Source organism: Variovorax paradoxus (assembly GCF_009498455.1).
In the GTDB taxonomy this organism is placed as follows: domain Bacteria; phylum Pseudomonadota; class Gammaproteobacteria; order Burkholderiales; family Burkholderiaceae_C; genus Variovorax; species Variovorax paradoxus_H.
Map to the genome: position 1 here is coordinate 4,271,471 of NZ_CP045644.1, position 452,602 is coordinate 4,724,072.

Here is a 452,602-nt window from a genome sequence, read left to right on the forward strand (position 1 = left end):
ACGGGCGCGGGCATGCCGTTCATGCCGTTCATGCCGTTCATGGGAAACGCGCCCCCGCCGGGTGCACGGGGGCGCTGGTTTCCATCGAAAGGGAGCGGGCGACGCACGGCTGCATGAATTTGACCAATTAATCAGAGCAAGTGGTCAGGTTATGCAAACGGCGTGCCAGTCCGGGTGCACCGGCTTGGGGCTCGCGCGGGCGGAAACCGCCCCGGGGGTCTAATCGAGCGCGCGGTCGATCACGTAGCGCCAGCCGCCGATGCGCCGGGGGAGGCGGCGTCGGCCTTTCCGTGCGCAGTGCGCTGCACGCGGACGCCGCGTTCGCGCGGGCTGCTGCCGCTGCTCGACGGACTCGAGCACTGGTCGAAGCAGCCCGGCGGAGCGGCCGTCGTCCGGCCTCAGCTGCCGTCCGAGATTTCCTTGCCGTCCGGCGTCAGGCACAGCGGCCCGGTGCAGGACAGCGAGCGCAGGAACACGGGCGTGTCGGGCAGGCCGAAGTAGCGCAGGCCGAGCGCGGTCTGGCCGTTGGCCTGCGTCGCATTGGCTTCCTGCAGGCCGAAGATGCTGTCGGGGTTGTCGAGGAACTCGTACTCGAAGCGGCTCGACTGCGTCGTGTCCTTCACGTAGAAGATGAACTGCTTCGAGTCCTCCATGAAGCGCGCCTTCAGCAGCCGGTAGCCCGCCGCGCCCTGTTCGCGGATCTGCGCCTTGACGTCGTCCTCGTCCCCGTCGACCACGCTCAGCGGGCTCAGCACGGCCTTGAGTTCGTAGCGTGCTGCACTGCTCTGGTCCTTGACGAAGAACTGCTGCGTGTGCCCGCGCAGCAGCGGCGTGACCCACGGCCTGAAGCCCTGGGCGCCCATCGCGTTCGCAAGGTTCGCGAAGTCGCCCGAGGTCGGCGGAATGTCGGCCGCCGCGAAGTCGAAGGTGGCCGACGAGCCCGCGTCCTTGCGGTAGAGCATGCCGAACTCGCCGTTGTTGTTCGAGTTGATGTCGATCATGCCGAGCAGCTTCACGAACACCATGCCCTTGGCGCCCTGCTCCTTCATCTGCTGCAGCAGGCGCGGCAGCGCGTCGCTCGACATGATGTCGACCTCGAAGCGCTTGTACTCGTAGGCGTAGGTGGTTTCGGTGTCCTTCACCATCATGAAATGGTCCTGCAGCGACACGATGTTGCCGCTCGACAGGCCGTCGACGTAGCGGTAGCCCGCGGCGCCTTCGCGGTTGAGCAGGGCGATGTAGTCGTCGTAGCGCTTCTCGGCCGGCTCGGTGGCCGGGTCCCGGTCCTGCGCGAAGTTCAGGAACTTGTAGTGGGCGCTGATCGCCGCCGGTGCCGGGCGGGCGCGGGCGCCGGGGCGGCGGCGGTGGAGGGGCGGCGCAGGCGGCGGTGGGACCTGGTCCGGCGGCGGCGGCAGCCCGAACGACGGGCCGCCTCCGCCGCCACCCCCGCAGGCCGCCAGCGCCACGGCGACACCTGCTGCGGCCAAGAACATTCGTGTATTCATGATCCTCTTCCTCCTGTGTACGGATGCACCAGGCCGGGATATCCGGCTGGGACCGTGCGAAGGTAGAGGCGCGGCACTGCGGCGAACAGTGTCGAAAGTCACTCGCCGAACAGGTCCTCCCCGGACCGGATGACTACGCTTCGATGCCGCAGCCGCCCAGCACGAACGCCACCAGTTCCCGCGCGATCGGTTCGCGGTCGATGGGCGCGTCGGGCGGCAAGCCGAGCATCACGCGCGTCTGGATCGCGTAGTCGGCGTAGCTCTGGGTCATGGCCCAGATGTGCATCAGCAGCAGGCGCGCATCGAGCGGGCGCATCTGCCCGCGCGCGATCCAGCCGTTGATGATGTCGACCTTCTTCTGCGTCCAGGCCTGCGCGTTGGGCCAGTAGCGGTCGAGGTTGCGACCGCCGTCGAGCACTTCGCGCGTGAAGATGCGCGAGATCTCGGGGTTGTCGAACGCGTGGTCGAGCTTCTTGCGGATGTAGTCGCCCAGCACCGTGGCCGGGCCGCTGGCGTCCTCGAACGAGAACACCACCTTCCAGGCATGCAGCACCTGCATCAGCAGCTCTTCGTAGAGCTCTTCCTTGCCGGCGATGTAGTAATGCAGCTGGGGCTTGGTGAGGCCGGCGCGCGCCGCGATGGCCTGGGTCGAGGTGCCCTTCAGGCCGTGCAGGCTGAACTCGGTCACCGCCGCCGTGCGGATGGCCGCCATGATGCGTTCACGCCCCGGCCGCGCGCGCGACAGCGGGCCGTCGGGGGCGGGCATTTCCTGGGCGATGGCGGGAGGCACGGAGGCGGTGTCGACGTTCATGGGCATGAGAGGGGCGGCGTGGCCCGGTCGATGGTAATCCTTGGGATGCAGCCGGACGCGTGCGCTGGAAGTTGCGGCGACAGCCGCCGACACGGCCGGGTGAAAATCTCCCGACTCCCAGTCCGCCTTTCCACTCGACCCGATCTCCAAGCGCCCGTGACATCCACCGACCTCAACGGCTTCATCCTCACGCGCCACTGGCGTGATGCACACGCCGGCACCGAGATCGCGTACTGGCTGGCCACGGAGGCAGGGCCGAGGAAAGTGGTGCTGACCTCCCGCAGCAGCGTCGCGTTCGTCGCCGTCCGCCACCGGGCGGCGGTGGAAGCGCACCTCGCGGCGATGCCGGGCGTGCAGCTGCGCGAGCTCGAACTCCAGAGCTTCCAGCAGGAACCCGTCCTCGGCGTCTATGCGACGCACTTCCGCCAGCTGGGTCGGCTGGCACGCGCGCTGCAGGCGCAGGGCATCCCGCTGCTCGAAGCCGACGTGCGCCCGCACGACCGCTACCTGATGGAGCGCTTCATCACCGCCGGCGTGCGGGTCGAAGGCGGGCGGGCGGAGGGCGCCGCGATCGTCGATTGCAAGCTCAAGCCCGCGCCCGAGTTCCGGCCGGTGCTGAAGGTCGTGTCGCTGGACATCGAGACGAGCCAGCATGAAGGGCTCTATTCGATCGCGCTGGACGGCATGCCCGAGCGTGTGGTCTTCATGCTCGGCGAGCCGCCGTCCGGACCGGACGAGCCGATGGATTTTTCGCTCGTCTACTGCCCGACCCGCAAGGCCATGATCGAGCAGCTCAACGACTGGTTCGAGCGCAACGACCCCGACGTCGTCATCGGCTGGAACGTCATCCAGTTCGACCTGCGCGTGCTGCAGAAGACCGCCGACGATTGCGGCGTGCCGTTCCTCCTGGGGCGCGAGCGCCGCCCCATCGAGTGGCGCACCCATCCCGGCAAGCAGGGCTACCTGTTCGCGCCGACGCCGGGCCGCGTCATCCTCGACGGCATCGATGCGCTCAAGGCCGCGGTGTGGAGCTTTCCGTCGTTCAGCCTCGAGTCCGTCTCGCAAGCGCTGCTCGGCGAAGGCAAGGCCATCGGCGACGCGTACGACAAGATGGCGGAGATCGAGCGGCGGTATCAGGAAGACAAGCCTGCGCTGGCGCTCTACAACATCCGCGACTGCGAGCTGGTGCTGCGCATCTTCGACAAGGCGAAGCTGCTGCAGTTCATGATGGAGCGGGCCCAGGCCACGGGCCTGCAGGCCGACCACTTCGGCGGCTCCATTGCCGCGTTCAGCCACCACTACCTGCCGCGCATGCACCGCCTGGGCTACGTGGCGCCGAGCGTGGGCGAGATCGCGAGCAAGGCCTATCCCGGCGGCTACGTGATGGACTCGAAGCCGGGCTTCTACGACTCCGTCGTGGTGCTGGACTACAAGAGCCTGTACCCCTCGATCATCCGGACCTTCCTTGTCGATCCGGTGGGGCTCGTCGAGGGCTCGAACGCCGCCGATCCGACCGGGCTCATCCAGGGACCGCAGGGCACCGTCTTCTCGCGCGACCGGCACTGCCTGCCGGAAATCGTCACCACGCTGTGGCGCGCGCGGGACGAGGCCAAGCGCGCGAAGAACGAGCCGCTGTCGCAGGCGCTGAAGCTGCTCATGAACTCCTTCGCCGGCGTGCTGGGGGCGTCGGAGTGCCGCTTCTTCAACCCCAAGCTGGTGTCCGCCGTGACCCTTCGCGGGCACGAGATGATGAAGCTCACGCGCGAGTTCGTGGAGCAGCGTGGCTACGAGGCCATCTATGGCGACACCGACTCCATCTTCATCTGGCTCAGGCGCGCTCACACCAACGACGAGGCGCACGCCGTCGCGACCCGCCTGGCGGCCGACATCAACGCGTGGTGGGCGCGCACGCTGCGCGACGAGCAGGGCCTGGAGAGTTTTCTCGAGATCGAGGTCGACACGCACTACAAGAAGTTCTTCATGCCCACCATCCGCGGCTCGGAGGTCGGCAGCAAGAAGCGCTACGCGGGCCTGAGCATGGACGCGGCGGGCAAGGAGGAGATGGTGTACCGCGGCCTCGAGATGGCGCGCAGCGACTGGACCCCGCTGGCGCGCCAGTTCCAGGAAGGCCTGCTGTCACGCATCTTCCAGGGCGAGCCGTACAAGGCGTTCGTGGCCGACTATGCAAGGTCGACGCTGGCAGGTGCCAAGGACGACCTGCTCATCTACCGCAAGCGCCTGCGCCACCAGCTCGATGCGTACCTGGTCAACGTGCCGCCGCAGGTGCGGGCCGCGCGCATCGCCGACGACCACAACGGCCGCGTCGGCCGGCCCCAGCAGTATCAGAAGGGCGGCTGGATTCAATACGTCATGACGCAGAACGGGCCGGAGCCGCTGGAAACCCGCCGCTCGCGCATCGACTACGAGCACTACCTGACGCGGCAGCTGCAGCCGATCGCCGATGCCATCCTTCAGCCGATGGGGGACAGCTTCATGGCGCTGACGACGTCACAGCGCGGGCTCTTCTAGCCGCGGGTCCTAATCGTCCTCACGCACCTGGTACTGCCCTATCAGCGTCTTCTGCACAGCCGGCGGCACGGCCTCGTAGTGCGACAACGCGATGGTGTAGCGGCCCTGGCCGGCGGTCATCGCATGCAGCCGCGACTGGTAGTTGGCCAGCTCGACCTCGGGCACCTGCCCGCCGATGGCCACCGTGCCGCCGCCCTGGCCCGAGGTGCCGGTGACGAGGCCGCGCCGCGACGACAGGTCGCTCGTGACGTCGCCGACCGAATGCTCGGGCACGGCGATCTCGATCTGCACGATCGGCTCGAGCACCGCCGGGCGGGCCTCGCGGATCGCGGCCATGAAAGCCTTGCGGCCGGCGGTCGCGAAGGCGATGTCCTTGCTGTCGACGCTGTGGTGCTTGCCGTCGTACACCACCACGCGCACGTCGACCACGGGGTAGCCGGCGATCGCGCCGTACGCCAGCACCTCGCGCACGCCTTTCTCGACCGCAGGAATGAACTGGTTCGGAATCGCGCCGCCCCTGACTTCGTCGGCGAACTCGAAGCCTGCGCCGCGCGCGAGCGGCTCGATGCGCAGGAAGACTTCGGCGAACTGGCCGGCACCGCCGGACTGCTTCTTGTGGCGGTGGTGGCCTTCGGCCGGCGCAGTCACGGTCTCGCGGTAGGCGATGCGCGGCGGCCGCGTCAGCACCTCGAAGTGGTACACCTCGCGCAGGCGTTCGAGCGCGATGCGCAGGTGCAGCTCGCCGAGTCCGTAGAGCACCGTCTCGTTGGTCGCGGCCACGTGCTCGATGCGCAGGCACGGGTCTTCGGCCGCGAGCTTGCCGAGGATTTCCCAGGCGCGCTGTTCGTCGCCGTGGCGCTTGGGCTCGATGGCCAGGCCGTACACCGGCACCGGGAACGGCAGCGGCGCCAGGTGCACGTGGCTGTCTTCGGCGGCATCGTGCAGCACGGCATCGAAATGGATCTCGTCGACCTTGGCCACCGCCACGATGTCGCCGGGCAGCGCGCGCGACACCTCGACATGGTCCTTGCCCTGGAGCATGAACAGGTGCCCCACCTTGAAGGGCTTGCGGCCGTCGCCGATGTAGAGCTGGCTGTCACGCGTGAGCGTGCCCTGGTGCACGCGGAAGATGCCCATCTTGCCGACATACGGATCGATCGTGACCTTGAACACATGCGCCAGCACGTGCAGCGACGGGTCGGGCCGGGCCCGCATGGGCTGGGCCTGCGCGCCTTCGCCCAAGATGAAGGCCGGCGGGTTGGCCTCGGTCGGGTCGGGCAGGAGCTTGACGATCACGTCCAGCAGCTCGGCCACGCCGGCGCCGCTGCGCGACGAGGTGAAGCACACCGGGATCAGGTGGCCTTCGCGCAGCGCCTGCTCGAGCGGCGCATGCAGCTCGGACGGGTCCACGTCGCCTTCCTCGAGGTAGCGGTCGACGAAGGCCGCATCGACCTCGACCACCTGCTCGACCAGCGCGCGGTGCGATGCTTCGACGGGGCCGAAGTCGGAGCGCCCGAAGCGGTTGAAAAAGCAATCGATCACCTGCCGGTTGACGCCGTCGGGCACGTTCAGCGGCAAGCATTCGCGCCCGAAGGTGGCCTGGATGTCGGCCAGCAGGCCCGCCAGCGAGACGCCCTGTGAGTCGATCTTGTTGACGATGATCATGCGGGCGAGGTGGCGCGAGGCCGCGTAGTCCATCATGCGCACGGCCATCGGCTCGATGCCGTTGGCGGCATTGATGACCACCGCCACGGTTTCGACGGCTTCCAGCGCCGGCAGGCTCTGGCCGAGGAAGTCGGGGCCGCCGGGCGTGTCGATCAGGTGGATGCGCGTGGCGGCATGCGTGAGGTGCATCACCGAGGCGTTGAGCGAATGCAGCATGCGTCGCTCGAGCGGGTCGTGGTCGCTGACGGTGCTGCCGCGTTCGATGCTGCCGCACGCCCCGATGGCACCTGCCTTGAACAGCAAGGCCTCGGCGAGGGAGGTCTTGCCGGCGGCCGCGGCGCCCACGAGCGCCAGCGTTCGCACGGCTTCCATTTCGGCCGCGAGGCCGTTCGATCGGCTTGGCATGGCTGGACTCCTTTGCGCCTTCGCAAGGGCGGCCCGGCGGCCCGCAGGGGCTCGGGTGCTGCGCGTGGACGTCGGGCCAGCGTACGGGATTGACCGCGGCGATGCAAGCTGGTTGCCCCAGGCCCCGGCGCGGGGGTGCGCCCGGCAGCGCCTAACATCCCCCCAACGAAGACACATTGGAAGTTGCACATGAGAGTTCAATCCGCCCGCCCCAGTCATCCACGCATGGCCGGAGGCAGCCGCCATGCATGAAATCATCTGCCCGCACTGCGGCAAGGCATTCAAGATCGACGAGGCCGGGTACGCGGACATCCTGAAGCAGGTGCGCGACGGCGATTTCGAGAAGCAGCTGCACGAACGGCTGGCGCTCGCCGAGCAGGACAAGCGCAACGCCGTCGAGCTCGCCCGGGCCCAGGCCGCCGGCGAATTGCAGAAAGCCGCCGCAGCCAAGGACGGCGAGATCCAGGAACTGAAGGCCCGGCTCGACGCCGGCGACGTCGCCCGCAAGCTCGCCGTGAGCGAGGCCTTGAGCACCGTCGAGAGGGAGCGCGACGCGCTCGCCAACGAACTGGAGAAGGCCAGGCAGGACAAGCTGGCCGCGCAGGCCCTCGCCGAGGCCCGGCACGTGGGCGAACTGCAGAAGGGCGCCGCCGAGAAGGACGCGCAGATCCAGGAACTGAAGGCCCGGCTCGACGCCATCGAGGTGGCGAAGAAGCTCGCGATCAGCGAGGCCGTCGGAGCGGTGGAGAAGGAGCGCGACCAGCTCAAGAGCGGCCTGGAGCGGGCGGAACTCGAAAAGCAGCTGGCCGAAAAGGCGCTCAAGGACAAGTACGAGACGCAGATCAAGGACCGCGACGACGCCATCGAGCGCCTGCGGGACATGAAGGCGCGCCTGTCGACCAAGATGGTGGGCGAAACGCTGGAGCAGCACTGCGAGACCGAGTTCAACCGCATCCGCTCGATGGCGTTCCCCCGGGCCTATTTCGAGAAGGACAACGACGCGCGCACCGGCAGCAAGGGCGACTACATCTTCCGCGACGCGGACGAGGCGGGCACCGAGATCGTCTCGATCATGTTCGAGATGAAAAACGAGAGCGACCGCACCGCGACGAAGAACCGGAACGAAGACTTCCTGAAGGAGCTCGACAAGGACCGCGCCGAGAAGGGCTGCGAGTACGCGGTGCTGGTGTCGCTGCTGGAGCCCGACAACGAGCTCTACAACACCGGCATCGTCGACGTGTTCCATCGCTACCCGAAGATGTACGTGGTGCGGCCGCAGTTCTTCCTGCCGATCATCACGCTGCTGCGCAATGCGGCGATGAACTCGCTCAAGTACAAATCGGAGTTGGCGCTCGTGCGGGCGCAGAACATCGACATCACGAAGTTCGAGTCCGAGCTTGAAACCTTCAAGACCGCGTTCGCACGCAACTACGACCTCGCTTCCGGCCATTTCCAGAAAGCCATTGCAGAGATCGACAAGTCGATCGACCACCTGCAGAAGACGAAAGAAGCCCTGCTCGGTACCGACCGGAACCTGCGCCTGGCGAACGACAAGGCACAGGACGTGACGATCAAGAAACTGACGCGCGGCAACCCGACGATGGCGGCCAAGTTCGCCGATCTCAAGACGCTGGGGCCTTCCGAGACCGAATGACGCGGGCGCGGGCGGGGCAGGGGGGCCGCCTGTAGCAAATGTCCTGCATCAACCGTGGCATCCGACCGGCACCATCGTGTTTGCCGGCAGCCACACTGCCGTCTCCCCCCCCAACTGCACAAACTGCCCGGAGGCCTGCGATGCTGGACACCATGGAGATCCGCGTTCCCCCCGATGACGACGACGAGCGCATCGACATCACCGACCCCAAGGCGGTCGACTACTGGACCCGGTGCTTCGGCGTGACCGAGGAGCGGCTGCGCATGGCGGTCGCGTCCGCGGGCACGGTGAAGGACGACCTGCGGATCTACCTTGGCCTTCCCTGAGCCCGGGCGCTGATGGCCGCCTCGAAGATCGCGATCTACGGCGCGATCGGGGCCAATGTCGCCATCGCGGTCACCAAGTTCGTGGTGGCCGGCATCACCGGCAGCTCGGCCATGCTGTCGGAGGGCATCCATTCGGCGGTCGACACGTTCAACGGCGTGCTGCTGCTGGTCGGCATCCGCCTGAGCCAGCGGCCCGCGACCGCCGAGCATCCCTTCGGACACGGCAAGGAGCTGTACTTCTGGAGCCTGATCGTCGCGGTGCTCATCTTCGGGTTGGGCGGCGGGGTGTCGTTCTACGAAGGCATCCAGCACATCCGCCACCCCGAGCCGATGCGCGATGCGACCTGGAACTACGTGGTGCTGGGCCTGGCGGCGCTGTTCGAGGGCACGAGCTTCTTCATTGCGCTGCGCGAGTTCCGGCGCGAGGCGCGGGGCCGGCCGTTCTGGCAGGCGCTCGACCAGAGCAAGGACCCCACGACCTACACGGTGCTTGCCGAGGACTCGGCCGCATTGGCCGGGCTGGGCGTGGCGGCGCTCGGTATCTGGGCGAGCCACCGCTTCGACATGCCGGCGCTGGACGGCGCCGCGTCGGTCGTCATCGGCCTGCTGCTGGCCGGCGTGGCGGTGCTGCTGATCAGCCAGGCGCGCGGGCTGCTCATCGGGGAGGGCATCCGGCCCGAGACGGCGCGGGCGATCCGCAGCCTGGCGATGCAGCAGCCCAGCGTGCAGGACGTGGGCCGCGTGCTCTCGATGTACATCGGCGCCAACGAGGTGCTGGCCATCGTCGACGTGAACTTCAAGGACGGCACCGCCACCGGCGAGGCGGCCGACGCCATCGCCGCCATCGAGCAGCAGGTGCGCGCGCGCTTCCCGATGATCCGGCGGCTCTTCATCGAAGCGAGCGAAGCGCCGGTCGACGCGGCCGCGACGGCATGAAGCGCGCCGTCGTCGGTCTTGGCTGACGGCGGCTGCCGCCATTGCCTGAGCGTGCCGCGGCAAGGCACGCCGCACGGTGGGAGGCTCATCCAGGAGATCGCCTCATGACCCCGAACCCCGCATCGCAGCACCAACCCCGCAAGCCCGCCTCCGACGAGCCGGAGATCACGCAGGAAGAGTCCGTGCCCACGGATGGCAAGGACACCGAAGGCGAAAGCCTGATGAAGAAGGTCGGCAACGACAAGCTCAAGGAGCCCGGCGACGCCGAACACAAGACGCGCGACACCTCCTGACATCCGGAGAATGCCGGCGCCGGGCGCGCCGTTCAGCGCCGGCCCGCGCGGCGCGTTGGTTTTTTCTTCTGCGCGGGAACGGCGATGCCCTACAGCCGCGGCGCCGGTCTCCCCGTCAAATCCTTCCCGTGTGCCACAACGATGGAGGAAGCAATGAAATGCGATGGCGCGGCCGACGCGGCCACGGAAGAGGAAAAGCAAGCACAGGAACAGGCGCAGGCGCAGCACGCCGAGACCCTGATGAAGGTCGGCGTGCCCGGCCTGGACGACGTGCTCGGCGGCGGCCTCACATCGAACCGGCTCTATCTCATCGAAGGCACGCCGGGTGCCGGCAAGACCACCATCGCGCTGCAGTTCCTGCTCGAAGGCGCGCGGCGCGGCGAATCGGTGCTCTACGTCACCTTGTCGGAAACCGCGGAAGAGCTCAAGGGCGTCGCGCAGTCGCACGGCTGGGACCTGACCGGCATCGACGTGCGCGAGATGCTTCCGTCGGAAGCCACGCTCGAGCCCGACGAGCAGTACACGATGTTCCATCCGTCCGAGGTCGAGCTCAGCGAGACGACGCTGCGCATCCTGTCCGACGTGGACGTGATCAAGCCCTCGCGGGTGGTGTTCGATTCGCTGTCCGAGCTGCGCCTGCTGGCCGGCAGTTCGCTGCGCTACCGGCGCCAGATCCTGGCGCTCAAGCAGTTCTTTTCGGGCCGCCAGTGCACCGTGCTGCTGCTGGACGACATGACCGCCATGAAGCACGACCTGCAGGTGCAGAGCATCGCGCATGCGGTGCTGCGGTTGGAGCAGACCCATTCCGACTACGGCACGGCGCGGCGCCGGCTGCTGGTGAGCAAGTACCGCGGCCAGCGCTTTCGCGGCGGCTACCACGACTACCGCATCGAGCGCGGCGGGCTGCGCGTGTTCCCGCGGCTGGTGGCGTCGGAGCATGCGGCTGCGCCCAACCAGGCGCGCATCCCGAGCGGCCTGGACGCGCTCGACATCCTGCTGGGCGGCGGCATCGAGCGCGGCACGAGCACGTTGTTCGTCGGCGCACCGGGCACCGGCAAGTCGACGGTGGCGGTGCAGTTCGCGCTGGCCGCGGCCCAGCGCGGCGAGTGCGCGGCGCTCTTCGTCTTCGACGAGAGCCTGCAGACGCTGCGCACGCGCTGCGAGAGCATGGGCATGCCGTTGTCGCAGTACATCGATTCGGGCCACATCCTGGTGCGGCAGGTCGATCCCGCCGAGCTGTCGCCGGGCGAGTTCGTGCACCTGATCCGGCTGGCGGTGACGGAGTCGAAGGCCGCGGTGGTGGTGATCGACAGTCTCAACGGCTACCTCAACGCCATGCCCGACGAGCGTTTTCTCATCGCGCAGCTGCACGAGCTGCTGTCGTACCTCGGGCAGGCCGGCGTGGCCACGCTGCTGGTGGGCGCGCAGCACGGCCTCATCGGCATGCAGATGCAGACGCCGGTGGACGCCAGCTACCTCGCGGACGCGGTGGTGCTGCTGCGCTACTTCGAACTCGACGGCGAAGTGCGCCAGGCCATCTCGGTGCTGAAGAAACGCGGCGGTGCGCACGAGCGCAGCATCCGCGACTTCTCGATGACGGGCACCGGGCTGCAGGTGGGTGAGCCGCTGCGCAACTTCCGGGGCATCCTGACGGGCATCCCCGTGCCGATCGACGGCGTGCAGCGCACATCGTGAGTGCGACGCCGCCCGCTGCCATCGAACAGCGCATCCTTCTGCGCACCATGACCTCGAGGGACGCCGTCATGGCCACCGCCGTGCTCGAACGCGCCCAGGTCGCTTCGCACGCATGTCCCGATCTTTGCGCGCTCGTGCACGGCGTGCAGGAGGGCGCCGGCGCGGTGTTGCTGGCCGAGGAGGCGCTGTCCGATCCGGCCGCCGCCGCGCTGACCGAGGCGCTCGCCTCGCAGCCGCCGTGGTCCGACCTGCCGGTGCTGATCCTGGCGCGCCAGGGCGCGGACTCGGCGGTCATTGCCGATGCGATGCGCCGGCTGGCCAACGTCACGGTCATCGAACGGCCGGTGCGCGTGGCCTCGCTGGTGAGCACGGTGCGTGCGGCGCTGCGCGCGCGCAACCGCCAGTACCAGATGCGCGACCTGCTCAGCGGGCTGCGCGAGGCCGACCAGCGCAAGACCGAGTTCCTGGCCACGCTGGCGCACGAACTGCGCAATCCGCTGGCGCCGATGAGCACCGCGCTGACGCTGCTCAAGCGCAAGGCGCACGAGCCCGCCGAGGCGCTGCGCTACTACGAGCTCATGGGCCGCCAGATCGACCACATGGTGCGTCTGGTGAACGACCTCATGGAAGTCTCGCGCATCACGCGCGGCAAGATCGAACTGCGCATGGAAGCCGTGGCGCTCCCCGCGGTGATCAAGGACGCCCTCGAGCTGAGCCGGCCCATGCTCGAGGGCGCCAAGCATGCGCTGCGCATGGACCTGCCCAGCGAAGCGCTCGTGGTGCGCGGCGACGCGGTCCGGCTCACGCAGGTGTTCTCGAACCTGCTCAACAACGCCGCCAAGTACACGGCACCGGGCGGGCAGATCAACGTCGCGCTGCGGCGCGAGGCGCGCAGCGCCCTGATCGAGGTCCGCGACAACGGCGCCGGCTTGGCGCCCGACATGCTGCGCTCGATCTTCGAGATGTTCGTGCAGGTGAGCAGCACGTCGAAGGCCGCGCAGGGCGGATTGGGCATCGGGTTGACGCTGGTCAAGAGCCTGGTCGAACTGCACGGCGGCAGCGTCGAGGCCACCAGCGCGGGGCTCGGGCAAGGGGCGACGTTTTGCGTGCGCCTGCCGCTGATCGGCGACCGGGGCGGTCCGCAGCCCGTGCCGGCGCCTGCCATCGCGGGCTGGCCCGCCACGCTGCCGGACACGGTGCTGATCGTCGACGACAACCGCGACGCGGCCGATGCGTTGGGCGACCTGCTGCGCTCGATGGGCGCCTCGCCGCGCGTGGCCTACAGCGGCGATGCCGCGCTCGCGCTGGTGGCCGAGGGGCCGCTGCCGGGGCTCGCGATCCTGGACATCGGCATGCCGGGCATGGACGGCTTCGAACTCGCGGCCCGGCTGCGCGCCGACGCGGCACTGAGCGGCCTTGTGCTCGTCGCGCTGACGGGCTGGGGCCAGCAGGGCGACAAGGAGCGCATCGCCGCCGCCGGGTTCGACCACCACCTGCTCAAGCCGCTCGACCTGGCGGCGCTCCTTGCGGTGCTGCGCGGCACGGGAGGTTCCTCATGAACCGCCATGCCACCACGATCGCGTCGGGCCCCGCGGCGGGCGCGGGCAAGCCGCCGCTGTGGCACCGCTGCCGTCGCTGGGCGCTGCCGGTGCTCGGGCTCGTGGTGCTGGGCCTCCTGCTGTCGCACGCGCACAAGGTCGACTGGGCAGGTGCATGGGAGGCGCTGCAGCGCTATCCCGCGACGCTGCTGCTCGGCGTGCTCGGGGTCGCCACGCTGAGCCATGCGCTGTACGGATGCTTCGACCTGATCGGGCGGCGCCACACGCGGCATCGGCTGCCGCGCTGGCGAAGCTGGGCCATCGCGGTTGTGAGCTACGCCTTCAATCTCAACCTGGGGTCGCTGGTCGGCGGCATCGCGTTGCGTGCGCGGCTCTATGCGCGCGCCGGGCTGGACGAGGCCACGGTGGCGCAGATCGTCGGCATCAGCCTGGCGACCAACTGGCTCGGCTACGGCCTGCTGGCCGGCGGCCTGTTCGCGGCGGGCGCCATCGCGCCGCCGCGCGAGGCGCACCTGGGCGTCGACGCCTTTCGCGCGCTCGGCGTGCTGATGGTGCTGCTGGCCGTCGCCTACGTGGTGGCCTGTGTCTTCCTGCACGGCCGCCACTGGCAGGTGAAGGGACGGCGGCTCGAGCTGCCGTCGGCGCAGCTGGCGCTGGTGCAGCTCGCGCTCTCCAGCGTCAACTGGGCCGTGATGGGCGGCGCCATGTACCTGCTGCTCGGCCAGAAGGTGCCGTACGCGACCGTGCTGGGCGTGCTGCTGGCGGCGTCGATCGTCGGTGTGGTGACGCCGATCCCGGCCGGCCTCGGCGTGCTCGAGGCCGTCTACCTGGCGCTGCTCTCGGGCACCGTGCGCCAGGGCACGCTCATGGGCGCCGTGCTGGCGTACCGCGCGCTCTATTACCTGCTGCCGCTGGCCGGCGGCATCGTGCTGTACCTGCTGTTGGAGCGCTATGCGGCCCGCCATCCCGTGGCGGGCGAGGGCGAACAGAAAGGCTGACGACCGCGCGGTCCCGACGCAGAACTCAGGCCTCTGGCGGCGCGTCTTCTGCGGGCGGCCGCTCGGGCGGCAACCGCCCCAGGCGCGAAGAGGTCGCGCGCTCGGTGCGGATTTTTCGCAGCGTGTTGGTCAACGCCTGCGGGCTCGTGTTGAGCTGGCGTGCCGCCTTGGCCGGCCGCATGCCTTCGACCAGCACGAGACGCGCGGCGGCGAGCGAGGGCGTGGCCTGCAGGTGCAGGATCTCCGCCACCTGCCAGAACTCGGCTGAAGTGAACGTGCCGAGGTCCGGGGGCAACGAGCGCGGCACGACAGCCTTGCGCTTCTCGAAAACGCAGCGGGGCGCGGGGTCCATCTCCGCGACGCGGGACACCAGCGCTTCGAGGTAGGCCAGCGTCGCGGGCGTGTTGGAAATCCAGTTCGAATGAACGACCAGCTTCGAACCGTCGTCGGGAAAGGTGTGCTCCCAGCTGACCCTCAATTCCGTCATGGCCGGCCGCGAAACGAGCGCATCGATGGATGGCTGGCTTCGATGTGATTAATTCGCATGCGTGAAGTATGTCGCACCAACGCGTACTTCCTTTTTGTGGTGTCGCCAGTGTGACCGATTGTTGGTGTAGTGATCGTGGATTTTCGATGCGAAAGGCCGGCGCCGAAGTTGGCGCGTTGCGCTGGAAGAAGGGCGCGCACGCACGCACGCGCACGCGCACGCGCACCTTGTGCACGAACGGCAAGACGAAGGCGGTCAGCCTTGCGCCGATGCAGTCGCTGGCAGGCCCGAGGCCTGTGGCAATTCCTGTGGGGTGCGAACCGGCGCAGGCGGCCCGCACTCGTCGGGCGTCTTGCGCGAGATGCCTCTCACGAGATGGCGGGGAATGTGGTGTGTCTTGATGAACTGCGCCAGCGCCTCGCTGCGCGCGGGCTCGGAGACCGGTAGAAACATGTGCAGTGCGCTCATGGTGTCGTTCCGTCGATGCCAGGCAGGAAGGCGGCGCGCCCGTGTACAGGGGCATGGGTAACGGGTGGCTGGCGACCCCTGGCATGGCCGCCCGGCGAAGATTATGGGCGCCTGGATCAACCCCGATGGCACCGATGTCTTGGGCGTTCCGGCCGCGCCAGAATGCGTGCTTGTCAACAGGAGCACACCCCATGGCCCACGGCGTTAGCGCAACGATCGTCTCGACCGACGTCAATTTCAATCACCGCATCCAGGTCGGCAAGTTCCAGCTCGTGGCGGACGAGCCGGCGTCGCTGGGCGGGCAGGGCGCAGGGCCTGCGCCCTACGACTATTACCTGGCCGCGCTTTCCGCCTGTACCGCGATCACGCTGCGCATGTATGCCCAGCGCAAGGGCTGGGAGCTCGGCGAGTTCAAGGCCGAGCTGAGCTTCACGAAGGATGCGGACGGCAAGGCGCACATCCATCGCGTGCTGCACGCCAGCGGACCGCTGACCGATGCGCAGTGGAGCCGTTTGCTCGAGGTGGTGGCCAACACGCCGGTCACGAAGACGATGCGTGAAGGCGCCGAGATCACGAGCGAGCGCGGGGCGGCGGCAGCCGTGGCCTGAGTCGGGCTCGCGACGGTTCTTGTGCTGGAACGGTGAGTTCGGACGGACGGTCCGTGGCTGACGCGGAAGCTTGCAGTCCGGCGGGCCTGGATGGTGCCGTCCGCTGTGGGGACGGCGCCTCCTCGTCGCGGACGAGGAGGTGTGTGTCGCGTCGCACGGCGAGGGTGGCCTCGCCGGCGTCAGCGACTCAGCGCATCAGCACTTCATGGCCGTGGCTTGTGCGGCGAAGGCGTCGGAAGCGGCCTTGCAGGCAGCGCCGAGTTGTGCGGCGTTGGCGCCGTAGCTGGCCCAGGTGGCCTTGGTCTGCTCGAGGCTGCCCTTGAGCGCGTCGGCGGCGGCACCGCTTTGCTTGCCCACGCAGGCGCTCACCTTGTCCAGGTATTCCTGGCATTCCTTGGGCACGTCGGCCGATGCCGTTGTGGTGGCAGCGGGCGCTGCGGCGGCCGGTGCGCTGGCGGCCGGAGCGGGTGCCGGCGTGGCCGGTGCCGTGGCAGCAGGTGCTGCGGGTGCGGCCGGTGCTGCGGGCGTGGACTCTTGCTTGGAGCAAGCGGTGATGGCAGCAGCCACGATGACGAGTGCGAGCAGTTTGTTCATTTCTTCTTACATGAGCGAGTTGGATGATGTGCCTCACGTCGTGTCCCCCGGCGCGCAGTTGCCGCGCAAGGAACGCAAGCATTGAGGCGGAAACAGTATCGTCGTGCCGTGTCCGGAAGGCCGCACGAATGCAACAGACGTGCATCTGCAACGACACAAAGAACGTAACAATCGTTGCTTTGCGTTAAATATTGCCGGGTGTGGGGCGCGTTGCGGTGAGTGCCCGCGCGAGGGCACTTGTCCGGGGCGAAACAGGGGCGCTCACAGGCGGTGCGCAGGTCGCGCAAGGCGGCTAATCATTTGGTGTTACCTCGTCGTCGCAAGCGATGCGACAGCGGACCGGCGGTTGACGCAGGCCGACAAACTTGCATCCGGAGCAGGCATGGCAGGTGGCGTGCAACGCTCGACGGGACGGCACGGCGACACGGCCCGCGGCGCTCAAAAACAAGCGCGCCCGCTTACACCGGCCGGTGCGGTGCTGGAGGCAGAGGGCCTCGGGTTCTGCGTCTTACAGCCGCGTGCGCTCGGAGGGCGGGAGATCCTGGTCGGAACGCAGGACCGCCAGCATGCTCATGAGCGTCACGCCCGCAGCAAGACCGACCAGGAAGGCGAGGGCAACAAGGGAAGGGTCGGATGTCCACATTCGGTTCTAACGCCGGGCATCTCCCCACGGTTTACCAGTGTTTACACTAATTTGTCATGCCCGCATTGCCAAAGGTAAACAGACGAGCGCAAGAGGGTCGGCGCGCCCCGGCACACACCTGCCACACCCCGTGGCTATAGTCGTTCGACATGCAGCAACGGATCGAAGTCGTTTTTGTCTCGCGGCGCAATTCGCTGCGCAGCGTGCTGGCCGAGGCCTGCCTCGCTCACCTGGATTCGAAGCGTTTCGCGGCGCGCTCGTGCGGGCAGCCCGGGCGGCTCGCGGCGGACGTGCACCCCGCCGCCGTCGAGGCGCTGGGCAGCGCCGGCATGGCCTTGCCGACATCGCCGCCGCGCGGCTGGGACCTGTTCGCGCGCGCGGGGTCGCCCCGGGTGGATTTCGTCATCACGCTCGATCCGGCGCTCGAACCGCTGCAGCCGCGCTGGCCCGGCCAGCCTGATGCGGCGCTGTGGCCTTATCCGGACGTGGCGGGCGCCAATACCGGCCCGGACGACGCCGCGCACGGCGCGATCCAGGTGCTGTATTCGCTGCGCCGGCGGCTCGAATTGCTGATCAACCTTCCGCTTCTGGGCGCCGACCGCAGCGCACTGCGCGCCGACATCCGCGACATGGCGCACATGCGCTGACGCGCAGCGTCAGGGGTCAGAGGTCAGGGAATGGCGAGCCGGAGCACGAAGGTCTTGGTGTGCGGGTCGGTGAGAAACACCTGCGCGACCTGCCATGCCTGTTCGTGCGCGTCGCGCCAGGCGGTCGCGTACTTGATGTCCAGGCGGGTCATGGGCGGCTCGTCGGGCTGCTCGAGCCGGCGCCAGAGCCGGTAGCAGTGCACGACCTGTCGGGGGGAGCCGAGCAGTTCCTCGAGTTTGATGCGGTAGGTGAACGCCGCCACCATCACGTCCCGCACCGTGACGTTGCGCCCCTCGACTTCGACGGTGTAGAGGTGTTCGGCGGTGTGCGTCTCATCCTTCATGCGGCGGCGGGGGAGGCAGGCAGGTCGGGCGGACGCGCGGAAAGGGAGAGACGGGTCACGGCCGCTCCATCCTAGACGGCGCGGCGCTTCGGTTCGAGTGCCGAAAGTCATGCCGGTGTTTACACATGAGGTCCCCTTTTCTCGCGCTGGGCGTGAAATTGTTATCAAAAGAAATTAAATGCTAATACCTAGGGACTATTTGCTCGGCTGGCGTCGGTAGTAGCCCTAGGATTCACTCCGTCATGAGCGCCACACAGCAACATCTTTTCGTCGAACTGCCCGACGGTTGGTCCAGCAAGATCGACATCCGCCAGACCGCAGCTGGCCGTTATGCGGGCGTCGCCGAACTCAGCTTGCGCGGGCTCAAGCGCGGCGTGGTCGTCTTCATGCAGCAGCCTTCGATGGACGCCGCGGTGGCGCGCGTGCGCCTGCGCGCCAGCCAGTTCGCCCGCGAGCGCCTGTCGCTCGCCGAAACCCGCACGGCCCTGCAGCCGGGCTGACCGGACGCATCGCCTGGCGGTTGAAGTTTTTCTATTCCAGCCATCGGGATTGCCAAACCCGCTGCGCCCGTCGGCGGGGCACCATCGGGTGCTACCGATGGAGTGCATGCCATGTTGAAAAACTTCAGGAAAGCCGCAGGCGCCGCCATTTCACTGGCCGGGTTCGTCGTGCTGGTGACCCAGCAACTCTGAACGCCCGTCCCTTCTTTGCGCACGGCGTCGCTCAGCGGCGGGGCGACAGCAGCGGCGACGTCGGCACCACCGGCGGCGGACGCTGCGGATGCACCGAGGTGCCGAAGGTGTTGCCCATGCGATGCCCGGTCGCCGCGCGATTGAACAACCCCAGCTGATTGCCCGGTCGCTGCGTGATCGCTTCCGAGGCGAGCCCGGGTGCCGTGTCGTCCGGCCCGCGCGCCGGCAGGGTGGGCGAGAGCTTGCGGGTCAGGCAGTCGTAGGCGGGCGTGCGCTCGCCGTTCACGACCACTTCGACGCAGCTGCTGTCGCGGTCGTCGGCCGACGATGGCTGCGCAGCCGCGCCGACGCAAGCCACGCCGAGCGCCACACCCCACAGCCACACACCGACGTGCATCGTCGCCCCCTGAAGAAAAGATGAAGGATCGCCGAGCGGATGCGGCAATCGACCGCGCAGTCTGGACTGCTTGCAAGACAGGAAGAAGACGGTTGTCGAAGGGCTGACTGTCGTTGTGGTGAAGGCCGTCGTGCCCCCACCCCGACCCTCCCCCGGGAGGGGAGGGAGAAATACAAACACAGCCGAGCGCAAGCCTTGAGGTCTTGCTCCTTCCCCTCCCGGGGGAAGGCTGGGATGGGGGCAAGCGGCCTCCGATGAAGCACCGCTTCGCGACCAAAAATAAACAAGGGCCTCCCACGCCGAGGCCCTTCTTCTTATCCGCGCGAAACCCACCGCGCCGGACCTCCTCCCGATTTCTTGATGAAGTTTTCGTGACAAACGGCAGTCGCCGCGCGCGCCGTGCGTCTAGGTATCGGTACGCAGCAGCGACATGAAGGCTCTCCACCATGAGCCGCTGCCACGCGAGCTTCATCCTTGAGAACCGAGCTGTAAATGCATGACATGAAGAACAACGCGCCGCCGACCTGCTGGAGAGCGGTGTGGCTGGCAGTGATGGCGATCGGTGCCCCGGCGGGCGCCTTCGCACAGGCACCTGCCGCTGTCTCCACGCCGGCGCCGGCCGCGGCCGCGGCCACCGAGCCGGCCCGCAAGGTCGACATCGCCGAATACATCGTGCGCGGCAACACCGTGCTCGACGCCCGCGCCATCGAAAACGCGGTCACGCCGTTCCTCGGCCCTGAGCGCACGCTGAAGGACGTGGAGGGCGCGCGCGACGCGCTGCTCGCGGCCTACCAGGCGGCGGGCTACCAGTCGGTGTACGTCGACCTGCCCGAGCAGCAGGTCACGCAGGGCGTGGTGTTCCTGCAGGTCAACGAGACCCGCGTGGGCCGCGTGCGCGTGGTGGGCGCCGAGTACAACTCGCCGCTCGACGTGCGCGACCAGGTGCCGGCGCTGAAGGAGGGCGGCGTGCCCAACTTCAACACCGCCCAGGCCGAGCTCACCGCGCTCAACCGCGGCCCCAAGCGCCAGGTGATGCCGCTGGTGCGCCCGGGCGCGATGCCGGGCACGATGGACGTCGACCTCAAGGTCGAAGACCAGAGTCCGTGGCGCGGCAGCGTCGGCCTCAACAACGACTACAGCGCCGACACGCGCAAGCTGCGCGCCAGCGCCTCGCTGGGCCACGACAACCTTTGGCAGATGGGCCACAGCGCCTCCATCAGTTTCTTCGGCGCGCCGCAGGACCTGAACCAGACGCAGGTGTTCTCGGCCTCGTACAACGCGCCGCTCAAGGGCACGAACTGGAGCCTCGAAGCCAACGCCTTCGTGTCCGACAGCAACGTGGCCACCGTCGGCGGCACCACCGTGCTGGGCAAGGGCCACTCGATCGGCCTGAAGGCGACCTACACGGTGCCGAACAGCGGCAACTGGTGGCATGCCTTCAGCGTGGGCATCGACTTCAAGAACAACAAGGAAGCGCTGACGCTCAAGGGCAGCGGCGACACCGTGCCGCTCAAGTACGCGCCGATCACGCTGTCGTACTCGGGCTTCCGCCAGACCGAGAAGAGCCAGTACGGCGTGGGCGTGTCGCTGGTGGCGGGCACGAGCAGCTCGTTCAAGTACGGCAGCGACTGGGAGGCCTTCGACTACAAGCGCTACAAGGCCTCGCCCAGCTTCATGGTGCTGAAGACCGACCTCAACGGCGCGCACAGCTTCGAGGGCGGCACGCAGGTGGCCTTCCGCGTCAATGCGCAGATGACCGATTCGCCGCTCGTGTCCAGCGAGCAGATCGCCGCGGGCGGCATGAACTCGGTGCGCGGCTATCTCTCGGCCGAAGCCACCGGCGACTACGGCGTGGTCGGCTCGGTCGAGCTGCGCAGCAAGCCGCTCACGTTTCTGGGCAGCACGGTCGAGAACTGGCGCGTGTACGCCTTCGCCGATGCGGCGCGGCTGCGCCTGAAGACGCCGTTGCCCGAACAGGCCGAGCGCTTCTCGCTGTATTCGGTGGGCGTGGGCACGACCTTCAAGGTCGGCACCTATTTCTCGGGCCGCGTCGACATCGGCTATCCGCTGGTCGACGGGCCGCGCACCAAGAAGCACGACCCGCAGGTGAATTTCAGCATCACCGCGAGCTACTGACGGCCTTTCCTCTTTCATTCGATTTTTTTCTCATTCCACGAGCTTTCCGGAGAACCCCTGTCATGCGACGACTTCTTTTCATCGCGCTCACGCTGTTGAGCACGCTCCTGCCGGGCCTGGCCCATGCCTGGTGGCAGGCCGAATGGGCCTACCGCAAACCCGTCACCATCGACGGCGGCCCGCAGGCCGGCGCCATCGGCAGCGATGCCGGCCGCGTGCCGGTGCTGGTGCGCCTGCACACGGGCAACTTCAAGTTCGAGGGCGTGAGCGAGACCGGCGCCGACCTGCGCTTTGTCGCGGGTGACGACAAGACCGTGCTCAACCACCAGATCGAGCAGTTCGATCCGCTGCTGGGCATGGCGCTGATCTGGGTCGACGTGCCCAACGTTTCGGCCGGCACGCCGCAAAAGCTCTGGATGTACTACGGCAACCCCAAGGCCCCGGCCTCGGGCAACGGCCAGCGCAGCTTCGACCCCGACTACACGCTGGTCTACCACTTCGCCGAAGGCGCGGTGCCGCCGCGCGACACCACCGCCTACGGCAACAACGGCCAGACCGCGGCGGTGCCCGTCGAAGGCACGGTCATCGGCAAGGGCGCGCAACTCGGCAGCGGCGCGCTGATGCTGCCCGCCACGCCGTCGCTGGCCGTGACGGCCGGTGGCACGCTGACCTTCTCCGCCTGGGTGAAGCCCGATTCGCTCGGCGCGCGCCAGGCGATCTATGCGCGCCGCGACGGCGCCGGCGAGCTCGTGGTCGGCATCGACCAGGGCGTGCCCTTCGTGCAGGTGAACGGCCAGCGCAGCACGCCGGGCCAGCCGATGCAGGCCGGCCAGTGGTCGCACCTTGCAGTGAAGGCCGAAGGCGACAGCGTCGCGCTGTATGTGGGTGGCCGTCCGGCCGTGTCGCTGGCGGCCAAGCTGCCCGCGCTGAACACCGCCGCCGCGATTGGCGCCGATGCACCGGCCGCAGCCGCTGCGTCGGGCACTGCGCCCGCCGAAGGCTTCGCCCCGTTCACCGGCGCGATCGATGAAGTGCGCCTGTCGAAGGTCGCACGCCCCGACGCGCTGCTGCTGGCCGATGCCGTGTCGCAAGGCGCCGAGTCGCGCTTGGCCGCTTTCGGTGCCGACGAACAGCAGGCGGGCAAGAGCCACTTCGGCTTCATCCTGGCCGCGATGCCGCTGGACGCGTGGATCGTGGTCGGCCTGCTGGGCCTGATGATGGTGCTGTCGTGGGCCATCATGATCGGCAAGGGCCGCAGCTTCGGCGCCACCTCGCGCGCCAACGCGACCTTCATCGAGCACTTCCGTGAAGGCGCCGGCGCGCCGCTGGACCGCATGGCCACGAACAACACGGTGCCGCAAGAGGTACGTGCCGACTCGTCGCTGTGGCGCCTGTACGAAGTGGCCATCGAAGAGATGCGCCGCCGCCACGACCGCGGCTACGACCTGAACGCCGTGTCGGCCTCCACCATCGGCGCCATCCGCGCCGCGATGGACGGCGTGATGGTGCGCGAGACCGAGCGCATGTCCAAGCGCATGAACTGGCTCTCGACCACCATCGAAGGCGCGCCGTACGTGGGCCTGTTCGGCACCGTGATCGGCATCATGCTGGTGTTCGTGGTGGCGGCCATGGCCGGCGCCGTGGACATCAACTCGGTCGCGCCCGGCATGGCCGCCGCGCTGCTGTGTACCGCTGCCGGCCTGGGCGTCGCGATCCCCGCGCTGTTCGGCTACAACTGGTTGGCCTCGCGCTCGGACGCCATTGGCGCCGACATGGCCGTGTTCGTCGACGAGTTCGTCACGCGCCTGGCCGAAGAGCAGGGCGAGGGCCGCTCGCTGCCGGTGGCCGTGCAGGCGCGCCGCGCCTGAGGACCGCGCACCATGGCAAACACAGCCGCGAAGTTCGCCGTGCGCAAGCGCACGGGCGGCATCAATATCACGCCCTTCGTCGACGTGCTGCTGGTGGTGCTGGTGATCTTCATCCTCACCAGCAACGCCAGCATCCCGGGCATCAAGGTCGACCTGCCGAAGGCCAGTGCCTCGGTGGCGCTTGAGAAGCCCAAGACCAAGGCCATCACGATCGACAACGCGGGCAACGTGTTCCTCGACGCGTATCCGGTCACGCTGCCCGAGCTCGAGGAGCGCCTGCGCACCGAGAAGGCGCTGTCGCCCGACTTTCCCGTGATCGTGCGCGGCGATGCCAGCGTGCAGTACGCGAAGGTGGTCGACGTGCTCGACCTGCTGCGCCGCATCGAGCTGAACCAGATCGGCCTCGTGACCGGCAAGCAGAAGTGAGGACCGCAGCGTGAACCCTCGCGACCCGATTTCTTCTTCTGCCTCGCCAGCGCCGCGTTCCCGCGGTGCAGGCGGCACGGCCGCGCTCTGGCGCCGCTGGGGCGGGATGGTCATCGGCGTGGCGGTCGTCGTGGCGCTGGCGCTGCTCGTGTGGCGGCTCCTGTCCGACACCGCGAGCCAGAAGCGCGTGGTGGCCGATGCGCCCACGCTGATGCTGCCGCCGCCCCCACCACCGCCGCCCGAACCCGAGAAGCTGCCCGAGCCCGAGCCGGAAAAGATCAAGCCCGAAGTGGTCGAGCCCGAGCCCAAACCGCTCGAGCCGCTCGAAGCACCGAAGGACGACGCACCGCCCAGCCCGTCGAAAGACCTGGGCGACCCGGTGACCATGGACAGCGCCGGCCAGGCCGGCAACGACGCCTTCGGCATCCAGGCCGGCAGCGGTGGCGGCATGAGCGGCACCGGCGGTGGCGGCGGCCTGGGCAGCGGCTCGTATGCGCGCTACGTGTCGAGCATGTTGCAGCAGGCGCTGTCGCGCGACCCGCGCACGCGCCAGCTGGTGTTCGACGACATCCAGATCGACCTGTGGCTCGGCGCCGACGGCAAGACCACGCGCGCCCAGCTGGTGCGTGGCACCGGCACCGAGGACATCGACGAGGCCGTGCTGGCGCTGCTGCGGGGGCTCGACCGCATCGAAGAACGTCCGCCGGCCTCGATGCGCTTTCCGATGCGCGTGTCCATGAAGGGACGCCGGCCGTGATCCGCATGCCTTTCCATTTCTCCGCGGCCGACGCCCGGCCGACCTCTTCCATCCAGTGAACGAAGCGATGAACACCCTCCACAACACCTTCCCGCGCCGGGGCGCGATGCCGGCCCTGCGCCAGTGCGCGCTCGCGGCGGCCGTGGCCTCCGCGTTCGTGCTGTCGGCCGGCACCGCCTTGGCCCAGACCGCCGCCGCACCCGCCGGCGAATCCGCCATGGTCAAGCTGATCCGCGGCCTCATTCAAAGCGGCACGCTCGCCAAGGACGTCGGCGAAGCGCTGCTGGCGCAGGCCCAGACCGAAGCCATCGCCGCGCAGCAGGCGCAGCGCCAGGCGGCCGTGTCGGCCACCGCGGCATCGGCCACGGTCGCAGGCGGCATGCGCCTCGAAGCGGGCGACGTGCGCGTGCCCTACATCTCGCAGACCGTGCGCGACCAGATCCGCGACGAGGTCAAGGCGCAGGTCATGGCGCAGGCCAAGGACGAAGGCTGGGCCGCGCCCAACGAGACGCCCGAGTGGAGCAAGCGCATCCGCTTCGAAGGCGACGTGCGCGTGCGCAACGAATCGCGCAGCTACGCCGGCAACAACAGCGACATCGAGATCAACTGGCCCTCGCTCAACCAGGGCAGCGGCTACGACGTCAACCCGAACACCAACCTGTCGCTGCCGTCGATCCTGAACACCCGCCAGGACCGCCGCAACCTGTTCCGCGCCCGCGCACGCGTGGGCCTGCTGGCCGACCTGTCGGAGAACACCAAGGCCGGCGTGCGCCTGGCCTCGGGCAGCGACGAAAGTCCCGTCTCGACCACCACCACGCTGGGCGGCGGCCTGGGCAAGAAGAGCGTATGGCTCGACCAGATGTGGATCTCGCACAAGCCGACCGACTGGCTCACCGTGACCGGCGGTCGCTTCGGCAACCCCTTCATGTCGACCGACCTGCTGTATTCGAGCGACCTGAACTTCGACGGCATTGCCGCGCAGTTCGACAAGAAGTTGTCGGCGAACCGCGACCTCTCGCTGTTCGGCACACTGGGCCTCATTCCGCTCGAGTACTCGGCCGACGGCTCGCCCACGCGCAGCCAGCGCAAGATGAAGAGCGAGAACAAGTGGCTGCTCGGCGCGCAGGTGGGCGCCGACTGGAAGATCAACGAAGACAACCGCGTGCGCGGCGCGCTGGCGTACTACAACTTCCGCAACATCAGCGGCCAGGTCTCCGAGCCTTGCGCGCTGTACGCGGGCGCCGACGGCTGCAGCACCGACTGGTCGCGCCCGGCCTTCATGCAGAAGGGCAACACGCTCATGCTGCTGCGCGACATCTCGCTGGACCCGCTCAACCCGGCCGGCACGCCGCAGCCGCAGTACGTGGGCCTGGCCTCGAAGTTCCGCCTGATCGACCTGAACCTGCGCTGGGACACCCAAGTGGCCGGCAACAACCTGCGCCTGGACGCCAACTTCGTGCGCAACTCCGCCTACGACGCCAACAGCATCTGGGCCCGCGGCGGCATTCGCGGCGCCATCGTGAACAACTTCGGCCCGACCGGCGGCACCACCCAGTCCGACTTCAAGAGCGGCGGCAACGCCTACATGGTGCAGGCCACCTACGGCAAGCCGGCACCGGCCGCGCGCGGCGACTGGAACGTGCTCGCGGGCTACAAGCGCATCGAGCCCGACGCCATGCCCGACGGCTACAACGACTCGAGCTTCCACGGCGGCGGCACCAACGCGCGCGGCTACTTCCTGGGCGGCTCGTACGCGATCGACAAGAACATGTGGTTCACCGGCCGCTGGATCTCGACCAAGGAGGTCTACGGCCCGCCGCTGTCGATCGACACCTTGCAGCTTGAATTCAATGCGCGTTTCTAAGCCGAAGAAGGAGTTCGCCGTGTCCAGAACGATCTTCCCCGCGCTGGCCCTGGCCGCACTGGCCGCTACGGCCGGCGTGGCGCAGGCCCAGCAGGCGCAAGGCGCGAGCATGGAGGAGCGGCTGCGCGCGCAGCTGCGCACCACCACCACGCAGTTGCAGCAGGCGCAGAACGAGCTGGCCGCGCTCAAGGCCGGCCAGCCCGCGGGCAAGGCGCCCGCGGCACCCGGCGCGGCACCGGCTGCGTCCGAACTCGAGACGCTGAAGAAGGAACTGGCCGCCAGCCAGGCCCAGCTCGCGTCCGAGCGCCATGCACGCGGGCAGGCCAGTGCCGGCAACGCGCAGCTGCGCGAGCAAGCCCAGGCCGCGAGCGAGAAGGCGGGCGCGCAGATCGCGCAATACCGCGGCGCCTACGACGAGCTGCTGAAGATGGCGCGCGCCTCCGAAGCCGAGCGCCAGCGCTTGGCCGGCGAGGCCGCGCTGCAGCGCACCGCGCTCACGCAGTGCGAGGCCAAGAACACGCAGCTGTACGCCGTCGGGCAGGAAGTGCTGCGCGCCTACGAAACCATGGACGTGGGCAGCGTGCTCGCCTCGCGCCAGCCCTTCGCGGCGCAAAGCCGCGTCAAGTACGAACAGATCGCGCAGCAGTACGGCGACAAGCTCTACGAGAGCCGCTTCGACGTGCGCGCCGTGAGCGCGCCGGCACCGGCGGCCGCTGCTGCCGCGTCTGCACCCACCACGCAAGGAAAGCCGCAATGACCCACCCACAAGCAACCCCCGCAGCCGTGATCGGCCGGCGCTTGCGCGCCGCCGCCGGCGTGCTGCTCGTCTCGTCGGTCGGCGTGGCCGCCGCGCAGCAACCCGTTGCGCCCGGCCCCGCCGTGGTCGCGCGCATCGGCGAAGTGACCATCGGCCAGGAAGAGATCGAGAAGCTGCTGCAGACCCTGCCCGAGGCCGAGCGTGCTGCCGTGAAGGCCGACCGCGCGAGCCTCGACGGCTGGCTGCGCCAGCGCCTCGTGAGCGAAGCGCTGCTGCGCGACGCCCGCGCCAAAGGCTGGGCCGACCGGCCCGACGTGAAGGCGAAGATCGACGCCGCCACGCGTGAGATCACTGCGCGCATCGTCGCCACCAGCTACCTCGAGTCCGTGAGCCAGGTGCCCGCGGGCTTTCCGTCGGACGCCGAGGTGAAGGCCGCCTACGACCAGGGCAAGACCGGCTTCAACCTGCCGGCCGCCTACCGCGTCGCGCAGATCTACCTGGCCACGCCCGACCGCGACCCGGCTGCCATTGCCAAGGTGCGCGACGAAGCGAATCGCCTGGCGAAGCAGGCCCGCAGCGGCGACTTCGCTGCCGTGGCGCGCGCCAGCTCGCAGGACCGCCGCAGTGCTGAACGCGGCGGCGAGGTCGACACGCTGCCGCTCGCGCGCATCCTCCCCGAACTGCGCGACACCGTGGCCAAGCTCAAGCAGGGTCAGGTCAGCGAGCCGGTGCAGGCCGAGGCCGGTTTTCACATCGTCAAGGTGCTCGACACCCAGCCCGCGCGCACCGCCACGCTCGAGGAGATGAAGCCCCAACTGCAGGCCGCGTTGCGCCAGCAGCGGCAACAGCAGCTGGTGCAGGCCTACATGGCCCAGCTGGCGCCGCCGGCGCAAGTGAGCATCGACAGCGCCGCGCTCGACGCCGCGCTCAAGAAGACCAACTGAACCATTTCCCCTTTTTCCTGAAAGAAGAACCACACATGAACACCAACGTCACGACCCCGGAAGCCAACGACCAAGCCGCCGCACCAGTCGCATTCGAGATGCTCGACGCCGTCACGCCCGACCAGGTGTCGGACGCCATCAAGGCCGCCGGCGGCGCCGTCACCGCCATCGAGCAAGACGGCGTGGTGCGCCTGCACAGCGCCAGCCACGGCATCGGCTTCCAGGTGCTGTGGGGCAACGCCGTCACCACCACCCAGTACACCGACTTCACCCTGAGCTGCCCGCTGCGCGTGCAGGGCGGCACGCTGCCCGAGGCCGTGCTCGCCGCATGGCACCGCAGCAAGCGCTTTGCGCGCGTGGCACAGCACGGCGACTTCGTCGTGCTGGAGATGGACGTCGTCGTGGCCGGCGGCGTCAGCCCCGCCTACCTGGCCTTCGCCGTGCGCCTGTGGATGCAGATGATGGGCGAGTTCTTCCTGCACCTGCGCAACTACGGCCCCGCCGCCGAGACGCGCGGCGATGCGGCCAACGGCGAAGTTGCCGCTGCTGCCGCCGTCCAGGGTGTGCCCGCCGCCGCGTGATGCTGCCCATGCGCGCCGCACCCGGCCTGTCGATGGACGACCACCACAGCCATCCCTCGCACGACTCGCCCACGGGCCGCGCCATCCAGGCCGCGGCACGCCAGGCCCAACGTGCGCGCCGCGCCGAGACCGTGCGGCTGCGCCAACGCGCCGCGCTGCTCGAACTGCTGGTGCAGACCATGGCGGAGCTGCACATCTCGATGGCCGAACTCAATGCGGCGCGCAAGGCGTTAATGCCTGCTTGGCGGCATGTGGGGGAAGAGGGGGCTTCGCTGGATCGTGATCTGGGGCGTTGACGGCGTGGCGATAGCGGCGGGGAACGGGTAGGGCAGAATCGCCCGCCCCACGCTCCCGAAAGGCCGCACCCGTGACGATGCCCACCCGCTCCGCGCAGATCGCCCAGACCACGCCCACGGGCGCCGCCATCGCAGAGACGGTGGCGCAGGCCTACGACCTTGGCGAGGTCCGGTCGTGCGAGCTGCTGCGGCGCAGCTTCAATCACGTCTACGGCCTGGAGTTTGTCGACGGCCGCCGCGCCGTCGCGCGCCTGAGCGCCGACCGTCCACGCGGCGCACCCAACGTCGGCTACGAGACAGCGTTGCTCGCACATCTGAAGGCCAAGGGCGTGCCGGTGGCCGGCGCGCTGACTGCACGCGACGGCGCACATGCCGTTGCCATGGCCTTGCCTGAAGGCGAGCGTCCGCTGATCCTGTTCGAGCATCTCGATGGCGACATCCCCGGCGACGTGCTGCCCGACGTCGAAGCCACCGGCCGCGGTCTGGCGCTGTTGCACGACGCCGCGCAGGACTACCACGGCCCCGCCAGCCGCTACGCCCTGGAGCTGCCCGACCTGCTGCACGCGTCGCTGGAGCGCTTGCACGCCGCGCCCACCATGACCGACGCGCTGCGCCCGGAGTTCACCGCCATCGCGCGCACGCTCGAAGCCCGCATCACCGCGATGCCGGTCCTGACGCGTGTCCACGGGCACGGCGATTGCCACGGCATGAACAACTTTGTGACGGAAGGCCCGGACGGAACGCGCGTCGCCTCGTTCTTCGACTTCGACGATGCGGGCCCGGGCTGGCTGGCCTACGACCTGTGCGTGTACCTGTGGGCCATGCATCCGCGCACCGCCGACGGAACGCTCGACGCGACGTCGCTGGCGCGTTGGCGCAGCTACCTGGCGGGCTACCGCAGCGCGGGCCCGTTGCCTTCGGCGGACGTCGATGCCATTGCTGCCTTCCTCGCCGTGCGGCAGTTCTGGCTCATGGGCGAACACGCCGGCCGCATCGCGGTGTGGGGCACGCAGTCGATGCCGACGAGTTGGTTGCGCACGCAGGTGAAGATGCTGACGGAGTGGGTGGAGTTGCAGACGCCGGAGTGAGGATTCAGCTCAGGCTTGCGCGACCCAGCCTCGGAACGCCATGCCCGCATAGAACAAGCGGACGTTGGTGAAACCCGTCTCCTCCAGCAGTGCTTCTTCCTGTGCGGGGCTGAGCAACGTCAGCGTGGAACCGATCGCGGATGCCGCCTTGCGCGCGTTGTCCGGGTCGACACCGGAGGCCGCCGCAAAAGCGACGTAACGCGAGAGCCACAACTCCCGCTCGCCGTCCGCCTGGGGAAAGCTGAGATGCGCCATGACGAACGGCGCACCGGGCTTCAGGCGGCGACGAATTTCCATCAACGTCGCCCTGCGCTCATCGAGCGTCAGGAAGTGCATCGTCAACAGGCAGGTCGCTGCATCGAACGGGCCGTCGGGCGCGGTGTCGGTGTAGCCGTGATGCAGTGCAACCCGCTCGGCAAGCGGCCCGAGCGTTTCCGAGGCGAGGTCGAGCATGGGCTGCGACGGGTCGACGCCGACGAAGTGCCACCGGGGATGTGCCTGCGCGAGCACCTTCAACTCCATGCCGCCACCGGCGCCGATGACCAGCACGTTTGCTGCATCTGGCGCGCGCTCGGCGACGAGAAGGGCCGACATGGTCTGCAGGTCGTGCAGGCCCGGCACCAGGCGGGCGGTCTTCTCGGCGTAGTTTTTAGTGGCGGAGGAGGTGCCGAAGGCGGAGCTGGGCTGGGACATTTCGCCAGTCTATGTGGGCGTTGCGCGCTTCGCAGGCGTAGGGTCTAGCAGAATCCCGCCAGAAGCGGGCCTCGCCCGAGCCCGACCTCATTCACGGAGACCGCCTGCATGTCCATCCCATCCCTCGGCGTCCGTCGCGCGGTGTCCGACGACGCCACCCGCATCGATGCGCTCTACGGCCAACTGGTCGGAGACACGGCGCGCTGTGTGCTGCCCGAGCGCCTGCAGGAGTTGTCCGTAGATCCGAGGACAGCGCTCCTTGTCGCGGAGATCGACGGCCAGGTGTGCGCAACGGCGCTGGTTTCGCTGTGCGAGGACGTGATGTTCAAGCGGCAGCCGTTCGCCGTCGTGGAGAACGTCGTTGTCGACGTGGCCGCTCGCAACCGAGGGGTCGGGGTTGCGCTGATGCGGGAGGTCGAGGTTTTTTGCGCGGCGAGCGATTGCTCGAAGATCATGTTGCTGAGTTCGGTGGACCGCACGGATGCCCACCGCTTCTTCGCGCGCTGCGGCTTTGATGCTTCGATCAAGCGCGGCCTTGTCAAATATCGGCGGTCTTTTGCTTGAGGTGCGGCCGAACTCGAAGCATGCGTTGAAGCCATCGTGCAACGCCAGCTTTCGAGGCCGTATCTGCGCGGTGACAGGGCGAGCGAGGAGCGACGGATACGGGAGCGATTCCCCAAATTCATGGCGATGCCGTGCGCCCGTTTCTGCAGTGACGCCGCGCCGGACGACGTCGCGTCGCAGATCGAACGATCGAGATCGCGCTTCCTGTCCGGCTAAAGTGGAATCGACTCCACGCCATCGACCTCATGAACAACATCACCATCGACTACCGTCACAACGTTCCCCTCGACCCGGTCGACGTCGCCCGCGTCTTCGACCAGTCCGGCATCAAGCGTCCCACCAGCGACCTTGCCCGCATCGCGCGCATGTTCGCTGCGCCCAGCCTCTTGCTGTCGGCATGGGGCGGCGACGAACTCGTGGGGCTGTCGCGCTCGCTGACCGACCATGCGTACTGCTGCTACCTGTCGGACCTGGCGGTGGACAAGAAGTACCAGGGCCATGGCATCGGCACGGAACTCGTGAAGCGCACGCAGGCGATCATCGGCGACGAGGTGTCGTTGATCCTGCTGTCGGCCCCCGACGCGATGTCTTACTACCCGACGCTCGGCTTCGAGCTGGCGCAGAACGCGTACGTCATCCGACGAAAGAAGTAAGTAGGGCCGCGGTTCAGCGGCTCACTATGTCCGGCGTGAGCCCACCAGGCCGGCCTTCGCATCCAGCAGATGCCCGAGCGGCAGCGCCGCCTCCGACTTGATCTCGCGCAGCACGATGCTCGAACGCACGTGCGTCACGCCGGGCAGGCTGAACAGCACCTCGTGCAGAAAGCGCTCGTAGTGCTTCATGTCCGGCACGGTCACGTTGAGGATGTAGTCCGCGGGCCCGGTGGCCGACACGCAGCGAATGATCTGCGGGCTCGCGGCCACGGCTTCTTCGAAGCGTTGCACCATCGCCTCGCTGTGCCGGTCGAGGTTCACTTCGGCCACGGCCGACACATGCAGGCCCACCAACTCGGGGTCGACGAGCGCGGTGTAGCCGCGGATGACGCCGGCCGCCTCCATGTCCTTGATGCGCTTCCAGCAGGGCGTGGGCGACAGGCCCACGGCCTCCGAAATCTGCTGCACGGTCTGCCGGCCGTCATGCTGCAGTGCAGAAAGAATCTTGAGGCAATGCTCGTCAAGAGAAACAGAACCGACGTTCATCGTGATTTTCGAGTGGATTCTTCTTCAAACAAGGGTCTGCGCCAGTGTATTGAAGAAACACTTACTCGGGGGGCGGCAGAACAATTCCGGGCATGAACGCCCCACACCCAGCGACCGCACTCCGACGGCCCGACTACCAACTGTCCGACAACCTCTGGGCCGATGCCGGCTCGGTCTTCCTCACCGGCACGCAGGCGTTGATCCGCATCCTGGTGATGCAGGGCCAGCGCGATGCGGCGCGCGGCCTGCACACGCAGGGCTTCGTGAGCGGCTACCGCGGCTCGCCGCTGGGCATGGTCGACCAGGCCATCTGGAAGGCCGGCGAACGCTTCAAGCAGACCGGCATCCGCTTCGTGCCCGCCGTGAACGAGGAGCTGGCCGCCACGCAGGTGCTCGGCACGCAGCGCGTGGAGTCCGACCCCGAGCGCACGGTCGATGGCGTGTACGCCATGTGGTACGGCAAGGGCCCGGGCGTGGACCGCGCGGGCGATGCGCTCAAGCACGGCAACGCCTACGGCTCGTCGCCGCGCGGCGGCGTGCTGGTGGTGGCGGGCGACGACCACGGCTGCGTGTCGTCGTCGATGCCGCACCAGAGCGACCACGCCTTCATGGCCTGGCGCATGCCGGTGATGCAGCCCGCGAGCGTCGCCGAGTACCTGGAGTTCGGCCTGTACGGCTACGAGCTGTCGCGCTATGCGGGCGCGTGGGTCGGCATGGCGGCGCTGTCCGAAATCGTCGAGAGCGCGGGCACGGTGGACCTCGATGCGGTGAACGCACGCGTGGCCGCCTGGGAAGACGCCGATGCCGTGCGCGCTGCCACCGGCCATGCCGCGCCGCCCGACGGCCTGCATTACCGCTGGCCCGACCTGCCGTCGCTGCGCATCGAGTCGCGGCTCGAAGACAAGCTCGCGGCCGTGGCTGCTTTCACGCAACGCAACAGCATCGACCGCCACGTCATCGTGAGCCCGCACGCCAAGGTGGGCATCGTCACCTGCGGCAAGGCGCACCACGATCTGATGGAGGTGCTGCGCCGGCTCGAACTCTCGCCCGACCAACTCGCGCGCGCGGGTGTGCGGCTCTACAAGATCGGGCTGAGCTTCCCGCTCGAGCAGACGCGCCTCAAGGCGTTCGCGCAGGGGCTCGACGAGATCCTCATCGTGGAAGAGAAGGGCGCGGTGGTCGAGACGCAGCTACGCGACATCTTCTACAACGCACCGCCCGATGCGCGCCCCGTGCTCGTGGGCAAGCACGACCACGCGGGCCAGCCGCTGGTGTCGGCGCTCGGCGAGCTGCGGCCGTCGCGTCTCATCGAACTGGTCGCGCACTGGCTGGCCGTGCACTTTCCCGAGAACCACGACCTGGGCGATCACCTGCAGCATGTGCGCGACTTCACGCCGCCCGAGCTGCTCGGCAATGCGAGCGATGCGGTCAAGCGCGTGCCGTACTTCTGCGCGGGCTGTCCGCACAACACCAGCACCAAGGTGCCCGAAGGCTCGACGGCGCGCGCGGGCATCGGCTGCCACTTCATGGCCAACTGGATGGACCGCAGCACGGCGGGCCTGATCCAGATGGGCGGGGAGGGCGTCGACTGGATCTCGCACGCGATGTTCACCAAGACGCCGCACGTGTTCCAGAACCTGGGCGACGGCACCTACTACCACTCGGGATACCTCGCGATCCGCCAGGCCGTCGCGGCCAAGGCCACGCTCACCTACAAGATCCTGTTCAACGACGCGGTCGCGATGACGGGCGGGCAGCCGGTCGACGGCGTCATCAGCGTCGATGCGATCGCGCGGCAGGTCGAATCGGAAGGCGTCACCAAGGTGGTGGTCGTGAGCGATGCCATCCACCGGTACGACGCCATCAGGAACAAGTTTCCGGCCGGCACCGAGTTCCATGATCGCGCCGCGCTCGATGAGGTGCAGCGCCGCCTGCGCGAGATGCCCGGCGTGACCGTGCTCATCTACGAGCAGACCTGCGCCGCCGAGAAGCGCCGCCGCCGCAAGAAGGGCGAGCTGGCCGATCCGCCCAAGCGCCTGTTCATCAACGAGGCCGTGTGCGAAGGCTGCGGCGACTGCACCGTGCAGAGCAACTGCGTGGCCGTGCTGCCGCACGAGACCTCGATGGGTCGCAAACGCAAGATCGACCAGACCAGCTGCAACAAGGATTACTCCTGCGCCAAGGGCTTCTGCCCCAGCTTCGTGGGCGTCACCGGCGGCAAGCTGCGCCGCAAGAGCGGGGCGCTGGCGGCCGGGCGCGATGCCTTCCTGCACCGCGTGGGCGCGCTAGCGCATCCCGCGTCGCATGCGTGGACCGGCCCGTACGACCTGCTCGTGACCGGCGTGGGCGGCACCGGCGTGGTGACGGTGGGCGCGGTCATCGCGATGGCCGCGCACCTCGAAGGCAAGTCGGCCAGTGTGCTCGACTTCATGGGCTTCGCGCAGAAGGGCGGCTCGGTGCTGAGCTTCGTGCGGCTGGCCGACACGCCCGAGCGGCTGAACCAGGTGCGCATCGACACGCAGCAGGCCGACGCCATCCTGGCGTGCGACGTGGTGGTGGGCGCCTCGCCCGACGCGCTGCAGACCGTGCGGCACGGGCGCACGCGCGTGCTGGCAAACATCCACGAGATTCCCGTGGCCGAGTCGCTGCGCAACCCCGATGCCGACCTGCATGTCGACCTGCTGCTGGAGAAGATGCGCTTCGTCGCGGGCGAGGAACAGGTCGAGACCTTCGACGCGCAGAGCCTGGCGGAAGAGTTCCTGGGCGACACGCTGGCCGCGAACATCGTCGCGACCGGCTATGCGTGGCAGCGCGGCCTCGTGCCGTTGAGCCTGGAGGCGCTCATGCATGCGATCGAACTCAACGGCGTGGCCGTGGCGGCCAACCAGTCGGCGTTCTCGCTGGGGCGGCTCGCGGCCGGCGACGCTGCGGCGCTCGATCAACTGCGCGCAGCACCGGTCGAGGCTGCGGCGCGTCAAGCGGACGACCGCCCGTTGGACGCGCTGCTCGCCGATGCACGCCGCCATCTCACCGGCTACCAGAACGCCGCATGGGCGCAGCGCTTCGACCAGCGCATTCGCGCACTGCAGGCGATCGAGTCCGCATTGCCGGGCGGTGATGCGAGCCTGCCTTTCACACGCAACGCGGCGCGCAGCCTGCTGAAGCTCATGAGCTACAAGGACGAGTACGAGGTCGCGCGCCTGTACACCGACGGCGCGTTCCTGCAGAAGCTGAAGGACCAGTTCGAAGGCGACCTGAAGCTCGAGTTCCACATGGCCCCGCCGCTGCTCTCGCGCCCCGCGCATGGGCAGGCGCCCGCCAAGATTCGCCTCGGTGCGTGGATGCTGCCGGCGATGAAATGGCTGGCCCACGGCAAGCGCCTGCGCGGCACGCCCTTCGACCTGTTCGGCCACACGGCGGAGCGCCGCACCGAGCGCGGGCTGATCGATCACTTCGACCGCTTGCTGCAGGAGATGGCCACCGAGCTGACGCCCGACAACCAGTCGACCGCCGCGCGCATCGCAGCGCTGCCGCTGTCGGTGCGTGGCTTCGGCCATGTGAAGCTGGCGAACCTGGACGCGGCGCGCATCCGCGAGGCCGAGCTGCTGCACCGCTTTGCGCCATCGCGCTACGCGAAGCCGGTGGATGCGTCCAGCGCCGGGCAGATCCGCGGCATCGCCATCGTGGCCAGCGCGCGGTAGCGGGAGCGCGCGGTCGGGCGGAGAAGGGGCTTCGCTCGGCTACGATCCTTGCCGAAGCACCCACTCCCGCCACACCCCGACGACCCCCGACATGCGCACCTTCTTCTACTACGCTCTGATGCTCCTGCTCGGATACGCCTGGTACAGGGCCGGCCAGAACCTGCTCCGCAAAGGGTACCGCGACGAGAAGGGCGAACTCACCCAGGGCATCGTGGGGCCCGTCGGATTCCTGATGGCCGGTGGCGTGACCTGCTACCTCTTCTTCGCCATGCTGCGCGCCCTGGTTCGGGGCGAAATTCCTTGCGTCGGCAAAGGCTGCGCGGGACAGGTCTATACGCTGGCGGCGCATGCGGGCGAGTACTGGGCCAACCTGTTTTTCATCGCGTGGTGCGTCCTGGGCCTGGGCTACGCGATGTACGTGACGCTCAAGATCTGGTTCCGGGCTTAGCGCGCGCAGTGCGCGCAGCCGGCTCCCGCGCCAGCATCTCGACCACCAGGGCAATGAACCACTGGTGCAGCGCCGAAGTCTCGTGCCGCTCGTGCCAGGCCAGCTCGACGGTGCGCGCCGGCGCCGCGAGCGGTGGCGCCACGCGCTTCAGGCCCGTCATGCGCACCGTCTCCAGGCCCTCGGACCAGGGCAGCACGGCGATCAGGTCGGAGCGGCGCACGGCCTCATAGGCTGCGGAGTAGTGGCTCACCGTGCTGACCAGGTTGCGCTGCAGGCCGCGGCTTTGCAGCACGCGGTCGTAGATGCCGCCGACACGGCCCGCCAGGCTCACGTCGAGGTGGCGGGCGGTCAGAAATTTCTTCAACGGAATCTTGTCGAGCTTCGCCAGCGGATGGTCGTTGCGCATGAAGCAGGCGAAGTCCACCGACCACAGCCGGCGTGAGCGCATGAAGCCGGGGCGCTGCACGTCGTCGTTGTAGGCGCCGATGGCGAAGTCGGCCCGGTTGTCGTCCAGCGACTGCCCGAAATCCACCACCGTGCCGGGGTGCGTGTGCAAGCGCATGCCCGGCGCAAGTTCGCCGAGCCGCTCGAGCAGGCGAGGGGCGACGATGCAGGCCACGTAGTCGGTCATCGAGACCGTCAGGCGCGCGTCGCTTTGCGAGGCATCGAAGCTCTCGCCCTCGAGCGTGCCGCGGATGGTGCGCAGCGAGCGCGCCAGCGGCGCCCACAACTCCGTGGCGCGCCGCGTCGGGCGGATGCCCGCGCCGTTGCGCACGAACAAGGGGTCGCCGTAGGTCTCGCGCAGCCGGCGCAGCGCATTGCTGACCGTGGGCTGCGTGAGCGAAAGCTTCGACGCGGCGCGCGTCACGTTGCCTTCGTTCATGAGGGCTTCGAAGACCTTCAGCAGGTTGAGATCGGCGTTGCGGTAGTTCATGGGCAGGGGAGGCTGAAACCATTCACGCGGTCAATGGAGTGGATTCAGCATATAAATTTTTCGGAATTGTGACGCGATCCTACGATCCCGTCATTCCTCACCGCCCATGCCCCGGAACCCGGCAGACAGACCCCATGACCCAGACCATCCTCGTCAAGAACGCCCGCCTGCTCGATCCGCTGAAGCCCGAGCTGCAGGACCGCCATGACATCCTGATCGAGGGCGACACCATCCGCGAGGTGTCCGACCGGCCGATCGTGGCGCGCGATGCACGGGTCATCGACGCGGCCGGCAAGACCGTGATGCCCGGCCTGATCGACCTGCACGTGCACGTGGTGGCCATCGACCTGAACCTGCAGCGCCAGGCGCAGATGCCCAACGTGCTGGTGACGCTGCGCAGCCTGCCGATCCTGCGCGGCATGCTGCGCCGAGGCTTCACGACGGTGCGCGACGCGGCCGGCGCGGGCGACGCGTTCAAGCAGGCGGTGCAGTCGGGGCTGGCGCAGGGGCCGCGCCTGTTCGTCTCGGGCCGCGCGCTGAGCCAGACCGGCGGCCATGGCGACGGCCGCGCGCGCTCCGACTACCTGATCGCCAACGGCGTGTGCCCCAGCTGTGCCCGCGTGGGCATGCTGGCTCGCGTGGCCGACGGCGTGGACGCCGTGCGCAAGGCCGCGCGCGAAGAACTGCAGATGGGCGCCGACCAGATCAAGATCATGGCCGGCGGCGGCGTGGCGTCGCCCACCGACCCGGTCGACGCGCTGGGCTACAGCGAGGACGAGATCCGCGCCATCGTCGGCGAAGCAGCGGCCCGCAACACCTACGTGCTGGCCCATGCCTACACCCCGGCCGCGATCCAGCGCGTGGTGCGCTGCGGCGTGCGCACGATCGAGCATGGCAACCTGGTCGATGCGCCCACCGCGGCGCTCATGGCCGAGCACGGCGCCTATGTGGTGCCCACGCTGGTGACCTACGACGCGCTCGCCAACGAAGGCGCGGCCCTGGGGCTGCCACCCGCCAGCGTGGCCAAGGTGGAAGACGTGCGCGGCGCCGGGCTGCGCTCGCTCGAGATCTACAAGTCGGCCGGCGTGAAGATGGGCTTCGGCACCGACCTGCTGGGCGAGTCGCATCGCCTGCAGAGCGACGAGTTCCGCCTGCGCGCGCAAGTGTTGTCGCCGGCCGAGATCATCGCCAGCGCCACGCTCATCGGCGCCGAGGTGCTGGGCATGAGCGACCGGCTAGGCCGGTTGATCCCGGGCGCACTGGCCGACCTGCTGCTGGTCGATGGCGATCCGATGCGCAACCTCGATTGCCTGATGGGGCAGGGCGAGCGCATTCCCCTGGTGATGAAGGCCGGCGTGGTCGAGTTCGACGCGCTGTAGCCCGCACCCCCGAGCTGGTCAGAACACAACCCGCCGGAGGCCTCCGGCTCTTTCAAGGAAACGACACATGCCCAAGCTGACGCAAGCCGTCTGGCGGTACCGCCACGACCAGATGGTCCGGTTGATGGACGAACTCGCCGTTGATGCGCTGGTGTTCACGACTGCGGATTTCTTTCAGTTCGCGACCAACTTCCACACCGACGTGCAGCCGTGGGAGCGGCCGATCTTCGCGGTGGTGCCGCGCCAGGGCGAGGGCTTCCTGGTCATGAACGAGCTGTCCACGAACCACATGCGCTTCTCGATGGAAGCGCACAAGGTGTGGATCACCGACGTCACCTTTTATGCCGAGCATCCGATGGTGAGCAACCGCCTGCCGCTCGTGTCGCAGCTCCCCGAAATCCTTGCCGAGCGCCTGAGCCGCGCCGGCCTGCGCCGCTCGCGCATCGCACTGGATGCCGGCAGCGGCGTGATGGCCGCCGTGCAGCGCCTGCTGCCCGATCTGAACGTGCGCGTCGCCACCACGGAAGTGCGCAGCCTGCGCTGGCAGAAGCATGCCGAGGAACTGGCCGTGATGCAGGCCATGGCCGGGCTCACGGACTGGCTGCAGGACCGCTACCGCGATGCCATCAAGCCCGGCCGCCTGGTGCAGGAGATGGACTGCGCCATGGCCAGCCTGTTCGTGCAGGAGGCCGCCGAGCGCTTTCCCGGCGAGCAGTTCGAGGTCGTGCGGTGCTGGACGCTCAGCGGCCCGGCGTCGGCCTCGCCGCATGGCGACGGTGCCTCTTGCGGCGCGCGCATCAAAGAAGGCGACGTGCTCGTCAACATCATCATTCCCCGGCTCAACGGCCTGACGATCGAGAACGAGCGCACCTGGTTCTGCGGGCGTCCCGACGACCAGAAGAAGGCGCTGTGGACGGCCGCGCGCGACGCGACCGATGCGGCCATCGGCGCGGCCGTGACAGGCCGGCCCGTGTGCGGGATCGATGCCGCTGCGCAGGCCGTGATCGAGCGCGCCGGCTTTGCCGACTGCATCCGCCACCGCACGGGCCACGCCATCGGCATCGTGCACCACGAGTATCCGGAGGACATGGCCTTCAGCCAGCGCCCGCTGTTGGACAACGAGGTCTATTCGGCCGAGCCCGGCCTGTACGTCTACGGCGTGGGCGGCTTTCGCATCGACGACACGGTCGTGGTGGGCGCGACGCCGCGCGTGCTGACTGCCACCCCCAAGTCGCTCGACTACGCCACCGTGGGCTGAGACCGACGCCCGCCCACATCTGCTTTCGCAACCTACGGACCTTGACCTCCTCATGACCACCCGCCGCACCATGCTTTCCGCGCTGGCCGTTGCAGCTTCGCTGCTCGCCGCACCCGCCTTCGCGCAGGGCTTCCCTTCCAAGCCGATCAAGGTCGTGGTTCCGCAGCCGTCCGGCTCGGGGCCGGACACGCTGGCGCGCACGCTGGCCGATGTGCTCGGCAAGAGCCTGGGGCAGAGCGTCGTGGTGGAGAACCGGCCCGGCGCCAACGGCACGCTGGCTGCAGCCTATGTGCTGTCGCAGCCCGCGGACGGCTACACGCTGTTCCTGGCCGGCGTCTCGAACATGTCGTGGAACCCGCACCTGTACAAGTCGCTGGGGCACCAGCCGGCGCGCGACTTCACCGGCGTCGCCGTCATCGCCAACACCCCGTTCGTGACCGTCGTGGCGCCGAGCCTGGGCGTGAAGACACTGCCCGACCTCATCAAGATGGCCAAGGCCGAGCCGCAGCGGCTCAGCTTCGCATCCGCCGGCATCGGCAACTCCACCCATCTCGCGAGCGAGCTGCTGAAGTCGCGCACCGGCATCCAGATGCAGCACGTGCCCATCAGCGGCGCCGGTGGCCCCAACGCGCTGACCAGCGTGATGGCGGGCGACACGCCGGTGATGACGACCGTTCCCGTCGGCGTCGTGCCGCTGGTCAAGAGCGGCAAGCTGGTGCCGCTGGCTGTCACCGGCGAGCGTCGGCTGCCGCAGCTGCCCGACGTGCCCACGTTCAAGGAGCTGGGCATCGACATGGACGTGCCGGGCTGGTACTCGCTGGTCGCGCGCACGGGCACACCCGGCGACGCGGTCGCGCGGCTCAACGCCGAGATCAACAAGGCCCTGGACACGCCCGAGATGAAGGAGCGCCTGGCCGGCCAGATGCTGATCGCGGTCAAGTCGGCGCCGGCCGATGTCCTGAAGTTCACGCAGCGCGAGTCGGCTGCTTGGGGGCCCATCATCGACAAGCTGGGCATCGCGCAGTGAGTGACATGGCGCAGGTTTCCTTCGAGGCCCTGGACCACGCGCTGCGGCGGTCTCCGGGGCACCGGCTCTTTACCGTGCTGGCGATCGACCCCGGCCTTGCGGTGTCGCGGCGCCTGTACACGAGCGACCCCGTGGCCTATCCGTGCGGCGGCACCAAGCCGCTGCACCACGACAACGACTTCTTTCGCGAGGTGGTGCAGAGCGGTCGCGCGCGCATCTGTTCGGATCAGGACGCCTGTCGCCGCGCGTTTCCCGACCATGCGCTGATCGACACGCTGGGCTGCCGGTCTGCCATCAACGTGCCGATCCGGCACGGCGGCTGCACCATCGGTTCGCTGAACCTGCTGCACGAGGAACACTGGTACCAAGCCGACATGGTCCCCGCGTTGATGCGCTTTGCCGAACAGGCCGCGCCCTTGCTTCTTTCGCTCCGATACGTTGAGATGCCCGCATGACGATCCCTCGCCGAACCTTCGTGCTGAATGCCGCCGCGTCTTTGTGTGCGGTATCGCTCGCCACCGGGGCGCGCGCGGCCGGGCCGGGCTACCCCAGCAAGCCGATCACCATCGTCTTTCCCTACGCGGCCGGCGGCGCCACCGACGCCATGACGCGCCAGATTGCCGACCTCATGGCCAAGGCGCTCGGCCAGCCGGTCATCGTCGACGCGAAGCCGGGCGCCGGTGGATCGATGGCGTTGCAGCGGGTGGTGCGCGCCCCAGCGGACGGACACACGCTGGTGCTCATGGCCAGCGGAACGATGGCCGTCAACCCCTACCTGTACGACCTGAAGTACAAGCCGGTCGAAGACCTGGCGCCGATCACGATCCTGGTCGACATTCCCTTCGTGGTCGTGACGAAGCCGGACTTTCCCGCGCGCACCCTCAAGGAATTCATCGCGCATGCCAAGGTGAACCCGGGGAAGGTGTCGTTCGCGAATGCGGGCGTCGGCACGCAGGCCCACCTGACGCAGATGATGTTCATGAAGGAGGCCGGCATCTCGGCCAACGTCGTTCCCTACAAGGGCGGCACCGGCGCCATCGCCGACCTGCTCGGCGGCCACATCGACGCCATGATCGACAACGCCGCCGCGCAGGTTGCGAACGTGCAGGCCGGCAAGGTGCGTGCGCTGTTCGTCACGACGCGCGAGCGCAGCGAATCGCTGCCCGGCGTGCCCACGGCGCAGGAGGCCGGGCTGCCGGGCTTCGTGACCTCGGGATGGTTCGGGCTGGCCGCGCCGAAGGGCACGCCGCAGGGCGTCATCGACAGGCTCAACGCGGTGATCGTGCAGGGCATGAGCCGGCCCGAGGTGCGCAAGAAGATGGTCGATGCGGGGTGGATGCCGATGGTCAGCTCACCCGGCGAGGCGCTGGACCGCGCCCGGTCGGACCTGGCGCGGTTCGGGCAGATCGCGCAGCAGATCGGACTGAAGAAGGAGTGACGGCCTGCGTGGCCCCGCCTTCGAGCGTCTAGTCGGATGACCGCAGGCCGTCGAGCGACAGCACCTTCAACCCGCCGTACTCCACGCGGATCAGGCCCTTCTTCTGCAGCGCGGCGAGCGCCGTGTTGACCCGGGGGCGCGACAGGCCCGCGATGGACGCGAGTTCCTGTTGCGTGATGCGCAGCATGTCGCCCACGCCGGGATACAGCACCGGATTGAAAAGCGCGCTCAGGCTTCGGGCCACGCGCGCGTCGATGTCGGTCATGCGGTCGATCTCCAATGCGCCGATGAACTGCCCGAGCCGCTCGTTGAGCTGTCCCATCACGAAGCGGTTGAAGCCGATCGAGTGATCCAGCAGCCAATGGAAGGTGTCGACAGGAAGCGCTCCGACCAGGCTCAATCGCAATGCCAGGGAATCGTAGCGGTAGGGCTCCCTCTTGATCATCGTGCCTTCGCCGAACCATCCGCCGGGCGGAACGCCCAGGAAGGTCATGGTCTGGCCGGCCTTGTTGTTGCTGCTCATCTTGAGCAGGCCGTGCAGCACGCCGAACCAATAGGTCGCCGGACGGCCAAGGCGGCACACATGCTCGCCGGGAAGAACCTCTCCAACCACCAGTTCGGCCACCGCGCGCTCGCGCTCTGCCGCCGACAGCGAAGGCAACCACGGGATGCCTTGCAGTTCCGCGGTGGTGGCGGGACGCCGTCGTGCGGGGAGACTTTTGCTGGTGCTCATGAGAGATGGGGACGTACGGATAGGGAACTTCCCTTGGATTGTTATCGGCAAGACAAGTCCCCGTCAAAGCGGTTTCTACCATCGGCCCGAATCTCGATGCGCAGGCACTTCGCGCCATCGAGATCTCGAAGATCCGGTACCCAGGTACCTCACAAGGAGACAGCCATGACACTGAAATCGCTCGCACTGACCACCGCCTTGCTCGCCGGCGCCTTCGGCAGCGTGCTCGCAACGACGCCCGCGCATGCGCAAGCCAAGGAGCAGTTCTTTCCGCTGCTGGTCTACCGCACCGGCCCCTATGCGCCCAACGGTACGCCCCTGGCCAACGGCAAGCAGGACTACATCAAGCTCGTCAATGCCCGCGACGGCGGCGTGAACGGCGTCAAGCTGACCTACGAGGAATGCGAAACGGGCTACGCGACCGACAAGGGCGTGGAGTGCTACGAGCGGCTCAAGGGCCGGCCCGGTGTCGCGCTCTTCGAGCCGCAGACAACGGGCGTCACCTTCGCCTTGACCGACAAGGTGCCCGCCGACAAGATGCCGCTCATCACGCCCGGCTACGGCCTCTCGATCTCGCAGGATGGCCAGTCCTTCAAATGGAACTTTCCGCTGATGGGCAGCTACTGGACCGCGGCCGACATCATCGTCCAGGGCCTGGGCAAGAAGGAAGGCGGCATGGACAAACTCAAGGGCAAGAAGATCGCACTCGTCTATCACGACTCGCCGTTCGGCAAGGAGCCGATTCCGCTGCTGCAGGAGCGCGCGAAGATGCACGGCTTCGAGCTGCCGCTCATTCCTGTCACTGCGCCGGGCATCGAGCAGAAGTCGGCATGGCTGCAGGTGCGCCAGCAGCGGCCCGACTACGTGATCCTCTGGGGCTGGGGCGTGATGAATTCGGCTGCGCTCAAGGAGGCTGTGGCCACAGGCTATCCGCGCGAGAAGATGTACGGCGTGTGGTGGTCGGGCGCCGAGCCCGACGTCAAGGACGTGGGGCAGGGCGCGAAGGGCTACAACGCCCTCACGCTGCATGCCTCGGGCCAGCAACTGAAGGTCATGCAGGACATCCTGCAGAAGGTGCACGACAAGGGCAACGGCAGCGGGCCGCGGGACGAGGTCGGCTCGGTGCTCTACGTGCGCGGCATGCTGATGCAGATGCTCGCCGTCGAAGGTGTGCGCCGCGCGCAGGAACGCTTCGGCAAGGGCAAGGTCATGACCGGCGAGCAGGTGCGCTGGGGCCTGGAAAACCTGGCGCTGGATGCGAAGCGCCTGGAGGCCCTGGGGCTGGCCGATGTCATGCGTCCTCTTGCCACCAGTTGCGCCGATCACATGGGTTCGGCCTGGGCGCGCGTTCAGACGTGGGACGGCGGCAAGTGGAACGCCAGCTCGGAGTTCGTCCAGGCAGACGAACAGATCATCAAGCCGCTGGTCAAGGCGAATGCCGACAAGTACCTGTCGGACAAGAAGATGACGCGCCGCGAAGCGGCCGATTGCCAGTCGTGACCCGATCCGCTGCGCCATGAAAACGCCCGAGCACACGAGGGGCGGCGACACCATCGCGATGTGCTTCGTGCGCGAAGCGCTGCACGACGCCATGCAGCGCGGTGTCGACATCGGCGCCATCCTCGGCGCGGCCGGCATTCCGGTGGGCCTGCTGCACCAGGACCAGGCGCGGGTGTCACCGGAAAGCTATGGCCGCGTGTGGCACGGGGTGGCTGAAAGAACGGGCGATGAATTCTTCGGCATGGACGCCCATCCGGTGCGCTACGGAAGCTTCGCGCTCGCATGCCGCTGCGCGATGGGCGCGAAGAACCTGGAGCAGGCGCTGCGCCGGATCATGCGGTTCTACGGCGGCGTGATGGATGACATGCAGCCTTCGATCGAACGGCTGCCGCACGGCGAGGCCGCATTCCGGTTGAACGAGCGGCCCGGCGCGCAGCGCCTGTTCGCGCACGGCACGATCCTGGTGATCTTCTTCGGCGTGGCCTGCTGGCTGGTCGGCAGGCGCATCCCCATCCTGCGCGCCGAGTTCTCGCCCGAGGCGCCCGACAGCCCCGAGGAATACCGCCTGCTGTTCGGACAGAAAATCCGCTTCGGCGCCGACCGCACGGCGCTGGTGTTCGAGGAACGATTTCTCGACCTGCCGGTGGTGCAGAACGAAGAGACGCTGCAGCGCTTCCTGCGCGGCGCACCCACGAACTTTCTCGTCAAGTACCGCGACCAGGACAGCGCCGCGGCCCGGGTGCGCAAAGTCCTGCGAGGCACCGACGCGTCGGCGTGGCCGGATCTGCCAGACATGGCGCGAAAACTCCGGCTCGCCGAGAGAACGCTGATACGGCGCCTCGCGATGGAAGGCGAGCCCTTCCAGGCCATCAAGGACACGCTGCGGCGCGATCTTTCGATCAGCCTGCTGAGCGATTCAGGCCTCAGCGTCAGCGAGATCGCCGCCAGGGCCGGGTTCGCCGAGCCCAGTGCGTTCCATCGCGCCTTCCGCAAATGGACCGGGGCCAGCCCCGGGGCCTACAGAGCCACGCTGCCCGAATAGCCCGCGGCGCGCGGGCATGGCAAATCCCGCCAATCACATTGGCGGGAACGCGCAATGCGCAATCGAAACCCGCGGCATAAAGTGCGGCCGAATCGGCCTCCCAAGTGCCGCATGAACACCACGAGAGACAAAGGACGCACCGTGCCATCGCCCCATTCTTCTTCGGCAGTCGCCGCCCCGGACTACGCGTCCTTCGTCGAGGCCTTCGACCTCGAAGACTTCAAGACATCGTTCGCAGGCAGTTTCGAGCACGGCATCAACGCCTGCGTCGAGGCCTGCGACCGGCACGTTGCGCCGGGCCGCATCGCCCTGCGCTGGGAGGACAAGGACGGCAACACCTGCGAGCTCAGCTACGAGGAACTGCAGGCTCAATCGGCGCGCTTCGCCAACCTGCTCGCAAGCCGGGGCGTCAAGCCCGGCGACAGGGTCGCGGGCCTGCTGCCGCGGATTCCCGAACTGCTGGCAGTGATCCTCGGCACATGGCGTGCGGGCGCGGTGTACCAGCCGCTGTTCACGGCCTTCGGTCCGAAGGCCATCGAGCACCGCGTCACGGCCTCCGAAGCGGTGCTGATCGTCACCGACACGGCCAACCGCCACAAGCTCGACGACAGCGCGACATGGCCCGGCATCGTCACGATCGCGCGCGGCGCGGACGAACACCTGCCGCCGGGCGACGTCGATTACCTGAGCGAACTGGCGCAGCAACCGCCATCGTTCGAGCCCGTCATGCGCGGCGGCGACGACGCCTGCATGATGCTGTTCACCTCGGGCACGACGGGCCTGGCCAAGGGCGTGGCCGTGCCGCATCGCGCGCTGATGGCCATCGGCATGTACATGCGGCTCGCCGTGGACCTGCGCGACGGCGAGTCCTACTGGAACATCGCCGATCCGGGATGGGCCTACGGGCTCTACTTCGGCGCCATCGGGCCGCTGCTGAGCGGCAACACCACGCTCTTCTACGACGGCCCGTTCTCCGCCGAGACCGCCTACCGGCTGATCGAAAAATACGAGATCACCAACCTCGCCGGCGCGCCGACCGCCTTCCGCCTGATGATGGCGGCCGACCCGCAACTGGCCGCACGCATTCGCGGCAAGCTGCGCGTGGTCAGCAGCGCGGGAGAGCCGCTCAACCCCGAGGTGATGCGCTGGTTCCGCGACGCACTCGATTGCCCGATCGGCGACCACTACGGCCAGACCGAGATCGGCATGGTGGTGTGCAACTTCCATGGCCTGAAGCACGCGGTGCATCCTGGTAGCGCAGGCTTTCCGTTGCCCGGCGTGCGCGTCGCGGTGCTCGACGACGAGGGCAACGAGCTCGCACCGGGCGTGCCGGGGACGCTGGCCATCGACCGCAGCCGCTCGCCGCTGTATTACTTTCCAGGCTACTGGAAGCAGGCGACGCAATCGTTCACCGGCGTCTACTACCTGACCGGCGACACCGTCGAGCTGAACGAGGACGGCAGCATCAGCTTCGTCGGACGCGGCGACGACATCATCACGTCGGCCGGCTACCGCATCGGCCCCTTCGATGTCGAGAGCGCGCTCATGGAGCACCCGGCCGTCGCGGAGGTGGCCGTCATCGGCAAGCCCGACGCCGAGCGCACGGAGATCGTCAAGGCCTTCGTCGTGCTGCGCGCCAAGGTGGCGGCGAGCGAGGCGCTCGCGGGCGAACTGCAGCAGCTGGTGAAACGCCGGCTGGCCGCGCATGCGTATCCGCGCGAGATCGCGTTCATCGCCGAACTGCCGAAGACGCCGAGCGGCAAGATCCAACGGTTCATCCTGAGAAAGCAGGAAGCCGATCGGGCTTCGGCCTAGGAGCGCGGAGCATGCTGCCCCAACTGCATCGCCATCGCTGGATGGACGAAGAAATCGACGCGTTCCGCGACCAGGTGCGCCGCTACATCGCCGGCGAGCTGTCTCCGCATCTCGACGGCTGGCGCCGCCAGGGCTTCATTCCGCGCGAGGTCTGGCGGCCGTTCGGGCAGATGGGTTTCCTGCTGCCCGAACTCGATGAAGCCTACGAAGGCGCCGGTGCCACGCTGGCCCATCAGCTGGTCGTGCAGGACGAGCTGGCCAGGGCCGAGTTTCCGGCCAACGTGGCCGTGCACTCGATTGCCGCGCACTACATCCTCGACTACGGCACCGAGGCGCAGAAGCAGCGCTGGCTGCCCCGGCTCGCCAGCGGCGAGCTGCTGGCCGGCATCGCGCTCACCGAACCGGGCTGCGGCTCGGACCTGAAGGCGCTGCGCACCCGCGCCCGGCGCGAAGGCAACGACTACGTGATCGACGGTGCCAAGACCTTCATCACCAACGGCTTCACCGCCAACCTGCTCGTGGTGGCGGTGCGCACCGGCGATGCCGGCAGCCGCGGGGTGTCGCTGGTGGTGCTGGAAACCGAAGACCTGCCGGGCTTTCGCGTCGGACGGCGCCTGGAGAAGCTCGGGCAGCATGCGTCGGACACGGCCGAGCTGTTCTTCGACGGCATGCGCGTGCCGGCTGACCAACTGCTGGGCGAGAAGGAGGGCGAGGGCTTCGTGCAGCTGATGAGCCAGTTGCCCTTCGAGCGCCTGCTGCTGTGCGTGCCGGCCGCGGCCGTGATCGAGCGCGCGCTGGAACTCACGGTGGCCTACACGCGGGAGCGCAAGGCCTTCGGCCAGACGGTGTTCGACTTCCAGAACACACGCTTCAAGCTGGCGGAGTGCGCCACGATTGCGCATGTGGTGCGCAGCTTCGTCAACGACTGCACCCAGCGCATGCTCGACGGCATGCTCGACAACGAGGCCGCCTACATGGCCAAGTGGTGGTGCACCGAGCAGCAGGGCAAGGTCGTCGACGAATGCCTGCAGCTCTTCGGCGGCTACGGCTACATGGCCGAGTACCCGATTGCCCGGCTCTACGCCGATGCGCGCATCCAGCGCATCTACGGCGGCACGACGGAAATCATGAAGGACCTGATTGCGCGGAAGCTGGCCGCCTGACGCCGCGGCCCGCGAAGCCAACCGCCGATCCGCCGCCCGTGGCAGCTTGCGCGCCGGCGAGTTGACTTTCGTCACTATCAGCCGGCGACGCATGACCCTAACATGCGCGCCATGAGCATTCCTGTGTCGACCCGGGCATCAGCCATCCTGATCGTGGACGACCACGACCTGGTGCGCCTGGGTGTGCGTGCCTTGCTCCAGGCGCAAGCCTCGCCCCACGGGCCTGCGGTCGAAGTCTTCGAAGCCAGCAGCATGGCGCAGGCACTGGCTGTGTATGAGCGCTCTCAGGAGCGCATCGGGTTGGTGTTGCTCGATCTGGGACTTCCCGACACACGAGGCCTGAGCGGCGTGTCCGTTTTTCTCGAGCGTTATCCCCAGGCCCGCGTGGTCGCGTTGTCGGGCGCCGGCGCCACCGCGCTGGCCCAGAACGCCATTGCCCAAAGTGCGTTGGCCCAAGGCGCCAGCGCGTTCTTGCCGAAGTCGGCCAACCTCAAGGAGGTGGTGAGCTTCATCCGTGCCTGCGGTCTGCTCGGAAAGGACGTGGTCGACGGCCTTCCAGGTGCTTCCAGGTGGGTCGACCGGGCGCCCCGCCGTTCCGCCAGCGGTGGCCTGGGCGCCCTGACGGGAAGCCAGGCACGTGTGCTGCAGATGATTCTCGAAGGCAAGTCCAACAAGGAGATCGCACAGCTGGCCGAGTTGCGCGAAGGCACGGTGAAGAACTATGTCTCGACGATTCTCTTGCTGTTCGGCGTGCAATCGCGGGCGGAACTGATCAGCAGCCTGCGTTGATTCACCGGAGGAGGTGCAACGCGATCGCCGACGCAAAACGAAGGAAGGGGCCCAACTCATGAATGACGCTGCGCGATCGGTGCATCAGGCCACGGCGGCCGCCGATCTGGACCTTCGGGTGCTCCGCGAACACGTGGCCTCGGTGTATGCCGCACACACGACGGCCACCTGTGCGCACATCGGCTGCGCCATTGCGATCGGCATCTTCGGCTACTTCAACATCGATCCGACCCACCACCTGCTGGTGATCGGCATGGTCGCCGCCGTCGTGTCGATGAACCTGTATGCCTTGCTCGCGCCGCGGTGGACGCCGGAAGTCCCCTTGTCCGAAAGCCGCGATTGGGCGCGCCGGTACACGTGGATCGTCACGCTGGTCAGCGTGACCACGGCGCTGCCCTGTGCCTTGTTCCTCGTGCTCATCCAGAGTCCGGCGATGACGACCGTGGTGATCGTCGTGATCATGGTCAGCTGGACCCGGGCCATTCAGGCGCGTTGGCCGATCAAGGGAGCCATGTTCGGCTGCGGCATCCCCGTGATGGGCGGGCTGATCCTTGCCTTGATCTGGCACGGCGGCACGCTGCACTGGTTTTTGGCGCTTTTCAGTTTTGCCAATCTGGTCCTGACTCTGCACGAAGGGGTGAAGCAGAACAGGCGGCTGACAGCCTCCTTGATGCTGCAGTTCGAGAACGAGATGCTGGCTGCACAGTTGCGCGAACGCATCGCCGCCGTGGAGCGAGCCAGCGCAGAAAAGACCCGCTTTCTTGCCGCGGCCAGCCACGACCTGCGCCAGCCCATGCATGCCATTGCACTGTTCGGCGCGGCCATGGAAACCGCACTGCACGACCATCCTGAAAGAACGAATGCCAAACGCCTGATGCGCGCCGTCGATGCGCTCGGCGCGTCGCTGGACACGATGCTCGACGTGTCGCATCTGGACGCGGGCGTTGTCGTGTCCGAGCCGCAGGCACTGGAACTCGATGCGCTGCTTCTTGTCCTCAACCAGACCTTCACCCCTTACGCTGAACAGAAGGGTCTGCAATTGCGCGTCCGTGCCAGTGGCATGTGGGTGCGCAGCGACATCCAGCTGCTGTTTCGCCTGCTTTCCAATCTGGTCGATAACGCCTTGAAGTACACCCATGAGGGCGGTGTGAGCGTGGTCGCGCGGCGGCGGGGAGACAAGGTGTGGCTGGAGGTTCGCGACACCGGCGTCGGCATTGCGCCGGAACAGCTGAGCCGCATCTTCGAAGAGTTCTATCAGATCGACAATCCGGGCCGCGACCGGGCGCGCGGACTCGGGATCGGGCTGTCGATCGTCAAGCGCCTGTCGCACCTGATGTCCCACCCGATCGAGGTGCACTCGCGACCGGGACGCGGCACGCATTTCCGCGTGGTCCTGCCGCAAGCCGATGCAGCGCTGGCGCCGCCGGCCGAACTGTTGCTCGATGAACTGGAGATTCCCACGCATCGCAGCCTTGCCGCGCCGAACCTGCACGGGCCCGTGCTGCTGATCGATGACGAAGCGGAGATTCGCCTGGCCATGGCGGCACTGCTGCGTGCACACGCCGTCGATGTCGTGGCGGTGACCGACGAATCGCATGCGGTCGAAGCCCTGACGCACCCGAATGCGAAAAGCAGTCCTTTCTCGATGCTCCTGTGCGACTACCGGCTGGCCGACGGGCGAGATGGACTCGAGGTCGGCCTGCGCCTGCTCGAACGCTTTCAGCTCGACATTCCCCTGCTCCTGATCACGGGCGAGACGGCCCCGCAACAACTGCGGCGTGCGCAGTCGTCGGGGGTGCCGATGCTGTTCAAGCCGGTGAGCGCCGCCGCGCTTTTGCAGGCGATGGCGGAACTGACATCCGTCACAGGTCAGACGCGGATTTTTTCTCCGGCGACCCGGTACTTCAGAGAGCCATCGCCGGTTCCCTGATTGCCTGCCGAGCCATTGCCATTGCCGTTGCCGTTGCCACCATCCGGTCTAGAAGGTGCCGCGCAAGGTCACCATGGCGCTGCGCGGTTCGCCGTAGACATTGCCCCAGGCCGGCGCGCCGACGGTCTGGTAGTAGGTCTTGTCGAACAGGTTGTTCACGTTCAGCGCGGCCGACCAGTTGCGGTTGACCTGGTAGGAGACACGTGCGCTCCAGACCGCATACGAAGCCTGTTCCAGCTTGATCGCGCCCGTGGTGCGCGAGCTCGCAGTCTGGAAGTTCACGCCGCCGCCCAGTGTCCAGGCGTTCAGTTCGCCGGGCAGGCGGTACTCGGTCCACACGCGCAGCATGTGCTTGGGCGAATACGTGCTGGCGAAGTCGATGCCGGCATTGGCCGTGTCGTTCATGTACTTGAAGTGGTTGAGCGTGTAGCCCGCGAACACCTGCCAGCCGCGCGCCACTTCGCCGCTGATCTCTGCGTCGAGTCCTTCGCTGCGCACCTTGCCGGTGGACATGTAGCAGTAGGTGCTTCGCGTGCAGACGTTGACCAGGTCTTCCTGCGCCCGGTTGTTCTGGTCGAGGCGGAACAGCGCGACCGAGGCGTTGACCTTGCCGTCGAGCAGCTCGCCCTTCAGGCCCGCTTCGAAGTTGCGGCCCTTGACGGGCGGCAGCATGTCGCCGGCGGCGGTCATCGCGTTCTGCGGCTGGAAGATGTCGGCATAGCTCACGTACGCCGACCATTGCGGGTTGAGCGCGTAGATCAGTCCGCCGTAAGGCGTCAGCACACCGTTCTCGCGGTACGGCTCGGTGGCCGGCTCGCCGGTGATGCGGTCGCGGTCGTTGGCCCTGTAGCGCGTGACACGTGCGCCGGCGACCAGCGTCAGCGGGTCGGTGAGGCTCAGGCGTGCAACGCCGTAGGCGCCCGATTGGGTGATGCGTGTCTCGGTGTCGCCGCCGCGATAGCGCCTGGCGACGAAGGTCGCATCGCTCGGTTCGGGGATCGCCGAGACCGGATGGAAGACGTTGTTGGCCACGCCCGGCAGCTGCATCAGCGAGAAGTCGCTGTGGTTGAACATGCGCCCGGTGTTGGCGCCGAAGCTCACCGCGTGCCTTCTGCCGAAGGCGTCGAACTTGCCGTCGACGGCGAGGTCGAGGGTCTTGTTGTCGGTCTTGAAGTCGAACAGGCCGCCGTACATGACGTTGCCGGCCCCGGTCACGGGGTTTACGGCCCCGAGCGGGAAGGCGTACTTGATGTCCTGCGCCTCGCGCACATAACCCGCCGTGACCTTGAGCGACCAGTCGGCGTCGAAGCGGTGCGCCAGTTCGGCAAACGCGGAGGTCTGCGCGCTCTTCCAGCGGTTCCAGTCGGCTGCCAGGTAGGTCGACCGGCGCAGGTGCAGGTCGGCGCCGTTGCTGTAGCTCGGCAAGCCCTGGAAGAACGGCGTGGCGCGCAGCGTTTCGTGGCTCGCCCCGATGGTGAGCACGGTCTGCGGCCCGAGGTCGGCGGCGAGCACGCCGTACAGCACGCCGGTGCGGCTCTTCGCGGTGTCGTAGAAATAGTCGCGGTCGTTGCCGCTGGCGACGACGCGGCCGCGCAGCGTGCCGGCTTCGTTGAGCGGTCCGCTGGCGTCGATCTCGGTGCGGTAGTTGTTCCATGAACCCGCGCTCGCCGACACCTGCAATTGCCTGTCGGCCGTCGGGCGCTTGCGCACCATGTTGATGGTGGCGCTGGGCGAACCCGCCCCTTGCAGCAGGCCCGTGGCGCCGCGCACCACCTCCACGCGGTCCAGCGTGGCGGCATTGCTCGTGAAGCTGTTGGCCTGGGGGTAGTAGAAGGCGCGGTTCACGCCGTCGAACTGGTAGGTGTCGACGCGAAAGCCGCGGGAGTACACATAGCGCCCGCCCATCGGGCTGTCGTACATCGTGATGCCGGTGGTCTGGGCCAGCACGTCGTCGATCGTGTAGAGGTTCTGGTCGTCCATCTTCTGGCGCGTGACCACCGTGACCGACTGGGGAATCTCCTTGAGCGTCTGCTCGCCTTTGCCGACGGTGACGATGCGGCTCGCATACGACCTCGAGCCCTCCGTGATCGCGCTGCGCTCGGCCTGCGCCGTGACGCGCACTTCGCTGAGCAGGTTGCTCTGCGCGTCTGCGGGTGCGGCAGAGGTGGCCGCGTTGGGCGCCGGCTGGCGCAGCGTGTAGCCGCCGCCCGCGCGTGCGACCGCTTCGAGGCCCGTGCCTGCGAGCAGCCGCGAGAAGCCGTCGCCGACCGCGTGCGTGCCGCGCAATCCGCCGGTGCGGCGGCCTTCGGTCAGCGAGGGCTCGAAGGACAGCGTGACGCCGGCCTGTGCGGCGAAGCGCGACAGCGCGGGGCCCAGTGCGCCGGCGGGGATGTCATAGGCCGCGGTGGTGGCTGCCGGCGGGTTCGCCTGTGCGGTCGCGGCGCCCGAAGCGGCGAGGGCGAAAGCCAGGCAGAGGGAGCGCACGCCTTGGCTCACGGCGCTCGGGCGCGGGAGCATGCAAGTGGAAAGTGGGCGCAGGCGCGCGGTGCGGGAGGAGGGCAATGCCATGGTTCGGTGGTCCTGTTCTTGCCGTACTCACAGCACGGCTCCATGGCTTGCCCGACGAAGCTTCAAAAAGGGACAGGAATCAGCGAAAAAATTTCTGCGTCAGGCCGGCACCACCGTCACCCACCACCGCGTGCGCGTGAGCACCTGCACGGGCAGCGTGGTGGCCACCATCGACAGCACGTAGTCGGTGTCGCGCAACTGGAACGCACCGGAGATGCGCAGGTTCGCCACCTCCGAACTGCAATGCAGCAGGCCGGGTCGGTAGCGCGACAGCTCGGCGCAGAAGTCGGCCAGGCGCATGTTCTCTGCGTAGAGCACGCCCTGTGTCCATGCCTGGCTCTCAGGCGAGACGGCGGCCAGCGTCGAGGCACCCTGGGCGCTCAACACGGTCTGCTGGCCGGCGGGCACGATCCCCGCGGGCGACGACGCGCCGCGCAAGGTGATCTCGACCGCGCCCTCGGTCACGGCCAAACGCACATCGGGCGGCGATGCGGTCTCGTGCGCGTCGTGGTCCTGCCGCACGGTGAAGCGCGTGCCGAGCGCGCGCAGCCGGCCCTGCACCGTCTCCACGATGAAAGGCCGCGCATCGGCGGCGGTCGTGACCCGGATGGCGCCCGCGCGCAGCCGCACCGTGCGTTGCGTGCCGTCGATGCGCACATCGATCGCGCTGCCGGTGTCGAGCAGCACGCGGCTGCCGTCGGCCAGCTGCACGTCGCGCCGTTCGCCGGTGGCGGTGGCGTGGTCGGAAGCCCAGCTGTCCCACGGCGCCAGGCGCCAGCCGAGCCAGGCGGCCGGTGCGGCCGTCGCCAGTACGGCCAGCGTGCGCAACGCGGCCCGCCGGTTGCCGCGCGCCTGCCGGGCCAGCACCGGCACGCCGACGCTCGCCGGCACGGCGCCGAACTTCTGCGACAGGCGTTCGGCGCGTTGCCACGCGCGTTCGTGCGCCGGGTCTGCATGTCGCCAGGCTTCGCAGGCCGCGCGGTCCGCGTCGCCTGCGCGGCCGGAGTGCAGCCGCACCAGCCATTGCGCGGCTTCGCGCAGCACGGCGGTGTCGGGTGTGGGGGCGGGTGGCCGTGCGCTCATTCCACCAGCGCCAGGCAATGCTCGAAGCCCAGGGCCATGTGGCGCTTGACGGTGCGTTCGCTGATCGCCAGGCGCTGGGCGATCTGTGCGTAGGTCAGGCCTTCGAGCTGCGACAGCACGAAGGCTTCGCGCGCCTTGTGCGGCAGGCCGTCCAGCATCGCGTCGATGGCGTCCAGCGTCTGCAGCAATTGCAGGCGCTCTTCAGGCGACAGCGCCAGCGCCTCGGGCGCCAGCGCAAGCGCTTCGATGTACGCACGCTCCAAGGCCTGCCGGCGCCAGTGTTCGCTGACCACGCCCTTGGCCAGCGTTGTCAGGTAGGCGCGTGGTTCGCGCAACGTGGGCAGCACCTGCGGGCGAAGCAGCACGCGAACGAAGGTGTCCTGCGCCAGGTCGGCGGCGCTGTGCGCACAGCCCAGGCGCCGACGCAGCCACGTGCTGAGCCAGCCGTGGTGCTCCGTGTAGAGCGCCTGCACGGTGCGGGTGTCGGCGGAAGGCATGAAGAGGGGAAGCGATGCAATTGAGAATTACTCGCATTTTAAGAGCATCGCGGCGTGGCGTGCTGCGCGAGGGTTCGGCAGGCTGCGCAACGCAGCGGGGTGTCTTCCAAAGGGCTGATCGCGACCTCCGCAATCCGCCTGACCTCACCGCAACCCCGACTGCCGATCCGCCGCCCCCACCAGCTGCACCAGCCCCGGCCCGATCGTGTCCAGCAACTGCGATTTCTTCCAGTGAAACCCCGGCACCGCGCAGTTGAACAGCAACCGCCGGGGCCCGTAGCGAACGCGCGCCGCCGCGCCCGCGGCAAGCACGCCGAACCCTGAATCGCCCAGATTGATCGCGAAGCCGCGCTTGCCGTAGTTCGCCACGCTCTCGCGCACGCCCTCGAGGCAACGCGCGTGCTCTTCGGGCCGCTCGCGCTTCACGCGGGCAAGGAACTCCTGGCGCTCACCGGCGGGCACTTGCGCCAGCCACGCCCGGCCCATGGCGGTTTCGACGATGCCACGCACGGCGCCCACGCCGGGGCGCTTGAGGGTGCCGCCTTCGTGGGCGCACGTTTCCAGGTAGACCACGTCGAGGTCGTTGGTCACACCGACCGAGACCGCGCCCTCGATGCGGTCGGCCAGCTGCTGCATGGCCGGGCGCAGCATGGCCAGCAGGGGCGTGTTGATGACGTAGGGGTAGCACAACGCCACCGCGGCGGGGCCGATGAAGTAGCGGTCGAGCCGTTCGTCGTGGTCCAGGAAACCCATGGCCAGCAGGGTGCGGCACAGGCGCGAGACGGTCGGGCGCGGCAGGCCCAGCTTGGTGGCGAACTCGCTGTTGGCGTGCGCGCGCGGATCGCTGACAAAGGTCTGCAGGATGAGCAGGCCTTTGGCCAGGGTGCCGGCAAAGTACGGGTCTTCGTCCCGTACCCGGCGCAGGTCGTCGGAGTCCTTCATGGGGTGGCGGCGATTCTGGACAGGGCGGGGCATGGGTGTGAATCGCAGTTTCAATAATTGAAATTCAGTGCCGGTGATTGTGGACCTGCTTCCTACAGTCGCGCTCACCATGATCCGAGACACCACTCACTTCGAGGCCCTGCGGGCCGACATCCGCGCCTTCGTTCGCGAACGCTGGCATCCGCTGGAAGAACAGGTCAGCCGCGAGAACGACATCCCGCCCGATGTGGTCGACGAGCTGCGGCGCAAGGGCTACTTCGGCTGGAGCATTCCCGAGGCCTACGGTGGCCTGGGCCTCACGACCGAAGAGCTGGTGCTGTGCGCGATGGAGCTGTCGCAGTCGTCGGTGGCGCTGCGTGCCCGCGTGGGCACCAACACGGGCATCGGCTCCGAGGCGCTGGTGGCCGACGGCACCGAGGCGCAGAAGCAGCGCTGGCTGCCGCGCATGGCGACCGGCGAACTCACGGGCTGCCTGGCGCTGACGGAGCCCGAGGCGGGCTCGGAGGCCAGCAACGTGCAGACCACCGCGCGCCGCGAGGGCGACCACTACGTGCTCAACGGCAGCAAGCGCTTCATCACCAACGCGCCGGTGGCCGATGTGTTCACCGTCATCGCCCGTACCGAAGAGGGCTCGAAGGGCAGCAAGGGCGTGTCGGCATTCCTGGTCGAGCGCGGCCCCGGCCTCACGACGGGCGAGCCTTACCGCATGATGGGCCAGGCCGGTTCGTTCGTGTCGGACGTGCATTTCAACGAGTGCCGCGTGCATGCCGACCAGCTCATCGGCGGGCGCGAGGGCGCGGGCTTCCAGACGGTGATGAAGGTGCTCAACAAGCAGCGCCTGCACCTGGCGGCGCTGTGCACGGGCCCGGCGATCCGCATGCTGGACCTGGCCATGGCGCACACCAGCAGCCGCAACCAGTTCGGCCAGGCGGTGGCCGACTTCCAGCTGGTGCAGGCCATGATCGCCGACAGCCGCACCGACATCTACGCGGCGCGCTCGATGATCCTCGAGGCCGCGCGTGCACGCGATCGCGGCGAAGACGTGGCGATGTCGGCGTCGATGTGCAAGTACTTCGCGTCGGAGATGTGCGGTCGCGTGGCCGACCGCGCGGTGCAGATGTTCGGCGGCTCCGGCTACGTCGCCGACTTCAGCCCCATCGAGCGCTACTACCGCGACGTGCGCCTGTTTCGCCTGTACGAGGGCACGAGCCAGATCCATCAGCTCAACATCGCCAAGCTGGCATTGCGCGAAGCGGGCACGCGATGAACCTGCGCGCCGACCTCCCGGCACGGGTGCGCGACTTCGTCGAGCGGCATTGCATTCCGCTCGAATCGAACGCCCATGTGCACGACCCGCTGGCGCTGGATGCCGCGCTGTCGCAGCTGCGCCCGGTCGCGCGCGAGCTGGGCCTGTACCTGCCGCAGATGCCGGCAGAGCAGGGCGGCCTGGGCCTGTCGTGGGTCGAGCGCGCCGCGGTGTTTGAAGAGGCCGGACGCAGCTACCTCGGCCCGGCCGCGCTCAACTGCGCGGCGCCCGACCAGCCCAACATGATCAGCCTGCTGCGCCGGGGCACGCCCGCGCAGCAGCAGCGCTACCTGCGGCCCTTGGCCGAGGGCCGCATCCGCTCGTGCTTTGCGATGACCGAGCCGGCGCCCGGCGCGGGCTCCGACCCATCGATGCTGCGCACCACCGCGCGGCGGGAGGGCGATGGGTGGGTCATCGACGGCCACAAGTGGTTCATCACCGGCGCGGTGGGCGCGGCCTTCTGCATCGTGCTGGCGCAGACGGACGAAGGGCCCACGCAGTTCATCGTGGACATGGACAACCCGGGACTTTCGCTGGTGCGCGCCATCAAGGCCATCGATCCGTTCGCCGTCGGCGGCCACGGCGAGTTGCGCTTCACCGCCTGTCGCGTGAGCGGCGACGCGGTGCTCGGCGAGGTGGGCTCGGGCTTCGTGGAGGCGCAGCAGCGGCTGGAGCCTGCGCGCCTGTCGCACTGCCTGCGGCTCATGGGCCGCGCGCGGCGCGCGCTCGACATTGCTCAGGCCTACGTGTGCGAGCGCACCTCGTTCGGCGATCGGCTGGCCGACCTGCAGCAGATCCAGGCGATGGTGGCCGACTGCCACATCGACCTGCATGCCAGCCGCCTCATGAGCCTGGATTGCGCGCGCCGCATGGACGAGGGCGTGTCGGTGAAGACCGAGTCGGCGATGACGAAGGTGTTCGTGTCCGAAGCCCTGAACCGCGTGGCCGACCGCGCGGCGCAGATGTGCGGTGCGCTGGGCATGTCGGAAGACGCGCCCGTCGCCCTCATCGTGCGCGAGCTGCGGCCGTTCCGCATCTACGACGGCGCCTCCGAGCTGCACCGCGCCACGCTCGGCCGCCGCTTCCTCGCGCACTGACGCGCTGAACACACACACAGAAACCGGAGACTGACGATGACGCCCTTGACCAAGAAACTTTCACACGTGGCCGCAGCCCTTGCGCTCGGCCTGGCCGGCTCGCTGGCCGTGGCTGCCTTCCCCGACCGCCCCGTGAAGCTGGTGGTGCCATTCCCCGCCGGCGGCAGCACCGACCTGGTGGCGCGCGAGGTCGCGCTGGAACTGGGCCAAGCCCTCGGCCAGCCGGTCATCGTGGAGAACAAGCCCGGCGCCGGCAGCCTCATCGGCTCCGAGCTCGTGGCCAAGTCCACGCCCGACGGCCACACGCTGCTCATGGCGGGGCTGACCAACATCTTCCTGCCCTACGTGCACAAGGGGCTCAACTGGAACCCGGTGGACGACTTCGTGCCCGTGGGCCTGGTGGCCGACCTGCCGAACGTCATCGCGGTCAACGCGAAGACGCCGTACCAGAAGCTGTCCGAGCTCATTGCCGCCGACAAGGCCAAGCCGGGCCAACTCGCCTTCGGCTCCGCGGGCCCGAGCACGCCGTCGCACCTGGTGTGCGAAATGATCAACCACCAGGCCGGCATCAAGATGCAGCACGTGCCCTACAAGGGGAACGCCCCGGCGGTGAACGACCTGATCGCCGGCCACATCCCGGTGATGTGCAACAACCTCGGCGGCACGCTGCCCTACATGAGCAGCGGGCAGATCCGCATCCTGGCGCAGACCGGCCGCACGCGCTCGCCCTCGGCGCCCGACGTGCCCACCTTCGCCGAGCTGGGCCTGCAGGGCTTCGACAGCGGCCTGTGGGTGGGCATCGTCGCGCCAAAGGGCACGCCCGATGCAGCAATGCGTCCGCTGCGCGCGGCACTGGCCAAGGCCTTGCCTGCGGTGAAGGACAAGCTGGCCAAGCTGGGTGCGGCCACGCTCGATCCCTCGCTGCCCGCCTACGGCCAACGCATCGCCGCCGACCGCAAGCTGTGGGACCCCGTCCTCAAGCGCGTGGACCTGAAGGGCAACTGATGAACTTGCACGCTGACCACGCCCCCTTGCACGGGGTGCGCATTCTCGACATGGCAACCGTGCTCGCGGCGCCGTTCTCGGCCACGCTGTGCGGCGACATGGGCGCCGACGTCGTCAAGCTCGAGTTGCCGGGCGGCGGTGATCCGCTGCGCGGGCTCACGCCGGTGCACGAAGGCCATCCGCTGTTCTGGAAGACCGCGAACCGCGGCAAGAAGGGCATCTCGCTGGACGTGCGCAAGCCCGAAGGCCGGGCGCTGTTTTTGCAGCTCATCGCCGGCTTCGACGTGCTGGTGGAGAACTTCCGCACCGGCACGCTCGATGCGTGGGGCCTGGACATCGCCACGTTGCACGCGGCCAACCCGCGCCTCATCGTGCTGCGCCTCACGGGCTTCGGCCAGACCGGGCCGTATGCGCGACGTCCGGGCTTTGCGCGCATCTTCGAAGCGATGAGCGGCTTCACGCACCTGACCGGTGAACCCGGCGGCCCGCCGCAGCACATGAACTACCCACTGGGCGACGTGGTGGCGGGCCTCTTCGGTGCCTTTGCCATCAGCACCGCACTGGCCGAGCGCAACGCGTTGCCGCGCGAACAGCAGCGGGGCGCCGAGATCGACCTGTCGGCCACGGAGGCGATGTCGCGCCTGCTCGATCCGCTGGCGGCGGAGCACCGCATCGGCGGCGTGGTGCGCGAGCGCACCGGCTCGCGCGCCACCTACACCGCGCCGTCCAACGTGTTCCGCGCGCTCGACGGCGTGTGGTTCACGCTGGTGGGCACGGGCGGGCCGATCTTTGCGCGCATCTGCCGCGCCATCGGTCGCGACGACCTGCTCAGCGACGTCCGCTTTGCCGACAACGCCGCGCGCATCCGCCACCTCGAGGCGCTCGACCGCATCATTGCCGACTGGTGCGCCAGCCTCCCGTTCGCGGAGCTGGTCGTGCGGCTGGACCGCGAAGACGTGCCCTACAGCAAGGTGTATTCGATCGCCGACCTGCAGGCCGACCCGCACATGCAGGCACGCGGCGCCTTCATCGACGTGCCCGACGAACAGTTCGGCACGGTGCCGGCACCGGCGGCGGTGCCGCGCTTCGTGGGACGCGAAGGCGTTCGGCCGGCCGGCACGGGGCCGCGCACCGGGCAGCACAACGCCCAGGTGTATGGCGAACTGGGCCTGGGCGAGGCGCAGCTCGCGGCGCTGCGTGACGCCCAGGTGATCTGAAGCGCGCCTGCGCTGTCGCCTTGCCTGTCGCCTGCCCTGGCAGGTAGGCGTTTTGTCATGCCCGCCCCCGCGCCGTCGCGGGGCGCCTGACTCCCCCAGAAAAGGGCGCTCCGCTCATGTGCGGACGCGGCCCGGTTCCTACAGTCATCCCCATGCCGAACGCTTCTTCCCACGCCGGGAAGGCCAGCGGTTTCGGCCGGTCACCACCACCGGGGAAGTCGCATGGAACCGCTCGAAGTTCTGCCGAGAACCGCCCTGAGCCTGCTGCGCGAAGACGCCGGCATGTCGTTCATGGAGTTCGCGCTGATCGGTGCGCTGGTGATGGTCGTGGCCCTTTTGCTGGTGCTCGCCTTGCGGCGCAGCGCCTGAACACGGGGAGCCCGCCATGCAGGAATTCAACGCTCTCCTGGAACTGCTCGCGATGCTGGCGACCGACGTGCGCATGCTCGTGCTTCTCGCGCTGCTCGCCACGGCCGCCTTCAACGACTGGCGCTTCTATCGCATTCCCAACTGGCTGACCTTCGGCGGCGCGTTCTTCGCGATCGTCTACGGAACCATGGCGGCACGCACGCCGTCGTCGGGCGCACTGAGTGCGTTCGGTGGCCTGGCTGTCGGCTTCGCCGCGATGCTGCCCTTCTATGCGCTCGGAATCATGGGCGCGGGCGACGTCAAGCTGATGGCGATGACCGGGGCTTTCCTCGGGCCCCAGCAGACGCTGACGGCGTTGCTCTTCACCTTCATTGCGGGCGGCGTTGCGGCGCTGGCCTTCGCGATCCATCGCCGCCGCCTGGTCCACATGCTCGGCAACGTCAAGGCCGCGGCACAGGGCATGTTCATTTCCAGCATCGTGGGCGTGCGGCCCGACGGGCGCCTGCAGGCGGGCCAGTCCGTGGGCAAGTTGCCCTACGGCCTGTGCATTGCGGCGGGCACGGTGGTCCAAGTGCTGGCGCACCAGCTGGGCTTTGTCTAGCTTCTACATGTTTCACCTTTGGCGGAGGTTCGTATGAAGAACATCAAGGCGATCGGGCTGATCTTTCTGGCCCTGCTGTTCGGGCTGGCGGCCGCGGTCTACGCGACCGGCTGGGTCTCGCGGCAAAGCGGCATCGCGTCCAACAAGGTCGTGGTGGCCGCGGTCGACATCGACCTGGGCAGCCGCGTCAACGCGCAGATGCTGTCCACGGTCGATTGGCCCAGCGGCTCGATACCGAACGGCGCTTTCAGCGACATCAAGGCGCTGAACGACCGCGTGGTGAAGGTCGGCGTGTTGCGCGGCGAAGCGCTCATGGAGGGCAAGCTGGCGCCGGTGGGCACGCAGGGCGGGCTGTCGGCGGTGATCGCCAGCGGCAAACGGGCCATGACGGTGCGCGTCAACGACGTCGTCGGCGTGGCCGGCTTCGCGCTGCCGGGCAACTATGTCGACGTGATGGTCAACGCCCAGCAGGACAAGGGGCGCGGCGAAGACGCGCTGCAGATCAGCAAGACCGTGCTCGAGAAGGTGCTGGTGCTGGCGGTGGCCCAGGAGGCCAACCGCGACGACACCAAGCCGAAGGTCGTGAGCGCGGTGACGCTGGAGCTCTCGCTCGAAGACTCCGAGAAGCTCGACCTGGCACGCAGCGTGGGCACCCTGTCGCTGGTGCTGCGCAACCAGATGGACAAGACCACCGTCGCCACCCTGGGCATCACCAAGGGGCAACTGTTCGGCGAGAAGAAGGACCTGGTGCCGGTCGTCGCTACCGCAGCTGCACCGGCCCGTCCGCGTGCACGGCAGGCAGGCCCCGCCACGCCGCGAGCCTCCGAGTGCGTGGAAGTGATCCAGCACGCCAGTCGCTCGCTCACCTGTTTCTGATCGATCGCCAGGAGGAACACCAAGTGCGCCCACTCACAACAACCATCGCCCGTCTGCTGGCGACCTTCGCGACAGTGGCGACACCCGCCATGGCTGCGGACGTCGTGGCAACCGCCCCGGTCACGGCCGCCGCCATGCCTGCGCCCGCTGCACTTGCTGCTGCGGCAGCGCCCGCAGCCCCGGCCAGCCGGCGCTGCACCGCCATCATTCCGGATTCCGAGCCGACCTATGCCGTGCTCGGCAAGTCGGTGGTCATTCCGCTGAAGGCGCGTGTCGTGCGCATCGTGGTCAGCGGCCAGCCTCAGAACCAGGCGGCCGCGCCGGTGGCGGCACCGCAGGGCGCGGCGGCCATGGCGGCGCCCCCGGCGCAACGGACCGACGGCGTCGGCGACATCGAGGTCACGCTGCTGAGCCCGACCGACCTGTTCTTCCGCGGTCGCCAGGCCGGCTCGATGAACGTCGTGCTGCAAAGTGCCGACGGCACCTGCTACATCAAGGACGTGATCGTCACCATCGATCCCGGGGCACTGCAGGCCAAGTTGGCCGAGCTGATGCCCGAAGAGCGCCGCATCCGCGTGCGCAGCGCCGAGCGCTCCATCGTGCTCACCGGCGAGATCAGCGACGCGCTGAAGCTCGACGACGTGATGAGCCTGGCCTCGGCCTACGGCGCTGAAGGCAAGAAGGTGGTGAACCTGCTGCGTGTCGGGGCCCCTCAGCAGGTGATGCTCGAGGTGAAGATCGCCGAGGTCAGCAAGACCCTGCTCGACCGGCTGGGTGCGCGCGTGGGCATCTCGCGCATGAGCGGCGGCGGCCTGCATAACTACTCGCTGATCTCCAACTTCCTGAGCACGGGCGGCGGCTTGGTCGAGGCCCTGCGCATCGGCCGCGGCGTGGTGACCATCGACGGCCAGAAGGACGACGGCCTGGTGCGCATCCTGGCCGAACCCAACATCATGGCCATCAGCGGCCAGCAGGCCAGCTTCCTGTCGGGCGGCAAGATCTTCATTCCGGTGGCGCAGAACGGTGGAGGTACGACCGGGAGCACCATCACGCTGGAAGAGAAGGAATTCGGCATCGGCGTGAAGTTCATGCCGACGGTGCTCAACGGCGACCGCATCAACCTGAAGATGGTGTCGGAGGTGTCGGACCTGTCGCAGACCGGCTCGCCCTTCACCACAGTCGGGGGCGTGACGTCCGTCGTGCCTTCGCTCACGGTGCGGCGCGCCGACACCACGGTGCAGCTCAACGACGGACAAAGCTTCGTCATTGCCGGGCTCATCAAGAGCAACGCGACGGAGGCCATCAAGCGCTATCCGGGCCTGGGCGAAGTGCCGGTGATGGGCGCGCTGTTTCGCAGCACCGAGTTCCAGAACGAACAGACCGAGCTGATGTTCGTCATCACGCCGCGCCTGGTGCGACCGCTGGCCGAGTCGCCGCGCGTGCCGACTGACAACCACGTCCTGCCCAGCCGCGCCGAGGTCTACCTCAACGGGGCCCTCGAAAGCAGCACCCCGGCACCGGCCGCCCCGGCCAGCGAAACCCCGTGAGGAGCCCTGCCATGTTCATTCGATCGACACCCCTCGTGCTCGCATGCCTCCTGGCTGCAGGCTGCTCGAGCGTCACTCCCCACTACGACGCGCGCTTCGGCGAAGCCGTGCGCGACGCCAGAAAGAAGATGACGCTGAACCCGAACGCCGGCAAGAACGGCGATCCGGTCACAGGCATGGACGGCCGCGCGTCGCGCGAGGCGATGGTGCAGTACCAGGAGTCCTACAAGACGCCGCCGCCGGTGACCAACGTCATCAACATCGGCGGACAGATCGGTGGCCAGGGCACCGGCTCGGGGAAATGAGAGACCGCGATATTGCGGACCCGCTCCGCAGCAACTTTCACATGAAAAGGAGAACGCCACGACACGCATGACATTCGACTTCCTTGTTATTTCAATCTGATTTTCTGTAGTCCACACCTTGAAAGGAAAGAGCCATGAACAAGTTTTTCCAGACCATCGGTCAATCCGCGAGCGGTTTGCTGCGCGACGAAGAAGGCGCACAAGTCGTCGAGTACGCACTGATCATCGCGGTCGTTTCGATCGCACTGGTTGTCGCACTGAAGGCCCTCACGTCCTCTGGTGGCAGCTTCTCGACCTTCATCGATCGCGTCAAGCTGTGCTTGACCTCGACGTCGGGCGGCTGCGTCTGAAGTGTGTTGGGAGGGCGGAAGAAGGTGGGCTTTACCTCGAGGTTCGCTTTCTTCCGCAATTCCCGATGCCTTTGCGTGACTTCCCACCACAACGACACGGGGTCATCACCATGTTCAAGACCTTGCTGACCGACGAGGACGGTGCCCAGGTGGTCGAGTACGCCTTGATCATCGCCGTCATTTCCATCGTGCTGGTGATCGCGCTGCAATCAGCGTCGATCGCAGCGAGCATCGACTCCGCGATCACCCGCGTGACTGATTGCCTGGCCGGGAACGGTTGCGCATAGCGCGCCCGGCATCTTCTTTTTATCGTCCAGACCGAGGACCGATCATGAAAGCCCGCAGCTCCCCTCGCCGCCAGCGCGGCGCGATGATCATCACGGTTGCGCTGTTCCTTATGTTCCTGCTCGGCTTCATGGGCATCGCGCTCGACTTCGGTCACCTCTTCGTCGCCCGCACCGAGCTGCAGACGGCGGTGGACAGCTGTGCGCTGGCCGCTGCGACTGAACTCAACGGGGAGAGCACGGCCATCAGCCGGGCGCGCAGTGCGGGCCAGACCGCCGGCAACGCCAACAACGTGAACCTGCAGTCGGCCACCTGGAGCGGACAAGGCAAGCTCATCGCAGCCGATATCACGTTCCGCGATGCGTCCTACGCGGTCACCACAGCGTCCGCCAACGCACGCTATGCGCAGTGCACCCACACCCAGCCCAACATCGAGATCTGGCTCATGAAGGCCATGGGCGCGTTCTCCGGCGACTATGCCGGCAATCCGTCCACGCAGAGCGTCGCGGCCAACGCCGTGGCAACCCGCGGCAGCGCCCAGACCACCTGCCCGATCCCCGTCCTGGTCAAGCCCAAGTCCGGCGGCACCGCACCCGACTACGGCTTCGTCCGGGGCGAGTGGGTGACGCTGCTCCTGGCCCAGAACGCCGCGACCGGCGGCCAGATCGGCTGGGCCAACCTCAACGGCACCAACAGCGCCAGCGAAACCAGAGATGAATTGAGCGGCAACGAATGTGAGACCCGGGTTGGCGACCCGATCGGCACCCCCGGTGTGCAGACCGTGATTGCAGAGGTGTGGAATCAGCGCTTCGGCATCTACAAGAACAGTGACAGTCCGAGCGCGGGGCGTCCGGACTACACGGGCTACGCCTACACCACGACCAACTGGCCCGCGCGTTCAGACGGCACGCCACCCAATGCCTACGACGGCAGCCCGCCCCTCGGTGCGCCAGCCAGCGCGCAGAACTTCGTGACCAAGCGCGCGGCCTTCGCGTCGTGCGACGACACCGGCACCAGCCTGAGCGGCTGCGAAACGCGCACGGGCCTGACGCTCAACAGCTTCCAGAAGCTCGCTGCGCCCGGCAACGCGACGGGGGGGCACAAGCAGTACGGCCTGGACCGGCGCATCGTCACGGCGCCCGTGGTCGATGGGTCGTCCTATGTGATCGACTACCTCTGCTTCCTGATGCTCCAGCCGCTGCAGATTCCCATGGCCGACACGCAGCTCGAATACCTGGGCAACGCCGGCGCGGTCGGAAGTCCCTGCACCACCAGCGGACTTCCCGGCGGTTCGGCGGGCCCGTTGGTTCCGGTCCTTGTGAGGTGAGCACCATGACGACGAAGACAACCTCTTTCCGCCGGCAACGCGGCGCCGCGCTGATCGAGTTGGCGCTGATCACGCCGCTGCTGCTGCTGCTCACCTTCATCACCACCGAGTTCGGGCGCGCCATGTACGAATACAACACGGTCACCAAGTCGGCCCGTGACGCGGTGCGCTATCTCTCGGTGCAGACGCCCAACACGAACGTCGACCAGGCGCGCAACCTGGTCGTGTTCGGCAACACCGCCGGCAGCGGCGCGCCATTGGCGCGCGGCCTGAGCCTGGCCAACGTGCCGTCCGGCAGCTGCTGCACCTGGCAATCGGCGGGGGCGGACCCGATCATCAACACGGTCACGGTGCGCATCACCGGCTACACCTTCCACTCGCTGTTTCCGTCGGTGTTCGGAGTGAATTTCGCCGACGCCAACGGCAACATCGTCTTCAGCGACATCGCCGCCACCATGAGGGCACCATCATGAGACACCACGCCAAGGGCGCGACCACCCTCGAGTTCGCGCTGGGTCTGCTGATCTTCCTGATGCTGGTGCTGGGCATCGTGGACTTCGCCCGCATGCTGTTCACCTGGAACGCGGCCAACGAGGCGACGCGCGCCGGCGCGCGCTATGCCGTGGTGTGCGACGACACCACGCAGCAGGCCCTCGTGCTCGCCCGGATGAAAGCGTTGCTGCCGCAGGTGCAAACAGTGGACGTGGCCTGGATTCCTTCGGGCTGCACGGCGAGCACCTGCCAGGGTGTCACGGTGAGCATCACCGGCCTGAACTACCAATGGATCTCCCCGATCGTGGGGGCCGTTGCGCCGCTCATCCCGATGCCGGGTTTCTCCACCTTCCTGCCCCGCGAGGTCATGCGGCAAGACCCGCACAGCGCGGCCATCTGTTCCTGACAGCACACCGGACACGACCATGAAGATCGCCATCGTTTCTCCCAATCCGAATCACCTGCAGGACATGCGCAAGGTGCTGGAGCCGCGCGGCCATGCCGTGTCGCTCTTCGAAGGCGGCAAGAGCCGGATGCAGGCGGTCGTCGAGAAGGTCGCGCCCGACCTGATGCTGGTCGACGGCATGTGCTGCGACCCGCAGGAGCTCTCGCTGGTGGAGGCGCTGACCTTGCGGCATCCGACGGTGGCGGTGGTGCTGCTGTGCGCGATGCAGACGCCCGAATTCTTGATCCACTCGATGCGCGCGGGCGTGCGCGAGGTGCTGCCGTCGCCCGCCGACGCCGCCGCGCTCGAGGCCGCCGTCGACCGCATCGCGCTCAAGATGGCCGGCTCGCAGGCACGCAGCCCGGGGCGGGTGGTGGCGTTCATGCCGTGCAAGGGCGGCAGCGGCGCGACCTTTCTGGCGACCAACATCGCGCACCAGCTGTCGCGCGAGCGCTCGGTGCTGCTGATCGACCTGAACCTGCAGTTCGGCGATGCGCTGTCGTATGTGAGCGACCTGCGCCCGACCGCGACGATGGCCGACGTGGCGCGCGACATCGCGCGCCTCGATGCCTCGTTGCTCGCGGCGAGCGTGGTGCGCGTGTCGCCAAGCTACAGCATCCTGCCCGCGCCCGAGGACCTGGCGCGCGCGATGGACGTCAAGGCCGAGCACATCGACGCCATCCTGCAGGTGGCGCTCGCGCAGTACGACTTCGTGATCTTCGACCTCGGCACGCGCATCGACACGCTCACGCTGCGCGTGCTCGACCGCGCGGAGCGCATCTTCCCCGTGCTGCAGGCCAGCCTGCCGCACATCCGCAACGTGACGCGCCTGGTGCAGGTGTTCAAGTCGCTGGGCTACGCGCCCGGCAAGGTCGAACTGCTGGTGAACCGCAGCGCCGGCGGCGGCGAGATCGGGCTGTCGGACATGCGCCGGTCGCTGCCCGGTGCGACGTTCACCACGGTGCCGGACGGCGGCAAGGACGTCGACGCGTCCATCAACCGCGGCGTGCCGCTGGCGGAGATGTCGCGCGGCAGCGCGCTGGCCAAGCGCCTCGACGAGATCGCCCACACGCTCAGTCCGCGCCCGGAGGCGACGCCCGGCTTCATGGGGCGGCTGTTCCGTCGTGCCTGAGCCGGATCGGATTCCATCAATACCCAGGCGGAGGTGCCAACCATGTCATTCAGGGACCAACTCAACGCGATCGACGGCGATGCCGGCGGGCGGCCCGTGGGGCCAACTGGGCCGGTCGTGGAGCTGACCACGTCGCCTTTCGCCTCGGACACCTACAAGCTGCTGAAGGAGCGCATGCACCTGAAGCTGCTGGACCGCTTCGACCTGGCGGCGCTCGAAACCCTGAAGCCCGACGCGCTGCGGCAGGAAATCTCGACGATGGTCGGGCGGCTGCTACAGGAAGAGCCCGAGGCGCTCAACGACATCGAGCGGCGCACGCTGATCCGCGACATCCAGCACGAGATGCTGGGCTTCGGGCCGATCGAGCTGTTGATGGCCGACCCGACCGTGTCGGACATTCTGGTGAACTCGCCCACCAGCATCTACGTGGAGCGGCGGGGACGGCTGGAGCTGACCAACGTGAGCTTCACCGACGAGAAGCACCTGCTGCGCATCATCGACAAGATCGTCTCGCTGGTCGGGCGCCGCATCGACGAGTCCAGCCCCATGGTCGATGCGCGGCTGCCCGACGGCTCGCGGGTCAACGCAGTCATTGCGCCGGTGGCGCTCGACGGGCCGATGATGTCGATTCGTCGCTTCGCGAAGATCCCGCTGCGCATGAGCAACCTCGTGAACGATCTGAAGTCGCTCACGCCGCCGATGGCGCAGATGCTCGAAGGCCTGGCGCAGGCGAAGGTCAACATGCTGATCTCGGGCGGCACCGGGGCAGGGAAGACCACGCTGCTGAACATTCTCTCGGGCTTCATTCCGGAGACCGAACGCATCATCACCATCGAGGACGCCGCCGAACTCCAGCTGCAGCAGCCGCACGTCGCGCGCATGGAGACACGGCCGATGAACATCGAAGGCAAGGGCGAGATCACGCAGCGCGCGCTGGTGCGCAACGCGCTGCGCATGCGGCCCGACCGCATCGTGATCGGCGAGGTGCGCGGCGCCGAGGCGGTCGACATGCTGCAAGCCATGAACACCGGCCACGAAGGCTCGCTCACCACCATCCACGCCAACACGCCGCGCGATGCACTGGCGCGGCTCGAAAACATGATCGGCATGGCGAACCTGAACCTGCCGCACCGCACCGTGCGCCAGCAGATCGCCTCGGCCATCACGGTGGTGGTGCAGGTGCTGCGGCTGGTCGACGGGCGGCGCAAGGTCACGAGCATCCAGGAGATCACCGGCATGGAGGGCGAGATCGTCACCATGCAGGAGATCTTCACCTTTCACCAGACGGGCATGGGGCCCGACGGCCAGGTCCGCGGCCATTTCCACGCGACCGGCGTGCGGCCGAAGTTCATGGAGCGGCTGCACGCGTTCGGCGTGGAGTTGCCCGACCACATCTTCGATCCCGAAAAGCACTACGAATAGGAGTTCGCCATGTTCGACAACCTGGGTGGTGACACGTTGATCACGGTCACGGTGCTGGTCTTTGTGACCGCGCTGCTCATGATCGAGGGGTTCTACCTGCTGTGGCGGTCCTACAAGGGGCCCGACGCGCGCAAGATCGAGAAGCGGCTGCAGGCGATGTCCGCCGCGGTCGACCGCACGCCGCAGGCCCATCTCGCCAAGGAACGCATGCTCAGCAAGATGCCCTGGCTGCAGCGCCAGTTGCTGGCGCTGCCGCGGGCGCACCGGCTGGACCGCTTCATCCTGCAGGCGGGGCTGGAGTGGACGGTGTCCAGCTTCCTGCTGGCCTGCGGTGTGCTCGGCGTGTTCGCGTTCTGCGCCGTGTGGCTGGCGCGCCAGCCGGTGGTGCTGGCGCTCGTGGCCGGGGCTGTGGCGGCAGCGCTTCCTGTCCTGTACCTGCAGCATAAGCGCAGCCATCGGCTGGAGCGTCTCGAAAAGCAGCTGCCGGACGCGCTGGACCTCGTGACGCGCGCCTTGCGCGCGGGCCACTCCTTTGCCAGCGGCATACAGATGATCGGCGAGGAAATGCCCGACCCGATCGCGACCGAATTCCGCCTGGTGGCCGACGAGGTGAACTTCGGCGTTTCGCTGCAACAAGCGCTGACCAACCTCAGCGAGCGCGTGCCGCTCACCGATCTGCGCTACTTCGTGGTGTCGGTGCTGATCCAGCGCGATTCGGGCGGCAACCTGACCGAGGTGCTGGGCAACCTGAGTCGGCTGATTCGCGCGCGCTTCAAGCTGCTCGCGCGGGTGCGGGTGCTGTCGTCCGAAGGGCGGCTGTCGGCCTGGATCCTGGGCATCTTGCCGTTCGCCCTGGCGGCGCTCATGAACATCTTCAATCCTGAATTCATGTCGCCGCTGTGGACCGACCCGATCGGCCAGTCGGTGATGCGCTACATGCTGGTGCTGATGCTCGTGGGCATCGTGCTCCTGCGCAAGATCGTGAAGATTCGCGTCTGAAGGAGAAGCGTCATGGCCCTGCTGTTCCCCATCCTGGTTTTTCTGTCCGTGTCGCTGGCGGTCATCGGCCTGGCGGTGTGGTTGTCCCCGACGCGCGCGGCGCAGCGCCTCCAGGCGGTGGTGCTGCCGGCCGGCAAGGCGAGCTGGACCGAAACGGCCGTCAAGCTCGTCGGTCCGTTCGCGCAGCTGTCGTCGCCGACCGGCGATGCCGACCTGTCGCCGCTGCGCGTGCGTTTCCTGAACGCCGGCATCCGCCACCCGGATGCATACCTTGTCTACTTCGGCCTGAAGACGCTGCTACCACTGGGCTTCGCGGCTCTCGCGTTCGTTGTGTTGCGCGCGGCGGGGGCGGAGGGCGGCGTTGACATGCTGCTTTGGCTCGCGCTGGCCGCGCTGGTCGGCTGCTACCTGCCCAACCTGGTGCTGCGCCTGCGCATCCGCGCGCGCCGCCGCGAGATCTTCGAGAATTTCCCCGACGCGGCCGACCTCATGCTGGTGTGCGTGGAGGCGGGGCTCGGGCTGGACGCCGGGCTGGTCAAGGTCACCGACGAAATCCAGATCAAGAGCCAGGCGCTCGCGCAGGAGCTGCACTGGACCAACCTGGAAATGCGCGCGGGCGGCACGCGTGAGAAGTCGCTGCGCAATCTGGCGCTGCGCACGGGCGTGGAAGAAATCGGCACCTTCGCGACCATGCTGTCCCAGGCGGACCGCTTCGGCACCAGCATCGGGGAGTCGCTGCGCGTGTTCTCGGACGACCTGCGCCACAAGCGCCAGGTGCGTGCCGAGGAACTGGCTGCGAAGGTGCCGACCAAGATGCTGCTGCCGCTGGTGCTATGCATCTTCCCGTGCATCTCGCTCGTGATCCTCACGCCGGCGGCGATCCGCGTGATCCGGATGATCGGGCCGATGTTGAGCGGGCAGCTGTGAGGGGCGCGACCGGCGCGCAGCGGTTCAGTGCGCCTGCGTGTCGAGCTGATGCTTGACCGCGTAGATGTACAGCTCGAGCCGGTTCGTGAGGCCCAGCTTCTGGTAGATCGCGCAGAGGTGGTTGCGCAGCGTGTGTTCGGTGACGAAGGCGCGCTCGGCGAGCGCCTTGTTGGAGGCGCCGCAGCCCGTAGCGACGATGCGGATGATCTCGCGTTCCTTGTGCGTCAGCGTGGCCTGCCGGGCCGTGTCGGGGTCGGCCTTCGGCGGCTTCTTCGCCGACGTGAGTTCGGAGAAGACGCGGCCCATGGCCTGCGCGTCGACGCAGAGCTCGCCGCGGAACACGCGCTCGATGGCGTCCAGCAGCTGCTGCGCCGAGGCGTCCTTGCCCACCACGCCGCGCGCGCCGCGCAGCACGGCCAGGTCGAGCGTGCGCTGCTCTTTCTCCGCCGTCAGCACCATCACGCGCGACCTCTCATTGGCCAGCAGCCGCGGCAGGATGTCCAGCGCGCTGTGGCCGTCCAGGTCGAGGTCGAGCACGATGACATCGGGTGCGAGGCTTTGCGCCGTCGCCACCGCTTCGTCGCAGCAGCTGGCCGTGCCGACCACCTTCATGCGCGGCTGTTCGCCGTCGATCAGCTTCGACAGGCCCCACAGCATGGTCTTGTGGTCGTCCACGAGCAGGACGGCAATAGGGTGGTCAAGGTGGTCGAGGGTTTGCATGACGGATTTCTCCAGTGTCTGCGGCGCGGTCAGATCGGGATTTCGATCCGCACCGCCGTGCCGCCATTCGCGCATCGGTCGACATGCGCCTGGCCGCCCAGGGCCGTGGCGCGCTCGGTGAGGGAGCGGGGGTGGAAAGTGGTGAAGCTTTCCTGGCAGGCGTCGTTCTCGATGCACAACGCCAGCTGGCCGTTCTTGCAGTCGATGCGCACGCTGCCGTGGCGCGCATGGGTGTGCTTGCAGATGTTGTTCAGGCCTTCGCTCACCATCTGCAGCAGCTCCGCGGTCACGCGGTCGTCCAGGTGCAGCGGGGCGTCGATGGCCATCACGATGTCGATGTCGATGCCGTACAGGCCCTTGATCCGCGCGGCCTGGCGTTCGAGGTGGGGCCGCACGAGCCCGCCGGCATCGTCGGCGCCGTGCCTGACTTCGCCGGCATAGCGGCGCAGGTCGGCGATCACGCCGTCGGCCACGTCCGAGAGTTTGTCGAGGTCTTCGCGCAGCGGGTTGTCGGCGCCGGCCCGCTTGCGCAGCGCGCACAGGCCCATGCGCAGGCCGATGTAGGGCTGGATGGCCGTGTCGTGCAGGTCGAGCGCGATCTTCAGGCGCTCCGTCGACGCGGCTTCCGAGGCCATGCGGTCGAGCACCTCGATGGTCTCGATGACCGGGAAGATCTGCGCCATGAGGTGGGCGAGGAACAGCGCGTCGGACTTGCCGAGCCGCCCGTCGCGCGACGAGATGAACACCCGGCCTTCGCCCAGGCGCATCGGCAGCGGCGCGCTGATGAAGGCGCGGGCCTCCAGCAGGGCGGCGATGGTGCTGCAGCGCTGCGCGCCTTCTTGGTCGGCGGTGCGCCAGGCGGTCGCGCCCGCTTCGAACACATGGTTCTGCGCGCGCAGGTGGTTCAGCGGCCAGGGCAGGCGGTGGCTCCGCACGATGCTGTCGGGCGCCAGGGCCATGAGCGGTGATGCCGTGAGGCGGCCGATGGTCTCGATGCTCACCTGCTCGCAGTCGTCGTCCTCGTGCAGCGTGCGCAGCAGCCAGGTGCCGGTGGCGCGGTCGCGCGTGAGCAGGATGCAATGGCTGGCCTTGAAGAAGGCCAGCGTGCGTTCCATCGTGCGGGCGATGGTGCGCCCGGCGCCGAAGCGCGGGTTCGACAGCTGGCTCACGTCGCCCAAGAGCGCGAGGCGCCGTTGCAACGCGAGCTTGGAGCCGCCCCAGTACACGATCATGTGCCCGAGCGCGAGCAGGAAGGCGGTGCGCATGAGCAACTGCGGCGTGTCGTCGGTGCCCGCGGCCAGCCCGCAGGCAATGAACGAGGCGACCGCCGCGATCGTCACGCGGGCGCCTTCCTCGAAGCCCCAGCGGAACGAAGAGGTGAGGATCGCGAAGAAGTAGAAAAGGAAAAACAGGCTGCGGGTGCCGTCGGTCACCGCGAGGATCAGCGTGAACCACAGCACGTCGGACCAGTGGATCGCCTTGCCCTGGAAGTGAGGCTGTCCCACCGCCGTGCAGACGTGGATCAGCAGGCTGTGAAGGATGTAGCCGAAGAAGGCCAGCCAGACCGCGGGGGGAACCTGCTGCCGGCTATCGGCGGCGTCGACCGTGATCGCCAGCAGGGCCGAGATCGACAGCACGAGCCGCATGCGTCCCACCATGAGCGCATCCGCCGCCAGGCTGGCGTCGATGCGGGGGACGGAGCCGTGGACTCGCATGGGGACGCATCCGGTGCATGGACCATGTCAGGCACCGCGAGACATCGCGGTACAGGCGGGAGCGCTCGGCAGTGACAGCTCGGAATACATTTTTCTTACCAAAGACCACAACGTGTGACGAGTTCACATTACTACTTTGGTGTTCAGAAGCAATTGAAATCGCATTCTGTTAACGTTTGGTAACTATATTTGCATTGAATTGCATACGGATAGATAGGCTCCCTGGAAGGGCGGCGAATGGGCATGGGGCAGGTTCGGGAGCTTCTGGAGAGGGTGAGGTACCTCACCGAGGCGTCTGACTGCCTGTGCGAAGGCGCGGACCCTGGGTAGCCCGGCCACACGCTGAAGCCAGGGGGCCGGCGGACTCAGGGCCGCAAAAGCAGCATCCCGTATACCGCCGGAGCCTCAGGTGCATGGGGCCGTGGATCGGCGGCGAGGCGCACTGCCCGCGGCAGGAATGGCAGGCAAGCAACCGGCGGGCGCCTTCAGCCGCCGCGTGCGCGCACCTGGGCCGCGTGCTGAAGGCGGGCGTTGTCTACCTTCTGCTTGGACAGGAGCCGGGGCTTGTTGCAACGGGAGCAGCGGTACAGGCGCAGCCAGGGCAGCAGGCGCATCCACGCGGTGCGCGGCTGGCGATCCATGTCTGCGAGATGGCAGGGGCAGGCGGAAACCGAATGCGATGACGACATGTGTCCAACGACCAGGCTGTCCAGACCCCACCCTCACCGAGCTCTGCGGCTCTTCGGCTTTCTGGGAAATGAAAGTATTCATTCTTGCGACAAATGCAAACAAGCACACTCACCCGTTCTGGGTATTCGGTGGGTGCCGGCGGGGTCTGAGCGACAGGCGCAGTTCGGATTCGCGGTTGGCAATTTCGGCACTGAGGCTTGGCTGCGCTTGCCCGAGCCATCCGGCCACCGCGCGGAAGGAGCCCCGGTCGACCATCGAGACGAAGACGCGCAGTGGCTCGAGCGGGAGGGCCGCCAGCCTGATCGATTTCGTGATCAATTTGGTCTAAACGTTGTCAATTGCCCGGATCGATCGCGTGCGAGAGCATTGGGCTTCTTCTCCATCTCTTTTCTATTTGCTGGCGTCCGGTCGATGCAGTCGGCGCGCCACTGGCGGTGGGCCCAATAGCGATGGCTGAGTGATCGCCATCGGCCAGAACACCCCACACCCAGGGGGCGGCGATGGCCGCGCAGGCGCAGCCCGACCACCCGTGACGGCTCCTTGCTTTTCTTTTCCCTCTTCTTTCTCCTTTGCCATTCCCATGACCCATCCCGCGCTGACCCTGATCGAACAACGTGCCTCGGCCAACCGCTTCGACCCTGCCCACGTGTTGCAAGACAGCGAGATCGAATCGCTGATCCGCTTCGCCACGCGGGCGCCCACGGCCTACAACCTGCAGAACTGGCGCTTCATTGCCGCGCACACACCGCAGGCGAAGGCTCGGCTGCGGCAAGCGGCACACGACCAACCCAAGGTGACCGAGGCGGCCGTCACCTTCATCGTCTGTGGTCTGTTGCCCAACCTCGACGTGCTGCCGGAGCGGCTGCGCCCGTTCATTGAGGCCGGCTTCATGTCATCCGACACGGCGGCCGGCTGGCGCGAAGGCGCGCGCCTGCAATACACCAACGACCCGCGGACGGCGCGCGACGAGGCTGTGCGCAGCGCCACCTTCGGTGCCGCCACGCTCATCCATGCGGCCGAGGCGCAGGGGTTGGTGTCGGGGCCGATGGTTGGTTTCGACCCCGAAGGCGTGGCCCGCGAGTTCGGCCTGCAAGCGCACGAGGTGCCCGTCGTGCTGGTGGCCGTGGGCCGCGCCGCGTCCGGCAACTGGCCGCAGAAGCCGCGCCGTCCGCTGGCTGAGGTGCTCGAGATCGTGTGAGGGCGCGGACCACAGACCTGTGGCTGATGGTGATCCGGCCGGCGCTGGTCGCGGGGCTCGCGATGAGATCGCGGTCACTCTTTTCACGGGCGGCCAACTTCGTGAGATGACCGCCCGCAGAAAATCCCATCACCCCTCAAGTGCCGCCTCAACAAGAGAGCCCGCATTGAGGGCGATCTATTCAAGATGGAGAGCGATGGCTAAGCCTTGCGGTGAAGCTACCAATCCGCTGCCAACAAGCTGAACGCTTCCTCTTAGATTCGCGAGCGCATGCGCCAGGAGCATCTGCGAATGGCACAGGCTGTGCGTGGCAGAAATTTGTTAGGAAATTGGAGTTGTGGAGCGCGCCCGCATTTGCGCCGATCGCTCTCGCGAACATCGAGGTCGCATGCAGTTTTGGCACCGAAACGCCTCGTTACTTCGTCATTTTGGACAGCAGAAAAATTGAACTTTCGGCTCATATTATTTTGCTTTTCGGTGAATCGTTCGCTGTTTTGTCTTACGCCTTAAGTAGGTTGTATTTGAAATAAAAAACAACTTGGCGTCTGATTGGGAAACCAATGGCTTACTCGCCGTTTCTCTACAAAAAACTCCTCTGGCACGCATGAGAAAATAGCGATCAAATAGAAAGAAAATTCGGTTTCACATGATCAGGTTGGGAGCGCGCCTGATGTATTGAGCTGCAATTGGGCAAGGCGCGTGACTGCGCGAATTTCTTGAAAAACAAGAATCAGAAGGGGGAGTCCTCGTGAACCACATCGTGGCGAGATTGTTCTTGCACGGGCGCATCCGATGAGCCACCCGTCGAGCCGTCATCTCGTGGAACTTGTCGCGGGCCGTCAGCACGACCGGCTGTTGCGCCTGTCGTTCCCTCAGGGCGGTGAGCCTGCAGGTGGCGACCTCGTGGTCGACACCCTCTCCGCTTCAGAAGGCCTGTCGCGCGACTTCGATTTCACGGCCGGGCTCTTGAGCAGCAATGCCGATCTGGCACTCAAGGACCTGCAGGGCAAGATGCTTTGCGTCGAGCTGGTGCGCCCCGACGGAACCCTTCGCTATTTCACCGGCATCGTCTTCGAGTTCCGCCTCGTTCGCACGGACGGCAACCTGGCCTTCTATGAAGTCCGGCTCGGCCCGTGGTTGAAGTACCTGCGGCTGCGCGCGAACAATCGCCTGTTCCATCGCCAGACGCTGCGCGCGCAGACTGAAGCCATCTTCAACGACTACGGCGTGCTGCCCCGATGGGAGTGGCTCGTCCGCGGCGAAGACGCACCTCACACGATGGCCGTGCAGGGCGGCGGGGCCGGCGGGGAGACCGACCACAACTACCTGCACCGGCGCTGGGAGGCGGCGGGCTACAGCTATTGGTACGAGCATTCGGCCGAGGGTCACACCCTCCATGTGTGCGACGACAGCACGCTGGCCAAGGCCGTGGATGGTTCATCCCCGGAGATCCGGTTCCAGGAAGAAGGTGGTGCGCAAGAAGAAGATGGCATCGGCCAGTGGAGCGCGGTGCGCGAACTCGTCTCGGCGCAAGCGGCCGTCAGCGCCTTCGACTTCAAGAACGCGCGTCCCCAGCATGCCGCGATGCCCAGCAGCAACCGGCAAGGCGGCGTGCCCCCGTTGGAGGTGCACGAGTACGGCGGCGCGCGTCACTTCACGAGCTCGCTCGAAGGCGAAGGCGTGGCACGTCGGCGCATCGGAGAGATCGAGGCAAAGGCCAAGCGCTTCGAGGCTCAGGGCAACAGCCGCTTCGTGCTGCCCGGGCGATGGTTCCGACTGGCCGACCATTTCGGGCGCACGCAGGGTGAAAGCGCCGACAGCGAATTCCTCGTTCTCTCGGTGGCGCACCGCGCGAGCAACAATTATCTGCAGGAGCCCGCCACCGCGGAAGGCAAACCCAAGGGTTCGCGGGCCGAGTACAGCAACAGTTTCGTCTGCGGCCGCCGCTTCGTTGCATGGATGCCGGGTCGCGGCTTTCACAGCGTCGAGCAGCGCGTGATGGCGCCGCAGACCGCGACTGTGGTGGGGCCTGCTGGCGAAGGCAGCTTGCACACCGACGAGTACGGCCGAATCAGAATCCAGTACCACTGGGATCGCGAAGGCCAGAACGACAAACGCAGCTCCGCCTGGGTGCGTGTGATGAGCCCATGGGCCGGCGGCGAGACCGGTGCGGTCTCCACGCCCCGCGTCGGCTCGGAAGTCATCGTGCAATGCCTGGACGGCAACCCCGACCACCCGATCGTCATGGGGGTGGTCTACAACGCGCAGCGCATGCCGCCGTGGAAGCTGCCCGAGCAAAAGGCCCTGACCGGGCTCAGAAGCCGCGAACTCGCGGGCGCCAGCGGCAACGAGGCCGGTGGCAAGAGCAACCACCTGCTGCTGGACGACACCGAAGGCAAGATCCAGGCACAGCTCAAGAGCGACCACGACAGCAGCTCCCTGAGCCTGGGGCACATCACCCGCATCGAAGACAACGCCGGACGCAAGGACGCCCGGGGCCAAGGCTTCGAGCTGCGCACGGACGGCCATGGTGCGATCCGGGCGCAGGACGGACTCCTGATCAGCACCGAGGCGCGCGCCAATGCCCAGGCGCACATCACCGACATGGGCGAGACGGTGCAGCGCCTGACGCAGGGGCGGGAGTTGCACGAGGGCTTGAGTGAAGCGGCGCAGCAGGCCAAGGCGCATGAGACCGGCGACCAGGACGAAGTAACCAAGAGCCTGAAGGCGCAGAACGATGCGATCAAGGGCTCGGGCAGCGGCAACAAGGCCGAGGGCGAGTTCCCGGAACTCAGCGAGCCGCATGTCGTGCTGGCCAGCCCTTCGGGAATCGAGGCCACCACGGGAGGCTCGATTCACTTAGTGAGCACCGAGCACCACGCGATCACCAGCGGGGCGCACACGAGCATTGCGGCGGGCAAGAGTTTGCTGGTGAGTGCCAAGGAAGCGGTGCGCATCGCAGCCTTCGAGAAAGGCATGCGGCTCATCGCCGCCAATTCCGACATCGACATCCAGGCCTTGAAGGACAACATCAACATCCTGGCCAAACTGGACGTCAAGGCCGAAGCCAACAGGATCACGATCACTGCCAAGGAAGAAGTGATCATCAACGGCGGTACCAGCTACACCCATTGGGGCGGAACAGGCATCGCGAACGGCACCAAGGGCATCTGGCGCGAGCACGCGGCTTCCCATGTCACGACGGGCCCCAAAAGCCTGCCGGTGCCGGAGATTCGTTTACCTCAAGCCGTGTGCAAAGAGTGCATGGCAAAGGCGGCAGCGCGTGCTGCCGCGGTGGCACCCCGACAGTGACTGTGTCCGCGTACCCAATCCCACAAGCGACGCGGGTCGACGACGGCTTGCCGCCGCACGAGCCTGCGGCCTTCAACAAGGAAGTCACGCAGGCACTGGCGCATGACATGGGTGTGCTGCTGACCTGCAGTACGAGCATGCCGCGCTACGCATTGGTTGAGCTCGGCCAGTGCGAGATGACCGATCGCGAGGCCATCGCCCTCGGTGTTCAAACGCATGGGCTCGAGGTGGAGCGCCTGTTCGACGGCACGCCCGAATCCGAACTGGCCGACCAGGGGCCATGGCTGATCCAGTTTCCGGTACAGCCTTCGGGCGCTCTGCTGGAGACCCTGGCCCTGCATGCGGGCGTTCATCATGCGTTGAGCATGGTGGCCTCAACCCTCGCGTTGGACGATCTGGCGAACCACATGAGAAGCTGGATCGAAGGCTTGATTCCACCGGACCCAACGATCGACGGTGACGAATCCTGCGGTGCCGTGCTGCGCTGGTTTGACCCACGCATCGGCTTGGACATGCCCGGCTGCTGGCCTGCAGCGGATCGCCTGCAATTCATGCAGGCATTTCGTTGGTGGGCCGCCTGGGGCGCCGATTTTTCACCGCGCGTGATGCAGGGGCCCGGCCTTAACAGGGCGGCTCCGCGCGCCGAGCCGCTGCCGCTTGACCAGGCACTGCTGTTGGCACTCGACCAACTCAACACGGCGGAAACCATGCTCGCTTCCGTGCGCGAGAACGACATCGAGCCGGGCGAACTCGATCACATTGCGCCTGCGCTGCAACGCCGCCTGGCCCATCGGCTGCTTGACGAAGCGCAGCGTCTTGGCTTGGGCGAGTGGGCCGATCAATACATGTTGCTGGCCATGGGGTTGCGCCTGCACCCCGACATTGCCGAGGCACAGGCACTGCAACCCATCCTTGTCGCTGCGGCAACGGGCGAGCAAGGCCTCGGTGCCGCCATTGCGGACATCGACAACGCGGTGTGGCGAGACCTGGTCGAAGAGGCGCCACAGGTGCTGGCGCTGCATTCGCACGCACTGCTTGAACCCCTGCGCCAACGGCGTCTCGCTGCCGTGTCCGCACACCCCTTTCACATCCCGCGCACCGAGGTTCGCTGAATCATGGCCACCGTTCCCAACCTCGGAAGCAGCGCTGCCAACGCGCAATCCGCCAAGAACCGCATCCCGGGCGTTTGTGATTGCAGCGACCCAGTCGACAAATCAGCACTCATCCTTTATCCGAGTCTGGGAACGCCGTTGCTGCTCAAAGAAGGGCAGACCAAGTGCAGCATCTTCATCGTCGGCGAGTCGAGCTTGAAGGCGGCTTCGGGTGCGGGTGGTCTCATACCCGCGCCTGCGCCCAACCTGCATGTCTTCGTCGACCGTCATCTGAGGCTCTACTCCATCAAGGAGAAGGGGACCCAGACCGACACGACCACCGGCACGCTGTTTGGCGATGGCAATACCTGTGCAACGGCCCCGCAGCACATCAAGGCCTGGCGCGTCGGCCGCTTCGGAGCAGGGGTGCTCATCAAGGATCGCCATCGGCGGCCTTTTGCCACCATCGCACCGATGGCGGCCCAGGTCTACAAGGATCTGCAAGGCGGCGACATCTACGAGATAGAGATCGATCTGAAGGCCGCGCCGTTCCAGGGCATCAATTCGGGCAGCTTCATGAGCTTTGCCTGGATGGTCAAACTCAACGACGCCGGCAAGCAACTTCTGCCCAACGCCACGCACGCGGAGCCGCAGGACCTGATGATTGCAAAGTTCCTGCGCGAGCAATCCGCCAAGGACCCTTTCCACTTCGCGAACATCCAGGAGTTCGACCTTTCCAAGGGCGCCCGCACCACGGCCAACCAGTTGCCGCCGCAAAAAACCGGCTCGGGCGAACGCCTGCAGAGCTGGCACCCCGTGAAGTACATGCCCGCACGTCCTCTGAAGCTGGGCCACCTGTCCGACGTGCACGTGAATGTTCGCCATACCGCGATGGGAAAGAGCATGGCCCAGGTGCTCGAAGGCGATGTGGCCGGCGCGGAATGGAATGCGCCTGTCGGCACCAAGGTGTGCAACAGCTTCGATGCGCTGCGCGCCTTGTTCGAGAAGATGGCTTTGGGTGGCGACAAGATCGAGAAGGCCGACGTGGTGCTGCTCACCGGCGACCTGATCGATTTCAACCGCAACCTCAACCCGGCGCAGGTCGCTGCGGGAAAAGCGACGGGCAACAAGGCCATCGGCGAGCAATGGAAGAGCTTCAACCTGCTGGCGAACATCGATGACCCGGCCAACGGCAAGAGGCTGTACCCGCGCGGGCTGGACGACATGCTCGTGTTCAGCCTGGTCCGTGAGATGTACCGCAAGCACAGCCTGCCTGTCTTCATGACCAGCGGCAATCACGAGGCGTACCAGGTGCCCTATGGCATCAGTGCGCGGGTAGAGGCTGGAGACATGGCCAACTGGGCATTCAAGCTGGGCGTGCTGGAAACTGCGGCCGACCCCGCGAAACGCAGCGAGATTGCCAGGGCCGCGGTCACTGGAAGTGGCGGTGCCTTGCGTGATCGAGCGGGGACCGTCGTCGACAAGGTATCCGGCTGGTTCAAGTCGGCCACCGGCGTTTCTCCAAGCGAGGCGGCAGGTCGGGGCGTAGAGGGTGTCGAGCAGGTCGCCCGCGCTGCCGAGAACCGGCTGGGCGGCCTCAACGAAGGTCTCTCGAAGGCGCTCAAGACGGCACGCGGCACCCTGGATGGAAGCGAGCTTGCAGCGCACCGCAAGCAGATCGAAGCGGCCAGCGACTGGACCCGCGGCAAAGCCAATGAAGGGATGAGTCGCGACCACAACATGACCATCTACGAAGCCTGCCTGGCATATGGTCCAACCTACGGGCAGGCTCTGACCGGATTCAATTTTCACAGCGGCCAGTTCGATTGGTTCTACGCGCTGTTCACGCCGTTGGCCGATGTGGTGGTCGCCTATGGTGCCCAGAGCGACGATGAGAGCGCGGCAGGAACCCTTCAGGTCATTGCACCGATGGGTTGGGGGACCGACGAAAACTTCAAGAACCTGGGCGAACTGGCCGATCCCGCCAAATTGCCGCATATGGAAGACTTCGGTGGTGTTGACAGGCAAGGCGCGGGCATCTTGCCGCGCGCTACAGAGTCGTGGAGCACAGCGCAATTCGAGTTGCTTTCCCAGGCTCAAAAGTACAAGGCTGCCGGCAGCAAAGCAAGCCTTACGGTAGCCAGCCACTTCACGATCGTGAGCTTTGACGAACCACAGCCGTACAGCAACGTGAAGAAGAAGTTGGTCAAGGCGCGCTTGTGGCCGCACAACAGCGCTACCGGTCTGCCGGATGAGCCGGCGGGTTTCAACCACGTCAATGTGGGGACCTGCGAGCGAGGGCTTGCCCACTACTTTGAACACTACGTGCGCGCGGGGCGCCGCAGACCCAAGGGCGGTGCACAGGTCGACTGGCATTTGTCAGGCCATAGCCATCGCAGCGGCGTCTATCAGGTCGAGTGGCAAAGCGATGGGCCGGATACCAAGCCCTACATCCAGGTCGTATCGGCCACGGACCCGGGGATTCACGAGGTGCGGACCGTGCCCGCCGATACGCAGACGGCCCTGATCGTCAGCAGTTGCGGTGGTCCGATTGGCTATCAGAACCTGGATGGTGAACTCGGCGCATGGACAGGGCGGCCACCTGCGGGCACCTTGCTGGAGCCGGCCACGGGCAAGATCAGCCAGGTCAGCACGCGTCGCTGCCGCATCGAAGACGGCAAGGCGTACAACGAGAAGCCAAGGCTGTGCGTGGCGCTGGACTACCTGCATGTGATGAGTGGCCTGCCGGCGAAGGGCAACATCGACAAGCCGCTTGAGTTTGGCGACATTCCTCAGTTCGCGATGGGCAACACGCAGATCCCGCTTCGACTGAGTCGACAGATGAAAAAGCTCAACTGCATCGTGAGCTTGACGCTGTGGGTGTTTGAGGGCGGAAAGGATTCCGAGAAGAACGACGTTCGCAAATGGCATCGCGTAGACACAAAGCTGGACACGCTTGGCTCTCCCGGCAACGCGACGGTCAGCAACGAAGGAATGGCGGCACTCTCAAGAGCCTTTGCAACAGGTGTCGTGGGCAAGCAGGCCGATTCGGCATTCCGGCGCATCCAGGCGACCTTTTGTGAGGTGGGGCTGCGAAAGCCTGAACCGATGAAAGCAGACGAAGACTGGGCCCTGCACATGCAATGCACCGATCCATGGGTTTTTCCGATCGCTGTGGTGAGCACGAACGCAGGGAGAACGATGGCCGGTCTTGGCCGTGTCGGAGGAGAGAAGGGGGAGGTGCCGGATTGGTATTTTCTGGCCGAACACTTTCCCGCCGTGGGATATCTACCGCCGCTCGAGGCAATCAGACCCAAGTGATCTCCTACTCAATGAATCGTCGCTCCGCTTTGACTGCGCTTCCCGCGCTGATCATTTCCTCAAGCCCACTCTTGACCGCTTGCAACATGGCCACGTCCAAAAAGAACATCCGCGAGTTTGGAAAGATCTTCCAGTACCTCAAAGACCCAGAGCTTCGCAAAAAGGAAGTCGGAGACGCCTTACTTACCGTCGAGGGCGCGGAGATCAGCGGTGAAAGTTTTCAGTACGTTGACTGGAGTCACATCCTGTTCAGGAATTGCGACTTCGTCGGTGCGTATCAGATCAAGATTGGAAACTCCACGGACGTTCGGTACGAAGACTGTCGGTTCTCTGGCATCTTTGGATACGGCAAGACCAACCGTGTTCACTTCTTGCGATGCGCATGGACGGACGGTTCCATAGGGTATGCCGGCGAGAAGAGCACGGCTCTTGTTTTTGAATCTTGTCGGTTCGTTGGCGCCAATCCCGATCGGAATCACTGGGGAGGTGTCGGCAGCGATGGCGAAGCGGAATTCATTCGCTGCACAGCAAAGTACTTTGTCATTGAAGGACACGCAAAGCTCACGCTTCGGCAATGCGAGTTTGAAGATACGAAGTGCACACCCCGAAGCAAGGAGTCGGGCGGTGTTTTCGCTGATGTGTCGATCGAAGACAGCAAGTTGCGTGGTGTGTTCAGCATGGTCCCCGCAGACTTCCAATCCCTCATCATCCGTGACACTCTCATCGAAGGCACCTTCGACATGACAAACGCGACGGTCAAGGGCGACATCCTGATGGAGCGAGTGACTGCCGGTGTGATCCTCGGCTATGTCAAGAATGCCAACAGTTTCACCGTGCGAGACAGCAAGATCGCAGGCAACGGAATGGATGTGTTCGAGGCCTTCGCCGGTGGGATTAGGGCGATCTCGATTGAGGGAACGACCTTCGGCGTAGGCTCGATACGAGGCGGTAACGGCACCGATGGGGTCACGATCGCAGGAGGCTTCTCTCTTAAGGAACCGACCCGCACGTCGAGTGTCAGCCAATCTATTTTGATTCGCGACAGCAAGATCCCCCAACTGCAGTCTCAGCATCTCAATACCAAGAATCTCGTACTCAGGAAGGTGGAGATTGGGGAAGCTGATTTCACGAACACTCGCGCGGAGGTGTTGGAGCTGGACGATGTGAGTTTCACAAGGTCTGTGAATATGAGCGGGGCGCAGATCAAAGAGTTCAAGCAACGTGGGACCACTGACCTCAAGAGGCTAGGTCGGAGCTTGAAGCTGGAAGGCTCCAACATCAAGCTGCCACGTTGAGGCGCAGGAAGACTACGGATGTCCGATCAATTTTCAGCTGCCCATCGCGACGATGGCTGCATCTTCAGGGAGTAGAGCCGAATGGCCGAAGGTATCCAAAGCGGAGAGGCACTTCTCGACCGCCAGCACGACCGGCTGCTGCGCCTGTCGTTCCCCCAGGGCGGCGAACCTGCGGGTGCGCGACTGGTCATCAACCGGCTGGAGGCCAGCGAAGGCGTGTCGCGCGACTTCGAGTACGCGGCCGAACTGCTCTCGAGCAATGCCGACCTGGCGCTCAAAGACCTGCAAGGCAAGATGCTGTGCATCGATCTCGTGCGCGCGGATGGCAGCCTGCGCCACTTCACCGGCATCGTCTTCGCCTTCCGTCTCGTCAAGACCGACGGCAACCTGGCCTTCTATGAAGCCCGACTCGGCCCCTGGCTGAGATACCTGCGCCTGCGTTCGAACAACCGCCTGTTCCACCGCCAGAACCTGAAAGAGCAGACCCAGGCCATCTTCGACGACTACGACACCCTGCCGCAATGGAAGTGGCAAGTCCGCAGCGAGGACCTTCCCATCACCATGGCCGCCCAAGGCGGCGGTGCCCAAGGCGAGAGCGACCACAACTACCTGCATCGGCGCTGGGAAGCCGCCGGCTACAGCTATTGGTACGAGCACACGGCCAAAGGTCACACGCTCGTTCTCGCTGATGACACCACCCTGGCCCAGGCCGTGGACGGGTCGACGCCCGACATCCGCTTCCAGCGCGAAGGCGGTGCCCAGGAAGAAGACGCCATCCACCAGTGGAGCGCCGCACGCACCCTCGTGTCCGGGCGCACGGCTGTCAGCGCCTTCGACTTCAAGAACCCGCGTCCCCAGCACGCCGACATCCCCAGCGGCAACCGGCAGGGTGAGGTCCCTCAGCTGGAAGTGCACGAATACGGCGGCCACCGGCACTTCAAGACCAGCCGCGAAGGCGATGCGCTGGCCACACGGCGCGTCGAAGAGATCGAAGCCATTGCCAAGCACTTCGATGCGCGCGGCAACAACCGGCAGGTACTGCCGGGGCGCTACTTTCGCCTCACCGATCACTTCGGGCGCACCCAGGGCACAGGCCCCGAGAGCGAATTCCTGATCCTGGAGGTCGAGCACAGCGCGAGCAACAACTACCTGCAAGCCGCAGGTGAACTCGCCCAATACAGCAACAGCTTCACCTGCAGCCGTCGCTTCGTTCCCTGGCGTCCCGGCCGCGGCTTCCACAGCGTGGAGCAGCGCGTGATGGCGCCGCAGACCGCCACGGTGGTGGGCCCGTCCGCCGAGGGCAGCATCCACACCGACGAATACGGGCGAATCCGGGTGCAATTTCATTGGGACCGCGAAGGCCAGAACGACGAACGCAGCTCGGCCTGGGTGCGCGTCATGAGCCCGTGGGCCGGCGGCGAGACCGGTGCCGTCTCCACGCCCCGCGTCGGCTCGGAAGTCATCGTGCAGTGCCTGGACGGCAACCCCGATCACCCGATCGTCATGGGCGTGGTCTACAACGCCCAGCGCATGCCGCCATGGAAGCTGCCCGAGCAAAAGGCCCTCACGGGTCTCAAGAGCCGCGAGCTCGCGGGCGCCAGCGGAAATGAGGCCGGAGGCAAGAGCAACCACTTGCTGCTGGACGACACCGAAGGCAAGATCCAGGCGCAGCTCAAGAGCGACCACGACAGCAGCTCCCTGAGCCTGGGACACATCACCCGCATCGAAGACAACGCAGGACGCAAGGACGCCCGGGGCCAGGGCTTCGAGCTGCGCACGGACGGGCACGGTGCGATCCGGGCCCAGGACGGACTCTTGATCAGCACCGAGGCGCGCGCCAACGCCCAGGCCCACATCACCGACATGGGCGAGACGGTGCAGCGCCTGACGCAGGGGCGGGACCTGCACGAGGGCTTGAGTGAAGCGGCGCAGCAGGCCAAGGCGCATGAGACCGGCGATCAGGACGAAGTAACCAAGAGCCTGAAGGCGCAGAACGATGCGATCAAGGGCTCGGGCAGCGGCAACAAGGCCGAGGGCGAGTTCCCCGAACTCAACGAGCCGCATGTCGTGCTGGCCAGCCCTTCGGGAATCGAGGCCACCACGGGAGGCTCGATTCACTTGGTGAGCACCGAGCACCACGCGATCACCAGCGGGGCGCACACGAGCATTGCGGCGGGCAAGAGTTTGCTGGTGAGTGCCAAGGAAGCGGTGCGCATCGCAGCCTTCGAGAAAGGCATTCGCCTGGTAGCGGCGGCGGCGGACATCGACATCACTGCACTCAAGAGTTGCATCAATGTCATCGCCAAGCTCGACATCAAGATGGAGGCCAATCGCATCACCATCACCGCCAAGGAGGAGGTTCTGGTCAATGGCGGCACCAGCTACACACGCTGGAACGCGAGCGGCATCGAGAGCGGCACCAATGGCATCTGGCGCGAGCATGCGGCCGTGCACAGCCTGATTGGGCCGAACAGCAAGGGGTCGCCCAAACTGCCGGAGCCGGCCCAGCTGCCGAAAGGGCAGCTGGATCTGCACAACCACTACATCAAGAGCGATGGCACGCCGCGACAGGCGGTGAAGCAGGGCGAGTACACGGTGGTGGATTCGGAAGGCGGCACCCACAGCGGCAACCTCGATGCCAAAGGGTTCGCGACGGTGTCGGGCTTGCCGATCGGTGGCGCCAAGATCACCTTCGGCCCGGACCCGCGCGATCCTTGGGACGAGGGCAGCTACTTCGGGCCACCGCACGAATGGCCGCCCAAGCCGCTGGACGAGCAATCGACGGCGAGCCCTGCAGGCGAAGCGGGCGCCATGCCTGCTGCGAACCTGCTGTCGGGCAAGGGCGTCCTCGGCGGAGCCAAGGGTGCGTTGGGGCAGATCGGCCAGATGGCCGGAACAGCGCAACAAGCCGTTGCTGCCGTCCAGGCCGTGCAGAAAGGCGGTGCGCAGGCATTGCTGGGACAAGCGGGACAGTTGGCCTCCGGCGCAGCGACCCGAGCGATTGGAAAGGTTGTGGGCGACATGCTCGGCCCGATGGGGGCGCCTGCAGCGGGAGCGGTCGGCAGTGTGGTGGCCGGTGGCATGAAGGGCGGTCTGGCGGGCGCGGCTGCCGCGGCGCAGAACAGCATGAGCGGTGCGGTGGCGTCGGTCGTCCCCAAGCTGCCTGGTGCATTGCCCAGCCTGCCGTCCTTGGGCAGCGTGAACCCTGCGACAGCCATGACCGGCAGAACACCCGGCTTCGCGGGTTGACGGCGGCACAGGCCTCGCCGGTTGCAAGAGCCTGAACAGAACAAGTCAGATCGAGGAAATACAAAAATGACAACGCAGGGAACGCCCGGATCTCAAGAGAGCAAGCCGCGCGAAAAGCAGACTGCGGTCGCGCCGCTCAACGCCATCGCGCCGCAGGACATCGGTGCCGGTGCGGCGCGCTTCGACAAGTGGCTGCGCGACATCAGCAACGACTACGTCACGCTGGAGCGCTTGAGCACCGTGGCCGGCAGTTTGCCTGTCATCGGCAACATCATGGCGTTGATCGACGTGATCATGGACATCGTCCTGATCAGCGGACGGTTCATCAAGAAAGAGGCCGTCGATTTTCTTGCGTGGGTCAACCTGGGCATCAACCTGATCGGTGTCATTCCCGCGCCGCCGAGCATGGCCGCTGCCCGCATGAGTCTGCGTCCGGCGCTGCACCTCGTCAAACAGCAACTCAAGCACAGTGCGTCCAACATCGGCGACGCGTTGATCTCCGTGCTGGTGATGCACCTCAACGACAAGATCGCGGGCGAGATCGAGAAGTTTGTCGACGGTGCGATGAGCAAGCTCTCGGGCATCCTGAGCAATTGCGCGGACAAGGCCGATGGCGTCGTCGACGACCTCATCAGCGTGCTGCGTCGCTGCACTGGCGGCGAAGATCTGTTCAAGATCGCGGGCCCCAAGCCCGAGAGGGGCACCTACAACCCGAAGAAGGAGAGCATGTGGAACCGCATGCTCGCCGCCGCCGACCGCTATGCCAAACAGGCGGCCAACTACGCCGTCAAGGTGGCAGCCGCACGCCTGCCCGACAAGGCCAAGGCGGTGGTCAACATCGTCATCGGCAGCCTGACCGACTTCAAGGGGGCGCTGCGAGCCAAGTTGATGGCGCTGGCCAGCGCCGAGACCGAGCGCTCGATCATGTGGCTGCTCAAGCGCCTGTTTGCCGCCGTGAAGAAATTCAAGGCCAAGCGTGCCGCTGTCGTGCCGCCCACCAAGGGCACCCAGGCGCAGGCCACGAGGCCGGGGCACGAACTTGGCGCCGTGAACACCCAGGCGGGCGCCACGGGAAGTGGCAACTGCTGCAAGCAGGGCGCCGCCAAGGCCAAGACCCGCAAGTCCATCAGCTTCGCCACAGGCAGCGAGAGCTTCACCCACACGGATTTCGTGTTGTCGGCCACGCTGCCCATCGAATGGAGCCGCACCTACAGCAGCGACCTCGAAGCCTATGACCAGGGCGGCTTCGGTGCGCGCTGGCTGATCCCGTACACGACGCGCATCGACGTTGTCGAGTCCAAAGGGCGACGCGCACTGGCCTACCGTGCCGCTGATGGTCGCAGCCACGACATCCCTTGGCTGGCCGTCGGTCAAAGCCATCGCAACGCCATCGAAGAATTCAGTGCCACGCGTGTGAGCGACACGCTGCTGGTGCTCGATTTCGGCAAGCCGTTGCCCACTGGCGAACCGGCTGACTGGCGCGAGAGCTACGAACTCGTGGACACGGTCAGCAGCAAGGCCGCCAGCCAAGGCAAGCAGCACTTCCGTCTGGTGGCGCAACACGCCAAGGACGGTGCCGCGATCGGCCTGCGCTATGACCATGCATTGCCTTCCGGCGAGCAGGTGCTGAGCGATGTCGTCAGCAAGCAGGGCGACGTCACGCTCGCGCATGTCGGCATCCGGCCTCATGCGATCTCCGGGCGCATCGAATCCGTCTGGGAGCTGAAAGACGGACAGGTCGTTCGTCAACTCGCCGGCTACACCCACGACGAGGCTGGCGACTTGGTCGCGGCGCAGGACGAGAACGGTGCCGCCTGGGCCTACCAGTACAGCCGTCACCTCATCACCCGCTACACCGACCGCACCGGCCGCGGCATGAACCTGGCCTACGACGGCACCGGGGCCCAGGCCAAGGCGATTCGTGAATGGGCGGACGACGGCAGCTTCGACACCCGGCTGGAGTGGGACGAGAACATCCGCCTGACCTATGTGACCGATGCGCTGGGCCAGGAAACGTGGATCTACTACGACATCCTCGGCTACACCTACCGAGTCATTCACCCAGACGAGAACGAAGAGTGGTTCTTCCGTGACGACGCCAAGAACATCACCCGCCATGTGCACGCCGACGGCACCACCGACGACTACGTCTACGACGACGCCGGCAATCTGCAAACCCACACCCAGGCCGACGGCAGCCAGATCCACTTCGAATACGACAAGCTCAGCCGCCTGACCGGCGTGCGCGATGCCGAAGGCGGTGCCTGGCGGCGCGACTACAACCCGCAGGGTCACCTCACCGAGGAAACCGACCCGCTCGGCCACAAGACCCAATATGCCTACGACAAGGCCGGGCGACCGGTGCAGATCACCGACGCCAAGGGTGGTGTCAAGAAGCTCGCCTACACCCCGACGGGCGAACTCGCCAGCTACACCGATTGCTCGGGCAAGACAACGACCTGGACCTACGACCCTCAAGGCCGCCTCGCCCAAAGCACCAACGCCGCCGGCCAGGTCACCAAGTACCGCTACACCACGCTCGACGAGCAAACGCTGACGGCGGCCCAGGCGGGAGCCAATCACCCCGGCCAGCTCGAAGAAGTGATCCACCCCGATCAGACCAGCGAGCGCCTGGCTCACGACGCCGAAGGCCGCCTGCTGACGCACACCGACGCCCTGGCGCGCAGCACCCACTACCGCTACGCCGACGCGGGACTCATCGCCGGGCGCACTGACGCTGCAGGCCACACGCTGAGCTACCAATGGGACAAACTGGGGCGCCTCACTCGGCTCGACAACGAGAACCGCAGCCACTACCTGTTCAAGTACGACCCCGTCGGTCGCCTGCTCGAGGAAACTGGCTTCGATGGCAAGGTGACCCGGTACCGCTACGAAGAAACCAGCGGCGTGCTCACCGAAGTGGCCGAAGCAGGGCAGATCACCCGACTCGCCTTCGACCCCTTGGGTCGACTTGTCGAGCGCGAGGCCGCCGCCCAAGCCGAAAGCTTCGCCTACGACGGCAACGGCCGCCTCGTCGAGGCCCGGAACCAGGACGCCAAGCTTCAGTGGTTTTACGACCCCGCCGGCAACCTCACCCGCGAGCACCACGCCGACCTTGCCAGGGGGCACACCGCCATCTGGCAGCACCGCTACAACGAACTCAACCAGAGAGTGGGCAGCACCCGTCCCGACGGCCACACCCAGGAGTGGCTCACCTACGGCAGCGGCCATGTGCACGGTCTGCTGCTGGACGGCCAGGACATCCTGAGCCTGGAGCGCGACGACCTCCACCGCGAAGTCGGCCGCCAGCAGCACAACGGCCTGGCCCAGACGCAAACCTACGACCCTGCCGGGCGGTTGCTCGAGCAGCAGATTACCCACACGAAACCGGCTCCCGGCACCACAGGCACCACCGCCGTCGGCATCCGTCGCAGCTACCGCTACGACAAAGCCGGCCAACTCACCGGCATCGGCGACAGCCGGCGCGGGCGGCTGGACTACCGTTACGACCCGGTCGGGAGATTGCTCGAAGCCCAGAGCCAACTGGGCAAGGAAGTGTTCGCCTTCGACCCCGCCGGCAATATCGCCGACCCGGTGCTGAAGGAGCCCGGCACCGTAGCGCTCGTGCGCGAACAGCGCGTGGCCCCCGGCAAGTTGCTGGACAACCTGCTCAAAGAGTACGCCGGCACGCGCTACAAATACGACGGGCACGGCAACCTCATCGAGCGCACGAAGAACGGGCAAAAGACCCTCTTCAGCTGGGACGGCTTCAACCGCATGGTCAGCGCCAAGAGCGAGGAAGGCACCACAACCTTCCGCTACGACCCGATGGGCCGGCGCATTGCCAAGGCGAGCGGATCGAGAGAGACCCTCTTTGGTTGGGACGGCGACACCATCGCCTACGAAAGCGCAACACCGCTGGACCCCAGGGCCCGGGAGCAGGCGCACACCGTGCACTACGTCCACGAGAAGCACAGCTTCGTGCCGCTGGTGCAGGTGCGCAGACAGCGCCCCCTTCAGCTGAGCCCCACCACCGACGTGAAGGCGCTGATGCAGGCCAACGGCGGGGCCTACGACATCGAGCAGGACCCGTTATGGAACGGGCAGGGACTGCAGCAAGCCAGAGCCGAGCCGTTCAAGCCTGAAGAAATCGCTTTCTACCAGTGCGATCACTTGGGCACGCCGCAGGAATTGACCGATTCAGAAGGCCAAGTTTGCTGGAGCGCGAACTACAAGGCCTGGGGCGAGGCGAAGCAGGCGATCAGCAAGGCGGCCGGGCTCGCGGGGATCGCGAATCCGATCCGGTTCCAGGGGCAGTATTTCGACGAGGAAACGGGGCTGCACTACAACCGGTATCGGTATTTCGACCCCCACAGCGGCAGGTTCGTGTCACAAGACCCCATCGGGCTGGCCGGGGGGCTCCACACCATGGTCTACGCGCCCAATCCGGCTGGATTCATCGACCCGCTGGGGTTGAGGAAATACGTGATCATCGGCGAAGGACAAGCTGCGGTGGAAGCCTATGCTGCGTCCATGCGACTCAAATTTCCGTGCGATGAATTCAGGACCATCGCAAAAGAGTGGGATTCCGTGACTCAAGCTTCCGGTGCATCGGTCGAAAAATTCGGGAGCAAGGAGTGGGAGCAAAAGGCGGTTGCCGGGAATGCCGTCTGGATCAGGCAGCGCGTAGCAGACGGTTATGAGTTCATCGACATCGGAACTGATGGCGCAACCAATCGCAGTCCATTTTATGCAGCCGAGAAGAAGGCATTGATCAGGGCCGGTGGCAAGACATACAGAGCCAATAAGTGTGGAGCCGCGGCTGCCAGAGATGGCACGAAAGAAAGCTCTCGCCCCAAAGCAAAAGGACGATACGGACGATGACGAAACCATTCACCATTCATATTCCAATGCTCCGGAAAAAAGGGATGCTTGAACAAATGAATTCTTTCTACGAAGACATTCTGGGCTATGAGCGAGATCCCGTGTTGAGTATTCTGCGGGTGCCAAATCATTCGAATTTGGCGGTCTGCTTCAAGTATTCAAATTTTTCCAAAGTGGAGAATAAAAAAGATAAAGAGTCGCTCTACGAGTTTTTTGTTGAGAAGAATTTTCCTACTCTTTGCCAAAATTTGAAAGAAAGAGGGGTTGAGTTTGACATGCTTGCACGGACTCCTGGATTCTATTTTGCAAGAATCATGGACCCTTCTGGAAATTCAATAGAAATAATCTCGGAAAGCTTCGAGGACGATCTAAATTTCGACATATCGAGTTGGAATATCTATCAGGATATTGACTGAAATTCCGCGTTGACAGTGAATTTTCGTACAAGCTGAGACGTCTATGACGAAGGAGTTCCATGCACTTACGGTTGAGGAAATTGAAAGATCGATAGAACAGTTAAAAGGCGAAAACCTTCTTCTTGAGGAGGCGGTTTGTATTGCCGAGGAAAATGTGCTGCGCTGCCGATTTTGGGAAGGCGTATCAACATCAAGATTGATCTTGCATATGGTGCGGCGATCGATCCGGTTGATTCGTTTTCCAGCAGGGAAGTCGATGAAATTTCAAATCTAATCTTGACGAGATTGTGATTTGAATTCTGAAACAACTGCTGGGGAAGCTCCTGATTCTGTGCAAAATTTAGTGTGAAGAATCTCGGTGGCTGTGTTGCTGATGGAAATTTGTCTTCCTATGTCGACGGGGTGTTGAGGGACTTAAATGGTTAGAGTATTGGTCCATCTTCACGCAAGCGATATTTCGAGCGGTATTGAGTTTTATAGGGAGTTCGGATTCGCCCTTGCGAGTGATGATGTTGATGGGTCTGGAATCAGAATCGCAAGAATGATTCACAGCGCCGCACCGTCTCTGGTCCTGAATTTTCGTGACAACAACTCTTTGTTGCGCGCCTACAAAGAGGTCGATGGCGCGGACCTTCCCGTGGTGGCATTCGGTCTAATTTCTTCTTGGGATGAAGAGTTCTTCGGTTGGCAGAATTTGATATTCAGGAGTTTTAGCGACCTTGTTATAAAAAACGTTTCTCAACCATGCGGGGAGTGGATTTATTTGAAAGATCCTGCTGGAAATAACATCTTGTTTTCCAATTCTGATTTTTATTGAGATCCAAAGCGCACTGAGCGTCTGCCACCCATGAGCCAAAGACCATGCCCTCCCAACTGATCATCCAAAACCACAACCTCTGGCGCAAAGGCGCCGGTGGTGCCCCCGCAGGTCTTGCTGGCATGGCCGACAGCTATGCCTACGCCGGCCTAGACCTGAACCTCGCCCAGTTCGTCACCACCGTCTTCACCGGCACCAGCTTTGCTGCGTGCACGTTCAAGCAGGCCGGCTGGACCGGATGCCAGTTCTCAGGCTGCACCTTCACCACGTGCGATTTCGAGGGCATTTCCATCTCAGGGTGCACGTTCTCCAACTGCACCTTCTCGCAGTCGCAGTTCCAGCAAAGTCGGCTCAGCGCTTGTCAGTTCAACAACTGCCAGTGGAACGGCTTGAATTTCGACGGGGGTCACTGGTCCGACGTCGCGGTGTTCGGATGCACGGGCACCACGGTTCAGGCCGATGGCCTGCGCGGGGAACATGTGGACTTCACCGGCAGCTACTTCGAGCACTTGGAGATGCGCAACGCGCAAATCAATTGAGGTCGCGAAGCGGCGCGATCTTTCGGAGCACCCATGCCAAGAGGCACCCCCAACCCCAATCCCATGTATGGCATCTACGGCTACAACGACTATTGGAGTGTCGATATTCGCCGCAACAAGGTGCGCATGGTCAAGGCGTTCTACTTCAACACCCACGGCGGTCGCGAGGGCGCATTGGCGCATGCCCAAGCCCATCGGGATCAATTCGTGCGCGAACACTTGCCGGTCTTGAAGCGCGAGATCGCCCAGCGCGTGCGGCGTGACAACAAGAGCGGTGTGGCGGGGGTGTACTTTCGTGAGGAACCGGGCGGGAAGAATCCGATGTGGATCGCGATGACCAGAGTCAGTCCGGAGAAATCGGTCAGCAAGGCTTTTTCGGTCGGGCGGTATGGCCCGCGTGCGCGAGAACTGGCGATTGCCGAACGACAAAAGCAACTCGAGCAGATGACGGGGTATGCCTCGCGCCATCCGGCAGATGGATCGACATCAGCTTCAACCACCCACCACCCGTTGAGCCCGACGGCGGCCGCTTCGTGCTGATCGCGGTGGGCCGGCAGGGCCGCCATTTCCTCGATTCTCGTCACACACCGTTTCACTTCTCCGGCGCTTCCCGTGCACCAGTTCACAGAGGCAAAGCCGCCAGTTGACCGGTGTAAACTGCCCGGTTTTCTCCCCCTCTCTCGGTATGGTGCAAGTGTCACGGCGCACAGGCTTCACCGGCTCGGCGCTCACTCGCTTGCTCGCTCAATTGAGCGACACCGACGTTCCCGAATCCAGGCAAGCCCTCGCGGATCGTTTGAGTCAGTGGTTCAGTTGGACCGATGCCATCTCCTTGTCAGCAGCTTTGGATTCCGATCTGGGCGTCGCCGTGTCCGGCGCCCGGGCGTCCGAGGGCGCCGAGGAGGCGCAGGAGTGCGCGCGCCTGAAGGCCGCCCTGGCCAAGGGCAATGCCGACGGCGGTGTGGCCTCGGTGCTGCCGGGCGCGAACGACGACTTTCCGCCGTACCGCCGTCGCTACTTCGCGCGGCAGCAGGCCATGGAAACGGCCATCGAACCGCTGCGTGCCCGTCTGCGGGCCCGGCTCGCGACCCGCTCGCCCGAGCTGGCCCGGCTGGCCGCGGTGGACGCCATCCTGGAACAGGTGGTGGGCGCCCGCGAACGCAGCCTGCTGGCGAGCGTGCCGACGCTGCTGGAGAAACACTTCAAGCGCTTGCGTGAGGCCGCCCAGGCCACGCAGGACGCCAACCCCGACACCCCCCAGCCGCCACCGACCGCCGCCGGCGGCTGGCTGAACGTGTTCGGCCGCGACATGCAAAGCGTGCTGCGGGCCGAACTGGACATTCGCATGCAACCGGTCGAAGGCCTGCTCGAAGCCCTTCGCGATCGCTAGCCTGCAGCCCCACAAGAGACATCAAGCTTCCATGAACAGATTTTTCCATTACGCCGTCTTCCTCGTGGGCCTGGCCGTCGTGTGCTGGGTCGGTGCCAGCTACGTGGGCCACAACCCGCTGGCCCTGGTGATCACGGCGCTGATCGGCGCGTTCTACCTGATGGGCGCGCTGGAGCTGCACCGTTTCCACCAGGCCACCAACACGCTGTCGCGCGCGGTGGACGACCTGTCGGCGCCGCCGGCCACGCTCGGCGATTGGCTGGCGAACCTGCATCCTTCGCTGCGCAACGCGGTGCGCCTGCGCATCGAGGGCGAGCGCGTCGGCCTGCCGGGCCCGGCACTCACGCCGTACCTCGCGGGCCTGCTGGTGCTGCTGGGCATGCTGGGCACCTTCCTGGGCATGGTGGTCACCCTCAACGGCACGGGGTTGGCGCTCGAAAGCGCGACCGACGTGCAGGCCATCCGCAACTCGCTGTCGGCGCCCGTGCGCGGCCTGGGCCTGGCCTTCGGCACCTCGGTGGCGGGCGTGGCCGCATCGGCGATGCTGGGCCTGGCCTCGGCGCTCTGCCGCCGTGAACGCCTGCTGGCCGGGCAGGCACTCGACACGCAGATCGCCACGTCGCTGCGCGGCCATTCGCTGGCGCACCGCCGCGAAGAGTCGTTCAAGCTCATGCAGCAGCAGGCGCACGCAATGCCCGCGCTGGTCGACCAGCTGCAGGCCATGGTGGCCGCGATCGATCGCCAGAGCCAGTCGCTCAACGAACGCCTCGTCGCCAGCCAGGACAGCTTCCACCAGAAGACCGAGGCCGCCTACACGGGGCTCGCCGCATCGGTCGATCGTTCGCTGAAAGACAGCCTTGCCGACAGCGCCCGCATCGCCGGTGAAACCATCCAGCCTGTGGCGCGCGTGATGCCCGAGCTGGTCGGCCAGCTGCAGACGATGATGGCCGCGATGGAGCGCCAGACCCAGACGCAGAACGACCGCCTCGTCGCGAGCCAGGACAGCTTCCACCAGAAGGCCGAAGCTGCCTACAGCGGCCTGGCCGCCTCGGTCGATCGTTCGCTGAAGGACAGCTTGGCCGACAGCGCCCGCATCGCCGGTGAAACCATCCAGCCCGTGGCGAAGGTCATGCCTGAACTGGTCGGCCAGCTGCAGACGATGATGGCCGCGCTGGAGCGCCAGACCCAGTCGCAGAACGACCGCCTCGTTGCCAGCCAGGACAGCTTCCACCAGAAGGCCGAAGCCGCGTACAGCGGTCTGGCCGCATCGGTCGATCGTTCGCTGAAAGAAAGCCTCACCGACACCGCTCGCATCGCCGGCGCCACGATCCAGCCCGTGGTCGAGGCGGCCATGCTCGGCATCGCGCGCGAAGCGGCCTCGCTGCAAGGCGGCATGGCGCAGGCCGTCGAACGGCAGCTCGAAGGCCTCACGGGCCGCTTCGAGGCCTCGACCGCCGGCGTCGCCGACACCTGGAAGGCCGCGCTGGCCGAACACGAGCGCGCGAGCGGGGCGCTGTCGAGCGACCTGCGCGGCACGCTCGAACGCTTTGCCGAGACCTTCGAGCAGCGCTCGGCTGCGCTGGTCGATGGCGTGTCCGCCCGCCTCGAGAGCACCGTGGGCAGCGTGTCCGACACCTGGGGCAGCGCGCTCGCGCAGCATCAGCGCGTCAGCGAAAAACTGTCGGGCGATTCGCACCAGGCGGTCGCCGCCGCGGCCGCCACGTTCGAGCAGCACTCGGCCGCGCTGCTGCGCACCGTGGGCGAAGCGCACACCAGCCTGCAGACCGAACTCGCGGCGCGCGATGCGCAGCGCCTGTCGGCCTGGAGCCAGTCGCTCGAAGCCATGGCCGCGTCGCTGCAGAAGGAATGGCAGCAGGCCGGCGCGCACACGCTGAGCCAGCAACAGCAACTGAGCGACACGCTGGCGCAGGCCGCGCGCGACGTGTCGGCGCAGGCCGAGGCGCATGCGAAGCAGACCGTCGCCGAAGTCGCGCAGCTGCTGCAGGCCGCGTCGGACGCACCGCGCGCCGCCGCTTCGCTGCTCGACACCGTGCGCGAGGCGCACGCCAACCTGCAGACCGAACTCGCCACGCGCGATGCGCAACGCCTCGCCGCCTGGAGCGGCTCGCTCGAGACCATGGCCGCCTCGCTGCAGAAGGAATGGCAGCAGGCCGGCGCACACAGCCTGAGCCAGCAGCAACAGATGAGCGAGACGCTGGCGCAAACGGTGCGCGACATGTCGGCGCAGGCCGAGGCCAATGCCAAGCAGACCGTCGCCGAAGTCGCGCAGCTGCTGCAGGTGGCGGCCGAAGCCCCGAAGGCCGCAGCCGACGTGATCGCCGAGTTGCGCCAGAAGCTGTCCGACGGCATGGCGCGCGACAACGACATGCTCGAAGAGCGCAGCCGCATCCTCGGCACGCTCGAGACCTTGCTGGGTGCGGTGAACCATGCCTCGACCGAACAGCGCAGCGCCATCGACGCGCTCGTCACGGCCTCGGCCGACATGATGGAGCGCGTGGGCAGCCGCTTCACCGAGAAGGTCGAGAGCGAGACCGAGAAGATGGCCGGCATTGCCGCGCAGATCACCGGCGGCGCGGTCGAGGTGGCGAGCCTGGGCGAGGCCTTCGGCTTTGCGGTGCAGCGCTTCGGCGAATCGAACGACAAGCTCGTGGCGCACCTGCAGCGCATCGAAGGCGCGCTCGGCAAGTCGCTGGCGCGCAGCGACGAGCAGCTGGCCTACTACGTGGCGCAGGCGCGCGAGGTGATCGACCTGAGCATCATGTCGCAGAAGCAGATCGTCGAAGACCTGCAGCAGTTCGCAAGCCGCCAGACGGCCGTGGGCAGCGAGGCCTGAAATGAAGCTCTCCCCCAGGCTACCCTCGCTGCGCGAGGTCCGCCAACCCCCTCACCGGGGGCAAACCCAGCGGCCCGGCAAAGCCGGTTCCGCGGGTTTTCTGGCATTGGGTTGCGCCAGTTTCATAGGGCTCGCCCGTAGCAGATGGGAAATGGATCACTGACATGGTGCGTGACGAAATTGACCTCGACGCCGGCCTGGAGCCGACCGTCCCCGTGTGGGCGGTGTTCGGCGACCTGATGGCGGGCATGCTGGGCGCGTTCGTGCTGATCCTGGTGTGCGTGCTCGGCATGCAGCTGGACCTGGCGAGCCGCCTCGAAACCGAGGTGCAGCAGCGCCGCGCCGAATCGCAGCGCCGCGAGGCGCTCGAACAGGCGCTGGCCGGCCCGCTTGCCGCGGGCCGCGTCACGCTCAATAACGGCCGCATCGGCATCAGCGGCAGCGTGCTGTTCGCCTTCAACTCCGCCGACCTGCAACCTGGCGGACGCCAACTGCTGAAAAGCCTGGCCGGCCCGCTGGGCGCCTATCTGAAGACGCGCGACGAGATCCTGATGGTGAGCGGCTTCACCGACGACCGGCAGATGCGCGAAGGCGCGCGCCTGTTCGCCGACAACTGGGAGCTGTCCGCCCAGCGCGCGCTCACTGTGACGCGCGCGCTGATCGAAGAGGGCGTGCCCTCGTCGTCGGTGTTTGCCGCCGCGTTCGGCGCCGAGCAGGCGGTGGCTTCGAACGGCGACGCCGAAGGCCGTGCGAAGAACCGGCGCGTGGAGATGGCACCGACACCCCGGCCAAAGAACACGCCCGACGCTGCGAAGCCCCGTGAGTAACGACGACACAGCGCCGGACGATCAGGTCGACGCCGTCGCAGCGCTCGACGCCTGGCGCGCGCGCGGCGACGACCGCTTCGACCCGGTGCGCTTCCGCTTCATCGAGGCGATGGCGCAGCGCGCGGCGGTGCACGAGGGTGAGACGCGGCGCCTGCTCGACGCGCGGCTGGCCAGCCTCATGGCGACCTACCGTGCCGATCTCGACAAGGTCGCTCCCGAGGCAGACGCACCGGCCGATGCACCGCTGCACACCGCGCTCGCAGAGCTGATGATGCACATCGCTCAACTCGCGCCGCTGCCGCCCCCGCCCGACGGGGGAGCTACCGACGGTGATGCCGTGCCCAGCCTGTCGACCGCGCCCGAACTCAAGACGCTGAGCTACTTCCGCAGCACGTGGTCGAAGCTCGCCGCCGACCAGCGCGTGACGCAATCGCTTGCCAAGGTGCCGAAGAACGCCGGCCCGCTCAACACGCACCACCTCGTGCAGCGCGCGCTCACGCTGATGCGCGACCTGTCGCCGCAGTACCTGCAGCGCTTCATGGCGCACGTCGATGCGCTGTTGTGGATCGAGCAGGTGAACGCCGCCGCCGAAGCCGCGCGCGTGGCGCGCACCGAAAGCCCGCGCAAGGGTTCGCGCAGCCGCGCCGGCTGACGGCCGCTCAGCGCGGCCAAAGCCACCAGGCCAGTCCGGCCGCGACCAGCACCCAGATGCCGATGACCAACGCCATGCCGACCCGGCTCGTCGGCCGGCGGCCGTTGCGCACCATCCAGTCTTCGGCGCGCTCGCGGCTGCGCACGATGACCTCGGCCGGCAGCAGGCGCACCGCGAGCCAGATCAGCGCGGGCAGCAGCAGCACGTCGTCGAGGTAGCCGAGCACGGGAATGAAGTCGGGAATCAGGTCGATGGGGCTCAGCGCGTAGGCCACGGTGAACCAGCACAGCGCCTTCGGCAGCCACGGCGTGGCGGGGTCGCGGCAGGCGAACCAGAGGGTGACGGCGTCGCGCTTGATGCGGCGCGCCCAATCGCGGAGGTTCATCGTGGCCCAGCCATCAACCCGCGCTGCGCGGCCCGAACATGATGATGCCCATGCCGACAAAGCACACGGCCACGCCGACCCAGTCGCTGGTGGACGGCGTCACCTTGTCCACGGCCCAGAGCCACAGGATCGCCACGCCGATGTAGACCCCGCCGTAGGCCGCATACACGCGGCCGGCAGCGGTCGGGTGCAGCGAGAGCAGCCACGCGAAGAGCGCCAGGCTCAGCGCCGCGGGCACCAGCAGCCAGATCGACTGGTTCTGCCGGAGCCACAGGTAGGGCAGGTAGCAGCCGACGATTTCCGCGAGCGCGGTCGCGATGAAAAGTCCGAAGGTCTTAAGCAGGTCCATGGCCGCCATTGTGGCGGCCGACCGTTGACGTCAGGGCTGTCGTCCGGGCCCCGTGCCCGGGCGCGACGACGGTTCCCACACGTCGGGCGTGGTGGCGACCAGCGATTTGAAATCTTTCCACGGCCGCGCGCCCGGCACGGTGCGCCCGCCGACGATCACCACCTTGGCGTAGGCCACCATGCGCTCGCGCAGGTAGCGCCGTTCGGACTCGGGCCAGGTTTCGATGGCGTGCGGGCCGCGCGACAGCACGATCTCCTTCACGCCGCGGATGCGGTTGTAGGCGGCGACGGTGCCTTCGAGCGATTCGGCGCGGTCCCACAGGCCCTTGCCGAAGAAGGCGGCGGGCCAGCGGTCCATGCCCGCGAGCGTGGCGGAGTTCGGATAGAAAAGGATGTGGTGGTCCGCCGCCATGCCGCCGAGGAACAGGTTGCGGTCGGCCAGGTCGGGCGCATCGGGCAGGTAGCCCGCGCCGCTGGCGAACGACGACAGCAGGATGGCGCCGCGGATGTTGCGCCAGCCGCGTGCCGGCGTGCAGTGGGGCACGGGCATGTCGAAGCTGCAGGCGGCCACGTAGTTGCGCGTGAGCGCCCAGGCGGTCGACATCGAGCCGCGCGAGTAGCCGCCGAGCACCAGCGGAATCTCGCTGGCCTTCTGGCCCGCGAGCAGGCGCCCGCGCGCGGCGTTGCCTTCGAGCAGCTGGCCCGAGGGCGTGAGCAGCCGCAGGCCCTGGCCGTGTTCGAGTTGCGCGAGCACGCGGAACACGTCTTCGCCTTGCTCCAGCGTGTTGGTGTCGCTCACGCCGCCCGACAAACCTTCGCCGCGCCGGTCGTAGGCCAGCACGTCGAAGCCGGCCTGGTTCAACGCGTGCAGGTTCTCGCGCCACCAGCGCTGGCCCATGGCCTCGGTGGTGCCGTTGGGGAACGACACCGGCACGGCCTTGCCGCTCGCGCCGTCGATGCGGTAGGCCACTTCGTCCGGATGCTGGATGGCCGTGAGCTGCCCGCCGCCGCCCGCCGCCATGACCGCGAGGGCGCGCACCTTGCGGCCGCTGCCGTCGTCCACGCCCGCGCCTTCGAGGTACCAGCCGCGCAGCTTGATCGGGTCGCTGAGTTTCAGGTCGAGCCGCTCGAAGGTGTCGCGCGGCACGGTGAACTCGACGATGTGGGTGCGCGCGTCGGCTTCGGCAATGCCTTCGCGATAAGGCGCCTTCGCGAAGAAGGCGGGGCGACGGATCTGCTTCAGGTCGACCTTGGGACTGTCGGCATCGATGCGCCCGGCCGGATCGACCGCGCCGGTCACGCGCGTGGCGCGCGCCTTGTTGGGCGGCAGCCAGCGCTGCATCTGCGCGTTCACCCGCGCGAAGCAGTCCGGCTCGGCCTTGCAGGTGCGCCATCGCGCCTTGAGCTGGTCGTCGGTGAACTGGCCCACGTGGTAGTCGCCGCCCGCGTAATTGGTGGGCACGGGGTAGGCGCTCATGAGCACGGGCACGCACACGCGCGGGCCGCCGGCGTTCACCGCGGTGCCGGCCTGCGGCAGCAGGTAGCCGCCCACGCGCGCATTGCGGTCGGCGCCGACCCATGCGACGCAGTCGGTCGGGGGCGGCTTGCTCGCGGCGGCCAGCCGCTGGGCGGCGGTGGTGCCGGTGGTGCAGGCCGACAGGCCCAAGAGGGTACCCAGCAGGGCGAGCGAAAGGGTGGCACGGAATGGGCGCATGTGGCGGAGAACGCTCGCGGAAGGAAGGACCATGCAATTGGAACGCAGCCGGTGCGCAAAACAGAGCCGCGCAGGGCAAGACGTGAACAAATGGATGCCGATACTGTTGCAGAAGACATGCCGGCGCGGCCGGTGCGAAAGCCGCCTTCTGGCGCAGGAGGGGTCCTACTGTTTGTTACCGCGTGACGCTTCCCGAAGCATCGGCTGGCGCGCCAGCACCTCGTCGCGCGGACCGTGGTCGCGCACGTGGCCGGCCTCCATGAGGATCACCGTGTCGAAGCGGTCGAGCAGGCTCAGCCGGTGCACCGACGCGATCACGCAGGCCTGCGGAAATGCGGCCGCAATGCGCGCCAGCACGCGCGCCTCGGTGGCGGCATCGAGCGCGCTGGTCGGCTCGTCGAGCAGCAGCAGCGAGCTGCCCTCGGCCGCGAGCACGCCGCGCGCCAGGCACAGCCGCTGGCGCTGCCCGCCCGACAGGTTGAAGCCGCGTTCCGAGATCGCGCTGTCGAGGTCGCCGCGCGTGGCCTGCAGCACCTCGTCGAAGGTGCTCGTGTGCAGCGCGGCGCGCAGGCGCTCGTCGTCGCAGGGGCGGCCGAAGGCGAGGTTCTCGCGCACGCTGGCCTCGAACAGCTCGGTCTCCTGAGGGATGAGCGTGGCGAGCTGGCGCAGCCGCGCCCAGTCGGCCGGCACGCCGTCGAGCGCCAGCGTGCCGCCGTGCGGCGCATACAGCCCCGCCAGCACGCGCAGCAGCGTGCTCTTGCCGCCGCCGCTGGGGCCCACCAGCGCCACGCGCTGGCCCCGTCGCAGCGAGAGCGCCACGTCGTGCAGGCCGCTGCGCGCCGGTGCCGCGGGGTCGTCCGCGACGGCGCCGCGCGGGGCGTAGCGCCATTTCAGCTGATCGACCTGCAGCTGCGTCCACGGCGTTGCTGCATCGATGCGTTCATGCGCCGGCACTTCTTCGGGCGGGGCCTGGAGCGTGGCGCTCGCCGGCGCGTGCCAGATCGGCTCGGCGCTGCTGTAGTCGGTGTGCATGCGCGCGAAGAAACTGAAGTTGGCGGCGACCGAGGTGACGACGCCCGCCGCCTGCTGCGCGTACTGGTAGATCATGAACACCGCGCCCAGCATCACGGCCTGGCCCGGCGCGCGCGCCTGCCACACATAGATCACCACCAGGCCCCAGGTCAGCGCCAGCCCCATCAGGTCGACCGCGAACCACTTGCCTTCGTTGAGCACCACGGTGCGCTTCAACGGAAGCGATACGGCTGCCATGCGACGGCGAAGCAACAGGCGCGATGCGCCCTGCAGACGCAGGCCGATCACGGTCGAGGCGTTGCCCAGAAAGTCGAGCAGCGCGGCCACGTAGCGGCGGTCGGCGTCGTTCTCGGCGCGCGCAAGCTTCATGAGCGCGCGGTCGATGCGCACGATCACCACGCCGATCAGCACATAGCCCGCGAGCGCCGTCACGCCGCTGGTGCGCGACAGCAGCGCCAGCGCCACCAGCGGCCCGACGAAGTTGACCGCGTTGGTGAGCCAGATGAACTGGTTCTGCGCGAAGTCGGCGAGCGCGCGGCTGGCCTGGTGCACGCGGTGCTGCAGCTCGCCCGAGTGGTGGCTGTCGTGCCAGGCGAGCGGCGCGGCGGCGATGCGCGCATAGAGCTGGTCGGCCAGCGTCTCGCGCACCTTCAGGCCCACGTTGCGCTCGAGGATGCGGCCCGGCCCGTGCAGCGCCCACGCGCCGACGTACACGGCCGCGAGCGTGGCGATCCAGCGGCCGGCCGTGGGCAGGTCGCCGCGTTGCAGCGCGTTGATGGCCTGGCCCGCGAGGTAGGGCAGCGAGAGGCGAATCAGCTGCGAACTCGCGAGCAACGCCGTGGCGCCCAGCAGCTGCGCACGCGCACCGGCGGCGAAGTGCCACAGCGCGGCGTAGAGCGCGCGGATCGCGCGGCCGGGGGATTCGGTGGTGGAGGTGGTCGTCGTGTCTGTCATGCGTGCGCGTCAGCCGGCCTTGCGGAAGGTGAGGTTGATGCGCTGCGCGCCGAGTTGAGCTTCCAGTGGATGCGGCATGTCTTTCAGCGGCAGCACGCCATGAAAGCGCAGCCGGTCCACACCGCCCCACACCACCACGTCGCCATGGGTCAAGGGAATGCGCTCCGTCTTGTCGCTGCGTGCGAACCCGCCGAACTGGAACACCGCCGGCATGCCCAGCGACACCGACACGATCGGCGCGCCGTGGTCGCGCTCGTCGCGGTCCTGGTGCAGCGAGAGCCGGCTGCCCGGCTGGTAGCGGTTGACCAGGCAGGCGTCGGGTGCAAAGCCGTCGAAGCCCGCCAGCGCCGCCGCGTCGCGCGCCAGCCGTGCAAAGGCCTCGGGCATCGCCGGCCACGGCGTGCCGCTGTCGGGATCGACCGCGCTGTAGCGGTAGCCGCGCCGGTCGCTGGTCCAGCCGAGCGCGCCGCAGTTGGTGAGCGCGACCGACATGGTGAAGCCGCCGGGCGTGACCAGATGGCGAAACGGCGCGCGCGCGGACACGTCGGCGATGGCAGTGAGCAGCGCGTCGACGCGCGGCAATGCAAAGCCCGGCAGCACGAAGGCGGCCGGGCCGATCGGCTCGCGCGCGGCGCGCGGCGGGGCGTCGAAGAGGTCGAACGTCATGGGCGCATTGTCGTCAGCGACGGGTGCGGTTCGAACCGTTGCTCGCGGCGGCATTGCATTCAAGCTGTCACAAAGCGTCACTAGCATTCCGAGCACCAAAGCAGTACCCGGCACCGACCCGGCGCCTGCAATTCCTCCTTCGTCACAGGACCCGGCATGTCTCGCGTTGCTCGGTCACGGTGGGTGTGTGTCTTGACCCTGATCCTCGGAATTCTGTCCCTCGCGGCCGTGTCGCATGCCGGCGAACCTGCGCCATCGCCCGATGCGGCGGGGCGCATCGCCTTCGACCTGCCGGCCCAGCCGCTGGCCACCGCCGTGCAGGTCTATGCGCAGGCGACGGGGCAGTCCGTGTTCTTCGATGGGCAGCTCACCGCCGGCCTCGAATCCGCACCGCTGCACGGCGTGTTCACGCCGCGCGAGGCGCTGCAGCGCCTGCTGGCCGGCACGCGGCTGACCGCGCGCCACACCGATGCGCGCACCTTCACGCTGATCCAGGACGAGAGCGCGCCGCCCGTGGTTGCGACGGCACCGGCCGCGCCTGCCGCGCCGGCGATGTCCTCGCGCGACGCCCGCGTGGTGCAGCAGGCGCTGGAGCGCACGCTGTGCCGCTGGCCGCATGCGCGCCCCGGCACCTACCGCGCGCTCGTGCAGCTGTGGGTCGGGCCCGGTGGCCATGTGCGGCGCACGCGGCTGCTCAGCTCCACCGGCCTCGCGCAGCGCGACGCCGCGCTCGAAGCCGCGATGAACACGCTGGTGCTCGACCGCCCGCCCGAAGGCGAAGCCGACCAGCCACTCACGGTGCTGCTGCTGCCGCGCACCGGCGACCGCCCCGACGTCTGCGACGCAGCAATCTCTCCCTGAGTACGCCGTGGAACAGGACACCCCCGGCTTTCTGCGCAGCCTGCTGACCAGCCGCTACATCGAGTTCCGCAACCGGCTGCGCCGCCGCCTGGGCTCGGATGAGCGGGCCGACGACGTGCTGCACGAGACCTGGCTGCGCGTGCAGCGCATGAGCGACCCCGGCCCGGTGCAAAGCCCCATGGCCTACCTGCTGCGCATCGCATCGAACGTGGCGGAAGACCGGCGCATCTCCCACGGGCGCCTGCTCGATTTCGTCGAGGTCGAGGAGCTGCTGCACTTTTCCGACGACAGCCACGACCCGGCCCGCGTCTCGGAGGCGCGCAGCGAGGTGCAGGCACTGGAACGCGCACTCGAGGAGCTTCCGCGCCGCCGCCGCGACATCTTCATCGCCTCGCGCGTGGACGAGACGCCGCACGCAGACCTCGCGCGCCGCTACGGCGTGTCGGTGCGCATCGTCGAGCGCGAAGTGAAGGCCGCGCTGGTGCATTGCGCCGGCCGTTTGGGGCGCGATGTGATCCAGCGGTTCGGTCCCGGTGCGGGAAAACAGTCTGAGAAGACATGATGGCTGTTCCCACTCCGACCGATCACGACCGCGCCGCGCTGGACACGCAGGCGCACGACTGGCTCGTGCGCCTGACCTCCGGCCGCGCGACCACGGGCGACGCGCAGGATTTCCGCCGCTGGTGCGCCCGCAGTCCGCAGCACGCGCAGGCGATGGCCGAGGCGACGCGCCTGTGGGATTTGACGCGTCCCGCGGCGAAAGCCGTGGCGCAGCGCATGCCCGCGATGGACGTGCCGCCGCGCGCGGCCATCGCCGTGTCGCGCCCGCCCGCGTTCGGCCGCCGCCAGTTCCTCGGCGCCGCGCTCGCGGCCGGCGCCGCCGGTTTCCTCGTGGTGCGCCCGCCTGCCGGCCTGTGGCCTGGGCTGTCCGACATGACGGCCGACTACCGCACCGGCACCGGCGAGCAGCGCCGCGTGGTGCTGACCGATGCCGCCGCGGTGGTCGAGATGAACACGCAGACCAGCCTCAACCTTGCGCGCGGCGCCGAGGGCGAGCCGCCGGTGCTCGACATGCTCGGCGGCGAGGCGCAGGTGCTGCTCGATGCGGCGCGCCGCACGCCCTTCACCATGACGGTGGGCGGCGCGCGCCTCGTGGCCGCGGCGGCCAGCCGCTTCAACGTGCGCGCCACCGGCGGCGAGGTGTGCGTGACCTGCTTCGCGGGCTCGGTCGAGCTGCGCGATGGCGAGCGTGTGCTCGTCGCCGGCGAGGCTCAGCAGATCCGCTACGGCGGCCGGCGCGAGGCCGAAGTGGCGCGCGCGCCCGACCTCGCGACCGTCGGCGCCTGGCGCGAGCGCGTGCTGGTGTTCGACGACACGCCGCTTGCGGCCGTGGTCGACGAAATCAACCGCTACCGCCCGGGCCGGCTCATCGTCACGCGCGCGGAGCTCGGGCAGCGCAAGGTGCAGGCCCGGCTGCGGCTGGACGAGCTGCCGCACGTCGAGACGCTGATTGCCGTGAGCTACGGCGCGAAGCTCACCTCGCTGCCTGCGGGCATCGTGCTGCTCGGATAGCCGCGCTCTGTGACGCCGCTGTGAAAAAAGCAGCGCTTCGTCTTCGTTCGCAAATTCTCCCGAACTTTCGTGCCGCGCGTGTCGGTCGCATCCCGTGAGCCCGGTCTCTTCTCCAGAACGGTTTTTCTCTGGGGTATGACATGAGCAACAAGACATTCCGCCGCGCGCCGGTCGCGCACGCCGCCGCCCTCGCGCTGGCCATGGCGGGCCTGGCGGGCAATGCCCACGCGCAGCGCGCCTTCAGCGCCGCATGGATGGCGCAGAAGAACGTGGCGCAGGGCACGGCCGCGGTCACGGGCTACCTGCCGAACGGCACGCCGGCCTCGATGCTGACGAACCCGCTGGCGCAGCAGCAGAAGGCCAACGAGCAGCTGCGCCAGTCGCTCGGCAACCTGGGCCTTGCGGCGCAGGCGATTGCCGCGCAGCAGGCCGCACAGGCCGCGGCGCGCGCCGCCGCGCAGAACGACCCCTCGGTGCCCGACGGCCTGGCCGATGGCGGCCTGAAGGTCGACACGAACTCGCTGAGCGCCGGCTGGCTCAACGCCCGCGCGCTGACCCGCGATTCGCAGCAGCAGGTCGACGGCCGCACCGTCGTCACCGTGGAGCAGACGGCCGACAAGGCCATCCTCAACTGGGAGACCTTCAACGTCGGTCGCCACACCACGGTCGATTTCAAGCAGCAGGCCGACTGGGCTGTGCTCAACCGCGTCAACGACCCGAAGGCGCGGCCCTCGCAGATCCAGGGCCAGATCAAGGCCGATGGCACGGTGCTCATCGCCAACCGCAACGGCGTCGTGTTCAGCGGCAGCAGCCAGACCGACACGCGCAACCTCGTGGCCGCTGCCGCCCACATCGGCGACGACCAGTTCAAGGCGCGCGGCATCTATTCGAACGACACCGCACCGAGCTTCACCACGGCCAAGGACGACCTGGGCAAGGTCGAGGTGAAGGCCGGCGCGCGGCTGTCGACGAAGGAACCCGGCTCCGTCACGCAGGGCGGCGGCTACGTGCTGCTGCTCGGCAAGGAAGTGGCCAACGCCGGCGAGATCGCCGCGCGCAAGGGCCAGGTGCAGCTCGCGGCGGGCGACAGCTTCGTGATCCGCAAGGGCGTGGGCACCGAGGCCAACGCCTTCTCGACCACGCGCGGCAACGAGATCGCGCCGCAGTTCGCGGCCGACAGCACGTCGGGCAAGGTGAGCAACACCGGCCTGCTCATGGCGCGCGAAGGCGACATCACGCTCGCGGGCCGCGAGGTGCGGCAGGACGGCGTGGCGCTCGCCACGTCCACCGTCGCCGCGCGCGGCACGGTGCACCTGCTGAACTCGGCCGCCGACACGCGCGGCAACGTGGCGGTGGGCCAGGGCGCGGTCACGGCCGTGCTCATCGAAGACGACGGCAAGGCCAGCGCGCTCGACAGCCAGCGCGATGCGCTCCTGAAGGAGTCGGCCGCCCAGGACGCCGCACGCGCGCTCGTGCCGCCGGGCCTCTTCGACAACCTATCGCGGCTGTCGGACCGCCGCGACCAGTCGCGCATCGAGATCGTCTCGGGCGGCGACATTCGCTTCGAGGGCGATTCGCTCACGCTGGCCACTGGCGGGCAGATCGCGGCCAGCGCCACGCGCCGCAGCTTCGTGGCCGACAAGGCGCGGCTCGATGTGTCGGGCGCGGTGGGCGTGAACGTGTCGATGACGTCGAACAACGTCAAGGTCAGCGTGCAGGGCAACGAGACGCGCGACGCACCGCGCAACCGCGAGAGCGGCGCGCTCTTCAACAACGACGTGTGGATCGACCGGCGCAAGCTCGTGCGCGTGGCGCCCGGCGTGGGCGGCTACGAAGGCGAGCGCTGGTACGCGGCGGGCGGCCTGCTCGAGGTCGGCGGCTACCTGGGCAACCAGGGCCACGGCATCGGCGAATGGGCCGCGCAGGGCGGCACGGTGGTGCTCGGCGGCAGCGAGGTGGTCACGCAGGCGGGCTCCAACGTCAACCTGTCGGGCGGTTCGCTGAACGTGCAGACCGGCTTCATGAACCAGACCTGGCTCAAGGGCAGCGACGGGCGCCTCTACAGCCTGGACAAGGCCCCGTCGGACCTGCTGTTCGACGGCGTCTACAAGGGCTTCGAGGCCGAGCACGTGCGCTGGGGCAAGGCGAACACCGACTACTTCTACAACCCGCTGATCGCGCCGCAGCGCGTGCTCGAAAACGGCTACACCGTCGGGCGCGACGCGGGCCGGCTGGTGGTGAGCGCGCCCACGGCCGTGCTCGAAGGCGAGATCGTGGCCGAGGTGTTCAACGGCGCGCAGCAGACGCGCGCCCGCGACGCCGCGCTGGACGACGGCTACCGCCAGTCGCAGACGGCGGTGGCGCGCGGCGGCGTGCTGGCGGTGGGGCACTACGGCGCGCTGGGTCGCATCGACCTGTTCGACACCGACGTGCGCTTCGGCGACGTGGCGGCGATCACGCAGCAGATGGCCGCGGCCGACGCGCTGGCCGACGAGCGCATCAACACGCTGTGGCTCGACGCGGCGCACCTGAACGCGCAGCACCTGTCGGTGCTCGACGTCGGCACGCGCGGCAGCGTCAACGTCGACAAGGCACTCACGCTCGCCGACGGCGGGCGCCTGAACCTGCTCGGCGCATTCATCGACATCGGCGCCGACATCACGGTGCGCGGCGGCACGCTGGAGGCCGGCAATGTGTTCACGTCGCCGGTGGCGGGCGCCCAGCCGCGCGCGCTGGTGAAGGACGCCGACTCGTCGCTCACCGTGCGCGACGGCGTCACGCTCGATCTGCGCGGACGCCGCGTCGACATCGGCACGTCCCCTGAAGACACGGCCACGCTCGCGGTCATCGACGGCGGCACCGTGCGCATGGAGTCGACGCACGGCGTGACGATCGGACAGGGCAGCCTGATCGACGTGTCGTCGGGTGCCGCGCTGCTGGCCAAGGGCAAGCCCAAGGGCGGCAAGGGCGGCAGCGTGACGCTGGTAGCCGACTCGACCGCCACCAGCACCGATGCGCAGGGGCGCTTGTCGCTGGGCGGCGAGATCCGCGGCCACGGCGTGAACGGCGGCGGCACACTGAAGCTCGAGACGGGCAACGCGCTGGTCATCGGCCTCGACCCCGCGCTGTCGGATGCGACGCAGCTCGTGCTCGACGCATCGCGCCTGCAATCGGGCTTCTCGGGCTACGACTTCAACGGCCATGCCGGGCTCACGGTCGCGCCGGGCGCGCAGCTCGACGTGGTCATGCCGGTCTACCGCATCGCACCCGGCGCCGGTGCCGACCACGAAGGCGGCCTCGCGCTGCAACTGTGGACCCCGCCGCTGCTGCAGCAGGACGCGGTGAACCGCCAGGTCGTGCAGCGCCAGGGCGCCGACCTCGTGCTGCGTTCGCAGCGCCGCAACACCGAAGGCGGCAACCTCGCCATCGGCGCGGGCGCGGTGGTGACGGTCCACGCGGGGCGCTCGATCCAGCTGCTCGGCAGCGGCAAGAGCAGCTTCGTGATCGACGGCCGGCTCAACGCCTGGGGCGGACGCATCGGCATCGACATCGAGGCACCGGCCTTCACGATGCCCGAGAGCCCGTCACTGCAGCCGCACCAGCGCTCGGTGTGGATCGGCGAGGCCGCGGTGCTCGACGTGGCGGCGCGCGCGCAGACCGGCATCGACAACGACGGCCGCCGCTACGGCACGGTGCGCAACGGCGGCACCATTTCGATTGGCGGCGGGCTCGACTGGGAAGCCAAGGGCGCGGCCCACGCCCCCGACCTGGCGATCGTCATCCGCCCCGGCGCGGTGCTCGATGCCTCGGGCAGCCACGCACGCATCGACGTGCCGACTGGCAGCCTGTGGCGCGAAATCGACGTGGCCAGCGACGGCGGCAGCATCGTGCTGAAGTCGGCGCACAGCCTGTACCTCGACGGTACGCTGCGTGCCCATGCGGGCGGCGCGAATGCGGCCGGCGGCACGCTCGCGGTGGCGCTCGAAGCGCCGGTGTTCTCGAGGTTCTTCGCCCCCGACGACGCCGTGCGGCAGTCGCGCGAGCTGCTGCTGTCGCAGACGCAGCAGCCCAGCGGCTTGCCGGCCACGCTCAGGCCGGGCCATGCCGATGCGGCACTGACCTACGGCAAGGGGCGCCTGGGCGTCGACCAGGTGCGGGACGGCGGCTTCGGCAACCTGTCGCTGCTGGTCAACGGCCTGCTGAGCTTCGACGGCAACGTCGACCTCACCACGGCGCAGAGCCTGCGCATCTACGCGGGCAGCTTCGCGCTGGCCGACAGCGCGGCCACCGATTCGCACGTGCGGCTTGCTTCGTCTTATCTGCGGCTGGCCGGCGTGACCGGTGCGCCCACGAAGGACGGCGAGGTGGTCTACACCACGACCTGGCGCCACGGCGCATCGACCCGCACGAGCGAGGCGGTGTTCACGGCCGAGGCCGACCACATCGACATTCGCGACCGCGTGGGCTTCGGCGCGCACGGCGAGATCGCCCTGACGGCCGGCCCCGCGGTGGTGGTGGACCGCCGCGGCTTCGAGACCGTGAACATGACGAGCCGCGGCGACCTGCGCCTGCTCGGCGGCACGCCCGCGCTCGGCCTGCTCGGCGCGACCACGACCGAGCTGGCGACGATGGGCGACCTCACGCTCACCGCCGCGCAGATCTACCCCGCCACAGGCGCCAATGCGCAGATCCGCGCGGGCTACGACACGGGCCGCGTGCTCGACATCCGCCGCCAGGTCGAGGGCGACGTGGCCATGCCGCAATCGGCGTTCGGCATCCTGGCGCTCGGCGGCGACACGGTGCGCCAGGGCGGCATCGTGCGCGCCCCGCTGGGCAACCTCATCTTGGGACAGGACGGGCGGAGCACCTACGAGGCGCGCGCCAGCCTGGTCGACCTGCTGCCGGGCAGCATCACCTCGGTCAGCGGCGCCGGCCTGCTCATGCCCTACGGCGGCACGACCGACGGCATCGGCTACAGCGTTGCGGGCACGCCCATCGACAAGCGCGCCATCGGCACCAGCGGAATCTTGCTCACGGGCGACAGCGTGGTCGGCCAGGCCGGTGCGCTGCTCGACCTGTCGGGCGGCGGCGAACTCACGGGCGCGGGCTTCGTGAGCGGGCGCGGCGGCTCGGTCGACGTGCTGCGCACGCCGCTGGCCAATGCCAACCCGGCCAACACCTTCAGCCAGGCGGGCAACGGCGTGTACGCCATCGTGCCGGGCTTCCAGGGCGGCTACGCGCCGGTGTCGCCGGATGCGGGCGCGGGCGAGCCGGCCATCGGCCGGCAGGTCACGCTCGACCACGACGTGGGCGGCCTCAAGGCCGGCACCTACACGCTGCTGCCTTCGACTTATGCGCTGCTGCCCGGTGCCTTCCGCGTGGAAGTGGGCGCGCCCAGCGCATTGCCCGCCGCGCCGCTGCCGGCCGGCTACGGCTCGTACGTGGCGAGCGGCTACCTCGGCGTGGCGAACACGGCGGTGAAGTCGTCGCTGGCCAGCCCGCTGGTCGTCACGCCGGCGGCCGTGGTGAAGCAGCACGCCACCTACAACGAGATGGGCTACGACGCCTTCGTGGCGGCCGATGCGGCACGCCGCGGCGGCGTGCGCGGCGAGATCGCGGCCGACGCCCGCAACCTGCAGCTCGACTACTTCTATTCCAAGCCGAAGGACGGCGTGTCGATGCTGCAGTTCGACGGCACGGCGCGGTTCAACCCGGCGGCCGGCAGCGCAGGCTTCGGCGGCACGCTGTCGGTGACGGCCGTCGCCCTCGAGGTGACGGCGCCGGGCGCCGGGCGCACGGCCGGGTTCGGGGGCGCGTCGGTGCAGGCCGACCAGCTCAATGCCTTCGGCGCGCCACGGATGATCGTGGGCGGCCGGATCGATCTGCCCTATGCCGACAACTACGCGACCTTCAAGTCGAACACCGGTCACATCGTGGTGCGCAGCGGCGCGACCTTGCGCGGCGCGGAAATCTTCCTCGTGGCCGGCGGCTACGGCGACGGCATCCAGGTGGAGCAGGGCGCGTCGCTGAACACGCTGGGCGCCGGTGCGCCGGCCTATGACTCCACCGACGGCGTGGTGTTCTCGGCAGGCCGTACCGCGGTGCTGGGGCTGTCGAACGGCTGGATCAACCTGATGCCGCCCGTTGCCGAGGCCACGCCGGTCACGATCCAGGTCGGCATCTGCCCGAGCGGTGCGTGCAGCGGCCAGACCACGCTGTACGGCGAGGGCACGCTGGCCGTGGCCACGAACCGCTCGTTCACGATGGCCGACACCGTGCGCTACGGCGCGAAGAACCTGCTGCTGGCCGTGTCCTCGGTCAACCTGGGCAGCGACGCGGCGCTGCAGCAGGCGGCCGCCAACGGCCAGCTGCCGTCGGGCCTCTCGATGAACCAGGGCATCCTGGCGAACCTGCTGGCGGGCAACAAGGGCGAGGGCGTGCCGGCGGTCGAGACGCTGGTGCTGAACGCGCGCGAGTCGGTGAACATCTACGGCGCGGTGTCGCTGGACACGCTCGACCCCACCACCGGCGTGTCGTCGATCGAGCGGCTGGTGCTGGGCACGCCGGCCATCTACGGCTACGGCGGCGCGGGCGACACCGCGAAGATCACGACCGGCGAATTCATCTGGACCGGCCTCACGCCGCGTCCGCCCGGCAGCGGCGAAATCTTCCCCGGTGAGAACGCACCGGGCGGCGCCATCGGCAGCCTGCTGGGCCACGGCACGCTCGACGTGTCGGCCGCGCGCATCGTGCTGGGCCACGCGCCGAACACGCAGCCCGACGCGGGCTTCTCGGCCGACCGTCTCGCGCTGGGCTTCGGCACCGTCAACCTGAACGCGAGCGAGCGCATCACCGCCAACGCCAAGGGCACGCTGGGCGTGTACGAGCAGCAGGGCGCGTACGTGACCGGCAAGGGCTACGAGTACACGGGCGGTCAGTTGAACCTGCGCGCGCCGCTGCTCACGGGCGAGGCCGGTTCGAACAACCGCATCACGGCGGGCGGCGACATCGTCGTCAGCGCACCGGCAGGCGCACAGCCGGCCGGCGACGTGCCGCTGGGCGCGCAACTGGCGCTCACGGGACGCCGCATCACCATCGACGGCACGGTCGGCCTGCCTTCGGGCAAGCTGCAGCTCACGGCCAGCGGCGACGTGACGCTCACCGCGAACTCGCGCATCGACCTGGCGGGCCAGGCCGTGAAGTTCTTCGAGCAGACGCGCTACAGCCGCGGCGGCGACCTCGAGGTGACCAGCACCGCGGGCAACATCGTGCAGGCGGCGGGCTCGGTGATCGACCTGTCGGCCACGCACAACCGCGGCGGCACGATGCAGGCGACGGCGCTGGGCGCCGGCGCGGGCCGCATCGACCTGGGCGGACGCATCCTCGGCACCGCGAGCGGCGCCTACGACGCGGGCGGCACGGTGGTGCCGTACGACGCGGCCGAGATCAATGTGCGCGGCCAGACCGTGGCCGACTTCGCAGGCCTGAACACGCGCCTGAACGAAGGCGGCGTGACCGGCGCGCGGCGCTTCCAGATCAAGCAGGGCGACCTCGCCATCGGCGACGAAGTGAAGGCGCGCGTGGTCGAGGTCACGCTCGACGGCGGCAGCCTCACGGTGAACGGCCGCATCGACGCGAGCGGCTTCCAGGCCGGCGCGATCCGCCTCGCGGCCAAGGGCGACCTCACGGTGAACGGCACGCTCGACGCGCACGCCACCGGCCTGCGCGTGGACAGCTACGGCAAGATCATCGACAGCCCGAACCGGGCCATCGTCGACCTCACCAGCACGCACGGCACATTGACGCTGGGCAGCGGCGTGGCCATCGACCTGCGCGCGGGCACGGGCGTGAGCGCGGCGCAAGGCAACGACGGTGCGGCGCGCGGCACGCTGGCACTGAACGCGCCGCGACGCGGCGACAACGACGTGGCGATCGGCGTCAACGGCACGCCTGCGATCCAGGGCGCGAAGACCATCGCGGTCAACGCCTTCCGCACCTACAGCGACGCACCGCTGGCAGAAGCGCCCGACGTCACGGGCCACGTGCCGCAGCTCATCACGCAGAAGTACCTCGACGAGATCGACGGCCACAGCAGCGCGTTCATCGACAAGGCGCTGGCCAACACCTCGCTGTCGGCGCGCCTCGCGGGCCTGGGCAGCTACCACCTGCGCCCCGGCGTGGAGATCGTCAGCCAGACGGCCGACGGCGACCTCAGCGTGGTCGGCGACATCGACCTCTCTGGCTACCGCTACGGCCCGGGTGCCGATCGCAACGACCCGGCGCGGCGCGGCTTCGGCGAGCCCGGCGTGCTGGTGATCCGCGCGGGCGGCAACCTCAACGTATACGGCAGCATCAACGACGGCTTCGCGCCGCCGCCGGCCACGCCCGACGACAAGGGCTGGTACCTCACCGAGCAGCGCACGAAGTTCGGCACCCCGTTCACGCCCGACGGCGGCGACATCGTCGTGCCGATCGACGGCGTGGTGCTCGACAAGGGCACCGTGTTCCCGAAGGACGCGCTGCTCAACTACGACGTGCCCGCCGAAGCCATGGTGCTGCCGACCGGCACGGTGCTGCCGGTGACCGTGACCCTGGGCGCGGCCTACACGCTGCCCGCCGGCACGGTCCTGCGCGCCAATGTCTATTACGCCGACGGCAGCCTTCGCCTGAAGGCGGGCACGGTGCTGACAGAAGCCGTGGTGCTCGACAGCGGCATGCAGCTGGGCGCCGGCACCGCGCTGCGCGGCGAGGCCAGCGTGCAGGCGCTGGTGTGGCCCAAGGGCGTGCGCCTGCCGGTCGCCATGAAGGCCGACGGCACCATCGCGCTGGCGCGCGGTGCGCTGATTCCGTCGATGACCGACGTGCAGCTGCCGGGCGACGCGGCCGTCAACCTGCGGCCCGAAGTCGACGGCGTGCAGGGCCGCAACTGGGCCGTGGCGCCGATGCTGGGGCAGGGCGCGACGAGCTGGAGCCTGCAGCTCACGGCCGGCGCCGACCTGGAGTCGGCCGACCGCCGCGCGGTCGACCCCGCCAAGCACGGCGCGCTCATCCTGGCCGACAGCCACGCGATGTACAACGTCAGGCTCATGCCCGGCGGCACCGGCTTTGTGTGGGGCCCAGGCGGCCCTGCACTCGGCTACGAAGAGGGAACACCGGTGGGCGAGCTCGAGTTCTCGGTGGGCTACTGCGATTGGGGTGGTCCGGATGCCTGCAAGGTCGATCCGACGCGCCTCTCCTATTTCTGGGGGCCCGGGGGCGTCGACCTGGACCCGAGCTTCGTCGAGGGCACGCCAGTCCTGCCCGACTACGTCACGATCTGCGAATGGGGGCCGAGCATCTGCACGACGGTCATCAACCCCGTCAAGGACGTCACCAGATACACGCCGCTGTCGCCGATGTTCAGCGTGCTGCGCACCGGCACCGGCGACCTGGGCCTGGCGGCGGCCGGCAATTTGGTCATGGAGTCGCCGTTCGGCGTCTACACGGCCGGCACGCGCTCGGCGCCGCTGCTCGATCCCAACGGCCTCGACCCGTTCAACCTCGCACGCGGCAACGCGGTCGGCGGCTCGGTGATCGGGCCGCAGACGGCGGACTACAGCGCCGCGCTCGCGGCCTACCAGGCCTGGTACCCCGAGCACGGCGGCAACCTCGACATCGCGGTGGGCGGCAATGTCGTCGGCGACGTCTGGGGCCACTTCGCGGGCGAGCGCGCACAGATGCCGAGCGCCGCGGTGGGCAACTGGCTGTGGCGCCAGGGCTCGGGCACGGCCCTGGCCGGCAGCGACCGCATCGCCACGTCGTGGTGGATCAACTTCGGCACCTACGCGCTGCCGGCCGGCGTGGAGTTCAGCACCGACAGCAGCCCGGAGCCCTACCTGGTGGGCTTCACCGGCATGGGCACCTTGGGCGGCGGCAACCTCACGCTGCGCGCGGGCGGCGACGCGGGCCTGACCACGCGACTGGGCAACGCCCCGCTGTGGCAGCGCAGCGAAGCCATCGTGGCGGCGGTCGGCAGCACCGGCCGTGTCGATGCGAACGGCCAGCTGACGCTCACCGGCGGCGGTGACCTGCAGCTGCGCATCGGCGGCGTCGTCAACCCGAACCTGGCCGCGGCGCAGTACGCGAGCGCTGGCGTCAACGCGCAGTACCAGGACCTCAATGGCGCCCTGGTCAACCTGCGCGGCGCGGCCACCGTGTCGGCCGCCGCCATCGGCGGCATCGAGCTGCGCTACCGCAAGGCCGAGCGTTCGATTCCGGGCCAGGAAGGCGATGCGATGGACACGCGCCCGATCGACCCCTTCGTCCCGACCATCGGCATCGGCAACGCGGGCATCGTGCTCGTGCCGGGCGACTCGGCGATGTACCTGGACACGCCGGGCGACCTGGTGCTCACGAGCGTGGCCGACGCAGGCCGCGCGCGGGTGCCGAACAGCTCGGCCTTCAAGCTCGGCGGCACCGAGTACGGCATCGGCCAGGGCTGGTTCACGCTGTGGACCGACCGCACCGCGATCAACCTGTTCAGCGCCGGCGGCAACCTCACGCCCGGCACCGACCTTGCGAACCTGCAGCCCAGCGGCCGGTACCTCGGCAGCATCAACATGAGCGACAACGTCACGGTCTATCCGTCGATCCTGCGCGCGACGGCGGCCTCGGGCAGCCTGTACCACGGCTTCTCGGCCACGCCCGGCACGCAGGCGCCGGGCCGTGCACTGGTGCTCGCGCCGTCGGCTTCGGGCGCGCTCGAGTTCCTGGCCGGCAACTCGCTGTTCGGCGGCGGCTATCCGGTGAGCATGTCGGGCGCGGTCACGCCGCTGCCCACGCCATGGGCGCCTGCGTTCGTCGGCTACGACGCGATGCAGCGGCCGGTGGTCTACAACACCAGTTCCGAGGGCTCGTTGACCGGGTCGCTCGGCGTGCCGAACTACGGGGAGGTCGACCGCCATCCGCTGTTCGCCTTCGGGCCGGACACGCTGGGCAGCCGCGCGCTGCACGCGGCCGACGCGCCGCCCTCGCTGTTCTATGCGGCCAAGGGCGACATCCTGGGCCTGGCCAGCGGCACGGCGCGCAAGGTGGATTCCAGCGGCCAACCCGTGCCCGAGACCTGGTACCGCTCGGCCGCACCGGCACGCATCCGCGCCGGGCGCGACATCGTCGGCACCGAGGCGCTGATCGTGAACAACGACCCGCGCGACGTGTCGCTGATCGAGGCTGGGCGCGACATCCTGTATGCGAACGTGCAGGTCGCGGGCCCCGGCGCGCTGGAAATCTCGGCCGGCCGCCACATCACGCAGGACGACCGCGCCAGCGTGGTCAGCCGCGGTGCACTGGCCGAGGGCGACACGCGCCCCGGCGCGAGCATCGCGATGATGGCCGGCATGGGTGCTGGAGGTCCGGATTTCTCGGCCATCGCCGACCGCTACCTCGACCCCGCGAAGCGCGCCGAGTCGGGCCCCGGCCAGTCGCTGGCGAGCCAGCCCGGCCGCGTGGTGAAAACGTATGACGCCGAGCTGGCCGCATGGCTCAAGGAGCGCTACGGCTTCGTCGCCACCAGCGCCGATGTGAAGGACCCGGGCAGCGCGCTCGCGTACTTCAAGGCGCTGGCACCGGAGCAACAGCGCGTGTTCCTGCGCGGCGTGTACTTCGCCGAGCTGCGTGCGGGCGGACGCGAATACAACGACGTGGACGGCCCGCGCTACGGCAGCTACCTGCGCGGTCGCGGCATGATCGCCACGCTGTTCCCCGACCTCGACGCGGCGGGCCAGGAGATCGTGCGCACGGGCGACATCATCCTGTACGGCCCTTCGGGCGTGCACACCGATTTCGGCGGCGACATCCAGATGCTCGCGCCGGGCGGCCAGATCGTGGTGGGCGTGCAGGGCGCGGTGCCGCCGGGCAGCGCGGGCGTCATCACGCAGGGCAGCGGACACATCCAGCTGTTCAGCGAAGGCAGCCTGCTGCTGGGCCTGTCGCGCGTGATGACCACCTTCGGCGGCGACGTGCTGGCCTGGTCGGAGCAGGGCGACATCAACGCCGGCCGGGGTTCGAAGACCACGCTGGTCTACACGCCGCCCAAGCGCGTGTACGACAACGTCGGCAATGTGAAGCTGTCGTCGCAGGTGCCCAGCTCGGGTGCCGGCCTGGCCACGCTCGCGCCCATCGCCGAAGTGCCGGCGGGCGACATGGACCTCATCGCGCCGCTGGGCACCATCGATGCGGGCGAAGCGGGCATCCGCGTGTCGGGCAGCGTGAACCTCGCGGCCTTGCAGGTGGTGAACGCGGCCAACATCCAGGTCAAGGGCCAATCGGCCGGCCTGCCGGTGGTGGCCTCGGTGAACGTGGGCGCGCTGAGCAACGCCAGTGCGGCGGCCTCGCAGGCCACGGCGGCGGCGCAGGACGTGATGCAGCGCGAACGCGCGGCGGCGCGCCAGAGCCTGCCGTCGGTGTTCTCGGTGCGCGTGCTGGGCTTCGGCAACGAGCCCGCCGACGGTGCGGCCGCGCCGTCCGATGCGGGCCGCGCCACGGCGCGCCCGGTGGGCTACGACGAGAGCAGCCCCGTGCAGGTGCTGGGCCGCGGGCCGCTGGGCGATGCGCAGAAGACCAAGCTCACGGCGCAGGAGCGGCGCTTGCTGGGGCAGTGACAGGGAAGGGCGGCAGAGGGCGGTAGATGAAATTTTTGTGACAAACGACATTCCCGGGTGCGCTGTTCCGTCTTGGTCTCAGAGCTTTCGTGACTGTCCGATGCCCCCTCTGCTGTTGTCTTCTGCCGGCCCCCGCCCGCCCTCGTGGGCGCCGTTCCTGCTCGCCCTGGCGTTCGCTGCCCTGGCCGGCGCGGCGCATGGCGCGCCGCCCGAGGCCACCGCGAGTGGCGTGTTCCTCAACGCCGCCGGCGACGTGCTGACCGCGCGCCATGCGGTGGCGGACTGCCGTTCGCTGTTCGCCCTCAAGAACGCGCAGGTGGCGCAGGCCCGCGTGATCGCCGAGAGCGAAGAACTCGACATCGCGGTGCTGCGCACCACCCTCACGCCGTATCTGCACGCCACGCTCGCGACGGGTGAGCGCGCGTCGGCCGCGGGCAGCGTGGGCGTGTTCGCCGAGGCCTACGCTGTGCTGCAGCGCATGCCCGACCGCGCCGCGTTGCTGAGCAACGCCCTGACCGTGCCCGGCGTGCCCGGCGCAGAAGGCCTGCAGCTGCTGTCGGGTGTGCAACCCGGCGCCAGCGGCAGCGCGGTGCTGGGCGCCGACGGCCTGCTGCTCGGCGTGGTGGTCGAGCGTGTCGCCGCCGCGCCGCATGCGTCGGGCATGGTGCTCAGCCGCGCGGCCTCGGCCGCGGGCGTGGGGGGCGGCGTGACGCGGGTGCGCGCGGTGCCGGCCTCGCGCCTGCGCGACTTCCTGGACGCCCACGGCATCGCGTACACGCACAGCCGCGAACCGCAGCTCGGCCCCCAGCAGTCGCCCGCCGCGCGGGCCTCGACCCTGTCGGTCGGCGTGCTGTGCGGCTGAGCGTTCTTCTTTCGACTTTCACTGGAACCCCCATGACCCCTTCTTCGGACACGACCCGCGGCTGGCGCCGCCTGCGACTGGCGCTCGGCTGGCTCGGCCTCGGGCTGTCGGCGGCCGCCGCGCCGCTCGCGGCATCCGCGCAAACACAGCCGCAGGTGCCGCAGCACTGGATCAGCTACGCCAACCTCGCGAGCAACCAGCTGCAGTCGTCGCTGAGCGATCCGGCCAGCGACACCGTGGTGCGGCTGCACACCTGGATGCAGGACCGCATGCTCAAGGAAGGCCAGCCCGTGCCGCCTGCGCCGGTGGTGGTGCGCGTGTGGGTCGCGGGCAGCGGCAAGGTCGAGCGCGTGGCCTTCGATTCGCTGGGCGATGCGCAGGCCGACACCGACCTGCGCGCGCTGCTCACCGCGCAGCCGCTGGCCGAGCCGCCGCCGCGCGACATGCGCCAGCCGATGGTGCTGCAACTCACGCTGAGCTTTGTCGCGCGCACCTGAGCGGTCGCACCGGCGCGGCCTGTGCGTGGCGCTGCTGGGCCTTGCGGCGGCAGTACCGCTGCACGCCGCCATGCCGTGGCCCGTGCCGGGGCTCGCGGCACTGGTCAAGGCCTACGGGCCGGCCGTGGTCCACATCGGCGTGGAGCGGCCGTCGGTGCCGGCGCGCCGCTACAGCGACCGCTGGCTGCTGCGCGCGCCGCCGGCAGAGGCCGACGACAGCAGCCTGGGCAGCGGCTTCCTGGTGAGTGCCGACGGGCTCATCTTGACCAACGCGCACGTGGTCGCGCACGGCACGCAGATACGCGTGAAGCTGCCCGACCGGCGCGAGTTCCAGGCGCGCCTGATCGGCCTCGATGCGCTGGCCGACGTGGCGCTGCTGAAGATCGACGCGACCGGCTTGCCCACGGTGCGCATCGGCGACCCGGCGGGCCTGGAACCCGGCGACGGCGTGGCGGCCATCGGTTCGCCCTACGGCTTCGGCAACTCGGTGACGGCCGGCATCGTCAGCGCCAAGGGGCGGCTGCTGCCGGGCGCGGAGTCGATGCAGTTCCTGCAGACCGACGTGCCGATCAACCCCGGCAACTCGGGCGGGCCGCTGTTCAACCTGCGCGGCGAGGTGATCGGCATCAACTCGCGCATCTACAGCCGCAGCGGCGGCTACCAGGGGCTGTCGTTCGCCATTCCCATCGACGCCGCGATGCGCATCAAGGACCAGCTGCTGGCCACCGGCACCGTCACGCGCGGGCGCATCGGCGTGGCTGTGCAGGAGGTGGGGCAGGCGCTGGCCGACACCTTCCGCCTGCCGCGCCCGGCCGGCGCGCTGGTGACCGACGTGGAGCCGCGCGGCGCGGCGGCGCGGGGCGGGCTGAAGACCGGCGACGTGATCCTGTCGGTGCAGGGCCGCGAGGTGGTGCAGGCGGCCGACGCGCTCGGCTTCATCGCCGAGCAGGTGCCGGGGCAGCGCGCGCGCCTCATGGTGTGGCGCGACCGCGCCGAGCATGTGGTCGAGGTGAAGGTGGAGGGCTACGACACGCCGCGCCTGCAGGGCGATGCGGCGGCGGCTTCGATGCCCTCACGGCTGGGCTTCGCGGTGCGTCCGCTGGCACCGGCCGAGCGGCAGTTTCTGCGCGTGGAGGGCGGGCTGCTGGTGCAGCGCGTGAACGTCGCGGCGTCGCGCGCGGGCGTGCAGCCGGGCGACGTGATCCTGGCGCTCAACGGCCAGCCGATCGACAGCGCGCAAGCGTTGGCACAGGCGCTCGATGAGGCGGATGGCGCGGCGGCGTTGCTGGTGCAGCGCGCGGGCGCGCGGATCTTCGTGCCGATCTGCGCGCGGCCGGGGTCGCCGAAGTGCTGAGTGCAACCGTGCCGCGTCATCCGAACGTCATGCAGCGAACCTAGCATCCGCTTCGACATGCCCCCCGGGCCGTGGCTTTGGCCGGGCGTATCGAACTCATGCGGCATGCCCCTCTTTCTCTTCCTCTCGGCTCCCTGGCCATCCTCGTGTTGGTCGCCTGCATGACCGCCCGCGCGCAGTCCGAGGTGGCACCGCGTCGGCCGCACGACGCGCGCATCGCCTTCGACATCGCGGCCCAGCCGCTGGCCACGGCGCTGGAGCAGTACGGCCGCGTGACCGGGCTGCCCGTGTTCTTCGATGCCGAACGCGTGGCCGGTCGCCATGCCGCGCCCGTGCAGGGGGTGTTCGATGCGCAGGCCGCACTCGATGCATTGCTCGCGGGCACGGGCCTGGTCGCCGACGACGCCGGTGTGGGAGCGACGACCGCCTTCGTGCTCAAGCTCGCGCCTGCTGTGCCGAAGCCGGCACAGCCGATCGACGCGGTGCGAACCGCACCTGCGACTGTTGATCGCGGCTACGACGGGCTGGTCCAGACCCGCATCTGGGAAGCCTTGTGCGCCCACCCGCGCGCGGCGCCGGGCGGCTACCGCGCCGCGATGCGTTTCGTGATCGACGGCACCGGCCGCATCGCCCATGCATTCCTGCTGCACACGAGCGGCGACCGTGTGCGCGACGACGCCATCCTCGACACCCTGCGGCAGCTGCGCATCGATCGCGCACCGCCGCCGGACATGGCGCAGCCGCTCACGATGCTCATCCTGCCGCGCTCGCAGACGCCCGGGCTCGAATGCCCGGTGCGGCACTGACGCATCGCCATGCCCGAGAACGCACTGCCCGCATTGCGCGACTTTCTGGTCGCGCGCTACGACGAGCTCAAGCAGCGGCTCGCGCGGCGGCTCGGCAACGCCGAGCGTGCGAGCGATGCGCTGCAGGACACCTGGCTGCGCCTGGAAAGCCGCGACGACATCGACGGCGTGCACGACCCCGCGGCCTACCTGCTGCGCGTGGCGGTCAACCTGGCCTACGACCAGCTCGCGAAGCAGGGGAGGCTCGCCACATCCGACGAGATCGAGGCGCTGCTCGACGAAACGCCCGACCCTGCACCGGGGCCCGCGCAGATCGCGCAAGACCGCGCGGAGCTGGCCGCGCTGCGCGCGCTCATCGAGCGCCTGCCGCCACGGCGTCGGCAGGTGCTGGTGATGGTGCGCTGGCAGCACCTGCCGCAGCGCGAGGTGGCGGCGCGGCTCGGCATCTCGCTGCGCACGGTGGAGAAGGAACTGAAGGAGGCGCATGACCACATCGCCGCCCGCATGGGCCGTGCGCTCAGAGCAAAGGAGCCGCATGACAAATAAATTGCGGTTCACCGCGTCGAGAGCCGTCTCATGGGTATGCCAGATCTTTCAACGCGCACAGGTTGACGCCCCGATGACCCCGCCCGATGCACACGCCCAGGCCTTGCGCGAAGCGCAGGCCTGGCTGCGCCGGCTGTCGTCCGGCGCGGCCACGCAGCACGACGTCGAAGGCTTTCGCCGCTGGCGCGACGGCGACCCGCTGCACCAGCCCGCACTCGCACAGGCCCGGCGCCTGTGGCAGGCGCTCGACACGGCCATCGGCGGCATGCCGGCCGAAATTCAACGACCTTCCGTGTCGTCTCCGAGGCCCGTGGCCGCGCGCCGCGCATTCCTCGGCGCGGCCGTGGGCGCGGCCGGCGCTGCGGGCGTGGCGGTGGTCTCTCCGCCGCTGGGCCTGTGGCCGTCGCTCGGCGAATGGAACGCGGACTACCGCACGGCCACCGGCGAGCAGCGCGCGGTGCAGGTGGCCGAGGGCGTCGACCTGACGCTCAACACGCAGACCAGCGTGCAGCGCCGCAGCGTCGAGGGCCGCGTCGTCGGCATCGACCTGATCGCGGGCGAGGCTGCGGTCGATCTGGTGGCCGGGCCGCAGCCCTTCGGCGTCGTGGCGGGCGCGGCGCGCAGCGAGGCGCAGGCCGGTCGTTTCGAGGTGCGCTATCTCGCGGGCCGGGGCTGCGTGACCTGCCTCGAGGGGCGCGTGCGTGTCACGCACCCGAGCGGCACGCGCGAGTTGCAGGCCGGCGAGCAGGTGCTGTACGACGCGGGCGCGCTCGGGCCGGTGGCGGGCGTGGCAACCGGAGAGCCTTCGGCCTGGCGCAGCGGCGTGCTGGTGTTCCGCCAGACGCCGCTGGCGCATGTGATCGACGAGATCAACCGCTACCGGCCGGGCCGCGTGGTGCTGCTGGCGCAGCGCCTGGCGGGGCGCGAAGTCAGCGGGCGTTTCGCCATCGCCTCGCTCGACACGGTGCTGGTGCAGATCCAGCGCTCGTACGACCTGGAGGCGCGCGCGCTGCCGGGCGGCGTGCTGCTCCTTAGCTGATGCATGTGACAGCCTGATTGGCCCTCGCGTGCGCTCAGGATTGCTTCAGAAAGTTAGCGGTTTTGTTTGCGTTCCCCGGTCTGTCCCGTAAGGGGCACGGATTCCGTGCCTGTGCATTTCATTCTTTACGGGTCGTCAGATGAACACACACGAGGGACACCGCAGCCGCCGCCAGGGCGCTGCCGTGCAAGCGAGGAGCTTCCGGATTTCGCCGCTGGCACAGGCCATGGCGCTGGCACTGGCCGCGGGTGCAGCGACTGCGCCGGCCCACGCGCAGCGCGCCTTCAGCCCGACGTGGTTCAACGCCAAGGGCGCGGCGCAGGTCAACGCCACGGCCACCGGGCTGATGCCCAACGGCTCGCCGGCGGCGTACCTCACGAGTCCGCTGGCGCAGCAGCAGCGCGCCAATGAGCAGCTTCAGAAATCAATCGGCAACCTGAACCTGGCGGCGCGCGGCATCGCGGCGCAGCAGGCCGCACAGGAGGCCGCGCGGCGCGCCGCGCAGAACGACCCTTCGGTGCCCGACGGCCTGGCCGACGGCGGCCTGAAGGTCGACACGAATTCGCTGACCGCCGGCTGGTCGAATGCGCGCGCGCTGACCGGTGATTCGCAGAAGCAGGTCGACGGCCGCACGGTCGTCACCGTCGAGCAGACGGCCGACAAGGCCATCCTGAACTGGGAGACCTTCAACGTCGGCAAGAACACCACCGTGGCCTTCGCGCAGCAGAAAGACTGGGCGGTGCTGAACAAGGTGAACGACCCGCAGGCGCGGCCTTCGCAGATCCAGGGGCGGATCAAGGCCGACGGCACGGTGATGGTCGCCAACCGCAACGGCATCGTGTTCAGCGGCAGCAGCCAGGTCGACACGCGCAACCTAGTGGCCGCGGCGGCGCAGATCGACGACGCGCAGTTCCAGGCCCACGGCGTGTACGCCAACGGCAACACGCCCAACTTCAGGAACGCGCAAGGCCGTGTCGAGGTGCAGGCCGGCGCGCGGCTTTCCACGCCCGCGCCGGGCTCGGCCACGCAGGGCGGCGGCTATGTGCTGCTGCTGGGCAGCGAAGTGCACAACGCCGGCGAGATCGCCACGCCCGGCGGGCAGGCGATGCTGGCGACGGGCGACAGCTTCACGATCCGCAAGGGCGTGGGCACCGACGGCAACCTTGGCTCGACCACGCGCGGCAACGAAGTCGCGGTGACGCTGGCCACGAACAGCCCGGCGGGCACGGTGCGCAACACCGGGCTGATCCAGGCGCCGACCGGCGACGTCACGCTGGCGGGGCGCGAGGTGGTGCAGGGCGGCGTCGTTCTTTCCAGCACCTCGGTCAACACGCGGGGCACGGTGCACCTGAACGCGATCGGTGCGACGGGCCAGGTCACGCTCGGCGAAGGCAGCACCACGGCCATCGTGCTCGACACCAGCGGCGCGACGGCGCTCGACAGCCAGCGCACCGGGCTCATGGCGCCGGCGGTCCAGCTGGGCGGCGGCAACATCATGCTGGCGGGCAACGACCGCCGCGACCTGTCGCGCGTCGACATCGCCAGCGGCGGCACGGTCGAATTCCAGGCCGACTCGCTCACGCTGGCCACGGGCGGCCAGATGGTGGTCGATGCCAAGCAGCGCAGCCTCGTGCGCGAACGCGCGCGCATCGACGTGTCGGGTGCGGTGGGCGTGAAGATCGCGATGGAATCCAACAACATCAAGATCAACGTGCAGGGCAACGAGCAGCGCGATGCGCCGCTCAACCGCGACAGCAGGAACCTCAACAACAGCGACCTGTGGATCGACCGGCGCTCGCTGGTCTTCGTGCCCGGCGGCACCGGCGGCTACCAGGGCGAGCGCTGGTACACCGGCGGCGGCCTGCTCGAGGTGGGCGGCTACCTCGGTACGCAGGCGCACGGCGTGGGCGAGTGGATGGCGCAGGGCGGCGTGGTGGGCTTCAGCGGCGGCGAGCTGGTCACGCAGCGCGGCGCGAGCATCAACATCTCGGGTGGCACGCTCGACGTGCTCACGGGCAAGCTCCACCAGAGCTGGCTCAAGGGCGCGGACGGGCGGCTGTACGAGGTGTCGAAGGCACCGGGCGACCTGCGCTACACGGGCGTCTACAAGGGCTTCGAGGACGAACACGCGCGCTGGGGCAAGAACACCACCGGCTTCTTCTACAACCCGCTGATCGGCCCGCAGACGCGGCTCGAAAGCGGCTACACCGTGGGCCGCGATGCCGGCCTGCTCGTCGTCGGCACGCAGGCCGCGGTGCTCGAAGGCGAGATCGTCGGCGAGACCTTCCAGGGCGACTGGCAGACGCAGGCGCGCCAGGCGGGGCTCGACGGCTACCAGCAGTCGACCGGCGCGGTGGCGCAGCGCGGGCAGTTCGTCGTGGGCCGCTACGACGCCTACTACGACAAGGCGGCTGGTGCGCTCCACCGGCGGCTCGACAGCGCCGGCATCAAGCACGTGGTGCTCGGCGACACCGCCGACGGCATGGCCGCGGGGCTCGACCTCGCGACGGCGTTGCCGGCCGAACGCCGTGACACGCTGGTGCTCGACGCAGCGCAGCTCAGCGGTTTTCGCCTGGGCGCGGTGCGCCTCGCGGCCACCGACAGCATCGCGGTTGACACGGCACTGCAGGCGGGCGACGGCGGAAATATCACGCTGTACAGCCCGGGCGTGAAGGTCAACGCCGACCTCGTGGCGCGCGGCGGCAGCATCCAGCTGGGCAACGTGCTCGAACAGGTCAGCCTCAACTACCTGAAGGACACGAGCACGCTCACCGCGCCCGCCGGCGGCACGACCTCGGTGGTGCTCGCGGGCGGCGCGACGCTCGACACCCGCGGCCTGTGGACCAACCTGCTGACGAACCCCGCAGACGCAGGCGGCGTGGCGTACCGCAATGGCGGCAGCGTCTCCGTGCGCAGCACCGGCGACGTGGTGCTGGGCACCGGCAGCGTCATCGACGTGTCGTCCGGCGCAGCGCTGTTGGCCAAGGCCAAGCCGCAGGGCGGCAAGGGCGGCAGCGTCACGCTCGAGGCGGACGGCTTCAACGCCGGCAGCGGCCATGTCGCGCTCGACGGCGCGGTGCTGCGCGGCCACGGCGTGGACGGCGGCGGCACGCTGACCGTGCAGACGATGCGCGTCGCCATCGGCGACCCCCCGGGCATGGCGCAGGCCGACACGCTGATGCTCGACGCCGGCTTCTTCGACAAGGGCTTCAGCCGCTATGCGCTCGTCGGCAACCACGGCCTCGCCGTGGCCGACGGGGCGCAGGTCGATGTGACGATGCCGGTGTACCGCTTCGGCGCGAACGCGCAGGACATCACCACCGGCAGCTCGCCGGCCCAAGCGTTGGAGGTGTGGACGCCGCCGCTTTACCAGGAAGACGCCGCCCGGGCGGTGCTCACGCAGCGCAAGGGCGCGAGCCTGTCGCTGCAGGCCGGCACGCCGAACACGCTGGCCCGGGAACTGCCGACGGTGCAGGCCGTGGTGGGCAAGGGCGCGGCGCTCCACGTCGACCCGGGCCAGGCCATCGAGGTGCGCAGCGCCGGCCAGCTCACGGTGGACGGCACGCTGCGCGCGAACGGCGGGCGCATCGTGCTGAAGACGGTGGACATCGCCGATCTCGAGGCCGACATTGCCAACGCACACGCCCATGCCCGCTCGATCTGGATCGGCGGGCAGGCGGTGCTCGACGCATCGGCGCATGCGGCCACCGCCACCGATGCCAACGGCAAGCGCTACGGCCTGGTGCGCGACGGCGGCAGCATCGTGGTCGGCGGCGAGATCGATGCGGCGTCGAGCAAGACCACCGCGTCGCAGAACTTCATCGTCGTGCGGCCGGGCGCGCTGCTCGATGCCTCGGGCACGCATGCGGTGCTCGATGTGAACGGCCTGGGCGCCACCGACGTGGCAAGCAACGGCGGCAGCATCTCGCTCGCGTCGTACAACGGGCTGCACCTCGACGGCACGCTGCGCGCAGTCGCGGGAGGTGCACGCGCGGCCGGCGGCACGCTGGCCGTGGTGCTCGACACGCCGGGCCTGCGCCAGCACCTGGACCCGCTGCAGCAGGCGGAAGACCGCGTGCGCCGGCACCGCGTGCTGGTGCTGGGCGTGGAACAAGGCGCACCGCTCGCGCCCGACACCCTGCAGGCCGGCGTCGACGACGGCGCCCTTGCCTACGGCCAGGGCCGGATCGGCACCGACACGGTCCGCCGCGGCGGCTTCGACAACCTCTCGCTGTTCTCCGGCTCCACGCTCGCGTTCGAAGACGGCGTCGATCTGCGCATGCGGCAGAGCCTGCAGATCTACGCCGGCGGCCTCGCGCTCGGCACCGACGCGCCCGACGACGCGCACGTGTCGCTGGCGGCCGCGCAGGTGCGGCTGGCCGGCGCAATGCCGTCGTTCACGCGTGAAGTCCAGTCCTCGCCGGTCGCCAGAGGCGGCGTGGTGCGCGTGCCCTCCGGCGCCCGCCTCGATGTGGCGGGCGACCTGATCGACATCCGCGACGGCATGGGCTTTGGCGTCAGCGGCCAGGTCGCGATGCGCGACGGCGCGAGCGAATCGCCCGTGGTCGACCTGGCCGCCTTCGGCCACGTCACGCTGTCCAGCACCGGCGACCTGCGCTTGCTGCAAGGCACGTCCGACGTCGGCATTTCCACCAGCCTCGTCGTGCCCGGCAGCCTGACCCTGCGCGCTGCGCAGATCTACCCGGCCACGGGCGTGGTGGCGCTCGTGTCCGCGGGCGTGGCGCCGGACGGCACCTACCGGCCCGACACGGTGCTGCGCATCGAGGGCACGGACGCCATTCCGGAGGTGCCGTACTCGGCGTTCGGCAACCTGTCGCTGCGCGCCGACGTCATTGAACAAGGCGGCGTGGTGCGGGTGCCGCTCGGGCAACTGACGCTCGGCGACGAGCGCACCACGCAGGTCAGGCTGCTTCCCGGCAGCCTCACGTCGGTGAGTGGCGCGGGGCTGAACATGCCCTATGGCGGTACGGTCGACGGCATCAACTACCTGTACGACGGCAAGCAGGTGAAGCTCACCGGCGTGGGCGCGGGCGACGTCTACAAGCGCAACCAGACGATCGGCCTCACGTTCAAAGGGGCCAGCGTGCTCGGCGAGGAAGGCGCCACGCTCGACCTGTCGGGCGGCGGCAACCTCACGGGCGCGGGCTTCGTGAGCGGACGCGGCGGCTCGACCGACGCGCGCTTCAGCCCGCTGATGCAGGTCGGCACGCACGGTGGCTTCACGCTGCCGGGGCTCGCGACCAACCCGGTGTACGCCATCGTGCCCGGCGTGCAGCCGGCGGTGGCGCCCACGGGCGCGGAGAAGGGCGCGGTCGATCCGCTGGTCGGCCAGCACATCACCATCGGCGCCGGCGTGCCGGGCCTGCCCGCGGGTACCTACACGCTGATGCCTTCGACCTACGCGCTGCAGCAGGGCGCCTTCCGCGTGGAGCTGAACGGCGCGGGCGGCCTGGGTGCGCCCATCGGCACGCTGGCGATGCGCAACGGCTCGTGGCTCACGGCCGCGCAGCTGGGCGTGGGCCGCACCGGCATCGGCGACACGCTGTTCCGCCAGGCCATCGTGACCTCGGGCGACGTGCTGCGCAGCTACTCGCAATACAACGAGATGGGCTACGCCGACTTCGTGCGCGCCGACGCGCTGCGCGTGGGCGTGCCGCGCGCCATGCTGCCGGCGGACGCGCGCAACCTGCACCTGAATCTCGCACCCGGTGCGGGCGCCGACGCCTTCCGCTTCGACGGCACGGCGCGCTTCCGGGTGGACGCGGGCGGCCGGGGCGGTTCCGTGGTGGCCACGGCCAGCGAGGCGCAGCGCGGTCTCGAAATCGTCGCGGCCGGCACGCCGGCGACGGCGGGCTTCCAGGGTGTCACGCTCGACGCCGGCGCGCTCAGTGGCATGGGCGCGTCGCGCCTCGTCATCGGCGGTTTGCAGGGCGCCGACTACGGGCAGGGCGGCAACGTCATCCAGACCGGCGACGGCGGGCAAAGCGTGGTGCTGCGCCAGGGGGCGGTGCTGTCCGCGCCCGAGGTGTTCCTGGTCGCGGTGGGGGTGACCGAGGGCTCGCCGCTCAGCGTGGTGGCCGAGCAGGGCGCGCGCATCCACACGCTCGGCCGCGGCAAGGCCGCGTATGACGCCGACGACGGCTTCGTCTATGCCGCGAACGACCAGATGCTGATGGTTTCCAACGGCCGGGTGAGCACGCTGCCGGTGCCGCAGACCCAGGCCGCGTCGGACAACCGCAGCCTGCAGATCGGCGTGTGTGCCAGCGCGTCGTGCAGCGGGCAGACCGAGCTGTACTCCGAAGGCACCATCGCCATGGTGACGCCCGACCGCTTCGAGATGAACGAGGCGGTGCGCTACGGCACGCGCCACCTCACGCTGGCAGTGCGCGGCATCAACGTGGGCGACAGCGCCGCGCTGGCTGCCGCCGCGCAAAGCAACACGCTGCCGCCGGGCTTGGCCATGAGCCAGGCCCTGCTCGACCGCCTGCTGCGCGGCGACCGGCAGTACGGCGCGCCCGCGCTCGAGACCCTGGAGCTGAGCGCCAGCGGCGGCGTCAACTTCTTCGGCACCGCGGCGCTGGACACCATCGACCCCGCCACCGGCAAGGCGACGATGGCGCAGCTGGTGCTGGCCACGCCCGCCATCTACGGCCAGGGCGACGCGGGCGACGTGGCGACCATTCGCACCGGACGCCTGGTGTGGCAGGGCGCGACCACGGCGCCTTCGGCCGTGGTGCGCGATGGCGCGGGCACCGGCAGCGGCACGCTGAACATCGAGGCCGAGCACATCGAGTTCGGCTACGGTCCCAACAGCCAGCCGAGCGGCCTGGATGACACGGCGCGCCTGGTGCTGGGCTTTGCCGATGTGAACCTGAAGGCCAGCGAGCGCGTGAGCGCCAACCACAAGGGCAGCCTCTCGGTCTACCAGTCGCAGGGTGCGTACGAAGCCGGCAAGGGCTACGCCTACAGCGGCGGCAACCTGAACATCTTCTCGCCCCTGCTGACGGGCGAGGCGGGCTCGGTGAACCGCATCACGGCGGGCGGCGCGTTGCGCGTGGCCGCACCCGCGGGCGCGCCGGCGGCGGCCACCGGCGATGCGGCGCTGGGCGCCGAACTGAGCCTGCGCGGACGCGACGTGACGCTCGACACCGCCGTGGCGCTGCCCAGCGGCAAGCTCACCGTGAGCGCCGAACGCGACCTCACGCTGACCGATCGCGCGGTGCTCGACCTGTCGGGCCGCACGGTGGCGTTCAACGACGTGAGCAAGTACAGCGCCGGCGGCGACGTGGTGCTCGAAAGCCTGCACGGCAACCTGCGGCAGGCGGCGGGCTCGGTGATCGACATGTCGGCGCAGAACAACCGCGCGGGCACGCTGAAGGCGATGGCGCTCGACGATCCCGGCGGCGCGGGAGGCACCGTCGACCTGCAGGGCCGCATCCTCGGCGCGAGCGGCGGCCACTACGACGCGGGCGGCACGCGCGTGCCGTTCCTGGCGGGCAGCGTGGAAGTGCGCGCGCGGCAACTCGGCGACGCCGAGTTTGCGGCGCTCAACCAGCGGCTGAACGACGGCGGCGTGTTCGGCGCGCGCAGCTTCCAGCTGCGCCAGGGCGACCTTGCCATCGGCGACGGCCTGAAGGCCGGCGAGGTGAACGTGTCGCTCGACAACGGCAGCCTCACCGTCACGGGCACCATCGATGCGAGCGGCGAGCGCGTGGGGCGCATCAGCCTCGCGGCAAAGCACCACCTCACGCTGGCCGGCAGCGCGGTGCTCGACGCGCACGGCCGCACGCTGCGCGTGGACAGCCACGGCCAGATCATCGATTCGCCGAACCGCGCAATGGTCGACCTCACGTCGAACGACGGGCAGCTCACGCTGGCCTCGGGTTCGCGCATCGACCTGCGCCACGGCACCGACGCCAAGGTGGGCGGCGAGCCGGGCCAGAACGATGGCAAGGCGCGCGGCACGCTGGAACTCAACGCGGGCCGCACCGGCGAGACCGTCGGCGACCTCCGCATCGACGCCAGCGGCAACATCGCCATCGACGGCGCGCGCTCCATTGCCGTGAACGGCATGTGGCGCTACGACGATGCGCGCTTCGGCACCGACGCCGCGGCCACCGGCCGGCCCTACCAGGTCATCGACCAGGCGTACCTCGACGCCAAGCACCTGCAGAGCACGGCCTTCATCGACCATGCGCTGGCCAACGGCGCGCTGATGAACGGCAAGCTCGCCGGCCTGAACAACGCGCGCTATGCCGACGCCTTTCACCTGCGCCCCGGTGTGGAAATCGTCAGCAAGACAGCCGACGGCGGCCTGGTGGTGCTGGGCGACATCGACCTGTCGGGCTACCGCTATGCGAGCGCCAATCCGCACACGCCAAAGACCGGCGTGTACGGTTCGGGCGAGGTCGGCGCGTTGGCGATTCGCGCGGGCGGCAACCTCGACATCTTCGGCAGCATCAACGACGGCTTCGCGCCGCCGCCCGCCACGCAGGACGACGGCGGCTGGCTGCTGTTGCCCGGCGTGAACCTGCTGCGCGGCGACACCGTGCTGCCGCGCGGCGGCGTGGTGCTCGCCGACGGCACGACCTTCGAGGGCGGTGCCGGCACGCTCAACTACGACCTGCCGATCAAGTCGACGCTCTTCGCGGCCGGGCAAGTGATGCCGGTGGCCGGCGTGCTGGCCAAGGCGCTCGAACTGAAGGTGGGCACGGTGCTGAGTGCCGACGTGCGCAACGCGTCGGGCGCGCTGCTGTTCGCGGCGGGCAGCATCGTCAGCGGCGCCGACGTGACGCTGCCGGTGGGCACACGCCTGGGGGCCGGCATGCGCCTGCCGTCGGCGGCCACGCTGTCGGGCGTGGTGTGGCCCAAGGGCGTGCCGCTGCCGGGCAACGGCAAGAAGTTCGTGCTGAACGGCGCCCTCACGCTGCCGCTGGGCGCGCTGCTGCCGGCCGCCACCAACATCAAGCTGCCCGCCGACGTGACCTCGGTGAAGCTGCGCCCGGACGGCGCCGGCAGGCTGTGGGCCGCGGCGGCGATGCTGCCCGAAGGCTCGCAGTCGTGGTCGCTGCGGCTGGTGGCGGGGGCGGACCTGAACGCGGCGGACAACCGCATCGTGCAGGTGCATCCGGCGGCGGGCCAGGGCGACCTGCGGCTGGCGGACAGCCACTACGGCATGTTCGGCAAGCTGTTGCCACCGAAAGGCGGATTCGGTTGGTCTGCGCAAGCGGTCGAGGAACTGTCCTGGAGCGGGATCACCGTCAAGGTAGGCGACCCTGTCGATCCGGCCATCGTGGGCGACGTGGAGTCCTTCTGCAAGGACGTGCCGGACTATTGCGTGTCCAACAGCAAGCCTGAATACGCGATGGTCCCCGGCAGCACACGCTTCAGCGTGGTGCGCACCGGCGCGGCCGATCTCGACCTGCTGGCCGCTGGCAACCTGCGCATGGATTCGCTGTTCGGCGTGTACACCGCCGGCGCCTCGTCGCAGGCCACGCATGCCGGCGACCCCTACAACCTGTCGCGCGCGGTAGGCGCCAACGGCACGGTGCTCAACGACGCGAACGGCGGCTACGAGAAGTTCGTCGACGGCGGCGCGCAGAACCTGGCACGCGCCTGGTACCCGGCCTCCGGGGGCAACCTGACGCTCCAGGCTGGCGGCGACCTGACCGGCGACATGACGCTGATCGCCGGGGGCACGGGCTCGAGGCGACCGAATCCCGCCGACAAGGGCTTCAGCAGCGGCGCCATCGGCAACTGGCTGTGGCGCCAGGGCACGGGCGAGAGCCTCGGTGGCGGGCAGGACCAGCCCGCGGCGTGGTGGATCAACTTCGGCTCCTATGTCGGCGCGAACGGAGCGGCCGACACCTTGCTCGGCTTCACCGGCTTCGGCACGCTGGGCGGCGGTGACCTGCGCGTGGACGTGGGCGGCAACGCAGGCCTGCTGGCGCGGCGCGGCGCCAGGATCGATTCGTCCACCGACAGCCGGCGCAGCCAGGGCCTCGTGCTGGCGGTGGGCGGCACCGGCCGCGTGGCGGCCGACGGCCGCCTGAGCCTCACGGGTGGCGGCGACGTGCAGGTGCGCGTGGGCGGCGCCTTCAATCCGTTGGACACCCCCTTCGTCCAAGGCGCCGGCGGCGACGTGGACGCCGGGCTCAACGGCCTCATCGTCAACCTCCGGGGCGACGTGCAGCTGCAGGCCGGCACCCTGGGCAGCCTGCCCCTGGTCTACGGCCTGTACGCCCGGTCGCAGTCGCCCCGCGAAACCCGCGCCTACGACCTGTACACCGCGACCCGCGGCATGGCGCAAGGCGGCATCGTGCTGGCGCCGGGCGATGCGAACTACACGCTCGCCACGCGGGGCGACCTGGTGGTCAAGGGCGTGATCGACCCGACGCGCGTGGACCTCGCCAATGCCACGCCGTTCAGCGCCAATGGCCTGGCGGGACAAGGCCAGAGCTGGTTCACCCTGTGGACGCCGCACACCGCCATCGGCCTTTTCAGCACGGGCGGCAACCTGGTGCCGGTGGCGGGCGGCTGGGGCCTGCCCGTCACCGACTCGGCCTTCGTGGTCCCCTCGATCCTGAGCGCGGTGGCCGCCAGCGGCAGCTTGTTCTACGGCGATGCGGCGACCTTCCAGAACACCGGCACGGGCACGCCGCTGGTGCTGGCGCCGTCAGCCCGTGGCGCGCTCGAGTTCCTGGCCAGCGACTCGATCTATGCGGGCGGCAACACCGTGAGCCCATCGGGCGCGGCCGCCTCGGCGCTGGCGACGCCGTGGCGCCCGGCCTTCCAGGGCACGATCGGCGACGGCACGGTGCTCGGCAACCTGTCGGGTGGCAACAACCTGGACGGCGGCGGCATGCGCCCGCTGTTCGCCTTCGGCCCCGACACGGTGTCGGGTGAAGCGGTGGGCACGCAGCCGGCGCGCTTCTACGCCGTGCATGGCGACCTGGTCGGCGTGAGCAGCGGGCGCATCCTGCGCTTCGGGCCTGACGACGCGACGCGTGCCGGCCAGACCTGGTACGAAGGCGCGCAGCCGGTGTGGATGCGGGCCGGGCGCGACATCGTCGCGAGCGGCACGCCCGTCGGGCAGACCGAGCCCTCGAGCGGCCTGGCGCAGACCTACTTCGAGAGCAGCGGCAACCTGTTCGCGCACCAGAAGCCGGGCGACATCTCGGTGGTCTCGGCAGGCCGCGACATCCTGTTCAGCACCTTCAACGTGGCCGGCCCCGGCACGCTGGAGATCACGGCGGGCCGCGACATCCGCATGGAGAACAAGGCCTCGGTCAGCAGCCTCGGCGCGGTGGTGCCGGGCGACAGCCGGCCCGGGGCGGGCATTGCGATGCTGGCCGGCGTGGGCTCAAGCGGGCCCGACTACAGGGGCTTCGCGCAGCGCTACCTGGACCCGGCCAACCTCATGCAAAGCGGCCAGCCGCTGGCCGACCAGGCCGGCAAGGTGGTGAAGAACTACAACGGCACGCTCACGCTGGGCGACTGGCTGCGCGCCGAGCATGGCTACAGCGGCGACGAGAACGGCGCGGCGGCGTGGATGGCGCAACGCCAGGCCAGCCTCGACGCGGACACCGGCACGCCGCGCCGCGCGCTCGCCAACGACTACCGCCAGGCGAGCCAGTTGTACCTGGTGAACTGGCTCCAGGCCTCGCAGGGCTACAGCGGCAACGGCGGTGCACAGGAGGCGCTCGTCTTCTTCAACGCACTGCCGTCCGAGCAGCAGCGCAGCTACCTGCGCGGCGTGTACTTCGCTGAGCTGAAGGCGGGCGGCCGCGAATACAACGACGAGGCCGGTGTGCGCTACGGCAGCTACCTGCGCGGACGCAACGCCATCGCGTCGCTGTTTCCGGGTACCAGCTACAGGGGCGACATCACGCTGTTCGGTTCGGCCGGCGTCAACACGCTGTTCGGCGGCGACATCGCGATGCTCACGCCGGGCGGGCGCCAGGTGTTCGGCATCGAGGGCACGGCGCCCCAGGCCGTGGGCACGCTGATTCCGGGCGTCATCACGCAGGGCGCGGGCGACATCTCGCTCTACGCATTGGGCAGCATCCTGCTGGGCCAGAGCCGGATCATGACCACCTTCGGCGGCAGCGTGCTGGGCTGGTCGGCCGAGGGCGACATCAACGCGGGCCGCGGCTCGAAAACCACCGTGGTCTACACGCCGCCCAAGCGCGTGTACGACCGCTGGGGCAACGTGGTGCTGTCGTCGGACGTGCCGAGCACGGGCGCGGGCATTGCCACGCTGAACCCGATTCCCGAAGTGCCGGCCGGCGACATCGACCTGATCGCGCCGCTGGGCACCATCGACGCGGGCGAGGCCGGCATCCGCGTGTCGGGCAACGTGAACCTGGCGGCGCTGCAGGTCGTGAACGCCGCCAACGTGGCGGTGCAGGGCAAGAGCACGGGGCTGCCGGTGGTGACGTCGGTGAACGTCGGCGCGCTGGCCAACGCCAGCGCCGCGGCGTCGCAGGCCACGGCGGCGGCGCAGGACGTGATGCAGCGCGAACGCGCGGCGGCGCGCCAGAGCCTGCCGTCGGTGTTCTCGGTGCGCGTGCTGGGCTTCGGCAACGAGCCCGCGTCCGGCGCGCCCGAAGCGCCGGAAATGCGCCGCAAGCCGGCGGAGCAGGCGAGCTACGACCCGTCGGGGTTCGTGCAGATGGTCGGGCACGGTGCGCTCACCGACGCGCAACTCGCCCGTCTGAACGAGTCCGAACGGCGCGGCCTGCCGCGCGGCCGTTGAGCGGCGACACGCCATGTCGCACGCCTGCCTGCTGCCCCGCGGCGATGCCGCGGGGGTCGCCCCTGCGCCGACGGATGTCCAGCAGCTGCTGGTGGCGCACTACGCGCAGCTGCACCGGCGGCTGTCGATGCACCTGGGCTGCGCCGACGCCGCCACCGAAAGCCTGCACGATGCCTGGCTGCGCCTGGCCGAGGCCGCCTTCACGGACACCTTGGAGAACCCGGTGGCCTACATCTTCCGCGTGGCCTGCAATGCCGCGATGGACCGCCTGCGCGCCGAGCGGCCCTGGCAGTACGCGGGCGAGGCGGACGACACGCTGGCCGAGGTGGCCGACCACGCGCCGGGGCCCGAACTCATCGCGGAGGCGCGCTCCGACCTGAAGGCGGTCGAACGCGCGATGCAGGGCTTGCCGCACCGCCATCAGGACATCTTCGTGGCCTTGCGCGTGCACGAGTTGACGCGGCACGAGGTCGCGGTGCGGCACGGGCTGTCGCTGCGGCGGGTGGATTCCACGCTGCGCCAGGCGCTGCAGCGTTTGCCGGTGGGGCGCTGGTCGGGCCTGCATGTCTGAGGCCATGCTTTTGTGGCCGAATGTTTTTGAATTGAAAACAAAAGACCTATGATGAATTCATCATGGGCATGGTTCGACTCGATCTCCACCTGCCAGGCGGCTGGACGGGATGGTTCGAACTCACGCGCACGCCGAAGGGCACCTATGCCGGTATCGCGGCGCTGAGCCTGGACGGCATCACGCGCTGCGCCCTGGTCATCACGCAGCAGCTGTCGTGGGACTCGGCCGTGGCGCGTGCGAACGTGCGCGCGGGACACTTCGTGCGCCAGTGGACGCCCGAACGCGCGCACTGACCCAGGCATCGGCTGCGCGCCGGCGCGGCGCATGGTAGAAACCGCCACCCGTCGGCGCGGTCATGCATCGCGCCGTGCGGCAGCGGCGTTTTTTCACCTTCGCTCCCGTGCCCTTGCTCTCCCCATTTCCTGTCGTTCATGCAGAACCCGTCCCTCCGGGCTGACGTGCCGCGCGCCCGGTGGTTCGCCTGGCTGCTGTGCAGCCTGGCGATGCTCGTGCTCGCCGGTTGCGCCGGCCTGCCGACCGAGGTGGTGCGCAAGCCCTCGAGCGCCATCACCGATGGCGCGGACACCGCGCTGGGCCAGCTCGTGCGCGCCGCCGCGCCGCCGGGCGAGCCGCTCAGCGGCTTTCGCCTGCTGCCGATGCCGCAGTTCTCGCTGCACGCGCGCATCGAGCTGGCGCGCCGCGCGCAGCGCTCCATCGACGTGCAGTACTACCTCGTGCAGAACGACGAGACCGGTCGTTACCTGCTGCGCACGCTGCGCGACGCGGCCGACCGCGGCGTGCGCGTGCGGCTTTTGGTGGACGACCTGTACACGGCGGGCGCCGACCCGCTGTTCACCAGCTTTGCCTCGCACCCGAACGTCGAGGTGCGCCTGTTCAACCCGTTCCCGGCCGGGCGTTCGCGCTTCGGCACCCGCTGGGCGTGGTCGATCCTGGACTTCGACCGCGTGCACCGCCGCATGCACAACAAGCTGTTCGTGGTCGACAACACGATGGCGGTCATGGGCGGGCGCAACATCGCCAACGAATATTTTTTGCGCGACGGCGGCTCGAACTTCATCGACATCGACACGTTGGTGGCCGGCGCCGTGGTGCCCCGGCTGTCGTCGCTGTTCGACATGTACTGGAACAGCCCGTACGTGTACCCCATCGAGTCGCTGGTGCCGCGCGGCGGCGAGTCGGCGCAGGCGCTGCGCGAGCGTTTCGACCGGCTCACCACGGGGCCCGAGACGCTGCATCCCGAAGAGCCCGAATCGACCGACCTGCTGGGCAACAACCCGCTGGCCAAGGACCTCAATGCCGGCAAGCTCTCGCTGAGCTGGGCGCGCGCCGAGGCCTATGCCGACGCGCCCGCCAAGGCGCTGGCGCCCACCGAAGAAGGGCGCGGCCTGCCGGCCGACCAGGCGACCGACAGCGTGCTCTACAACGTGCAGCGCTACCTGCGCGGCGCGCAGCACGGCGTGCTGCTGACCACGCCTTATCTGATTCCCGGGCGGGGTGGCATGGAGACGATGCAGATCGTGCGCGGCAACGGCGTGGGCTACACCATCGTCACCAACTCGCTGGCGGCCACCGACGAGTCGCTGGTGCACATCGGCTACCGGCGCTACCGCGCGCAGATGCTGCGCCTGGGCGTGGAGCTGTACGAGCTGAGCCCCAAGCGCGTGGAGCAGACGAAGCGCTTCGGCATCTACGGTTCGGCCAGTGGGCGGCTGCACGGCAAGTCGGCCGTGATCGACCAGCAGGTGGTGTTCGTCGGCTCGATGAACTTCGACCCGCGCTCGGCGCTGCACAACACCGAGATCGGCATCTTCATCTTCAGCCCGCAGATCGCGCAGCAGCTCACGAGCCTGATCGGCTTCATGCGGCTGGACGGCGCCTACCAGCTGCAGCTGGGGCCGCGCGGCGGCATCGAGTGGGTGAGCCCGGCGTCGGGCGACGGGGCGGACACCATCCTGCACACCGAGCCCGAAACCCATTTCTGGGCCCGCTGGCGGCTGGAGCTGCTGGCGCCGCTGGTGCCCGAAAGCCTGCTGTAACGGCTTTTACGTTTACTGCTGCAAACGGCCGTTGAGGTACGGCTCGGGATCGACGGCGGTGCCGTTCTTGCGGATCTCGAAGTGCAGCTTCACGCGGTCGGATTCGCTGTTGCCCATTTCGGCGATCTTCTGGCCCTGGCGCACCACGGTGCCTTCCTTCACGAGGATGGTCCTGGCGTGCGCGTAGGCCGTGAGGAAGGTCTCGTTGTGCTTCACGATGACCATGTTGCCGTAGGAGCGAAGTTCGCCCCCTACGTACACCACGCGGCCGTCGGCCGAGGCCACGATGGGGTCGCCCAGGTTGCCCGCGATGTCCAGGCCCTTGTTGCGCACGCCGTCGAAGCGGCCCACGGTGGTGCCGGCGGCGGGGCGGATGAAGAGTGCCTGGCGCGGCGGCTGCGGCGTGGCACTGGGCCCCGGAACAGGCTGCTGCGGCCCGGGTCCGGGCGTGGTGCAGGCGGCAATGCCACCAGCCACGAGGAGCGTGGCGGCGGTACGTAAAACAAAAGTCTGAAGGTGCATGACGCTGTTGGAACGGATTCGTTGCGGAGGGTTCCGTCGACGGCCGAATCCGCTGCGCAGACCGGCTGGACGATGCTAGCAAACTCGCGCGCCGTGCCCTTCAGCAGCCCTTCAGCGGCCTGTTACTTGAGCGGAATCGGCGTGCCGCGATCGACCGGCACGGCCGTGATGCTGTTCTTGGGCGAGCCGTCGATCAGCAGGTCGGAGTAGGTCAGGTAGACCAGCGTGTTGCGCTTGGGATCGACCATGCGCACCACGCGCAGGCGCTTGAAGAGCACCGACAGGCGTTCGGTGTAGACCTCTTCGCGCTTGGGCAGCGGCTGCGTGATGCTCACCGGGCCGACCTGGCGGCAGGCAATGGAGGCTTCGGCCTTGTCCTCGGCCACGCCGAAGGCACCGGCGATGCCGCCGGTCTTGGCGCGCGAGACATAGCAGGTCACGCCGCTGACCTTGGGGTCGTCGTAGGCCTCGATCACGATCTTGTGGTCGGGGCCGATGAGCTTGAAGGCCGTGTCGACCTCGCCCACCGTCTCCGCCTTGGCCGCCGAGGCCGCGAGTGCAAAGCCGAGGCTGGCGCCGCAGAGGAGGGTGGCGCGGAGGGTCTTGATCATGGAGAAATTCGTCAAACGATGCTGAGTTCGTGCACGCGGTCGAAGCTGCCCCGCTTGCGGTCTTCGAAGAAGTGTTCGAGCGCCTGGCGCACGGTGCGAAAGGCGATCTCGTCCCAGGGAATTTCTTCCTCGGTGAACAGGCGCGCCTCGATGGTTTCGTGGCCGGGGTCGAAGCGGTCGTCGAGCAGGCGGGCGCGGTAGAACAGGTGCACCTGGCCCACGCGCACGACGCTGATCATGGCGAACAGGCCCTGCATCTCGAAGTTGGCGCCGGCCTCTTCGTTGGTCTCGCGGGCCGCGCCTTCGGCGGTGGTTTCCTCGAGCTCCATGAAGCCCGCGGGCAGCGTCCACTTGCCCCAGCGCGGCTCGATGTTGCGCTTGCACAGCAGCACCTTGTCGCCCAGCACGGGGATGGTGCCGACCACGTTCAGCGGGTTCTCGTAGTGGATCGTGTGGCAGGCCGGGCACACCGCGCGCTGCTTGGTGTCGCCGTCGTCCGGCACGCGGTAGACCACCGCCGTGCCGCAGTTCTTGCAATGCTTGATGGGGACGCGAAGGAGCATGAAGCGGGACCGCGCGGGCGTCAGGCGATCTTCACGGTCAGCGCGGGCAGGCCGGCCACCTGGCCCACCAGCGTGTCGCCGGCCACCACGGCCGCGACGCCCTCGGGCGTGCCCGTGAAGATCAGGTCGCCGGGTTGCAGCTCCCAGGCGGCCGACAGGTGCTCGATGGTTTCGGCCACGTTCCAGATCAGCTTGCTCACGGTGCTGCGCTGGCGGTCTTCGCCGTTCACCTGCAGCGAGATTTCGGCCTGCTCGGCGTTGCCGGCCTGCGCCACCGGAACGATCGGGCCGATGGGCGCGCTCTGCTCGAAGCTCTTGCCGATGTCCCAGGGGCGGCCCTGCTTCTTCATGTCGTTCTGCAGGTCGCGGCGCGTCATGTCCAGGCCGACGGCGTAGCCGTAGATGTGCTTGTGCGCGTCGGCGGCCAAGATGTTCTTGCCGCCCGTGCCGATGGCCACCACGAGCTCGATCTCGTGGTGCAGGTTCTTCGTGAGCGTGGGGTAGGCCATGGTGCCGGTCTGGCCGGCATCGACCGTCACCAGCGCGTCGGCCGGCTTCATGAAGAAGAAGGGCGGCTCGCGGCCGGTGAAACCCATTTCCTTGGCGTGATCTTCGTAGTTGCGGCCCACGCAGTAGATGCGGTGCACCGGAAAGCGGGCGGGCTGACCGACGACCGGCACCGAAACGGTGGCGGGCGGGGCAAAAACAAACTCGGAAGCCATGGAAAGGTGTCCTTTTTCAGCGAAACGGGAGGGGAGACCGGCAGTGTGCCAGAGGCGGCACGCCCTTGCCGGCACGCCGGACCCGGGATTTTGCGGCGGCCCACAATAGGCGCTTCTGCGCGTTTCCCCGACCCTTTTCCTTCCCGTTCCACCTCGCTTCACCATGCCCATCCGACTCGGCAAAGCCGGCAAGGCCACCGCCTTCAACGAACTCGGTCGCGAACGCGACGATGCCGGCGACGCCGAAGGCGCCCTGGCCGCCTACGCGCAGGCCAGCGCCATCCATCCGTACTGGTCGGCGCCCTGGTACAACGCCGGGCTCATCCACAAGTACCGCGGCGAATGGGCCGCCTCGCTGCAGGCCAACGAGCGCGCCGTGCAGTGCGAGCCGCGCCACGAAGGCGCGCTCTGGAACCTCGGCATCGCGGCCACCGCGCTGGGCGACTGGCCCACGGCGCGGCGCGCATGGCGGCAGTACGGCATCGGCATTCCTGAAGGCGAAGGACCGGTCGACTATTTCGTCGGCCTGACACCGATCCGCGTGCACGGCGACGAGGGCACCGAGGTGGTGTGGGCCGACCGCATCGACCCGGCGCGCGCCATCCTGCGCAACGTGCCCACGCCCGCCTGCGGCCACCGCTACGGCGACCTGGTGCTGCACGACGGCGCGCCCAACGGCTACCGGCTGCGCGGCGAACGCGAGGTGCCGGTGTTCGATGCGCTCGAGCTGATTGCGCCGTCGGCGCACGCGACCTACGAGGTCTCGGTGGAAGGCGTGAGCTCGGAAGACATCGAGGCGCTGGTGCAGCGCTTCAAGGCCGCCGATGGCTTCGCCGAGAACTGGACCGACAGCATGGAGATGCTCTGCCGCGCCTGCTCCGAAGGCCGCCCCTTCGGCGAGGGCCGGCACAACCACGGCGCCGACGAGGCGCCCGGCACGCTCGGGCCGTGGCGCCTGGGCATCGCCTCGCGCGAAGAAGCCGCGGCGCGCGAGCTGCTCGACACGTGGCAACAAGAAAACCCCGACGCCCGGCTGCACGATTTCCGCTGCGTGCTCCCGGCCACACCCCGCTCCTGAAGGTGAAGTTCAAGGGCGCTATCCTCGAGAAATCATGAAGCTGCATAACTACTTTCGCTCCTCCGCCTCGTTCCGCGTGCGCATCGCGCTTCAGCTGAAGGGCCTCGATTACGACTACGTGCCCGTGCACATCGCGCGCGGCGACCACCGCACCGGTCCGTTCTCGGCGATCTCGGCCGACATGCTCGTGCCGCTGCTCGAAGACGAAGGCGAGCGCTTCTCGCAGTCGATGGCCATCATCGAATACCTCGACGAAGTGCATCCCGAGCCGGCGCTGCTGCCGACCGACCCGGTGGGCCGTGCGCACGTGCGTGCGCTGGCGCAGTCGATTGCCTGCGAGATCCATCCGCTGAACAACCTGCGCGTGCTCAAGTACCTCGTGAAGGAACTGAAGGTCGACGACGAAGCCAAGAACACCTGGTACCGCCACTGGGTGCGCGAAGGCCTGCTGTCCTTCGAGCGCCAGCTCGCGCAGCACCCGGGCGGCACCTACTGCTGGGGCGACACGCCGACCATCGCCGACTGCTGTCTCGTGCCGCAGATCTTCAACGGCCGCCGTTTCGACTGCGACTTCAGCGGCCTGCCGCGCACCATGGCCGCCTTCGACGCCTGCATGAAGCTCGACGCCTTCCAGCGCGCGCAGCCTTCGCAGTCGCCCGACGCCGAGCCCTGAGCAGGCACGTCGCGATGAATCCGCAATGGCTGGTGCCCGAGTGGCCAGCGCCATCGAACGTGCGCGCGCTGTGCACCACGCGCGACGGCGGGGTGTCGGCCGGGCGCTATGACAGCTTGAACCTTGGCGATCACGTGGCCGACGATGCCGCGCACGTCGCCGAAAACCGCCGCCGGCTGCAGCAGGCAATCGGCACGCAGCCGGTGTTCCTGCAGCAGGTGCATGGCACGGGGCTGGTGTCGCTCGACGATGCGGTGCAAGACGGCACCGTCGCCGATGCCTGCACCGCCACGACCACCGCGCGCGCCTGCACGGTCATGGTGGCCGACTGCCTGCCCGTGCTCTTCACCGACGCACGCGGCCGTCGCGTGGCCGCTGCGCATGCGGGCTGGCGCGGGCTGGCCGGCGGTGTGCTCGAACAGACCGTGCGCGCCTTCGCACAAGACGACGATGGCGCACCGCGCCTCATGGCCTGGCTCGGCCCCTGCATCGGCCCGAAGGCCTTCGAGGTCGGGGCCGAGGTCAAGGCCGCCTTCGAGGCGCAGTCGCCCGAAGCGGCGTCGTGCTTCACGCCCGCTGCGGCCGATGGCAAGTGGCTGGCCGACCTGCCTGCGCTCGCGCGGCAGCGGCTGCGTGCGGCGGGTGTCGAGTCGCTCCATGGCAACGACAGCGGCGATGCGTGGTGCACCGTCGCGCAGCCGTCACGGTTCTTTTCGCACCGGCGCGACGGCGTCAGCGGGCGTTTCGCTGCGCTGGTCTGGAAGGTCTGAACCTGCAGCTTCCGCGGCGGCGCGGCGCGCGGCTTCCTGGGCCTGAGCCTGGGCCTGTGCTTCGCGTTCCTTGATCGCCCGCCGGCGCGCCGGCGTGGCCATCAGGTAGATCACCAGCGCCACCGGCGCCAGGCCGTACAGAAGGAAGGTGACGAGGGCGCCCAGCACCGTGCCCGTGGTGTTGGTGGCCTCGGCCACCGCCATCATCACGGCCACATAGAGCCAGCCGATCACGATCAAATGGATGAACACAGGCAGAGACGTTTCGTTTCAATGGATTAGTGAAAGCGCGGCGTTGTGAGTGCCTTGCGAATGCAGCATACTCAAAACACGCAAGCCATCCGTTCGTATCGACCCAGGCCACGGCCAGGAGACATGATGAAGCAAGAAGACACGGGGGCCGATGCGTTCGCGCCCCTTCAAAAAGCCCTCACGCAGGGCTGGACCCAGGCCATGGAGGCTTTCCAGAAAGCTGGGGGCCCAGGAGGCACCGCCGCTTTCGACATCGGCGGCACGCCGCTATGGCAATTGCCTCAGATGCCACAGTTCCCGGGTGCGGCCGGCATGCCCGAACTGCCCAAGTTCTCCATCGATCCCGAGCAGCTCCAGTCGATCCAGCAGCAGTACCTGAGCGACGCCACCGACCTCTGGCGCCGCGGCTTCGGTGCCCGCCCCGAGGGCGACAAGCGCTTTGCCGCCGAAGCCTGGGGCAGCAACCCGATGGCGGCTTTCTCGGCCGCCGTGTACCTGCTCAACGGGCGCACCATGATGCGCATGGCCGAGGCCATCGATGCCGACGACAAGACCAAGGCGCGCCTGCGCTTCGCGGTCGAGCAATGGATGGCGGCGGCATCGCCCAGCAACTCGCTCGCCTTCAACGCCGAGGCGCAGAAGAAAGCCATCGACACGCAGGGCGAGAGCATCGCCAAGGGCATCCAGAACCTGCTGCACGACATGAAGCAGGGCCATGTGAGCATGACCGACGAAAGCGCCTTTGAAGTGGGGCGCAACGTCGCCACCACCGAAGGCGCCGTGGTGTTCGAGAACGAATATTTCCAGCTGCTCGAATACAAGCCGCTCACCGCCAAGGTGTACGAGCGGCCGTTCCTGCTGGTGCCGCCGTGCATCAACAAGTTCTACATCCTCGACCTGCAGCCCGACAACTCGCTCATTCGTTATGCGAACACGCAAGGCCACCGCGTGTTCGTGGTGAGCTGGCGCAACCCCGACGAGTCGATGGCCCAGGCCACCTGGGACGACTACATCGAGAACGCCGCCATCAAGGCCATCCATACCGTGCAGGAGATCAGCGGCAGCAAGCAGATCAACACGCTGGGCTTCTGCGTGGGCGGCACCATCCTGAGCACCGCGCTGGCCGTGCTCGCGGCGCGCGGCGAGAAGCCGGCCGCATCGGTCACGCTGCTGACCACCTTTCTCGATTTCAGCGACACCGGCATCCTCGACATCTTCGTGGACGAGCCCATGGTGGCGTACCGCGAAATGCAGCTGGGCAAGGGCGGCCTGCTGCCCGGCGGCGACCTCGCCTCGACCTTCAGCTTCCTGCGCCCGAACGACCTGGTGTGGAACTACGTGGTCGGCAACTACCTCAAGGGTGAGACCCCGCCGGCCTTCGACCTGCTGTACTGGAACAGCGACGCGACCAACCTGCCGGGCCCGTTCTACGCCTGGTACCTGCGCAACACGTACCACGAGAACAAGCTGGCCAAGCCCGGCGCGCTCACCGTGTGCGGTGAGAAGGTCGACCTCGGCAAGATCGACATTCCGGCCTACCTCTACGGCTCGCGCGAAGACCACATCGTGCCCATTGGCGGCGCCTACGCGTCCACGCAGTTGCTCACGGGCAAGAAGCGCTTCGTGATGGGCGCCTCGGGCCACATCGCCGGCGTGATCAACCCGCCCGCCAAGAACAAGCGCAGCCACTGGCTGCGCGAGGACGGCAAGTTTCCCAAGACCCAGCCCGAATGGCTGGCCGGCGCGCAGGAGCAGCCGGGCAGCTGGTGGACCGACTGGGCACAATGGCTCAAGGGCCACGCGGGCAAGCAGATCCCCGCGCCCAAGGGCTACGGCAACGGCAAGGCCTACAAGGCCATCGAACCGGCGCCGGGACGCTACGTGAAGGCCAAGGCCTGAACGGGCGCCAGCTCCCGCACAACAGCAACCGATTTCAAATCACCTCAACGGAGAGAACCTCATGGAAGACATCGTCATCGTTTCGGCTGCGCGCACGGCGGTCGGCAAATTCGGCGGCTCGCTCGCCGGCATTCCCGCCACCGAGCTGGGCGCCCTCGTGATCAAGGAAGTGATCGCGCGCGCCAACCTCACGGCCGACCAGGTGGGCGAGGCCATCATGGGCCAGGTGCTCGCGGCCGGCGCCGGCCAGAACCCCGCGCGCCAGGCATGGCTCAAGGGCGGCGGCACCAAGGAAACGCCGGCGCTCACCATCAACGCCGTGTGCGGCTCGGGCCTGAAGGCCGTGATGCTGGCGGCGCAGGCCGTGGCCACCGGCGACTCCGAAATCGTCATTGCCGGCGGCCAGGAAAACATGAGCATGGCGCCGCACGTGCTGCCCAACTCGCGCAACGGCCAGCGCATGGGCGACTGGAAGCTGGTCGACACCATGATCGTCGACGGCCTGTGGGACGTGTACAACCAGTACCACATGGGCATCACGGCCGAGAACGTGGCCAAGCAGTACAACATCGACCGCGCCTCGCAGGACGAGCTGGCCCTGGCCAGCCAGACCAAGGCCGCCGCCGCGCAGGACGCCGGCAAGTTCAAGGACGAAATCGTCGGTGTGAGCATTCCGCAGAAGAAGGGCGACCCGATCGTCTTCAACCAGGACGAGTTCATCAACCGCAAGACCAGCGCTGAAGTGCTGGCCGGCCTGCGCCCCGCCTTCGACAAGGCCGGCGGCGTGACCGCGGGCAATGCCTCGGGCCTGAACGATGGCGCCGCCGCCGTGATGGTCATGACGGCCAAGAAGGCCGCCGCCCTGGGCCTGAAGCCGCTGGGCCGCATCGCCAGCTACGCCACCGCCGGCCTCGACCCGACCATCATGGGCATGGGCCCCGTGCCCGCGTCGACCAAGGCGCTGCAGCGCGCCGGCTGGAAGGCCGCCGACCTCGACCTGCTGGAGATCAACGAAGCCTTCGCTGCGCAAGCCTGCGCCGTGAACCGCGAAATGGGCTGGGACGTGAACAAGGTGAACGTGAACGGCGGCGCCATCGCCATCGGCCACCCCATCGGCGCGTCGGGCTGCCGCATCCTGGTGACGCTGCTGCACGAAATGCAGCGCCAGAACGCCAAGAAGGGCATCGCCTCGCTGTGCATCGGCGGCGGCATGGGCGTGGCGCTGACGATCGAGCGCTGAGACTGATCACCGGGTGAACCGGTACAGGGAGGGGAGGCAGGGGCTCGACACGGGCTGCTGCCTCCTCTCCCTTTTTTGTGTCCGCTGTGCGCGGGTCTCGCTTGCCGATTACTTCGACCGGTCCGAATCCACGAGGTCCCAGGCCAGCCCTGCGAGCCAGCCGATGCCCACCAGCCACGCGCCGACGTGCACGGTGTCGATGTCGACGGGAGCCAGCCAATGCACCAGCAACGCGATCAGCAGCCCGGCGATGGCGCCGAGGCAGGACCAGGGGGAGCTGAGGGCTTCGAGCATGTCAGGGCGACTGTAGCGGCCGTCTTTCGCGCCCGCGCCGGTCGATTTGGGCGCACTGAGAACCTTTGGATTCAATCAAGCGGCAGGCGCCCGAGCGGCGGTTCCATTTGTTCACCGCTCAAAAATTGAGCAATGTGTCGAATCCCTTTGTAAAACAACAACTTGCATTCGTTTTACAAAGCTCCACCCCAGTTACCCCCAAAGTTGCCCACAGAAAGTGGGGATTGAAGCGGACTTCTGCACAACCGGCGGCAAGTCGTTGGTTTCAAAGGGCGGCCTAGCACAGGCAACCCCCTGTTTTTTCGCTTGACTTTCTTGTTTTGCAGCCATTTTGGGACCTCCTGGCCGCCAGAGTTGTGCACTGCAAAATTTTTAAGCAGACTAACTATTCCCCTTATAAAACAACAGCTTGCGATGGCTTTACAACGCGACCCCTGACTTACCCCCAAAGTTGTGCACAGAAAATGGGGAAGACATCGGGTTTCTCACAAGCCACCTGCAAGTGCCTGTTTTTGGCCGGAAATCGGGCCGTCAGGCGGTTCGGCCTGCGCGTCGGAATAGTGTCGGCACAGCGTCTCGACCAGCGCCTGCGCGTACACGGGCAGGGCGGCGCGATCGCGCACGAGCAGGTAGCGCTCGCGCACGCACCACGGGTCGCTGAGTTCGACCAGCGCGAGCTGCATGCTCTCCTGGTTGCGCCGCGCGGCCGACTCCGGCACCACGCCGATGCCCACGCCGCTGCCGATCATCCGGCACATGGCGTCGAAGCTGCCGAGCTGGATGCGCAGCTTCTGGCGCTTGCCCAGGTTGTCGGTGATCTGCCCCAGGAAGGCCTGCAGCGTGCTGCCTTGCTGCATGCCGATGGCGTCTTCGTCGAGCGTCTCGGCGAACGAGATGCGGCGGCGCCGCGCAAAGCGGTGCTGGCGCGAGGTGACGAGCACCAGCCGGTCGGTGCTGAAGTGGATGGTGTCCAGGCCCAGCGTGTCCATCTGGCCGGCGACGATGCCGATGTCGGCGCGTCCGTCGCGCACGCCGCGCGGGATCTGAGCATTCGGTTTTTCCTGAAGGTCGACGTTGATGCGCGGGTTGGCGGCCAGGAAGCCGGGCAGGATCTCTGGCAGGAAATCGGTCACCGCCGTGGTGTTGGCGAACACGCGCAGGTGGCCGCGCAGCCCGCCGCCGTACTCGAGCAGATCGGCACGCAGCTGGTCGGCCTGGTGCAGCACCAGCCGGGCATGGTGCAAAAAGGCTTCGCCCGGCGGCAGCAGTCGCACGCCGCGGGCCTCGCGCTGCAGCAGCTGCAGGCCGGCCTGGGTCTCGAGCGCCTTGATGCGCGCGCTGGCCGCGGCCAGCGACAGGTGCTGGCGCTCGGCCGCCCGCGTGAGGTTGCCGAGCTCGGCCGTGGCCACGAACAGGCGCAGGTCGGTGAGGTCGAAGAGCATGGGGCGATGGTAGCCAAGCCTTCGGAAATCCAGAAGCCTGGGTTCCGAAATCGCAGATTGCGCAGGCGGGGCCGGCAGCAGACCATGCAGCCATGGAGACACAACACAAGCAACCAACCAGCGGATTAAGAGTCCGCTGTTCTATCCCGATGAGATTCCGCGCCCGCGCGTTGCTCGCCTTCGGACTCACCGCCGCCACGTGGCTGACCGCCGGCCCGGCCACCGCCCAGACCTATCCCTCGCGCCCCATCACCCTCGTCGTGCCGCAGGCCGCGGGCGGCACCAACGACATCGTCGGCCGCCTCGTGGGCCAGAAGCTCGGCGAGGTGCTGAACAACGCCAGCGTGGTGGTCGACAACCGCCCCGGCGCGGGCGGCAACATCGGCACGCAGCTGGTCGCCAAGGGCCCGAAGGACGGCTACACGCTGCTCATGACGATCAGCAGCAGCCAGGCCATCAACCCCGCGCTCTACAAGAACCCGGGCTTCGACCCCGAGAAAGACTTCAAGCCCGTCGGCCTGATTGGCGCGGTGCCCAACGTGCTGCTGGTGAACCCGTCGTTCCCCGCGAAGAACTTCGCCGAATTCCTGAAGCTGGCGCGCGAGAAGGGCGCCAACTACCAGTACGCCTCGGCCGGCAACGGCACGCTCAACCACCTGCTGGGCGAAATGCTCAACAGCATGGGCGGCATCTCGCTGCAGCACGTGCCGTACAAGGGCGTGGCGCCTGCGATCAACGACGTGCTCGGCGGGCAGTTGCCCATCGTGTTCGCGAGCCTGCCTTCGGCGCTGGCGCACATCAAGGCCGGCAAGCTGCGCGCGCTGGCCGTGAGCGGTGAAAAACGCTCGGCCGTGCTGCCCGACGTGCCCGCCATCGCCGAGCAGGTGCCGGGCTACAACGGCACGCTGTGGATCGGCCTGTTCGCGCCTGCGGGCGTGCCGGCGGACGTGCTCGCCACCCTGCAGGACGCGACGCGCAAGGCGCTCGCGGCCAAGGACCTGCGCGACAAGCTCGACCAGCAAGGCGTCGAGATCGCGGCGCCCACCTCGCCCGAGCAGTTCTCGGCGTTGCTGCGCACCGACCTCGCCAAGTGGGCGCGCATCGTCAAGGCCTCGGGCGCTGCGGTCGACTGACCCGGCCACTCATTTCTCTTCTTGCCACTCACGCCATGACTTCTCCACTCATTGACGCCGAAGCCCTCGCGCGGCTGCAGGCCTGGCAGGGCCGCAGCGAAACGCTGCGCGACGACCTCACCGCCGCGCCCGTGCGCGCGCTCTCCGCCACGCTCGACCGCGACGACCCGCTGCCCGAGGCGGGCACGCGCCTGCCCGCGCTGTGGCACTGGCTCTACTTCCTGCCGCACCACCGCCAGTCGGAGATCGGCGAAGACGGCCATGCCAGGCGCGGCGGCTTCCTGCCGCCCGTGCCGCTGCCGCGCCGCATGTGGGCCGGTGGCCGGCTGACGTGGGAGCCGGGCAATCCGCTGCAGGTGGGCGATGCGATCGAGCGCACGTCGACCATCGCCTCGGTCACGCACAAGGCGGGCCGCACGGGCGAGCTGGTGTTCGTGCTGGTGCGCCACGAGGTGCGCAACGCGCGCGGGCTCGCGCTGACTGAAGAGCACGACATCGTCTACCGCGCCGCCGCCGCGCCCGGCGAAGCCACGCCGCCGCCCACGCCCGCACCGAAGGACGCCACCTTCAGCCGCGACCTCGTGCCTGACGACGTGCTGCTGTTTCGCTACTCGGCGCTGACCTTCAACGGCCACCGCATCCATTACGACCGCCGCTACGTGACGCAGGTCGAGGGCTACCCGGGCCTCATCGTGCACGGGCCGCTGATCGCGACGCTGCTGGTCGACCTGTTGCGCCGCAACGCGCCGGCCGATGCGCAGCTGGCGCGCTTCGAGTTCCGCGCCGTGCGCCCGACCTTCGACATCGCGCCGTTCCGCGTGCACGGCAAGCCCGCCGAAGGCAGCACCGACGGCAAGACCTTCAGCCTGTGGGGCGAAGACGCCGACGGCTGGCTCACGATGCAGGCGACGGCCGTGCTCGCCTGACGCAAGGAAAGAAAGACGCCCATGACAAGACCCCTGGACGGCATCACCGTCATCTCGCTCGAACACGCCATCGCGGCGCCGTTCTGCACCCGCCAGCTCGCCGACCTCGGCGCGCGCGTCATCAAGGTCGAGCGCCCCGGCGGCGGCGACTTTGCGCGCGCCTACGACGAGCGCGTGAACGGCGAGGCCTCGCACTTCGTGTGGGTCAACCGCTCGAAGGAAAGCCTCACGCTCGACCTCAAGCAGCCCGCCGCGCTTGCCGTGCTGCAGGAGCTGGTGGCCGGCGCCGACGTGCTGGTGCAGAACCTCGCGCCCGGCGCCGCCGCGCGCATGGGCTTGGGCGCGCAGGTGCTGCAGGAGAAGCACCCCGCGCTCATCGTCTGCGACATCTCGGGCTACGGCGAAGACGGCCCGTACCGCGACAAGAAGGCCTACGACCTGCTGATCCAGAGCGAGGCCGGTTTCCTGTCGGTGACGGGCACGCCCGACGACCCGTGCAAGTCGGGCAACTCCATCGCCGACATCGCGGCAGGCATGTACGCCTACACCGGCATCCTTGCGGCGCTGATGCAGCGCGGCAAGACGGGCAAGGGCTCGCACATCGACGTGTCGATGCTCGAATCGCTCGCCGAGTGGATGGGCTACCCGATGTACTACGCCTACGACGGCGCACCGCCGCCGCCGCGCAGCGCCGCCTCGCACGCGACCATCTATCCCTACGGCCCGTTCCCCGCAGGCGACGGCGGCACCGTGATGCTGGGCCTGCAGAACGAGCGCGAGTGGCGCGCCTTCTGCGACAAGGTGCTGCTGCGCCCCGAGCTTGCGACCGATCCGCGCTTCGACAGCAACGCGCGGCGCAACGAACACCGCGAGGCGCTGCGCACGCTCATCGTTGACACCTTTGGCGCGCTCAGCGCGGCGCAGGTGCTTGAACGGCTCGACACGGCGCAGATCGCCAATGCGCGCATGAACGACATGGCCGGGCTGTGGGCGCACCCGCAGCTGCAGGCGCGCGAGCGCTGGCGCCAGGTGGGTTCGCCGGCCGGCGACATCCCGGCGCTGCTGCCCGCCGGTCGTCAGAGCGCGTTCGACTACCGCATGGACCCGGTGCCGGCGGTCGGCCAGCACACGGACGCCATCTTGCGCAGCCTGGGCCGTGGCGACGACGCGATCGCGACGCTGCGCGCTGCCGGGGCGGTATGAGCGAGCCGGCCCATCCAGCGCTCGCTTTGGCGCGCGCCTTTCTCTTCGTGCCGGCCGACCGGCCCGAGCGTCATGCGCGCGCCTTGTCGACGGGCGCGAGCGCCGTGATCATCGACCTCGAAGACGCCGTGGCGCCCGCGCGCAAGGCCGAGGCGCGCGACGCGCTCGGTGCCTCGCTCGCCGCGCTGCCTGCCGACCGGCGAGGGCGGTTGCTCGTGCGCGTGAACGCCAGCGGCACGCCGTGGCATGGCGACGACTGCGCGCGCGCAGCGGGCTGGATCGCCGACGGACACATCGCCGGCATCGTGCTGCCCAAGGCCGAGCACGCCGACGAACTGCATCGGCTCGCCGCCACCGTCGGGCCGAAGGCCGTGCTGGTGCCACTCATCGAATCGGCCGCGGGGCTCACCGCAGTCGATGCCATCGCGGGCGCGCCGCAGGTGCTGCGGCTGGCCTTCGGCCACCTCGATTTCCAGGCCGACCTTGGCATGGCCTGCGACGCCGACGAGGTCGAGCTGACAGCCGTGCGCCTCGCGCTCGTGCTGGCGTCGCGCCGCGCCGGGCTGGCCACGCCCATCGACGGCGTCACGCCCGACTGGCGCGATGCGCAGCGCCTTGCCGCCGACACCGCGCGCGCCCGGCGCGGCGGCTTCGGCGCCAAGCTCTGCATCCATCCCGAGCAGGTCGCGCCCGTGCAGGCCGCACTCGGGCCCACGGCCGACGAGGTGGCCTGGGCGCACCGCGTGACCGAGGCCGTGCGCGCGGCCGGCGGCGGCGTCGTGAGCCTCGACGGCCGCATGGTCGACGGGCCCGTGGTGCGGTTGGCCGAGCGCTGGCTCGCGCTGGCGGCACCGCAAGGCCCGGGCGATTCATCGCCGGCCCACTGATTCATCGACAAGCCAAAAGGAGACAAAGAAGTGAACGCAACGAAGACCTGGAAACTGAAAGCCCTCATCGCGGCCTCGGCGGGCGCCTGCCTGCTCGCCGCCGCATCGCCCGCCGCCGCGCAGGCCGCGTGGCCCGACAAGCCCGTCGTGATGGTCGTGCCGTACTCGGCCGGCGGCCCCACCGACGTGGTCGCGCGCATGCTCGCCGTGCCCATGGGCAAGTCGCTCGGCCAGACCGTGGTGGTCGAGAACACCGTGGGCGCGGGCGGCACCATCGCGCCGACCCGCGTGGCCAAGGCCGCGCCCAACGGCTACACCATCCTCATTCACCACATGGGCATGGCCACCGCGCCCGCGCTCTACAAGAAGCTCAACTACGACCCGCTCAAAGACTTCGAGTACATCGGCCAGGTCATGGACGTGCCGATGACCCTGCTGTCGCGCAAGGACTTTCCGGCCAACAACTTCAAGGAGCTGCTGGCCTACGTGAAGACGAACAAGGACAAGGTCTCGCTCGCCAACGCGGGCATCGGTGCGGTGTCGCAGCTGTGCGGCATGCTCTTCGCGCACCAGATCGGCGTGCAGCTCACGACCGTGCCCTACAAGGGCGCAGGCCCCGCACTCAACGACCTCATGGGCGGGCAGGTCGACCTGCTGTGCGACCAGACCACGCAGACCGCGCCCGTCATCAAGGACGGCCAGCGCGTGAAGGTGTTCGGCGTGACCACGCCCAAGCGCCTGTCGAGCATGCCCGACATTCCCACGCTCGACGAGCAGGGCCTCAAGGGCTTCGATGTGAAGGTGTGGCACGGCGTGTACGCGCCCAAGGGCACGCCGCCGGCTGTGATCGACAAGCTCAATGTGGCCCTGCGCGCCGCGCTGCAGGACGACAACGTGAAGAAGCGCTTCGCCGAGTTGAGCACCGAGGCCGTGCCGATGGACAAGGTCACGCCCGAGGCGCTGCGCAGCCACCTGGCGGCGGAGATCGAGAAGTGGGGGAAGGTGATCCGGGCTGCGGGGGTGCAGGCGGATTGAAGATCGCAGTTTGAGTTGCGGGGCAGTGATGCCCCGGGCTCACAGCTTTTTCTTCATGTAGGCAAGGTAGTTGCCGCGCGCGTAGTTGTCGATGCGGGCGAACTCTTCATAGCCCTGCTTCAGGTAGAAGCCTCGCGCCTGCCACTCGAAGGTTTCGAGCGCGGCATTCCCGGCACCCAGCGCCTTGCCGCGCGCTTCCGCCTCCGCGAGCAGGCGGCGGCCCAGGCCGGTGTCCCGGGCTTCCTCTTCGACGAACAGCACGTCGATGCGCAGCCATTCGAGGAACACGAAGCCGCGCAGGCCACCCATCAGGCGGCCCTGTGCATCCTTGGCGTTCAGCCACACGGGTTGGCTCTCGGGGTACTCGCCGACGAAACCGTAGTTGAACTCGCGCAACCGGCGGCCCAGGACGCCGGAGCGGACCTCTTCTTCGGAGGCGGCCGATATCACCGTCTCGGTCATGCGTCACCGGCCGTCTGCAATGTCTCCTCGAACAGCTTCAGCAACAGCCGCGCGAACACATCCATGTTCCACGGCCGGTCGGTCGCGCCGGTTTCGATCGTGCGGCTGACCACGAGGCCGTCCGCGCCGGTCACGGCGATGCAGACATGCCCGGGCGCGTCGCCGTACGGGCTGCCCGACGGCCCCGCCGCACCGCTTTCGCAGAGGCCCCACTTCGATCGATGCGCATCACGGATGCGGCCCGACATGAAGCGCGCATAGGGCTCGGTCTCGCCGCGCATGTCGCCCATGTCTTCGGGCGTGAGACCGAGCAGGGCCTTTCCGGCGCGGCGCGAATAGATGACCGCGCCGCCCAGGAAGTACGCCGAGGCGCCCGGCGCCGCGAGCAGGGCGGCCGAGACCAGGCCGCCGGCCGACGATTCGGCGACCGCCACCGTCTGGCGCCGCTCGCGCAGCGTCGCCCCCACGCGGGCGGCGAGCACGGCAAGCGGTTCGAGGTCGGTGAGGTCGGGCGTGGACATGGAGGTCGAAAGAAGTAAGAAAGAAGAAGTGACCGACCGTTCGATCGATCCAACAAACGAAAGAAAGAACGATCAGGCGGTTGTGCCCGCACGCGACCCGGGCCGCCGCACATACGACGGCGCGCGCTCGTGGCTCGAGGTATGGCCGTACACCGTGTCGGCCGGGTAGTACTCGGCCTGCAGCTGCACCTTGGCCGCCGCTTCCTCACCCGCGGCATGCGCGATGAAGGCCAGCATCAAATCGGTACCGGCCGAGACGCCGGCCGAGGTCCACACATGGCCATCCTGCACGAAGCGTTGCTCGACCACCTTCACGTCGCCGAGCGCGCGCAGGCGGTCGAGCGATCCCCAGTGCGTGGTGGCGGTGCGGCCCGAGAGCAGGCCGGCCGCATGCAGCACGAAGGCGCCGGTGCACACGGACATCAGCGCCTTGCAGCCGGGCGCCTGCGCGGCCACGAACTGCACCATCGCGGGGTTGTCGACCTCGCGCCGCGTGCCCATGCCGCCGGGCACGAGCAGGAAGTCGAGCGGCGGGCAGTCGGCAAACGACACATGCGGGTTGATCGACAGCCCCTTGGCGCAGACGACCGGGCCGTGCGTTTGCGCCACCACCAAGCAGTTGGCAGGGCCGCCAGCGAGCTTGCTCCACATGGTGAGCATTTCCCAGGGACCGATGAAATCGAGCTCCTCGACCTCGGGGAAGACGATGATTCCGAAATTCATGCGTGCGAACTCCTGGGTGGCTGGATGGGAGGGGGGCCGGCAGGGGCCGTGTCACGGTCGCGCAGCCGCAAGCATATAGAGTGCCGCCGAGGCGATGTCCGTGACAGCTGGTTGCAAGCTTGGCTCAGTGTTCTCCCTCAGGGTTGTGTGGCCTGAAAATGGCTAGAGTGAAGGCGGCCGTTCAGGCTTTTTGCTAGCTTCAATCAAGGAAATCTCATGAGCAAGAAAGTTGCATATGTCACCGGAGGCATGGGTGGCATCGGAACAGCCATCTGCCAGCGTCTGCACAAGGACGGGTTCACCGTGGTCGCAGGTTGCGGCCCCACGCGCGACCATGCCAAATGGCTGGCCGAACAGAAAGCCGAGGGCTTCGAGTTCCATGCGTCGGTCGGCAATGTCGGCGACTGGCAATCCACCGTCGAGGCTTTTTCCGCCGCCAAGGCGGCCCACGGGCCGATTGACGTGCTCGTCAACAACGCCGGCATCACGCGGGACCGCATGTTCCTCAAGATGACGCCGGAAGACTGGAGCGCGGTCATCGAGACCAACCTCAACAGCATGTTCAACGTCACCAAGCAGGTGGTGGGCGACATGGTCGAAAAGGGCTGGGGCCGCATCATCAACATCAGCTCGGTGAATGGCGCCAAGGGCCAGGCGGGCCAGACCAACTACTCGGCCGCCAAGGCCGGCATGCACGGCTTCACGATGGCGCTGGCGCAGGAGCTGGCCAACAAGGGCGTCACCGTGAACACCGTGAGCCCGGGCTACATCGGCACCGACATGGTGAAAGCCATCCGCCAGGAAGTGCTCGACAAGATCGTGGCCACCATTCCGGTCAAGCGCCTGGGCGAGCCGAGCGAAATCGCTTCCATCATCTCGTGGCTCGCCACCGATGAGGGCGGCTACAGCACCGGCGCCGACTTCTCGGTCAACGGCGGCCTCCACATGCACTGAGCATGCGCACCGCACCCTGAAAACAAAACCCGCTTCGGCGGGTTTTTTCATTTGGGCCCTGCCCGAAACCACCTCGATCCACGAAAGCACCCCGCAACACGAACCCTTTCTTCTGCGTTTTCCCCTTCATCTTTTCAGGAGGCAGTCATGGCACATACAACAAGCACAGTACCCAGGAAGCTCCCCCTTTACCGTTCCCTTTACGTGCAGGTGATCACCGCGGTGGTCATCGGCGTGCTCCTCGGGTATTTCTACCCCTCGCTCGGCGAGTCGATGAAACCCTTGGGCGACGGGTTCATCAAGCTCATCAAGATGATCATTGCGCCGATCATCTTCTGCACGGTGGTGGTCGGCATTGCCGGCATGGAAGACATGAAGAAGGTCGGCAAGACCGGCGGCCTGGCGCTCCTGTACTTCGAGGTCGTGAGCAGCATCGCGCTGGTGGTCGGCCTCGTGCTGGTGAACGTGCTCAAGCCGGGCGCGGGCATGAACATCGATGCGTCCACGCTCGACACCAAGGCCATCGCGGCCTATACCGGCCCCGGCAAGATGACGGGCACGGTCGACTTTCTGCTCAACGTGATTCCCAGCACGATCGTCGATGCCTTCGCCAAGGGCGAGATCCTGCAGGTGCTGCTGATCGCGGTGCTGTTCGGCTTTGCGCTGCACCGTTTCGGCGGGCGCGGCACGCTGGTGTTCGACGTGATCGAGAAGGGCTCGCACGTGCTGTTCGTGATCGTCAACTACATCATGAAGCTCGCGCCCATCGGCGCCTTCGGTGCCATGGCGTTCACCATCGGCAAGTACGGGCTGGGCAGCCTGCTGTCGCTGGGCAAGCTCATGGGCACTTTCTACCTGACCTGCCTGCTGTTCATCTTCGTGGTGCTGGGGCTCATTGCGCGCTTTCACGGCTTCAGCATCTGGAAGTTCATCAAGTACATCAAGGAAGAGCTGCTGATCGTGCTGGGCACCTCGTCCAGCGAGTCGGTGCTGCCGCGCATGATGGAGAAGATGGAAAACCTGGGCGCGCACAAGACCTGCGTCGGACTGGTGATTCCCACGGGCTACTCGTTCAACCTCGACGGCACCTCGATCTACCTGACGATGGCGGCGGTGTTCATTGCGCAGGCCACCAACACGCCGATGACGCTCACGCAGGAGATCACGCTGCTGGCCGTGCTGCTGCTCACGTCGAAGGGCGCGGCCGGGGTCACGGGCAGCGGCTTCATCGTGCTGGCGGCCACGCTGTCGGCGGTGGGGCATGTGCCGGTGGCGGGGCTGGCGCTCATCCTGGGCATCGACCGTTTCATGTCCGAGGCGCGTGCGTTGACCAACCTCATCGGCAACGGCGTGGCGACCATCGTGGTCGCGAAGTGGACGAACGAGCTCGACACCGAGCGGCTGCAGGCCGGGCTCAACAACGAGAGCTGGGTCGAGTCGCAGGAGCCCGAGGAACTGATGAATGCGCGCGAGTCGAAGATGGCGCAGTAAGTGAAACGGCGGTCGGAGGCAAAGCCCCCGACCGCCGTGAATGCGCCCGAGGGCGCCCGTCTTGATGGCCTCAGGCCAGGTCGAACCGGTCCAGGTTCATCACCTTGGTCCAGGCGGCCACGAAGTCATCGACGAACTTCTGCTGGCTGTCGGAAGCGCCGTAGACCTCGGCGATGGCGCGCAGCTGCGCGTTGGAGCCGAACACGAGGTCGACGCGCGTGCCGGTCCATTGGAGTTCGCCGGTCTTGCGGTCGCGGCCTTCGTACGCCTCCTTGGCGTCCGACACCGCCTTCCACTCCGTGCCCATGTCGAGCAGGTTGACGAAGTAGTCGTTGCTCAGCGTGCCGGGCGTCTTCGTGAAGACGCCGTGGCGGGTCTGGCCGACGTTGGTGTCGAGCACGCGCAGGCCGCCGACCAGCACGGTCATCTCGGGCGCGGTGAGCGTGAGCAACTGCGCCTTGTCGATCAGCAGCGCTTCGCCGGGCACGCTGTAGCGGCCCTTCAGGTAGTTGCGGAAGCCATCGGCCGCGGGCTCCAGCGGTTCGAACGACGACACGTCGGTCTGCGCCTGCGAGGCATCGGCGCGGCCCGGCGAGAAGGGCACCTTCACCTCACGGCCGCCGTTGCGCGCGGCCTGTTCGACGCCCGCACCGCCGGCCAGCACGATCAGGTCGGCCAGCGAGATCTGCTTGCCGCCGGCCTGCGCCGCATTGAACTCGCCGCGGATGCCTTCGAGCACCGTCAGCACCTTGGCGAGTTGCTCGGGCTGGTTGACGGCCCAGTCCTTCTGGGGCGCCAGCCGCACGCGGGCGCCGTTGGCACCGCCGCGCATGTCGGAGCCGCGGAAGGTGGAGGCCGAGGCCCAGGCCGTCGACACCAGCTGCGCAGGCGTGAGGCCCGAGGCCAGCACTTTCTTCGTCAGCGCGGCGACGTCTGCGGCATCGACCAGCGGATGGTCGACGGCCGGAATCGGGTCTTGCCAGACGAGTTCTTCGGCCGGCACCTCGGGACCGAGGTAGCGGGCGCGCGGGCCCATGTCGCGGTGCGTGAGCTTGAACCAGGCGCGCGCGAAGGCGTCGGCGAACTGGTCGGGGTTGGCGAGGAAGCGGCGCGAGATCTTTTCGTAGGCCGGGTCCAGGCGCAGCGACAGGTCGGTGGTGAGCATGGTCGGTGCGTGGCGCTTGGTGGCGTCGTGCGCGTCGGGAATGGTGCCGGCACCGGCGCCGCCCTTGGCCACCCACTGGTGCGCGCCGGCGGGGCTCTTGGTCAGCTCCCATTCAAAGCCGAACAGGTTCTCGAAGAAGTTGTTGCTCCACTTCGTGGGCGTGGTGGTCCAGGTCACTTCGAGGCCACTGGTGATGGTGTCGCCGCCCTTGCCGGTGCCGAAGCTGTTCTTCCAGCCGAAGCCCTGGTCTTCGAGACCGGCCGCTTCGGCCTCGGGCCCGACGTGCGAGGCCGGGGCTGCGCCGTGGGTCTTGCCGAAGGTGTGGCCGCCGGCGATGAGCGCCACGGTTTCTTCGTCGTCCATGGCCATGCGGGCGAAGGTGTCGCGGATGTCGCGCGCCGCGGCGATCGGGTCGGGGTTGCCGTCCGGACCTTCGGGGTTCACGTAGATCAGGCCCATCTGCACGGCGGCCAGCGGGTTCTCGAGGTCGCGGGTGTGCGGCACCTTGCTGTCGTCGTCCTTGACGAGCACGCCGCGGTCTTTCTCGACGCCGGGCGAGCCTTGCGAATAGCGCACGTCGCCGCCGAGCCAGGTCTTCTCGCGGCCCCAGTACACGTCCTGGTCGGGCTCCCACACGTCGGCGCGGCCGCCGGCAAAGCCGAAGGTCTTGAAGCCCATGGTTTCGAGCGCGACGTTGCCGGTGAGGATCAGCAGGTCGGCCCACGAGATCTTCTGGCCGTATTTCTGCTTGATCGGCCAGAGCAGGCGGCGCGCCTTGTCCAGGCTCACGTTGTCGGGCCAGCTGTTGAGCGGCGCGAAGCGCTGCTGGCCGCGGCCGGCGCCGCCGCGGCCGTCGCCGATGCGGTAGGTGCCGGCGCTGTGCCAGGCCATGCGCACGAAGAGTGGGCCGTAGTGGCCGAAGTCGGCCGGCCACCAGTCTTGCGAATCGGTCATGAGCGCGGCGAGGTCTTGTTTCACCGCGGCGAGGTCCAGGCTCTGGAAGGCCTTGGCGTAATCGAAGCCGGTGCCCAGCGGATCGGATTTGGCGGAGTGCTGGTGCAGCAGGTCGAGGCGCAGCTGCTCGGGCCACCAGTCGCGGCTCGTGGTGCCGGCGCCGGTGGCCTGGCTGAACGGGCACTTCGCTTCGGTCTTCTTCTCGTTGCTCATGGGGGAGGCTCCTGTGTGAGGGTGTGACGGGGACCGCTCAAATTCTCAGTGAGAAAGATGTCGGCGCACATAGAACTGCTAAATGCTTGCGATAGGCGGTGCGAGCGGCAAAAGGGTGTAGGCGCGGGCCGCGCGAAAGCCTGCGGGCTTCAAAGGTTGGGGGTCGTTCCTGCAAAATGGACCGATGCCCCACAGCGTCTCCCTCATCAACACGATTGCCGCCGGCCTGGGGTTGGCGCTGGTGTTCGGCTTTCTCGCGGCGCGGCTGCGGCTGCCGGCGCTGGTGGGCTACCTGCTGGCGGGCGTGATCATTGGCCCGTTCACGCCGGGCTTCGTGGCCGACGCGGGCATTGCCGCGCAGCTGGCCGAGATCGGCGTGATGCTGCTGATGTTCGGCGTGGGCCTTCATTTCTCGCTGGCCGACCTGCTCGCGGTGCGCAAGATCGCGCTGCCCGGCGCCATCGCGCAGATCGTCGTCGCCACGCTGCTCGGCGGCGGCTTGGCCGTGTGGTGGGGCTGGAGCTGGGGCGCGGCGCTGGTGTTCGGGCTGGCGCTGTCGGTGGCGAGCACGGTGGTGCTGCTGCGCGCGCTGGAAAGCCTGGGCATCCTCGATTCGTTCACGGGCCGCATCGCCGTCGGCTGGCTGGTGGTCGAAGACCTCGCGATGGTGCTGGTGCTCGTGCTGCTGCCGCCGCTGGCGGGCGCGCTCGGCGGCACCAGTGCCGACAGCAACGGCGCGCCGGTCTGGCAGACGCTGGGCCTCACGCTGCTGCAGGTCGGCGGCTTCGTGCTGCTGATGCTCGTGGTCGGGCGGCGCGTGTTCCCGTGGATCCTCTGGCAGGTCACGCGCACCGGCTCGCGCGAGCTGTTCACGCTGTGCGTGGTGGCGGCGGCTGTGAGCATCGCGTTTGCCTCGGCGGCGCTGTTCGGCGTGTCGTTCGCGCTGGGCGCCTTCTTCGCCGGCATGGTGATGCGCGAGTCGCAGTTCAGCCACCGCGCGGCACAGGAATCGCTGCCGCTGCGCGACGCGTTCGCCGTGCTGTTCTTCGTGTCGGTCGGCATGCTGTTCGACCCGTCGGTGCTGGTGGACCGCCCGCTGCAGGTGCTGGCCGTGGTGCTCGTCATCGTGCTGGGCAAGTCGCTCGCGGCCTGTGCGCTGGTGCTGGTGTTCCGCTACCCGCTGGCCACGGCGCTCACGGTGAGTGCGAGCCTGGCGCAGATCGGCGAGTTCTCGTTCATCCTCGCGGGGCTGGGCGTGATGCTCGGCCTGCTGCCGGTGGAAGGGCAGAGCCTGGTGCTGGCCGGCGCGCTGATCTCCATTGCCACCAACCCGCTGTGGTTCAGCCTCATCGCGCCGCTGCAGAAATGGCTGCACGCGCATTCGAAGTTCGCGCGCGAGCTCGACATGCGCAGCGACCCGCTCGCGGAGCTGCCGATGACCACCGAGGCCAGGTACCTGTCGCGCCAGGTCGTGCTGGTCGGCTACGGCCGCGTGGGCCGGCGCATCGCCGCCGAGCTCGAGACGAACGACATTCCCTACGTGGTGGCCGAGCAGAACCGCGAACTGGTCGAGAAGCTGCGCGAGGCCGGCATTCCGGCCGTGTGGGGCGACGCCGCCGACCCGGCGGTGCTGATCCAGGCGCATGTGGCGCGCGCCCGCGTGCTCGTGGTCGCCACGCCCGACGCCATGAACGTGCGCCAGATGATCGAAACCGCCCGCACGCTGAACCCCACCATCCAGACCGTGGTGCGCAGCCACAACGAGCAGGAAGCGCGCTTGCTGGCCGACGAAACCGACGCGAAGGTGTTCCTCGGCGAACAGGAACTCGCCCAGGCCATGGCCCGTGATGTGGTGCAGCGCGCCGCGGCGATGGCGGTGCCGGCCTGAGGGCCGGCTGGCTGGCTACAGGTCTTCGATCACCAGCGTCCGGTAGCGTTGCGCCATCGAATAAGGCACGGTGCGCACCATTTCCATCACGCGCTCGGTGATTGCGCCGTCCTTGGTGCGGATCAAGAGGCCCGTGTGGCCTTCGCGTGCGAGCTTGGTGTAGGCGCGCACGGTGGCACCGTCGGTGCCGGCGGAGGGCAGGGGGTTGTCGGAGTCCGCGACGGTGGGCGTGATCTCTTTCAGGATCGTCTCGGCGGGCAGCAGGTAGACCTCGTCGCCGCTCACGATGCCCTTGTCGATCAGGCCGTGGCCGATGCGGTTCGCGTCCTCCGCGCTGGGAAACATCACCAGGGCATGGCCGCTCGGGTAAAACGCGCCGCCGATGCTCGAGCGCATGTTGGGTTCAAGTGTGAAATGTTTCATGCTGCGTCCTTCTTCTGGTGCCGCTCCCTGCTCCTAACATAGGCGTCGCAACGGGCCGCCTCTGTAGGAGAAGCCCGAATACTGACAACCGCTGGCGCCTTTCATTCGTTCCAGGGGTGGCTCTTTCCTCTTTTCACTCCTTGCCTGCTGCCGTCATGCCTTCGCCTTCGCCTGCGTCCAGAGACATCGCACTCACCGTCCATGAACTGGAAGAGGGGGAGTTCTATTGGGTGCTCATGGAAGCCGTCGATGGCTCGCCCGGCGACATCACCCATGAGTACGCGCCACTCGAAGCCGCCCACCAGCCCTACGCCACCTATTCGAACGCGCTGGTGGCCGGCGTGGCGGTGCTGCGGCGGTTGTTCGGGCCCGACGGCAAGCCGGTCTGAGGCCGCCACGGGGAGGCGCTCCCTATAATCCCGGCGGTCGGAAACATTGGTTCACACCGGTGTCATCCGTCACCCCACGGTTCGAAGGTGCCCTGCACGACCAGTCACGGATTGGCGGCGGGGTTAAACGGGAAGCAGGTGCGAGGCGTCGATTTTTTGAACGACGCTTCCATTCCTGCGCTGCCCCCGCAACGGTCAGCGGATTTCGACACCCTCAGGTCCCGGCGATCTTTCGTCCGGGCAGCCACTGCGCTTCGGCGTGGGAAGGCGAGGGTGTCGGCGCCCAGGTGCATTCATTTCGATGTGCACCCCGGCGCACTCCGCGAGCCCGGATACCGGCCTTCGCAACCGCCTTCGGACGCTGCGGGAGAGCGTGTCCGGGCCTGCCGCTTTTCCCTCGCGCGAAACGGCACCGCCCCCAGCCTCTTCTCCCGCTTCGTCCTTGATCGGTCAGGAGCCTGCGGGGACGCGGGCCGGAGAAAAATCGAATGAATCAGGCATCGCCGCCTTTGCGCGATCGCCCGGGCCTGCCGGGCCTTTCAGCGCTTTCGCTGGGGCTCGGTCTCGCATGCGGGCCAGCCGTTGCCCAATCGGGTGAGGGTGACGCGGCGGGCCGCCCCAGCCTCGCGCCCGTGCAGATCGAGGCCAGCCGCCACACGCCGCTGGCCCTGGACGAGCCCACGCAAACGGGCAGCCGCCTGGGCCTCACGCCGCTCGAAACGCCCGCCAGCATCGAGGTGCTCACCGGCGACACCATCCGCGCACGTGGCGACGTGTCGGTGGTCGAGGCCGCGAGCCGCGCCACCGGCCTCACGGGCGCGCCGGCGCCGGGCAACGGCGGCTCGTCGCTGTCGGCACGCGGCTTCAATGGCCATGGCTCGGTGATGCAGCTGTACGACGGCACGCGCCTGTACGTGGGCGCGGGCACCGTCACCTTTCCGTTCGACACCTGGTCGACCGACCGCATCGAGGTGCTGCGCGGCGCGGCTTCGGTGATGTTCGGCGAAGGCGCCATCGGCGGCGCGATCAACGTGGTGCCCAGGAAGCCCACGCGCGGCCCGATCCGCAACGAAGCGCTCGTGACCGTGGGCTCCGACGCCACGCGCCAGGTCGCTTTCGGCAGCGGCGGGGCGGTCAACGACAGGCTGTCGTACCGCTTCGACATCAGCCACCGCACCACCGACGGCTTCATGGTGCGCGGCGAGGCCGAGAGCCTGGCCGTGGGCGGCGCGGTGCGGCTCGACGTGTCGCCGCAGCTGCAGTTCACGCTCTCGCACGACGAGGGCCGCCAGGCGCCGCAGCGCTATTTCGGCGTGCCGCTCATCAACGGCCGCCTGAGCCGCCTGAACCGCGAGCAGAACTACAACCTCGACGATGCCGAGGTGAAGTACCGCGACCGCTGGACCCGCCTCGACGCGCAGTGGACGCCCAACGACGCCGTCACCGTGCGCAACCAGCTCTACCGCCTGGACAGCAAGCGCCACTGGCGCGACAGCGAAACCTACACCTACAGCGCCGCCACGAACCGCGTGACGCGCGGCGACTACCTGGAGATCGGCCACGACCAGGAGCAGATCGGCAACCGCACCGACGCCACCTTCAAGCACGCGCTGTTCGGCCTGAAGAACCAGGTGCTGGTCGGCTTCGACGTGAACCGCATCGACTTCCTGAATGCGAGCGACACGCCCTACGGCGGGCGCTCGGTGGTCGACGCCTTCGTGTTCAACCCCGGCTCCTACGTGTCGCCCACGGCCTACCTGCCGCGCTACAAAACGAAGACCCGCACCTACGCCTTCTTCGCCGAAGACAAGCTGGCCTTCAACGCGCAATGGTCGGCGGTCGGCAGCCTGCGCTGGGACCACGCGAAGATCGTGCGCACCGATCCGCAGAACCGCGCCCCGCGCCTGGACAAGACGTTTGAATACGCCACCGGCCGCCTCGGCGTGGTCTACGCGCCCGACGCCGCGCAGTCGTTCTATGCGCAGGTGGCGCGCGCGGCCGATCCGCTCACCGGACTCATCAGCACATCGGCCACGCAGGTACCGTTCGAGCTCAGCACCGGCAGGCAGGTCGAGGTGGGCTACAAGCGCCAGCTGGCCGAAGGCCGCTGCGCCTGGAGCGTGGCCGCCTACCGCATCGAGAAGACCAAGCTGCTGTCGCGCGACGCGAGCGATCCGACGGTCGTGCAGCAGGTCGGCAAGCAATCGTCCGAAGGCATCGAAGCGACGCTCGACCTGGCGCTGAGCTCCACGCTGCGCCTCGAAGCCAACGCCGCGCGGTTGCGAGCGCGCTATGACGACTTCAACGAAGCGGTCGGCAAGTCGCTGGTCTCGCGCGCGGGCAACACGCCGACCGGCGTGCCCGAGGTGGCGGCCAACCTGTGGCTGCACTGGCGCTTCCTGCCGCAGTGGGAGGCCGAGTTCGGCGTGCGCCACGTCGGCGCGCGGCAGGTCGATGCGGCCAACACGCGCCGGATCGGCTCGTACACCGTGGCCGACGCGGGCGTGAGCTGGCAGGCGAACCGGTCGCTCAAGCTCGCGCTGCGCGCCTTCAACCTCGCCGACCGCAAGTACCCGGTCTCGTTCTCGAACAGCGGCAACCAGTGGCTGCTGGGCCGGCCGCGTTCGTTCGAGCTGTCGGCGCTGGTGAGCTTCTGAATGCGCGGCCATGAACCTATGACAAGGACTTGCGCAAGCCAGTCCCTCCCCCAACAATCAACTTTCGCACTTCGGTGCATTACAGGAGGTGCGTGATGCACATCGAACCCGGTCTCGTCGACGGATCCAAGATCTTTCTCAGCTATGCCACGGGGGCGGCCGCGCTGGCCTATACCGGCAAAGTCGCGTTCGACACCTTGCGCAAGGACGGGCCCCTCGGCCTGGCGCTGCGCTCGGTCTTCACCGTGATGCTCGTGTTCTGCTTCTTCGAGCTGTTCCCGCACCATCCCGTGGGCGTGTCCGAGGTGCACCTGATCCTGGGCACCACGCTGATGCTCCTGTTCGGGCTCGCGCCCGCGGCCATTGGCCTGGCGGGCGGGTTGCTCATCCAGAGCCTGTTCTTCGCACCACCCGATCTGCCGCAGTACGGCATGAACGTCACGACCTTGCTCGTGCCGCTGTTCGCCACCGCCGCGCTGGCCCGCCGCATCATTCCCGCCCACATGGCCTACGTGGACATCAGCTACCAGCAGGCCTTCAAGCTGTCGGTGGCCTACCAGGGCGGCATCGTGGTGTGGGTCGGCTTCTGGGCGCTCTACGGTCGCGGCACGGGGCTTGAGAACCTGAGCCAGATCGCCAGCTTCGGCGCGGCCTACATGACCGTCGTGCTGATCGAGCCGCTGGTCGACCTGGGCGTGCTGGCTGCGGCCAAGGCCTGGCGCCGCCTGCAGGGCACGGCCCTCGTCGAGCGCCGCCTGTACAGCGCCGTCTGATTCGCGCCCATCTGAAGAGGGGGCGCCGCTCGCCGGCGCCCGGTTCCCTGTGCGCCCTCGGCGCCTGAAAGCATCCATTCCATGACATCCAACAGCAACGCCAAGATCCCCGTCACCATCGTCACGGGCTTCCTCGGCAGCGGCAAGACCACGCTGCTGCGCCACATCCTCGGCAATGCCGAGGGCCGCCGCATCGCGGTGGTGGTCAACGAGTTCGGCGAACTCGGCATTGACGGCGACATCCTGCGCGGGTGCGGCATCGGCTGCGAGGATGAGGACAGCGAAGGCAACGATCGCGAAGTCGCGCTGTACGAACTCGCCAACGGCTGCGTCTGCTGCACCGTGCAGGAAGAGTTCCTGCCCGTGATGCTGCAGCTCGCCGAGCGCCGCGGCGACATCGACGCCGTGCTCATCGAGACCTCGGGCCTCGCATTGCCCAAGCCGCTGGTGCAGGCCTTCCAGTGGCCCGACATCGCGAACATCTTCACCGTCGATTCGGTGGTCACCGTGGTCGACGGCCCCGCTGCTGCCTCAGGTCAGTTCGCCGCGAACCCCGCGCAGGTCGACGTGCAGCGCCGCGCCGATCCCAACCTCGACCACGAGTCGCCGCTGCACGAGCTGTTCGAAGACCAGCTCTCGGCCGCCGACCTCGTGGTGCTCAACAAGACCGACCTCATGGACGCCGCCGCGCGCGCGCAGGTCGAGGCGCTGGTGCGCGAAGAGCTGCCGCCCGAAGTGAAGATCGTCGGCGCCACCGAAGGCAGGCTGCCGCTCGCGCTGCTGCTGGGCCAGGGCCGCGCCGCCGAGACCACCATCCACCTGCGCGAGAGCCACCACGACCACGAGGAAGACCACGACCACGACGAGTTCGACTCGCTCGTGATCGAGCTGCCGCCCGTGGAACGCGACAGTCTCATCGCCGTGCTGGCCGCTTTGGTCGAACAACACACCATCTACCGCGTGAAGGGTTTCGTCGCCGTGCCGAACAAGCCGATGCGCCTGCTGGTGCAAGGCGTGGGCCGCCGCTTCGACCACCACTTCGACCGCCGCTGGCGCGACGGCGAGGCGCAGCGCACGCGCCTCGTGTTCATCGGCGAAGATCTCGACGAGGCCGCGCTGCGCAAGGCGCTCGAAGGCGTGGCCGCCGTGCCCGCCTGATCAACGCATGCACCTGCTGAGCACCCAGCCCGGACGCTTCGTCGAGGACGATCCGAGCGTCGTCACCCGGCTCGACCAGACGCCGGGCGACATCGTGGTGCTCAGCTCGGCCGACACCACGCTCGCGCTGCTCGCGGCCGCGCGCACCGCGCTGGCGGCCACCGACCCCGGCTACCCCTCGCTGCGGCTGGCCAACCTCATGCACCTGCGCCAGCCTGCGTCGCTCGACCTGTACGTCGACGAGGTGTTGCGGCATGCGCGCGTGGTGGTGGTCGATCACCTGGGGGCCGAATCGGCCTGGGCCTATGGGTTGCAGCAACTCGAAAAACTCGCGAAGCGCCAGGGCCAGCAGCTCGCGATGTTCTCGGGCGACCTGCAGGAAGACGAAGACCTGCTCGCGCGCGGCACCGTGCCGCGCGGCGTGAGCCGGCAGCTCTGGCAGTACCTGCGCTCGGGGGGCGCGGGCAACGCGGCGCAGTTCCTGCGCGCGGTGGCCTTCCATGGCCTGGGCCATGGCGAGGCGCCGTTGCCGCCGCGCAGCCTGCCGCAGGTGGCGCTGCATGTGCCCGGTGGCATCGACGCGACGCACACGGTTGCGGGCATCGACGACCTGCGGGCCGGCTGGCATGCGAACGCGCCCGTGGTGGCGCTGGTGTTCTACCGCTCGCACCTGCTGTCGGGCAACACCGAGGCCTTCGACGCGCTGGCCGCCGCGCTGCATGCCGAAGGGCTGAACCCGCTGCCCGTGGCGCTCGATTCGCTCAAAGACCCGCTGTGCCTGTCTGCACTGCGCGCGTTGTGCATTGAGCACGACGTGCAGCTGGTGCTCAACACCACCGCCTTCGCTGCCTTGGGGCAGGGCGCTTCGGACGAGCACGGCGAGCCCATGGCGCTGGCCGGTGACGCGCCCGTGCTGCAGGTGATCGTGAGCGGCGGCAACCGCGAAGACTGGCTGGCTGACAGCCAGGGCCTGCGCCCGCGCGACATCGCGATGCAGATTGCCCTGCCCGAGATGGACGGGCGCATCGTCACGCGGGCCGTGAGCTTCAAGGGCCTGTCGCACCGCTGCGAACTCACGCAGACCGAAGTGGTCGGCTACCGGCCCGAGCCCGACCGCATCGCCTTCGTGGCCGAGCTGGCGCGCCGCTGGTGCCGGCTGCGCAGCCTGCGCGCGGATGAGAAACGCGTCGCGCTGATCCTCGCCAACTACCCCGGCAGCGAAGGCCGCATCGGCAGCGGCGTGGGGCTGGACACGCCGGCCTCGGTGATGGCCATCCTGCGCACGATGCAGGCCGAGGGCTACATGCTCGACGCGCTGCCCGCGGACGGCGACGCGCTGATGCGCAGGCTGCAGGAGGGCATCGCCAACGATCCCGCCCAATGGGCTGCACGGCCCGCGTGGCAGAGCTACGCGCTCGCCGACTACCGCGCCCGCCTCGCGGCGCTGCCCGAGGGCATGGCCGCTGCCATCGACGCGCAATGGGGCCCGCCCGAAAACGATCCGATGCTGCGCCAGGGCCGTTTCATGATCGCCGGGCTGCGGCTGGGCCGCGTGTTCGTGGGCATCCAGCCGGCGCGTGCGCTCGGGCCACTGGGTCTGGCCGACTACGCGAGTTACCACGACGCCGAGCTGGTGCCGCCGCACAGCTACCTCGCGTTCTACTTCTGGCTGCGCGATGTGTTCGCCATCGACGCGGTGGTCCACGTCGGCAAGCACGGCAACCTCGAATGGCTGCCGGGCAAGAGCCTCGCGCTGTCGTCCACCTGCTGGCCCGACGCCATCCTCGGGCCGCTGCCCAACGTCTATCCCTTCATCGTCAACGACCCCGGCGAGGGCGCGCAGGCCAAGCGCCGCACGCAGGCCGTGATCGTCGACCACCTGATGCCGCCGCTCACGCGCGCCGAGAACCACGGCCCGCTGCAGGACCTGGAGCGCCAGGTCGACGAGTACTACGACGCGCTGCTGGTCGACGCGCGCCGCGCCAAGGTGCTGCGCGCGCAGATCCTCGCGACCGTGCGCGCCCAGCACCTGGTCGAAGAGCTGGGCATGCCGGGCGCGGAAGACGATGTCGTGCTCGCACGCGTCGATGCCTACCTGTGCGAGCTGAAAGAAACCCAGATCCGCGACGGCCTGCATGTGTTCGGCGACTCGCCGCGCGCGCGGCTGCGGCGCGACACGCTGCTCGCGCTCGCGCGCTACCCGGCCGGCGACGGCGCGGGCGAGAACGCCGGGCTGCTCGGCGCGCTCGCGGCCGACCTGTTGCCGGGCGAAGCCTTCGACCCGCTCGACATCGACGCGGCGAAGCCCTGGCAGGGCGCGCGGCCCGCGCTGCTGGCGGCCGTGAGCGACGAGGCGTGGCGCCACCAGGGCGACACGCGCGAGCGGCTGGAGCTGCTGGCCCAGCAGCTGCTCGAAGCGGAAGCCTGTCCGCCCGATCTGCCGCGCACCGCTGCCGTGATGGGTCGCATCGAACGCCACCTCGCACCCGCGCTCGATGCGTGCGGCGGGGAAGAACTGCGTCAGCTGTCGCGTGCACTGCAAGGCCGCTTCGTGCCGCCGGGCCCGAGCGGATCGCCTTCGCGCGGTCGGCCCGACGTGTTGCCGACCGGGCGCAACTTCTACGCGGTCGACACGCGCGCCATCCCCACGCCCACGGCCTGGATGCTCGGGCTCAAGTCCGCCGCGCAACTGGTCGAACGCCATCTGCAGGAGCACGGCGACTACCCGGTCGCACTGGGCTTGTCGGTCTGGGGCACGGCCACCATGCGCACCGGCGGCGACGATCTGGCGCAGGCCTTCGCGCTCATCGGCGTGCGCCCCAAGTGGGCACCGGGCAGCCAGCGCGTGGTCGATTTCGAGGTGCTGCCCACGGTCGGCATCGGGCGTCCGCGCATCGATGTCACGGTGCGCATCTCGGGCTTCTTCCGCGATGCCTTTCCCAATGCCGTGCAGATGTTCGACGCCGCCGTGCAGGCCGTGGCCGCGCAGGAAGACGAAGACGCCGAGCGCAACCCGATCCGCGCACGCATCCTGCGCGAGGCCGCGGCGCTCGAAGCGCAGGGCGTGGCGCCCGGCGAGGCGCGCACGCAGGCCGGCTGGCGCGTGTTCGGCTCCGCGCCCGGCAGCTACGGCTCGGGCCTGCAGCCGCTGTTCGACCACGGCGACTGGCAGACCGACGACGACCTGTCGAAGGCCTACGTCGGCGGCAGCGCCCACGCCTACGGGCAGGGCAGCGACGGCGTGCCTGCGGGCGATGCGCTGGTGCGCCGACTGCGCACGATGAACGTCGTGCTGCAGAACCAGGACAGCCGCGAGCACGACCTGCTCGACTCCAACGACTACTACCAGTTCCAGGGCGGCATGGCCGCCGCCGTGCGCCACCTGAGCGGGCAGCAGCCGGCGATGTACCACGGCGACCACGGCAACCCGCAGGCGCCGCGCGTGCGCACGCTGAAGGAAGAAATCAGCCGCGTGATCCGTTCGCGCGTGGTCAACCCCAAGTGGATCGACGGCGTGAAGCGCCACGGCTACAAGGGCGCCTTCGAGATGGCTGCGACCGTCGATTACCTCTTCGGCTTCGACGCCACCGCGCGCGTGGTGGGCGACCACCAGTACGCGATGGTGGCCGACGCCTACGTGCTCGACGAGGCCACCCGCGACTTCGTCAACACGCACAATCCGCGCGCGCTGCAGGACATGCTCAACCGCCTGCTCGAAGCCATGCAGCGCGGCCTCTGGCAGTCGCCCGGCGACTACAAGAACCAATTGGAAAACCTGCTGCTCGACCACGAGCAGCAGATGGAAGGAAGCCCCCGATGACCACAGCCGCCCCGATGCCGGTGCCGTTCCCTTTTGCCGCGATTGCCGGCCAGCCGCAGCTGCGCCAGGCGCTGCTGCTGGCCGCGGTCGATCCCGCGCTGGGCGGCGTGCTCATCGAAGGCCCGCGCGGCACCGCCAAGACCACGGCCGCGCGCGCGCTGGCCGAGCTGCTGCCCGGCGCGCCCTTCGTCACGCTGCCGCTGGGCGCGAGCCTCGAAAGCCTCGTGGGCACGCTCGACCTCGGGCAGGCGCTGGCCGGCCATGAACTCAAGTTTGCGCCGGGCCTGCTGGCGCGCGCGCACGGCGGCGTGCTGTACGTCGATGAGATCAACCTGCTGCCCGACGCGCTGATCGACTCGCTGCTCGATGCGGCGGCCAGCGGCGTCAACGTGGTGGAGCGCGACGGCATCTCGCACCGGCACGCCGCGCGCTTCGTGCTGGTCGGCACCATGAACCCGGAAGAGGGCACCTTGCGACCGCAGCTGCTCGACCGCTTCGGCCTGTGCGTGCGGCTGCGCAACCTGCAGGATGCGGCCGAGCGGCAGGCCATCGTGCGGGCGCGGTTGGCTTTCGATGCTGATCCGCAGGGCTTTCGCGCCGCACACGCGGATGAAGAGGCAGCGCTCGCCGCCGCGCTGGTGCGTGCGCGAAGTCTTGTGGCGGATGCAACGGCACTGTCGTATGGCGATGCCGTGCACGAAGCCGTCGGCGCGCTGTGCATCGCGGCCGGCGTGGACGGCCTGCGTGCCGACCTCGTGATGCTGCGCTCCGCGCGTGCGCTCGCGGCGTGGGAGGGCGCGGCATCGATCACTGATGACCATGTGCAGCGTGTCGCCGAGGCGGTGCTGCTGCACCGGCGCCATCCGATGGCCGAAGCTGCGGCGGACCCCCCGGTGGCGTCGCCAGCTCCTCGTCATAACCCCAGTGACGCGCCCTCGCGCAATGCCGGCGACGGCGACTGGGGCGCCATGCCGCCCGAGCCCGTCGGCATCGAGCGCGTGAAGCCGCTGCGTCCGCTGATTTCCGCGCAGCAGGCCGCCCCAAAAAAAGCCTGAGCCTCCGGGACGCCGCACCCGCTGGCGCACGCCAGGGTGACCGGAGGCAGGGCACGCAACGGGACGCATGGCACGGCGCCGCCGCGCCCGGCACCGCCTTCGACTGGCCACGCACGCTCGTCGCTCGCGGCGCCGACCAACTGCGCGCCGCGCACCTGCGCCATCGCCCGCAAGAGGGGCGCAGCGGCACGCTGCATTGCTTTCTGCTCGACTGCTCGGCTTCGATGCGCCACGACGGCCAGCTCGCGCGCGCCAAGGGCCAGCTGCTCGCGCTGATGCAGGAGGCCTACCAGTGGCGCGACCATGTGGCGCTGCTGTGCTTTGCCGGCGACGTGGTCGAGCTGCGCCTGCCGCCGCGCCGCGCGAGCGCCTGGAACGACGACTGGGTCGCGCCCATCGCGGCCGGCGGTGGCACGCCGTTGGCGCTGGGCGTGCAGCGCGCGCAGCAACTGCTGGCGAAGCACGAGACCCGCCAGCGCTGGCTCTGGCTGCTCACGGACGGCCGCAGCAACGAAAGCCCCGCGCGCCCCGCCGCCGCGGACGTCGCCTGCGTGATGGACTTCGAGCGCGCCCGCACGCCGCTGCACCGGGCGCGGCAGCTGGCGGCGCAGTGGGACGCGCGCTACTTCAGCGCCTGAATCACAGGTGCGACCTTGGCCGACCGGAACGGCTGCGATCTGAAGGGGTGAAGGCCTGTTCCGTCGAGGAGTTCAGGTACCGTACGGCATGCGTCCGAAACCCCGTCTCCTGGCCCTTGCGTTGACCCTGGCAATACCCGCCGCCTTTGCACAAGCCGAGCCCTCCGCACAGCCGTTGAATGCCGAAAACTGCGCGGCGCAAGAAGCGGTGCTCGAGCGCGAAATGGCCCTGGCCCGTTCCCGCGGCCAGATGCTGCGCCGGCGCGAGCTGGCCGACACCCTGAGCGCGCTGCAGTTGCGCTGCCAGGCGCTCGCGCCGGTGAGCCGCGAAGTGCGTATCGAGAAGCTGGAACACGAGATCCGCACGCTGCGTGCCGAGCTCGAACGCGCGGAGGCACAACTGCGCAGCGTGAAGAGCGAGTCGCCCTGAGCTACTTCACCAGGGCAGTTCGCTGATCGGCCTGCGCGGGTCTGAAACGGCCGGCGCCACATCGGCGGGGGTGGCCGGCCCGTCTTTCTCCGCCACGGCCTCCACCGGCGCCAGCATCGTCCCGCGGCAGTTCGGCGAGCCACAGTGGCAGGGGTACTTCGAGGGCGGCGAGCCGTCGTCGGCCGTCAGCGAGTAGTCGATGAACAGTTCGTCGCCGGCCTCCACCGCCTCCATCGTCTGGAACCGCAGCACCATCTCGCCCGCCTCGTCGAACTCCTCGACTGCTTCGCAGTTCGGCTCGCAGGAATGGTTGAGGTGGCGCGTGGCGTTGCCGCCCTTGGCGCCGTCGATGGTTTCGCCGGTCGTCAACGTGAACAGGTAGGTGAGCTGGTCGTCCCAGACCTTGGCCGCGACTTCCTGCTTGGTGTAGCGGCGGCCTTCGTAGAGGCCGAGAAAGGCTTCGGCCGGCAGGTCGCGCGTGGCGAAGGCGCCGAGGCCGTGCACGCCGCTGGGGCCCACGCGGATGAACGGGGTGGACGAGGTTCGCTTGTGGGGCTTCATGAACGGACGGGGCGCGAGGAGTCGGAAGAGGAATCGGAAGAGGTGGGCTGGAGTGTCGCGGTCATCTCGATCTGGCGGATGACAAGCGTGGCGCCGCGTGCGGTCAGCGCGCGGTGCATCGGGCTGCCCTCGGGCTCGTCGACCAGCCGCCAGCGTGCGCCGGGGCGTGCCTGCGCGAGCGCGTCGAGCAGCGCATGGGCCGAGGCCTCGTCGGGCGCGGCGGCATCGAGCAGCGTGTTCAGCGGCAGCGGTGTGGGCAGGAGGACGGCGTAGCCGCCCGTTGCGGTCCCCAGCGCGAGGGCACCGTCGTGCGCCAGCGCACCTTGCACGGTCGGCCACTCGCGGCGCCAGGTCGGGCGCGAGAGGGCGGTGCAGGCTGCATGCACAGCGGCGAGCGTGCCGGTGTCGGGCGTCGTCGGGTTCGCGGCATTGGCGGGAGATTCGAAGCTGCCTTCGAGCACTTCGAGCGTGCGGACTTCCACGAAACCCGCCTGCTCATAAAGCTGCCGCGCCGGGTTCTGTTCGATGACTTCGAGCTGCACCTGCGCGATGCCGGCGGCCGACAGGTCGCGCAGCTGCGCCTCGATGAGCTGTTTCGCCAGCCCCCGACGGCGCTGCGCGCTCGCGATGCCGAAGCCCGCGAGATAGGCACGCGGCCCGCGCCGGCCGACGAGCGAGAGGCCGCAGGCGTCGCCATCGACGACGATCACGCGCGAGAGCGCCAGGTCGGCTTCCGCGCGCCGCACATGCCGCTCGAACATCGCGCGGTCGAACGCGATCGGCACGAAATAGTCCTCGTAGGAACGGTTCCAGAGCGTGGTGAGTTCGTCGATGCCGAAGTGGGCGGCGGGAACGATGTCGAAGTTCATGGGATGGATGTGCAAGTCAGTTGCGCGGTGCATCCAGCGACGCAAGGCAATTCACGATGGCATCGGCCGCCTCGTCGAGCCGCGGGCCGGGCCGCATCATCAGGTCGAAGCGCGCCGAGGCAAAGCTGCAGACGCGTCCGCGCTGGATGGCCGACATGGCCGACCAGCCGGGCCGCGCGGCCATCGCCGAGATTTCGCCGAGGGCCGAAACCATCAGCACGTCGGGGTTGGCGCGCACCACGAACTCGGGGTTCATCTTCGGGAAAGGGCCGAGCGAGCCCGGCACCGCGTTGGCCAGGCCCAGACGCGCCAGGGTCTCGCCGATGAAGGAGCTTTCGCTCGCAGCGGCGACGCCGCCATGCACCTCGAAGTACACGCGCCGGCCTTGCCAGTTCAGCGGCACGCGGGCGCGCGCTGCATTCAGCCGGGCATCGAGGGTGCGCCAGAAGGCCTCGCCCGTGCCCGGCTTGCCGGTGGCGCGGGCGACGGTTTCCATCACGCGGCGCATGTCGGCATGGGTCTTGGCGTCGAGCGCCAGCACCTTGATGCCCAGGCGTTCCAGTGCTTCTGCGGCGCGGCTGCGCGGTCGCAGCAGCACGAGGTCGGGCCTGAGCGCGACGATGCGCTCGATGTTCGCGTCGTCCATGCCGCCCACTTGCGGCAGGCCCTTCACCGCCGCCGGCCAGTTGGCGTGGCGGTCGATGCCCACGAGCCGGTCGCAGGCGTCGAGCGCGCAGACCGTTTCGGTGAGCGAGGGCATCAGCGAGACGATGCGTTTGGCGGGCGTCTGCAGCTCGAGCACGCGGCCGCGGTCGTCTTCCAGGCGGATGGTGCCCGCGTGCGCCGCCGGGCCCAGGCCCAGTGCCACGAAGGCCGCGGCCCGGGCGATGTGGCGGGCGGCGGTTGAAAAGGGTTGGCGCAGGGGCAGGGCGTGGGAAGTCATCGGGCGGGCGGAAGCAGCCCGCTATTGTCGCGGCGTCTGCATCCGCAACAGCCGCGCCGCTTCTTCCGCACGCGCGTCGTCCACCTCGCGCAGCACGTTGCTGAGATCGACGGGGCCGGTCTCGCGCACGAAGGTGCCCGTGAGTTCGGTTTCCGGCCGCAGCAGGCCGCGCTCGTAGAGTTGCCAGATCTCGTCGCCGTAGTGCGTCTTCAGCAGCGCGGGCGCGTACTGTCCGAAGAAGTTGCGCAGGTTCTCCACGTCGCGCAGCAGCATGCGCTTGGCGTGGTTGTTGCCCGCTGCGTCGACCGCCTGCGGCAGGTCGATGATCACCGGGCCGTCTTCGGCCAGCAGCACGTTGAACTCCGACAGGTCGCCGTGCACGATGCCGGCGCAGAGCATGCGCATCACTTCCTTGAGCAGGCTGGCGTGGTGCAGCAGCGCGTCTTCGGGCGAGAAGGCCACGTCGTTCAGGCGCGGGGCGGCGTCGCCGTGGGCATCGGTCACCAGGTCCATGAGCAGCACGCCTTCGAGGAAGTTGTGCGGCGTGGGCACGCGCACGCCGGCCGCGGCCAGGCGGTAGAGCGCATCGACCTCGGCGCTCTGCCAGATGGCCTCGGTGACCTGGCGGCCGAATTTCGTGCCCTTGGCCATGGCGCGCGCCTCGCGCGTGTTCTTCACGCGGCGGTTCTCGGTGTAGTCGACGGCCTGGCGGAAGCTGCGCTTGTCGGCTTCCTTGTAGATCTTGGCGCAGCGCGTCTCGTCGCCGCAGCGCACGACATAGACCATGGCTTCCTTGCCGCTCATGAGCTGGCGCACGACGCTGTCGATGAGGCCCTCGTCGACGAGGGATTGCAGTCTGGGGGGTGTCTTCATGTGTGCGCCTCCGGCACAGCCAGGGGGTGGGTCGAGAGGAAGGCCCTCAGGCTTTCCGTGCCGATCTGGTAGACCGCATCATGCCTGTGCGCGGCGAAGCCGAGCCGGCGGTTGATGGCGAGCATGGGCGCGTTGGCCTCTGCGTTGGTGGTGATGGCCATCACCACCTCGGGGTGCCGCTCGCGCACGAGCTGCAACATGATCGCCTTCACGCCCTTGGCCAGGCCCTTGCCGCGCCAATGGCGGGCAACGCCGGTGAGGCGCTGGAACATGCGGTCCGGGTACAGCTGGTTCCAGCTGGCGTCGCACACGGCGGCCACCTCGTCGTTGGCGTCGCGCAGCAGCACGAGAAAGTGCTCACCACCGCGGCGGTCGATTTCGGCATACCAGGCGTGGAAGCCTTCGAGTTCGAAGCGCATCGGCGCGCGTTCGAGCGCGCTGGTGGGCGCGTCTTCGAGCAGCGCGGACAGCGGCGCCATCAGCGTGGCCAGCCGATCGAAGGGCACGCGGCCTGCGTGGATCTCGAGGCGCAGCCCGTGCGCGGGCGCAAGGGCATCGGCGCGCCAACGCGCGAGCGTCGCCCAGTCGAGGCTGTCGAAGGCCATGCGGTTCTCGATGCTGCGGTGCTTCTCGGTCGCGCCGATGGCCGCGAGGAACGCCCGGCCTTCCGACAGGTGGGCCTTGAAGGTCGCGGTGGTCGGGCCGCGGGCTTCCATCAGCGCCAGCAGCCGGTGCAGCAAGGTGCTGGCCACGCCTTGGCGTTGGTGCGATCGCAGCACGCCGCCCCACACATCGACGAAGGGCGCGAAGGCCGCATAGTCGGGCGAGCCTTCGCGGCGCACGCCCATGTTGAGGCTGCCGACGATGCGCCCCTGCGCGTCTCGCGCGAGCACGCGGTGCACCACGTACAGCGGTGTGTGCTGTTGCACGTTCTGCTGGGTGTGAGCGTCGTCGGGCTGCGGTTCGCCCGGAAAGTCTTCGTCATGGCGCTGGCGCCAGTAGGCCAGCGCCTGCGTCCATTCTTCAGCGGACGCCCGCTGCGGATCGAAAGGAGAAGTCGTGAACTGCCGCGCATCGGCGGCACGGGTTTCAAGCATGGTGAGCCTTGATTCGAAAAGGGAACGAACCGCACGCGGCACGCATGTGCCGGCGTGGCGTTGTCTGAATCGGACGGCGTGTCGCGGCAGAACACCGCGAGGGTCGAACGGGCTGGCTGGTGGTGCCTTCAGCGGCACCTGGTGCGCGGGGAGCGCGTCAGCAGCGGTTCGGATGCGACCCGGCAAACCGTACGTGGGCGGGAGAGTGAATAGCAGTGTCTTCCATCGCGCACCTCCAATCCGGTTTGTTGATCGAGGCGTCGAATGTAGCGAGGTTCGCACGGTCTGTGAAGTGCAACGCGCCTGCGGCAGAATCCAAAAAACCAACAGGGGATGCCATGAATCCGAAGAAGATCTTCGACGCGGCGAGCGAAGCCGATGTCGACACGGTGCGCGCCTGCATCGAGGCCGGGGCCGACCTGGCCGCCGTCAACAAGCAAGGCTTCACCGCACTGCAGTGCGCCGCGATGGGCACGAACGAATCCGAGCTCGAACCGATCCTTGCCGTGCTGCAACTGCTGCTCGACGCCGGCAGCCCGCTCGAATACGCCGGCACCGACAGCCGCACCGCGCTGTACCTCGCGGCCGAGTTCTCGCCGACCACAGAGCCCGTGCAACTGCTCATCGATGCGGGCGCGAACCCCGACGTGAGCGACAGCCACGGCAACCACATCACGGAGAACGCGATGGAGGAAGAGGTCGCCGAGTTGCTGTCGCGCATCACCGGCCACGCGCTGCCCGAACCACCGCCGCCCGAACCTGATCCGGTGAAGATGAGCACCGCGCAGTGGCGCGCGGCCGAAGCGCGCATCGCCGAGGTGTTCGACGCGCTGACGCAAGCTGGCCTGGTCGCACTGCAGGATGCGGGCGACACGCAGTCCGATGGCTTCTCCGATTGCTCCGAAGCGTTCCGCGAGCGCGGCGGCAAGAAGGCCGGCGTGCACGGCTTCTGCTTCTACACACGGCAGGACCAGAACCGCGCCAAGCGCACGAGCCAGCTCTCGCTCGCGTTCTGGGGCGCGCCCGAAGGCGGCGATGCCGACATGCAGCGCGTCGGCGAACTCGTGGTCGGCGAGTTCCGCAACGCGGGCTTCGAGGTGCGCTGGAACGGCGCGTCGTCGATGCGGCCTGAAGTCGATCTGCGCGCCTGAGCCTCAGCCCAACGCCGCGCGCAACCGCGTGGCGAGCTGTCGCGCCTGGGTCGGCGTGGCAACGTTGGTGAAACCCATCAGCAGTCCTTGGCCGTCGAAGGCCGCTGTCCCCCGGGCCGACAGCGGCTGGCAGCTCAGGCCGGCCTCTTGCGCGCGACGGGCCAGCACGAGGTCGCTCTCGGTGCGCGCATCGAAGCGCGCAATCAGGTGCATGCCGCCAGCCTGCAGATCGATGCGCACGCCGTCGCCGAAAGCCTTCTGCAATGCCTCGACCAGCAGGGCGCGTCGGCGCGCATAGAGCAGGCGCATCTTCTTCAGGTGGCGCGAGAAATGCCCGTCACGCATGAAGTCAGCCACCGTGGCCTGCGTGATCTGCGGGCAGCCGTTGGAGGCGATGCGCGCCGCCTCCTCGAAGCGCGCACGCAGCGATTCGGGCACCACCAGGTAGCCCAGCGCCAGCCCGGGATACAGCACCTTCGAGAAGCTGCCCGCGTACAGCACGCGGTCGTGCCCGTCGAGGCTCTTGAGCGCGGGCAGCGGCGCGCCGGCGTAGCGGTACTCGCCGTCGTAGTCGTCTTCGACGATCCAGGCCTTGGCGCGCGAGGCCCATTCGAGCAGCTGCAGCCGGCGCGCCAGCGACATCGACACGCCCAGCGGCGCCTGGTGCGAAGGCGTGACGATCGCCATGCGCGCCTTCGGCGAGCGTCGCACGCCCCGCGCGACGACCAGCCCTTCGTCGTCCACCGGCACGGGCACCACGCGCTGGCCGGCGCTGCGCAGCACGTCGTGCGTGGGGGCGAAGCCGGGGTCTTCGGTCCACACGCGGTCGTCCTTCGCGAGCAGCGTGCGCGCCACGAGCGCGAGCGACGCGCGGTAGCCGCCGGTGACGAAGACCTGCGCAGGCTGGCAAACCACGCCGCGCGACACCAGCAGGTAGGCCGCGATGGCCTCGCGCAGCGGTGCGTAGCCCGCGGGGTCGCCATAGAACAGGTCGGCCGCACCCATGGCGCGCGCGCGGCGGGCGACCAGGCGCGCCCAGAGCTTGCGCGGAAAGGCATCGAGTGCAGGGATGCCGAGTTGCAGCGGGGGCGGGGCGATCGGTCCGGCCAGTGCAGGCGCATCGACGACGGAGCGCGAACCGGCGCGCACGGCGCGCTGCACCGGCAGCGACGGCGACACCACCGTGCCCGCCTGCCCCTGCGCGGAGAAATAGCCTTCGCCCGCGAGCTGGCTGTAGGCCGCCTCGACCGTGCCGCGCGCCACGCCCAGCTCGCCCGCCAGGCTGCGCGCCGACGCCACGCGGTCGCCGGGGCGGAGCACGCCGCGCTCGATCGCCGTGCGAAAGCGCTCGTAGACCTGGCGGTGCAGCGGGATCGACGTCGAGCGATCGATGCCGGGGATGGCATTGCTTGGTGGGTTGATCATGGCCCACTCATTCTGACGATTCTTGGTTCTTTCGTCTGGTGCATCGAAATCCTAAGCTCGTGGCTTCGAACAGCCAGCAGGAAAGAAGGACACGCAATGGGCGAGAAGGTATTCGTGGCGGGCGCGACCGGGGCCGTGGGCTCCGCGCTGATACCGCTGTTGGTCGACGCCGGCCACGCGGTGTACGGCGGCACCCGCCGTGCCGATCGTGCGGCGGCGCTGGAGGCACGCGGTGTGACGCCGGTCGTCGTCGACGTGTTCGACGCGCTGGCCTTGCGCGACGCACTGGTGCGCATTGCGCCCGCGGTCGTCATTCACCAGCTCACCGATTTGCCGCAAGACCTGAACCCGGCGCTCATGGCCGAGGCGGTGGTCCGCAATGCACGCGTGCGCATCGAGGGCACGCGGCACCTCGTGGCGGCGGCGCTGGCGGCCGGCGCGACGCAGGTGATTGCGCAGAGCATCGCCTGGGCCTATGCACCCGGACCGACGCCGCACACCGAAGACGATCCACTCGATCTCGCAGCCGAAGGCGGTCGCCGCATCAGCATCGACGGCGTGGTGGCGCTGGAGCGCAGCGTGCGCGGTGCCGTCGGGCTCACGGGAACGGTGCTGCGCTATGGGCAACTGTATGGGCCCGGCACGTCGAACGCGGCACCCAAGGGCGCGAGCCCGGTGCATGTGGAGGCCGCGGCCTGGGCCGCGTTGCTTGCGATGCGGCATGCGCGGGGCGGCGTCTTCAACATTGCAGAGGGCAGCCCCGAGGTCAGCAGCGAGAAGGCCAAGCGCGAGCTGGGCTGGCATGCGGCGCTGCGGCGGTCGCAGGAGGTCGCGTCATGAAGGCCGTGCGTCTGTCTCACACACCGTCGATCCTTGCAGGGCTGTTGCTGGTGCTCGCCGCCAGTTGGGCGCTGATGCCGCGCACGGGCCAGCAGGAGGCCGTGCAGTGGTTCGCCGATGTGTGCAGCGCGGTGGCGCGGCCGATGTTCGCGTCGGCCCCCGTGCCCGCGGGCTCGCAGGCCACGGCGCGGCCGGCGACGCAGGTCAAGGTGCTGTCGTGCGAGGCACTGCCGAATGTGCCCGGCAAGTCGGTGACGACGGTGCTGGTCGACTTTCCGCCGCTGGCCTATTCGCCGGCGCATCGGCATCCGGGCTCGGTGACGGCGATCATTCTCGAAGGCACCATCCGCTCGCAACTGGGCGGCGGCCCCGTGGGCACCTTCCAGAGCGGAGAAACCTTCTTCGAGCCGCCCAACACGCTGCACATGTTCGCGGAGAACCCCGACCCGGTAAAGCCTGCGAAGCTCATGGCGGTGTTCGTCACCGACACCAACTGCGGCCCGCTGCTGCTGCCGCCCTGATCGGCCTCGCATCGCGCGCGATTAAAGTCCGGCGATGACCCTGACCTATGCCTACCTCGCTGTCGCGATCGTCGTCGAAGTGCTCGCGACCAGCTTTCTCAAGGCCTCGGACAGCTTCACGAAACTCTGGCCCAGTGTGGCCACGGTGGTGGGCTACGCGGTGTCCTTCTACTTTCTCTCGCTCGCACTGCGCGTGCTGCCCACCGGCATCGCCTATGCGATCTGGTCGGGCGTGGGCATCGTGCTGATCTCGGTCGTGAGCTGGCTTTGGTTCGGCCAGACGCTCGACGCACCGGCCATCGTCGGGCTGGGGCTGATCATCGCGGGCGTGGTGGTGGTCAACGTGTTCTCGAAGTCGGTGGGGCACTGACCTGGGGGTTGAGGCTCCGGCGCGCCGCATTGTTTCCGTTTCGGGAACGCCGTGGTTCCTTTTGCTGCGGGTTTTTACCTAGATCTCGCCGCACAATTCATCTCACGGACCGGCCCCCAAGCAGATCCGGATGAACAGGCCCCGAGCGAGTTGGCCGCCCTTCCAAAAGAGGGACGGTGACCCACCCAAGACCGGTTCAACCCCTCCAAGTCAAACACTTGAACCACTGAACTGAATTGAAGAAGGAAACCGACATGACCGCCTCCAAGCTCCTCTCCGCCGTTGCCGTTGCCCTGATGGCCGTTGCCGGCGCCGCCCACGCTGAAACCTACGAAGGCGTGCATCGCCTGACCTCGGCCGCCAGCCGCGCCGATGTCGCCGCAGAAGCCGTGGTGGCCGCACGCAGCGCCAACCCCTACGCCACCGGCGCCGATGCAGGCCCTGCCCAGGTGTTCGTCTCGACCGTGAGCCGCGACGCCGTCCGCGCCCAGGCCGTGGTCGCCGCTCGCAGCGAGAACCCCTACAGCGAAGCCGTGACTTCCCGCGTGGCCCCGGTGCTGGCCAGCGGCCTGGACCGCGCCTCGGTGCGTGCCGAAGCCCGCGCCGCTGCACGCGGTGACGCACTGCCGCTGTAATTGATGGGTATCAGGCGCGCACACCTTGCCCCATGGCGAGGTGTCAGCGGGTCAGAGAAAGAAAAACCGGCCTTGCGAAAGCAAGGGCCGGTTTTTTCACAAACGGGGTGAAGCCGTCGTCAGAAGCAGCGTTCTTCGATCGTGCCCACGCGGTCCGGATAGAAGGCCACGTAGTCCTTGATCGGTGCGACCGAGTCGTAGGGCGACTCGTAGGTCCATACCGCATTCACCGAGCGCTCGCCGCCGGCCGGAATGCTGTAGTACGCGCACTCGCCCTTGTACGGGCAGTAGGTCGCGTGCGCGGTGCGCTCCAGCAGCGACATGCGCACGTCCTTGCGCGGGAGGTAGTGCACCGTGCCGAAATGCGACTCGCGCAATGTCAGCGCATCGCGCGAGTCGGCAATCACATGCCCTCCCACGGACACCACCACGCGCAACGGATTCGGCGTGATGGCGATCGCATGGTCGGGGCCCGGAATCTTGACGGTGCGTTCTGGCGTGGCGAACATGGACAAGCTCCTTCGGACGAATCGGCGGATGCGCATCTTGCTGCGTTGTCGCGACGATTTGAAGTCTCCTGCAAATCCACCTGTTCCTGGCGTGGTTAAAGGCCGTGGCGTTCGGAAACCAAAGTTTCAGATTCGCTGCTTTTGCGGTGTACCCCGAAGCCCGCGCGCCCCGGCGCGAGGTGTTCGCGCAGCGTGAGCGCCGGAATTTCGTAGTCGCCCCCGTTCTGTGGGCGAAACGGAATCGGGTCGGTGGTCCACAGCGTATCGAGCCGTTCGCCCAGCTCACCGGTGATGCGCTCATAGGCTGCACCATCGACCTTGTCCGTGCGGTGCACCACGAAGGGCGGCAGCACGTCGAAGCCCGGGTAGTAGAGGATGCCGTGGTGAATGGGGAACAGCAGCTCGTCCATCGGCCCGTTGATGCCGCGGGGGGTGTAGTGCGAGGCCCAGCCGCCGGTCGTCACCACGAGCATCGCGCGCTTGCCGGCCAGCGTGCCTTCGCCGAAGCGATCGCCCCAGTGTGTGTCTGAATGTTCGCCCACGCCGTAGGCAAAACCATAGGCGTAGATGCGCTCGATCCAGCCCTTGAGGATGGCGGGCATCGAGTACCACCACAGCGGGAACTGCAGGATCACCGCGTCGGCCCACAGCAGCTTCTCTTGCTCTGCGGCGATGTCCGCGGTCTGCGTGCCGCCCTCGAAGGCCTGCAGCGAATCGCGCACGGGGTCGAAGGGCGCGGTGGTGTCGCGCGCCGGAAAGTCGTCGGCGTCGAGCGCGGGCTTCCAGCGCATCGCGTACAGGTCGGACACGCGCACGGAGTGGCCCGCACGGGTGAGGCGTTCGACCATGAAGCGATGGAGCGAGCCGTTCAGCGAGGCGGCTTCGGGATGGGCAATGACCAGCAGGATGTTCACGGTGTGATGAGGTTCGAGTGAAGATGCCCTCAGGTTAGGAGTCGTGGCGTTATATTGGAAATGAATAGTTTGAATGCCAGGTATCGCCATGAACAATTTCAGCCGCCTCGACCTCAACCTGCTGGTCACGCTCGACACCTTGCTGGCCGAGCGCAACGTGACCCGCGCGGCCGAGCGCCTGAACCTTTCGCAGCCCTCGGTGAGCGTGCAGCTCGCCAAGCTGCGCGAGCTCTTCAACGACCCGCTGCTCGTGCCCGCGCAACGCGGCATGCGGCCCACCGCGCGCGCCGACGAACTGCGCGAGCCGCTGCGCGAAGCCCTCGCATCGCTGGGCCGCGCGGTGGCGCCCAGCCAGCCTTTCGACCCGGCCCAGGCGACCACCACCTGGCGCGTGGCCGCGGCCGACTACGCCGAGTCGGCCATCCTGCTGCCGGCGCTGGCCGGGCTGCGTGAGGCCGCACCGAACACCCGGCTCGCCGTGGTCGAGGCCGTGCCGACGCGCATGGCGCGCCAGCTCGAGCAGGCGGAGATCGACCTGTTCTTTCACACCAGCGTGGGCGCGCCGACCGGCCTGCACCGGCGCGTGCTGTTCCACGAGCGCTATGTGCTGGCCGGCCGGGCAGGGCACCCGCGCCTGAAGCGCCGGCCCACGCTCGCGCAGTTCTGCGCGCTGGAGCATGTGGTGGTGTCGCTGGGCGGCGGCGGTTTTGTCGGCCCCACCGACGAGGCGCTGGCGGCGCAGGGCCTCACGCGGCGCGTGGCGCTGTCGGTGCCGCACTTCCTGTTCATGATGTCCGTGCTCGCCAGCACCGACATGGTCGCGATGCTGCCCGAGCGCCTGGCGCGCGGCGCGCCGGGGCTGCGCGTGGTGGAGGCACCGCTGGAGGTGCCGGGCTACGAGATGGCGATGCTGTGGCACGAGCGGCGGCATCGCGACCCGGGGCATCGGTGGCTGCGAGAGCAGATTGCGGCGAGCTTGTAGATCCCTTCGCAGGTGCGCCAGCCGGCGAGCGGCCAAGCGCTTCGAGCGGCAGGCCCCGAGGCTTCTGCGGTCGGCCAGCCGCCGCCCTTCGCGTGCGTCGGCTTTTCGGATTGACGACGGGGAACTGCTGCCGCGGGCGTACAGTCGAACCGCAGCCCTGTCGGGGCTCTGCACGAATGGAGGTCGAAGATGGCCCAGCATGCAATTACCGCTGTTCACTTCAAGGATGGGAAGATGGACCTCGTCGCCATTCACCCGGTCGTGGAGAAGGAGTTCGGCTCGACGGAGTTTTCCCTGGGCACGGCACAGCGAATCAGCGTCGGCGAATGCGCCAAGCTCGTTGCTGCCGGCGAGGAGGTATGCCTTGCCCGGCGCACTGAAAACCATGGCTGGGAAATCGTTTGCGACGTCAGGCTCTTGCCGGGTGGAACCGAGTTCACTGGCGTCGACATTGCGGATCGTCCCAACGATGCCTTGCAGCACCTTCCTGCGTGGGACTAGATCACCGGGCGCTTGCGCCGGATGGCCCTTTGAGGGGCTGCAAGCAAGTCGTCGCCGGCAAGTTCAGCCGGCGACACCCGCTGCTCACCGCGAGCCGGCTATGCGGGCGCAAGGTCCTCGTGGATGCAAAGGAAGTTGCCTTCCGTGTCCTTGAACCACGCCGCTTTTTCCGAGCCGAGCACGCAGACATGGTCGACGGTTTTCAGATCGGGAAAGTCGTAGTCCTCGAACACCACCCCCGCGCGCTGCAGCTTCGCGACGCTGGCGGCGATGTCCGGCACGTGGAAGCTGATCGCCGTGTGGTCGGCCTTCGTCCCCTCGGGTTTCGGGAACAGCGCCAGCGTGCTGCCGCCCACCGTGTAGACAAACTTTCCGTCTGGCCGCAAGCCACCGGCCTTCAAACCCAGGCAGCCCTCGTAGAAAGCACGCGCGCGGTCCATGTCCTTCACTGGAAGCATGGTCGTGACAGTGGAGTCGGACAACATGGCCAGTCCTTTCGCACAGCTCGGCGCAGCGGGTGCCGCTTGGCGGCGTTGCCTTGGCTGGCCGAGCGGTGGTCAGCTTACGCTTGCGGGCGGTGCGATGCCAGCGCGGTGGGTACCCTGTTCAGTGAATGCGACCTCACGACGTGCCGCTCCTGGGGTGCAAGAGATGGCACCCGACTTTCAAGGGAGCTCAGGTACTGCCCGCAATCCATCGGTAGACCGGATGCGCGGGGTCCAGCATCAGCTTGAAGGCGATGGCGCAACAGACCACCATGAGCAACGGCCTGATGAGTTTCGCGCCAGCCCGGATCGCCAGCTTGGAGCCCACCTGCGCACCGATGAATGCACCCAATCCCATGACCACGCCGATGCGCCAGTGCACCAAGCCCTGGAAGAGGTAGATGGAGAGCGACCCGAGTATCGATGCGAGGTTCAGCAACTTCGTATGGGCCGTCGCGCGAACGACCCCATAGCCCAGAAGAAGAACGAACGCGATCATGAAGAACGATCCGGTGCCGGGGCCGAAGGCGCCGTCATAGAAGCCGATCACAACGGCTGCGGTTGCGCAAAAGGCCGCCATGGAAATTCGCTGTTCGGCATCGTCGTCGGTCATCTTGGGCGACAACGCGAAATAGAGCGCCATGGTGATCAGCAGGAACGGCAGGCCGTTTCGGACCAGCTGTTGAGGGACCGAACTGACCACCAACGCCCCGATGACCGAGCCGAAGCAAGCCAGGAGGGCCGCAGGCCAGATCCGGTGCCACTCGATCAGGCCGGCCCGCGCAAAGTTTCTTGTTGCGGAGACAGCACCCAATGTCGCCTGCAGCTTGCTCGTTGCGATGGCAGACACGGGGTCCAGCCCGGCAATGACAAGCGCGGGGACCGTGATCAGGCCACCCCCTCCCGCGATCGCATCGAACGCCCCCGCCAGGAATGCGACGCCGGCAAGGATGAAAAGAATGGAAAGCGAGTGATCGCCGATCAGAAAACTGATGGTGTCCATGACATGCGAGGAGTTCATCCCTGCACAAGCAGAGGGTCGTCGGACAAGACGATTTCCTGCGCGGCGGGCGAATACCCGAACATGCGGATCAAGAGCCGCCGGTTGTCCTCGATCTCGTCACGGCAATGCAAGGCCTTGTGGTTGTTGATCACGATCGCCTTTGAAGGCTGAAGCGCCAGCCGCACCATGTCTGTGCGACGAACCTCGTCTGTCAAGACCTGGAACGCGTTCTTGATAGGAGGTGGGGCCTCTTCGCTCACCGAAAAACGGTACGAGTTGTATCGAAGCGAGAACGTCCCCTTCCCGTCGATCTCGAGTATCGAGACATCCGCACCAGCTTCTCCTTTGTCCGCGGCAAACGAATCGGTTCGCGTGAACTGGAACACCTTCGCTGTCAGGGCTAGTGCATGGTGAGCGCCAATCCTTTCGATGACTCTGTGCATCGGGAGGATCGCTGTGGGCTCGCTCTTCGGGTTCCAACGGGCGGTGAGAACGAGCGCACAAGGCGCAGGCGAGTGCGAGCCGGATGGGGAAAACGAGCAGTGGTATGGGGGCTCCGTGTGCGCACTCAGCGCCAAGCCCGTGTGCGAGGAAAGCTCTAGGGCTCCCAGATCCGGCTCTTCCGTGAGCTTGGTTTTTCCTCCGCCTTTGAAGTTACCGACCATTCGGACCAGCTCGTTGCTGTCGAGGTCGAATGCGAATGCGCGGTGCTCGACGAGGTTGAGCAGAATCTGGCTTCGCGACGCCAGCCTGAGGCAATGGAAGTCTTCCTGAAGCAGGCTGAGTTCGGGCAGCTCGGCAGGCAAGTCGCCAACGGTCGGGTCGAGCATCCCTTCAAAGATCAGAAGAGAAAGTTCGCCGTCGGCAAAGCGCTTTGCGGCGGCGGTTTGCGAGGCATCAAGGGTCTCGCAGATCGCTGTGGCAGATGCCCGCGCCATGGATTGCGTGCCCGCCGCTTGTGGGCCTCCGTTCTTCGCAATCTCCGTTGCTGAGTTTTCCAGCATCTCAGCCTGCAACCTGGTGAAGGTGAGGACTTCAACGTCCGAGAAATTTTCTTCTATGGACTCTCGTCGCCTGACAGGAAGCAAGCTTCCTTCGCTCAATTCCGGCTGAACTCTCATCGGCTTTCTCCCTTGTATTCAAAGGGCTCAAACCTCTACCGCGACAGATTGATTGATGGCGTCGTTGAAACCAAAAACTATCACCGAGCCGCGAAGGCTGAGCCGATGGGAAGTATCTGGTCAGCGCATCTCGCTCCCAAGCCTTGATTCCCGCTCTCTGGGAATCGATCTGTCATTTGCTTGGGTGTTATTGACAATGTGTGCCGAAACAGAAGGAGCACGTCCCGCTGCGGGGAAGGCGGGATCGAACTTCGTCAACGCGGGGCCTTCGAAGGGGAGTCCATCCGGGGCTGTCCAAGGCCACCTCAGGTATTCATGAAGCAGCGCGTCGTCGCCATCATCCGCACGTTCTTCGTCGCGTTGACCGACGGCGTGTGCAAGAGGCGCAGGTCCATCAGGAAGACGTCGCCTGCGCGCCCCGACATCTCGACGAGGCCGATGCCCAGCGGGTGAAGTTGCTGCTTCAGGTCGCCGGTCGTCTTCAGCACCTGCCGCAGCGCCGAAGCCGAAGGCCATCCCGGCGTGCCGACGCGATGCGAGCCGGCCAGCGCCAGGGTCGCGCCGCCGCCCGGCGCCACATCGTCGATCAGGAAGAAGGCCTGGATGCCCGGCAGGGGATCTTGCGGTGATGCCGAGACGTCGACATGCCAGTTCAAGCCTGTGAAGGTCGAGGCGCCTTGAAGAGGCGGCGAGAGCAGGAGCTGCGTGTCCTGGATGGCTGTGGGCGCGCGCCCGCCGAGTTGGGTGACGCAGTCGATCAGCTGCGGCGTCACCAGCGCTTCATGCACGCCGGGCACCTCGACCAGCGCGGACAGCTTGCCGATCTGCTGGAAGAGCGGGAATTTCTGCAGCGAGCTCGACAGGCCCTTGCCGCCAGGCAAGGCCTTCAGTCGCTTGATCTCATCGTGCAACTTCTGCCGCAGGCCCGCGATCTGTTTCTGCGGATGGAAGCCTTCCAGCCGCAGATAGCCTTTGTCGATGAAGAAGTCGGCGTGAGTTGGTTGCATTGCATGAAGCTGCCGCGCGCTCTGTCCACGCAGTCGCATCGGGTTGTAGTTCATGACGAGAAGATTTTCCGCGCTTTGGCAGCGCGAGAAAGAGGGGCGACGCCGACCGCGTGCCCCTTTCCCACCTTCACAGCTTCGGCGTGTACTTCACCGTGAACAGCACATTGCGCGGATCGCCGTAGTTGTTGTTCCCGTTGGTCTCGTTGTAGGCCGGGATGTAGTAGCGCTTGTCGAAGATGTTGTTGATGTTGACGGCCAGCGCCACCTCCGGCGTCAGCTGGTAGGCCAGGCGCGCGCTCCACACCGCGAAGCCGGGCACCTTGTACGTGCGGTCGTAGCCCAGCGTGTGGCTCTGGATGCTGAAGCCGCCGCCCACGCTGAGCCGGCTCCAGTCGCCGGGCAGTTGGTAGTTGCTCCACACGCGCAGCATGTGCTTGGGCGTCCACTGGCTGAAGACCCGGCCCTTGTTGTCCGGGTCTTCGAGGAACTTGGTGGTGTTGTAGGTGTAGCCGGCCGTGAGCTGCAGCCGCGGCGCGACCTCGCCGCTGACCTCGGCTTCGAAGCCTTGGCTGCGCACCTTGCCCGACGACTTGGAGCAGTACCAGCCGTCGCAGGCAAAGCCGCCGTCGCGATCGGTCACGGCGCGGTTGGTGTGGTCGTAGCGGAACACGGCCAGTGAGGTGTTCAGGCGGCCGTCCATCAGCTCGCCCTTCAGGCCGACTTCGTAGTTGCTGCCGATGATGGGCTTGAGCCCTTCGCCCGAGACGGTGCGCTCGGTCTGCGGCTCGAACACGTCGGTGTAGCTTGCGTAGGCCGACCATTGCTTGTTGAGCGCAAACACGAGGCCGACGTACGGCGTTACTTCGGCCGACGTGCTGACGGTGCTCCGGATGTCTGCGGTCTGGCTCGAATAGAGGTAGTCGTACCAGCTCAGCCGCGCACCGACGATGGCCGTAAGCGGCTCGGCCAGCTTGGCCCGCCAGCTGCCGTAGATGCCCTTTTGCCGCACGTCGTAGTGCGTGTGGCTCTTCGCGCCGCCGGCGGCCAGGATGGTGTCGTAGTTCTGCGCCGGGCGGTTGTGGTCGATGGCGAAGATGTTGCCGCCGCCGCTGAACCGGCGCGCATACCGGTCGGTCGACACAAACTTCGAGTAGTTGGCGCCGAGGGTCACGTCGTGTTCCATCGACAGTGCGTCGAAGCGCCCGCGCAGGTAGACGTCGAAGCCCTGCTTGCGCGAATCGAAGAGGGTGTCCCAGTCGGCGAAGTCCAGCCCGCTGCCGTCGGCCGTCACGTCGCCGTGCATGCGCTGGTGCTGCGAACTGTTCTTTTCGTTCATGCCGAGCGCGGAGAACTTCAGCTTCCACTTGTCGTTGAAGCGGTGCTCGGCGTCGACATACACGGCGGCCTGTTCGACGTCGCTGTGGTTCCACAAGGCGCCGGTGAACACGGAGCGCGGCAGGCCGATGTCGACGCCGTCCGGATAGCGCGGAAAGCCGCGCAGCATCGGACGCCCCTTGCCATGCGAGTGGCTCACGCCGAAGCCGATGGTGGTGTCGGGAGAAATGTCGTAGTCGATGGCGCCGTAGAGCGAGCGCGTCTTGCTCCACACGTAGTCGGTGAACGAGTGGCTGCGGTTCTCGTCGACCACCACGCGGCCGCGCAACGTGCCTTCGGCATTGAGCGGACCGCCGGCGTCGAGCTGCGCGCCGTAGTGGTCCCACGAGCCCGCCTTGCCGGTGAGCGTGAGCGTCTTCTCGGGCTGGCCGCGTTTGCGCACGAGGTTGATCGCGCCGCCCGGGCTGCCCGTGCCCTGCAGCAGGCCCGAGGCACCGCGCAGCACTTCCACGCGGTCGTAGAACACGGTGTCTTCGGTGGCCCAGTTGCCCAGCGAATACATGTTGCGCGGCACCGGTACGCCGTCGTACTGCCAGGCGTCGATCTGGAAGCCGCGCGACGTGAGGATCATGCCCGGCCCCACACCCTTGACGCCCACCACGCCCGTGACGTTGTTGACCGCGTCGCGCAGATCGACCAGGCCCTGGTCGTCCATGCGCTGGCGCGTGATCACGCTGACCGATTGCGGAATGTCCTTGAGCGCCTGCTTGCCTTTGCCGATGGTCAGCGCGCGCGCCGTGTACGAGCGCGTGCCTTCGGTGGTGGCGCTGCGCTCGGCCTCGGCCGTGACGGTGACCGGCGCGAGCGTGGTGCTGCCGTCGGCACCAGTATCTGCAGGGCCGCCGATGCTCGAGCGACGCAGCGCGTACGAGCCGCCTGCACCGCCCGCCGCCTCGAGGCCTGAGCCGGCCAGCAGCTGCGCGAAGCCTTCGCCCACGGCGTGCGGGCCCTGCAGGCCGGGCGAGCGCTTGCCCTGCGCGAGCGCAGGCGGAATCGTGATGCTCACGCCGGCGGATGCGGCGAAGCTCGACAGCGCCTCGTCGAGCGGGCCGGGTGCGATGTTGTAGGCCTTGCGTGCTTCGGCCTGCGTGGCCGGTGCGTTGGCCGCGCCCGGCGTTTGCGCGGCGACGGTCCCGGCGGCGGCGCACGCCATGGCGAACAGCGCGCCATGCACGGCGAGCGACAGCGCACGCAACGAGACGGCGTCGGAATCAAGGGGGGACGGTCGGCGACGGGCCATGGGTTTTTTTCTCTCCTGCAAGGGGTGTGAAGTTGCTGTTCCTCAAGGCTTCACACGCGAGGAAAGAAAAGGGGACAGGCCGCGACAGAAAAAATCGCAGCGGCCGGAATCGCCGGCACCACCCGACACCACCCGATGCCTCAACCGCCCGGCGCGACCACCGTGACCCAGTAGCGCGTGCGAAAGAGCACATCCACCGGCAAGGCCTGCGGCAGGCTGTCGAGCACCGGGCCGGTGTCGCGCAGCTGGAAGACGCCCGACACGCGCAGGTCGGCCACGGCCGGGTCGCAGCGCAGCACGCCGGGCCGGTAGCGGCCCAGCTCGGCGAGAAAGTCGTGCAGCCGCATGTTCCTGGCGCGCAAGACACCGCGCGACCAATCGTCGGCATCGGCATCTGCCGCCGTGATCTCGCCGACGGCCTTCGCGGAGAACATGGCCTGCTCGCCGGCACGCACCACTGCCGTCAGGCTGCGCGCGTCGTCGGGGCGAATCTCGACCGCGCCGTCGAGCACCGTCAGGTGGCTGCGATCGCCTTCGTGCTGCCGGACCACGAAGCGCGTGCCCAGCGCACGCAGCCGCCCCTGCGCGGTCTCGACCATGAAGGGGCGGTAGGCGGGGTCGGAAGAGGGCACTGCGTCGGACGCCGTCTCGATGAGTATTTCGCCCGCGTGCAGCCGCACCAGGCGCTGCGTCGCGCCGTAGGCCACGTCGATGGCGGTCGCGGTGTTGAGCTGGATGCGCGTGCCGTCGGCCAGGCGCAGTTCGCGGCGCTCGCCGGTGGGGGTGCGGTGGTCGGCCAGCCATTCGCGCGCCGGCGACGCACGCCACGCCAGCCAGCCGGCGGGCGCCGCGGTCAGCAGCACGGCCAGCGCCTTGACGGCCGCGCGGCGGTCGCTTCGCACCGTGCGGCCCAGCACCGGCATCGACAGCGCGCCCGGCAGCCTGCCGAACTTGCCGCTCACCTGCTCGGCGCGCTGCCAGGCCGCTTCGTGCGCGGGGTCGGCCGCGCGCCAGCGCGTCCATCGCGTGCGATCGGCCGCCGTGGCCTCGCCCGACTGCATCAGGAAGAACCATTGCGCCGCCTGCAGGGCGACCGCCTTGTCGACCACGACCGTCATCGTGCGCTGCACCGTCACGCGACCAGCAGGATGCAGCGGGCCATGGCCTCGGCCATGTAGCGCTTGACCGTGCGTTCGCTCACGCCCAGCTTCGTCGCGATGTCGGCATAGCCCAGCCCTTCGAGCTGCGCCATCAGGAAGGCCTGGCGCACCGGCGGCGCCAGGCCGTCGAGCATCGCGTCGATTTCTTGCAGGGTTTCGAGAATGATCGCCTGCTGCTCGGGCGAGGGCGCCAACGGCTCGGGCAATGCGCTCAACGCATCGAGGTAGGCCTGCTCCAACGAACGCCGGCGGTACAGGTTGGCCAGCAGCCGCTTGGCGACCACCGTCAGGTAGGCGCGCGGCTCCCGCAATTGCCAGTCGCACTGCTTCTCGGGCGTGTGGTCTGGCGCGGTGAGGATGCGCAGGAAGGTGTCTTGTGCCAGGTCTGCCGCATCGAAGGCATTGCCGAGCTTCCTGCGCAACCAGCCCTGCAACCACCCGTGGTGCTCGCTATAGAGCGTGTGGATGTGCGGGTTCAGAGCGGGATCGGCGGCCATGGCGAACGTAGTGCGGTGGCCAGGCCATCCAAATAAGAATTATTCTCATTGTATGTCGGCTGCGCACCCATGGCTACGTTCGGGGCTGCTGCACCAGTTGAAGCTCGTTGCCGGCGGGGTCGCGCAATGTGGCGAGGATGCCGCCCCATGACTGCGGCTCGGGGAGGCCGCTGAAGGCGACGCCGAGTGATGAGAGTTCGGTGTACTTCGACTGGATGTCTTCGACGTCGAAAGACAGGCCTGTGAAGCGGCCTACCAGGGCCTGGTCTTCTGGCGGGGCATCTGCTTCGACACGTTCGACCACGAGGCTCATCGGACCTGCGCCGAACACGCAGAAGCCCTGTTCGCGTCCGTCGGCCTTCAGGGGCAGGCCGAGGGTCTCTTCATAGAAGCGGGAGGCGAGAGCGAGGTCTTTGACGAAGATGCGGGCGGTGTGAAGCTGCATGGTGTCTCCTGGCTCGGGGTGAGGCGCATGCCAGGCGGGGACCTTCAGTGAAGGGCACCCGCAAGGCGCTCGAAGTGGCGCTGATAGACATTCGCGTAGTTGTTGCCGACTTGGCAGCAGGTGATGTCTCCGTAGCTCACCACGGAGAGTGTGTCTGCCCAGTTGCCGGCCCCCGTGAAATGCTCGATTTGCAGCGAATCGCCTTCGATCTGAACGACCCACCCGATCAGGAACTCGTTGAGTTCGCCGGCCTCGCATTCCACGATCATCAGCGCGTGACGCAAGCTCAGCTGCGCAATCAACGCGGGCCAACTGCGCACATCGAACTCGAATCCAAACGGCACCTGCGCTCCCAAGCCTTCCTCGAAGATCAGCTGCTTCTGAAGGCTGTTGGTGGCCGTCAATTCCACCTGCGTGATGTCCTCGGTTCTGAGTGCCATCAGGCCGTCCAGTCGGAAGTCGTAGACGTACTGAATCAGGACCAGTTCTGACGAGACCGCCAGCACGAAGCCTTGGATTTGCGAATCGTCGATGCCCGTCCGGTAGATCGAGACGAGATCACGATCCTCCAAATGCTGTTCGAGCTGCTGCTTCTGGGGTGTCATTGAGGAGCGGTAGAGCCAGCGCTACTTCTTCGCAAGAAACGCCGCAACCAACGCATTCGCATGCCCATGACCCATCTTGTGCTGGGTCTTGAGTTGGCTCACAAGCTCCATATGCTTCAGAGGTCCTGCAGCCTGAAGAATGTCCATCCAATGCGAAATCGGCTGGCCGTAGTTCTTCTCGATGGAGGGGAAGTACGAGGCAGGTCCTTTTACCTTGGCGGTCTCGGTCATGAGCGGCTCTTTCGTAGGTTGAGGTGGGGTTCGTGCAAAGCCCGAAGGAAAATCAGGAATGGTAAAGCGATGAATCGCCGCGAGGCTCTGAACTCAGTTCGTAGTCCGCCGCATGCGGAACTCGCCGCCTGCGTACAACACCAGCGCGATCACCTGGCCATTGGCAGCGCGTTCAAACTACAGTTGGATGCGCGCGTTCTTCACCAGCCCGGCGGCCAGTTCGTCTTCAACGACGAAGAAGGAAAAGTTCGTAGTCACTTGCGTACTCGTCGCCGCTAAACGCTTTGCACGCTCCAATAGATTTCGGTTTCGGGAGCGCACACGAAACCTTCCAGGGTGGGATGTCGGGCAAGGCGTTCGACGTTCGGCCTCGACGAGCAAAAAATTGTGAAGTGGCTGTCCCAATGGGCAGTCCAGAGGTTGGCCTTGTCTGGGGTGAACACACTTCCGCTCGTGAGCGCGACCTTGGCGCTTGCTGGTTTTAGATCGTCGATCCAGCAGAGCTTGCGTTCAGTGCAGAACTCGTCACCCACCCAAAGCCATTCCTGCGCGAGCGACTGTATGAACGACAGGACCGGATCCTGAATCAACTCTGGAAAAAGACCTTCAACAGGAGCAAGCAATCTGTGCTGGCTCAGCGAATTCGCTAGTACGTCGGCAAGTTCCTCGTCGGCAAAGTCCTTTCTCAGGCCGCCGATCATTGTCCTCAGTGCCACATCGATTGACGCGATCGAAGGAAATCCACAGAGGTCACGCACCTGCGACCACCGGACTGATTCAAATGTTTGGCAAAGCTCGTCCGCACTCCAGTCTTCCCGCGCGGCATTGGTCAGGTCGAACGTGGTCGACTTGGGACGCATGAACGGACTAAGAAGCACATAGGCGGCTTCAAATGCACCGTCGTAGAAGGGTAAGACGGGGCCTTCCAGTGGGCAAATGGCGTATCGGTCTGGATCGGGAAACACGCGTTGATTCATGGGCTCAGTCTAGAGCGGTCGGACCTGCCCGGTTGTGGCCGAACGGTGCTCAGGTCTATGAGCGGCGGATTGCTCAGCCGCTCACAGTCAAGCCATCTTTCCCACGGAGGATTGCGGCCAGTGCTTCCTCAATACTCTGTCGGCTCCAGTTTTCTGGCAGAAACTCGATCTCATATTTCGAGTGACCATCGAGCAACGAAGCCGCCTCCGTGCTCAACGTTGCGACAAAGCCAGACGCGTGAAGCGCAACCTCCAACCGGTCGACACGATGTACTACCTGGTCAACAACCATCACTTCGATGTCACTGGAGTCGACTCTACGAGCTAGCGAGAAACAATAGTCCTGCTTCGGGTCGTGGCAGTAGATGTATGCCATTCCATCGTAGGAACCGCTCTTTACCGAGGCACTGACAGTTGCAAGTAATCGCATTTGTTTGGTCGGAGCGAAGTATCGAAGTTGCCCGGAAGTATCGCCGAGCCGCCTGCACGAGCCTCCAGTTCGACGAACATGCCGTGACGACGGAACTTCACGATGCCGCAGCACAACCTTCAGGCTTGAACACCCGCGTGGTCGACCCCGGAAACTTCTCAAGCTTGGCCGCCGGCCGCGACGGACGCGGAAGCAACTCTCCGCCACAGTTCGGACATGTGCCTGCGAGGCGTTGGCTCGCGCATTCACTGCAGAACGTGCACTCGAAAGAACAGATGCGGGCATCGGCTGAATCCGGCGGCAAGTCTCGGTTGCAGCATTCACACCCGGGGCGCATTTGGAGCATGGCGAAACCTCTGAGAGAGTTTTGTCGCTTGAGCTTAAACGAAGGCCATGTGGCCGATGACGGAAGTCAGTCCGTCGATCCGATGGGGCCGAGCGCGACCGTCGACCAGCCTCATCGAGATCGAGCGGCTGACCAACGAACCAAAAAGCAATGCGTGTCGTTGGAGCTCTCGTGCACAAACCCATGACGCCCGTAGAGCGCTCCCACCGGGTTCCACTTCAGATGCTCCAGTCGCACCGTTTGGTTGTTTCGGTCAGCCTGCTCCAGCTGATGACGAAGCACCGCTGAACCAATGCCCGCGCGCTGAAAGGCCGGCAAGACGTAGAAATCGCCAATCCGGCGGTGACCATCGACCTCCCATGTGGCGATCGTGCCGACCGGCGTTGCACCTTTGAGAATGACCGACCACGGGCGCTCTCGCCATCTGCTCAGATGCAGGTTCCGCTGGAAGTCGTCATCCCATCCCCATCGCGCAGCAACGTAGGGGCCGAGTGCCTGTCGCTTGGTATCGAACGCAAACTCGCAATCCGAGTCGAGGGCGGCGCGCAGAGTTGGGTTCATTGAAGCTCGCTGGTTCCCATTCACAGACGGATGCCGCGACGCATGCGGTTCAAGCGGCTGCTCATCATCCACGCAACCACCGGCCCGATCACCATGCCAGCCAGGCAGCTCCACAAAACGACATGGCTCCTGAGTTCCAGCAGCCACGTGAGAACCGGGTACTGAGCGCTCACGGCCTCCGAGAAGCTCCACCAATACGAGGCGCCGCGTCCGGGTCCCGTTCGATGTTTAGTGCCGTCGAGCCAGTAGGCGGCAAGCGGTGCGAGGCCCAGATAGGCAAACATCGCCGCCCAGGGGCCGAGCACGATGGCGCCCAGAAAGGCATCGACGAAACGGGACCGCATCGATCTACCGCTCACGCACTCGCCGCCAGATCAAGTCCGCCGCCTCACCCGCACTCACAAGCGCCGAATCAACCACCAAGCGCTCCGTGCCCCAAGCCTCGTAGTCATGCCGAAGCACAGCCTCCCAGCTCGGCAACGCAAAGCCCGCAATGTCGGCCTCCCGGCTCTCCACGCGTCGGCGGTGTTCCGCAACGTCAGAGCACACGACTTCAACCTCCACCAGATGCGATGACGTCTCCGTCGCCACGGCACGCCACGCTTCACGCGTGACCGACAGCGGGTTGACGCAATCCACAACTACGGCCATGCCGAGTGAGAGGTTGGACCGAGCCAGTGCGTACGCGACGACATAGCCCGCCGGGCCCACGTCTTCAGCGTTTTCACTCGCAGTCTTCAGCGCGTGTTCGATAGCGTCGATGCGCAGGTACACCGAAGGAACACGCGCCACGAGTTCGCGCGCGATGGTGGTCTTGCCTGTGCCGGGCAGTCCGCTCAGGGCAATCAGCGTTCGATGCTTGGGTTCTCCGATCACGCTCGACCATCCTTCTTTTTGCGCGTCACTGAATCCACTTCATCCGGCGCACTCAACGCATAAAACTCATGCAACTTCGCCGCCAGCATCTGCTTGTCTGGCAGCTGCGTCTGGTATTGCGCCACCAACGCAGGCGAGAGTGTGCGGCTCAGCGCGTACTCCACCACCTCGCTGTCCTTGCTGGCGCACAGCAGCAGGCCGATGGCCGGGTTCTCGTGCGGCTTCTTCACATCGCGGTCCAGGGCTTCCAGGTAGAAGTTCAGCTTGCCCAGATGCTCGGGTTCGAAGGCGGTGACCTTCAACTCGATGGCCACCAGGCAGTTCAGGCCACGATGGAAGAACAGCAGGTCCAACGCAAAGTCTTGTGCGCCCACCTGCACCGGGTATTCGCTGCCGATGTAGCAGAAGTCCCGCCCCAGCTCGGTCAGGAACCGGCCCAGGTTCATCAAGAGGCTGCGGTGCAGCTCGGCCTCGGAGTGCGGGTCTGGCAGGGCCAGAAAGTCCAGCAGGTAGGCGTCCTTGAAGTGCTGCGCAGCCTGCGGCTGTATTTCTCTCAACGCTGTTGAGACTTTGGGCGGGTGGAGCACGGCGCGCTCGAACAGGCCGCTGTCGATCTGCCGCGCCACTTCACGCACCTGCCAGCCTTGCTGCGCCGTCATGCGCAGGTAGAACTCGCGTTCCTCCTCGCGCTTGGTGCGACTGAGAATGTGCAAATGCGAGGACCACGGAATTTCTCTCAACAGTGTTGAGAGTTTTGACCCCGGCGGATACGCCTGAAAAAACTGCCGCATGCGCCACAGGTTCTGGGCTGAAAAGCCGCGCCGGCCTGGCTCCCGCTGGGCGATGTAGGCCGCCAGTTGCTCCACGGTTCCCTTGGCCCAGCCATCGGCTTCGATGCGTTGATGCAGATACTGGCCAATGCGCCAATAGAGCTCGATCACTTCGGCGTTGACCACCTTGGCCACGCGCTGTCGCGCCCCCTGGATCAACAGGACCACCTCGCCGAAGGCAGCCTCTGAACTCGCGGCCACCGCGCGGCGCGTTGGCTTGGTCGTCTTGCTCATGCCTTCGAGCCCATCAGCAGTCCATCGAGCGGGCCTTCGGCTGCCAGGATGAAGGAGGCAATCTTGTGGTGGGTGGCTTGATCCATTTTTAGATTCTCTCGCAGCCCGGGGAGCGCTTCTCGGGGCAAGAGGTGGCGGACGGCCAAGCGAAATGGCGCATGGCTGCACGTGCGCCGTCCCCTTTTTGCCATCGCCCGCATCACCTCTGCGCAGCTCTCCCCACCTCACACGCCTGAAACAACCCCATCGCATCCCGAGCCAGCTCCGCCGCGATCCACAACACGTTGTCCAGATGCTCCGGCCCCGCATCTTCGAACCATCGGTTGCCGTCGCCGTGGCAGCACCACAGCAGCGAGTTCAGTTGCGCGAGTTTGTTTTCGAGGAGGTCCGACGGGGTGGGCCCGCAGGCGGTGTCGGGGGATGCCGGCGTGCGAGGCCGGGCTATAGTTGAAGTAGCCATTTGGTGTGCTCCTTTTCGAAAGTGTTGGCACGACTTGTGGTTAGACGGTCAGGGTGTGTCAGCACCCTGGCCGTCGCCTTTTGTGCCTCGCGTTCGCATCGATATGCATTGCCACATCGATGACCCGCCGCGAGGCGAAGCAGTCCTGCTTTCCTTGCCCACACAGCGGGGCGTCGGATGACAGGGGCATCCACTGTAGAGAAGCGCGGCGCACGCTGGTGGACCGAATGCGCCAGTAAGTCTCGAATCGCGCGGATAAGTGACGTGGCGGGCAGAAAGAGAAGAGCAGAGCGCCGTCAGATCAGCGGCACCGTCGCTTCCTTCAACACGCGCAGCACGAAGTGCGATTTGCTGTGCCGAATGCCAGGAATCTTGTAGAGCTTCTCGCGCAGCAGCCGCTCGTAGTCACGCGTGTCGCGCACGGCGATGCGGATGTAGTAGTCGTAGTCGCCCGACACGAGGTAGGCCTCCTGGATCTCGGGAATGGTGGCGAGGGTGCGGCCGAAGTCGTACAGGGTTTCGTCGGTGTGACTCTCGAGCGTGACCTGCACGATGACCGAGTCGTGGTACCCCAGCTTGGCCGGGTCGATGTCGACGGTGTAGCGCTTGATGACGCCCGATGCCTCGAGTTTCTTGATGCGCGTCCAGCAGCTGGTGGGCGACAGGCCGACCTCGTTGCCGATCTCCTGCAGGGTCTTGCGCGAGTCGAGCAGCAGCACCCGCAGGATCGCCAGATCGGTCTTGTCGAAAGATCCTTCGTTGTCTGACGATGTTTGGCGATTGGTTTTCATGTTTCGAGCTTAAACAGCCAAAAGAAAGAAGCAAATTCTGCCTCAAGAGCGGAAGAATTGACGGCATGCGACTGCTCGACCTTCCCCCCACATCCTCGCCCTCCCTCTCGCCGGACCTGCCCGAGACCGAGACCCCACCCCGCGTGCGCAACGGCGCCGAAGCGCTGCTCGACACGCTGGTCGCGTGCGGCGTCGACACGATCTTCGGCTACCCCGGCGGCGCGGCGCTGCCGCTGTACGACGCGCTGCACGGCGAACCGCGGCTGCGCCACGTGCTGGTGCGCCACGAACAGGCGGCAGTGCATGCGGCCGAGGGCTATGCGCGCAGCACGGGCCGCGTGGGCGTGGTGCTGGTCACGTCGGGGCCGGGCGTGGGCAACACGATCACGGGGCTGCTCGACGCCATGAGCGATTCGGTGCCGGTGCTGTGCATCAGCGGGCAGGTGGCGACGGCGGTGATCGGCACGCAGGCTTTCCAGGAAAGCGATGCGCTGGGCATGTCGCGCCCGGTGACCAAGTGGAACCGGCAGGTGCGCGCGGCCGACGACGTGCCCGCGCTGGTGCGCCGCGCGCTCGACATCGCCACCACCGGCCGTCCCGGCCCGGTGCTGCTCGACGTGCCGAAGGACATCCAGCTCATGCGCCTCACGCACGGCAGCGCGCCGACACCGCTGCGCGCCCTGCGCACGGGCCGCGCGCCGCTGCCGCCGCGGGCGATGCTGCAGCGCGCCGCCGACCTGATCTCGACCGCGCGCCGGCCGGTGCTCTATGGCGGCGGCGGGCTCATCAACTCGGGGCCGGCGGCCTGCGAGGCGTTCACGCAGCTCGTGCACCGGCTGCACGCGCCGTGCACGCTCACGCTGATGGGGCTGGGCGCGTTCCCCGCGTCCGATCCGAAGTTCGTCGGCATGCTGGGCATGCACGGCATGCTCGAAGCCAACCTCGCGATGCACGAGGCTGACCTGGTGGTGTGCGTGGGCGCGCGTTTCGACGACCGCGTGACGGGCAAGCTCGACGAGTTCTGTCCGCACGCCCGCAAGATCCACATCGACATCGACCCCGGCAGCATCAACAAGGTGGTGCACGTCGACGTGCCGATGGTGGGCGACTGCGGCGCCATCGTCGAAGCGCTGCTGGGGCTGCTGCCTAAAGAGTTTGCGCCCGAGCGGCTGGCGCCGTGGTGGGCGCGCATCGGGCGCTGGCGCGCCGAAGACTGCCTGGCTTTCACGCCGTCGACCGAAGAAATCCTGCCGCAGCACCTCATGTCGTCACTGCAGCGGGCCATCGCGGGGCGCGATGCGATCGTCTCGACCGACGTGGGCCAGCACCAGATGTGGGCCGCGCAGTACCTGCGCTTCGACAGCCCGCGCCACTGGCTCACCTCGGGCGGTGCCGGCACCATGGGTTATGGGCTGCCCGCGGCCATCGGCGCGCAGATCGCGCACCCTGATGCGCTCACGGTGTGCGTGAGCGGCGATGCGTCGGTGCTGATGAACATCCAGGAACTGTCGACGGCGATGCAGCACGGCACGGCGGTGAAGCTGGTGCTGAGCAACAACGGCTACATGGGCATGGTGCGCCAGTGGCAGGAACTGAACCACGGCAATCGGCTGAGCCACAGCTGGAACGAGGCGCTGCCTGATTTCGTGGCGTTGGCGAAGGCTTTTGGGTGGGGGGCGCGGCGGGTGTCCGATCCGGCGGAGCTGGAAGAGGCGCTGGCCGAATGCCTGGAGAGCAAGGGGCCGTTCTTTCTCGACGTGCAGGTGGCGGCGCAGGAGAACTGTTTTCCGATGATGCCGTCGGGGTGTGGGCATCACCGGGTGATGCTCGCGAAGGACCGGTGGTACGAAGACGAAGGTTGAGGCCCCGCGAGGTTGATGGGCCGTCGGCCCTCACCCTAACCCTCTCCCCGCAAGGGGAGAGGGGACAACACGGACAAGCCCGTCTTACTCCCTCTCCCTCTGGGAGAGGGTTGGGGTGAGGGCATCGGCCTCCAACGAAGCGCAGCCCTCCCTCAAATCAAGAATGCCCATCCACCCGCATCTGGAACAGAAAGTACGGCGGAATGCACGCCCCGCGTCCTTCCGGCTGCCCCTCCGCCTGCGCGCAGATGTAGTCCTCACGACAAGGCTTCTGCGCCGAGCAACTGCGCAGATTCCCCGGTCGCGTGTGCTTGCTCAGGCAATCGCCAAACGGCTGCTTCGCCGCCAGGCACTGGTTGAAGTCGCTGAGGATGGCGATGCCCCCGCAGGTGCCGTTCGGGTCTTTCGGATCGCAGCGGCCCGAGCACATGCCACCGGGGAAGCCGACCGAGGTTTTCTCGCACACCGAATCCGCGCCCTCGCAAGTCGTGGCTGCGGTGCGCGGCAGTTTCTGCGCGCGATCACGCCACGGGTCGGCCGATGCGGTGATGCGCGTGGGCTCGCAACTCGCGCCCACGGTGGCCTTCTCGGGCGCGTCATTCGAATCGTCTGGCGCGGCCAGTGGCCGGAACGGGTCGGGCACGGGCGTTGTCAGCGCCGCCTTCACATAGCGTTCGCGCCGCGCCAGTTCATCCTGCAGATGCGGCGAGTGCGGCAGCGCGAGGGCGTTGCCGGTCGTGAAGGTGCGCGAGGCGCCGCGCCGGTCCAGGCCCAGCAGGTGAAAGCCCGCGACCGCGCGGCTCTGGTGGCAACCCGCGCAGCTCAGGTCATCGAGCCGGCGCAGCACGGCCTGCGGTGACTGCAGCGTGCGGCTGCCGGGCACGGGCTGCCAGTCGCCGGGCGCGAACAGCTGTTCGAAGGGGCGGTTCGCCAGGCGCTCAAGCCCACGCGGCGCGACGGAGACAGACTCGGTCGCCAGAAAACGATCGGGGATGCGCACGGTGGCGCTGTCGAGCGCGCGCAGCGTGTCGGGCTGCTGCAGCCATTGCAGCAGCGCCTTGCGCAGCGGCACGTCGGCCTTGAGCTTCGCGATGTCGGGCGTGTTCTCCAACGGGCCTGCGTCGAAGCGCTGCGCGCCCGCGTTCCAGCGGAAGGCGCGCAGCAGGTACTCGGCATGGCCGCCGAGGTCGGGCCGCACGGCCGAGGGCCAGCGCACGCTCTGCAGGTTGGTCGTCACCTGCGCGATGCGGGCCTGCGCAAGCTGCTGCGGCGCGAGCGGGCCGTCGGCCGACACGAGCCAGCGGCCGAGGGCTTCGTCTTTCATCGACGCTTGCGGTGGTTGCCAGCGTCGCGCGGCACTGGCGCAGCTGCCATCGGCATCGGGTGCATCGCCGCGCAGTTCGACGGCGACGGTCATCGGCAGGCGCGACTGCATCGCGGCCGAGCGGTACGCGAGCCGGTACACGAGCCGTGTCTCGCCGCAGGCGCCGGGCTGGAAGGGGCGGCGGTCCATGCGGTTGGCGACGCCGACCAGTTCGAAGAAGGCGTCGGGGCTGGCAAGCCAGCGCGCGTCGAAGATCCGGTGCGGGTAGCGTGCGATGCCGACGCCGGCTTGCGGGTCGCGGCGCTGCAGGGCGGCGAGGCTGCCCTTCAGCGGATCGGCGATCGATTGCCAGGCCGGCGAGCGCACGAGCGCTTGATTGGTGGCGATGCCGCTCGCAGCAGAGGGCACGTTGAACCAGCGGCCGAAACCGGCGCCGGATTTCTCGGCGGCCTGCAGCGCGACGGGCGAGGTGACGAGCAGCACCGGGTCGGCGGCATGGGCGAAGGAGGACGCGAGCGCGAGGCCGGCGATCAGGAGGTGAAGTAGGCGTGGCACGCGCACGATTGTGCCGCCGCGAATCAGCTCACCAGCATCTGCTGCCGCATGAGCCCCGGCCACGGCAACGCCCTGCGGATCGCCCCACCGTTCCAGCGCTTCACGCAAACACTTTCTCGCGCGGACGGGAGACAGCTTCGTCCAGCGACGCGAGCGGCCGTGGCGTGGCCGCCAGCAGCGCCCGCGTGTACGCATGGCTCGGCTGGTCGAACACGGCATCGCGCGGGCCTTGCTCGACGATGCGGCCGCGCTCCATCACGACGACGCGGTCGGCGATCTGCTCGACGGCCGCCAGGTCGTGGCTGATGAACAGGCACGCAAAGCCGTGGTGCGCCTGCAGGCTCTGAAAGAGGCGCAGCACTTGCGCCTGGATGGTCATGTCGAGCGCGGACACGGGCTCGTCGGCCACCACGAAGGCGGGCCGGCGCACCAGCGCGCGTGCAATCGCCACACGCTGGCGCTGGCCGCCCGAGAGCTCGTGCGGGTAGCGCGCGCCCAGGCCGTCCAGGCCCACTTCGTCGAGCGTTTCGTGCACGCGCTTCACGCGCGCGGTGGCATCGAGCGCGGGCAGGTGGCGCAGCGGCTCGGCCACGATCTCCTGCACGCGCATGCGCGGGTCGAGCGACGAGAACGGGTCTTGAAACACCAGCTGGCAGGCGAGCCGGAAGCGGTGCAGCGCGGCGCGGTCGGCGCTGCGCACGTCGTCGCCGCGAAACAGGATCTGCCCCGCGTGCGACGGCGCGAGCCGCAGGATGGCGCGGCCCAGCGTGGTCTTGCCCGAGCCGCTGCCGCCCACCAGCGCGACCATCTCGCCGGGGTGGATGTCCAGGTCGAGCTGGTCGATGACCTGCAGCGGCGCATGGCGCTTGAAGAAGCCGGCGCGCGGGCCGGGGTAGCTCACGCACAGGCCGCGCACCTGCACCAGCGGCTGCTGCTGCATGGCCGGCGCCGGCTTCGCGGCCTGGCGGCGCGGCAGGGCGTCGACCAGCTTGCGCGTGTAGGGCTGCTTCGGGTCGACGAGGATGGCGGGCACGTCACCCGTCTCCACCATTCGGCCTTTTTCCAGCACGATGGCGCGCTGCGCATAGCGTCCGACGAGCCCGAGGTTGTGCGTGATGAGCAGCACGGCCGTGCCCTGGTCCTTCGCGAGGCCGACCATGAGGTCGAGCACTTCGCGCTGGCTCAGCGTGTCGAGCGCGGTGGTCGGCTCGTCGGCAATCAGCAAGCGCGGCTTGAGCAGCATCACGCTGGCCAGCATGATGCGCTGGCGCATGCCGCCTGAAAACTCGTGCGGGTAGGCGTGCATGCAGCGCTCGGGGTCGGCGATCTGCACGCGGCGCAGCATGTCGAGGCAGCGCGCGCGAATCTCCGCGGCCGACAGCTGGGTGTGCATGCGCAGGCCCTCGGCCATCTGCTCGCCGATGCGGTGCACCGGGTTGAGCGAGACCATCGGCTCCTGGAACACCATGCCGATGCCGGGCCCGCGAATCGGGCGCATGGCTTTCACGTCGCGCGTGCTCAGGTCTTCGCCGTCGAACACGATCTGCCCGCCGCTTTGCGCGATGCCGGGCGGCAGCAGCTGCAGGATGGCGCGTGCGGCCATGGTCTTGCCGCTGCCCGATTCGCCCACCACGGCAAGGAACTCGCCGGGTCGCACGTCGAACGAGAGGTCGTGCACCAGCGTCTGGGCGCCGCCGTGCAGGTCGATCTTCAGGTGCCGCACGGAGAGCACGGGTGCTGCGGAAGTAGAGGGATGGGTCATGACTTCTCCGTGCGCGGATCGAGCCGGTCGCGCAGCGATTCGCCCAAGAGGTTGATGCCCAGCAGCGTGAGCGCGATGCACAGGCCCGGCACCAGGCACAGCCACACGGCCGAGGCCATGTAGGGGCGTGCGCTGGAGAGCATGTTGCCCCAGGTGGGCGCGGGCGGCGGCACGCCCAGGCCGAGGAAGCTCAGGGCGCTTTCCGACAGCAGCACCCAGCCGAACATGCTGGTGGCCAGCACGGCGACGGGCGCCACGCAGTTGGGCAGGATGTGGCGCCACATGGTGTAGATCTCGCCGTTGCCAATCATTCGCGAAGCCTCGACGTATTCGCGCTCGCGCAGCGACAGCACGGTGCCGCGCACCACGCGCACCACCGAGGGCGCATACGCCATGCTCAGCGCGAGCACGATGCCCCACTGGTTGGCGCCCACGATCACCATCACGCCCAGCGCCAGCAGCAGGCCCGGAAAGGCCAGCAGCGTGTCGTTGAAGGCCATGAGCACGCGGTCGGTCCAGCCGCGCACGAAGCCGGCGACCACGCCGATCACGAGCCCGATGGCGGTGGCCAGCGCCACGGTGAGCAATGCGATGAGGCAGCTGGTGGAAGCCGCGCGCATGGCGCGGCTGGCCACGTCGCGCCCGAACTCGTCGGTGCCCAGCCAGTGCGCCATCGACGGCGGCTGCAGCTTGCCGCGCAGGTCGATGCCCAGCGGGTTGTAGGGCGTCCACAGCGCGGCCACCAGTGCCAGCACCAGCAGCACGCCGATGAGCACGCCGCCCACGAGGGTATGGGTCTTGATCTTTTTCACTGCACCGACACCCGGGGATCGAAGAGGGGATAGCACATGTCCACGATCAGGTTGATGACCACGTAGATGCAGGCCGTGAACAGCAGGCAGCCCTGCAGCACCGGGTAGTCGCGCGCGAAGATCGAATCGATCATCAGGCGACCCAGGCCGGGCAGGGTGAACACCGTTTCGAGCACCGCGATGCCGCTCAGCAGATGGCCCAGGATGAGGCCGATCATGGTGAGCGTGGGGTTGAAGGCGTTGGGCAGCACGTGGCGGCGCAGCACCTGCGACTCGGGCACGCCCTTGGCGCGCGCATGCGTCACGTATTCGAGCCGCAGCACTTCGATGGTGCTGGCGCGCGACATGCGCGTGAGCACGCCGGTCTCGACCAGCACCAGCGTGACGATCGGCAGGATCACGTACAGCAGGCCCTGCGAGAAGTCTTCCGACATGGGCACGTAGCCCACCACCGGCAGCCAGTGCAGGTACTGGCCGAAGAACATCAACAGCAGCAGGCCGAGCCAGAAGCTCGGCACCGACAGCATGAGCGTGGCCGCGCCGATGATGGCGAGGTCGGTCGGCCGGTCTTTTCGCCAGGCGGCGACGAGGCCGGCGGGCACGGCGATCAGCGAGGCCAGCGCCACGGCCGTGAGCACGATGACGGCGCTCACATGAAAGCGCTCCCAGATCAGCGGCAGCACCGCCAGGCCGTTGGTGGTCGACACGCCCAGGTCGCCGGTGAGCGCCTGGCGCAGCCACACGAAGTACTGGGTGACCAGGGGTTGGTCGAGCCCCATCTGCTGGCGTGCGAGTTCGAGCTGCGCGGGGTCGGCGCCTTCGCCGAGCATGAGCTGCACCGGGTCGCCCGGAATCAGCCGCATGAGCGTGAAGACGGCAATCGACACCAGCAGCAGCGTCGGGGCCGTCATGGCGATCCGGCGCAAGAGGTAGGCAAGCATGGCGGCGGCGCCCCGTCAGCCGCGCGCGTCGAGCCGGACGTTCCAGAACCGCGGCTTGGCCGGCGCCCAGCCCTTGAAGCCGGTCACGCTCTTGCGCATGGCGGTGGCGTCGCTGGCGTTGAAGAGCACGACCATCGGCACGTCCTGCAGCATCTGCTTGTGCATCTCGTCGAACAGCACCTGGCGGCGCGCCTTGTCGCGCGAGACCATGCTCTCGGTGAGCCGGGTCTGCGCGGCGGGGTTGTCCCACACCTTGCGCGGCTGCGCGGCCTTGTCGCCGGACACCATCTCGTAGTTGAGCGAGGGGTCGATGCGCGCCGAGTAGATGAAGGCCATGCTCTGGTACTGGCCCTTGGTGTAGCGGTCGAGCTGCGTGGCCCAGTCGAGCACTTCGAGTTCGACGTTGATGCCGGCCTCGGAGGCCATGGCCTGTACCAGCACGGCGGCCGAGTACAGCGCCTCGTAGCGCTTGTTGGCGACGAGCTTGATCGGCTGGCCGCGGTAGCCGGCTTCGGCCAGCAGCTTCTTCGCACCGGCGATGTCGCGCTTGTAGCCGCCGGCCTGCACGGCGCTGTAGAACGGGCTGGACGAAGGCACGACCGAGTTGTTGACAGCCGACAGGCCCTCGGTGACCGTCTTGGCGATTTCGGGCGTGTCGAGCGCCAAGGCCAGTGCACGGCGGATGCGCACGTCTTTCAGCAGCGGGTCGGTGGTCTGCAGCAGCAGCGCCACCATGGTCATCACCGGCGTGGTGTCGACGCGCACGTCACTGCGACCGCGCATCTCGACCACGTCGGCAGGGCTGGGGCTGATGAAGGCATCGATGCCGCCGCTGTAGAGCGCCGCCTTGGCCGCGGCCGAGTCGGGAATGACGACGAAGCGCAGGTTCTCGATCTCGGCCTTCTTGCCGCCCGTGAGGCCGTCGCGCGCTTCGGGGCGCGCGCTGTAGCCGTCGAAGCGCGTGAGCTCGATGTACTGGCCGCGCTTCCACTCCTTGATCTTGTAGGGGCCGGTGCCCACGGGCTCCTTCCACTGGCCGTCGGCACCGAGCGAGCTGCGATGCAGGATGGCGGCGCCGCCGCAGTCGGGGCGCGCCATCATCGTGAGAAACAGCGCGCTCGGGCGCTCGATCTTGAACACCACCGTCTTCGGCGTGGGTGCTTCCACCGCGAGCACCTTGGTCATGCCCTTGCCGTCGAACTCGGGCAGGCAGCGCCAGCCGCTGTTGGGCTTGAGGTAGCGCTGCCAGCTCCACACCACGTCGTCGGCGGTGAGCACCGCGCCGTTCTGGAACTTCACGCCGTCGCGCAGCGTGAAGGTGTAGGTCAGGCCGTCGGCCGAGGTGTCGACCTTGCTCGCGAGCATCGGGCCGACCGAGGTGTCTTCGCGCAGCGCGACCAGGCCTTCGACCACGTGGATGAGCACGTTGTCGGTGTTGTCGTCGCGGTTGCCTCCGGGATCGGTGGAGCGGATGTCGGAGTTGATCTGGATCCGCATCGTCTGGCCGGCACCAGCCGGCGCTTGGGCAAAGGCCGCGCTGGCGGCCAGGCCGAGGCCAAGGGCCAGTGCGGCGGCGGCGCGCGCAGCGGAGGGAGGGACGGGGGCGTGGGCAGGTTCATGGCAACACTCCTGGCGATGGCTGGGCGGGGCGGGCGGATCAGAGGGAATACTCGGTGAAGCGGTGCGCCTTGAAGGGCGCCGGCGCGATGCGCATCTTTCGTGCCGCCGGGTCCATGACGATGGTCGCCACGGTGGCCGACGAGGCACCGCCGGGGCCCGCGCTCGGGCTGCGGCACACGGCGCGCGGCGCGCCGAAGCGGTCTTGCAGCGCGTCGAGCACGTCCTGTTCGGTGAGCAAACCGGCTGCGCGCTTGTTGTGCAGCGCCTCGGTCACGCGGCGGTCGCGGTAGAGCGAATCGGGCGTGGTCTCCAGGCTGCGGTCGACCACGCGCGCCAGCGCCGCCGGGGTCTTGAAGTGGTTGGCGTGCACCAGGATGCCGCCTTCGGGCTGCTGCCAGAACACCTGCTCGGGGCAGGTCTCCAGGCTCACGGCCTCGCCCTCGGCGTGCGTGATGATCATGTTGTTGGAGATCGAGCGCGCGCTGCGGCAGACCACGCCCAGCGCGTTGGCGTACAGCGTCGACTGCAGGATGCCGCGGCGGATCAGCGCCAGCGGCACGCCTTGCTGCTTGCCGTCGTTGTCGGCCTTGATGAAGTTGCCGGTGACGGCGATGCCCGCGCTGTTGAGGCCCGCGCGTGCCAGCGTGCCGGCCTCGGCGAAGGTCAGCATGGCCGGGCCTTCGTCGGGCTGGATGCGCAGCACCACGCCGAGTTCGAGGCTTTCGACGCGCCAGTCCCAGTTCTGCGCGTGGATGAGCTTGCCGTCGCGCGCGGCCGAGGGCATGACGACCACGCCGGTGCAGCCGTCGGGCGGCTCGGTCGCTTCGAGCTGCTGGAAGGCGTAGAGCATTTCGCTGCGCGCATTGAGCGCCACGATGTCCTCGGCCGGCACGCCCGCGCCTTCGGCCACGCCCTCGATCTCGCGCAGCATGCCGGCGTCGAAGGCCTCGACCATCGGCATGAAGCGGCGTGCCAGTGCGCGCGTGCGATCCCAGTTCAGGCCCACGCGCTCGAAGGCGGCGCGGTAGGTGCGCAGGCTCAGGTCGATGCGGTCGCCGGCGGCGCGGCCGTACTGGCGCCCGCGCTGGTGTGCGTCGCCTTCGATGTCGTAGAGGGGGAACGATTCGATGTCCATGGTGTGTCTTCTCCGGGCTTCTCTTGTCTGTCTGTGCGTGCGGCGCGAGGTGCTCAGGCCGCGGTGTCGGTGGCTTGTGCGGTCTGCGCGATGGCGGCGCGCAGGCTGTCGATGATCTGGTCGATGTGCCGGCGCTCCAGCGTGAACGGCGGCGACAGCGCAATGGTGTCGCCCACCGAGCGCACCAGCACGCCGCTTTCGTCCAGGCAATGTTGCGCCACGGCCTGCGCATGCGTGCCGGGGCCCGAGGCCCAGCCTTGCAACTCGATGCCGGCCAGCAGGCCGACGTTGCGCACGTCGATCACGCCCGGGAGGCCGCGCAGGCTGTGCAGGCCGTCTTCGAAGTAGGGCGACAGCTCGGCGGCGCGGGCGATGAGGCCGTCTTCGGTGTAGGCGTCGAGCGTGGCCAGGGCGGCGGCGCAGGCCAGCGGATGGCCCGAGTAGGTGTAGCCGTGCGAGAGTTCGACCGCGCTCACGCTGCCCTGCATGAAGGCGTCGTGCACCGCGCCGCGCATAAGCACCGCGCCCATCGGCACGGCGCCGTTGGTCAGGCCCTTGGCGGTGGTGATGAGGTCGGGCGTCACGCCGAACAGGTCGGACGCGAAGTTGCGGCCCACGCGCCCGAAGCCGGTGATGACCTCGTCGAAGATCAGCAGGATGCCGTGCTTGTCGCAAATGTCGCGCAGGCGCTTGAGGTAGCCGCGCGGCGGCGGCAGCACGCCGGTGGAGCCGGCCACGGGCTCGACGATCACGGCGGCGATGGTGGATGCGTCGTGCAGCGAGACCAGCGCTTCGAGCGCGTCGGCCTTGTCGATGCCGTGCGCCGGCTCGCCGCGCGAGAAGGCGTTGCGCGCCAGGTCGAGCGTGTGCGGCAGGTGGTCCACGCCGTTGAGCAGCGGCCCGAAGGTGCTGCGCTGGCGTCCGATGCCGCCCACCGAGATGCCGCCGAAGCCCACGCCGTGGTACGAGCGCTCGCGCCCGATGAGCCGGTAGCGCCCCGCGTCGCCGCGCGCCCGGTGGTAGGCCACCGCGATCTTCAGCGCGGTGTCGACCGACTCCGAGCCCGAGTTGGTGAAGAACACGTGGTCCATGCCGGCCGGCGCCATCTGCGTGAGGCGCTGTGCCAGCGTGAAGGCGGCGGGGTGGCCGATCTGGAAGTTGGAGGCGTAGTCGAGCACGTCGATCTGCGTCTTCATCGCCGCGCTGACCCGCGGGTTGCGGTGCCCGGCGTTCACGCACCACAGGCCGGCGATGGCGTCGAGCACGCGGCGGCCGTCGGCCAGGTCGTAGTACAGGCCCTCGCTGCCGACGATGAGGCGCGGCGCCTGCTTGAACTTGCGGTTGGGCGTGAAGGGCATCCAGAACGCGTCGAGCGAACCGGGTGGCGTTGTCAGGGTATCGGCGGAAGCCACGGTGTTTTTCTCCTTGGGAAACGACCCGTCGGCCGGGTCGGCGTGGGGCCGATCTTGAAATCCAAATTGTATTTTTGGCGCGGGATGTACATGGTTTTTTCGGCCCAAAAATACAAAGAACCCGCGATGATCGGCACCCAGCCCGTGTTTCCGGAGACCCATGGATGGCCCCGCAGCAGCAGATGCAGACGCAGATGGACAACAAGTCGGTCCCGCCGCTCACCCAGCGCGTGAGCCGCTACATCCTCGACCAGGCCCTGGCCGGCGGTTACGAGAACGGCCGCCACATGACCGAGACCGACCTGGCCGGCCGGCTCGGCATTTCGCGCACGCCGGTGCGCGCCGCGCTGCGCCTCTTGCACGAGCGTGCGCTGCTGGCGCACGTGCCCAACCGCGGCTACACGCTGGTGGCCGACCGCGAGGCGCTCGACCGCGCACGCCGCGAGATGCCGGAAGACGAAGAGAAAACGCTCTACTACCGCGTGCTGCGCGACCGCCTCGCGGGCAAGCTGCCGACGCGCGTCAACGAGCTCGAGCTGGCCCAGACCTACGGCGTGCCGCGCCCGCTGCTGCGCAACGTGATGACCACGCTGCTGCAGGACGGCGTGCTGCGCGGCCGCCACTACCAGCGCTGGGAGTTCACCGAAACCCTCGACTCGGTCGAGAGCGAGCGCGAGAGCTACCGCTTTCGGCTGGTGGTGGAATGCGCGTCGCTGCGCGAGCCGGGTTTCAAGGTCGAGCACGAGCGGCTGCTGGCCTGCCGCGAGCAACAGCAGACCTTGCTCGCGCACGCCTCGCGCCATTCGTGGATGGAGTTCTTCGAGGCCAACGCGCAGTTCCACGAGCTGCTGGCCAGCGCCTCGGGCAACCGCTTCATCCTCGATGCGGTGAAGCAGCAGAACCGGCTGCGCCGCATCTCCGATCTGTCGGACTACCCGCTCGTGAACATCGACCTGCTGCGCAAGTCGTGCCGCGAGCACCTGCAGATCCTCGACGCGGTCGAGGAGAACAAGCTCGAAGTCGCCGCCAAGCACATGCACGCCCACCTGAGCCGTGCCAGCGACATCCTGGAACGCCGCGTGATGGGCGACCTCGATGCGCTCGGCGAATGAGCCACGACACCCTCATGACCACCCACGAAACGACGGCGCCCGATGCCGCGCTGGCCGACGGCTGGCGCGATGGTGGCGGTGGAGTTTCGCAATCCGTCCAGAGCGGTTGTTGAAGAAGGGCCGGGGCTTGCTGACCGAGTCGATTCGCGCGGCCAGCGCGTAGCCGTTCAGCGGCGCGTCTGGATGCCGAGCTTGCGGCAGAACTCGTAGAAATCTTCGAGCTGCAGCGACTTGTCGAACACCGCATCGACGCCCGCCGACAGCGCACCTTCGCGCACCTCGGAGGTCGCGTGGTTCATGAACACCACCGTGCGCTGTGCGGGTGACTTGCGTTCCTTCAGGTGGTTCGCAACGGTCAGGCCGTTGCCTTGCGCCAGGAACATGTCGATCACGGCAGCGTCCCAGCCATCGGGGTTCGATTCGAGCCAATCGATCGCTTCGTCGCAGGTGCTGGCGGTGGCGACGACTTCGCATCCGGAAAATTCCCGCAGTCCATCGGTCAGGGTGGTGGCGATCAGGGGGTTGTCTTCTATGAGGTAGATGCGGGTCATCGGTGCGGAGCCTGGAAATGAAATGCGTGGCCTGTGCGCGCGGGGCGCCTCTGCCAGGCCGCCCCATTGTCTCGACACGGCGGCGGCGCGGAGTCGGACAACGCCGCCACATGGTGTCCCCCGTGCCCACGACACGCGGGTTTGTGCAGCGCATCACTGGCGTACAAGACGCGGGCGCGGGCGGTGCCTATCGTGCGGGGCTTCTTTGACTCCGCTACGACAGGTTGTTCGATGCCGCTTTCTTCCTGGTCTTCTTTCGCTGCGCCCTTCACCGCTTCGGGCCGCAGCGCGCTCGTGCAGGCGCCGCCGTGGCACTACGCCGGGTGGCTGGTCAACGTGGGTTTCTCGTTCGATGCCGCACGCGGCGCGGCGCTGGTGCCGCCGGACGTCGGCGTGGCCACGGGCCACGGCTGCGTGCATTTCGCCGACTGGCAATCGTGCGGCGACGACGGACGCGAAATGCTCGACCCGGTGTATGCGCAGTACCGCGAGACCATCGTCGTGCTCGAGATCGAACCGGCGCGCGGCGATACCTCGCGCCGCTGCTTCTACTGTCCGCTCATCTACGTCGACCAGGACATCTCGATGCTGCGCGGCTGGCTGCAGGGCTGGCCCAAGAAGATCGGCCAGACCTGGCTCACGCGCAGCCTGCCGCTGATCCATCCGGCCGCCGCGCCGATGGCGGCCGGCAGCCGGCTCGGTGCGAGCCTCAGCGTGAAGGAGCGTCGACTCGTCGATGCCACGGTCAAGCTGTCGGGCGAGGCGAGCGGGCCGCTCGGCTTTCTCGCTGCACCGACGATCGGGGCCATCGGCTGGCCCGACCTGACGCAAGCCGGCAGCGTCGCCGTGCCGCGCTACCTGCGCGCCGACATCATCGACCGTGTCGAAACAGGCTGGGTGCAGGGCGAAGCCACGCTGCGTTTCCACGAGCACCCGGTCGAGGAACTCGCGCTGCTCGGCCCCGTGCAAACGACGCAGGCCAGCGCAGGCTGGATGGGCCTCACGGTGCGCGGCGCGATCGCGGTGTGATGAGGGCGCCGCCTCTTGCGGGCGGCTGCGCTACCCTCGGCGGGCCATGACGCTCCCCGCCCCGACGACCTCGCACGTGATCGGCCTGCCGTTGAGCGACGGCACGCCGGTCGAGGTGATGTTCGCGGGCGATCCCAAGGCGCACTTCGCGCTGCACTGGCATGCCGAGTGGAGCGTGGGCGCGATCCTCGAGGGCCGCTGCGAGTTCGTCTGCGCGGGCGCGCCCCGCTCGGCGCAAGCGGGCGAGTCGGTGCTGATGCCGCCGTTCGCGCTGCACACGGCCGGCGTGAGCGCCCAAGGCTTTCGCATGGTGATGCTGTACGTGCCGCACGCCTGGGTGGCGGCGCGCAGGGGCTGGCCGGTGGACCGGCGCGGGTCGCTGCGGCAGGACGTCTGGCGCGACGAAGCGACCGTCGATGCGCTCGCGCAGGCGGCGTCGGCGGCCAACGGCGCGCGGGTCGGCGGGCTGCTCGACACCATCTTCCGCACGCAGACGACCGACCCGCTCGTGGCGGTCGCACGCACAGCGGGCGATGCGCGCGTCGAGGCCGTGTGCGACCTGCTCGCGACCGAAGACGCCTGCCGCATCGAGCCCGCGTCGCTGGCCGAACGGCTCGGCCTGTCGCGCGAGCACTTCCATCGCCTGTTCCGCGCGGCGGTCGGCATGGCGCCGGCCCAGTACGCGCGGCTGGCGCGCATCGCCCGCGCCAAGGTGCTGCTGCGCGAAGGCCACGGGCCGGCCGAGGTGGCCGCGCAATGCGGCTTTGCCGACCAGGCGCATTTCTCGCGCTGGTTCCGCCGCTGCTTCGGCGTGACGCCGGGGAACTACCGGGCGGGCGGCTCGCCAAAAACCGTCGCGTGAGAAGCGACGCGTCGGGTGCGCCCCGAGTTCACTTTCTCGCTGTAAAGACAAGCAGGCCCGTCAGGGCTGCCTTTGCTTCAGACACGTTTCTTGGCCATCCCTCAGGGGAATCGCATCACCCCCGAGGGACGCCTTGTGCGTCAGCCGGACAACTCCGTGAATACGCTGCCGGAGTTGCCAAAACGGTGCCTGTTACTTGAACCTGGCGGCAGAAACAGGCCCATTGCTGCTGTATTCCGTAGGCTCCATCCAACTTCCCACGATGGTGCCATCCGTTTGCACGGCCAACGACGTGGACGACGCTGGTGCATGACCCGCAGCACCTACGCGAAACGTACTGCGCCATCCTTCACCGGCCGCATAGCGCCTTGCGAACGTACCCGCTTCTCCTTCGCCGTCGCCTGATCGGTAGCCGCCCCACAGGGCCATCAGGTTGCCATTGCGGTCTGCTACCAGGCTGGGGACACGATTGCTGTAGAAGGCGTTGTGTGTCGTGCTGACGGTCGTGACGTTGTTCCAACCCGAGCCAGGGGTGTACCGGCGATAAACGAGGTCGCTGCTGCTAGGGGACGCGTGTTGCTGCCAGATTGCATGGAAGCTGCCGGCGCTGTCGGCCACCAGCACCTGATTCAGGGCGTAGCCCGCATCGTCGTTCTCAAGCAGAGCCGGCGACGTCCAGCTGCCACCCGGTGTTGCGAGCGTGCTCCACCACAGGTCAAAGCGGTCTTGTCCGCCCCCCTGTTGGATGAAGGAGTTCCACAGCGCCATCACCTGACCTGAGTTGGAAACAGCGAGCCTCGGTGCGTACGGGTCGCCCAGTCGAACTGCTCCCAGCGATACCGCAGGCTGCCACCCGCTGCCGATTTGATAGCGCGCGACCCAGACCGGCGCGTCGCTGGTTCTCTGAACCCACAACACGTAGGCATTGCCTGCGGCATCCACAGCCACCTGCGGCTGTTCGGCCTGGTCGTAGGTGCCGATGTTGGCCGAACTGCCCAGCCGGACCGGTGCCTGCCAACCACCGGCCGATGTGAAGCGGGCGCCCCAGATATCCGAATTGGCATGCTGTGTTTCACGCTTGCCCCAGACGGCGAAGGCATTGCCGTCGGCGTCGATCGCGAGCGAGGCGCCATAGCCTGCGTCGAAAGCTTGGTCCAGCTGTATTGGCGTTTGCCAGCCGGTGCCCTTCAAGAAGCGCGATGACCACACGCCATTACCTGCTCCGTCCCCTTGCGTCCAGACGACCAAGCCATTGCCTTGACTGTCGAAGCGGACCTGAGGGAACAGGGCGTGGTAGTTGCCGGATGCACTCAGCGTGCTGACACTGCCCCAACCGCCGTCCGCACTCTGCACCGCTGTGCGGATCTCGAAAAAACCGCCGTCGGGCTTGCTGGGCCAGACCATCACTGTATTTCCCTGGCCATCGGGGGCTGTGACAACATCGCCTGAGGTGGTCGTCGCCGCCTCGAGCTGGTGTGGAGCCTCCCAAGTGCCATCGACCGTTCGGAACGACCAGGACTTCTCTGCGGCCAAGCCGTTGCCCGCCAGGTCCTTCAGGCCTGTCCCTGCCGTCACGGTGTAGCGGGCCAGCAGGTCCAGTGCTTTCGCCGGCGCGAACGAAACCTTGTGGCTCGCCGCGTCGTAGTTCAGCGAACCCGGAACCGCAGCGCCCGAGCGCGTGATGCGCACATTGCTGTCCGTCACGGTCGATGCCAGCAAGGCTTTGTTCAACGTGGCCGAAATCTCGGTATTGCGAGGGACGTTGTCGCTGGCCGTGGGAACGAAGGCCACGACGCTCAGCGGTGCCGTGTCGGGTGCGGGAGCCGGTGCGGGTTCCGGTGCTGGTGCCGGAGAGGGCGCTGGTGCCGGTGCGGGTGCCGGGAACAGCGGGAAAGCACCTCCGCCTCCACCGCCACCTCCTCCACCGCCGCAGGCGGAAAACAGCGTCGCTACGCAAACAATGGCCAATGTCTTCTTCAAAACGACTACTCCTCTTTGTAATGGGGAAGATCCGCCTCCCTCTTTTGAAGCGCGTCGAAATGTTAATCGCGTAAATCCACGCAACAAATTCGATGTGCGCGGATCGCCGGATTTTTCGTCGTGGTCCGTCGTTTGTTTGCGCCAAACAAACAGATATCGAGGGCAAGCGGCAAACCCGGATTGACGTCGGTCGGCCAAGGAAGCCCTGGTCAAAAACCGTCGCGTGAGAAACTACGCCCCCGAGCGAGCGCCCCGCGTATGAACGACAAGTCCTTGAATCTGAAAGAAAAAATCATCTCCGTCGCGCCCATGATGGATAAATCGGAAACCTGAAATAAATCAACTACTTAGGTGCATCCGTGTGCAGTGCGTGTGCACTGGTTTGGCAAGTTGGAGGCATTCAGTTGGTCCTACTAGCCACAGCGCAGCCGAGCGCCAACGCAGAAAAACTGGCCGTCACCACTTTGGAGCGCCGGCTCGCCGGCATTCACCACGCGCATCTCGATGGCGGCCTCAAGTCTCTGGTCCGTGACCAGGCTGTGACGCGGACAATGGGCTGTATCAAATGCACGTTCGGCACGCAACAGTGCTAAGTCCGGCCGATCCTGAAAGACGACGTGTTACGGATGCTGGTTATGGCCGACCGCCAGAAGTCGAAGAAAGCCGCGCGCGACAAGGCCTTACTGCTGCACGGCTTCGCCGGCGCATTCCGCCGCAGCGAGACGCGGCGTTAAATCAGCCGGCTGTGCGGCTGGGGCGACGCCAACATCGTTCAGGAACTCTTGCCTGAGGCTGACGAACTCGTCGTCACTCAACTGCTAATCAGGATGCTCTGCGACACCGGCGTGTCTGCGCATCGGTGAACCGACACAGGGTCAACACCGGTGCTCCACAGGTCAATGCCGAGCGCATCTACCGTGCGACGGCAGCCCATGTCTTGCTGCTACTGAAGGCGATACTGCGCTTCAGGATGGTCACCTTGCGCTGCCTTCAAATATTGGTACAGGCTGTCCAGGGAAACCGTTTCAATACCGGGGCTGGCCATGTTCCGCAATCGCGCAAAGTGCTCCTTGGTTACTTCACGCGGAACGTCACTTCAGCAATCACCAGGTTGCCGAAACGTCAGTCCGCGCACCAAACGGAACAACTCGGCCTGGTACAGGGCATCATCCAGAGCATTGTGCGTTCCCTTCTTTTTCGGAAGCAGCCGCTTGGCCATCTGACTGGAGGTTGTCTGGCTCCAGGTACATCCAGTCGCACCCATGTACATGGCCTTGATGTCCAACGCCGTGTGTCCGAAGGGGTTGCTTCCGCAGAAGCGAACGAAGTAGTAGTTGACGAAGCTCCAATCAAAGGGCGCATTGAGCCCGACGAAAACTGGCTTGGCTCCGTTTGGTCGCGCCGCCTCAAGCCAGCTTGCGAAGTCCGCCATCGCAATCGCAGGCGCGGTGCCATCGCGCTCGAGGGCCTCCAGCGACAGACCTGTGACTGCAAGTGCTTCAGGCACCGCATTGCGGTTCAAGGGCTTGAGCTGAACGTAGAACGTCTTGCCATCGTCATCCACGACCGAAGCACCAAGAGAGAGCATGCTGAACTCACCCGGGATGGGGCCGGAGGTTTCGATATCCACTGAGATGTAGTGTTCTCGCATCAGATCAGGGTAACAGCGCCATTGAGCGGAGAAATACCAACTTCCGCCTGCGGCAAAGCGCGCCACAGCGTCGTGCCGTCATGCACCCATACCCCAATTCCCCCCGGTGGCGCAGCTGTGCCGACAATCACGAAGACGAGGCCTGTGAAGGCGGCCCTACCAGCGCGCGCATGGTCTGTTGCCAATGCGATGTCGTCTGGGGAGGGGCACGGCGTAGGTTCCGGGTGGGTGTGCCAGAAGCCCAAGCAGTGCAGTCCCTCTTGGAAGAAGGCTTCGCGTTCTTTGGCTACAGCTGGAATGTCGAGTCGCAGGCCTGTACGGCTAGCCGCCCGAGCCGGCAGCTTGGTTACAGCATCCACTCGAACCGCGTCGTTGCCAGGCGCAGCGGAATACAGCTGCCCCGCAGCCTCCGTGGACCACCAGCGGCGCTGGGCGTGTGACAGCAGGGTTCGTACTCCTTCAGCCGGCAGTTCCAGTGCCCACGATGCACCTGGGATGCGATACACCAGGCTACTGTCAGCCATCTCCGAACACGTCCTCATAGGTTCTGGTCAGATGCACGGCGTCCATGCCGGAGTCGATTGCCGGCACCCTCGGGCCCGGCTGTACTGAAACTCCAAGGGTCTGGAAAAAGGCCGCGGAGCGCACCCAGCTGCAAACCATCGAGGCGGTGACCTTGCCATCAAGTGCAGCCAGGACCCGCTCCGCCGCGAAACCGGCCGCCTGCCAGACGTCCGCAGCGCCGTACGGGTGGAATCCAGCGTTGCATGCTGGCGGATGCACGCGGGTGTCCTCCGGCCACTCGGCGACGTTCACCTTCTCCCGAGGATCGTCAGCTGGCCAGCGGTCGCAGTGCTGCAGCAGCACGACGTGGGCGGCCGCGCAAAACGGCTCCATCCATGCATGCGCGACCAGGCACTTACCCAGGCTGTGCTCGCGTAAGCGCGTGAGCACCGTCCGAACAGCACTCTCGCCGGTGCAGTCAACAACAAGGTCGTATGTGCCTGGCTTGCACTGGTGGCGAATCCAATCGGTCGCAAGGGCGTGGAACGCCTTGACCGTGATGCCGGGAACCTGTCGGCGAAGTCTCGTTGCGAGATCGCCAGATTTCAGGTCGCCAATGTCGCTGGCGCCGAGCAGATGCCGGGCGCAGTTCTCCGAGCCGAAGAACTCCTTGTCCAACAGGTGCAACTCGCCGACGCCCGCACGGGCTAAGAGCTCCGCCACCGGAGCACCCAACGAGCCGCAGCCCAACAGGAGCACGCGCTTCTTGCGCCGCAGGTGAAGCACATCAAGACCGTGATCACGTGCAAGTGCCCAGTCGGTATCCACACGGTCGACCGGTACGGGGACGATGATGGGAGAGGTGAGCCGCACCACGGGAGCCGGGTACACCAGGTAGCCGTAGCAGGTCCGGCCTTGAACGAGGACCACCAGGAAGCAACGCGCATCTTCCTTGTTGTCTTCTATCCACTTCGCGACGGACAGTGTCTGGTCGGCGGCGGAAGCGACCAAGTCTTCCAGCTGCCGCAGTGTCCTAGGCCAAGATCCCGGAACCCAACTTTGAGCGGCGCTTAAGGGCACAAAAAGCGCGTTGCCACGCACCAGCGTCCCGACCGCCCAACCATGTCGTACAGCCAAACCATGCGGGTCCGCCTCGCCCACAGTGGCGACCAACAAGTCGCTGCGCGCCTTCTGGTCTTTCTTGAAGTAGGCGGCAAGCCGGCCCTTGGTTGGGCCGTCGAGGTCCGTCAGCGCCACCCGCAGGCCCGACACGCCTGGAGCGCCACGCGTCGGCTTGTATTGCAGACAAAACCGCAGCCAGTACGAGAGGCTCTCGTCCTGGAACTCGCCGGCTACCCAAGCTGGGTCTGCCGAATCCGACCAGAACGTCTCCAGCCGCTTCAGCACCTCCACCATCGCGTCAACGGGTTCGTCGTAGTCCTGCGGGTCCGCCTCGACGCCATGGCAGAACCGGCCATCCTCCTCAATGTGGGGCAGGACCAGGCACAAGCTCTTGTCAAAGCGAACCTGCGGCGGTGTCGCAGGAAAGTCCCTCGTGATGTAGATGCTGACGCGCTGACGCCCGTGAACTGCATGGCGCAACTCGAGGTCCCATGAGGCAACCTTGCGGCGCGGGTCTGGCTGGCGGGTGCGGGTCGCGAAAGTCGCGCCTGCTCCGTCCAGCCAGGCCTCAATGGCGGCCGCGGCACGCTCAAAGGGTGTCAGGGCGACAGCTTGCTCAGGCAAGCGTGTCCCTCGAACCGGTGCTGCGCGGCGCTTGGGGCTGTGTTCGGGGCTGCGAGGGAGCAGTCGCCAGCAGGCCGCCCAGGATGCCTGGCTTGTGCTGGCTATCCTTCCAGGCCTTCACGCCCGGCTCGCCGAAGACGGCGCGAACTCGCCCCTCCGAGCGCTTGCTGTACTCCTCGGAAAAGAGGGCCTCGAGGTCCTCCACGAGTCGGGTGTGCCAGGTTTTGAATTCCTTGGCGCGCAGGCCTCCGTCGGTGTTCCAACGGTCCGCGAAGTTCTCGCCGGCCCTGCCGGGCAGCGCGGGGTTGTCCACAAACGCAAGCTCGTTGACGTGCCTGATGAACTTGGGCATGCGGTCGATGACTTCGAGCGCTACCTCGATGGCCGAGGAGTAGTTGCCGCGTTCCTTCGCGACCATCTCGTTGTAGGCATGCGCGGCCAGCGTGACGAGAATGACCGAGATGGGCCGTGCGTCGCCACGAACTTCCGGCAGGTTCTTGTAGTAGCCGTCCCGGTGCAACTTCATCAGCTGCACCAGCCGGCGCAGGATGTCGTCCAGGGGGACCTTAGTCTGCGGCAGCGGGTCGACGATCGTCCTGGCTTCGTCCAGGGCGATACCGGACCTGACGATGCGCTCTTGGAAGGCGAAGCGTCTGTTGGCGATGGTGCAGAACCAGTCAGCGAACTCCTCGGGGTTCGACGGGCTCCACACCTTCTTCTCGTCGCGCACCCGCAGGTCGGTCCCGGTGATGGTTTCAGACAGCGGGACGGCCGGCGTGACGTCGAAGTAGAACGGCTCGCCCGGATACTGCAGGCGCCAGCACCGGTTTTTCGGTTTCGGGTCGCCAGCGCCCTCAATGCCATACAGCGCGGCACCGAAGGTCTGGAAGAAGTCCTCGGAGTGTTTCAGGCCCTCGAATTCCGCTCCACACAGCTTCACGACAATATCCAGGTCGAACTTCTCTCGGCCGTCGCCCGCAATGGTCGTCTGCGTGCGCATGGAGCCCTGCACGACGACGTGCGCGTCCGTCTCGCCGATACCCATGTTCCGGGCCACGTGACGACCCAACTCCTCATAACGCCTGATGGCGGCGGCGTGCTTCTCCGGGGAGAGCTCCAACTTGAGCAGCATCCGGGCGATGAAGTCTTCCCACTGCTGGTTTTCGTTGCGGGCGGCGAGCGACTCCAGGACGGGGCGCAGGCGTTTGGGCAGTTGCTGGGGTGGTTGGGTTTGCATGTCCATCGAGGGCTCCAGATTAGGCGGCGGCAGGGGCGAGGGTTGATATGGCGGTGGGCAGGTATTGCACCGACTGGCCATCCTTGGGCATTCGAACGCTCCAGGGGTAGGGCGGTAGCTGTCCAGCATCACGCTGGTAGCAGCGCAGCTCGGGCATGTTCCGGTGGTCGTAGGCCATGCCAAAGCGGATGCACAGGGTTGCGGGGGCGGCCAGCACCAGGTGCACGGTCTTCGCGCCGCGGTTGGCCAGGGAGCCGAGCGTCTGCAGGAACTGCTGCGTGAGGGCGGCCTGATTGGCTTCCGACCAGAGGGCATTGGGCAGCGGGTTTTCACGCGCCAGGTGCACCACGGGCAAATCGGCGAACGTAACGGCGATGTCCGTCATCGCGACTTTGTACGAGGCGGAGACGGCCAGAACCACTTCTTTGGCGTCCGCCACGTCTTCCAGGCCCGTGATGTTGAATCGGCTGTCGTCGTCGGCCTCGTTCAGCGCCTTCCAGCGCTTCTCGGTGCGCTCCCAGTCGTACAGGAGTACGGCCCCTTCGTCGTCTAGCAGCGTCCCCACATAGAACTGCAGCGGAACATGCATCACGCCCCCTGCGACCACTGTCACGTTCGCGCGGGAAGTGTCGCCTCGCACCTGTCGCAGTTGCCGTCGGATGTGCATCAATTCGTCGAGCGCTTCTTCGACCTGCGGCGGGTTGATGGAGAGATAGGGGCGGACGTTTACCGAGCAGTCATGGCGCTGACCGGGCAACGTGCGGGGCAGACTGCCCAAAAGGGGCCGGTCAGAGGTGTCAACCAACCCACGTAGTTCGACGACCAGCACCCGGCGAGCGTCTCCGTCCTGTCGCTCCCGCCAGTACGTCATGACGACCATGACCAGGCCCGCCAGCCAAGTCGCGCACATCAGATACGTGACCGCCGAGAGCAGGTGGCCTGTGAGGCCCTGACCCGTGGAGAACTCCAGGACGTCGACCACACCAGGCAAGCCCTTGGCCTTGATGTCGAAGCCGCTGCCCAGGGAGACGAGCACGAAGCTGCTGGCAGTGATGAGAGCAACACCAAGGTGGCGTGGGCGCAGGAGGAACACCACAACTTGCTCGACGAGGCCCCTAAGCCAGTTGGAGTTTTTCATTGGCACTTTTGGTCTTCTTGTAAATGGGCAAAACGCTATAGGTAGTGGTGTTGAATTATATTGAACACTACCTATAGTGTTCACTCCGGGTGTGGAAAACTTAGGGCGATAACCACTTTCCTGCTGCGGGGGTAACTACTTGACGCAGATTTCGCTGGAGAACCTTTATGTGAATAGCTGAGGTTCGGTGCGAGGTTTTCAATTGCATCCGAGGACCTGTTCTTGCTGACTTGCGTCACCGACACCATGGCTCGCAGGCGGCGCTGGGCGTCTTTGGACGCCAGGACCAGCGCAGCACCGGCGCCCGCCAACATGACGTACACGACGACGCCCGCGAACGTCTCCGGAATCCACCAACTCCAGCCGCCCGGCAGCAGCCGTGCGACGTCTATGACCGGCGACTGGCCAGCGATACCGGTTGTGGTGGACGCCACTAGCTTCCCGACGTGGACGAAGGCACCGGCGATGAGGCCGAAGCCCCCCAGCTTGTAGAGGGCGGCACCCAACTCCCGGATGAATGCCGGGTAGCGATACAGCAGCACCGTGAGGTTATTCAGCATCGCCTCAGTCCTTCTTTTCCTTGCGCACGCCCTTGAAGGGGTCACCGTCCTTCTTCTGGTCCATGAAGCGGCCGTTGCCCGCGTCGCGCTTGGTCCAGGTCTGGTTCTGCGGGTTGAACACTTGTGACCGGTCGCGGACTGCTCCGCGGCGGGCGCCGTCACCGATAGGGGGATTTCTGGCCATGGGGGAGCGCCTTTCAGATGGTCAAGCTGTGGGTCCAGGAGGGCAGGCCCCTCTTGGAGAGGACTTGTACGAAGCTGTGACTGCCGAAAAACTGCAGCCGGCCGGCGGTGACGAAGGCTAGGGCTGCGTGGTCGACCCGCAGGTTTGCTGCCTTGGCGGCGACCGTTAGGCGCGCGAGCAGGTGGGAGTTGTCGGCCGCGGTGCCTGAGGTCGAGCGCGCGTCAAAGACGCAGCTCAGCCAGCCGCCAGACTGCGCTCGCTCTCGGATATGGGCAACATGGATCTGCATCGCGTTCTCCTCGCCCAGCGTTGGCCGAGCCTTGGGAACGCATTCTGAAGGGGGTGGTAGCTCAAGTAGTGAGCCACCTCCTCGAGGGCAGCTAGCGGTAACGGCTTGCGGCGACGCGCAATGCGTCGTAGACGCGCGTGCGCAGTTCGGGAGGCTCCAACACCTCGACGTCGGCGCCGAAGCGAAGCAGGTCCATTACGAGTTCTTCGTCATTGGAGTATGGAATCTCCAGGATATAGCTGCCGTCCGGCAGCCATCGGTCACTCTGGTCGGGATGCCAAGTTTCCAAGGATACCCACTGCGCGCGCTCTGGGGTGAATTTCAGGATTGCGCTGTGGGTTGCCTTGCCCGCGAAGATTCCGTAGCCGCTCTGGAAATGGGCCCGCATGTCCTCGCGACTGACCTTCTTGGCGGGCTCATCGACGACGCTGACTGCTTCGATGGCTTCCAAGGCAAAAGAGCGCAGCTCGTTGCGCAGGTGACACCACGCGTCTAGGACCCAGTTCTCGCGATAGTGCACCAACTGCAGCGGCGAGATGACGCGTTCGGTGTGCTCCTGCTTATCGCGGCGCAAGTAGCGAAGCGACAGACGCTTGCTTTCAAGTAGGGCCGTGGCCATAACTCGAAAGTGTTTCGGTTCGACCTTGCGCGGAGCGAAGTGAATCAGCTTGACTTTGCTCTCGAGCTCGCCGGCCGACTTGCCGCCCGCGGCGAGGATTGACCGAAGCCGGTCTTTCATCGGGCTTAGATGCTCTACCAGGAGGCCCGGCTCGACTCCTTCGACCAAGTGGATCATCGTAAGCAGCGCGAACACCTCGGCCGCGTCGAACCAAAGCCCGGGAAGTTCGAAGCGGCCGCCATCTGGCAGGTCCCGTACGAAGTAGCGGTGCCTCTTGGGGTCCCAGTCGATGGGGCAGCCCATGCGATTTCGCAAGAACTCGATGTCTCGCTTGACGGAGGCTAACGAGACTTCCAACTCGTGTTTCAGATCCTCCATCGTCGCACCGTTGCGACGACGGGCGAGGCGGAGGATTTTCTCGAAGCGATCGAGGCCTACCTTGACCCCGCGCTCTTTCTTTGGCGCCGAGCTGCGTCTTGCGGGCGTCTTCGTCACCGGAGCCAGAGCCGGCGCCTTCTTGAGAGCAACTGACACGGCGTCAGCTTGCGACAACCAACTGCAGCGGGCGGCCTCGCCGCTCGAACAAGCCCATAACTAGCACGCCATGGCCGTCGTGGCCAACTGCGCGCTCTGCTGAGCGGACTGCCCCGCGGGGCGAAGGATGCGTGGCGACGACAGGCAGCAGCCAGTAGCTGGCGAGCGCCAACCCAGGCTCGCCCACCGGGGTAGCAAGGCCATGAGGTCTATGAGATCCTCGGCCGCGCTGGACTTGCGCTGTCTCGCCATCGATTCCCCTCCGAAACCGCCGATCAGCGGATTTGGTAAACATTCTGCAACAAATCTGAAGGGCATTTGCCAGTGAATCGAAGGTAGTTCCCTCATTCAGTGCATTACCAAAATGCGTGTCAGGAGGTGGGGAAGACATGGCCCCTATCCTTGCAAGTGGGGATAGGGGTATTATGTCTAATATTTTAGACAACCTGTAGCTGTGATCTGCCATGAACCTCATCGACATCGGCCATGCTGTACGAGCCCGGCGTGCCGAACTGGGCTTGTCCCAAGCGCAGTTGGCGCACCTGAGCGGCCTGTCTCGGCAAACTCTGGTTGGCTTAGAAAACGGCGCTCTGAGCGACTTGGGCGTCAACCGCGCGGGGCTGGTGATGGCTGTGCTGGGGCTGGACAGCCCCAAGCCGGATACGCTGGCGCGGCGCAAGAAGCGTGGCCTGTGGATGGCGGCCAAGACGGCCAGCGTCAGCTATGCGAGTGAAATGGCTCCGGAGGCGCTCGAGCAAGCCCTGGCGAGCGGCGACGTGCCGCCTCCATTCGCCCCGCACCTGACCCATTTGCTCGACGAAGCGCCTGTGCCGATCATCGTGATGGCAGTGGAGGAGACGGCCTCGCGCGCGCACCTGCCGCCGCGGCAGATCTGGCGCAACGTGGCGAAGTTGGCCGAATCCTTGTCCGTGCACCGGCGGGCGCTGTGGGCATGAAGCCCGAGGCACTGCCCGGCGGTCCCTGGGAGAAGCTGTTCCCGCGGGCACTGGCGCTGATCGACGAGATCAGCCGATACGGTGGGATCGCCGATCCGTTCTGGACCTTCGGCGGTGGGACTGTGCTGATGTTCCGCTACCACCATAGGTTGAGCAAAGACATAGACATCTTCGTGCCCGACCCGCAGTACCTCGGCTTTGTCACGCCTCGGCTGAGCGACACGGCGGCGGACCTGACGCAGGACTACACTGAGCAGCCTGGCGCCTTCGTCAAGCTGCAATTCGAGGAAGGCGAAGTCGACTTCGTGGCCGCTCCCAACCTGCTGGCAGAGGCCTGGGAAACCTGGGACATCGGTGGCCGCTTCGTGAAGGTGGAGACGGCCGCCGAGATCATTGCCAAGAAGATGTACCACCGTGGCGACCGGGCCACGGCGCGCGATCTATTCGACTTTGCGCTCGTGATCGAGCGCGAGCCCCAGCAGCTCCTAGCGGCAACGCCGTTCTTGCTGCGCCACCGAGAGGCATTCCTGTCTCAGATCCGGCAGCCGCATGCCGGATTGCGCGCCGCGTTCGACGCCATCGCCACGCTGGACTACACGCCGGGCTTCGACCATTGCGTGACCGTAGTTGGGGAGTTCCTGGTCAGCATGTAGTTTCGGGGCAATGCGACATCGACCTTCGCGCAGGCCATCGCTGGATTTGAAACGGTAGCACACGACTTTCTGTCGGTTTGTGCTGAATGGGTCTGGTGCTATAGCCGAGCGAGCCTATGCCTTCTTCAAGGGCCCTTTGGGGCTGATTCTTTTACGCCTTCGATCTGGACATGCTGGTGGACGATCTCGAATAGAGGTGTCAACGCATCGAGCAATGCTTTGAGAGTTTCGACCAGTTTGGCGATAGTCACAGCGATCTCGATGCCCCCTTTTGAGAAGTGATGCCTGGCCAGTTCATCTGTGTTCAAGCCGTCCGTGTCGATGCCTAAATGCTTGATAGAGGTGAACAACCCCAGTTCGCGGCTTGAGAATGAGGTGGCATGAATCAGTTCATTCCGGGGGCCTTTATAACTGTCCACGGCATCCGATACTGCAAGCAGCGCGGCGTGCACATGGGGGTGGTCGGCCACAATCTGCTTCCGCACGAACGCATTGCCCCCGATGCCCTCAACTTTCTTCATGGGCATGACGAACGAGGTGCCAACCAGTCGATGGGCGCGGTCTACGAAGCCGATAACGCGCAGCACGAAGCTCTCGTAATGGTACCGATAGATGTCCGGATCGGGCTTCGGCTCCTTCCCGAGATCCATCACGAAGTCCAGAGTTAGGCGCAGGGCTGCCAGCGCATTGTCCAGCTCCGAAACCCTCTCGCAGACTCCCGCGGCGTATATCTCCGCGGCCGACGCAGGAAACGTCTTGTTCTCGGATCCGATCTCAGCTAGTCCCTTCTTCAGGTAGCTCGTGATGAACGGCCTCAGGATGTGAAGGCTAGGATGGTCCGTCAAGTCCCAACGGTGCTCTTTCGGAATCACTACCTGCCTCCTGATCGGATGACGGTGCAGCATGTGCAAGCAGGCGCCGCTGGCATGCCAAGCGCGGCCGATGAGGCCAAGGTGAGCGAAGGGGATGACAAGGCCATGGCGGTTCCTACAGCCGTCAAGCTTGCTCTCGAGGGTCGCGAACATTTCTGCTGCAGCGAAGTGGGCCGCACTGCGGCAGGTATTGGACGACCAGCGGTGAGCCTTCCAAGAGGAACGCATCCTTCAACCCTGAGTGCAGCGCCCCCTCCATCAGCACTCCTTTGAGGGCTAGCGCCAAGCGCCAAGCGAGCGCTCCGCAGCGCCTAGATGCCTCGCGAGCGCGCTTCCATAGGCCTTGAAGGCAAACTCCTGCAGAAGCAGCCCGCGAAGCTTGCGCATGTCCTCTTCCAAAGCGCTCCGCTGGGGCCAATCAGGATGAAGGATCGGTTGCACCGAAGTGTTGTTAATTTCGTAGATAGCCAACATCTCGGCATCGGACAAGTCTTCCTCTGCCGAGGACGTCATGAGGAGTTCGCGCAGCACATCTCGCACGGATTCGAGATGCGTCTTGATCCCGGTCCGTCGGCGACAAAGGCCGATCAGCTTGTTGAGCAACAGCCCGACTTCCCTGTGAAACGTGAGCGGAGGTCTCGCGGGATCGTCGTGCTGCATCCGTGCGCGCGGTGTTGGCTCGGCATTGGGAAGTGGCTGCCCCGACAGAGGACTGTTGAAGCGCGGCGTTGCAGCAGCAGATTCCCCCGTCCAACGATCTGCCGTGCACAGGGGGATCCTGTCAACTGCGGCGACCAAAGGCTTCACGGACACGCCGCTGAAGGCGTGACTGATGAAGTAGATCTGCGATCCACTCTGCCGAAGAGGGTGGTACATGCCTTGCCAAGTGGGTTTGGCGACAACCTGCAGATGGCTGATGGCCCATCTTTCTCGCTCTTGCTCCTCGCGCTCGCCGATGGCCCGCACATACGGCTCATCCACGAATAGGTAGCGTCGTGTCGTGGGATCGAACCAAACGCTGGGATGATCGGAATGCGGGATGCAGTTGCGCGAATTGCCGCTGGGGTAGACGCGGCTGTAACTGGCGGAAGGCCGCAGTCGGGTGGCATCCATGAACTGGAAAACCCGGGCTGCAGCGCATGCGTGTTCACGAGCTTCCATTTGCCCGCTGCAGTAGTGCTTGCCTTCCAGATGGTCGGAGGCCATGGGCTGCAGGTCGTACAGCGAGCGGTTGTGGGCCAACTGTTGAACCGTGATCAGCGACGTCCAGGCAGCCGAGAGTTGCATCGTGAGGGTCTCTCGGCCCCGCTCGCCGGTCTCCTTATCCTTCCAGTAGAACGTAAGAAACAGCGGATACGAGTCCGACCGCGCATCCGCCAACGGTGTTGCGGCGACATGAACTGCCAACGTTCGCTGGGCGTGGGCATAGTTCTGGAAACGGGCAGTCTGGGCCGCGCTGTCGAGGGCCGCCGCGTGAGAGGCGCCGGTCGCGTGCTTGATCTGTCGGGCGAGGCTCTTGATGCCGCCGATCGATGAGGGGACAGGGGAGTTCATGGACATGACAGTTCTCCACGGTCCACATCGAAACGTCACCCGCTACCGTCTCCACATGGACCTTGAGAAAAAGGCATGTCAGGAGTTTGAGGAATCGACGGGCAATACTCTCGGAGCTTCGCTGCTGCGGGCGGCGTGCCTTTGCCAAAGGCGAACCGGCATTATCTCGATTTCTTCAGGGCTTCGCAAACGCACGCGAAACCGCCCCTGCGACAGCAAAAAGCGGTCACGGCAACACAAGCGGGGGGATCTTCGAGACCGTGACGGACAACTGGTACTCAAACAGCTCGATGTCCTTGATGCCGGCGCAGGCCAGGATCAGATCTTCGGTCATGGATCGGCACACGATGACTCCGCGCACCCTCTCTCCAGGCTCGGCAAGTTCCTTGCGGACCCAGTTCACGTAGCGCAGCAACTGGCCGACCACGCGGTCGTAGCCTTTCTCCACCTTCAGTTCCAACACGACGAAACCGCCGGATTTGTCCTTGGCCAGGATGTCAATCCTTCGCCCGCCGCCAGCGGGGTACTCAAAGCCGGTGATGTCTTCGTCCTGAAAAAGCGTGAGACCCGGCTCGATGAGATGCAGGTTGTCGGCCAAGTAACGCTGCAGGTCTTTCTCGAGCGCGAACTGGGACGATCCCGCGAGTGCTGCATCCACCAGGGTGCCGGCGTCTTCTTCCTGCTCTTGGGCCACCGATATGGATCTGCCGTCGGCCGTCGGCACTTGCACCTTGGCCGCCTGGTGAATCGGGGCGGGATCAACCCCTGGGGCATACAGCCGGTATTCCCGCGAGCCGACTCTGAACAGCAGGTCGTCCGTTGTGTTGGTCGCCGGGTGGTGGAGCCTGCTGCGGTCGTTGGTCGAGGCCTGGACCAAGTGAGCAATGATGCTGCCGCCCTTGAGTTTGGGATAGTGCTGCGCGAACCAGTCCACAGCGCGCTGCGCCGGAAAGGTTTCGCCCGGCTGCAATTTCCACGCGGCAAGCATGTCCTTGAGCAACGCTCTGGTCGGTTTGTCGTAGATCGTTCGCGCCATTTGATTTCCCTTTCATTTCCCGGGATCGGTCCCAGTGTCTATTCAGATCTGGCAGATTCGTCGATCCCGTCCAGCCTGGTATGGATATAGCGAACGGACATGTTTGAAGATTGACGGTAACGCCATGCGATGAACGCCGACCAGAACCTCTGAGCGGACTGGCCCGTATAGCGCACTAGAACTTGGGTGTCCTCATCGCCACAGTCTCGACCCCGTCGCGAGATATCGAACGAGCCTTTTGGTGGGTCGCGTCGAAGATTGCGATGTGCGTGGGAGAGCTATCGAGGATGAATCCGATACCCACAATCTCGCTTCCTTTTTTGAGCTGAACACAACTTGAGGTTGCCTTGTCGCAGCCTTTCGCGTAGTCCTCTATTTCGCGCTCCACCGCGGCCTTGCCGGCGGTGGCGCCAAGCACCGCGGGAACCGCAGCGAGCGCTAGCAAAGCGCCAAGAAGGAAAAAGAGCGCACAGACAAAAAGCAACGCAGAGAGCGCACTGCGGATGAACTGTCGAACGCGTTCGCTCTGTCTTTCCAGCCAAGCCGGCTGCTTCCCGGAGCCGGAGCCTAGCGGCGACTGCAACAACGCGAAATAAAGGCTGAGCACCAGGAACATTATCAGCGACCACAGCACATTGGCGCCCATCAGCTTGAGGATCGCAATGCCGCGATCAAATGCCGTGCTGTAACCGGTGATCAACATCCAGTCGGTCGTCTTGGGAAAAAGACCCGCGTCCAGCCCCCAATGGCCGAGATAGGTCTTGTGTGTGGCATCGCCCATAAGGTGAAGGGTCACGCCACCCGACGCGGCAACTGCCGTTAGCAGGCTTAGGCTGGAGATCAATGGTAGACGAGGCTTGGTGTTCGTTTGGTTGTCGCGAGCATCAGATTTCATGGAGTTCCTCTGTTTGAGATGTGTTCAGCCAACAGGCAAGTCAACGCGGTTGGGGTCCATCGGTGAGCACACCAAGTCTGCGAGGCCGTGGGCGTGGCGAAGAATAGACGAGCCCCCGATGGCGTCCCACGCTCGCAGTCCCCGTCGTCGCGAGGTCTGGCTTTCACCGGCACGCTGCGCCTGCCGGGAGGCAGAGGAGGACGGTCGAAGGGCTGGCTTGCTGTCCCTCTGATCGTTGCACGCCGGTCTCGCCGTCAAGGTCTGCACGCAATGGCATTGCGCTTGCGCCCTGTCGGCCGTCTTCGAACCCTGACGGCTGCGCTGCGGCGTGCCGGTTCCGGTTTCGGGCAATCCCGCCCGATTCACGGAGCCGACCATGTCGCACGATCTCTTTTCTTCCCTCGTTTCCTTCGAGTTCTCCGCTTCTGTTCCTCTGCTCGTTCGCGATGTCGCGGGAGAGTACCGTCCGGCCGAGGCCGACGAGGTGCTGCTCGCGGCCCAGCGATTGTTGGCGCGGCGGGTGCGCGGCAGCGCCGCGCTGTCTTCGCCTGCGCTGGTGCGGGACTTCCTGCGTCTGCGGCATGGGGCGCTGGAACACGAGGTGTTCGCCGTCGTGCACCTGGATTCGCAGAACCGGGTGCTGGATTACGTGGAGATGTTCCGCGGGACCGTGGCACAAACTTCGGTGTACCCGCGTGAGGTGGTCAAGGACGCACTGGCGCGCAACAGTGCGGCGCTGCTTCTGGTGCACGGGCATCCCTCGGGATCGACGGAGCCGTCGCCGGCCGACCAGGCGCTCACGCAGACCCTCAAGACCGCACTGTCACTCGTGGACGTACGGGTGCTGGATCACCTGATCGTCGGCGGCCGCGCCATCTACTCGATGGCCGAGCACGGGCTGATGTAGCAAAGGGGGCTTCGGCCCCTTGTGTTATTTCCCGCTCGCATGCGCGCTGCGCGCGTGCATCTGGCCGGCGGCCGGTGCCGACCGATTCCTTCGATCTCATCTCTCCGGTGGCGGCATCCGCCACCTGCGCGCCGCCGTCTGCGGCTTGCCTGGCCTCTGCGGGCGCTCCTCCCGTCAAGGGCCGCTGCGGCGCCCGTGTCCTCGGCTTCGCCTGCGGGCCGCGCCAGCGCCTTCGCTGTTCTCCCTTGACGGCGCACCCGCGCCGGCCCCAGCCGGCCTGTATGGCCGCGAAAGGGCTTCGCGGCCCCTGCGGAGCCCAACACCCAAGGAGAGCGCCTATGCACAGACCCACGCCCTGAATCCAGTTCCGGTTTTCTTTTCTTTCCAGTTTTGTTTTCCAACGTCCCGACATGGGACAGGAGTTCGATCATGAATACTGTTGATACGCCAGACGATTCCACCCTTGAAGCGGCCGTGCCTGCGCAGAACATGGTTCTGGTGCCGCTTTCGCGGCTGCGCGCGCGGCCGTCCAAGCGCAACGTGCGCCGGAAGGCGCGCACGTCGATTGCTGTATTGGCCGCAAGCATCCGGCGTGTGGGCCTCCTGCAGAACCTCACCGTGGTTCCTTTCGGCGATGACGGGGACTTCGAGGTCGCCGCCGGTGGGCGGCGCCTCGCGGCCTTGAAGCAGCTCGCGAAGAAGCGGCGCATCCCGGAGGATTGGCCGGTGCCTTGCCTTTTGGTGGCCGACGCGCTGGCGCGCACGGCGAGCCTCGCCGAGAACGTGCAGAGGGAGGCCATGGGGCCTGTCGAGGAACTGCTCGCATGGAAGTCCCTTGTGGCCGAAGGCCGGTCGGTCGAGGCCATCGCGGCGGACTTCGGCGTGACGCCGCTGGTGGTCAAGCGTCGGCTCAGGCTCGCGAACGTCTCGCCGCGCCTGCTGGCGGATTACGAGGCCGGCGCCGCGACGCTCGAGCAGTTGATGGCGCTCGCCATCACCGACGACCACGCGGCGCAGGAGGCTGCGTTCTACGACAGCCCCGCGTGGCAGCGCAGTCCCGAGGCGCTGCGCGAGCACCTGACCCATGACGAGATCGACGCCAGCCGCGATGCGCTGGCGCGCTTCGTCGGGCTCGAGGCCTACGAGGCCGCAGGGGGCGGTGTGCGCCGCGACCTGTTCTCGGACGAACGGCTTGGCGGTTATCTCACCGATGCGGGATTGCTGGACACGCTCGCGCGCCGCAAGCTCGCCGCTGTTGCCGAACAGGTCCAGCTGGAAGGCTGGGGGTGGGTGGAGGTCGCACCGCGCGCCACGGCGGCCGAACTCCATGTGTTCCAGCGGGTGCGGCGCACGCGCCGCGACCCGAACAGGACCGAGGCCAAGCGCATTGCCAAGCTCGAAGCGAAGCAGAGCGCGTTGCAGGACCGGCTCGACGACGAGGATGCGTGCCTGAGCGAGGACGGCGAGCGTGCGCTGCAGGCGGAGCTGGACCGGCTGGGCGACGAGCTGGAAGCCATTGAGCAGACCCTGGTGGTCTACCCGCCCGGCGCGGTGGCAATGGCCGGCGCGGTGGTGTCCGTGGACCGCATGGGCGGCGTGGTGGTGCACCGTGGGCTGCTGCGCGAGGAGGAGGCCAAGGCGCTGCGGGCGCAGGAGCGGCAGGAAGCCGGTGCGGCAGGCGGGGAGCGCAACGGCCACGATGGTGATGAGGCTGACGAGTCGGCCAAGCCCGGCATCTCGGAGAAGCTGGCAAGGCGGTTGAGCGCCCACCGCACGGCCGCCTTGCAGGCCGAGGTCGCCCGACATCCGCAGGTGGCGCTGGTGGCGGTGGTGCATCGGCTCGCGCTGCGCGTGGTCTTGGGCCGCTACGGTTCGGGCGGGTCGCCCGTCGACATCATTGCCACGCCGCAGGATGGGCTCGCGCTGCATGCACCCGATATCGGGGACTCGCCTGCGGCGACGGGCATGTGCAAGGTCCGCGAGGCATGGGTGGCGCGCCTGCCGAAAGAACCGAAGGTCCTCTTTGCCGAGCTGCTGGCCTTGCCGCAGAGCGAACTGCTGTCGCTGCTGGCGGTGTGCGTGGCGTCCACGGTTAGCGTGCTGGCGTCCCGCGAGGACGAGGCGCCTGCGGCCGAACTGGCCGAGGCCGTGTGCCTCGACATGCACGACTGCTGGACGCCGACCGCAGAAGGCTATTTCTCGCACGTCTCCAAGGCCAAGGCGCTGGAGGCGGTGCTGGCCTTTGCGCCCGATCACGTGACCCGGCTGTCCAGGCTCAGGAAGGCCGAGATGGCAAGCGAGGCCGAGAGGCTCGCGGCCGGGACCGGATGGTTGCCGGTGATGTTCAGGGGCGCGGCGGAACTGGGTGCCGGATCGCCGACATCGTCGGGGATCGAGGCGGTGCCGGAAGCGGATGAAGCGGCTGCCGAACCCGAAGACCGCGAGGAACTGGCGACAGTCGCCTAGGCGTGAGGCCCCGGCCGCACGGTGGGGCCTTGGATGTGCAACCACAAAAAAACGCGCGCGGCAAGTGTGCCGCGCGCGTTTTCGTTTTCGACGAGGGCAGGGCGAGGGAAGGGCCCTGGGGGCGTTGAGGCCCCAAGACATAGGCATCCGCCTCCGCTGCGGTACGCCCTGGGGCGCCCCATCAGGTTGGCTCCGCCGGCGCATCGCGTGAGCATCGCGAAAGCTCCGGTCCAGAGGCGTACGCATCGCTCTCGGATTCGGAGAGCTCGACGATTTCACCCCTCACATCCCCATGAATCAACAAGGCGTCAGCGAAATCTGTTTTGAAGAAACCTATGCGGTGTCGCATGACCAGACGGCACGGTCTTTGTTCGCGAGGCTGCCGCATGGCCGCGAATACGCGCAGACGCTGATCGAATGTCTGGCGACCGGGTACCTGGTCGCGGTTGTCGAGTCCATCTGCGTCCGCAAAATGCAGATGCATGTCGATCCGATGGTGGAGGTGGTTGTGGGCCGCACTGTGCATATCGAGCATCTCGGCCCCATTCCACCGACGACAAGGCTGCGACTGCGGGGATGGGTCGAGGGTCTCGGCGAGCGCAGTGCGACATTCCGAGTCCAGGCATATGACGACCACGAACTCGTGTTCGATGGAACTATGACGCTGGTGGCGGCCCCTCGGGCCAGCATCGAGTCGCGCATTGCCACGAAGATCGATGCGCTCGAGGCGGCCCGTGGCGGGCAGCGGACCTGACGGTCGAGAACGGCGGCTCATTCAGCTTCACGGATCCGTCCGATCGCCGGAGGGCTGACTTGCTTCCATGCCGTCGATGCCGATCACGTTTGCTGCCTCGACGCTGTGGGGCTTTCCGGTGGCGCTTTCCTGGTCAGCAGGCATGGACCTGGACCGCGTCCGGCCTATGCCAGAAGCCATTGCTGCGGACCAGTGCCTGGGCCATGCATCCTTTCGGGATCAGGTTCACGCCCACGGCCTTGTATGTGTCGTGAATCCTGGCGCGGGCACGGCGGCGCTTCTCTTCGTTGCGCTTCGCCTCGGGCTTCATCGCCGCAACCGTGCGGCCCGACAAATTTCCCCGACCTGCGGTCTTCCTCGCGAGGCAAATTTCTCGGGCCTTCCGGTCCTCCACTCGCGTTGCGGCCTTCGGTGCGACGCGCCCAGACCCGCACCGTCCGGATCACGCCAAGGCCGCGATGGGCGCGGACCTGGTCAACTTCGAAAGGACTTCATCATGGCCAACATCGGCACCTTCACCGCACAGAACAACGGCTTCGCCGGCACGGTTCGCACCCTGACGCTCAACGTCAAGGTCAAGATCGCGCCCAGCGACAAGGAAAGCGAAAACAGCCCGGACTACCGCATCGTGGCGGGTACCGGCTACGAGATCGGCGCGGCATGGAAGAAGGTCAGCAAGGCGGACCGGCCCTACCTGTCGGTGACGCTGGACGACCCGTCGTTCCCGGCGACCATTTATGCCCGCCTGGTCGAAGGCGACGACGGCGCGCACAACCTGATCTGGTCGCGCAGCAAGGGCGACTGATCGTCGCCCGCCGCCCCGCCTGCAGGCGGGGCGCGTCACCTCTGAGTTGCACCAACGGCCCGCGCTTGTCGCGGGCCGTTTCACTGCTGCGAGCCCGTACCGAATCGCGGAAGTACGGATTGGCGTCAGTCCGTACTTCCTGATTTCCTGATCTGTGGATCGTCGCCATTCCGACTTTGCGGTTCTACGGATGCACAGGCAGCAGTGGATGTGCGGAAGCGGTTCTCCGGATCCGTGGGTTTGTGCAGAGACGCGTCGCGGGTTTTACGAATCGACGTGCATACGGTTCGGCGGCGAAGACATTCGTGCGTCTCCCGGCGGTGCCGGGCCGCGCTGTCGTGCTACGCATCGAGCCGCCGACGGCGTCTCGCCCCTTCGGGTCTCCATCCCTGACGCCTGCGGCCTTCACTGCGCTCCCGGCCTGCGCGCTTCGCTTGCCGTGAGGCAGGGGAGGGCTGGCTTGCTGTTCCCTTCATCGTTGCACGGCGTTCTCCCCGTCAAGGTCTGCGCGCACGTCGTGCGCTTGCGGCCGGCGGCCGTCTCTCGAACCCTGACGGCTGCGCTGCGCCGTGCGGCTTCCGGTCTCGGGCAATTCCGCCCGGAATCCTTCCAAGGAGAAAGACCATGACGACGCTCATCACCGATGAACAACGCGCGCTGCTGCTGGCCAACAGCCGGGAATCGATCGAGAACGCTCACTTCGACCCGCGGCCGGTGGTCAAGCTATTCACGCCCAACGCGGGTGCGACGTGGTTGCTGACCGAAATTGATCCGGACGACCAAGACCGTGCCTTTGGACTGTGCGACCTGGGCCAAGGCTTTCCCGAGCTGGGCTATGTGAGCTTGGCGGAGCTGGAGGGCTTGCGCGGGAAATGGGGCCTGCCGATCGAGCGCGATCTGCACTTCGTTGCCGACAAGCGGCTGAGCGGCTATGCGCGTGAAGCGCGGCTGGCGGGGCGCATCGTGGCGTAGCGCCGCAGGCATCAGCCTTTTACCTGAGGCTGGTGCCATTCCTTAGGCAACCTGGCTTCTGTCTCGAGCATCAGCTCGCCGGCGCTGCGCCCCAGCGCCCGGGCGATCTTGAGCACCAGGACCAGCGTGGGCATGTGCTCGCCGCGCTCGATCTTGCCCATGTGAGAGCGCTCGATGCCGGCGAGGTGCGCCAGCATTTCCTGGGCGATGCCGTCCTCGGTTCTCAGTGCGCGCACCACAGCGCCGAACGCCAGCGCCGGCGCGACCTCGAAGGTCGTCGCGCCGGTAGGGCGTCCTCGCTGAATGGCTCGCTTCTGCATGGACAGAAGCGTCTCGTTTCAGCACAATTTAAACCACGTTATCTTTAACTCATATCGTTGTTTTCGAGATCTGCCCGCGCGCAGAAATCCTTCTGCACCTGTCCTTGTGGCGCTAGCACCCCGTCATCTTTTTGAGGGCCAAATGACTCTTCTCACCGAGCAGCAGCGCGCCGAGATGCTGGCCAACGGTACGGCGCGCGCCCGTGGCCAAGCCATCGATCCCTATCCCGTCGTCAAGCTGTACACGCTGGATGGCCCAGCCTGCTGGTTGCTCGCCGAACTCGATGCCGACGGTGATCGCGCCTATGGGCTGACCGATGCCGGTACCGGCTTTCCTGAACTCGGGCAGGTGAGCCTGTCCGCGCTAGAGCGTGTGCGCGGTCCCCAGGGCCTGCGCATCGTCGCCGATCCGCATTTCAGGGCGCGGCAGCCGCTGTCCGGCTACGCGGCCGATGCGCAGCGCGACGGATCGATCAACGACTGAAACTCATGGCGGGTGGGAGTACCGGATTGTTGCCGCCCGCGCGACGGCGCTGGTGGTCAAGCTGTTCACGCCCAACGCGGGCGCGACCTGGTTGCTGTGTGAGATCGATCGCGAGGATGATGACCGCGCGTTCGGCCTCTGCGACCTCGGGCAAGGCTTTCCCGAGTTGGGCTACGTGAGCCTGACGGAACTGGAGGGCTTCGGCGAGAAGCGGGGCCTGCCGATTGAGCGCGATCTCCATTTCATCGCCGACAAGCCGCTGAGCGGCTACGCGCGCGAAGCGCGGCTGGCCGGGCGGATCGTGGCGTAGCGCCAAAGGCGCGGCCAATCGGCCGCGCTTTCATTCTGCTTGCGGGCCTTGGATTTCTGCCAGCTCGCGCCGTACACGCTCGAAGAGCTTGTCTCTGGCCTTGTCGTTGCCGGCATAGGCGAGCGTCAGCAGCGTGAGTGGATGCACGTCCATGACCTCGCACAGGTCGCTCACCTTGCTGAGGGTCGGACTCTTCAGGCCGCGTTCGAGCGAACTCAGGTACGTGCGACTCGACACATCGGAAAACGCTTCCTGACTCAGGCCACGGGCTTTCCGGACAGCCTTGAGAGCCGTAGGGAAAGAGTGGGTGGCGGAGGTCATTCGGTCGTTCGTCGGGGAACGGTGATGACACCCTATCGACCTCTATAGGGCTACAATCTATAGTGTTCAAAGTGCATTCTCTTCAAGGCGTTGTCGAGTGCGATTCGACAGCGAGGCATCGCGCAAAGCTTCGTGTCGCATGAAGTCACCAATTTGACTTACAGATCTTCGTTTGTCGCACTAGCATTCCAAGGTCTCCTCTCGAAGCCATGGCATTCCTCACCGAACAGCAGCGTGACCAGATGCTGGCCAACGGCGTAGCGCGCGCCGATGGCCGCGTTGTCGATCCTTATCCCGTCGTCAAGCTGTACACCTTGGACGCCCCAGCCTGCTGGTTGCTCACCGAACTCGATGCCGATGGTGATCGCGCCTATGGGCTGACCGATGCCGGTACAGGCTTCCCCGAGCTTGGGCACGTGAGCCTGTCGGCGCTCGAGTGTGTGCGCGGTCCCCAGGAATTGCGCATCGTCGCCGATCCGCATTTCAGGGCACGCCAGCCGTTGTCCGGCTATGTGGCCGAAGCGCAGCGCGACGGGTCGATCAACGACTGAACTTCCTTGGCGGGTGGGGGCGCACGGAATCGTCGCTGCTCGCGCGACAGCGCATCGCCGCAAAAGCCAGCCATGCCGGCCGTGCCTGTGGCAGCCTTCGCACAAGCAAGAAGAAGTGAGTTCTGCCATGACCGACCGCAAGGCCGAAGGTCTGCCGAGCGCGCTCTGGCGCGCGTCGGCGTCCTACCTCTACACGCTCGATCTCGATAGCCCCGCGCTCGCGTGGGAGTACCTGCGCCGCCATCCGCAGTACCAGGCGGACTGGGCACGGCGCGCCGCATCGCTTGAACGGTGGGGGTTGCGACAGCGCCGAAGACCCCCGTCTCGATGCGCGCGAAGCGCAGCCGTTCTGGATCACGGCGGCTGACGAGCTGCTGCACGTGCGTGCTTCACGCGCGCACGGCGCTTCGACCCGGCCGACCTTCGACCTCTGGCGCGTGCCTGGTCGCAAGCGCCTGGCGCTCGGCGGCTCGGGCTTCACGTTGCTGACCGAGGTGTCCGCGCAGCGGCTGCGCATGTCGCTGGCCGACGACCTCTCCGATGGCGCGGCCTACACCTGCGCCGTCCCACTCGGCCCTGGCCTGCGCGGCCAGTTGGATGCGTTCAACGCGCAGGCACAGGCTCTTCAGGGCCATGCGCCAGCCGAGGATTCCACGCGGGCTGTCACCCGCGCCGCGCTGCTGCATCTTCGCGCCTTGCAGGCGCTCGATGGCGCGCAGGCCGGTGCGTCGCACCGCGACATTGCACAAGGCCTCTTCGGCCTCGACGCTGTGGTGCGCTGGCACGCCGATGGCGAACTGCGCGCCGCAGTCCGGCACCTGTTGCGGCGCGCCGAGACGTATATGGGCGGTGGCTATCTGAGCCTCGCGGGCATACGGCGCACCGCGGCGGAGCATCCCGGAGACGAACCGGTGCGCTGAATATCTCCCTGCGCAAAAAGGCCCTTTCTCCCGAGACTGCCTCCCCTGGGCTGCGAATGGTTCGCGGCCCCGCGACAACGATGGAGGCCCTCATGGCAAGTGCCAGTTCCCCGTTTTCCGCCCGCGCTGCGACGGCTGCGCCGCGGCCCCTTGCGGTGCCCGCCGCGCCGGCCAACCCCGAGTTCCTGACCACCGATGAGGCCGGCGCCTTCCTGCGCCTGTCGCCCCGCACGCTGGAGAAGCACCGCGTGCTGGGCGGGGGGCCGCGCTTTCGGAAGTTCGGCGCGCGCGTGGTCTACGCCGTCGAGGATCTGCGGGCCTGGGCGAACAGTCGGGCGTATGAGATGACCTCCGATCCAGGCTACGTGCAGCGCGATTTCGTCCGCTGATTGATGCAGGGCAGGGAGGCTCCATCCATGTCGAAGCGCCCAAATGAACGCGAACAGCTGTCGCTGTTCCGCGCGCTGCCGGGCGACATGGCGCTGCGCGATGCGCAGGACCTGATGGCCTACCCGTTCTTCTCGCTGGCCAAGTCGCCGCGCGCGGTGCCGATCCGCTTCGAGGCCGGCGGTGTCTCGCTCACGGTCGAAGGGGTGCCGGAGCACGGCATCGCGACGATCTGGGACGCCGACGTGTTGATCTGGGCCGCGAGCCAGATCGTCCAGGCCAAGAAGGAAGGCATCACGCCTTCGCGCCTGATGGTGGCCACGCCCTACGAGATTCTGCGCTTCGCGCAGCGCGGCACCGGCCGCAGCGACTACTTGGCGCTGCGCGCCGCACTGGACCGCTTGCAGTCCACCACCGTCGCCACGACGCTGCGCCAACGGGAGCGTCCGAACGGCGCGATGCGCGTGCACCGCTTCTCCTGGATCAACGAATGGAAGGAGTACATCCGGTCCGACGGACGCGCCGACGGCATCGAGCTGATCCTGGCCGACTGGTTCTTCTCGGGTGTGATGGACGAGGCCCTGGTGCTCACGCTCGATCCCACGTACTTCCGGCTTTCCGGCGGCATCGAGCGCTGGCTGTACCGGCTGGTGCGCAAGCACGGCGGGCGACAGCCTGCGGGCTGGCGCTTCGAGATGCGCCACTTGCATCTGAAGTCCGGAAGCCTGCAGCGCCGCTCCGACTTCGCGTTGCAGGTGCGCCAACTGGTGCGGCGCCAGGCGCTGCCGGGCTACCGGCTGTTAATCGAGCGCAGCGGTGGCATGGAGTGGTTGGCTTTCCGACCGATGCCGGCCGAACCGTTCCAAAGCGACTTATCCACAGTTTCTGTTGAAGAACCTGTGGATGACGTGGGGACGGACTCGGTGGATCGCCCGCACGACCCTCGGTGGATCACCCGCAGAAACATCGGTGGATCGCCCGCACCGATCGGGCCGGAGGCCGCGCCCGGCAACCGTTTCGGGCCTCCCTAAACATCTAAAGGGATACATAAATGGAAGTCACGCGCGCGCGAGCCGAAGCTGCTCCAACAACGGGCAGTGCTTTAACCGAAGCAGCCCAAGCAGGTCTGAGTGCCGAAAACCGCTCGCCAGGAAGTGGGCCTCGGCACGGCAAGGTGATCGCGCTGCTGAACCAGAAGGGTGGTGCAGGCAAGACAACGCTCGCCACGCATCTCGCCGGCGAACTGGCGATGCAAGGCCGGCGCGTCACGCTGCTCGATGCCGATCCGCAGGGCTCGGCCTTGGACTGGGCGCAGCGGCGGCTCCAGAACGGTCAGCAGCGGCTGTACGGCGTCTTCGGGCTCGCGAGGGACTCGCTGCACCAGGAGGCGCCGCAGATCGCCTCGCAGGCCGATTACGTGGTCATCGATGGGCCACCCCGGGTCGCGGCTCTCGCGCGCTCCGCGCTGCTGGCCGCCGACCTGGTGCTGATTCCTGTGCAGCCCAGCGCTTACGACGTGTGGGCCAGCCACGAGATGGTGCAGCTCGTGATCGAGGCGAGGGTGTTTCGGCCGCAACTGCGCGCCGCTTTCGTGATCAACCGGCGCGTGGTGGGCACGGTCATCGGCCGCGAGGCGCGTGCGGCGCTGGCCGATCAGCCGTTCGCCGCGCTACGCGCCGAAATCTCGCAGCGCATCGTGTTCGCCGACAGTGTCGCTGCCGGTCGACTCGCGTGCGAAGCAGCGCCCACATGTGCCGCGGCGCGCGAGATCGCTGCGTTGGCGCAGGTCGTGCGGGAGATGCTGCGATGACGTCGCGAGCGACATCCGCATCGCCGAAGCGCGCGCCGATCGGCCGCAGGCCGGCTGCCGATCCGGCGTCGGCGTGGGTGCGGCGCGCCGACGAACTGGTGGGCGCGGATAAGGCGTCGATCTACACCGCGCGCCTGACCATTGACGTGACGCCTACGCTGCGAGGAAACATCAAGGTCGTCGCGTTCAAGCGCGGCATGACCGCAGCCGAGATGCTGCGCGAGCTGCTGGAGCGAGAGTACGGCGGAGGTGAACCGTGATGCAGCCGCAGCCGCTTTCTACGCGGCCCTCGCCCCCAGCCGTCGCGCCACCGGGAACCACTCGCGGGCCCACCCCCATGCGGGTGTCTCTGGCCTTCGTCGAGCATCGTGTGAACGTCTGGCTGCGCTTCGGTCGGCCGGCGCGCGAGACCATCCTCGATCACTGGCGGCGCGTCGCGATCTTCGAGCCGGGCGCGGTCTGCTGTCGTGTCAAGTGGATCGGCAACGACTACGGCACGGCACTGTGGCAGCTGATGGTGCTGCAGGCCCCCACGCCGTTCGACGGCGCACAGCGTGTTGCCGGTGTGCAACCGGGCGCACGAATTCTGCTGCGCGCTGATGGCGAGGCCCAGGTCAAGGCCGTGCTTGCGGCAGTTGACGCGATCGAGGCCTCGAGCATCGACCCGTCCGTGGTGGCCGTCACGTACTGGCGCACGGTCGGCAACCGGCTGGCTGCGCGCCAGCCGCTGCCGGTCTACACCGCCGAGCGGCATGCCGCGCATCTGGCGCGCGGGGCGCTGCGATGACGCCGCGCCTGCTCTTCGCCTGCATGGGCGTCGGCTTGACTGCGCTGTGCGCGCCGGCCGTCATGCCGGTGGTGACACGCGACCGCGTGTTCGTGGTCTACAACCCGAGCGATAGCGTGCCGCGGGGTTGGTATCGCATCGGCCGCATGGAGAGCGCAGCCTCGCTGCACGTCGGCCGCATCGTGCTGGCACGGCTTCCGGCCGACGCGGCCGCCTTCGCGGCACAGCGCGGCTACTTGCCGGCCGGCGTGCCGATCCTCAAGCGCATCGGCGCCCTCGCGCCGCAATCCGTGTGTGTTCGGAACCAGCTTGTGCAGATCGACGGAACCGTGGTGGTGAGCGTACGGACGCAAGACGGCGCGTTTCGCCCATTGCAAGCTTGGACGCAGTGCCGTGCCCTCGCAGTGGGCGAGTTGTTCCTGCTGGGCGACACGAACCCGGCGTCCTTCGACAGCCGGTATTTCGGACCCATCTCCGCTTCGGCTGTGCTCGGCGTCGCGCGGCCCTTGTGGACATGGAGTGCGCCATGAACTTCGCGGCTTCCTGCGACCGAGCATGCCGTCGAACTGCAGCCGGACGCGCGTCCGTGCTGCGCCGGATCGTGCAGAGGGCCCGTCGCCAGCGTGCAGCGCGAGCTGCACCGCCGCTGCCCCACGGGCAGCGTTGCGCACGTCGTGCGCGGCTGGCGGTAGGTCGGAGCCGGGAGCGGAAGCGGGAGGCGGAGACGGAGGGCCAGATAAAGGGGGCGGCACGCCGCCACTCGCAAAGCCCGTCTGCACGTGGAGTGGGCGCGGCACGGCACCTGCTGGGGCCGGTGCCGCGCCAGTGCGCAATGCCGCATCGCTGGGGCATGGCGCGCGTGCCGCTTCCGATCCTTTGCGACCCATTGCGCTGGAGTGCCCGCCATGGCCACTCGTAGGGAACCGGATGGTGACCGCTTTCGCGTTCGGCCCGCGGCCCCGAAGTCCCGCGCAGGATCGCGCCCGGAGCGCTTCGTGTCCCAGGTCCTCAAGGAAGTCTCGAAGGCCGGCGCCAAGGCCTCCGGCCAGCGGGCAGGGCGGCCCGCGTCGACCTTTGGCCGGGGCCGCGTTGCGGCCGGCATGGCAGTCGGTCGCCTGGGCGTGCATGCCCGGCGCGTGGTCATCAAGGCCCGCTTTGTGGTGCTCCGGAACGCCGGCGCGAACTCGGTTTCCACCCACCTTCGATACATCGAGCGCGATGGAGTCACACGCGACGGGCAGCGCGGCCAGGCCTACGGGCCCGACACCGATGCCGCCGACGTCCAGGCCTTCGAGGAGCGGGGCAGGGGAGACCGCCACCAGTTTCGCTTCATCGTCTCGGCCGAGGACGCGGTCGACCTGGAAGACCTGCGCGGCTTCACCCGACAACTGATGCAGCGCATGGCGGTGGATCTGGAGACGCCGCTGGACTGGGTGGCCGTCGATCACTGGGACACGGACAACCCGCATACCCACATCGTCCTGAACGGCCGGACCGCCGGCAAGGAAGATCTGGTGATCGCGCCGGACTACATGGCACATGGGATGCGCATGCGCGCGAGCGAGATCTCCACCGAATGGCTGGGTCCGCGTACCGAGACCGAGATCAGGCAGAGCCTGCAGCGCGAAGTCGCGCAGCAGCGGCTTACCGGCCTGGACCGGGCCTTGTTGCGCCAGGCCGTGGCCGATACCGTCGACCTGACGGGCCGGCCCGAAGACCGGCAACGCCAGAACCTGCTGCGGGCGCGGCTGCAGCGGCTCGAAGCCATGGCGCTGGCCGAGCGGGTTGATGCCAATCGCTGGCGGCTGGCGCCGGACATGGCGCGCATCTTGACTGCGATGGGCGAGCGCGAGGAGGCACTGGACACCATGCGCCGGGCACTCAAGGGCCAGCAGCGCGAATGTGTCCTGAATGGCGCGTCGGCCGTTCCCGTCATTGGCCGCATCGTGGCCAAGGGTCTGGCCGACGAGTTGCAAGACCGCGGCTATCTGGTGGTCGATGGTATCGACGGCCGGGCGCATTACCTGAACCTGCCGCCCGGCACCGATCTGCCGGCGCTGCCGGTGGACGGCATCGTTGAGACAAAGCCGCCGGGGCGGGAGCGCACTGTGGACCGCACCATCGCGGCAGTCGCCCAGGATGGCATCTACAAGACCGTCGACCATCTGGCCCGACTGGAGCAGGCGGCGGACCGCGACCCGCAGGCGACCGTCAATGTGCACGTGCGGCGGCTCGAGGCACTGCGCCGCAGCGGTGTCGTGGCGCGCGTGGCCGAAGGCGTCTGGCGGGTGCCGCCGGACCTGGTGCAGCAAGCTCAGCAGCATGATGCACGGAAAGGAACGGGCCCCACCATCGAATTGCACTCACACCTTCCCATCGACCAGCAGGTGCGTGCCATCGGTGCGACCTGGCTGGACGGGCAATTGATCGGGGAGGGCGGTGGGGTGGCAGCGCAGGGCTTTGGCGCGCAGGTACGCGAGGCGATGCGCGGCCGCGCGGATTTCCTCGTCGAGCAGGGATTGGCCGAACGTCGAGGTCAGCGCATGGTGTTGTCGCGTAACTTGTTGTCCACCTTGCGTGACCGTGAACTGTCGGCTGTGGGGAAGTCTCTGCAAGACCAGACCGGCAAGACCTACCGGCCACTGCGGGATGGTGGGCGTGCCAGCGGTGTTTACCGTCGCTCCATCCAGCTCGCCAGCGGGCGCTTCGCCATGCTCCACGAGGGGATGGCGTTCAGCCTGGTGCCATGGCGACCGGTGATAGAGCAGCGATTGGGGCAGCATGTATCAGCCACCATGCGTGGGGAATCTGTCACTTGGAACCTGGGGCGGCGGCACGGCCTGTCGGTCTAGGACGATGTCCCGATCCCGTCTGCAACGAAGGGCCAGGTGAGTGCCCTCGGCGCCAAGGGCGGCGCCATCTTCGCGGTGCGTGGTCGACGACACCGCTGGTTTGGCATCGGCCCGCGCTGGACCTGATCAGCGTGCCTGGAAGGCATCGGGTCTTGGCGCGACCTGCCGGCCTCTCGACATCTCCTGTGTCCACGCCTCGTCGCAAGCCCGCTCCAGTTCTTGCAGGCGTTTGGATTCCCATTCAACCGATTGAGCCCACGTCCGCGATCGAACCCGCATGAAGAAGAATTCGTGTTTCCAGCTGCGTAATGTGTGTGGATCTGCCGAAGATCGCGCCGCTGCTTCCGCGCTTTGGTTGCCTCGATCGCGAGCCAAGTCGCGAGCTGCTGGTACATGGATTGCGAACCACGATACACGCAGGAGCCATGCTCCGGTTTTTCCAGTAGATCTGACATCAGCAGTTCCTTGGAATCAAGGGAAGGCTCACGCGACGAGCCTGAGATACGTGCGATAGGCTTCAGTTGTTGCGGGCGCACGCCGGCGCTCCGGCATCTCCCGCGGGGCGGTGCTTCACTGCCTAAGTATGTGAGGCAGCGCGGCAAGCCCCTTATGCCAAACTTGACATTCCACCAAGCGATGAAGCCCGTGACCCGTCGAATCGATTCCTACAGCATCAGATTGTTCGTGGCGGCGGCCCGGGCCGGCTCCATCGTGCGTGCCGCTGCCGCGGAAAACATCGCACCTTCGGCATTGAGCCGCAGGATCGCGGATCTGGAGCATGCATTCGAGACGCCGCTGTTCGTGCGCTCGCCGCGTGGCATTGCGCTGACCGACGCGGGCCGGCTGGTGCTGGCGCGGGGCGAACGCCTCGACGACGAACTCCAGGCCTTGCTGCGCGAGGTGCAGAGCGAAGGCGGCGAAGTGCGGGGCAGGGTGCGCCTTCACGCCAACATGTCCTCCGTGATCGGGTTCCTGCCCGAGCGCCTGCACCGCTTCATGGAGGCATACCCGGGCGTGGAGGTCGCCCTGCACGAGGAAGACACGCGCGACGTGCTGCGCGCCTGCCTGGACGACCGGGCCGATGTCGGCGTGGGTGTCGACGTCGCGGTGCCGGCGGGCATGGATTCATGGCGCTTTGCCTCCGACCCGTTGCTCGTGGTGCTTCCCTCGGGGCATGAGTTGGCGGACCTGCAGGCCGTCACGTTTGCGCGTGCCCTCGAATATCCTTTGGTGGGCATTCACCAGGGCGGCGCGATGGACCGGTCCCTGAATGAACGCGCCGCGGCATTGGGCAAGCACTTCAACCCGAAGGTGACGGTCAGCAGCTTCGATGCCGTCTGCCGCATGGTGGAGGCAGGCCTCGGCATCGCCGTGGTGCCTCGAAGTGCCGTGACGGCCTATGCGGGGGCCGACCGCTTTGCCAGGCGCCCGCTGGCGGAAGAGTGGGCCGACCGCGTCCTGAACATCTACGCCCTGCGCAAGACGCCGCAGCCTCGCGCAGTTGCGGCGCTCATCGAGAGCCTGCAAGGGTAATCACCGATCTCGCGGATGGCGAGATCCCCTGTGCCATACGAGCGCTTTATGGCGCTGCCACGGCCCGCCAACATCGGGGCATGCCAGCCTCCACGCCAGCCGCCCCAAGCGCCGAAAGCATCCGGTTCGAGCCGCGCATTCTCTTCCTGAGCTGTTCCGCACGCATGGTCGAACTGGGTTTGCAGGGAGAACCCCTCGAACTCGCCGACGCGTTGCCATTGCGTGACGATGTTTCGACGGACGAGATCACGCCGCTGCCGATCCTCACGCACTACGACGACCAACTGGGCCGCTACCCCTACACCGGCTTGAAGGCGGGCGAGGCATGCCCCATCGACACCGATGCCATCCGCGAATCGGGCATCGAGGTCGTGGTCGCGGGCAGGCGCTATGGCAAGGGCTCGTCGCGCGAGCACAGCCCCACCGCCGAGAAGGCGGCCGGCGTGCGGCTGGTCATCGCCGAAAGCTTCGAGCGCCTGTACCGGCAGAACGCCGACAACATCGGCCTGTTCACCTCGACCGACTTCGGGCTGGTCGCGCGCATCCGGGCGGGCGAGGCGATCCCGATCGAAGACCTGGTGGCCGGCCGCGACGCGTTGGCCACGATGATCCTCCGGAGCGGCGGGCTGCTGCGCTTCGGCCAACGATTCATGCGCGACATCAGGGTGCCGCCCGAGGCTCAGGACGCGCGCCCGCGCACCCTGTTCGAGAAGATCGTGGCGCGCCACGCGCTCGCCACCGAGCTGACGCAGGCGCATCCCGCGCCAGGCGACGGTGCCTTCGTGCGCGCCGACCTTCGATTCATCCACGAGTACTACACAGGCATGGCCGCGCACATGCTGCATGCCACCTTCGGCCGCCCGCTGGTGCTGCACGACGCCGATTCCATCGTCGTCTTCGAAGACCACACGTCCTATGTCGCGGAAAGCCCCGCGCACGTGCGTGGCGGCCTGGTGCCGAATGTGCACCGCATGGTCGAGGCGCAGCGCGAATTCGTCGCCGCCTACGGCTTGCGCTCGCACCGCACGCTGACGGAGGAACAGGCCGCAATGGACGACGGCACCAACGTGGCCGGCATCTCGCACGCCATGGTGGCGGAACACTATGCGCTGCCGGGCCAACTGGTGGTGGGCACGGATTCGCACACGCCGCACAGCGGCGCGCTGGGTTGCGTGGCCTTCGGCGTGGGAACCACGGACATGGCGAATGCCTTCGTGACGGGGGCGGTGCGGCTGACGGTGCCGCAGTCCTTGAGGATCGTGCTCGATGGCTCGCTGGCCCCTGGCGTGACCGCGAAGGACGTCGTGCTGCATCTGCTGGCGCTGCCCTTGGTGCGCGACGGCGGCGGGGTCGGCAAGGTGTTCGAGTTCACGGGCGAGGTGGTGCGGCGCATGACGACGGACGAGCGCGCCACGCTCACCAACATGACGGCGGAACTCGGCGGCTTCACCGGCCTGGTCGCTCCCGATGCCGAGACCGTGCGCTTCCTGCGCGAGCGCCGCGGCATCGATTTCGAAGTCGAGCCGTGGATGCACAGCGACGACGGCGCGGTCTACGCCAGAACGCTCCACGTCGACTGCACGCAGATTCCCCCCATGGTCGCCGCGCCGGGCGATCCGGGCAATGGCCTGCCGCTTGCGTCGGTCGGCCAGCGGGTGCCCATCGACATCGCCTACGGCGGCTCGTGCACGGCCGGCAAGCGCGAAGACTTCGACCACTACCACGCGGTGCTCCGGTGGGCGGCGGACCGCGGGCTCAAAGTCGCGCCCGGGGTGGACCTGTATCTCCAGTTCGGAACCACCGCGGTGCGCGACCACTGCATTGCGGCCGGCTACATGGATGCGTTCGAACGCGTGGGCGCCCGCATGCTTCAGCCCTCCTGCGGCGCTTGCGGCAACTGCGGACCGGGTGGTTCGGTGCGGGCCGACCAGGTCACCGTGAGCGCCATCAACCGCAACTTCCCCGGCCGGGGCGGACCCGGAAAGGTCTGGCTCGCCAGCCCGCCCACGGTGGCGGCCAGCGCGATTGCGGGCGAACTCGTTTCGTTTGCCGAGCTCCAGGCGCGCCATCCATGAATTCCAACAAAGCGAGAGAGACAAACCCATGCGTGCACATTTCCTCCGGAAAGCCATTTCTTCCCTTTCATTTGCGACTGCGCTGCTGGCCACGTCATTGATCGCTGCTGCGCAAACCCCGAACGCCGACCGGCCGATACGGCTCGTCGTTCCGCTGGCCGCCGGCTCGACGGTCGATGCGGTCGCCCGCGCGGTCGCGCCGGCCTTTGGGCGCGCGACCGGCCATCCGGTCGTAGTCGAGAACGTCGTCGGCGCCGGTGGGATTCCGGGCACGGCCCAGATCGTGAAGGCACCCAAGGACGGGCTCACGCTCGGCATGGTGTCGTCCAACCATGTCATCAATCCAGGCATCTACAAGACGATTCCCTACGACAGCATGAAGGACATCACGCCCATCGCGGTACTGGCCACGGTGCCGGTCGTGCTGGTGGTGAACAACGCGCTGCCGGTGAAGAGCGTGAAGGAACTGCTGGCCTATGCGAAGGCCAATCCCAGCAAGCTCAACTACGGGTCTGCCGGCAACGGGAGCGTGCTCCACCTGGCGGGGGAACTGATGGTGAGCGAGACCGGCATCGACATGAAGCACGTGCCCTACCGCGGCACCGGACCGCTCATCACCGACCTGATCGGCGGGCAGGTGCAACTCGCATTCGTTTCGATCTCGCAGGTCGCCCCGCAGATCAAGGCCGGAGCGCTGCGCGCGCTGGCGGTGACCACACCGGCGCGCTCTGCGGCTTTGCCCGACGTGCCGACGATGATGGAATCGGGCGTGCCCAAGTACAGCTTCGACGCCTGGGTCGCGTTGATCGGTCCCGCGGGCTTGCCGAAGCCCGTGGTCGACAGCTATGCCGCGGCGGTGCAAGATGCCCTGGTGTCGCCGGAAGCAAGAAACGTCATCGCAGGCCAAGGGCTCACGGTGTTGAACACGGGGCCCGACCTGGCGCCAGCCTTCTTCGAGTCGGAGTTGGTGAAGCACCAGAAGCTGGTGAAGCAGTCCGGCGCCACGCTGGACTGAGTCGGTGCCCGCATTCAGGATCGCGGCACTGCCGGGCGAGGGCGTCGGACCGGAAATCATCGCTCAGGCGCGGAAGGTGCTTGAGGCCCTGGAGCCTCTCGGGTTTCATGCTGAAGTAGAAGAGGGCGCTGTTGGCGGTGTCGCGTTCGAATCGCATGGCAGCCCCTTGCCGGACGAGACGCTTTCCGTGGTGCGACGCGCCGACGCAGTCCTTTTCGGTACCGTGGGCAATCCACGGTTCGATCACTTGGCGCGTGCCCTGAGGCCGGAACGCGCATTGCTTGGCCTGCGGCGCGAGCTCGGGCTCTTCGCCTGCCTCAAGGAGGTCGTTGTTCCGCCGGATCTGGCGCGGCTCTCGCCCTTGCGCACGGAACGTGTGGCCAGCACCGACCTGCTGGTGGTGCGCGAGCTGAACGGAGACGTCTACACCGGGCTGCCGCGCGGCCAGCGCAGCGCGCCGGACGGGGCTTTCGAGGGACAGCGCGAAGGCTTCGACACGATGCGGTATGCCGAAGAAGAGGTGCGGCGAATTGCGCACATTGCGTTCGACATGGCACGCGCGCGGCGCGGAAAACTTGCGAGCGTGGACAAGGCCAATGTGCTGGAAACGTCCGGCCTCTGGCGTTCGGTGGTGAGCGAGCTGGCAGCGCAGTACCCCGACGTGGAACTCACACACCTGTACGCGGACAACGCGCTGATGCAACTCATCGGCCGTCCCGCGTCCTTCGACGTCATCCTGACAGGCAATCTCTTTGGCGATCTCCTGAGCGATGCGGCTTCGGTCCTGACAGGGTCAATCGGACTGCCGGCATCGGCGATGCTGGGAGATGGCGCCAAGGGCATGTTCGAGGCAGGGCATGGGACCGCCCTTGACATCGCCGGGCGGGATGTCGCGAATCCCATCGCCTGCATCCGCGCCCTTGGGCTCCTGTTGCGCCACTCCGCGCGCCGGCCCGATCTTTCCGCGGTGGTCGAGGCTGCGATACGTTCGGTGCTGGGCCAGGGCTTACGTACCGCGGACATCCAATGCAGCAGCACTTTGCTGGTTGGAACGGCGCGCATGGGTGACCTTATCGCCGACGCTGTAAGAAGCGGGTCGACGCCCGCCATCACCAAGCACTGAAGCCATGATCACCCTGCACCATTGCGTGAGCGCACGTTCGTTTCGTCCCTTGTGGATGCTCGAGGAGATCGGGGTCGCGTACGAGCTGAAGATGATGCCGTTCCCGCCTCGAGCGCTTGCTCGGTCGTACCTGGAGATCAATCCCCTGGGAACCGTGCCGGCCATGTTCGACGGCTCCGTTCGCATGACCGAGTCGTCCGCCATCTGCCAGTATTTGGCGGCACGCTTTTCCCCGGGAAAGCTCGATGTGGGCGTCGATGAGCCGGCCTTCGGCGCCTACCTGAACTACCTGCATTTCGGGGAAGCGACCCTGACGTTCCCGCAGACGCTGGTGCTGCGCTATCTGCACTTCGAAACGGGCGAACGGCGTCAGCCCCAAGTGGCGCACGACTACGGCAAGTGGTTCCTCGCGAGATTGCGGACGCTGGAACCTCTCTTATCGGAGCAGGCGTTCCTTTGCGTGGACCGCTTCACCGCCGCCGATGTTTCGGTCGGCTACGCGCTGCTGCTGGCTCAGCATCTCGGCCTCGACCAGCAGTTCACGCCGTCGGTTCGCGCCTATTGGGAGCGCCTGCAGACGCGGCCTGCTTACCGGCGCGCGATGGTGGCCCAGAACGACGCCGCCATCTCGCAAGGCGTGCCCACAATTGCGTCGCCCGACATCAGGGCCGAATAGCTGGGTTGGACGTCAGCGAAAACCCACGGGTAACTACCGATCACGCGCCCGGCGAGATCCCCTCTGCCATTTGAGCACTTTATGCCTATGCGATGGGCCACGAAGATTCGCGGCGCGCCCGCCGGCCGACGTGCTCGCCGACGTCAGCGCCAAAGCCAACCGGCGGCGGCCCGCACCATCTACGAAAGACCCATGGAGACAAACATGATGCGCTATCAAATCCAATCTCCACCGAAAAGAACTGGCTCCGCACAGTTCATTCGAGCAATCATCCTCACGTCGCTCCTTGCGCTTGCCGCTTGTGGCGGCGGCGGTGGCCATGGGGCTTTCAATAACGTCATCGGCGGCACAACCCCGCCGCCACCGCCAAGCACACCTGCGGCACCAGCGAATCTTTCATGCGATGACAGTATGAAGACGGCCTTCAAGCCGGACTCGGCCACGAGCGTCCTGCTCGTGAGGCAGTTCAAGGCTGGCGAGCCTCTCCTCCTGTCCGGTACAGCCACGGCGTCTACGCCGAAGGCCGGTGCGGACACTTGCGTGGTGAAGCTGTTGGTCGGTCCTGGAAATCCGGGGCCGGCCGGAGCGCCTTCGACCACCGCGGGCATCGGCATCGAAGTATGGCTGCCCAACGCCTCGGCCTGGAACGAACGCATCCGGGTCTACGGCAACGGTGGATTTGCTGGCAGCGACGAGACGAACTTGGCCAAGTTGGGTAATGGCGGCAGCGGCAGTCCGATCCCTGTCAAGGCGGCAGCCGTCGCGAAGGGCTTCGTGATCTCCACATCCGACGATGGCCATTTCGGCAGCGGTGGTGCCTTCCTCATGAATCCGGACGCGAGCATCAATACGGTCGGGTGGAAAGACTTTTCCGAGCGCGCGATCCACGAACTCGCGGCCAAAACGAAGTTGCTGGCCAAGGCCTTCTACGGCAAGCCGTACAGGTATGCGTACTGGGACGGGTTTTCTCAGGGTGGCCGGCAGGGCTTGAAGATGGCGCAGGTGTTCCCGGACGAATTCGACGGCATCCTCGCGGGCGCTCCAGCGGTCAACTGGGTTCAACTTCTTCACGCACTGGTGTACCCGCAAGTGGTGATGCAGCGGGACCTGGGTGCCCCCATCGTGACTTCCAAGCTCGCTGCAGTCACCACAAGTGCCATCCATGCGTGCGGCGGCGCGGCCCTCGGTTTTCTGATCGATCCATTCTCGTGCCACTATGACCCTGCGAAGGACGCCGCTGCGCTTTGCAGCGGCGTGACCGGCAACACGGGCGTCGTCGGTTCCAATTCGGGCGCAAGCTGTGTCAGCCTCGCCGAGGCGACCGCGATCAACAAGATGTGGTACGGCCAGACCAAAGATGGCAGCGCGCCCGACCCTGCGATCGAGATCGACAGCGCACCCGTCTTGAGCAACAGCCATCGCGTGTGGTTTGGCCAAACCCGTGGAGCAAACCTCGCCGCGCTCGCCGGGCCCGCGCCCCTGAGCATCGGCACCGATCAACTGGCCCTCACGTTGCAAGATCCCACATACGCGACGCCGGACTTCGTCAACGCCGTGAGCAACGGCCAGGACAAGTGGAAGACACTGAGCTATGGGGAATTGGCGGACTCGACGGCGAAGGGACTGCTGCTGCAGACGCAGTTCAGCAATATCAACACCGATAACCCAGACCTCAGTGCTTTCAAGGCACGCAAAGGAAAGTTGATCATGTATCACGGGCTGGCCGACAACCTCATCATGCCGAATGGATCGGTCAACTACTACTCACGCGTCGTGGATGGCATGGGTGGGTTGGCGGCAGTCCAGAGCTTCTATCGCTTCTATCTCATCCCTGCGTTGTCGCACACCGGTGCTTTCGTCGGCGCTCTCAACGAGCCGCTGCCTCAACCAGCATCGGGGCGAGATGAAATGTTCACTAATCTGCAGAACTGGGTGGAGAAAGGAGTCGCGCCAGACCGAATCGATGTTTCGTCGCCCAACGCAGCTGTCTCCCTGCCACTTTGCGTGTATCCGAAAAAGATCACCTACAGCGGTTCGGGTGACGCGACGACTGCCGGCAGCTTTACATGCAACTAGGTCTGCAGCTACCTGCGTGCTGCTTCCTATTCAGGCCGGATGCCATCGAAAGCGTTCTGGAGGAGTTGCCTGATCTCATCGCGCTCTGCCAAGCCGGCGTCTCGGGGGTTCCAGTACGGATTGCTCACGACGATATTTGCCGCAGGGTCGAGATCATCCTCCTTCATGCCGATGTCGCGCAGCGCCACCGGCGCCCCGTTGTCTCGTGCCAGATCGAACAGGCTCGCCGCGGCGCTGCTTTGCGCTGCTCCCCCGAGTGCGCGCCGGATGCGGGACATGGCTTCAGGCGCCGCCGGCGCGTTGAAGGCGATGGCCTGAGGCAGCACCACCGTGTGCACCTCGGCATGATGCAGATTGAAGCTGCCGCCCAGGGTGTGGCACAGCTTGTGGTGAAGCGCCATGCCCACGCTGCCAAGTACCGTACCGCACAGCCACGCACCGTACAGCGCGTCTGCGCGGGCATCGACATCGTCGCAGCGCCGGCGGATGGCCGGCAGCGCCCTGGCCAAGGCGCGAATGCCTTCCTCGGCCATCAGGTCCATCACGGGATTGCCGTCGCGCGCGTACAGGCCTTCGGCCGCGTGTGCAATCGCATTCATGCCGCTCGTGATGCTCATGGCCACGGGCAGCGTCAACGTCAACTCCGGGTCGTAGATCACAGTGCGAGGCAGCACGCGCGCGTCCTTGCCGGTCTTCTTCAAGCCACCCTCGGTGATGCCGTAGATTGGCGTCATCTCGCTTCCGGCGTAAGTCGTGGGGATGGCAAGAATCGGCAGGCCGGATTCCAGCGCAATGGCCTTGCCCAGGCCGGTGGTCGAGCCGCCTCCGATGGCGATGGCGCAGTCCGCGCCCACGCGGCGCGCCTCGTCACGGGCCTCGCGCGCCGTCTCGATGGGCACATGCATGACGGCGCGCGCAAAGACGCCAGCCGCCCGGCTGCCAAGACGCCCGACCACCAACTGCGCCTGGTCCTGCTGCTCGGGTGTGCACAGCACCAGCGCACGGCGCGCCCCTAGCAGTTCGATCTCGCGCTCCAGGTGCGCCAAGCTCCCGACGCCGAACACCACCCGCGACGGCTGGCTGTTGTAGACGAAGTCCTTCATGCGGTCCCCGCTATGTCGCGCTCAGCCCCGGCTCTGCCGGGCCGGACTTCGTAGTCCACCTGATGCCGGGCGATGCGGACGCCAGCCAGTTCGTCGCGCACCCGCAGATGTTCCGGATGCACCGCATACCCAGCCAATGCTTCCCACGATTCGAACTCGCTGTACAACACCACGTCGCAGGCATAGTCAACGTTGCTGGCATCCACACCGATCTCTAGGTGGAGCAACCCGGGAATGCAGCCGCGCAGGCCATGGAAGCCGCTTTGAATGCGGTCCATGTTTCTCTGCTTTTCTTCGGCCGTGTCTCCGCTCACGTCCCACATGACGATGTGCCGGATCATTGCGCGTCCTTTGCGGTTGTTGAAGAAGGCGAGGTGTCGGGCATCCGCAGCGTCCCGCTTGTTCAGCACGAAGTCATATTCAACGACGTAGGAGCCGTCGGCTTGCTGCTTCCAGTCGGCGATCAGCGACTGGCGCACACCGAACACGGCGTCCGAATCCAGGTAGCGATCGTCGCTGCGGAACACGTGCGTGATCAGTTTCTCGTAGCCATCCGCCTCGATCAGGAAGTGCAGGTGCGCGGGACGCCACGGATGCCGGCCGGTGGCCTTCAAGAGATCGCCCACCGGGCCATCGTGCGGAATGGCGTAGGGAACGGCCAGGATCGAACGGAAGTGGTAGCGGCCCTCGCTGTCGGCGTGCACGATGCCGCGCGCCTGTGCGTGGCCGAGCTCCGGATGCTGCACGTCGTACAGGCCGTCTTCGTCCGATTGCCACACGTCCATGCGGGCGTTGGCGACCGGCTCGCCGCCCATGCCGCGCACGGTGCCGCGCACCAGGCACGGGATGCCGCGCGCACCGTTGGAGATGTCGGCGCCGAGTTCATAGTGAGGCGCTCCTTCCACGTGGAACGGGCCGAAGACGGTCGCCTCGGTGCAGCCGGCAGGCTTGTCGTTGTTCTGCGCCACCGTCAGCATCGACAGGCCCAGCACGTCCGACAGCAGGATGAACTCCTGGCGCTTATCGTCGGTGATGTGGCCGCAGCGGGTCAGGAACTCGATGCCCTTGAACCACTCCTCTTCGGTCAGCTCCACCTCGCGTGCAAAGGCATGCAGGTGCTGCACGAGACTGTCCATGATGCGCTTGAGCCGCGGGTCTGCCGTCTGCGCCTGCCGCGCAAGCACGGCGTCGGTGATGGTGTGATGGTTCAGATTGCGCATGACGGCTTTCCTTCAGTCCAGTTGCAGTTGGGTCCGCTGCGCGACCGTGCCCCACTTGGCAAAGTCCTCCTGGCTGCGCCGTTGCGCCTCCTGCGTGCTGTAGCCCTCGACACGCAGGTCCATCTCTGCCAGCCGTGTCTTCACGGCAGGAGCCTGGAGCGCGGCACGCACGTCGCGCTGGATTTTCTCGACCGTGACAGCCGGCAGGCTGGACGGCGCCATCAGGGTCTCGAAGAAGGTGGCATCGAACCCCGGATGCCCGCTCTGGGCAATCGTCGGAACCTCGGGGAGCAGCCCAGACCGTTCCTTGCCGGAGACGGCGATCGCGCGCAGCCGCCCGCTCTGGACATGCGGCAGGACGATGGAGGAGACGATGAAGCCGCAGTCCACATGGCCTCCCATCACGTCCTGCGCGGCCGGGCCGGGACCTTTGTAGGGCACATGGGTGAGCCTGGTTCCGGTCGTGGCCAGCAGCATCTCCATGGCCATGTGGCTGGGCGTGCCCGCGCCGCCCGACGCATACAGCCGGGTGGAAGGCAGCTGAACGAACTTTGCGAGCGACGGGACCTCGGCGGCTGGATTGCACACCAGCAACTGGTTGAAACTCGCGAAGTAGGTGACCGGCTTGAGCGAAGCCCTCGGATCGAAGCCCAGCTTCCTGTACAGATGGGGATTGATGGTGAGGATCGTGTCGGGCCCGACGAGCAGTGTGTGGCCGTCCCTGGCGTGCGCGACTTCCCCGGCGGCCAGGTTGCCTCCGGCGCCTGTCTTGTTCTCGATGACGACCGGCTGGTTCCAGGCGGCCTGAAGCGCCGGCTGTATCAACCTGGCGATCACGTCGCCCGGGGTGCCCGGCGGAAATGCGGCCACCAGGCGGACCGGCCTGGTTGGCCAGGCCTGCGCGAAGGCCGAAGGAGCCATCGCCAAGGCCATTGCAAGGGCGGCGAGACGAAGAAGCGGGGTGCTGACTTTCATGCGCGGTTTCCTCCCGTCGCATCGACGGAGATTGTTGAAGGTGTTGAAGTGCCGTGCGGCGCTGCGGCGCAAAGCCGGGCCGTGACGCGAGACAGCACACTTGCTGCATCGTCCGCGGCTGCACCGCGCCACGCGACGATCTGGTCCGGGCGGATCAGTGCAAGCGGCGCTTCGTAGAGTTCGCGCAGAGACGGCTGCGCCAGCCGCACGACGCGCAGGTCCACTTCCAGATCCCGCGCTGCGGCTTCGAAGGCCTGGGTATCGGGGGAATCGGGCCCCAAGGCCAGCAACGTCCATTCGGCGTGGAACAGGTCGAACAGCGAGCGCCCGTCATCGAGCCACGCATGCGGCGGCCGGCCGCCCGGACTGGCGGTGGGCGTGTAGGCATTCGGCTCGTCGGGCGGCAGCGCGGCGCCATCGCCGAGGATGATCGGCGAGCCGTCGTACCGGCCGCCGAAGGTCACGCCCGGAATGTTGAATTCGAGCCGCGCATGCGCATCGAAGTGCAGGCCTGCGAGCTTGCGCTCGGCATCGCCCCGCGTGGAGGTTTCTTCCAGCTCGGGCTTTGCCGCGAAGAGCCCCACCGAGTCGGCGAACTTGCGCGCGTAGCCCGTGTTGCGCTCGGCCAGCGGCCTGCGCTCGGCCTCGTAGCTGTCGAGCAGCGCCAGCGGTGCCTGGCCGCGGATCACGCTCGCGAGCTTCCAGCCCAGGTTGACCGCGTCTTCGACGGCCGTGTTGTAACCCAGCCCGCCAGTGGGCGTGAACAGGTGGGCCGCATCGCCCGCGATGAAGACCCGGCCCTTCTGGAAGCGCTGGGCCACCAGCGCATGCCCCGCGAGCCAGGTGCCCATGGAGAGGATCTCTATCGGCACGTCGACGCCGACCGCTTCAGCGAAGACACGGCGCGCATCGGCCTCGGTCCAGCCCTCGGCGTCTTCGCCGGGACGCAGCGCCGCATGGAAGGCGTACTCGGACACGCCGTCCACCGAGGCCATGAAGGCACGCCTTTGGTGGTTGACGGCCACGTACATCCAGGCCTTGGGAGATTGCAGTGCAGAGAGGAACCGCGGTGCGCGCAGATAGATGGCAAACATCTTGCCGCCCATGAACTCGCGCTGGATGCCGCTCACGCCGCCCCACTCGATGCCCAGCTGCTGCCGGACCAGGCTGCGCGCGCCGTCGGTGCCGATCAGGAACTTTGCGACCACGTCCTGCGCCGGGCCGCCTTCGCTCGGCCGCACCGTGGCGCTCACCGATCCACCCTCGTCGCTGAACCTCTCCAGCCGCCAGCCATAGCGCACATCGGCGGAAGGCCAGGCCTGCGCATGGCGGCGCAGCGTTTGCTCGACGAATTTCTGCGACACGCGATGCGGCAGCTCGGCGGCGCTCCAGGACCCCGTCATCGTCTTGACTTTGACCGCAGCCTCGGCGGCCGTGGGCAAGCTGATGCGCGCCAGTTCATGGCCGCCGAAGCGCGTGAAGTACGCAATGTCCGTCGGGTGGTCGGCGGGCAGGCCCAATGCACGGATCTCGTGCGCGAAGCCGAGCCGGCGGAAATGCTCCATCGTGCGGGCCTGCGTGGCATTGGCCTGCGGGTTGAAGGCCGTGCCCGGCTTGGCGTCGACCAGCAGGCAGCGGATGCCGCGGCGGCCGAGTTCGTTGGCAAGCATCAGGCCGCAGGGGCCGCCGCCGGCGATCAGCACATCCGTGGCGATGAGGGGAGGGTGGCCGGCTGCAGGCCGGGGCGTGGCGGTCATCGGCTGTCTTTCTTCTTCATGCATCAGTCGGCGCGGATGCCGCGCTCCCGGATCACGGCGCCCAGCCGCTTGAAGTCGGCCGCGCCCTTGTCGCCGAAGGCTGCGGGCGTGAGCGGCTCCGGCACGTTGCCGAGGGTTTCGATGGTTGTCCTGACGGCCGGCAATGCCAGCGCGCGGTTGACCTCGGCATTGATCCGCTGGATCACGGCCGGCCGTGTGCCGGCCGGCGCATAGAGGCCGAACACGGCATCGGCGTCGAAGCCCTTGAGCCCGAGCTCGTCGAGCGTGGGCACCTCGGGCATCTGGGGCGCCCGCTTGAGGCTTGCCACCGCCAGCATGCGCAGCTTGCCGGTCTTGACGTGCTGGATGCTGATTCCGGGATCGAACAGGAAGTCGATCTGGCCGCCCAGCAGGTCCGTCAACGCGGGCGCCGCGCCGCGGTACGGCACATGGATGGCCGTCGTTCTCGTCTGGCTCGTCATCATCTCCGCGGCGAGGTGAGGCGAGCTCCCGTTGCCGGGCGATCCGAACGAGCGCTTGCCGGGGTTCGCCTTGAGGTCGGCGACCAGGCCCTTGAAGTCCCTGACCGGGCTGTCGGCACGGACCACCAGGTAGAACGGAACCCGTGCGACGGATGCGACGGGGACGAGATCCTTCGCGGGATCGAACGACATCTTCGCGTAGATGTGCGGATTGATCGACACCATGCCGCCGGAACTCATGAGGAAGGTATAGCCGTCGGGCGGCGACTTGGCGACGAACTCGCCGCCGAGGTTGCCGCCCGCGCCGCCCTTGTTCTCCACGAGCACGGGTTGCCCGAGCGCTTCGTGCAGCGGTGCGCCGATCACGCGGGCCAGTTGGTCGGCCGCGCCGCCGGGCGCGAAGTTGGCGACGATCTTGATCGGCTGCCGAGGCCACTCCTGGGCCTGGGCGATGCCGCACGGACCGAGGCCGAGCGCCAGCGCCGCGGTTGCAAGCAGGGATTTCATGGGCTGTCTCCTGCTTTTCATCAGAACGGATAGTGGCGCTCGGTGGTCTGCACCGTGACCCATCGCAGCTCCGTGAAGGCGTCGATGCCGGCCTTGCCGCCGAAGCGGCCGTAGCCCGAGTCCTTCACGCCGCCGAAGGGCATCTGCGCCTCGTCGTGCACGGTCGGGCCGTTCACGTGGCAGATGCCGGAGTCGATGCGGTTGGCCACATCCCAGGCACGCGCGATGTCGCGCCCGAACACGGCGGAGGACAGCCCGTAGGGGTTGTCGTTGGCCACGCGCACCGCTTCGTCGACGCCGTCGACGCGCACCACCGGCTTCACGGGACCGAAGCTCTCTTCATGGTAGATGCGCATCTGCGGCGTCACGTGGTCGAGCAGCGTCGCGGGCATCAGCGTGCTGTCGGCCTTGCCGCCGCACACGAGCTTCGCGCCCTTGGCAAGGGCATCGTCGATCAGCGCGTTGCAGCGCTCGACGGTGCTCGCATCGACCACCGAACCCAGCACCACCGGCCCCTTGCGGGGATCGCCCAGCGGAAGCTGCACGGCCTTGGCGGCGAGCTTTGCGACGAAGGCGTCCGCGATGCGGCTGTCCACGATGATGCGCTCGGTGCTCATGCAGATCTGGCCGCTGTTGGCGAAGGCGCCGAAGGCCGCGCCATTGACCGCGGCATCGAGGTCGGCATCGTCCAGCACGACCAGCGGGGCCTTGCCGCCAAGCTCCAGCACCGCCGGCTTCAGGTACTTCGCGCAGGTCTGCGCGATCAGCCTGCCGACGCGGGTGGAGCCGGTGAAGTTCACACGGCGCAACGCTGGATGGGCAATGATCGCCTCGACCACCTCGGCTGCATCGGCCGGCGCATTGGTCACGAAGTTGACGACGCCCGGCGGGAAACCTGCATCCTTGAAGGCTTCGACGATCAGTCCGTGCGTGGCCGGGCTGAGTTCCGAGCCCTTGAACACCACCGTGTTGCCGCAGGCCAGCGGCGTGGCGATCGCCCGCACGCCGAGGATCACCGGCGCATTCCAAGGCGCGATGCCCAGCACCACACCGGCCGGGCGGCGCAAGCCCAGGGCCAGGCTGCCGGGCACGTCGGAGGGGATGACCTCACCGCTGATCTGGGTCGTCATGCCGGCCGCTTCCTGCAGCATGCCGGCGGCCAGGTGCACGTTGAAACCGGCCCACGGCGCGCCGGCACCGGTCTCGGATGCCATGGCATCCGTCAGGGCCTGGGCCTTGGCTTCGATGGCCTGTGCCGCCTTCAGCAGCAGCGCCCTGCGTGCGCCCGGGCCGGTGCAGGACCAGGCCGGAAACGCCGCAGCGGCAGCTTCGACCGCTGCCACGGCATCGGCCTTCGTGGCAGCTGGTGCGATGGTCGCCACCGTGCCGTCGAGCGGATTGCGGCGCTCGAAGGTGGCACCGTCCGCAGCCTGGCGGTCTTCGCCATTGATCAACATCGATATCGTGCCCATCGTCTTGTCTCCTTGTAGATTTGAAAAAGCGAAAAAACTCTCAGGCCACTTCGATCTCGACCAGCATCGGTGCGGTGGATTGCAGCGCCTGGTGCAATGCGGGACGCAGTTGCTCCGCGGTGTCGACGCGCAGACCCTTCATGCCTTGTGCGCCAGCAAGCGCGACAAAATCGAGATCGGGCAGGTCGGTGCCCGGCACATGCTCGTCAGGCCGGTAGCCGAAGATGCGGGCGAACTCGTACAGTGCGGCGTAGCGACGGTTCTTCAGGATCAGCACCGTGACCGGCAGCGCCAACTGCGCCGCGCTCCACAGCGCTTGAATGGCATACATTGCCGAGCCGTCGCCCACCAATGCAATGACCCGGGCGCCCGGCTTGCCCAGCGCCACCCCCACCGCGGCCGGAAGGCCGTAGCCCAGGCCGCCGCTGCACATGGTGTAGAAGGTTTCCGATTCGAAGATCGGAAGGTGGCCGTGCATGACGGGCCGTGCGCTGGGTGCTTCCTCGACCACGATGCTGTCGCGCGCGCGCACGTCGGCCAGGGTCTGCAGGACCCACGCCACCGACAGGCGTTCGCCCGGCTCGGGCTCTGCAACGCGCGGCGGCCACACGTGGGCAGGTGGTGCTGGACGATCGCGCGGCATGCTGCACTCGAGCAGATCGAGCAAGCCCAGGCGGATGCTGCCGACCACGGAGCTTCCCGTCGGCGCCCAGGCTGCGACCTGGGGATCGTCTGTCAGCTGCACCAGCTCGCATCCTTCGGGCAGGTGCGGTCCTTGGCCCGGCACATGGTAGGTGAACGCCGGCGCACCGAGCGCAAATACGAGGTCGTGGCCGGCGAGCCGCTCGCCGATGCGCTCGCGCATCGGCGGCAGGAAGCCTCCCCACAGCGGGTGGTCTTCCGGGAAGCTGCATCGGCCCGACATGGGCGCGACATACACGCGGGCGTTGTGCCGCTCGGCCAATTCAACCGCCTCCTTCCAGGCCTCGTCGCGATCGACCGCGGCACCGACCACGAAGGCGGGGGAGCGGGCGCCATCGAGGGCCGCGGCGATGCGCGCGAGAAGGTCGGGGTCTGCGCGCACATGCCGGCTGACCTCCCGTGCATCGACCGGCAAGGTCTGCACGTCCCAGTCATCCGATGGGATCGAGACCAGCACGGGGCCGCGCGGCGGCGTCATCGCGATGTAGTAGGCCCGCGCAATGGCCAGCGGGACGTCCTCGGCCCGCGCCGGCTCGACGCTCCACTTGACGTAGGGTCTCGGCAACTCGGGCGCCTGCGTGGAGCCGAGAAAGGGCTCGAAGGGCAGGATCGAGCGCGCCTGCTGGCCGGCCGTGATCACGAGCGGCGTGCGGTTGCGAAAGGCCGTGAAGATATTGCCCATCGCATGGCCGACGCCGGCCGCGGAATGCAGGTTGATGAATGCCGCGTTGTGCGTGGCCTGCGCGTAGCCGTCCGCCATGCCCACGACCACGGACTCCTGCAGCCCGAGCACGTAGCGGAAGTCTTCCGGAAAGTCGATGAACATCGGCAGTTCCGTCGAGCCGGGGTTGCCGAACACGCTGGTCATGCCGAATGCGCGCAACAGCCTGAAAACCGCATCCCGCACGGTCAGGGTGCTGCCGGCCGGGAAGGGCGCTTGCGCGGGAAGTTCGACATGTCGATCCATGAATGCTCCTAGATGAGGTCCGCAGTTTTGCGCTTGCCGCTCTATTCATCAATACAATGAAATGTCTAGAACAAAATAAGCTGTATGCATACTGAAAAGCTGGACATGAACCTGCTCCGCCTGTTCGAGGCGGTGTACCGCCTCGGCAGCGTCAGCCGCGCCGCCGATGCGCTGGGGTTGTCGCAGCCGGCCGCCAGCCAAGGCCTGACGCGATTGCGGCTTGCCTTGGGCGATGCGCTGTTCGTGCGCGCCAACGGGCGCATGCGCCCGACGCTGCGCGCGGAGCGGCTCGCAAGCGTCGTGCAGCCGGCCGTGGCCGCCATCGAGGATGTGCTGCGGGACGAAGACACCTTCGATCCCTCACGCTCGCGCATGACCGTCCGGCTGCACATGAACGACATCGGCGAGGCCCGGCTGCTGCCGGAACTGATGGAGGCCTTGCACCGCCAGGCACCCGGCATACGGGTGCACACGACGCCGCTGCCGCACGGGGAGATCACCGATGCCCTCGAAACCGGAGCCATCCATTTCGCACTCGGGTTTCTGCCCTTGGTCAGCGGAACGGAGCGCGTCGACCTGCTGCGCGATCGCTACGCGGTGGTGGTGCGGGCGGGACATCCGATGGCAAAGGCTTCGAAGGCGGCGGATGTCCGCATGACGATCCAGGACCTGCGGCGCCTGGAGTACGTGGCCGTACGCTCGCACTCGGAGACCCTCCGCATCCTGCAGCAGCTCGGTCTCGATGGACGGCTGGTGCTCAACTCGGCGCATTTCCTTGCGCTGCCGGCGATCATTGCGCGCACCGATTTCGCCGTCGTGATGCCACAGGCGATCGCGCGCAGGTTCATCGAGCCGAAGCGCTATGCGGTGCTTCCGGCGGAGCTGCCCCGCAGCGCCTTCACGGTGTCGCTGCACTGGAGTCGCCGCTTCGAATCGGATCCGGCGCACCACTGGATGCGCAATCTCTTCATCGGGCTTTTCAAGGACAAAGGGCGCTGACGGCCTGCGCTCGCGGCTTGGCCGCTTGTTCTCGCAGGCCTGAACCCCGGTTCGATCGTACGGTACTTCATGCCACGTGGATGCCGAAGGCCGCAGGGCAGCGATCACGCGCCAAGCAGCGTACCTGGTTCATTCTCCGAGCGTCTCGACCATGAAGTCGATGAACGTTCTCAACTTGGGTGCCATGTACTGTCGGCTGGCGTAGACCGCGAATAGGGTGGCCGACGGGGTTTGCACGTCGCTTTCCAAGACATGCATGAGGCGCCGGGAGGCCAGGTCGGCGCCCACCAGCCAGTCGGGCAGGAAGGCTACGCCCATGCCGACGCAGACTGCGTGATAGGTCAGCGTCGTGTCGTCCGAGCGCATGACCGCATTCAGCCGAAACCGCGGTGATCCCTTGTGCACCTTCGCCATCAAGGCCTCGAGGTCCAGATAGCTGGGCACCACCGCATCGAGTGCCGGCGCGTCGGCCGCCTCCGGATCGCATGCGTAGCGCTTCATGTAGGCGGCGGACGCCACGAGGCGGAAGGGGACCTGACACAGCGGCCTCGCGATCAAGGCATGGGCCGGCTCGTCTGTTGCGCGCAGCGCGAGGTCATAGCCCTCCGTGACGAGGTCGACCTTGTGGTTCGTCAAGTGGACATCCAGGACCACGTCCGGATAGCGACGCCGATATTCGGCCAGTGCTTGCGCAAATCGTGGCGTTGCACACCAGACGGGCGCGCTCATCTTGAGCTGGCCGCGAACGTCCTGCGCGCCTTGTCCGATCGCCGCTTCCGCGGCATCGAGGATGTCAAGTGCCCGCAGGCATTGGTCGTAGTAGGCGCTCCCGGCTTCGGTGAGGCTCAGATTCCGGCTGGTGCGGTGGAGCAGCCGCGCGTTGACAGTGCGTTCCAACTGCGCCAGCCGTTTACTGGCCATCGGCGCCGACATACCCAGACGTTCGGCCGCAGCGGTGAAGCTGCCGGACTCCACCACTTCGCGGAACACCCGCAGGCTGGTCAATTGATCCACTCGCTCTTTCCTTTTTGGAACTGCACCATTGAATGCACGTCACTCGCTCTCTCGCATGGCGCTGTCTAGAGTCCATGCATGGACAAATTCTCGCACCGAGCACCTTCTGGATGTCGTCCACGCACTCGATGGTCGGCGTCGGCAGGTCTCGGTCCTGAATGGCGCGTGCGCCAGTCCTTCGTCCCATCCGTTTTCTCATTTGGAATCTTTGCATGACAGCCACCACCTTTGAACCATCTGCCCGCCAGCCGCTGCGGATTGGGCTATGGACTGCTCAAGTTCTGCTTGCCGTGGCGTTCTGCGGCATCGGCCTCATGAAGCTGACGACGCCGATACCGGAACTCGCCGCTTCGATGAAGTGGCCGGGAGAGTACTCGTCCACCTTTGTTCGCTTCATCGGGCTCATCGACCTGCTCGGTGGCCTCGGCATCCTGCTGCCAGCGCTGACACGTGTGCTGCCCCGCCTCTCGATTCTCGCAGCGCTCGGTTGCACCGTGCTGCAAGTGCTGGCGATCGGCTTTCATTTATCGCGCGGCGAAGCGGGCGTGCTGCCGCTGAACTTCGTGCTGCTCGCGCTCTCGGTTTTCGTGCTGTGGGGCCGTAGCCGGAGGGTGCCGATCGTCCCGCGCATTTGGGATGCTTCCTGACGGTAGGCGCAGCAGTGGGGCCCTTCGCGGCTCGCGCTCCATCAGGTGTTCTTGCGCATCGGGTCTGGCCAGTCGGAAGCCCGCCGGAGCCATCGGGTCTCCGTGAGATAGAGCCGCCGAGTGTTGCGTTCGACGAGCCTCGTCTTGAGGCGATTCTCAAGCGCGCTCAGATAGCGGCTTGCCGTGGGATTGGACAAGCCAAGCACTTCTGCAGCGCGGCCCATGCTTCCGCATTCGGCGATCTGGATGAACAGATCTGGCTAGAGCTCAGCCCGAAGTCATGGCACGCGGGTTAACAGGGACGACGCGACGACCGGGCGCGCCGCCTCTGCGAGCGAGGCGGCGGGTGTCGCGTTGCAACCGCGGACAGTCGAGGACCTCGACGCGCATATCGCATCTCACGACGTCGTGCCCCTTTGCGAACAGGTTGATGGCGGCTTCGCACTCCATCGCGCCGAGCCCGACACCACTTTCATCTTCGTGTTCATGTCTGGGTCCAGTCTTTGATGCGTTATGCCGCGTTGTCGAGGTCTAGCTAGCGCTGGCACATCACTGGATGCGGGATTTCTTCATTGGCTTTTTCAACGATAGAGGCCGCACTGATCGGCTATAACGGCGGCAGCCCAGCGCTTCACAACAACTGCCTTATCCAATGAAGAAACCTCTGCTCGCACATATCGTTCTTGCGCTTGCCGCCATCTTGCCCCTCGCCGCGGCGGCACAGGTCCCGGTTCAACCGGCCGCAGACCAGGAGGCGCTTCTCGCAAGCGCCGATCCGGTGCTGCGGGCCAACAAGCGCCTGGTCTACGACTTCTGGCGTGAGGTCTTCGAGGCGGGACAGGTGGCGCAGGCGGACAAGTACGTTGCCGAGTCCTACATCCAGCACAACCCCAACGTGCCGACCGGCCGTGCGGCCATGGTGGGCTTCCTCTCGCGAAGGACCCCGGCGCCTCTGCCGGTGGAGGCCCGCATCAAGGCGCCGCTGGTCTCCATCGTTGCCGAGCGCGACCTCGTGATCCTGAGCTTCGTGCGCGAGTACCCCGAACCGCAGGACGCAACGCGAAAGTACACGACCACCTGGTTCGACATGTTCCGCCTTGAGAACGGCAAGATCGTCGAGCACTGGGATGGTGCCGTGAAGCCGCCGAAACCCTGATCGTCGGAATCCGGCGGGAGGGCCTGGTCTACTTCCCCCGAGCACGGATACCTGCTCCTGCGACATCCCTAACAACCGGCTGATCACCTGCGAGCACTCGGTGACCGGCGCGTGATCCGCACCAAGAAGGACGGAACAAGGCCAAGCAGATAGACGCCGGCGGGCCGGGTGCCTTCGACGGCTTTCGCGCCGATCGCGACGGCAATCTCTGGTGCGGGTGGGCTACACGGCGCGGTTGCGGCCGAGCCTTCCGACATCGGTGGCGGCATGAATGCCTCCCTGCCCACCGGCAAGTGGGAAGAGATGAACGGCGTGAAGATCTTCAACTCGCAGGGCAAGCCAAGCCCATTGGCTTCATCCGCCTGCCCGAATCTCGAGTTCGGAGGCCGAAGCGCAATCGCCTCTACATGGCGAGCAGCCATTCGCTCTATCCGCCCTACGTCGAGGCCCTCGGCGCCGGCTGAACGATTGTCTCCTGGCAGTACGGGCAGCACCCAGTACATGAAGAATTTGGACGCACAGGCCTCACATGCAGTTCGGACCTCGAATTCCGCGGTTCCCTATGAGCGTTCAGCCAGGCCGCATGTCAGGCTTCGACCGTGCCGAACAGGCGGGCGACGGACTCGCGCAGCCATCGCACGGCGGGGTCGGTATGAAACCTCGGATGCCAGAACTGCCGGATCGGGGCCGGTTTGATGCCAATCGGTAGCTCTACGATGCGCAGGTTCTCCAGCCGGGTGTAGTAGTCCGCGATGGATCGAGGCACCGTCGCAATCATGTCCGTGACGGCAATGATCGACGGCAGCGAGAGGAAGTGGGCCGTCTTCAATTGAACCCTGCGCGTGTAGCCCTTCTCTTTGAGCAGAGCTTCGAAGAGTTCCTGGCTGCGGCCCACCGGATGCACGACGGCATGCGAAAGCTCCAGGAAGCGACGCATGCTGATGCGTGACGACTGCACCGTCGGATGATCCGCTCGCACCAGGCACACGATGGTTTGCTTGAGGATCTGCTGCGTGTAGAGCGCAGGTCGCTCCAGATTCGGGAAGAGCCCGAACGCGAGGTCACATCGGCCGTCTTCCAGCGCGGCTTCAACGTCCGCCGTCGCAAACGGTTCGGACCGAAGGTTGCAGTGAGGCGCTTCCCGTGCGAGATAGGCCATCAGTGGCGGCAGGAGTTGCAGTTCGCCGACATCGGGCGTGGTGACGACGAAGTCGCGACGCGAGGTGGCCGGATCGAAAGTCGGCTCGCTCTGCGCATGAACGCTGAAGTCCGAGAGCGCCCCGGCTGCGGCATTGGCCAGTTCGGTGCCGCGCGGCGTTGGCAGCATGCCAGCAGGAGACCGCACGAACAGCGGATCGTCGAGCGCCTTGCGCAGCCTTCCCAGAGCAAGGCTTGTCGCAGGCTGGCTCAGGCCGAGCGCAGCGGCGGCCTTGGAGACACTGCGCGTGCGGTGCAGCACCACCAGCACGCGCAGCAGGTTCAGGTCGAAATCCTTCATTTGTTCCACATCTCGGGGGGCTATGCAGCCCGACTCTCGACGGGCTTCCAGCTCGGGGCACACCGTCCATTATTTGCACGGCAAATGTTGATAGTAAACGGCGCTGCATTGCCTAAATTTTGATGTGGGTCGATGCTCTGTGTCACGCGGCTCCGATGAAGCTGCGCTACCAAGAAAAAAACGGAGACAAGACATGAGCATCCTCGTCGTTGGCGAGGGGCCTTTGGGCCTCTCTTTCTCGCACCTGCTCGACACGTCCTGCGACCGCGTCGGCGCAGCATTGCGGCACGGCCGCGGCATGTGCCCTGCGGGCAAGGCAGGGAACCCATGACAGAAGATCGTCGGGCCCTTGTCGTCGGCGGTGCCGGTGGCATCGGCGGCGATATCTGTCGCAAGCTGGCGTCGCAGGGCTATCGCGTTGTCGTGGCCGACTTCGATGCGGAGGGTGCGTGCAAGGTTCGGGATGGCCTGCACGGCAGCGGCCACGACGTGGCGCGGCTGGACGTGACCAATGCGGAATCGGTGCATGCCGCCTTTCTCGGCATCGAGACGAGCGGCGCCGCCAGCGTCCTGGTGGTCGCGTCGGGCGGGCCTGTCGTTCATCTCGGCCAGCAGCCCCATGTCGCGACCTTGAGCATGAACGACTGGGATCGGACCATCGCGCTCAACCTCACGGGTGTCTTCCGTTGCATCCATGCGTTCGCACAGCTGAGGCTGGTGGCGCCGATCGAGCATTCGCGCATCATCGTCATCGGGTCCGCTGCCGGTGAACTTGCCGGCAGCGGTACGGACATTGCCTACGGGACGGCGAAAGCCGCACTCCTCGGGCTGACGAGGCAGGCGGCTTTCGACCTGGCGGCGGCGGGCATCACTGTCAACAACGTGGCCCCGGGGCCCGTCGGCACGCCCGAGTTCTTCCGCAATACCAACGAACCGGTCCGATCGGGTATTGCGTCGCTCGCCGCACTCAAGCGGCTCGCCACGCCCCAAGAGGTCAGTGCGGCCGTCGCGTACATCGCCTCGCGCGAAGCGGCATGCATCACGGGGGCAACGCTCGCCATCAACGGAGGCATCCACATGCATTGAGTCCCATGCTGCGAAACGATGCAAGGCGGTTTTAAAAAAGAACGAGGAGACAACATGATGAGAATGGACTCACCGCGGCATTGCCGCATTGCCGGAGCCCTGGCCGCGGCGCTTTCCAGCGCTGGTGTACATGCCGTGGAACTCGACTTGCCCGACTCGGACTGGTCGGTTCGCTTCGACAACACGGTCAAGGGCGGGCTGATGTACCGCACGCAGCCGGCCGCCCCCGCATTGGTCAACTCGTTCCGCCCCCTTGTGCCTGGGGTGCCGGCCTCGGCCTTCCCGCAAGCGCTGAACCTCAATGCGGGCAATGACAACTTTCGCGACCGGGGCCTTGTCTCCAAGCGGGTGGACCTGCTCTCCGAGCTGGACGTGGTCTACCGCAAGGACTTCGGATTTCGCCTGAGTGGTGCGTCCTGGTACGACGCGGCCTATGACGGCACGACCCGGGCCCTGGATTCGATGAACGGCCAGACCCCGACGAACGAATTCGCACGCAGCACGCGAAACCTGGCGGGCCGCAAAGCAGAATTGATGGATGCGTTTGTCTTCGGGAACTGGGATCTGGGTTCGGGGCGCAAGTTGAGCCTGCGTCTGGGCCAGCACGCCCTGCAGTATGGCGAGAGCCTCTTCTTCGGCGAGAACGGCATCGCGCGAGCGCAGGGCCCGATCGATGTCCACAAGCTGCTCAGCTCGCCGAATGCGCAGTTCAAGGAAAGCCTGCGACCTGTGCCGCAGCTGTCCGGGCAGTTGCAGATCACGCCCGATGTGGCGGTCAGTGGCTACGTGCAGTTCGGCTGGAAAGCGGATCGCCTGCCGCCCGCGGGAAGCTACTTCTCGGCGTCCAACCTTGTCTGGGGCGACCCGACGCTTCCCCAGTTCCTGGACATTCCCAACGTCGGCAATTTCGCGCTGCAACCCGGCGGGGATCGCAAGCCGAAGGACTCCGGGCAGTTCGGCATGCAACTGAAGTGGCGCCTGGAAGATACCGACCTGGGCTTCTACGCAGCCCGCTACCACGACAAGAGCGGCCTGCTCTACGGCCAGCTGAACCCGGGGGGCGTTGCAGGTCCGGGCGGCACGCTGCCGGGCAACTGGTACTACCGGTTCCCGGACGCGGTCAAGGTCTACGGATTGAGCGCGACGCGGTCCATCGGGGATTTCAACTTTGCCGCCGAAGGGTCGATCCGCGATGACATGCCGCTGCGCAGCCCGGGTGTGGTCTACGGGTTCTTTCCTGGCCAGCCCGAACCGAGATACGCAAAGGGTCGCACGGCGCACATCAATCTGTCGACATTGGCATCCTTCGGCCCGAGCATCATCGCACGCGAGTCGACCCTGCTCGCCGAGATCGCGTGGAACCGCATTCTGCACATGACCGACCCCGATGGGGCGATCGACAAGGATCGCACGCGTGACGCCACGGCGCTGCAGATGGTCTTCACGCCCACCTATCGCCAGATCGCCCCGGGGCTTGACCTGAGCGTTCCCATCGGGCTGCGCTACACGCTGGATGGCCGCTCGGCGATCACCACCTGGGACGCCCGCGGGAACGGGACTGCGAGCATCGGACTGGCGGGCAACTACCTCGGTGTGTGGCAGTTCGCACTGACCTACACCCACTACATCGGCAAGGCCACACCATTCATCGACTACTCGCCGACCTTGACAGGAGGCAGTCCTCAATTTGGCCAGGGCAACGCGGTCGCAGACCGCAGCTTCGTCTCGCTCACGCTGAGCCGCACATTCTGATTGGGGACACGACACATGATCTCGACCGACTCCAAACGAGGCCGCATCGCGCTCTCGGTAGCGCATTGCGCGGGCATGCTCGACATGGTGGCGCTGCCGGTGTGGGTGGGTACGCTGATGGCGAACTACCGGTTCGACCCCCAGCAGGCCGGCCTCCTGGCCACACTGTTCCTGATCGGAGCCGTCGTCGCCAGCCTTCTGCTCGCGTCGCGCTTCAACCGCCTGCCCAGGCGCCCCCTGGTAACGCTGTCGTTCCTGACCAGTGCCATCGGCTTCGGCGTCGCCGCACTGGCGAGCGACTTCAAGACGCTGGCGGGGTTGCACCTGCTGTGCGGCATGGCCGCCGGTAGCGCCCTGAGCGTCACGCACGGCACCGTGGCGCTCAGCGCCAACCCGCATCGCCTGTTCGCGATCATCAACATGGCGCTCGGCGTCGTGGCGATCTTCTATCTCGGCGTCACGCCGCGGCTGGTTGCGCAGTGGGGCGGCACGGCACTCTTCGGTGTCTTCAGCGCTGCGATGGCGCTGGCGGCACTCGTCTGCCTTTTTAACTTTCCGCACGCCGCGGCCCTGCCGTCGATCGCACCCGGAGCCGCGAAGGCCGGCCGTTCCACAGCCGTGCCCGCGCCAGCGCGCTTCTCGGCGGCCGTGTGGTTCGGCATCGTGGGCGTTGCGCTGGTGGCCCTGGTGCAAGCGATGACCACCAGCTTCGTCGAGCGCGCCGGCATCGACCGCGGCTTCGGCCCGCAGGCCGTGGCCGGCGTACTGATCGCGCTGGGCGTGGTCAACCTTGTGCCCGCGCCGCTGGCGGTGCTGCTCGAGCGGCGCCTGCCGGCGCGCCGTGTGCTGTTGTGCGCGCCGGTCATTCAGGCTGCGCTGGCGATGACGGTGATGAACGCCACGGGCTTTCCCATCTATGCCGCTTCGACCGCCGTGTTCGTGGCGGTCATCATCTTCTCGCACACCTTCGCCTTCGGGCTGCTCGCGCGTCTCGAGCAGACGGGGCGGGCGCTTGCAGCGACGCCAGCCATGCTGATGATCGGCGCGGCCATCGGTCCCGTGCTTGGCGGCACGCTGGTCAAGCTCCACGGCTACGGCGCCATCGGCGTTGCCGCGGTCGTGCTTGCCGCCTGCGCATGCTGGTGTTTCTCGCGCCTGCCGGTGCAAGCGACGCCTGCAGCACCGGGTGTCCCGGCATGAACCCGCCGGTGCGCGCAGCGCTTCCTCGTCACTACATCTCGTCGGCTTTGACCGGCGCAAGGAAACCTGAAATGAATCGACACCTCGCTGCGACCGCCACTTGCCTGGCCGCGCTGATCGCACCCTTCGGAGCATTCGCCGGCGTGAGTGCCGAGCAAGCCGCACGGTTGAAAACCGAGCTCACGCCCCTGGGCGCGGAGAAAGCCGGCAACAAGGACGGCACCATCCCCGCGTGGACCGGCGGCTACACCACGCCCATCCCCGGCGACAAGCCGGGCGGCCGACGCGGCGACCCTTTCAAGGACGAGAAGCCGCTCTACTCGATCGATGCCAAGACGGTCGATCAGCACGCCGACAAACTGTCGGACGGCACGAAAGCGATGCTGAAGAAATATCCGGAGTCCTTCCGCGTCGACGTCTACAAGACGCACCGCACGGCTGCTGCGCCGCAGTGGGTGTACGACAACACGTTCAAGAATGCGACTCAGGCCAAGGCCAGCGGCGATCAGATCGAAGGCGCGTATGGCGGGATTCCCTTCCCGATACCGAAATCCGGCGCGGAGGTCATGTGGAACCACATCCTGCGCTGGCGCGGAACGTCGTGGCAGTTCCAGACCAACATGTACCAGATCACCGCCGACGGAAAAGCCGTGCTGACGACGGATGGGGTCGGCGATTCGGTGGCCCCGTACTACCAGCCCGAGGGGCCGTCCGACAAGTGGAACGGCGACTTCTGGCTGGTCCGGGTGGTGAACTCGGGTCCACCGATCCGCGCCGGCGAGGCCATCGTCGGCCGTGAGAACGTCGACTACGCCAAGTCGCAGAGCTGGGTTTACCTGACCGGCCAGCGGCGCGTGCGCAAGCTGCCCAACCCTTGCTGCGACACGCCGGCACCGGTGACGGCGGGCGTGATGTCGCTGGACGAGATCGAGGTCTTCACCGGGCGGCTCGAGCAGTTCGACTGGAAGCTGATCGGCAAGCGCGAGATGATCGTCCCCTACAACACCAACCGCCTGTTGCAGCCCACGGCGGACGCCGAAGTGCTGGCGGCCCACCATCTGGCACCTGGCTTCATGCGCTGGGAACTGCATCGGGTCTGGGTCGTCGAGGCCACGCTGCGCGACGGCAAGCGGCACCAGGCGCGAAAGAGCCGCTACTACTGCGACGAGGACACTTGGACCTGCGTGCTGGGCGACCGCTGGGACGCCAATGGCCAGCTCTGGAAGCAGCTCTGGGCGAACACCTTTATTGCCCCCGATCTCCCGGGTGTTCTCGTCGGTAGTTTCGGTTTCGATGATCTGCTGGCAGGCACGGCGTTCGTCGCCAATCTGTACAACCAAAAGAAGGCGCACTACTCGATCGTGCAACAGTTCTCGGACGGCCACTTCACGCCGGATGGCCTGGCCGCTGGTGGTGCACGCTGAATGACCGCGACGTTCCACTCCGATGTTCACCGGGATCGCGCGAGCACCCTCGACCCGACCCGACGCAACGGGATCGTCTATGCCACGCCCGACGGTAGGCAGTTGCGAGCCGATTTCTACGCACCCGCGGGCCCGGGGCCGTTCCCTGTCATCGTTGCCCTGCCGGGCGGCGGCTGGCTGGCCGGCGACCCGGCCGGATTGCGGCACTGGGGCGAGTTTCTGGCGCGCAACGGGCTCGCCATGTTCGCGATCCAGTATCGCGTCTCGGCCACGGAAAAGACCTTTCCCGATCCGGTTTGCGATGCCCTCGCTGCCGTCCAGTTCGTCCGTGGCAGTGCGCAAGAACTTGGCGTCGACCCACAACGCATCGGCCTTCTCGGTGCATCGGCCGGGGCGCATGCGGCGGCGCTGGCGGCGCTGGCCTGGGATGCGCCACGGTTCGCGAACCGCCCACCGGCCAATGCCCATGCCGGCGTCGACGCACGCGTCAAACTGTTCGCGGGGGTCTACGGCGTGTACGACATGCTGGCTCACTGGCAGCACGAGATCGCCGATTTCCCTCTTGCGAGCGGGCGCCGCTCCGAGTGCTTCATGGGCGGGTCTCCCTTTGTCGACCGCCAGCTCTACTTCGACGCGTCGCCCATCAGCCATGTCCGCCATGCGACGAACAAGCTGCCCGTCTTCGTGGGCTACGGGACGGCGGATGCGGTTGTGGACCCGCGCTCGCAGTCCGAGCCATTCCTGCGCGCCCTGCGACAAGCCGGGCATGTCGTGCGCGAATGCCCGGTCAACGGGGCTGGCCACTTCTGGTTCAGCGAAGAGCACATCGAAGAGGCGCAAAGTTCCGCCGGCTTTTTGGCGCCGCATCTGCTGCGCTTCCTGAAGCGGCACCTCTAGAAACTTCATCAACACAAGCCTGAAGGAGAAGTGAATGACTCGAACACTGAATGGATTCGACGAGCAACTGCGTGCCATCACGCGCGAGAAAGCCCTGATCGAGGTTGCGGGCGGCCAGATGGAGGCATACAGCGCCGCGCCTGGGAAAGGCGAGGGGCCGGGGGTGATCGTTGTGACGCATGTCTTTGGCATCGACCAGGACATGAAGGACGTCTGCGACGAGTTGGCCGCGCGCGGCTGCGTTGCGCTGGCGCCGAATTTCTTCTGGCGCGACCAGGATTCGGGCGTGCTCGCGGAAGCGACCGATGTGCAGCGCGCCATCGGCCGCGCGATGCGCATCGACTTCCCGAAATCGATGGATGAATTGCGGCGGAGCATCGAGGCGCTCAAGCGTCATCCCCACTGCAACGGCAAGGTCGTGCTTCTGGGCTATTGCTTCGGCGGCCCCTACGCCTGGCGTGCGGCGTGCGATGGGCTGAGCGTCGATGCCTCGGTGTCTTTCCACGGCACCTACGTGTCGAAGTACCTGAAGCCCGGCGACAAGCCGAGCTGCCCGGTGGTGTTCCACTACGGCGAGCACGACCACCTCGCGCCAGCCGAAGAACTCGCCGCGGTGAAGGCCGTGGCCGATGCGAACGGCTGCTCTTTCGTCGTGCATCCGGACGCCGGCCACGCCTACATGATGCCGGCCAATTCGCACTACCACCCGGAAGCCGCGCGCAAGTCCTGGGATGCCGCGCTGCAACTGATCGAGACCCTCCGAGCGTGATCTGCTCGCCATCCAAGAAAAGAGAATCCCCAATGAGTACCACAACCCTGGATTTATCCCTGCGCCATGGCGCTGCCGCCGACCTCGACCTGGGGCGCATGGTGGAAGCCGAGCGAGTGCATCGCCGCGTATTCGTCGATCCCGAGGTGTTCGAACTGGAGATGGACCGCATCTTCGGCCGGTCGTGGGTCTACGTCGGACATGAGAGCCAGGTGCCCAATGCCGGCGACTACTTCACGACGCAGGTCGGCCGTCAGCCGGTGGTCATGACACGGCATGCCGACGGTGCGATCCATGTGCTGGAGAACCGTTGCCCCCACAAGGGGGCGATCGTGTGTCCCGAGCGGTCCGGCCATACCAAGCGGCTCGTGTGCATGTACCACGGCTGGAGCTTCGAGGCTGATGGCTCGCTGGCAGGGGTGCCGGTGCGTTCCGGCTACGACAACACCTGCTTCGACCCGACGAACCGAGCCAACGGCATGAGGCGCCTGCCGCGCGTTGAGAACTACCGCGGATTCGTCTTCGCTTCGCTCGTGGCGGACGGCCCCGATCTCAAGACCTGGGCAGGTGAGGGAATGCGCGGCTTCGACAGCGTGGTCGACCGCGCCCCCGAGGGCCGGATCGAGGTCATCGGCGATTGCTTCCGGACCGTGCAGAACAGCAACTGGAAGATCTTCATCGACAACATGAGCGATGGTATGCACACGTCGTTCGTGCACTACCAGACGGCACGGGCGGCAAAGCGCACGCTCGAGAAGTTCAAGATCGAACACCCTGGAGGCCTGCAGGTCGCCACCTTGCTGGCCGGGGCGCCCGATCAGATGGCCAAGACCGACCTCGTCGCCCATCCGAACGGACACTTCGACATGGCGGCTTTCGCCCCTGAGCCGAAGGGGTTGGACGCAGAGAAATACAAGGCGGAGATGATCGCCAGGCACGGCGAGACGGGTGCGCAGGCGATCCTCGGGAAAAACTTCCACAACGCCATGCTCTTTCCGACGGCGCTCATGCAGCCGTCGCTCCAGCAACTGCGGGTCATTCGTCCGCTGGCGGTCGACAAGACCCTGCTGGAAATCTGGGTCTTCCGCCTCAAAGGCGCACCGGACAGCTTCACGAGCCGCGCCATCACGGCGGCCAACATCGGGAATTCGCCTTCGAACCTGGTCGCTGCAGACGACTTCGAAGCCTACTACCGCGTCCATGCCGGCCTGAAGGGACCGGAGTCGGAGTGGGTGCGCCTGAGCCGCGAGGCGAACCGCGACATCGCCGTCGGTTCCAGCTTGAAGGGATCGTCCGGTAACTCGGAGGTCTGCATGCGCAACATGTACCAGGCGTGGAGCCAGTACATGACCGTGCGGTAAGCCGCATTGACCACCAAGGAAACCATGAACATGCAGACCACCGCCCACGAATTGCGCCTCACTCGGAGCGAAGCCGAGGATCTTCTCTATCGCCAGGCTGAATACATCGACACACGCGATTTCGCGTCGTGGATCGATCTCTTCACGACCGATGCGACCTACTGGATCCCGGCACGGCCGGAGGACACCGATCCAAAGACCCAACTGTCATTTCTGTACGACGACGTGCCCGGCATGACGGCGCGCTGCGAACGCCTGCTGGATGCCGGTACCGGGGGGCAACAGCCGGGAACGCGCTGCAATCACGTCATCAGCAATGTGCGTGTCCTCCCGGCGGACGCCAGCGGCGTCGTGGTCGTCAGGTCGCGCTTTCAGGTGACGCAGTTCCGGCGCGATGCCGCGAGGTCGTACGTGGGCTCGTACACGCACCATCTCGTCTCGACGGACGAGGGCATCAGGATCCGCTCGCAACGGGTGGATCTGATCGATTGCGATGGCATTCACGATGCGATCTTGCAGGTCTACCTGTAGCGGTTGATGGGCCGGAGTGCAGCACATGATCGGAGTTCAGCCATGACCCCTTGTCCACACGGCGTGGCCAACCCGCGCCGCGGCGGCATGAAGCACGGGTGCGCTCTCGCCCTCCTGATCGCGTGCGCGACGGCGTCGGGCGCGGAGAAGGTGGGGGAGGCGCTGGAGCGGCCGGCACTGACGGTTCGTGTGCCCGAGCGAACCGTGCTGCTGGGCGCGGCGCAGGCGGGGCAGCGTTGGCTGGCTGTGGGCGAGCGCGGTGTCATCGTGCGGTCGGATGACGCGGGCCGCAGCTGGGTGCAGGCTGCAACGCCCGTCAGCGTCACGCTCACCGCCGTGCGCTTTTCCGACGCGCGGAACGGCATCGCAGTGGGCCACGCGGGCACCGTGCTCGTCACACAGGATGGAGGCACCCGTTGGGAGCGCCGTCTCGATGGTCGGCGCATTCCTGAACTGATGCTGGCCGATGCCCGCGCGCGCGGCGATGCGGCGGCGCAGAAGGCCGCCGAGCAGATGCGCAAAGACGGGCCTGACAAGCCGCTGCTCGATGTGCTGGCGGTCGATCCGTTGCACGCGCTGGCCGTCGGCGCCTACGGCATGGCGCTTGCCACCGAAGACGGTGGCAAGCGATGGGTGTCGTGGGGCGACCGGCTGGACAACCCCGACGCCCTGCACCTGTACGCCGTTCGCCAGCGCGGCAGCCGCATTGTCATCGCAGGCGAACAGGGACTTGTGCTCAAGTCCGACGATGGCGGCCAGACCTTCCAGCGCCTGAGCACGCCGTACAAGGGGAGCTTTTTCACACTCGAGCTTCCCAACGACCAGGAGATCGTGCTCGCCGGGATGCGCGGCAACGTCTGGCGATCGACCGATGGTGGGAGTGCCTGGCAGCCGTTGCCAGCGCCCATGCCGGTCTCCATCGTTGCCAGCCAGTTGACCGGTGACGGCACGCTGCTGCTGGCCAACCAAGCCGGCTTCGTCATGGCGCGTCGCGAAGGCGGTGCGTTCGTGCCAGTGAACCGCGTGGCGCTGCCGCCACTCAACGGGCTGCTCGCGACCGCCGACGGCGGGATGCTGGCCCTATCCATCCAGGGCGTAATGACCGTCGATACCAAGCCATGACACCTCTCGATTTCGATCGTTCCGGTTCGCTCTTCGAGCGGGCACTGTTCAACCACCGGCTGCTTGTCGTCCTGCTGTGTGCGCTGGTCACCGCGCTGCTGGGCTGGCAGGCCACGCGGCTGCAGCTCAATGCCAGCTTCGAGAAGACGATTCCAGCCCATCACCCCTACATCCAGAACTTCCTGCGGCACCAGGAGGATCTGAGTGGGCTGGGCAATGCGGTGCGCATCGCCGTCGCCAACCCGAAGGGCGATATCTACGACGCGACGTACCTGGAGGCGCTGCGCCGCATGAGCGACGAAGTCTTCCTGATCCGCGGGGTGGCGCGCGTGCAGATGAAGTCGCTGTGGACGCCATCCACGCGCTGGGCCGGCGTCACCGAAGACGGCCTCGAAGGCGGGGCGGTCATCCCCGAGGGCTACGACGGTTCGCCTCAAAGCCTGGAGCAACTGCGCGCCAACGTGGCTCGCTCGGGCGAGATCGGACAACTTGTCGCGCTCGACGGCAAATCCAGCGTGATCTATGTGCCTCTGCTGGCCAAGGATCCACAAGGCCGTCCCCTCGACTACGGTGTCCTGGCCGGGCGCTTGGAAGCCCTGCGCGTCAAGTACGAGCGCGAGGGCCTGGGGATTCACATCACCGGCTTCAGCAAGGTCGTGGGTGATCTCATCGACGGCGTGCGCGAGGTGCTGGTGTTCTTCGCGGTCGCGGTGGCCATCGCAGCAGTCGCCGTGTTCTGGTTCACGCGCTGCATCCGCTCCACCCTGCTGGTGGTCACCGCTTCCCTGGTGGCGGTCGTCTGGCAGCTCGGGCTGCTTCCCGCGATGGGCTTTGCGCTGGACCCCTACTCGATCCTCGTGCCGTTCCTGGTGTTCGCCATCGGCATGAGCCATGGCGCGCAGAAGATGAACGGCATCATGCAGGACATCGGCCGCGGTTGCCCCAAGCTGGTGGCTGCGCGTTTCACGTTCCGCCGGTTGTTCCTGGCCGGCCTGACGGCGCTGCTGGCTGACGCGGTAGGCTTTGCGGTGCTCCTGGTGATCGACGTCCAGGCCATCCGCGAGCTGGCGATTGCCGCGTCCATCGGCGTGGGCGTGCTGATCGTCACCAACCTGATCCTGTTGCCGATCCTGTTGAGCTATACCGGGGTGAGCCCGGCCGCCGCCCGGCGCAGCCTTCGCTCCGAAGCAGCCGAGCAGAAGCTGCCCTTGTGGCGCTGGCTGGACAGATTCACGCAGCGGCGTTGGGCTGTCGGTGCCGTTATCGCCGGCATGCTGCTGGCATCCGCAGGTGTTGTGGTCTCGCAGCACCTGGCTATCGGCGACCTCGACCCGGGCGCGCCAGAGCTGCGCGCGGACAGCCGCTACAACCGCGATGTGGCCTTCATCAACGGTGCCTATGGCGCCTCCAGCGATGTGCTTGCGGTGATGGTCAAGACACCCGATGGTCAATGCTCGCAGTACGACACGCTCAACAAGGTCGACTCGCTGGAGTGGCAGTTGCGCCAGCTCGATGGCGTGGAGTCCACCAGCACGTTGGCGCTGCTGAACCGCCGGGTTCTTGCCGGGCTCAACGAAGGCAACCCCAAGTGGTACGAGTTCCTGCCCAATCAGGACATGCTCAACACTGTGACGGCGCGCGCGCCCCGCGGGTTGTACAACGAGGCGTGCTCGATGCTCACCCTCTACGTATCCCTGCGCGACCACAGGGCCGACACGCTGACCCGAGTGGTCGACCATATCGAAGCCTTCGCGAAGGTGAACAACACGGCGGACACGAAGTTCCTGCTTGCCGCTGGCTCGGCCGGGATCGAGGCGGCGACGAACATCGTCGTCAAGGACGCTTGGCGCACGATGCTGTTGCTGGTCTACGGCGCGGTGGCGGTGCTGAGCCTGGTCACCTTCCGGTCGTGGCGTGCAGTGCTGGTGGCGGTTCTGCCGTTGATGCTGACTTCGGTTCTGGCCGAGGCGCTGATGGTCGCGCTCGGGATGGGCGTGAAGGTCGCGACGCTGCCGGTGATCGCGCTCGGCGTGGGCATCGGGGTGGACTACGCGCTGTACATCCTGTCGGTCACGCTGGCGCAGTTGCGCGAAGGCAAGAGCCTCTCGGAGAGCTACTACCGCGCATTGTTGTTCACCGGCAAGGTCGTGCTGCTGACGGGCGTGACACTGGCCGTCGGCGTCATCACCTGGGTCGCCAGCCCCATCAAGTTCCAGGCCGACATGGGCCTGCTGTTGGCCTTCATGTTCCTGTGGAACATGCTCGGTGCGATGGTGCTGATCCCTGCATTGAGTCATTTGCTGCTGAAGCCGCGAACCTCACGCGAAGGCTCTGCCGTTGTGCTTGGCGAGCTTCGAGCGAGCTCCTGAAGAGCTTGGTTCGTCTATGCCTCGAAGCCTTGACCGCCTTAGCCACTTCTCCATCGGCGGGCCGCATCACGCATCAACCGTGTGACGCCTATCTCGCGTTTCTCGATGCCTCGAAAGAGGCTCGCGACTCTTGGTTGTTGGTGATTGCTTGTCCGTCGTGGTTGCGTCGACTCCGGTCCGAGATTCGTGTACCAGTCGCCATGCGTGCGAGCAACCTGAGAAAGTTCTTTCGCTGCTCGGTGTCGAAGCCTGCCAATAATTCAACTTGCAGGCGATCGAGGACTGGTGCAACCCGCTTGGCAGATTCGGCACCGCGCTGGGTAAGGACAACTTCAACCACTCGCCGATCCGATGACAGCCGCGATCGGTGGCACAGTCCGCCGCGTTCTAGCCGGTCGATCAACCGAGTCATGCCGGCAGGATCAATTTCGCAGAATCGCGCCAACTCGACCAGCCGCAAGGGGGCGCGGGTGTATAGGCAATGCAATGGGCGCCACTGGGATTCGGTAGGTCCGTCGAGCGCGCGCAGCCGTGTATTCACGGCATGGCTCGAGAGCGCAAGAATTCTTCGAATCAGAAGACCCAGGTCTTCCTCGAGGCCATAGCGAAGAACCTGCACTGCAGGCGTTTCTGCGACGTCCACGACACGCGCTCTTCTCATTGGGGAAATGTTGCAACCGTTCCGGTTCGTGGAGCCTGGGATCGTTACGCGCGGACTGCTCTGACGGCCAGCGAAGAGGTCGCATTCGCAATCAGTCTGGAGCGCCCTGCGTCATAAAGCTGCGCCTGCGCGAAGGCAACCTGCCCCCCGATCCTGTCGACCTTTGCCGCAGCAATGAAATGACCTTCTGGGCCGGCGCTTTGCATATTGACGGTCAAGCTGATGGTTGCGCATGTGTAGCCGGGCTTGAGCTGTGCCAGGACCGCCATCGCCATGGCCAGATCCAGCATGGTAGCCAATGTGCCTCCGCCCACGACGCCGTTGCCCTGCGTCGCGCTCCGAGGTGCGGTGAACCTGATCACCAGTTCGTTCTTGCCGCTTTCCACCAGCAGGGCCGACAGGCTGGCCAATGCGGGATTCACCTCCAGTGGCAGGTGCCGGCGTCCAGAGGCCACCGCGTCCGCAATGAATGCGCGCGTGGGGTTATCCTCTTGCAGCATTGCGGAATTCTCGTCCGGCTTCACGATCTGGCCAGCAAGGTGGTGCGCGCGTGGTCGGGCGTGGCGACCTCATACCCGAGGTCCTCGATGATCCTGGCTGCCTTGGCAACGAGCTCCGCGTTGTCGCGCGCGAGCTTGCCGGGCGAGACATACAGGTTGTCCTCCAGGCCCACCCGCACGTGTCCTCCCAGGATCGCGGCAATGGCGACCATCGGGAACTGGTCCGCGCCCACACCGAAGGCGCTCCAGCATGCATTCGCCGGCAGCAGTCGCTGCATCTCGGCCAGCACCGTGGGCGTGGCCGGTGCGCCCCAGGGCACGGACATGCACAGCTGGAAATACGCGCTCTTGGGAATCGCGCCGGTGGCGATGAGGTGACCCGCCAGACGGGCATGCCCAAAGTCGAAGACCTCGAGTTCCATGGTGACGCCGCTCGCGTGGATCTCCGCGGCCATCTCGCGCAGGTGGTTTGCCGGATTGACGAACACCGCGTCGCCGAAGCTCATCGTCGCGACGTCCAGGCTGCAGATGTCCGGCTTGAGCCTGACCACGTGCGCGACCCGCTCCTGCGGCGTCATGAGTTCGGCGTCCGGGATGGATTCGACACGGAAGGGCGCATCGGTCGGCACCGTCAGCATCGTGCCCGGACCGGTCGTGAGATTGATCAGCACGTCGCAGCGCGAGTCGCGGATACGTTGTACCACCTCCTCGTAGTAGGCGAACTTCGTCGAAGACCTGCCGGTCTCGGGATCGCGCACATGGATGTGAACGACGCAAGCGCCTGCACGCGCGGCGCCGATGGCTTGGTCCGCGATCTCGCGGGGCGAGACGGGGACGGCGGGGTTCTTCGCTCGGGTGTCTCCAGCGCCAGTCAAGGCGCAGGAAATGATGACGGGAGGGCGCTTGCTCATGGGATAGGGCCAGGGCTGGCAATGAAATGGCTGGGACCGGCGATGCGAGGGCTTTACGCCGCCGTGCTATTTACGATACGAGTCGTATCGTCCAAAATATAGGTGTGGTTTGCGGTCGCGTCAATGGAAATCCTTCGACAACCGACACCCCTTCGCCCTAGGGAAAACACCAAAAGCCGATCTTAAAACGAGACGTACAGTATCGAAATTATCTTGGATTGGAGTGTCGCCGTGAAACTTGGAAGATTTGTCGTACAGGGCCTCGATGGTCCCGTTCAGCGCATCTGCATGGTGCTGCCCGAGCAGTCCCGTGTCATCGATCTGCGCGCGGCGGAGGTGTTGCGGCAGGAGTCGCGCGGTGCCAGCCGCGAGGCCGCGCTGCGCTACGCATCCGCGGTGTTTCCCGAAAGCATGTCGGCGGCCATTGCGCTCGGCGAGCAGTTCCTCGAGACGGCGCATGAGGCGTCGGCACGCCACGGGGACGATGCCTCGAAGCCCTTCGAAGGGCTGACCTGGGCGGCGGCCTGCGACCCGTCGGTCGTGCGCGATGGGCTTACCTTCGTGAAGCACATCCGCCAGTTTCATGAGCGAATGAAGCTCACGCCCGCGCCGGCGCTGCTGCAGGTGCCCGGATACTTCAAGGGTTCTCCCTGGACGGTCATCGGGCACGAAGCGCAGGTGCCATGGCCGGCGCGGGCCGAGAAGATGGACTACGAGCTGGAGATCGGCTGGGTCATGGGTCGGACCGCGCACAACATCACGCCAGACACTGCGCGTTCGCATCTTTTCGGGGTGACGATCTTCAACGACTTCTCGGCACGCGACCTGCAGGCCAATGAATTTGCGATCGGCATGGGCCCCACCAAGAGCAAGGACTTTGCCTACGGCATCGGACCGTGGATCACGACGATCGACGAGTTTCCGCACCTGGACCGCATCCGCATGGCCGTTCGGGTGAACGGCGAGACCTGGGGCGAGGGCGATACCTCGGAGATGCTGTGGAGCGTGGAAGAGCTGATCGCCTATGTGTCGCTGGGCGATCATGTGCAGCCCGGCGACGTGATCGGCTCGGGCACGATGGGCAACGGTTCCGCGCTGGAGCTTGGCCGCAGCCTCAGCCCGGGCGACGTGGTGGAGTTGGAGGTGTCCGGTGTCGGCGTGCTGCGCAACCGCATGGGCCCGCGCGAGCAGGACACCTGGTGGCCGACCCCGCGCCAGCCTTTCATGTGAGAGGGCCGCCGTGAAGTTTTCTCTCGGAACTTTCTCCCGCGATGGAGGCGAACGGTTCGCCGCCATGTGCATCGGCGATCGCGTGCTGCCGCTTCATGCGCTGCATGCGCAGGCGCTGCGCTGCGGAGCCCAATGGCCCGAGGCGGCTTCGGTGCTGGACCTGCTGCAGCACTGGGACCGCAACCTGGCGGTGCTGCGCGCGCTGCGGGAGACCGTGCCCGCCCGGCATGACGCCGAGTTGCCGATGGAACGCCTGAGAGTGCATCCACCTGTCGATCTGCCGCGGCAGCTGCTCTGCACCGGGGCGAACTACCGCAAGCACGTCGTCGACCTCACGCTCGACATGGGCGTCGGGCCCGAAGGCCTGGAGGGCCCCGCGCTGCGCAAGTGGGCCGAAGACATGATGGACGAACGGGCCGCGCACGGCGAGCCGTACGCATTTCCAAAGCTGCCTTCGGCCGTCACGGGTGCCTTCGATCCCATCGTGCTTCCGGCGACGACCCAGAAGCCGGACTGGGAGCTGGAGCTCGCCGTCATCATCGGCCGGCGCGCCCGGAACGTGCGCCGCGAGGATGCGCTCCACTACGTGGCCGGGTATGCGATCGTCAACGACGTTTCCGCGCGCGACCTGATCGCTCGCACCGACTACAAGATGCTCGGCACCGACTGGCTGAGATCCAAGTCGCCCCCGAGCTTCATGCCGTTCGGCCCCGTGCTGGTGCCGGCTTGCTTCGTGCCGGATCCGCAGAATTTGCGAATCACCCTGAAGCTGAACGGCCAGACCATGCAAGACGAGTCGAGCGCGGACATGCTGTTCGACGTGGCGCGGCAGATCGAGTACATCTCCGCGCACGTCGAGCTCTGGCCGGGCGACCTCATCGCGACAGGATCTCCCGCAGGCAACGGCATGCACTACAACCGCTTTCTGCGTGAAGGCGACGTGCTCGACTCGGAGATCGAAGGCCTGGGCATGCAGCGCAATGTGTGCACGCGATCACAGGCGACAAAGGCGTCCTGATCGTGCCATTCGACATGCGAAACGACTCATACACCGCCACCAGAAAGGACCCTCGGCGTGAATACTGAAGCAACGATCGAAAAAGAACACGCCAACACCACGGCGAGCGCGCGCCCGGTGCGCCGCATCGTCACCGGAGAGAACGCGCAGGGCAAATCCATCTTCGTGTCGGACGGACCGGCGCCCAACCACACCACGGATCCGGGGACGCCGCTTGCGCAGGTGGTCTGGGCAACGGGCGAGGCCGCAGCTCCCGGTCCCGATCCGGCGCCCGCGGGCCGGGCGTTCGGTTTTCATTCCAGGCGTGGCTCCCTCCTGCGAGTGGTCGACTTCCCGCCCGATGAGGCTTACGAGCCGGCAGAGCTGGCGCGGTTCCTCGACGAGCATGGCGTGCGGGACACCGGCGACGCGCGTCACTTCTGGTTCCACAAGACGCAGTCCCTGGACTATGCGATCGTCCTGGAAGGCGAGATTCACGCACTCATGGACGAGGGCGAGACGCTCATGCGTGCCGGCGACATCCTGATCCAGAGGGCGACAAACCACAGCTGGGCGAACCGTTCAGGCAAGTCTTGCCGCATGGCCTTCGTGCTGCTGGACCTGGAGCCGGGCGGCAAGGTGTGATCGTGCGGGATGGCGCGTCCGAGATAATGGGCTCGTCGCAGTAGACATCGGGAATTTCTTGCCTACCAAAACTCCTTCCCAAGCCGTCGCAGCCAAGGCTCGCGGCCGTGCCTCGGCCCCCTCCGTCGCCAAGCTCGGCGCCGCGCCGGGCCCGGCGGCATCGCGCGCTCGCCCGCCCGGGCGCGCGCGCAGCGATGCGTCGCGCATGGCCGTCCTCGATGCCACGCTGAAACTCCTGGAGACCACGCCGGTGCAGCAGATCTCGATCGAGTCGATCGCGCGCGAGGCGGGTGTGGGCAAGGCCACCATCTACCGCTGGTGGAGTTCGAAGGCCGCGGTGGTGATCGAGGCCTTCCTGCACACCCACCTGAGCCACACGCCGATGCCCAAGGATGTCAGCCCGCGCGAGGCGCTGACCCGCCATATCCACCTGCTGGTGGAAGAGTACAGCGGGTGGTCGGGGCGCATCGTCTCGCAGATCATGGCCGAGGGCCAGAGCGACCCCGACGTGCTGCGCGAATTCCGCGAGCGCTTCTGGTACGGGCGGCGGGCGGTCGTGCGCGAAGTGGTCGAAGAAGCACGCCGAAGGGGCGAGTTCCGCAACGACCTCGAAACGGAGCTGCAGATGGACATCCTGTACGCGCCGATCTATTTTCGGCTGCTCATGCGGCACCTGCCGCTGGACAAGAAGTTCGCGGACGAACACTGCGCCGCGATCATGCAGATGCTGGCACCGAGCGAAAAGAAAGAGGCCGGTGCTGCACCGGCCAGGCGCCGCAAGGTCGCCTGAGCCGTTCCCACGGAAGGCCGGGTCAGTCCTGGGGCAGGGCCGAGGTATTCACCAGCCTGTCGTACGTGGTGTCGGCGCCCGGCAGGCCGCAGCGGCGGCGCTGCTGGATGAGCAGTTCGATGCCGTCGCGGTCCGGACGCAGCGAGGCCGGCGTGCCACGCAGCATGGCGTCCACCACTGGAGCGGAGAAGCCCGCCAGCGCCAGGATCTGACGTGCGCCTTCCGGATCGTCACTCATCCGCCAGCGCGCTTTGTCGAGGCCTTGCAACCAGGCGGACAGCGTGGGCCGCAGCCGCTCCAGCGCGCCCGCGCTCACCACGAGGCCTTGCCCTGGAAAGGTCGGATAGCGCTCCTGTACGGTCGCCACTCGGCTGAGTCCCGCGTCGAGTGCCATGGCGTCGAAAGGCGGTCCCAGCAGGGTCGCGTCGCCGTGCCCGGAGACGATGGCGTCGTGCCGCTCCTTCACGCCGCCCACCGGCTCCAGCGCATAGTCGTCCGGTTCGATGCCCGCATCGGCCAGCATGGCGCGCAAGGCCACGATGAAGCCGTTGCGGGGCGCATCGACCAGGATGGTGGCACCGCGCAGGTCTTCGAGCCTGTCGCGGCCTCTCTGCCCGATCACGGTCAGCGGGGTCGTGCGCTCGAGCTGTGCGACAACACAAAAATCCTGCGGCCCATCGCGCAGGTTCCAGTCCATCACGTTGTCGATGGCCGTGAGCACGGCATCCGCACGGCCGGATGCCAGCGCCTCGAACTGGGCGTCCGATGAAGGATTGCGCTCGGCCTGGAGCGACACGCCCGGCGTGAGGCCCCACGCGTCGGCAGCCAGCGCCACGGGGGAAGGAACGAACCAGAGAAGCCGCAGTGTGGAAGACATGGGATCGCGCGCCCGCACTCGTCAGGTCAATTCGAGCTTGATGCCCGAACGCTTCACCACCGGAACCCATTTCGCCCGCTCGGCGCGGATGTAGGCCGCGAATTCCGCCGGGGTACTCCCGACGGGCTCGCCGCCGTATTCGTGGTACCTCTGGATGACCTCCGGCTTGCCTGCCAGCGTGGCGCAGGCAGCCGACAGCTTGTCCAGCACGGCCTTGGGCGTGCCTGCGGGCGCAAGAAGGCCGAACCATGTCGATGCGTCGTAGTCCGCGATGCCCAGTTCCTCGAAGGTCGGCACGTTCGGAAGCAGTGCGTGGCGGCCCTTGCCCGTGACGGCCAGCGCCTTCAGCTTTCCCGCGCGGATGTTGCTCATGGACGCCGCCAGCGCATCGAACATCACCTGCGTCTCGCCTGCCAGCAGCGCCGCATAGGGACTGGTCGTGTTGTACGGGACGAACTGGTAGCTGGTCCCGGTGATCGCACCGAACCACACGCCCAGCAGGTGCTGGAAGGTGCCGATACCGAGCGTTCCCGCGGGAATGGTTCCCGGCCTGGCCTTGGCCAGCGCCACGAGTTCGGATGCCGTCGAGGCGGGCAACCCCGGGTGGGCGACCAGCACGCTGCGCAAGGCGGTGAGCTGGCTGATGGGTTCGAAGTCGGTGGGCTTGTATGGAAGCTTCGCGTACAGCTCGGACATGTAGCACAGCGAACTCGGGATACCGATGTGCAAGGTGTAGCCGTCGGGAGGCGCCTTGGCGGCCAAGGCGGTACCGATTGTTGTCGCGCCTCCGGGACGGTTGTCGATGAACACCGACTGCCGCAGCAGAGTGGTGAGCCCTGCGGCCCAGAAGCGCGAATCGGCATCGAGGCCCGACCCGGGCGGGTTCGCCACGATGATGCGCACCGGCTTGTCGGGATAGTCCCCCGCCAGCGACCTGCCGGCGAGCGTTGCCATCAGCATTCCGGCGCCGGCGCCCAGCGCCTGCCGTCTCGAGATCGTCATTGGGTTGTGTCTCCGCATCTTGGGCACCGGAAAAAAAAGCGGCGCCTGGAAATTGTCCACCCATATTACAAGACGAACCGTATTGCAAATATCGGGAAACCCCGAAGATGCCGCGCCAGTGGCATCTTCCGCCCAAGGGTTTGTCCTAAATTAATAACGATACGGTCCGTATAGTATTTAGTCAGTTCCAGCACAACAAGCAGAGACAAGCAAGGAAGCTGCGGCGAAGTCGATTCGCCCGTCGCTCCACGAACATCGGTGCTTGGCTTTCGAGTGCTGGCCATGGAGCCTTCTCACTCTCGAAAGGAAAAGAGAATGAACATCCTGGGGCCTGATTCCCTGGTCTTCGGCGTCGATGACCTCGATGCCTGCATTCAGTTCTTCACCGACTACGGCCTCGCGCCCGTTGGTGTCGATGAATCCGGCGGGCGCTTCGAGGCGGTCGACGGTACCTCCATCGTCATCGCGCACAGAAGCGATCCCTCGCTGCCTCCCGCCATGGACACGGGAACGATGCTGCGAAAGACGATCTACGGTGTCGCGGACCGCGAGACGCTGGAAGCTATCGCCGACGAGCTGGGTCGCGACCGCGAGGTGAAGCGTCTGCCCGACGGCTCCATAGAGGCGTCGGACGACATGGGATTTGTCCTGGGGTTCCAGGTCTCGGTGAGGCGAAAGATCGACGTTGCAGCCGAGACCGTGAACTCGCCGGGTGCCAAGCCGGGGAGGGCTCCCAACGTCGTCGGGGCGAATGCCCATGCAGAGTTCCGGCCGCTGACGCTTTCGCACGTCGTGTACTTCGTGCCCGATCAGGCCAAGGCCTCCAGGTTCTACGTGGACCGGCTGGGCTTCCGCTGCACCGACCGCTTCACGGAAGCAGGCACCTTCCTCAGGCCCGCGGGAACCCTGGATCACCACACGCTGTTCCTGATCCAGACTCCGGCCTTCATGAAGGGGGTGGAGCATTTCACCTTCCATCTCTCGGGTCCTACGGCGGTGCTTCAGCGCGGCACCGCCTTTGCCGCCCAGGGCTACCAGACGTATTGGGGTCCTGGCCGGCACAAGTTCGGCTCCAACTGGTTCTGGTACTTCAACAGCCCTGTGGGCTGCCATGTGGAGTACGACGCGGACATGGACCTGCACGACGACAGCTGGGTCGCGCGCGAAGCACCCATGCAGGTCGATGAATCGCAGATCTTCCTGTTCCAGCACCGTGACAAGTGGGCGCCGGGTGGCCCACCGCCGGGCAGCGAGGCGCATTGAAGGACCGGCATGCGCGCGTACCTGTGCAGGCTCGACGAGCTCCCTGACCGCGCGGCACGCGGCTTCGCTCCCGAAGGCATGTCGCGAAGAGCGATGTTCGTCGTCCGGCACGGCGGCCGCGTGAGGGGATGGCTCGACACCTGCCCGCACGTCTACGGCGCGCCGCTGGCCTGGCGCAAGGATGCCTACCTCAGTGCCGACAGGAATTCGATCGTTTGCTATGGGCATGGCGCGGTGTTCGACATCGACACCGGTGTCTGCACCAAGGGGCCATGCGTGGGGCAGGCACTCACGCCCGTGACGCTGGAATGCGATGAGGGGGCGTTGTGGATCACATCACCGCATGCCGCCAAGTGACAACTTTTCCGAGGGCTTCAATATGAATTCGACAACTGGCTTCCGGGCACGGATCGCCCTCATGGCCGCGCATTGCGCGGGAATGATCGACATCGTTGCGCTACCCGTGTGGGTCGGAACGCTCATCGCACGGTTCGGGTTCGACCCGCAGCAGGCGGGCGCGCTGGCCACCTTGTTCCTGGCGGGGGCCGTCACGGCGAGCGTGGGCCTGGCGCCGCGCTTCAACCGCCTGCGCGGCCGCCACTGGATCGTTCCCGCAGGCTACGCCATTTCGGCTGCTGCGTTCCTGGCCTGCATGCGCACCAGCCAGTTCGAAACACTCGCGGTCCTGCATCTTGCGGCGGGCTTTGCCACTGGCGTCGGATTGAGCATCACGCATGGCACCGTCGCCCTCACGAACAACCCGCATCGGCTGTTCGGCTTCATGCAGGTCGCGGTAGGCGTGCTTGGCATTGCCTACATGGCAGCCGCCCCGCAGATCATCGCGCAGGTCGGAGGTGCAGGGCTCTTCGCCATCTTCGGCGCCATCATGATCGCGGCGAGCGTCATCACGGCGCTGGCGTTCCCGAAAGTACACCCGGCGCAGGCGGAGGCCGCGGCGCACGATGTGCGGCCGGCGCGGCTGCCGAAAGCCGCATGGTGCGCGATGGCGGGCATCAGCCTGATGAACGTGACGCAGGCCATGGTGTTCTCCTTCATGGAGCGGATGGGTGCCGATCGTGGGTTCACACCGCCCGATCTGCATGTCGTGCTGATCGCGGTGGGCATCGTCAACCTGGTTCCTGGCGCGGTCGCCGCGTTCCTGCAGCACCGCCTCGATGCACGCAATGTCGTGCTTGCTGGCGCCACCGCACAAGCCATCCTCGCGGTGGTGCTGGTCTCAAGTACCGCATTCCCCGCCTATGCGGCGAGCGGCGCATTCTTTGTCTCCGCGGTGATCTTCACGCACATATTCACCTTCGGGGCTCTGGCCAAGCTGGATCCGTCGGGGCGCGCCGTGTCCGCGACGCCCGCGATGCTGATGATCGGTTCGGCCATCGGCCCTGTCCTGGGCGGCACCCTGGTGAAGTTCTTTGGTTATGAGGCCATCGGCTGGGCTGCGGTCGCGATCGACGCCGTGGCCTTCTGCTTCTATCTGCAATTGCGAAACCACACCGCGCCACCCGATGCGCCGGTGATAAAGATTCATCCACAAACATGACTGAAAAGCAGGAGACAAATCCATGAACAAGACCAAGCGGGTGCTCGTGGTCGGAAGTGGCATCGGCGGCGCCACCGCGGCCTATGCGCTGGCCAAGGCGGGCCTGGAGACCCATTGCATCGACATCCAGCCGGCCAGGTCCACGCTCGGCTCGGGGATCTGCCTGCTTCACAACACGATGCGTGCACTTTCGGAGATCGGTCTAGCCGACCCTTGCCTCGACAGCGGGCTGCGCTTCGAGGTGTTCAAGCAGTTCGACGCTGCCGGCAACCTTCTCATGTCGAACCCGACGCCGCCCGGCATCGGCATCCGCCGTCCGGAGCTTGCCCGGATCCTCGAGACCTCGGCCAGCGCGGCGGGAGCGAAGATGGAGCGCGGCCTCACCGCCAAGAGCGTGAGCGACCGTGGAGACTGCGTGGAGGTGGAGTTTTCCGATGGGCGCGAGGCTGCCTACGATCTCGTGGTTGCAGCGGACGGCGCCTACTCGAAACTGCGCGAGCAATTCTTCGGTGCCGAGCATCGCGTGTGTTTTGCTGGCCAGAGCGCCTGGCGCTTCAATGCGCCGCGGCCGCCCGAGGTCGATGGCTTCTGTCTCTATCGCTCGCCCGATGGCAAGCGCACCGTCGGCGCGCTGCCGACGTCGAAGGAGACGTGCTATCTGTTCTTCCTGGAGAACAGTGCGCAGCACCTGCATTGGCCGGACGACCAGCTGGATGTCCTGGTCCGTGAGCGGCTCGCTGGCTTTTCCGCCCCGGTGATCCAGGACTCGCTGGCATTAATCACGAGCCCGCAGCAGGTTCTGGTTCGTCCGTTCGACGTCACGCTTGTGCCGGCCCCGTGGCATCGCGGCCGGGTCGTGCTGCTGGGAGATTCGGCGCACTCGCCGACCCCGCAGATGACCTCCGGGGGTGGCATGGCCATCGAGGACGCGGTGGTGCTCGCCCAGTGCCTGAAGGCCGAAAGCAGCATTCCGGAGGCTCTGGTGGCCTATACGAACCGCCGGTTCGAGCGCGTCTCCACGGTGTGGAATGCCTCGCTGCAGCTGTGCAAGTACGAGCAAGAGGCCGTGCCGAATCCGCAAAGATCCGCCGCGCTCTTGCTGCAGACCTACCAGTATCTCGGCCAGCCCATGTGAGCGCCCCCGCCGGCCGCGAAGGACGGAAAATCACGGCATGAAGTCCATCGTCGACGCGGCCTGGCACCACTTCGTCAAGGTGGCGGAGCTGGGATCGGTGTCGCGCGCAGCCGTGGCGGCGGATGTCCCGCAATCGGTGGTCAGCCGGTGCATTGCCCAACTCGAACGCGACGCAGGCTCCCCCTTGTTTCGCCGGACGGGGCGCGGCGTCGTCCTGACCGAACTGGGTGAGCAGCTGTACCCGCGGATTCAGCGGCTGATCGCCGAGTCGGAGAGCTTTGCCGACGAGGTCCGGGCGAGCAGGGGGGTGCCCGTGGGCGACGTGCGCCTGGGGCTGTTGCCCTCGACGGTGCCGTCGCTTGCGGGTCCGCTTTACCAGCGCGTCCTCCAGCAGTTTCCCCAGGTGCGGTTGCACCTGACGGAGGGCTCCAGTTCGCAGCTGCAGGAAATGCTGGACCAAGGGCGACTGGACCTGTCCTTGCTGCTGCGTGACGGTGGCGAGGCCAGCGCGGACGAGCCGGTCCTGATGGAGGGCGCTCTCTGTCTCGTGGCCGCCAGCAGCGACCCGCTCGCAAGTCGCCAGGAGATTCGCTTCGAAGAAGTCACCCGGCTGCCGCTGGTGCTGCCGACCGAACCTCATCCGCTGCGCGAGCGGCTGGTCGTACTCGCGCGCAAGATGGGCCTGAGCTTGCGCGTCGTCGCCGAGGCGAACTCGATCCGCCTGCAGCACGAGATCGCGGCGTCCGCGGCAGGCTTTGCGATCACCGCCCCGTCCATCGCTGCGCACGACAAAGGCCGGCTCGCCGCATTGAAGATCGTGGAGCCGGTGCTGTCGCGCGCGATCGTGCTCGCGGTCGCCCGCCACCGCCCACACACGCTGGCGACGCGAGAGATCCATGCGCTCCTTCTGTCGATGGCGCCCGCGATCCTTTCGCAAGAAGGCTCCGCCGCCTGAGCTTTCGCCGGAGCGGATAGCTGCTATCGCGTGCGCACTCTCGCTCATCGCGCGCAGCAAACCTAAAGTGCCTTTCATCGTTGCTGTGCTTCGATGAGGACAGCGTTCTACCCACCACAACCGAGAGAGACAAACATGCTTCCCTACAAGCGCGCAGATGCCCGGGCCTGGGCCCGTGACAACCTGGTCGGCTGCTCCGCCGTAACCATCCCGAGCTATTCGGCCGATCTCAAGCGACTGAACGAGCGCGGCATCCGCCATGACGTGGCGCTGGCCAAGGAGCTCGGGTTCAAGCACACGCTGCTGTGCGCCGAAGTGGCCATCTCGCCGGAGGAGAACGCCCAGTTCACAGCCTGGGCGGCGGAGACGGCGGGTCCGGACTTCGGCCTGTTCTTCCATGCCGCGTTCAACACGCTGGCGGAGAACATCCAGGCCGTGAAGCTGGCGGAGGCGGCCGGCGCCACCATGGTGCTGCTGTCCTATCCCGCGCAGTTCTGGCCCACGACGGAGCAGGAAGTCTTCGACTACACCAAGGAAATGTGTGACGCGACCAAGCTGGGCGTGATGCTGTTTCCGTTGCCGGCTTGGGGCTTCGAGCGCATCCATCCGGCAGGCATGTCGGTCGCGCTGGTGCGGCGGCTGCTCGAGGCCTGCCCGAACATCGTGGCGATCAAGTCGGAGCAAGGCTTTCCGCTGCCGGCCGGCATCTGCGAGATGTACCACCACTTTCGCGACGAGGTCGTCATCAGCTGCCCGATCGAGGGCGACGCCATCCCGCTCATGAGCCTGATGAAGATGCAGTTTTCCGGCACCAGCAACACGCAGTGGATGGGCGACTACTATCCGCGCGCCTTCGAACTGGCCCGCACCGGAAAGTGGGAGGGGGCCATGGAGCTGTACTGGAAGGTCAACCCGGCACGCGGCGCCAACGGCGCGGCCACCCAGGCTTACATCGGCGGCACGTCGGTGTTGAACCGGACCATGTGGAAGTACCAGGACTGGCTCGCCGGCTTCAATGGCGGCCCGCTGCGGGCTCCGGCCATGCGCATCCCCGACAGGTTCCTGAAGACGCTTCGCCAGGGGCTGGTGGCTTCCGGGCTTCCGGTGACCTCCGATCCGGACAGCGAGTTCATGGTCGGGCGGCATCCCTGCTGAAGCGGCTGCCCGATAGCCGCTGCTAGAAAAACGAGACCAGACCATGACACTCCTGAGACGCCGCACATTCATCGGCGCGGTAGGCGGCCTGCTGCTTTCATCGGTGCGCGCCGCCGAGGCGGTCCGCGTGATCGTGCCCTATGCCGCGGGCGGCTTTACCGACATCGGCGCGCGCGTCATCTGCGAGCAACTCGGCCAGGTGCTGGGGCAGCCCGTGATCGTGGAGAACCGACCGGGCGGCGGCACGCGGATCGGAACCTCCGCCGTGTTCGGCGCCAAGCCGGACGGCCACACGCTGCTGCTCACCAACATTGCGTACAGCATCCTCCCGCTGGTCGACCCTTCGGTGAAGTACGACGCGCCCACGGCTGCTGCGCCCGTGGGCATCGCTTCGGTCTATTCCATCGCCGTGGTCGTCAATGCGCAGCTGCCCGTGAAAACGCTGCGGGAGTTCATCGACCACGCACGCAAGAACCCGGGCAAGCTGACCTACGGCAGCGCCGGGCCGGGCAGCGGGGCGCACCTGGGGGGCGAGCTGTTCAAGGCCTTGACCGGCGCCGATCTCGTTCACGTGCCGTTCCGGTCCACCTCGAGCGCGCTCACCGAGGTGGCTGCGGGCCGGGTCGATCTCACCTTCGACGGCACGGCGCTCGAACTCGCGAAGACCGGCAAGGTCAGGATCCTCGCGGTGTCGGGCACCGACCGCGATCCGCGCATGCCGGATGTTCCCACCGTGGCGGAAGCGGGCCTCAAGGGCATGGAGACGAACTCCTGGCTCGGCATCTTCGCTCCGCTGGGCACGCCCGCGCCGGTGGTCGAGCGGCTGAACCAGGCGCTGAACACCGTCTTGCAGAAAGAAGCGCTGAAGGCGCGCTTCCGCGAACTCGGCATGGTCGCGCGTTCCGGCTCTCCAAGCCTGCTGATCGATCAGGTGCGCCACGACACTGATCTGTACAGGCGCGTCATCCACGAAGCCAAACTGAAATTCGAATGAGCTCCACCAACCCCAAACTTCCCGAGAGCGCCGCGGCCGAAGCGCCCGTGTTCGTCTCCTCCGAAACCGCCGCTGCCGTTTTCCAGTGGCTGCCGGCGGTGCGCGTCTTGCAGGAAACCTATGCGCGGCCGATGGGCGCGAACGCGGTGCCTCGGCGCACCATTGCCGCGGGCGCGGCGGAGCGTGCGTCGCTGCGGACGATGACCGCGGTGCCGCCGGGATCGCGCTACTACGGCGCCAAGCTGATGGGCATGGCCTTTGGGACTGCGGGCCGGCAGCTCGAGTACGCCGTCGTCCTGTTCGATGCCACCACAGGCTCATTGGCCGCAATCGTGGACGGCAACCTCGTCACCGCCTACCGGACGGCCGCGACGTCGGCGGCGGCGCTGGATCGGCTGGCGCCGGAGCGCCCCGCGAGCCTCGCCGTGCTCGGCAGCGGCTTGGAGGCGCGCATGCACACGCTCGCCATCGCTGCGGTGCGCGAGCTGCATGAGATCAGGGTCTACAGCCCGACGAAGGCCAAGCGCGAGGCCTTCGCCAAGGCCCTGGGCACTGAACTGGGGGTTCGCGCGCACGCCGTCGAATCGCCCGCAGAAGCCGTGGGCGGCGCCGACGTCGTGCTGGCGGCGGCCCGTTCTTATGGCGAGGAACCCATCCTGCACGGCGAGTGGCTCGCACCCCATGCAACGGTGGTTTCGATCGGATCGACGCTGCCCGATCAGCGTGAAGTCGACAGCAGCGTGGTGGCCCGCGCCAGCGTCATCGTTTGTGACAACGTGGAGGAAGTGCTCGAGGAATCCGGGGACATGCTGGCTGCCCGGCGTGACGGTGTCGAGCCTGAGGCCAAGTGCATCAGCCTCAATGACCTGCTGTCCGGCAAGGCGAGCGGCGCCCGACGCGAAGGCGAGGTGGCCATGTACAAGTCGGTCGGATCGGGCCTTCAGGACGTGGTGGTCGCCGGGATGATCCTCGATCTTGCGCGTGCCGCCGGCCTGGCGACGCCGCTGCCGATCCGATTCGAAACAAAGCGCATCGGTTGATGCAAAGAACCATGAAGAACCTGCTGAAAGACCCCGAACTGTTCCGCACCGCCGCCTTTGTGGGCGGCGAGTGGATCGATGCTACGCCGCACGGCAAGTACACCTTGCGCAACCCGGCTACCGATGAACCGCTCGTCGAGCTCCCTCGCTTCCGGCAGGACGAGACGGCGCAGGCCATCGAGGTGGCGCACCGCGCCTTCCTCGACTGGCGCGGGACCACGGCCAAGCACCGCTCGGAAGTGCTGCGCCGCTGGTACGAGCTCATGGTTCTGCACGGCGACGACCTGGCGACATTGATCACCCTGGAGGAGGGCAAGCCGCTGGCCGAAGCCAAGACCGAAGTGCAGTACGCGGCATCGTTCCTCCAGTGGTTTTCGGAGGAAGCCAAGCGGGTGCGCGGCGACGTGATACCCGCACCGAAGGACACCCAGCGCATCGTGGTGCTGAAGGAGCCGATCGGCGTCTGTGCAGCCATCACGCCCTGGAATTTTCCCGCGGCGATGATCACGCGCAAGGCCGGTCCCGCGCTGGCGGCGGGCTGCAGCATGGTCGTCAAGCCCGCGAGCCAGACGCCGCTCACGGCGCTGGCGCTGGCGGAACTGGGCCGACGCGCTGGCGTGCCCGCGGGCGTGTTCAACGTCGTGACCGGCAACGACACGCGCGACATCGGCAACCAGCTCACATCGCATCCGCTGGTGCGCAAGATCACCTTCACCGGTTCGACCGAGGTGGGGCGCGTGTTGCTGGCGCAAGCCGCGAGCACCATCAAGAAATGCTCGATGGAACTGGGAGGCAACGCACCCTTCATCGTCTTCGACGATGCGGATCTGGATGCGGCCGCGGACGGCGTGGTGGCGGCCAAGTTCCGCAACACCGGCCAGGCCTGCATCAGCGCCAACAGGGTGCTCGTCCAGGCGGGCGTGTACGACGCATTTGCCGCGAAGCTGGTCGAGCGCGTTCGCAAGCTGCGCGTCGGCAATGGCCTCGAATCGGACGTGCAACTCGGCCCGTTGATCGATGACGGGGCCGTTCGGAAGGTCGAAGAGCACATCGCGGATGCCGTCGCGCACGGTGCGACCGTGCTGCATGGCGGGCACCGCCATCCGCTGGGAGGCCGCTTCTTCGAACCCACCGTGGTTGCGGGTGCCACCTCGCAGATGGCGCTGGCGCGCGAAGAGACCTTCGGCCCTCTCGCGCCGCTCTTTCGCTTCGAGAAGGACGAGGAGGCGTTCGCGATCGCCAACGCGACCGAGTTCGGGCTCGCCGCCTATCTCTACAGCCGCGACGCCGCGCGCATCTGGCGGGCTTCGGCGGCCATCGAGTCCGGGATGATCGGCATCAACTGCGGGTTGATCTCGAACGAAGTGGCGCCGTTCGGCGGCGTGAAGCAGAGCGGGCTGGGGCGTGAGGGCTCGCACCACGGCATCGAGGAGTTCCTGGAGGTCAAGTACCTGTGCTGGGACGGCCTTGCGCCGGCGTTCAGCTGAGGTGGCCAGTTCGCCGATCGGTCCTGACCTGGCCAGGTGTGGTCGTTCAAGATGGAGAAGATTTCGCAATACGACGCGGCCGGCCCGGGTTGGTACTGGAACAACTTCTCCTGCGGCGAGCACACCGGCACTCATTTCGACGCGCCGGTGCACTGGGTGACCGGCAAGGACCAACTGAACAACACCGTTGACACCAGCGACCCATCGCGCTTCATTGGTCCAGCAGTCGTGGTGGATGCGAGCGCTCAGGTCGCGCTCGATTCAGATTGGCTGTTGACCGTGGACTTTCTCGAGGACTGGGAAGTTCGGCATGGACGCATGCCGGCGGGCGCCTGGGTGCTGTTCCGCACCGACTGGTCCAAGCGCATCGAGGATCCGGCAGCGTTCGTCAACATGCAGGCGGACGGTGCACACACTCCGGGCCCACGCAGGAGGCCGTGCAGTGGTTGATCGAGGAGCGCGAGGTACGAGGTTTTGGTGTCGAGACGATCAACACCGATGCGGGCCAGTCCCACACTTGGCCGATGCCCTATCCGTACCACACTCTGATGCACGGGTCGAACAGGTATGGACTGCAATGCCTCACGAACCTGGACCAGTTGCCGCCGATCGGGGCCGTGATCTCCGCCGCGCCGCTGAAGATCGAAGGTGGCTCTGGCAGTCCGCTGCGCGTACTTGCGCTCATGGGATAGCGCGACCCGCTCGCAGCCAGTCCCGCCCGCGGCGGCCGATGTCGGCGAATGCCTGCTTTCTGCGAGTCCACTCGAGGTCTTGAAAGGCAAGGTTGAATCCGCACTGCGAAGCTGTCACGGGCAACTTCGGCTCGAGACTGGTTGCTGACGGTCACGCGCAAAGCTCGAACGGCAAGGATGGGCCCGTTGCAGTCCTTCGGCCATCAAGAGAAGCTGACCTTGGCCGAGGTTGCTGAACGGCCGACAGCGGACTTTCGACAGCTGCGTCAATCCGAGTGATTTGAAGGCTGCAAACTCGTCAAGCAGGACTTGCGAGATCACCCTTCCGGTCTACTTGTCGAACTGCCGGAACGGCCGGCAGCGTTCAGTCAGACTTCTTCGGGGCTTCGCGGTACGCTTAGAGACGCTTTAGATCATGCCGCTCAGCCGGGCAGCGGCTTCCCTGACGGGCTCGATCTGGGAACGATTAAAACGATGCGCTGGCATCGTCAATGTCACTGCTCCGGCCAGCGATCCGTCTGCGTGAAAAACGGGTGCGGAGACACCACCAAGCTCAGTGTTGCGGTCGCCCACCAGGGCCACGAAGCCCTCGGCACGGATTCGGGCGAAGAGCTTGCGATCCGCTGGCGACTCGGACCCGCTGGACTCGCTGAATGCGTTGAGTACGCGAGCGCCGGCCCCCCGGTCGGCGGGCAGCAGGTCTCCAGCCCTCACATGATCGCGCAGCATGTTTGGCGAATCGACGCGGTACATGCAAAGGCGAACCCAGGCGTCGCCCTGCTTCTGCCGCACGTGGTAGGCGGCGCTCTCGCCCGTTGCAGCGGTCAATGCGCGCAGCACCGGCATCACCACCGCATCCAGCGAGAACGATGCCGCATATATGGCGTGCAGCCGCGCCACTTCCGGGCCGAGCGCGTAGCGGCCATCGTCGCGTTGTCTTTGCAACAGACCTGCGTGCTCCAACGAAGCAAGCAGCCGCAACACCGTGCTCTTGTAAAGCTGCGTGCGCTCGGCCAACTCCGTCAGCGATAGCGCGCGGTCGCCGTGGCGAAAGGCGGATAGCAGGGTCAATGCACGGTCTACGGCGGCGGCCCCGCCCGGGGCGGCGTGCGCGTCGGCGACCGATTCGACTTGGGGTTTTTTGGGCATGGGTTGACCTTCAAGCGAGACTGCGGTGTAATTCTGTCTATTAGATCACAGTTCTGTCTAACAGAACATCTGCAAGCAGCTTTTTCAGGAGACATCCGCCTTGGAAGCCACATCTTCTCATCGGACGCCCGGCGTGCTCATCAGCGAAGTGGGCCCGCGCGACGGCCTGCAATCGGTCAAGGCAACCATGCCGACCGCCGACAAGCTGCGCTGGATCGACGCTCTCTATGCCGCCGGCGTGCGCGAGATCGAGGTTGCGTCGTTCGTGCCCGCACGACTGCTTCCGCAGATGGCGGACGCGGCCGAGGTAGTTCGCCATGCGATCACTCTGCCCGGCCTGACGGTGATGGCACTGGTGCCAAACCGCAGGGGCGCACAGGCCGCGCTGGAAGCCGGCGTCCACAAGCTCACCCTGCCCGTGTCGGCCAGCGCGGCCCATTCACTGGCCAACGTGCGCAAGACGCGGGAAGAAATGGTTGAGGAGGTGCGTGCCATTGCCAACCTTCGCCGCGAGATGGCACCGCAGGTCAAGCTCGAGGCGGGCATCTCGACCGCCTTCGGTTGCACCCTGCAAGGCGAGGTGCCGGAAGACGAGGTGATCCGCCTCGCCGTGCAATGCGTCGAGGCCGGCGCGAACGAATCGGGCCTGTCCGACACCGTCGGCTATGCAAACCCAGCGCAGGTGCGGCGCCTGTTCCGTGCCTTGCGTGCCGAGCTTGGCGAGCGCGCCGGCGCTGCCCACATGCACAACACCCGCGGCCTTGGCTTGGCCAACTGCCTGGCCGCCTACGAGGAAGGGGTGCGCACCTTCGACGCTTCGCTGGGCGGACTCGGTGGCTGTCCCTATGCACCGGGCGCCTCGGGTAACGTGGTTACGGAAGACCTGGTCTTCATGTTCGAGGCCATGGGCGTGCGCACCGGCATCGACATCGACAGGCTCATCGCAGCCCGGGCGCCGCTCATCGCCGGCCTGCCCGGCGAGCCGATCTACGGCATGACGCCCGAAGCCGGACTTCCCAAGGGCTTCGTCCAAGGGGCTGCCCATGTCTGATACACCGATACCCTACGCCGGCATCCGTGTAGTCGAGTTCACTCACATGGTGATGGGCCCCACCTGCGGCATGCTGCTGGCCGACCTCGGCGCCGAAGTCATCAAGGTGGAACCCATCGAGGGCGACAACACGCGCCGGCTGCTCGGTTCGGGCGCAGGCTTTTTCCCGACCTTCAACCGCAACAAGAAGAGCATCGCGCTCGACCTGAAGAAGCCCGAGGGCATCGAAGCCGCGCTGCGCCTGCTGGCCACCGCCGACATCGTGAGCGAGAACTTCAAGCCCGGCACGATGAAGAAGCTGGGTCTCGACTACGACAGCCTGAAGCAGCTCAATCCGCGCCTCATCTACGTGAGCCACAAGGGCTTCCTGCCCGGCCCGTACGACCACCGCACCGCGCTCGACGAAGTGGTGCAGATGATGGGCGGCCTGGCCTACATGACCGGCCGCGCCGGCGACCCGCTGCGCGCGGGCACCAGCGTGAACGACATCATGGGCGGCATGTTCGGCGCCATCGGCGCGATGGCCGCGCTGCGCCAGCGCGAACTCACCGGCAAGGGCTGCGAGGTGCAGTCCGCGCTGTTCGAGAACAACGTGTTCCTGGTCGCGCAGCACATGATGCAGTTCTCCGCCACCGGCAAGGCGGCCGACCCGATGCCCGGCCGCATCTCGGCCTGGGCCGTGTACGACGTGTTCACCGTGAAGGATGGCGAGCAGATCTTCCTCGCGGCCGTGAGCGACAAGCAGTGGGCGATCTTCTGCAACGCCTTCGGCTTGGAGGAGATGCTGACCGATCAGCGCCTCACGACCAACAACGACCGTGTGAATGCCCGCGAGTGGCTGATGCCTTTGCTGCGCTCGCATTTGGCTGACCGCAGCGCAGCCGAGATCAGCGACGTGTTCGAGCGACACGAGCTACCCTTCGCGCCCATCACCAAGCCACAGGAGTTGTTCGACGACAGGCATCTGAACGAGAGCGGCGGCTTGGCTCCGATCCGCATGAACGACGGGAGCGAATCGAAAGTCCCGCTGCTGCCACTGTCGATTGGCGGTATCCGGCCCGGCATCCGCCTTCAGCCGCCGCGAGTAGGTGAGCACACATCCGCGCTCTTGCGCGAGGTCGGCTACGGCGACGCCGACATCGAACGACTCAAGCAACAGCACATCACTTCTGGAGACTGACCCATGCGTTCTTACCTTCGCTGCGCGCTGCTGGCGTGCACCACGGCCCTCCCTTATGCAACTGCCTCGGCCCAGGCTGCCTGGCCCGAGCGTCCGATCAAGTTCATCGTCCCCTACACGGCAGGCGGCGCCACCGATGTCGTCACGCGCCTAGTCGTGCAGAAGATGACCGAAGACACCAAGTGGGTGTTCGTGGTCGACAACCGCGCCGGCGGCGCCGGCAATATAGGGCTCGACGCGGTGGCCAAGGCCAAGCCCGACGGCTACACCATCGGCATGGGACAGACTGCCAACCTGGCGATCAATCCCACCTTGTTTCCCAAGATGCCCTACGACGCGCTGAAGGATTTCACGCCCGTGTCGGTAGTGGCATCGCAGCCGGTCGTGCTGGTGGTGCGTGCGGATGCGCCATGGAAGAACGTTGCTGAGCTGGTGGCAGCCGCCAAGGCCAAGCCCGGCGAACTGAAACAGGCCCTGGCCGCCACGGGGACGCTTGGTCACATGGCTGGCGAACTGCTCGCCAAGAAGGCCGGCTTCAAGGTGCTGAACGTCCCATACAAGGGCGCAGCGCCGGCGATCACGGACCTCCTGGGCGGCCAGACCGATTTCATGTTCGCCACCCCCCAGGCGGTCCTTGCCATGATCAAGGGCGGCAAGCTGCGCCCGTTGGCCGTCACCTCTTCGCAGCGCCTGTCGGTGCTGCCCGACGTGCCGATCGTGGCAGACAGCTACAAGGGCTTCGAGGCACTCGACTGGAAGGCGATCGTGGCGCCGGCCGGAACGTCACCCGACATCGTCAAGAAGCTGAGCGACGCCGTGGACAAGGCGCTGGCGAAACCCGAAACGATCGCGCAGTTGCAGGCCGAAGGCAGCATGCCGGTCGGCGGCAGCGCTGAGAAGGCGGCGAAGTACTTGAAAGCTGAGCACGTCTTGTGGGGCGGCATCGTGCGCGAGACCGGCGCCAAGGCGGACTGAGCGAACCTGGAAACACCACAAATCGGAGACCCGCATGAAAACTTTTCGCTCCCTTGCCATCTCAGCCGTCTTGGCGGCCTCCAATCTTGCGATCGCCCAGACCACGTGGCCCGACAGGCCAGTACGCATGATCGTTCCGTACTCGCCCGGCGGCACCACCGACTACACGGCGCGCCAGATCGCACAGAAACTCACCGAGCAGACCGGGAAATCGTTCTACGTAGAGAACAAGGTCGGCGCGAGCGGCACCATCGGCTCCGACCTGGTCGCCAAGGCGGCGCCCGATGGCGGGACCTTCCTCGTCAATGACACCACTTACGCGATGCTGCCGCACCTGTTCAAGAAGCTGCCATGGGACCACGCGAGCGGCCTGGTGCCGGTCACGAACATGGTCGACACGCCGCTGGTCGTGGTGGTCGGTGCCAACTCGCCTTACAAGACGATGGAGGAGCTGGCCGCCGCGGCACGCAAGGATTCGAACAAGCTGACCTTCGGTTCGGGCGGGGTTGGCAGCTCCACGCATCTGGGCGGTGAACTGCTCAAGCAGAACGGCAAGCTGGCGCTGACGCACGTACCCTACAAGGGTGCCGGTGAGGCAATGCTGGGTGTGGTGTCGGGCCAGGTTGACGTGCTGGTGACTGCTGCACCGACGGCGATTCCGCAAGTCAGGGGCGGCAAAGCGCGCGCCCTGCTCGTGACCTCGCCCCAGCGCCTGCCCGCCCTGCCGGACGTGCCGACCAGCACGCAGGTTGGCATGAAGGACTTCACTGCAACGAACTGGTTCGGCCTCGCAGCCCCCAAGGGCACTCCGCAGCCAATCCTCGACAAGATGCAGGCCGAAGTGAAGAAGGCACTGTCATCACCCGACCTCGTGAAGCGACTGGCCGATCAGGGCGCCACACCCGGTGGCATGTCGGTCGTCGAGTTCCAAGCGTTTGTGCGAAGCCAAACCGACGACTGGGGCAAAGTTGTAAAGAGTGCTGGCGTGCAACCGGAATGAATGCAATCGGAATGCGGCCATGTGGAATCTGAGCTTCAACCCGCCCGCCCTGGTCGAGGCGCGCGTGCTGACACGCCTGCCCGATGCACTGCGCAAGCCCGAGCCCAGCGCTTGGGCCGATGCCAACAAGCCAGGCCATATCGTCGACAGCTTTCTGGAGGGGCCGGTGTTCGACAGCGCGGGCAATCTGTACGTTACGGACATACCGCACGGTCGCATCTTCCGAATCACGCCGTCGCTCGAATGGCAACTTGTCATTGAGTACGACGGCTGGCCCAACGGGATGGCGATGCACTCTGCCGGCAGTCTCTGGATCGCGGACTATCGACGCGGCATCCTCAAGCTCGATGTGACGAGCGGGCAGGTCGAAACGGTGCTCGGACATCGAAACAGCGAATCGTTCAAAGGCGTCAACGACCTGACGTTCGACGCCCAGGGCCGCCTGTACTTCACAGACCAGGGCCAGACTGGGTTGCATGACCCGACCGGTCGCGTCTATCGCCTCGGCACCGACGGCCAGCTCGACCTGCTGCTGGACAATGCGCCGAGTCCCAACGGTATTGCGCTCGACGCCAACGGCGCGGTGCTGTTCGTTGCCGTGACGCGCGCAAACCAAGTCTGGCGAGCCCCACTGCTGGCTGATGGCAGCGTTTCCAAGATGGGCGCGTTCCAGACCTTCTTCGGCATCAGCGGCCCGGATGGACTGGCGTCCACTGCCGACGGCGGCCTCGTGGTGGCGCATGCCAGCCTCGGCGGCGCCTTCGTGCTGAATCCGCGGGGCGAGGTCACGCATTTCGTGCGCAGCCCAACGGGCCAGACCATCACCAACGTCGCCTTCCGACCTGACACGACTGAATTGGTGATGACGGACTCAGCGACAGGAAGCTTGCTACAGGCTACTTTGCCGGTCGGCACCAGCAAACATTTCATCAATAGCAACTGAGCGCGCCCACTGTTGCTGCGTCCCCAATCAACAGCGACACGCGGCGGCTATGGAAAGTCAACCGTCTCCTTTGAGTTGAGAGCGGCGCCGAGCGGCCGCTATCGGCCACTGCCATCGACCGACCGGTTCTGGCCTGGTCAGGACCGATCGGCGAACTGGTCACCGGCTTTTCTGGCGGGGATGCGCTGTGTGGGCTGTCCCGGCCGGGCCTGGTCGCGTCGTTGGACGATGGGGAAAACCCTCCATTCTCCAGCTGATGTTCATCAACCGGACAGCGCACTGTGAGCGATTCATCCGGTCTGAACAATCGGGCGTTGTGCCTTAAGTCCGGAGACAATCATGTCCATTACGTTTTTGCGCTTAGCGCTATTCGCGCTCGTCGCTGCAGTGGCTCTGCCAGCCCAGAGCCAGGGGTGGCCATCCAGGCCCGTTCGCTGGGTGGTCGGCTATCCGGCAGGTGGCGGGACCGACATCATTGTTCGCCTGCTCGCCGAGGAGATGGGCAAGTCGCTCGGCCAACCGGTCATCGTGGACAACAAGCCCGGCGCCAACACCATGATTGCGGCAGAGCAGGTCGCGAGAGCGCAGCCCGACGGATACACGATCCTCGTGGCAGACAACGGCACGCTGGTGAACAACGCCGCGCTCTACAAGAAGCTGTCTTACGACCCGGTGGCCGACTTCGCTCCCGTCACGATGATCGGACGATTCCAGTTTGTGTTGCTGGCAAATCCCGCAACCGGCATCAGGACGTTCGCCGACATGAAAAGACTGGTGGTCGTGGATCCAAGCAAATTCAACTACGCCTCGGGCGGCGTCGGCTCTCCGTTCCACATCGGCATGGAGCTCTTGAAGCAAGAGCAGGGTCTGTCGATCAATCATGTGCCGTACAAGGGCATGGCGCCGGCGGTCCAGGCGCTTCTCTCGGGCGACGTCCAGCTGATGATCGCGGACATCGCGACTGCCTTGCCGTACATCAAGGCCGGGAAACTTGCGGCACTGGCCACGGCAACGCCGAAGCGGACGATGCAGTTGCCGGAGGTGCCCACCTTGGCCGAATTGGGCGTACCGAGCTTCCCCGGGTGGCAGGCGCTCGTCGTGCCGGCGCGAACGCCCGATGACGTAAAGGCGAAGTTGGAGGCGGCGCTCAAGGCTGCCGTCGCAAGCCCGGCCGCTGTTCGATTGTTCCAGGAGAAGGGCGTGGAAGCAGTGCTCAGCACCCCCGCGGAACTCAGGTCCTATCAGCAGGCCGAGATCGGACGCTGGCACAAGTTCATCCACGACCGCGGCATCAGCCTCGACTAGTAGGCAGGCGTTGCAACTCTTCGGGTGCAGTCCCGCGGAGATGGAGGCCGCGCAGAACGCCCGGAGGCGCGCTCGCGGCACATGTTCAAGGCGCCGACGCGTCGGCCGAAGTCACTGAGGCGAGAAGGAAGAAAGCGATGAAGCCATCCGAAATTTCCGAGGACGAGTGGAAGACGCGGGTCGATCTTGCGGCCTTCTACAGGTTGTGTGCCCATTTCGACTGGACCGATCTGATCTACAACCACATCTCCGCCCGGGTGCCGGGCGAAGGTGAACATTTCCTGCTCAACCCGTTCGGCTGGACCTTCGACGAGGTTACCGCTTCGAGCTTGGTGAAGATCGATCTCGACGGCGGCATCGTCGCGCCGACGGACAACAAGATCAATCGCGCGGGCTTCGTGATTCACAGCGCCATCCACGCAGCCCGCCCGGACGCCGCCTGCGTGATGCACGCGCACACCCGCGCGGGGATGGCCGTGTCGATGCTTGAGGAAGGGCTCATGCCCCTGAGCCAGCACGCGATGATGTTCACAGGCCGGGTCGGCTATCACGAGAGTGAAGGCTTCGCCATGAACCTCGAGGAGCGAAAGCGACTGGCGGTGGACATGGGTTCGAACGCCGTACTGATGCTGCGAAACCATGGCACGCTCGTCGCCGGTGCCACGATCGCCGAGACGTTCAGCATGATGTGGCATCTGGAGAAGGCCATGCAGGCGCAGCTCGACGCGCTCGCGACCCAGCGAGCCCTGACGTTTCCCTCGGACGAGGTTTCGCAGGAGCTGGGAAGAATCGCTTTCACCGGACACCTGCCGCCCAAGGCCGGCGTCGAACCGGCGCCCCTCGGCCGGCTCGAGTGGCCGGCGATGCTTCGTATGCTGGATCGCAAGGATCCATCGTTCAGGACTTGAGGCGATGAGGATTGCTGTTGTCGGCGGCGGCTCTATCGGCTCGTACCTTGCGGCGATGTTCGCGTTGGCGGGCAACGAAGTCCACCTCGTGTGTCGCGGGCCGCAGCTGCAGGCCATCCGCAGCCGTGGGCTCGTGCTGAAGAGAGGGCAGGCATCCATCCCGGTGCCGGGCCTTTCAGCCACGAGCGATGCCGTGTCGGTCGGTGTGGTCGACGTGGTCCTGATGGCCGTGAAGTTGTACGACCTTGGTGCCAGTGCGCGGCAAGTGCAGACGCTGGTAGGTCCGGGTACCCTTGTCGTTCCGATCCAGAACGGGGTGACTGCCCACGAAATCATCGACCGAGCGCTGGGGGCCCACCGCGCAGCGGGCGGGACAGTGTTCATCTCGGCGGTGCTGGAGCAACCCGGCGTCGTGCTCAGCCGCAGCGCCGTCGACCAGATTGTCTTCGGCGAGGTGGACGGGACGATCTCGCCGCGGGCCGAGGCCTTCCGAGACGCGTGCGAGTCCGCGGGAATCAGGGCTGACCTGTCGCCGCGAATCGTCGCGCGCATGTGGGAGAAGTTCGTCTCGATCGTCGGCATCAACGTGGTCTGCTGCCTGGCGCGCCAGAGCGTCGGCTACATCCGTGCCGACGAACGCCTGACGGCCTGCCTGGTGCAGGCGATGGAAGAAGCCGTGACCGTCGCCCGCGCCCTGCAGATCGACGTTGCTGGCGACACCATCGATCGCGCCCTGGCGTTCGGCAAGCATGTGGCGTATGGCACGCGCGTCTCGATGCTCGAAGACATCGAAGCGGGCAAGCCCACGGAAGTGGAATGGCTCAATGGACATCTCGTGAAGGTCGCAGAGGGAGCCGGCATCGACGTGCCGATGAACAGGCTGGCCTATGCATGCCTCTCGCAGTACGCGCCAGCGTTGAGAGCTGCATGAGTCGCAACCTGAGTCGCCGCGCCGAGCAAGCGGGTTCGAGCCTTTTCATGTTCGTTTATCGGAATGCGCTAGGTGCGCGGCCCCCCTTCCTGAACACAATGCGGAAACGCTGACCAACCCCACGAGACAAGGTGCTTCCATGAGTGAAAACGGACAAATCAAACACATCGTCATGGTCGGGGCGGGTCTCGGCGGGCTCGCTGCCGCGCTGGCGTTACTGCGCCGCGGCTTTGAAGTGACCGTGCTCGAGCAAGCGCCCGCGTTGGGCGAAGTTGGCGCCGGTGTCCAATTGAGCGCGAATGCGACGCGCGTGCTGAGCCTGCTCGGTCTGGGGGACGCGGTGGCCGAGGCCGGTGCGGAGCCCACGGGCAAGATCATTCGCCATTGGAACTCCGGCCGCACCTGGGAGATCGCCGACTTGGCCGGCGATTCGCGAAACAAGTACGGCCATCCTTTCTGCATGTTCCATCGCGCGGACCTTCACGCGGCGCTCGTGCGCGGGGTGCAGCGAGCGTCTCCCTCGGCCATCCGCCTGAACAGCCGATGCGAATCGGTCGATCTGTCCGGCCCACGGCCGGTGGTCGTCCTGCAGAACGGAGAGCGCGTCGAAGGCGACATTGTGGTTGGCGCCGACGGTGTGCATTCCCGGATCCGGATACCCATTGCCGGGGCCGACAAGCCGCGTTACTCGGGCTGCTACGGATGGCGCGGGGTGGTCCCGACTGCGCAGCTTCCCGAGCACCTGCGGGCACCGGTCGGCGTCAACTGGATCGGCCCGGGTCGGCATGTGGTGCAGTACCCGCTGCGCCGCGGCGAGCTGACCAACTTCGTGGGGATCGTTGAAGGCGAAGGCTGGCAAGTGGAGTCCTGGACGCAGCAGGGAACCGTCGAGGACTGTCTCAAGGATTTCGCCGGGTGGCACGAAGACATCCAGACCATGATCCGGTCCATTGATGTCCACTACAAATGGGCCTTCATGGTGCGCGAGCCACTGCAGAAATGGTCCTCTGGGCGCGTGACCCTGCTCGGCGATGCGGCGCATCCAACGCTTCCCTTCCTCGCCCAAGGCGCCGCCATGGCGCTGGAGGACGGCTACGTCCTGGCGCGCGCACTGGAAGCGCATCGCGATGACCACCAGGCCGCGCTGGCCAGCTACGAGAAGGCTCGGGTCGAGCGCACCTCCGCGATCGTGCGCGGCTCCAACGACAACGCATCGCGCTTTCACAATCCGAAGTTGGCCGACCCGGAAGGTGCCGCGCAGTACATCGAAGATCAATGGGCACCGGAGAAGGTGCGGCAACGCTACCAGTGGTTGTTCGAATACAAGGTCGATGAAGTTCCGGTTTGAGTGAAGGAAAAGGCGACAGGATGAAACGACGTTGCCTTGGGGGACTGCTCGCACTCGTCGGCGCCCTCTGCACCTTGCCTGCACAGGCTTCGGGCTATCCCGAGAGGCCGGTGAAGTTGATCGTTCCATTCGCCGCGGGCGGATCCACCGACCTGCTGGCCCGAGTCGTGGCGCGCGCCTTCGAAAAGGAAATCGGCCAACCTTTCGTCGTCGAAAATGTCGGCGGGGCAGGAGCGACGCTGGGCACGGCCCGAGTCGCCCATGCGCCGGCTGACGGCTACACGCTTCTCCTTGGCAGCTCGAGTGCGCTGGTGATCGCTCCCCATCTGTACAAGGTGGGCTATGACGGCCGCACGTCGTTCGAGCCGATCGGCAAGGTCGCGACTGCCTCCTTCGTGCTCATGACGCGCGCAGGTTCGGGGATGGATCACTTCGAGCAACTCGTGGCCAGGGCGCATGCGGAGCCGGGGCGCCTGACCTTCGGCTCTCCGGGGACGGGCAGCGCGCTTCATCTGGCGATCGAGATGATGCTGGACCGGGCGAAGCTACAGGCCGTGCACGTGCCGTTCACAGGCTCGGCCCCCGTCTACACGGCGCTGCTCGGCTCTCACATCGACTTCATGGTGGATTCGCCCAGTGGCGCGGTGCCCATGGTCAAGTCGGGCAGGATCGTCGCCCTCGCGGTGACGAGCCGCACACGCGAGCATGAGCTGCCGAAGGTGCCGACCCTTGAGGAACTGGGACTGAAGGATTTCGAAGCCATGGCCTGGTTTGCGATGATGGCGCCAAAAGGCACGCCACAAGCCGTGGTGCAACGGCTCGGTCAGACATTGGTGCAGGTGCTCAAGCAGCCTGAGGTGCGATCCGCCATGGCGGGCGCCGGCTTCCGCCCGGTGGAAGACTCTGGGACGCTGAGTGCGGACATCACGCGGGAATACGCCCGCTGGGGCGACACGATGGCCAGGAGCGGCGTGAAGCTCGACAAATGATCCCGGGCGATCGACGTTCATGAGCCGGATCTCTCAAGCACACTCCATCGAGGATCTGCGTCGACGCGCGCGCATCAGGCTGCCGCGGGGCGTGTTCGATTTCTTCGACGGCGGGGCGGAGGACGAAAACACCCTGGCGGCAAATCGTCGAGCCTTCGAGAACGTCCGTCTGTTGCCTCATGTGCTTCGCAATGTGGCGGATCCGGATCTTTCCGCGCAGATCATCGGCATGCGGGCCGCGGCGCCTTTTGTCGTCGCGCCCATGGGAGCCGCCGGCATCGGCTGGCCGGGCGCCGATGTCGCCATCGCCAGGGCTGCGTCCCGGCTAGGCATCCCGTACGTGCTGTCGACGGCGGCGACCGCTTCGATCGAGCGCATCGCCAGCGAGGCAGGTGGGCGGCTGTGGTTCCAGTTGTACGTCTTGCGCGACCTCGCGTTCACCGAGGCACTCATGGCGCGTGCCGCCGCGGCCGGCTACGAGGCCCTTGTCTTGACGCTCGACATGGCAGTGGGCGGCAAGCGCGAGCGCGACATCCGCAATGGATTCACGGTGCCGCTCGCGCCACGCTGGCGTACCGCTGCGGATTTCATGACGCACCCCATGTGGTGCTTGCGAATGTTGCGCCACGGTCAGCCGAGCTTCGAGAATCTTCAGGGGTTCGCCGGCAGCTCCCATGCTGGCACATCGATCGTGGCAAGGGCTGCACAGAGCCTCGACCCATCGTTCGACTGGGGGGCCCTGCAGCGTATCCGGGACAAGTGGCCAGGCAGGCTGCTCGTCAAGGGGGTCTGCCGTGCGGACGACGCGGATCGGCTGGCCACGCTTGGGCTCGATGGCCTGTGGGTGTCCAACCATGGCGGCCGTCAGCTCGACGGCAGCGTGGCTTCGGCCGAAGCCCTGCCGGATGTCGTGCATGCCGTGCGCGGCCGGATGCCAGTCCTGATCGACTCCGGCATACGCCGTGGCGTGGATGTGGTCAAGGCGCTTGCGCTCGGCGCGCAGGCCGTTGGCATCGGGCGGGCCGCACTCTACGGGGTGGCCGCCGCGGGTCAAGCCGGTGCCGAGCGAGCCTTGATGATTCTCTCGGAAGAACTCCGACGGGCGATGCAGTTGTGCGGGACACCGACCATCGGTGACATCGACGCGCAACTGCTGCAGGTTCAGCCTGCACGCCAACGGTCCTGACAGTGAGCCGGCCAGGCGTCCTGTCGACCCCTCTGCACACATCGAAGCCGCTCGGCGCGGGTGTTTCACGGGTCGGCGCCGCGGTCGGCCCTCCAGGCCGATCAAGGCCAGCAGCGCCCGCCTTCGGCCCGAGCCGCGGCCTGCTCTTGCGCTGTTCGTTCTCAGGGTGCTTGGTGCGGCGTCGACTGCGCAGGCCTTTCCGCCTGCTTCGTAGGCCGCCTCCATGCCCCGACACGCCGCACGAGCGAACGCGCGGCAGCCGCCGCGCCGCCGGGCACCACGAACATGCAAACGATCAGCAGTCCCCCGTAGATGGCCCACGGCGCGGCCTTCGAAATGCCGCCTGCCAGATTGGGAATGAACTGAAGGAACAGCGCGCCGACAATCGCGCCCGGAATCGATCCAAGCCCGCCGATCACGACGCCGACCATGAGCGACAGCGACAGAAATACCGTGAAGCTGTCCGGCGCGACAAATGCGACGGCAATGGCGCTCAATGCACCGGCCACGCCGGTGTAGAGGGCGCTGATGGCGAAGGCGATGCTCTTGAACATGGCAATGTCCACCCCCATCGAGACGGCCGCCACCGGCTGGTCACGGATGGCGATTAGTGCCCGGCCGATCCGACCGCGCAGCAGGTTCCACGCAACGACGAAGAGGCCGGCCGCCGTGACCAGCGCCAGGACATAGAGCCATCGATCTGGGCTCAGTGTCATTCCCAGCAGGGCGTCGACCGGCGGCGCCGGCTTGGTGAGCACGATGCCCTGCACGCCGCCGGTCCAGGCCTCCAGGGCCTTGTGCTTGAGCAACTGCGGGAGCGCGACCGCCAATGCGAACGTCGCCAGCGCGAGGTAGTGGCCTTCCAGCTTCAGGATCGGAAGTCCGAAGAGAAAGCCCGCGACCAGACACACCGCTGCTGCCGCTGGAACCGTCATCCAGTACGAAACCTGGAACTGGTCCATGAGGATCGCGGCCACGTAGGCGCCCATCGCGAAGAAGGCGCCGTGGCCCAATGAAATCTGCCCTGTGATGCCGGTGAGCAGATTCAGGCCGAGGATCGCGATGGCGTACACCAGCACCATCGTGGCCTGGAACAGCCGATAGTCCGTCAGAAAGACGGGCAGGCTGCAGGCGACGAGAAACACCAGGGCGGACGCGAGCGCGGCGGCTCGCGCAGGATTCTGTTGGAGGATTGCGTTCACTGTCACACCCGCTTGACGATGACTTGGCCGAAGAGACCCGCGGGCTTCAGGAGCAGCACGCCGACGATGACAACCAGCGCAAGGGTCAGTTTGAGCTCGTCGCCTATGAGGTATGCGCCGGCCAGGTTTTCCAGGAGGCCCACGATGAAGCCGCCGACGATCGCCCCGGCCGGACTGTCGATCCCACCCAGGAGGGCGGCCGCGAAAGCGTAGATCAAGACGCCGGACATCATGTACGGGTCGAGAAACACCTTAGGCGCCACCAGCATGCCGGCAGTCGAACCGATGGCGGCCGCGAGCCCCCACCCCAGCGCCAGCATCCAGCCCACCCGGATTCCGACCAGCCGGCTCGATTCGGGGTTCTGGGCTGCCGCCCGCATCGCCAGACCCAGCGACGTGTAGCGGAAGAAGGCGAACAGCAAGCCGACCACCAACAACGTCACCGCCAGACTTCCGAGCTCGTGCCAGGAAATGAACGTCAATCCGAAAGGCGCGCTCGTCGGGAACGGACTCGGAAAGGTCTTGATCGTGTAGGTGAAGACCCAGCCGGCCACGCTGTTCAGGATAACCAGCAATCCGACCGACACCACGACCATCGAAAGCGCGGGGGCGTCCTTCAGGGGGCGGATGACTGCGCGCTCGATCACGACGCCCATCAGGAAGGCGAGGCCGACCGTCGCGATGAATGCGAGCCAGTACGGCAGGCCCGCCGCGATGAGCACCCAAGCGAAGTAGGTCGAGAACATCGCCATCTCGCCTTGCGCGAAGTTGATGCGGCCGGTGGACTTGAAGATCATGACGAGCGCGAGCGCCAGGGTGGCGTAGATGCCGCCGTTGGACAGGCCAGAGACGATCTGGTTGACGAAGGTTTCCATGCAGAGAAGGGTGAGGGAGCTATTCGCCAAGGTAGGAGCGGCGTACCGCGTCGTTGCGCTTGATCTCGTCAGCGGGTCCGGACAGGACGAGACGTCCCGTCTCGATGAGGTAGGCATGATCGGCCACGCCGAGCGCGATGGAGGCGTTCTGTTCGACGAGTAGGATGCTCACGCCTTCCTTCTCGCGGATGAGGCGCATGATCGAGAAGATCTCCTTGACCACGAGCGGGGCCAGGCCGAACGAGGGCTCGTCGAGCAGCAGGAGTTTCGGACGCAGCATCAGCGCCCGGCCGATCGCGAGCATCTGCTGCTCGCCGCCGGAAAGGGTGCCGGCCTGCTGCTTGCGCCTCTCCTTCAGGCGCGGGAAATAGCCGAAGATGCGTTCGCGGTCTTGTGCGACCTGAAGCTTGTCGTTGCGTACGTAGCTGCCCAGCTGCAGGTTCTCCTCGGTGGTCAGGCCCGTGAAGGTGCCGCGGCCGTCGGGGACATGGGCGATCCCCCGCCGCACGATCTGTTCCGTCGAAAGCCGTCCGATGTCCTGGCCATCGAACCGGACCTCGCCCGACGTGTGGATCATCCTGCACAGGGCGCGCAGGGTCGTGGTCTTTCCGGCGCCGTTCGCACCGAGCAAGGCTACGATGGCAGCGGGCGCCACGCGCAGGCCGATGCCATGCAGCACTTCGTTGCCGCGATAGGACGCGCGCAGGCCTTCCACTTCAAGCAAGGCCGTCATGCTTCACCGCTCCCCAGGTACGCCTCGATGACATCGCGATGCCGCTGCACCTGCGCAGGCGTTCCCTCGGCGATCTTCCGTCCGAAATTCAGGGCCACGACCTTGTCTGAGACGCCCATCACGAGGCTCATGTGGTGCTCCACCAGCAGTATGGCCGTCCCGAGTTTCGAGCGCACATCCTCGATCACGCGGCGAAGGTCCTCCACCTCCTCATGATTGAGGCCTGCGGCTGGCTCATCCAATAGGAGAAGCTTCGGATCACTGGCGAGCGCGCGGCCGAGCTCGACACGCTTGCGGGTTCCGAAAGGCAAATCACCAACAAGCCGTGACAAGACCGGCCCGAGCTCGAGGAAATCCACGAGTGCCCTCGCGCGGCGCTCGGATTCGAACTCTTCCCGCCGCACGCCCGGGAGATGCAGCGCGTGCGAGAGAAAGCCTTTGCACGTGCGGCTGTGCCGCCCGACCTTGATGTTGTCGAGCACGCTCATGCTATTGAACAAGGCCAGGTTCTGGAACGTGCGACCGATGCCCAGGTGGACCATCCGGTGTCTTGGATGTTCCTCCAGGGGATGGCCGTCGAACACGATCCTGCCTTCGCCATAGGCGTAGAGTCGCGACAGGCAGTTGAAGAGCGAGGTCTTGCCCGCGCCGTTCGGCCCGATGAGGCCTAGCACCGTCTCCCGTTCCATGTTGAACGAGACGCCGTCGAGTGCGGTTATGCCCCCGAACCGGAGCGTCACGCCCTCGACGGACAGCAGAGGGCCGTGGCGTACGGACTTGGCCGACGCGGTCGCCCCCGCCGCATCACGCGGCATCGCCAGGGCAGCCGTCGCGATCATCGCCTCGGACATCGTTGCCCTCACTTGCCCGTCTTGCCGAAAGGCACCCATGCCTTGCCGTCGAAGCGCTGCAGCTGTGCCTGCTTGATGGCCAGGTAGTCGGCGGGGGAGGTGTTGACGGCGATGCCGTCCAGCAGCATGGCGAGGTGGACATCCTTCAGGGAGGTCGCCACCTTCATCAGGTTCTCGCGCGTCAGGTTGTCCTTGCAGCGCTCGAGGAGGATCGCTGCGAGTTGGGCGGAGGTATAGGCCCAGACGGTGTTGGTGTCCGAGGGATCGCCGTCGGGGTACCACTTGGCCATGAAGGCGCGGTATTCTGCCACGTCCTTGTCCGTGCCCTGGAGAATGTTGTCCGGGTCCTTCACGACCGAAGCCGTGATGATGCCGGTGGAGATGTCGAGGCCCGCCGGCTTGAGCACGGCACCCTTGGAACTGGAGATGAAGCTGATGAAGTGCAGCGGCTTCCAGCCCAGGTCATGCACCTTCCTGATCGCCTGCGCACCGAATTTCTGCGTCGTCACGTTCAGCAGCGTGTCAGCACCCGCACCCTTGAGCGCAATGATCTGCGATTCGATGCTGGGCGCCGAAATCTCGTAGGAGGCCTCTCGAACGATCATCCTGCCGGCCTTGTCGCCGAGCTCGGCCTTGAATGCGCGCAGGAAGTCCTTGCCGAAATCGTCGTTCTGGTAGATCACGCCCACCTTCGCATCCGGCTTGTCTCTCAGGAGGTAGCGGGCATAGCTGGTCGCCTCGACCTCGTAGCTGGGGTAGTAGCCCATCGTGTAGGGCGCATCCTTCGGATCGAGGAAACGTTTCGCACCCGTGATCAGCAGCAGACCCGGGACCTTGCGCTGATTGAGGTAGCGCTGGACCGCGGCGTTGGTGGGCGTGCCCAGCGTGCCGATGACGGCGAAGACGTTTTCCTCTTCCACCAGTCGGCGATGGTGCTCGACCGTGCGCGGCGGGCTCAGTTCATCGTCGAGTGAGATGAACTTGATCTTGCGGCCGTTGATGCCCCCACGCGCGTTCACCATGTTGAAGTACGCGTTCATCAGCTTCCCGTTCACGGAGGCCGCCGACACGGGACCGCTGTAGGGATTCGTCTGCCCGATCTTGATCTCGGTGTCCGTCACGCCGGGGCCGTATGCCTTCTGCGCAGAGGCGATGCCACCGGCGGCGAGCAGCAATGCGGCGGCGTATGCATGGAAGATGCGCTTCATGTCAGTCTCCAGGGATTCAGGTGGCCGAGGGCAGCACCACGACGTTAATGAAGCCGCTGCCTGAGTCGGCGGCGGCGGCGATGGCCTCGTTGACGTCGGCGAGCGCGAAACGCTTGTGTTCCAGGCACGAGAGGTCAAGGGTGCCCGCGCCCGCCATGTCCGCCATGTCCTGCCCTTCGGAGACGGTGAACCAGCGCGAGCCGATCAAGTACGCGTTCTTGGCGAGGCCCCAGAAAGGGTCGAGGGTCAACGCCTCGGCCATGCCGCCGGGCAGGACCGTGCGCCCGCCGGTTCGCATGGCACGCATGGCGGCCATCGTGGACGCTGCGGGGCTCTTCGGGGGCAGGCAATCCACCACGATGTCTACGCCGTAGCCCTCGGTGAGACTGCGAGCCCAGTCGCGCACCGTCGCATCCGACTCCTCGATCGAATGCACCTCGATTTTGCCGGGCGCGAGGGACCTGACGCGCTCGAGGGGCGCGCGGCGCCTGCCGACCCCGAGGATCTTCGTGGCCCCCATCGCGAGCGCCATCATGGTCGTGTTCACCCCGAGCGTTCCACCGATACCGTTGATGAGAACGGTTCCCCCGGGGCGCAGCTCGGCCTTGCGCAGAGCAGCATACCCGGTGCCGAGATAGCCGAAGCGTGCTGCCTGCTCGTAATCCAGGTTGTCAGGCAGTGTCACCAGGCAGGACTGCGGCGCGACGACGTACTCGGACAGGCCACCGAAGGGGTACTGCTCGAAGATGGCCGGCGTGGCGGGACCGCGACCGAAATAGCCGCGGTACGTGAAGCTGTCGCAGTCGAGGATGTCGCCGTTGCGGCAGAACCTGCATCCGCCACAACCGGTGCCCGGGTTGATATACACCCGCTGGCCGGGCCTGAAGGCGTGGACGTTGCTTCCGACCGCTGCGATCACTCCGGCTGCGTCGAGCCCGAATGATCCCGGCAACGGCGGCAGCGGCATCTCCGGATGCCACTGAGGCCAGTGCGTGATGATGTTGCGCAGGTTGGGGACAACGTTGCAGGCCTCGATGGCCACGATGACGTCGGTTGCTCCGGGCTGGGGTACCGGAACGGTATCGATCTGGAGCGCCCCACCAATCTCATGCAGCCGGGCGACGCGCATGGTCGCGGGCAACGGTTTCTTTTGGGTCATGGCTGTCTTTCAGTTCGACTGCGGCAAGCGCCGGGCAAAAAGGGACAAGAGACGGTCCCAGTGACGCTCGGCACTGGCCTCGTCGTAAACGGAAGGACGCTGCGGGAACACGAAGCCGTGCTGCGCGCCTGGATACCATTCGACCTGCGAAGCGGCGGAGCACTGTGCGAGTGCATCGGACAACTTTCCGATCGTTTCCTTGTCTGCCCACTTGTCGTTCTCTGCGCAGCCGAAATACATCTCGCCCTTTACCTGGGAGGCCAGACGGTGAGGTGAATCTTCCTTGTCGGTGACCAGGGGCGTGCCATGGAAGGACGCAGCGGCCTTGACGCGATCCGGCCAACGCGCGGCTGCCGCGATCGCGAACTGGCCGCTCATGCAGTACCCGACCGTTCCGATCTCCCGGGCCTGCGCGGCGGGTTCGATGTCGATGAAACGGATGAGCGCCTCCGTGTCCCTGACAACGAGCTCGTTGCTCAATGTTCCCACCATGCGCAGCATCTCCTGGATGCCGGCTTCGTCCCACGTCATGTGGAACTCGCGCAATGTGCGGTAGTACAGGTTCGGCAACACGACGAAGTAGCCGGCCGAGGCCATGCGCCGCGCCATCACGCTCAGCTCTTCACGGCGGCCGATCGCATCCATGTAGAAAAACACGACCGGATATCGGCCGCGGCCGGACGGGTGAACGACGAGCGTGTTCATCGTTCCGTCGGCCGTCTGGATGTCGACCTCCTTCTCGGCAAGAGATACGTCAGTCATCTCGTGCTCCCGAAACGATCGGTCCATTCCGCGATCGGCATGAAGGTGGGATCAGCGCGGCATACGCGTTCGGTCTCGGCCCAGATTTCCTCGTCGCTCTTCCCCAGGTCGAGCGGATCGCCATGCGGCTGCGTGATGTACCAAGGGGTGTCGAGGTACACCTCCACGGTGTTCTGCTCGATGTCGCTGAAGTAGATGGAGATGGCATTGCCGTGGTTGAGGCCGCGCATCTCGCTCGCTCCGGCTTCCAGCGCCCGGCGCCTGGCTTCCCGCAGGTGATCGAGCGCGGCCACCTTGAACGAGAGCTGCATCACGGTGCTGGGCGCGTCGGCGCCACGGCCGCTTGCCAGCACGAGCTGGTGGTGCTGGCTCGGTGAGCCGCTCAGGAACACCAGCCTCATCTGGAACGTCCTGCCGACGCCGCGGTCGGTCTCGACCATGCCGAAGACATGCTTGTAGAAGGACACCATCTTCTCGACGTCTTTGCAGAAGACGCCGAAGTGCGACAGATTGGGGCGAAACGTCGTCGTCATGATCAACGCTGCCCGTCGTGAACGGACACCTTGTCCTTCGTGAGGCCGCCAAGGCGGGAATGGATGCGGCCTCCATCTGCCATCACCAGCGCGAACAGGATCTCGTCCGGACGTGGCGCGTCCTGAATGCCAACTTCGAAGCTGTTGTAGTGGCTTCGCACGTAGGAAGCATGGATGTAGGTGAGCGGAACGATCAGCCGGTAGCCGGGTACGGCCACGCACTTGGCCGACGGGACCATGGCCTTGGGGTCACCCAGCACCTGGCGCATGGCCCAGCCTCCCGCCTCATGCCATATGGCGCCATGCTCCAGTTCGCCATTGATGCCCACGATCGCGGCCTTGCTGTACGCCTCGACCCGGTCTTTCCCGCCGAGTGCCCCCGCGGCCTCTTCGGCGAGGAGGGTGCCCAGACTGCGTAGTTCGGCCATGAAAGGCAACAGGTCGGGTTCATAGCGCCCCGCGTAGGGATTGCGCAGAACGGCACTTGCGGCGACCAGGCGCAACGGTTTCGGAGCAGCCGGCCCCCCTTCGTGCAGGACCGTCTCGATGGTCAGGCTGCGCTTGCGTATTGAAATCAATGGCATGTCGGTTGTCTCGGGTTCTTGATAGGTGTTGTCGACGCGCTCGGACGTCGGCCTCGTCCGTCTGTAGTTCGCGCCCGGCGAGCCTGTGCTGTCGACCTGGAACGCGCGTGTGCATCGCCCTGGGGCCGGCGCGACCGGGCCCGGTTCAGGCTTGTGCAGTGATCGGGTTGCGAAGAATGCCGATGTCCTCGATCTCGACCTCGCAGACGTCGCCAGGCTGCATGTACCTTGGGGGCTTGCGGGCAAAGCCGACACCGGAGGGCGTGCCGGTCACGATCACGTCGCCGGGCAGCAACGTGGAGATCGTCGAGCAATAGGCGATCAGGCGCTGTGTGCTGAAGATCATCTGGTCGGTCCGGCTGGACTGGACGGTCTCTCCGTTCAATCGCACCTCAAGCTTGAGGGCGCGGCCAGGCTCGATCTCTTCCGCCGTTACCATCCAGGGACCGAAGCCGCCGGTGGACTCGAAGTTCTTACCGGTTGCGATTTGCTTGGCATGGAACTGCCACTCGCGCACGCTGGCTTCGTTGTAGCAGGCGTAGCCCGCGACGTGCTCGTACGCCTCGTTCTCCGGGATGTCGCGACCGCCCTTTCCTATGATGACGGCGAGTTCGCCTTCCCAGTCCAGCGTTTCCGAGACGCGCGGGCGCACGATCGGCGCGCGGTGCGCCGTCTGGGACCGTGCGGTCCGCAGGAACAGCGGCGGGAACTCCGACAGCTCACGTTGCAGGCCGGCGGCCAACGCTTCCTGGTGGTGGTCCATGTAGTTGCGCACGGCGCACCAGATCTTGTCGGGTTGCGGGATCACTGGGAGAAGCTCGACGTCGTCATAGAGCGCTACCGGTTTCTCTCCCTTGACAAGAGCGTCGCGCTGCGCGAATCGATCGCTGCCGACGAATTGCGCCAGCGTCGCGATGCCGGTGGTTCTGCCGAGGTCGAAGACCTGATGATCGACAACGGCGCCCCAAGTTTCGCGGCCACCCTGCAGGAAGGAAATCAATTTCATGTGCGCTCCATGTGAATATGTTCGTTGCTGACGGGATGCTATGGGTGCGTCCTTGGCGCACCCACATCGCCTTCCGATAGATGAACACGAGAAATGCCTGAACGTCGTTCTGTGCATAAACTGACTCATCACGCATTCGGCGCATCCATGGCAGATACAACCTCCCTTGCAGAGCAGGCATTCACGCGATTGCGCAGGGATATGCTCGCCGGCTCGTTGGCAGCGGGCAGCAAGCTCAAGATCGAAGATCTGCAAGATCTGTACGGCTTCTCGAGCAGCCCGCTGCGGGAAGCCTTGAGCCGCCTCTGCCAGGAGGGACTTGTCCGTGCGGATGAGCGGCGCGGGTTTCGCGTGGCGCCGATCAGTGCCGAAGACATGGCCGACATCACGCGGATGCGCCTCATCCTGGACTTGCAGGCGCTCTCGGACGCCATCTCTTGCGGCACCGATGCATGGGAGGCCGCCATCGTTGCCGCGTTCTACCGGCTCGAGAAAGTCGAGGGCCGACTCGAGGGACCGACGGTCCTGGACGAGGAATGGGGCGCGCTGCACCGCGCGTTCCACATGGCATTGATTGCCGCGTGCTCATCCGCGCGTCAGCGCTCCTGGAGCGCAAGTCTCTTCGACCAGGCGGAGCGCTACCGCCGCTACTCGTCGACCCACCGGAACGCCTCGCGACGCAAGACGAACGAGCACAAGAAGCTGATGGAGGCGACGCTGAATCGAGAAACCCACGCGGCCAGCGCGATGCTGCGAGAGCACATCCTCGGGACGCAACGCAATGTCGAGGCTGCGCTGCGCGCGGCGGCCGGCGAAACATCACTTGAAGAAAGGAAACACCGATGAGCACGAACAATGTGGAAGCGCAATTGCGCGAGCTCGAGGGCCAGCGATGCGTCGCGATGGTGGCGGGCGACCTGCCGCGGCTGCGGCAGTTGCTGCACCGGGACCTGATCCATGTCCACGCCAAGGGTCAGGTCGACACGCACGAGAGCTACTTCGCCTCGGGCGGATTCAAGGTGAACTACACGCGGCTGGAACGCGGCGAGTTGACGGTGCGGGTCCTCGGAGATTCCGCGCTGATGACCGGTCGCCAGTTGCTGGAAGCCGTCCGCAAGGCAAATGGCGAGCATGTCCGCATCGAATCCCAGGTGATGCAGATCTGGGTGCGCGAGGGCGGGAGTTGGCAGCAGCTGGCTTTCCAGACGACGCCCAGCGAGCACACGGTCACGCCAGCGTGACCGAACACGCACAATCACTACACCACACGTCGATGTCCATCGGCCAATCCGAAGCTGTGGTGTCCATCGTCCGGCAGCTGCGCGCGCTCGGGGCGAAGTTCGACCCCGAAGTCCTTGCGGCGACGCGTCACATCTACCGTCCGCTGCTGGTACTTGCGCCCGCCGCGCTGGAGCGGCATGACGTGGCCTATGGCGATCACCCGCGTCACAAGCTTGATGTCTATCACCCGGCAGGGGACTGCAGGGCGATCGTCGTGAACGTGCACGGCGGAGGCTTTGTGGCAGGCGACAAGAACGCCGACGATGTCTTCAATTGCAACATCGGACGCTGGCTCGCCGCACATGGCTATGCCGCTGTGCTGCCGAACTACCGGCTCGCTCCCGGCCATGGTTGGCCTGCAGGCGCGGAGGATGTGCAGTCGGTGCTGCGGTGGGTGCAGAGCCATCGCGCCGATCTCGCGCCGTCGCCCCGACCGATCGTGCTGTGGGGACAATCGGCGGGGGCGTGTCATGTCGCATCGTGGCTGTTCGATCCGGTCGCGGCCGACGGTAGGATGAGCGATGTCGCGGCGGTCATGCTCCTGAGCGGCTTCTACAGCGCAACCTCGCCACTAGCGTCAGGTCCCCGCGCCTATTTCGGCGACGACGCGTCGCGCTACTCACAGCGCTCGCCTATCACGCACGTGCGGCATGTGGATGTGCCGATCTGGCTCGGCGTCGCGGAGCTGGACCCGGCGCCGATCGCCGAGCAGACCTATGCGCTGGCAGGTGCGATGACGGCGGCACTCGCTCGCAGCCCCGACTTTCATTTCTTCCGCGGGCACAACCATGCGTCGACCGTCCAGAGTCTCGGTTCGCCGCACGAGGATGCAGGTTCCGAGATCCTGCGGTTTCTCGGAACCCTTTAAGCGCCGACGTGCGACTACTTGCGAGCCGCGCTCTCTTCGGCGCGTTTCATCGCGTCGATCACTGGCGCAGCCGCGCGCGCGGCCTGTAGCGTCAACGCGTCGAACTCCTTGCCCTGCATCAGCCGCACCTGCATCTTGACGCCCCCGACGGCCGCGGCGAACTCTGGACTCTGACCTGCCTTGCGGAATGCATCGCGCAACCGCGCCGCGCGATCGTCGGGGACACCCTTGCGCAGCACGATGCCGAGGATCGGGTTGAGTGTGTCCGCCCCTTGCACGCCTTGTTCCAGTAGGGTTGGAGCGTCCGGATATTCGTTCAGCCGCTCTCGCGTCGCGGTGGAAACGAGCCGCAGTTTCCCAGCGCGCAGTAGGGTATCGACCGCCGAGATGTCGGCGATGCCCATGTCCGTGTGCCCGCCGAGAATGGCGGCGATCATGTCGGGTGCTCCGCGATATGGGATCTGAATTGGCTCGATGCCGAGGGCCTTGAAGGTCAGGTACCCCTGGATGTGAAGAGAGGTCCCCGCGCCGAGATGGCTGAAGCGAAGGCCGCCAGGCGACCTGGCGGCTGTCGAGACGTCGGAGAGCTTGCTCAACGCTGAGTCCGCCTTCGCGAACATCACATGCCGGAACTCCGCCACACCCAGCAGCGTCTCGAGAGACGCCATATCGAAGGTCGGCTTCTGCAGGTGCGAAGTGATGGCGGCGTAGGAACTCGTCGTCACTGCGACGGTGTATCCATCGGCCGGCCTCCTTGCGAGGTCCGCCAAAGCCAGGCCGCCACCGGCGCCCGTGACGTTTTCCACGAGGACAGGCTGGCCAAGAAGTCTGCCGGCTGCGTCCGCCAATGCCCGTGCACCGATGTCGACAGCGCCCCCCGCGCCGAAGCCGACGACCAGCCGGATGGGGCGGTCCGGGAAGGTTTCCTGTGCGGCTGCAGTCAGCGATCCCAGCGACAGCAAGAGGGCGGCCATTGTGCGGGAGGACAGGCGGCGGAAGTCGTCTGGCTTTTTCATGTCATGTCTCCTTTGTTGTACGGGTTCGTTCACCGCGAGTTGGTTGGCGGGGCAGGCGATCTAGCCACGATGCCTGAAGGCCCCTAGCGCATTGCGCGGCAGTCTCGCGCATGGCGGCGCAAGATCCTGCAGCGCACCTTTCTGGAAGCGGCGCCGCCCGTTAGACAGGCGCGCTCGCGAACCCGCTCCACACTCCGTCGTAGTCCGATTGCAGGTGCGCCGCCTCGAGTGCCTGCCGCGTCGGGCGGAAAATGTGCCGGCTCTCGAACATGAACGCTAGCGTGTTTTCCAGCCGGTGCGGAGCGAGCGCCGCGCTGCTCGCCTTCTCGAACGTGGCAGCGTCGGGCCCATGGGCGAGCATGCTGTTGTGCAGGCTTACGCCGCCGGGCACGAAGCCTTCGGCCTTCGCGTCATAGACGCCGCGCACCAGGCCCATCAACTCGCTCATGATGTTCCTGTGGAACCACGGTGGCCTGAAGGTCTCCTCCGCCACCAGCCAGCGCGGCGGGAAGATCACGAAGTCGCAATTGGCAACGCCTGGCGTGTCGGTTCCGGAAGTCAGCACTGTGTTGATCGAGGGGTCCGGATGATCAAAGCTCACCGTTCCGATCGCCATGAAATGCGCCATGTCGTACTTGTACGGAACCAGGTTCCCGTGCCAGGCAACGACATCGAGTGGTGAGTGATCTTGCTTCGATTCCCAGAAGTGCCCCAGATACTTGTTCACCACCGTGCACGCGCGCTGTGTCTGCGCTTCGCAGCTTGCAACGGGTGTCTGGAAGTCGCGGGCGTTGGCCAAGCCGTTGGAGCCGATAGGGCCAAGTTCGGGAAGGCGGAACGCGGCGCCATAGTTCTCACAGACATAGCCGCGTGCGAGGCCGTCGGGCAACTCGATGCGCCAGCGCATGCCGCGCGGCACGACGGCGAATTCGCCGGGCGCCACCAACAGCCTGCCGAGTTCGGTATGGAGCAGCAATGCACCCTGCTGCGGAACGAGCAACATCTCGCCGTCGCTGTTCATCAGGTAGCGGTCCGTCATCGAGCGGTTGGCGTGATAGACATGGGCTGCGACGCCGGTCTGGGCGTGTGCATCGCCGTTCCCGCCGATCGTGAAGATCCCATCGATGAAGTCGGCGCCGCCTGCCGGTCCCGCCCAGGGATTCCAGCGAAGTCGGTTAGCTGGCGTAGGGACCTCATGGAACGGCCCAGTCTGCCATTGAGGGGCTCGGACTTCAACGGCCTTGGAGTGCATAGCCGAAGGACGCATGCGATACATCCAAGTGCGGCGGTTGTGTGCGCGCGGCGCCGTAAAGGCGGTACCAGACAACAGTTCCGCATAGAGGCCGAAAGGCGCGCGCTGTGGCGAATTCCGGCCGACCGGCAGGGCGCCCGCGCGGGCCTCGGTTGCGAATTCGTTTCCGAAGCCACTTTGATACTGAAATGGGGTCTGGCTTGAAACCGTCATGGCATGGATTCCTCTCGGTTCAGTAAGCGGGCAGCACGGTGGAGCGGCATACGCCCAGCCCGATGCGTGCGAAGCCCGGTCGTTCGCAGAAAGCCGACAGCGTCAGCTCGTCGCCGTCTTCGAGGAAGCTGCGCTTTTCGCCGGATGGCAACTCGAAAGCACGGGAGCCACCGCGGCTGATTTCCAGCAGACTGCCGAGGGCGGAATCGTCAGCCCCGGAGATCGTCCCGGACCCGAGCAGATCCCCGTTCTGAAGGAATGAGCCGTTGCTCGTGTGGTGCGCGATCATCTGACCCGGTGTCCAATAGAGCGTGGCGCTGTCCGACCGGGAAAGTCGCGTCGCAGGCTGCCCATTGGCACGCATGCGCTGGCTCGCAAGGTGGGCATCGATGACGATGTGGACTGCGCCGCCCGCCTGGTCTTCCTCCCCCTGCAAGTGCGGCAGCGGTGACGGGTCGCCGTCCAGTCGTCGCGCTGCGGGCACGTGAAAAGGAGCAAGCGCTTCGGCAGTGACGACCCAGGGCGAGATGCTCGTCGCAAAACTCTTGGCAAGGAACGGTCCGAGGGGCTGGGCCTCCCACGCCTGCACGTCTCGCGCCGACCAATCATTGAGTAGGCAAACGCCAAAGATGTGGTTCCACGCCTCGTCGACGGCGATCGGCCTGGCCTGCTGCGAGCCCTGGCCGATGAACAACCCAAGCTCGACTTCATAGTCCAGCTTTTCGCATGGGAGGAATGCGGGCGCCTCGGTGCCGTTCTTGCGCAGTTGGCCGCGCGGGCGGTAGACGGGGGCTTCACCGAGCTGAACGCTGGCGGCGCGGCCGTTGTAGCCAACGGGCACGTGCTTGTAGTTCGGAAGAAGCGGCTGGTCGGGCCGGAAGAGGCGCCCCGCGTTCGTCGCGTGGTGGATCGACGCGAAGAAGTCCGTATATCCTGAGATCTTCACCGGCATGAGCAGGTCTGCATACCCCATCGGAACCAGCGCGTCCTCAACAAGTTGGCGATGGGAGGCTGTGCCTTCGGCGAGCAGGTCGAACAACTGCAATCGAAGCGCCGAGACGGCGTCCTGCGGTAGCGCCATGAGCCGATTCAGCGTGCTCTCGCCACAAGCCATCGCTGCTTCCCTGGCCGACGCGGTGAACGCGTCGGCGGCCCTGGCGACGTCGACGATCCGCTCGCCGATGGCGACGCCGCATCGGGGCAGGTCGCTGGCGCCATGCCTACGAAACACGCCGAAGGGTAGGTTCTGGATGGGGAAGTCGGTGCCTGGTGCGTTTGCCGATGCGACCCAACTGCGCGTGCCCGCGTCATGCGTTCGATTCAGTGCGATCACAGCGTGAACCCACCGTCGATCACGATGCGCGTGCCCGTCGCTGTACGAAGTTGCGTGATGCAGGCCAGCACGGCGTGGGCGACGTCCTCGGGGGAGACGACGCGGCCCAGGGGAGTGGCCGCCGCCTTCTTCTCCAGTTCTTCCCGGGTGCGACCCGCGACGAAGCCGGTGTCCACCGACGCTGGAGCAATGTTGAGGAAGCGAACGGTCGGTCCGAACGCTCGGGCAAACGACAGCGCGGTCGTTTCCATTGCCGCCTTGGCTGCGCAATAGGCAATGTTGCTGCCCGCACCCGTTGCCGCCGAGACGGACGAGACGTTCACGACGACGCTCTCCGTTCCTTTTCTCAGAAGAGGAAGAAGCGCGCGGGTGATGGAGAAAGTCCCTCCAGCGTTGGCAACGAGGATGTCGGTGAACAAGCGGGCATCCATGCGCTCCAGGTCCGCGTGTGGCACGCGTTGCGTGCGCCCTGCGGAGTTCACCAGGATGTCGATGGCGCCGAATTTCCCTTGTAATTCCGCCGCCAGAGCGTCATGAGCGGCGTGGTCTTCGAGGGGAATATGGGCGACCGTATGACCCTGCCCGGGCAGATCGGAAACGAGGGCTTCGGCACGCTCCCTGCCAGCGTTGTAGCCGATCACCACGCGCGCGCCCTCGCGCGCGAGCAGTTGCGCGCAGGCCGCACCGATACCGCTGCTGGCCCCTGTTACGACGGCAATCCTGCCTGCCAGTTGTTCAGATTTCATAGATGGATATTTCCATGGCAGCCAACGGCGCCTTGGGCGGACTTTAGGGTTGCCCGTCTCGGTGGTCGGAGGTAAATTCCATTTAACGGACACGACCTTCGTTCTTCATCCGCACGCCGGGCTCCGGTCGTGCACAGTTGCGCTATGAGAAACCAGACTCCCCGCGTTGAAGAGCCAGCTGCGACCACGGATGCCGGGTCGCTCAAGCGCGGTGTCCAGATTCTGAAAATCCTAGCGACAGTGGGGGCACGCGGACTCGCGCTCACGGAAATCGCTGACCGCGCGGGCCTGCCGCATCCCAGTGTCCATCGCGTGTTGCGCCAGCTGCTCGATGATCGCCTGGTCTCTCGCAACGAAGACATCAAGCGCTACCGCCTCGGTCCGCTCGCCTTCGAGCTGGGCATTGCGTGTTCCACCATGTACGGTGATCTTCGCGACCTCTGCGCGAACGCGATGGAGATGCTGTCGGAGCAAACGGGCGACACGTCCTATCTTGTTGTGCGAAGCGGCTTCGACGCGGTCTGCATGCATCGCCACGAAGGAGAGTTTCCAATCCGGGCGCTCGTTCTGGACGTGGGCGGGCGCAGGCCATTGGGCGTGGGCGCCGGCGGACTCGCGCTGCTGGCGGCGGTGAAGGAAGACGAGCGCCACCAGATCATCGAGCGGGTCGGGCCCAAACTGCACGCGTTCGGAGGCATGACGGCGGAAGACTTGGAGCGGGCATGTGTGCTCACCCACGACAACGGTGCCGCGGTCATCCACGACACCTTGAGTCTCGGGGTGAGTGCCGTGGGCCTGGCGTTCTTCGACGGGCTTGGGCAGCCGGTAGGCGCGCTCAGCGTGGCGGCACTTTCGCACCGCATGACGGGCGAGCGGGTCAAGCGCATCGCGGAATTGCTCAAGGACGGCCGTGCCGACGTCGAACGGCGCATGAACCGCAAGCACCTGAACGGCTGGAAGACCGGCACCTAGCGTCCGCCGCTTGGCGTGCCCGTAAGGGGCGGCGCTGCGGCGTCTCATGCCCCGCAGTCCCATCCGGTCTGGTGCTCAGACGCTCGTGTCAAGGCCGTCGAAATCCTCGGTGATCGCCGCCCTGCGGGCGCCAGTTCGTGCGCGCTCGGCCGCCGGGTCAGCGCTTTCAAGCTGTGTCCGTCAATCGGACACGGAGGTGGTGCACGGACGGCCCCGCATCAACAATTCTCTCCGCCAAACGCATCGGAGAAGTTTCCGATTAGCGCACAGCCGTAGGGGCCAAGTGCCCTGTAACGCAACCATCCTTCACGAGGAGCAAGCATGAGCACTGAGCAAGAAAACCCCGTTCGCGTCGAATTCGAGGAAGGGATCGCCTGGGTCATCCTCAACCGGCCCGACAAGCGCAACGCCATGAGTCCCGCACTCAATTCCCGCATGATCGAGGTCCTTGACGAACTTGAGACCGACCCGCGTTGCAAGGTGCTGGTGCTGACCGGCGAAGGGGACTCGTTCACGGCCGGGATGGACCTCAAGCTGTTCTTTCGGGACGCCGAGCAGCAGCATACCCCCGAGCGCCTCATCCAGATTCGCCGCGACTTCACGCAATGGGCGCAGCGCCGTTTGCAAGGCTACATAAAGCCGACGATCGCGATGGTCAACGGCTGGTGCTTCGGCGGCGGTCTCACGCCGCTCGTTTGCTGCGACCTTGCCATCGCGGACGAGCAGGCCCAGTTCGGCGTCTCCGAGATCAACTGGGGAATCATCCCCGGCGGCAACGTCACGCGTGCGCTGGCGGCGACCATGGGACGGCGCGACGCCCTCTACTACATCATGACCGGCATCCCGTTCGATGGCCGTCGGGCCCAGCAGGTGGGACTGATCAACGAGGCTGTGCCCAAGGAGCAACTGCGTGCCCGCACGGTGGAACTCGCGAAGATCCTGATGTCGAAGAATCCCTCGGTGCTTCGCAACGCCAAGCAGGCCTTCATCAACGGCGGAAACCTCCCGTGGGATGTCGCGGAGGATTACCTGAGCGCCAAGAACTTCATGAGCATGATGCAGGACCCCGAGAAGGGGCGTGCGCAGGGGCTCAAGCAGTTCCTGGACGACAAGACCATCAAGCCCGGCTTGCAAGGCTACACGCGCGAAGGCGACGCATGACAACGGTGAACGTCGATCGTCTGCTCTCGCCCAGGTCGGTCGTGGTGGTGGGCGCTTCGGCCCGGCCGGAAAGCCCCGGTGCCCGGGTCTTCGCTGGTCTCAAGCGCTTGGACTTTGCGGGCGCCATTCACCTGGTGAATCCGACGCGCGCTGAACTGGATGGGCATCCTTGTGTCGCTAGCATCTCGGCGATTCCACAAGAAGTCGACCTGGCGGTACTTTGCGTTCCCAAGGATGCCGTCCAGGCCTCGCTCGAGGCATGCATCGAGCGGAAAGTCGGCGCCGCAGTGGTATTTGCCGCGGGGTATGCCGAACAGGACGAGGGCGGCGCGCAAGAGCAACGCCGCCTCGAAGACACGGCACGTGCTGCGGGCATCGCCCTGCTGGGCCCGAACTGCCTGGGCTTTGCGAATCTGCGCGCACGCGCCCCGATCACGATGGTCAACATCGCGAAACCCGCATCGGATGCGCCGGGTGTCGCCATCGTCGCCCAGAGCGGTGCGTTCATGTCTTCGCTGTACGCCACGATGTCGCTCAAGGGCACCCCGGTGTCGTCGATCATTTCGGTCGGCAATCAGGCCGTGCTTGGTGTAGAGGATTTCTTGGCGCGATTCATCGACGACGACGGTACGTGCGTCATGGCCGTCTTTGCCGAACGACTGCGCGAGCCGAAGCGTTTCCTGGAACTGGCGGCCCGCGCTAGAGAAAAGCACAAGCCCATCGTCATGATGCACACCGGCCGCAGCAGCAAGGCCCGCGACGCAGCGGCTTCGCATACCGGCGCGCTCGCCGGCGACGACGCGATCATGCGTGCGCTGGTGGCACATGAATCCGTGATCCTCGTGGACTCCATCGATGAACTGGCGGATGTCGCGGCTCTGGCGGCTGCGTTTCCGGAAGCGCCCACGAAGGGCGTGGGCGTCGTCACGAACTCGGGCGCGCTGCGTGGCATCACCTTCGATTTCTGCGAAAGCGCCGGCCTCGACGTGCCCGTGCTCGACGCTGCGACGGTCGAGAAGATGGCGTCGCGTCTTCCCGCCTATGCAGTCGCGGAAAACCCGATCGATGTCACCGTGCAGGCCATCGCGGAGCCGGACCTGATCGGCGCTGGGGCGCGGGCCCTGCTGGACGATCCCAACATCGGCAGCGCTGTGCTGGCGGTACACGCGGGCAAGGAGGCTGCGGAATATGCGCGCCTGGCCGGCCCGATGCTTGCCGGTTCCCGCAAGCCTGTCGCCTACAGCCTGTTGGGCGAAGGCGCGCCGCTCTCGCCGGAACTGGCCGCGGCGCTGCGCGAGAACGGCATTCCGCTGTTCCGCTCAGTGGAGCGCGCGTTGGGCGCGGTGGCGAAGCTCACGGGGTACGGAAGGTCTCGTCTCCGATCCCCGCGCGCGGCCAGCCCGTCCGCACCGGTCCCGGTGTTCGCGGGTGCCGGGACCCTGACAGAGCACGACAGCAAGAACTGGCTGCGGCAACTTGGCATCGCCGTGCCCAAGGGCGCTCTCGCTAAGACGGTGAGCGACGCGACGCGCATCGCCAAAGACATCGGCTATCCCGTGGTGCTGAAGGCACAGGCCTCCGGGCTCGCCCACAAGAGCGACGCAGGCGGGGTGATCCTGAACATCGCCGACGAGGTCGCATTGCTTCGCGCCTGGGACGAACTGCATGCGAACGTCCGGCGCGCAAGGGACGGTCTCGCGCTTGACGGTGTGCTCGTCGAATCGATGGCCCGCAAGGGCATTGAGCTGGTGATCGGCATCAAACGCGATCCCGACTGGGGGCCGGTGATGCTGCTCGGCCTGGGCGGCATCTGGATCGAGATTCTCAAGGACGTGCGGCTGATGCCTCTCGATTTCACCGAGGCGGCCATTGTCGAAGAGCTCACCCGGCTGCGCGCCAGTGGCGTGTTGCAGGGCGCGCGCGGCAACCGGCCCGCCGATCTTCGCGCCGTCGCACGAATCGCAGCGACGCTCGGCCAAGCCGTGCTCGCCACGCCACAGGTCAAGGAAGTCGACCTGAATCCCGTGATCGTCTACCCAGAAGGCGAGGGCGCCGTGGCGCTCGATGCCCTGATCGTCGCATGAACCACCATCACATCGGCAGGCACTGGATCAACGGAGAGTTCGTTGCATCGGGCGTCGAGCGCGCCGTGATCAATCCGGCGAACGGAGAGGCCGTCGGCTGCTATCACGATGGCGGCCTTGAAGAGGCTGCAGCGTCGATCGCCGCGGCCCAACGGACGTTCCATGGCTGCGAGTGGAAGAGCGACGGCGCCCGACGGGCGACGGCTCTCGGCCGCCTCGCGGACGCTTTCGAGCGCCGGGCCGCGGAACTCGCGGTGCTCATAAGCTTGGAGAACGGCAAGGTCGCAGCCGAGGCCGGCTTCGAAGTCAGCATGTTGTCGCGCACCTTGCGCTTTCAGGCAGGCCTTGCCATGCAGACCTTCGGTCGCGTCCTTGAGGGCAAGCCCGGATCAATGTCGATGGTGCTTCGCGAGCCGATCGGGGTGTCGGGCCACATCATTCCCTGGAACTCGCCGGCGGTCCTGTTCGTCCGCTCGCTCGCACCGGCCCTGGCGGCCGGCACGACAGCCGTCGTGAAGATGCCCGCGCAGTCTGCGCTGGTGGCCACCCTGATGGCCGAGATCATCGCGGAAGTGAAAGAGTTGCCCCGTGGCGCCGTGAACATCTTCATCGAGGGCGGTGCCGAGGGCGCGAAGCACATCGTTGATTCTCCGCTCGTGCCCGCCATCAGCTTCACCGGAAGCACGGCGACGGGACGAGCCATTGCCATTGCTGCGGCCCCACGCTTCAAGCGGCTGGGGCTGGAACTGGGTGGCAAGGGGCCGCATCTTGTCTTCGACGACGCCGACATCGTCGCAGCATTGCCCAAAATCGAGAAATCGCTGACCGTGTTCGCGGGACAGTTTTGCATGACGGCGGGCCGCCTACTCGTGCAGCGCGGCGTCGCCGACGTCGTTCGCGAGGGGCTCGCCGCGCGGCTGCGCGCCGTGAAGGTCGGGCCGGCCAGTGATCCATCGAGCAGCATGGGTCCCCTGATCGACAAGCGCAGCGTCGATCGCGTCGAGCAGATGGTGCAGGAGGCCATTGCGCAGGGCGCCAAGGTCCTCGTGCGGGGTGGCCCCGTTACCGAGGGGCCGCTCTCGTGCGGCGCCTTCTATCGTCCGACGCTGCTGGAGATCCAGGATCTTTCCACGCGGATTGCGCGTGAAGAGGTCTTCGGGCCGGTGCAGGTGCTGCAGGTCTTCGACACCGAGCAGGAGGCAGTGGACTTGGCCAACGACAGCGAATACGGGTTGAGCGCAAGCATCTGGAGCCGCGACGCGGACCGAGGCCTGCGCATTGCGCGTCAGCTGGAGACGGGGCTCGTGTCGATCAACGACTGGATCAACTTCGGGGTGCAGTTCGAGATCGGTGGTGTGAAGGCCAGCGGCCTTGGTCGCATGGGCGGTCTTGGATCGATCGACGGATTCCTCGAATACAAGCAGATCGGGCAGGTCTATCGGACCGCCGCAACCGAGTGACTTTGGGAGCAACGCGTGGATTTGAACTATTCCGATGACCAACTGATGCTTCGCGAGAGCGCCGACCGCTTCCTGAGCGAGAGGCATCAGTTCGAGCACTTCCGCAAGATCGAAGCCGCCGGCACGGCCTTCGACGAAGGCATCTGGCGCGCCTTCGCGCACCTGGGCTGGCTCGGCCTGCCGATCTCGGAGCGCAACGGTGGACTCGGCGGCGGTGCCATCGAGACCGCGATCGTCGCCGAAGCGCTCGGCAAGTCGCTCGTGCTGGCGCCGTACGTGTCCGCTGTCGTCCTCGCCGGAGGGCTGATGGACGAACTGGGAACGAGCGCCCAATGCAATGCCGTGCTCGGCCCGCTGGTCGAAGGGGCGGGCATTGCCGTCCTTGCACACGACGAGCGGCGGATGGGTGTGACCATGGCGGGAATCGACACGATGGCCGTGCGCGCGTCGACGGGAGCGGGCTACCGCATCGACGGCCACAAGACCATGGTGCTGGGGGGCGCCGGCGCGCGGACCTTCTTGGTCACGGCGCGCGTGGACCAGGCGTCCCATGGCGCCGCGAGAGTCGGCGTCTTCATCGTGCCGTCCGATGCGCGGGGTGTGGCCGTCAAGCCGTTTCGAACGGCGGACGGCGGACTCGCCGCGGACGTGTCATTCGCGGGCGTTGCAGTGGAGGGTGATGCCCTCCTGGGCGGGTGCGACGACGCGTCGGCGGCGTTGCGACTCGCGCTCGACCGCGCCGCCGCGGCGGTGTGCTGGGACGCTGTCGGAGCGATGGACGCGCTGCTGGCCGCGACGGTCGAATTCACCAAGCAGCGCGTGCAGTTCGGAAAACCGTTGTCGAGCTTCCAGGCGTTGCAACACCGCATGGCGGAGATGGCGGTGAAATGCACCGAAGCCCGAGCGACCGCATTGCTTGCGTCGCTGAGCCTTGAAGCCCCCGAGGATTGGCGTGTTCGGGGTGTGTCGGGTGCCAAGGCGAAGATCGGCAAGATCTCGCGAGACGTGGCGCATGAAGCGATCCAATTGCATGGCGCCATGGGCTTCAGCGACGAACTCCCGGTGGGGTGGTGGTTCAAGCGGCTGTTCGTGTTCGAGAACCTCTTCGGTTCCACCGGCCAGCACCTCGAGCGCTATCGCAGGGTCGTCAGTCAACCCGAGTTCCAGGCCGAATCGCTGCTGCGTTCGCCTGCGCTTGCCCCCAACTAGCCGAGGAATAACCATGGATCTGTTCTTGTCCGAAGAGGAAGTCGCATTCCGGGACGAAGTGCGCGCCTTCCTCGATGCCGAACTCGACCCCGGCTTGCGTCGGTCCGAGCGGTTGAATCCCTGCTTCATTGCGCATCCTTCATACGGCCTCCTGTGGCAGGCGAAGCTCGCTCGTCGGGGTTGGGCTGTGCCCACCTGGCCGACCGAGCACGGTGGGCCGGCCTGGACCCTGACGCAGCGCTACATCTTCGACCAGGAATGCGAGCGGCGCGGTGAGCCGCGCTTCCGCACCCAGGGCATCAAGATGCTCGCACCAGTGTTGATGCGCTATGGAACGCCTGCCCAGAAGATGCACTACCTGCCTCGGATCATCTCTGGCGAACACGTCTGGGCCCAGGGCTACTCGGAACCCGGTGCCGGCTCCGACCTGGCTGCGCTGCGCACAAAGGCCGTGCGCGACGGCGACGACTACGTGGTGAACGGTTCGAAGATCTGGGCCAGCATGGCCCATGAGTCGACGCACATCTTCAGTCTGGTGCGCACGGCGGACACGGGCAAGAAGCAGGAAGGCATCACGTTCCTGCTGATGGCGCTGGATGCCCCTGGGATCACGATCCGGCCGATCAAATCGATTTGCGGAAGCCACGAGTTCAATGAAGTCTTCTTCGACAACGTGCGCGTGCCCGTCGGCAACCGCGTCGGCGAGGAGAACAGCGGCTGGGAGGTGACCAAGTACCTGCTTGAGTTTGAACGAGGAGGCAATCCCGCCGGCGGCATGCTGCGGGCGTGGCACGGCCGTCTGCTCAGGTTGGCGTCGGTGCCAGGCCCCGACGGGGGGCGAGCGATCGACGACCCGGTGTTCGCGACGCAATTCGCCGAGATCGGGATGGACATCGACGCGAACGACATGATCGAACTCACGGCCATGTCGAAGGTGCAGGCAGGCGGAAACCCCGGGGCGATCGCTTCGTCAGTGATGAAGCTCGAACGCAGCCGGATCCGGCAAGCGATCAGCGAACTGGCAGCGATGGTCGTCGGCATGGATGCGGTCCGGTGGGAGACGAGCCGGCCCTTGACGGATCTTCCCGAAGCGCCGCAGATCGAAGAGGAGCGCATGATGGCCTCGGCCATCTACTTCAACTCGCGCTCGCAGAGCCTACTGGGCGGCTCGAACGAGATCCAGTTGGAGATCATCGCCCGGGACCTGCTGCGCTGAGTGAAAGGACATTAGTGACTGGAGACAAAAAATGAGCGACACACAACCGCGATCTGTGCCCGAGACGATGATGGCAGCGCGCCTTCATGCCATCGGCGAACCACTACGAATCGACCGCATCCCCGTGCCGAGACCTCGGGCTTTCGACGTGCTCGTGGAAGTCAAGGCCTGCGGCATCGTGCCCAACATGCGCCGCGTGATCGGGAACTTCTTCGGCACGCAGACGCCCGATGCCAAGCTCTTCCCGCAGCTTCCCGCTATCTTCGGGCTGGACCCCGTCGGCGTCGTTGCAGAGGTAGGCGATCACGTCACGGGCGTAAAAGTCGGCGAGCGCGTCTACGTGAATCCCGCCCGCAGTTGCGGCTCATGCCGGATGTGCCGCCTCGGGCGCACGCTCGATTGCCCCGTGTTCACCTTCCAGGGCTACTTCGGCCGCTCGCGCGAGTTGATGTCCGCCTATCCCTACGGCGGGTTCTCGCAATACATCACCGCGCCTTCGAACGCGCTCGTGAAGCTTCCGGCGAACGTCAGGGATGAAGCGGCGGCCCGTCTGGGCTATCTCGGAACGGCGTATGGCGCGATGAAACGGATTCAGGTGGGACCGGGCGATGTGCTGCTCGTCAATGGGATCAGCGGGACGCTCGGCTTGTGCGCTGCGCTGCTCGGACTGGCGATGGGAGCGCGCCGCATCCTCGGGACCGGGCGCAACGCCGCGCTGCTGGAAAAGGTCAAGGCCATCGCGCCCGAACGCATCTTTGTCCAGGCCCTGCGGGACGAGCCAGCTGTCGTCGCCAGTCCGTCGACTGATCCCTTGCACATCTGGACGCGCGAGCTGACGGACGGTTGGGGCGTCGACGCGATGATCGACTGTCTGCCGCCCGGCGCGCCCGCGAGCGCCATGGTTCGCGCGCTGCATTCGCTGCGTCGCGGTGGCAGGGCTGTCAATGTCGGTGCGGTCACCGAGCCGCTCTCCGTCAATGCGTTCTGGCTCTGCGCAAACAGGATCGCGCTCGAAGGATCGGTGTGGTTCACGACGGCAGAGGGAGAAGAGATTGCCGCCATGGCGTCGACCGGATCGCTCGACCTTTCTTGCCTTGAGCACCGGATCGTCTCGTTGGACAAGATCAACGAACTGCTGGACCAGATGCCCAGCAACACGGACGGCGGCTTCGCCAACTATGTGATCGATCCGACCCCCGTCGGTTGAATGGATGCGTACCCGGGCAAAATCCGGGTACATGAAAGATCATTCCAGCGCTCCGGACGGTGGCTCGCTCAAGCGAGGTGCGCTGCTCCTCAAGATTCTCGCCATGGCCGGCACGCGCGGGCTTTCGCTGACGCAGATTGCGGAGCGCGCGGGGCTTCCGCATCCGACCGCCCATCGCGTCCTGCGCCAGCTCGTCGAGGAACGGCTGGTCGCCCGCAATGTCGAGCTCAAGCGGTATCGCCTCGGTCCGCTGGTGCATGAACTGGGGGTGGCAGGTGCCACGTTGTACGACCTGCGCGACCTGTGCGATGGCCCCATGCATGTCCTCTCGGAAGAGACGACCGATACCGTCTACCTCGTCGTTCGCAGCGGATTTGAGGCGGTCTGCATGCACCGGCTCGAGGGTTCGTTTCCCATCCGCACGCTGGTGCTCGACGTCGGAAGCCGCCGGCCCATGGGTGTCGGGGCAGGGGGGCTCGCACTGCTTGCCGCCCTCCAGGACGAAGAGCGCAAACAGGTGCTGGCGCGCGTCGGCGCGAAGCTGAGCACATTCGGAAAGCTCACGCCCGAAGAAGTCGATCGTTCATGCACGGCCACGAAAAAGCGAGGCTTCTCGATCATCCAGGACACCGTGAACCTCGGTGTCAGCGCGGTGGGCAGGGTGTTCCTCGATCCGATGGGGCAGCCGCTGGGGGCCATCAGCGTGGCTGCGCTTTCCCATCGGATGCCCTCGCAGCGCATCGCAAGGATTGCGGAACTTCTCAAGGACGCGTGCACGGCCATTGAGCGCCGGATGGGCGACCAGCGCCAAGGCGGGTGGCAGACGGGCGCCTGAGTCGGCGCACCGCGGCGTGCGCGGCACCCGATCAGGCGCGTGCCGCGGCTGCCCGGTGCGCCGAAGTGCTGCTCAGTCGAGCGTGATTCCCTTGGAACGGATCAGCGCCGGCCAGATCGCCATGTCCTGTGTCCACTGCTGCTTCATCTGTGCGCTCGTCGTCGGCAGCGGCTCGGCCCCCATGTCGCGCAGACGGGCCTGCACATCGCGATCGCTCAGCGCCAGCTGCAGTTCGCTCGAGAGTTTGTCGATGACCTCGGGCGGCGTCTTCGCCGGGGCCACGACGCTCAAGTACGACGGGGGCACACGCGTAGTCAGATTCAGTTGCACAAGCGACGGAACACCCGGGAGGTCGGTCAGTGGTTGTGCGTTGAACGTCGCCAACACCTTCAGCTTGCCGCCTTTGATGTGGCCGATCGCGCTCGTGAGGTCCGCGATCATGACGGGCACCACGCCGGCCATCACGTCCTGCAGCGCTGCCGCGCCGCCCTTGTACGGCACGTGCGCCAGCTTCAACTGCGCTTGGTCCTTTAGGAACTCCAGCGCGACATGGTGCGGTCCTCCGATGCCCGACGTGGCCACCGGAAACTTTTCGGGCGTCGCGCGCATGTCCGCGACCAGTTGGCGGACGTCCTCGTAGCCCGAACCGGGATGGACCGCCAGCAGCAGCGGCACGCGAGCCAGCAGGCCGACCGGCGCGAAATCCCGGACGGGGTCGTAGGGTAACTTCGCGTAGAGGGCCGTGCTGAACATGATCGTTCCCGGGTCTGCGGCCAGGATCGTGTAGCCGTCCGGCGTGGACTTGGCCACGTAGTCGGCGGCGATGGTAGTGCCCGCGCCCGGTTTGTTGTCCACCACGAGGGGCTGGGCCATCTGCTTTTGCATCTGGGTTCCGACCAGCCGGGCCACGATGTCGGTTCCCCCTCCTGCGGGCGTTCCCACGACCCACTTGATCGGGCGCGACGGAAACGACTCTTGCGAGCGCGCAGGTCCGTGGACGGCGCATGCGAGGACGATCGAAACTGCCAGCAGCTTTCTCATGCGTTGTCTCCGTCTGTGAGTGCCGGATTGTTCCGGGTGATGCGCTCGGCAGCGGTCCACGTGTTCGATAGATGAAATCGGCCTGATGTCCCCGCAGATCGGAGCCGGCGAACGGGCGGCGTGCGGGGGCGCCTGCGGTCCGTGCGCCGGCATCGACATGGCTCCGGATGCCCGATTGGACACGGCCGCCGCGCGAGCTCAGGCGACAGGCGTGGTCTTCGGCTGCTGGGGACTCGCCTGTCGTCATGCCGGCGCGTCCGCTTCGCGCATGCGCCGATCTGCTGGCGCTAGCGAGGCGGATCTTGGTCGTCGGCGACCTTCGCGAGCAGTGATAGCAACAGCGTCCGTTCGCGTGCCGACAGGCACGCCGCTATCTTCTTTTCGAAGGATTGACTTGCAGCCTGATAGAGGTCGAGGTCCGCGTTCCCTCGATCCGTCAGGTGGAGCGCATAAGCACGGCGGTCCTCGGTGGCGTTCCGCGACACGAGGCCCATGCGTTCAAGTTCGTCCACCACCTTGACGGTGCCAGGTCCCTTGATGCCGAGCAGTCCGCCTAGCGCCGCTTGGCTGATGCCGGGGTTGGCGCCGATGGCACAGAGCGCAGCGAAGCGAGCTGGCGAGAGATTGCCGCCGAGGTGAAGAACGAGAGCTTCGTCGCAGCGCACCTGGGCGCGCTTTATCGCATAGGCGAGGGAGCCGCTCAGGAGATCCCCGCGCTTGGCGGATCTCGTCGCCGGCGGCACGCCATCCCTGCCTCGCGCAGCGCCTGTCGCGCTGGCCGGGTTGGCGTCCTTTGTGCGGACGGGAGCGGGACGGGTGGACGTTCGGGTCACAGGCAGCCGATAGGACATGAAGATCGTTCAATTGTAGTTGACGGTGAACAGTGCTCTGGGTACATTGATTCCAGGCAAATGATTTGCTAGGCGAACTATAAATAGCCGGGTCGGCCGCGCAGTGGCTTCGATAGCGCTGACGGCTCACAGCAGCAAGAGTCATGTCCGGATACCGAAATGGAACCCCGACTCGAGTCCGCTGAATGCCGAGAATCGGCTGGCCCTTGAAGTCGACAGAAGGAGACAACGTGAAAAAAATCCATTCAGTGCTCGTCGCCGCCGCTTGCGGCCTTTGGATCGGCGCCGCGCACGCGGACATCAAGGTGGGATTTACGGCGCCGCTCTCGGGGCCGGCGGGCGCCATCGGCCAGGACCAATACGACGGCTTCATGCTTGCGATCGAGCGACTGCAGGGCAGGCTGGGTGGCCAGTCGGCAGCGGTGCTCAAGGAGGACGACCAACTCAAGCCGGAAGTGGGTCTGCAGGCCGCTCGCAAGTTGATCGAAAAGGAAAAAGTCGACGTCCTCGTGGGCCTGGGCTACACCAACGTCTTCATGGCCATGGCGCCGCTCGTCACACAGTCCGGGGTCGTGGCCATCGGAACCAACGCAGGCCCGCAGGCCGTTGCCGGGGCGGGATGCAAGGCGAACATCTTCGCCATGACCGGTCAGAACGACGGTCCGTCCGAGGCGATGGGCATGTACGCCCAGCAGAAGCGTTATGACAGGACCTTTCTGCTCGCGCCCAACTACCAGGCGGGCAAGGAGATGCTGGCGGGCTTCAAGCGGCACTACAAGGGAAGCGTCGCTGACGAGGTCTACCCGCCGTTGAATCAGTCCGACTTTTCCGCGGAGATCGCGCAGATCCAGGCAGCCCGTCCCGATGCGCTGTTCATCTTCTTGCCCGGAGGCATGGGCATCAACTTCATCAAGCAAATGAAGCAGGCCGGCCTGCTGGGCCGCGTGCCCGTGATGTCGGTTTTCACCGTTGACGGAACCACGCTCCCGGCCTTGAAACAGCAGGCTGAAGGCGTGCTCGCCGGCGCGATGTGGGATGCGGCCTCGGACGGCAAGGAGGCGGCCGAATTCAAACAGGCTTTCGCCGCGAGATACAAGCGTATCCCGAGCCTGTACGCGGCCGTGGGTTACGACGCCGGCAATCTGCTGAACGTGGCGATCGCGAGACTCAACGGAAACGTGTCGGACAAGGTGGCCTTCGCTGCCGCCGTCAAGGCGGCCGGCTCGGAATTCAGGTCGGTGCGCGGCGCCTTCCGCTTCAACACCAACAACATGCCGGTGCAGGACTACCATGTCTACCAGGTGGTGAAAGCCGGCACGGACGTCACGATGGCGCAGGTGGCGACGCCCGTCAAGGCGCATCCGGATTCCTATCACGCGCAGTGTTCCCTGAAGTGATGGGTCCATGAGCCTCACGCTGTTCATTGCCCAGTTGCTGAACGGACTTCAGTTCGGCGTTCTGTTGTTCCTGCTGGCCGCCGGGCTGACGCTGGTGTTCGGCATCATGAGTTTCATCAATCTCGCCCATGGCTCCCTCTACATGGTCGGGGCGTATGCCGCCGCAGTGGCGGGTGCGAAGACCGGCTCCTTTGCCGTGGCGGTGGCGGCGGCGCTCATAGCGGGCGTTGCGGTTGGTGCGCTGCTAGAGAGGCTCGCGGCGTCCCGGCTGTACCGCCGGGATCATCTGGACCATGTCCTGGCCACGTTCGGACTGGTGATGTTCTTCAATGAACTTGCCCGCATGATCTGGGGCCCCCAGCCGATCTTCATCTCGTTGCCGGAAAGTCTGTCGGGAACCGTGGCGCTTCTGGGATTTTCCTATCCGTCCTATCGCTTCCTGATCATCGCAACCGGGTTGGCGGTGGCCATGGCAAGCCAGTGGCTGATCCGCCGCACGAGATGGGGCATGCTCATCCGCGCCGGCTCGTCGAATCCCGACATGGTCTCGACACTGGGCGTGAACATCGGGCTGCTCAATGCAGGCCTGTTCACGCTCGGCGCGGCGCTTGCAGCGTTGGCAGGCGCCATGGCCGCGCCGATCCTTTCGGTGCAAAGCGGGATGGGCGATGGCGTATTGATCACGACGCTGGTCGTCATCGTGATCGGCGGGATCGGCTCCGTTGCCGGTGCGTTCTGCGCGAGCCTGCTCGTCGGCGTGGTGGACACCATGGGACGCAGCTACCTGACCCTGCTGTTGCGCGAGGTGGCCGATCGCGACGTCGCCAATGCGGCAGGACCCGCGCTGGCATCGATGTTGGTCTACCTGCTGATGGCCATCGTGCTTGCATGGCGCCCGCAAGGGCTGTTTCCCGCCACGGGGAGGCCGTCGTGACCGGGCGTGGAACGCTTCCGCTTCGCGCCGGTGCGCTGGTGGCGCTGGCGGCGATCCCCCTTGCGGCCATGGCGATGGGCGAGAGCTTCTACCTGGCCTTCGGCGCGCGTGTGCTGATCTACGCCATCGCTGCGGTCGGGCTGAACATCGCGCTGGGCTTCGGCGGCATGGTGAGCCTGGGACATGCCCTGTTTCTCGGACTGGGGATGTACAGCGTGGCGCTGCCCGCACATTTCGGCATCGACAGCGGCTGGATTCACCTGGCCTTGACTGTCGCGTCCTGTGCACTGGCGGGAACGCTTACCGGCTGGATCAGCCTGCGCACGGCCGGCATCGCGTTCATCATGATCACGCTGGCCTTTGCCCAGATGGGCTTCTTCGTGCTCGTGAGCCTCAAGCAGTTCGGGGGCGACGATGGACTGGCCGTTGCGGCGCCGAGCAACTTCGGTCGGTTCGGATTGGATTCCCCGCTTGCGGTCTACATCGCGGCCTTCGCAATGCTGCTGGGATTGTTGATCTGGACCGACCGTCTTCGCCAATCGTCCTTCGGCATGGCGCTGCGCGCCTGCCGCCAGAGCGGGCGGCGCGCCGCCTCGCTGGGCATCATGCCTCGCAGGTGTCTGCTGGCAGCCTACGTCTTGTCAGCGGTCATCTGCGGCATTGCCGGCTTGCTGTTGGCGAACTTGAACGCTTACGTCTCGCCAAGCACGATGTCGTGGTTCGTCTCCGGTGAGCTCATCGTGATGGTGGTGCTCGGCGGCATCGGGTCCGCCTTCGGGCCGGCGGTGGGCGCCCTGGTCTATCTGGGAGCGGAAGAGGTGCTGAAGTCCATGACGGGCCACTGGATGGCCGTGTTCGGCCTTCTCATATTCGCCATGGCATTGGTAGGCAGGCCCGCAGCCGCCAGACTCGCGGTCGATTGGAGCCGGCGCCCGCGTGCGGTCGGCGCGAACCGCCGTGTTTTGAGCGGCACGACCGGCACCGCCGGCACGGAGCGCAAGTAATGCCGTTGCTCCAGGTCCGGTCCCTGACGAAGCGCTACGGCTCGCTGCTGGTGACCGATGAGGTTGTCCTGGACGTCGAGCCGGGTGAACTTCACGCGCTCATCGGGCCCAACGGCGCCGGCAAGACGACGTTGGTCAATCAGATCTCCGGCGAACTGCCTTCGGATACCGGGACGATCCATTTCGACGGACGGGACGTGACTTCGCAGGCGATCGCGACGCGCGCACAGGTCGGATTGGTGCGTTCCTACCAGATTAGCTCGGTATTCGACGAGTTCACCGTGCTCGAGAATGCGGCCCTCGCTGCCCGGGCTGCGCACGCCGGGGTGTTCGGCTTCTGGCGGCAGCTTCTCGAGGACCGCGGCGCGACGCGGTCCGCACAGCGCAGCATCGCGGCAGTGGGTCTGTCGGGACGCGAGCATGTGACCGCACAAGCGCTGGGCTACGGCGAGCGTCGCCAACTTGAACTGGCGATGGCACTCGCGGCCGAGCCGAAGTTCCTGTTGCTCGACGAGCCGATGGCCGGCATGAGCGTTCAGGAATCGAGCGAAGTCGTCGCGCTGCTTCGCCGGCTCAAGCGTGACTACACCATCTTGCTCGTGGAGCACGACATGGCGGCGGTGTTCGCGCTCGCGGACCGCATCAGTGTGCTGGTCCATGGGCGGATTCTCATGACTGGGACGCCAGCGGAGATTCGCCGAAACGAGCAGGTGCGGGCGACCTACCTGGGTGATGAGGAGCTGCAGCCATCGTGACCTGCTTACTCGAAGTTTCTGGATTGACCGCCGGGTACGGCGCTGCACAGGTCCTGTTCGGCGTGGACTTCCACCTGCGCGAAGGACAGGTGATCACGCTGCTTGGCCGCAACGGCATGGGCCGTTCGACGACGATCAAGTGCCTCTTCGGTCTGGTGCGCGCGCGAAATGGCAGCATCCATTTTTGCGGTGAGCGGCTGCATGCGCTGCCGACCCACCGCATCGGCCGTGCAGGACTGGCATTGGTGCCGGAGGGGCGCCAGATATTTCCCAGCCTCACCGTGGAAGAAAACCTGGTGGCCACGGCAAGACCGAAGCGTGGCGATGCCCGGTCGATGTGGACCCTGGCACGGGTCTACGACTTCTTCCCTCGGTTGAGCGAGCGTCGGCGGAACCTCGGCACGCAGTTGTCCGGCGGCGAACAGCAGATGCTGGCCATCGGGCGGGCATTGATGACCAATCCGCGACTGCTGGTCCTGGACGAAGCGACCGAAGGGCTTGCACCCCTGATCCGCGCCGAGATCTGGTCGGCGCTGCAGGTGCTCAAGGCCGAGGGCCTGTCCATGGTGGTCGTGGACAAGAACTTGAATCCGCTGCTTGGCCTGGCGGACCGCCATTTTGTGCTGGAGAAAGGGCGCGTCGTCTGGTCGGGCGATTCGAACGAACTCCGGTCCGACCCCCGCGTCGTTCACGAGTACCTCGGCGTCTGAGCCGCGTCGGTCGATTCGAACGTTCGTGCTTTCATTTCACGTAGGAGACTCTCATGACTTTCATTCGCAATGACTGGTACGTCGCTGCTTGGCCGAACGAGGTGACCGAGAAGCCGCTGGCGCGGCGTCTGGGGAACCAGCCGGTGGTCCTGTATCGCGATCGCAGCGGGCGCGCCGTAGCCCTGCATGACCGATGCCCGCATCGCGGCGCGCCGCTGTCGTTGGGCGAGGTGACCGACAGCGGCCTGCAATGCAACTATCACGGACTCACGTTTGGCGCCGACGGCACATGCGTGATCATTCCCGGCCAAGACCGGATCTCGGCAAAGAACTGCATCAAATCCTATCCGCTCGTTGAAAAGCAGGGCTTCATCTGGATCTGGCTTGGTGATCCGGCCAAGGCGGACGCCTCGACGATCGTGGACTATCCGTACCACGACGATGCGAAGACATGGCCACGCAAGTGCGGAATGATGCATGTCAAGGGGCACTACATGTTGATGGTCGACAACCTGATGGACCTGACGCACATCGGCTACATGCACAAGAACACCATCGGAAGCGGCCCCGCCGATGAGTATGTGAAGGCGATCATGAAGCCGGAGCGCACGCCGCGCGGAGCGAAGTTCTCGCGCTGGCTCCTGGATCACACGCCTCCGGCGACCTATGTCGCGGCCGGCGGATTCAAGGGCAAGGTGGACCGCTGGCAGGAGTTCGAGCATGTCGCGCCCGGCAACGTGCTGATGTACACAGGTGGCAAGGACGCGGGCACCGGGGCATACGACCGCAACGACCGAGAGGGCGGCATCCAGTTGCGCATCTTCCATGCGCTGACGCCGGAGACGGACACCTCCTGCTTCTACTTTTTCTCGACGATGACCGGCTACAGACAAGAGGATCCCAAGACCTGTGAGCAGTACCACGACGCCATTCTGCGCACCTTCGTCGAGGACGTGGAGTTCATCGAGGGACAGCAGGCGCGCTTGTCCGAGTTCCCGAGTCCGCAGATTGACACGATCCATGACACGGTCCGCGTCTGGGTGCGCCGGCACCATGAGGCCCGCCTGGCCGAGGAGGCGCGCAACATGGAGAACGCCGCGGCGTCCGAGGCATCTTCCCTGGCGCGGGCCTGACATGCGCACGATCAGCATCAATGGGGTGGAAATCGCGTACGACGTCCACGGCACGGGCGGCCCCTGGGTCGTCTTTGGGCATTCTCTGGGTTGCACGCGCGCCATGTGGCAGCGGCAGATCGATTCGCTCGCTCGGAATTGCCGCGTGCTGGCCTACGATCTGCGCGGCCATGGACAGAGCGCCACGGGCGACGCCGCGGCGCAAGGATCGCTCGCGCAACTGGCGTCGGATGTCCGGTCCCTGATGGACCAACTGACGATCGAGCGCGCGCATTTCGTCGGTATCTCGATTGGCGGCATGATCGGGCAGACCCTCGCCATTGAAAGCCCTGCTCGCATCGCGAGCCTGGTAATGGCCAATACGACGGCCTTCATGCCGCCAGCTGCCGTTCAGCTGTGGGCGCAGCGCATCGAGGCGGCGCGAACCCACGGGGTTGCAAGCCTTGCTCGACCGTCGATCGAGCGGTGGTTTCCTGAAGATTTCCGCGTTGCGCATCCGGCATTGATAGAGCAGATGATCCAGGTGTTTTCGACGACCTCGTTCCGAGGCTACGAGTTCTGCTCCCGGGCCATCATGGGGTTGGACACGCGCGAAGGCCTGGCGCGGATCCGGTGTCCAGTCCTCATCATCGGAGGCAGCGAGGATCCGGGTGCTCCTGTTGGGGCGCTTGACCAGATGCAGCAAGCGCTCGCCCAGTCGGAACTTGTCCTGCTGCAAGGAGCGGGACACCTCTCAAACATCGATCGCCCGGAGGAGTTCACCGCGGCACTGTCGAAATTCCTGCTGCGCTGCACCTGACCCGCGCGCGGCGTCGCGGCGCCCCTGCCGCGGCGGTGGGGTGAAGTGTTCCCGAAGGGCCACGCCTCGGGCTGAGGGTCTGTACGCGCACCGACAGCGAAGCGATGCGCGACAACCAGCGCGAGCCGCGCCGGCCCGGCCAGGCCAGGCCAGGCCGGGCCAGGATGCGCGCGGGCCCGACCCCCGCGCTCATGGCGCGCCCCCGCCGTTCAAGGCCCTGTCCGCCGGTGCTTCCCCGCGTCTGCATCGATCGGCTCCCGCGGCTGCAGCAGGGGGCAGGGGCGGCATAAACACAGATAGGGGTTTGCCCCGGTGCAAAAAATGAACAACGGCGTTGACAGGGGTGAGCTCACAGATCTACATTGATCACTTGGCAAATCATTCGCTAGGCGAACTAAATGAAAACGGCGAAGGCACCCACCTCGCCCTCAGTGGATCCCGCGAGCATGTCGACCCCAACCCAAGCCCAACTTCTTCTGCGCGTCGCCAACAAGACGGCGCAAGCGGAGGGCGTCGTGTCGTTTCGCCTAGTCGACGCCCTCGGGCGGGCCTTGCCAGGCTTCGCTGCCGGTGCGCACATCGATGTCCAGTTGGGCCCGGATCTGGTGCGGCAGTACTCGTTGTGCAATCCGTCGCGATCGCCCACGGAGTACGAAATCGCGGTTCTCAGGGAGCCGGCCTCGCGCGGCGGGTCGAAGTACATGCACGAGACATTGGCTGTAGGCATGGAATTCCCGGCAAGTGCACCGAAGAATCATTTCCAGCTTGACGCACATTCGCCGGCCTTCCTGTTCGCCGGCGGCATCGGCATCACGCCGCTGCTGGCCATGGCGCAGCAGCTGGCCGAGGAAGGCCGGCAGTTCGAGTTGCACTACTGTGCCCGCAGTCGTCAGCGTGCGGCATTCAGGGAGCGCTTGGCCGAGGCGGCCTATGCCGGGAGTGTTCACTTCCACTACGACGAGGAAGCGCCCTCGCAGCGGCTCGACATCGCTTCGGTGCTGTCGCGCGGCTCGTCCGCGCATCACCTCTATACCTGCGGGCCCGCCGGCTTCATCCAGCATGTCCTGGATGCGGGCAGAGGTGCCGGCTGGCCGGAGTCCCGCATGCACCGCGAGTTCTTCGCGGCGCCGGCGGCCGATGCCCGGGCGACAGCGGACGGGGCGTTCGAAGTGGAGCTCGCGAGCAGCGGCAAACGCTTCGTCGTGCCTGCGGGCACAACGGTGCTTGCCGTACTAACCGACGCCGGCATCGAGGTTCCGGCCTCGTGCGAGGCCGGTGTGTGCGGCACCTGCGTGACACGGGTGGTCGAGGGGACGCCGGACCACCGCGACGTCTACCTCACCGATGCTGAGCATGCCAAGAACGACTGCTTCACGCCCTGCTGCTCGCGGGCGCTGTCGCAGCGGCTTGTGATCGATCTGTAAGTGAACTGGAGACAACACCTATGAGCAAACCCAAAGTCATCGTCACCGTGGCGCCGACCGGCGGCATGGCGGGCAAGAAGCAGAACCCGAACCTCCCCACGCAGCCCTCTGAAATCGCCGACGACGTCTACCGTTGCTACAACGCCGGCGCCAGCGTCGTCGCTGTGCATGCACGGCGTCCGGACGACCAGGCGACCTGCAATCCTGAGATCTACAGCCGGATCAACCGGCTGATCCGCGACAAGTGCGACATCGTGCTGAACAACTCTACCGGCGGTGGCGTCAGCGGCGACATGCTTCGCAAGCTCGACAACGGACTGTGGGAGCTGGACTGGCAGGAACGCCTCAAGGGGATGGATGGCGAGGGCGTCGAGATGTGCACGCTGGATGCACAGACAGTGTGCGCCAGCTACGGCGGCATGGAGATCCTTGCGCCGACGACGCCCAAGCGCACGCGAGAACTGGCCGAGGGCATGAAGGCGCGAGGCATCAAGCCCGAGTGGGAGGTGTTCAGCCTGTCGGACATCGTGCAGGACGTGGGCCGGGCCATCAGAGAGGGCTTGGACGAACCGCCGTACTTCATCAACATCGTGCTTGGCGTCACTGCCTTCCAGGGTGCGTTGCCGTACACCCCGCGCATCCTCCAGATGTTGGTGGAGCACCTGCCCAAGGACAGCGTGTTCAACGTCAGCGCAATCGGCAACGCGCAATTGCCGGCCACCACGCAATCCCTGCTGCTCGGCGGTCATGTGCGCGCCGGGCTCGAGGACAATCTGTACTACGCACAGGGCGAGCTGGCGACCAATGTGCAGCTGATCGAGCGCACGGTGCGCCTCGTGCGCGAACTCGGCGGCGAGCCCGCAACGCCGGCCGAAGCTCGCGAAATCATGGGCCTGCGGCCGCTGTGACGAACGACATGATCCGTTGCAGTCCCCAGGACGTGCGTCGTGTCGCGGTGATCGGCACGGGGTCGGTTGGTGCGAGCTGGATCGCGCTCTTTCTGGCCCGCGGCATGCAGGTCATTGCACACGATCCTGCGCCGGGGGCCGAGGACTTCACGCGCGACTACGTCACGAACGCCTGGCCAGCGCTCCTCGCACTGGGCATTCCCGAGCCCATCGACACACCGCTGGCAGGCCTGCGCTTTGCCGCATCGGCGGCGCAAGCAGCCCGGGAAGCAGATCTCGTCCAGGAGAACGTACCCGAGAAGCCGGATCTGAAAGCCCGTGTGTTGCAGGAGATCGGTGAGGCGGCAGGTACAGGGACGGTCATCATTTCCAGTACCGGCGGGATTCCTCCCTCGGTGCTGCAGGAGTCATGCCCTCATCCGGAGCGGCTCGTCGTTGTTCACCCGTTCAATCCGTCGCACCTGATCCCGCTGGTGGAAGTGGTGGGCGGCAAATTGACCTCGCCATTGGTGGTCGACTGGGCCATGGCGTTCGCACGCCACCTCGGCAAGCAGCCGATCCGCGTGAACATGGAAGCCAGCGGGCACATGACAAACCGCCTGCAGATGGCACTGGTGCGCGAAGCGGTGGCCTGCCTCGTGGACGGAGTCGCCAGTGCGCGTGATATCGATGCGGCGATTCGCTACGGATTGGGTCCCCGCTGGATGCTGATGGGCCCGCTGCTGACCATGCATCTGGCCGGTGGCCCTGGCGGCATGCAAGGCATTCTCGATCACGCAGGGGCTGCCGTGGAGGAGTGGTGGACACCCCGATCACAGCCCCGGCTGACGCCCGAAGTGAAGGCGCAACTGGTCGCCGCCGCCGACGAGGTCTCAGGGCGGGCGGCCATCGTCGACTGGATTCGATGGCGCGACGAGAACCTCGTGCGCGTCCTCCAACTGCAGGAGGCGGGACGGTTCACCGAACCGAAGCCGGCCTGAACTGTTCTGTGCCCATCTGACAAGAATTTTGGAGACATCATGACTCACAGCTTCAATCGTCGCCAGTTGCTTCAGTTGAGTAGCGCTATCGCACTGTCGGCTGCCGGCCTGGTGCACGCCCAGGGCACGGCGGGCCGGATCGTGGTGGGATTCCCGCCGGGCGGAACGCTCGACGTGCTGGCTCGGCTCCTTGCACCGCATTTCTCAAAAGGCGGCATGACCGTCGTCGTGGAGAACAAACCGGGCGCATCGGCCCAGCTCGGACCGGTAGCCGTCAAGCAGGCACCGCCGGACGGATCGAGCATGCTGCTGACGCCGACGTCGGTGCTGACGCTCACGACGCAGTTGTTTCGCAAACCGCTAGTCGACCCGTTGCACGATTTGGCGCCGGTCGGGTCCGTGTGCGAACATCCCTTCGCCTTTGCAGTCAGCGGAAGCAGCCCGATCAAAAGCATGGATGAGTTCATCGCCTGGGTGAAGGCGCGGGGCAGGGAGGCGAACTTCGCGCATCCGGGCGCGGGCACCTCGCCGCATTTCCTCGGGATGATCCTGGCTAAGGAAGCGGGGATCAAGCTCACCCATGTGCCCTACCGAGGCACGGCACCTGGTTTGCAGGATCTGATCGGCGGTCAGGTTGATTCGACGATGAACGCGCTGCCCGCGATGATCGAATACCACAAAGGCGGCCGTTTGCGGATTCTCGCAACCACCGGCTCGCAACGACTGGCTTCCTTGCCCGACGTTCCCACATTCTCAGAGCTCAAGATTTCCGGTCTCGAATACGCCGAATCATTCGGCATCTTCGTCTCTGCCGCTACGCCCGGCTCCGTCGTTGCTCGTCTAGAGACCGCGCTTCAGCAGGCGGTGGCCAGTCCCGAGATGGCAGAAGCGGCCAAGCGGATGGAAATGCAGCTGCGCGGCTCGTCCGCAGCGGCCTACAAGCAACTGTTCGAGGCCGACTACAAGCGCTGGTCCGGCATCGCGAAAGAGTCGGGATTCACCCTCGACGCCTAGACCAATCAAAAGAATCGGATGGAATTGCAAATGAAAGAAAAGACAGATTGGCCGGCGAGCTTGCCGCCTTGCGTTCGCATCGAACGCCGTGGTGGCATTGCCATCGTGACGTTGAACCGGCCTGAGAAGCGGAACTCCCTCAGCGACGAACTCGTCATCGGCTTACAGACGTTCTTCTCAACGATCCCGCGTGACGTGCAAGCGGTGGTAATGACGGGGGCCGGTGAGCACTTCTGCGCCGGACTCGATCTCAACGAGATCAAGGAGGCGGGGACCGCAGAGAACTTCGAGACCTGTGCGATCGGCCAGCGCCTGAATGACACAATTCAGTTCTGCAAGGTCCCCGTAATAGCAGTGCTTCATGGTGCGGTCATTGGAGGAGGGATGGAGCTTGCGGCCGCAGCCCATATCCGCATTGCGGAACCCAGCGCCTACTACGCGCTGCCGGAAGGCACACGCGGTATCTTCCTCGGATCGGGTGGCTCGGTACGGCTGCCTCGACTTATCGGCGCCTCTCAGGTGGTCGACATGATGCTTTCCGGCCGCGTATTCGATGCGGTCGAAGGCCGGAACTTCCTGCGCTTCTCGCAATACTTGGTCGAGGCAGGTGACGGTCTGCAGAAAGCGATCGCCGTTGCCGAGAAGGTCGCCAAGAACGCCCCGCTGGCCAACTATGCCGTGATCCAGGCAATTCCCCGCATCACCGAACAAGAGCCGGCGAATGGGTTGTTTACCGAGATGCTGATGGTCACCTTGGCGCAGGGCGACGACGAGGCCAAGGGCAGGCTACGCGATTTTCTCGACCGCAAGGCCGGGAGGGTTGTGCCGCAATGATCGACCAGGCTGGTGCACACACTTTCGGCGACGTGCTGCGCGCCAACGCGGCCGCTCGGCCCGATAAGGCCGCTTTCGAGATGCTCGATGGCGAGGCGGTGAACTTTGGGGACCTGAATCGGCGCGTGAACGCGCTGAACAATGCTTTTGCCGAACTGGGGGCTTGCAAGGGCGCGCGCGTCGCGCTACTCGCCAAGAACCGGCTGGAGTATGTAGAGGTCTATGGACTGAGCAAGTCCGGCCTCATCGTCGTACCGCTCAACTGGCGGCTGGCGCCTGGCGAACTGGTGAATCTGATCAGGCACAGTGCACCGGAGGTGCTGGTGGTCGACGAGCACCATCGGCTGCTCGCCGAATCAATTCGCAACCAGATTCCGAGTGTCAAGCACTTCGTTCTCATCGGTGGCACCGCAGGAGGGTGGCAGGGTTACGAGGATCTGATCCAGCGAGCATCGGATGCAGAACCGGTATCTCAGGCACTGCCCGACGATGTGCTCTGCCTGATCTACACCAGCGGCACGACGGGCGCACCCAAGGGCGTTGCCATGACCCACGCCGGCGTGATGGGAAACTGCGCGGCAGCAGCGCAAGAACTCAAGCTCACCGACGCCGACATCACGATGGCGGTCATGCCGCTATTCCATGCTGGGGGCATGTGGTACCACCTGTTCCCGAGCTTCGCTTCCGGGACGACGTCGTTGCTGCTGTCGGACTTCGATCCCGCAACGATTCTTCGCGAACTGCAGGTGCGGCGCATCACCAACGTACACCTCGCACCGACCATGATTGCCGCGCTGCTCTCGAACCCGTCGGCAGCGTCGGCCGACCTCGGCAGCGTGAGGGTGCTGTTCTATGCAGCGTCGTCGATGCCGCCCGAGTTGCTGCGGCGTGCGATGCAAACCTTCCCCCGGTGCGGCTTTGTCCAGGGGTATGGATCGACCGAAGCTGGAGTGGTCACCATTCTTCGTGCCGATGCGCATCGGCGTGCGATGGAGCCGGGCGGTGAATATCTGCTGGCGTCATGTGGGTTGCCTTACCCGGGTCGACTTGTTCGAGTTGTCGACGATGCTGGCGTCGAGTTGCCGCAAGGAGAAGTGGGGGAGGTGGAGGTCCACAGTCCCGACTTGATGCAGGGCTACTGGCTCGACGACCAGGCCACAGTACGAGCTCTGCATGGCAAGTGGTTAAAGACCGGGGACCTGGGGCGCCTCGACCTCCAGGGATTTCTCTATATCGTCGATCGAAAAAACGACATGGTGGTCACCGGTGGCGAGAACGTCTTTCCGACCGAGGTCGAGTCGTACCTCTACCGCGATCAAGACGTCGAGGAGGCAGCCGTCTTCGGCATTCCGGACCCTGCCTGGGTGGAAAGGGTCGTGGCAGCGGTGGTGCTTCGGCCAGGATCGACGGCAACCGGCGAGGAACTGGTCCGGCGGCTGCGCACGCAACTGGCAGGCTACAAGTGCCCGAAGGAGATTTTTGTCGTCAACCATCTGCCAAAGAGTGCGGTTGGAAAGGTGCTGCGCAAGGAATTGCGTCGGCGTTTCGGTGAAGAACCACAGAAAGAGCGGGGAGCGCAATGAGCACAATCTGGCAGCAGCCAATTTCGGTCGAGATACTGACGGCGTTCCATAAGGACACGGCCCCGCTGCATCTGGGCATCGAGTTTCTCGAAGTGGGGAAAGACTTCGTCAAGGGCCGCGTGCCCGTCGATGCGCGCACACGACAGCCGTACGGACTCCTGCACGGAGGCGTGTCCGTCGTCCTGGCCGAGACCCTGGGCTCGGTGGGCGCGGCCTATGCTTGCCCATTGGGGTATCACGCGTTCGGACTGGATATCAATGCAAATCACCTTCGCAGTGCGCCTTCCGGCTGGGTGACGGGGGTCGCCGCACCGGTGCATATCGGACGAAGTACCCAGGTCTGGCAGATCGAATTAACGGACGAGGCGGGGCGGCTCGTTTGCGTTTCCAGGCTGACCATGGCGGTAATGCTGGCAAAGCAATGAAAGGACCTCGCAGATGAAGCGTTCGTCGTGGTCCGTCATCGGTGCGCTCACTGTCACTGCCTTCATCGCCCTAGGCAGCAAGACCGCGGCGGGGCAAGGACTCCCGGCCGCAGTCGGCTCGCCGCGTGTTTACGTGCTGAACTCGGCGGAGTTCGTCGGCTATCCCCGGTCCTTCCTCCAATTCGGCGCACAAGGTGTCGGCGGCTGGACGCCGGCGGCGTTCTTCCTCATCCGCCATCCGCGGGGCAACGTGCTGGTGGACACGGGCGTCAGCGACCGAGAGATCGACGAACCGGGCTCGGTCTGGGGAGCCGGGCTTCGGCAGTATTTCGGGTTGAAGAAGACGCCGGACTTGTCCATTGAATCCCAGCTTGCCAAGGCAAGGCTCAAGCCCGAGGACATCCACTACGTGGTGCTTACCCATTTGCATCTGGATCACGCCGGCAACCTGTCCAAGTTCCCGACCGCGACTTTCATCATCCAGAACGAGGAGCTGAAGGCGGCGTGGTGGCCCGACAAGGGCTTTGAAGGCGCCTACTTGCACGAGGACATCAAGGACACGAGGAAGTTCAAGATTCTGCGGCTCGAGGGCAACCTCGACCTGTTCGGCGATCGCTCGATCGAAGTCATTCGGGCGCCCGGGCACACACCGGGAACGCAACTCGTCGTCGCGCGCCTGCCCAGGTCCGGCATGGTGGTTTTCACCGGCGATGCCGTCTACGACCGCGACAACCTGGAGAAAAACGCACTGCCGACGCCGTCAGGGGCCTGGCAAGCGACCGGAATGCTCAACACCTATGCGCTGGTTCGCCAATGGCGGGACAGCGGCGCACAAGTGCTTTTCTCGCACGATGGCGACGACTTCAAGACCTACAAGCAGGCCCCGGCGTACTACGACTAGCTGCGCAAGCGAGGCGATCGCGAAATTCGACAACCCACAAACAGGAGACAAAGATGACAAAGATGATGAAGGCCGCGCGTCTGCATGAGATCGGCAAGCCATTCCAGATCGACACCGTGCCGGTGCCGGAGCTCAGACCAACCGACGTGCTGATCGAAGTGAAGGCAGCGGGCGTCGTGCCCAACCTGCGCAATGTGGTGACGCACTACCCGACCTGGTTTCCGTTCATGCCGCTGCCCAAGCTGCCGGCCATCTATGGATTGGACGCGGCGGGGGTCGTCTCCGCAGTGGGTGCGCAGGTCCGCGCCGACGTCAAGCCTGGAGATCGTGTCTACATGAACCCGGGGCTCTCTTGTGGTTCATGTGAGGCTTGCCGACGGCACGATCACACCAACTGCGCGGCGTTCACCTTTCATGGCTACTTCGGCTTCGGCGCGGGGTCGCAGCAGATCTTCGAAGACTACCCGTACGGCGGGTTCGGGCAATACCTGTTGTCGCCAGCGGCGAACCTGGTGAAGCTGCCCGATAGCATCAGCTTCGAACAGGCTGCTCGCTTTGGATATCTCGGAACGTCTTACGCTGCGTTGCGCAAGGCGGGTTTCGCACCGGGGCAGACGGTGCTGGTGGATGGCGGGACAGGCACCCTGGGCTTGGGCGCCGTAGTACTTGCGCTGGCCATGGGCGCGGCCAAGGTGTTCGCGACCGGTCGTAACCAGGCACTGCTGGACAAGCTCCACAAGATCGACCCTGCACGTGTCGTTCCCATTGCCTTGGGCTCGCGGCCAACCGCGGAGGTGGTGATGCAAGCGACCAACGGCTTCGGCGCCGATGCGTTGATCGAGGCCTTGGGTCCCAATGCACCCGTGGCCACGGTTCTGGACGCTTTCAATGCGCTCAAGCGCGGCGGGCGCACCATCAACATCGGCGGCGTGGCTGATCCGATCCCACTCGATCCATTTCCGTTGATGGCCCTGCAGAAGTCGTACATCGGCTCTTGCTGGTTCAGCACTGCGGAAGGCCAAGACATGGCTGCCATGGCGCATGCCGGGACGCTCGACTTGAGCGTATTCGAACACGAGCGCTTCTCGCTGGACCAGGTGAACGAGGCACTGGACGCCATCGACAAGCGCGGCGGTGGATTCACCAACGTCGTGATCATGCATTGAAGCAGCGAACAAGGAGCCCCCCATGCAAATTAGACGAATCGTGACTGGCCGCGACGCCGGCGGGAAGTCCATCATCGCGTCCGACGCTGCGCCGCCGCGAGCCGTGACGTTCAAGCACGTGCCTGGCCTGGCGGCCGCGTTGTTGTGGGAAACGCCGGCACGGTCGATGCTCGGAGAGTCCGGAGATCCATCCATCTCGGCGCGCTCGTGGGTTCCCCCGGCCGGTGGCAGCAATCTGATGCTGGTCACATTTCCGCCAGATTCGGTCATGGTGAGCCCCGGCTTCGATCCAGCTGCCGCGGGTGCCGAGTACATGCAGTTGCTTCCCGGCTTGGCAGAGGCCTTCGAGAGGGACAGTCCGGGCATGCACACCACCGACACAGTCGACTATGCGGTCCTGCTCGACGGTGAACTGCATCTTGAACTGGATGGTGGTGTACTGACCAAGCTCTCGCCGCACGACGTGGTGGTCCAGAACGGCACCCGCCATGCTTGGCGTAACCGCGGAGACAAGGCGGCAACAGTGCTCTTCGTGCTCGTCGGCGCGGCACATGCCTGACGCAGAACCGAATCGGGCCAAGCCCCTGTCTCACTATCAATCAACTGATTAGCTCTGTCATGTCCACGCTTCGCACAACCCTCGACTTCCTGCTTCATGAGTGGCTGCAGACCGAACGCCTGAGCAGCCGGCAGCGATTTGCCGATCACTCGCGTGAGACATTCGATGCCGTTCTCGACACCTGCGAGCGGATCGCACGCGAGAAATACGCGCCGGCCAACCGTCTGATCGATACCGAAGAACCTCGCTTCGACGGAGAGACCGTCACGCTTCCCGCTGTGACGCACGAAGCCTACGCCGCGTACGTGGAGTCGGGTCTCCTGCTGGGGGGGCAGGACTACGAGGTCGGCGGCATGCAGTTGCCCCACGCAGTGCAAGCAGCTGCCAGCACGGTCTTCAGCTGCGCCTCCATCAGCCTCGGCGCCTTCGGGCTTTTGACCCTCGGCAATGCGAACCTGCTGATGGCGCATGGCACTGATACGCAGAAGCGCGTCTTTGCGCTCAATGAACTGAATGGTCGGTTCACTGGCACCATGTGCTTGTCGGAGCCGCAGGCTGGGTCGTCCATATCTGACATCTCCACGCGCGCAACACCCGACGGAGACGACTTCGAGCACGATCCGCTCGGCCCGCGTTACCGCCTGCGCGGCAACAAGATGTGGATCACCGGTGGCGAGCATGAGCTTGCGGAGAACATCGTCCATTTGGTACTGGCCAAGATCCCCGGTCCGGACGGGAAACTGGTCCCCGGTACGCGTGGCATCTCGCTGTTCGTCGTGCCCAAGAAGCTGGTCGGCGTTGATGGTGCTTTGACTGGCGAGCGCAATGACGTTGCGCTGGCGGGCCTGAATCACAAGCTGGGTTGGCGTGGCGTCACGAACACGCTTCTGAACTTCGGGGAAGGAAGGTACCCCGTGCGTGGTGGGAGCGGGGCAATCGGCTACCTGGTCGGCACGCCAGGCGAAGGATTGCGTTGCATGTTCCACATGATGAACGAGGCCCGGATCGACATTGGCCTATCGGCGACGGCTTTGGGTCTCGCGGGCTACGATGCAGCGCTGGACTATGCCAGGATCCGCACACAAGGCCGCCCTGCAGGCCCTGCCGGGAAGGATGCGGCAACGCCACAGGTGCGAATCATCGAACATGCCGACGTCAAACGCATGCTGCTGGCGCAGAAAGCCTATTGTGAAGGCGCTCTGGCCCTGCTGCTGCTGTGTGCTCGCCTAGTGGACGACCAGCGCACCGGAACATCTGCGGAAGCCGAAGAGTCGCGGCTGCTGCTGGAGGTGTTGACGCCCATCGCGAAAAGTTGGCCCAGCGAGTTTTGTCTCGAGGCCAATTCGCTGGCCATTCAGATCCACGGGGGCTATGGCTACACGCGCGACTTCCCGGTTGAACAGTACTGGCGGGAGAACCGCCTGAACATGATTCATGAAGGCTCCCACGGCATTCAGGCTGCGGATCTTTTGGGCCGCAAGGTCGTGATGGAAGGCGGCAAGGGCTTGGACGTGCTGGTCGCACGAATCAACCGCACCTTGCAGCAGGCGCGCGAACGGCCGGATCTTACGGTCAACGCTGCCTCTGTGGAAAAGGCGGTGCAGGTGGTCGTCGCTGCGACACGCGAGGCCTGGGCATCTGGGGACCCTTCCGAGGCCTTGGCTAACGCTGTACCGTACATGCAGGCATTCGGACACATGGTGATTGCATGGGTCTGGACCGATGTTCTGCTGGCGGTCCCGGTGTCTGACGGCACGCCCGCGGCAGAAGGTAGACGCCGGGCTGCCCGGTATTTTTGCAACTACGAGTTGCCGAAGGTCGGGGCATGGCTTCGTGTGGTCGAGGCGCGCGACATGACCTGCGCCGGCATGCCGGAGGATGGTTTTTAAGGCGCCCTGCTCGAAGTCCGCCGTGGCTGCGCATCGCGCTGCCTTTGGTCGCTCTCTATTGGTCAGCCTTCACGCCCGCGCGGGTGATGATGTCCGACCACTTCGCCGCATCCCGCTCGATGATGCGCGCGAATTCTTCGCGCGTTCCAACTCCCGGCTCCACGCCAGTGTTGGTCAATTCCTTCTGCACATCGGGCGATGCGGCGGCTACTGCCATGGCCCGAACCAGCCGCTCAACGACCTGCGGGGGTGTGCCGGCAGGCGCCACGGGACCAAACCATGAATAGACTTCGTACGTGGGCAGAAGTGTTCCGAATAGCGGCACGGCCGGCGTCGGCGCAAATGGCTTGCGGCCGGTTACGGCATAGGCACGCAGGCGGCCGTTCTGGATGTGTGGTGCCAAGGCGGACGCCGTATCGAGCACCAGATCGACCTGAGCCCCGAGTGCGTCAGTGATTGCCGGACCGCCTCCACGATAGGGTACGTGCACCAGTCGCATGCCGGTCAGCTCGCGAAGATGCTCGGCGGCCAAGTGCCCCAACGAACCGTTGCCTGCCGTCGCCACTGTCAACGCCTTGCGCCGGCCCAGTTCGATCAGCTGGCCCAGGTCGCGTGCGCTTATCGATGGTGGCCCTGCGAGCATCATCGGTCCGCGCAGCGCCATACCGATCGGAACGAATGAGCGCGCATCGTAGCCCAGCGATTTGTACAGGCCAGGGGCCACTGCCAGCGTGCTTGTTCCGCCCCACAGCAAGGTGTAGCCGTCTGCAGCCGCGCGCGCGACTGCTGCGCTGCCAACGGTGCCCCCAGCGCCGGCGCGATTCTCGATCACGATGGGCTGGCTCAGCGTCTCGCTCATCGAGCGCGCAAAAAGCCGGGCGCTCGCGTCCGTGGGGCCGCCCGCCGGGAACGGGACCACCAAAGTGATCGGCTTGCTGGGGTAGCCTGGCTGTTGGGCGTGCGTAAGCATCGGCGAGACCGCCACTGCGGCGGCGAGCAGAGCTGCGCGGAACCTGGAACGAAACTGGGCAATGAAGCTGGACATCTGGGGCGATCCAATTTGCACCGGTGGAACGCGTGCCGGTCACGCAGGCACCGCCTGGGAGGGCCGTGCATCCGAGGCATCCTAAGTGGGAAAGCCATCCTGTCGCAGAAGCCTGTTTGCTTGATGGACACGTCTTGCAGTGCGGCTCACCACTGCGTCCAGAAAGCGCCCGCCGCGTCATAAAGATGAATGCGACATCAGGGACAAACCCGCGATGCAGGTTGTGTTCGCAAATCGGAAAAGGCTCTGGCCCTCGGATTGGATTCGCAGAAAACTACGGCTTTGATCGAATCGTGGAAGGGACACCGATGCTTGTCGAAGAGCGCACCTATACGACCCATCCTGGCCGATGGCGGGATTACCTGGCCCTGTTCGAAGCCGAGGGGCTGGCCATCCAGCACCGCATACTGGGCCGGATGGTCGGCTACTACACCACAGAATTGGGCGAGTTGAACCAGATTGTTCATCTGTGGGCCTATGAAGACCTGAACGAGCGCGCCGAGCGTCGAGCCGCGCTGCTGGCCGACCCAGGGTTCAAGGCCTATGTGGCCAAGATGCTGCCGCTGTTGCAGCGGCAAGAAAGCCGGATTCTTCGGCCTGCACCTTTCTTCCAGCCTCGATGGTGCGAGCCAGCGAACGTGTCGCCGGGGCAGCTCTGATTGATCAGGCGCGCTCGAGCCAAGGTGACGATGAGGCGATCCCATGAATGCACGGCGGGACATGAAGACACAGGTGTTCAGATCTCGCCCGAGTAGCAACCGGGCCGGGGAGTCGAAGAATCTAAGTTCCGAGCCTGATCAGGAGTCAGAGGACGACATGCTTGAAAAGCTAGCGGGCGACCCAGTGCTCGAACCTCCGACTCTGGAGTACTGCATTGGGCTGGGGGTTCTTGCATCGTTCCCCATGGGTAGCATCAAGTCCGCGCAATACGAAGTCTCATCGAGCGAGCAGATGACGTACTTGGGAGTGAGCATTGGGCTTGTGCTCCTGTGCGCACTCTTAAGTGGATACTGACGAACGCCGAATCCTTTAGGCCGACGGAGCGCCCCTTCGCCCTAGCGGGTCTGCATCGGCATAGCGCGTTGTCGAACGCTTGAGCGGCCTTGGAGAAGGTTGGGCATCAGAGTTGAGGGCGACCGTCATGCGTATCAGATTTTTGGCTGCCTTCACGTACTGCTTCGCTCGATCACCTCAAAGCCGATGTCCACGAACTGCGCCCCGGGGTCTTCGCCAGCCAGCCGCGTGAGCAGCATCTGCCCGGCGCGTTCGCCCATTTCGGCGCGGCGAATACGCACGGTGGACAGTCGTGGCGACGCGGCTCGCGCAATGGGCATGTCGCCGAAACCCATCACCGCAATGCGGCCAGGCACAGCCCAGCCGCGCTGCTGACATTCGAAGAGCAGGCCGGCCGCGAGCAGGTCGTTGTTGCAGAATACGGCAGTGATGCCGGGTCGCCGCGCCAGCAGTTGCGCCAGCCGCGCGCCGGCATCATCGATCTGCACGGGCGGGCGGATCAGCTCGGCCGGCACCTCGTCCGCGCCACGCGCCGCGGCCTCGGCGCGGAAACCTGCGAGCCGCAGGCGAGAGCGCTCTTCCTCCGCGCCGATGAAGGCCAGCGAGCGGTATCCGCGTGCGAACAGGTGCGCGGCAGCAGCGCGCCCCGCGTCGACGTTCGAGAAGCCGACCAGCATGTCGACCGGCGCCTCGCCACCCGCGGAGGGCCAGTCCCATGTCTGCACCACGGGCACACCTGCGCGGCGAAGCTTGAGCCGCAGCGCGCTGGGTTGCCCAAGGCCGGTGAGCACCAACCCGTCGACGCGGCGCCCAAGAAAGGTGTCGACCAGAGCGGCCTCGTCGTTGTGGCGGTAGGCGCTCTGGCCCAGCAGCAGTTGGTAGCCGCCATCGGCCAGCGTCTGGGCCAGCGCCTCGATCGTCTCGGAGAACACCAGGTTGGAGATGGTCGGCACGATGGCCGCCACGATGCGTGAGCGGTTGGACGCGAGGCTGCCGGCCATGAGGTTGGGCACATAGCCCAGCCGTTCGATGGCCGCGCGCACGGCAGCGAGGGTGTCGGGCGCAAGCTTGCCTGGCGTGTTGATGGCGCGCGAGACGGTAACGAGCGACACGCCCGCCTCGCGCGCCACGTCGCTCATGCGAGCGGCGCCTGACGGCGCGGTTTCTTCGGGGATGTGGATCTTGGTGGCGGGCATGGCAAAACGCTGTCGATCATAGCCTTTGGGAATCGGTGAAACACCTTGAGATGAAAGCGCTACCAATTGAGCCTTCTGCGTCCCATGCAGTGGGATTCGCTTAAGAGTCTCCAGATATTCGGGGCTTTCCGAACCTCTTGCGAAAGCCAAAATGAAAGCGCTTCCATCACCATGCATCTAACAAGCGAATCCAACGCGCAGGAGACAAATCCATGTTCCGCAGAACCCTTCTTGCTGCCCTGGCCTTGGCCGGCCTGCTGGCCGGCGCCGCCCACGCCCAGGACGATTACCCCTCGCGTCCCGTGAAACTCATCGTGCCGTTCCCCGCAGGCGGCACCAGCGACATCATGGGCCGCCTGATTGCCGAGGTGCTCGGGCGGCAGCTCAAGCAGCCGTTCATCGTCGACAACAAGGGTGGGGCGGGCGGCTCCATCGGCACCGATCAGGCGGCCAAGGCGCCGGGCGACGGCTACACGCTGCTGCTGTCGGGCATCGGCAGCAACGCGATCATCCACGGCTTCTCGCCCAAGCCGCCCTATGACTCGAACCGCGACTTCGTGCATGTGTCGCAGCTTGCGGCCGGGCCCAACGTGCTGGTGGTGAACCCATCGTTCCCGGCGAAGAACTTCAAGGAGTTCGTTGCCTGGGTCAAGGCCAACCCGGGCAAGTTCAGCTACGGGCAGGTCAACGCCTCGTCCGGCCACGTCACCACCGAGTATCTCAAGCAGGTGGCGGGGCTCGACATGGTGGGCATTCCGTACAAGGGGAGCGCACCCGCGCTCAACGACGTGCTGGCCGACCAGATTCCCGGCATGTTCACCAACCAGGACTCGGTGCTGCCTCACATCAAGGCCGGCAAGCTGCGCGCCCTGGTCGTCACCAGCGCGCATCGCAACCCGCTGTTCCCCGACGTGCCTACGGTGGCCGAGTCGGGCTACCCCGGTTTCAGCGCCGTGTCGTGGACCGGCCTGTCGGCGCCCAAGGGCACGCCAAAGACAGTCGCCGACAAGCTCGAAGCCGCCATGGTCAAGGGCTTCGCAGACCCGGCGGTGCGTGCCAAGCTGGAAGCCAACGGTTTCGTCGTGGTGGCTTCGCACGCAGCCGACTACACGCGCTTCGTGCAGGACGAGACAGCGCGCTGGACCCAGGTGGTGCAGAAGGCCGGCATCAAGCTGGACTGAATGCGCGCCGCTACTTTTTCTTCCCTGTTTCCAATTCCGAAAGTGACCGAATGAAAGCCGTCGAATCCAACATCGTTTCCTACGCCAAGGTGGCCGAAGGCGCACGCACTGCCGCCGATGCAGCCGACCGCATCGACTGGATCAAGGTCTCGCTGATGTACCTGCCGCTGGCCACGCCGGTGAGCGACGCCAAGGTGCTCACGGGCCGCCAGAAGCCGCTGACCGAAATCGCCTTCATCTTTGCCGAGATCCGCACGCGCGACGGCCACGAAGGCATCGGCTTCGGCTACAGCAAGCGCGCGGGCGGTCCCGGCATGTATGCGCATGCGAAGGAGCTCGCGCCCAACCTGATCGGCGAAGACCCGAACGACATCTCGCGCCTCTTTACCAAGCTGCTGTGGGCGGGCGCCAGCATGGGCCGCAGCGGTCTCACCACGCAGGCGGTTGCACCGTTCGACATCGCGCTGTGGGACCTGAAGGCCAAGCGCGCCAAACTGCCGCTGGCCAAGCTGCTGGGCGCCGAACGCGACTCGGTGCAGTGCTACAACACCTCGGGCGGCTACCTGCACACGCCGCTCGACCAGGTGCTCAAGAACGTAGCCATTTCGCGCGAGAGCGGCATTGGCGGCATCAAGCTCAAGGTGGGCCAGCCCGACCTGGCCATCGACATCCAGCGCGTGGGCGAAGTACGCAAGCTGCTGGGCGATGCGTTTCCGCTGATGGTCGATGCCAACCAGCAATGGGACCGCCAGAAGGCCACACGCGCCTGCCGCGCGTTCGAGGACTTCGACCTCACCTGGATCGAGGAGCCGCTGGACGCCTACGACTTCGAGGGCCACGCGCAACTGGCTGCGCGCTTCGACACCGCCATCGCCACCGGCGAGATGCTCACCAGTTTCGGCGAACATGCGCAGCTCATCATGGCGGAGGGCAGCGATTTCATCCAGCCCGACGCGCCGCGCGTGGGCGGCATCACGCCCTTCCTGCAGATCATGAACCTGGCGGCCTTCAAGGGGCGCAAGCTGGCGCCGCACTTCGCGATGGAAATTCACCTGCATCTGGCTGCTGCCTACCCCATCGAACCCTGGCTCGAACACTTCGAATGGCTGGGTCCGATGTTCAACGAGCAGATGCACCTGAAGGACGGCCGCATGCATGTGTCGGATCGCCCGGGCCTGGGCTTCAGCCTGAGCGAGCAGGCACTGAAATGGACGACCGAGACGCAGGAGTTCGGCAAGCGGCCCTGAGTCTGCCGCCATCGCTGCCGTGTCCCAGCGGGTGGGGATTTTCGGACAGTGCGCCCGCGTGGCCATACACCGCAGCCGTGCGGGCCTCCTAGCATTGGCAGGCTTCGAGGCCGTCGTGAGCCGCGCGCCCCGATCGCTCACCATAGGAGACACCATGATCGACCGACGCACTTTCACCATCGTCAGCGCCTCCCTCGCAGGCACGCTGGCATTCGGCAGTACAGCTGCCCACGCGCAGAGCGACACACTGGCACGCATCCAGCAAGCCAAAAAAATCCGCATTGCGCTCGACCCCAGCATTCCGCCATGGTCGTTCAAGAACGACAAGCTCGAGATGAGCGGATCCGAATACGAGACCGCCAAAATGCTGGCAGAGGATCTCGGCGTGACGCTGGAGATGGTGCCGACCAACGGTGCCAACCGCATTCCGCAACTGATCACCGACAAGGCTGACATCGTGGTGGCCGCGATGACGATTACCGCCGAGCGGCAGAAGGTCATCGACTTCTCGCTGCCGTACTCGGGCACGACCACCGCGGTCTCCGCGCCGCGCGGCATGGCCATCAAGACCATGCCCGACCTGGCCGGCAAGCGCGTAGGCGTCGCCCGCGGTACCGTCATGGATACCGACTTGACCGCCACCGCCCCGAAGGGCGTGGAGATCGTGCGTTTCGAGGACGAGGCAACCACGCTGACTGCGGTGCTGAGCGGGCAGGTCGATATCGTCGCCCAATCGGTCACGTTGAATGAGACCGTCAACAAGCGGGACCCCGCCAAGGCCCTGGAAACCAAGATCGTTCTGCGCAACAGCTTGCACGGCATCGGCATGCGCAAGAACGACGCACGGCTCAAGGAGTGGCTCGACCAATGGGTGCGGACCAACATGGCCAATGGCAAACTGGCTGCAGTGTTCAAGAAGAATCAAGGCATCGACCTGCCCGCTGCGGTGGTACAAGCTGCACGTTAGGCGGACGGCGGCGCGCGTCCCGCCATCTGGTACTGCTGGCGCAGCCTGGTGCGCAGCGTTCTCCGGCACGGTCAGGCCGCGCTCGACAATTGCGACACCCCGCGACGCGGGCTCAACCGAGACCTTTTCAAGCATGAAACGTATTGCCATCACGGGTGCCGCAGGACTGGTGGGAACCGGCCTGCGCGCGCAATTGCTGAAGCGCGGCTATCGCGTGCTGTCGCTGGACATCAAGCAGGTTCAGAATATTGCCGCCCATGAGGAAGCTGCCGTCGTCGATATCACCGACCAGGCGGCCATGACGCAGCAACTGCAGGGCTGCGACGCCGTGGTGCACCTCGCGGCTTGCACCACGGATGCCCCCTGGACCGAGCAGGTCAAGCTCAGCGTGGAGGGCTGCATCAGCGTGTTCGATGCCGCGCGCGATGCCGGCGTGCGCCGCGTTGTCTACGCCAGCTCTCACCATGTGGTCGGCATGCACCCGCGTGTGCCGCATGGGCCACGGATGGGCAACACGGCCATCCTGCGGCCAGACAGCCGCTACGCGGTCGGCAAGGCCTTCGGCGAGTCAATTGGCGCCTTGTATGCCTACAAGTACGGCATGCAGGTACTGTCGGTGCGCATCGGAAACGTGAATACGCGGCCGATCGACCGCCGCCGCATGGGCAGTTGGGTCAGCTGGCGCGACCTGGCGCAGCTCGTCGCCATAGGCATCGAGCGCGAGGATCTGGTGTTCGAGATCGTCTATGGCGTCTCCGATGCCACGGGCCGCCACTACAACAACGCTGCGGCCTATGCGTTGGGGTATCTGCCCGAGGATGGTTCGGAGGGTTGGGATGATGAAGTGCTGCGCGAAGACCCGCCGCCCGCAGCCGGCAGCAAGGCTGCACGCTCTGCTGCTGAAATCACGTTGGGTGGCCAGTTTTCGCAATCCGAGTACGAGGGCAGCACGGACCGACTGCTGCCGCATGCCAGGAACGCCGCATGAAGATCGCGCACATCGACATCATCGAGGCGGTCATCCCGTTCGACGATGGTGGCAGCGGCATGGGCATCACGCCGGACCGGTGGGATTCGCTCGAGTTCGTGCTGGTGCGGGTGGAGACCGACACCGGCGTTGTGGGCTGGGGCGAATGCTTCGCCTATTCCTGCCGCGCCGCGGTCGCCACGGCCGCGCGCAGCATGGTTGCGCCCCTGCTGCAGGGCCGCGAACTGCCAGTCACACCCGAGGCGCTGATGCTGGAGGTGCAGCGCCGCCTGCACCTGTTCGGCCGCTATGGCATCACGATGTTCGCGATCTCGGGCTTCGACATCGCGCTGTGGGACATCGCCGCCAAGGCCCAGGGCCGGCCGCTGCATTCGCTGTTGGGCGACGCGTGCCGCAGCGAGATCCCGGCCTATGCGAGCCTCGTGCGCTACGGCGACGCTGCATTGGTGCGCAAATACTGCCATGAAGCCATTGCACAAGGCTATCGCTACATCAAGCTGCATGAGATCGAGCCCGACATCATCCGCGCCGGCCGTGCCGCGATCGGGCCGGACATCGGCCTGTCCGTGGATGTCAACTGCGCATGGTCGACCGAGCAGGCCCGCGAGCGCATTGCGATGCTGAGCGAAGTGGACGCGATGTGGATCGAGGAGCCGGTGTTCCCGCCCGAGGACATCCGCACTCAGGCTCAGCTGAACGCGGCGTTCCCGGTGGGAGCCGGCGAGAACGCCTGCACGCGCCATGAGTTCGCGCGCATGCTCGAGGCCGGCGCGGTGCGCTATGCCCAGCCCTCGGTCATCAAGATCGGCGGCGTCACCGAGTTCGTGGCGGCCGCGGCGCTGGCGCAGGCGCAGGGTGTGACGGTGATGCCGCATTCGCCGTACTTTGGCCCCGGCTACTTCGCCACGCTGCAGCTTAGCGCGGGGCTGGCCGGTGAGCCGCTGTTCGAGCACCTGTACGTGCAACCCGCCGCTGACCTGGCCCTGGGCGGCACGCCGCTACCGCAGCAAGGCACGGTGAGCATCCCGCAGGTCCCGGGCCACGGTTTCGAGCCCGACCCCCAGGTGCTGGCGCGCTGGCGCATCTAGATTCCGGTCTCCAAAGACGAAGGCCATTCCCGCATACGCGGGAGTGGCCTTTTTTGCAGGGTGCCTCAACCGCCCTTGCTCAGCTCAGCCGGCAGGTCCGTGCCGTGGAACTTGCGGTAGATCGCGTTGAGCTTGCCGTCGGCCATGCGGTTCTTGACCCACTGGTCCAGGTAGGCCTTGAGTTCGGCGTCGTTCTTGCGCAGGCCGATGCCCACCGGGAACTGGGTGAAGATGAACTTGGGTTCGATCTGGCGTGCCGGGTTGCGCGCGGCCACGGTCGTCAACGTGGCCGGCTCCTGCACCACGATGTCGACCTGGCCGCTGGCCAGCGCAGTCATGTTGGTGGCTTCGTCGTCGAAGCGCAGAACCTCCACGCCCAGATCCTTGGCCTTCTTGGTCAGTTCCACGTCGCCGGTGGTGGCGCGCGTGACGCCTACGCGTTTGCCCTTGAGGTCGGATTCGCTCTTGAGCACCACGTTCTTCGGCGCGCCGACGATCTGCACAGCGCTGGCGTAGGGCTGCGAAAAGTCGATCACCTTGAGCCGCTCGGGCGTGATCGAGAAGGTCGACAGCACCACGTCGGCCTTGCGCGTCTGCAGGAAGGGAATGCGGTTGGGGCCGGTCACCTCGACGATCTCCAGCTTCACGCCGAGGTCGGCGGCTAGCAGCTCGGCAGCCTCCATGTCCGAGCCGGTCATTTTGAGCTTGTCGTCCTTGTAGCCCCATGGCGGGCGGCCGAACTCCAGGGCGACCTTGAGGGTCTTGGCCTGACGGATGGTGGCGAGGGTGTCCTGCTGGGCGTGGGCGGGCAGGGCACCTGTCAGCAGGCCGGCCGCGCCGAGGGCCGCCAGGGGAAAAATGTGTCGCCGAGAAATCACGGTTGCTCCTTGTGTAGAAATCAGGCCTCGGCGCTGACGAACTGCGCCAACTCGGGCGTCGAGGGCTTGCGCAGGATGTCGGCGGTGCCGCTTTCGTGCACCTTGCCGTCGCGCATGTAGATCACCTTGTGGGCCACGTTGCGCGCGAAGGCCATCTCGTGCGTGACCAGCACCATGGTCATGCCGTCCTTGGCCAACTGCTCCATGACGCGCAGCACCTCGCCGGTGAGCTGCGGGTCCAGCGCGGAGGTCACCTCGTCGAACAGCATCAGCTTGGGTTCCATCGCCAGGCTGCGGGCGATGGCCACGCGTTGCTGCTGGCCGCCCGAGAGCTGCTCGGGGTAGGCCGACATCTTTTCCTTCAGGCCCACCTTGGCCAGCACCGCGGTGGCGATCTCGCGGGCCTCGGACGCCTTGATGCCCTTGACCGTGCGCGGCGCCAGCGTCACGTTCTGCTCCACCGTCAGGTGCGGGAACAGGTTGTAGCTCTGGAACACGATGCCCACGTCGCGACGCAGCCTCTTCACGTCCAGGCGCGGATCGTGCAGCGCGTGACCGCAGACCGTCAGCTCGCCCTGGTCGATCTTCTCCAGCCGGTCCATGCAGCGCAGCGCCGTGCTCTTGCCCGAGCCGCTCTGGCCGATGATGGCGGCCACCTGGCCCCGTTCCACATCGAAGCTGACGCCGCGCAGCACATGGTTGGTGCCAAAGGTCTTGTGGATGTTGCTGAGTTCAACGACGGCTGACATTAAGCTTCCTTTCGAGCTTGCGGGCCTGCCGGGACAAGGGATAGCAGACCGCGAAATACAGAAGACCGGCCAGCCCGAAGTACAGGAATGGCTGGAACGTGGTGTTGTTGAGGACCTTGGCGTTGTAGGAGAGCTCGGTGTAGCCCACCACCAGCGAGGCCACGGACGTGTTCTTCACGATCTGCACCATGAAGCCCACGGTGGGCGGCGTGGCCAGCCGCAGGCCCTGCGGCAGCACCACCATCCGCATGCGCTGTGCGCGCGACAGGCCCAGGCATTCGGCGGCCTCCCACTGCGACTTGGGCACGGCCTCCAGGCAGCCGCGCCAGATCTCGCCCAGATAAGCGCCGGCGTAGAAGGTCATGGCCAGCGTGGCCGCGAACAGCGGGTTGACCGACTGCATGCCCAGCAGGCTGGGGCCGTAGAAGCACAGGCCCATCAGCACCAGCAGCGGCAGGCCCTGCATGAACTGGATGTAGGCCTGTGTGACGCAGGCGACCACGCGCAGCGGCGAGATGCGCGCCAGCGCGATGACCAGGCCGAACAGCCCGCCGAACAGGAAGGTCAGCAGGCTCAGCAGCACTGTGCCCCACAGGCCCTGCAGCAGCGAGCCGATGTATTGCATGTTCATGTTGCGGGCTCCCTCAGATTGGCGTGCCGAGCTTGCGCCGGCGCGTGAACAGGGCCAGGTTCAGCAGCCAGAAGGCCGCGCGCAGCAGCATCGACAGCGCCAGGTACACGATGCCGAGCACCACGAACACCTCGAAGTTGCGGAAGGTGTCGCTCTGCACGCGGTTGGAGATGCCGAACAGCTCCTCGACCCCGACCGACGACAGGATGCTGGAGGCCAGCATCAGCAGCACGTACTGGCTGGCCAGCGACGGGTACACGCGCTCCATGGCCGGGCGAAGCACCACATGCAGGTAGACCTGCGTGCGCGACAAGCCCAGGCATTCCGCCGCCTCCAGCTGCCCCGGCTGGATCGAGTCGATGCCCGCGCGCATGATCTCGGTGGTGTAGGCGCCGATGTTGACCACCAGCGCGATGGTGGCGCCCACCAGGATGGGCAGGCGCAGGCCGATGCTCGCCATGCCGAAGATCAGGAAGTAGCTCTGGATCAGCAGCGGTGTGTTGCGGATGGCTTCCACATAGCCGGCCACGATGCGTTGCAGCCAGGTCGGACCGCTGGTGCGCGCGATGGCGCACAGCGTGCCGAACAGAAAGCCGATGATGGTGGCAAAGAAGGTCAGCCGCAGCGTGACCCAGGCGCCTTCGGCGAACAGCGGCCAGAACGCCAGCACGGCGCCGAAATCGAATTCGTAGTTCAAGGGGTGGATCTCGGGTGAGGCCGCTGCGTGGCGCGGGGCTGGCAGCGGAGAAGAGGAAGGGCAGAGCTCATGGTGCGAGGGGAGGGCGTCCCACCATCCGGACAGGTGATGGAAGACGCGTGCCGGGAATGCTAAAGAGCACCCCGGTGTTCGGGACGTTCGGGGTTAACCCGAGTCGCCCGGAATCGTCCCGATGGGTGGGACGCAACCCCTTGCGTTGGCGTGCGCAGCAGCGTTCAGGAAGCGGACTTGAGCACCGCCGCAGGCAGATCCGCGCCTTGGTGCTTGCGGTAGATCGCCTGCAGCTTGCCGTTCTTGAGCTGTGCCTGGATCCAGCGGTCGACCCACTCCTTCATGCGTGTGTCGCCTTTGCGCAGGCCGACGCCGAACAGGGATTCCTGCAAGGGCAGCTTGGGCTCCAGCTGCCGCGCGGGCGCCTTCTGGTTGATCAGGGCGATCAGCGTGGTGGCCTGCGCGATCACGTCCATCTGGCCGCTGACCACGGCGGTCATGGTCGTGGCCTCGTCCTCGAAGCGCACGATCTCGGCGCCGTGCGGCGCGAGCTTTGTCACGTCGGCGTCGTTGGTGGTGCCGCGCGTGACGGCGATGCGCTTGCCCGCCAGGTCCGCCGGCGTGCGGATGACCATGGACTTCGGTGCGGCCACGAACGTGGAGATGCCGGAGTACGGAATGGAGAAGTCGATCGCCTTCAGGCGCTCGGGCGTGATGGTCATGGCCGAGATCACGATGTCGGCGCGGTTGGTGATCAGCAGCGGAATGCGGTTCGCCCCGTTGGTGGTCACGATCTCCAACTCCGCGCCCAGGTCCTTGGCCAGCAACTGGGCGGTCTCGACTTCCGAGCCGGTCACCTCCAGCTTGTCGTTCTTGTACGACCAGGGTGGTACGTTGAGATCGATCGCGATCCGGATCTTGCGGCTCTCCTGCACTTTGGCGAGCGTATCGGACTGGGCCAGGGCGGAAGGCGCCCACAGGGTGAACGCGGCGGCGCACAGGGCGCCGAGGAAGCGGCCGGAATGGCGCATGGTCATGGCGGTGTCCTTGATGTTGATCTTGGCGGGGATCAGGCGCCTGCGGCACGCGCGACATCAGGCGACAGGTCGGCGTTGTGGTGCTTGCGGTAGATGGCGTTGAGCTTGCCGTTGCGCAGGTTCTCGCGCACCCAGTCGTCCACGCGGGCTTTCAGGCGAGTCTCGTTCTTGCGGATGCCGATGCCCGTGAGGTTGGTCTTGACCACCAGCTTGGGCTCCATCGCCAGCTCCGGCCGCCGCTGGTTGACCGGGGCCAGCAGGGCGGGCGCCGTGCAATAGAACTCGGCCTGGCCGCTGAGAACCGCGGTGATGGCGGTCGCATCGTCGTCGAAGCGCACGACCTCGGTGCCGGGCTTGACGACCTTGGTCAGCTCGGCGTCGTTGGTGCTGCCGCGCACCACGGCCACCTTGCGGCCCACTAGGTCGTCCATGCGGGCCAGCGGCGTGGCGCGCTGTGCGCCCACGATGACCTGGATGCCGGAATACGGCACCGAGAAATCAATCACCTTCTCGCGTTCCGGCGTGATCGACAGCGTGGAGATCACCAGATCGGTCTTGTCGGTCAGCACGTACGGGATGCGGCTGGCTGGATTGGTCGGCACGATCTCCAGTTTGAAGCCCAGGTCCTTGGCCAGAAGTTCGGCGACCTCGACCTCCGACCCTGCGAACGCGAGCTTGGCGTCCTTGGCGGAGTAGGGTGGCGCGGCCGGGTCGATCGAGATGCGCAGCACACCGCTCTTGGTGATGCTGTCCAACGCGTCGGCGTGGGCTGGCGCCCAGGCCACGTTGGCGAGCGTGCAGGCGAGGGCGGCCTGTAGCCAGGCGCGGCGAAGGTTGGGTATGGGACGGTGGTGCATGTCTTGTCTCCTGGTCGTGTTGTGTGTGAAAGGAATTTGGAATCAGGCCGTCTGGGCATCGCGCTGGTTCAGCGCCTGCGGCAGCGCGAGGCCACAGGCCGAGGCGTACGGCGCCAGGCCGTCGAGGATGGCCTGGTCTAGCACCACGCCCTCGGCCAGTGCCGTGCGCTGCCGCGCCATGGCCTGGTCGCCGGGCACGCGCACGCGGTCCACGCCAGGACGTGGCGGGTTCGCGTGGCAGGCTTCGATCAGCCAGTCGGTCTCGTCAGTGAATGCGCAGCGGCCACCGAAGGCTGCCGGGTCCAGCACCTGCAGGAAGGTGTTCATCACGGTGCCGGTGGGACCGTCGCGGCGGCCGTAGCCCGACAGGCCCTGCGTCAGCGACTCGACGAGCAAGGCCATCGCGTAGCCCTTGTGGCCGTGGTCCAGTCCCCCGACGGGCAGCAGGCTGCCGTCGCCCTGCAGCAGCACGGCAGGGTCGTCCGTGGGCTCACCGTGTGCGTCCATCACCCACTGGCCCGGGAGCCGGCCGCCGGCCTTGGCCACCTGCGTCGAACGCTTGATGGTGGTGATGGAGCAACTGATGTCCAGCAGCACAGGGTCGCCGCCGCTGGGCATGCCGGCGGCCAGGGGGTTGGGGGTGAACACACCTCGTGTGCCGCCAAAAGGGGCAACGCCGCTGTGCGCGGGGCCCGAGCAGGCCAGAACCACCATCAGCCCGCGCTCGGTCAGGCGCGGCAGATAGGTTGCCAGCGCACCGGTGTGGTAGCCGTTGGCGATCGTGCAGGTGACGACGCCGTGCGCCTCGATGCGCTCCAGCGCCACGTCGATCGCGCGGTCGATGAGCCAGGCGCCCGGCAGGCGCCGGCCGTTCCAGGCCACGCAGGCACCGCGGTCGGAGAGCACCTCGGGCTCGCCGTGCAACGCCATGGCGCCGCTGCGTGCCTCCTGCAGGTACCAGGGGGCGATGGCCAGCCCATGGGTCGTGTGGCCCATCATGTCGGCCGTGACCAGCGAGCGCACCACGCTGTCGATCTTGTCGGACGCGAGGCCGGCCGCCTCGAACAGTTGGCGCGCGAACGCGCGGACGGCGGCGACGTCGTAGCGCGGGCCCTCGCTCACCGTGCGCTCCTGCCGGCGGCTTCGTCGACCATGTCGAACAACGAATACTTCGGCGCATAGCCCAGCAGTGCGCGCGCCTTGGCCGCGCTGCCGTGCGTGCGGCCCAGCTCCACGGGGATGCGTGCCTCGACGTAGCGCCGGCCCGTGGCCTCGGCCAGATAGGGGATGAACTCCGCCAGGCTGACCGGCGTGGCGGGCGCCAGGTTGAAAGTCTCGCCGATGGCCTCGGGCTTGTCGTGGATCAGCAGCAGGCCCTGCACGATGTCGCGCACGTCGACCAGTTCCTGCGTGTGCGGCTTGCCGTCGGCGTCGCGTGCCAGCAGCAGCGGTTCGTCGGGTGCGACCAGCGGCTCCAGCACGTCCAGGATGCTGCGCAGTTCGGCCTGGCTCGTGGCGCCCGCATGGTGCGTGCTGCTGGCCTTCAGGTTGCGCACGCGGCCGTTCACGTAGAACGCCGCGCTGGAGTATTCGCCGTTCGGGTCCAGCAGCTCGTGCGCAGCCTCGATGTGCGAGAACACCGCCGTGCTGATCTTCAGGTTGGGCTCGGAACGCGCGTAGAACGCGGCCATGTCCTCGCCCAGCAGCTTGCTCAGCCCATAGAACGTATAGGGCTCGCGCGGGTGCAGTTCGTCGGTCGGCCGGTAGCGAGCGAAGCGCGTGGGGTAGACCTGATCGCTCGACGCGAACACGAGGCGCACCGGCTGCTTGGCGGACTGCTGTGCAGCGGCGCGCAGCACGTTGTAGGTGCCAACCACATTGGCGCTCCAGATCAGGTCGCGCGCCTGTGGCTGGAACGAGATGGCGGCCGCCATGTGGAACACCGCATCGGCGCCCTCCATGGCCTGGCGCACCGCGGACAGCTCGGCCAGGTCGCCGACCACGCAGTCGATGCCGGCGCCCTGCGTGGCCGCCAGGTTGCGATCCTGCGGCAGTGCCAGCGTGCGCACGCGCCAGCCCCGTTCCAGCAAGGCGCGCGCGAGCGTGCCACCGACGCGCCCCGTGGCGCCTGAGACGAAAACCTGCATGGGATGTCTTCCTTCGAGTATGTTGAACCGGCTCGCACTGTAGGAGCGATGCCATCCAATTAATATTGAAGAAATTTCCGGATTTGATACGCAATGGTTATCAGCAGAGATGATGCGCAAGAGCAGGCCGCGGAGCGCGCGCGGCATCGACTGGTGGGCCGCCTGCGGCTCAAGCATCTGCGCCTCATCGACGCGCTGGCGCGCACCAGCAGCCTGCGGCAGGCGGCAATGGCGATGAGCCTCACGCAGCCGGCGGCCACCAAGATCCTGCAGGACCTGGAGGATGTGCTGGGCGTGCAGCTGTTCACGCGTCGCGCGCGCGCGATCGAGATCAACGACTTTGGCCGCTTCGTCGCCGTGTACGCGCGCCGCATGCTCGGCGAGACGCAACGCTTCGGCGTCGACCTCGACACGCTGGTGCGCAGCGGCCACGGCACGCTGACCATCGGTGCCATCATGGTGACGGCTGCCGGCTTGCTGCCGGCAGCGGTGCTGGAGCTCAAGAAGACGCGGCCCGCAGTCTCGGTGCGCATTGTCGAGTCCTCCAGCGACCGGCTGCTGGCGGACCTGGCGAAGAACGAGTTCGACTTCGTGCTCGCGCGCTTCGTGCGTCCGCAGGACAGTTTGCAATTCGAACTGCTACCGCTCAGCGACGAGCCGCTGTGCATCTTCACGGGACGCGAGGGCCCGGTCTCGCAGCGCTCGCGCAGCCTGGCCGACCTGCATGGCCTGCCCTGGGTGATCCAGGATTCGCCCACGCCGACGCGGCGCCTGCTGGAAGCCGAGTTCGGCGGCGAAGGCCTGGGACTGCCGGCCGACCTGGTGCGCGTGTCGTCGGTCTACACCATGCTCAACATGGTCGAGAAGGCGGGCATGGTCGGCGTGCTGCCGCGCGCCATGGTCGACAACGAGGGCGAGCGCTTTCGCGTCTTGCCAGTGCGGCTGAAAAGCGCGCTGTCACCCTACGGCATCGTCACGCGGCGTGGCATGGAACTGACCCCGACTGCGCAGGACATGATGGCCATCCTGCAGCGCCTGGCGCGCAAGAAGCCGCGCCGCGGTTGACGGCGCGGCGCACCGGTTCACCCCAGCACGATGTCGAGCTGCCCCTGCAGCTGCGCGCCGGGCGCCAGGATGCGGGTGCCCGTGCCCGCCACATTGCGCGCGTGCAGGTTGAAGCCGTCGGGCAGATGGCTGACCGGCTCGATGCAGACGTGTGGCGCGTCCGCGGGCCGGTGGATGACGAGCTGGTCCATCGCGCCGCTGGCGAGCAGCAGGACGGGTCTGGCCTGCGCAGAACGGAGTTCGAGCGTGCCGGACCAGTCCGCGATGAAGTGCGTGACCTCGCCAGCCACAAAGTCCGTTGCGCCCAGGATCCAGAGCCGGCGGTTTCCTCCATCGGCCGCGGGCTCTCGCGGCAGGTAGTCGGCGTCGAACGGCCAAGCGGGGCCGGCATCGAACCGCACCTGGTTGTCGGCCCGGTGCACGAAGTACGGGTGCAGGCCCACGCCGCCCGGCATGTCCGCGCTGCCCGTGTTGCGCAGTGTGAGTGCGATGCGCACGCGGCCCGGGTCCAGCGCGATGTCCATGGCGGCCTCGAATGCCCACGGCCAGTGCGCGTCGGCGGCGTGCACATAGGCCAGGCGCGCACGGCTCTCCTCGCATGTCAGCAATTGCCAGGGCCGGCGCTGGGCGATGCCGTGCAGCGTGTGGGGGCTGCCCGCGTGCGGTGTCAGCGCCCAGTCGCGATCGGCGTGGCGCAACCGGGCATCGCGGATGCGCCCGTTGTAGGGCACGAGCGGGTAGATGCCTCCCTTGGCCCATTGGTCAAGGTCGGCGTGCTGCTCGGGGTAGGGCTGGAGTACCTGCTGCAGCAGGCCGTCCGGCGCGGCCAGCGTGCAGGCGGTGATGCGCCCGCCGGCGGCAGGCAGCAGGCGCAACTCGGAACGGCCGGCGCGCAGCCTGACGGCGTTCATGGCCACGCCGTGCTCAGGGCTGGCGCAGAGCGCCATCGACCATGCGCCACAGGCCCAGCGGATTGGCCTGCTGCAACGCGGCGGGCAACAGTGCGTCCGGCAGATCCTGGTAGCACACGGGGCGCAGGAAGCGCTCGATGGACTCGGCACCGACCGAGGTGAACATTGCGTTCGACGTGGACGGGAACGGGCCGCCGTGCACCATCGCGTGGCAGACCTCTACGCCCGTCGGGAATCCGTTGACCAGGATGCGGCCAGCCTTGCGTTCGAGCACCGGCAGCAGGCGGCGAGCGTCCGCATGGTCGGCGGTGCCCAGCTGCAAGGTCGCGGTCAACTGGCCTTCCAGTTGCTCGGCCACCTGCAGCATCTCCTGCAGGTCGCGTGTGCGCACGACGATGGCGGCGGGGCCGAACATTTCTTCGCGGAGCGTTGGCGTGGCCAGGAACCGCGCGGCATCGGTCACATACAGCGCGGCCTGCGCGGCATTGGGCCGATCGCCCGCATCCGCCCCGAACACGGCCGTTTCCACACCGGGGGTCGCGCCGACTTTCTGCGCGCCGGTCTGGTAGACCGCGTGGATGCCGGGCGTGAGCATGGTCTGCGCGGGCGTGGCGGCCAACGCATCGTGCGTGGCCTTCAGAAAGCTGGCAAAGCCGGGGCCGTCGCAGGCCAGCACCAGACCTGGGTTTGTGCAGAACTGGCCCGCGCCCAGGGCCAGAGAGGCCGCGAAGCCCTTGCCGATGGATTCGGCCCGCTCAGCCAGCGCCGCCGGCAGCAGGAACACGGGGTTGATGCTGCTCATCTCGGCATAAACCGGAATGGGCTGGTGCCGTGCATTGGCGATCTTCTGCAGCGCCAGGCCGCCCTGGCGCGAGCCAGTGAAGCCAACGGCCTGGATGGCCGGGTGGGCCACCAGCGCCTCGCCGATCTGGCGGCCGGCGCCGATCAGCAGCGAGAACACGCCCTCGGGCAGGCCATGGGCCTGCACCGCCTGCTGCAGCGCGCGGCCGACCAGTTCGGACGTGCCCAGGTGCGCGCTGTGCGCCTTCACGATCACGGGCGCGCCCGCGGCCAGCGCGGCGGCGGTGTCGCCGCCGGCCACCGAGAAGGCCAGCGGGAAGTTGCTGGCGCCGAACACCGCCACCGGGCCCAGCGGCAGCTTGGCCAGGCGCAAGTCGGCGCGCGGCAGCGGCTGGCGCCTGGACTGGGCCGGATCGATCGTGGCCTTGAGGAAATGGCCGTCGCGCACGACCTTTGCGAACAGGCGCAACTGGCCCACCGTGCGACCACGCTCGCCCTGCAGGCGCGCGATGGGCAGGCCGCTTTCTTCGTGCGCACGTGTGATCAGCGTGTCGCCGAGCGCCAGGATTTTCTCGGCGATTGTTTCCAGGAAGGCCGCGCGCGTCGCCAGTGGCAAGCTCCGATAGGTGTCGAACGCCGCAGCGGCCAATGTGGCCGCGCGCTCCACGTCGGCGGCGTCGCCCAGGCCGAAGATGGGCTCGGCGATCTCGGCGTTGGTGGAGGGATTGAAGGCGCGCTGGGTGCCTGCGCTGCCGCGCACGGCGCTGGCGCCGATGAGCATGTCGCCGGTGAGGGTCATGGTGGTCATGTCAAACGGTGTAGTCGACGGCGGCCCAGTCGAAGTAGGGCTTGAGATCTGCGACCAAGGCCTGGTGCAAGGGATGGAACCGGTACTCGTCGAGCGCTGCGGCGCTCTCGACCTCGGACTCCAACACGTAGTCCCAGCTGATGGGGCGCACGAGTTCGTTCGCGGCCACGCGCCAGTGGCGGATCGCGGGGATCTGCGCGCCCAGGGCAGCCATTCGCTCGGCCAGCGCGCCTTCACGCGCAGGGTCCTTCTCGACGTCCGTCTTGCGTCGAAAGAGCACGACGTGGCGGATCATTTGGCAGCCCCTTCGCTCTTGAGCGCGTAGCCACGCCCGACGTAGTCGAAGCCGACCAGTTCGTTGATCGGAGTGCCCTTGTCGGCCGGCGAGGCGTAGTAGGCGCGGATCTCCTTGATCTTGCCGTTCTCGAAGTCGTACCACTCGGCGCCGCGCAGCGCCGTGCCGCTCCTGTTCTTCCAGTGCGTCCACTCGATCATGGCCTCGGGCTTGTCGTGGCTGATCAGGATGCGCTCGATGGTCCATTGCGAGCCCAAGGTCTCCACGCACCAGATCCATTTCTTCGCGATGGTGTCGGCCGTGCGCCAGGGCACCTCGGGCAGGCCGGCCGGGAAGTAGTGCACAGCGTCGGGCGTGAAGCAGTCGATCAGCGCCTGGTAGTCGGCCGCATTGCAGGCGTCGAAGTAGCGGCGGATCAGGCCGTCGTAGTCGTCGGGGGTGTAGGTCATGTCTCTTTCCGGTTCAGCGTGCGCCGACGGGCTGCACGGGCTTGATCTCGGGGCGGCCGGCGGCCACCCATTCCTCGTGCTGGCGGCGCGTGGCGTCGCTGGGCGGGTACAGGCCCCACAGCGCCTCGCCGGCCTGCACGCGCAGGGCCAGGTAGGCCTCGATGTCGTCGCGCTTCTCGCACAGGTCGGCCATCTCCTCGGCCAGGTGGGCGGGGATCACGGTGATGTTGTCGCCGTCGCCATGGATCACGTCGCCGGGGTACACGGCCACGCCGGCGCAGCCGATCGGGACCTGCAGGTCGGCCACGTGGTGGTAGGAAAGCCGTGTGGTCGCGGTCACGCCGGTGCACCAGATCGGGAAATGCATGTCCGACAACTCGGTGCCATCGCGAAAGCTGCCGTCGGTGACCACACCGCGCGCGCCGCGCATCATCATGCGCGTGATGAGCATGTTGCCCATCGATGCGGCGCGGCCGTCCTTGTTGCTGTCGATCACCAGCACGTGGCCGGGTTCGATCTGCTCCACACCTACCCACTGCAGGTTGTCGGCGCTCGGCTCGGTCGTGAGATTGCCGTATACGTCGACGTCTTCTCGTGCAGGAATGAAGCGCATCGTGTAGGCCCGGCCTGCGAAAGGTTTGATCTTCTTGTTCAGCGGCGTCAAGCCGTGCAGCACCGGCTGGCGAAATCCCTTGATGTAGAGCTGCGTGGTGAGCGAGCCGCTCGTGGCCTTTGCGAGGCGGTCGAGCACCGCATCGGGCACGAAGGGAGCGGGTGCACGCTGGGGAATGCTGGCCAGCGGCTTGGGCGGGGACGTCGTCATGAAGGCTGTCTCAAATGGTGGGATCGGACGAGACCACAGGTCATCGCAAGGGTGGAATGCTCACTGTAAGGAGAGAGGTCCAAAAATAGAATGGGCCGCAGTTGCGTTGCCGCCATGCACGGCACACCCAGTACCGCTATCTGAGACAAACAGGCAAACAAGGGCTTCATCACCATGGCCACCACTCCCGGCGAGGGCACCGGTGCCCTCGAAAAGGCACTCGACGTGCTCGACGCCATCGGTTCCGCGCCCGAAGGGCTGGGCCAGAGCGAGCTGGCCGAGCAGCTCGACCTGCCGCGCACCACCGTCTATCGCCTGCTTGCCACGCTGGTCGCGCGCGGGCTGGTGCGGCGCGATCCGCTGCGCAAGGTCTACTGCCTGGGTTTCCGCTGCTTCGAAATGGCGCGCCAGGCCTATGCCATGCCCGACCTGGTGGCGGCCGCCGCGTTCGAACTGCGCGCGCTGCGCGACCTCACAGGCGAGACAAGCTACCTGGCCGCGCTCGATGGACGGGAGGTCATTTCACTGGAGCGCTGCGATGGCGCCCACAGCCAGCGCTCGGCTGCCGTGCTCGGCCAGCGCAAGCCGGTGCATTGCACCAGTCAGGGCAAGGCGATCCTCTCGGCCATGCCCGACGGGGCACGTGACGCCATCGTGCGTGATGTGGTGCTGAAGCCGCTCACGCCGCTCACCATCACCGACCGGCGCCGCCTGCAGGCCGAGCTGCGCATCACCCGGGCGCGCGGCTACGCCATCGACGACGAGGAAATCGTGCTCGGCGTGCGCTGCGTGGGCGCGCCAGTGGTCGATGCCGCGGGGCAGGTGCGGGGGGCAATCAGTGTCGCGGGACCGGCCTATCGGCTCACGCGGGCCCGGCTCGAATTGCTCGGCCCCGAAGTGGCCGAGGCCGCGCGCCGTGTCGGTGCGCAGTTGCAGCCGGCCGGCAACGACCCGGCACCGAGCACCGAAGCAGCGTTGACGGCACTGCCGGGCCACTGGGCGTTTCATGGCGCGCACCCGCTCTGGTCGGCCGATGGCCGAAGCTTCTGGTGGGCCGATGCGCTCGCGCCCTCTGTACACCTGCATGCAAACGGGCAGGACCACGAGGTGGCGACGATCGAGGCGCCCGTGGTCGCGTTGCTGCGCCATGAACACGACGTGATCGCGGTGCACGAGCGCGGCGCGCAGCGCATCTCGGCCAACGGGCAGTCGTTGCCTTTCGAGCCATGGCTTGCGGGGCAGGTGCTCGCGGCCTGCAACGGCGAGGACAGCATGGTCTGGGCTGCGTTGGCCCTGCCCGAGGCCGGCTCCGCCATCGGCCGCCTGCGCGACGACGGCACGCTCGACGTGCAGTGGCGCATGGGCGAGACAGTGCAGGCCCTCGGCTGGCACGCGCAGGAGCAGACCCTATACGCCACGGCGCCGGGCTCTGGGACGATCCTTCGGCTTCAGCCGGGGCAGGGCGCCATGCGCCGCCTGGCGACTGTGCCCAAGGGATCGGGACGCGTAAGCGGGTTGGCGTTCGACGCGCAGGGCGGAATCTGGACCGCGCTGTTCGACGGCTGGAGCGTGGCGCGTTTCACCGCCGACGGGCAACTCGACCGGGTAATCGGCCTGCCGGTTCCGTGCGCGACCGACCTGGCGTTTGCACCGGCTGCCGACGGCGAAAAGGGCGAGAGGCTGGTGATCACGACCGCGCGACATAGCGTGCCGCTCGACACGCTGACAAGCGCCCCGCTATCCGGGAGGTTGTTCGCTCTCGATGTATGAATGGCCTTCGGAGCAACTGCCTTCGAGCAGAGGGTCAGGGATCCCACCGTGTTCACGGTTGCATGCGATCCGGGCTGCGTGCAACCGCGCTCAGGCGCAAGTCTTGGCGATCGCGTCGAGCCTCGCACGCGTTCTCCCGATCCCGCTTCCCCTGGACCCCGACATCGTGGGACCGTGCGGGGTGCGAAGGTTCTATCTGCCAAAACAATACTCTGAATTGCTGCGATTGCATTGAGGAATTGGTGCGGAATTCCTAGACTTTGCCGATGCAGGATCACCGGACCGCAGCGTCGTAGAGGAGACAGCAGGGCGTCTCGATCAACAGCGGTCAGGGCCACCCTTCGTCTTCGACATTTGGCCAATGCGCCGGTCCGTCTCCTTTTCGCCAAGGATGCAAACGGCTCGGTGCCGCATGTCCTCCAACCTTCAAATTCGATCGAGCTACTCATGAAAATCTGCCGTTTTGACGATAACCGCCTTGGTCTTGTCGAGGGCGATGTCGTCCGCGATGTGAGCGCAGCGCTGGACGTCTTGCCAACGTACAGGTATCCCCTGCCCAGCGTTGATCCATTGATCGCCCATCTGCCGCAAGTGATGGAGCGAATCCGTAGCGTCGCTGCATCCGCTGAGTCCTTGCCGCTGGCTGGTCGCCGCTTCCTTTCTCCGGTTGCCAATCCTGGAAAGGTCATCGCAGCACCTGTGAACTATCGCAAGCATCTGGAGGAAGCGCGTGCTGATGCCTCAATCCACTTCGACAGCCAGGTCGCAGAGATTCAGAGGATTGGCCTCTTCCTGAAGGCGAACAGCTCCGTCGTCGGTACCAGTCACGGAGTCGAGATCGAGCATCCGGAACGCCGCAACGACCATGAGGCCGAACTGGTGCTTGTCATTGGCAAGCGCGGCCGAAACATTTCTCGCGAGCGTGCCTACGAACACATCGCGGCGTATTGCGGTGGGCTCGATATGACCGTGCGAGGGCCGGAGGAGCGCAGCATGCGCAAGTCGATCGACACGTACACAGTGTTGAGCCCCTGGATCGTGACCGCAGATGAATTGCGCAATCCACAGGAACTCGATTTCTGGCTCACGGTGAACGACGAGCCCCGTCAGCGGGCGAACACCCGAGATCTCGTGTTCGACATCCCGACGCTCATCGAGTTGGCATCTTCTTACTACACGCTCGAACCGGGAGACCTGTTCTTCACTGGCACGCCCGATGGTGTCGGCCGGGTGGTGAGCGGCGACCTGATCCGCGCCGAGTTCGAGGGCATCGGGCGTATGGAAGTCTCCGTGCGGAACGCGCTGTGAATACACCGAACGCTTCTCTCGCCAAGGTGGGCGGCGAAGGGCAACAACTGCAGCGCCGCGCGTTCTACGACCGCATTGGGGAAGCCCACTGCACGCCACTCTGGGAAGTGCTGCATGGCTTGGTCACCAAGGAACCCAATACGCCATGCCTGCCCAACCTTTGGCAATGGCAGCAACTCTGGCCTTGGTTGCAGGAGAGCGGTCGACTGATCTCGGCCAAGGAGGCCGAGCGCCGCGTCCTGGTGCTGGAGAATCCGGGGCTGCGCGGACGAACGCGTATCACGCACAGCCTCTATGCCGGCCTGCAGTTGATCTTGCCGGGTGAACTCGCCCCTGCGCATCGCCATTCGCAATCGGCGCTGCGCTTCATGATGCACGGCTCCGGCGCCTATACGACAGTCGATGGCGAGCAAGTCACGATGAGCGAAGGCGACTTCATCATCACTCCGTCGTGGGCCTTTCACGAACACGGCAACACCACCGATGAGCCGATGGTGTGGCTTGATGGCCTGGATCTTCCGATCGTCGAGGTGCTCGACGCCCAGTTTCGGGAAGACGGGGCCACCGAGCAGGTTGCGCAACAGCACGCCGGCACCAACCTCGCGCGGTTCGGAAACACGATGAAGCCGATCGGATACAAGAGCCGAACGAAGACATCACCGTTGTTTTGGTATCCCTATGCACGCACGCGCGAGGCATTGGAGGTGCTGCGCAACAGCGAAGATCCGCACCCGAGCTGGGGCCACAAACTTCAGTACACGAATCCCGTCACGGGCGATTGGGCGATTCCGACCATCGGTACGTGCATGCAGTTGCTGCCGGGCGGTTTCGTTGGCGCCAGCTATGGCTCCACCGATTCCACCGTCTATGCCGTCGTGGAGGGCACTGGCCGGTGCGTCATCGACGGACGGGAACTGGCCTTCGGACCCAAGGATGTGTTCGTGTGTCCCTCCTGGATGCGCTACCGCTTGGAAGCAGACTCGGACACTGTCCTCTTCAGCTTTTCCGATCGCCCGGTGCAAGAAGCACTCGACCTCTGGCGAGAGCGGTTCTGAGCTAAAGAAGGCATGGGGCGCTGGCATGGGGCCCTGGGACGTGCAGGAACGTCGAAGGCAATAGTTCAAAGAGAGACAAAAAATGACTCGGCTTCTCGGAATCCTCCTCGGCGTCCTGGTCATGCTGGCGGCACCTGCCCAAGCAGAGGAGTGGCCCGCCAAGCCGATCAGGATGATCGTGCCCTTCCCGGCGGGCGGCCCGACGGACTTCATCGCAAGGGAGTCCGCTGAGATCCTTCGCCGGGAATTGAAGCAACCGGTTGTCGTCGAGAACCGAGCGGGTGGCAACGGTGTGCTCGGCCTGAACGTGTTGGCCAAGGCACCCGCGGACGGCTATACCATTGGCCTCGTGTCGATCACGCTCGCGATCGCGCCGCACCTGGGACGTCCTTTGATCCATTCAAGGACTTTGCTCCGATTACCAATATTGCCTCCACGACGCCGGTTCTGATCACGCAGCCTGACAGTTTGTTCAGAGATCTGCGCGAACTGGCCGGCTACGCCAGAGCGAACCCGGGCAAGGTTGCTTATGGCACACCGGGCGTCGGCACGGTTCCTCACTTGGCCGCTGAACTGTTCCAGATTGAAGGCCGCGTCCAACTCAATCATGTCCCCTACAAGGGGGCGACGCAGCAGATCCAGGACCTGATCGGCGGCCTCACCCAAGTCGACTTCCAGAGTTCGCTTGCGGTGGCGCTTCCGCATCTGCAGTCGGGACGCATCAAGGCGATCGCAGTGCTCTCGGAGCAGCGTTCACCCTTGTTGCCGCAAGTTCCGACGGCCAAGGAGTCGGGCTATCCGACCATGGTGGTGGCGCCCTGGTTTGGCCTCGGCGCCCCGGCCGGTGTCCCAGGCAGCATGGTCGAACGCATGCACGCCGCGTTGGTGAAGGGGCTGTCCAGCAAAGAAATCGATGCAAAGTTTGTCAGCCTCGGTTTCACGCTGTCGCCTAGCGCGTCGCCGGCAGACTTCGCAGCCCAGATCAGATCCGAGCACGCGCGATGGGGCAAGATCATCAAGGCAGCGAACGTCAAAAACGAATAGTGACGGCGCGGCGCCGTAACGCCGCGCGTTGTCCACTGGAACTACCCGCGACCGAAGAGCAAGGCGACCTGTTCGCGCAGCCACCTGTTTCGTGGATCTTGGTCGTAGCGGCGGTGCCAGTGTTGCTGTATTGGGAACTTGGGGATCTGGTAAGGGGGGGCTACGACCACGACGCGGTCAGTGCCCGCGAACACGCGGCCCACAGGCGTGGGAACTGTCGCAATCATGTCCGTCGAAGCGACGATGATCGGCAGCGTGAGAAAGTGCGTGCTGCGAAGGCGGACCTTGCGCACGATGTTCCTGCGGTCCAGATAGTTGTCCACCAGTTCCTGGCTGCGAGTCGGAGACTCCACGACCACGTGCTCGAGTTCGGAGAAGGCGGCCTTGGTGAGATGGCTTGCCACAGGATGCCCCGCTCGCAGGATGCAGGAAAAACCATGCAGCATCAATCGCTGCTTCAAGAACGCGCTGCTCCTGAGGTCTGGAAGGTAGCCCAGCGCCAAGTCGACCTGGCCCGCCTCCATCGCCACTTCGAGTTCTCGTGGCGAATAAGACGCGGCTTGGAAAGTTGCATGCGGAGCAAGGCTTCGAAAGGCCTCCACCAGCGTCGGGAGGAAAACCATTTCACCTACGTCTTGCATCGCAAAGCGAAACTCCGTCTTTGCCTCGGCTGCAACAAAGAAAGGGGCTTTCAAGACCTTCTCGTGGATACGGTGCAGCATCGCACGGGCTTCATCCGCAAGTTCCAATCCACGGGCTGTGGGCTGCATTCCCCCTGCGGCTCGAACGAACAGTGGGTCGCCAAATTGCTGGCGCAAACGAACGAGGGCCGAACTCAGCCCCGGCTGGCTCATCTTCAATTTTTGAGCGGCGCGCGTAACACTGCGCGTCTCGTCCAGCGCGGCAATAACGGCCAGCAAATTCAGGTCAAAAGTGCCCTTCATGCGGGGATCCTGTCGATGGTGGTGAAGACGCCGGCATTGCCGCCCCCAGGGCTTGTGACGCGCTGTGCTACGCCTCGTCGGGAGCCACTTTGGCCAACAGCTCCAGCAACTGCTGGCGTTCCTTCGAGGTGAGGCGCTCCGCGATGTTTTTTTCACATGCGGCGAATGCAGCTTGGTAGCGCTTGAGATCGATCTGGCCGGATTCGCTCAGATGAAGGGCATATACGCGGCGGTCCGACGTTGCGGCTCGCCGCACAAGACCTCTTCGCTCGAGGTCGTCCACCACCTTGACGACGCTCGGTCCGGCAATGTTCAGCAGACCGCCGAGCGCAACCTGGCTGATGCCAGCGTTGGCCCCGATGGTCAGGAGTGCGGCAAAGCGCGCCGGGGAAATTCCCGGGTCGACGAAGCGGGCGAGCGACTCGTCACAACGGACTTGCGCGCGCTTGATCGCAAAGGCCATTGACGCGGCCAACACGGGACTTGGTTTGGGCGTCTGTTCGGCGCCAGCCTGGGGCGCACTGGCTGAAAGAGAGGATTTCAACATCGTGGCGTAAGGGTAAGTACGAGGGGGGAGTTGGCTTCATTCTAGTTGACGACTAATCATGAGCCATCTACATTCTGAACATCGTTAATCGTTAGCCAGGCTAACAAGTAAACAAGCTATGTATAGCTACACATATATCCGACGACTTCATTGGAGCGAGTGCGATCCGGGCGGAATCATCTTCTTTCCGAACTACGCACGCTGGATGGTGGAGGGGCTCAACGAGATGTTCCTGAGGCTCGGCATCGACCCCAACGCAGTCAAGGACGCTAGCACCCGTGGCGGACTGCCGGTCCTCGGGCTGTCCATGAAATTTCTCAGTGCGCCCGCGCTTCACGAGTCCGTCACGCATCGAATCCTGGTCGAGAAGGTGGGTGGTAAATCCATCGCCTTCCTTCATCAGTTTCTCCGGGGCGACGAGCTCTTGATGGAGGCGCAGGAGACCCGCGTCTGGGCCGAACACCTGCTTGGCCCCGGAGGCGGCCTCCGCACCCTCCCTGTGCCTGACGACGTCCGGGCGCTGCTCGAACGTACCCACTAACCCAACCGAGGAAAAGCAATGCGTAACAACAAGATCATCATCACGGTCGCGCCCACCGGTGGCATGGCCAAGAAGTCCCAAAACCCCCATCTGCCCACGCAGCCTGACGAGATTGCCGAATCCGTCTACCGCAGCTACAACGCCGGCGCGTCGGTGGTCGCGCTCCATGCGCGGCGCCCGGACGATGAGGCGACCTGCAGCCCGGAAATCTATGGACGGATCAACAGTCTCATCCGGGAAAAATGCAACATCGTCATCAACAACTCTACCGGCGGCGGCATCGATGGCGACATGGTCATCGAGCGTCCCGACGGTCTTTGTGAATCGAACTTCGAGGAGCGGCTCAAGGGTCTCGATGCGGGTGCGGAGATGGCGACCTTCGATTGCTTCACCGTTGCCGCCCTGCAAGGCAAGCGGGAGATGCTGGTCCCCACGACGCCCAGCCAATGCGATCGCATGGCTGCGCGCTTCATCGAGCGGGGCATCAAGCCCGAGTGGGAGGTCTTCAGTCCTGCGCACATCCTCCAGGAAGTGACTCGCCTTATTCCCGTGTGTGACAAGCCTCCGTACTTCATCAATATCGTGTTGAACGCGGACCGGGGTTTCCAGGGCGCCATGCCGTACACGCCGGAGATCCTGCAGATGATGGTCAAGCTCCTGCCGAAGGACTCGATCTTCAATGTGTCGGCGATCGGAACGGCGCAGCTACCGGCCACGACCCACGCCATTCTGCTGGGCGGGCACGTGCGTGTGGGCCTGGAAGACAACCTGTACTACAGCAAAGGAAAACTGGCCACCAACGAGATGCTGGTGGAGCGCCAGGTCCGGATCGTGCGGGAGCTTGGCTTCGAACCGGCGACGCCCGAAGAAGCGCGGCAGATGATGGGTCTGGCTTGACCGTGGCGCCGGATCTTCTTCCTTTGGAGGCCATCCGGGTCGTCGGCCTGGCCGGGGCCGGCTCGGTCGGAACTGCGTGGGCGGCGCTCTTGCTGGCACATGGCTACGAGGTCCTCTTCTATGACCCGGATGCGCAGGCTGGCACGCGATTGAAAGATGGAGTCCGGGAGGCCTGGCCGGCGCTGCGGGCGATCTATTCGGGATTGGATCCGCTGCCGCCGCTGGAGCGCGTTGGCGTCGCCGCCACCCTCGAGGACCTCGCACGTGGCAGTGACCTTGTGCAGGAAAACGCAGGCGAGTCGTTGGAAACCAAGCGCAGCGTGTTGAGCACCATCGACGCCGCCCTACCCGCCAACAAGCTGATCCTCTCCAGTAGTGGCGGAGTGCCTCCGAGCCGGCTGCAGGAGTTTTGCGCGCGCCCCGAGCGGCTGCTGCTAGGGCATCCGTTTCATCCGGCCTACCTGGTTCCGCTGGTGGAAGTGGTGGGAGGCGAACGCACGCGCGAGGACGCCGTCGACTTGGCGATGCGCTTCTACACCGCCTTGGGCAAGCACCCGATTCGTTTGAAGAAGGAAATGGTCGGTCATCTGACCAACCGGCTGCAGTTTGCAGTCTTGCGAGAGGCCATTCATTGCCTCAGCGAGGGCGTGGCTTCTGCGGACGACATCGACGCTTCCATGCGCTGGGGTTTGGGGCTGCGCTGGGCCATGGTGGGGCCGCTCATGACCTTCAATCTCGCGGGAGGTCCGGGTGGCATCGAGCAGCTCATTGACCGCTTTCGCAGCGATGTGGAGCAGTGGTGGGGTGCGTTGGGGGCTCCCATGCTCACCGACCAGGTCTGCGAAAAGCTCTTCGCCGGCGTACGCGAGCTTCGCCACGGGATATCCAACGACGAATGGGCGCGTTGGCGCGACTCGGCGCTCGTCGAACTCCTGCGATTCCGGTCGGCGCTGCCGTACCCGGCGGATGCAATTCAACCAAGACAGGAGAACTGAGTGGACACCGGATACGGCTATCACGCCGAACTCATCCAGCGACACATCGAACTGGTGCCTGGCTATGCAGCAGTCCGCGAAGCGTTGACGTCTGACATCGATGTGGGATCCGACACGCTGCGTGAAGTGCTCGGCGCCGCCGCCACGTTCGCCGAAGAACGGCTTGTGCCGATGAACATCGCGGGCGACCGGCAAGGCTGCCGCCTCGAGGAGGGAAGGGTGCGGATGCCTGATGCCTACAAGCCGGTGTGGGCGGAGCTTGCCGGCAACGGGTGGAACAGTGTCGATCAGCCAACGCGTTTTGGCGGCCAGGGCTTGCCTGCCTTTGTGAATGCAGGTTGCCGCGAACTGTTCGACCGTGCGTGCATGGCAGTCGGCATGCTGACGGGGCCAACGCGCGCCGGGACGTTGGTGCTGCTGGAATTCGCTGACGAAACTCTGCAGCAGGAATGGATCCCCAAGTTCGTCTCTGGCCAGTGGTCCGCGACGATCTGCATTTCCGAGGCGGATGCAGGCTCGGACGTCGGACGTATCCGTACTCGCGCGGTGCGCGGTGAGGATGGGGCCTGGATGGTGACAGGCGAGAAGATGTGGACCTCCTTTGGCGACAACGATCTCGTCGAACGAATCGGCCATCTGATGCTGGCGCGCACCCCCGATGCCCCGGCCGGCTCTGCGGGGCTGAGTCTCTTCCTCGTGCCGAGCAATGTGCGTGACGGTGTCGGGAACTGGGTTTCCAACGGCGTCACACCACGCCGCATCGAGGAGAAGCTGGGGCTTCACGGCTCGCCGACCTGCGCAATGGGTTTCGAGAATTCACGCGCGTACTTGCTGGGCGAGGTGAATCGAGGATTGCCTCAGATGTTCGTGATGATCCAGAGCATGCGCTTGATGGTGGCCATCGAAGGCGTGGGCATCTCCTTCGGTGCGGAGCAGACCGCGCTTCGCTACGCCGCGGATCGGCGCCAGGGCGGTGCGTCGTCTCGCCCGCCGGTGACCATCAACTCGCACGCGGATATCCAGCGGCAGCTCCTGTCCATGGCGGCACGCGTGGAGGTGCTGCGCGCATTGGTCTACGAGCTTGCAGTGCGGATCGACGCGGAAAGGACGGGCGTTGCGACAACCGCCGCCCACGCGAACGTGACCCAGTGGCTACTGCCGATCGTCAAGGCCAGTTGCGCCGAAGCCGCCTTCGACGTGCCCAACGCAGCGATTCAGGTCCTGGGCGGTGCCGGCTACACGCAGGAGTGGCCCTGCGAGCAGTGGCTGAGGGACGCACGCATGATGTCGATCGCCGAGGGGTCCACCGGCATCCAGGCGCTCGACCTGGTGCATCGCCGTCTACTCAAGGACGGTGGTCGGACGCTGAGTCATTTCATCGAGACGGTGTACCGCGAAGTGAGTAGCGCCGACCGATCGCTGGCCGAACCAGCGGTCAATGTGATCGAGCGCCTGAAAAACGCGGGGGCGACGCTGCTGTCGTGGGCCGGGCAGCCGCGCGATATCGAAGCTGGCGCAGTTGCGTTTCTCCATTTGTCCATGTTGGCCTGTACAGCGTGGATGGCCGTTCGTATCGCCCATGGAGAGAGCAACGATGCGATCGGAAGGCGCCTGGCCGCAGCCGGCCGGTTCTGGCTCCACGATCTTGATGCTCGAGCCGCCTTCCACGAAGCCGAGATCCTGCGCGGTGCAGAGCGCCTTGGCGAATTCCAAAACATTTAGGTGAAGAACATACATGTCTGAACGTGACAACCACATTTCCTACGAAGTACGCGATGGCGTTGCCTTGATCGGCATCGATCGCGCAGCCAAGCGCAACGCCATGAATCAAGGCATGTTCGAGGCGCTTGGCCGGGCGGCAGCGCGTGCGCAGAACGAAGCGCGCGTCGGCATCATCCATAGCCACGGCCCCAACTTCTCCGCCGGGCTGGATCTGGCCGAGCATCTGGAGCGTGACCCGCTCGCGTCCATGCACGAATCGCGTGCCCAGCATGCGATCCTCAACGTGATCGAACAGGGACGGATCCCGTTCATCGCCGCCCTGAGTGGCGCCACCATCGGGGCCGGCCTGGAGATTGCCGCATCGGCACACCTGCGCGTCGGCGACGAGACGACCTTCTTTGCACTGCCCGAAGGCAAGCGTGGCATTTTCGTCGGGGGAGGCGGATCGGTGCGGATCTCTCGGCTGATCGGCGTGGCACGCATGATGGAGATGATGCTGACGGCTCGGACGCTGGCAGCTGCAGAAGGTGCTGCTTGCAACTTGCTGCAGTTCACGACCCCACCGGGCGGCGCGCTCGAGAAGGCGCTCGAGCTTGCGGCCGGAATCGCGAAGAACTCTGCCGTCTCCAACTTCGCGATCATCAACGGGCTCCCGCGTCTTCGGGATGCTTCGCACGACGACGGGCTGTTCTTCGAGTCCGTGCTCGCAGCCATCACCCTGGCCAGCCCCGATGCTCAGGCGGGCCTTCGCGAGTTCCTCGAAAAGCGCGCGGCCCGACTCGCGCCGTCCAACTGAACAGGAGAGGAGCGATGAAAATCAATATTCTCGGCGGCGGTCCTGCTGGCTTGTATGCGGCTTACCGGATCCGGACGCAACTCCCCCATTCCACGGTCACGGTGTTCGAGCAGAACGAGGCGGACACAACCTTCGGATTCGGCGTGGTGTTCTCCGACAAGGCGCTCGAGTTCCTGAGCGCCGACGATAGTGAAACGCTCGCCCTGATCACTGCGGGCCTTGAGAAGTGGAGCGACATCGAGCTGCGCATCCACGGCGAAAAGATCCGGATCGACGGAATCGGATTCACCGCGATCGCTCGCCTTCGCCTGCTAGGCATCCTGCGGCAGAGGGCACTGTCGGTTGGCGCCAACCTTGTCAATGGCCGGGTCGTGCAGTCGCTTGAAGAACTTGAGGGTGCCGATCTGATCATCGGTTGCGACGGCGCCAACTCGCTGGTGCGCAAGACCCACGAAGCCGAATTCGGCACCGAGATTCGTCTTCTGGACAACCGCTTTGCCTGGTTCGGCGCCACGCGCGCATTCGACGCACTCACTCAGACATTCAAGACCACGCCGAAAGGCACTTTCAACGCACACCACTACCGCTATGCGCCATCGATGAGCACGTTCCTCGTCGAAGCCGATCCGCAGACCTTTGACAGCGTGGGTTTCGCGTCCATGTCGGAGGAACAGTCGCGGGCCTACTGCGAGGACGTATTCGCCGAGGAACTCGACGGAGCGCACCTGGTGACGAACAAATCGCTGTGGCGCCGCTTCCCCGTGATCAGCAATCGCAACTGGTCCGTGGGTAACAAGGTTCTGGTCGGAGATGCACTGCGCACAGCGCACTTTTCGATCGGCTCGGGCACGCGTTTGGCGCTGGAAGACGTTCAGGCTCTATCGCACGCACTGGTGCAGCATCCGAACAGCGCGCGTGATGCCCTGGCCGAGTTCGAGGCCAAGCGCCGTCCCATCGTCGACAAGCTCGCCGGCGCGGCCGCGCGCAGCGCAGAGTGGTATGACCATTTTCACGAGCACATGGCTTTGCCCGCGTGGGACTTCGCGATGAGCTATATCAGCCGGTCCGGCCGCATCGATTCGGCGCGGCTGCGCGCGATGTCGCCGGCATTCGTGGACGGCTATGAGGCGTACAAAGCCAAGGTGTCTTCATGACGGTATCCCGGAGCAACGTTCCTGCCACGTTCGGCGGCGTTGTCCTTCAACAGGCCCGCTTCGGCGCCAAGATCGCGTTCGCCGATACGCAGCGATCGGTGACCTTTGCGCAGTTCTCCGAACGGGTCGACCGGCTCGCCGACTCATTCTTCCGGCTGGGCCTCAAGCCCGGAGCGCGCATCGGCATCCTCAGCCGCAATTGCGTCAGTGCGGTCGAATGTGTCGCCGTCATGAAGGCGGGCTTCGTTCCGGTTCCGCTGAACTGGCGCCTGACGCCACCCGAATTGGCCTCTTTGCTGCGCGACTGCAAGCCCGATGCGCTTGTCTGTGACGAGCAGGGCGCCAAGATCGCTGATGAAGAAATCCTTCCGCACGTTGCAATTCCTCATCGCATCGCTTTCGGCTCCTCGCGTGCCGGCTGGTTGGACTTTGAAGCGTTCCTCGGTGCCGGCGTCGCGGATGCGATCCATCCTGCCGCGGCCGAGGACGCCACGGCCCTGCTGATCTACACGAGCGGCACGACAGCGGCACCCAAGGCGGCCATGATCAGCCATAAAGGGTTGGTCGCGAACGCCCTTGCATCCGCGTCCGAGGCCATCGGCGTGTCCGAAGATGACACGGTCCTGTTCGTCATGCCGCTGTTTCACGTCGGCGGGCTGTGCTACTACCTGCTCGCGAGCTACATGGCAGGTGCCAGTTGCGTGCTGCGGCCGATGTTCGAGGTCAGCGACCTGGTGACCAGCATCGAGCGACTGGGCGTTACCAACGTGCACCTGGTGCCGACGATGATCTCCGACCTGGTCGGTCATCCGGGTGCGGCGCAGGCCGCCTCGAAGCTCCGGCGCATCGTCTATGCCGGCTCCGCCATGCCCGTGGCGCTGTTGGAGAGAGCGATGGCTGCCTTCGGGAACTGTTCGTTCTCGCAGTCCTACGGCTCGACGGAAGGCGGCATCATCACGGCCCTCGGCCCAGCCGAGCACCGGATGGCAGCAACGCAGCCGGACAAGGCCCACCTCCTGCGATCGTGCGGGCAGTTGCTCAGCGGCACAGACCTGCGCATCGTCGATCCCGATGGCGGCGATTGCCGGAACGGGAGTCCGGGTGAAGTGCTCGTCCGCAGCGCTCGGACCATGTCGGGCTACTGGGCGTCGCCCGAAAAGACCAGGGACACGTTCGTCGGCGAACACCTGCGCACCGGCGATATCGGTTATCGCGACGCCGATGGCTACCTGTACCTCGTCGACCGGAAGAACGACATGATCGTGACGGGAGGAGAGAACGTTTTTCCGTCCGAGGTCGAACAGGTTCTCTACCGCTCCCCCGACGTGGCGGAGGCGGCCGTCTTCGGTGTACCAGATCCGCGCTGGATCGAGAAGGTGGCTGCGGCGGTCGTACTGCGCGAAGGATCGCGAGCGACGCCGGAGTCGCTCCTTGCCTTCTGCAAGGCTCACCTCGCCCCCTACAAGTGTCCCAAGTCAGTTCTCGTCATGGAGCAACTGCCGAAGACCGGCGTGGGAAAGATCTCTCGCAAGCTGCTCCAGCAGGCCGTCGTCCACGCGGCGAACGACGCCAAAACCTAGATTCCGCAGAAACCGCAGCGGCCGATTCGTCGCTGCAATAGAGGAGACATCATGAAACTGATTCGAACCGTCACGCTGCCCGCGCTTCTCGCCGCGTTATCGCTTCCCGCGCTCGCGGTGAAAGTAGGGGTTATCACTGCGGCAACGGGGCCAGGCGCATCCCTGGGCATTCCCTACAAGAACACCTTCGCGGCATTGCCGGCGACGCTGGGTGGCGAACCCGTGAGCTACATCATCCTCGACGATGCGACCGATCCCGCGAACGCCGCCCGACTCGCGCGAAAACTCGTCTCCGAGGAGCAGGTGGACCTGATCATCGGCTCAGGCAATGTCCCCACGGCTTCGGCAATCAGCTTCGTGGCATCGGAGACAAAGACGCCGCAGATCGCACTTTCGCCATTGACCGGCGAGCCGGCGAAGAACCCGTGGGTGTACTCGGTTTCCCTCCCGACCACGCTGCAGGTGGGGGCCCTGGCAGAGCACTTTGCTGCCGCCGGTGGCAAGCAGATGGGCTACATCGGATTCAGTGACGGCTGGGGCGACCAGGCCTACGGCGCATTGATGGAGCATGCCGCTAAACGCGGGTTCCAGGTCACCACCAACGAGCGCTTCGCGCGCCTGGACACCAGCGTCAACAGCCAGGTGCTTAAGGTCATCGGAAGCAAGCCCGAGGCCGTCATGTTGGGCGTATCCGGCACGCCCGGCGCGCTTCCGCATACCGCCCTCGTTGAGCGCGGATTCAAAGGGAAGATCTATCACACGGCGGCAATCGTGAACCCGGACTTTCTGCGCATCGGGGGCAAGGCAGTTGAAGGCGCCTTGGTTGCCGCAGGTCCGGTGATCGTGGCTGAGCAGCTGCCCGAAAGCAACCCGGTCAAGAAGCAGGGCCTCGAGTTCACGAAGGCCTACGAGGCCAAGTACGGCGCAGGCTCGCGCAACTCGTTCGCCGCCTACTCATGGGACGCGTACCTGATCGCAGACCGCGCGGTTGCTGCCGCACGTCGCAAGGCCAAGTCGGGCACGCCGGAGTTCCGTCAGGCGTTGCGTGACGCGCTGGAGCAGACCTCGGAACTGGCCGGGGCGCAGGGGGTGTACACGATGAGTCCGACGGATCACGCTGGGTCCGACAAGCGTTCGGTGGTGCTGCTTCGCATCACGAATGGGGCCTGGATGCTCAACAAGTGATCGACGCATATGGCGCGGTGCCTCGGAACCTTCGAGGCTCAACGCGACAAAGTAGCAATTTTCAGGAGACATCAATGAGTGAGAAAACCATGCGTGCGGCACGGCTGCATACGATCGGCGGCCGCTTCCAGATTGACCAGGTGCCCATTCCCGAAGTCCGCGAGCTGGACGTGCTTGTCGAGGTGAAGGCCGCGGGTGTCGTGCCGAATCTGCGCAACGTCGTGACGCACTTTCCCACATGGTTCCCGTACCTGCCGCTCCCGAAGCTGCCTGCGATCTACGGCCTCGACTCTGCTGGCGTGGTCAAGGCCGTGGGAAGTCGGGTCCGAACCGGCGTGAAGCCCGGCGATCGTGTCTACGTCAACCCTGGCCTGTCCTGTGGGACCTGTCCGGCCTGCAGGAATGATGACCCAGTCAATTGCACGTCCTATACCTTCATGGGCTACTTCGGATTCGGACCGGGCTCACAGAAGATCTACGAGGACTACCCGTATGGTGGGTTCGGTGAGTACCTGACGGCACCCGCATCGAGCTTGGTGACGCTGCCGCAGAGCGTGAGCTTCGAAGAGGCAGCACGCTTCGGTTACATCGGCACGGGGTACTCGGGTCTTCGCAAGGCGCGCCTGCAAGCTGGCCAGACCGTGCTGGTCGATGGCGGCACCGGCACGCTGGGCGTCGGCACGGTGATCTCGGCGCTGGCCATGGGTGCCTCGAAGGTGTTTGCGACCGGACGAAACAAGCTGCTGCTGGAGAAGCTGAAGGCGATTGATCCGAAGCGCATTCATACCATCGCACTCGGCGACGGACCGGCCTCGGCCGCCGTGATGAAGGCGACGGACGATCTGGGTGTCGACGTGGTGATGCAGGCGCTCGGTCCTAGCGCGCCCGCAAGTGCGGTCGTTGACTCCATTCATGCGCTTAAGCGCGGCGGCGTAATGGTCAACATCGGCGGGGTTTCCGAAACCCTGCCGATCGATCCTATTCCGATGATGACTCAGCAGAAGAGTTTCGTTGGATCGTGTTGGTTCACGACGAAAGAGGGTCAGACCATGGCCGATCTTGCGGACGCGGGTTTGCTGAACCTGGGTGTCTTCGAGCACGAGCGCTTCGGTCTCGACTCCGTCAATGAAGCACTGGACGCGGTCGAGCAGCGAACGGGCGGCTTTTCCAACGTGGTTGTTGTCCGGTGAGGACGGCCGGGGAGAAGATCATGAACATTCGCAGAGTCGTGACCGGCCACAGCGACGCCGGCAAGTCGGTCGTGGTGTCGGACGGTCCGCCCCCACGCTCGGTCGACTTCAAGCACGTGCCCGGCATGAGCGCTTCGCTGATGTGGGAGACGACAACTGGACAGCAGGTCGGCGCGAGCGCCGTCGACGGCACCCCTTCGAGCTCCTGGATGCCGGGCGTGGGTGGAACCAATCTGATGATGCTGGTGTTCCCGCCGGACTCCGTGATGGCAGACCCGAGCTTCGATGCATTTGCTGCAGGGATGGAGTACGTGCAGAACTTGCCCGGGTTGGCCGAAAAGTTCGAGCGGGATTCGCCGGGCATGCATACGACAGACACCGTCGACTATGCCGTCGTGCTGGACGGCGAGATATGCCTCGAACTCGACGACGGGCAGGTCGTGAGTCTGAAGAAGCACGATGTCGTTGTGCAGAACGGAACCCGTCACGCCTGGCGCAACCGGTCCGACAGACCGGTGACGATGCTTTTCGTTCTGACCGGCGCGGTCCGGTCGCGATAGCGGGAGCAGCCTGTCATGGATATGTCCGTCTTCTCCCTGCTGGCCATCGATGGCATGACCAACGGCGCGGTGTATGCGCTGCTGGCAATGACAATCGTGCTGGTCTTTGCGGTGACCCGGGTTCTCTTCATCGCCCAGGGCGAGTTCGTGGTGTTTGGCGCACTGACGCTCGCGGAACTGTCCAGTGGAAAGCTGCCGTCGGCAGTCAGCCTGTTGTCCGTTCTCCTGGCCGCAGCCGTGATGCAGGAAGTGGTGGGCGCCGCGCGCCACAGGACTTCACTGGCGGCCACCTTGAAGTCCCTATCGAGGCTCGCCATGCCGCCTCTGGCTGCGATCTTCCTCACCTGGGCGGCAATGAAGGCGCAGCCGCCGTTGTGGGCGAACGCCATCCTGACACTCGTGCTCGTCACGCCGATGGGGCCCTTGCTTTACCGCGTGGTGTACCGCTCGCTGGCATCGTCGAGTGTCCTGACGTTACTCATCGTCTCCGTCGGGGTGCATTTTTCCTTGGTCGGACTGGGTCTTGTCTTCTATGGGCCTGAAGGCTATCGCACGCCAGCGTTTGCCGACGGGACGCTGGAGATCTTCGGCGTTCCTGTGTCGATGCAAGCGGCCCTGGTGGTAGCGATTGCAGTCTTGCTGATATCTGTGCTCTCCTGGCTGTTTGCATTCACCTTCCGAGGCATGGCGCTTCGGGCCACGGCAGTCAATTCGCTCGGAGCCAGGATTGTCGGCCTCTCGACAGAGCGCGCGGGGGAGACCAGTTTCGCCTTGGCAGCGGCCATTGGTGCGCTGTCAGGGCTGCTGATGGGTTCCACCACAACGCTGTACTACGACACCGGCTTTCTGATCGGCCTCAAAGGCTTCATTGCGGCGGTGTTTGCCGGGCTGGCCAGCTTTCCAGGTGCGATGGCAGGCGCGATGGCCGTCGGGCTGATCGAGTCCTTCGGTTCGTTCTGGTCCAGCGCTTTCAAGGAGTCGATCGTCTTCGGCGCCGTCATTCCCATTCTGCTTTGGCGTTCGGTCCTCCATGGCACATCAGAAGAACACTGAGATGAATTTGCTCATTCGCGCCACGCCCTCGTCGGCCAAGAACGCCTCCGCGTCGCGCGGCATCCTTGGCAGCTACCGGTGGGGTGTGGTCATGGTGGTTGCATTGGTACTCGTGTTGCCACTGCTCCCGGTGCCCGAGTTCATCATCACGCAGATGAACTACATCGGCATCGACGCGCTGGTGGTTCTCGGTCTTGTTCTTCTGACCGGCGTGTGCGGGTTGACTTCCTTCGGGCAGGCAGCGTTTGTGGGCATCGGCGCCTACTGCACTGCCTACGCGACAACCGCGTTGGGATGGAACCCTTGGATGGGTCTGGCGCTCGGCCTGGTGGTCACGCTTTTTGCCGCTCTACTGCTGGGGGCTGTGACCCTGCGCATGTCGGGTCACAACCTGCCGCTGGCCACCATCGCATGGTGCATCGCGCTGTACTACGTGATCGGAAACCTGGGCCCGCTGGGGCGCTACGACGGACTCGTGAACGTGCCGGTGATCGATATCGCTGGCTGGAGCTTGCAGAGTGGCCGGCGGTACTACTACTTGGTCTGGCTGATCGCGGGCGCCGGCGCCTTTGCGTTGTTTCGGCTGCTGGATTCGCGCACGGGCCGCGTCCTGCGCGCCATGAACCCCGACCATGGCGGTGGAGCGACGATGCCGGAAGCCATGGGTGCATCCGTCTTCCGGCACAAGCTTCTGGCTTTCGTGATCGGGGCCGTCTACGCAGCGGTAGCAGGGTGGCTGTTTGCGCACCTGCAGCGTGCCGTCAATCCCTCCCCGTTTGGAATTGGAAAGAGCCTTGACTACTTGTTCATGGCCGTGCTCGGGGGTGTCGGCCACATCTGGGGTGCCTTCGCTGGAGCGGCGTTCACCACGGTGCTCCGCGACGTGCTCCAGGACTGGCTGCCAAGACTCGTGGGACGCAGCGGAAACTATGAAACCATCGTGTTCGGTGTGCTGCTGATCGTCATCCTGAAAGTGTCCTCCGGAGGGCTGTGGTCGTTGGTCGATCGATGGATGAAAAAGTCGCAGCGGCCGAAGGCCATTGCAGCATCCGGCAGGTTGCCCGCACGAGGCAAACCTGCCAAGGGAAATCCACTGCTTGAAGTGCGATCCATCTCCAAGCGCTTCGGAGGCCTTGCTGCCGTGCGCGACATCAGCTTCTGCCTGCGCGCCGGCGAGATCGTCGGCCTGATCGGTCCGAACGGGGCCGGTAAGTCGACGACTTTCAACCTCCTTTCCGGCGTGCTGCCGTTGTCGGAGGGGGAGGTGCATTTCGCTGGTCAGCGCATTGACGGCCGGTCCTCGCGCGAGATCGCCCAGCTCGGCATGAGCCGGACATTCCAGCACGTCAAGCTGGTCCCAGAGATGACGGTGCTTGAGAACGTCGCCATTGGCTGCTTCATCCGCACCGACGCCGGTCCTCTCTCGGCCGTGATGGGATTGGATGCGCGGCAGGAGGCCATCGCCTTCGCAGAGGCAGAGCGGCAATTGATCCGAGTGGGTTTACGCGACGTGGTCCACGAATACGCGGGCAACCTCTCGCTGGGGCAGCAGCGTCTGGTCGAGGTCGCGCGTGCCCTGGCCAGCGATCCGGCGTTGCTGCTCCTGGACGAGCCGGCTGCAGGCTTGCGTCACGCCGAGAAATTGGCGCTTGCCCGCGTGCTGACTCAATTGAAAGACGAGGGTTTCAGCCTGCTGCTGGTCGAGCACGACATGGGCTTCGTGATGAGCCTCGTGGATCGAATCGTCGTGATGGAGTTCGGTCAACGGCTGATGGAGGGGACACCTGACGAAGTTCGCGGGAGCCCCGAAGTCCGCGCGGCCTACCTGGGCGTGGAGGGCTGAACCATGTCAAAGATCTTGCAGGTTCGGGGACTTTCCGCTGGTTACGGCAAGGCGCTTGTTCTCGAGAACCTTTCCCTCGAGGCTCATGTCGGCACGATCGTGTCAGTGCTCGGTCCCAACGGCGCCGGAAAGAGCACTCTGCTGAATTCGCTGGGAGGCGTACTGCGCTCCAAGGGCATCGTCTTGTTCGAAGGAGAGGACGTGTCGGCGCTACCGGTCGAGCAGCGCTTGATGCGCGGCATCGCCTTGGTGCCGGAACGTCGAGAACTCTTCGGGACCATGACCGTGGAGGAGAACCTCCTGCTCGGTGGCTATCGCCCCCGGTCGATGGGCGATCTCACCTGGCGCAACGGCCTCGAGAACGTCTACGACCTGTTCCCGCGGCTGCTGGAGCGCCGCAAGCAAAGGGCAAACACCATGTCGGGCGGTGAGCGGCAGATGCTCGCCGTCGGCCGGGCCCTGATGAGCAAGCCGAAGTTGCTGCTGCTCGACGAGCCAAGCCTGGGCCTTGCTCCGCTGATCGTCGCGGACATCATGGCCGCGATCATGCGCCTGAGTCGAGACGGCCTGAGTGTCCTGCTCGTCGAGCAGAACGCCAGGGCGGCGCTGGCCATCTCTCGGTATGGCTATGTGCTCGAAACGGGAAAGTTCGCCGTGGAAGGCGAGGCTGCGCAACTGATGCACGACGAGCGACTGATCTCGACGTACTTGGGTGCCGAGAGCCCGCAGACAGCGGGGGCGGTTTTCAGCGGCTAAGAGGTCGTGAATTGCGGTGCGATTCCTACTACAGCATTCCTCAGGAGACAAAAAAGAAATGAAAAGAGTTATCAAGCGTGTCGTGGTTGCCGCGTCCATCGCTGGCGTAGTTGGAGGAGGCGCAATTGCCTCGGCGCAAGACCAGTCGATACCGCGCGTTGGGTTCGTTGCCGGTGCGGGAGGCTATCCCAGGATGGCCGTCACCAACCAAGCCTTTTTTGATGAGTTGTCCAGTGCTGGATACCAGGACGGCTTAACTATGAAAGTGGTTTTCCGGAGTGCGGAAGGCAACATGGGCCTCATGCCTCAGCTGGTCGGGCCGAAAGAGGCAACGATGAGAACAAGCGGTCGCGCAGTGAAAGCCTTCGAGCTCGAGGGAGCATCGAGGTAGTCGAAGGAACAGCGCGGATTTGGATTCGCGTTCGAATTGATCGGGACGGAAACCCGAAAAGAAAGGCTAACGAACTCATGACGGAGAGGATCTGTCGTGGGCTGTGGCATCGATCGACTTGGGCGGCCAAGCGGTATTCCCGCTGCGTTGCCCAAGAAATGGGGCATGCAGTGAACCCTATCGGCTCGCGCACGACGAGCTGAATATAAATGAGGAGACAAGATGGAGTTCGGAACAAGACAAAACGCCGCGCAAAGGCTTCAGTCGCGCGCCTTGATGGGGTCGTGCATTCTCTTTGCGGCCTCTGCGATGCCGCTCGATGCCGCCGCCTCCCAGATTGAGACGGATGATCCTGATCTCAAGATGCGCTGGGACAACACGGTCAAGTACAGCAACGCATTTCGATTACGGGAACGATCTGAGCGGATCATGTCCGACGCACGCACGGACGATGGCGACCGCAACTTCGGCAAGGGCCTGATCTCCAACCGCGTCGACCTTTTTAGCGAGTTCGACCTCAGCTACCGCAACTTTGGGGGGCGCATCAGCGCGGCCGGATGGTACGACTCCGTCTATCACGGCAGCAACGACAACAATTCCCCTTGGACGAGGAACACCAACGGTCTTCCTTCCAACGAGTTCTCTCGAGAGACGCGGCGGAGGATGGGTGGAAAGCTCGAGTTATTCGACGCGTTTGTCTTTGGCAAGGGAGAGATCGGCGGCTTGGCGGGCACGGTTCGCGCGGGCCGTCACAGCGTGATCTTCGGAGAGACGCTGTTCTTCGGAGCCAACGGCATCGCCAATGCGCAAGGTCCGATCGACCTGGTCAAGCTGCTCGCCGTTCCAGGCACCCAGTTCAAGGAGGTGCTGCGCCCGGTCCCACAGATTTCAGGGCAGCTGCAACTGGGTTCCGGGCTCTCCCTGAGTGCCTACTATCAATTTGGATGGGCAAAGACTATCTTGCCGCCTGCCGGCAGCTACCTGAGCACTTTGGACCTGGTGGGCGAAGGTGCGGAAAGTGCCTTGCCCGGAGGAATCTTTCCTCGGGGTCCTGACCTCAAGCCCAAGAATTCGGGTCAATGGGGTATGCAGCTGCGATACCGCATCGAAAGCCTGGATGCAGACCTCGGTCTGTATGCGGCCCGATACCACGACAAGACGCCGCAGTTGTATCTCACATTGGATCCAGCCTTCACTCCTTCCCATTTGGTACACGCGTATGCGCAGGGCATCAAGACTTACGGCGCGAGCTTGAGCAAGACCGTGGGCGAGGCGAACATCTCGGCTGAAGTCTCCGTTCGACGTGGCGCGCCGCTGGTCACCGATCCCCAGACCATCCTTCCGACCGCGCCGAAGGACAATGTCGCCCACCCTGCCTACGCAATCGGCAATACGCTTCATGCGAACTTGTCGATGGTCTACAACGTGCCGAAGAGCCCGCTGTGGGACAGTGGTTTCCTCCTGGGTGAACTCGCCTGGAACCGCACCCTGAGTGTGAGGGCGAATGCCGCGGCGCTGGATCCCAACACCACGCGCAGCGCGCTGGCCCTGCGGTTGCTCTTCCTGCCGACTTACTACCAGGTGTTGCCGGGTCTCGACCTGACGATTCCGATCGGATTGGGTTACGTCCCGAAGGGCAAGTCGTCCGCAGTGTTCGCGTTCAACGGTGGAGTACAGCGCGGTGGCGATGTGAGCATCGGTATTACTGGCAACTACCGGAACACCTGGGAGTTCGGCATCAATTACGTCCACTACCTGGGCAGGGCCGATTCGTTCCTGACCCCTCCCAATAGCCAGACTGCCGTCTTGTCGTATGGGCAAGCACTGAAAGATCGCAACTTCGTGTCCTTCAATGTGAAGCGCACGTTCTGAAACTTTGAGGTACCCGAAATGAAATCGAGCTCTATCTTCACCGCCGCTCTCCTGTGCTTCGCCCAACTCGGGCAGGGCGCGATTGCCGCCGTCAGCGCAGAGGAAGCGGCGAAACTCAAGTCCACGCTGATGCCCCTCGGAGGGGAACGTGCAGGCAACAAGGCGGGAACGATTCCGGCATGGGATGGTGGCTACACGAAGCCGTCTCCTGGATGGAAGTCGGGGCAGCCTCGCCCCGACCCGTTCGCCGGCGAGAAGCCGTTGTTCTCCATCACAGCAAAGAACGTCGATGAGTACGCCAACGCGCTCTCCGAAGTCTCGAAAGCGCTGTTCAAGAGGTATCCCGGCTATCGCATTGACGTCTATCCGAGCCACCGCACTGCGGCCGCGCCCCAGTGGGTCTACGACAACACGTTCAAGAACGCGATCCGCGCAATGACGACTGAGGGCGGCAACAGCCTCGAAGGTGCTCATGGCGGCATTCCGTTTCCCATTCCCAAAGACGGCTACGAGGTTCTTTGGAATCACCGCATGTCGTGGGTCGGGGAGGAGACCTTCTTTCCTTTCTCGGGGTGGATCGTTACGGCGGATGGAAAGCGCGTTCTGGCCACGAAGGCGGAGGAGTGGAGCACCTATCCCGTGTACTACAAGGAAGGCTCGCCGGACTCATTTCAAGGCGTTTTCCTGAAAACAAAGTTGACCACCCTCGAACCGGCTTCCAAGGCCGGGGAAGGTGTTCTCGGCTGGCAGGTGACACAGATGGAACGAACCGGATACTGGCAGTACCTCGTCGGCCAGCGCCGGGTCCGCCGCTCGCCATCTCTTGCCTACGACACGCCGAACTTCATCGTTTCCGGCATCGGTCTGATGGACGAAGCGTTCTCCCTGTATGGGCCGATCGACAGACACGAGATCAAGCTGGTCGGAAAGCGGGAAATGATAGTGCCCTACAACAACAACAAGGCAGCGCTCGCCAAGTCAGAGGACCTCATCCAACCGAACTTCCTGAATCCTGACCTGGTGCGATGGGAACTGCACCGGGTCTGGGAGGTGGAAGCCACGCTCAAGCCAGGCAAGCGTCACGTCATGCCCAAGCGTAGGTACTACGTCGATGAAGACAGCTGGAGCATTCTCCAGTGGGATGGCTGGGATGCTCAGGGAGCTCTTTGGCGCGGCGGATACGCACTGACCCTGCTTGCGCCCGATATTCCGGCGCTGGTCGGCAATGTCGTCAACTGGGGCGGGTACAACATTCAGACCGGTGAGTACTACATGAGCGTGTCGACCAACGATGCTCGGATCCAGTACCAGGTATTGCCCCGCAAATCCGAGTCGTTCTATACGCCGGAAGCGCTTGGGTCAGACGGAGCTCGTTGACCGGCATGCCAAACAATGCAACGGTTATGGGGCCGGAAAGCGCTGGGCTGTCCCGGAGGCGGCGCGCGCTTCTTGGCTATGCGCTCGGAAGCGTTGGAGCCGCGCTGGCGGAGCCTGTGATGGCAGCCTCGCCGCCCGGCCGGATCCTCGCTGCGCTGCGCGAGCCTGCACTGAAAACCGCACGGATGACTTCGGTCGCTCTGCTCGCGTCTGCGAAGGCGGGAGAACGGCTGGTATGCGTCGGCGAGCGCGGCATCGCGATCTATTCCGATGACAGCGGCCAGTCATGGATGCAGGCGCACGTGCCCGTGAGTGCGACGCTGACCGCAGTCAACTTCGTGTCGCCATCGCTAGGGTGGTGTGTCGGGCATCTGGGTGTCGTGCTGAACACCCAGGATGGAGGGCGCACTTGGACGAAGCAGCTCGATGGACTGCAGCTGCCCGCGGTGATCAATGCGCTGGCGGACGATCCCGCGTCGAGTCTGGGCTTGGACGCGAAGGCTCGACTGAAGAGTCAGGCGGTGGCACTTGAGAGTGACGGGCCCGACAAGCCATTTTTTGATCTCGACTTTCGTGACGAGCGGCAGGGCGTGGTCGTTGGTGCCTACAACCTCGCGTTCCGTACAGGTGACGGCGGACGCACATGGAAGCCGTTCTCCCACGATATTGACAATCCCAAAGGGATGCATCTCTATGCGCTAGCAAGGCGGGGCTCAGATCTCTTTGCTGTTGGCGAGCAGGGGATCGTTCTTCGCGCATCAGGCGAAGGTACCGCGATGAAAGCGGCCATTTCGCCTTACAAGGGCACCCTTTTCGGTGCCGTGAGCACCGAGGGGTCGCTCGTTGCTTACGGACTTCGGGGAAAAGCCTTCGCATCCATCGACGGCGCGACGACCTGGCACGAGTCGATCACTGGCGTCGGCAGCTCGATCGGCTGCGGTGTTGCCCTGGGGGAGGAGCGCATTGCGTTGGCCACGCATGCCGGTGACCTGCTGCTGAGCGAGAACGGCGGCAGGATCTTCAAGCGCCAATCAATGCCCGAGGCGCTCGCCTTCACAAGTCTTCTCTTCGTCAAGCCGGGCCTGCTGATCGGCACGACCTTGCGAGGCGTGCGACGAGTCAGCCTCGCCTGAGGCCATCAATGACCCAGGACCGGCTGAATGCCGGTCCAACACATCCGAGTTCTCAACATGCCTTCAAGCGAAGCTTCTGCAGGTGCTGCCGCAGCCGATCTTCATTTCGATCGCCAATCCGGCTCGATCGTCGAACGACTGCTTTTCAACAATCGCCCGTGGCTGATCCTCATTTGCTTCATCGTGACAGTGCTGCTTGGGTGGCAAGCCACCGGGCTGCGACTGAACGCAAGCTATGAAAGCACCATCCCGGTCAAGCATCCATACGTGGCCAGCTACCTGGCCCACAAGAAGGAGCTGGCCGGCCTCGGCAACTCGCTCCGCATCGCAGTAGTGCAGAAGCAGGGCACGATCTACGAGAAGGAGTATCTCGAGACACTCTCCAAGATCAACGACGAAGTGTTCCTGCTTCCGGGGGTTGACCGTCCATTCATGAAGTCGTTGTGGACGCCAACGACCCGGTGGACCGCGGTGACGGAGGAGGGACTCGACGGAGACACTGTGATTCCAGAACGCTACGATGGCTCTCCCGAGACGCTGGAGCAGGTGCGAGTCAATGTCGAACGCTCCGGTGAGATCGGTCAACTGGTTGCCGGCGACCATCGCTCTTCAGTCATCTTTGTGCCGCTGCTGGCCAGGGACACGACAACGAACAAGCCCCTGGACTACGCCGCTCTGTCCACAAGGATCGAGGAGATCCGGAAGAAGTACGAAAGCGACCGGATCGGCATTCACGTGACCGGATTCGCCAAGGTCGTCGGCGACCTGATCGAAGGCTTGCGTGAGATTCTGTTGTTCTTCGCAATCGCGACTGCGGTCACGGTTGCAATGATCTACTGGTTCAACCGCGATGTGCGCAGCACTCTTCTTGTCACGCTGACCACGCTCGTCGCCGTCCTATGGCTACTGGGTGCTCTGCCGGCACTGGGCTTCGAACTCAATCCCTATTCGATTCTGGTGCCCTTTCTCGTGTTCGCGATCGGCGTGAGCCACGGCGCGCAGAAGATGAACGGCATCATGCAGGACATCGGGCGCGGCGTCGATAAGCTCGTCGCGGCCCGCTTCACATTTCGTCGGCTATTTCTTCCCGGGCTCACGGCTCTGCTGGCGGACGCGGTCGGATTTGCGGTTCTCTTCGTCATTGACATCCCGGTGATTCGCGAACTCGCACTGTCCGCCAGCATCGGAGTGGCTGCGCTGATCTTCACGAATCTGATCTTGCTTCCCATCCTGCTTTCGTACACGGGCGTCAGCAAGACTGCCGCGCGTCGTTCGTTGGCCGCTGAAGGTAAGTCTGGAGCGGACCAGCATGTCGTCTGGCGGTTCCTCGTGATGTTCACGCAACGCCGGTGGGCGGCCGTCGCCGTGTGCCTGGGCTGCGTGCTGGCGGTTGGAGGGTTCGCCGTCAGCACGCAGTTGCGCATTGGAGACCTTGACGCGGGAGCACCGGAGCTGCGCCCGAACTCCCGCTACAACCGCGACAACGCCTTCATGGTCTCTTCGTACGCCGCGAGCTCGGACATTCTCGTGGTCATGATCGAAACGCCCCCGGACCAGTGCACCTCATACGACACGCTCGAGAAAATGGACAGGCTTGCCTGGCGACTGGAGCAGCTTCCGGGCGTCGAGGCGACGAACTCGATGGCTGCCTTGTCGAAGTTCGCGACGATGGGCTACAACGAAGGGGCACTCAAGTGGTTTGAGTTGGTCCCCAACCAAGGTGCACTCGGAGCAGTGCAAACACGCGCGCCAAGAGAGCTGTTCAACCAGAATTGCTCGCTGCTCTCCCTGTATGTTTACTTGCGGGACCACAAGGCCGAGACGCTCAGCCGAGTGGTTTCCGAAGTCGAAGCGTACATCCCAATCGCGAACAGCAAGGACGTCAATTTCAGATTAGCTGCCGGAAGCGCAGGCATCGAGAGTGCGACCAATATCGTCGTGAAGAAGGCGTGGACACAGATGCTCTTCTTGGTCTACGCCGCTGTGGCCCTTCTTAGTCTGATCACATTCCGTTCATGGCGCGCGGTTCTGGTTGCTGTGTTCCCGCTGATGCTCACTTCCATCTTGGCTGAGGCACTGATGGTCGCATTGGGGATGGGCGTCAAGGTCGCGACACTTCCGGTGATCGCGCTGGGTGTGGGTATCGGCGTTGACTATGCGCTCTATGTACTCAGCGTGACATTGGCGCGCCTGCGCGAGGGGAGGAGTCTTGCTACGGCTTATCGGGACGCGCTTCTCTTTACAGGGAAGGTGGTCATGCTGACCGGATTCACGCTTGCGATAGGTGTCGGGACCTGGGCGTTCTCCGAGATCAAGTTCCAGGCGGACATGGGACTACTGCTCGCCTTCATGTTCCTTGTGAACATGGTCGGGGCGCTCGTTCTCATTCCGGCGCTCTCTTACTTTCTTCTTCGAGAGGCATCTCTAGCCGTTCCTGTCGGTGCGCTGAACCAGGCGCCGAGCCGATGAGTGCTGTCGACCCGTGGCTGTTGATAGCTGCCGAAATTTGACCCGGTTACCCGGCCACGAAATGCTGTCCGATTGGGTCGTGCGCGCGAAGAAGGCATCATTCTTCCCGTCCAGGCCATTCGGCGCGGCAAGCACGGCATCAGCAAGATGCGTCAGCGTGGGCGTCCGTCGCGGCGAGGAAGATATCGCATATGTATCGCCGGCGTTGTGTCGCTAGCGCAGGAGATGGGGCAACTAGGCCGCGACGCGTTGCAGTAGCGATGAGAAGGAGCGCCGCTATGCTGCAACGTAATAGTCCGCTCGAGGCCGTTGTTGACGGTTGGGTGGTTTAAGGCGTGATGTCGGTGACGTGTTGAAGCAGAGCGAACGCCACGCGCCATGCACGGTCGTCGCAGTGAACCGTGGCTGTGCGTTGGTTGATCCGAACGATTTCTCCGACGTGCCGCTTCAGGCTTTGGTCGGAGAAGCTCACGCGCTGGCCGACGCGGAAGTCCTGCTTGTGATGGATCTCCGGCGGCGGCCTCAGCGGCGCTGCAGTCGCCGGTGAGGATGACGTGCCTGCCTGCTGATCATCGACAGGCACGACGGCCGCGTACAGCACGCTGAAGCGCTGTTTGCTTTGCTCGTCGATCAGCGTGACCTGCCGGTCCTTCATCGCCGCGATGCGAGCCTCACGCAGCTTGCCGGTCCCCCAGTCCCAGTACTTCACCAGTTGGCCCATGTGCAGCTGAGAGCGCGCCTGCACGATGCGCCTGGGGTCGGCCATGAGCTGCTCGATGACCCAGCTGAGCTGGTACAGCTCAGCGCTTGTGGCCATGGGGAGATCTTCGATCTGCTTGACACGCATGCTGGCGATTTTGCCAGCGGCGATGTGCTCAGGCCGCGAGCCTGTCGGTCGGCTGTGAGCTCGTCGGCGCCACCTTGGCAAGCTCACTCGCGACAGCCCACGGCAGCAACTCGTCGATACGGTTGCTCGGATGGTCGGCGATACGCTCGAGCACGTGGCGCAAGTAGGCCTGCGCATCGATGCCGACGAGTTTGGCCGAGCCGATCAAGGTGTAAATCACCGCCGCGCTGTGCCCGCCGTTGTCGGAGCCGAGATGCAGGTAGTTTTTGCGCCCAATCGCCACGCCGCGCAGCGCGCGCTCGGCCGCGTTGTTGTGCGCCTCGATCCGCCCATCGTCGACGAAGCGCGTCAGCGCCGTCCAGTTGCTCAGCGAATACCCGATCGCCAACGCCATCGGCGACTTCGCCGAGACCTGCGACAGCGCAGTGTCGAACCAAGCCTTCAGGTCGCCCAGCATCGCAGCGGTGCGTTCCTGGCGAACCCGCATTCGCTCGTGTGGCGGCTTGCCTCGGATCTCCGCCTCCACGCCGAAGACCTTGCCGATGCGCTGCAGCGCCTGGTGCGCCAGCGTTCCGCCGAGCTTGTGCTGGCGCTCGTGAATGTCCCACAGCTTGCGTCGTGCATGGCTCCAGCAAGCCGCCTCGACCACCCGGCCGTCCTCATACAAGGGGTGGTAGCCAGCGAAGGCGTCAGCCTGCAGGATTCCCTTGAAGTGCCGCAGGTGGCGCACGGGGTGTTCGCCCTTGCGATTCGCCGAGTACTGGAACCACACCGCCGGCGGCACCGTGTCGCCGCTGGGGCGGTCATCCCTCACGTACACCCACAGACGGCCAGTGCGCGCCTTGGCACCGGCGCCGCCGAGCACACGGATCGGTGTGTCGTCGCCGTGGATCTTGTCGGCCGCCAACACGTAGCGGCCAATGGCGTCGGCCAGCGGGCTCAGCAGGCGTGCCGCCTGCGCCACCCAGTCCGCCAGAGTCGAGCGCTGCAGATCCACGCCTTCACGGGCGTAGATCTGGCACAGCCGGTGCAAGGGCGTGTGGTCGCAATACTTGCTCACCAACACGTGCGCGAGCAGGCCGGTGCCGGCCATGCAGCGATCGACGGGGCGACTCGGCGCGCGCGCCTGGGTGATCGTGCTGCAGCGGGTGCAAGCGAGCTTGGGACGAACGTGGCGCACGACATGGAAGCTGCCCGGCTCATAGTCGAGTACCTCCGAGACGTCCTGGCCGATCTCGCGAAGGCCACGGCCGCAGGCCTCGCAGCTGCAACCGCTGTGCGGCGTGTGCATCACGGTGCGCCGCGGCAGGTGGTCCGGAAGATCACGCATGCCGGTGCGCTCTCGCGCCTGGCGCTTCTTGCGGCCTAGATCGATGGACGTGACGTTGGAAGGATGCTCGCGATCCGCGTCGTCCTCGCCCGGCACCGCGGGGGTCACCGCCGGCTGCGCGAGCTGCCCGCCCACGAGCTCAAGCTGAGCGTGTTCCAGCTGCTCGCTGGAGCGGCCGTACTTCATGCGCCGCAAGTACGCCACTTCGACCTTGAGCTTCTCGACGGTCAGCAGCGCGATCTTCAATGCCTCTTGCGAGCGCTGCGCTTCGCCGCTGAGCGCGGCGTGGGCGGCAAGCAGTTCCTGCGAGGTCATGGGCATGACTGTGCCGGCCGGTAGTTGGCCCTACAACGGGGGTTGTCCTGTCAACTTGGCCGTCGGTCCGCTACGCCGCTGCGCGCGGCTGCCAGGTGCGCTCGGGGCGGCGCCAGTCGATGCCTTCGAGCAGCATCGACAGCTGTGCGGCGCTCAGCGAGATCGAGCCCGACTCGGCCTGCGGCCAGATGAAGCGGCCACGCTCCAGGCGTTTAGCCAGCAGGCACATCCCATCGCCGTCACTCCACAGCAGCTTGACCAGGTCGCCGCGGCGCCCGCGGAAGACGAAGACATGGCCGGAGTACGGGTCCTCGGTGAGCGCTGTCTGAACCTTCGCCGCCAGCGTGTCCGTGCCGCAGCGCATGTCCGTCACGCCCGCGGCCAACCAGACGCGGGTGCCCGGGCGCGGGCCGATCATGCACTCTGGCGCAGTGCGCGCAGGACGCTGCACAGGCTGTCTTCGTCGACAGCGCCACGCAGTCGCAATTGCGCGCCGGCGAACTCCAGCTCGATGACGCCGGTCCGCGGCGCCGGTCTCGACTGCGCGGGCGTGGACCCGATCGAATTGGCCATCGCCATGACCTCTGCGGCCGGAGCGACCTCTATCGGCAACAGTACAGCGGCCGCCGTGCCGCCGGCAGCCCGAAGATGCTCCCTGCGCCACTTGAACAGCATGTTGGCGTTGATGCCACCTCGCAGTGCGATCGCCGATACGGACGCGCCTGGCTCCAGGCTTTGTCGCACCAGCTCCTGCTTGAACGACCGGTCGTGATATCGCCGGCTGCCCTTCGCTGGGTCTTGCTCAATCTTCATGGTGTGCACCATCTCCTCTTAGCGCACACCTCCAAGCGGGTCTGCGATTCGGGTCAGATGCTTCCCGCAGCCTGCGCATCAGGCAAGGGCGGCCTTCGTCGGACTATTACGCTGCAACTCATGGCCGCTTTCACCCGTGCAGACCGGGCAAGACATCGTGCGAAACCGGCCTTGCGCCTTAGCTGGTGACGCCTGGCGAAAGGTTTCTAAGACTATCCGTCGAGAGACGCTCCAGGCTCGACGGGAAGCGAGATGTGTTGCCACCCAGCGCCGAGGTCGCGGCCCGTGCCGTCTCGAGCACATGGCGACATGCGGCGAGCATCGCTTCTGGCGAAGTAAGTCTCTCGCGAGGGCCGCTGACAGCCAGCGCGCCTTGCAGTTCGCCGGTTACCCCGAACACTGGCGCCGCCGCTGACGCAGTCTCGGGGTCACGCTCCCCATACGAGACGGCCCACAACTGTTCTCGAATGGCGTCATAGCCTGGAAGAACTGGCAGCGAGAACGCAAGCAGCACCTTGCCAGAGGCACCCTGAGCGATGGCGTATTCCTGGCCGATCTGCACTGATGCGCGAACCGACCGGGCTGGCTCGACACGGAACAGCGCAATCCGCTTGTCACCGTGCCTCACGTAGAAAGACGCAGTCTCCCCGGTTGTTGCGCTGAGTTGCTTGAGGAGAGGCTCGATGGCATGGCCAACCTGGAACGACCGCTGGTAGATCGAGGCGAGACGAAGAGGCTCCGGGCCAATCGAGTACTGGCCGTCCTGCAGCTTCCGGATGAATCCTCCGTGCTCCAAAGCAGCAAGCAGCCGCAACACCGTGCTCTTGTAAAGGCCCGTCCTCTTGGAGAGCTCGGTCAACGTGAGGCGGCTGTCATCTGGGCCAAAAGCAGCAAGCAGCGAAAACGCTCTGTCCAAAACCGCGACGCCGCTGGATTCGGCGGTCTCGGTTGGCGTTGAAGGCGGGGTTGACTCTGTCATGGAAAGGGAGAGGGGCAGAAGTTGAGGCGCTCTTTTTTGAGCCGCCAAGGCGAAGTGTGACACGCACTCCCAGAGGAGCCGTCGTGATCAGGATCAAGGGTTAACCCCAATTCAAGCGATCTCTTGCGACCCGTATAGTTCTGTGGAATAGACCATGGTTCTATCAAATAGAACTTAGACGGAAGGCCCAGGAGACGCACAACCATGAGCACCAACAACTACTTGGTCGTTCGCGAGGACTGGCTCGCGTTGCACGAGGAGCAAATTCTCGAGCCGAGCCTGCGGATCGTCGACGCCCATCACCACTTCTATGACCGCCCGGGCTGGATCTATCTGGATCACGAGTACTTGGCCGACGCAAGGTCGGGTCACAACGTGGTCGCTTCCGTATACATGCAGGCGCAGACGCGCTATCGGCCAGACGGACCCCGAGCGCTCCAGCCGGTCGGAGAAACCGAATACGTTGCCGCGGTTGCCCAGAAGCACGCCAGCGGCATACCGGAAGCTGCCAAGGGCATCGTGGGTCATGTCGATCTGAGGCTCGGCGCCGAGGTTCGTGAAGTCTTGGAGGCCCATATCCAAGTGGGGCAGGGCCGATTCAAAGGCGTCCGTCACCTGACCACCTGGGATCCAGATTCATCCCTGGTCAACCCGCTATCTGCCACGCCGCGTGGTCTCTTGCTGGACAAGGCCTACGGCCAAGGCGTAGCCCAGTTGTCCGAACTACAGCTCTCGTACGACGCATGGCTGTTCTTTCATCAGCTGCCGGAACTCTTTGAACTGGCCAGGTCGGTACCGCACACGCCGGTGGTCATCAACCACTGCGGCGGCATTTTGCGCATCGCGGCCTACGAGGCATTGCGCGCCCAGGTGTTCGATACATGGTTGCACTCGATGCGCCAGCTTGCCAAGTTGCCCAATGTCTACGTCAAGCTGGGCGGGCTGGGAATGCGCATCAACGGCTTCGACTTTGAGAAACGCGAGCGCCCGCCCAGTTCGGACCAGTTGGCCCAGACGTGGAAGCCCTGGATGGAGCCATGCATCGAGGCCTTTGGCGCCGACCGCTGCATGTTCGAGAGCAATTTCCCTGTCGACAAAGGCTCCTACAGCTACACCGCATGCTGGAACGCCTTCAAGCGACTGACCTCGGGCGCCAGTGCCGAGGAGCGCCAAGCACTTTTCGAAGGGACGGCGACCCGGGTTTATCGCCTCGCCCAGTCCTAACCTCCTGCCGATCCCCTTGCCCACCGTTCCGTCTGGAGATCTAGCTGGCACCTTTCTGTGGAGCACGCAGGTTCGCTGGGAAACCGCAGTCCGCAAGCCGGGCGTGAAGCTCGACTGAACCCATTCAACACGAAGCCTTGGAGACCATTATGAAGTTCCGCACCATTCGTCGCGCCATCATCCTCACCGGCGCCGCATGCCTCTTCAGCGCCTCTGCGCTCGCTCAAAAGCCCATCACCATCATCGTGCCTTACGCGCCCGGCGGTAGCGCCGATCTGGTCACGCGTGTCATTGCACAGTTCGCAGCGCCCGGCGTCGGCGCGCCGTTGATTGTCGACAACCGCACTGGCGGAGGAGGCGTGGTGGGCTGGGGTGCAGCTGCCCGTTCCGCACCCGATGGCAACACACTTCTGACGGTTGAGCTCTCCTATGCCATTGCCGCAGGGCTGATAACAACGCTGCCGTTCGATCCGCAAAAGGCGTTCACCCAGGTGACGACGGCGGTCAAGGTTCCGCATGTTCTGGTGGTGAATCCAGCCGTGCCTGCAAAGACCGTCCAGGAGTTCATTGCACTGGCCAAGGCTCAGCCTGGCAAGCTCAACTATGGTTCCGGCGGCAACGGCACCAACACGCACCTGGCCGGAGAGCTCTTCAAGAGCACCACTGGCGTCGACATCGTCCATGTCCCGTACAAGGGCGCTGGCGCCGTCCTGACCGACCTGATGGGCAACCAGGTGCAGGCGCTTATCACATCCGTGCCCACCGCGCTTCCCCATATCAAAAGCGGGAAGCTTCGCGCCCTGATGGTGACGGGCTCCGAGCGCAATGCCATGCTGCCTGATGTGCCTTCGGCGAAGGAGGCCGGCATTCCCAAGATGGACATGGACTACTGGATTGGCATCGGGGCCCCTGCCGGAACGCCCCAAGCGGTTGTAGACAAGTTGAACAGGGAGCTCAATGCCTCGCTCTCGCAGCCGGAAGCGAAAAAGAAGATTGCCGAGATGGGTCTGACGGTCGTGGCCAATACGCCGGCGCAGGCGAAGCAGCTGGTCACCAGCGAGATTCAGCGGTGGAGCACGGTCATCAAGCAGGCCGGCATCAAGGCCGACTAAGGAGAGCGCAATGTCCAACGCGCTACGAGGAATTCGCGTTCTCGATCTCACCAATGTTCTTGCGGGACCCTTCGCATGCCACCAGCTCGCCCACATGGGCGCCGACGTCATCAAGGTGGAAAGCCGCAATGGCGGGGATCTGGCCCGTCAGCTTGGCGCCGACGCCGAATTGAACAAGCGCTACATGGGCGTCTCGTTTCTCGCGCAAAACCCTGGCAAGCGCTCCATCACAATCGACTTCAAGCACCCCGCCGGAAAAGAGGTTTTTCGCAACCTGGTGCGCACGGCCGACGTGCTGGTGGAAAATTTTCGCCCCGGTGTTATGAAGCGCCTGGGGCTTGGATTCGAGGAGCTGCTCAAGGAGAACCCGAAGCTCATCTACTGTGCCATTTCGGGCTTTGGCCAGGACGGTCCGCTTCGTGACCTGCCGGCCTATGACCAGATCATCCAGGGCATGTCCGGCGTCATGAGCATCACCGGGGCGCCCGAGAACGCGCCATACCGGGTCGGCTACCCGGTAGCCGACACGATTGGCGGCATCACTGCCGCCTTCGCTGTTGCGGCTGCGCTGGCCGACGGCCAGCGCACGGGTGGAACCTTCATTGATGTCTCGATGTTGGAAGCCGTCATGGCGACCATGGGATGGGCTGTATCGAACCACCTCATTGCCGGCCGTGAGCCCAAGCCCATGGGCAACGAGAACGTCACCGCCAGTCCGTCCGGGACATTCCGTACAGGGGACGGCCTCCTCAATATCGCTGCCAACAAGCAAGAGCAGTTCGAGGCGGTTTGCCAGGTGGTAGGCAGGCCCGAGCTGGTTGCCGACCCTCGGTTTAGTGAGCGGCAGGCACGTCTGCAGCATCGCTTCGAGCTGAAGGCAGTCCTTGAGGAAGCTATGGCCGCGAAGTCCACCGACGAATGGTGGAGGCTCTTCAACGAAGCCGGCGTGCCGGCCGGGCCCGTCTACTCAGTGCCTCAGGCGCTCGACCATCCACAGGTGGCTGAGCGCGGGATGGTGGGCAGCTTCACGAACGCGCCGGGTGTTGGAAGAGACATTCGCTTGGTCCGAACCGGATTCAAGGTGAACGGCCAAGCACCTCGTGTCGATGCACCGCCACCGACCCTCGGTCAGCACTCAGAAGAAATCCTGACGGACCTGGGCTACTCATCTGCGCAAATCCAAGCGCTAAAAGAGGAGAAGGCCGTATGACGGACACAACGCCTGACGCACGCAAGGCCACCGAGGACTGGTGGCGCACCAGCATCATTGACATGTCCCCGGGCGTGATCCGCTATCGGGGATATCCCATCGAGGACTTGATTCGCCAGCGCGTGAGCCTGGCACAAATGATCTGGCTGATGACACGCGGAGAGCTTCCGAGCCGCGTCCAAGGGGAACTGCTGGAGGCCGCACTGATGTCTGCGGTCGACCACGGACCGCAGGCACCCAGTATCGCCATCGCCCGGATGGCAGCAACCTGCGGCGTTGGCTTGAACAGCGCGATGGCCTCCGCCGTCAACGTTCTCGGCGACGTACACGGCGGCGCCGGTGAACAAGCGGTGGAACTCTACGAGGATATTGCAGCGCGGATGGACACCGGGGCCACGGAGGAGGATGCCGCGGTTGCCGGGCTCCGAAGTTTCGTGGAAGCCCACGGGAAGGTCATCCCGGGGTTCGGTCATCGCTTCCATCCAATTGACCCCCGAAGCGAGCCACTTCTCGACCTCGTCGATGCGGCAGCCCGCAATGGCGAGGTCAGCGGGAAGTTTGCCCGCATCGGCCGGGCCGTTGAGGCGAAGCTCGGTGCAGCCAAGGGCAAGCCGATTCCGATGAACATCGACGGCGCGACCGCTGTGATCTATGCGGAGCTTGGTTTTCCTCCTCCACTTGCTCGCGGGCTCTTCTGCTTGTCCAGGTCAGTGGGCGTGCTCGCACATGCCTGGGAGCAAACGCAGCAAGGCGGTCGCATCAAGGGCCCGATACCGCGGCAATACATCCCTACGTACGACGGCCAGCAGAAGCGCGAAGTGCCTTCGCAAGCGTGACAAGCCTTCAGTGAGAACGCGAATGACAGGAAAACGTGCTATCGGCACATGTCCTAGACTCTGTGACCGACCCATTGCAGCGTCTTGTCCAGTGAATGGCGTTCGAACAGAGCCAGCACATTTTTACTGAAGAAGTGTTGCTTGTGCTTGATGACCGAGGAAGCCTCCCGTGGCGCCTGCGCGAGGTCTCATTCAACATTTTGGAGATGCCGGAGCCAGAGGAGTCCGGCAGGTCGCAACTGTAGGAGCAGGTTTTCGATCACTTTGCAGGGCTTGTTGCGATGACCACGCCGGTGAGCGAGCAGAGCTCCTGGAACCTAGGGTGAATTCGGAACTCTGTAGCGCGCCAAATCTTCTACATTGCTCGATATGCCAAGAGCCTTGCCACCACTAAACGCGTTGCTCGCTTTCGAAGCGACTGCCAGACACCAGAGCTTTACCCGTGCCGCGACCGAGTTGAATCTCACTCAGACCGCCGTCAGCCATCGCATCAAAGAACTTGAAAGCTTGTTGGAGGTCCAGCTGTTCACGCGAAAGCAGAGCACCACGCGCCTGACCGACGAAGGTCGTACCTATCTCGAGTGCATCCGTCCAGCACTTTCGCAGATTGCCGCGGCGACGGAGAGCGTTTCGTCGGTACACGACAACCGGTTGACGATCGCGTGCCTGGTTGCATTCTCGTCCAGATGCCTCATGCCTGCCTTGCGCGAGTTCAAACAACTGCACCCGCATATCGAGCTGCGTCTGACGCCCTTGGCGCCCACTGATCGGCTCGCGCAGCGCGAGTTCGATGTCGCAATTTGGTATGGAGTCGACGATTGGCGTGACTTTGACGCGGAGCGGATCGCCCCTGAGGAACTATTTCCTGTGTGTGCGCCCAGTCTTTTGGAGGAGGGCCCACCTCTATCTGAAATTCAGGACTTGCGACACTATCCAATAGTTCGCACCGTCTCACCGATCATCACGGATGACTGGACGATGTGGCTCCACCAGGCTGGGTCGGACATTGAGAAATTCTCCAGCGAGATATTCTGCGAGACGATGCTGTTCTCGATGAACGCGATCATCGAAGGCCTTGGGATAGGCATCGCTCGGTCTGTATTAGTCGAAGAGGATCTGGCGAACGGGCGCCTGGTTGCCCCATTCGAGTTCCGATGCTTCTCGCCAGCGGGTTACCACGTCCTCAGCCGGCCCGAGCGATCCGGCCTTCCTAAGGTTCAGCTTTTCAAGCGCTGGCTTTTGTCCAGGTTCGAGTCCACATGGAAGTCGGTTGCCGTCTAGACACGATGGATGCGCAGCAGTATTCCAGTCAGGTCAAGGCGACAGCTTCTACTTCGAGGGCGCAGCCATAGTGCAAGGTAGGGACGGGGACGACTGCACGAGCTGGCCGCGCAGTGCCAGCCCATTCTTCGTAGAGCTTGTTGAACGTGGGCCAGTTATCGATATCGGTGATATACACGCGAACGTGGAGCAGCCGATCGACCGCGCTGCCCGCCCCGGCGACAGCAGCCGAGACATTTGCGAGCACCTGCCTCGCCTGAACCTCGAACGGTGCCTCGCTCAGCACCGAGCCATCCGGTGACACTGGGAGCTGGCCCGAGACGAAAACGAGACCTCCGCCGCTGGTCGCGTGACTGTAGTGCCCACGGGGCATGGCCATACCTGCTGGCTGAAGGAATGACTGCAATTCGTTGTTCATGGAGTTCTCACAAGGTTGAGGTTGGAGCGACCTGTGCGCCCGCAATGCCGTGTCGCTTGAGGGCGCGAGCGACAAAACCATCAGCCTTCATGTCTTCGACAAACTGCTGAACGGCTGCGAGAGTCTCGTCACTCCGGTCCGCAGGAACGCCCATGGCCTGCTGAATAGTCATGAAGTTGCCGGGCAAGAGACGCAAGCCCGGAATGCGTTGCGTATCTGCCTCCAGCTGCTGCCGCACGCCGGCGGCGACATCTGCGTCGATACGTAGAAACTCATCGACCACCGTCGGTGAAGTCTTGGCGCGTTCGATCATTGCTTGCTGCAGTCCGCGCGAAAGATACAGGTCATACGCGCTCCCTCGGCCCACCACCACGCGGTGCCCGGGGCGGTCGACTTCATCCATTGCTTGAAGCGGAGAACTCTCCCTGACGAGGTAGCTTCCCTGGATCAGGACGTAGGGTGTGGTGAAGCGTATCTGGTTCGCACGGTCAGGATCCAGTGCAAAGAAGCCGATATCCGCCTCTCCTCTTGCAACGAGCTCCACCGACCTGCCTGCGCTATCGACAACGATCGGCTGCAGGGCGAGGCCGAGTCTGCCAGCAAAGGCACGCGCGAGGTCCAAAGAGACTCCACGAGGATCGCTGTTCGGATCAGGCCGACTCGCCAACACAGGGTTGCCCAGATTGATCGAGGCTCGGAGCACTCCTTTGGGAGCGATCTCCCGTGCGATTTTCGTGTTCATTCAAGTGTCCACTTCTGTTGAGGATTCGTCCCCAGCCCAAGCCCAACTGGAAATGAGAGCATTCTTGGCCGTGCCGGGACACAGCCGATCTGGAATTTTTTCTTCCGCAACGCGCTATTCCGGCTTGATGTTGCCCTTCTTGACCACATCCTTGTAACGGCTGGCGTCCTTGCGGATACGGTCTGCGAATGCTAGCGAGGACATTCCGCCCACTTCTGCGCCAGCATCGGCAAAGCGTTTCTTCACATCCGGCTGTTGAAGCGTCGAAGAAACCTCCGCTTGAAGTTTGGACACGATGCCAGCAGGAACGCCCTTGGGCGCAAAGAGGCCAACCCAGTTGGAAGCATCGATCTTGATGCCGCTTTCGCTGGCGGGAACCCAATCGTCCTTGTATGCGGCCCGTCGGCTCGTCGTGACGCCCAGAACCTTCACGCGCCCAGACTGCACATGGGGCATGACCGCCGGAACCGCAACAACGCCAAGAGGAACTTCTCCCGAAGCAACCGCGGCAACCGCGGGGGCGCCGCCTTTGTACGGGACGTGGAGCAACTTGACCCCGGCTTCAATGGCAAACCACTCACCAGCAATGTGATTCACGCTGCCATTGCCCGGGGAAGAGAACGCCACTTTTCCTGGCTCCTTCTTTGCAGCGGCAACGAGTTCAGGGATCGTGTTGTAAGGCTCCTTGGCGTTGGCCACCAACAGCATAGGCGTGTCGCTGATCATCGTGATAGCACTGAAATCACGGTCGAGGTCGTACGGAACGTTTGCGAAAAGAGCGGGGTTGACCGCGAACTCGCCTGTGTGCGCGGCCAGCAGCGTGTATCCGTCTGGCGCCGCCTTTGCTGCTTGGGTTACCGCGATAAACCCGTTGCCGCCGGGCTTGTTCTCCACGATGAAGCTCCAGCCAAGACGCTCGGTCATTTTCTGCGTCAGCAGTCTTGCGGTGACATCTACCACGCCGCCTGGCGCGAAGGGGACGATCACGCGGATCGGTCGATTGGGATAGTCCTGCGTCTGCGCAGCGGCGAAGCTGCCGCACAAAGTCTGGGCGAGGAGTGCCCCGGCGGCCAGCAGCACGCGGCGTCGATAGAGAGACTGGTTGGTCATGATGATCATTGCTCCTGGAATGCCGGAGGTCATCCGGTGAGCCGGGATGCTCGCGGCCGGGGCGAGACGCGTCAAACGAGATTTTTCGCTAGGTACCACCAACTTTCCTCATGTACTTGTGTGGCGGAGCGTGAGGAAGGGCAACTTCGATATGAGCGAATTTCATTGCCCCCCCACAAATTTCTCGTTGGACGTTGCGGTGGGGCAGGCCGAACAATTCGCCCACTATGACCGACCATGGAACCAACCCAGCGCTCCTGAACGCCAGTGATGGCGTCCCCATCGCCTACCGCGTACACGGGGCTGATCGCGCACTGCCTTTCGTCGGGCTTGTGCATTCGCTTGCAATGGACCATCGGTTCTGGAACCCGGTCGCGGAGCGGCTGGCGGGCAGGGCCAACGTGATCGCGATCGACGCACGAGGCCACGGACGCTCCGGCGTCAGCAATCCGCCATACACAGCCGATCGCATGGCCCAAGATCTTTTGGAGGTCATGGATCATCTGCAGGTGGACAAGGCCGTCGTGGGTGGCGCGTCCATGGGCGGGTGCATCGCGCTCACCTTTGCAGGGAAGCACCAGGATCGGACATCCGGCCTCGCGCTCATCGATACAACCGCGTGGTACGGACCGACTGCGCCGAAAGATTGGGAGGATCGAGCGATGAAAGCTGTCTCCCAAGGTCTCGGTGCACTCGTTGGTTTTCAGAAGAGTCGCTGGTTCAGCGATGCCTTCTGCGCCAGAGAGCCTGGGGTCGTTCAAAACTGTGTCGATACCTTCCTGGCCAACGACCTGAACGCATACGTTTCGACATGCCGGATGCTCGGCGTCTTCGACGGTCGCACCTTGCTTCCGCAGATTCGAGTGCCCACGCGTATTTTGGTCGGCGACGAGGACTATGCGGCGCCCATAGAGATGGCTCAGGCATTGCACGCGGGTATCCGGCATTCGAGCTTGACGGTCATCCCAGGGGCGCGACATCTGACACCGTTGGAAGTGCCGGACATCATCGCAGGCGCGTTGGACGAACTTTGCCTGGAGAGTCGCAATGACGCCATTTGAATTCCTGTTGCCCTACTCGTTGGAGGAAGCACTGTCGCTGCTGGACGCCGAGGATCCGGATATTCGACCTGTGGGAGGGGGCACCGCCGTGATGCTCATGATGAAGGCCGGCGTACTACGGCCGACCCGCCTTGTGAGCCTGCAGAAGATTGGCGAACAGCACAGTGCGGTGACTGTCGGCGGTGACGGCGAGTTGATTCTTGGTGGCATGGCAAGGCTCGCCGACATCGAGCGCCATCCTGCGGTGCGTGAGAAGTGGCCTCTTCTGAGCCAGGCGCTTCGCGGCGTTGCCAACCCACGCGTGCGGGCCGTGGCCACGATTGGCGGGAATCTCAGCCATGCGGATCCGCACATGGACATGCCGCCGGTGCTCGCGGCGCTGGAGGCGCGGATCATCGTCACTGGACCGAAAGGCTCACGAACCGTCATCGCGGAAGACCTCTGCACTGGCTACTACGAAACCGTCATTCGACGCGACGAACTCATAACCGAGATCCACATTCCGCCGCAGTCGGGACCAGGTGCGTACCTAAAGATGACCACGCGTGCTGTGCACGATTGGCCTGCACTAGGTTTGGCGGTCGTTCTGAAGATGGTGGGAGGGCAGTTCGATCAGGCGAGCATCTTCGTAGGTGCGGCCACGGATCGACCGACGCGTCTACGCCACGCTCAGGCGGCATTGAAGCAGAACGGCCTCGAAGAATCTGCTAAGCGTGCCGCCGCTGAAGCGGCTGTCGCTGAAGCCCAGCTGATGGGCGATGGCCATGGCTCAGCCGCGTACAAGAGCCAGTTACTCAAAGTCGCACTCCCGCGAGCTATCGAGACCGCGCTGCGCAACGGCCGGAGCCACACATGAATAAAAGCCCCAACTCTCAACCCCAGGTCGGCCGACGTCTCGACCGTCTCGAGTCCCGCGCGAAGGTGACGGGAACGGCCGACTACACCCACAACGTCGAGCTCCCGCGCATGCTGCACGCGAAGATTGTTCGCAGCACGCAAGCGCATGCGCGAATCTTGTCCATCGACACGTCCACCGCAGCGGGCACGCCTGGTGTGTTCAAGGTTGTCACGGCGCAAGATGTGCTCAAGCTCATTCCGGATCCGCACTACGGCCCGGCTTTCCACGACCAACCCATTCTCGCGATCGAGAAGGTTCGCCATATCGGCGAACCTGTCGCCGTCGTACTTGCCTCCGATGTCCATGTGGCAGAGGCAGCAGCCGGTTTGGTGAACGTGGAATACGAGTCGCTGCCCGCGGTGTTCGATGAGGTGGAGGCTGCGACAAGCAACGACGTTTTGGTGCACGACGTGCTCAAGCCCGCAGGTACGTTCCCTGACCTGAAACATCTTGCTGGCCGCAAGGCGACCAACGTGGCATTGGACTATCGGCTACGCCACGGAGACGTTGAGAAGGCCTTTGCGGAAGCCCACCAGGTCTTCGACCACACGTTCCGCACGCAGCAGGTCATGCACGTGCCACTCGAGCCAATGATCTCCATCGGAGAGCCAACAGATCGCGGGATCGTTCTCCACACGGCGTCGCAGAGCCCATCATTTGTGCGGCTCGAGATTGCGCGGCTGCTCGGATGGCCCGAGAACCGTGTGCAAGTGAAGACCCGGCTCCTGGGCGGAGGGTTCGGCGCGAAGCTCTACATCAAGCTGGAGGCGCTCGCTGCTGCACTGGCCCTCATTGCGCGGCGCCCAGTACGGGTTGCACTGACGATGGAGGAGCAGTTCTACACCACCACCAAGCACGCAACGACCTTCCGCATCCGCAGCGCGGTGGATGCAAGCGGTCGGATCATCGGACGCCACTGTGAGGTCTATTGGAATGGCGGGGCCTACGCCGATATCGGTCCGCGGGTCACGCAAAAATCCGGCTTCACCGCAGGCGGTCCCTACGACATCGCCAACTTGAATATCGACTCGTACCAGGTCTACACCAACCTTCCCCCCGCTGGTGCGTTCCGTGGTTTCGGTATCACTCAGGTGGTATGGGGCTACGAATCCCAGGCGGATCTCATTGCGCGCGAAATCGGTATGGATCCGGTGAAGTTTCGTCGATTGAACCTGCTGGAGGATGGCCGGCCCCATGGGACCGGGACTGTCATGAAGGATGCAGCGCTCGGCCTCGTGTTGGATCGAGTGGCAAGCCGCATGGATTGGCACAAGCCGATTGAACGCGGCAGCGGCAACGTTCGTCGCGGGCGCGGCATCGGGCTCGGGTTCAAGGCAATGGTTGCGCCAACTACCTCAGTTGCGACCATCACCATCGGTGGCGATGGGAGCTGCACGCTTCTGATCAGCACAGTAGACATGGGCCAAGGCTCCGACACAGCCATGGCGATCGTTGCGGCCGATGTGCTCGGCCTGCGCGCGGAAGATATCCGTGTTGTTCATCCCGATACTGATGTCACGCCCTACGACATGGCAACCTTGGGATCGCGCTCGACCTTCTCCATGGGCAACGCCGTCAAGCTTGCTGCACAAGACCTGCTGCAGAAATTGCGCGGTCTGGCTGACGAGGTGGGTATCAGCTTCGAAGGCATTGAAGGTGTCTCTAGACTTCTGAAGAAGAAGTTCGGCATGCAGGCCGGCACGGTGATCGGGACGGGGAGCTTCATCCCATCGTACCAATCGCCGGATTCCGACGGCCGCTCACCCGACATCACACCCAATTGGATGGTTGGCGGCACGGGGGTGGAACTGGAGGTGGATGTTGAAACCGGTCACTTTCGACTGCTGCGCATGGAGAACGTGGTGGACTGTGGCACGCCTCTCAACCCGAAGGTGGTCGACACACAGATCTCCGGCGCCGCCATCATGCAGTTGGGCGCCACCTACCTCGAGAAGATGGAGTTCGATGCCGAAGGCCAACTGAGGAATGCCTCGTTCTCGGAATACAAGATTCCGGGCATCTTGGACTATCCCGCACAGCTCGCCTGCGAGGCAGTCGAATCGCAACAAGGCACAGGCGCATACGGAGCCAAGGGTATCGGCGAAAGCGGGTGCTTCGGCGTCGCTTCTGCGATCGCAGAGGCCATCCAAGACGCAGTGGGCGTGCGAATCATGTCTCTGCCCATCACTCCCGAGGCGGTATTCCGCGCGCTGTGCGAAAAGCGCGGTGAGCCACTTGCTGCCTGATTCCCGGATCTCACCATGAGCACTACTAGCAATCTGATCCAGTTTCGCCTCAATGGCGAGCCCGTCGCTCGACAAGTCGAGGCCTACAACACGCTGGTGGAGGTCGTGCGCGACTGCGGTCTGCACGGCGCAAGAGAAAGCTGCGGCCAGGGACTGTGCGGTTGCTGCACGGTGGTCGTCGATGGCAAAGCTGTCACCGGGTGCATCTATCCCGCGATGCACGCCAACGGATGCGACGTCGCGACCATCGAAGGTGTCGAGCAGGACGGCCAGCTCGATCCTGTGCAACAAGCCTTCATCGACGCTGGTGCATTCCAGTGTGGTTTTTGCACGCCTGGTTTCATTCTGATGGCCCGTCAGTTGCTGGACCAGAACCCTGATCCTTCAGAGCACGAGATTCGCCATTATCTGGCGGGCAACCTTTGCCGGTGCGGCGCGTATCCGGAGATCGTGAAGGCAGTGAAGTTGGCCGGCGATCGAATCCGCGCAGGCGCAACCAACATTTGAATCAGAGATAAAAATCATGGAAATCCAAGGCGAAAAGCTTCTCTCGGTGCCTCGTTCCGAGGTATGGCACGCATTGAACGATCCCAAGGTGCTGCAGAGATGCGTCCCGGGCTGCGACACGTTCGAGCCCGAAGGGGAAAACAAGTTTCGGGTCGCCATGCAGGCTGCTGTGGGCCCGGTGCGTGCTCGCTTCTCGGGCAAGCTGCAACTTCGCGATGTGATTGCGCCCACTTCCTACGCGCTCGCCTTTGAAGGATCTGGAGGCGTGGCCGGCTTTGGCAAGGGAACCGCAGAAGTTTCTCTTGAAGACGCGGATGGTGGGACGCGCTTGCGCTACATCGCGCAGGCCCAGGTTGGCGGGCGGCTAGCGCAAGTTGGAGCGCGCCTGATCGATGGCGTCACAAAGCGGATGGCAGACGATTTCTTCACTCGCTTCGTCAAGGAACTGACCCACAAAGACGCTGCAGAAGAGGCGGCTCAGAGCGTGGCCACGTCGCATGGCACTACCTCGACCGTACGAGCCCCGGCCATCTCGCCAGGCTTCCCAAGCACTTCTTCCTACCCGCCCGCACCTTCTTCGACGAGCACGCAGATCGCTGTTGTTGCCGCCGCGGTGTCCGCGACTGCCGCAGCCATCGCCGTACTCGCAACGGTGTTCGTTCTGCAGATCGGGCGCTAGAGATCTGCGTTTTTCAGATCACCATGGTGCTCTCCGCCGGCCATGTCATTCGAAATCTCGCGACTCCACTGTTGCCGGAAACCAGATGGCAGCGGTCCGGGCCCCCCGGGGACGAAGAGCAGGCGGTCGCTTTCGCGTCCCGAAGCCTCAACTCGCACGGTGATTTGTGAGTTCACTTGATGTTGGTGCTTCGTAAGTTCTTGGTCCGCGTTGTGCGCCGAGAAATGAGTAACCATATTCTTATGGGAGCGCATTGAGCCACGATGATTGAACTTCGCCATCTTCGCTATTTCGTTGCCGTTGCCGAAGAACTTAGTTTTCGAAAGGCTGCAGAGCGTGTTCACATCGACCAGACGCCGTTGTCGCGGGCCGTCCGCGATCTGGAGGAGCGGATGGGCGTGACGCTCTTTGTTCGCACGCAGCGCCGGCTGCAACTCACACCCGCCGGCGCCAAACTGCTTGAACACGCCCGGGCTATTTTTATCCGCCTGGAGCGCACCATGCGCGTCGTGCGAGAAACTGATGCTCGCCATCGAGAACCTTTGCGTGTAGGTGTGGACGACAGCACCGCGCAGCCTAAGCTGGCAGAGTGGTTGTCCCGCTGGCGAGAGGTGGCTCCTGACATTCCAGTAAATCTCACGGAAATGTGCCCGGCAGAACTCCTGGCAGCGCTGCGCAGCGAGGAGGTGGATGCAGGCTTTTCGTTCGGCGTGCCGGATGATGAAACTATTGCCCGGCAAGTGGCCTGGGTGAGCCCCATCGTGGCACTGCTTCCGGCGGCACACGAACTCGCGTGCCGCGAGGTGGTTTCCCTCGCCGAGCTGTTGTCTTTCCCCGCCATCGCCTGCAATGCCGCCTACCACCCAGGACTGTGTCAGCAGATGGAGGCGATATTTCGGCGGTATTCCTTGGCGCCGACGATCGCAGGGGAGGCCCGGACATTGACCGGCTACCTGACCCGCGTGGCGGCAGGCCAGGGCGTCGGCATGGCAGATGCCGATCACATGCGAGCACTGCGGCGAACGGACGTTGTGATTGTGCCGCTCGCCGAACCAGTGCACATCACAACCTACGTGCTGCACAAGAACCAGCCCAACGGCCTGTCCGAATCGCTGCAACGATTCCTTGCCCACGCCACAGTTCTGCACTGAATGTTACGGTGCCCGCCTGCCAAGGCGTGCCGACTCGCGCCAACGGCCATGGACCTGTCGGGCTGCCGGCGGAATGCTCCCTGCCGAGACAGCCTGAAGGCTCGTGCACTCGGCAGAAGAAGGAGTCGCAGCCAGCCCCACGCCAGCGTACGCCGCGCCACGCCGCCATGGGTGTGCCGCGCGGCGGCTTGATTCCAGACTCATGCCTGCGTGCCGTAGCGGCATGCATGTGCTGGAACACAAGCGCCTGGGAGGTGGCGCCCTATGCCGACAGCAGCGACCGGCGTCCTGTTCGGACAGATTCTCGTGGTGCTTGGCGTCACCTTGGGCGGGATGTGGGCCGCCACGCAGTCGACGGCGCATGCTCTGGGCTACCAGCAAAGGCTTGGCCCCCGGTGGTTCGAGGTTTCCGGTGTGCCGGTCTACGAGCCGTGGAAGCTGTTCGAGTGGTGGTACTTTTACGACGCCTATGCGCCCCAGGTTTTCGAGCGTGGCGGGGCCATTGCCGCATTGAGCGGGATGTCGGCCACAGGCGCGGCCATCGCGATGGCCGTATGGCGCGCGCGGATGGCCAGACGCGTTACGACCTATGGCTCCGCCCGCTGGGCTGAGTGCGACGAGATCACCAAGGCCGGTCTGATGAGGCCGGCAGGTGTGTTCCTCGGCAGGACATCGGACAAGAGCGGCGCCTATCTGCGTCATGGCGGTCCTGAACATGTGATGGCTTTTGCCCCCACGCGCTCCGGCAAGGGCGTCGGGCTCGTGGTGCCCACGCTGCTGTCCTGGCCGGGATCGGCGGTGATCCACGACATCAAGGGTGAGAACTGGAATCTCACAGCCGGCTGGCGCGCGCGCTTCTCGCACTGTCTGCTGTTCAACCCGACCGATGCGCGCTCGGCCGCCTACAACCCGCTGCTCGAAGTGCGGCGCGGTGCGCATGAGGTGCGAGACGTGCAGAACATCGCGGACATCCTGGTCGATCCCGAAGGCGCGCTGGAGCGGCGCAATCACTGGGAGAAGACCAGCCATGCACTGCTGGTAGGTGCGATCCTCCATGTGCTCTATGCATGCGAGGACAAGACGCTGCGCGGCGTGGCCAACTTCCTGTCCGATCCGGCGTGTCCCTTCGAGGTCACGCTGCACCGGATGATGACGACACGGCACCTAGGGCAGGAAGTCCATCCGGTCGTTGCCTCTGCCGCCCGTGAGGTGCTCAACAAGAGCGACAACGAACGCTCGGGCGTGCTTTCCACCGCGATGAGTTTCCTGGGCCTGTATCGCGACCCGACGGTGGCCGAGGTCACCTCGCGCTGCGACTGGCGCATCGCCGACCTGATCTCTGCCGAACACCCGGTGTCGCTGTATCTCGTGGTGCCGCCCTCCGACATCAGCCGCACCAAGCCGCTGATCCGCTTGATCCTCAACCAGATCGGCCGGCGCCTCACCGAATCGCTCGACGGCTCCGACGGCATCGCGCGCCTCCACAAGCTGCTGCTGATGCTCGACGAGTTCCCGGCGCTGGGTCGGCTGGACTTTTTCGAGTCGGCGCTGGCGTTCATGGCCGGCTACGACCTGCGTGCCTTCCTGATCGCGCAGTCTCTCAATCAGGTCGACAAGGCCTATGGCCCGAACCACTCGATCCTCGACAACTGCCATGTGCGCATCGCGTTCGCCACCAATGACGAGCGCACGGCCAAGCGCATCTCGGAGGCGCTGGGGACGGCCACCGAGTTGCGTGCGCAGCGCAACTACGCGGGACACCGGCTCGCGCCGTGGCTGGGCCATCTGATGGTCTCGCGCCAGGAGACGGCTCGGCCGTTGCTGACACCGGGCGAGGTGATGCAGTTGCCGCCCGACGAGGCGGTGGTGATGGTCTCGGGCCATCCGCCGATCAAGGCCAAGAAGGTGCGCTACTACCAGGACCACAATTTCACGCGGCGTGTGCTGGCGCCGCCGGTGCTGGCTTCGGGCTTTTATGCCGATCGTCCTGCGACACGGCCCGACGATTGGAGCGGACTGGCGCCGCCGACCGCGCTCGAGCCTTTGTCGTTAGCCGATGCGGCTGGTTTCGCCGACGAGGGCGGCCACCAGCGCAAGCCCGAGCTGGAGGTCGTACGCGAGCCGTCGGTGCTACGGGAGGACGACGGGCTGCTGGTGCTCGATGACGAGGACGACGTGCCGCTGCGGCCAGGCGACCTGGACCGTCAGCTCACGCGCACCGCGCGCCTCGCCGCACTGGACCCAGACGACGGGATCGCGCTATGAGCCGCACTCGCCTGAACATCTTCATCGAGCCGGAGCACGCCAAGCGCCTGGATCGGCTGGCGGTGCACAAGGGTGTGTCGAAGTCGGCCGTGATCGCGGCCGCGCTGGCTTCATTCCTGTCGCCCGATGGGGGCGACCAGCGCGAGGCGGCGATCGCCAAGCGTCTGGACCGGCTCTCGCGCCAGTTCGACCGGCTCGAGCGCGACCAGAAAATCCTGATCGAGACGGTAGCGCTCTATGTCCGCTACTTCCTCACCGTCTCGATCCCAGTGCCCGAAGGCCAGCAGGACGCCGCACGGGCGCAGGGGCGGGCCCGCTATGTGCAGTTCATCGAGCAACTCGGCCGGCACCTGCAGCGCGGGCGCAGCCTGGTGAGGGAAGTCCATGAGGAGATCGAGCCCGAAGCGGCGCCAACGCACGCAGGGCAGGGAGAAGCAGAGGAGGCCGCCAATGGTCCAGTCGTCTGATCGTTCTTCCGGGGCGTCTCCAGGCGCCGGGGACAGCGCGGTGGCCCGGCGCATCCGCATGCTGCGCACGGCCATGGGGCCGGAGATCGCGGCGGCCCTCGCGGATCCGGAAGTTGTCGAGGTGCTGCTCAACCCCGATGGCTCACTGTGGGTGGATCGGCTCGGCGCCGGGCGCGCGCCAACTGGCGCGGCGCTGCCACCCCCGGTGGCCGAACGCATCATCCGCCTCGTCGCCACGCACGTGCGCGCCGAGGTGCATGCCGGTACACCAATCCTCTCGGCCGAACTGCCCGAGACCGGCGAGCGTTTCCTGGGCGTGCTGCCGCCGGTGGTGCGCGCGCCCTCGTTCGCGATCCGCAAGCGGGCGCTGCGCATCATGAGCCTGGCGCAGTACATGGCGGACGGGATCCTGACGGGGGACCAGGCCACATTCCTGCGGCAGGCGGTGCGCGAACGCCTGAACATCGTGGTGGCGGGCGGCACCAGCACGGGCAAGACGACGCTCGCGAACGCGCTGCTCAACGAGATCGCCGAGACGCGCGATCGGGTGCTGATCCTCGAGGACACGGTGGAGCTGCAATGCCGCTCCGACGACCACGTGAGCCTACGCACCGAGCCGGGCGTGACCACCATGGCCGACCTGGTGCGCGCCACCTTGCGCCTGCGGCCCGACCGCATTGTCGTGGGTGAAGTCCGTGGTGCCGAGGCGCTGGACCTGCTCAAGGCCTGGGGCACAGGGCATCCGGGCGGCATCGCCACCGTGCACGCCGGGTCCGCGCTGGGCGCGCTCACGCGGCTGGAGCAGCTGGTGCAGGAAGTCTCCGTGACCGTGCCGCGCGCCCTGATCGCCGAGGCGGTCCACGTCATCGTCTTCATCGCTGGCCGTGGCCGCGCCCGGCGGGTGCGCGAGATCGCGCGCGTCGTCGGCCACGACAACGAGGGCTATCAGCTGGATACCTCGGCGGTGCCTGGTTTCCCCTTGCTCTCTTCATCTCGTCCTGCCCCGTCAACCCCGTCGTCTTCTGGAGAACCGTCATGACGATTTCACGTCTTTCCGCAAAGCCGCTGCTGCACGCGGCGGCAGCGACAACGCTCTTGCTGGCCGCTGCGCTGCCCGCGCGTGCGGCCGGCTCCAACATGCCCTGGGAAGCGCCCCTGCAGTCGATCCTCGATTCGATCCAGGGGCCCGTGGCCAAGATCGTCGCGGTGATCATCATCATCGTGACCGGACTGACGCTGGCCTTCGGCGACACCAGCGGAGGCTTCCGCCGGCTGATCCAGATCGTGTTCGGCCTGTCGATCGCGTTCGCCGCCTCCAGCTTCTTCCTGACCTTCTTCAGCTTCTCGGGTGGGGCGGTGCTGGCATGAATGAGTCGACTGCTTTCTCAACGGGTGTTGCGCCCGGCTTCGAGATTCCACTGCACCGGTCGCTGACCGAGCCGATCCTGCTGGGCGGTGCGCCGCGCACCGTGGCGATCGCCAACGGCACGCTGGCCGCCGCAGTCGGACTGGGGCTGCAGCTCTGGCTGCCGGGCGTCGCGCTCTGGATCGTCGGCCATGCGCTGGCCGTCTGGGGTGCGCGGCTGGACCCCCAGTTCATGCAGGTCTTCGCGCGGCACATCAAGCAGCGTCCGCTGCTGGACGTATGAGGCGAGCAGTGAGGACACCATGCTGAATCTCGCCGAGTATCGCAAGCGCCCGGCGCTGCTGGCCGACTGGCTGCCCTGGGCCGGGCTGGTCGCGCCCGGGGTCGTGCTGAACAAGGACGGCGCGTTCCAGCGCACGGCGCGGTTCCGCGGGCCGGACCTGGACAGCGCGACGCAGGGCGAACTCGTCGCCACTTCGGCGCGGCTCAACAACGCGCTGCGCCGACTGGGTTCAGGCTGGGCGCTGTTCGTGGCGGCCGAGCGTCGCGAGGCGGCCGGCTATCCCGAGTCGTCGTTCCCCGAGGCGCTGTCCTGGCTGGTCGACGAGGAACGCCGCGCCGCGTTCGAAGCGGACGCCAGCCACTTCGAGAGCCGCTATCACCTGACCTTGCTGTACCTGCCGCCGGAGGAGTCGAAGGCGCGCGCCGCGGGGCTGCTCTATGAGCGCGCTGGGACCGACGTCCAGGATGGATCGAGTGCGTCGGACGGGTCGGATTGGAAGGGACGGCTGGAGACCTTCGTATCCGAGACCGAGCGCTTCCTCGGCCTGCTCGAAGGCGTGATGCCGGAGGTCGAGTGGCTCGACGATGCGCAGACCTTGACCCACCTGCATGGCTGCGTGTCCACGCGCCGGCATGCGGTCGCGGTGCCCGAGGTGGCGATGCACCTCGATGCGCTGCTGGCCGACGAGCCGCTGACGGGCGGGCTGGCGCCGATGCTCGGAAGCCGGCACCTGCGCGTGCTGACGGTGCGCGGCTTCCCGACCGCGACCTGGCCGGGGCTGCTCGACGACCTGAACCGGCTGGGCTTCGCCTACCGCTGGAGCACGCGCTTCCTCTGCCTGGACAAGGCCGAGGCGGAGAAGGAGCTCGTGCGCCTGCGCCGCCAGTGGTTCGCCAAGCGCAAGAACATCGTGGCGCTGCTGCGCGAGACCATCTTCCAGCAGGAAAGCGCGCTGGTCGACTCGGACGCCTCGAACAAGGCGGGGGATGCCGACGCGGCGCTGCAGGAACTCGGGAGCGACCAGGTGGCCTTCGGCCATGTGACGGCCACCGTGACCGTGCTCGATGCCGACGCCACCGTTGCCGACGGGAAGCTGCGCGCGGTCGAGCGCGCGATCCAGGGCCGCGGTTTCGTGACGATCCCGGAGACCCTCAACGCCGTCGAGGCTTGGTTGTCGTCGATCCCGGGCCACGCCTATGCGAACGTGCGCCAGCCGATCGTCTCGACCTTGAACCTTGCGCACATGATGCCAGTGTCGGCCGTGTGGGCGGGACCGGAGAGGAATGCGCATCTGGACGGCCCGCCGCTGATCGTGACGCGCACCGACGGCGCCACGCCGTTCCGGCTGGTCACGCACATCGGCGACGTCGGGCACACGCTCGTGGTCGGACCGACCGGCATGGGCAAGTCGGTGCTGCTCGCCACCCTCGCGCTGCAGTTTCGCCGCTACGCCGGATCGCGGATCCTCGCGTTCGACATGGGGCGCTCGTTGCGGGCCACGATCCTCGGGCTCGGAGGCGAGCACTACGACCTCGGTACGGACGGCGCCATTGCCTTCCAGCCGCTCGCGCGCATCGACCAGGGCGGCTACCGCGCGTGGGCGGCCGAATGGGTGGAAGGACGGCTTCGCCAGGAAGGCCTCGAGGTCGGGCCGGCCGAGCGGGAGATGGTGTGGTCGGCACTGGCCAGCCTCGCCACCGCGCCGCCTGAGCAGCGCACGATGACAGGCCTGGCAGTGCTGTTGCAGTCGAATGCCCTGCGCCAGGCGCTGGCGCCCTATGTGCTCGGCGGTGCGCACGGTCGGCTGCTGGACGCGGACCGGGATCGGCTGGGAGCCTCCTCCATCCAGTGTTTCGAGATGGAGGAACTGATGCACAGCAAGGCGGCCGTGCTGGCCGTGCTGGGCTACCTGTTCGCGCGTTTCGACGAGCGTTTTGACGGTGCACCGACGCTGCTGATCCTCGACGAGGCCTGGCTGTTCCTCGATGACCCGGTGTTCGCCGCACGCATCCGCCAATGGCTCAAGACGCTGCGCAAGAAGAACGTCTCGGTGATCTTCGCCACGCAGAGCCTGGCCGACATCCAGAACTCCAGCATCGCGCCGGCCATCGTGGAGAGCTGCGCGAGCCGCATCTTCCTGCCCAACCCGCAGGCCACTGAGCCTCAGATCCGAGTGATCTACGAGGGCTTCGGGCTGAACCGCCGGCAGATCGAGATCGTCGCGACGGCGCAGCCCAAGCGCGACTACTACTACCAGTCGCGTCTGGGCAACCGGGTCTTCGAGCTCGGTCTCGGTCCGGTGGCACTGGCGTTTGCCGGCGCAGCCTCGCCCGAGGACCAACGCGAGATCGATCGCGTGCGGGCCTCGGTCGGGGCGTCGCCGTTCGCTCGCATGCCTTCGGCCTTCGCGGCCGCCTGGCTGCGCCACCGCGGGCTCGGCTGGGCGGCCGACCTCATTCCGTCGTTTCCAACTTTGTCCTCTCCCTCAACCCCGCAGGAGCCAATGCCATGAACCTCCCGTCTTCCTTCAAGCCCCGGATCGCCGCGCTGGTCGCAGTCAGTGCGATCGCCTTCGGTGTGGCCCCACCGGCGCATGCCATCTTCGGCGTCGGCGACACCGTGTTCGATGCGTCCAATTTCATCCAGAACATGCTGACGGCGGCCCGGGCGCTGGAGCAGATCAACAACCAGGTCGAACAATTGCAGAACGAGGCGCAGATGCTGCGCAACCAGGCGAGGAACCTTCAGGGCCTGGACTTCAGTGCGCTGTCCGAGCTCAAGTCGACGCTGGCAGCGACCAATCAGCTGATCCAGCAGGCGCAGGGGCTCGCGTTCAACGTCTCGCGCATGGAGGACGAGTTCAGGCGGCTCTATCCGGAATCGTTTTCGGCGGCGATGTCCGGTGCGCAGATGGCCGGCGATGCGCGCCAGCGCTGGCGCAATTCGCTGGAAGCCCTGCGCACCGCGACCCAGGTGCAGTCGCAGGCGATGCAGAACTTCACCTCTGACGAACGGGCGCTCACGGATCTGGTGAACCGCAGCCAGTCGGCCGCGGGCGCTTTGCAAGCGATGCAGGCAACCAACCAGCTGCTGGCGCTGCAGTCACGCCAGGCGATCCAGGCGCAGCAGCTGCAGATCACGCAGGACCGCGCCGCGGCGCTGGAGCAGGCGCGGCAGGTGGCGGTGCAGGAGCGTGCGCGCGAGGTGCGCCGGCGCTTCATGGGCAGCGGCACGCCGTACACGCCCTACAGCGTGAATTTCTATGGCAGCTGAGGGGACGTCCATGAAGAGCCTTTTCATCATCGTTGCCACTGTCGCCCTGATGCTCGCCGGCTGCGGCAAGTCCGAGCCGACCCAGCCCGCGATCGAGTCCATCGAGTCGCTGGTCGCGAATCCCGAGCGGCTGAAGGATCTGCGCGCGCAGTGCAAGGCCGACCATGCCCAGATGGGCGACGCGCAGTGCCAGGCAGTGGCCGAGGCCACGCGCCAGCGCTTCATGAGCGGCGGCCCATCGCCGTATGCGAGCGACCCGGTCCTGCCGCCGGCCGCCTCATCGCCGATCGGCACGGGCGCCAAGGACTGACGCGATGAACGATGTCGCGGTCATCGATCGCTTCCTCGACGTCTTCTCGCGCTACATCGACTCGGGGTTCGGGCTGCTGCATGGTGAGGTGGCGTTCCTCACGGCCACGCTGGTCGTGATCGACATGACGCTGGCCGGACTGTTCTGGGCCATGGGCCATGCGGCGGGGCAGGGCGACGACGTGATTGCGCGGCTGATCCGCAAGGTGCTTTACGTGGGGGCGTTCGCTTTCATCATCGGCCACTTCAATCAGCTGGCCGGTGTCCTGTTCCGTTCGTTCGCGGGGCTCGGCCTGGTGGCCTCGGGCTCTGGGTTGACACAGGCGCAGTTCCTGCAGCCCGGCCGGCTCGCGCAGGTCGGCATCGAGGCGGGCCGGCCGATCATTGAGCAGATCGGCGAGATGACGGGCTTCCCCGAAACCTTCGCGCATCTGGACACCATCGCCGTGCTGTTTCTGGCCTGGCTGGTGCTGATCGTGAGCTTCTTCGTGCTCGCGGTGCAGCTGTTCGTCACCCTGATCGAGTTCAAGCTGACGACGCTCGCGGGCTTCGTGCTGGTTCCCTTCGCGCTGTGGAACAAGACCGCGTTCCTCGCCGAGAAGGTGCTGGGCAACGTCGTGTCCTCGGGCATCAAGGTGCTGGTGCTGGCTGTGATCGTGGGGATCGGGACCGGCCTTTTCGCGGAGTTCCGCACGCCGCCCGGGGTCGAGCCGTCCATCGACCATGCGCTGACCGTCATGCTGGCGGCACTCGCGATGCTGGGCCTGGGGATCTTCGGACCGGGGATCGCGACGGGGCTCGTGTCCGGCGCGCCGCAGCTCGGTGCCGGCGCGGCGGCGGGCACCGCCCTGGGTGCGGCGGGCCTGGCGGTCGCTGGTGGCGCGGCCGTGGCGAGTGCGGGTTCCGCCGTGGCCGCGGGCGCGCGCATAGCGCCCGCCGCAGCGCGCGCGGCGATCGGCGGCGGCGCGGCGGCCGCGCGTTCGGCCAGCGGCGTGGCGAGCGGTGCGAAGTCGGCCTACCAGGCGGGTGTCGTGGCATCCAGCGGTGGCGGTGCCCGCGCGGCCGGCGCCGGTCTCGCCCATCTCGCGCAAACCGGTGCCGGCGCCGTCGGCCAGCGCGTCGCGTCCGGTGCCAAGGCCGTGAAGGATCGCGTGGCGAACTTCGTGGCCGATGCCGCGGCGCCTATGACAACGGCGCATGCGGGATCCTCCGGCGCGGACGAGGCCGGTGGACCACCTCCCGAACCGGCATGGGCCCGGCAGATGCGCCGCAAGCAGCAGCTGAGCCATGCGGCCTCGACCACGGCGCACGTGCTGCGCTCGGGCGACCACGGCGGCAGCGGCACGGGCCCGACCCTGCGTGACGAGTCCAACGGCTGATCCGGCTTCTTGAGGAGAACCATCCATGCGATTCAAGCGACCTCAGGTGCGGTACTCGGACACGCCCGAGCCCGTCACCCCGTATCAAGCTGCGGCGCAGGTCTGGGACCAGCGCATCGGCAGCGCGCGCGTGCAGGCGAAGAACTGGCGGTTGATGGCCTTTGGCTGCCTCTCGCTGGCTTTGCTGATGGCCGGTGGGCTGGTCTGGCGCTCGGCGCGGTCCATCGTGACGCCCTATGTCGTCGAGGTCGACAGCGCGGGCCAGGTGCGTGCCGTGGGCGAGGCCGCCACGCCCTACAAGCCCAGCGACGCGCAGATCGCGCACCACCTGGCGCGCTTCATCACCGACGTGCGCTCGCTGTCGATCGACCCGATCGTGGTGCGGCAGAACTGGCTCGAGGCCTACGAGTACACGACGGACCGCGGCGCCGCGACGCTGAACGATTACGCGCGTGCCAACGATCCGTTCTCGCGCATCGGGGAGAGCTCGGTGGCGGTGCAGATCAACAGCGTGGTGCGCGCAAGCGATTCGTCATTCCAGGTGCGCTGGACGGAGCGGCGTTATGTCAACGGCGAGGCGGCCGGCCTGGAGCGCTGGACCGCGGTGCTCGCGATCGTGCTGCAGGCGCCGCGCACCGAGGAGCGGCTGCGCAGGAACCCGCTGGGCATCTACATCAACGGTCTGTCCTGGAGCCGCGAGCTCGATGCGACAGAGACAGCCAAAGGAGCCAAACCATGAAGACGGATTTCCGTGAACACGCATTTGCACCGATCCTGATGGGGGCAGCCGTCCTTGCCGGCTGTGCCACGCAGGGCAAGCCGCCGCCGGTGATCCCGCTGGACGAGCCGGTGGCCGCCGCCGCGCAGCCGCTGCCCGAACCGGCGCCTCCCGTCGAGGTGGTGGAGGTGCCGAAGCCCTTGCCGCTGCCCGGCCAGATGAAGGCGCTGCCGAACGCGCAGGAAGCCAAGTCGGCGCCGGAACCCGTCGACGAGAAAGTCCGTGTTTCTCGGGCCAACGAAGAGGCCCGCGTTGCGCCGACGCGCGAAGGCTACGTCAACGCGATCCAGGTCTGGCCGTATGCCGACGGCGCGCTGTACCAGGCCTACACGAGCCCGGGTCGCGTGTCGGTGATCGCGCTGCAGGAGGGCGAGGAGCTGGTGGCGGTCTCGGCCGGCGACACGGTGCGCTGGATCGTGGGCGACACGGTCAGCGGCAGCGGTGCGAGCCAGCGTGTCCATGTGCTCGTGAAACCCACGCGCGTGGGGCTGAAGACCAACCTGGTCATCACGACGAACCGGCGCACCTACCTGCTGGAGCTGTCCTCGACGCCACAGGCCTGGATGGCGTCGGTGTCCTGGGACTATCCGAAGGAGCGGATACTGGCGCTGCAGAAGCAGGCGAGGGAGGCGCAGGCTGCGGCGCCGGTGGATGCGGGTCTGTCGGTGGAACAGATCCGGTTCCGCTATGCGATCAGCGGCGATGCGCCGTCCTGGAAGCCGCTGCGCGCCTTCGACGACGGGCAGAAGGTCTACATCCAGTTTCCGGGCGGCATCGCACAGGTCGAGCTGCCACCGCTGTTCGTGATCGGGTCGCAGGGCGACGGGCAACTCGTGAACTACCGCTTCCGCTCGCCGTACTACGTGGTGGACCGGCTGTTCGGCGCGGCGGAGCTGCGGCTGGGCGGCTTCAAGGGCGGCAAGGCCGAGGTGGTGCGGATCGAGCGCACGGATGGCGCGATCGGCAGCGTACAGGGTGCACGGAGCGATGGGTCATGAGTGGAGAAGACACGGTGCCACCACCGGCACCCCAGATCACACCCAAGGTCGCGCCAGAGACCGTGGCACTGCGCGCACAGCCCCGGCCGATCGTGCGGCTCAACCGCCGCATGCTGGCGGTCGGTGCCGGCACCCTGGCCGCCGCCGTGCTGGGTGGCACGATGTGGTCGCTGCAGTCGCAGAAGCGCGAGCGCAACCCGGCCGCCGAGCTGTACAACGTGGACCGTGTGGCCCGGGCGGACGGGCTGGAGCAACTGCCGAAGGACTATGCCGGAATGCCGCCGGCGCCGAAGCCGGCGCCACCGGTGCTGGGGCCGCCATTGCCGGGAGACCTCGGGTCGGCCATGGCGAAGGCACAGCAGCCGATAGAGGCGAGGGCGGGCCATGGCGTCGATCCGGTGCAGGCCGAGCGGTTGGCAGACGAGGAGGCGGCGCGGTCGTCGGTGTTCTTCCGGCGCAGCGGTGACGGTGCTGCGGCGAAGCGAGGGGCTGTTGCCGAGAACGCTATGTCCACGACTGCTACCGATGCGTCTGGACTGACGGCGGGTCAGCAGCCGTTCAATCCGTTGGGCGCGATGAACCCTGCCGTGGATTCGCCGGCTGATCCTGTGATGGCGCAGAACCGCCAGGACCGCAAGGAAGCGTTTCTTGCGAACGCCGGTGACTCGACTACGCGCAATCCGGGCAACCTGCAACTGCCGGCTTCGCCATACCAGGTGATGGCGGGAACCATCATTCCGGCGGCGCTGGTGACCGGCATCAACTCCGACCTGCCGGGGCAGGTGATCGCCACGGTGACCGAGGCTGTCTACGACACAGCCACGGGGCGCCATCTGCTGATCCCGCAAGGTTCGCGGCTCATCGGGCGCTACGACAGCCAGGTGGCCTTCGGCCAGAGACGTGTGCTTCTGGTGTGGATACGGCTGATCCTGCCGGACACGTCGTCCGTGGCGCTGGATCGGTTGCCGGGGATCGATCCAGCGGGCTATGCGGGGCTGGAGGACGGAATCGACTGGCATTGGAATCGTATCCTGGCGGGCGCGGCGCTGTCGACACTGCTCGGCGTGGGGGCTGAGTTGGCGGCGCCGCAGAACCGGACGGACCAGGACGGCAACCGCCTCGTGATCGCCGTGCGCGAGGGGGCGCAGGACACCGTGAACCAGGTCGGGCAGGAAATCACCAAGCGCAATGCGAGCATTCAGCCGACGCTGACGATCCGGCCCGGGTTTCCGATGCGGGTGACGGTGAGCAAGGACCTCATCCTGCGGCCGTACCAGCCGCTGTTCTTCAAGCGCGGGAGTTCGCAATGAGCAAAGCGGTGAGTCGATTGAGCCTGGGCGCGCTGCCACGAGCTGAGAGCGTGAAGCTGACGATCACAGTGCCAGTGGAACTGAAGGTGCAGCTTGATGCTTATGCGGAGTTGCACAGTCGGCTGCATGGGCCGGTAGAGGCCGTGGCATTGATCCCCCACATGCTCGCTGCGTTCATCGCGCGAGACAGGGGGTTCAAGGCGCTAAGCGCCAAGGCAGCGAAACCGAAGACGGAATGACAATGGCGCTCTCCAAGCAGCCATACTGCTAGAGCCCGATGCCAACACCTCAGTTGCGACGCAGTGGTTTCGCGGTTGAGCGACCAGCGAGACACGAGTGGCCGTCGCGGGAAATGGAAAATGGGACATGCCGAAAGAAAGCAATGAGGGCAGCAAGCTCAAAACGTCATCCAAACCTCAAATGTTGACGAACAAGAGTGTTGATTGCCACCGAAAATTGATAATCATCTAGCCTGCGAGGTCGGCCTCCGTTCACAGGCCTATCGTTTGGATTGCGATTCAACCGATGACGCCCACGAAGGAGACCGACATGGAACTGTATGCGGCGATTGATTTGCATTCCAACAACAGCGTTTTGACCGTGCTCGACGAGCAAGATCGAACGGTTTACGCCAAGCGTTTACCGAACGATCTCGGCACGATCGTCTCGGCGCTTCGGGCGTACGCGGGAGCCCTGCGCGGCGTGGCGGTGGAATCCACCTACAACTGGTACTGGCTGGTCGACGGGCTTCAAGCCGCTGGCTTCACCGTGCACCTGGTCAACACCACTGCAGTCAAGCAATACGACGGACTCAAGCACAGCGGGGATTTCAGCGACCGGCCTTCACCGATCGCGGAAAGATGCCCCTGCGCATTTGTTCGTAGATGGCTGACCTGCGCAGGCCGGTGAGGCGCTCGACTTCAGGCAGTCTCAGAAGCCTGTCGTGGGCAATGCCTGATCGTCTGCGCCAGCGGCAGCGTTGAGTCGGGGCAAAGGAGCATGAGCGCCTCCTGCAGCAGACGAGCCGCCTGCAGGGCTCGTTGAGCGGTTAGGTCGGCGGCGGCGCACGCGCTCGACTCACGGTTGGTTGCGGCTCGCACGGGCAATGCCTTTCGGTTTTTCCGCAGCGCGCCAATGCCGTTGCGGGACGTCCATAGGTTGCCAGGGATGTCTGATGAGACCGACTCGCTGTAGGGGTGCGAGGCGTACCGGAGCGGGGGCGTGCGAAATTGGAGAGGGCGTTCAGCACATGGCGAACATTCGTGCACTCCACTCTAACCAAGGTGGGTGCTGGGCCGATATCCTTCAATTTCCTCCCTTTCTCCTTTGCAGCAGAAACGCCTTGCGCTCGGCTCGTGCTTCTGCACGCAGATCTTGCCGGCCGCGAAACGGGTCCAATAGGGTAAACAGCGCGTGAGGTCTCCCCCTTGGACCCCGGGAAGCCAAATCGTCGGTGGCGGCTTGCTGGGAGCGTCTGCAGGCGCGACCGGACTCCAAGGCCGATGGCTGCGCAAGCGGGCGCCGCCAAGGCGCAGGGGTGTCCTCGACTCCCGCACCGGACATCAGGCCCGATCGTCCTTGATCACCAACGCCGATCTTCCGCGCCTGGAAGCTCAAGGAGAGACGCGCCACTGCGTCTCAAGCATCGTCGCCCTTGAATCGCTTAAGTTCCTTGAAGATCAGCGGCGCAACCAGCGCGAACAACGCCAGCCCCAGCAGCGTGGCCGAGCCCGCATGCTTGAAGAACACCAGCCCGTCGCCCAGGCTGATCTGCAGTGCGCGCCGAAACTGGCTCTCCGCCATCGGTCCGAGGATGAGTCCGACGATCATCGGTGCCACCGGGTAGTCCCAGCAACGCATGAGATAGCCGCAGATCCCGAAGGTCACGAGCATCACCAGTTCCACCGTGGACGGGTTGGCTGCCAACGTGCCCATCACTGCGAACACGAGGATGCCCGCATACAGCCACGGTTGTGGCACCTTCAGCAGGCGCACCCACAGGCCGACAAGCGGCAGGTTCAGTACCAGCAGCATCAGGTTGCCGATGAGGAAGCTCGCAATCAGCCCCCAGACCAGATCGGCGTTGGTCACGAACAGCAGCGGGCCCGGTACCAGCCCGTATTGCTGAAAGCCCGCAAGCATCATCGCGGCAGTGGCCGATGTGGGAAGGCCCAGCGCCAGCAGCGGCACCAGTGTCCCGGTGGCGGCCGCGTTGTTGGCCGCCTCGGGACCCGCCACGCCTTCGATCGCGCCCTTGCCGAATTCTTCGGGCTTCACCGCGAGCTTGCGCTCGAGCGTGTACGACAGCAGCGTCGGCACTTCGGCGCCGCCCGCAGGCAGGGCGCCGATCGGAAAACCCAACCCGATGCCACGCAGCCATGGCTTCCATGAGCGCTGCCAGTCTTCCTTCGTCATCCAGAGCGAACCGCGCACGGCCTCGATCTTTTCCTGCACGCCGGTGAAGCGCGAGGCAATGTAAAGCGTCTCGCCCATCGCGAACAAGCCGACGGCCAGTGTCGTGATGGACACGCCGTCCAACAGGGCAGGGACGCCGAACGCCAGGCGCGACTGTCCCGTGAGCTTGTCGATGCCGACGAGGCCGAGCACCAGGCCCAGCGCAAGGCTCGTGATCCCGCGCAGCACCGAGTCGCCGAAGGTGGCCGACACGGTGACAAAGGCCAGCACCATGAGCGCGAAGTAGTCCCACGGACCGAACTGCACTGCGAAGTCGACAAGCCACGGCGCGAGCACCGAGATGCCGATCGTCGCGATCAGCCCTGCGACAAAAGAGCCGATGGCCGCCGTGGCGAGCGCAGGCCCGCCGCGCCCGGCCTTCGCCATTCGGTGCCCTTCGATGGCAGTGGCAATCGAGGCCGCCTCGCCCGGCGTGTTGAGCAGGATCGCAGTCGTCGAGCTGCCGTACATACCGCCGAAATAGATGCCGGCAAACATGATGATGGAGCCCGTCGGATCCAGCTTGAAGGTAATGGGCAGCAGCAAGGCTACCGTCAGCGACGGGCTGATCCCAGGGAGGATGCCAACCAGCGTGCCCAGCAGCACGCCGATGCCGGCGAAGAGCAGGTTGCCGGGCTGGATGGCCACCAAGAGGCCTTGGCCCAGGAGCGTGAAAACTTCCATGTCGACCCTTCAGCCGAGAAACAGGCGCTCGAGCGGTCCGGCCGGCAACGACAGGGACAAGGCCCTGGTGAAGAAGGCAAAGACGATGGCCGCGAGCAGAAAGCCGATGGCGGGTGACTTGATGCGAATGGGCTGGCCGAAGGCCCGCGCGGTCGAAACAAAGAGCCAGGTGGAGCCGATGACGAATCCGCCGCCGAGCTGCAGGATCAGGATCATTCCGATGAGCCCGCCCAGCACCCAGCCCAGCGCCGCACGGTTGGTGAGCACGGCGCCGAGCTCCGACGTCTTGCCGTGCAGCGCAGCGCGCATGCGCAAAGCCTTGGCGACGTGCGCGAGCCCGAGCACAACCAGCAACAGCGCCACGATGCGCATCGCGGCCGTCGGCCCGACGCCTACCGCCTGCGCGGGCGCCATCAGCGTCACGTCGTAGCCGATGACCGCGGCCAGCCCGAACAGCACGGCGCCTACCGTGGCCGTCGCGTGCCAGCCTGGGCCTTTGGTTTCCGAATCGCTCATTTCACGAGGCCGATGGAGCTCAGCACTTCCTTCACGCGCTGCTGATCGGACTTCAGGAACGCTGCGAAGGCGTCGGCGTCGAGATAGGCGTCGTCCCAGCCGCGGGCCTTCGAAATCTTCGCCCATTCGGGCGACTTGAGCGCCTTGTTGACGGCCGTCACCAGCGCGGCCTTCTGCGACGCGCTGATCGCCGGACCCGCGACCACGCCGCGCCAGTTCACGAGTTCGACGTCGATGCCTTGCTCCTTGAGCGTGGGCACGTCGACGCCTTCGATCCGCTTGGCCGTCGACACGCCGAGCGCGCGCAGCTTGCCGGCCTTGATCTGGCTTTCGAACTCGTTGTAGCCCGACACGCCCGCGGTCACGCGGCCGCCCAGCATTTCGGCCAGTGCTTCGCCGCCGCCCGAGAAGGGCACGTAGTTCAGCTTTGCCGCATCGCCACCGGCCTGCTTGGCGATGAGCCCGGCCAGGATGTGGTCCGCGCCGCCAGCCGAGCCGCCGGCCCAGACGACCTTGGAGGTGTCCGCCTTCACGGCGGCTGCAAGATCCTTCAGCGTCTTGTGCGGTGAATTCGCAGGCACCACCACCACCAGCGGGTCGCCGGTCATGCGGGCGATTGGCGTGACGGCATCCAGGCCGACCGGCGCCTTGTTGGTGAGCACGGCACCCACCATCGTGATGCCCATCACCATCAGCTGGTTGCCATCGCCCTTTGCGTTGTTCACGAACTGAGCCAGGCCGACCGTCCCGCCCGCGCCCGGCACGTTGACGACCTGCACGTTCTTTGCCGCGCCCGTGGCGGTGAGCACCTGCTGCAACGAGCGCGAGGCACTGTCCCAGCCACCGCCGGGGCCTGCCGGCGCAATGATCTTGAGATCGAGCGGCGCCTGCGCCACGGCGGGTGCTGCAGCAAGTCCGAACAGCATGGCCATGGAGGCGGCGAGTAGGGCGCGGCGATTCGATGTGGACGAGAGTTTCATGAAGGTCTCCTGTAGATTTGGTAAGGGGCTATTCCGCGACGATCCTTGCGCTGTCGACGATGCGCCCGTACTTGACCGATTCGGTCTTGATGAAATCGCGGAACTGGGTTTGCGAGAGCGGCAGGGGCTCGCCGCCTTGCTCACGCAATCGCTTGACCAACTCGGGGTCACGCAGCGCTGCGGTGACTGCCTCGTTGAGCTTTGCCTGCACGGCGGGCGGCGTTTTTGCGGGTGCAAAGAGACCGAACCAGTTGTCCAGGTCGTACGAGGCCGTGGGGGTGAACTCGGCAATTGCCGGGATGTCCGGTGCAAAGCCCGCGCGCTTGGTCGAGGTCACCGCCAGTGCCTTGACCCGGCCGCCCTTGATGAACGGCGTTGCCCCGGCCAGGCTCACGAAGGTGATGTCGACATTGCCCGACGCCACGTCGACCAGTTGGTTCGAGGCGCCCTTGTACGGCACGTGCTGCATCTGGATGCCCGCCAGCGACTGGAGCAACTCGCCGTTCAGATGCTGCGGGTTGCCGACGCCGCTCGTGGCATAGGTCACCTTGCCCGGGTTCTTCTTTGCGTAGGCCACGAGCTCGGGCAGATCCTTTGCCGGAAACGATGGATTCGCGACCAGTACATTCGGCACCCGCGTGACGGCAGTGATCGGCGCCAGGTCTTTCTCCGGCGAATACTGCATCTTTGCCTTGTAGACCAGCGGATTGATGGCGGTCTCGCCGGCCGAACCCAACAGCAGCGTGTAGCCGTCGGGCGCGGCCTTTGCCACGAAGGCGGCGCCGAGCATGCCGCTGGCGCCAGGCCTGTTGTCCACGACCACCGATTGTTTGAGCGACACGCGCAGCTTCTCTGCCAGCAGGCGCGCCATCGCATCCACGCCGCCGCCGGCAGAGAAGGGAACCACGATGGTGACGGGCCGCGTGGGGTAGTCCTGCGCGAACGCGGACAGCGGGAGCGCGATGAAGGCCACGGTGGCGCACAGCAGTGCCCGGCGTTGAATCGATTGCATCTGGGTTCCTTGGTGTCGAAGAGGTGCTTTGGGCTGGCGGCGGTTCATGCGGAGAAGACCATGCAGACCGGGCTGCCTGACCTGACCGAGGCACCGGTGGGCTCGAGCGTTCCGGCCGCAGGGTCGACGGTCAGCGTCACGATGGAGTCGCTGTCCTCGTTGAGCACGAACATGAACCGGCCGTCAGGCGTGAGCGCGAAGAAACGCGGCGTCTTGCCCTGCGCGGGCACGGCTTCGATGAACTTCAGCGCGCCGGTGGCGGGGGCGACACTGAACACCGCGATGCTGTCGCTGCCTCGGTTGGAGGCATACAGAAAGCGTCCCTTCGCATCGATCTGGATTTCCGAAGCGCGGCTGTTGCCGGTGAAGCTCTCCGGCAGCGCGGAGAGCACCTGGAACGGCGAGAGTGCCCCGGTGTCGGGCATGACGCGGTAAGCCGTCACAGTCGAGTCGAGTTCGTTAACCACATAGGCGAGCGGCGCGCCTGGGTGAAACGCGAGATGGCGCGGCCCCGCGGTCTCGCGCGTGGCGATGAACGGCACCGGCGCCGGCGCCAGGCGGCCGCCTTCAAACCGGAAGCTGAAGACTCGGTCCAACCCCTTGTCGGGCACGACGACGAAACGGCCGGTCGGGTCGAAGGGATTGAAGTGCGGCTTGGCCTGCTTCTGCTCCACGCGGTGCGGTCCCACCGGGCCTTCCAGCGTCAGGAGTTGCGTCAGTTCACCCAGGGAACCATCGGCGTTCACGGGCAGCACCGCCAGGCTGGCGCCAATGTGGTTGGACACCACCATGAAGCGGCCAGTCGGGTCCAGTGCCAGGTGCACCGGGTTCTTGCCTTGCGTGCTTTGGCGGTTGATGAAGGTGAGGAGGCCCGTACCACGGTCGACCCTGAAGGCGCTGACTTCGCTCTCGTCGCCATGCACCGCGTAAAGGAACTCGCCGGTGGCGTTCAGCGCAAGAAAGGAAGGGTTGACCAGGTCTCCAGCGATGTCGACCAGCTCCAGCGTTCCATGCGCGGCATCGACCCTGAAGATGCTGATGCCGTCGCCCCGCGCATTGCGCTCCCGGGTGGTGCGGCTGCCGACGTAGGCGTACATGGAGGGTCTCTGGATGGAGGAAGAAGGAAGGCTGCGGGTTTGCACTGAATTGCATTTTATAAACAACAAATGCAAAATTGGCTCATGGAAAACACTGAGACGTCCTGCATGCGGCTTGTCGTGGCCGGGCAGGAGTACCTCGCCGTCGATCTGCCGGCGCGGTGCAAAGACAAGCTGGACCGCCTGCCCGTGGTCCTGCGGCTTCTGTTGGAGAACGTCGCGCGCAACATGCAGGGCGCTGAGAAGGAATCCGCGCTGGCGGCGCTTCTCGCATGGACCGACACGGGGACCAGCGAGGCGGAGATCGCCTTTCAGCCGGGGCGCGTGCTCATGCACGACACCACGAGCACGCCGGCGCTGGTAGACCTTGCCGCCATGCGCAGCACGCTGGCCGAGGCCGGCGTGGACCCGTCGGTGCTGAACGCGAGCCTGCCGGTGGACGTGTCGGTGGACCACTCGCTGGCCGTGGAGGCCTTCGCGCGCAAGGACGCGCCCGAACTCAACATGGCTTTCGAGATTCGCCGCAATGCGGAGCGCTATTCGTTCCTGCGCTGGGCTTCGAAAGTGCTCAGGGGCGTGCGCATTCACCCGCCCGGCACGGGCATCATGCACACCATCAACCTGGAGCAGCTGGCCACCGTGGTCGCGGTGGAGGAGGGCGACGGCGCGCGCTGGCTGGTGCCCGACATGATGATCGGCACCGACAGCCACACGCCCATGGTCAATGGCATCGGTGTCCTGGGCTGGGGCGTCGGCGGGCTCGAGGCGCAGACCGTGATGTTCGGCATGCCGACGATGCTGCGCATTCCCGACGTGATCGGCGTGCGGCTCACGGGCGCGCTGCGGCCCGGCGTGCTGGCAACCGACCTGGCGCTGACGGTGACGCAGCGCCTGCGGGCCATCGGCGTGTCCGGCGAGTTCGTCGAGTTCTTCGGCCCCGGCGTTTCGACGCTCACTGCGGGCGAGCGCAGCGTGGTGGCCAACATGGCGCCGGAGTACGGCGCGACCACGGGCTTCTTTCCGGTCGACGGACACACGCTCGACTACCTGCGGCAGACGGGGCGGACCACTGCCCATATCGAACGCGTCGAAGCATTCAACCGCGCGACGGGCCTCTGGTTCGATCCGGCTGCGGAGCCGACCTACACGCGAGCCATTCACATCGAACTCGATGCGATTGAAATGCACATTGCGGGTCCGCGTCGTCCGCAGGATCTGCTGGGCTTCGGCGACAGCGCATCGGCGCTGGCTTCGCTCGGCTTCCAGCCCAAGGTCGCCGACCCGCAGATGCCGCGCTATCCAGTGGCCATCGCGGCCATCACGAGTTGCACCAACACCTCGGACCCGCGCCTGTTGATCGCGGCGGGCTTGGTCGCCCGCAAGGCAAGGGCACTGGGACTGCGGGTGCCCGCCTGGGTCAAGACTTCGCTCGGCCCGGGATCGCCCGCTGCGGCGGCCTACCTGGAGCGCGCCGGCCTCATTGCAGATCTGTCGGCCGTCGGTTTCGACATCGTCGGCTACGGCTGCACGACATGCATCGGCAATTCCGGCCAACTGCCAGAGGTCATTCAGGAGGCGGCGGCCAGGGGGGCCGTTCATCCCGTCGCCGTGCTCTCCGGCAACCGTAATTTTCCGGGGCGCGTGCACCCCGATCTCGATCTCGGCTTTCTCATGTCGCCTCCGCTGGTCATCGCTTTCGGCCTGGCGGGAGACGCCGAGCGCGACCTGCGCGTGGACCCGGTGCAGGTGAATGCCAGCGGCAAGAAGATCTACCTGCAAGACCTCTGGCCTTCGCGCGAGGAGATCGATGCCGCGCTCACGCAGTCGCAGGACCCATCGGACTACCCGTGTGCGTTTGCGATTGCCACTGCCAATCCGCTCTGGCATGAACTCGCCGCACCCGGGTCCGAGCTGTACCCCTGGAACCCTGGCTCGACCGCGCTGCGCCGGCCGCCGTTCGCCGCCCTCTCGGAGGGCAGCATGCTCGGGCACTACAGCGCGTTTCCGCTGCTTGTGGTGGGCGACGACGTCACGACCGACCACATTTCGCCGGCCAGCGCGATTCCCAAGGACAGCCTCGTCGCCGATTTCCTCGTGGCGCGCGGCGACGATCGCGATGACCTGAACGTCTTTGCCTCGCGCCGTGGCAATTGGGAGGTGATGGTGCGCGCCGCCTTCCACAGCAAGACGCTGAAGAACCTGCTGGCGCCCGGCGGCCCCGTGGCCCATACGCTGCACGTGCCCAGCGGCGAGGTGATGCCGCTCTGGGAAGCTGCACAGCGCTACCGCGCATCGGGCGACTCGGTCGTGCTGGTGGCCGGGGAGCGCTATGGCACCGGTTCGTCGCGCGACTGGGCTGCCAAGGGCCAGCGCTTGCTGGGCATCCGCGCGGTGCTCGCGAACAGCTTCGAGCGCATCCACCGTTCGAACCTCATCGGTATGGGCGTGCTGCCGCTGCGCATGCCAGCGGGCATGACGCCGGCCACGCTCGCCCTGGCGGCTGGCGATCGCATCGAAATCGATGCCCGGCTTGGCAACATCCGTCCGCGCGGGCTCGTCGATGTCGCCCTGCACCGCGTCGATGGCCGGGTGGAGCGCTTCGGCGCCACGGCCGCCGTGGAGACGCAGCTGGAGGTGGAACTGCTCGAGGCCGGAGGCGTGATCCCCTCGACCCTGCGCAAGATGGTGGAGAAGCATGGCGCCGCCGCAGACCGGGCCGCGTGAGCCCGCCGGATTCGCGGGAAAATCCGGCCCCATGCGGACCGACCAATCCATTCCCTCTCAGATCCTCGACCTGATCCAGGCCGACGCCATGCCGGCGGGCACCCATCTGCCTGCGCAGCTCCTCGCCGACCGCCTCCGGGTGTCGCGCTCACCGGTCAACGAAGCGCTGTCGCTCCTGGCTGAGAAGGGCGTGCTCATGCGGCAGCCCAACCGCGGCTACTTCCTGGTGAAGCCGATCGGCAGCGAGGCGAGGGCGCTGGCCGGGGAGCTGGGCCTCGAAGAGGCTGACGTGGTGACGGAGGTGTATTTCCGCATCGCCGACGACCGGCTGAGGGGACTGCTTCCGGACGAGTTCTCCGAAGCGCTCCTCAAGCAGCGCTACGGCTTGACGCCGGTGCAGCTGAACGGGGTGCTCGGGCGCATCGCCAACGAGGGCTGGGCCGAAAAAAAGCCCGGTTACGGCTGGGTGTTCTCGTCGATGCTGACCACGGCCGACAGCCTGCTGCAGTCGTATCGCCTTCGCCTTGCGCTCGA

413 protein-coding genes, 7 pseudogenes and 1 riboswitch (2 of these 421 cut by a window edge) are annotated in these 452,602 nt (G+C 66.3%); of the genes and pseudogenes, 266 read left to right on the forward strand and 154 right to left on the reverse strand.

The genetic code is table 11. The features are described from left to right. The 3 genes from GFK26_RS19710 to GFK26_RS19720 all read right to left on the reverse strand — a co-directional run. Positions 1 to 14, reverse strand: the beginning of a protein-coding gene (locus GFK26_RS19710; protein ID WP_153286028.1) for an amidohydrolase family protein. 1,258 nt of this gene lie to the left of the window's left edge; 14 of the gene's 1,272 nt are visible here — the first part of the coding sequence; its start codon is at positions 12 to 14; its stop codon lies beyond the left edge, outside the window. A 384-nt stretch (positions 15 to 398) separates the two neighbouring features. Next, positions 399 to 1,505, reverse strand: a complete 1,107-nt coding sequence (locus GFK26_RS19715) for a hypothetical protein (RefSeq protein WP_153283457.1) — start codon at positions 1,503 to 1,505, stop codon at positions 399 to 401. 133 nt (positions 1,506 to 1,638) lie between these two features. Then, entirely contained in the window at positions 1,639 to 2,271 is a 633-nt protein-coding gene (locus tag GFK26_RS19720; protein ID WP_153286029.1) for a TetR family transcriptional regulator C-terminal domain-containing protein, read from the reverse strand. A gap of 201 nt (positions 2,272 to 2,472) precedes the next feature. Between GFK26_RS19720 and GFK26_RS19725 the strand changes: the two genes are divergently transcribed. Then, entirely contained in the window at positions 2,473 to 4,845 is a 2,373-nt protein-coding gene (locus GFK26_RS19725) for a DNA polymerase II (RefSeq protein WP_153283458.1), read from the forward strand. A 9-nt stretch (positions 4,846 to 4,854) separates the two neighbouring features. Here the strand turns inward: GFK26_RS19725 and fusA are convergent, their stop codons facing one another. Then, the gene (fusA, locus tag GFK26_RS19730; protein ID WP_153283459.1) at positions 4,855 to 6,915 is read right to left on the reverse strand and encodes an elongation factor G; all 2,061 of its coding nucleotides are present in this window, start codon (positions 6,913 to 6,915) and stop codon (positions 4,855 to 4,857) included. Between the two features lie 244 nt (positions 6,916 to 7,159). Here fusA and GFK26_RS19735 point away from each other — a divergent pair, with 244 nt between their 5' ends. The 7 genes from GFK26_RS19735 to GFK26_RS19765 all read left to right on the forward strand — a co-directional run bounded on the left by GFK26_RS19735 (position 7,160) and on the right by GFK26_RS19765 (position 14,376). Then, positions 7,160 to 8,569 (forward strand): DUF2130 domain-containing protein, encoded by a 1,410-nt coding sequence (locus tag GFK26_RS19735; RefSeq protein WP_153283460.1) that lies wholly within the window; start codon positions 7,160 to 7,162, stop codon positions 8,567 to 8,569. A 140-nt stretch (positions 8,570 to 8,709) separates the two neighbouring features. Next, positions 8,710 to 8,895, forward strand: coding sequence for a DUF3606 domain-containing protein (locus GFK26_RS19740; protein ID WP_153283461.1), 186 nt, complete (start codon positions 8,710 to 8,712; stop codon positions 8,893 to 8,895). 12 nt (positions 8,896 to 8,907) lie between these two features. Then, positions 8,908 to 9,831 carry a cation diffusion facilitator family transporter gene (locus GFK26_RS19745; RefSeq protein ID WP_194273912.1) on the forward strand — a complete coding sequence of 308 codons (924 nt, stop codon included), beginning with the start codon at positions 8,908 to 8,910 and terminating at the stop codon, positions 9,829 to 9,831. A gap of 104 nt (positions 9,832 to 9,935) precedes the next feature. Next, complete coding sequence (locus GFK26_RS19750; protein ID WP_153283463.1) at positions 9,936 to 10,124, forward strand: hypothetical protein; 189 nt, start codon at positions 9,936 to 9,938, stop codon at positions 10,122 to 10,124. 240 nt (positions 10,125 to 10,364) lie between these two features. Beyond that, positions 10,365 to 11,819, forward strand: a complete 1,455-nt coding sequence (locus tag GFK26_RS19755; protein ID WP_228122077.1) for an ATPase domain-containing protein — start codon at positions 10,365 to 10,367, stop codon at positions 11,817 to 11,819. 47 nt (positions 11,820 to 11,866) lie between these two features. Next, a complete protein-coding gene (locus GFK26_RS19760; protein ID WP_153283465.1) occupies positions 11,867 to 13,378 on the forward strand; it encodes a hybrid sensor histidine kinase/response regulator in 1,512 nt (503 codons plus the stop codon). After that, a complete protein-coding gene (locus tag GFK26_RS19765; protein WP_153283466.1) occupies positions 13,375 to 14,376 on the forward strand; it encodes a lysylphosphatidylglycerol synthase domain-containing protein in 1,002 nt (333 codons plus the stop codon). The genes GFK26_RS19760 and GFK26_RS19765 overlap by 4 nt, the downstream gene beginning before the upstream one ends. A gap of 25 nt (positions 14,377 to 14,401) precedes the next feature. Here GFK26_RS19765 and GFK26_RS19770 read toward each other — a convergent pair whose 3' ends face one another. Both GFK26_RS19770 and GFK26_RS19775 read right to left on the reverse strand, forming a co-directional pair. After that, positions 14,402 to 14,863, reverse strand: coding sequence for a hypothetical protein (locus GFK26_RS19770; RefSeq protein WP_153283467.1), 462 nt, complete (start codon positions 14,861 to 14,863; stop codon positions 14,402 to 14,404). Between the two features lie 255 nt (positions 14,864 to 15,118). After that, the gene (locus GFK26_RS19775; protein WP_153283468.1) at positions 15,119 to 15,331 is read right to left on the reverse strand and encodes a hypothetical protein; all 213 of its coding nucleotides are present in this window, start codon (positions 15,329 to 15,331) and stop codon (positions 15,119 to 15,121) included. 191 nt (positions 15,332 to 15,522) lie between these two features. On the opposite strand from GFK26_RS19775, the gene GFK26_RS19780 reads away from it, so the two are divergent. Next, complete coding sequence (locus GFK26_RS19780; RefSeq protein ID WP_153283469.1) at positions 15,523 to 15,939, forward strand: OsmC family protein; 417 nt, start codon at positions 15,523 to 15,525, stop codon at positions 15,937 to 15,939. A gap of 195 nt (positions 15,940 to 16,134) precedes the next feature. Here the strand turns inward: GFK26_RS19780 and GFK26_RS19785 are convergent, their stop codons facing one another. Together GFK26_RS19785 and GFK26_RS34495 are read right to left on the reverse strand one after the other, a co-directional pair. Then, complete coding sequence (locus tag GFK26_RS19785) at positions 16,135 to 16,533, reverse strand: hypothetical protein (protein WP_153283470.1); 399 nt, start codon at positions 16,531 to 16,533, stop codon at positions 16,135 to 16,137. A 508-nt stretch (positions 16,534 to 17,041) separates the two neighbouring features. Then, positions 17,042 to 17,176, reverse strand: a complete 135-nt coding sequence (locus GFK26_RS34495) for a hypothetical protein (protein WP_265590107.1) — start codon at positions 17,174 to 17,176, stop codon at positions 17,042 to 17,044. Between the two features lie 149 nt (positions 17,177 to 17,325). Here GFK26_RS34495 and GFK26_RS19790 point away from each other — a divergent pair, with 149 nt between their 5' ends. Next, positions 17,326 to 17,823 (forward strand): low molecular weight phosphatase family protein, encoded by a 498-nt coding sequence (locus GFK26_RS19790; protein WP_153283471.1) that lies wholly within the window; start codon positions 17,326 to 17,328, stop codon positions 17,821 to 17,823. Between the two features lie 23 nt (positions 17,824 to 17,846). Here GFK26_RS19790 and GFK26_RS19795 read toward each other — a convergent pair whose 3' ends face one another. Beyond that, a complete protein-coding gene (locus GFK26_RS19795; RefSeq protein WP_153283472.1) occupies positions 17,847 to 18,167 on the reverse strand; it encodes a hypothetical protein in 321 nt (106 codons plus the stop codon). Between the two features lie 242 nt (positions 18,168 to 18,409). Between GFK26_RS19795 and GFK26_RS19800 the strand changes: the two genes are divergently transcribed. Next, the gene (locus tag GFK26_RS19800) at positions 18,410 to 18,667 is read left to right on the forward strand and encodes a hypothetical protein (RefSeq protein WP_153283473.1); all 258 of its coding nucleotides are present in this window, start codon (positions 18,410 to 18,412) and stop codon (positions 18,665 to 18,667) included. 223 nt (positions 18,668 to 18,890) lie between these two features. On the opposite strand, the gene GFK26_RS19805 is transcribed toward GFK26_RS19800, so the two are convergent. After that, positions 18,891 to 19,256, reverse strand: a complete 366-nt coding sequence (locus GFK26_RS19805; RefSeq protein WP_153283474.1) for a hypothetical protein — start codon at positions 19,254 to 19,256, stop codon at positions 18,891 to 18,893. 501 nt (positions 19,257 to 19,757) lie between these two features. Here GFK26_RS19805 and GFK26_RS19810 point away from each other — a divergent pair. The 10 genes from GFK26_RS19810 (at position 19,758) to GFK26_RS19855 (ending at position 29,973) form a co-directional block, all read left to right on the forward strand. Further along, on the forward strand, positions 19,758 to 21,392 hold the full coding sequence (locus tag GFK26_RS19810; RefSeq protein ID WP_228121708.1) for a ShlB/FhaC/HecB family hemolysin secretion/activation protein: 1,635 nt from the start codon (positions 19,758 to 19,760) through the stop codon (positions 21,390 to 21,392). Positions 21,393 to 21,454: 62 nt separating this feature from the next. Next, a complete protein-coding gene (locus GFK26_RS19815) occupies positions 21,455 to 23,260 on the forward strand; it encodes a DUF2341 domain-containing protein (protein ID WP_153283476.1) in 1,806 nt (601 codons plus the stop codon). A gap of 12 nt (positions 23,261 to 23,272) precedes the next feature. Then, positions 23,273 to 23,686 carry an ExbD/TolR family protein gene (locus tag GFK26_RS19820; protein ID WP_062474100.1) on the forward strand — a complete coding sequence of 138 codons (414 nt, stop codon included), beginning with the start codon at positions 23,273 to 23,275 and terminating at the stop codon, positions 23,684 to 23,686. Positions 23,687 to 23,696: 10 nt separating this feature from the next. Then, positions 23,697 to 24,443, forward strand: coding sequence for a hypothetical protein (locus tag GFK26_RS19825; protein ID WP_228121709.1), 747 nt, complete (start codon positions 23,697 to 23,699; stop codon positions 24,441 to 24,443). 67 nt (positions 24,444 to 24,510) lie between these two features. Continuing rightward, entirely contained in the window at positions 24,511 to 26,307 is a 1,797-nt protein-coding gene (locus GFK26_RS19830; protein WP_153283477.1) for a putative porin, read from the forward strand. A 19-nt stretch (positions 26,308 to 26,326) separates the two neighbouring features. After that, positions 26,327 to 27,064 carry a hypothetical protein gene (locus tag GFK26_RS19835; RefSeq protein ID WP_228121710.1) on the forward strand — a complete coding sequence of 246 codons (738 nt, stop codon included), beginning with the start codon at positions 26,327 to 26,329 and terminating at the stop codon, positions 27,062 to 27,064. After that, positions 27,061 to 28,008 carry a peptidylprolyl isomerase gene (locus GFK26_RS19840; RefSeq protein ID WP_153283479.1) on the forward strand — a complete coding sequence of 316 codons (948 nt, stop codon included), beginning with the start codon at positions 27,061 to 27,063 and terminating at the stop codon, positions 28,006 to 28,008. Before GFK26_RS19835 ends, GFK26_RS19840 begins: the two co-directional genes overlap by 4 nt. 35 nt (positions 28,009 to 28,043) lie before the next feature. Further along, positions 28,044 to 28,589, forward strand: coding sequence for a YbjN domain-containing protein (locus tag GFK26_RS19845; protein ID WP_153283480.1), 546 nt, complete (start codon positions 28,044 to 28,046; stop codon positions 28,587 to 28,589). After that, positions 28,589 to 28,885, forward strand: coding sequence for a hypothetical protein (locus tag GFK26_RS19850; protein WP_153283481.1), 297 nt, complete (start codon positions 28,589 to 28,591; stop codon positions 28,883 to 28,885). Before GFK26_RS19845 ends, GFK26_RS19850 begins: the two co-directional genes overlap by 1 nt. A gap of 77 nt (positions 28,886 to 28,962) precedes the next feature. Next, complete coding sequence (locus GFK26_RS19855; RefSeq protein ID WP_153286031.1) at positions 28,963 to 29,973, forward strand: phosphotransferase enzyme family protein; 1,011 nt, start codon at positions 28,963 to 28,965, stop codon at positions 29,971 to 29,973. 9 nt (positions 29,974 to 29,982) lie between these two features. Here GFK26_RS19855 and GFK26_RS19860 read toward each other — a convergent pair whose 3' ends face one another. After that, positions 29,983 to 30,666: a class I SAM-dependent methyltransferase gene (locus tag GFK26_RS19860; protein WP_153283482.1), complete on the reverse strand. Its 684-nt coding sequence runs from the start codon at positions 30,664 to 30,666 to the stop codon at positions 29,983 to 29,985. A gap of 108 nt (positions 30,667 to 30,774) precedes the next feature. On the opposite strand from GFK26_RS19860, the gene GFK26_RS19865 reads away from it, so the two are divergent. Continuing rightward, the gene (locus GFK26_RS19865) at positions 30,775 to 31,230 is read left to right on the forward strand and encodes a GNAT family N-acetyltransferase (protein ID WP_153283483.1); all 456 of its coding nucleotides are present in this window, start codon (positions 30,775 to 30,777) and stop codon (positions 31,228 to 31,230) included. 245 nt (positions 31,231 to 31,475) lie between these two features. Then, entirely contained in the window at positions 31,476 to 31,883 is a 408-nt protein-coding gene (locus GFK26_RS19870) for a GNAT family N-acetyltransferase (RefSeq protein ID WP_153283484.1), read from the forward strand. Positions 31,884 to 31,907: 24 nt separating this feature from the next. On the opposite strand, the gene GFK26_RS19875 is transcribed toward GFK26_RS19870, so the two are convergent. Next, positions 31,908 to 32,429, reverse strand: a complete 522-nt coding sequence (locus GFK26_RS19875) for an Lrp/AsnC family transcriptional regulator (protein ID WP_153283485.1) — start codon at positions 32,427 to 32,429, stop codon at positions 31,908 to 31,910. 92 nt (positions 32,430 to 32,521) lie between these two features. Here GFK26_RS19875 and GFK26_RS19880 point away from each other — a divergent pair, with 92 nt between their 5' ends. Both GFK26_RS19880 and GFK26_RS19885 read left to right on the forward strand, forming a co-directional pair. Further along, positions 32,522 to 36,130, forward strand: coding sequence for an indolepyruvate ferredoxin oxidoreductase family protein (locus GFK26_RS19880; RefSeq protein WP_153283486.1), 3,609 nt, complete (start codon positions 32,522 to 32,524; stop codon positions 36,128 to 36,130). Positions 36,131 to 36,221: 91 nt separating this feature from the next. After that, complete coding sequence (locus GFK26_RS19885; RefSeq protein ID WP_153283487.1) at positions 36,222 to 36,578, forward strand: hypothetical protein; 357 nt, start codon at positions 36,222 to 36,224, stop codon at positions 36,576 to 36,578. Here GFK26_RS19885 and GFK26_RS19890 read toward each other — a convergent pair. Then, complete coding sequence (locus GFK26_RS19890; protein WP_153283488.1) at positions 36,556 to 37,512, reverse strand: LysR family transcriptional regulator; 957 nt, start codon at positions 37,510 to 37,512, stop codon at positions 36,556 to 36,558. The genes GFK26_RS19885 and GFK26_RS19890 overlap by 23 nt on opposite strands. 134 nt (positions 37,513 to 37,646) lie before the next feature. Between GFK26_RS19890 and GFK26_RS19895 the strand changes: the two genes are divergently transcribed. From GFK26_RS19895 to GFK26_RS19915, 5 genes are all read left to right on the forward strand, one after another. Continuing rightward, complete coding sequence (locus GFK26_RS19895; RefSeq protein WP_153283489.1) at positions 37,647 to 38,891, forward strand: metal-dependent hydrolase family protein; 1,245 nt, start codon at positions 37,647 to 37,649, stop codon at positions 38,889 to 38,891. A gap of 67 nt (positions 38,892 to 38,958) precedes the next feature. Next, on the forward strand, positions 38,959 to 40,149 hold the full coding sequence (locus tag GFK26_RS19900) for a M24 family metallopeptidase (RefSeq protein ID WP_153283490.1): 1,191 nt from the start codon (positions 38,959 to 38,961) through the stop codon (positions 40,147 to 40,149). 52 nt (positions 40,150 to 40,201) lie between these two features. Continuing rightward, positions 40,202 to 41,176, forward strand: coding sequence for a Bug family tripartite tricarboxylate transporter substrate binding protein (locus tag GFK26_RS19905; protein ID WP_153283491.1), 975 nt, complete (start codon positions 40,202 to 40,204; stop codon positions 41,174 to 41,176). 5 nt (positions 41,177 to 41,181) lie between these two features. Then, positions 41,182 to 41,631, forward strand: coding sequence for a GAF domain-containing protein (locus GFK26_RS19910; RefSeq protein ID WP_153283492.1), 450 nt, complete (start codon positions 41,182 to 41,184; stop codon positions 41,629 to 41,631). Beyond that, positions 41,628 to 42,614, forward strand: a complete 987-nt coding sequence (locus GFK26_RS19915) for a Bug family tripartite tricarboxylate transporter substrate binding protein (RefSeq protein WP_153283493.1) — start codon at positions 41,628 to 41,630, stop codon at positions 42,612 to 42,614. Before GFK26_RS19910 ends, GFK26_RS19915 begins: the two co-directional genes overlap by 4 nt. A gap of 28 nt (positions 42,615 to 42,642) precedes the next feature. Here GFK26_RS19915 and GFK26_RS19920 read toward each other — a convergent pair whose 3' ends face one another. Further along, the gene (locus tag GFK26_RS19920) at positions 42,643 to 43,347 is read right to left on the reverse strand and encodes a Crp/Fnr family transcriptional regulator (protein WP_153283494.1); all 705 of its coding nucleotides are present in this window, start codon (positions 43,345 to 43,347) and stop codon (positions 42,643 to 42,645) included. 165 nt (positions 43,348 to 43,512) lie between these two features. Here GFK26_RS19920 and GFK26_RS19925 point away from each other — a divergent pair, with 165 nt between their 5' ends. The 6 genes from GFK26_RS19925 to GFK26_RS19950 all read left to right on the forward strand — a co-directional run bounded on the left by GFK26_RS19925 (position 43,513) and on the right by GFK26_RS19950 (position 51,586). Then, a complete protein-coding gene (locus tag GFK26_RS19925; RefSeq protein WP_153283495.1) occupies positions 43,513 to 44,847 on the forward strand; it encodes an ABC transporter substrate-binding protein in 1,335 nt (444 codons plus the stop codon). 16 nt (positions 44,848 to 44,863) lie between these two features. Continuing rightward, on the forward strand, positions 44,864 to 45,889 hold the full coding sequence (locus tag GFK26_RS19930) for an AraC family transcriptional regulator (RefSeq protein ID WP_153283496.1): 1,026 nt from the start codon (positions 44,864 to 44,866) through the stop codon (positions 45,887 to 45,889). Positions 45,890 to 46,000: 111 nt separating this feature from the next. Then, positions 46,001 to 47,704, forward strand: coding sequence for an AMP-binding protein (locus GFK26_RS19935; protein ID WP_153283497.1), 1,704 nt, complete (start codon positions 46,001 to 46,003; stop codon positions 47,702 to 47,704). An 11-nt stretch (positions 47,705 to 47,715) separates the two neighbouring features. Then, entirely contained in the window at positions 47,716 to 48,867 is a 1,152-nt protein-coding gene (locus GFK26_RS19940) for an acyl-CoA dehydrogenase family protein (RefSeq protein WP_153283498.1), read from the forward strand. Between the two features lie 102 nt (positions 48,868 to 48,969). Further along, positions 48,970 to 49,656, forward strand: coding sequence for a response regulator transcription factor (locus GFK26_RS19945; RefSeq protein WP_153283499.1), 687 nt, complete (start codon positions 48,970 to 48,972; stop codon positions 49,654 to 49,656). A 58-nt stretch (positions 49,657 to 49,714) separates the two neighbouring features. Further along, positions 49,715 to 51,586: a hybrid sensor histidine kinase/response regulator gene (locus GFK26_RS19950; protein WP_153283500.1), complete on the forward strand. Its 1,872-nt coding sequence runs from the start codon at positions 49,715 to 49,717 to the stop codon at positions 51,584 to 51,586. Positions 51,587 to 51,634: 48 nt separating this feature from the next. Here the strand turns inward: GFK26_RS19950 and GFK26_RS19955 are convergent, their stop codons facing one another. The 4 genes from GFK26_RS19955 to GFK26_RS19970 all read right to left on the reverse strand — a co-directional run bounded on the left by GFK26_RS19955 (position 51,635) and on the right by GFK26_RS19970 (position 56,676). Beyond that, the gene (locus tag GFK26_RS19955; RefSeq protein ID WP_228121711.1) at positions 51,635 to 54,154 is read right to left on the reverse strand and encodes a TonB-dependent siderophore receptor; all 2,520 of its coding nucleotides are present in this window, start codon (positions 54,152 to 54,154) and stop codon (positions 51,635 to 51,637) included. 99 nt (positions 54,155 to 54,253) lie between these two features. Then, the gene (locus GFK26_RS19960; RefSeq protein ID WP_153283501.1) at positions 54,254 to 55,237 is read right to left on the reverse strand and encodes a FecR domain-containing protein; all 984 of its coding nucleotides are present in this window, start codon (positions 55,235 to 55,237) and stop codon (positions 54,254 to 54,256) included. Next, positions 55,234 to 55,734 carry a sigma-70 family RNA polymerase sigma factor gene (locus GFK26_RS19965; RefSeq protein WP_153283502.1) on the reverse strand — a complete coding sequence of 167 codons (501 nt, stop codon included), beginning with the start codon at positions 55,732 to 55,734 and terminating at the stop codon, positions 55,234 to 55,236. Before GFK26_RS19965 ends, GFK26_RS19960 begins: the two co-directional genes overlap by 4 nt. Positions 55,735 to 55,878: 144 nt before the next feature. Beyond that, positions 55,879 to 56,676, reverse strand: a complete 798-nt coding sequence (locus tag GFK26_RS19970) for an IclR family transcriptional regulator (RefSeq protein WP_228121712.1) — start codon at positions 56,674 to 56,676, stop codon at positions 55,879 to 55,881. 109 nt (positions 56,677 to 56,785) lie between these two features. Between GFK26_RS19970 and GFK26_RS19975 the strand changes: the two genes are divergently transcribed. From GFK26_RS19975 to GFK26_RS20055, 18 genes are all read left to right on the forward strand, one after another. Then, positions 56,786 to 57,943, forward strand: coding sequence for an acyl-CoA dehydrogenase family protein (locus tag GFK26_RS19975; RefSeq protein ID WP_153283504.1), 1,158 nt, complete (start codon positions 56,786 to 56,788; stop codon positions 57,941 to 57,943). Continuing rightward, complete coding sequence (locus tag GFK26_RS19980; protein ID WP_153283505.1) at positions 57,940 to 59,079, forward strand: acyl-CoA dehydrogenase family protein; 1,140 nt, start codon at positions 57,940 to 57,942, stop codon at positions 59,077 to 59,079. Before GFK26_RS19975 ends, GFK26_RS19980 begins: the two co-directional genes overlap by 4 nt. Positions 59,080 to 59,115: 36 nt before the next feature. Beyond that, positions 59,116 to 60,084: a Bug family tripartite tricarboxylate transporter substrate binding protein gene (locus tag GFK26_RS19985; RefSeq protein ID WP_153283506.1), complete on the forward strand. Its 969-nt coding sequence runs from the start codon at positions 59,116 to 59,118 to the stop codon at positions 60,082 to 60,084. Next, positions 60,084 to 61,301, forward strand: coding sequence for a CaiB/BaiF CoA transferase family protein (locus GFK26_RS19990; RefSeq protein ID WP_153283507.1), 1,218 nt, complete (start codon positions 60,084 to 60,086; stop codon positions 61,299 to 61,301). The genes GFK26_RS19985 and GFK26_RS19990 overlap by 1 nt, the downstream gene beginning before the upstream one ends. 222 nt (positions 61,302 to 61,523) lie before the next feature. Next, positions 61,524 to 61,670 carry a hypothetical protein gene (locus GFK26_RS34040; RefSeq protein WP_194273913.1) on the forward strand — a complete coding sequence of 49 codons (147 nt, stop codon included), beginning with the start codon at positions 61,524 to 61,526 and terminating at the stop codon, positions 61,668 to 61,670. A gap of 16 nt (positions 61,671 to 61,686) precedes the next feature. After that, the gene (locus GFK26_RS19995; RefSeq protein ID WP_153283508.1) at positions 61,687 to 62,271 is read left to right on the forward strand and encodes an A24 family peptidase; all 585 of its coding nucleotides are present in this window, start codon (positions 61,687 to 61,689) and stop codon (positions 62,269 to 62,271) included. A 33-nt stretch (positions 62,272 to 62,304) separates the two neighbouring features. Then, the gene (gene cpaB, locus GFK26_RS20000; RefSeq protein ID WP_153283509.1) at positions 62,305 to 63,147 is read left to right on the forward strand and encodes a Flp pilus assembly protein CpaB; all 843 of its coding nucleotides are present in this window, start codon (positions 62,305 to 62,307) and stop codon (positions 63,145 to 63,147) included. 89 nt (positions 63,148 to 63,236) lie between these two features. Further along, the gene (locus GFK26_RS20005) at positions 63,237 to 64,694 is read left to right on the forward strand and encodes a type II and III secretion system protein family protein (protein WP_153286033.1); all 1,458 of its coding nucleotides are present in this window, start codon (positions 63,237 to 63,239) and stop codon (positions 64,692 to 64,694) included. 11 nt (positions 64,695 to 64,705) lie between these two features. Next, positions 64,706 to 64,999: a hypothetical protein gene (locus GFK26_RS20010; protein ID WP_153283510.1), complete on the forward strand. Its 294-nt coding sequence runs from the start codon at positions 64,706 to 64,708 to the stop codon at positions 64,997 to 64,999. A gap of 134 nt (positions 65,000 to 65,133) precedes the next feature. Next, positions 65,134 to 65,349 carry a Flp family type IVb pilin gene (locus GFK26_RS20015; RefSeq protein WP_153283511.1) on the forward strand — a complete coding sequence of 72 codons (216 nt, stop codon included), beginning with the start codon at positions 65,134 to 65,136 and terminating at the stop codon, positions 65,347 to 65,349. A 110-nt stretch (positions 65,350 to 65,459) separates the two neighbouring features. Then, positions 65,460 to 65,636, forward strand: a complete 177-nt coding sequence (locus tag GFK26_RS20020; RefSeq protein WP_153283512.1) for a Flp family type IVb pilin — start codon at positions 65,460 to 65,462, stop codon at positions 65,634 to 65,636. A gap of 44 nt (positions 65,637 to 65,680) precedes the next feature. After that, positions 65,681 to 66,961 (forward strand): Tad domain-containing protein, encoded by a 1,281-nt coding sequence (locus tag GFK26_RS20025; RefSeq protein ID WP_153283513.1) that lies wholly within the window; start codon positions 65,681 to 65,683, stop codon positions 66,959 to 66,961. Between the two features lie 5 nt (positions 66,962 to 66,966). Continuing rightward, positions 66,967 to 67,434 (forward strand): TadE/TadG family type IV pilus assembly protein, encoded by a 468-nt coding sequence (locus GFK26_RS20030; protein ID WP_153283514.1) that lies wholly within the window; start codon positions 66,967 to 66,969, stop codon positions 67,432 to 67,434. Next, a complete protein-coding gene (locus GFK26_RS20035; RefSeq protein ID WP_153283515.1) occupies positions 67,431 to 67,859 on the forward strand; it encodes a TadE/TadG family type IV pilus assembly protein in 429 nt (142 codons plus the stop codon). Before GFK26_RS20030 ends, GFK26_RS20035 begins: the two co-directional genes overlap by 4 nt. A gap of 19 nt (positions 67,860 to 67,878) precedes the next feature. Next, positions 67,879 to 69,030 (forward strand): AAA family ATPase, encoded by a 1,152-nt coding sequence (locus GFK26_RS20040; RefSeq protein WP_153283516.1) that lies wholly within the window; start codon positions 67,879 to 67,881, stop codon positions 69,028 to 69,030. A 42-nt stretch (positions 69,031 to 69,072) separates the two neighbouring features. Next, positions 69,073 to 70,452, forward strand: coding sequence for a CpaF family protein (locus tag GFK26_RS20045; protein WP_153283517.1), 1,380 nt, complete (start codon positions 69,073 to 69,075; stop codon positions 70,450 to 70,452). A 9-nt stretch (positions 70,453 to 70,461) separates the two neighbouring features. Continuing rightward, positions 70,462 to 71,451, forward strand: coding sequence for a type II secretion system F family protein (locus GFK26_RS20050; RefSeq protein WP_153283518.1), 990 nt, complete (start codon positions 70,462 to 70,464; stop codon positions 71,449 to 71,451). A gap of 12 nt (positions 71,452 to 71,463) precedes the next feature. Next, the gene (locus tag GFK26_RS20055) at positions 71,464 to 72,378 is read left to right on the forward strand and encodes a type II secretion system F family protein (RefSeq protein WP_153283519.1); all 915 of its coding nucleotides are present in this window, start codon (positions 71,464 to 71,466) and stop codon (positions 72,376 to 72,378) included. Between the two features lie 24 nt (positions 72,379 to 72,402). Here GFK26_RS20055 and GFK26_RS20060 read toward each other — a convergent pair whose 3' ends face one another. From GFK26_RS20060 to GFK26_RS20075, 4 genes are all read right to left on the reverse strand, one after another. Further along, complete coding sequence (locus GFK26_RS20060) at positions 72,403 to 73,098, reverse strand: response regulator (RefSeq protein ID WP_153283520.1); 696 nt, start codon at positions 73,096 to 73,098, stop codon at positions 72,403 to 72,405. Positions 73,099 to 73,127: 29 nt separating this feature from the next. Beyond that, on the reverse strand, positions 73,128 to 74,813 hold the full coding sequence (locus tag GFK26_RS20065; RefSeq protein ID WP_153283521.1) for a sensor histidine kinase: 1,686 nt from the start codon (positions 74,811 to 74,813) through the stop codon (positions 73,128 to 73,130). 485 nt (positions 74,814 to 75,298) lie between these two features. Next, positions 75,299 to 75,454 carry a hypothetical protein gene (locus tag GFK26_RS20070; RefSeq protein ID WP_153283522.1) on the reverse strand — a complete coding sequence of 52 codons (156 nt, stop codon included), beginning with the start codon at positions 75,452 to 75,454 and terminating at the stop codon, positions 75,299 to 75,301. A gap of 157 nt (positions 75,455 to 75,611) precedes the next feature. After that, positions 75,612 to 75,821 (reverse strand): LysR family transcriptional regulator, encoded by a 210-nt coding sequence (locus GFK26_RS20075; protein WP_153283523.1) that lies wholly within the window; start codon positions 75,819 to 75,821, stop codon positions 75,612 to 75,614. Positions 75,822 to 76,083: 262 nt separating this feature from the next. On the opposite strand from GFK26_RS20075, the gene GFK26_RS20080 reads away from it, so the two are divergent. From GFK26_RS20080 to GFK26_RS20155, 16 genes are all read left to right on the forward strand, one after another. After that, positions 76,084 to 76,701 (forward strand): nitroreductase family protein, encoded by a 618-nt coding sequence (locus GFK26_RS20080; protein ID WP_194273914.1) that lies wholly within the window; start codon positions 76,084 to 76,086, stop codon positions 76,699 to 76,701. Between the two features lie 792 nt (positions 76,702 to 77,493). Beyond that, positions 77,494 to 80,013, forward strand: coding sequence for a type VI secretion system Vgr family protein (locus GFK26_RS20085; RefSeq protein ID WP_153283524.1), 2,520 nt, complete (start codon positions 77,494 to 77,496; stop codon positions 80,011 to 80,013). Between the two features lie 2 nt (positions 80,014 to 80,015). Further along, a complete protein-coding gene (locus GFK26_RS20090; protein WP_153283525.1) occupies positions 80,016 to 81,125 on the forward strand; it encodes a DUF4123 domain-containing protein in 1,110 nt (369 codons plus the stop codon). A 3-nt stretch (positions 81,126 to 81,128) separates the two neighbouring features. Next, positions 81,129 to 84,425, forward strand: coding sequence for a metallophosphoesterase (locus GFK26_RS20095; protein ID WP_153283526.1), 3,297 nt, complete (start codon positions 81,129 to 81,131; stop codon positions 84,423 to 84,425). 86 nt (positions 84,426 to 84,511) lie between these two features. Beyond that, positions 84,512 to 85,720 (forward strand): hypothetical protein, encoded by a 1,209-nt coding sequence (locus GFK26_RS20100; protein ID WP_153283527.1) that lies wholly within the window; start codon positions 84,512 to 84,514, stop codon positions 85,718 to 85,720. 81 nt (positions 85,721 to 85,801) lie between these two features. Beyond that, positions 85,802 to 88,969 (forward strand): type VI secretion system Vgr family protein, encoded by a 3,168-nt coding sequence (locus tag GFK26_RS20105; RefSeq protein ID WP_153283528.1) that lies wholly within the window; start codon positions 85,802 to 85,804, stop codon positions 88,967 to 88,969. A 66-nt stretch (positions 88,970 to 89,035) separates the two neighbouring features. After that, positions 89,036 to 93,853: an RHS repeat-associated core domain-containing protein gene (locus GFK26_RS20110; protein ID WP_153283529.1), complete on the forward strand. Its 4,818-nt coding sequence runs from the start codon at positions 89,036 to 89,038 to the stop codon at positions 93,851 to 93,853. Further along, positions 93,850 to 94,269, forward strand: coding sequence for a VOC family protein (locus GFK26_RS20115; protein ID WP_153283530.1), 420 nt, complete (start codon positions 93,850 to 93,852; stop codon positions 94,267 to 94,269). Before GFK26_RS20110 ends, GFK26_RS20115 begins: the two co-directional genes overlap by 4 nt. 43 nt (positions 94,270 to 94,312) lie before the next feature. Continuing rightward, positions 94,313 to 94,543 (forward strand): hypothetical protein, encoded by a 231-nt coding sequence (locus GFK26_RS20120; RefSeq protein WP_153283531.1) that lies wholly within the window; start codon positions 94,313 to 94,315, stop codon positions 94,541 to 94,543. 267 nt (positions 94,544 to 94,810) lie between these two features. Further along, positions 94,811 to 95,086 (forward strand): hypothetical protein, encoded by a 276-nt coding sequence (locus GFK26_RS20125; RefSeq protein ID WP_153283532.1) that lies wholly within the window; start codon positions 94,811 to 94,813, stop codon positions 95,084 to 95,086. 44 nt (positions 95,087 to 95,130) lie between these two features. Further along, a complete protein-coding gene (locus GFK26_RS20130) occupies positions 95,131 to 95,625 on the forward strand; it encodes a pentapeptide repeat-containing protein (protein WP_153283533.1) in 495 nt (164 codons plus the stop codon). Between the two features lie 63 nt (positions 95,626 to 95,688). Then, entirely contained in the window at positions 95,689 to 96,165 is a 477-nt protein-coding gene (locus GFK26_RS20135) for a hypothetical protein (RefSeq protein ID WP_153283534.1), read from the forward strand. 145 nt (positions 96,166 to 96,310) lie between these two features. Beyond that, the gene (locus GFK26_RS20140; RefSeq protein WP_153283535.1) at positions 96,311 to 97,015 is read left to right on the forward strand and encodes a DUF3348 domain-containing protein; all 705 of its coding nucleotides are present in this window, start codon (positions 96,311 to 96,313) and stop codon (positions 97,013 to 97,015) included. 31 nt (positions 97,016 to 97,046) lie between these two features. Further along, positions 97,047 to 99,869: a DUF802 domain-containing protein gene (locus tag GFK26_RS20145; protein ID WP_153283536.1), complete on the forward strand. Its 2,823-nt coding sequence runs from the start codon at positions 97,047 to 97,049 to the stop codon at positions 99,867 to 99,869. Between the two features lie 164 nt (positions 99,870 to 100,033). After that, positions 100,034 to 100,696: an OmpA family protein gene (locus GFK26_RS20150; RefSeq protein WP_194273915.1), complete on the forward strand. Its 663-nt coding sequence runs from the start codon at positions 100,034 to 100,036 to the stop codon at positions 100,694 to 100,696. After that, positions 100,689 to 101,348: a DUF2894 domain-containing protein gene (locus tag GFK26_RS20155; RefSeq protein ID WP_153283537.1), complete on the forward strand. Its 660-nt coding sequence runs from the start codon at positions 100,689 to 100,691 to the stop codon at positions 101,346 to 101,348. The genes GFK26_RS20150 and GFK26_RS20155 overlap by 8 nt, the downstream gene beginning before the upstream one ends. A 7-nt stretch (positions 101,349 to 101,355) precedes the next feature. Here the strand turns inward: GFK26_RS20155 and GFK26_RS20160 are convergent, their stop codons facing one another. From GFK26_RS20160 to alkB, 5 genes are all read right to left on the reverse strand, one after another. Further along, positions 101,356 to 101,733 (reverse strand): YkvA family protein, encoded by a 378-nt coding sequence (locus tag GFK26_RS20160; protein ID WP_153283538.1) that lies wholly within the window; start codon positions 101,731 to 101,733, stop codon positions 101,356 to 101,358. A 13-nt stretch (positions 101,734 to 101,746) separates the two neighbouring features. After that, complete coding sequence (locus GFK26_RS20165; RefSeq protein WP_153283539.1) at positions 101,747 to 102,082, reverse strand: YnfA family protein; 336 nt, start codon at positions 102,080 to 102,082, stop codon at positions 101,747 to 101,749. A 30-nt stretch (positions 102,083 to 102,112) separates the two neighbouring features. Next, on the reverse strand, positions 102,113 to 103,795 hold the full coding sequence (locus tag GFK26_RS20170) for an alpha/beta hydrolase (protein ID WP_153283540.1): 1,683 nt from the start codon (positions 103,793 to 103,795) through the stop codon (positions 102,113 to 102,115). Positions 103,796 to 103,960: 165 nt separating this feature from the next. Continuing rightward, on the reverse strand, positions 103,961 to 105,781 hold the full coding sequence (locus GFK26_RS20175) for an ABC transporter ATP-binding protein (protein WP_153283541.1): 1,821 nt from the start codon (positions 105,779 to 105,781) through the stop codon (positions 103,961 to 103,963). Positions 105,782 to 105,790: 9 nt separating this feature from the next. After that, complete coding sequence (gene alkB, locus GFK26_RS20180) at positions 105,791 to 106,447, reverse strand: DNA oxidative demethylase AlkB (RefSeq protein ID WP_153283542.1); 657 nt, start codon at positions 106,445 to 106,447, stop codon at positions 105,791 to 105,793. 192 nt (positions 106,448 to 106,639) lie between these two features. On the opposite strand from alkB, the gene GFK26_RS20185 reads away from it, so the two are divergent. The 14 genes from GFK26_RS20185 (at position 106,640) to GFK26_RS20250 (ending at position 142,028) form a co-directional block, all read left to right on the forward strand. Beyond that, positions 106,640 to 107,308, forward strand: coding sequence for an STN domain-containing protein (locus tag GFK26_RS20185; protein ID WP_194273916.1), 669 nt, complete (start codon positions 106,640 to 106,642; stop codon positions 107,306 to 107,308). 7 nt (positions 107,309 to 107,315) lie between these two features. After that, positions 107,316 to 107,870: an RNA polymerase sigma factor gene (locus GFK26_RS20190; RefSeq protein ID WP_099790409.1), complete on the forward strand. Its 555-nt coding sequence runs from the start codon at positions 107,316 to 107,318 to the stop codon at positions 107,868 to 107,870. Further along, on the forward strand, positions 107,870 to 108,880 hold the full coding sequence (locus GFK26_RS20195) for a FecR family protein (RefSeq protein WP_228121713.1): 1,011 nt from the start codon (positions 107,870 to 107,872) through the stop codon (positions 108,878 to 108,880). The genes GFK26_RS20190 and GFK26_RS20195 overlap by 1 nt, the downstream gene beginning before the upstream one ends. A gap of 140 nt (positions 108,881 to 109,020) precedes the next feature. Continuing rightward, the gene (locus tag GFK26_RS20200; RefSeq protein ID WP_153283545.1) at positions 109,021 to 121,518 is read left to right on the forward strand and encodes a filamentous haemagglutinin family protein; all 12,498 of its coding nucleotides are present in this window, start codon (positions 109,021 to 109,023) and stop codon (positions 121,516 to 121,518) included. Positions 121,519 to 121,618: 100 nt separating this feature from the next. Then, positions 121,619 to 122,380 (forward strand): S1 family peptidase, encoded by a 762-nt coding sequence (locus GFK26_RS20205; protein WP_194273917.1) that lies wholly within the window; start codon positions 121,619 to 121,621, stop codon positions 122,378 to 122,380. A 32-nt stretch (positions 122,381 to 122,412) separates the two neighbouring features. Beyond that, complete coding sequence (locus GFK26_RS20210) at positions 122,413 to 122,877, forward strand: hypothetical protein (protein WP_153283547.1); 465 nt, start codon at positions 122,413 to 122,415, stop codon at positions 122,875 to 122,877. Beyond that, on the forward strand, positions 122,861 to 124,231 hold the full coding sequence (locus GFK26_RS20215) for a trypsin-like peptidase domain-containing protein (protein WP_228121714.1): 1,371 nt from the start codon (positions 122,861 to 122,863) through the stop codon (positions 124,229 to 124,231). Before GFK26_RS20210 ends, GFK26_RS20215 begins: the two co-directional genes overlap by 17 nt. Before the next feature lie 161 nt (positions 124,232 to 124,392). After that, the gene (locus GFK26_RS20220; RefSeq protein WP_153283548.1) at positions 124,393 to 125,037 is read left to right on the forward strand and encodes a secretin and TonB N-terminal domain-containing protein; all 645 of its coding nucleotides are present in this window, start codon (positions 124,393 to 124,395) and stop codon (positions 125,035 to 125,037) included. A gap of 9 nt (positions 125,038 to 125,046) precedes the next feature. Further along, the gene (locus GFK26_RS20225; protein ID WP_153283549.1) at positions 125,047 to 125,583 is read left to right on the forward strand and encodes an RNA polymerase sigma factor; all 537 of its coding nucleotides are present in this window, start codon (positions 125,047 to 125,049) and stop codon (positions 125,581 to 125,583) included. A 73-nt stretch (positions 125,584 to 125,656) separates the two neighbouring features. Next, positions 125,657 to 126,622: a FecR family protein gene (locus tag GFK26_RS20230; RefSeq protein WP_153283550.1), complete on the forward strand. Its 966-nt coding sequence runs from the start codon at positions 125,657 to 125,659 to the stop codon at positions 126,620 to 126,622. A 139-nt stretch (positions 126,623 to 126,761) separates the two neighbouring features. After that, on the forward strand, positions 126,762 to 139,400 hold the full coding sequence (locus tag GFK26_RS20235) for a filamentous haemagglutinin family protein (RefSeq protein ID WP_194273918.1): 12,639 nt from the start codon (positions 126,762 to 126,764) through the stop codon (positions 139,398 to 139,400). A 13-nt stretch (positions 139,401 to 139,413) separates the two neighbouring features. Next, on the forward strand, positions 139,414 to 139,971 hold the full coding sequence (locus tag GFK26_RS20240) for a sigma-70 family RNA polymerase sigma factor (RefSeq protein WP_153283551.1): 558 nt from the start codon (positions 139,414 to 139,416) through the stop codon (positions 139,969 to 139,971). Positions 139,972 to 140,033: 62 nt separating this feature from the next. Next, positions 140,034 to 140,264, forward strand: coding sequence for a hypothetical protein (locus tag GFK26_RS20245; protein ID WP_153283552.1), 231 nt, complete (start codon positions 140,034 to 140,036; stop codon positions 140,262 to 140,264). A 138-nt stretch (positions 140,265 to 140,402) separates the two neighbouring features. Then, positions 140,403 to 142,028, forward strand: coding sequence for a phospholipase D family protein (locus GFK26_RS20250; RefSeq protein WP_153283553.1), 1,626 nt, complete (start codon positions 140,403 to 140,405; stop codon positions 142,026 to 142,028). 12 nt (positions 142,029 to 142,040) lie between these two features. Here the strand turns inward: GFK26_RS20250 and GFK26_RS20255 are convergent, their stop codons facing one another. From GFK26_RS20255 to GFK26_RS20270, 4 genes are all read right to left on the reverse strand, one after another. Next, on the reverse strand, positions 142,041 to 142,550 hold the full coding sequence (locus GFK26_RS20255) for a murein hydrolase activator EnvC family protein (RefSeq protein ID WP_153283554.1): 510 nt from the start codon (positions 142,548 to 142,550) through the stop codon (positions 142,041 to 142,043). 122 nt (positions 142,551 to 142,672) lie between these two features. Then, positions 142,673 to 143,161 (reverse strand): CreA family protein, encoded by a 489-nt coding sequence (locus GFK26_RS20260; RefSeq protein ID WP_101490309.1) that lies wholly within the window; start codon positions 143,159 to 143,161, stop codon positions 142,673 to 142,675. Positions 143,162 to 143,172: 11 nt separating this feature from the next. Further along, complete coding sequence (locus GFK26_RS20265) at positions 143,173 to 143,724, reverse strand: NUDIX hydrolase (RefSeq protein ID WP_153283555.1); 552 nt, start codon at positions 143,722 to 143,724, stop codon at positions 143,173 to 143,175. Between the two features lie 20 nt (positions 143,725 to 143,744). After that, entirely contained in the window at positions 143,745 to 144,446 is a 702-nt protein-coding gene (locus GFK26_RS20270; protein ID WP_153283556.1) for a fumarylacetoacetate hydrolase family protein, read from the reverse strand. Between the two features lie 163 nt (positions 144,447 to 144,609). On the opposite strand from GFK26_RS20270, the gene GFK26_RS20275 reads away from it, so the two are divergent. From GFK26_RS20275 to pgeF, 3 genes are read left to right on the forward strand one after another with little or no spacing between them, the layout of a single operon-like run. Further along, positions 144,610 to 145,524 carry a tetratricopeptide repeat protein gene (locus tag GFK26_RS20275; protein WP_153283557.1) on the forward strand — a complete coding sequence of 305 codons (915 nt, stop codon included), beginning with the start codon at positions 144,610 to 144,612 and terminating at the stop codon, positions 145,522 to 145,524. A 34-nt stretch (positions 145,525 to 145,558) separates the two neighbouring features. Then, on the forward strand, positions 145,559 to 146,197 hold the full coding sequence (maiA, locus tag GFK26_RS20280; protein WP_153283558.1) for a maleylacetoacetate isomerase: 639 nt from the start codon (positions 145,559 to 145,561) through the stop codon (positions 146,195 to 146,197). A gap of 14 nt (positions 146,198 to 146,211) precedes the next feature. Continuing rightward, positions 146,212 to 146,967, forward strand: a complete 756-nt coding sequence (pgeF, locus tag GFK26_RS20285; protein WP_153283559.1) for a peptidoglycan editing factor PgeF — start codon at positions 146,212 to 146,214, stop codon at positions 146,965 to 146,967. On the opposite strand, the gene GFK26_RS20290 is transcribed toward pgeF, so the two are convergent. Continuing rightward, the gene (locus tag GFK26_RS20290) at positions 146,899 to 147,219 is read right to left on the reverse strand and encodes a hypothetical protein (protein ID WP_153283560.1); all 321 of its coding nucleotides are present in this window, start codon (positions 147,217 to 147,219) and stop codon (positions 146,899 to 146,901) included. The two genes, pgeF and GFK26_RS20290, sit on opposite strands and share 69 nt — an antisense overlap. 126 nt (positions 147,220 to 147,345) lie before the next feature. Here GFK26_RS20290 and phaC point away from each other — a divergent pair, with 126 nt between their 5' ends. Then, positions 147,346 to 149,118, forward strand: coding sequence for a class I poly(R)-hydroxyalkanoic acid synthase (phaC, locus tag GFK26_RS20295; RefSeq protein WP_153283561.1), 1,773 nt, complete (start codon positions 147,346 to 147,348; stop codon positions 149,116 to 149,118). 61 nt (positions 149,119 to 149,179) lie between these two features. Then, positions 149,180 to 150,358 (forward strand): acetyl-CoA C-acetyltransferase, encoded by a 1,179-nt coding sequence (locus tag GFK26_RS20300; RefSeq protein ID WP_153283562.1) that lies wholly within the window; start codon positions 149,180 to 149,182, stop codon positions 150,356 to 150,358. A gap of 108 nt (positions 150,359 to 150,466) precedes the next feature. Here the strand turns inward: GFK26_RS20300 and GFK26_RS20305 are convergent, their stop codons facing one another. Then, positions 150,467 to 150,652, reverse strand: coding sequence for a hypothetical protein (locus GFK26_RS20305; protein ID WP_153283563.1), 186 nt, complete (start codon positions 150,650 to 150,652; stop codon positions 150,467 to 150,469). Between the two features lie 485 nt (positions 150,653 to 151,137). Then, positions 151,138 to 152,094 carry a LysR substrate-binding domain-containing protein gene (locus tag GFK26_RS20310; RefSeq protein WP_153283564.1) on the reverse strand — a complete coding sequence of 319 codons (957 nt, stop codon included), beginning with the start codon at positions 152,092 to 152,094 and terminating at the stop codon, positions 151,138 to 151,140. Positions 152,095 to 152,243: 149 nt separating this feature from the next. Between GFK26_RS20310 and GFK26_RS20315 the strand changes: the two genes are divergently transcribed. From GFK26_RS20315 to GFK26_RS20335, 5 genes are read left to right on the forward strand one after another with little or no spacing between them, the layout of a single operon-like run. Next, positions 152,244 to 153,227: a Bug family tripartite tricarboxylate transporter substrate binding protein gene (locus tag GFK26_RS20315; protein WP_153283565.1), complete on the forward strand. Its 984-nt coding sequence runs from the start codon at positions 152,244 to 152,246 to the stop codon at positions 153,225 to 153,227. 35 nt (positions 153,228 to 153,262) lie between these two features. Beyond that, positions 153,263 to 154,153, forward strand: a complete 891-nt coding sequence (locus tag GFK26_RS20320; protein WP_153283566.1) for an FAS1-like dehydratase domain-containing protein — start codon at positions 153,263 to 153,265, stop codon at positions 154,151 to 154,153. A gap of 21 nt (positions 154,154 to 154,174) precedes the next feature. Next, complete coding sequence (locus tag GFK26_RS20325; protein ID WP_099790353.1) at positions 154,175 to 155,356, forward strand: CaiB/BaiF CoA transferase family protein; 1,182 nt, start codon at positions 154,175 to 154,177, stop codon at positions 155,354 to 155,356. Then, the gene (locus tag GFK26_RS20330) at positions 155,353 to 156,243 is read left to right on the forward strand and encodes an HpcH/HpaI aldolase/citrate lyase family protein (protein ID WP_153283567.1); all 891 of its coding nucleotides are present in this window, start codon (positions 155,353 to 155,355) and stop codon (positions 156,241 to 156,243) included. The genes GFK26_RS20325 and GFK26_RS20330 overlap by 4 nt, the downstream gene beginning before the upstream one ends. 30 nt (positions 156,244 to 156,273) lie before the next feature. Continuing rightward, positions 156,274 to 157,278: a tripartite tricarboxylate transporter substrate binding protein BugD gene (locus GFK26_RS20335; RefSeq protein WP_153283568.1), complete on the forward strand. Its 1,005-nt coding sequence runs from the start codon at positions 156,274 to 156,276 to the stop codon at positions 157,276 to 157,278. A 39-nt stretch (positions 157,279 to 157,317) separates the two neighbouring features. On the opposite strand, the gene GFK26_RS20340 is transcribed toward GFK26_RS20335, so the two are convergent. The 3 genes from GFK26_RS20340 to GFK26_RS20350 form a co-directional block, all read right to left on the reverse strand. Next, a complete protein-coding gene (locus tag GFK26_RS20340) occupies positions 157,318 to 157,740 on the reverse strand; it encodes a GNAT family N-acetyltransferase (protein WP_153283569.1) in 423 nt (140 codons plus the stop codon). Further along, positions 157,737 to 158,261 (reverse strand): CinA family protein, encoded by a 525-nt coding sequence (locus GFK26_RS20345; protein WP_153283570.1) that lies wholly within the window; start codon positions 158,259 to 158,261, stop codon positions 157,737 to 157,739. Before GFK26_RS20345 ends, GFK26_RS20340 begins: the two co-directional genes overlap by 4 nt. Before the next feature lie 72 nt (positions 158,262 to 158,333). After that, the gene (locus tag GFK26_RS20350) at positions 158,334 to 158,984 is read right to left on the reverse strand and encodes a DJ-1/PfpI family protein (protein ID WP_153283571.1); all 651 of its coding nucleotides are present in this window, start codon (positions 158,982 to 158,984) and stop codon (positions 158,334 to 158,336) included. Positions 158,985 to 159,200: 216 nt separating this feature from the next. Between GFK26_RS20350 and phbB the strand changes: the two genes are divergently transcribed. Then, entirely contained in the window at positions 159,201 to 159,938 is a 738-nt protein-coding gene (gene phbB, locus GFK26_RS20355) for an acetoacetyl-CoA reductase (protein ID WP_042579370.1), read from the forward strand. Positions 159,939 to 160,085: 147 nt separating this feature from the next. After that, positions 160,086 to 161,429: a dicarboxylate/amino acid:cation symporter gene (locus tag GFK26_RS20360; protein WP_153283572.1), complete on the forward strand. Its 1,344-nt coding sequence runs from the start codon at positions 160,086 to 160,088 to the stop codon at positions 161,427 to 161,429. 70 nt (positions 161,430 to 161,499) lie between these two features. Here GFK26_RS20360 and katG read toward each other — a convergent pair whose 3' ends face one another. Then, complete coding sequence (gene katG, locus GFK26_RS20365; RefSeq protein WP_153283573.1) at positions 161,500 to 163,761, reverse strand: catalase/peroxidase HPI; 2,262 nt, start codon at positions 163,759 to 163,761, stop codon at positions 161,500 to 161,502. A 184-nt stretch (positions 163,762 to 163,945) separates the two neighbouring features. On the opposite strand from katG, the gene ybaL reads away from it, so the two are divergent. After that, on the forward strand, positions 163,946 to 165,649 hold the full coding sequence (ybaL, locus tag GFK26_RS20370) for a YbaL family putative K(+) efflux transporter (RefSeq protein ID WP_153283574.1): 1,704 nt from the start codon (positions 163,946 to 163,948) through the stop codon (positions 165,647 to 165,649). 15 nt (positions 165,650 to 165,664) lie between these two features. On the opposite strand, the gene GFK26_RS20375 is transcribed toward ybaL, so the two are convergent. Next, on the reverse strand, positions 165,665 to 166,072 hold the full coding sequence (locus GFK26_RS20375) for a hypothetical protein (RefSeq protein WP_153283575.1): 408 nt from the start codon (positions 166,070 to 166,072) through the stop codon (positions 165,665 to 165,667). A gap of 155 nt (positions 166,073 to 166,227) precedes the next feature. Between GFK26_RS20375 and GFK26_RS20380 the strand changes: the two genes are divergently transcribed. From GFK26_RS20380 to GFK26_RS20415, 8 genes are all read left to right on the forward strand, one after another. Then, positions 166,228 to 166,461, forward strand: a complete 234-nt coding sequence (locus GFK26_RS20380; RefSeq protein WP_153283576.1) for a hypothetical protein — start codon at positions 166,228 to 166,230, stop codon at positions 166,459 to 166,461. A 68-nt stretch (positions 166,462 to 166,529) separates the two neighbouring features. Next, positions 166,530 to 166,820, forward strand: a riboswitch (cobalamin riboswitch). 129 nt (positions 166,821 to 166,949) lie between these two features. Continuing rightward, a complete protein-coding gene (locus tag GFK26_RS20385; RefSeq protein ID WP_153283577.1) occupies positions 166,950 to 169,118 on the forward strand; it encodes a TonB-dependent receptor in 2,169 nt (722 codons plus the stop codon). A 95-nt stretch (positions 169,119 to 169,213) separates the two neighbouring features. Continuing rightward, the gene (locus GFK26_RS20390) at positions 169,214 to 169,891 is read left to right on the forward strand and encodes an energy-coupling factor ABC transporter permease (protein WP_153283578.1); all 678 of its coding nucleotides are present in this window, start codon (positions 169,214 to 169,216) and stop codon (positions 169,889 to 169,891) included. Positions 169,892 to 169,972: 81 nt separating this feature from the next. After that, entirely contained in the window at positions 169,973 to 171,049 is a 1,077-nt protein-coding gene (gene cobW / locus GFK26_RS20395) for a cobalamin biosynthesis protein CobW (RefSeq protein WP_153283579.1), read from the forward strand. Positions 171,050 to 171,056: 7 nt separating this feature from the next. Continuing rightward, positions 171,057 to 174,869, forward strand: a complete 3,813-nt coding sequence (gene cobN / locus GFK26_RS20400; RefSeq protein ID WP_153283580.1) for a cobaltochelatase subunit CobN — start codon at positions 171,057 to 171,059, stop codon at positions 174,867 to 174,869. Next, positions 174,866 to 175,924, forward strand: a complete 1,059-nt coding sequence (locus GFK26_RS20405) for an ATP-binding protein (protein WP_153283581.1) — start codon at positions 174,866 to 174,868, stop codon at positions 175,922 to 175,924. Before cobN ends, GFK26_RS20405 begins: the two co-directional genes overlap by 4 nt. A gap of 224 nt (positions 175,925 to 176,148) precedes the next feature. Next, complete coding sequence (locus GFK26_RS20410) at positions 176,149 to 176,562, forward strand: vWA domain-containing protein (RefSeq protein WP_416222502.1); 414 nt, start codon at positions 176,149 to 176,151, stop codon at positions 176,560 to 176,562. A 121-nt stretch (positions 176,563 to 176,683) separates the two neighbouring features. Then, entirely contained in the window at positions 176,684 to 176,992 is a 309-nt protein-coding gene (locus tag GFK26_RS20415; RefSeq protein WP_228121715.1) for a DUF1090 family protein, read from the forward strand. Between the two features lie 6 nt (positions 176,993 to 176,998). Here the strand turns inward: GFK26_RS20415 and GFK26_RS20420 are convergent, their stop codons facing one another. The 5 genes from GFK26_RS20420 to GFK26_RS20440 are packed head-to-tail and all read right to left on the reverse strand — an operon-like array spanning position 176,999 to position 181,335. Next, positions 176,999 to 177,553, reverse strand: coding sequence for an SET domain-containing protein (locus tag GFK26_RS20420; RefSeq protein ID WP_153283584.1), 555 nt, complete (start codon positions 177,551 to 177,553; stop codon positions 176,999 to 177,001). Continuing rightward, positions 177,550 to 178,422 (reverse strand): GNAT family N-acetyltransferase, encoded by an 873-nt coding sequence (locus tag GFK26_RS20425; RefSeq protein WP_194273919.1) that lies wholly within the window; start codon positions 178,420 to 178,422, stop codon positions 177,550 to 177,552. The genes GFK26_RS20420 and GFK26_RS20425 overlap by 4 nt, the downstream gene beginning before the upstream one ends. Before the next feature lie 16 nt (positions 178,423 to 178,438). Then, positions 178,439 to 179,365, reverse strand: a complete 927-nt coding sequence (locus tag GFK26_RS20430) for an ABC transporter substrate-binding protein (RefSeq protein WP_153283586.1) — start codon at positions 179,363 to 179,365, stop codon at positions 178,439 to 178,441. A 21-nt stretch (positions 179,366 to 179,386) separates the two neighbouring features. Next, positions 179,387 to 180,238: a PA4780 family RIO1-like protein kinase gene (locus GFK26_RS20435; protein ID WP_153283587.1), complete on the reverse strand. Its 852-nt coding sequence runs from the start codon at positions 180,236 to 180,238 to the stop codon at positions 179,387 to 179,389. After that, positions 180,235 to 181,335 carry an N-acetyltransferase gene (locus GFK26_RS20440; RefSeq protein ID WP_153283588.1) on the reverse strand — a complete coding sequence of 367 codons (1,101 nt, stop codon included), beginning with the start codon at positions 181,333 to 181,335 and terminating at the stop codon, positions 180,235 to 180,237. The genes GFK26_RS20435 and GFK26_RS20440 overlap by 4 nt, the downstream gene beginning before the upstream one ends. Positions 181,336 to 181,673: 338 nt before the next feature. Here GFK26_RS20440 and GFK26_RS20445 point away from each other — a divergent pair, with 338 nt between their 5' ends. After that, complete coding sequence (locus GFK26_RS20445) at positions 181,674 to 182,486, forward strand: ankyrin repeat domain-containing protein (protein ID WP_153283589.1); 813 nt, start codon at positions 181,674 to 181,676, stop codon at positions 182,484 to 182,486. Between the two features lie 3 nt (positions 182,487 to 182,489). Here GFK26_RS20445 and GFK26_RS20450 read toward each other — a convergent pair whose 3' ends face one another. After that, positions 182,490 to 183,911 carry a PLP-dependent aminotransferase family protein gene (locus GFK26_RS20450; RefSeq protein ID WP_153283590.1) on the reverse strand — a complete coding sequence of 474 codons (1,422 nt, stop codon included), beginning with the start codon at positions 183,909 to 183,911 and terminating at the stop codon, positions 182,490 to 182,492. A 96-nt stretch (positions 183,912 to 184,007) separates the two neighbouring features. On the opposite strand from GFK26_RS20450, the gene GFK26_RS20455 reads away from it, so the two are divergent. The 4 genes from GFK26_RS20455 (at position 184,008) to GFK26_RS20470 (ending at position 186,277) form a co-directional block, all read left to right on the forward strand. After that, the gene (locus tag GFK26_RS20455; protein WP_153283591.1) at positions 184,008 to 184,751 is read left to right on the forward strand and encodes an NAD-dependent epimerase/dehydratase family protein; all 744 of its coding nucleotides are present in this window, start codon (positions 184,008 to 184,010) and stop codon (positions 184,749 to 184,751) included. Further along, positions 184,748 to 185,272, forward strand: a complete 525-nt coding sequence (locus tag GFK26_RS20460; protein ID WP_153283592.1) for a cupin domain-containing protein — start codon at positions 184,748 to 184,750, stop codon at positions 185,270 to 185,272. Before GFK26_RS20455 ends, GFK26_RS20460 begins: the two co-directional genes overlap by 4 nt. Positions 185,273 to 185,306: 34 nt before the next feature. Continuing rightward, a complete protein-coding gene (locus tag GFK26_RS20465; protein ID WP_101489956.1) occupies positions 185,307 to 185,642 on the forward strand; it encodes an SMR family transporter in 336 nt (111 codons plus the stop codon). Positions 185,643 to 185,896: 254 nt separating this feature from the next. After that, the gene (locus GFK26_RS20470; protein ID WP_153283593.1) at positions 185,897 to 186,277 is read left to right on the forward strand and encodes a helicase SNF2; all 381 of its coding nucleotides are present in this window, start codon (positions 185,897 to 185,899) and stop codon (positions 186,275 to 186,277) included. Between the two features lie 119 nt (positions 186,278 to 186,396). On the opposite strand, the gene GFK26_RS20475 is transcribed toward GFK26_RS20470, so the two are convergent. Continuing rightward, a complete protein-coding gene (locus GFK26_RS20475) occupies positions 186,397 to 186,786 on the reverse strand; it encodes a DUF427 domain-containing protein (RefSeq protein ID WP_153283594.1) in 390 nt (129 codons plus the stop codon). 95 nt (positions 186,787 to 186,881) lie between these two features. Next, positions 186,882 to 187,700, reverse strand: coding sequence for an NAD(P)H-dependent oxidoreductase (locus GFK26_RS20480; protein ID WP_153283595.1), 819 nt, complete (start codon positions 187,698 to 187,700; stop codon positions 186,882 to 186,884). Positions 187,701 to 187,788: 88 nt separating this feature from the next. Between GFK26_RS20480 and GFK26_RS20485 the strand changes: the two genes are divergently transcribed. Continuing rightward, the gene (locus tag GFK26_RS20485) at positions 187,789 to 188,682 is read left to right on the forward strand and encodes a LysR family transcriptional regulator (RefSeq protein WP_153283596.1); all 894 of its coding nucleotides are present in this window, start codon (positions 187,789 to 187,791) and stop codon (positions 188,680 to 188,682) included. 189 nt (positions 188,683 to 188,871) lie between these two features. Beyond that, positions 188,872 to 189,183: a hypothetical protein gene (locus GFK26_RS20490; RefSeq protein ID WP_153283597.1), complete on the forward strand. Its 312-nt coding sequence runs from the start codon at positions 188,872 to 188,874 to the stop codon at positions 189,181 to 189,183. A 98-nt stretch (positions 189,184 to 189,281) separates the two neighbouring features. Here the strand turns inward: GFK26_RS20490 and GFK26_RS20495 are convergent, their stop codons facing one another. The 10 genes from GFK26_RS20495 to GFK26_RS20540 form a co-directional block, all read right to left on the reverse strand. Next, on the reverse strand, positions 189,282 to 189,668 hold the full coding sequence (locus tag GFK26_RS20495; protein WP_153283598.1) for a VOC family protein: 387 nt from the start codon (positions 189,666 to 189,668) through the stop codon (positions 189,282 to 189,284). A gap of 190 nt (positions 189,669 to 189,858) precedes the next feature. Then, positions 189,859 to 190,671 carry a TSUP family transporter gene (locus GFK26_RS20500; protein ID WP_153283599.1) on the reverse strand — a complete coding sequence of 271 codons (813 nt, stop codon included), beginning with the start codon at positions 190,669 to 190,671 and terminating at the stop codon, positions 189,859 to 189,861. A gap of 14 nt (positions 190,672 to 190,685) precedes the next feature. After that, entirely contained in the window at positions 190,686 to 191,792 is a 1,107-nt protein-coding gene (locus GFK26_RS20505; RefSeq protein WP_153283600.1) for a hypothetical protein, read from the reverse strand. A 305-nt stretch (positions 191,793 to 192,097) separates the two neighbouring features. After that, positions 192,098 to 192,799 carry a phytanoyl-CoA dioxygenase family protein gene (locus GFK26_RS20510; protein ID WP_153283601.1) on the reverse strand — a complete coding sequence of 234 codons (702 nt, stop codon included), beginning with the start codon at positions 192,797 to 192,799 and terminating at the stop codon, positions 192,098 to 192,100. Positions 192,800 to 192,926: 127 nt separating this feature from the next. Beyond that, positions 192,927 to 195,434 carry a TonB-dependent siderophore receptor gene (locus GFK26_RS20515; protein ID WP_228121716.1) on the reverse strand — a complete coding sequence of 836 codons (2,508 nt, stop codon included), beginning with the start codon at positions 195,432 to 195,434 and terminating at the stop codon, positions 192,927 to 192,929. A 140-nt stretch (positions 195,435 to 195,574) separates the two neighbouring features. Continuing rightward, on the reverse strand, positions 195,575 to 196,570 hold the full coding sequence (locus GFK26_RS20520; RefSeq protein WP_228121717.1) for a FecR domain-containing protein: 996 nt from the start codon (positions 196,568 to 196,570) through the stop codon (positions 195,575 to 195,577). Continuing rightward, positions 196,567 to 197,091, reverse strand: coding sequence for a sigma-70 family RNA polymerase sigma factor (locus GFK26_RS20525; protein WP_153283602.1), 525 nt, complete (start codon positions 197,089 to 197,091; stop codon positions 196,567 to 196,569). Before GFK26_RS20525 ends, GFK26_RS20520 begins: the two co-directional genes overlap by 4 nt. Before the next feature lie 73 nt (positions 197,092 to 197,164). Next, positions 197,165 to 197,536: a VOC family protein gene (locus GFK26_RS20530; RefSeq protein WP_153283603.1), complete on the reverse strand. Its 372-nt coding sequence runs from the start codon at positions 197,534 to 197,536 to the stop codon at positions 197,165 to 197,167. Between the two features lie 44 nt (positions 197,537 to 197,580). Beyond that, a complete protein-coding gene (locus GFK26_RS20535; RefSeq protein WP_153283604.1) occupies positions 197,581 to 198,141 on the reverse strand; it encodes a hypothetical protein in 561 nt (186 codons plus the stop codon). A gap of 21 nt (positions 198,142 to 198,162) precedes the next feature. Beyond that, on the reverse strand, positions 198,163 to 198,372 hold the full coding sequence (locus GFK26_RS20540; protein WP_101489970.1) for a DUF4287 domain-containing protein: 210 nt from the start codon (positions 198,370 to 198,372) through the stop codon (positions 198,163 to 198,165). A gap of 69 nt (positions 198,373 to 198,441) precedes the next feature. On the opposite strand from GFK26_RS20540, the gene GFK26_RS20545 reads away from it, so the two are divergent. Then, entirely contained in the window at positions 198,442 to 198,651 is a 210-nt protein-coding gene (locus GFK26_RS20545) for a hypothetical protein (RefSeq protein ID WP_153283605.1), read from the forward strand. Here the strand turns inward: GFK26_RS20545 and GFK26_RS20550 are convergent. The 8 genes from GFK26_RS20550 to GFK26_RS20590 form a co-directional block, all read right to left on the reverse strand. Then, on the reverse strand, positions 198,648 to 199,349 hold the full coding sequence (locus tag GFK26_RS20550; protein WP_153283606.1) for a DUF2711 family protein: 702 nt from the start codon (positions 199,347 to 199,349) through the stop codon (positions 198,648 to 198,650). The genes GFK26_RS20545 and GFK26_RS20550 overlap by 4 nt on opposite strands. A 73-nt stretch (positions 199,350 to 199,422) precedes the next feature. Beyond that, positions 199,423 to 199,725 carry a hypothetical protein gene (locus GFK26_RS20555; RefSeq protein WP_153283607.1) on the reverse strand — a complete coding sequence of 101 codons (303 nt, stop codon included), beginning with the start codon at positions 199,723 to 199,725 and terminating at the stop codon, positions 199,423 to 199,425. 151 nt (positions 199,726 to 199,876) lie between these two features. Then, the gene (locus GFK26_RS20560; protein ID WP_153283608.1) at positions 199,877 to 200,125 is read right to left on the reverse strand and encodes a DUF1272 domain-containing protein; all 249 of its coding nucleotides are present in this window, start codon (positions 200,123 to 200,125) and stop codon (positions 199,877 to 199,879) included. A 111-nt stretch (positions 200,126 to 200,236) separates the two neighbouring features. After that, positions 200,237 to 200,686, reverse strand: coding sequence for a GNAT family N-acetyltransferase (locus GFK26_RS20565; RefSeq protein WP_153283609.1), 450 nt, complete (start codon positions 200,684 to 200,686; stop codon positions 200,237 to 200,239). A 20-nt stretch (positions 200,687 to 200,706) separates the two neighbouring features. After that, positions 200,707 to 201,030 (reverse strand): hypothetical protein, encoded by a 324-nt coding sequence (locus tag GFK26_RS20570; protein ID WP_153283610.1) that lies wholly within the window; start codon positions 201,028 to 201,030, stop codon positions 200,707 to 200,709. 4 nt (positions 201,031 to 201,034) lie between these two features. Next, positions 201,035 to 201,562, reverse strand: a complete 528-nt coding sequence (locus tag GFK26_RS20575; RefSeq protein ID WP_228121718.1) for an AAA family ATPase — start codon at positions 201,560 to 201,562, stop codon at positions 201,035 to 201,037. Next, positions 201,559 to 202,626, reverse strand: coding sequence for a PDDEXK nuclease domain-containing protein (locus GFK26_RS20580; protein ID WP_153283611.1), 1,068 nt, complete (start codon positions 202,624 to 202,626; stop codon positions 201,559 to 201,561). Before GFK26_RS20580 ends, GFK26_RS20575 begins: the two co-directional genes overlap by 4 nt. 756 nt (positions 202,627 to 203,382) lie before the next feature. After that, entirely contained in the window at positions 203,383 to 203,877 is a 495-nt protein-coding gene (locus tag GFK26_RS20590) for an Lrp/AsnC family transcriptional regulator (RefSeq protein WP_175497044.1), read from the reverse strand. A 65-nt stretch (positions 203,878 to 203,942) separates the two neighbouring features. Between GFK26_RS20590 and ilvB the strand changes: the two genes are divergently transcribed. After that, complete coding sequence (gene ilvB, locus GFK26_RS20595) at positions 203,943 to 205,739, forward strand: biosynthetic-type acetolactate synthase large subunit (protein ID WP_153283613.1); 1,797 nt, start codon at positions 203,943 to 203,945, stop codon at positions 205,737 to 205,739. Between the two features lie 157 nt (positions 205,740 to 205,896). On the opposite strand, the gene GFK26_RS20600 is transcribed toward ilvB, so the two are convergent. From GFK26_RS20600 to GFK26_RS20630, 7 genes are all read right to left on the reverse strand, one after another. Then, positions 205,897 to 207,618: a hypothetical protein gene (locus GFK26_RS20600; protein WP_228121719.1), complete on the reverse strand. Its 1,722-nt coding sequence runs from the start codon at positions 207,616 to 207,618 to the stop codon at positions 205,897 to 205,899. Between the two features lie 100 nt (positions 207,619 to 207,718). Further along, positions 207,719 to 209,380, reverse strand: a complete 1,662-nt coding sequence (locus tag GFK26_RS20605; protein WP_153283614.1) for an ABC transporter ATP-binding protein — start codon at positions 209,378 to 209,380, stop codon at positions 207,719 to 207,721. Beyond that, the gene (locus GFK26_RS20610; protein WP_153283615.1) at positions 209,377 to 210,192 is read right to left on the reverse strand and encodes an ABC transporter permease; all 816 of its coding nucleotides are present in this window, start codon (positions 210,190 to 210,192) and stop codon (positions 209,377 to 209,379) included. Before GFK26_RS20610 ends, GFK26_RS20605 begins: the two co-directional genes overlap by 4 nt. Continuing rightward, on the reverse strand, positions 210,189 to 211,133 hold the full coding sequence (locus GFK26_RS20615; protein WP_153283616.1) for an ABC transporter permease: 945 nt from the start codon (positions 211,131 to 211,133) through the stop codon (positions 210,189 to 210,191). The genes GFK26_RS20610 and GFK26_RS20615 overlap by 4 nt, the downstream gene beginning before the upstream one ends. Before the next feature lie 15 nt (positions 211,134 to 211,148). Beyond that, a complete protein-coding gene (locus tag GFK26_RS20620; protein WP_153283617.1) occupies positions 211,149 to 212,630 on the reverse strand; it encodes an ABC transporter substrate-binding protein in 1,482 nt (493 codons plus the stop codon). A 160-nt stretch (positions 212,631 to 212,790) separates the two neighbouring features. Then, a complete protein-coding gene (locus GFK26_RS20625) occupies positions 212,791 to 213,888 on the reverse strand; it encodes a C45 family autoproteolytic acyltransferase/hydolase (RefSeq protein WP_153283618.1) in 1,098 nt (365 codons plus the stop codon). Positions 213,889 to 213,941: 53 nt separating this feature from the next. Beyond that, positions 213,942 to 215,300, reverse strand: coding sequence for an aspartate aminotransferase family protein (locus GFK26_RS20630; protein WP_228121720.1), 1,359 nt, complete (start codon positions 215,298 to 215,300; stop codon positions 213,942 to 213,944). A gap of 164 nt (positions 215,301 to 215,464) precedes the next feature. On the opposite strand from GFK26_RS20630, the gene GFK26_RS20635 reads away from it, so the two are divergent. Then, positions 215,465 to 216,412, forward strand: coding sequence for a GntR family transcriptional regulator (locus GFK26_RS20635; RefSeq protein WP_153283619.1), 948 nt, complete (start codon positions 215,465 to 215,467; stop codon positions 216,410 to 216,412). A gap of 167 nt (positions 216,413 to 216,579) precedes the next feature. Here GFK26_RS20635 and GFK26_RS20640 read toward each other — a convergent pair whose 3' ends face one another. Then, a complete protein-coding gene (locus GFK26_RS20640; RefSeq protein WP_153283620.1) occupies positions 216,580 to 216,963 on the reverse strand; it encodes a response regulator in 384 nt (127 codons plus the stop codon). 231 nt (positions 216,964 to 217,194) lie between these two features. Between GFK26_RS20640 and GFK26_RS20645 the strand changes: the two genes are divergently transcribed. After that, entirely contained in the window at positions 217,195 to 217,992 is a 798-nt protein-coding gene (locus GFK26_RS20645) for an acetoacetate decarboxylase family protein (RefSeq protein WP_153283621.1), read from the forward strand. Positions 217,993 to 218,038: 46 nt separating this feature from the next. Continuing rightward, positions 218,039 to 218,854 carry a helix-turn-helix transcriptional regulator gene (locus GFK26_RS20650; protein WP_153283622.1) on the forward strand — a complete coding sequence of 272 codons (816 nt, stop codon included), beginning with the start codon at positions 218,039 to 218,041 and terminating at the stop codon, positions 218,852 to 218,854. Positions 218,855 to 219,046: 192 nt separating this feature from the next. Here GFK26_RS20650 and GFK26_RS20655 read toward each other — a convergent pair whose 3' ends face one another. The 10 genes from GFK26_RS20655 to GFK26_RS20700 form a co-directional block, all read right to left on the reverse strand. Next, entirely contained in the window at positions 219,047 to 220,645 is a 1,599-nt protein-coding gene (locus GFK26_RS20655; protein WP_194273920.1) for an Ig-like domain-containing protein, read from the reverse strand. A 1,285-nt stretch (positions 220,646 to 221,930) separates the two neighbouring features. Next, positions 221,931 to 222,485: a 3'-5' exonuclease gene (locus GFK26_RS20660; RefSeq protein WP_153283623.1), complete on the reverse strand. Its 555-nt coding sequence runs from the start codon at positions 222,483 to 222,485 to the stop codon at positions 221,931 to 221,933. Further along, positions 222,485 to 223,027 carry a Mov34/MPN/PAD-1 family protein gene (locus tag GFK26_RS20665; protein WP_153283624.1) on the reverse strand — a complete coding sequence of 181 codons (543 nt, stop codon included), beginning with the start codon at positions 223,025 to 223,027 and terminating at the stop codon, positions 222,485 to 222,487. Before GFK26_RS20665 ends, GFK26_RS20660 begins: the two co-directional genes overlap by 1 nt. Beyond that, positions 223,002 to 224,735 (reverse strand): ThiF family adenylyltransferase, encoded by a 1,734-nt coding sequence (locus GFK26_RS20670; protein WP_153283625.1) that lies wholly within the window; start codon positions 224,733 to 224,735, stop codon positions 223,002 to 223,004. The genes GFK26_RS20665 and GFK26_RS20670 overlap by 26 nt, the downstream gene beginning before the upstream one ends. After that, positions 224,728 to 225,978, reverse strand: a complete 1,251-nt coding sequence (locus tag GFK26_RS20675) for a nucleotidyltransferase (RefSeq protein ID WP_153283626.1) — start codon at positions 225,976 to 225,978, stop codon at positions 224,728 to 224,730. The genes GFK26_RS20670 and GFK26_RS20675 overlap by 8 nt, the downstream gene beginning before the upstream one ends. A gap of 13 nt (positions 225,979 to 225,991) precedes the next feature. Next, complete coding sequence (locus tag GFK26_RS20680) at positions 225,992 to 227,110, reverse strand: SAVED domain-containing protein (protein WP_153283627.1); 1,119 nt, start codon at positions 227,108 to 227,110, stop codon at positions 225,992 to 225,994. 80 nt (positions 227,111 to 227,190) lie between these two features. Beyond that, a complete protein-coding gene (locus GFK26_RS20685; protein WP_153283628.1) occupies positions 227,191 to 227,670 on the reverse strand; it encodes a hypothetical protein in 480 nt (159 codons plus the stop codon). 4 nt (positions 227,671 to 227,674) lie between these two features. After that, positions 227,675 to 227,854: a hypothetical protein gene (locus GFK26_RS20690; protein ID WP_153283629.1), complete on the reverse strand. Its 180-nt coding sequence runs from the start codon at positions 227,852 to 227,854 to the stop codon at positions 227,675 to 227,677. A 13-nt stretch (positions 227,855 to 227,867) separates the two neighbouring features. Continuing rightward, positions 227,868 to 228,143 carry a hypothetical protein gene (locus GFK26_RS20695; protein ID WP_153283630.1) on the reverse strand — a complete coding sequence of 92 codons (276 nt, stop codon included), beginning with the start codon at positions 228,141 to 228,143 and terminating at the stop codon, positions 227,868 to 227,870. A 91-nt stretch (positions 228,144 to 228,234) separates the two neighbouring features. Further along, the gene (locus tag GFK26_RS20700) at positions 228,235 to 229,257 is read right to left on the reverse strand and encodes a helix-turn-helix transcriptional regulator (protein WP_228121721.1); all 1,023 of its coding nucleotides are present in this window, start codon (positions 229,255 to 229,257) and stop codon (positions 228,235 to 228,237) included. Positions 229,258 to 229,760: 503 nt separating this feature from the next. Between GFK26_RS20700 and GFK26_RS20705 the strand changes: the two genes are divergently transcribed. Further along, a complete protein-coding gene (locus GFK26_RS20705; RefSeq protein ID WP_153283631.1) occupies positions 229,761 to 230,252 on the forward strand; it encodes a helix-turn-helix transcriptional regulator in 492 nt (163 codons plus the stop codon). Beyond that, complete coding sequence (locus GFK26_RS20710; protein WP_153283632.1) at positions 230,249 to 230,905, forward strand: nucleotidyl transferase AbiEii/AbiGii toxin family protein; 657 nt, start codon at positions 230,249 to 230,251, stop codon at positions 230,903 to 230,905. Before GFK26_RS20705 ends, GFK26_RS20710 begins: the two co-directional genes overlap by 4 nt. Before the next feature lie 125 nt (positions 230,906 to 231,030). Here the strand turns inward: GFK26_RS20710 and GFK26_RS20715 are convergent, their stop codons facing one another. The 4 genes from GFK26_RS20715 to GFK26_RS20730 form a co-directional block, all read right to left on the reverse strand. Next, a complete protein-coding gene (locus tag GFK26_RS20715) occupies positions 231,031 to 231,930 on the reverse strand; it encodes a hypothetical protein (protein ID WP_153283633.1) in 900 nt (299 codons plus the stop codon). A gap of 123 nt (positions 231,931 to 232,053) precedes the next feature. Then, positions 232,054 to 233,337, reverse strand: a complete 1,284-nt coding sequence (locus GFK26_RS20720) for a hypothetical protein (protein ID WP_153283634.1) — start codon at positions 233,335 to 233,337, stop codon at positions 232,054 to 232,056. 220 nt (positions 233,338 to 233,557) lie between these two features. Beyond that, positions 233,558 to 234,367: an endonuclease NucS domain-containing protein gene (locus GFK26_RS20725; protein WP_153283635.1), complete on the reverse strand. Its 810-nt coding sequence runs from the start codon at positions 234,365 to 234,367 to the stop codon at positions 233,558 to 233,560. Between the two features lie 175 nt (positions 234,368 to 234,542). Next, the gene (locus GFK26_RS20730; protein ID WP_153283636.1) at positions 234,543 to 235,262 is read right to left on the reverse strand and encodes a hypothetical protein; all 720 of its coding nucleotides are present in this window, start codon (positions 235,260 to 235,262) and stop codon (positions 234,543 to 234,545) included. Between the two features lie 376 nt (positions 235,263 to 235,638). On the opposite strand from GFK26_RS20730, the gene GFK26_RS20735 reads away from it, so the two are divergent. The 3 genes from GFK26_RS20735 (at position 235,639) to GFK26_RS20745 (ending at position 239,389) form a co-directional block, all read left to right on the forward strand. After that, positions 235,639 to 236,169, forward strand: a complete 531-nt coding sequence (locus tag GFK26_RS20735) for a JAB domain-containing protein (protein WP_153283637.1) — start codon at positions 235,639 to 235,641, stop codon at positions 236,167 to 236,169. A gap of 429 nt (positions 236,170 to 236,598) precedes the next feature. After that, the gene (locus GFK26_RS20740; RefSeq protein ID WP_153283638.1) at positions 236,599 to 238,635 is read left to right on the forward strand and encodes a ParB/RepB/Spo0J family partition protein; all 2,037 of its coding nucleotides are present in this window, start codon (positions 236,599 to 236,601) and stop codon (positions 238,633 to 238,635) included. Positions 238,636 to 238,927: 292 nt separating this feature from the next. Next, a complete protein-coding gene (locus tag GFK26_RS20745; protein WP_153283639.1) occupies positions 238,928 to 239,389 on the forward strand; it encodes a thioesterase family protein in 462 nt (153 codons plus the stop codon). Positions 239,390 to 239,522: 133 nt separating this feature from the next. Here the strand turns inward: GFK26_RS20745 and GFK26_RS20750 are convergent, their stop codons facing one another. Beyond that, positions 239,523 to 239,699: a hypothetical protein gene (locus tag GFK26_RS20750; protein ID WP_153283640.1), complete on the reverse strand. Its 177-nt coding sequence runs from the start codon at positions 239,697 to 239,699 to the stop codon at positions 239,523 to 239,525. Between the two features lie 186 nt (positions 239,700 to 239,885). On the opposite strand from GFK26_RS20750, the gene GFK26_RS20755 reads away from it, so the two are divergent. Beyond that, positions 239,886 to 240,194 carry a DUF736 domain-containing protein gene (locus tag GFK26_RS20755; protein ID WP_153283641.1) on the forward strand — a complete coding sequence of 103 codons (309 nt, stop codon included), beginning with the start codon at positions 239,886 to 239,888 and terminating at the stop codon, positions 240,192 to 240,194. A 624-nt stretch (positions 240,195 to 240,818) separates the two neighbouring features. After that, positions 240,819 to 241,166 (forward strand): DUF2958 domain-containing protein, encoded by a 348-nt coding sequence (locus GFK26_RS20760; RefSeq protein ID WP_153283642.1) that lies wholly within the window; start codon positions 240,819 to 240,821, stop codon positions 241,164 to 241,166. Positions 241,167 to 241,177: 11 nt separating this feature from the next. Here GFK26_RS20760 and GFK26_RS20765 read toward each other — a convergent pair whose 3' ends face one another. Beyond that, a complete protein-coding gene (locus GFK26_RS20765; RefSeq protein WP_153283643.1) occupies positions 241,178 to 241,486 on the reverse strand; it encodes a helix-turn-helix domain-containing protein in 309 nt (102 codons plus the stop codon). A 142-nt stretch (positions 241,487 to 241,628) separates the two neighbouring features. On the opposite strand from GFK26_RS20765, the gene GFK26_RS20770 reads away from it, so the two are divergent. Next, the gene (locus GFK26_RS20770) at positions 241,629 to 241,970 is read left to right on the forward strand and encodes a DUF2958 domain-containing protein (RefSeq protein ID WP_153283644.1); all 342 of its coding nucleotides are present in this window, start codon (positions 241,629 to 241,631) and stop codon (positions 241,968 to 241,970) included. Beyond that, entirely contained in the window at positions 241,939 to 242,280 is a 342-nt protein-coding gene (locus GFK26_RS20775; protein ID WP_153283645.1) for a DUF2958 domain-containing protein, read from the forward strand. Before GFK26_RS20770 ends, GFK26_RS20775 begins: the two co-directional genes overlap by 32 nt. Before the next feature lie 30 nt (positions 242,281 to 242,310). Here GFK26_RS20775 and GFK26_RS20780 read toward each other — a convergent pair whose 3' ends face one another. Then, positions 242,311 to 242,601 (reverse strand): helix-turn-helix domain-containing protein, encoded by a 291-nt coding sequence (locus GFK26_RS20780; protein ID WP_153283646.1) that lies wholly within the window; start codon positions 242,599 to 242,601, stop codon positions 242,311 to 242,313. Positions 242,602 to 242,810: 209 nt separating this feature from the next. Between GFK26_RS20780 and GFK26_RS20785 the strand changes: the two genes are divergently transcribed. From GFK26_RS20785 to GFK26_RS20860, 16 genes and pseudogenes are all read left to right on the forward strand, one after another. Further along, the gene (locus GFK26_RS20785) at positions 242,811 to 243,152 is read left to right on the forward strand and encodes a DUF2958 domain-containing protein (RefSeq protein WP_153283647.1); all 342 of its coding nucleotides are present in this window, start codon (positions 242,811 to 242,813) and stop codon (positions 243,150 to 243,152) included. A 127-nt stretch (positions 243,153 to 243,279) separates the two neighbouring features. Next, positions 243,280 to 243,519: a transcriptional regulator domain-containing protein gene (locus GFK26_RS20790; RefSeq protein ID WP_153283648.1), complete on the forward strand. Its 240-nt coding sequence runs from the start codon at positions 243,280 to 243,282 to the stop codon at positions 243,517 to 243,519. A gap of 13 nt (positions 243,520 to 243,532) precedes the next feature. Beyond that, entirely contained in the window at positions 243,533 to 244,072 is a 540-nt protein-coding gene (locus GFK26_RS20795; RefSeq protein ID WP_153283649.1) for a DUF2285 domain-containing protein, read from the forward strand. 92 nt (positions 244,073 to 244,164) lie between these two features. Further along, positions 244,165 to 244,461 carry a helix-turn-helix transcriptional regulator gene (locus GFK26_RS20800; RefSeq protein ID WP_153283650.1) on the forward strand — a complete coding sequence of 99 codons (297 nt, stop codon included), beginning with the start codon at positions 244,165 to 244,167 and terminating at the stop codon, positions 244,459 to 244,461. A gap of 3 nt (positions 244,462 to 244,464) precedes the next feature. Then, positions 244,465 to 245,310 (forward strand): annotated as a pseudogene (locus GFK26_RS20805) (replication initiator protein A); the annotation flags it as partial. Positions 245,311 to 245,510: 200 nt separating this feature from the next. Then, positions 245,511 to 246,269: a ParA family partition ATPase gene (parA, locus tag GFK26_RS20810; RefSeq protein WP_228121722.1), complete on the forward strand. Its 759-nt coding sequence runs from the start codon at positions 245,511 to 245,513 to the stop codon at positions 246,267 to 246,269. Continuing rightward, positions 246,266 to 246,529 carry a chromosome partitioning protein ParB gene (locus tag GFK26_RS20815; protein WP_153283653.1) on the forward strand — a complete coding sequence of 88 codons (264 nt, stop codon included), beginning with the start codon at positions 246,266 to 246,268 and terminating at the stop codon, positions 246,527 to 246,529. The genes parA and GFK26_RS20815 overlap by 4 nt, the downstream gene beginning before the upstream one ends. Then, entirely contained in the window at positions 246,529 to 247,056 is a 528-nt protein-coding gene (locus tag GFK26_RS20820; RefSeq protein WP_153286045.1) for a DUF2840 domain-containing protein, read from the forward strand. The genes GFK26_RS20815 and GFK26_RS20820 overlap by 1 nt, the downstream gene beginning before the upstream one ends. Beyond that, positions 247,053 to 247,586: a S26 family signal peptidase gene (locus tag GFK26_RS20825; protein WP_153283654.1), complete on the forward strand. Its 534-nt coding sequence runs from the start codon at positions 247,053 to 247,055 to the stop codon at positions 247,584 to 247,586. Before GFK26_RS20820 ends, GFK26_RS20825 begins: the two co-directional genes overlap by 4 nt. A gap of 465 nt (positions 247,587 to 248,051) precedes the next feature. Next, complete coding sequence (locus tag GFK26_RS20830) at positions 248,052 to 249,908, forward strand: DUF3363 domain-containing protein (protein WP_322745812.1); 1,857 nt, start codon at positions 248,052 to 248,054, stop codon at positions 249,906 to 249,908. 636 nt (positions 249,909 to 250,544) lie between these two features. Next, a complete protein-coding gene (locus tag GFK26_RS20835; protein WP_194273922.1) occupies positions 250,545 to 251,441 on the forward strand; it encodes a LysR substrate-binding domain-containing protein in 897 nt (298 codons plus the stop codon). An 80-nt stretch (positions 251,442 to 251,521) separates the two neighbouring features. Then, complete coding sequence (locus GFK26_RS20840) at positions 251,522 to 253,516, forward strand: aconitase family protein (RefSeq protein WP_153283656.1); 1,995 nt, start codon at positions 251,522 to 251,524, stop codon at positions 253,514 to 253,516. A gap of 28 nt (positions 253,517 to 253,544) precedes the next feature. Next, positions 253,545 to 254,531, forward strand: coding sequence for a Bug family tripartite tricarboxylate transporter substrate binding protein (locus tag GFK26_RS20845; RefSeq protein WP_416222503.1), 987 nt, complete (start codon positions 253,545 to 253,547; stop codon positions 254,529 to 254,531). Positions 254,532 to 254,535: 4 nt separating this feature from the next. Continuing rightward, on the forward strand, positions 254,536 to 255,654 hold the full coding sequence (leuB, locus tag GFK26_RS20850) for a 3-isopropylmalate dehydrogenase (protein ID WP_153283657.1): 1,119 nt from the start codon (positions 254,536 to 254,538) through the stop codon (positions 255,652 to 255,654). Between the two features lie 4 nt (positions 255,655 to 255,658). Next, on the forward strand, positions 255,659 to 256,330 hold the full coding sequence (locus tag GFK26_RS20855) for a glutathione S-transferase family protein (protein ID WP_153283658.1): 672 nt from the start codon (positions 255,659 to 255,661) through the stop codon (positions 256,328 to 256,330). Positions 256,331 to 256,534: 204 nt separating this feature from the next. After that, positions 256,535 to 258,406: a tannase/feruloyl esterase family alpha/beta hydrolase gene (locus tag GFK26_RS20860; protein WP_228121723.1), complete on the forward strand. Its 1,872-nt coding sequence runs from the start codon at positions 256,535 to 256,537 to the stop codon at positions 258,404 to 258,406. Positions 258,407 to 258,432: 26 nt separating this feature from the next. Here GFK26_RS20860 and GFK26_RS20865 read toward each other — a convergent pair whose 3' ends face one another. The 8 genes and pseudogenes from GFK26_RS20865 to mdlC form a co-directional block, all read right to left on the reverse strand. Beyond that, positions 258,433 to 259,509 (reverse strand): maleylacetate reductase, encoded by a 1,077-nt coding sequence (locus tag GFK26_RS20865; RefSeq protein ID WP_153283659.1) that lies wholly within the window; start codon positions 259,507 to 259,509, stop codon positions 258,433 to 258,435. Next, a complete protein-coding gene (locus GFK26_RS34330) occupies positions 259,506 to 259,850 on the reverse strand; it encodes a Dabb family protein (protein WP_228122080.1) in 345 nt (114 codons plus the stop codon). The genes GFK26_RS20865 and GFK26_RS34330 overlap by 4 nt, the downstream gene beginning before the upstream one ends. 60 nt (positions 259,851 to 259,910) lie before the next feature. Beyond that, positions 259,911 to 260,729, reverse strand: a pseudogene (locus tag GFK26_RS20870) (intradiol ring-cleavage dioxygenase); the annotation flags it as partial. Positions 260,730 to 260,741: 12 nt separating this feature from the next. Then, positions 260,742 to 261,704, reverse strand: a complete 963-nt coding sequence (locus GFK26_RS20875; RefSeq protein WP_153283661.1) for a Bug family tripartite tricarboxylate transporter substrate binding protein — start codon at positions 261,702 to 261,704, stop codon at positions 260,742 to 260,744. Continuing rightward, complete coding sequence (locus tag GFK26_RS20880; protein WP_153283662.1) at positions 261,701 to 263,461, reverse strand: FAD-dependent oxidoreductase; 1,761 nt, start codon at positions 263,459 to 263,461, stop codon at positions 261,701 to 261,703. Before GFK26_RS20880 ends, GFK26_RS20875 begins: the two co-directional genes overlap by 4 nt. 23 nt (positions 263,462 to 263,484) lie before the next feature. Then, entirely contained in the window at positions 263,485 to 264,450 is a 966-nt protein-coding gene (locus GFK26_RS20885) for a Bug family tripartite tricarboxylate transporter substrate binding protein (RefSeq protein ID WP_153283663.1), read from the reverse strand. A 20-nt stretch (positions 264,451 to 264,470) separates the two neighbouring features. Further along, positions 264,471 to 265,922, reverse strand: a complete 1,452-nt coding sequence (locus tag GFK26_RS20890; RefSeq protein WP_153283664.1) for an aldehyde dehydrogenase — start codon at positions 265,920 to 265,922, stop codon at positions 264,471 to 264,473. 40 nt (positions 265,923 to 265,962) lie between these two features. Continuing rightward, the gene (gene mdlC / locus GFK26_RS20895; RefSeq protein ID WP_153283665.1) at positions 265,963 to 267,591 is read right to left on the reverse strand and encodes a benzoylformate decarboxylase; all 1,629 of its coding nucleotides are present in this window, start codon (positions 267,589 to 267,591) and stop codon (positions 265,963 to 265,965) included. A gap of 84 nt (positions 267,592 to 267,675) precedes the next feature. On the opposite strand from mdlC, the gene GFK26_RS20900 reads away from it, so the two are divergent. Beyond that, positions 267,676 to 268,590 (forward strand): LysR family transcriptional regulator, encoded by a 915-nt coding sequence (locus GFK26_RS20900; protein ID WP_153283666.1) that lies wholly within the window; start codon positions 267,676 to 267,678, stop codon positions 268,588 to 268,590. A 129-nt stretch (positions 268,591 to 268,719) separates the two neighbouring features. Here GFK26_RS20900 and GFK26_RS20905 read toward each other — a convergent pair whose 3' ends face one another. Beyond that, positions 268,720 to 269,604: a LysR family transcriptional regulator gene (locus GFK26_RS20905; RefSeq protein ID WP_153283667.1), complete on the reverse strand. Its 885-nt coding sequence runs from the start codon at positions 269,602 to 269,604 to the stop codon at positions 268,720 to 268,722. 212 nt (positions 269,605 to 269,816) lie between these two features. Here GFK26_RS20905 and GFK26_RS20910 point away from each other — a divergent pair, with 212 nt between their 5' ends. Beyond that, positions 269,817 to 270,251 (forward strand): DoxX family protein, encoded by a 435-nt coding sequence (locus GFK26_RS20910; protein ID WP_153283668.1) that lies wholly within the window; start codon positions 269,817 to 269,819, stop codon positions 270,249 to 270,251. A 95-nt stretch (positions 270,252 to 270,346) separates the two neighbouring features. Here the strand turns inward: GFK26_RS20910 and GFK26_RS20915 are convergent. Continuing rightward, positions 270,347 to 270,475 (reverse strand): annotated as a pseudogene (locus GFK26_RS20915) (helix-turn-helix domain-containing protein); the annotation flags it as partial. A 428-nt stretch (positions 270,476 to 270,903) separates the two neighbouring features. Here GFK26_RS20915 and GFK26_RS20920 point away from each other — a divergent pair. Together GFK26_RS20920 and GFK26_RS34715 are read left to right on the forward strand one after the other, a co-directional pair. After that, positions 270,904 to 271,407 carry a nuclear transport factor 2 family protein gene (locus tag GFK26_RS20920; protein ID WP_153283670.1) on the forward strand — a complete coding sequence of 168 codons (504 nt, stop codon included), beginning with the start codon at positions 270,904 to 270,906 and terminating at the stop codon, positions 271,405 to 271,407. A 134-nt stretch (positions 271,408 to 271,541) separates the two neighbouring features. Then, positions 271,542 to 271,871: pseudogene (locus tag GFK26_RS34715) on the forward strand (SMP-30/gluconolactonase/LRE family protein); the annotation flags it as partial. A gap of 122 nt (positions 271,872 to 271,993) precedes the next feature. On the opposite strand, the gene GFK26_RS20930 reads toward GFK26_RS34715, so the two are convergent. After that, entirely contained in the window at positions 271,994 to 272,905 is a 912-nt protein-coding gene (locus GFK26_RS20930; protein ID WP_153283672.1) for a LysR family transcriptional regulator, read from the reverse strand. A 193-nt stretch (positions 272,906 to 273,098) separates the two neighbouring features. On the opposite strand from GFK26_RS20930, the gene GFK26_RS20935 reads away from it, so the two are divergent. From GFK26_RS20935 to GFK26_RS20985, 11 genes are read left to right on the forward strand one after another with little or no spacing between them, the layout of a single operon-like run. Next, complete coding sequence (locus tag GFK26_RS20935) at positions 273,099 to 273,236, forward strand: hypothetical protein (RefSeq protein ID WP_153283673.1); 138 nt, start codon at positions 273,099 to 273,101, stop codon at positions 273,234 to 273,236. Continuing rightward, the gene (locus tag GFK26_RS20940) at positions 273,233 to 273,991 is read left to right on the forward strand and encodes an SDR family NAD(P)-dependent oxidoreductase (RefSeq protein ID WP_153283674.1); all 759 of its coding nucleotides are present in this window, start codon (positions 273,233 to 273,235) and stop codon (positions 273,989 to 273,991) included. The genes GFK26_RS20935 and GFK26_RS20940 overlap by 4 nt, the downstream gene beginning before the upstream one ends. 54 nt (positions 273,992 to 274,045) lie before the next feature. After that, positions 274,046 to 275,743, forward strand: a complete 1,698-nt coding sequence (locus tag GFK26_RS20945; RefSeq protein ID WP_228121724.1) for a DUF1302 domain-containing protein — start codon at positions 274,046 to 274,048, stop codon at positions 275,741 to 275,743. A 15-nt stretch (positions 275,744 to 275,758) separates the two neighbouring features. Next, positions 275,759 to 276,943 carry an MFS transporter gene (locus GFK26_RS20950; protein ID WP_153283676.1) on the forward strand — a complete coding sequence of 395 codons (1,185 nt, stop codon included), beginning with the start codon at positions 275,759 to 275,761 and terminating at the stop codon, positions 276,941 to 276,943. Further along, positions 276,880 to 278,367: a DUF1329 domain-containing protein gene (locus GFK26_RS20955; RefSeq protein ID WP_228121725.1), complete on the forward strand. Its 1,488-nt coding sequence runs from the start codon at positions 276,880 to 276,882 to the stop codon at positions 278,365 to 278,367. The genes GFK26_RS20950 and GFK26_RS20955 overlap by 64 nt, the downstream gene beginning before the upstream one ends. Next, positions 278,368 to 279,264, forward strand: coding sequence for an alpha/beta hydrolase (locus GFK26_RS20960; protein WP_153283677.1), 897 nt, complete (start codon positions 278,368 to 278,370; stop codon positions 279,262 to 279,264). A 34-nt stretch (positions 279,265 to 279,298) separates the two neighbouring features. Continuing rightward, on the forward strand, positions 279,299 to 280,033 hold the full coding sequence (locus tag GFK26_RS20965; protein ID WP_153283678.1) for a dienelactone hydrolase family protein: 735 nt from the start codon (positions 279,299 to 279,301) through the stop codon (positions 280,031 to 280,033). A gap of 32 nt (positions 280,034 to 280,065) precedes the next feature. Next, on the forward strand, positions 280,066 to 281,394 hold the full coding sequence (locus GFK26_RS20970) for an aromatic ring-hydroxylating oxygenase subunit alpha (RefSeq protein WP_153283679.1): 1,329 nt from the start codon (positions 280,066 to 280,068) through the stop codon (positions 281,392 to 281,394). A 6-nt stretch (positions 281,395 to 281,400) separates the two neighbouring features. Further along, positions 281,401 to 281,925: an aromatic-ring-hydroxylating dioxygenase subunit beta gene (locus GFK26_RS20975; protein WP_153283680.1), complete on the forward strand. Its 525-nt coding sequence runs from the start codon at positions 281,401 to 281,403 to the stop codon at positions 281,923 to 281,925. Positions 281,926 to 281,967: 42 nt separating this feature from the next. After that, positions 281,968 to 283,047, forward strand: coding sequence for a WD40/YVTN/BNR-like repeat-containing protein (locus GFK26_RS20980; protein WP_153283681.1), 1,080 nt, complete (start codon positions 281,968 to 281,970; stop codon positions 283,045 to 283,047). Then, positions 283,044 to 285,416, forward strand: coding sequence for an efflux RND transporter permease subunit (locus GFK26_RS20985; protein ID WP_153283682.1), 2,373 nt, complete (start codon positions 283,044 to 283,046; stop codon positions 285,414 to 285,416). The genes GFK26_RS20980 and GFK26_RS20985 overlap by 4 nt, the downstream gene beginning before the upstream one ends. An 88-nt stretch (positions 285,417 to 285,504) precedes the next feature. Here GFK26_RS20985 and GFK26_RS20990 read toward each other — a convergent pair whose 3' ends face one another. The 3 genes from GFK26_RS20990 to GFK26_RS21000 all read right to left on the reverse strand — a co-directional run bounded on the left by GFK26_RS20990 (position 285,505) and on the right by GFK26_RS21000 (position 287,488). Then, positions 285,505 to 286,059, reverse strand: a complete 555-nt coding sequence (locus GFK26_RS20990; RefSeq protein ID WP_194273924.1) for a MarR family winged helix-turn-helix transcriptional regulator — start codon at positions 286,057 to 286,059, stop codon at positions 285,505 to 285,507. A gap of 62 nt (positions 286,060 to 286,121) precedes the next feature. Next, positions 286,122 to 286,577, reverse strand: coding sequence for a PaaI family thioesterase (locus GFK26_RS20995; protein ID WP_153283684.1), 456 nt, complete (start codon positions 286,575 to 286,577; stop codon positions 286,122 to 286,124). Between the two features lie 20 nt (positions 286,578 to 286,597). Then, on the reverse strand, positions 286,598 to 287,488 hold the full coding sequence (locus GFK26_RS21000; protein ID WP_153283685.1) for a 3-keto-5-aminohexanoate cleavage protein: 891 nt from the start codon (positions 287,486 to 287,488) through the stop codon (positions 286,598 to 286,600). Positions 287,489 to 287,776: 288 nt separating this feature from the next. On the opposite strand from GFK26_RS21000, the gene GFK26_RS21005 reads away from it, so the two are divergent. The 4 genes from GFK26_RS21005 (at position 287,777) to GFK26_RS21020 (ending at position 291,150) form a co-directional block, all read left to right on the forward strand. Then, on the forward strand, positions 287,777 to 288,718 hold the full coding sequence (locus tag GFK26_RS21005; protein WP_228121726.1) for a fumarylacetoacetate hydrolase family protein: 942 nt from the start codon (positions 287,777 to 287,779) through the stop codon (positions 288,716 to 288,718). 64 nt (positions 288,719 to 288,782) lie between these two features. Next, positions 288,783 to 289,736 carry a fumarylacetoacetate hydrolase family protein gene (locus GFK26_RS21010; protein WP_153283686.1) on the forward strand — a complete coding sequence of 318 codons (954 nt, stop codon included), beginning with the start codon at positions 288,783 to 288,785 and terminating at the stop codon, positions 289,734 to 289,736. A 57-nt stretch (positions 289,737 to 289,793) separates the two neighbouring features. Continuing rightward, a complete protein-coding gene (locus GFK26_RS21015) occupies positions 289,794 to 290,360 on the forward strand; it encodes a cupin domain-containing protein (protein ID WP_228121727.1) in 567 nt (188 codons plus the stop codon). Between the two features lie 205 nt (positions 290,361 to 290,565). Beyond that, entirely contained in the window at positions 290,566 to 291,150 is a 585-nt protein-coding gene (locus GFK26_RS21020; RefSeq protein ID WP_153283687.1) for a TetR/AcrR family transcriptional regulator, read from the forward strand. 22 nt (positions 291,151 to 291,172) lie between these two features. Here GFK26_RS21020 and GFK26_RS21025 read toward each other — a convergent pair whose 3' ends face one another. Together GFK26_RS21025 and GFK26_RS21030 are read right to left on the reverse strand one after the other, a co-directional pair. Next, positions 291,173 to 292,027 carry an ABC transporter substrate-binding protein gene (locus GFK26_RS21025; protein WP_153283688.1) on the reverse strand — a complete coding sequence of 285 codons (855 nt, stop codon included), beginning with the start codon at positions 292,025 to 292,027 and terminating at the stop codon, positions 291,173 to 291,175. 21 nt (positions 292,028 to 292,048) lie between these two features. After that, positions 292,049 to 293,029 (reverse strand): Bug family tripartite tricarboxylate transporter substrate binding protein, encoded by a 981-nt coding sequence (locus GFK26_RS21030; RefSeq protein ID WP_194273925.1) that lies wholly within the window; start codon positions 293,027 to 293,029, stop codon positions 292,049 to 292,051. Positions 293,030 to 293,344: 315 nt separating this feature from the next. On the opposite strand from GFK26_RS21030, the gene GFK26_RS21035 reads away from it, so the two are divergent. From GFK26_RS21035 to GFK26_RS21080, 10 genes and pseudogenes are all read left to right on the forward strand, one after another. Next, positions 293,345 to 294,292: a VOC family protein gene (locus GFK26_RS21035; RefSeq protein ID WP_153283690.1), complete on the forward strand. Its 948-nt coding sequence runs from the start codon at positions 293,345 to 293,347 to the stop codon at positions 294,290 to 294,292. A gap of 9 nt (positions 294,293 to 294,301) precedes the next feature. After that, complete coding sequence (locus GFK26_RS21040) at positions 294,302 to 294,649, forward strand: Rieske (2Fe-2S) protein (protein WP_153283691.1); 348 nt, start codon at positions 294,302 to 294,304, stop codon at positions 294,647 to 294,649. A gap of 22 nt (positions 294,650 to 294,671) precedes the next feature. Beyond that, the gene (locus GFK26_RS21045) at positions 294,672 to 295,850 is read left to right on the forward strand and encodes an MFS transporter (protein WP_153283692.1); all 1,179 of its coding nucleotides are present in this window, start codon (positions 294,672 to 294,674) and stop codon (positions 295,848 to 295,850) included. Between the two features lie 22 nt (positions 295,851 to 295,872). Next, positions 295,873 to 296,985 (forward strand): FAD-dependent monooxygenase, encoded by a 1,113-nt coding sequence (locus GFK26_RS21050; protein WP_153283693.1) that lies wholly within the window; start codon positions 295,873 to 295,875, stop codon positions 296,983 to 296,985. A 37-nt stretch (positions 296,986 to 297,022) separates the two neighbouring features. Further along, the gene (locus GFK26_RS21055) at positions 297,023 to 297,940 is read left to right on the forward strand and encodes a LysR family transcriptional regulator (RefSeq protein WP_153283694.1); all 918 of its coding nucleotides are present in this window, start codon (positions 297,023 to 297,025) and stop codon (positions 297,938 to 297,940) included. Positions 297,941 to 298,075: 135 nt separating this feature from the next. Then, positions 298,076 to 299,095 (forward strand): dihydrodipicolinate synthase family protein, encoded by a 1,020-nt coding sequence (locus GFK26_RS21060; protein ID WP_153283695.1) that lies wholly within the window; start codon positions 298,076 to 298,078, stop codon positions 299,093 to 299,095. A 43-nt stretch (positions 299,096 to 299,138) separates the two neighbouring features. Continuing rightward, a complete protein-coding gene (locus GFK26_RS21065) occupies positions 299,139 to 300,089 on the forward strand; it encodes a Bug family tripartite tricarboxylate transporter substrate binding protein (protein WP_153283696.1) in 951 nt (316 codons plus the stop codon). After that, positions 300,086 to 301,129 carry an ornithine cyclodeaminase family protein gene (locus tag GFK26_RS21070; RefSeq protein ID WP_153283697.1) on the forward strand — a complete coding sequence of 348 codons (1,044 nt, stop codon included), beginning with the start codon at positions 300,086 to 300,088 and terminating at the stop codon, positions 301,127 to 301,129. The genes GFK26_RS21065 and GFK26_RS21070 overlap by 4 nt, the downstream gene beginning before the upstream one ends. A gap of 11 nt (positions 301,130 to 301,140) precedes the next feature. Continuing rightward, positions 301,141 to 302,616, forward strand: a complete 1,476-nt coding sequence (locus GFK26_RS21075) for an NAD-dependent succinate-semialdehyde dehydrogenase (protein WP_153283698.1) — start codon at positions 301,141 to 301,143, stop codon at positions 302,614 to 302,616. A 51-nt stretch (positions 302,617 to 302,667) separates the two neighbouring features. Beyond that, positions 302,668 to 303,308 (forward strand): annotated as a pseudogene (locus tag GFK26_RS21080) (cyclase family protein). Positions 303,309 to 303,716: 408 nt separating this feature from the next. Here GFK26_RS21080 and GFK26_RS21085 read toward each other — a convergent pair. After that, entirely contained in the window at positions 303,717 to 304,457 is a 741-nt protein-coding gene (locus tag GFK26_RS21085) for an IclR family transcriptional regulator (protein ID WP_153283699.1), read from the reverse strand. Between the two features lie 100 nt (positions 304,458 to 304,557). Between GFK26_RS21085 and GFK26_RS21090 the strand changes: the two genes are divergently transcribed. The 11 genes from GFK26_RS21090 (at position 304,558) to GFK26_RS21140 (ending at position 316,273) form a co-directional block, all read left to right on the forward strand. Then, positions 304,558 to 305,508, forward strand: coding sequence for a hydroxymethylglutaryl-CoA lyase (locus GFK26_RS21090; RefSeq protein ID WP_153283700.1), 951 nt, complete (start codon positions 304,558 to 304,560; stop codon positions 305,506 to 305,508). Further along, positions 305,501 to 306,688, forward strand: coding sequence for a CaiB/BaiF CoA transferase family protein (locus GFK26_RS21095; RefSeq protein WP_153283701.1), 1,188 nt, complete (start codon positions 305,501 to 305,503; stop codon positions 306,686 to 306,688). Before GFK26_RS21090 ends, GFK26_RS21095 begins: the two co-directional genes overlap by 8 nt. 3 nt (positions 306,689 to 306,691) lie before the next feature. Next, a complete protein-coding gene (locus GFK26_RS21100; protein WP_153283702.1) occupies positions 306,692 to 307,663 on the forward strand; it encodes a Bug family tripartite tricarboxylate transporter substrate binding protein in 972 nt (323 codons plus the stop codon). A 34-nt stretch (positions 307,664 to 307,697) separates the two neighbouring features. Beyond that, positions 307,698 to 308,663, forward strand: coding sequence for a Bug family tripartite tricarboxylate transporter substrate binding protein (locus tag GFK26_RS21105; RefSeq protein WP_153283703.1), 966 nt, complete (start codon positions 307,698 to 307,700; stop codon positions 308,661 to 308,663). 19 nt (positions 308,664 to 308,682) lie between these two features. Next, a complete protein-coding gene (locus tag GFK26_RS21110; RefSeq protein WP_194273926.1) occupies positions 308,683 to 309,606 on the forward strand; it encodes an SMP-30/gluconolactonase/LRE family protein in 924 nt (307 codons plus the stop codon). Positions 309,607 to 309,945: 339 nt separating this feature from the next. After that, positions 309,946 to 310,911, forward strand: a complete 966-nt coding sequence (locus GFK26_RS21115) for a Bug family tripartite tricarboxylate transporter substrate binding protein (protein WP_153283704.1) — start codon at positions 309,946 to 309,948, stop codon at positions 310,909 to 310,911. Between the two features lie 137 nt (positions 310,912 to 311,048). Continuing rightward, complete coding sequence (locus tag GFK26_RS21120; RefSeq protein ID WP_153283705.1) at positions 311,049 to 311,819, forward strand: class II aldolase/adducin family protein; 771 nt, start codon at positions 311,049 to 311,051, stop codon at positions 311,817 to 311,819. Between the two features lie 4 nt (positions 311,820 to 311,823). After that, complete coding sequence (locus GFK26_RS21125) at positions 311,824 to 312,750, forward strand: ketopantoate reductase family protein (protein ID WP_153283706.1); 927 nt, start codon at positions 311,824 to 311,826, stop codon at positions 312,748 to 312,750. Positions 312,751 to 312,889: 139 nt separating this feature from the next. After that, on the forward strand, positions 312,890 to 314,098 hold the full coding sequence (locus GFK26_RS21130) for an FAD-dependent monooxygenase (RefSeq protein WP_153283707.1): 1,209 nt from the start codon (positions 312,890 to 312,892) through the stop codon (positions 314,096 to 314,098). Between the two features lie 110 nt (positions 314,099 to 314,208). Further along, on the forward strand, positions 314,209 to 315,087 hold the full coding sequence (locus tag GFK26_RS21135; RefSeq protein WP_228121728.1) for a Bug family tripartite tricarboxylate transporter substrate binding protein: 879 nt from the start codon (positions 314,209 to 314,211) through the stop codon (positions 315,085 to 315,087). Positions 315,088 to 315,106: 19 nt separating this feature from the next. Next, positions 315,107 to 316,273: an alpha-hydroxy acid oxidase gene (locus GFK26_RS21140; protein WP_153283709.1), complete on the forward strand. Its 1,167-nt coding sequence runs from the start codon at positions 315,107 to 315,109 to the stop codon at positions 316,271 to 316,273. Between the two features lie 161 nt (positions 316,274 to 316,434). Here the strand turns inward: GFK26_RS21140 and GFK26_RS21145 are convergent, their stop codons facing one another. The 10 genes from GFK26_RS21145 to GFK26_RS21190 all read right to left on the reverse strand — a co-directional run bounded on the left by GFK26_RS21145 (position 316,435) and on the right by GFK26_RS21190 (position 325,186). After that, positions 316,435 to 317,475 carry a branched-chain amino acid ABC transporter permease gene (locus GFK26_RS21145; protein ID WP_416222504.1) on the reverse strand — a complete coding sequence of 347 codons (1,041 nt, stop codon included), beginning with the start codon at positions 317,473 to 317,475 and terminating at the stop codon, positions 316,435 to 316,437. 2 nt (positions 317,476 to 317,477) lie between these two features. Further along, on the reverse strand, positions 317,478 to 318,350 hold the full coding sequence (locus tag GFK26_RS21150) for a branched-chain amino acid ABC transporter permease (protein WP_153283710.1): 873 nt from the start codon (positions 318,348 to 318,350) through the stop codon (positions 317,478 to 317,480). A gap of 19 nt (positions 318,351 to 318,369) precedes the next feature. Continuing rightward, the gene (locus tag GFK26_RS21155) at positions 318,370 to 319,083 is read right to left on the reverse strand and encodes an ABC transporter ATP-binding protein (RefSeq protein WP_153283711.1); all 714 of its coding nucleotides are present in this window, start codon (positions 319,081 to 319,083) and stop codon (positions 318,370 to 318,372) included. After that, a complete protein-coding gene (locus GFK26_RS21160; protein ID WP_153286054.1) occupies positions 319,080 to 319,898 on the reverse strand; it encodes an ABC transporter ATP-binding protein in 819 nt (272 codons plus the stop codon). Before GFK26_RS21160 ends, GFK26_RS21155 begins: the two co-directional genes overlap by 4 nt. 44 nt (positions 319,899 to 319,942) lie before the next feature. Continuing rightward, a complete protein-coding gene (locus tag GFK26_RS21165; protein WP_153283712.1) occupies positions 319,943 to 321,142 on the reverse strand; it encodes an ABC transporter substrate-binding protein in 1,200 nt (399 codons plus the stop codon). Positions 321,143 to 321,158: 16 nt separating this feature from the next. After that, a complete protein-coding gene (locus GFK26_RS21170; protein ID WP_228121729.1) occupies positions 321,159 to 322,301 on the reverse strand; it encodes an alcohol dehydrogenase catalytic domain-containing protein in 1,143 nt (380 codons plus the stop codon). 9 nt (positions 322,302 to 322,310) lie between these two features. After that, positions 322,311 to 323,063, reverse strand: coding sequence for a dienelactone hydrolase family protein (locus GFK26_RS21175; RefSeq protein WP_153283713.1), 753 nt, complete (start codon positions 323,061 to 323,063; stop codon positions 322,311 to 322,313). Further along, positions 323,060 to 323,596, reverse strand: a complete 537-nt coding sequence (locus tag GFK26_RS21180) for a VOC family protein (protein ID WP_153286056.1) — start codon at positions 323,594 to 323,596, stop codon at positions 323,060 to 323,062. Before GFK26_RS21180 ends, GFK26_RS21175 begins: the two co-directional genes overlap by 4 nt. 2 nt (positions 323,597 to 323,598) lie before the next feature. Then, positions 323,599 to 324,180, reverse strand: a complete 582-nt coding sequence (locus tag GFK26_RS21185; protein WP_153283714.1) for an amino acid synthesis family protein — start codon at positions 324,178 to 324,180, stop codon at positions 323,599 to 323,601. A 145-nt stretch (positions 324,181 to 324,325) separates the two neighbouring features. Then, positions 324,326 to 325,186, reverse strand: a complete 861-nt coding sequence (locus GFK26_RS21190) for a fumarylacetoacetate hydrolase family protein (RefSeq protein ID WP_153283715.1) — start codon at positions 325,184 to 325,186, stop codon at positions 324,326 to 324,328. 147 nt (positions 325,187 to 325,333) lie between these two features. Between GFK26_RS21190 and GFK26_RS21195 the strand changes: the two genes are divergently transcribed. Genes GFK26_RS21195 through GFK26_RS21205 form a run of 3 tightly spaced genes read left to right on the forward strand, consistent with a single transcriptional unit; the run spans position 325,334 to position 327,335 of the window. Next, positions 325,334 to 326,032: a GntR family transcriptional regulator gene (locus GFK26_RS21195; protein ID WP_153283716.1), complete on the forward strand. Its 699-nt coding sequence runs from the start codon at positions 325,334 to 325,336 to the stop codon at positions 326,030 to 326,032. Beyond that, positions 326,029 to 326,427 (forward strand): nuclear transport factor 2 family protein, encoded by a 399-nt coding sequence (locus GFK26_RS21200; RefSeq protein WP_153283717.1) that lies wholly within the window; start codon positions 326,029 to 326,031, stop codon positions 326,425 to 326,427. The genes GFK26_RS21195 and GFK26_RS21200 overlap by 4 nt, the downstream gene beginning before the upstream one ends. 32 nt (positions 326,428 to 326,459) lie before the next feature. After that, positions 326,460 to 327,335: an alpha/beta hydrolase gene (locus tag GFK26_RS21205; RefSeq protein ID WP_153283718.1), complete on the forward strand. Its 876-nt coding sequence runs from the start codon at positions 326,460 to 326,462 to the stop codon at positions 327,333 to 327,335. Between the two features lie 14 nt (positions 327,336 to 327,349). Here GFK26_RS21205 and GFK26_RS21210 read toward each other — a convergent pair whose 3' ends face one another. From GFK26_RS21210 to GFK26_RS21225, 4 genes are all read right to left on the reverse strand, one after another. Further along, positions 327,350 to 328,351, reverse strand: a complete 1,002-nt coding sequence (locus tag GFK26_RS21210; RefSeq protein WP_153283719.1) for a tripartite tricarboxylate transporter substrate binding protein — start codon at positions 328,349 to 328,351, stop codon at positions 327,350 to 327,352. A 160-nt stretch (positions 328,352 to 328,511) separates the two neighbouring features. Further along, entirely contained in the window at positions 328,512 to 329,816 is a 1,305-nt protein-coding gene (hmgA, locus tag GFK26_RS21215; protein WP_153283720.1) for a homogentisate 1,2-dioxygenase, read from the reverse strand. 19 nt (positions 329,817 to 329,835) lie between these two features. After that, positions 329,836 to 331,149 (reverse strand): fumarylacetoacetase, encoded by a 1,314-nt coding sequence (fahA, locus tag GFK26_RS21220; protein WP_153283721.1) that lies wholly within the window; start codon positions 331,147 to 331,149, stop codon positions 329,836 to 329,838. Further along, the gene (locus GFK26_RS21225) at positions 331,146 to 331,895 is read right to left on the reverse strand and encodes an SDR family NAD(P)-dependent oxidoreductase (RefSeq protein ID WP_153283722.1); all 750 of its coding nucleotides are present in this window, start codon (positions 331,893 to 331,895) and stop codon (positions 331,146 to 331,148) included. Before GFK26_RS21225 ends, fahA begins: the two co-directional genes overlap by 4 nt. A gap of 144 nt (positions 331,896 to 332,039) precedes the next feature. Here GFK26_RS21225 and GFK26_RS21230 point away from each other — a divergent pair, with 144 nt between their 5' ends. From GFK26_RS21230 to GFK26_RS21265, 8 genes are all read left to right on the forward strand, one after another. After that, positions 332,040 to 332,867: an IclR family transcriptional regulator gene (locus GFK26_RS21230; RefSeq protein WP_153283723.1), complete on the forward strand. Its 828-nt coding sequence runs from the start codon at positions 332,040 to 332,042 to the stop codon at positions 332,865 to 332,867. Between the two features lie 321 nt (positions 332,868 to 333,188). Then, the gene (locus tag GFK26_RS21235; RefSeq protein WP_153283724.1) at positions 333,189 to 334,028 is read left to right on the forward strand and encodes a p-hydroxycinnamoyl CoA hydratase/lyase; all 840 of its coding nucleotides are present in this window, start codon (positions 333,189 to 333,191) and stop codon (positions 334,026 to 334,028) included. Further along, positions 334,025 to 336,112 (forward strand): acetate--CoA ligase family protein, encoded by a 2,088-nt coding sequence (locus tag GFK26_RS21240; RefSeq protein ID WP_153283725.1) that lies wholly within the window; start codon positions 334,025 to 334,027, stop codon positions 336,110 to 336,112. The genes GFK26_RS21235 and GFK26_RS21240 overlap by 4 nt, the downstream gene beginning before the upstream one ends. Then, on the forward strand, positions 336,109 to 337,572 hold the full coding sequence (locus GFK26_RS21245; RefSeq protein WP_153283726.1) for an aldehyde dehydrogenase family protein: 1,464 nt from the start codon (positions 336,109 to 336,111) through the stop codon (positions 337,570 to 337,572). Before GFK26_RS21240 ends, GFK26_RS21245 begins: the two co-directional genes overlap by 4 nt. Before the next feature lie 15 nt (positions 337,573 to 337,587). After that, on the forward strand, positions 337,588 to 338,781 hold the full coding sequence (locus GFK26_RS21250; RefSeq protein ID WP_153283727.1) for an acyl-CoA dehydrogenase family protein: 1,194 nt from the start codon (positions 337,588 to 337,590) through the stop codon (positions 338,779 to 338,781). A gap of 13 nt (positions 338,782 to 338,794) precedes the next feature. Next, entirely contained in the window at positions 338,795 to 339,997 is a 1,203-nt protein-coding gene (locus GFK26_RS21255) for an acyl-CoA dehydrogenase family protein (protein WP_153283728.1), read from the forward strand. Positions 339,998 to 340,028: 31 nt separating this feature from the next. Then, positions 340,029 to 341,204, forward strand: coding sequence for an alcohol dehydrogenase catalytic domain-containing protein (locus tag GFK26_RS21260; protein WP_228121730.1), 1,176 nt, complete (start codon positions 340,029 to 340,031; stop codon positions 341,202 to 341,204). A gap of 31 nt (positions 341,205 to 341,235) precedes the next feature. Then, a complete protein-coding gene (locus GFK26_RS21265) occupies positions 341,236 to 342,039 on the forward strand; it encodes an IclR family transcriptional regulator (protein ID WP_153283729.1) in 804 nt (267 codons plus the stop codon). 72 nt (positions 342,040 to 342,111) lie between these two features. Here the strand turns inward: GFK26_RS21265 and GFK26_RS21270 are convergent, their stop codons facing one another. After that, on the reverse strand, positions 342,112 to 343,080 hold the full coding sequence (locus tag GFK26_RS21270; protein ID WP_194273927.1) for a Bug family tripartite tricarboxylate transporter substrate binding protein: 969 nt from the start codon (positions 343,078 to 343,080) through the stop codon (positions 342,112 to 342,114). Positions 343,081 to 343,367: 287 nt separating this feature from the next. Further along, positions 343,368 to 343,931, reverse strand: a complete 564-nt coding sequence (locus GFK26_RS21275) for a MarR family winged helix-turn-helix transcriptional regulator (RefSeq protein ID WP_153283731.1) — start codon at positions 343,929 to 343,931, stop codon at positions 343,368 to 343,370. Positions 343,932 to 344,161: 230 nt separating this feature from the next. Between GFK26_RS21275 and GFK26_RS21280 the strand changes: the two genes are divergently transcribed. From GFK26_RS21280 to GFK26_RS21365, 18 genes are all read left to right on the forward strand, one after another. Next, positions 344,162 to 345,328, forward strand: a complete 1,167-nt coding sequence (locus GFK26_RS21280; RefSeq protein ID WP_228121731.1) for an ABC transporter substrate-binding protein — start codon at positions 344,162 to 344,164, stop codon at positions 345,326 to 345,328. Positions 345,329 to 345,335: 7 nt separating this feature from the next. Further along, positions 345,336 to 346,262, forward strand: a complete 927-nt coding sequence (locus tag GFK26_RS21285) for a branched-chain amino acid ABC transporter permease (RefSeq protein ID WP_153283733.1) — start codon at positions 345,336 to 345,338, stop codon at positions 346,260 to 346,262. Continuing rightward, positions 346,259 to 347,266, forward strand: a complete 1,008-nt coding sequence (locus tag GFK26_RS21290; protein ID WP_228121732.1) for a branched-chain amino acid ABC transporter permease — start codon at positions 346,259 to 346,261, stop codon at positions 347,264 to 347,266. Before GFK26_RS21285 ends, GFK26_RS21290 begins: the two co-directional genes overlap by 4 nt. Beyond that, positions 347,266 to 348,021: an ABC transporter ATP-binding protein gene (locus GFK26_RS21295; RefSeq protein WP_153283735.1), complete on the forward strand. Its 756-nt coding sequence runs from the start codon at positions 347,266 to 347,268 to the stop codon at positions 348,019 to 348,021. Before GFK26_RS21290 ends, GFK26_RS21295 begins: the two co-directional genes overlap by 1 nt. Continuing rightward, on the forward strand, positions 348,018 to 348,731 hold the full coding sequence (locus GFK26_RS21300) for an ABC transporter ATP-binding protein (RefSeq protein ID WP_153283736.1): 714 nt from the start codon (positions 348,018 to 348,020) through the stop codon (positions 348,729 to 348,731). The genes GFK26_RS21295 and GFK26_RS21300 overlap by 4 nt, the downstream gene beginning before the upstream one ends. Positions 348,732 to 348,784: 53 nt before the next feature. Then, positions 348,785 to 349,864, forward strand: coding sequence for an aromatic ring-hydroxylating dioxygenase subunit alpha (locus GFK26_RS21305; protein WP_153283737.1), 1,080 nt, complete (start codon positions 348,785 to 348,787; stop codon positions 349,862 to 349,864). A 1-nt stretch (position 349,865) separates the two neighbouring features. Beyond that, positions 349,866 to 350,663: an alpha/beta fold hydrolase gene (locus GFK26_RS21310; protein WP_194273928.1), complete on the forward strand. Its 798-nt coding sequence runs from the start codon at positions 349,866 to 349,868 to the stop codon at positions 350,661 to 350,663. A 446-nt stretch (positions 350,664 to 351,109) separates the two neighbouring features. Continuing rightward, positions 351,110 to 352,087, forward strand: a complete 978-nt coding sequence (locus GFK26_RS21315; protein ID WP_153283739.1) for a PDR/VanB family oxidoreductase — start codon at positions 351,110 to 351,112, stop codon at positions 352,085 to 352,087. Between the two features lie 20 nt (positions 352,088 to 352,107). Next, entirely contained in the window at positions 352,108 to 352,995 is an 888-nt protein-coding gene (locus GFK26_RS21320) for a 3-keto-5-aminohexanoate cleavage protein (protein WP_153283740.1), read from the forward strand. Beyond that, positions 352,992 to 353,975 (forward strand): 3-hydroxyacyl-CoA dehydrogenase NAD-binding domain-containing protein, encoded by a 984-nt coding sequence (locus GFK26_RS21325; protein WP_153283741.1) that lies wholly within the window; start codon positions 352,992 to 352,994, stop codon positions 353,973 to 353,975. The genes GFK26_RS21320 and GFK26_RS21325 overlap by 4 nt, the downstream gene beginning before the upstream one ends. A gap of 39 nt (positions 353,976 to 354,014) precedes the next feature. Next, the gene (locus GFK26_RS21330) at positions 354,015 to 354,989 is read left to right on the forward strand and encodes a Bug family tripartite tricarboxylate transporter substrate binding protein (RefSeq protein WP_153283742.1); all 975 of its coding nucleotides are present in this window, start codon (positions 354,015 to 354,017) and stop codon (positions 354,987 to 354,989) included. 30 nt (positions 354,990 to 355,019) lie between these two features. Beyond that, the gene (locus GFK26_RS21335; RefSeq protein ID WP_153283743.1) at positions 355,020 to 355,823 is read left to right on the forward strand and encodes a crotonase/enoyl-CoA hydratase family protein; all 804 of its coding nucleotides are present in this window, start codon (positions 355,020 to 355,022) and stop codon (positions 355,821 to 355,823) included. Continuing rightward, positions 355,820 to 357,406, forward strand: coding sequence for an AMP-binding protein (locus GFK26_RS21340; protein WP_153283744.1), 1,587 nt, complete (start codon positions 355,820 to 355,822; stop codon positions 357,404 to 357,406). Before GFK26_RS21335 ends, GFK26_RS21340 begins: the two co-directional genes overlap by 4 nt. Next, positions 357,403 to 357,831, forward strand: coding sequence for a hotdog fold thioesterase (locus GFK26_RS21345; RefSeq protein ID WP_153283745.1), 429 nt, complete (start codon positions 357,403 to 357,405; stop codon positions 357,829 to 357,831). Before GFK26_RS21340 ends, GFK26_RS21345 begins: the two co-directional genes overlap by 4 nt. Before the next feature lie 13 nt (positions 357,832 to 357,844). Continuing rightward, positions 357,845 to 358,732: an N-acyl homoserine lactonase family protein gene (locus GFK26_RS21350; protein ID WP_153283746.1), complete on the forward strand. Its 888-nt coding sequence runs from the start codon at positions 357,845 to 357,847 to the stop codon at positions 358,730 to 358,732. A gap of 53 nt (positions 358,733 to 358,785) precedes the next feature. Continuing rightward, entirely contained in the window at positions 358,786 to 359,898 is a 1,113-nt protein-coding gene (locus GFK26_RS21355; RefSeq protein ID WP_153283747.1) for an alcohol dehydrogenase catalytic domain-containing protein, read from the forward strand. A gap of 22 nt (positions 359,899 to 359,920) precedes the next feature. Then, positions 359,921 to 360,457, forward strand: coding sequence for a cupin domain-containing protein (locus GFK26_RS21360; RefSeq protein ID WP_153283748.1), 537 nt, complete (start codon positions 359,921 to 359,923; stop codon positions 360,455 to 360,457). Positions 360,458 to 360,516: 59 nt separating this feature from the next. Next, positions 360,517 to 362,346, forward strand: coding sequence for an acyl-CoA dehydrogenase (locus GFK26_RS21365; RefSeq protein WP_153283749.1), 1,830 nt, complete (start codon positions 360,517 to 360,519; stop codon positions 362,344 to 362,346). 55 nt (positions 362,347 to 362,401) lie between these two features. On the opposite strand, the gene GFK26_RS21370 is transcribed toward GFK26_RS21365, so the two are convergent. Continuing rightward, on the reverse strand, positions 362,402 to 363,391 hold the full coding sequence (locus GFK26_RS21370; RefSeq protein ID WP_153283750.1) for a Bug family tripartite tricarboxylate transporter substrate binding protein: 990 nt from the start codon (positions 363,389 to 363,391) through the stop codon (positions 362,402 to 362,404). Positions 363,392 to 363,699: 308 nt separating this feature from the next. Between GFK26_RS21370 and GFK26_RS21375 the strand changes: the two genes are divergently transcribed. Further along, positions 363,700 to 364,050, forward strand: a complete 351-nt coding sequence (locus GFK26_RS21375; protein WP_153283751.1) for an NIPSNAP family protein — start codon at positions 363,700 to 363,702, stop codon at positions 364,048 to 364,050. Positions 364,051 to 364,557: 507 nt separating this feature from the next. Here GFK26_RS21375 and GFK26_RS21380 read toward each other — a convergent pair. Next, on the reverse strand, positions 364,558 to 365,601 hold the full coding sequence (locus GFK26_RS21380; protein ID WP_153283752.1) for a LacI family DNA-binding transcriptional regulator: 1,044 nt from the start codon (positions 365,599 to 365,601) through the stop codon (positions 364,558 to 364,560). A gap of 212 nt (positions 365,602 to 365,813) precedes the next feature. On the opposite strand from GFK26_RS21380, the gene GFK26_RS21385 reads away from it, so the two are divergent. The 5 genes from GFK26_RS21385 (at position 365,814) to GFK26_RS21405 (ending at position 371,072) form a co-directional block, all read left to right on the forward strand. Continuing rightward, positions 365,814 to 366,782 carry a Bug family tripartite tricarboxylate transporter substrate binding protein gene (locus GFK26_RS21385; RefSeq protein ID WP_153283753.1) on the forward strand — a complete coding sequence of 323 codons (969 nt, stop codon included), beginning with the start codon at positions 365,814 to 365,816 and terminating at the stop codon, positions 366,780 to 366,782. A 155-nt stretch (positions 366,783 to 366,937) separates the two neighbouring features. After that, positions 366,938 to 368,029: an L-talarate/galactarate dehydratase gene (locus tag GFK26_RS21390; RefSeq protein ID WP_416222572.1), complete on the forward strand. Its 1,092-nt coding sequence runs from the start codon at positions 366,938 to 366,940 to the stop codon at positions 368,027 to 368,029. Between the two features lie 154 nt (positions 368,030 to 368,183). Beyond that, on the forward strand, positions 368,184 to 368,996 hold the full coding sequence (locus GFK26_RS21395) for a transporter substrate-binding domain-containing protein (RefSeq protein ID WP_153283755.1): 813 nt from the start codon (positions 368,184 to 368,186) through the stop codon (positions 368,994 to 368,996). A gap of 133 nt (positions 368,997 to 369,129) precedes the next feature. Then, positions 369,130 to 369,984: an NAD-dependent epimerase/dehydratase family protein gene (locus GFK26_RS21400; RefSeq protein WP_194273929.1), complete on the forward strand. Its 855-nt coding sequence runs from the start codon at positions 369,130 to 369,132 to the stop codon at positions 369,982 to 369,984. After that, positions 369,981 to 371,072, forward strand: a complete 1,092-nt coding sequence (locus GFK26_RS21405; RefSeq protein WP_153283757.1) for a mandelate racemase/muconate lactonizing enzyme family protein — start codon at positions 369,981 to 369,983, stop codon at positions 371,070 to 371,072. Before GFK26_RS21400 ends, GFK26_RS21405 begins: the two co-directional genes overlap by 4 nt. A 65-nt stretch (positions 371,073 to 371,137) precedes the next feature. Here GFK26_RS21405 and GFK26_RS21410 read toward each other — a convergent pair whose 3' ends face one another. From GFK26_RS21410 to GFK26_RS21445, 8 genes are all read right to left on the reverse strand, one after another. Beyond that, a complete protein-coding gene (locus GFK26_RS21410; protein WP_153283758.1) occupies positions 371,138 to 371,950 on the reverse strand; it encodes a transporter substrate-binding domain-containing protein in 813 nt (270 codons plus the stop codon). A 20-nt stretch (positions 371,951 to 371,970) separates the two neighbouring features. Beyond that, positions 371,971 to 372,699, reverse strand: coding sequence for an amino acid ABC transporter ATP-binding protein (locus GFK26_RS21415; RefSeq protein ID WP_153283759.1), 729 nt, complete (start codon positions 372,697 to 372,699; stop codon positions 371,971 to 371,973). Further along, on the reverse strand, positions 372,683 to 373,330 hold the full coding sequence (locus GFK26_RS21420) for an amino acid ABC transporter permease (protein ID WP_153283760.1): 648 nt from the start codon (positions 373,328 to 373,330) through the stop codon (positions 372,683 to 372,685). Before GFK26_RS21420 ends, GFK26_RS21415 begins: the two co-directional genes overlap by 17 nt. 13 nt (positions 373,331 to 373,343) lie before the next feature. Then, on the reverse strand, positions 373,344 to 374,027 hold the full coding sequence (locus tag GFK26_RS21425; protein ID WP_153283761.1) for an amino acid ABC transporter permease: 684 nt from the start codon (positions 374,025 to 374,027) through the stop codon (positions 373,344 to 373,346). Positions 374,028 to 374,263: 236 nt separating this feature from the next. Further along, positions 374,264 to 375,076, reverse strand: a complete 813-nt coding sequence (locus GFK26_RS21430; RefSeq protein WP_228121733.1) for a transporter substrate-binding domain-containing protein — start codon at positions 375,074 to 375,076, stop codon at positions 374,264 to 374,266. A gap of 32 nt (positions 375,077 to 375,108) precedes the next feature. Further along, positions 375,109 to 375,933: a transporter substrate-binding domain-containing protein gene (locus GFK26_RS21435; protein WP_153283762.1), complete on the reverse strand. Its 825-nt coding sequence runs from the start codon at positions 375,931 to 375,933 to the stop codon at positions 375,109 to 375,111. Between the two features lie 42 nt (positions 375,934 to 375,975). Continuing rightward, positions 375,976 to 377,055, reverse strand: coding sequence for an Ldh family oxidoreductase (locus GFK26_RS21440; protein ID WP_153283763.1), 1,080 nt, complete (start codon positions 377,053 to 377,055; stop codon positions 375,976 to 375,978). Next, positions 377,052 to 378,080, reverse strand: coding sequence for an NAD-dependent epimerase/dehydratase family protein (locus tag GFK26_RS21445; RefSeq protein WP_194273930.1), 1,029 nt, complete (start codon positions 378,078 to 378,080; stop codon positions 377,052 to 377,054). The genes GFK26_RS21440 and GFK26_RS21445 overlap by 4 nt, the downstream gene beginning before the upstream one ends. Before the next feature lie 93 nt (positions 378,081 to 378,173). On the opposite strand from GFK26_RS21445, the gene GFK26_RS21450 reads away from it, so the two are divergent. Then, entirely contained in the window at positions 378,174 to 379,145 is a 972-nt protein-coding gene (locus GFK26_RS21450) for a LysR substrate-binding domain-containing protein (RefSeq protein ID WP_153283765.1), read from the forward strand. Positions 379,146 to 379,162: 17 nt separating this feature from the next. Here GFK26_RS21450 and GFK26_RS21455 read toward each other — a convergent pair whose 3' ends face one another. Genes GFK26_RS21455 through GFK26_RS21475 form a run of 5 tightly spaced genes read right to left on the reverse strand, consistent with a single transcriptional unit; the run spans position 379,163 to position 383,232 of the window. Continuing rightward, entirely contained in the window at positions 379,163 to 380,056 is an 894-nt protein-coding gene (locus tag GFK26_RS21455) for a hypothetical protein (protein ID WP_194273931.1), read from the reverse strand. A 13-nt stretch (positions 380,057 to 380,069) separates the two neighbouring features. Next, the gene (locus tag GFK26_RS21460; protein WP_153286059.1) at positions 380,070 to 381,656 is read right to left on the reverse strand and encodes an aldehyde dehydrogenase (NADP(+)); all 1,587 of its coding nucleotides are present in this window, start codon (positions 381,654 to 381,656) and stop codon (positions 380,070 to 380,072) included. Positions 381,657 to 381,666: 10 nt separating this feature from the next. Further along, a complete protein-coding gene (locus GFK26_RS21465) occupies positions 381,667 to 381,960 on the reverse strand; it encodes a Dabb family protein (RefSeq protein WP_153283767.1) in 294 nt (97 codons plus the stop codon). Continuing rightward, positions 381,957 to 382,409: a nuclear transport factor 2 family protein gene (locus GFK26_RS21470; protein ID WP_153283768.1), complete on the reverse strand. Its 453-nt coding sequence runs from the start codon at positions 382,407 to 382,409 to the stop codon at positions 381,957 to 381,959. Before GFK26_RS21470 ends, GFK26_RS21465 begins: the two co-directional genes overlap by 4 nt. Positions 382,410 to 382,422: 13 nt before the next feature. Further along, positions 382,423 to 383,232 (reverse strand): ribonuclease activity regulator RraA, encoded by an 810-nt coding sequence (locus GFK26_RS21475; protein ID WP_153283769.1) that lies wholly within the window; start codon positions 383,230 to 383,232, stop codon positions 382,423 to 382,425. Between the two features lie 174 nt (positions 383,233 to 383,406). On the opposite strand from GFK26_RS21475, the gene GFK26_RS21480 reads away from it, so the two are divergent. From GFK26_RS21480 to GFK26_RS21500, 4 genes and pseudogenes are all read left to right on the forward strand, one after another. Then, positions 383,407 to 385,002 carry an IclR family transcriptional regulator domain-containing protein gene (locus tag GFK26_RS21480; protein WP_153283770.1) on the forward strand — a complete coding sequence of 532 codons (1,596 nt, stop codon included), beginning with the start codon at positions 383,407 to 383,409 and terminating at the stop codon, positions 385,000 to 385,002. A gap of 447 nt (positions 385,003 to 385,449) precedes the next feature. Beyond that, a complete protein-coding gene (locus GFK26_RS21485; protein WP_153283771.1) occupies positions 385,450 to 386,310 on the forward strand; it encodes a fumarylacetoacetate hydrolase family protein in 861 nt (286 codons plus the stop codon). After that, positions 386,307 to 387,365 (forward strand): gentisate 1,2-dioxygenase, encoded by a 1,059-nt coding sequence (gene gtdA, locus GFK26_RS21490; RefSeq protein ID WP_228121734.1) that lies wholly within the window; start codon positions 386,307 to 386,309, stop codon positions 387,363 to 387,365. The genes GFK26_RS21485 and gtdA overlap by 4 nt, the downstream gene beginning before the upstream one ends. A gap of 172 nt (positions 387,366 to 387,537) precedes the next feature. Next, positions 387,538 to 388,409: pseudogene (locus tag GFK26_RS21500) on the forward strand (Bug family tripartite tricarboxylate transporter substrate binding protein). A gap of 41 nt (positions 388,410 to 388,450) precedes the next feature. Here GFK26_RS21500 and GFK26_RS21505 read toward each other — a convergent pair. Further along, positions 388,451 to 389,353: a LysR family transcriptional regulator gene (locus GFK26_RS21505; protein ID WP_153283774.1), complete on the reverse strand. Its 903-nt coding sequence runs from the start codon at positions 389,351 to 389,353 to the stop codon at positions 388,451 to 388,453. A 67-nt stretch (positions 389,354 to 389,420) separates the two neighbouring features. Further along, a complete protein-coding gene (locus tag GFK26_RS21510; RefSeq protein ID WP_194273932.1) occupies positions 389,421 to 389,816 on the reverse strand; it encodes a MarR family winged helix-turn-helix transcriptional regulator in 396 nt (131 codons plus the stop codon). A 202-nt stretch (positions 389,817 to 390,018) separates the two neighbouring features. Here GFK26_RS21510 and GFK26_RS21515 point away from each other — a divergent pair, with 202 nt between their 5' ends. From GFK26_RS21515 to GFK26_RS21595, 17 genes are all read left to right on the forward strand, one after another. Further along, a complete protein-coding gene (locus GFK26_RS21515; RefSeq protein ID WP_153283776.1) occupies positions 390,019 to 390,441 on the forward strand; it encodes an acyl-CoA thioesterase in 423 nt (140 codons plus the stop codon). 18 nt (positions 390,442 to 390,459) lie between these two features. Beyond that, complete coding sequence (locus GFK26_RS21520; protein WP_153283777.1) at positions 390,460 to 391,338, forward strand: 3-keto-5-aminohexanoate cleavage protein; 879 nt, start codon at positions 390,460 to 390,462, stop codon at positions 391,336 to 391,338. A 2-nt stretch (positions 391,339 to 391,340) separates the two neighbouring features. Further along, positions 391,341 to 392,333: a 3-hydroxyacyl-CoA dehydrogenase NAD-binding domain-containing protein gene (locus tag GFK26_RS21525; RefSeq protein ID WP_228122083.1), complete on the forward strand. Its 993-nt coding sequence runs from the start codon at positions 391,341 to 391,343 to the stop codon at positions 392,331 to 392,333. After that, a complete protein-coding gene (locus tag GFK26_RS21530) occupies positions 392,334 to 394,055 on the forward strand; it encodes an acyl-CoA dehydrogenase family protein (protein ID WP_153283779.1) in 1,722 nt (573 codons plus the stop codon). Between the two features lie 13 nt (positions 394,056 to 394,068). Continuing rightward, entirely contained in the window at positions 394,069 to 394,851 is a 783-nt protein-coding gene (locus GFK26_RS21535) for a crotonase/enoyl-CoA hydratase family protein (RefSeq protein WP_153283780.1), read from the forward strand. A gap of 14 nt (positions 394,852 to 394,865) precedes the next feature. Then, positions 394,866 to 396,005: an FAD-dependent monooxygenase gene (locus GFK26_RS21540; protein ID WP_153283781.1), complete on the forward strand. Its 1,140-nt coding sequence runs from the start codon at positions 394,866 to 394,868 to the stop codon at positions 396,003 to 396,005. Beyond that, positions 396,002 to 397,585 (forward strand): class I adenylate-forming enzyme family protein, encoded by a 1,584-nt coding sequence (locus GFK26_RS21545; protein WP_153283782.1) that lies wholly within the window; start codon positions 396,002 to 396,004, stop codon positions 397,583 to 397,585. Before GFK26_RS21540 ends, GFK26_RS21545 begins: the two co-directional genes overlap by 4 nt. 51 nt (positions 397,586 to 397,636) lie before the next feature. Then, positions 397,637 to 398,770, forward strand: a complete 1,134-nt coding sequence (locus GFK26_RS21550; RefSeq protein ID WP_153283783.1) for an ABC transporter substrate-binding protein — start codon at positions 397,637 to 397,639, stop codon at positions 398,768 to 398,770. A gap of 74 nt (positions 398,771 to 398,844) precedes the next feature. Further along, the gene (locus tag GFK26_RS21555; RefSeq protein ID WP_153283784.1) at positions 398,845 to 399,960 is read left to right on the forward strand and encodes an alcohol dehydrogenase catalytic domain-containing protein; all 1,116 of its coding nucleotides are present in this window, start codon (positions 398,845 to 398,847) and stop codon (positions 399,958 to 399,960) included. Positions 399,961 to 399,980: 20 nt separating this feature from the next. Then, positions 399,981 to 400,520: a cupin domain-containing protein gene (locus GFK26_RS21560; protein WP_153283785.1), complete on the forward strand. Its 540-nt coding sequence runs from the start codon at positions 399,981 to 399,983 to the stop codon at positions 400,518 to 400,520. A gap of 15 nt (positions 400,521 to 400,535) precedes the next feature. Beyond that, positions 400,536 to 401,573: a branched-chain amino acid ABC transporter permease gene (locus tag GFK26_RS21565; protein ID WP_153283786.1), complete on the forward strand. Its 1,038-nt coding sequence runs from the start codon at positions 400,536 to 400,538 to the stop codon at positions 401,571 to 401,573. 1 nt (position 401,574) lies between these two features. Next, on the forward strand, positions 401,575 to 403,416 hold the full coding sequence (locus GFK26_RS21570; RefSeq protein WP_153283787.1) for an ABC transporter permease subunit: 1,842 nt from the start codon (positions 401,575 to 401,577) through the stop codon (positions 403,414 to 403,416). A gap of 3 nt (positions 403,417 to 403,419) precedes the next feature. After that, on the forward strand, positions 403,420 to 404,172 hold the full coding sequence (locus GFK26_RS21575; RefSeq protein ID WP_153283788.1) for an ABC transporter ATP-binding protein: 753 nt from the start codon (positions 403,420 to 403,422) through the stop codon (positions 404,170 to 404,172). Between the two features lie 613 nt (positions 404,173 to 404,785). Further along, a complete protein-coding gene (locus GFK26_RS21580) occupies positions 404,786 to 406,435 on the forward strand; it encodes a DUF1302 domain-containing protein (RefSeq protein WP_153283789.1) in 1,650 nt (549 codons plus the stop codon). A gap of 18 nt (positions 406,436 to 406,453) precedes the next feature. Continuing rightward, the gene (locus GFK26_RS21585) at positions 406,454 to 407,812 is read left to right on the forward strand and encodes a DUF1329 domain-containing protein (protein WP_153283790.1); all 1,359 of its coding nucleotides are present in this window, start codon (positions 406,454 to 406,456) and stop codon (positions 407,810 to 407,812) included. A 119-nt stretch (positions 407,813 to 407,931) separates the two neighbouring features. Continuing rightward, entirely contained in the window at positions 407,932 to 408,945 is a 1,014-nt protein-coding gene (locus GFK26_RS21590; RefSeq protein WP_228121735.1) for a WD40/YVTN/BNR-like repeat-containing protein, read from the forward strand. Between the two features lie 57 nt (positions 408,946 to 409,002). Beyond that, positions 409,003 to 411,414, forward strand: coding sequence for an efflux RND transporter permease subunit (locus tag GFK26_RS21595; protein WP_153283792.1), 2,412 nt, complete (start codon positions 409,003 to 409,005; stop codon positions 411,412 to 411,414). Between the two features lie 328 nt (positions 411,415 to 411,742). On the opposite strand, the gene GFK26_RS21600 is transcribed toward GFK26_RS21595, so the two are convergent. The 5 genes from GFK26_RS21600 to GFK26_RS21620 all read right to left on the reverse strand — a co-directional run bounded on the left by GFK26_RS21600 (position 411,743) and on the right by GFK26_RS21620 (position 415,698). Then, on the reverse strand, positions 411,743 to 412,261 hold the full coding sequence (locus tag GFK26_RS21600; RefSeq protein WP_153283793.1) for a hypothetical protein: 519 nt from the start codon (positions 412,259 to 412,261) through the stop codon (positions 411,743 to 411,745). A gap of 28 nt (positions 412,262 to 412,289) precedes the next feature. Continuing rightward, positions 412,290 to 413,912 carry an IS66 family transposase gene (gene tnpC, locus GFK26_RS21605; protein ID WP_416222505.1) on the reverse strand — a complete coding sequence of 541 codons (1,623 nt, stop codon included), beginning with the start codon at positions 413,910 to 413,912 and terminating at the stop codon, positions 412,290 to 412,292. Positions 413,913 to 413,976: 64 nt separating this feature from the next. Then, a complete protein-coding gene (gene tnpB / locus GFK26_RS21610) occupies positions 413,977 to 414,357 on the reverse strand; it encodes an IS66 family insertion sequence element accessory protein TnpB (protein WP_416222506.1) in 381 nt (126 codons plus the stop codon). Next, a complete protein-coding gene (tnpA, locus tag GFK26_RS21615; protein WP_194273933.1) occupies positions 414,321 to 414,719 on the reverse strand; it encodes an IS66-like element accessory protein TnpA in 399 nt (132 codons plus the stop codon). Before tnpA ends, tnpB begins: the two co-directional genes overlap by 37 nt. Positions 414,720 to 414,897: 178 nt before the next feature. Next, positions 414,898 to 415,698 carry an IclR family transcriptional regulator gene (locus GFK26_RS21620; protein WP_153283796.1) on the reverse strand — a complete coding sequence of 267 codons (801 nt, stop codon included), beginning with the start codon at positions 415,696 to 415,698 and terminating at the stop codon, positions 414,898 to 414,900. A 204-nt stretch (positions 415,699 to 415,902) separates the two neighbouring features. On the opposite strand from GFK26_RS21620, the gene GFK26_RS21625 reads away from it, so the two are divergent. The 5 genes from GFK26_RS21625 to GFK26_RS21645 all read left to right on the forward strand — a co-directional run bounded on the left by GFK26_RS21625 (position 415,903) and on the right by GFK26_RS21645 (position 421,361). Continuing rightward, positions 415,903 to 416,922, forward strand: a complete 1,020-nt coding sequence (locus GFK26_RS21625; RefSeq protein ID WP_153283797.1) for an amidohydrolase family protein — start codon at positions 415,903 to 415,905, stop codon at positions 416,920 to 416,922. Positions 416,923 to 417,071: 149 nt separating this feature from the next. Continuing rightward, positions 417,072 to 418,034 carry a Bug family tripartite tricarboxylate transporter substrate binding protein gene (locus tag GFK26_RS21630; protein WP_153283798.1) on the forward strand — a complete coding sequence of 321 codons (963 nt, stop codon included), beginning with the start codon at positions 417,072 to 417,074 and terminating at the stop codon, positions 418,032 to 418,034. A 10-nt stretch (positions 418,035 to 418,044) separates the two neighbouring features. Continuing rightward, a complete protein-coding gene (locus tag GFK26_RS21635) occupies positions 418,045 to 419,244 on the forward strand; it encodes a CaiB/BaiF CoA transferase family protein (protein ID WP_153283799.1) in 1,200 nt (399 codons plus the stop codon). Next, positions 419,241 to 420,080 (forward strand): citryl-CoA lyase, encoded by an 840-nt coding sequence (locus GFK26_RS21640; protein WP_153283800.1) that lies wholly within the window; start codon positions 419,241 to 419,243, stop codon positions 420,078 to 420,080. The genes GFK26_RS21635 and GFK26_RS21640 overlap by 4 nt, the downstream gene beginning before the upstream one ends. A 399-nt stretch (positions 420,081 to 420,479) precedes the next feature. Beyond that, positions 420,480 to 421,361: a LysR substrate-binding domain-containing protein gene (locus GFK26_RS21645; protein WP_194273934.1), complete on the forward strand. Its 882-nt coding sequence runs from the start codon at positions 420,480 to 420,482 to the stop codon at positions 421,359 to 421,361. 28 nt (positions 421,362 to 421,389) lie between these two features. Here GFK26_RS21645 and GFK26_RS21650 read toward each other — a convergent pair whose 3' ends face one another. From GFK26_RS21650 to GFK26_RS21660, 3 genes are all read right to left on the reverse strand, one after another. Continuing rightward, the gene (locus GFK26_RS21650) at positions 421,390 to 421,779 is read right to left on the reverse strand and encodes a RidA family protein (RefSeq protein WP_153283802.1); all 390 of its coding nucleotides are present in this window, start codon (positions 421,777 to 421,779) and stop codon (positions 421,390 to 421,392) included. Positions 421,780 to 421,786: 7 nt separating this feature from the next. Continuing rightward, positions 421,787 to 422,521, reverse strand: a complete 735-nt coding sequence (locus GFK26_RS21655; protein WP_153283803.1) for a transporter substrate-binding domain-containing protein — start codon at positions 422,519 to 422,521, stop codon at positions 421,787 to 421,789. 114 nt (positions 422,522 to 422,635) lie between these two features. Next, positions 422,636 to 423,640, reverse strand: a complete 1,005-nt coding sequence (locus GFK26_RS21660; protein ID WP_194273935.1) for a Bug family tripartite tricarboxylate transporter substrate binding protein — start codon at positions 423,638 to 423,640, stop codon at positions 422,636 to 422,638. A gap of 218 nt (positions 423,641 to 423,858) precedes the next feature. On the opposite strand from GFK26_RS21660, the gene GFK26_RS21665 reads away from it, so the two are divergent. From GFK26_RS21665 to GFK26_RS34335, 20 genes are all read left to right on the forward strand, one after another. Further along, entirely contained in the window at positions 423,859 to 424,692 is an 834-nt protein-coding gene (locus GFK26_RS21665; RefSeq protein WP_153283805.1) for an alpha/beta fold hydrolase, read from the forward strand. Next, the gene (locus GFK26_RS21670) at positions 424,679 to 425,548 is read left to right on the forward strand and encodes an FAD binding domain-containing protein (RefSeq protein ID WP_153283806.1); all 870 of its coding nucleotides are present in this window, start codon (positions 424,679 to 424,681) and stop codon (positions 425,546 to 425,548) included. The genes GFK26_RS21665 and GFK26_RS21670 overlap by 14 nt, the downstream gene beginning before the upstream one ends. Further along, complete coding sequence (locus tag GFK26_RS21675; protein ID WP_153283807.1) at positions 425,545 to 427,836, forward strand: xanthine dehydrogenase family protein molybdopterin-binding subunit; 2,292 nt, start codon at positions 425,545 to 425,547, stop codon at positions 427,834 to 427,836. Before GFK26_RS21670 ends, GFK26_RS21675 begins: the two co-directional genes overlap by 4 nt. A 15-nt stretch (positions 427,837 to 427,851) precedes the next feature. After that, positions 427,852 to 428,343 carry a (2Fe-2S)-binding protein gene (locus GFK26_RS21680; RefSeq protein WP_153283808.1) on the forward strand — a complete coding sequence of 164 codons (492 nt, stop codon included), beginning with the start codon at positions 427,852 to 427,854 and terminating at the stop codon, positions 428,341 to 428,343. 16 nt (positions 428,344 to 428,359) lie between these two features. Beyond that, positions 428,360 to 429,022 (forward strand): CoxG family protein, encoded by a 663-nt coding sequence (locus GFK26_RS21685; RefSeq protein ID WP_153283809.1) that lies wholly within the window; start codon positions 428,360 to 428,362, stop codon positions 429,020 to 429,022. Between the two features lie 263 nt (positions 429,023 to 429,285). Further along, positions 429,286 to 430,173 (forward strand): LysR family transcriptional regulator, encoded by an 888-nt coding sequence (locus GFK26_RS21690; RefSeq protein WP_153283810.1) that lies wholly within the window; start codon positions 429,286 to 429,288, stop codon positions 430,171 to 430,173. A gap of 264 nt (positions 430,174 to 430,437) precedes the next feature. After that, positions 430,438 to 432,438 carry a conjugal transfer protein TraG gene (locus GFK26_RS21695; protein ID WP_153283811.1) on the forward strand — a complete coding sequence of 667 codons (2,001 nt, stop codon included), beginning with the start codon at positions 430,438 to 430,440 and terminating at the stop codon, positions 432,436 to 432,438. Then, positions 432,435 to 432,905, forward strand: coding sequence for a CopG family transcriptional regulator (locus GFK26_RS21700; RefSeq protein WP_153283812.1), 471 nt, complete (start codon positions 432,435 to 432,437; stop codon positions 432,903 to 432,905). The genes GFK26_RS21695 and GFK26_RS21700 overlap by 4 nt, the downstream gene beginning before the upstream one ends. Then, positions 432,889 to 433,944 carry a P-type conjugative transfer ATPase TrbB gene (gene trbB / locus GFK26_RS21705; protein ID WP_153283813.1) on the forward strand — a complete coding sequence of 352 codons (1,056 nt, stop codon included), beginning with the start codon at positions 432,889 to 432,891 and terminating at the stop codon, positions 433,942 to 433,944. The genes GFK26_RS21700 and trbB overlap by 17 nt, the downstream gene beginning before the upstream one ends. Continuing rightward, positions 433,941 to 434,273, forward strand: coding sequence for a TrbC/VirB2 family protein (locus tag GFK26_RS21710; RefSeq protein WP_153283814.1), 333 nt, complete (start codon positions 433,941 to 433,943; stop codon positions 434,271 to 434,273). Before trbB ends, GFK26_RS21710 begins: the two co-directional genes overlap by 4 nt. Further along, positions 434,270 to 434,554 carry a VirB3 family type IV secretion system protein gene (locus GFK26_RS21715; RefSeq protein WP_153283815.1) on the forward strand — a complete coding sequence of 95 codons (285 nt, stop codon included), beginning with the start codon at positions 434,270 to 434,272 and terminating at the stop codon, positions 434,552 to 434,554. Before GFK26_RS21710 ends, GFK26_RS21715 begins: the two co-directional genes overlap by 4 nt. A 19-nt stretch (positions 434,555 to 434,573) precedes the next feature. After that, entirely contained in the window at positions 434,574 to 437,066 is a 2,493-nt protein-coding gene (gene trbE / locus GFK26_RS21720; RefSeq protein ID WP_153283816.1) for a conjugal transfer protein TrbE, read from the forward strand. Beyond that, the gene (trbJ, locus tag GFK26_RS21725) at positions 437,063 to 437,827 is read left to right on the forward strand and encodes a P-type conjugative transfer protein TrbJ (protein ID WP_153283817.1); all 765 of its coding nucleotides are present in this window, start codon (positions 437,063 to 437,065) and stop codon (positions 437,825 to 437,827) included. Before trbE ends, trbJ begins: the two co-directional genes overlap by 4 nt. A gap of 10 nt (positions 437,828 to 437,837) precedes the next feature. Next, positions 437,838 to 438,137, forward strand: a complete 300-nt coding sequence (locus GFK26_RS21730; RefSeq protein WP_153283818.1) for an EexN family lipoprotein — start codon at positions 437,838 to 437,840, stop codon at positions 438,135 to 438,137. A 4-nt stretch (positions 438,138 to 438,141) separates the two neighbouring features. Further along, complete coding sequence (trbL, locus tag GFK26_RS21735) at positions 438,142 to 439,515, forward strand: P-type conjugative transfer protein TrbL (protein WP_153283819.1); 1,374 nt, start codon at positions 438,142 to 438,144, stop codon at positions 439,513 to 439,515. A 25-nt stretch (positions 439,516 to 439,540) separates the two neighbouring features. Then, positions 439,541 to 440,254, forward strand: coding sequence for a conjugal transfer protein TrbF (gene trbF / locus GFK26_RS21740; protein ID WP_153283820.1), 714 nt, complete (start codon positions 439,541 to 439,543; stop codon positions 440,252 to 440,254). Then, positions 440,251 to 441,291, forward strand: a complete 1,041-nt coding sequence (gene trbG, locus GFK26_RS21745) for a P-type conjugative transfer protein TrbG (RefSeq protein ID WP_153283821.1) — start codon at positions 440,251 to 440,253, stop codon at positions 441,289 to 441,291. Before trbF ends, trbG begins: the two co-directional genes overlap by 4 nt. Further along, entirely contained in the window at positions 441,288 to 442,601 is a 1,314-nt protein-coding gene (locus GFK26_RS21750; protein WP_153283822.1) for a TrbI/VirB10 family protein, read from the forward strand. The genes trbG and GFK26_RS21750 overlap by 4 nt, the downstream gene beginning before the upstream one ends. Beyond that, positions 442,598 to 442,840: a DUF2274 domain-containing protein gene (locus tag GFK26_RS21755; RefSeq protein ID WP_153283823.1), complete on the forward strand. Its 243-nt coding sequence runs from the start codon at positions 442,598 to 442,600 to the stop codon at positions 442,838 to 442,840. Before GFK26_RS21750 ends, GFK26_RS21755 begins: the two co-directional genes overlap by 4 nt. Positions 442,841 to 443,150: 310 nt before the next feature. Beyond that, on the forward strand, positions 443,151 to 443,510 hold the full coding sequence (locus GFK26_RS34335; protein ID WP_228121738.1) for an IS110 family transposase: 360 nt from the start codon (positions 443,151 to 443,153) through the stop codon (positions 443,508 to 443,510). On the opposite strand, the pseudogene GFK26_RS34720 reads toward GFK26_RS34335, so the two are convergent. From GFK26_RS34720 to GFK26_RS21790, 6 genes and pseudogenes are all read right to left on the reverse strand, one after another. Beyond that, positions 443,488 to 443,553, reverse strand: a pseudogene (locus tag GFK26_RS34720) (hypothetical protein); the annotation flags it as partial. The gene GFK26_RS34335 and the pseudogene GFK26_RS34720 sit on opposite strands and share 23 nt — an antisense overlap. A 686-nt stretch (positions 443,554 to 444,239) precedes the next feature. Further along, on the reverse strand, positions 444,240 to 445,739 hold the full coding sequence (locus tag GFK26_RS21770; protein ID WP_153283825.1) for a tripartite tricarboxylate transporter permease: 1,500 nt from the start codon (positions 445,737 to 445,739) through the stop codon (positions 444,240 to 444,242). A 9-nt stretch (positions 445,740 to 445,748) separates the two neighbouring features. Further along, positions 445,749 to 446,255: a tripartite tricarboxylate transporter TctB family protein gene (locus GFK26_RS21775; protein ID WP_153283826.1), complete on the reverse strand. Its 507-nt coding sequence runs from the start codon at positions 446,253 to 446,255 to the stop codon at positions 445,749 to 445,751. Beyond that, positions 446,252 to 447,235: a Bug family tripartite tricarboxylate transporter substrate binding protein gene (locus GFK26_RS21780; protein ID WP_153283827.1), complete on the reverse strand. Its 984-nt coding sequence runs from the start codon at positions 447,233 to 447,235 to the stop codon at positions 446,252 to 446,254. Before GFK26_RS21780 ends, GFK26_RS21775 begins: the two co-directional genes overlap by 4 nt. Before the next feature lie 28 nt (positions 447,236 to 447,263). Then, positions 447,264 to 448,247, reverse strand: coding sequence for a Bug family tripartite tricarboxylate transporter substrate binding protein (locus tag GFK26_RS21785; protein ID WP_153283828.1), 984 nt, complete (start codon positions 448,245 to 448,247; stop codon positions 447,264 to 447,266). Between the two features lie 44 nt (positions 448,248 to 448,291). Then, a complete protein-coding gene (locus tag GFK26_RS21790) occupies positions 448,292 to 449,344 on the reverse strand; it encodes a lactonase family protein (RefSeq protein WP_153283829.1) in 1,053 nt (350 codons plus the stop codon). Between the two features lie 84 nt (positions 449,345 to 449,428). On the opposite strand from GFK26_RS21790, the gene acnA reads away from it, so the two are divergent. Then, positions 449,429 to 452,068 (forward strand): aconitate hydratase AcnA, encoded by a 2,640-nt coding sequence (acnA, locus tag GFK26_RS21795; protein ID WP_153283830.1) that lies wholly within the window; start codon positions 449,429 to 449,431, stop codon positions 452,066 to 452,068. Positions 452,069 to 452,099: 31 nt separating this feature from the next. Next, positions 452,100 to 452,602, forward strand: partial view of a GntR family transcriptional regulator gene (locus tag GFK26_RS21800; protein WP_153283831.1) — the 5' portion only. It continues 394 nt past the right edge of the window; only the first 503 of its 897 coding nucleotides appear in the window; the start codon lies at positions 452,100 to 452,102; its stop codon lies off the right edge, out of view.

Excerpts from the sequence above, each read along its gene's own strand:
- GFK26_RS20970 (WP_153283679.1), top strand. The coding sequence starts at position 280,066 with ATGAGTACCACAACCCTGGATTTATCCCTGCGCCATGGCGCTGCCGCC.
- GFK26_RS20640 (WP_153283620.1), bottom strand. The coding sequence starts at position 216,963 with ATGACCCGCATCTACCTCATAGAAGACAACCCCCTGATCGCCACCACC.
- GFK26_RS20940 (WP_153283674.1), top strand. The coding sequence starts at position 273,233 with ATGACAGAAGATCGTCGGGCCCTTGTCGTCGGCGGTGCCGGTGGCATC.
- GFK26_RS19715 (WP_153283457.1), bottom strand. The coding sequence starts at position 1,505 with ATGAATACACGAATGTTCTTGGCCGCAGCAGGTGTCGCCGTGGCGCTG.
- GFK26_RS20650 (WP_153283622.1), top strand. The coding sequence starts at position 218,039 with ATGACGCTCCCCGCCCCGACGACCTCGCACGTGATCGGCCTGCCGTTG.
- GFK26_RS21310 (WP_194273928.1), top strand. The coding sequence starts at position 349,866 with ATGCGCACGATCAGCATCAATGGGGTGGAAATCGCGTACGACGTCCAC.
- GFK26_RS21190 (WP_153283715.1), bottom strand. The coding sequence starts at position 325,186 with ATGAAATTGATTTCCTTCCTGCAGGGTGGCCGCGAAACTTGGGGCGCC.
- GFK26_RS21445 (WP_194273930.1), bottom strand. The coding sequence starts at position 378,080 with ATGCAGGTTTTCGTCTCAGGCGCCACGGGGCGCGTCGGTGGCACGCTC.
- GFK26_RS21305 (WP_153283737.1), top strand. The coding sequence starts at position 348,785 with ATGACTTTCATTCGCAATGACTGGTACGTCGCTGCTTGGCCGAACGAG.
- GFK26_RS20910 (WP_153283668.1), top strand. The coding sequence starts at position 269,817 with ATGACAGCCACCACCTTTGAACCATCTGCCCGCCAGCCGCTGCGGATT.
- GFK26_RS20260 (WP_101490309.1), bottom strand. The coding sequence starts at position 143,161 with ATGATCAAGACCCTCCGCGCCACCCTCCTCTGCGGCGCCAGCCTCGGC.
- GFK26_RS21435 (WP_153283762.1), bottom strand. The coding sequence starts at position 375,933 with ATGCACCACCGTCCCATACCCAACCTTCGCCGCGCCTGGCTACAGGCC.
- GFK26_RS21625 (WP_153283797.1), top strand. The coding sequence starts at position 415,903 with ATGAGCACCAACAACTACTTGGTCGTTCGCGAGGACTGGCTCGCGTTG.
- GFK26_RS20945 (WP_228121724.1), top strand. The coding sequence starts at position 274,046 with ATGATGAGAATGGACTCACCGCGGCATTGCCGCATTGCCGGAGCCCTG.
- GFK26_RS19990 (WP_153283507.1), top strand. The coding sequence starts at position 60,084 with ATGAACTTGCACGCTGACCACGCCCCCTTGCACGGGGTGCGCATTCTC.
- GFK26_RS21540 (WP_153283781.1), top strand. The coding sequence starts at position 394,866 with ATGAAAATCAATATTCTCGGCGGCGGTCCTGCTGGCTTGTATGCGGCT.
- GFK26_RS21350 (WP_153283746.1), top strand. The coding sequence starts at position 357,845 with ATGAAGCGTTCGTCGTGGTCCGTCATCGGTGCGCTCACTGTCACTGCC.
- GFK26_RS19750 (WP_153283463.1), top strand. The coding sequence starts at position 9,936 with ATGACCCCGAACCCCGCATCGCAGCACCAACCCCGCAAGCCCGCCTCC.
- GFK26_RS20030 (WP_153283514.1), top strand. The coding sequence starts at position 66,967 with ATGACGACGAAGACAACCTCTTTCCGCCGGCAACGCGGCGCCGCGCTG.
- GFK26_RS19885 (WP_153283487.1), top strand. The coding sequence starts at position 36,222 with ATGCGCACCTTCTTCTACTACGCTCTGATGCTCCTGCTCGGATACGCC.
- pgeF (WP_153283559.1), top strand. The coding sequence starts at position 146,212 with ATGAATCCGCAATGGCTGGTGCCCGAGTGGCCAGCGCCATCGAACGTG.
- GFK26_RS21010 (WP_153283686.1), top strand. The coding sequence starts at position 288,783 with ATGTGCATCGGCGATCGCGTGCTGCCGCTTCATGCGCTGCATGCGCAG.
- GFK26_RS21340 (WP_153283744.1), top strand. The coding sequence starts at position 355,820 with ATGATCGACCAGGCTGGTGCACACACTTTCGGCGACGTGCTGCGCGCC.
- GFK26_RS20245 (WP_153283552.1), top strand. The coding sequence starts at position 140,034 with ATGGGCATGGTTCGACTCGATCTCCACCTGCCAGGCGGCTGGACGGGA.
- GFK26_RS21365 (WP_153283749.1), top strand. The coding sequence starts at position 360,517 with ATGTCCACGCTTCGCACAACCCTCGACTTCCTGCTTCATGAGTGGCTG.
- GFK26_RS20300 (WP_153283562.1), top strand. The coding sequence starts at position 149,180 with ATGGAAGACATCGTCATCGTTTCGGCTGCGCGCACGGCGGTCGGCAAA.
- GFK26_RS21790 (WP_153283829.1), bottom strand. The coding sequence starts at position 449,344 with ATGTACGCCTACGTCGGCAGCCGCACCACCCGGGAGCGCAATGCGCGG.
- GFK26_RS20825 (WP_153283654.1), top strand. The coding sequence starts at position 247,053 with ATGACGCCGCGCCTGCTCTTCGCCTGCATGGGCGTCGGCTTGACTGCG.
- GFK26_RS21590 (WP_228121735.1), top strand. The coding sequence starts at position 407,932 with ATGGCAGCCTCGCCGCCCGGCCGGATCCTCGCTGCGCTGCGCGAGCCT.
- GFK26_RS21570 (WP_153283787.1), top strand. The coding sequence starts at position 401,575 with ATGAATTTGCTCATTCGCGCCACGCCCTCGTCGGCCAAGAACGCCTCC.
- GFK26_RS19790 (WP_153283471.1), top strand. The coding sequence starts at position 17,326 with ATGCAGCAACGGATCGAAGTCGTTTTTGTCTCGCGGCGCAATTCGCTG.
- GFK26_RS20820 (WP_153286045.1), top strand. The coding sequence starts at position 246,529 with ATGCAGCCGCAGCCGCTTTCTACGCGGCCCTCGCCCCCAGCCGTCGCG.
- GFK26_RS20505 (WP_153283600.1), bottom strand. The coding sequence starts at position 191,792 with ATGAGAGTTCAGCCGGAATTGAGCGAAGGAAGCTTGCTTCCTGTCAGG.
- GFK26_RS19770 (WP_153283467.1), bottom strand. The coding sequence starts at position 14,863 with ATGACGGAATTGAGGGTCAGCTGGGAGCACACCTTTCCCGACGACGGT.
- GFK26_RS20125 (WP_153283532.1), top strand. The coding sequence starts at position 94,811 with ATGATTCACAGCGCCGCACCGTCTCTGGTCCTGAATTTTCGTGACAAC.
- GFK26_RS21225 (WP_153283722.1), bottom strand. The coding sequence starts at position 331,895 with ATGAAATCTGAACAACTGGCAGGCAGGATTGCCGTCGTAACAGGGGCC.
- GFK26_RS19840 (WP_153283479.1), top strand. The coding sequence starts at position 27,061 with ATGACCCACCCACAAGCAACCCCCGCAGCCGTGATCGGCCGGCGCTTG.
- GFK26_RS20230 (WP_153283550.1), top strand. The coding sequence starts at position 125,657 with ATGACCCCGCCCGATGCACACGCCCAGGCCTTGCGCGAAGCGCAGGCC.
- GFK26_RS19895 (WP_153283489.1), top strand. The coding sequence starts at position 37,647 with ATGACCCAGACCATCCTCGTCAAGAACGCCCGCCTGCTCGATCCGCTG.
- GFK26_RS20430 (WP_153283586.1), bottom strand. The coding sequence starts at position 179,365 with ATGACTTCCCACGCCCTGCCCCTGCGCCAACCCTTTTCAACCGCCGCC.
- GFK26_RS21460 (WP_153286059.1), bottom strand. The coding sequence starts at position 381,656 with ATGACCCTCACCGGCGACATGCTCATCGGCGCCAGCGCCGTGCGCGGC.
- GFK26_RS21050 (WP_153283693.1), top strand. The coding sequence starts at position 295,873 with ATGAACAAGACCAAGCGGGTGCTCGTGGTCGGAAGTGGCATCGGCGGC.
- trbE (WP_153283816.1), top strand. The coding sequence starts at position 434,574 with ATGCTGAATCTCGCCGAGTATCGCAAGCGCCCGGCGCTGCTGGCCGAC.
- GFK26_RS19950 (WP_153283500.1), top strand. The coding sequence starts at position 49,715 with ATGAATGACGCTGCGCGATCGGTGCATCAGGCCACGGCGGCCGCCGAT.
- GFK26_RS21560 (WP_153283785.1), top strand. The coding sequence starts at position 399,981 with ATGAACATTCGCAGAGTCGTGACCGGCCACAGCGACGCCGGCAAGTCG.
- parA (WP_228121722.1), top strand. The coding sequence starts at position 245,511 with ATGGAAGTCACGCGCGCGCGAGCCGAAGCTGCTCCAACAACGGGCAGT.
- GFK26_RS20780 (WP_153283646.1), bottom strand. The coding sequence starts at position 242,601 with ATGACCTCCGCCACCCACTCTTTCCCTACGGCTCTCAAGGCTGTCCGG.
- GFK26_RS20785 (WP_153283647.1), top strand. The coding sequence starts at position 242,811 with ATGGCATTCCTCACCGAACAGCAGCGTGACCAGATGCTGGCCAACGGC.
- GFK26_RS20770 (WP_153283644.1), top strand. The coding sequence starts at position 241,629 with ATGACTCTTCTCACCGAGCAGCAGCGCGCCGAGATGCTGGCCAACGGT.
- GFK26_RS21710 (WP_153283814.1), top strand. The coding sequence starts at position 433,941 with ATGACGATTTCACGTCTTTCCGCAAAGCCGCTGCTGCACGCGGCGGCA.
- GFK26_RS20550 (WP_153283606.1), bottom strand. The coding sequence starts at position 199,349 with ATGAATCAACGCGTGTTTCCCGATCCAGACCGATACGCCATTTGCCCA.
- GFK26_RS21055 (WP_153283694.1), top strand. The coding sequence starts at position 297,023 with ATGAAGTCCATCGTCGACGCGGCCTGGCACCACTTCGTCAAGGTGGCG.
- GFK26_RS21505 (WP_153283774.1), bottom strand. The coding sequence starts at position 389,353 with ATGAAGGGCACTTTTGACCTGAATTTGCTGGCCGTTATTGCCGCGCTG.
- GFK26_RS19820 (WP_062474100.1), top strand. The coding sequence starts at position 23,273 with ATGGCAAACACAGCCGCGAAGTTCGCCGTGCGCAAGCGCACGGGCGGC.
- GFK26_RS21160 (WP_153286054.1), bottom strand. The coding sequence starts at position 319,898 with ATGCCGCGTGATGCGGCGGGGGCGACCGCGTCGGCCAAGTCCGTACGC.
- GFK26_RS19760 (WP_153283465.1), top strand. The coding sequence starts at position 11,867 with ATGACCTCGAGGGACGCCGTCATGGCCACCGCCGTGCTCGAACGCGCC.
- GFK26_RS20900 (WP_153283666.1), top strand. The coding sequence starts at position 267,676 with ATGCATACTGAAAAGCTGGACATGAACCTGCTCCGCCTGTTCGAGGCG.
- GFK26_RS21565 (WP_153283786.1), top strand. The coding sequence starts at position 400,536 with ATGGATATGTCCGTCTTCTCCCTGCTGGCCATCGATGGCATGACCAAC.
- GFK26_RS21185 (WP_153283714.1), bottom strand. The coding sequence starts at position 324,180 with ATGCCATTGATTTCAATACGCAAGCGCAGCCTGACCATCGAGACGGTC.
- GFK26_RS20105 (WP_153283528.1), top strand. The coding sequence starts at position 85,802 with ATGGCCGAAGGTATCCAAAGCGGAGAGGCACTTCTCGACCGCCAGCAC.
- GFK26_RS20195 (WP_228121713.1), top strand. The coding sequence starts at position 107,870 with ATGGCTGTTCCCACTCCGACCGATCACGACCGCGCCGCGCTGGACACG.
- GFK26_RS20985 (WP_153283682.1), top strand. The coding sequence starts at position 283,044 with ATGACACCTCTCGATTTCGATCGTTCCGGTTCGCTCTTCGAGCGGGCA.
- GFK26_RS21150 (WP_153283710.1), bottom strand. The coding sequence starts at position 318,350 with ATGGAAACCTTCGTCAACCAGATCGTCTCTGGCCTGTCCAACGGCGGC.
- GFK26_RS19765 (WP_153283466.1), top strand. The coding sequence starts at position 13,375 with ATGAACCGCCATGCCACCACGATCGCGTCGGGCCCCGCGGCGGGCGCG.
- GFK26_RS20135 (WP_153283534.1), top strand. The coding sequence starts at position 95,689 with ATGTATGGCATCTACGGCTACAACGACTATTGGAGTGTCGATATTCGC.
- ilvB (WP_153283613.1), top strand. The coding sequence starts at position 203,943 with ATGCGACTGCTCGACCTTCCCCCCACATCCTCGCCCTCCCTCTCGCCG.
- GFK26_RS20425 (WP_194273919.1), bottom strand. The coding sequence starts at position 178,422 with ATGAACTTCGACATCGTTCCCGCCGCCCACTTCGGCATCGACGAACTC.
- GFK26_RS21130 (WP_153283707.1), top strand. The coding sequence starts at position 312,890 with ATGAGTGAAAACGGACAAATCAAACACATCGTCATGGTCGGGGCGGGT.
- GFK26_RS19940 (WP_153283498.1), top strand. The coding sequence starts at position 47,716 with ATGCTGCCCCAACTGCATCGCCATCGCTGGATGGACGAAGAAATCGAC.
- GFK26_RS20375 (WP_153283575.1), bottom strand. The coding sequence starts at position 166,072 with ATGAAACATTTCACACTTGAACCCAACATGCGCTCGAGCATCGGCGGC.
- GFK26_RS21060 (WP_153283695.1), top strand. The coding sequence starts at position 298,076 with ATGCTTCCCTACAAGCGCGCAGATGCCCGGGCCTGGGCCCGTGACAAC.
- GFK26_RS20995 (WP_153283684.1), bottom strand. The coding sequence starts at position 286,577 with ATGCTGCAAGAGGATAACCCCACGCGCGCATTCATTGCGGACGCGGTG.
- GFK26_RS21110 (WP_194273926.1), top strand. The coding sequence starts at position 308,683 with ATGTGGAATCTGAGCTTCAACCCGCCCGCCCTGGTCGAGGCGCGCGTG.
- GFK26_RS21510 (WP_194273932.1), bottom strand. The coding sequence starts at position 389,816 with ATGGCCTTTGCGATCAAGCGCGCGCAAGTCCGTTGTGACGAGTCGCTC.
- GFK26_RS19915 (WP_153283493.1), top strand. The coding sequence starts at position 41,628 with ATGACGATCCCTCGCCGAACCTTCGTGCTGAATGCCGCCGCGTCTTTG.
- GFK26_RS20660 (WP_153283623.1), bottom strand. The coding sequence starts at position 222,485 with ATGCGAGAACACTACATCTCAGTGGATATCGAAACCTCCGGCCCCATC.
- GFK26_RS21550 (WP_153283783.1), top strand. The coding sequence starts at position 397,637 with ATGAAACTGATTCGAACCGTCACGCTGCCCGCGCTTCTCGCCGCGTTA.
- GFK26_RS20560 (WP_153283608.1), bottom strand. The coding sequence starts at position 200,125 with ATGCTCCAAATGCGCCCCGGGTGTGAATGCTGCAACCGAGACTTGCCG.
- GFK26_RS19755 (WP_228122077.1), top strand. The coding sequence starts at position 10,365 with ATGAAGGTCGGCGTGCCCGGCCTGGACGACGTGCTCGGCGGCGGCCTC.
- GFK26_RS19845 (WP_153283480.1), top strand. The coding sequence starts at position 28,044 with ATGAACACCAACGTCACGACCCCGGAAGCCAACGACCAAGCCGCCGCA.
- GFK26_RS21545 (WP_153283782.1), top strand. The coding sequence starts at position 396,002 with ATGACGGTATCCCGGAGCAACGTTCCTGCCACGTTCGGCGGCGTTGTC.
- GFK26_RS20490 (WP_153283597.1), top strand. The coding sequence starts at position 188,872 with ATGGCCCAGCATGCAATTACCGCTGTTCACTTCAAGGATGGGAAGATG.
- GFK26_RS20095 (WP_153283526.1), top strand. The coding sequence starts at position 81,129 with ATGGCCACCGTTCCCAACCTCGGAAGCAGCGCTGCCAACGCGCAATCC.
- GFK26_RS20225 (WP_153283549.1), top strand. The coding sequence starts at position 125,047 with ATGCCCGAGAACGCACTGCCCGCATTGCGCGACTTTCTGGTCGCGCGC.
- GFK26_RS20760 (WP_153283642.1), top strand. The coding sequence starts at position 240,819 with ATGACGACGCTCATCACCGATGAACAACGCGCGCTGCTGCTGGCCAAC.
- GFK26_RS21475 (WP_153283769.1), bottom strand. The coding sequence starts at position 383,232 with ATGACGACGTCCCCGCCCAAGCCGCTGGCCAGCATTCCCCAGCGTGCA.
- GFK26_RS21450 (WP_153283765.1), top strand. The coding sequence starts at position 378,174 with ATGGTTATCAGCAGAGATGATGCGCAAGAGCAGGCCGCGGAGCGCGCG.
- GFK26_RS20495 (WP_153283598.1), bottom strand. The coding sequence starts at position 189,668 with ATGTTGTCCGACTCCACTGTCACGACCATGCTTCCAGTGAAGGACATG.
- GFK26_RS20235 (WP_194273918.1), top strand. The coding sequence starts at position 126,762 with ATGAACACACACGAGGGACACCGCAGCCGCCGCCAGGGCGCTGCCGTG.
- GFK26_RS21385 (WP_153283753.1), top strand. The coding sequence starts at position 365,814 with ATGTTCCGCAGAACCCTTCTTGCTGCCCTGGCCTTGGCCGGCCTGCTG.
- GFK26_RS20005 (WP_153286033.1), top strand. The coding sequence starts at position 63,237 with ATGGCTGCGGACGTCGTGGCAACCGCCCCGGTCACGGCCGCCGCCATG.
- GFK26_RS19865 (WP_153283483.1), top strand. The coding sequence starts at position 30,775 with ATGTCCATCCCATCCCTCGGCGTCCGTCGCGCGGTGTCCGACGACGCC.
- GFK26_RS20840 (WP_153283656.1), top strand. The coding sequence starts at position 251,522 with ATGCCAGCCTCCACGCCAGCCGCCCCAAGCGCCGAAAGCATCCGGTTC.
- GFK26_RS21630 (WP_153283798.1), top strand. The coding sequence starts at position 417,072 with ATGAAGTTCCGCACCATTCGTCGCGCCATCATCCTCACCGGCGCCGCA.
- GFK26_RS20360 (WP_153283572.1), top strand. The coding sequence starts at position 160,086 with ATGGCACATACAACAAGCACAGTACCCAGGAAGCTCCCCCTTTACCGT.
- GFK26_RS21070 (WP_153283697.1), top strand. The coding sequence starts at position 300,086 with ATGAGCTCCACCAACCCCAAACTTCCCGAGAGCGCCGCGGCCGAAGCG.
- GFK26_RS21165 (WP_153283712.1), bottom strand. The coding sequence starts at position 321,142 with ATGAAGCGCATCTTCCATGCATACGCCGCCGCATTGCTGCTCGCCGCC.
- GFK26_RS21470 (WP_153283768.1), bottom strand. The coding sequence starts at position 382,409 with ATGACCTACACCCCCGACGACTACGACGGCCTGATCCGCCGCTACTTC.
- GFK26_RS20165 (WP_153283539.1), bottom strand. The coding sequence starts at position 102,082 with ATGGACCTGCTTAAGACCTTCGGACTTTTCATCGCGACCGCGCTCGCG.
- GFK26_RS19965 (WP_153283502.1), bottom strand. The coding sequence starts at position 55,734 with ATGCCTTCCGCCGACACCCGCACCGTGCAGGCGCTCTACACGGAGCAC.
- GFK26_RS20775 (WP_153283645.1), top strand. The coding sequence starts at position 241,939 with ATGCGCAGCGCGACGGATCGATCAACGACTGAAACTCATGGCGGGTGG.
- GFK26_RS21095 (WP_153283701.1), top strand. The coding sequence starts at position 305,501 with ATGTCTGATACACCGATACCCTACGCCGGCATCCGTGTAGTCGAGTTC.
- GFK26_RS19995 (WP_153283508.1), top strand. The coding sequence starts at position 61,687 with ATGCAGGAATTCAACGCTCTCCTGGAACTGCTCGCGATGCTGGCGACC.
- GFK26_RS20150 (WP_194273915.1), top strand. The coding sequence starts at position 100,034 with ATGGTGCGTGACGAAATTGACCTCGACGCCGGCCTGGAGCCGACCGTC.
- GFK26_RS20765 (WP_153283643.1), bottom strand. The coding sequence starts at position 241,486 with ATGCAGAAGCGAGCCATTCAGCGAGGACGCCCTACCGGCGCGACGACC.
- GFK26_RS20385 (WP_153283577.1), top strand. The coding sequence starts at position 166,950 with ATGAATCAGGCATCGCCGCCTTTGCGCGATCGCCCGGGCCTGCCGGGC.
- GFK26_RS21660 (WP_194273935.1), bottom strand. The coding sequence starts at position 423,640 with ATGATCATCATGACCAACCAGTCTCTCTATCGACGCCGCGTGCTGCTG.
- GFK26_RS21345 (WP_153283745.1), top strand. The coding sequence starts at position 357,403 with ATGAGCACAATCTGGCAGCAGCCAATTTCGGTCGAGATACTGACGGCG.
- GFK26_RS20470 (WP_153283593.1), top strand. The coding sequence starts at position 185,897 with ATGACCGCCTCCAAGCTCCTCTCCGCCGTTGCCGTTGCCCTGATGGCC.
- GFK26_RS19875 (WP_153283485.1), bottom strand. The coding sequence starts at position 32,429 with ATGAACGTCGGTTCTGTTTCTCTTGACGAGCATTGCCTCAAGATTCTT.
- GFK26_RS21035 (WP_153283690.1), top strand. The coding sequence starts at position 293,345 with ATGAACATCCTGGGGCCTGATTCCCTGGTCTTCGGCGTCGATGACCTC.
- GFK26_RS21210 (WP_153283719.1), bottom strand. The coding sequence starts at position 328,351 with ATGAAAAAGCCAGACGACTTCCGCCGCCTGTCCTCCCGCACAATGGCC.
- GFK26_RS21420 (WP_153283760.1), bottom strand. The coding sequence starts at position 373,330 with ATGAACATGCAATACATCGGCTCGCTGCTGCAGGGCCTGTGGGGCACA.
- GFK26_RS20515 (WP_228121716.1), bottom strand. The coding sequence starts at position 195,434 with ATGGCCCGTCGCCGACCGTCCCCCCTTGATTCCGACGCCGTCTCGTTG.
- GFK26_RS20465 (WP_101489956.1), top strand. The coding sequence starts at position 185,307 with ATGACCCTGACCTATGCCTACCTCGCTGTCGCGATCGTCGTCGAAGTG.
- GFK26_RS20750 (WP_153283640.1), bottom strand. The coding sequence starts at position 239,699 with ATGAAGCCCGAGGCGAAGCGCAACGAAGAGAAGCGCCGCCGTGCCCGC.
- GFK26_RS21555 (WP_153283784.1), top strand. The coding sequence starts at position 398,845 with ATGAGTGAGAAAACCATGCGTGCGGCACGGCTGCATACGATCGGCGGC.
- GFK26_RS21480 (WP_153283770.1), top strand. The coding sequence starts at position 383,407 with ATGGCCACCACTCCCGGCGAGGGCACCGGTGCCCTCGAAAAGGCACTC.
- GFK26_RS19810 (WP_228121708.1), top strand. The coding sequence starts at position 19,758 with ATGAAGAACAACGCGCCGCCGACCTGCTGGAGAGCGGTGTGGCTGGCA.
- GFK26_RS21535 (WP_153283780.1), top strand. The coding sequence starts at position 394,069 with ATGTCTGAACGTGACAACCACATTTCCTACGAAGTACGCGATGGCGTT.
- GFK26_RS34330 (WP_228122080.1), bottom strand. The coding sequence starts at position 259,850 with ATGATCCGGCACATCGTCATGTGGGACGTGAGCGGAGACACGGCCGAA.
- GFK26_RS19945 (WP_153283499.1), top strand. The coding sequence starts at position 48,970 with ATGCGCGCCATGAGCATTCCTGTGTCGACCCGGGCATCAGCCATCCTG.
- GFK26_RS21390 (WP_416222572.1), top strand. The coding sequence starts at position 366,938 with ATGTACCTGCCGCTGGCCACGCCGGTGAGCGACGCCAAGGTGCTCACG.
- GFK26_RS21235 (WP_153283724.1), top strand. The coding sequence starts at position 333,189 with ATGAGCACTGAGCAAGAAAACCCCGTTCGCGTCGAATTCGAGGAAGGG.
- GFK26_RS20715 (WP_153283633.1), bottom strand. The coding sequence starts at position 231,930 with ATGTTCGCGACCCTCGAGAGCAAGCTTGACGGCTGTAGGAACCGCCAT.
- GFK26_RS20705 (WP_153283631.1), top strand. The coding sequence starts at position 229,761 with ATGAACCTCATCGACATCGGCCATGCTGTACGAGCCCGGCGTGCCGAA.
- GFK26_RS21655 (WP_153283803.1), bottom strand. The coding sequence starts at position 422,521 with ATGAACACGAAAATCGCACGGGAGATCGCTCCCAAAGGAGTGCTCCGA.
- GFK26_RS21370 (WP_153283750.1), bottom strand. The coding sequence starts at position 363,391 with ATGTCCAGCTTCATTGCCCAGTTTCGTTCCAGGTTCCGCGCAGCTCTG.
- GFK26_RS20500 (WP_153283599.1), bottom strand. The coding sequence starts at position 190,671 with ATGGACACCATCAGTTTTCTGATCGGCGATCACTCGCTTTCCATTCTT.
- GFK26_RS21675 (WP_153283807.1), top strand. The coding sequence starts at position 425,545 with ATGAATAAAAGCCCCAACTCTCAACCCCAGGTCGGCCGACGTCTCGAC.
- GFK26_RS34335 (WP_228121738.1), top strand. The coding sequence starts at position 443,151 with ATGGAACTGTATGCGGCGATTGATTTGCATTCCAACAACAGCGTTTTG.
- GFK26_RS20675 (WP_153283626.1), bottom strand. The coding sequence starts at position 225,978 with ATGGACATGCAAACCCAACCACCCCAGCAACTGCCCAAACGCCTGCGC.
- GFK26_RS19955 (WP_228121711.1), bottom strand. The coding sequence starts at position 54,154 with ATGGCATTGCCCTCCTCCCGCACCGCGCGCCTGCGCCCACTTTCCACT.
- GFK26_RS20620 (WP_153283617.1), bottom strand. The coding sequence starts at position 212,630 with ATGCGGATCCAGATCAACTCCGACATCCGCTCCACCGATCCCGGAGGC.
- GFK26_RS20450 (WP_153283590.1), bottom strand. The coding sequence starts at position 183,911 with ATGATCAACCCACCAAGCAATGCCATCCCCGGCATCGATCGCTCGACG.
- GFK26_RS20310 (WP_153283564.1), bottom strand. The coding sequence starts at position 152,094 with ATGCTCTTCGACCTCACCGACCTGCGCCTGTTCGTGGCCACGGCCGAG.
- GFK26_RS20605 (WP_153283614.1), bottom strand. The coding sequence starts at position 209,380 with ATGACCCATCCCTCTACTTCCGCAGCACCCGTGCTCTCCGTGCGGCAC.
- GFK26_RS21640 (WP_153283800.1), top strand. The coding sequence starts at position 419,241 with ATGACGGACACAACGCCTGACGCACGCAAGGCCACCGAGGACTGGTGG.
- GFK26_RS20240 (WP_153283551.1), top strand. The coding sequence starts at position 139,414 with ATGTCGCACGCCTGCCTGCTGCCCCGCGGCGATGCCGCGGGGGTCGCC.
- GFK26_RS21395 (WP_153283755.1), top strand. The coding sequence starts at position 368,184 with ATGATCGACCGACGCACTTTCACCATCGTCAGCGCCTCCCTCGCAGGC.
- GFK26_RS21320 (WP_153283740.1), top strand. The coding sequence starts at position 352,108 with ATGAGCAAACCCAAAGTCATCGTCACCGTGGCGCCGACCGGCGGCATG.
- GFK26_RS21275 (WP_153283731.1), bottom strand. The coding sequence starts at position 343,931 with ATGTCCTATCGGCTGCCTGTGACCCGAACGTCCACCCGTCCCGCTCCC.
- GFK26_RS20210 (WP_153283547.1), top strand. The coding sequence starts at position 122,413 with ATGACCCCTTCTTCGGACACGACCCGCGGCTGGCGCCGCCTGCGACTG.
- GFK26_RS21100 (WP_153283702.1), top strand. The coding sequence starts at position 306,692 with ATGCGTTCTTACCTTCGCTGCGCGCTGCTGGCGTGCACCACGGCCCTC.
- GFK26_RS20555 (WP_153283607.1), bottom strand. The coding sequence starts at position 199,725 with ATGGCATACATCTACTGCCACGACCCGAAGCAGGACTATTGTTTCTCG.
- GFK26_RS20120 (WP_153283531.1), top strand. The coding sequence starts at position 94,313 with ATGACGAAGGAGTTCCATGCACTTACGGTTGAGGAAATTGAAAGATCG.
- GFK26_RS20460 (WP_153283592.1), top strand. The coding sequence starts at position 184,748 with ATGAAGGCCGTGCGTCTGTCTCACACACCGTCGATCCTTGCAGGGCTG.
- GFK26_RS19720 (WP_153286029.1), bottom strand. The coding sequence starts at position 2,271 with ATGCCCGCCCCCGACGGCCCGCTGTCGCGCGCGCGGCCGGGGCGTGAA.
- GFK26_RS20930 (WP_153283672.1), bottom strand. The coding sequence starts at position 272,905 with ATGAAGGATTTCGACCTGAACCTGCTGCGCGTGCTGGTGGTGCTGCAC.
- phaC (WP_153283561.1), top strand. The coding sequence starts at position 147,346 with ATGAAGCAAGAAGACACGGGGGCCGATGCGTTCGCGCCCCTTCAAAAA.
- GFK26_RS19795 (WP_153283472.1), bottom strand. The coding sequence starts at position 18,167 with ATGAAGGATGAGACGCACACCGCCGAACACCTCTACACCGTCGAAGTC.
- trbB (WP_153283813.1), top strand. The coding sequence starts at position 432,889 with ATGGTCCAGTCGTCTGATCGTTCTTCCGGGGCGTCTCCAGGCGCCGGG.
- GFK26_RS20800 (WP_153283650.1), top strand. The coding sequence starts at position 244,165 with ATGGCAAGTGCCAGTTCCCCGTTTTCCGCCCGCGCTGCGACGGCTGCG.
- GFK26_RS19980 (WP_153283505.1), top strand. The coding sequence starts at position 57,940 with ATGAACCTGCGCGCCGACCTCCCGGCACGGGTGCGCGACTTCGTCGAG.
- GFK26_RS20645 (WP_153283621.1), top strand. The coding sequence starts at position 217,195 with ATGCCGCTTTCTTCCTGGTCTTCTTTCGCTGCGCCCTTCACCGCTTCG.
- GFK26_RS21465 (WP_153283767.1), bottom strand. The coding sequence starts at position 381,960 with ATGATCCGCCACGTCGTGCTCTTTCGACGCAAGACGGACGTCGAGAAG.
- ybaL (WP_153283574.1), top strand. The coding sequence starts at position 163,946 with ATGCCCCACAGCGTCTCCCTCATCAACACGATTGCCGCCGGCCTGGGG.
- GFK26_RS20485 (WP_153283596.1), top strand. The coding sequence starts at position 187,789 with ATGAACAATTTCAGCCGCCTCGACCTCAACCTGCTGGTCACGCTCGAC.
- GFK26_RS21405 (WP_153283757.1), top strand. The coding sequence starts at position 369,981 with ATGAAGATCGCGCACATCGACATCATCGAGGCGGTCATCCCGTTCGAC.
- GFK26_RS20980 (WP_153283681.1), top strand. The coding sequence starts at position 281,968 with ATGACCCCTTGTCCACACGGCGTGGCCAACCCGCGCCGCGGCGGCATG.
- GFK26_RS20860 (WP_228121723.1), top strand. The coding sequence starts at position 256,535 with ATGATGCGCTATCAAATCCAATCTCCACCGAAAAGAACTGGCTCCGCA.
- GFK26_RS20960 (WP_153283677.1), top strand. The coding sequence starts at position 278,368 with ATGACCGCGACGTTCCACTCCGATGTTCACCGGGATCGCGCGAGCACC.
- GFK26_RS21270 (WP_194273927.1), bottom strand. The coding sequence starts at position 343,080 with ATGAGAAAGCTGCTGGCAGTTTCGATCGTCCTCGCATGCGCCGTCCAC.
- GFK26_RS21785 (WP_153283828.1), bottom strand. The coding sequence starts at position 448,247 with ATGCAATCGATTCAACGCCGGGCACTGCTGTGCGCCACCGTGGCCTTC.
- GFK26_RS21485 (WP_153283771.1), top strand. The coding sequence starts at position 385,450 with ATGAAAATCTGCCGTTTTGACGATAACCGCCTTGGTCTTGTCGAGGGC.
- GFK26_RS21155 (WP_153283711.1), bottom strand. The coding sequence starts at position 319,083 with ATGACGGCCTTGCTTGAAGTGGAAGGCCTGCGCGCGTCCTATCGCGGC.
- GFK26_RS21040 (WP_153283691.1), top strand. The coding sequence starts at position 294,302 with ATGCGCGCGTACCTGTGCAGGCTCGACGAGCTCCCTGACCGCGCGGCA.
- GFK26_RS21025 (WP_153283688.1), bottom strand. The coding sequence starts at position 292,027 with ATGTCTTCCACACTGCGGCTTCTCTGGTTCGTTCCTTCCCCCGTGGCG.
- GFK26_RS20510 (WP_153283601.1), bottom strand. The coding sequence starts at position 192,799 with ATGCAACCAACTCACGCCGACTTCTTCATCGACAAAGGCTATCTGCGG.
- GFK26_RS20325 (WP_099790353.1), top strand. The coding sequence starts at position 154,175 with ATGACAAGACCCCTGGACGGCATCACCGTCATCTCGCTCGAACACGCC.
- maiA (WP_153283558.1), top strand. The coding sequence starts at position 145,559 with ATGAAGCTGCATAACTACTTTCGCTCCTCCGCCTCGTTCCGCGTGCGC.
- GFK26_RS20890 (WP_153283664.1), bottom strand. The coding sequence starts at position 265,922 with ATGGGCACGATATCGATGTTGATCAATGGCGAAGACCGCCAGGCTGCG.
- GFK26_RS19925 (WP_153283495.1), top strand. The coding sequence starts at position 43,513 with ATGACACTGAAATCGCTCGCACTGACCACCGCCTTGCTCGCCGGCGCC.
- GFK26_RS19910 (WP_153283492.1), top strand. The coding sequence starts at position 41,182 with ATGGCGCAGGTTTCCTTCGAGGCCCTGGACCACGCGCTGCGGCGGTCT.
- GFK26_RS20270 (WP_153283556.1), bottom strand. The coding sequence starts at position 144,446 with ATGGCTTCCGAGTTTGTTTTTGCCCCGCCCGCCACCGTTTCGGTGCCG.
- GFK26_RS20060 (WP_153283520.1), bottom strand. The coding sequence starts at position 73,098 with ATGCAAACCCTCGACCACCTTGACCACCCTATTGCCGTCCTGCTCGTG.
- GFK26_RS20590 (WP_175497044.1), bottom strand. The coding sequence starts at position 203,877 with ATGAAAACCAATCGCCAAACATCGTCAGACAACGAAGGATCTTTCGAC.
- GFK26_RS20200 (WP_153283545.1), top strand. The coding sequence starts at position 109,021 with ATGAGCAACAAGACATTCCGCCGCGCGCCGGTCGCGCACGCCGCCGCC.
- GFK26_RS20535 (WP_153283604.1), bottom strand. The coding sequence starts at position 198,141 with ATGACACCCCAGAAGCAGCAGCTCGAACAGCATTTGGAGGATCGTGAT.
- GFK26_RS21200 (WP_153283717.1), top strand. The coding sequence starts at position 326,029 with ATGAGCACGAACAATGTGGAAGCGCAATTGCGCGAGCTCGAGGGCCAG.
- GFK26_RS21075 (WP_153283698.1), top strand. The coding sequence starts at position 301,141 with ATGAAGAACCTGCTGAAAGACCCCGAACTGTTCCGCACCGCCGCCTTT.
- GFK26_RS20815 (WP_153283653.1), top strand. The coding sequence starts at position 246,266 with ATGACGTCGCGAGCGACATCCGCATCGCCGAAGCGCGCGCCGATCGGC.
- GFK26_RS21140 (WP_153283709.1), top strand. The coding sequence starts at position 315,107 with ATGAGCCGGATCTCTCAAGCACACTCCATCGAGGATCTGCGTCGACGC.
- GFK26_RS21690 (WP_153283810.1), top strand. The coding sequence starts at position 429,286 with ATGATTGAACTTCGCCATCTTCGCTATTTCGTTGCCGTTGCCGAAGAA.
- GFK26_RS19985 (WP_153283506.1), top strand. The coding sequence starts at position 59,116 with ATGACGCCCTTGACCAAGAAACTTTCACACGTGGCCGCAGCCCTTGCG.
- GFK26_RS20055 (WP_153283519.1), top strand. The coding sequence starts at position 71,464 with ATGGCCCTGCTGTTCCCCATCCTGGTTTTTCTGTCCGTGTCGCTGGCG.
- GFK26_RS21230 (WP_153283723.1), top strand. The coding sequence starts at position 332,040 with ATGAGAAACCAGACTCCCCGCGTTGAAGAGCCAGCTGCGACCACGGAT.
- GFK26_RS20380 (WP_153283576.1), top strand. The coding sequence starts at position 166,228 with ATGCCTTCGCCTTCGCCTGCGTCCAGAGACATCGCACTCACCGTCCAT.
- GFK26_RS20085 (WP_153283524.1), top strand. The coding sequence starts at position 77,494 with ATGAGCCACCCGTCGAGCCGTCATCTCGTGGAACTTGTCGCGGGCCGT.
- mdlC (WP_153283665.1), bottom strand. The coding sequence starts at position 267,591 with ATGGATCGACATGTCGAACTTCCCGCGCAAGCGCCCTTCCCGGCCGGC.
- GFK26_RS21650 (WP_153283802.1), bottom strand. The coding sequence starts at position 421,779 with ATGAACAACGAATTGCAGTCATTCCTTCAGCCAGCAGGTATGGCCATG.
- GFK26_RS21715 (WP_153283815.1), top strand. The coding sequence starts at position 434,270 with ATGAATGAGTCGACTGCTTTCTCAACGGGTGTTGCGCCCGGCTTCGAG.
- GFK26_RS20025 (WP_153283513.1), top strand. The coding sequence starts at position 65,681 with ATGAAAGCCCGCAGCTCCCCTCGCCGCCAGCGCGGCGCGATGATCATC.
- GFK26_RS20530 (WP_153283603.1), bottom strand. The coding sequence starts at position 197,536 with ATGCAGCTTCACACCGCCCGCATCTTCGTCAAAGACCTCGCTCTCGCC.
- GFK26_RS20845 (WP_416222503.1), top strand. The coding sequence starts at position 253,545 with ATGCGTGCACATTTCCTCCGGAAAGCCATTTCTTCCCTTTCATTTGCG.
- alkB (WP_153283542.1), bottom strand. The coding sequence starts at position 106,447 with ATGACGTTCGACCTCTTCGACGCCCCGCCGCGCGCCGCGCGCGAGCCG.
- GFK26_RS20950 (WP_153283676.1), top strand. The coding sequence starts at position 275,759 with ATGATCTCGACCGACTCCAAACGAGGCCGCATCGCGCTCTCGGTAGCG.
- GFK26_RS20475 (WP_153283594.1), bottom strand. The coding sequence starts at position 186,786 with ATGTTCGCCACGCCAGAACGCACCGTCAAGATTCCGGGCCCCGACCAT.
- GFK26_RS20140 (WP_153283535.1), top strand. The coding sequence starts at position 96,311 with ATGGTGCAAGTGTCACGGCGCACAGGCTTCACCGGCTCGGCGCTCACT.
- GFK26_RS20035 (WP_153283515.1), top strand. The coding sequence starts at position 67,431 with ATGAGACACCACGCCAAGGGCGCGACCACCCTCGAGTTCGCGCTGGGT.
- GFK26_RS21360 (WP_153283748.1), top strand. The coding sequence starts at position 359,921 with ATGCAAATTAGACGAATCGTGACTGGCCGCGACGCCGGCGGGAAGTCC.
- GFK26_RS20100 (WP_153283527.1), top strand. The coding sequence starts at position 84,512 with ATGGCCACGTCCAAAAAGAACATCCGCGAGTTTGGAAAGATCTTCCAG.
- GFK26_RS20875 (WP_153283661.1), bottom strand. The coding sequence starts at position 261,704 with ATGAAAGTCAGCACCCCGCTTCTTCGTCTCGCCGCCCTTGCAATGGCC.
- GFK26_RS19960 (WP_153283501.1), bottom strand. The coding sequence starts at position 55,237 with ATGAGCGCACGGCCACCCGCCCCCACACCCGACACCGCCGTGCTGCGC.
- trbJ (WP_153283817.1), top strand. The coding sequence starts at position 437,063 with ATGAACCTCCCGTCTTCCTTCAAGCCCCGGATCGCCGCGCTGGTCGCA.
- GFK26_RS21430 (WP_228121733.1), bottom strand. The coding sequence starts at position 375,076 with ATGACCATGCGCCATTCCGGCCGCTTCCTCGGCGCCCTGTGCGCCGCC.
- GFK26_RS21295 (WP_153283735.1), top strand. The coding sequence starts at position 347,266 with ATGCCGTTGCTCCAGGTCCGGTCCCTGACGAAGCGCTACGGCTCGCTG.
- trbL (WP_153283819.1), top strand. The coding sequence starts at position 438,142 with ATGAACGATGTCGCGGTCATCGATCGCTTCCTCGACGTCTTCTCGCGC.
- tnpC (WP_416222505.1), bottom strand. The coding sequence starts at position 413,912 with ATGCCCATGACCTCGCAGGAACTGCTTGCCGCCCACGCCGCGCTCAGC.
- GFK26_RS20635 (WP_153283619.1), top strand. The coding sequence starts at position 215,465 with ATGGCCCCGCAGCAGCAGATGCAGACGCAGATGGACAACAAGTCGGTC.
- GFK26_RS20740 (WP_153283638.1), top strand. The coding sequence starts at position 236,599 with ATGAATACTGTTGATACGCCAGACGATTCCACCCTTGAAGCGGCCGTG.
- acnA (WP_153283830.1), top strand. The coding sequence starts at position 449,429 with ATGGAAAACACTGAGACGTCCTGCATGCGGCTTGTCGTGGCCGGGCAG.
- GFK26_RS19775 (WP_153283468.1), bottom strand. The coding sequence starts at position 15,331 with ATGAGCGCACTGCACATGTTTCTACCGGTCTCCGAGCCCGCGCGCAGC.
- GFK26_RS19815 (WP_153283476.1), top strand. The coding sequence starts at position 21,455 with ATGCGACGACTTCTTTTCATCGCGCTCACGCTGTTGAGCACGCTCCTG.
- GFK26_RS20410 (WP_416222502.1), top strand. The coding sequence starts at position 176,149 with ATGCGCCACGACGGCCAGCTCGCGCGCGCCAAGGGCCAGCTGCTCGCG.
- GFK26_RS19860 (WP_153283482.1), bottom strand. The coding sequence starts at position 30,666 with ATGTCCCAGCCCAGCTCCGCCTTCGGCACCTCCTCCGCCACTAAAAAC.
- GFK26_RS21455 (WP_194273931.1), bottom strand. The coding sequence starts at position 380,056 with ATGAACGCCGTCAGGCTGCGCGCCGGCCGTTCCGAGTTGCGCCTGCTG.
- GFK26_RS20170 (WP_153283540.1), bottom strand. The coding sequence starts at position 103,795 with ATGCGCCCATTCCGTGCCACCCTTTCGCTCGCCCTGCTGGGTACCCTC.
- GFK26_RS19870 (WP_153283484.1), top strand. The coding sequence starts at position 31,476 with ATGAACAACATCACCATCGACTACCGTCACAACGTTCCCCTCGACCCG.
- trbF (WP_153283820.1), top strand. The coding sequence starts at position 439,541 with ATGCGATTCAAGCGACCTCAGGTGCGGTACTCGGACACGCCCGAGCCC.
- GFK26_RS21005 (WP_228121726.1), top strand. The coding sequence starts at position 287,777 with ATGGTGCTGCCCGAGCAGTCCCGTGTCATCGATCTGCGCGCGGCGGAG.
- GFK26_RS21260 (WP_228121730.1), top strand. The coding sequence starts at position 340,029 with ATGAGCGACACACAACCGCGATCTGTGCCCGAGACGATGATGGCAGCG.
- GFK26_RS20695 (WP_153283630.1), bottom strand. The coding sequence starts at position 228,143 with ATGCAGATCCATGTTGCCCATATCCGAGAGCGAGCGCAGTCTGGCGGC.
- GFK26_RS20435 (WP_153283587.1), bottom strand. The coding sequence starts at position 180,238 with ATGAAGACACCCCCCAGACTGCAATCCCTCGTCGACGAGGGCCTCATC.
- GFK26_RS21580 (WP_153283789.1), top strand. The coding sequence starts at position 404,786 with ATGGAGTTCGGAACAAGACAAAACGCCGCGCAAAGGCTTCAGTCGCGC.
- GFK26_RS20050 (WP_153283518.1), top strand. The coding sequence starts at position 70,462 with ATGTTCGACAACCTGGGTGGTGACACGTTGATCACGGTCACGGTGCTG.
- GFK26_RS19745 (WP_194273912.1), top strand. The coding sequence starts at position 8,908 with ATGGCCGCCTCGAAGATCGCGATCTACGGCGCGATCGGGGCCAATGTC.
- GFK26_RS20525 (WP_153283602.1), bottom strand. The coding sequence starts at position 197,091 with ATGGCCGCCGATCCCGCTCTGAACCCGCACATCCACACGCTCTATAGC.
- GFK26_RS20020 (WP_153283512.1), top strand. The coding sequence starts at position 65,460 with ATGTTCAAGACCTTGCTGACCGACGAGGACGGTGCCCAGGTGGTCGAG.
- GFK26_RS21105 (WP_153283703.1), top strand. The coding sequence starts at position 307,698 with ATGAAAACTTTTCGCTCCCTTGCCATCTCAGCCGTCTTGGCGGCCTCC.
- GFK26_RS21030 (WP_194273925.1), bottom strand. The coding sequence starts at position 293,029 with ATGACGATCTCGAGACGGCAGGCGCTGGGCGCCGGCGCCGGAATGCTG.
- GFK26_RS19975 (WP_153283504.1), top strand. The coding sequence starts at position 56,786 with ATGATCCGAGACACCACTCACTTCGAGGCCCTGCGGGCCGACATCCGC.
- GFK26_RS19800 (WP_153283473.1), top strand. The coding sequence starts at position 18,410 with ATGAGCGCCACACAGCAACATCTTTTCGTCGAACTGCCCGACGGTTGG.
- katG (WP_153283573.1), bottom strand. The coding sequence starts at position 163,761 with ATGAGCAACGAGAAGAAGACCGAAGCGAAGTGCCCGTTCAGCCAGGCC.
- cobW (WP_153283579.1), top strand. The coding sequence starts at position 169,973 with ATGACATCCAACAGCAACGCCAAGATCCCCGTCACCATCGTCACGGGC.
- GFK26_RS21195 (WP_153283716.1), top strand. The coding sequence starts at position 325,334 with ATGGCAGATACAACCTCCCTTGCAGAGCAGGCATTCACGCGATTGCGC.
- GFK26_RS21685 (WP_153283809.1), top strand. The coding sequence starts at position 428,360 with ATGGAAATCCAAGGCGAAAAGCTTCTCTCGGTGCCTCGTTCCGAGGTA.
- GFK26_RS20690 (WP_153283629.1), bottom strand. The coding sequence starts at position 227,854 with ATGGCCAGAAATCCCCCTATCGGTGACGGCGCCCGCCGCGGAGCAGTC.
- GFK26_RS20545 (WP_153283605.1), top strand. The coding sequence starts at position 198,442 with ATGAATCGCCGCGAGGCTCTGAACTCAGTTCGTAGTCCGCCGCATGCG.
- GFK26_RS19830 (WP_153283477.1), top strand. The coding sequence starts at position 24,511 with ATGAACACCCTCCACAACACCTTCCCGCGCCGGGGCGCGATGCCGGCC.
- tnpA (WP_194273933.1), bottom strand. The coding sequence starts at position 414,719 with ATGAAGATTGAGCAAGACCCAGCGAAGGGCAGCCGGCGATATCACGAC.
- GFK26_RS21175 (WP_153283713.1), bottom strand. The coding sequence starts at position 323,063 with ATGACTGACGTATCTCTTGCCGAGAAGGAGGTCGACATCCAGACGGCC.
- GFK26_RS20275 (WP_153283557.1), top strand. The coding sequence starts at position 144,610 with ATGCCCATCCGACTCGGCAAAGCCGGCAAGGCCACCGCCTTCAACGAA.
- GFK26_RS20755 (WP_153283641.1), top strand. The coding sequence starts at position 239,886 with ATGGCCAACATCGGCACCTTCACCGCACAGAACAACGGCTTCGCCGGC.
- GFK26_RS20330 (WP_153283567.1), top strand. The coding sequence starts at position 155,353 with ATGAGCGAGCCGGCCCATCCAGCGCTCGCTTTGGCGCGCGCCTTTCTC.
- GFK26_RS21680 (WP_153283808.1), top strand. The coding sequence starts at position 427,852 with ATGAGCACTACTAGCAATCTGATCCAGTTTCGCCTCAATGGCGAGCCC.
- GFK26_RS19880 (WP_153283486.1), top strand. The coding sequence starts at position 32,522 with ATGAACGCCCCACACCCAGCGACCGCACTCCGACGGCCCGACTACCAA.
- GFK26_RS20315 (WP_153283565.1), top strand. The coding sequence starts at position 152,244 with ATGAGATTCCGCGCCCGCGCGTTGCTCGCCTTCGGACTCACCGCCGCC.
- GFK26_RS21240 (WP_153283725.1), top strand. The coding sequence starts at position 334,025 with ATGACAACGGTGAACGTCGATCGTCTGCTCTCGCCCAGGTCGGTCGTG.
- GFK26_RS19740 (WP_153283461.1), top strand. The coding sequence starts at position 8,710 with ATGCTGGACACCATGGAGATCCGCGTTCCCCCCGATGACGACGACGAG.
- GFK26_RS21380 (WP_153283752.1), bottom strand. The coding sequence starts at position 365,601 with ATGCCCGCCACCAAGATCCACATCCCCGAAGAAACCGCGCCGTCAGGC.
- GFK26_RS21635 (WP_153283799.1), top strand. The coding sequence starts at position 418,045 with ATGTCCAACGCGCTACGAGGAATTCGCGTTCTCGATCTCACCAATGTT.
- GFK26_RS20390 (WP_153283578.1), top strand. The coding sequence starts at position 169,214 with ATGCACATCGAACCCGGTCTCGTCGACGGATCCAAGATCTTTCTCAGC.
- GFK26_RS19890 (WP_153283488.1), bottom strand. The coding sequence starts at position 37,512 with ATGAACTACCGCAACGCCGATCTCAACCTGCTGAAGGTCTTCGAAGCC.
- GFK26_RS20565 (WP_153283609.1), bottom strand. The coding sequence starts at position 200,686 with ATGAACCCAACTCTGCGCGCCGCCCTCGACTCGGATTGCGAGTTTGCG.
- GFK26_RS20880 (WP_153283662.1), bottom strand. The coding sequence starts at position 263,461 with ATGACCGCCACGCCCCGGCCTGCAGCCGGCCACCCTCCCCTCATCGCC.
- GFK26_RS20855 (WP_153283658.1), top strand. The coding sequence starts at position 255,659 with ATGATCACCCTGCACCATTGCGTGAGCGCACGTTCGTTTCGTCCCTTG.
- GFK26_RS21085 (WP_153283699.1), bottom strand. The coding sequence starts at position 304,457 with ATGCCCAAAAAACCCCAAGTCGAATCGGTCGCCGACGCGCACGCCGCC.
- GFK26_RS20010 (WP_153283510.1), top strand. The coding sequence starts at position 64,706 with ATGTTCATTCGATCGACACCCCTCGTGCTCGCATGCCTCCTGGCTGCA.
- GFK26_RS21205 (WP_153283718.1), top strand. The coding sequence starts at position 326,460 with ATGTCCATCGGCCAATCCGAAGCTGTGGTGTCCATCGTCCGGCAGCTG.
- GFK26_RS20045 (WP_153283517.1), top strand. The coding sequence starts at position 69,073 with ATGTCATTCAGGGACCAACTCAACGCGATCGACGGCGATGCCGGCGGG.
- GFK26_RS21045 (WP_153283692.1), top strand. The coding sequence starts at position 294,672 with ATGAATTCGACAACTGGCTTCCGGGCACGGATCGCCCTCATGGCCGCG.
- GFK26_RS20445 (WP_153283589.1), top strand. The coding sequence starts at position 181,674 with ATGAATCCGAAGAAGATCTTCGACGCGGCGAGCGAAGCCGATGTCGAC.
- GFK26_RS19850 (WP_153283481.1), top strand. The coding sequence starts at position 28,589 with ATGCTGCCCATGCGCGCCGCACCCGGCCTGTCGATGGACGACCACCAC.
- GFK26_RS20615 (WP_153283616.1), bottom strand. The coding sequence starts at position 211,133 with ATGCTTGCCTACCTCTTGCGCCGGATCGCCATGACGGCCCCGACGCTG.
- GFK26_RS20405 (WP_153283581.1), top strand. The coding sequence starts at position 174,866 with ATGACCACAGCCGCCCCGATGCCGGTGCCGTTCCCTTTTGCCGCGATT.
- GFK26_RS20265 (WP_153283555.1), bottom strand. The coding sequence starts at position 143,724 with ATGCTCCTTCGCGTCCCCATCAAGCATTGCAAGAACTGCGGCACGGCG.
- trbG (WP_153283821.1), top strand. The coding sequence starts at position 440,251 with ATGAAGACGGATTTCCGTGAACACGCATTTGCACCGATCCTGATGGGG.
- GFK26_RS20255 (WP_153283554.1), bottom strand. The coding sequence starts at position 142,550 with ATGCACCTTCAGACTTTTGTTTTACGTACCGCCGCCACGCTCCTCGTG.
- GFK26_RS20305 (WP_153283563.1), bottom strand. The coding sequence starts at position 150,652 with ATGCTCGAAGCCCTCAGCTCCCCCTGGTCCTGCCTCGGCGCCATCGCC.
- cobN (WP_153283580.1), top strand. The coding sequence starts at position 171,057 with ATGCACCTGCTGAGCACCCAGCCCGGACGCTTCGTCGAGGACGATCCG.
- GFK26_RS21600 (WP_153283793.1), bottom strand. The coding sequence starts at position 412,261 with ATGCGTGTCAAGCAGATCGAAGATCTCCCCATGGCCACAAGCGCTGAG.
- GFK26_RS21265 (WP_153283729.1), top strand. The coding sequence starts at position 341,236 with ATGAAAGATCATTCCAGCGCTCCGGACGGTGGCTCGCTCAAGCGAGGT.
- GFK26_RS19780 (WP_153283469.1), top strand. The coding sequence starts at position 15,523 with ATGGCCCACGGCGTTAGCGCAACGATCGTCTCGACCGACGTCAATTTC.
- GFK26_RS21000 (WP_153283685.1), bottom strand. The coding sequence starts at position 287,488 with ATGAGCAAGCGCCCTCCCGTCATCATTTCCTGCGCCTTGACTGGCGCT.
- GFK26_RS21245 (WP_153283726.1), top strand. The coding sequence starts at position 336,109 with ATGAACCACCATCACATCGGCAGGCACTGGATCAACGGAGAGTTCGTT.
- GFK26_RS21775 (WP_153283826.1), bottom strand. The coding sequence starts at position 446,255 with ATGAGCGATTCGGAAACCAAAGGCCCAGGCTGGCACGCGACGGCCACG.
- GFK26_RS20420 (WP_153283584.1), bottom strand. The coding sequence starts at position 177,553 with ATGAAGCCCCACAAGCGAACCTCGTCCACCCCGTTCATCCGCGTGGGC.
- GFK26_RS21170 (WP_228121729.1), bottom strand. The coding sequence starts at position 322,301 with ATGACCCAAAAGAAACCGTTGCCCGCGACCATGCGCGTCGCCCGGCTG.
- GFK26_RS20965 (WP_153283678.1), top strand. The coding sequence starts at position 279,299 with ATGACTCGAACACTGAATGGATTCGACGAGCAACTGCGTGCCATCACG.
- GFK26_RS20145 (WP_153283536.1), top strand. The coding sequence starts at position 97,047 with ATGAACAGATTTTTCCATTACGCCGTCTTCCTCGTGGGCCTGGCCGTC.
- GFK26_RS21115 (WP_153283704.1), top strand. The coding sequence starts at position 309,946 with ATGTCCATTACGTTTTTGCGCTTAGCGCTATTCGCGCTCGTCGCTGCA.
- GFK26_RS19930 (WP_153283496.1), top strand. The coding sequence starts at position 44,864 with ATGAAAACGCCCGAGCACACGAGGGGCGGCGACACCATCGCGATGTGC.
- GFK26_RS21770 (WP_153283825.1), bottom strand. The coding sequence starts at position 445,739 with ATGGAAGTTTTCACGCTCCTGGGCCAAGGCCTCTTGGTGGCCATCCAG.
- GFK26_RS21400 (WP_194273929.1), top strand. The coding sequence starts at position 369,130 with ATGAAACGTATTGCCATCACGGGTGCCGCAGGACTGGTGGGAACCGGC.
- GFK26_RS19900 (WP_153283490.1), top strand. The coding sequence starts at position 38,959 with ATGCCCAAGCTGACGCAAGCCGTCTGGCGGTACCGCCACGACCAGATG.
- GFK26_RS20160 (WP_153283538.1), bottom strand. The coding sequence starts at position 101,733 with ATGAACCTCCGCGATTGGGCGCGCCGCATCAAGCGCGACGCCGTCACC.
- GFK26_RS19905 (WP_153283491.1), top strand. The coding sequence starts at position 40,202 with ATGACCACCCGCCGCACCATGCTTTCCGCGCTGGCCGTTGCAGCTTCG.
- fusA (WP_153283459.1), bottom strand. The coding sequence starts at position 6,915 with ATGCCAAGCCGATCGAACGGCCTCGCGGCCGAAATGGAAGCCGTGCGA.
- GFK26_RS21315 (WP_153283739.1), top strand. The coding sequence starts at position 351,110 with ATGTCGACCCCAACCCAAGCCCAACTTCTTCTGCGCGTCGCCAACAAG.
- GFK26_RS21120 (WP_153283705.1), top strand. The coding sequence starts at position 311,049 with ATGAAGCCATCCGAAATTTCCGAGGACGAGTGGAAGACGCGGGTCGAT.
- GFK26_RS21020 (WP_153283687.1), top strand. The coding sequence starts at position 290,566 with ATGGCCGTCCTCGATGCCACGCTGAAACTCCTGGAGACCACGCCGGTG.
- GFK26_RS20175 (WP_153283541.1), bottom strand. The coding sequence starts at position 105,781 with ATGACAGACACGACGACCACCTCCACCACCGAATCCCCCGGCCGCGCG.
- GFK26_RS21750 (WP_153283822.1), top strand. The coding sequence starts at position 441,288 with ATGAGTGGAGAAGACACGGTGCCACCACCGGCACCCCAGATCACACCC.
- GFK26_RS20710 (WP_153283632.1), top strand. The coding sequence starts at position 230,249 with ATGAAGCCCGAGGCACTGCCCGGCGGTCCCTGGGAGAAGCTGTTCCCG.
- GFK26_RS21255 (WP_153283728.1), top strand. The coding sequence starts at position 338,795 with ATGGATCTGTTCTTGTCCGAAGAGGAAGTCGCATTCCGGGACGAAGTG.
- GFK26_RS21520 (WP_153283777.1), top strand. The coding sequence starts at position 390,460 with ATGCGTAACAACAAGATCATCATCACGGTCGCGCCCACCGGTGGCATG.
- GFK26_RS20955 (WP_228121725.1), top strand. The coding sequence starts at position 276,880 with ATGCTGGTGTTTCTCGCGCCTGCCGGTGCAAGCGACGCCTGCAGCACC.
- GFK26_RS21415 (WP_153283759.1), bottom strand. The coding sequence starts at position 372,699 with ATGTCAGCCGTCGTTGAACTCAGCAACATCCACAAGACCTTTGGCACC.
- GFK26_RS21065 (WP_153283696.1), top strand. The coding sequence starts at position 299,139 with ATGACACTCCTGAGACGCCGCACATTCATCGGCGCGGTAGGCGGCCTG.
- GFK26_RS19970 (WP_228121712.1), bottom strand. The coding sequence starts at position 56,676 with ATGAAGGACTCCGACGACCTGCGCCGGGTACGGGACGAAGACCCGTAC.
- GFK26_RS20730 (WP_153283636.1), bottom strand. The coding sequence starts at position 235,262 with ATGAAATCTGATGCTCGCGACAACCAAACGAACACCAAGCCTCGTCTA.
- GFK26_RS21700 (WP_153283812.1), top strand. The coding sequence starts at position 432,435 with ATGAGCCGCACTCGCCTGAACATCTTCATCGAGCCGGAGCACGCCAAG.
- GFK26_RS20935 (WP_153283673.1), top strand. The coding sequence starts at position 273,099 with ATGAGCATCCTCGTCGTTGGCGAGGGGCCTTTGGGCCTCTCTTTCTCG.
- GFK26_RS21375 (WP_153283751.1), top strand. The coding sequence starts at position 363,700 with ATGCTTGTCGAAGAGCGCACCTATACGACCCATCCTGGCCGATGGCGG.
- GFK26_RS20345 (WP_153283570.1), bottom strand. The coding sequence starts at position 158,261 with ATGTCCACGCCCGACCTCACCGACCTCGAACCGCTTGCCGTGCTCGCC.
- GFK26_RS21665 (WP_153283805.1), top strand. The coding sequence starts at position 423,859 with ATGACCGACCATGGAACCAACCCAGCGCTCCTGAACGCCAGTGATGGC.
- GFK26_RS20790 (WP_153283648.1), top strand. The coding sequence starts at position 243,280 with ATGACCGACCGCAAGGCCGAAGGTCTGCCGAGCGCGCTCTGGCGCGCG.
- GFK26_RS19920 (WP_153283494.1), bottom strand. The coding sequence starts at position 43,347 with ATGAGCACCAGCAAAAGTCTCCCCGCACGACGGCGTCCCGCCACCACC.
- GFK26_RS20720 (WP_153283634.1), bottom strand. The coding sequence starts at position 233,337 with ATGTCCATGAACTCCCCTGTCCCCTCATCGATCGGCGGCATCAAGAGC.
- GFK26_RS21355 (WP_153283747.1), top strand. The coding sequence starts at position 358,786 with ATGACAAAGATGATGAAGGCCGCGCGTCTGCATGAGATCGGCAAGCCA.
- GFK26_RS21330 (WP_153283742.1), top strand. The coding sequence starts at position 354,015 with ATGACTCACAGCTTCAATCGTCGCCAGTTGCTTCAGTTGAGTAGCGCT.
- GFK26_RS20080 (WP_194273914.1), top strand. The coding sequence starts at position 76,084 with ATGACCCATCCCGCGCTGACCCTGATCGAACAACGTGCCTCGGCCAAC.
- GFK26_RS20205 (WP_194273917.1), top strand. The coding sequence starts at position 121,619 with ATGCCCCCTCTGCTGTTGTCTTCTGCCGGCCCCCGCCCGCCCTCGTGG.
- GFK26_RS20625 (WP_153283618.1), bottom strand. The coding sequence starts at position 213,888 with ATGGACATCGAATCGTTCCCCCTCTACGACATCGAAGGCGACGCACAC.
- GFK26_RS20745 (WP_153283639.1), top strand. The coding sequence starts at position 238,928 with ATGAATCAACAAGGCGTCAGCGAAATCTGTTTTGAAGAAACCTATGCG.
- GFK26_RS21285 (WP_153283733.1), top strand. The coding sequence starts at position 345,336 with ATGAGCCTCACGCTGTTCATTGCCCAGTTGCTGAACGGACTTCAGTTC.
- GFK26_RS19935 (WP_153283497.1), top strand. The coding sequence starts at position 46,001 with ATGAACACCACGAGAGACAAAGGACGCACCGTGCCATCGCCCCATTCT.
- GFK26_RS19785 (WP_153283470.1), bottom strand. The coding sequence starts at position 16,533 with ATGAACAAACTGCTCGCACTCGTCATCGTGGCTGCTGCCATCACCGCT.
- GFK26_RS20735 (WP_153283637.1), top strand. The coding sequence starts at position 235,639 with ATGTCGCACGATCTCTTTTCTTCCCTCGTTTCCTTCGAGTTCTCCGCT.
- GFK26_RS21670 (WP_153283806.1), top strand. The coding sequence starts at position 424,679 with ATGACGCCATTTGAATTCCTGTTGCCCTACTCGTTGGAGGAAGCACTG.
- GFK26_RS20040 (WP_153283516.1), top strand. The coding sequence starts at position 67,879 with ATGAAGATCGCCATCGTTTCTCCCAATCCGAATCACCTGCAGGACATG.
- GFK26_RS20440 (WP_153283588.1), bottom strand. The coding sequence starts at position 181,335 with ATGCTTGAAACCCGTGCCGCCGATGCGCGGCAGTTCACGACTTCTCCT.
- GFK26_RS20540 (WP_101489970.1), bottom strand. The coding sequence starts at position 198,372 with ATGACCGAGACCGCCAAGGTAAAAGGACCTGCCTCGTACTTCCCCTCC.
- GFK26_RS20320 (WP_153283566.1), top strand. The coding sequence starts at position 153,263 with ATGACTTCTCCACTCATTGACGCCGAAGCCCTCGCGCGGCTGCAGGCC.
- GFK26_RS21780 (WP_153283827.1), bottom strand. The coding sequence starts at position 447,235 with ATGAAACTCTCGTCCACATCGAATCGCCGCGCCCTACTCGCCGCCTCC.
- GFK26_RS21620 (WP_153283796.1), bottom strand. The coding sequence starts at position 415,698 with ATGACAGAGTCAACCCCGCCTTCAACGCCAACCGAGACCGCCGAATCC.
- GFK26_RS20110 (WP_153283529.1), top strand. The coding sequence starts at position 89,036 with ATGACAACGCAGGGAACGCCCGGATCTCAAGAGAGCAAGCCGCGCGAA.
- GFK26_RS21335 (WP_153283743.1), top strand. The coding sequence starts at position 355,020 with ATGAAAGAAAAGACAGATTGGCCGGCGAGCTTGCCGCCTTGCGTTCGC.
- GFK26_RS21125 (WP_153283706.1), top strand. The coding sequence starts at position 311,824 with ATGAGGATTGCTGTTGTCGGCGGCGGCTCTATCGGCTCGTACCTTGCG.
- GFK26_RS20455 (WP_153283591.1), top strand. The coding sequence starts at position 184,008 with ATGGGCGAGAAGGTATTCGTGGCGGGCGCGACCGGGGCCGTGGGCTCC.
- GFK26_RS21695 (WP_153283811.1), top strand. The coding sequence starts at position 430,438 with ATGCCGACAGCAGCGACCGGCGTCCTGTTCGGACAGATTCTCGTGGTG.
- phbB (WP_042579370.1), top strand. The coding sequence starts at position 159,201 with ATGAGCAAGAAAGTTGCATATGTCACCGGAGGCATGGGTGGCATCGGA.
- hmgA (WP_153283720.1), bottom strand. The coding sequence starts at position 329,816 with ATGACGGTTTCAAGCCAGACCCCATTTCAGTATCAAAGTGGCTTCGGA.
- GFK26_RS20865 (WP_153283659.1), bottom strand. The coding sequence starts at position 259,509 with ATGAAGGACTTCGTCTACAACAGCCAGCCGTCGCGGGTGGTGTTCGGC.
- GFK26_RS21585 (WP_153283790.1), top strand. The coding sequence starts at position 406,454 with ATGAAATCGAGCTCTATCTTCACCGCCGCTCTCCTGTGCTTCGCCCAA.
- GFK26_RS20065 (WP_153283521.1), bottom strand. The coding sequence starts at position 74,813 with ATGCGAGTCCACGGCTCCGTCCCCCGCATCGACGCCAGCCTGGCGGCG.
- GFK26_RS20220 (WP_153283548.1), top strand. The coding sequence starts at position 124,393 with ATGACCGCCCGCGCGCAGTCCGAGGTGGCACCGCGTCGGCCGCACGAC.
- GFK26_RS20570 (WP_153283610.1), bottom strand. The coding sequence starts at position 201,030 with ATGCGGTCCCGTTTCGTCGATGCCTTTCTGGGCGCCATCGTGCTCGGC.
- GFK26_RS19735 (WP_153283460.1), top strand. The coding sequence starts at position 7,160 with ATGCATGAAATCATCTGCCCGCACTGCGGCAAGGCATTCAAGATCGAC.
- GFK26_RS20070 (WP_153283522.1), bottom strand. The coding sequence starts at position 75,454 with ATGGATCGCCAGCCGCGCACCGCGTGGATGCGCCTGCTGCCCTGGCTG.
- GFK26_RS20580 (WP_153283611.1), bottom strand. The coding sequence starts at position 202,626 with ATGAGCAAGACGACCAAGCCAACGCGCCGCGCGGTGGCCGCGAGTTCA.
- GFK26_RS20250 (WP_153283553.1), top strand. The coding sequence starts at position 140,403 with ATGCAGAACCCGTCCCTCCGGGCTGACGTGCCGCGCGCCCGGTGGTTC.
- GFK26_RS20685 (WP_153283628.1), bottom strand. The coding sequence starts at position 227,670 with ATGCTGAATAACCTCACGGTGCTGCTGTATCGCTACCCGGCATTCATC.
- GFK26_RS21595 (WP_153283792.1), top strand. The coding sequence starts at position 409,003 with ATGCCTTCAAGCGAAGCTTCTGCAGGTGCTGCCGCAGCCGATCTTCAT.
- GFK26_RS21180 (WP_153286056.1), bottom strand. The coding sequence starts at position 323,596 with ATGACGACGACGTTTCGCCCCAATCTGTCGCACTTCGGCGTCTTCTGC.
- GFK26_RS20115 (WP_153283530.1), top strand. The coding sequence starts at position 93,850 with ATGACGAAACCATTCACCATTCATATTCCAATGCTCCGGAAAAAAGGG.
- GFK26_RS20665 (WP_153283624.1), bottom strand. The coding sequence starts at position 223,027 with ATGAGGACGTGTTCGGAGATGGCTGACAGTAGCCTGGTGTATCGCATC.
- GFK26_RS21575 (WP_153283788.1), top strand. The coding sequence starts at position 403,420 with ATGTCAAAGATCTTGCAGGTTCGGGGACTTTCCGCTGGTTACGGCAAG.
- GFK26_RS19805 (WP_153283474.1), bottom strand. The coding sequence starts at position 19,256 with ATGCACGTCGGTGTGTGGCTGTGGGGTGTGGCGCTCGGCGTGGCTTGC.
- GFK26_RS21515 (WP_153283776.1), top strand. The coding sequence starts at position 390,019 with ATGTATAGCTACACATATATCCGACGACTTCATTGGAGCGAGTGCGAT.
- GFK26_RS20835 (WP_194273922.1), top strand. The coding sequence starts at position 250,545 with ATGAAGCCCGTGACCCGTCGAATCGATTCCTACAGCATCAGATTGTTC.
- GFK26_RS21730 (WP_153283818.1), top strand. The coding sequence starts at position 437,838 with ATGAAGAGCCTTTTCATCATCGTTGCCACTGTCGCCCTGATGCTCGCC.
- GFK26_RS20680 (WP_153283627.1), bottom strand. The coding sequence starts at position 227,110 with ATGAAAAACTCCAACTGGCTTAGGGGCCTCGTCGAGCAAGTTGTGGTG.
- GFK26_RS20920 (WP_153283670.1), top strand. The coding sequence starts at position 270,904 with ATGAAGAAACCTCTGCTCGCACATATCGTTCTTGCGCTTGCCGCCATC.
- GFK26_RS19855 (WP_153286031.1), top strand. The coding sequence starts at position 28,963 with ATGCCCACCCGCTCCGCGCAGATCGCCCAGACCACGCCCACGGGCGCC.
- GFK26_RS34495 (WP_265590107.1), bottom strand. The coding sequence starts at position 17,176 with ATGTGGACATCCGACCCTTCCCTTGTTGCCCTCGCCTTCCTGGTCGGT.
- GFK26_RS20350 (WP_153283571.1), bottom strand. The coding sequence starts at position 158,984 with ATGAATTTCGGAATCATCGTCTTCCCCGAGGTCGAGGAGCTCGATTTC.
- GFK26_RS20130 (WP_153283533.1), top strand. The coding sequence starts at position 95,131 with ATGCCCTCCCAACTGATCATCCAAAACCACAACCTCTGGCGCAAAGGC.
- GFK26_RS20885 (WP_153283663.1), bottom strand. The coding sequence starts at position 264,450 with ATGAAATCCCTGCTTGCAACCGCGGCGCTGGCGCTCGGCCTCGGTCCG.
- GFK26_RS20725 (WP_153283635.1), bottom strand. The coding sequence starts at position 234,367 with ATGGCGCGAACGATCTACGACAAACCGACCAGAGCGTTGCTCAAGGAC.
- cpaB (WP_153283509.1), top strand. The coding sequence starts at position 62,305 with ATGAAGAACATCAAGGCGATCGGGCTGATCTTTCTGGCCCTGCTGTTC.
- GFK26_RS20340 (WP_153283569.1), bottom strand. The coding sequence starts at position 157,740 with ATGACCGAGACGGTGATATCGGCCGCCTCCGAAGAAGAGGTCCGCTCC.
- GFK26_RS21755 (WP_153283823.1), top strand. The coding sequence starts at position 442,598 with ATGAGCAAAGCGGTGAGTCGATTGAGCCTGGGCGCGCTGCCACGAGCT.
- GFK26_RS20015 (WP_153283511.1), top strand. The coding sequence starts at position 65,134 with ATGAACAAGTTTTTCCAGACCATCGGTCAATCCGCGAGCGGTTTGCTG.
- GFK26_RS34040 (WP_194273913.1), top strand. The coding sequence starts at position 61,524 with ATGGAACCGCTCGAAGTTCTGCCGAGAACCGCCCTGAGCCTGCTGCGC.